Annotated in this window: 429 protein-coding genes, 1 tRNA gene and 15 pseudogenes (1 of these 445 running past the window's edge); 222 read left to right on the top strand and 223 right to left on the bottom strand. The window is 71.5% G+C overall.

Annotation, left to right across the window (positions count from 1 at the left end; genetic code table 11):
- Positions 1-230, bottom strand: a pseudogene (locus C4T42_RS00005) (IS630 family transposase); the annotation flags it as partial.
- 491 nt (positions 231-721) lie between these two features.
- On the opposite strand from C4T42_RS00005, the pseudogene C4T42_RS00010 reads away from it, so the two are divergent.
- Positions 722-853: pseudogene (locus C4T42_RS00010) on the top strand (IS110 family transposase); the annotation flags it as partial.
- A gap of 141 nt (positions 854-994) precedes the next feature.
- Here C4T42_RS00010 and C4T42_RS00015 read toward each other — a convergent pair.
- Positions 995-1,483, bottom strand: a pseudogene (locus C4T42_RS00015) (transposase); the annotation flags it as partial.
- 939 nt (positions 1,484-2,422) lie between these two features.
- On the opposite strand from C4T42_RS00015, the gene C4T42_RS00020 reads away from it, so the two are divergent.
- Positions 2,423-3,514, top strand: coding sequence for a glycosyltransferase family 4 protein (locus C4T42_RS00020; RefSeq protein ID WP_244603144.1), 1,092 nt, complete (start codon positions 2,423-2,425; stop codon positions 3,512-3,514).
- 247 nt (positions 3,515-3,761) lie between these two features.
- Positions 3,762-4,817 (top strand): glycosyltransferase family 2 protein, encoded by a 1,056-nt coding sequence (locus C4T42_RS00025; protein WP_181049130.1) that lies wholly within the window; start codon positions 3,762-3,764, stop codon positions 4,815-4,817.
- 197 nt (positions 4,818-5,014) lie between these two features.
- Here C4T42_RS00025 and C4T42_RS31800 read toward each other — a convergent pair whose 3' ends face one another.
- The 4 genes and pseudogenes from C4T42_RS31800 to C4T42_RS00040 form a co-directional block, all read right to left on the bottom strand.
- The gene (locus C4T42_RS31800) at positions 5,015-5,182 is read right to left on the bottom strand and encodes a hypothetical protein (protein WP_181049131.1); all 168 of its coding nucleotides are present in this window, start codon (positions 5,180-5,182) and stop codon (positions 5,015-5,017) included.
- Positions 5,183-5,520: 338 nt separating this feature from the next.
- A pseudogene (locus C4T42_RS00030) lies at positions 5,521-6,533 on the bottom strand (IS110 family transposase).
- A gap of 157 nt (positions 6,534-6,690) precedes the next feature.
- Positions 6,691-6,939 (bottom strand): annotated as a pseudogene (locus tag C4T42_RS32680) (helix-turn-helix domain-containing protein); the annotation flags it as partial.
- Positions 6,940-7,023: 84 nt separating this feature from the next.
- Positions 7,024-7,977, bottom strand: a pseudogene (locus C4T42_RS00040) (IS630 family transposase).
- 236 nt (positions 7,978-8,213) lie between these two features.
- On the opposite strand from C4T42_RS00040, the gene C4T42_RS00045 reads away from it, so the two are divergent.
- The 4 genes and pseudogenes from C4T42_RS00045 to C4T42_RS31335 all read left to right on the top strand — a co-directional run bounded on the left by C4T42_RS00045 (position 8,214) and on the right by C4T42_RS31335 (position 12,790).
- Positions 8,214-9,575 (top strand): UDP-glucose/GDP-mannose dehydrogenase family protein, encoded by a 1,362-nt coding sequence (locus C4T42_RS00045; protein WP_103984530.1) that lies wholly within the window; start codon positions 8,214-8,216, stop codon positions 9,573-9,575.
- Between the two features lie 149 nt (positions 9,576-9,724).
- Positions 9,725-10,738, top strand: coding sequence for an SDR family NAD(P)-dependent oxidoreductase (locus C4T42_RS00050; protein ID WP_103984531.1), 1,014 nt, complete (start codon positions 9,725-9,727; stop codon positions 10,736-10,738).
- 131 nt (positions 10,739-10,869) lie between these two features.
- A pseudogene (locus tag C4T42_RS00055) lies at positions 10,870-11,062 on the top strand (transposase); the annotation flags it as partial.
- A gap of 120 nt (positions 11,063-11,182) precedes the next feature.
- Positions 11,183-12,790 carry an ISL3 family transposase gene (locus C4T42_RS31335; protein WP_107491586.1) on the top strand — a complete coding sequence of 536 codons (1,608 nt, stop codon included), beginning with the start codon at positions 11,183-11,185 and terminating at the stop codon, positions 12,788-12,790.
- A gap of 273 nt (positions 12,791-13,063) precedes the next feature.
- Here the strand turns inward: C4T42_RS31335 and C4T42_RS00070 are convergent, their stop codons facing one another.
- The 10 genes and pseudogenes from C4T42_RS00070 to C4T42_RS00125 form a co-directional block, all read right to left on the bottom strand.
- Positions 13,064-14,347, bottom strand: coding sequence for a polysaccharide biosynthesis/export family protein (locus C4T42_RS00070; protein ID WP_103984532.1), 1,284 nt, complete (start codon positions 14,345-14,347; stop codon positions 13,064-13,066).
- A 328-nt stretch (positions 14,348-14,675) separates the two neighbouring features.
- Positions 14,676-14,897, bottom strand: a pseudogene (locus tag C4T42_RS00075) (transposase family protein); the annotation flags it as partial.
- A gap of 643 nt (positions 14,898-15,540) precedes the next feature.
- On the bottom strand, positions 15,541-16,743 hold the full coding sequence (locus tag C4T42_RS00085) for an HNH endonuclease (protein WP_181049132.1): 1,203 nt from the start codon (positions 16,741-16,743) through the stop codon (positions 15,541-15,543).
- Positions 16,744-17,037: 294 nt separating this feature from the next.
- Positions 17,038-17,637, bottom strand: coding sequence for a hypothetical protein (locus tag C4T42_RS31395; RefSeq protein ID WP_146073976.1), 600 nt, complete (start codon positions 17,635-17,637; stop codon positions 17,038-17,040).
- Positions 17,638-18,687: 1,050 nt separating this feature from the next.
- Complete coding sequence (locus C4T42_RS00100) at positions 18,688-19,695, bottom strand: dienelactone hydrolase family protein (RefSeq protein WP_103984537.1); 1,008 nt, start codon at positions 19,693-19,695, stop codon at positions 18,688-18,690.
- Positions 19,696-19,810: 115 nt separating this feature from the next.
- Positions 19,811-21,622 (bottom strand): allophanate hydrolase, encoded by a 1,812-nt coding sequence (gene atzF / locus C4T42_RS00105; protein WP_103984538.1) that lies wholly within the window; start codon positions 21,620-21,622, stop codon positions 19,811-19,813.
- A gap of 15 nt (positions 21,623-21,637) precedes the next feature.
- Complete coding sequence (locus C4T42_RS00110; protein ID WP_103984539.1) at positions 21,638-22,552, bottom strand: polysaccharide deacetylase family protein; 915 nt, start codon at positions 22,550-22,552, stop codon at positions 21,638-21,640.
- A complete protein-coding gene (locus tag C4T42_RS00115; RefSeq protein ID WP_020091230.1) occupies positions 22,552-23,334 on the bottom strand; it encodes an ABC transporter ATP-binding protein in 783 nt (260 codons plus the stop codon). Before C4T42_RS00115 ends, C4T42_RS00110 begins: the two co-directional genes overlap by 1 nt.
- Positions 23,327-24,187 (bottom strand): ABC transporter permease, encoded by an 861-nt coding sequence (locus C4T42_RS00120; protein ID WP_020091229.1) that lies wholly within the window; start codon positions 24,185-24,187, stop codon positions 23,327-23,329. Before C4T42_RS00120 ends, C4T42_RS00115 begins: the two co-directional genes overlap by 8 nt.
- Positions 24,184-25,134, bottom strand: coding sequence for an ABC transporter substrate-binding protein (locus C4T42_RS00125; protein ID WP_020091228.1), 951 nt, complete (start codon positions 25,132-25,134; stop codon positions 24,184-24,186). The genes C4T42_RS00120 and C4T42_RS00125 overlap by 4 nt, the downstream gene beginning before the upstream one ends.
- 117 nt (positions 25,135-25,251) lie before the next feature.
- Here C4T42_RS00125 and C4T42_RS00130 point away from each other — a divergent pair, with 117 nt between their 5' ends.
- Positions 25,252-26,148, top strand: coding sequence for a LysR family transcriptional regulator (locus C4T42_RS00130; protein ID WP_020091227.1), 897 nt, complete (start codon positions 25,252-25,254; stop codon positions 26,146-26,148).
- Between the two features lie 12 nt (positions 26,149-26,160).
- Here the strand turns inward: C4T42_RS00130 and C4T42_RS00135 are convergent, their stop codons facing one another.
- Positions 26,161-27,738: a winged helix-turn-helix domain-containing tetratricopeptide repeat protein gene (locus C4T42_RS00135; RefSeq protein ID WP_103984540.1), complete on the bottom strand. Its 1,578-nt coding sequence runs from the start codon at positions 27,736-27,738 to the stop codon at positions 26,161-26,163.
- 203 nt (positions 27,739-27,941) lie between these two features.
- Between C4T42_RS00135 and C4T42_RS00140 the strand changes: the two genes are divergently transcribed.
- The 6 genes from C4T42_RS00140 to phnE (C4T42_RS00165) all read left to right on the top strand — a co-directional run bounded on the left by C4T42_RS00140 (position 27,942) and on the right by phnE (C4T42_RS00165) (position 33,242).
- Positions 27,942-28,991, top strand: coding sequence for an alpha/beta hydrolase (locus tag C4T42_RS00140; protein ID WP_020091225.1), 1,050 nt, complete (start codon positions 27,942-27,944; stop codon positions 28,989-28,991).
- Positions 28,992-29,056: 65 nt separating this feature from the next.
- Positions 29,057-29,569 (top strand): cytochrome P460 family protein, encoded by a 513-nt coding sequence (locus tag C4T42_RS00145; RefSeq protein ID WP_103984688.1) that lies wholly within the window; start codon positions 29,057-29,059, stop codon positions 29,567-29,569.
- A 190-nt stretch (positions 29,570-29,759) separates the two neighbouring features.
- Positions 29,760-30,782, top strand: a complete 1,023-nt coding sequence (gene phnD, locus C4T42_RS00150; protein WP_020091223.1) for a phosphate/phosphite/phosphonate ABC transporter substrate-binding protein — start codon at positions 29,760-29,762, stop codon at positions 30,780-30,782.
- A gap of 8 nt (positions 30,783-30,790) precedes the next feature.
- Positions 30,791-31,624, top strand: a complete 834-nt coding sequence (gene phnC / locus C4T42_RS00155; protein WP_199778761.1) for a phosphonate ABC transporter ATP-binding protein — start codon at positions 30,791-30,793, stop codon at positions 31,622-31,624.
- On the top strand, positions 31,621-32,430 hold the full coding sequence (gene phnE, locus C4T42_RS00160) for a phosphonate ABC transporter, permease protein PhnE (protein ID WP_042671109.1): 810 nt from the start codon (positions 31,621-31,623) through the stop codon (positions 32,428-32,430). Before phnC ends, phnE (C4T42_RS00160) begins: the two co-directional genes overlap by 4 nt.
- Entirely contained in the window at positions 32,427-33,242 is an 816-nt protein-coding gene (phnE, locus tag C4T42_RS00165) for a phosphonate ABC transporter, permease protein PhnE (RefSeq protein ID WP_103984541.1), read from the top strand. The genes phnE (C4T42_RS00160) and phnE (C4T42_RS00165) overlap by 4 nt, the downstream gene beginning before the upstream one ends.
- Positions 33,243-33,254: 12 nt before the next feature.
- Here the strand turns inward: phnE (C4T42_RS00165) and C4T42_RS00170 are convergent, their stop codons facing one another.
- Entirely contained in the window at positions 33,255-34,676 is a 1,422-nt protein-coding gene (locus C4T42_RS00170; RefSeq protein WP_103984542.1) for a M20 family metallopeptidase, read from the bottom strand.
- A 321-nt stretch (positions 34,677-34,997) separates the two neighbouring features.
- On the opposite strand from C4T42_RS00170, the gene C4T42_RS00175 reads away from it, so the two are divergent.
- The 13 genes from C4T42_RS00175 (at position 34,998) to C4T42_RS00230 (ending at position 49,136) form a co-directional block, all read left to right on the top strand.
- Positions 34,998-36,788, top strand: a complete 1,791-nt coding sequence (locus C4T42_RS00175) for a peptide ABC transporter substrate-binding protein (RefSeq protein ID WP_103984543.1) — start codon at positions 34,998-35,000, stop codon at positions 36,786-36,788.
- Positions 36,789-36,805: 17 nt separating this feature from the next.
- Positions 36,806-37,765 carry an ABC transporter permease gene (locus C4T42_RS00180; RefSeq protein ID WP_091927930.1) on the top strand — a complete coding sequence of 320 codons (960 nt, stop codon included), beginning with the start codon at positions 36,806-36,808 and terminating at the stop codon, positions 37,763-37,765.
- Complete coding sequence (locus tag C4T42_RS00185) at positions 37,731-38,663, top strand: ABC transporter permease (RefSeq protein WP_012321500.1); 933 nt, start codon at positions 37,731-37,733, stop codon at positions 38,661-38,663. The genes C4T42_RS00180 and C4T42_RS00185 overlap by 35 nt, the downstream gene beginning before the upstream one ends.
- 2 nt (positions 38,664-38,665) lie before the next feature.
- The gene (locus C4T42_RS00190; RefSeq protein ID WP_103984544.1) at positions 38,666-40,525 is read left to right on the top strand and encodes an ABC transporter ATP-binding protein; all 1,860 of its coding nucleotides are present in this window, start codon (positions 38,666-38,668) and stop codon (positions 40,523-40,525) included.
- A gap of 200 nt (positions 40,526-40,725) precedes the next feature.
- Positions 40,726-41,280, top strand: a complete 555-nt coding sequence (locus tag C4T42_RS00195) for a SiaB family protein kinase (RefSeq protein ID WP_020091215.1) — start codon at positions 40,726-40,728, stop codon at positions 41,278-41,280.
- A gap of 13 nt (positions 41,281-41,293) precedes the next feature.
- The gene (locus C4T42_RS00200) at positions 41,294-41,683 is read left to right on the top strand and encodes a DUF1987 domain-containing protein (protein WP_012321503.1); all 390 of its coding nucleotides are present in this window, start codon (positions 41,294-41,296) and stop codon (positions 41,681-41,683) included.
- Positions 41,680-42,525 (top strand): GGDEF domain-containing protein, encoded by an 846-nt coding sequence (locus C4T42_RS00205; protein ID WP_020091214.1) that lies wholly within the window; start codon positions 41,680-41,682, stop codon positions 42,523-42,525. Before C4T42_RS00200 ends, C4T42_RS00205 begins: the two co-directional genes overlap by 4 nt.
- Before the next feature lie 54 nt (positions 42,526-42,579).
- The gene (locus C4T42_RS00210) at positions 42,580-44,388 is read left to right on the top strand and encodes a SpoIIE family protein phosphatase (RefSeq protein WP_020091213.1); all 1,809 of its coding nucleotides are present in this window, start codon (positions 42,580-42,582) and stop codon (positions 44,386-44,388) included.
- A gap of 201 nt (positions 44,389-44,589) precedes the next feature.
- Entirely contained in the window at positions 44,590-45,720 is a 1,131-nt protein-coding gene (locus tag C4T42_RS00215) for a mandelate racemase/muconate lactonizing enzyme family protein (RefSeq protein ID WP_020091212.1), read from the top strand.
- A gap of 366 nt (positions 45,721-46,086) precedes the next feature.
- Positions 46,087-46,359 carry a hypothetical protein gene (locus tag C4T42_RS31400; RefSeq protein WP_139307663.1) on the top strand — a complete coding sequence of 91 codons (273 nt, stop codon included), beginning with the start codon at positions 46,087-46,089 and terminating at the stop codon, positions 46,357-46,359.
- Positions 46,356-47,234 (top strand): ABC transporter substrate-binding protein, encoded by an 879-nt coding sequence (locus C4T42_RS00220; RefSeq protein WP_103984545.1) that lies wholly within the window; start codon positions 46,356-46,358, stop codon positions 47,232-47,234. The genes C4T42_RS31400 and C4T42_RS00220 overlap by 4 nt, the downstream gene beginning before the upstream one ends.
- A gap of 24 nt (positions 47,235-47,258) precedes the next feature.
- Entirely contained in the window at positions 47,259-48,302 is a 1,044-nt protein-coding gene (locus C4T42_RS00225; protein ID WP_103984546.1) for an iron ABC transporter permease, read from the top strand.
- Between the two features lie 12 nt (positions 48,303-48,314).
- On the top strand, positions 48,315-49,136 hold the full coding sequence (locus C4T42_RS00230; protein ID WP_103984547.1) for a heme ABC transporter ATP-binding protein: 822 nt from the start codon (positions 48,315-48,317) through the stop codon (positions 49,134-49,136).
- Here C4T42_RS00230 and C4T42_RS00235 read toward each other — a convergent pair.
- Both C4T42_RS00235 and C4T42_RS00240 read right to left on the bottom strand, forming a co-directional pair.
- Positions 49,133-50,065 (bottom strand): glycosyltransferase, encoded by a 933-nt coding sequence (locus C4T42_RS00235; protein WP_091675696.1) that lies wholly within the window; start codon positions 50,063-50,065, stop codon positions 49,133-49,135. The genes C4T42_RS00230 and C4T42_RS00235 overlap by 4 nt on opposite strands.
- 4 nt (positions 50,066-50,069) lie before the next feature.
- Positions 50,070-51,089: a glycosyltransferase gene (locus C4T42_RS00240; protein WP_234081757.1), complete on the bottom strand. Its 1,020-nt coding sequence runs from the start codon at positions 51,087-51,089 to the stop codon at positions 50,070-50,072.
- Positions 51,090-51,644: 555 nt separating this feature from the next.
- Between C4T42_RS00240 and C4T42_RS00245 the strand changes: the two genes are divergently transcribed.
- Entirely contained in the window at positions 51,645-51,866 is a 222-nt protein-coding gene (locus C4T42_RS00245) for a hypothetical protein (RefSeq protein WP_020091205.1), read from the top strand.
- Positions 51,867-51,886: 20 nt separating this feature from the next.
- On the opposite strand, the gene C4T42_RS00250 is transcribed toward C4T42_RS00245, so the two are convergent.
- A complete protein-coding gene (locus C4T42_RS00250) occupies positions 51,887-52,963 on the bottom strand; it encodes an acyltransferase (RefSeq protein ID WP_020091204.1) in 1,077 nt (358 codons plus the stop codon).
- A 174-nt stretch (positions 52,964-53,137) separates the two neighbouring features.
- Positions 53,138-53,290: a hypothetical protein gene (locus C4T42_RS31805; protein ID WP_020091203.1), complete on the bottom strand. Its 153-nt coding sequence runs from the start codon at positions 53,288-53,290 to the stop codon at positions 53,138-53,140.
- A 211-nt stretch (positions 53,291-53,501) separates the two neighbouring features.
- On the opposite strand from C4T42_RS31805, the gene C4T42_RS00255 reads away from it, so the two are divergent.
- Positions 53,502-54,239 (top strand): sugar transferase, encoded by a 738-nt coding sequence (locus C4T42_RS00255; RefSeq protein WP_020091202.1) that lies wholly within the window; start codon positions 53,502-53,504, stop codon positions 54,237-54,239.
- Positions 54,240-54,293: 54 nt separating this feature from the next.
- Positions 54,294-54,524 (top strand): hypothetical protein, encoded by a 231-nt coding sequence (locus C4T42_RS00260; RefSeq protein ID WP_020091201.1) that lies wholly within the window; start codon positions 54,294-54,296, stop codon positions 54,522-54,524.
- A 323-nt stretch (positions 54,525-54,847) separates the two neighbouring features.
- Here C4T42_RS00260 and C4T42_RS00265 read toward each other — a convergent pair whose 3' ends face one another.
- The gene (locus C4T42_RS00265) at positions 54,848-55,714 is read right to left on the bottom strand and encodes a glycoside hydrolase family 16 protein (protein WP_020091200.1); all 867 of its coding nucleotides are present in this window, start codon (positions 55,712-55,714) and stop codon (positions 54,848-54,850) included.
- Between the two features lie 206 nt (positions 55,715-55,920).
- Between C4T42_RS00265 and C4T42_RS00270 the strand changes: the two genes are divergently transcribed.
- On the top strand, positions 55,921-56,946 hold the full coding sequence (locus C4T42_RS00270; protein ID WP_020091199.1) for a glycosyltransferase: 1,026 nt from the start codon (positions 55,921-55,923) through the stop codon (positions 56,944-56,946).
- 31 nt (positions 56,947-56,977) lie between these two features.
- Here C4T42_RS00270 and C4T42_RS00275 read toward each other — a convergent pair whose 3' ends face one another.
- From C4T42_RS00275 to C4T42_RS00290, 4 genes are all read right to left on the bottom strand, one after another.
- Entirely contained in the window at positions 56,978-57,280 is a 303-nt protein-coding gene (locus tag C4T42_RS00275) for a hypothetical protein (RefSeq protein ID WP_234081760.1), read from the bottom strand.
- A gap of 172 nt (positions 57,281-57,452) precedes the next feature.
- Positions 57,453-57,758: a hypothetical protein gene (locus tag C4T42_RS00280; RefSeq protein ID WP_020091197.1), complete on the bottom strand. Its 306-nt coding sequence runs from the start codon at positions 57,756-57,758 to the stop codon at positions 57,453-57,455.
- A gap of 318 nt (positions 57,759-58,076) precedes the next feature.
- Positions 58,077-58,304, bottom strand: a complete 228-nt coding sequence (locus C4T42_RS00285; protein WP_020091196.1) for a hypothetical protein — start codon at positions 58,302-58,304, stop codon at positions 58,077-58,079.
- Positions 58,305-58,404: 100 nt separating this feature from the next.
- Positions 58,405-58,626, bottom strand: a complete 222-nt coding sequence (locus C4T42_RS00290) for a hypothetical protein (protein ID WP_020091195.1) — start codon at positions 58,624-58,626, stop codon at positions 58,405-58,407.
- A 406-nt stretch (positions 58,627-59,032) separates the two neighbouring features.
- On the opposite strand from C4T42_RS00290, the gene C4T42_RS00295 reads away from it, so the two are divergent.
- The gene (locus tag C4T42_RS00295; protein ID WP_020091194.1) at positions 59,033-60,418 is read left to right on the top strand and encodes a UDP-glucose/GDP-mannose dehydrogenase family protein; all 1,386 of its coding nucleotides are present in this window, start codon (positions 59,033-59,035) and stop codon (positions 60,416-60,418) included.
- Between the two features lie 369 nt (positions 60,419-60,787).
- Here the strand turns inward: C4T42_RS00295 and C4T42_RS00300 are convergent, their stop codons facing one another.
- From C4T42_RS00300 to C4T42_RS00315, 4 genes are all read right to left on the bottom strand, one after another.
- Positions 60,788-61,615, bottom strand: coding sequence for a response regulator transcription factor (locus C4T42_RS00300; RefSeq protein ID WP_020091193.1), 828 nt, complete (start codon positions 61,613-61,615; stop codon positions 60,788-60,790).
- Positions 61,616-62,400: 785 nt separating this feature from the next.
- Complete coding sequence (locus C4T42_RS00305) at positions 62,401-63,639, bottom strand: glycosyltransferase (RefSeq protein WP_020091192.1); 1,239 nt, start codon at positions 63,637-63,639, stop codon at positions 62,401-62,403.
- Positions 63,636-66,008 carry a polysaccharide biosynthesis tyrosine autokinase gene (locus C4T42_RS00310; RefSeq protein ID WP_020091191.1) on the bottom strand — a complete coding sequence of 791 codons (2,373 nt, stop codon included), beginning with the start codon at positions 66,006-66,008 and terminating at the stop codon, positions 63,636-63,638. Before C4T42_RS00310 ends, C4T42_RS00305 begins: the two co-directional genes overlap by 4 nt.
- A gap of 98 nt (positions 66,009-66,106) precedes the next feature.
- Positions 66,107-67,396: a polysaccharide biosynthesis/export family protein gene (locus C4T42_RS00315; protein WP_020091190.1), complete on the bottom strand. Its 1,290-nt coding sequence runs from the start codon at positions 67,394-67,396 to the stop codon at positions 66,107-66,109.
- A gap of 354 nt (positions 67,397-67,750) precedes the next feature.
- On the opposite strand from C4T42_RS00315, the gene C4T42_RS00320 reads away from it, so the two are divergent.
- The 7 genes from C4T42_RS00320 to C4T42_RS00350 are packed head-to-tail and all read left to right on the top strand — an operon-like array spanning position 67,751 to position 74,363.
- Complete coding sequence (locus tag C4T42_RS00320; protein ID WP_026604627.1) at positions 67,751-68,299, top strand: acyltransferase; 549 nt, start codon at positions 67,751-67,753, stop codon at positions 68,297-68,299.
- A 13-nt stretch (positions 68,300-68,312) separates the two neighbouring features.
- Complete coding sequence (locus C4T42_RS00325) at positions 68,313-69,341, top strand: Gfo/Idh/MocA family oxidoreductase (protein ID WP_020091188.1); 1,029 nt, start codon at positions 68,313-68,315, stop codon at positions 69,339-69,341.
- Positions 69,338-70,453, top strand: coding sequence for a DegT/DnrJ/EryC1/StrS family aminotransferase (locus tag C4T42_RS00330; RefSeq protein ID WP_020091187.1), 1,116 nt, complete (start codon positions 69,338-69,340; stop codon positions 70,451-70,453). The genes C4T42_RS00325 and C4T42_RS00330 overlap by 4 nt, the downstream gene beginning before the upstream one ends.
- On the top strand, positions 70,437-71,468 hold the full coding sequence (locus tag C4T42_RS00335; protein WP_020091186.1) for an NAD-dependent epimerase/dehydratase family protein: 1,032 nt from the start codon (positions 70,437-70,439) through the stop codon (positions 71,466-71,468). The genes C4T42_RS00330 and C4T42_RS00335 overlap by 17 nt, the downstream gene beginning before the upstream one ends.
- A complete protein-coding gene (locus tag C4T42_RS00340; protein WP_020091185.1) occupies positions 71,465-72,601 on the top strand; it encodes a DegT/DnrJ/EryC1/StrS family aminotransferase in 1,137 nt (378 codons plus the stop codon). The genes C4T42_RS00335 and C4T42_RS00340 overlap by 4 nt, the downstream gene beginning before the upstream one ends.
- The gene (locus C4T42_RS00345; protein ID WP_103984549.1) at positions 72,598-73,398 is read left to right on the top strand and encodes a polysaccharide deacetylase family protein; all 801 of its coding nucleotides are present in this window, start codon (positions 72,598-72,600) and stop codon (positions 73,396-73,398) included. The genes C4T42_RS00340 and C4T42_RS00345 overlap by 4 nt, the downstream gene beginning before the upstream one ends.
- Complete coding sequence (locus C4T42_RS00350) at positions 73,395-74,363, top strand: glycosyltransferase family A protein (RefSeq protein ID WP_103984550.1); 969 nt, start codon at positions 73,395-73,397, stop codon at positions 74,361-74,363. The genes C4T42_RS00345 and C4T42_RS00350 overlap by 4 nt, the downstream gene beginning before the upstream one ends.
- A 261-nt stretch (positions 74,364-74,624) precedes the next feature.
- Here C4T42_RS00350 and C4T42_RS00355 read toward each other — a convergent pair whose 3' ends face one another.
- Genes C4T42_RS00355 through C4T42_RS00365 form a run of 3 tightly spaced genes read right to left on the bottom strand, consistent with a single transcriptional unit; the run spans position 74,625 to position 78,457 of the window.
- Positions 74,625-76,313, bottom strand: a complete 1,689-nt coding sequence (locus C4T42_RS00355) for a glycosyltransferase (RefSeq protein WP_103984551.1) — start codon at positions 76,311-76,313, stop codon at positions 74,625-74,627.
- 15 nt (positions 76,314-76,328) lie between these two features.
- Entirely contained in the window at positions 76,329-77,564 is a 1,236-nt protein-coding gene (locus C4T42_RS00360) for an ABC transporter ATP-binding protein (RefSeq protein ID WP_020091181.1), read from the bottom strand.
- Entirely contained in the window at positions 77,564-78,457 is an 894-nt protein-coding gene (locus C4T42_RS00365; RefSeq protein WP_244603157.1) for an ABC transporter permease, read from the bottom strand. The genes C4T42_RS00360 and C4T42_RS00365 overlap by 1 nt, the downstream gene beginning before the upstream one ends.
- 305 nt (positions 78,458-78,762) lie before the next feature.
- On the opposite strand from C4T42_RS00365, the gene C4T42_RS00370 reads away from it, so the two are divergent.
- The 4 genes from C4T42_RS00370 to C4T42_RS00385 all read left to right on the top strand — a co-directional run bounded on the left by C4T42_RS00370 (position 78,763) and on the right by C4T42_RS00385 (position 84,436).
- Positions 78,763-79,830, top strand: a complete 1,068-nt coding sequence (locus tag C4T42_RS00370; RefSeq protein WP_103984553.1) for a glycosyltransferase family 2 protein — start codon at positions 78,763-78,765, stop codon at positions 79,828-79,830.
- 270 nt (positions 79,831-80,100) lie between these two features.
- Positions 80,101-81,612 (top strand): 2,3-bisphosphoglycerate-independent phosphoglycerate mutase, encoded by a 1,512-nt coding sequence (gene gpmI, locus C4T42_RS00375; RefSeq protein ID WP_103984689.1) that lies wholly within the window; start codon positions 80,101-80,103, stop codon positions 81,610-81,612.
- A 132-nt stretch (positions 81,613-81,744) separates the two neighbouring features.
- Positions 81,745-83,160 (top strand): oligosaccharide flippase family protein, encoded by a 1,416-nt coding sequence (locus C4T42_RS00380; protein WP_091675739.1) that lies wholly within the window; start codon positions 81,745-81,747, stop codon positions 83,158-83,160.
- A 10-nt stretch (positions 83,161-83,170) separates the two neighbouring features.
- Positions 83,171-84,436: a GNAT family N-acetyltransferase gene (locus C4T42_RS00385; RefSeq protein WP_103984554.1), complete on the top strand. Its 1,266-nt coding sequence runs from the start codon at positions 83,171-83,173 to the stop codon at positions 84,434-84,436.
- On the opposite strand, the gene C4T42_RS00390 is transcribed toward C4T42_RS00385, so the two are convergent.
- From C4T42_RS00390 to C4T42_RS00405, 4 genes are all read right to left on the bottom strand, one after another.
- Positions 84,372-84,728: a hypothetical protein gene (locus C4T42_RS00390; RefSeq protein WP_056526493.1), complete on the bottom strand. Its 357-nt coding sequence runs from the start codon at positions 84,726-84,728 to the stop codon at positions 84,372-84,374. The genes C4T42_RS00385 and C4T42_RS00390 overlap by 65 nt on opposite strands.
- Positions 84,729-84,746: 18 nt before the next feature.
- Positions 84,747-84,974: a hypothetical protein gene (locus tag C4T42_RS00395; protein WP_020091174.1), complete on the bottom strand. Its 228-nt coding sequence runs from the start codon at positions 84,972-84,974 to the stop codon at positions 84,747-84,749.
- 364 nt (positions 84,975-85,338) lie between these two features.
- Entirely contained in the window at positions 85,339-86,766 is a 1,428-nt protein-coding gene (locus tag C4T42_RS00400) for a protein adenylyltransferase SelO (RefSeq protein ID WP_103984555.1), read from the bottom strand.
- Positions 86,767-86,959: 193 nt separating this feature from the next.
- Complete coding sequence (locus C4T42_RS00405; RefSeq protein ID WP_020091172.1) at positions 86,960-87,430, bottom strand: tRNA (cytidine(34)-2'-O)-methyltransferase; 471 nt, start codon at positions 87,428-87,430, stop codon at positions 86,960-86,962.
- Between the two features lie 180 nt (positions 87,431-87,610).
- On the opposite strand from C4T42_RS00405, the gene C4T42_RS00410 reads away from it, so the two are divergent.
- Together C4T42_RS00410 and C4T42_RS00415 are read left to right on the top strand one after the other, a co-directional pair.
- Positions 87,611-88,129 carry a PRC-barrel domain-containing protein gene (locus C4T42_RS00410; RefSeq protein WP_020091171.1) on the top strand — a complete coding sequence of 173 codons (519 nt, stop codon included), beginning with the start codon at positions 87,611-87,613 and terminating at the stop codon, positions 88,127-88,129.
- Between the two features lie 108 nt (positions 88,130-88,237).
- Positions 88,238-88,819, top strand: coding sequence for an SCO family protein (locus C4T42_RS00415; protein WP_020091170.1), 582 nt, complete (start codon positions 88,238-88,240; stop codon positions 88,817-88,819).
- Positions 88,820-88,846: 27 nt separating this feature from the next.
- On the opposite strand, the gene C4T42_RS00420 is transcribed toward C4T42_RS00415, so the two are convergent.
- The gene (locus C4T42_RS00420) at positions 88,847-89,488 is read right to left on the bottom strand and encodes a PilZ domain-containing protein (protein WP_020091169.1); all 642 of its coding nucleotides are present in this window, start codon (positions 89,486-89,488) and stop codon (positions 88,847-88,849) included.
- Between the two features lie 229 nt (positions 89,489-89,717).
- Positions 89,718-90,317 (bottom strand): PAS domain-containing protein, encoded by a 600-nt coding sequence (locus C4T42_RS00425; protein ID WP_020091168.1) that lies wholly within the window; start codon positions 90,315-90,317, stop codon positions 89,718-89,720.
- Positions 90,318-90,665: 348 nt separating this feature from the next.
- Here C4T42_RS00425 and C4T42_RS00430 point away from each other — a divergent pair, with 348 nt between their 5' ends.
- Together C4T42_RS00430 and C4T42_RS00435 are read left to right on the top strand one after the other, a co-directional pair.
- Positions 90,666-91,487, top strand: coding sequence for a rhomboid family intramembrane serine protease (locus C4T42_RS00430; RefSeq protein WP_020091167.1), 822 nt, complete (start codon positions 90,666-90,668; stop codon positions 91,485-91,487).
- Between the two features lie 151 nt (positions 91,488-91,638).
- Positions 91,639-92,070, top strand: a complete 432-nt coding sequence (locus C4T42_RS00435; RefSeq protein WP_020091165.1) for a CBS domain-containing protein — start codon at positions 91,639-91,641, stop codon at positions 92,068-92,070.
- Between the two features lie 171 nt (positions 92,071-92,241).
- Here C4T42_RS00435 and C4T42_RS00440 read toward each other — a convergent pair whose 3' ends face one another.
- The 4 genes from C4T42_RS00440 to folE form a co-directional block, all read right to left on the bottom strand.
- Positions 92,242-93,813: an alkaline phosphatase D family protein gene (locus C4T42_RS00440; protein WP_042672535.1), complete on the bottom strand. Its 1,572-nt coding sequence runs from the start codon at positions 93,811-93,813 to the stop codon at positions 92,242-92,244.
- Positions 93,814-93,903: 90 nt separating this feature from the next.
- Positions 93,904-94,890: a patatin-like phospholipase family protein gene (locus C4T42_RS00445; RefSeq protein ID WP_103984556.1), complete on the bottom strand. Its 987-nt coding sequence runs from the start codon at positions 94,888-94,890 to the stop codon at positions 93,904-93,906.
- Complete coding sequence (gene hisI / locus C4T42_RS00450; RefSeq protein ID WP_020091162.1) at positions 94,887-95,309, bottom strand: phosphoribosyl-AMP cyclohydrolase; 423 nt, start codon at positions 95,307-95,309, stop codon at positions 94,887-94,889. The genes C4T42_RS00445 and hisI overlap by 4 nt, the downstream gene beginning before the upstream one ends.
- A 20-nt stretch (positions 95,310-95,329) precedes the next feature.
- Positions 95,330-96,148, bottom strand: coding sequence for a GTP cyclohydrolase I FolE (gene folE, locus C4T42_RS00455; protein WP_020091161.1), 819 nt, complete (start codon positions 96,146-96,148; stop codon positions 95,330-95,332).
- 240 nt (positions 96,149-96,388) lie between these two features.
- Between folE and C4T42_RS00460 the strand changes: the two genes are divergently transcribed.
- Both C4T42_RS00460 and yidD read left to right on the top strand, forming a co-directional pair.
- The gene (locus C4T42_RS00460; protein ID WP_020091160.1) at positions 96,389-96,832 is read left to right on the top strand and encodes an iron-sulfur cluster assembly scaffold protein; all 444 of its coding nucleotides are present in this window, start codon (positions 96,389-96,391) and stop codon (positions 96,830-96,832) included.
- A 4-nt stretch (positions 96,833-96,836) separates the two neighbouring features.
- Positions 96,837-97,169 carry a membrane protein insertion efficiency factor YidD gene (gene yidD / locus C4T42_RS00465; RefSeq protein WP_020091159.1) on the top strand — a complete coding sequence of 111 codons (333 nt, stop codon included), beginning with the start codon at positions 96,837-96,839 and terminating at the stop codon, positions 97,167-97,169.
- A 100-nt stretch (positions 97,170-97,269) separates the two neighbouring features.
- On the opposite strand, the gene pdxA is transcribed toward yidD, so the two are convergent.
- Both pdxA and C4T42_RS00475 read right to left on the bottom strand, forming a co-directional pair.
- On the bottom strand, positions 97,270-98,298 hold the full coding sequence (pdxA, locus tag C4T42_RS00470) for a 4-hydroxythreonine-4-phosphate dehydrogenase PdxA (protein WP_020091158.1): 1,029 nt from the start codon (positions 98,296-98,298) through the stop codon (positions 97,270-97,272).
- The gene (locus C4T42_RS00475; RefSeq protein ID WP_020091157.1) at positions 98,295-99,398 is read right to left on the bottom strand and encodes a four-carbon acid sugar kinase family protein; all 1,104 of its coding nucleotides are present in this window, start codon (positions 99,396-99,398) and stop codon (positions 98,295-98,297) included. The genes pdxA and C4T42_RS00475 overlap by 4 nt, the downstream gene beginning before the upstream one ends.
- A gap of 380 nt (positions 99,399-99,778) precedes the next feature.
- On the opposite strand from C4T42_RS00475, the gene C4T42_RS00480 reads away from it, so the two are divergent.
- From C4T42_RS00480 to C4T42_RS32840, 3 genes are all read left to right on the top strand, one after another.
- Positions 99,779-100,783 (top strand): 2-keto-3-deoxygluconate permease, encoded by a 1,005-nt coding sequence (locus tag C4T42_RS00480; RefSeq protein ID WP_020091156.1) that lies wholly within the window; start codon positions 99,779-99,781, stop codon positions 100,781-100,783.
- A gap of 122 nt (positions 100,784-100,905) precedes the next feature.
- Positions 100,906-101,076, top strand: a complete 171-nt coding sequence (locus C4T42_RS00485) for a DUF3606 domain-containing protein (protein ID WP_020091155.1) — start codon at positions 100,906-100,908, stop codon at positions 101,074-101,076.
- Positions 101,077-101,128: 52 nt separating this feature from the next.
- Positions 101,129-101,428 carry a DUF2934 domain-containing protein gene (locus C4T42_RS32840; RefSeq protein WP_020091154.1) on the top strand — a complete coding sequence of 100 codons (300 nt, stop codon included), beginning with the start codon at positions 101,129-101,131 and terminating at the stop codon, positions 101,426-101,428.
- A gap of 61 nt (positions 101,429-101,489) precedes the next feature.
- Here C4T42_RS32840 and C4T42_RS00495 read toward each other — a convergent pair whose 3' ends face one another.
- The 7 genes from C4T42_RS00495 to C4T42_RS00525 all read right to left on the bottom strand — a co-directional run bounded on the left by C4T42_RS00495 (position 101,490) and on the right by C4T42_RS00525 (position 113,960).
- Entirely contained in the window at positions 101,490-102,734 is a 1,245-nt protein-coding gene (locus C4T42_RS00495) for a methyl-accepting chemotaxis protein (protein WP_026604623.1), read from the bottom strand.
- A gap of 170 nt (positions 102,735-102,904) precedes the next feature.
- On the bottom strand, positions 102,905-106,051 hold the full coding sequence (locus C4T42_RS00500) for a ribonuclease E/G (RefSeq protein ID WP_020091152.1): 3,147 nt from the start codon (positions 106,049-106,051) through the stop codon (positions 102,905-102,907).
- Between the two features lie 590 nt (positions 106,052-106,641).
- Positions 106,642-107,982, bottom strand: a complete 1,341-nt coding sequence (gene glcF / locus C4T42_RS00505) for a glycolate oxidase subunit GlcF (RefSeq protein ID WP_020091151.1) — start codon at positions 107,980-107,982, stop codon at positions 106,642-106,644.
- Positions 107,983-108,040: 58 nt separating this feature from the next.
- Positions 108,041-109,228 (bottom strand): FAD-binding protein, encoded by a 1,188-nt coding sequence (locus C4T42_RS00510; RefSeq protein ID WP_042672358.1) that lies wholly within the window; start codon positions 109,226-109,228, stop codon positions 108,041-108,043.
- A 129-nt stretch (positions 109,229-109,357) separates the two neighbouring features.
- Positions 109,358-110,800, bottom strand: coding sequence for a polysaccharide biosynthesis C-terminal domain-containing protein (locus C4T42_RS00515; protein WP_103984557.1), 1,443 nt, complete (start codon positions 110,798-110,800; stop codon positions 109,358-109,360).
- A 126-nt stretch (positions 110,801-110,926) separates the two neighbouring features.
- Positions 110,927-113,026 (bottom strand): methyl-accepting chemotaxis protein, encoded by a 2,100-nt coding sequence (locus tag C4T42_RS00520; RefSeq protein WP_103984558.1) that lies wholly within the window; start codon positions 113,024-113,026, stop codon positions 110,927-110,929.
- Positions 113,027-113,453: 427 nt separating this feature from the next.
- Positions 113,454-113,960, bottom strand: coding sequence for a GNAT family N-acetyltransferase (locus tag C4T42_RS00525; RefSeq protein WP_042672356.1), 507 nt, complete (start codon positions 113,958-113,960; stop codon positions 113,454-113,456).
- A gap of 758 nt (positions 113,961-114,718) precedes the next feature.
- Here C4T42_RS00525 and C4T42_RS00530 point away from each other — a divergent pair.
- The 5 genes from C4T42_RS00530 (at position 114,719) to C4T42_RS00550 (ending at position 120,438) form a co-directional block, all read left to right on the top strand.
- Positions 114,719-115,885: a type III PLP-dependent enzyme gene (locus C4T42_RS00530; protein WP_020091146.1), complete on the top strand. Its 1,167-nt coding sequence runs from the start codon at positions 114,719-114,721 to the stop codon at positions 115,883-115,885.
- A 253-nt stretch (positions 115,886-116,138) separates the two neighbouring features.
- Positions 116,139-116,690: an N-acetyltransferase gene (locus tag C4T42_RS00535; protein WP_020091145.1), complete on the top strand. Its 552-nt coding sequence runs from the start codon at positions 116,139-116,141 to the stop codon at positions 116,688-116,690.
- Between the two features lie 258 nt (positions 116,691-116,948).
- Positions 116,949-117,962: an N-acetyltransferase DgcN gene (gene dgcN, locus C4T42_RS00540; protein ID WP_020091144.1), complete on the top strand. Its 1,014-nt coding sequence runs from the start codon at positions 116,949-116,951 to the stop codon at positions 117,960-117,962.
- 163 nt (positions 117,963-118,125) lie between these two features.
- Positions 118,126-119,109, top strand: a complete 984-nt coding sequence (gene dgcA / locus C4T42_RS00545; RefSeq protein WP_103984559.1) for an N-acetyl-D-Glu racemase DgcA — start codon at positions 118,126-118,128, stop codon at positions 119,107-119,109.
- Positions 119,110-119,388: 279 nt separating this feature from the next.
- The gene (locus tag C4T42_RS00550; protein WP_091980370.1) at positions 119,389-120,438 is read left to right on the top strand and encodes a 2-dehydropantoate 2-reductase N-terminal domain-containing protein; all 1,050 of its coding nucleotides are present in this window, start codon (positions 119,389-119,391) and stop codon (positions 120,436-120,438) included.
- Positions 120,439-120,579: 141 nt separating this feature from the next.
- Here the strand turns inward: C4T42_RS00550 and C4T42_RS00555 are convergent, their stop codons facing one another.
- Entirely contained in the window at positions 120,580-120,918 is a 339-nt protein-coding gene (locus tag C4T42_RS00555; protein WP_103984560.1) for a DUF1491 family protein, read from the bottom strand.
- Between the two features lie 326 nt (positions 120,919-121,244).
- Here C4T42_RS00555 and C4T42_RS00560 point away from each other — a divergent pair, with 326 nt between their 5' ends.
- Positions 121,245-121,535 carry a hypothetical protein gene (locus C4T42_RS00560; RefSeq protein ID WP_026604620.1) on the top strand — a complete coding sequence of 97 codons (291 nt, stop codon included), beginning with the start codon at positions 121,245-121,247 and terminating at the stop codon, positions 121,533-121,535.
- A gap of 66 nt (positions 121,536-121,601) precedes the next feature.
- On the opposite strand, the gene C4T42_RS00565 is transcribed toward C4T42_RS00560, so the two are convergent.
- Complete coding sequence (locus C4T42_RS00565; protein ID WP_244603145.1) at positions 121,602-122,315, bottom strand: peptidoglycan-binding domain-containing protein; 714 nt, start codon at positions 122,313-122,315, stop codon at positions 121,602-121,604.
- Positions 122,316-122,338: 23 nt separating this feature from the next.
- Positions 122,339-124,231 carry a PAS domain-containing sensor histidine kinase gene (locus tag C4T42_RS00570; RefSeq protein ID WP_103984561.1) on the bottom strand — a complete coding sequence of 631 codons (1,893 nt, stop codon included), beginning with the start codon at positions 124,229-124,231 and terminating at the stop codon, positions 122,339-122,341.
- A 252-nt stretch (positions 124,232-124,483) separates the two neighbouring features.
- Between C4T42_RS00570 and C4T42_RS00575 the strand changes: the two genes are divergently transcribed.
- Complete coding sequence (locus tag C4T42_RS00575; RefSeq protein WP_103984562.1) at positions 124,484-124,822, top strand: hypothetical protein; 339 nt, start codon at positions 124,484-124,486, stop codon at positions 124,820-124,822.
- Between the two features lie 11 nt (positions 124,823-124,833).
- Here C4T42_RS00575 and C4T42_RS00580 read toward each other — a convergent pair whose 3' ends face one another.
- The 4 genes from C4T42_RS00580 to C4T42_RS00600 all read right to left on the bottom strand — a co-directional run bounded on the left by C4T42_RS00580 (position 124,834) and on the right by C4T42_RS00600 (position 128,033).
- A complete protein-coding gene (locus C4T42_RS00580; RefSeq protein WP_020091136.1) occupies positions 124,834-125,964 on the bottom strand; it encodes a DUF2336 domain-containing protein in 1,131 nt (376 codons plus the stop codon).
- Positions 125,965-126,112: 148 nt separating this feature from the next.
- A complete protein-coding gene (locus C4T42_RS00585) occupies positions 126,113-126,469 on the bottom strand; it encodes a hypothetical protein (RefSeq protein ID WP_020091135.1) in 357 nt (118 codons plus the stop codon).
- A gap of 69 nt (positions 126,470-126,538) precedes the next feature.
- Positions 126,539-127,000: a GNAT family N-acetyltransferase gene (locus tag C4T42_RS00590; protein ID WP_020091134.1), complete on the bottom strand. Its 462-nt coding sequence runs from the start codon at positions 126,998-127,000 to the stop codon at positions 126,539-126,541.
- A gap of 523 nt (positions 127,001-127,523) precedes the next feature.
- Positions 127,524-128,033, bottom strand: a complete 510-nt coding sequence (locus C4T42_RS00600; protein ID WP_020091131.1) for a MucR family transcriptional regulator — start codon at positions 128,031-128,033, stop codon at positions 127,524-127,526.
- A 472-nt stretch (positions 128,034-128,505) separates the two neighbouring features.
- Between C4T42_RS00600 and C4T42_RS00605 the strand changes: the two genes are divergently transcribed.
- The 5 genes from C4T42_RS00605 to C4T42_RS31810 all read left to right on the top strand — a co-directional run bounded on the left by C4T42_RS00605 (position 128,506) and on the right by C4T42_RS31810 (position 131,754).
- On the top strand, positions 128,506-128,919 hold the full coding sequence (locus C4T42_RS00605) for a PaaI family thioesterase (RefSeq protein WP_020091130.1): 414 nt from the start codon (positions 128,506-128,508) through the stop codon (positions 128,917-128,919).
- A 137-nt stretch (positions 128,920-129,056) separates the two neighbouring features.
- Positions 129,057-129,989, top strand: a complete 933-nt coding sequence (gene hemF / locus C4T42_RS00610) for an oxygen-dependent coproporphyrinogen oxidase (RefSeq protein ID WP_020091129.1) — start codon at positions 129,057-129,059, stop codon at positions 129,987-129,989.
- Positions 129,986-131,104, top strand: coding sequence for an ATP-dependent RecD-like DNA helicase (locus C4T42_RS00615; protein ID WP_012321591.1), 1,119 nt, complete (start codon positions 129,986-129,988; stop codon positions 131,102-131,104). Before hemF ends, C4T42_RS00615 begins: the two co-directional genes overlap by 4 nt.
- 78 nt (positions 131,105-131,182) lie before the next feature.
- Positions 131,183-131,272 (top strand) — tRNA-Ser (locus tag C4T42_RS00620).
- A 317-nt stretch (positions 131,273-131,589) separates the two neighbouring features.
- On the top strand, positions 131,590-131,754 hold the full coding sequence (locus C4T42_RS31810) for a hypothetical protein (protein ID WP_173009321.1): 165 nt from the start codon (positions 131,590-131,592) through the stop codon (positions 131,752-131,754).
- Positions 131,755-132,133: 379 nt separating this feature from the next.
- On the opposite strand, the gene C4T42_RS00625 is transcribed toward C4T42_RS31810, so the two are convergent.
- The 4 genes from C4T42_RS00625 to C4T42_RS00640 are packed head-to-tail and all read right to left on the bottom strand — an operon-like array spanning position 132,134 to position 133,357.
- Positions 132,134-132,316, bottom strand: a complete 183-nt coding sequence (locus C4T42_RS00625; protein ID WP_056532220.1) for a hypothetical protein — start codon at positions 132,314-132,316, stop codon at positions 132,134-132,136.
- The gene (locus C4T42_RS00630; protein WP_103984563.1) at positions 132,307-132,753 is read right to left on the bottom strand and encodes a hypothetical protein; all 447 of its coding nucleotides are present in this window, start codon (positions 132,751-132,753) and stop codon (positions 132,307-132,309) included. Before C4T42_RS00630 ends, C4T42_RS00625 begins: the two co-directional genes overlap by 10 nt.
- Positions 132,753-132,974 carry a hypothetical protein gene (locus tag C4T42_RS00635; protein WP_103984564.1) on the bottom strand — a complete coding sequence of 74 codons (222 nt, stop codon included), beginning with the start codon at positions 132,972-132,974 and terminating at the stop codon, positions 132,753-132,755. The genes C4T42_RS00630 and C4T42_RS00635 overlap by 1 nt, the downstream gene beginning before the upstream one ends.
- Positions 132,971-133,357, bottom strand: coding sequence for a hypothetical protein (locus C4T42_RS00640; RefSeq protein WP_146073978.1), 387 nt, complete (start codon positions 133,355-133,357; stop codon positions 132,971-132,973). The genes C4T42_RS00635 and C4T42_RS00640 overlap by 4 nt, the downstream gene beginning before the upstream one ends.
- Before the next feature lie 300 nt (positions 133,358-133,657).
- Between C4T42_RS00640 and C4T42_RS00645 the strand changes: the two genes are divergently transcribed.
- Positions 133,658-133,858 (top strand): hypothetical protein, encoded by a 201-nt coding sequence (locus C4T42_RS00645; protein WP_103984566.1) that lies wholly within the window; start codon positions 133,658-133,660, stop codon positions 133,856-133,858.
- 993 nt (positions 133,859-134,851) lie between these two features.
- Here C4T42_RS00645 and C4T42_RS00650 read toward each other — a convergent pair.
- The 8 genes from C4T42_RS00650 to C4T42_RS00690 all read right to left on the bottom strand — a co-directional run bounded on the left by C4T42_RS00650 (position 134,852) and on the right by C4T42_RS00690 (position 142,841).
- Complete coding sequence (locus C4T42_RS00650) at positions 134,852-135,445, bottom strand: type II toxin-antitoxin system antitoxin SocA domain-containing protein (RefSeq protein WP_103984567.1); 594 nt, start codon at positions 135,443-135,445, stop codon at positions 134,852-134,854.
- Between the two features lie 21 nt (positions 135,446-135,466).
- On the bottom strand, positions 135,467-136,429 hold the full coding sequence (locus C4T42_RS00655; protein ID WP_103984568.1) for a hypothetical protein: 963 nt from the start codon (positions 136,427-136,429) through the stop codon (positions 135,467-135,469).
- A complete protein-coding gene (locus C4T42_RS00660) occupies positions 136,426-138,906 on the bottom strand; it encodes a M23 family metallopeptidase (RefSeq protein ID WP_103984569.1) in 2,481 nt (826 codons plus the stop codon). Before C4T42_RS00660 ends, C4T42_RS00655 begins: the two co-directional genes overlap by 4 nt.
- A 256-nt stretch (positions 138,907-139,162) precedes the next feature.
- Positions 139,163-139,846 (bottom strand): hypothetical protein, encoded by a 684-nt coding sequence (locus tag C4T42_RS00665; protein ID WP_103984570.1) that lies wholly within the window; start codon positions 139,844-139,846, stop codon positions 139,163-139,165.
- Entirely contained in the window at positions 139,846-140,475 is a 630-nt protein-coding gene (locus C4T42_RS00670) for a hypothetical protein (protein WP_103984571.1), read from the bottom strand. Before C4T42_RS00670 ends, C4T42_RS00665 begins: the two co-directional genes overlap by 1 nt.
- A gap of 253 nt (positions 140,476-140,728) precedes the next feature.
- A complete protein-coding gene (locus C4T42_RS00680; RefSeq protein ID WP_103984573.1) occupies positions 140,729-141,040 on the bottom strand; it encodes a hypothetical protein in 312 nt (103 codons plus the stop codon).
- Positions 141,040-142,461, bottom strand: coding sequence for a hypothetical protein (locus C4T42_RS00685; RefSeq protein WP_244603146.1), 1,422 nt, complete (start codon positions 142,459-142,461; stop codon positions 141,040-141,042). Before C4T42_RS00685 ends, C4T42_RS00680 begins: the two co-directional genes overlap by 1 nt.
- Positions 142,458-142,841, bottom strand: a complete 384-nt coding sequence (locus tag C4T42_RS00690; RefSeq protein WP_103984574.1) for a hypothetical protein — start codon at positions 142,839-142,841, stop codon at positions 142,458-142,460. Before C4T42_RS00690 ends, C4T42_RS00685 begins: the two co-directional genes overlap by 4 nt.
- A 162-nt stretch (positions 142,842-143,003) precedes the next feature.
- Here C4T42_RS00690 and C4T42_RS00695 point away from each other — a divergent pair, with 162 nt between their 5' ends.
- Positions 143,004-143,234 carry a hypothetical protein gene (locus C4T42_RS00695; protein WP_103984575.1) on the top strand — a complete coding sequence of 77 codons (231 nt, stop codon included), beginning with the start codon at positions 143,004-143,006 and terminating at the stop codon, positions 143,232-143,234.
- A gap of 18 nt (positions 143,235-143,252) precedes the next feature.
- Here C4T42_RS00695 and C4T42_RS00700 read toward each other — a convergent pair whose 3' ends face one another.
- Positions 143,253-143,942, bottom strand: a complete 690-nt coding sequence (locus C4T42_RS00700; RefSeq protein ID WP_103984576.1) for a recombinase family protein — start codon at positions 143,940-143,942, stop codon at positions 143,253-143,255.
- Positions 143,943-144,170: 228 nt separating this feature from the next.
- Here C4T42_RS00700 and C4T42_RS00705 point away from each other — a divergent pair, with 228 nt between their 5' ends.
- From C4T42_RS00705 to C4T42_RS00710, 3 genes are all read left to right on the top strand, one after another.
- Positions 144,171-144,413, top strand: a complete 243-nt coding sequence (locus C4T42_RS00705; protein WP_103984577.1) for a DUF6522 family protein — start codon at positions 144,171-144,173, stop codon at positions 144,411-144,413.
- Between the two features lie 70 nt (positions 144,414-144,483).
- Positions 144,484-144,729, top strand: a complete 246-nt coding sequence (locus C4T42_RS31410; protein WP_146073980.1) for a hypothetical protein — start codon at positions 144,484-144,486, stop codon at positions 144,727-144,729.
- A gap of 95 nt (positions 144,730-144,824) precedes the next feature.
- Positions 144,825-145,070 (top strand): hypothetical protein, encoded by a 246-nt coding sequence (locus C4T42_RS00710; RefSeq protein WP_103984578.1) that lies wholly within the window; start codon positions 144,825-144,827, stop codon positions 145,068-145,070.
- Positions 145,071-145,186: 116 nt separating this feature from the next.
- Here C4T42_RS00710 and C4T42_RS00715 read toward each other — a convergent pair whose 3' ends face one another.
- The 5 genes from C4T42_RS00715 to C4T42_RS00735 form a co-directional block, all read right to left on the bottom strand.
- A complete protein-coding gene (locus C4T42_RS00715) occupies positions 145,187-146,362 on the bottom strand; it encodes an AAA family ATPase (RefSeq protein WP_244603147.1) in 1,176 nt (391 codons plus the stop codon).
- Positions 146,363-146,412: 50 nt separating this feature from the next.
- A complete protein-coding gene (locus tag C4T42_RS00720) occupies positions 146,413-146,706 on the bottom strand; it encodes a hypothetical protein (protein WP_103984580.1) in 294 nt (97 codons plus the stop codon).
- Positions 146,707-146,910: 204 nt separating this feature from the next.
- The gene (locus tag C4T42_RS00725) at positions 146,911-147,138 is read right to left on the bottom strand and encodes a helix-turn-helix domain-containing protein (RefSeq protein ID WP_210202145.1); all 228 of its coding nucleotides are present in this window, start codon (positions 147,136-147,138) and stop codon (positions 146,911-146,913) included.
- Positions 147,139-147,252: 114 nt separating this feature from the next.
- Entirely contained in the window at positions 147,253-148,011 is a 759-nt protein-coding gene (locus C4T42_RS00730) for a hypothetical protein (protein ID WP_103984581.1), read from the bottom strand.
- Entirely contained in the window at positions 147,995-149,203 is a 1,209-nt protein-coding gene (locus C4T42_RS00735) for a site-specific integrase (protein ID WP_244603148.1), read from the bottom strand. Before C4T42_RS00735 ends, C4T42_RS00730 begins: the two co-directional genes overlap by 17 nt.
- 732 nt (positions 149,204-149,935) lie before the next feature.
- Here C4T42_RS00735 and C4T42_RS00745 point away from each other — a divergent pair.
- Positions 149,936-151,112: pseudogene (locus tag C4T42_RS00745) on the top strand (IS3 family transposase).
- Between the two features lie 318 nt (positions 151,113-151,430).
- Here the strand turns inward: C4T42_RS00745 and C4T42_RS00750 are convergent.
- The 3 genes from C4T42_RS00750 to C4T42_RS00760 all read right to left on the bottom strand — a co-directional run bounded on the left by C4T42_RS00750 (position 151,431) and on the right by C4T42_RS00760 (position 156,177).
- Positions 151,431-154,580, bottom strand: coding sequence for a CusA/CzcA family heavy metal efflux RND transporter (locus C4T42_RS00750; protein WP_103984582.1), 3,150 nt, complete (start codon positions 154,578-154,580; stop codon positions 151,431-151,433).
- Between the two features lie 9 nt (positions 154,581-154,589).
- Positions 154,590-155,804 (bottom strand): efflux RND transporter periplasmic adaptor subunit, encoded by a 1,215-nt coding sequence (locus tag C4T42_RS00755; RefSeq protein ID WP_234081785.1) that lies wholly within the window; start codon positions 155,802-155,804, stop codon positions 154,590-154,592.
- Between the two features lie 175 nt (positions 155,805-155,979).
- Entirely contained in the window at positions 155,980-156,177 is a 198-nt protein-coding gene (locus C4T42_RS00760; RefSeq protein WP_056526371.1) for a polyhydroxyalkanoate synthesis regulator DNA-binding domain-containing protein, read from the bottom strand.
- Positions 156,178-156,423: 246 nt separating this feature from the next.
- On the opposite strand from C4T42_RS00760, the gene C4T42_RS00765 reads away from it, so the two are divergent.
- On the top strand, positions 156,424-157,101 hold the full coding sequence (locus C4T42_RS00765) for a response regulator transcription factor (protein WP_020091096.1): 678 nt from the start codon (positions 156,424-156,426) through the stop codon (positions 157,099-157,101).
- The gene (locus C4T42_RS00770) at positions 157,094-158,512 is read left to right on the top strand and encodes an ATP-binding protein (protein WP_042672347.1); all 1,419 of its coding nucleotides are present in this window, start codon (positions 157,094-157,096) and stop codon (positions 158,510-158,512) included. The genes C4T42_RS00765 and C4T42_RS00770 overlap by 8 nt, the downstream gene beginning before the upstream one ends.
- Positions 158,513-159,028: 516 nt before the next feature.
- On the opposite strand, the gene C4T42_RS00780 is transcribed toward C4T42_RS00770, so the two are convergent.
- Entirely contained in the window at positions 159,029-160,645 is a 1,617-nt protein-coding gene (locus C4T42_RS00780) for an FAD-dependent oxidoreductase (protein ID WP_103984584.1), read from the bottom strand.
- A gap of 76 nt (positions 160,646-160,721) precedes the next feature.
- Between C4T42_RS00780 and C4T42_RS32260 the strand changes: the two are divergent.
- A pseudogene (locus tag C4T42_RS32260) lies at positions 160,722-161,159 on the top strand (hypothetical protein); the annotation flags it as partial.
- A gap of 509 nt (positions 161,160-161,668) precedes the next feature.
- On the opposite strand, the gene C4T42_RS31815 reads toward C4T42_RS32260, so the two are convergent.
- Together C4T42_RS31815 and C4T42_RS00790 are read right to left on the bottom strand one after the other, a co-directional pair.
- A complete protein-coding gene (locus tag C4T42_RS31815; RefSeq protein WP_181049141.1) occupies positions 161,669-161,842 on the bottom strand; it encodes a hypothetical protein in 174 nt (57 codons plus the stop codon).
- A gap of 79 nt (positions 161,843-161,921) precedes the next feature.
- Positions 161,922-162,188, bottom strand: a complete 267-nt coding sequence (locus C4T42_RS00790) for a hypothetical protein (protein WP_103984585.1) — start codon at positions 162,186-162,188, stop codon at positions 161,922-161,924.
- 986 nt (positions 162,189-163,174) lie between these two features.
- Here C4T42_RS00790 and C4T42_RS00795 point away from each other — a divergent pair.
- On the top strand, positions 163,175-163,399 hold the full coding sequence (locus C4T42_RS00795; RefSeq protein WP_020091090.1) for a hypothetical protein: 225 nt from the start codon (positions 163,175-163,177) through the stop codon (positions 163,397-163,399).
- 499 nt (positions 163,400-163,898) lie between these two features.
- On the opposite strand, the gene C4T42_RS00800 is transcribed toward C4T42_RS00795, so the two are convergent.
- From C4T42_RS00800 to C4T42_RS00810, 3 genes are all read right to left on the bottom strand, one after another.
- Positions 163,899-165,227: an HlyD family type I secretion periplasmic adaptor subunit gene (locus C4T42_RS00800; protein ID WP_103984586.1), complete on the bottom strand. Its 1,329-nt coding sequence runs from the start codon at positions 165,225-165,227 to the stop codon at positions 163,899-163,901.
- Positions 165,224-166,948 (bottom strand): type I secretion system permease/ATPase, encoded by a 1,725-nt coding sequence (locus C4T42_RS00805; RefSeq protein ID WP_103984587.1) that lies wholly within the window; start codon positions 166,946-166,948, stop codon positions 165,224-165,226. Before C4T42_RS00805 ends, C4T42_RS00800 begins: the two co-directional genes overlap by 4 nt.
- Positions 166,949-167,053: 105 nt before the next feature.
- The gene (locus tag C4T42_RS00810) at positions 167,054-169,663 is read right to left on the bottom strand and encodes a hypothetical protein (protein WP_244603149.1); all 2,610 of its coding nucleotides are present in this window, start codon (positions 169,661-169,663) and stop codon (positions 167,054-167,056) included.
- 485 nt (positions 169,664-170,148) lie between these two features.
- Between C4T42_RS00810 and C4T42_RS00815 the strand changes: the two genes are divergently transcribed.
- Positions 170,149-171,429: a family 16 glycosylhydrolase gene (locus C4T42_RS00815; RefSeq protein WP_103984589.1), complete on the top strand. Its 1,281-nt coding sequence runs from the start codon at positions 170,149-170,151 to the stop codon at positions 171,427-171,429.
- A gap of 202 nt (positions 171,430-171,631) precedes the next feature.
- On the opposite strand, the gene C4T42_RS00820 is transcribed toward C4T42_RS00815, so the two are convergent.
- From C4T42_RS00820 to C4T42_RS00850, 7 genes are all read right to left on the bottom strand, one after another.
- On the bottom strand, positions 171,632-172,579 hold the full coding sequence (locus C4T42_RS00820) for a hypothetical protein (protein WP_103984590.1): 948 nt from the start codon (positions 172,577-172,579) through the stop codon (positions 171,632-171,634).
- A 190-nt stretch (positions 172,580-172,769) separates the two neighbouring features.
- Positions 172,770-175,958, bottom strand: a complete 3,189-nt coding sequence (locus C4T42_RS00825; RefSeq protein ID WP_020091083.1) for a multidrug efflux RND transporter permease subunit — start codon at positions 175,956-175,958, stop codon at positions 172,770-172,772.
- A 131-nt stretch (positions 175,959-176,089) separates the two neighbouring features.
- On the bottom strand, positions 176,090-177,262 hold the full coding sequence (locus C4T42_RS00830) for an efflux RND transporter periplasmic adaptor subunit (protein WP_042672342.1): 1,173 nt from the start codon (positions 177,260-177,262) through the stop codon (positions 176,090-176,092).
- Between the two features lie 65 nt (positions 177,263-177,327).
- Positions 177,328-177,606, bottom strand: a complete 279-nt coding sequence (locus tag C4T42_RS00835) for a hypothetical protein (protein ID WP_234081793.1) — start codon at positions 177,604-177,606, stop codon at positions 177,328-177,330.
- Between the two features lie 567 nt (positions 177,607-178,173).
- Positions 178,174-178,449: a CsbD family protein gene (locus tag C4T42_RS00840; RefSeq protein ID WP_020091080.1), complete on the bottom strand. Its 276-nt coding sequence runs from the start codon at positions 178,447-178,449 to the stop codon at positions 178,174-178,176.
- 175 nt (positions 178,450-178,624) lie between these two features.
- On the bottom strand, positions 178,625-179,140 hold the full coding sequence (locus C4T42_RS00845) for a hypothetical protein (protein WP_020091079.1): 516 nt from the start codon (positions 179,138-179,140) through the stop codon (positions 178,625-178,627).
- A gap of 7 nt (positions 179,141-179,147) precedes the next feature.
- Positions 179,148-181,268 (bottom strand): M48 family metallopeptidase, encoded by a 2,121-nt coding sequence (locus C4T42_RS00850; RefSeq protein WP_020091078.1) that lies wholly within the window; start codon positions 181,266-181,268, stop codon positions 179,148-179,150.
- Positions 181,269-181,727: 459 nt separating this feature from the next.
- Here C4T42_RS00850 and C4T42_RS00855 point away from each other — a divergent pair, with 459 nt between their 5' ends.
- Positions 181,728-182,822 (top strand): DUF4272 domain-containing protein, encoded by a 1,095-nt coding sequence (locus C4T42_RS00855; RefSeq protein WP_020091077.1) that lies wholly within the window; start codon positions 181,728-181,730, stop codon positions 182,820-182,822.
- A gap of 12 nt (positions 182,823-182,834) precedes the next feature.
- Here C4T42_RS00855 and C4T42_RS00860 read toward each other — a convergent pair whose 3' ends face one another.
- Positions 182,835-184,223 carry an FAD-dependent oxidoreductase gene (locus tag C4T42_RS00860; RefSeq protein ID WP_103984591.1) on the bottom strand — a complete coding sequence of 463 codons (1,389 nt, stop codon included), beginning with the start codon at positions 184,221-184,223 and terminating at the stop codon, positions 182,835-182,837.
- An 87-nt stretch (positions 184,224-184,310) separates the two neighbouring features.
- Positions 184,311-184,793 carry a nucleoside deaminase gene (locus C4T42_RS00865; RefSeq protein ID WP_026604608.1) on the bottom strand — a complete coding sequence of 161 codons (483 nt, stop codon included), beginning with the start codon at positions 184,791-184,793 and terminating at the stop codon, positions 184,311-184,313.
- 1,175 nt (positions 184,794-185,968) lie between these two features.
- Between C4T42_RS00865 and C4T42_RS00870 the strand changes: the two genes are divergently transcribed.
- The gene (locus tag C4T42_RS00870; RefSeq protein WP_020091074.1) at positions 185,969-186,925 is read left to right on the top strand and encodes an antibiotic biosynthesis monooxygenase; all 957 of its coding nucleotides are present in this window, start codon (positions 185,969-185,971) and stop codon (positions 186,923-186,925) included.
- Positions 186,926-187,002: 77 nt separating this feature from the next.
- Complete coding sequence (locus tag C4T42_RS00875; RefSeq protein ID WP_020091073.1) at positions 187,003-188,127, top strand: hypothetical protein; 1,125 nt, start codon at positions 187,003-187,005, stop codon at positions 188,125-188,127.
- A 111-nt stretch (positions 188,128-188,238) separates the two neighbouring features.
- Here the strand turns inward: C4T42_RS00875 and C4T42_RS00885 are convergent, their stop codons facing one another.
- Positions 188,239-188,604 (bottom strand): response regulator, encoded by a 366-nt coding sequence (locus tag C4T42_RS00885; protein WP_020091072.1) that lies wholly within the window; start codon positions 188,602-188,604, stop codon positions 188,239-188,241.
- Between the two features lie 33 nt (positions 188,605-188,637).
- Positions 188,638-188,919 carry an STAS domain-containing protein gene (locus tag C4T42_RS00890; protein WP_103984592.1) on the bottom strand — a complete coding sequence of 94 codons (282 nt, stop codon included), beginning with the start codon at positions 188,917-188,919 and terminating at the stop codon, positions 188,638-188,640.
- Between the two features lie 319 nt (positions 188,920-189,238).
- On the opposite strand from C4T42_RS00890, the gene C4T42_RS32685 reads away from it, so the two are divergent.
- The 8 genes from C4T42_RS32685 to C4T42_RS31820 all read left to right on the top strand — a co-directional run bounded on the left by C4T42_RS32685 (position 189,239) and on the right by C4T42_RS31820 (position 198,910).
- Positions 189,239-190,459 (top strand): methyl-accepting chemotaxis protein, encoded by a 1,221-nt coding sequence (locus C4T42_RS32685; RefSeq protein ID WP_103984593.1) that lies wholly within the window; start codon positions 189,239-189,241, stop codon positions 190,457-190,459.
- Between the two features lie 609 nt (positions 190,460-191,068).
- On the top strand, positions 191,069-193,144 hold the full coding sequence (locus C4T42_RS00900; protein WP_103984594.1) for a chemotaxis protein CheA: 2,076 nt from the start codon (positions 191,069-191,071) through the stop codon (positions 193,142-193,144).
- Positions 193,144-193,653, top strand: a complete 510-nt coding sequence (locus C4T42_RS00905; RefSeq protein ID WP_091675922.1) for a chemotaxis protein CheW — start codon at positions 193,144-193,146, stop codon at positions 193,651-193,653. Before C4T42_RS00900 ends, C4T42_RS00905 begins: the two co-directional genes overlap by 1 nt.
- Positions 193,654-193,705: 52 nt before the next feature.
- Positions 193,706-195,898, top strand: a complete 2,193-nt coding sequence (locus C4T42_RS00910) for a methyl-accepting chemotaxis protein (RefSeq protein ID WP_103984595.1) — start codon at positions 193,706-193,708, stop codon at positions 195,896-195,898.
- 115 nt (positions 195,899-196,013) lie between these two features.
- Positions 196,014-196,487 carry a chemotaxis protein CheW gene (locus tag C4T42_RS00915; RefSeq protein ID WP_103984596.1) on the top strand — a complete coding sequence of 158 codons (474 nt, stop codon included), beginning with the start codon at positions 196,014-196,016 and terminating at the stop codon, positions 196,485-196,487.
- A gap of 13 nt (positions 196,488-196,500) precedes the next feature.
- Positions 196,501-197,349, top strand: a complete 849-nt coding sequence (locus tag C4T42_RS00920; RefSeq protein ID WP_103984597.1) for a CheR family methyltransferase — start codon at positions 196,501-196,503, stop codon at positions 197,347-197,349.
- Positions 197,346-198,431, top strand: coding sequence for a chemotaxis response regulator protein-glutamate methylesterase (locus tag C4T42_RS00925; protein WP_020091064.1), 1,086 nt, complete (start codon positions 197,346-197,348; stop codon positions 198,429-198,431). The genes C4T42_RS00920 and C4T42_RS00925 overlap by 4 nt, the downstream gene beginning before the upstream one ends.
- 41 nt (positions 198,432-198,472) lie before the next feature.
- Positions 198,473-198,910, top strand: coding sequence for a hypothetical protein (locus tag C4T42_RS31820; RefSeq protein ID WP_158684185.1), 438 nt, complete (start codon positions 198,473-198,475; stop codon positions 198,908-198,910).
- A 226-nt stretch (positions 198,911-199,136) separates the two neighbouring features.
- Here the strand turns inward: C4T42_RS31820 and C4T42_RS00935 are convergent, their stop codons facing one another.
- Positions 199,137-200,396: a D-amino acid dehydrogenase gene (locus C4T42_RS00935; protein ID WP_020091062.1), complete on the bottom strand. Its 1,260-nt coding sequence runs from the start codon at positions 200,394-200,396 to the stop codon at positions 199,137-199,139.
- 8 nt (positions 200,397-200,404) lie between these two features.
- Complete coding sequence (gene alr, locus C4T42_RS00940) at positions 200,405-201,538, bottom strand: alanine racemase (RefSeq protein WP_103984598.1); 1,134 nt, start codon at positions 201,536-201,538, stop codon at positions 200,405-200,407.
- Positions 201,539-201,685: 147 nt separating this feature from the next.
- Between alr and C4T42_RS00945 the strand changes: the two genes are divergently transcribed.
- From C4T42_RS00945 to C4T42_RS00975, 7 genes are all read left to right on the top strand, one after another.
- Positions 201,686-202,135, top strand: a complete 450-nt coding sequence (locus tag C4T42_RS00945; protein WP_020091060.1) for an Lrp/AsnC family transcriptional regulator — start codon at positions 201,686-201,688, stop codon at positions 202,133-202,135.
- Between the two features lie 13 nt (positions 202,136-202,148).
- Positions 202,149-203,390 carry an amidohydrolase gene (locus C4T42_RS00950; RefSeq protein WP_103984599.1) on the top strand — a complete coding sequence of 414 codons (1,242 nt, stop codon included), beginning with the start codon at positions 202,149-202,151 and terminating at the stop codon, positions 203,388-203,390.
- The gene (locus tag C4T42_RS00955; RefSeq protein ID WP_020091058.1) at positions 203,387-204,298 is read left to right on the top strand and encodes a LysR family transcriptional regulator; all 912 of its coding nucleotides are present in this window, start codon (positions 203,387-203,389) and stop codon (positions 204,296-204,298) included. The genes C4T42_RS00950 and C4T42_RS00955 overlap by 4 nt, the downstream gene beginning before the upstream one ends.
- Positions 204,299-204,399: 101 nt before the next feature.
- Positions 204,400-205,284, top strand: a complete 885-nt coding sequence (locus C4T42_RS00960) for an NAD(P)-dependent oxidoreductase (protein ID WP_020091057.1) — start codon at positions 204,400-204,402, stop codon at positions 205,282-205,284.
- Positions 205,284-206,822: an aldehyde dehydrogenase family protein gene (locus tag C4T42_RS00965; protein ID WP_020091056.1), complete on the top strand. Its 1,539-nt coding sequence runs from the start codon at positions 205,284-205,286 to the stop codon at positions 206,820-206,822. Before C4T42_RS00960 ends, C4T42_RS00965 begins: the two co-directional genes overlap by 1 nt.
- A gap of 107 nt (positions 206,823-206,929) precedes the next feature.
- Positions 206,930-208,300 (top strand): DUF3100 domain-containing protein, encoded by a 1,371-nt coding sequence (locus C4T42_RS00970; protein WP_244603150.1) that lies wholly within the window; start codon positions 206,930-206,932, stop codon positions 208,298-208,300.
- Positions 208,301-208,378: 78 nt separating this feature from the next.
- Positions 208,379-209,533: a M20 aminoacylase family protein gene (locus tag C4T42_RS00975; RefSeq protein WP_020091054.1), complete on the top strand. Its 1,155-nt coding sequence runs from the start codon at positions 208,379-208,381 to the stop codon at positions 209,531-209,533.
- A gap of 61 nt (positions 209,534-209,594) precedes the next feature.
- On the opposite strand, the gene katG is transcribed toward C4T42_RS00975, so the two are convergent.
- Positions 209,595-211,913 carry a catalase/peroxidase HPI gene (katG, locus tag C4T42_RS00980; RefSeq protein ID WP_020091053.1) on the bottom strand — a complete coding sequence of 773 codons (2,319 nt, stop codon included), beginning with the start codon at positions 211,911-211,913 and terminating at the stop codon, positions 209,595-209,597.
- 398 nt (positions 211,914-212,311) lie between these two features.
- Positions 212,312-212,491, bottom strand: coding sequence for a hypothetical protein (locus tag C4T42_RS00985; RefSeq protein ID WP_234081819.1), 180 nt, complete (start codon positions 212,489-212,491; stop codon positions 212,312-212,314).
- 223 nt (positions 212,492-212,714) lie between these two features.
- Between C4T42_RS00985 and C4T42_RS00990 the strand changes: the two genes are divergently transcribed.
- The 4 genes from C4T42_RS00990 to C4T42_RS01005 all read left to right on the top strand — a co-directional run bounded on the left by C4T42_RS00990 (position 212,715) and on the right by C4T42_RS01005 (position 217,086).
- The gene (locus C4T42_RS00990; RefSeq protein ID WP_103984601.1) at positions 212,715-213,455 is read left to right on the top strand and encodes a GntR family transcriptional regulator; all 741 of its coding nucleotides are present in this window, start codon (positions 212,715-212,717) and stop codon (positions 213,453-213,455) included.
- Between the two features lie 86 nt (positions 213,456-213,541).
- Positions 213,542-214,777, top strand: a complete 1,236-nt coding sequence (locus tag C4T42_RS00995; protein ID WP_103984602.1) for an MFS transporter — start codon at positions 213,542-213,544, stop codon at positions 214,775-214,777.
- 4 nt (positions 214,778-214,781) lie between these two features.
- Positions 214,782-215,687, top strand: a complete 906-nt coding sequence (locus tag C4T42_RS01000) for an amidohydrolase family protein (RefSeq protein ID WP_103984603.1) — start codon at positions 214,782-214,784, stop codon at positions 215,685-215,687.
- Between the two features lie 40 nt (positions 215,688-215,727).
- Positions 215,728-217,086 carry an MFS transporter gene (locus C4T42_RS01005; protein ID WP_103984604.1) on the top strand — a complete coding sequence of 453 codons (1,359 nt, stop codon included), beginning with the start codon at positions 215,728-215,730 and terminating at the stop codon, positions 217,084-217,086.
- A gap of 12 nt (positions 217,087-217,098) precedes the next feature.
- Here C4T42_RS01005 and C4T42_RS01010 read toward each other — a convergent pair whose 3' ends face one another.
- Genes C4T42_RS01010 through C4T42_RS01020 form a run of 3 tightly spaced genes read right to left on the bottom strand, consistent with a single transcriptional unit; the run spans position 217,099 to position 219,997 of the window.
- Positions 217,099-217,890 (bottom strand): ABC transporter ATP-binding protein, encoded by a 792-nt coding sequence (locus C4T42_RS01010; protein WP_020091047.1) that lies wholly within the window; start codon positions 217,888-217,890, stop codon positions 217,099-217,101.
- Positions 217,884-218,888, bottom strand: coding sequence for an ABC transporter permease subunit (locus C4T42_RS01015; RefSeq protein ID WP_020091046.1), 1,005 nt, complete (start codon positions 218,886-218,888; stop codon positions 217,884-217,886). Before C4T42_RS01015 ends, C4T42_RS01010 begins: the two co-directional genes overlap by 7 nt.
- 8 nt (positions 218,889-218,896) lie before the next feature.
- Positions 218,897-219,997, bottom strand: a complete 1,101-nt coding sequence (locus C4T42_RS01020) for an ABC transporter substrate-binding protein (RefSeq protein WP_020091045.1) — start codon at positions 219,995-219,997, stop codon at positions 218,897-218,899.
- A 489-nt stretch (positions 219,998-220,486) separates the two neighbouring features.
- On the opposite strand from C4T42_RS01020, the gene C4T42_RS01025 reads away from it, so the two are divergent.
- From C4T42_RS01025 to C4T42_RS01050, 6 genes are all read left to right on the top strand, one after another.
- The gene (locus C4T42_RS01025; protein WP_103984605.1) at positions 220,487-221,632 is read left to right on the top strand and encodes an acyl-CoA dehydrogenase; all 1,146 of its coding nucleotides are present in this window, start codon (positions 220,487-220,489) and stop codon (positions 221,630-221,632) included.
- 27 nt (positions 221,633-221,659) lie between these two features.
- Positions 221,660-222,754, top strand: coding sequence for an LLM class flavin-dependent oxidoreductase (locus tag C4T42_RS01030; protein WP_103984606.1), 1,095 nt, complete (start codon positions 221,660-221,662; stop codon positions 222,752-222,754).
- On the top strand, positions 222,754-223,692 hold the full coding sequence (locus C4T42_RS01035; RefSeq protein ID WP_020091042.1) for an ABC transporter substrate-binding protein: 939 nt from the start codon (positions 222,754-222,756) through the stop codon (positions 223,690-223,692). Before C4T42_RS01030 ends, C4T42_RS01035 begins: the two co-directional genes overlap by 1 nt.
- Before the next feature lie 19 nt (positions 223,693-223,711).
- Positions 223,712-224,272: a cupin domain-containing protein gene (locus C4T42_RS01040; protein WP_103984607.1), complete on the top strand. Its 561-nt coding sequence runs from the start codon at positions 223,712-223,714 to the stop codon at positions 224,270-224,272.
- 19 nt (positions 224,273-224,291) lie between these two features.
- Positions 224,292-225,656 (top strand): LLM class flavin-dependent oxidoreductase, encoded by a 1,365-nt coding sequence (locus C4T42_RS01045; RefSeq protein ID WP_103984608.1) that lies wholly within the window; start codon positions 224,292-224,294, stop codon positions 225,654-225,656.
- A gap of 128 nt (positions 225,657-225,784) precedes the next feature.
- Positions 225,785-226,165 carry a response regulator gene (locus C4T42_RS01050; RefSeq protein ID WP_020091039.1) on the top strand — a complete coding sequence of 127 codons (381 nt, stop codon included), beginning with the start codon at positions 225,785-225,787 and terminating at the stop codon, positions 226,163-226,165.
- 15 nt (positions 226,166-226,180) lie between these two features.
- On the opposite strand, the gene C4T42_RS01055 is transcribed toward C4T42_RS01050, so the two are convergent.
- Positions 226,181-227,041: a hypothetical protein gene (locus C4T42_RS01055; RefSeq protein ID WP_020091038.1), complete on the bottom strand. Its 861-nt coding sequence runs from the start codon at positions 227,039-227,041 to the stop codon at positions 226,181-226,183.
- Between the two features lie 57 nt (positions 227,042-227,098).
- Positions 227,099-227,374, bottom strand: coding sequence for a hypothetical protein (locus C4T42_RS01060; RefSeq protein WP_020091037.1), 276 nt, complete (start codon positions 227,372-227,374; stop codon positions 227,099-227,101).
- A gap of 154 nt (positions 227,375-227,528) precedes the next feature.
- On the opposite strand from C4T42_RS01060, the gene ppk2 reads away from it, so the two are divergent.
- The 3 genes from ppk2 to C4T42_RS01075 all read left to right on the top strand — a co-directional run bounded on the left by ppk2 (position 227,529) and on the right by C4T42_RS01075 (position 229,592).
- Complete coding sequence (ppk2, locus tag C4T42_RS01065) at positions 227,529-228,476, top strand: polyphosphate kinase 2 (protein WP_020091036.1); 948 nt, start codon at positions 227,529-227,531, stop codon at positions 228,474-228,476.
- A 78-nt stretch (positions 228,477-228,554) separates the two neighbouring features.
- On the top strand, positions 228,555-228,803 hold the full coding sequence (locus tag C4T42_RS01070) for a hypothetical protein (RefSeq protein WP_128083267.1): 249 nt from the start codon (positions 228,555-228,557) through the stop codon (positions 228,801-228,803).
- A gap of 561 nt (positions 228,804-229,364) precedes the next feature.
- Complete coding sequence (locus tag C4T42_RS01075) at positions 229,365-229,592, top strand: hypothetical protein (protein WP_020091033.1); 228 nt, start codon at positions 229,365-229,367, stop codon at positions 229,590-229,592.
- 7 nt (positions 229,593-229,599) lie between these two features.
- On the opposite strand, the gene C4T42_RS01080 is transcribed toward C4T42_RS01075, so the two are convergent.
- On the bottom strand, positions 229,600-230,568 hold the full coding sequence (locus tag C4T42_RS01080) for a helix-turn-helix domain-containing protein (RefSeq protein ID WP_026604602.1): 969 nt from the start codon (positions 230,566-230,568) through the stop codon (positions 229,600-229,602).
- Positions 230,569-230,689: 121 nt separating this feature from the next.
- On the opposite strand from C4T42_RS01080, the gene C4T42_RS01085 reads away from it, so the two are divergent.
- Entirely contained in the window at positions 230,690-231,133 is a 444-nt protein-coding gene (locus tag C4T42_RS01085; RefSeq protein WP_020091031.1) for a MucR family transcriptional regulator, read from the top strand.
- Between the two features lie 51 nt (positions 231,134-231,184).
- Here C4T42_RS01085 and C4T42_RS01090 read toward each other — a convergent pair whose 3' ends face one another.
- The 14 genes from C4T42_RS01090 to C4T42_RS01155 form a co-directional block, all read right to left on the bottom strand.
- Complete coding sequence (locus C4T42_RS01090) at positions 231,185-231,703, bottom strand: hypothetical protein (RefSeq protein ID WP_020091030.1); 519 nt, start codon at positions 231,701-231,703, stop codon at positions 231,185-231,187.
- A gap of 31 nt (positions 231,704-231,734) precedes the next feature.
- The gene (locus tag C4T42_RS01095; RefSeq protein WP_020091029.1) at positions 231,735-232,271 is read right to left on the bottom strand and encodes a hypothetical protein; all 537 of its coding nucleotides are present in this window, start codon (positions 232,269-232,271) and stop codon (positions 231,735-231,737) included.
- Between the two features lie 165 nt (positions 232,272-232,436).
- Positions 232,437-233,375, bottom strand: a complete 939-nt coding sequence (locus tag C4T42_RS01100) for a pirin family protein (RefSeq protein ID WP_020091028.1) — start codon at positions 233,373-233,375, stop codon at positions 232,437-232,439.
- A gap of 135 nt (positions 233,376-233,510) precedes the next feature.
- Positions 233,511-234,542: an aldo/keto reductase gene (locus tag C4T42_RS01105; protein WP_020091027.1), complete on the bottom strand. Its 1,032-nt coding sequence runs from the start codon at positions 234,540-234,542 to the stop codon at positions 233,511-233,513.
- A gap of 92 nt (positions 234,543-234,634) precedes the next feature.
- Positions 234,635-235,630: an HlyD family secretion protein gene (locus tag C4T42_RS01110; RefSeq protein ID WP_020091026.1), complete on the bottom strand. Its 996-nt coding sequence runs from the start codon at positions 235,628-235,630 to the stop codon at positions 234,635-234,637.
- Between the two features lies 1 nt (position 235,631).
- Complete coding sequence (locus C4T42_RS01115) at positions 235,632-235,856, bottom strand: DUF1656 domain-containing protein (RefSeq protein WP_020091025.1); 225 nt, start codon at positions 235,854-235,856, stop codon at positions 235,632-235,634.
- A complete protein-coding gene (locus C4T42_RS01120; RefSeq protein ID WP_020091024.1) occupies positions 235,853-237,709 on the bottom strand; it encodes an FUSC family protein in 1,857 nt (618 codons plus the stop codon). Before C4T42_RS01120 ends, C4T42_RS01115 begins: the two co-directional genes overlap by 4 nt.
- A 47-nt stretch (positions 237,710-237,756) precedes the next feature.
- Positions 237,757-238,743: a cytochrome d ubiquinol oxidase subunit II gene (gene cydB, locus C4T42_RS01125; protein ID WP_103984609.1), complete on the bottom strand. Its 987-nt coding sequence runs from the start codon at positions 238,741-238,743 to the stop codon at positions 237,757-237,759.
- Positions 238,744-238,749: 6 nt separating this feature from the next.
- Positions 238,750-240,162 (bottom strand): cytochrome ubiquinol oxidase subunit I, encoded by a 1,413-nt coding sequence (locus C4T42_RS01130; protein ID WP_020091022.1) that lies wholly within the window; start codon positions 240,160-240,162, stop codon positions 238,750-238,752.
- Positions 240,163-240,269: 107 nt separating this feature from the next.
- Positions 240,270-241,781 (bottom strand): malate dehydrogenase (quinone), encoded by a 1,512-nt coding sequence (gene mqo / locus C4T42_RS01135; RefSeq protein ID WP_103984610.1) that lies wholly within the window; start codon positions 241,779-241,781, stop codon positions 240,270-240,272.
- Positions 241,782-241,792: 11 nt separating this feature from the next.
- Positions 241,793-242,191: a hypothetical protein gene (locus tag C4T42_RS01140; protein ID WP_020091020.1), complete on the bottom strand. Its 399-nt coding sequence runs from the start codon at positions 242,189-242,191 to the stop codon at positions 241,793-241,795.
- Between the two features lie 30 nt (positions 242,192-242,221).
- Positions 242,222-243,949 carry a ubiquinone-dependent pyruvate dehydrogenase gene (gene poxB, locus C4T42_RS01145; RefSeq protein ID WP_020091019.1) on the bottom strand — a complete coding sequence of 576 codons (1,728 nt, stop codon included), beginning with the start codon at positions 243,947-243,949 and terminating at the stop codon, positions 242,222-242,224.
- A 46-nt stretch (positions 243,950-243,995) separates the two neighbouring features.
- On the bottom strand, positions 243,996-245,453 hold the full coding sequence (gene fumC / locus C4T42_RS01150) for a class II fumarate hydratase (protein WP_026604601.1): 1,458 nt from the start codon (positions 245,451-245,453) through the stop codon (positions 243,996-243,998).
- 269 nt (positions 245,454-245,722) lie between these two features.
- Positions 245,723-247,177 (bottom strand): CoA transferase, encoded by a 1,455-nt coding sequence (locus tag C4T42_RS01155; RefSeq protein ID WP_042670792.1) that lies wholly within the window; start codon positions 247,175-247,177, stop codon positions 245,723-245,725.
- A gap of 75 nt (positions 247,178-247,252) precedes the next feature.
- Between C4T42_RS01155 and C4T42_RS01160 the strand changes: the two genes are divergently transcribed.
- Positions 247,253-248,386 (top strand): citrate synthase, encoded by a 1,134-nt coding sequence (locus tag C4T42_RS01160; protein WP_103984611.1) that lies wholly within the window; start codon positions 247,253-247,255, stop codon positions 248,384-248,386.
- Between the two features lie 67 nt (positions 248,387-248,453).
- Here the strand turns inward: C4T42_RS01160 and C4T42_RS01165 are convergent, their stop codons facing one another.
- Positions 248,454-249,317 (bottom strand): class II aldolase/adducin family protein, encoded by an 864-nt coding sequence (locus C4T42_RS01165; RefSeq protein WP_020091015.1) that lies wholly within the window; start codon positions 249,315-249,317, stop codon positions 248,454-248,456.
- A gap of 129 nt (positions 249,318-249,446) precedes the next feature.
- Here C4T42_RS01165 and C4T42_RS01170 point away from each other — a divergent pair, with 129 nt between their 5' ends.
- Complete coding sequence (locus C4T42_RS01170; protein WP_020091014.1) at positions 249,447-250,355, top strand: LysR substrate-binding domain-containing protein; 909 nt, start codon at positions 249,447-249,449, stop codon at positions 250,353-250,355.
- Positions 250,356-250,573: 218 nt separating this feature from the next.
- Positions 250,574-251,935 (top strand): SAF domain-containing protein, encoded by a 1,362-nt coding sequence (locus C4T42_RS01175; protein WP_020091013.1) that lies wholly within the window; start codon positions 250,574-250,576, stop codon positions 251,933-251,935.
- A gap of 4 nt (positions 251,936-251,939) precedes the next feature.
- Here the strand turns inward: C4T42_RS01175 and C4T42_RS01180 are convergent, their stop codons facing one another.
- Together C4T42_RS01180 and C4T42_RS01185 are read right to left on the bottom strand one after the other, a co-directional pair.
- Positions 251,940-252,854 (bottom strand): AraC family transcriptional regulator, encoded by a 915-nt coding sequence (locus C4T42_RS01180; RefSeq protein WP_020091012.1) that lies wholly within the window; start codon positions 252,852-252,854, stop codon positions 251,940-251,942.
- Positions 252,855-252,939: 85 nt separating this feature from the next.
- Positions 252,940-253,170, bottom strand: a complete 231-nt coding sequence (locus C4T42_RS01185; RefSeq protein WP_012321783.1) for a hypothetical protein — start codon at positions 253,168-253,170, stop codon at positions 252,940-252,942.
- A 552-nt stretch (positions 253,171-253,722) separates the two neighbouring features.
- Between C4T42_RS01185 and C4T42_RS01190 the strand changes: the two genes are divergently transcribed.
- Positions 253,723-255,039, top strand: a complete 1,317-nt coding sequence (locus C4T42_RS01190) for an HlyD family efflux transporter periplasmic adaptor subunit (RefSeq protein ID WP_026604600.1) — start codon at positions 253,723-253,725, stop codon at positions 255,037-255,039.
- On the top strand, positions 255,036-257,180 hold the full coding sequence (locus C4T42_RS01195) for a peptidase domain-containing ABC transporter (RefSeq protein WP_020091010.1): 2,145 nt from the start codon (positions 255,036-255,038) through the stop codon (positions 257,178-257,180). Before C4T42_RS01190 ends, C4T42_RS01195 begins: the two co-directional genes overlap by 4 nt.
- A 19-nt stretch (positions 257,181-257,199) precedes the next feature.
- On the opposite strand, the gene C4T42_RS01200 is transcribed toward C4T42_RS01195, so the two are convergent.
- Both C4T42_RS01200 and C4T42_RS01205 read right to left on the bottom strand, forming a co-directional pair.
- A complete protein-coding gene (locus tag C4T42_RS01200; protein ID WP_042675645.1) occupies positions 257,200-258,159 on the bottom strand; it encodes a helix-turn-helix domain-containing protein in 960 nt (319 codons plus the stop codon).
- Positions 258,160-258,293: 134 nt separating this feature from the next.
- A complete protein-coding gene (locus tag C4T42_RS01205; protein ID WP_244603151.1) occupies positions 258,294-259,592 on the bottom strand; it encodes an MFS transporter in 1,299 nt (432 codons plus the stop codon).
- A gap of 380 nt (positions 259,593-259,972) precedes the next feature.
- Here C4T42_RS01205 and C4T42_RS01210 point away from each other — a divergent pair, with 380 nt between their 5' ends.
- Complete coding sequence (locus C4T42_RS01210; RefSeq protein WP_103984613.1) at positions 259,973-260,434, top strand: GNAT family N-acetyltransferase; 462 nt, start codon at positions 259,973-259,975, stop codon at positions 260,432-260,434.
- A gap of 159 nt (positions 260,435-260,593) precedes the next feature.
- Here the strand turns inward: C4T42_RS01210 and C4T42_RS01215 are convergent, their stop codons facing one another.
- The 4 genes from C4T42_RS01215 to C4T42_RS31415 all read right to left on the bottom strand — a co-directional run bounded on the left by C4T42_RS01215 (position 260,594) and on the right by C4T42_RS31415 (position 262,762).
- Entirely contained in the window at positions 260,594-261,433 is an 840-nt protein-coding gene (locus C4T42_RS01215; RefSeq protein WP_103984614.1) for an alpha/beta hydrolase, read from the bottom strand.
- 222 nt (positions 261,434-261,655) lie between these two features.
- A complete protein-coding gene (locus C4T42_RS01220) occupies positions 261,656-261,898 on the bottom strand; it encodes a hypothetical protein (protein ID WP_091676038.1) in 243 nt (80 codons plus the stop codon).
- A 137-nt stretch (positions 261,899-262,035) separates the two neighbouring features.
- Positions 262,036-262,449: a MucR family transcriptional regulator gene (locus tag C4T42_RS01225; protein WP_020091004.1), complete on the bottom strand. Its 414-nt coding sequence runs from the start codon at positions 262,447-262,449 to the stop codon at positions 262,036-262,038.
- Between the two features lie 70 nt (positions 262,450-262,519).
- A complete protein-coding gene (locus tag C4T42_RS31415; RefSeq protein WP_146073981.1) occupies positions 262,520-262,762 on the bottom strand; it encodes a hypothetical protein in 243 nt (80 codons plus the stop codon).
- Between the two features lie 73 nt (positions 262,763-262,835).
- On the opposite strand from C4T42_RS31415, the gene C4T42_RS01230 reads away from it, so the two are divergent.
- The 4 genes from C4T42_RS01230 (at position 262,836) to C4T42_RS01245 (ending at position 264,379) form a co-directional block, all read left to right on the top strand.
- Positions 262,836-263,186 (top strand): hypothetical protein, encoded by a 351-nt coding sequence (locus C4T42_RS01230; protein ID WP_020091003.1) that lies wholly within the window; start codon positions 262,836-262,838, stop codon positions 263,184-263,186.
- Positions 263,187-263,315: 129 nt separating this feature from the next.
- Positions 263,316-263,576, top strand: a complete 261-nt coding sequence (locus tag C4T42_RS01235) for a hypothetical protein (protein WP_091977897.1) — start codon at positions 263,316-263,318, stop codon at positions 263,574-263,576.
- Positions 263,576-263,983 carry a hypothetical protein gene (locus tag C4T42_RS01240; protein WP_103984615.1) on the top strand — a complete coding sequence of 136 codons (408 nt, stop codon included), beginning with the start codon at positions 263,576-263,578 and terminating at the stop codon, positions 263,981-263,983. The genes C4T42_RS01235 and C4T42_RS01240 overlap by 1 nt, the downstream gene beginning before the upstream one ends.
- An 84-nt stretch (positions 263,984-264,067) precedes the next feature.
- A complete protein-coding gene (locus C4T42_RS01245) occupies positions 264,068-264,379 on the top strand; it encodes a hypothetical protein (RefSeq protein ID WP_244603152.1) in 312 nt (103 codons plus the stop codon).
- A 16-nt stretch (positions 264,380-264,395) separates the two neighbouring features.
- Here C4T42_RS01245 and C4T42_RS01250 read toward each other — a convergent pair whose 3' ends face one another.
- From C4T42_RS01250 to C4T42_RS01275, 6 genes are all read right to left on the bottom strand, one after another.
- Entirely contained in the window at positions 264,396-264,860 is a 465-nt protein-coding gene (locus C4T42_RS01250; RefSeq protein WP_244603153.1) for a hypothetical protein, read from the bottom strand.
- A 138-nt stretch (positions 264,861-264,998) separates the two neighbouring features.
- On the bottom strand, positions 264,999-265,217 hold the full coding sequence (locus tag C4T42_RS01255) for a hypothetical protein (protein WP_020090998.1): 219 nt from the start codon (positions 265,215-265,217) through the stop codon (positions 264,999-265,001).
- Positions 265,218-265,474: 257 nt separating this feature from the next.
- Complete coding sequence (locus tag C4T42_RS01260) at positions 265,475-266,215, bottom strand: ABC transporter permease (protein ID WP_103984695.1); 741 nt, start codon at positions 266,213-266,215, stop codon at positions 265,475-265,477.
- Complete coding sequence (locus C4T42_RS01265; protein WP_020090996.1) at positions 266,215-267,147, bottom strand: ABC transporter ATP-binding protein; 933 nt, start codon at positions 267,145-267,147, stop codon at positions 266,215-266,217. Before C4T42_RS01265 ends, C4T42_RS01260 begins: the two co-directional genes overlap by 1 nt.
- Positions 267,144-268,334, bottom strand: coding sequence for an ABC transporter permease (locus C4T42_RS01270; RefSeq protein WP_103984617.1), 1,191 nt, complete (start codon positions 268,332-268,334; stop codon positions 267,144-267,146). Before C4T42_RS01270 ends, C4T42_RS01265 begins: the two co-directional genes overlap by 4 nt.
- Positions 268,335-268,541: 207 nt before the next feature.
- On the bottom strand, positions 268,542-269,474 hold the full coding sequence (locus tag C4T42_RS01275) for an ABC transporter substrate-binding protein (protein WP_020090994.1): 933 nt from the start codon (positions 269,472-269,474) through the stop codon (positions 268,542-268,544).
- 442 nt (positions 269,475-269,916) lie between these two features.
- Between C4T42_RS01275 and C4T42_RS01280 the strand changes: the two genes are divergently transcribed.
- Positions 269,917-270,132 (top strand): hypothetical protein, encoded by a 216-nt coding sequence (locus C4T42_RS01280; RefSeq protein ID WP_026604595.1) that lies wholly within the window; start codon positions 269,917-269,919, stop codon positions 270,130-270,132.
- A 16-nt stretch (positions 270,133-270,148) separates the two neighbouring features.
- Here the strand turns inward: C4T42_RS01280 and C4T42_RS01285 are convergent, their stop codons facing one another.
- From C4T42_RS01285 to C4T42_RS01310, 6 genes are all read right to left on the bottom strand, one after another.
- Complete coding sequence (locus C4T42_RS01285) at positions 270,149-271,624, bottom strand: protein adenylyltransferase SelO family protein (RefSeq protein ID WP_020090992.1); 1,476 nt, start codon at positions 271,622-271,624, stop codon at positions 270,149-270,151.
- A 219-nt stretch (positions 271,625-271,843) separates the two neighbouring features.
- Positions 271,844-272,902, bottom strand: a complete 1,059-nt coding sequence (locus C4T42_RS01290; protein ID WP_103984618.1) for a phosphatase PAP2 family protein — start codon at positions 272,900-272,902, stop codon at positions 271,844-271,846.
- Positions 272,903-273,026: 124 nt separating this feature from the next.
- Entirely contained in the window at positions 273,027-273,287 is a 261-nt protein-coding gene (locus C4T42_RS01295; protein WP_020090990.1) for a hypothetical protein, read from the bottom strand.
- A gap of 192 nt (positions 273,288-273,479) precedes the next feature.
- Positions 273,480-274,010, bottom strand: coding sequence for a MucR family transcriptional regulator (locus C4T42_RS01300; protein WP_091977889.1), 531 nt, complete (start codon positions 274,008-274,010; stop codon positions 273,480-273,482).
- Positions 274,011-274,371: 361 nt separating this feature from the next.
- Positions 274,372-274,674 carry a hypothetical protein gene (locus tag C4T42_RS01305; protein WP_020090988.1) on the bottom strand — a complete coding sequence of 101 codons (303 nt, stop codon included), beginning with the start codon at positions 274,672-274,674 and terminating at the stop codon, positions 274,372-274,374.
- 134 nt (positions 274,675-274,808) lie between these two features.
- The gene (locus C4T42_RS01310) at positions 274,809-275,234 is read right to left on the bottom strand and encodes a hypothetical protein (RefSeq protein WP_103984619.1); all 426 of its coding nucleotides are present in this window, start codon (positions 275,232-275,234) and stop codon (positions 274,809-274,811) included.
- 96 nt (positions 275,235-275,330) lie between these two features.
- Between C4T42_RS01310 and C4T42_RS01315 the strand changes: the two genes are divergently transcribed.
- Both C4T42_RS01315 and C4T42_RS01320 read left to right on the top strand, forming a co-directional pair.
- Positions 275,331-276,089 (top strand): CDP-diacylglycerol diphosphatase, encoded by a 759-nt coding sequence (locus C4T42_RS01315; RefSeq protein WP_020090986.1) that lies wholly within the window; start codon positions 275,331-275,333, stop codon positions 276,087-276,089.
- A 95-nt stretch (positions 276,090-276,184) separates the two neighbouring features.
- On the top strand, positions 276,185-276,514 hold the full coding sequence (locus C4T42_RS01320) for a hypothetical protein (RefSeq protein WP_244491794.1): 330 nt from the start codon (positions 276,185-276,187) through the stop codon (positions 276,512-276,514).
- A gap of 43 nt (positions 276,515-276,557) precedes the next feature.
- Here the strand turns inward: C4T42_RS01320 and C4T42_RS31825 are convergent, their stop codons facing one another.
- A complete protein-coding gene (locus C4T42_RS31825; protein ID WP_020090984.1) occupies positions 276,558-276,725 on the bottom strand; it encodes a hypothetical protein in 168 nt (55 codons plus the stop codon).
- Between the two features lie 154 nt (positions 276,726-276,879).
- On the opposite strand from C4T42_RS31825, the gene C4T42_RS01325 reads away from it, so the two are divergent.
- Positions 276,880-277,125 (top strand): hypothetical protein, encoded by a 246-nt coding sequence (locus C4T42_RS01325; protein ID WP_181049133.1) that lies wholly within the window; start codon positions 276,880-276,882, stop codon positions 277,123-277,125.
- 15 nt (positions 277,126-277,140) lie between these two features.
- Here C4T42_RS01325 and C4T42_RS01330 read toward each other — a convergent pair whose 3' ends face one another.
- Positions 277,141-277,329 (bottom strand): hypothetical protein, encoded by a 189-nt coding sequence (locus C4T42_RS01330; RefSeq protein WP_020090982.1) that lies wholly within the window; start codon positions 277,327-277,329, stop codon positions 277,141-277,143.
- Between the two features lie 168 nt (positions 277,330-277,497).
- The gene (locus C4T42_RS01335; RefSeq protein ID WP_026604594.1) at positions 277,498-277,761 is read right to left on the bottom strand and encodes a hypothetical protein; all 264 of its coding nucleotides are present in this window, start codon (positions 277,759-277,761) and stop codon (positions 277,498-277,500) included.
- Positions 277,762-277,978: 217 nt separating this feature from the next.
- Between C4T42_RS01335 and C4T42_RS01340 the strand changes: the two genes are divergently transcribed.
- The 3 genes from C4T42_RS01340 to C4T42_RS01350 all read left to right on the top strand — a co-directional run bounded on the left by C4T42_RS01340 (position 277,979) and on the right by C4T42_RS01350 (position 278,961).
- The gene (locus C4T42_RS01340) at positions 277,979-278,368 is read left to right on the top strand and encodes a hypothetical protein (RefSeq protein WP_020090980.1); all 390 of its coding nucleotides are present in this window, start codon (positions 277,979-277,981) and stop codon (positions 278,366-278,368) included.
- Between the two features lie 21 nt (positions 278,369-278,389).
- Positions 278,390-278,590, top strand: a complete 201-nt coding sequence (locus C4T42_RS01345; protein ID WP_020090979.1) for a hypothetical protein — start codon at positions 278,390-278,392, stop codon at positions 278,588-278,590.
- Between the two features lie 65 nt (positions 278,591-278,655).
- Entirely contained in the window at positions 278,656-278,961 is a 306-nt protein-coding gene (locus tag C4T42_RS01350; RefSeq protein ID WP_020090978.1) for a hypothetical protein, read from the top strand.
- A 58-nt stretch (positions 278,962-279,019) separates the two neighbouring features.
- Here the strand turns inward: C4T42_RS01350 and C4T42_RS01355 are convergent, their stop codons facing one another.
- Entirely contained in the window at positions 279,020-279,424 is a 405-nt protein-coding gene (locus C4T42_RS01355; protein WP_020090977.1) for a hypothetical protein, read from the bottom strand.
- A gap of 208 nt (positions 279,425-279,632) precedes the next feature.
- On the opposite strand from C4T42_RS01355, the gene C4T42_RS01360 reads away from it, so the two are divergent.
- Positions 279,633-279,878, top strand: coding sequence for a hypothetical protein (locus tag C4T42_RS01360; protein WP_020090976.1), 246 nt, complete (start codon positions 279,633-279,635; stop codon positions 279,876-279,878).
- Between the two features lie 42 nt (positions 279,879-279,920).
- Here the strand turns inward: C4T42_RS01360 and C4T42_RS01365 are convergent, their stop codons facing one another.
- Complete coding sequence (locus C4T42_RS01365; RefSeq protein WP_020090975.1) at positions 279,921-280,661, bottom strand: DUF4336 domain-containing protein; 741 nt, start codon at positions 280,659-280,661, stop codon at positions 279,921-279,923.
- A gap of 103 nt (positions 280,662-280,764) precedes the next feature.
- Complete coding sequence (locus C4T42_RS01370; RefSeq protein WP_020090974.1) at positions 280,765-281,349, bottom strand: YgjV family protein; 585 nt, start codon at positions 281,347-281,349, stop codon at positions 280,765-280,767.
- Between the two features lie 396 nt (positions 281,350-281,745).
- Here C4T42_RS01370 and C4T42_RS01375 point away from each other — a divergent pair.
- The 3 genes and pseudogenes from C4T42_RS01375 to egtD form a co-directional block, all read left to right on the top strand.
- Positions 281,746-281,905: pseudogene (locus C4T42_RS01375) on the top strand (YqcI/YcgG family protein); the annotation flags it as partial.
- An 80-nt stretch (positions 281,906-281,985) separates the two neighbouring features.
- Positions 281,986-282,960, top strand: a complete 975-nt coding sequence (locus C4T42_RS01380; protein ID WP_026604593.1) for a methyltransferase — start codon at positions 281,986-281,988, stop codon at positions 282,958-282,960.
- Positions 282,957-283,916 carry an L-histidine N(alpha)-methyltransferase gene (gene egtD, locus C4T42_RS01385; RefSeq protein ID WP_020090972.1) on the top strand — a complete coding sequence of 320 codons (960 nt, stop codon included), beginning with the start codon at positions 282,957-282,959 and terminating at the stop codon, positions 283,914-283,916. Before C4T42_RS01380 ends, egtD begins: the two co-directional genes overlap by 4 nt.
- A 70-nt stretch (positions 283,917-283,986) precedes the next feature.
- Here the strand turns inward: egtD and C4T42_RS01390 are convergent, their stop codons facing one another.
- Positions 283,987-284,211 (bottom strand): hypothetical protein, encoded by a 225-nt coding sequence (locus C4T42_RS01390; protein WP_020090971.1) that lies wholly within the window; start codon positions 284,209-284,211, stop codon positions 283,987-283,989.
- A 205-nt stretch (positions 284,212-284,416) separates the two neighbouring features.
- Between C4T42_RS01390 and C4T42_RS01395 the strand changes: the two genes are divergently transcribed.
- A complete protein-coding gene (locus tag C4T42_RS01395) occupies positions 284,417-285,145 on the top strand; it encodes an SDR family oxidoreductase (RefSeq protein ID WP_020090970.1) in 729 nt (242 codons plus the stop codon).
- Positions 285,146-285,161: 16 nt separating this feature from the next.
- Here the strand turns inward: C4T42_RS01395 and C4T42_RS01400 are convergent, their stop codons facing one another.
- Both C4T42_RS01400 and C4T42_RS01405 read right to left on the bottom strand, forming a co-directional pair.
- Positions 285,162-285,605 (bottom strand): DMT family transporter, encoded by a 444-nt coding sequence (locus C4T42_RS01400; protein WP_020090969.1) that lies wholly within the window; start codon positions 285,603-285,605, stop codon positions 285,162-285,164.
- A 43-nt stretch (positions 285,606-285,648) separates the two neighbouring features.
- On the bottom strand, positions 285,649-286,098 hold the full coding sequence (locus tag C4T42_RS01405) for a DMT family transporter (RefSeq protein WP_020090968.1): 450 nt from the start codon (positions 286,096-286,098) through the stop codon (positions 285,649-285,651).
- Positions 286,099-286,314: 216 nt separating this feature from the next.
- Here C4T42_RS01405 and C4T42_RS01410 point away from each other — a divergent pair, with 216 nt between their 5' ends.
- From C4T42_RS01410 to C4T42_RS31830, 3 genes are all read left to right on the top strand, one after another.
- The gene (locus tag C4T42_RS01410; protein ID WP_020090967.1) at positions 286,315-288,324 is read left to right on the top strand and encodes an oligopeptide transporter, OPT family; all 2,010 of its coding nucleotides are present in this window, start codon (positions 286,315-286,317) and stop codon (positions 288,322-288,324) included.
- A gap of 203 nt (positions 288,325-288,527) precedes the next feature.
- On the top strand, positions 288,528-289,001 hold the full coding sequence (locus C4T42_RS01415) for a DUF2243 domain-containing protein (RefSeq protein WP_020090966.1): 474 nt from the start codon (positions 288,528-288,530) through the stop codon (positions 288,999-289,001).
- Entirely contained in the window at positions 288,998-289,153 is a 156-nt protein-coding gene (locus C4T42_RS31830) for a hypothetical protein (RefSeq protein ID WP_020090965.1), read from the top strand. The genes C4T42_RS01415 and C4T42_RS31830 overlap by 4 nt, the downstream gene beginning before the upstream one ends.
- A gap of 34 nt (positions 289,154-289,187) precedes the next feature.
- Here C4T42_RS31830 and C4T42_RS01420 read toward each other — a convergent pair whose 3' ends face one another.
- The 3 genes from C4T42_RS01420 to C4T42_RS01430 form a co-directional block, all read right to left on the bottom strand.
- Complete coding sequence (locus tag C4T42_RS01420; protein WP_020090964.1) at positions 289,188-289,949, bottom strand: amino acid ABC transporter ATP-binding protein; 762 nt, start codon at positions 289,947-289,949, stop codon at positions 289,188-289,190.
- A complete protein-coding gene (locus tag C4T42_RS01425) occupies positions 289,946-290,626 on the bottom strand; it encodes an amino acid ABC transporter permease (protein ID WP_020090963.1) in 681 nt (226 codons plus the stop codon). Before C4T42_RS01425 ends, C4T42_RS01420 begins: the two co-directional genes overlap by 4 nt.
- Before the next feature lie 92 nt (positions 290,627-290,718).
- Positions 290,719-291,504, bottom strand: coding sequence for an amino acid ABC transporter substrate-binding protein (locus tag C4T42_RS01430; RefSeq protein ID WP_103984621.1), 786 nt, complete (start codon positions 291,502-291,504; stop codon positions 290,719-290,721).
- A gap of 238 nt (positions 291,505-291,742) precedes the next feature.
- Here C4T42_RS01430 and C4T42_RS01435 point away from each other — a divergent pair, with 238 nt between their 5' ends.
- Entirely contained in the window at positions 291,743-292,669 is a 927-nt protein-coding gene (locus C4T42_RS01435) for a dihydrodipicolinate synthase family protein (RefSeq protein ID WP_103984622.1), read from the top strand.
- Between the two features lie 16 nt (positions 292,670-292,685).
- Here the strand turns inward: C4T42_RS01435 and C4T42_RS01440 are convergent, their stop codons facing one another.
- Positions 292,686-293,906, bottom strand: coding sequence for a pyridoxal phosphate-dependent aminotransferase (locus C4T42_RS01440; RefSeq protein ID WP_103984623.1), 1,221 nt, complete (start codon positions 293,904-293,906; stop codon positions 292,686-292,688).
- 258 nt (positions 293,907-294,164) lie between these two features.
- On the opposite strand from C4T42_RS01440, the gene C4T42_RS01445 reads away from it, so the two are divergent.
- Genes C4T42_RS01445 through C4T42_RS01460 form a run of 4 tightly spaced genes read left to right on the top strand, consistent with a single transcriptional unit; the run spans position 294,165 to position 297,347 of the window.
- Positions 294,165-295,583 (top strand): cytochrome ubiquinol oxidase subunit I, encoded by a 1,419-nt coding sequence (locus C4T42_RS01445; RefSeq protein ID WP_091676122.1) that lies wholly within the window; start codon positions 294,165-294,167, stop codon positions 295,581-295,583.
- Positions 295,584-295,590: 7 nt separating this feature from the next.
- Positions 295,591-296,598 carry a cytochrome d ubiquinol oxidase subunit II gene (gene cydB / locus C4T42_RS01450; protein ID WP_103984624.1) on the top strand — a complete coding sequence of 336 codons (1,008 nt, stop codon included), beginning with the start codon at positions 295,591-295,593 and terminating at the stop codon, positions 296,596-296,598.
- On the top strand, positions 296,598-296,720 hold the full coding sequence (locus tag C4T42_RS01455) for a DUF2474 family protein (RefSeq protein ID WP_012321840.1): 123 nt from the start codon (positions 296,598-296,600) through the stop codon (positions 296,718-296,720). Before cydB (C4T42_RS01450) ends, C4T42_RS01455 begins: the two co-directional genes overlap by 1 nt.
- Positions 296,721-296,768: 48 nt before the next feature.
- The gene (locus C4T42_RS01460) at positions 296,769-297,347 is read left to right on the top strand and encodes a GbsR/MarR family transcriptional regulator (protein WP_103984625.1); all 579 of its coding nucleotides are present in this window, start codon (positions 296,769-296,771) and stop codon (positions 297,345-297,347) included.
- Positions 297,348-297,363: 16 nt separating this feature from the next.
- On the opposite strand, the gene C4T42_RS01465 is transcribed toward C4T42_RS01460, so the two are convergent.
- The gene (locus C4T42_RS01465; RefSeq protein ID WP_103984626.1) at positions 297,364-298,059 is read right to left on the bottom strand and encodes a GntR family transcriptional regulator; all 696 of its coding nucleotides are present in this window, start codon (positions 298,057-298,059) and stop codon (positions 297,364-297,366) included.
- A gap of 261 nt (positions 298,060-298,320) precedes the next feature.
- Positions 298,321-299,259, bottom strand: coding sequence for a LysR family transcriptional regulator (locus C4T42_RS01470; protein WP_103984627.1), 939 nt, complete (start codon positions 299,257-299,259; stop codon positions 298,321-298,323).
- 119 nt (positions 299,260-299,378) lie between these two features.
- On the opposite strand from C4T42_RS01470, the gene C4T42_RS01475 reads away from it, so the two are divergent.
- The 5 genes from C4T42_RS01475 to C4T42_RS01495 all read left to right on the top strand — a co-directional run bounded on the left by C4T42_RS01475 (position 299,379) and on the right by C4T42_RS01495 (position 303,428).
- On the top strand, positions 299,379-300,302 hold the full coding sequence (locus C4T42_RS01475) for a ring-cleaving dioxygenase (protein WP_042670591.1): 924 nt from the start codon (positions 299,379-299,381) through the stop codon (positions 300,300-300,302).
- A 71-nt stretch (positions 300,303-300,373) separates the two neighbouring features.
- Entirely contained in the window at positions 300,374-301,006 is a 633-nt protein-coding gene (locus tag C4T42_RS01480) for an alpha/beta hydrolase (protein ID WP_020090952.1), read from the top strand.
- 34 nt (positions 301,007-301,040) lie between these two features.
- On the top strand, positions 301,041-301,451 hold the full coding sequence (locus tag C4T42_RS01485; protein WP_020090951.1) for a DoxX family protein: 411 nt from the start codon (positions 301,041-301,043) through the stop codon (positions 301,449-301,451).
- A 66-nt stretch (positions 301,452-301,517) separates the two neighbouring features.
- Positions 301,518-302,339: an alpha/beta hydrolase gene (locus C4T42_RS01490; protein ID WP_020090950.1), complete on the top strand. Its 822-nt coding sequence runs from the start codon at positions 301,518-301,520 to the stop codon at positions 302,337-302,339.
- Between the two features lie 111 nt (positions 302,340-302,450).
- Positions 302,451-303,428: a Gfo/Idh/MocA family oxidoreductase gene (locus C4T42_RS01495; RefSeq protein WP_103984628.1), complete on the top strand. Its 978-nt coding sequence runs from the start codon at positions 302,451-302,453 to the stop codon at positions 303,426-303,428.
- Between the two features lie 18 nt (positions 303,429-303,446).
- Here the strand turns inward: C4T42_RS01495 and C4T42_RS01500 are convergent, their stop codons facing one another.
- The 3 genes from C4T42_RS01500 to argJ are packed head-to-tail and all read right to left on the bottom strand — an operon-like array spanning position 303,447 to position 305,862.
- A complete protein-coding gene (locus tag C4T42_RS01500) occupies positions 303,447-303,899 on the bottom strand; it encodes a (deoxy)nucleoside triphosphate pyrophosphohydrolase (protein ID WP_020090948.1) in 453 nt (150 codons plus the stop codon).
- Positions 303,896-304,615 carry an SIMPL domain-containing protein gene (locus C4T42_RS01505; RefSeq protein WP_020090947.1) on the bottom strand — a complete coding sequence of 240 codons (720 nt, stop codon included), beginning with the start codon at positions 304,613-304,615 and terminating at the stop codon, positions 303,896-303,898. Before C4T42_RS01505 ends, C4T42_RS01500 begins: the two co-directional genes overlap by 4 nt.
- Positions 304,612-305,862: a bifunctional glutamate N-acetyltransferase/amino-acid acetyltransferase ArgJ gene (gene argJ, locus C4T42_RS01510; protein WP_026604589.1), complete on the bottom strand. Its 1,251-nt coding sequence runs from the start codon at positions 305,860-305,862 to the stop codon at positions 304,612-304,614. The genes C4T42_RS01505 and argJ overlap by 4 nt, the downstream gene beginning before the upstream one ends.
- A 230-nt stretch (positions 305,863-306,092) precedes the next feature.
- Between argJ and C4T42_RS01515 the strand changes: the two genes are divergently transcribed.
- A complete protein-coding gene (locus C4T42_RS01515) occupies positions 306,093-306,527 on the top strand; it encodes a histidine kinase (protein WP_020090945.1) in 435 nt (144 codons plus the stop codon).
- A 561-nt stretch (positions 306,528-307,088) separates the two neighbouring features.
- A complete protein-coding gene (locus tag C4T42_RS01520; protein WP_103984696.1) occupies positions 307,089-309,035 on the top strand; it encodes a methyl-accepting chemotaxis protein in 1,947 nt (648 codons plus the stop codon).
- A gap of 9 nt (positions 309,036-309,044) precedes the next feature.
- On the opposite strand, the gene C4T42_RS01525 is transcribed toward C4T42_RS01520, so the two are convergent.
- From C4T42_RS01525 to C4T42_RS01555, 7 genes are all read right to left on the bottom strand, one after another.
- The gene (locus tag C4T42_RS01525; protein WP_181049134.1) at positions 309,045-309,908 is read right to left on the bottom strand and encodes a TetR/AcrR family transcriptional regulator; all 864 of its coding nucleotides are present in this window, start codon (positions 309,906-309,908) and stop codon (positions 309,045-309,047) included.
- 129 nt (positions 309,909-310,037) lie between these two features.
- Positions 310,038-310,841, bottom strand: a complete 804-nt coding sequence (gene proC, locus C4T42_RS01530) for a pyrroline-5-carboxylate reductase (RefSeq protein ID WP_103984698.1) — start codon at positions 310,839-310,841, stop codon at positions 310,038-310,040.
- Between the two features lie 26 nt (positions 310,842-310,867).
- A complete protein-coding gene (locus C4T42_RS01535) occupies positions 310,868-311,377 on the bottom strand; it encodes a YbjN domain-containing protein (protein WP_020090942.1) in 510 nt (169 codons plus the stop codon).
- 290 nt (positions 311,378-311,667) lie between these two features.
- Positions 311,668-311,952, bottom strand: coding sequence for an accessory factor UbiK family protein (locus C4T42_RS01540; protein WP_020090941.1), 285 nt, complete (start codon positions 311,950-311,952; stop codon positions 311,668-311,670).
- Positions 311,953-312,100: 148 nt separating this feature from the next.
- Positions 312,101-312,346 (bottom strand): hypothetical protein, encoded by a 246-nt coding sequence (locus tag C4T42_RS01545; protein WP_103984629.1) that lies wholly within the window; start codon positions 312,344-312,346, stop codon positions 312,101-312,103.
- A gap of 133 nt (positions 312,347-312,479) precedes the next feature.
- The gene (locus tag C4T42_RS01550; RefSeq protein ID WP_012321860.1) at positions 312,480-313,196 is read right to left on the bottom strand and encodes a PhoH family protein; all 717 of its coding nucleotides are present in this window, start codon (positions 313,194-313,196) and stop codon (positions 312,480-312,482) included.
- 413 nt (positions 313,197-313,609) lie between these two features.
- Positions 313,610-316,009: a UvrD-helicase domain-containing protein gene (locus C4T42_RS01555; protein WP_103984699.1), complete on the bottom strand. Its 2,400-nt coding sequence runs from the start codon at positions 316,007-316,009 to the stop codon at positions 313,610-313,612.
- Between the two features lie 335 nt (positions 316,010-316,344).
- Here C4T42_RS01555 and C4T42_RS01560 point away from each other — a divergent pair, with 335 nt between their 5' ends.
- Positions 316,345-319,785 (top strand): AsmA-like C-terminal region-containing protein, encoded by a 3,441-nt coding sequence (locus C4T42_RS01560; RefSeq protein ID WP_020090938.1) that lies wholly within the window; start codon positions 316,345-316,347, stop codon positions 319,783-319,785.
- Positions 319,786-319,881: 96 nt separating this feature from the next.
- On the opposite strand, the gene C4T42_RS01565 is transcribed toward C4T42_RS01560, so the two are convergent.
- A complete protein-coding gene (locus tag C4T42_RS01565; RefSeq protein WP_103984630.1) occupies positions 319,882-322,017 on the bottom strand; it encodes a S9 family peptidase in 2,136 nt (711 codons plus the stop codon).
- Positions 322,018-322,571: 554 nt separating this feature from the next.
- Between C4T42_RS01565 and C4T42_RS01570 the strand changes: the two genes are divergently transcribed.
- The 3 genes from C4T42_RS01570 to C4T42_RS01580 all read left to right on the top strand — a co-directional run bounded on the left by C4T42_RS01570 (position 322,572) and on the right by C4T42_RS01580 (position 325,486).
- A complete protein-coding gene (locus tag C4T42_RS01570; RefSeq protein WP_020090936.1) occupies positions 322,572-324,179 on the top strand; it encodes a porin in 1,608 nt (535 codons plus the stop codon).
- A 137-nt stretch (positions 324,180-324,316) separates the two neighbouring features.
- Positions 324,317-324,544, top strand: a complete 228-nt coding sequence (locus C4T42_RS01575) for a hypothetical protein (protein ID WP_103984631.1) — start codon at positions 324,317-324,319, stop codon at positions 324,542-324,544.
- A gap of 93 nt (positions 324,545-324,637) precedes the next feature.
- Positions 324,638-325,486, top strand: a complete 849-nt coding sequence (locus C4T42_RS01580) for a DUF6456 domain-containing protein (protein ID WP_181049135.1) — start codon at positions 324,638-324,640, stop codon at positions 325,484-325,486.
- A gap of 6 nt (positions 325,487-325,492) precedes the next feature.
- On the opposite strand, the gene C4T42_RS01585 is transcribed toward C4T42_RS01580, so the two are convergent.
- The gene (locus C4T42_RS01585) at positions 325,493-325,921 is read right to left on the bottom strand and encodes a SufE family protein (RefSeq protein WP_020090933.1); all 429 of its coding nucleotides are present in this window, start codon (positions 325,919-325,921) and stop codon (positions 325,493-325,495) included.
- 80 nt (positions 325,922-326,001) lie between these two features.
- Positions 326,002-327,093 (bottom strand): PAS domain S-box protein, encoded by a 1,092-nt coding sequence (locus C4T42_RS01590; protein ID WP_181049136.1) that lies wholly within the window; start codon positions 327,091-327,093, stop codon positions 326,002-326,004.
- Positions 327,094-327,452: 359 nt separating this feature from the next.
- Between C4T42_RS01590 and C4T42_RS01595 the strand changes: the two genes are divergently transcribed.
- From C4T42_RS01595 to C4T42_RS01605, 3 genes are all read left to right on the top strand, one after another.
- On the top strand, positions 327,453-327,755 hold the full coding sequence (locus C4T42_RS01595; RefSeq protein WP_091676159.1) for a DUF3761 domain-containing protein: 303 nt from the start codon (positions 327,453-327,455) through the stop codon (positions 327,753-327,755).
- A 115-nt stretch (positions 327,756-327,870) separates the two neighbouring features.
- A complete protein-coding gene (locus tag C4T42_RS01600) occupies positions 327,871-328,533 on the top strand; it encodes a helix-turn-helix domain-containing protein (protein WP_103984632.1) in 663 nt (220 codons plus the stop codon).
- Positions 328,508-329,806: a terminase family protein gene (locus C4T42_RS01605; protein ID WP_103984633.1), complete on the top strand. Its 1,299-nt coding sequence runs from the start codon at positions 328,508-328,510 to the stop codon at positions 329,804-329,806. The genes C4T42_RS01600 and C4T42_RS01605 overlap by 26 nt, the downstream gene beginning before the upstream one ends.
- Positions 329,807-330,167: 361 nt before the next feature.
- Here the strand turns inward: C4T42_RS01605 and C4T42_RS01610 are convergent, their stop codons facing one another.
- Together C4T42_RS01610 and C4T42_RS01615 are read right to left on the bottom strand one after the other, a co-directional pair.
- Positions 330,168-330,410, bottom strand: coding sequence for a hypothetical protein (locus C4T42_RS01610; RefSeq protein WP_234081909.1), 243 nt, complete (start codon positions 330,408-330,410; stop codon positions 330,168-330,170).
- A gap of 58 nt (positions 330,411-330,468) precedes the next feature.
- Positions 330,469-331,509 (bottom strand): hypothetical protein, encoded by a 1,041-nt coding sequence (locus tag C4T42_RS01615; RefSeq protein ID WP_103984634.1) that lies wholly within the window; start codon positions 331,507-331,509, stop codon positions 330,469-330,471.
- 30 nt (positions 331,510-331,539) lie between these two features.
- Here C4T42_RS01615 and C4T42_RS01620 point away from each other — a divergent pair, with 30 nt between their 5' ends.
- The 3 genes and pseudogenes from C4T42_RS01620 (at position 331,540) to C4T42_RS01630 (ending at position 334,665) form a co-directional block, all read left to right on the top strand.
- On the top strand, positions 331,540-332,733 hold the full coding sequence (locus C4T42_RS01620) for a phage portal protein (protein ID WP_103984635.1): 1,194 nt from the start codon (positions 331,540-331,542) through the stop codon (positions 332,731-332,733).
- A 15-nt stretch (positions 332,734-332,748) separates the two neighbouring features.
- A pseudogene (locus tag C4T42_RS01625) lies at positions 332,749-333,354 on the top strand (HK97 family phage prohead protease); the annotation flags it as partial.
- 24 nt (positions 333,355-333,378) lie between these two features.
- Positions 333,379-334,665, top strand: a pseudogene (locus tag C4T42_RS01630) (phage major capsid protein).
- A 15-nt stretch (positions 334,666-334,680) separates the two neighbouring features.
- Here the strand turns inward: C4T42_RS01630 and C4T42_RS01635 are convergent.
- Positions 334,681-335,253, bottom strand: coding sequence for a hypothetical protein (locus tag C4T42_RS01635; RefSeq protein ID WP_103984637.1), 573 nt, complete (start codon positions 335,251-335,253; stop codon positions 334,681-334,683).
- A 702-nt stretch (positions 335,254-335,955) separates the two neighbouring features.
- On the opposite strand from C4T42_RS01635, the gene C4T42_RS01640 reads away from it, so the two are divergent.
- Positions 335,956-337,611, top strand: coding sequence for a porin (locus tag C4T42_RS01640; RefSeq protein WP_103984638.1), 1,656 nt, complete (start codon positions 335,956-335,958; stop codon positions 337,609-337,611).
- Positions 337,612-337,760: 149 nt separating this feature from the next.
- On the opposite strand, the gene dps is transcribed toward C4T42_RS01640, so the two are convergent.
- From dps to C4T42_RS01655, 3 genes are all read right to left on the bottom strand, one after another.
- A complete protein-coding gene (gene dps, locus C4T42_RS01645; RefSeq protein WP_012321876.1) occupies positions 337,761-338,306 on the bottom strand; it encodes a DNA starvation/stationary phase protection protein Dps in 546 nt (181 codons plus the stop codon).
- Positions 338,307-338,432: 126 nt separating this feature from the next.
- Positions 338,433-339,344 (bottom strand): trypsin-like serine protease, encoded by a 912-nt coding sequence (locus C4T42_RS01650; RefSeq protein WP_103984639.1) that lies wholly within the window; start codon positions 339,342-339,344, stop codon positions 338,433-338,435.
- Between the two features lie 149 nt (positions 339,345-339,493).
- Entirely contained in the window at positions 339,494-340,255 is a 762-nt protein-coding gene (locus tag C4T42_RS01655; RefSeq protein WP_091676184.1) for a S1 family peptidase, read from the bottom strand.
- Positions 340,256-340,280: 25 nt separating this feature from the next.
- Between C4T42_RS01655 and C4T42_RS01660 the strand changes: the two genes are divergently transcribed.
- From C4T42_RS01660 to C4T42_RS01690, 7 genes and pseudogenes are all read left to right on the top strand, one after another.
- Entirely contained in the window at positions 340,281-340,844 is a 564-nt protein-coding gene (locus C4T42_RS01660; protein WP_020090920.1) for a phiE125 gp8 family protein, read from the top strand.
- Between the two features lie 23 nt (positions 340,845-340,867).
- The gene (locus tag C4T42_RS01665) at positions 340,868-341,221 is read left to right on the top strand and encodes a head-tail adaptor protein (protein WP_103984640.1); all 354 of its coding nucleotides are present in this window, start codon (positions 340,868-340,870) and stop codon (positions 341,219-341,221) included.
- Positions 341,218-341,646, top strand: coding sequence for a DUF3168 domain-containing protein (locus tag C4T42_RS01670; protein ID WP_020090918.1), 429 nt, complete (start codon positions 341,218-341,220; stop codon positions 341,644-341,646). Before C4T42_RS01665 ends, C4T42_RS01670 begins: the two co-directional genes overlap by 4 nt.
- An 11-nt stretch (positions 341,647-341,657) precedes the next feature.
- Entirely contained in the window at positions 341,658-342,068 is a 411-nt protein-coding gene (locus C4T42_RS01675; protein WP_020090917.1) for a phage major tail protein, TP901-1 family, read from the top strand.
- Between the two features lie 5 nt (positions 342,069-342,073).
- Complete coding sequence (locus C4T42_RS01680) at positions 342,074-342,421, top strand: gene transfer agent family protein (protein ID WP_056527568.1); 348 nt, start codon at positions 342,074-342,076, stop codon at positions 342,419-342,421.
- A 53-nt stretch (positions 342,422-342,474) separates the two neighbouring features.
- A pseudogene (locus C4T42_RS01685) lies at positions 342,475-342,639 on the top strand (phage tail assembly chaperone); the annotation flags it as partial.
- Between the two features lie 9 nt (positions 342,640-342,648).
- On the top strand, positions 342,649-343,227 hold the full coding sequence (locus C4T42_RS01690; protein ID WP_100250518.1) for a phage tail tape measure protein: 579 nt from the start codon (positions 342,649-342,651) through the stop codon (positions 343,225-343,227).
- Between the two features lie 18 nt (positions 343,228-343,245).
- Here C4T42_RS01690 and C4T42_RS01695 read toward each other — a convergent pair whose 3' ends face one another.
- Positions 343,246-344,163, bottom strand: a complete 918-nt coding sequence (locus tag C4T42_RS01695; protein WP_103984641.1) for a TauD/TfdA family dioxygenase — start codon at positions 344,161-344,163, stop codon at positions 343,246-343,248.
- Positions 344,164-344,547: 384 nt separating this feature from the next.
- On the opposite strand from C4T42_RS01695, the gene C4T42_RS01700 reads away from it, so the two are divergent.
- Genes C4T42_RS01700 through C4T42_RS01710 form a run of 3 tightly spaced genes read left to right on the top strand, consistent with a single transcriptional unit; the run spans position 344,548 to position 346,624 of the window.
- Positions 344,548-345,189, top strand: coding sequence for a DUF2460 domain-containing protein (locus tag C4T42_RS01700; protein ID WP_020090913.1), 642 nt, complete (start codon positions 344,548-344,550; stop codon positions 345,187-345,189).
- 14 nt (positions 345,190-345,203) lie between these two features.
- The gene (locus C4T42_RS01705) at positions 345,204-346,079 is read left to right on the top strand and encodes a DUF2163 domain-containing protein (RefSeq protein ID WP_020090912.1); all 876 of its coding nucleotides are present in this window, start codon (positions 345,204-345,206) and stop codon (positions 346,077-346,079) included.
- Entirely contained in the window at positions 346,076-346,624 is a 549-nt protein-coding gene (locus tag C4T42_RS01710) for an NlpC/P60 family protein (protein ID WP_020090911.1), read from the top strand. The genes C4T42_RS01705 and C4T42_RS01710 overlap by 4 nt, the downstream gene beginning before the upstream one ends.
- Here the strand turns inward: C4T42_RS01710 and C4T42_RS01715 are convergent.
- Both C4T42_RS01715 and C4T42_RS01720 read right to left on the bottom strand, forming a co-directional pair.
- Positions 346,555-346,839, bottom strand: a complete 285-nt coding sequence (locus tag C4T42_RS01715) for an addiction module antidote protein (RefSeq protein WP_020090910.1) — start codon at positions 346,837-346,839, stop codon at positions 346,555-346,557. The genes C4T42_RS01710 and C4T42_RS01715 overlap by 70 nt on opposite strands.
- A complete protein-coding gene (locus C4T42_RS01720) occupies positions 346,839-347,141 on the bottom strand; it encodes a type II toxin-antitoxin system RelE/ParE family toxin (protein WP_020090909.1) in 303 nt (100 codons plus the stop codon). The genes C4T42_RS01715 and C4T42_RS01720 overlap by 1 nt, the downstream gene beginning before the upstream one ends.
- Positions 347,142-347,216: 75 nt before the next feature.
- Here C4T42_RS01720 and C4T42_RS01725 point away from each other — a divergent pair.
- Both C4T42_RS01725 and C4T42_RS01730 read left to right on the top strand, forming a co-directional pair.
- Positions 347,217-351,027 (top strand): annotated as a pseudogene (locus tag C4T42_RS01725) (glycoside hydrolase/phage tail family protein).
- A gap of 31 nt (positions 351,028-351,058) precedes the next feature.
- The gene (locus C4T42_RS01730) at positions 351,059-352,315 is read left to right on the top strand and encodes a DUF2793 domain-containing protein (RefSeq protein ID WP_103984642.1); all 1,257 of its coding nucleotides are present in this window, start codon (positions 351,059-351,061) and stop codon (positions 352,313-352,315) included.
- A 37-nt stretch (positions 352,316-352,352) separates the two neighbouring features.
- On the opposite strand, the gene C4T42_RS01735 is transcribed toward C4T42_RS01730, so the two are convergent.
- Complete coding sequence (locus C4T42_RS01735) at positions 352,353-352,913, bottom strand: GDSL-type esterase/lipase family protein (RefSeq protein ID WP_026604582.1); 561 nt, start codon at positions 352,911-352,913, stop codon at positions 352,353-352,355.
- A gap of 79 nt (positions 352,914-352,992) precedes the next feature.
- Here C4T42_RS01735 and C4T42_RS01740 point away from each other — a divergent pair, with 79 nt between their 5' ends.
- The 17 genes from C4T42_RS01740 to C4T42_RS01820 all read left to right on the top strand — a co-directional run bounded on the left by C4T42_RS01740 (position 352,993) and on the right by C4T42_RS01820 (position 369,838).
- Complete coding sequence (locus C4T42_RS01740; protein ID WP_020090905.1) at positions 352,993-353,499, top strand: phage tail tip lysozyme; 507 nt, start codon at positions 352,993-352,995, stop codon at positions 353,497-353,499.
- 60 nt (positions 353,500-353,559) lie between these two features.
- A complete protein-coding gene (locus C4T42_RS01745) occupies positions 353,560-354,096 on the top strand; it encodes a hypothetical protein (RefSeq protein WP_020090904.1) in 537 nt (178 codons plus the stop codon).
- Positions 354,097-354,150: 54 nt separating this feature from the next.
- Positions 354,151-354,495, top strand: coding sequence for a hypothetical protein (locus tag C4T42_RS01750; RefSeq protein ID WP_020090903.1), 345 nt, complete (start codon positions 354,151-354,153; stop codon positions 354,493-354,495).
- A gap of 1 nt (position 354,496) precedes the next feature.
- Positions 354,497-354,715, top strand: coding sequence for a hypothetical protein (locus tag C4T42_RS01755; protein WP_020090902.1), 219 nt, complete (start codon positions 354,497-354,499; stop codon positions 354,713-354,715).
- A gap of 197 nt (positions 354,716-354,912) precedes the next feature.
- Positions 354,913-355,284, top strand: a complete 372-nt coding sequence (locus C4T42_RS01760; protein ID WP_020090901.1) for a PepSY domain-containing protein — start codon at positions 354,913-354,915, stop codon at positions 355,282-355,284.
- Positions 355,285-355,319: 35 nt separating this feature from the next.
- On the top strand, positions 355,320-355,997 hold the full coding sequence (locus C4T42_RS01765; protein ID WP_012321897.1) for a response regulator transcription factor: 678 nt from the start codon (positions 355,320-355,322) through the stop codon (positions 355,995-355,997).
- Positions 355,994-357,154 carry a PrpF domain-containing protein gene (locus tag C4T42_RS01770; RefSeq protein ID WP_020090900.1) on the top strand — a complete coding sequence of 387 codons (1,161 nt, stop codon included), beginning with the start codon at positions 355,994-355,996 and terminating at the stop codon, positions 357,152-357,154. Before C4T42_RS01765 ends, C4T42_RS01770 begins: the two co-directional genes overlap by 4 nt.
- A gap of 15 nt (positions 357,155-357,169) precedes the next feature.
- Positions 357,170-358,588: a sensor histidine kinase gene (locus C4T42_RS01775; RefSeq protein WP_020090899.1), complete on the top strand. Its 1,419-nt coding sequence runs from the start codon at positions 357,170-357,172 to the stop codon at positions 358,586-358,588.
- 219 nt (positions 358,589-358,807) lie between these two features.
- Positions 358,808-360,295, top strand: a complete 1,488-nt coding sequence (gene ccmI / locus C4T42_RS01780) for a c-type cytochrome biogenesis protein CcmI (RefSeq protein ID WP_103984643.1) — start codon at positions 358,808-358,810, stop codon at positions 360,293-360,295.
- Between the two features lie 198 nt (positions 360,296-360,493).
- Positions 360,494-361,006, top strand: coding sequence for a cytochrome c maturation protein CcmE (gene ccmE, locus C4T42_RS01785; protein WP_020090897.1), 513 nt, complete (start codon positions 360,494-360,496; stop codon positions 361,004-361,006).
- A gap of 10 nt (positions 361,007-361,016) precedes the next feature.
- Positions 361,017-363,017 carry a heme lyase CcmF/NrfE family subunit gene (locus C4T42_RS01790; RefSeq protein WP_020090896.1) on the top strand — a complete coding sequence of 667 codons (2,001 nt, stop codon included), beginning with the start codon at positions 361,017-361,019 and terminating at the stop codon, positions 363,015-363,017.
- Entirely contained in the window at positions 363,017-363,481 is a 465-nt protein-coding gene (locus C4T42_RS01795) for a cytochrome c-type biogenesis protein (protein WP_020090895.1), read from the top strand. Before C4T42_RS01790 ends, C4T42_RS01795 begins: the two co-directional genes overlap by 1 nt.
- Before the next feature lie 96 nt (positions 363,482-363,577).
- Positions 363,578-364,234, top strand: a complete 657-nt coding sequence (locus C4T42_RS01800; RefSeq protein ID WP_020090894.1) for a glutathione S-transferase family protein — start codon at positions 363,578-363,580, stop codon at positions 364,232-364,234.
- 399 nt (positions 364,235-364,633) lie between these two features.
- The gene (locus C4T42_RS01805; protein ID WP_010684574.1) at positions 364,634-365,107 is read left to right on the top strand and encodes a formate dehydrogenase subunit gamma; all 474 of its coding nucleotides are present in this window, start codon (positions 364,634-364,636) and stop codon (positions 365,105-365,107) included.
- Positions 365,104-366,663, top strand: coding sequence for a formate dehydrogenase beta subunit (locus C4T42_RS01810; RefSeq protein ID WP_103984644.1), 1,560 nt, complete (start codon positions 365,104-365,106; stop codon positions 366,661-366,663). Before C4T42_RS01805 ends, C4T42_RS01810 begins: the two co-directional genes overlap by 4 nt.
- 10 nt (positions 366,664-366,673) lie before the next feature.
- Complete coding sequence (fdhF, locus tag C4T42_RS01815) at positions 366,674-369,535, top strand: formate dehydrogenase subunit alpha (RefSeq protein ID WP_020090891.1); 2,862 nt, start codon at positions 366,674-366,676, stop codon at positions 369,533-369,535.
- 9 nt (positions 369,536-369,544) lie between these two features.
- Positions 369,545-369,838, top strand: coding sequence for a formate dehydrogenase subunit delta (locus C4T42_RS01820; RefSeq protein ID WP_020090890.1), 294 nt, complete (start codon positions 369,545-369,547; stop codon positions 369,836-369,838).
- A gap of 361 nt (positions 369,839-370,199) precedes the next feature.
- Here the strand turns inward: C4T42_RS01820 and C4T42_RS01825 are convergent, their stop codons facing one another.
- Together C4T42_RS01825 and C4T42_RS01830 are read right to left on the bottom strand one after the other, a co-directional pair.
- The gene (locus C4T42_RS01825; RefSeq protein WP_103984645.1) at positions 370,200-370,862 is read right to left on the bottom strand and encodes a 3-oxoacid CoA-transferase subunit B; all 663 of its coding nucleotides are present in this window, start codon (positions 370,860-370,862) and stop codon (positions 370,200-370,202) included.
- 24 nt (positions 370,863-370,886) lie between these two features.
- On the bottom strand, positions 370,887-371,627 hold the full coding sequence (locus tag C4T42_RS01830) for a CoA transferase subunit A (RefSeq protein WP_020090888.1): 741 nt from the start codon (positions 371,625-371,627) through the stop codon (positions 370,887-370,889).
- Between the two features lie 307 nt (positions 371,628-371,934).
- Here C4T42_RS01830 and C4T42_RS01835 point away from each other — a divergent pair, with 307 nt between their 5' ends.
- Positions 371,935-373,767 (top strand): AsmA-like C-terminal region-containing protein, encoded by a 1,833-nt coding sequence (locus C4T42_RS01835; protein ID WP_103984703.1) that lies wholly within the window; start codon positions 371,935-371,937, stop codon positions 373,765-373,767.
- 67 nt (positions 373,768-373,834) lie between these two features.
- Positions 373,835-374,614: a DUF1499 domain-containing protein gene (locus tag C4T42_RS01840; RefSeq protein WP_026604580.1), complete on the top strand. Its 780-nt coding sequence runs from the start codon at positions 373,835-373,837 to the stop codon at positions 374,612-374,614.
- A gap of 13 nt (positions 374,615-374,627) precedes the next feature.
- On the opposite strand, the gene C4T42_RS01845 is transcribed toward C4T42_RS01840, so the two are convergent.
- Entirely contained in the window at positions 374,628-375,548 is a 921-nt protein-coding gene (locus C4T42_RS01845; RefSeq protein ID WP_103984646.1) for an MBL fold metallo-hydrolase, read from the bottom strand.
- A gap of 610 nt (positions 375,549-376,158) precedes the next feature.
- On the opposite strand from C4T42_RS01845, the gene C4T42_RS01850 reads away from it, so the two are divergent.
- Positions 376,159-376,335, top strand: coding sequence for a DUF1328 domain-containing protein (locus tag C4T42_RS01850; protein ID WP_007568853.1), 177 nt, complete (start codon positions 376,159-376,161; stop codon positions 376,333-376,335).
- Between the two features lie 150 nt (positions 376,336-376,485).
- Here the strand turns inward: C4T42_RS01850 and C4T42_RS01855 are convergent, their stop codons facing one another.
- A complete protein-coding gene (locus tag C4T42_RS01855; protein ID WP_244435369.1) occupies positions 376,486-376,824 on the bottom strand; it encodes a NepR family anti-sigma factor in 339 nt (112 codons plus the stop codon).
- Between the two features lie 174 nt (positions 376,825-376,998).
- On the opposite strand from C4T42_RS01855, the gene C4T42_RS01860 reads away from it, so the two are divergent.
- Positions 376,999-377,802 (top strand): response regulator, encoded by an 804-nt coding sequence (locus tag C4T42_RS01860; protein WP_012321915.1) that lies wholly within the window; start codon positions 376,999-377,001, stop codon positions 377,800-377,802.
- Between the two features lie 563 nt (positions 377,803-378,365).
- Complete coding sequence (locus C4T42_RS01865; protein ID WP_020090882.1) at positions 378,366-378,629, top strand: hypothetical protein; 264 nt, start codon at positions 378,366-378,368, stop codon at positions 378,627-378,629.
- Between the two features lie 164 nt (positions 378,630-378,793).
- On the opposite strand, the gene C4T42_RS01870 is transcribed toward C4T42_RS01865, so the two are convergent.
- Positions 378,794-378,982, bottom strand: a complete 189-nt coding sequence (locus tag C4T42_RS01870; RefSeq protein ID WP_010683678.1) for a KGG domain-containing protein — start codon at positions 378,980-378,982, stop codon at positions 378,794-378,796.
- Positions 378,983-379,222: 240 nt separating this feature from the next.
- Here C4T42_RS01870 and C4T42_RS01875 point away from each other — a divergent pair, with 240 nt between their 5' ends.
- On the top strand, positions 379,223-379,429 hold the full coding sequence (locus C4T42_RS01875; protein ID WP_020090880.1) for a hypothetical protein: 207 nt from the start codon (positions 379,223-379,225) through the stop codon (positions 379,427-379,429).
- Positions 379,430-379,446: 17 nt separating this feature from the next.
- Here the strand turns inward: C4T42_RS01875 and C4T42_RS01880 are convergent, their stop codons facing one another.
- The gene (locus C4T42_RS01880) at positions 379,447-380,280 is read right to left on the bottom strand and encodes an electron transporter (RefSeq protein ID WP_181049137.1); all 834 of its coding nucleotides are present in this window, start codon (positions 380,278-380,280) and stop codon (positions 379,447-379,449) included.
- Between the two features lie 61 nt (positions 380,281-380,341).
- Between C4T42_RS01880 and C4T42_RS01885 the strand changes: the two genes are divergently transcribed.
- Positions 380,342-380,785, top strand: coding sequence for a Crp/Fnr family transcriptional regulator (locus tag C4T42_RS01885; RefSeq protein WP_020090878.1), 444 nt, complete (start codon positions 380,342-380,344; stop codon positions 380,783-380,785).
- On the opposite strand, the gene C4T42_RS01890 is transcribed toward C4T42_RS01885, so the two are convergent.
- Complete coding sequence (locus C4T42_RS01890; protein WP_042674042.1) at positions 380,786-381,226, bottom strand: VOC family protein; 441 nt, start codon at positions 381,224-381,226, stop codon at positions 380,786-380,788.
- A 171-nt stretch (positions 381,227-381,397) separates the two neighbouring features.
- Between C4T42_RS01890 and C4T42_RS01895 the strand changes: the two genes are divergently transcribed.
- Complete coding sequence (locus C4T42_RS01895) at positions 381,398-382,078, top strand: L,D-transpeptidase (protein WP_020090876.1); 681 nt, start codon at positions 381,398-381,400, stop codon at positions 382,076-382,078.
- Between the two features lie 27 nt (positions 382,079-382,105).
- Here C4T42_RS01895 and C4T42_RS01900 read toward each other — a convergent pair whose 3' ends face one another.
- Positions 382,106-382,399: a hypothetical protein gene (locus tag C4T42_RS01900; protein WP_103984647.1), complete on the bottom strand. Its 294-nt coding sequence runs from the start codon at positions 382,397-382,399 to the stop codon at positions 382,106-382,108.
- Between C4T42_RS01900 and C4T42_RS01905 the strand changes: the two genes are divergently transcribed.
- Positions 382,398-383,114, top strand: coding sequence for a thermonuclease family protein (locus C4T42_RS01905; RefSeq protein WP_244603154.1), 717 nt, complete (start codon positions 382,398-382,400; stop codon positions 383,112-383,114). The two genes, C4T42_RS01900 and C4T42_RS01905, sit on opposite strands and share 2 nt — an antisense overlap.
- Positions 383,115-383,127: 13 nt before the next feature.
- Here C4T42_RS01905 and C4T42_RS01910 read toward each other — a convergent pair whose 3' ends face one another.
- Positions 383,128-384,246: an AI-2E family transporter gene (locus tag C4T42_RS01910; protein ID WP_103984649.1), complete on the bottom strand. Its 1,119-nt coding sequence runs from the start codon at positions 384,244-384,246 to the stop codon at positions 383,128-383,130.
- 278 nt (positions 384,247-384,524) lie between these two features.
- On the opposite strand from C4T42_RS01910, the gene C4T42_RS01915 reads away from it, so the two are divergent.
- The 6 genes from C4T42_RS01915 to C4T42_RS01940 all read left to right on the top strand — a co-directional run bounded on the left by C4T42_RS01915 (position 384,525) and on the right by C4T42_RS01940 (position 387,805).
- On the top strand, positions 384,525-384,833 hold the full coding sequence (locus C4T42_RS01915) for an acyl carrier protein (protein WP_103984650.1): 309 nt from the start codon (positions 384,525-384,527) through the stop codon (positions 384,831-384,833).
- Between the two features lie 22 nt (positions 384,834-384,855).
- A complete protein-coding gene (locus C4T42_RS01920; protein ID WP_091979267.1) occupies positions 384,856-385,335 on the top strand; it encodes a 3-hydroxyacyl-ACP dehydratase FabZ family protein in 480 nt (159 codons plus the stop codon).
- A gap of 18 nt (positions 385,336-385,353) precedes the next feature.
- A complete protein-coding gene (locus C4T42_RS01925) occupies positions 385,354-386,493 on the top strand; it encodes a beta-ketoacyl-ACP synthase (protein WP_103984651.1) in 1,140 nt (379 codons plus the stop codon).
- A 371-nt stretch (positions 386,494-386,864) separates the two neighbouring features.
- The gene (locus C4T42_RS01930) at positions 386,865-387,074 is read left to right on the top strand and encodes a cold-shock protein (RefSeq protein ID WP_020090869.1); all 210 of its coding nucleotides are present in this window, start codon (positions 386,865-386,867) and stop codon (positions 387,072-387,074) included.
- 124 nt (positions 387,075-387,198) lie between these two features.
- Entirely contained in the window at positions 387,199-387,567 is a 369-nt protein-coding gene (locus tag C4T42_RS01935; RefSeq protein WP_103984652.1) for a DUF6481 family protein, read from the top strand.
- Positions 387,568-387,604: 37 nt separating this feature from the next.
- Positions 387,605-387,805: a hypothetical protein gene (locus tag C4T42_RS01940; protein ID WP_103984704.1), complete on the top strand. Its 201-nt coding sequence runs from the start codon at positions 387,605-387,607 to the stop codon at positions 387,803-387,805.
- Between the two features lie 10 nt (positions 387,806-387,815).
- Here the strand turns inward: C4T42_RS01940 and C4T42_RS01945 are convergent, their stop codons facing one another.
- Together C4T42_RS01945 and C4T42_RS01950 are read right to left on the bottom strand one after the other, a co-directional pair.
- Complete coding sequence (locus C4T42_RS01945) at positions 387,816-388,304, bottom strand: GNAT family N-acetyltransferase (protein WP_103984653.1); 489 nt, start codon at positions 388,302-388,304, stop codon at positions 387,816-387,818.
- Positions 388,301-389,068, bottom strand: a complete 768-nt coding sequence (locus C4T42_RS01950) for an NAD kinase (RefSeq protein ID WP_020090865.1) — start codon at positions 389,066-389,068, stop codon at positions 388,301-388,303. Before C4T42_RS01950 ends, C4T42_RS01945 begins: the two co-directional genes overlap by 4 nt.
- Positions 389,069-389,211: 143 nt before the next feature.
- Between C4T42_RS01950 and cutA the strand changes: the two genes are divergently transcribed.
- Positions 389,212-389,565: a divalent-cation tolerance protein CutA gene (gene cutA / locus C4T42_RS01955; RefSeq protein WP_103984654.1), complete on the top strand. Its 354-nt coding sequence runs from the start codon at positions 389,212-389,214 to the stop codon at positions 389,563-389,565.
- A gap of 331 nt (positions 389,566-389,896) precedes the next feature.
- Positions 389,897-390,508, top strand: a complete 612-nt coding sequence (locus C4T42_RS01960) for a hypothetical protein (protein ID WP_026604572.1) — start codon at positions 389,897-389,899, stop codon at positions 390,506-390,508.
- A 45-nt stretch (positions 390,509-390,553) separates the two neighbouring features.
- Here the strand turns inward: C4T42_RS01960 and C4T42_RS01965 are convergent, their stop codons facing one another.
- The 4 genes from C4T42_RS01965 to C4T42_RS01980 all read right to left on the bottom strand — a co-directional run bounded on the left by C4T42_RS01965 (position 390,554) and on the right by C4T42_RS01980 (position 395,087).
- Complete coding sequence (locus C4T42_RS01965) at positions 390,554-391,690, bottom strand: glycosyltransferase (protein ID WP_103984655.1); 1,137 nt, start codon at positions 391,688-391,690, stop codon at positions 390,554-390,556.
- A gap of 67 nt (positions 391,691-391,757) precedes the next feature.
- Complete coding sequence (locus C4T42_RS01970; protein ID WP_020090861.1) at positions 391,758-392,516, bottom strand: lysophospholipid acyltransferase family protein; 759 nt, start codon at positions 392,514-392,516, stop codon at positions 391,758-391,760.
- A 95-nt stretch (positions 392,517-392,611) separates the two neighbouring features.
- On the bottom strand, positions 392,612-394,141 hold the full coding sequence (crtI, locus tag C4T42_RS01975) for a phytoene desaturase family protein (protein WP_020090860.1): 1,530 nt from the start codon (positions 394,139-394,141) through the stop codon (positions 392,612-392,614).
- Positions 394,142-394,238: 97 nt separating this feature from the next.
- A complete protein-coding gene (locus C4T42_RS01980; RefSeq protein WP_020090859.1) occupies positions 394,239-395,087 on the bottom strand; it encodes a type 1 glutamine amidotransferase in 849 nt (282 codons plus the stop codon).
- A 197-nt stretch (positions 395,088-395,284) separates the two neighbouring features.
- Between C4T42_RS01980 and C4T42_RS01985 the strand changes: the two genes are divergently transcribed.
- A complete protein-coding gene (locus tag C4T42_RS01985; RefSeq protein ID WP_020090858.1) occupies positions 395,285-395,599 on the top strand; it encodes a hypothetical protein in 315 nt (104 codons plus the stop codon).
- Positions 395,600-395,654: 55 nt separating this feature from the next.
- Positions 395,655-396,155, top strand: coding sequence for a cache domain-containing protein (locus C4T42_RS01990; protein WP_020090857.1), 501 nt, complete (start codon positions 395,655-395,657; stop codon positions 396,153-396,155).
- 26 nt (positions 396,156-396,181) lie between these two features.
- On the opposite strand, the gene C4T42_RS01995 is transcribed toward C4T42_RS01990, so the two are convergent.
- From C4T42_RS01995 to croR, 7 genes are all read right to left on the bottom strand, one after another.
- The gene (locus C4T42_RS01995) at positions 396,182-397,390 is read right to left on the bottom strand and encodes an ABC transporter permease (RefSeq protein WP_042674036.1); all 1,209 of its coding nucleotides are present in this window, start codon (positions 397,388-397,390) and stop codon (positions 396,182-396,184) included.
- Complete coding sequence (locus C4T42_RS02000) at positions 397,387-398,364, bottom strand: ABC transporter ATP-binding protein (protein WP_020090855.1); 978 nt, start codon at positions 398,362-398,364, stop codon at positions 397,387-397,389. The genes C4T42_RS01995 and C4T42_RS02000 overlap by 4 nt, the downstream gene beginning before the upstream one ends.
- A 4-nt stretch (positions 398,365-398,368) precedes the next feature.
- The gene (locus tag C4T42_RS02005; protein WP_020090854.1) at positions 398,369-398,788 is read right to left on the bottom strand and encodes a DUF2141 domain-containing protein; all 420 of its coding nucleotides are present in this window, start codon (positions 398,786-398,788) and stop codon (positions 398,369-398,371) included.
- Between the two features lie 44 nt (positions 398,789-398,832).
- Positions 398,833-400,422: a phytoene desaturase family protein gene (crtI, locus tag C4T42_RS02010; RefSeq protein ID WP_026604568.1), complete on the bottom strand. Its 1,590-nt coding sequence runs from the start codon at positions 400,420-400,422 to the stop codon at positions 398,833-398,835.
- Positions 400,423-400,654: 232 nt separating this feature from the next.
- Positions 400,655-401,656 (bottom strand): helix-turn-helix domain-containing protein, encoded by a 1,002-nt coding sequence (locus C4T42_RS02015; protein ID WP_103984656.1) that lies wholly within the window; start codon positions 401,654-401,656, stop codon positions 400,655-400,657.
- A gap of 186 nt (positions 401,657-401,842) precedes the next feature.
- Positions 401,843-402,670, bottom strand: a complete 828-nt coding sequence (locus C4T42_RS02020; RefSeq protein ID WP_181049138.1) for an RNA methyltransferase — start codon at positions 402,668-402,670, stop codon at positions 401,843-401,845.
- Position 402,671: 1 nt separating this feature from the next.
- On the bottom strand, positions 402,672-403,145 hold the full coding sequence (gene croR, locus C4T42_RS02025; protein ID WP_020090850.1) for a 3-hydroxybutyryl-CoA dehydratase: 474 nt from the start codon (positions 403,143-403,145) through the stop codon (positions 402,672-402,674).
- 189 nt (positions 403,146-403,334) lie between these two features.
- Between croR and C4T42_RS02030 the strand changes: the two genes are divergently transcribed.
- From C4T42_RS02030 to C4T42_RS02040, 3 genes are all read left to right on the top strand, one after another.
- Positions 403,335-403,940: a cation transporter gene (locus tag C4T42_RS02030; protein ID WP_091676268.1), complete on the top strand. Its 606-nt coding sequence runs from the start codon at positions 403,335-403,337 to the stop codon at positions 403,938-403,940.
- A gap of 44 nt (positions 403,941-403,984) precedes the next feature.
- Positions 403,985-404,836 (top strand): metallophosphoesterase, encoded by an 852-nt coding sequence (locus C4T42_RS02035; protein ID WP_181049139.1) that lies wholly within the window; start codon positions 403,985-403,987, stop codon positions 404,834-404,836.
- A gap of 141 nt (positions 404,837-404,977) precedes the next feature.
- On the top strand, positions 404,978-405,871 hold the full coding sequence (locus tag C4T42_RS02040; RefSeq protein ID WP_020090847.1) for a transporter: 894 nt from the start codon (positions 404,978-404,980) through the stop codon (positions 405,869-405,871).
- A 181-nt stretch (positions 405,872-406,052) separates the two neighbouring features.
- On the opposite strand, the gene C4T42_RS02045 is transcribed toward C4T42_RS02040, so the two are convergent.
- Positions 406,053-407,498 carry a saccharopine dehydrogenase NADP-binding domain-containing protein gene (locus C4T42_RS02045; protein ID WP_103984658.1) on the bottom strand — a complete coding sequence of 482 codons (1,446 nt, stop codon included), beginning with the start codon at positions 407,496-407,498 and terminating at the stop codon, positions 406,053-406,055.
- A 375-nt stretch (positions 407,499-407,873) separates the two neighbouring features.
- Between C4T42_RS02045 and C4T42_RS31835 the strand changes: the two genes are divergently transcribed.
- From C4T42_RS31835 to C4T42_RS02060, 4 genes are all read left to right on the top strand, one after another.
- Positions 407,874-408,050, top strand: a complete 177-nt coding sequence (locus tag C4T42_RS31835; RefSeq protein ID WP_020090845.1) for a hypothetical protein — start codon at positions 407,874-407,876, stop codon at positions 408,048-408,050.
- A gap of 102 nt (positions 408,051-408,152) precedes the next feature.
- Positions 408,153-408,842 carry an invasion associated locus B family protein gene (locus tag C4T42_RS02050; RefSeq protein ID WP_091926500.1) on the top strand — a complete coding sequence of 230 codons (690 nt, stop codon included), beginning with the start codon at positions 408,153-408,155 and terminating at the stop codon, positions 408,840-408,842.
- Between the two features lie 188 nt (positions 408,843-409,030).
- Complete coding sequence (locus C4T42_RS02055; protein WP_020090843.1) at positions 409,031-412,411, top strand: hypothetical protein; 3,381 nt, start codon at positions 409,031-409,033, stop codon at positions 412,409-412,411.
- Entirely contained in the window at positions 412,408-412,887 is a 480-nt protein-coding gene (locus tag C4T42_RS02060; RefSeq protein WP_020090842.1) for an AAA family ATPase, read from the top strand. The genes C4T42_RS02055 and C4T42_RS02060 overlap by 4 nt, the downstream gene beginning before the upstream one ends.
- A 19-nt stretch (positions 412,888-412,906) precedes the next feature.
- On the opposite strand, the gene fliP is transcribed toward C4T42_RS02060, so the two are convergent.
- Genes fliP through C4T42_RS02075 form a run of 3 tightly spaced genes read right to left on the bottom strand, consistent with a single transcriptional unit; the run spans position 412,907 to position 415,261 of the window.
- Positions 412,907-413,665 carry a flagellar type III secretion system pore protein FliP gene (gene fliP / locus C4T42_RS02065; RefSeq protein WP_020090841.1) on the bottom strand — a complete coding sequence of 253 codons (759 nt, stop codon included), beginning with the start codon at positions 413,663-413,665 and terminating at the stop codon, positions 412,907-412,909.
- 29 nt (positions 413,666-413,694) lie between these two features.
- Positions 413,695-414,762 carry a lysylphosphatidylglycerol synthase domain-containing protein gene (locus C4T42_RS02070; RefSeq protein WP_026604566.1) on the bottom strand — a complete coding sequence of 356 codons (1,068 nt, stop codon included), beginning with the start codon at positions 414,760-414,762 and terminating at the stop codon, positions 413,695-413,697.
- A 55-nt stretch (positions 414,763-414,817) separates the two neighbouring features.
- Positions 414,818-415,261, bottom strand: coding sequence for a hypothetical protein (locus tag C4T42_RS02075; protein WP_026604565.1), 444 nt, complete (start codon positions 415,259-415,261; stop codon positions 414,818-414,820).
- Positions 415,262-415,452: 191 nt separating this feature from the next.
- Between C4T42_RS02075 and C4T42_RS02080 the strand changes: the two genes are divergently transcribed.
- Positions 415,453-416,763 (top strand): capsule polysaccharide transporter, encoded by a 1,311-nt coding sequence (locus C4T42_RS02080; protein WP_020090838.1) that lies wholly within the window; start codon positions 415,453-415,455, stop codon positions 416,761-416,763.
- A 103-nt stretch (positions 416,764-416,866) separates the two neighbouring features.
- Positions 416,867-417,151: a hypothetical protein gene (locus C4T42_RS02085; protein ID WP_020090837.1), complete on the top strand. Its 285-nt coding sequence runs from the start codon at positions 416,867-416,869 to the stop codon at positions 417,149-417,151.
- Between the two features lie 112 nt (positions 417,152-417,263).
- Here the strand turns inward: C4T42_RS02085 and C4T42_RS02090 are convergent, their stop codons facing one another.
- The 8 genes from C4T42_RS02090 to C4T42_RS02125 all read right to left on the bottom strand — a co-directional run bounded on the left by C4T42_RS02090 (position 417,264) and on the right by C4T42_RS02125 (position 425,418).
- Positions 417,264-418,625, bottom strand: coding sequence for a sigma-54 dependent transcriptional regulator (locus tag C4T42_RS02090; RefSeq protein WP_020090836.1), 1,362 nt, complete (start codon positions 418,623-418,625; stop codon positions 417,264-417,266).
- Between the two features lie 57 nt (positions 418,626-418,682).
- On the bottom strand, positions 418,683-419,015 hold the full coding sequence (gene fliN, locus C4T42_RS02095; RefSeq protein ID WP_012321962.1) for a flagellar motor switch protein FliN: 333 nt from the start codon (positions 419,013-419,015) through the stop codon (positions 418,683-418,685).
- Positions 419,016-419,025: 10 nt separating this feature from the next.
- The gene (locus tag C4T42_RS02100) at positions 419,026-419,637 is read right to left on the bottom strand and encodes a FliH/SctL family protein (RefSeq protein ID WP_020090835.1); all 612 of its coding nucleotides are present in this window, start codon (positions 419,635-419,637) and stop codon (positions 419,026-419,028) included.
- Positions 419,634-420,692, bottom strand: coding sequence for a flagellar motor switch protein FliG (gene fliG / locus C4T42_RS02105; RefSeq protein ID WP_020090834.1), 1,059 nt, complete (start codon positions 420,690-420,692; stop codon positions 419,634-419,636). The genes C4T42_RS02100 and fliG overlap by 4 nt, the downstream gene beginning before the upstream one ends.
- A gap of 25 nt (positions 420,693-420,717) precedes the next feature.
- Positions 420,718-422,349: a flagellar basal-body MS-ring/collar protein FliF gene (fliF, locus tag C4T42_RS02110; protein ID WP_020090833.1), complete on the bottom strand. Its 1,632-nt coding sequence runs from the start codon at positions 422,347-422,349 to the stop codon at positions 420,718-420,720.
- 369 nt (positions 422,350-422,718) lie between these two features.
- Entirely contained in the window at positions 422,719-422,994 is a 276-nt protein-coding gene (locus C4T42_RS02115; RefSeq protein WP_007569077.1) for a DUF1153 domain-containing protein, read from the bottom strand.
- A 91-nt stretch (positions 422,995-423,085) separates the two neighbouring features.
- Complete coding sequence (locus C4T42_RS02120) at positions 423,086-423,772, bottom strand: flagellar hook capping FlgD N-terminal domain-containing protein (protein ID WP_020090831.1); 687 nt, start codon at positions 423,770-423,772, stop codon at positions 423,086-423,088.
- Positions 423,773-423,861: 89 nt separating this feature from the next.
- On the bottom strand, positions 423,862-425,418 hold the full coding sequence (locus C4T42_RS02125) for a flagellar hook-length control protein FliK (RefSeq protein WP_103984659.1): 1,557 nt from the start codon (positions 425,416-425,418) through the stop codon (positions 423,862-423,864).
- 239 nt (positions 425,419-425,657) lie between these two features.
- On the opposite strand from C4T42_RS02125, the gene mnmA reads away from it, so the two are divergent.
- From mnmA to C4T42_RS02145, 4 genes are all read left to right on the top strand, one after another.
- Positions 425,658-426,812 (top strand): tRNA 2-thiouridine(34) synthase MnmA, encoded by a 1,155-nt coding sequence (gene mnmA, locus C4T42_RS02130; RefSeq protein WP_020090829.1) that lies wholly within the window; start codon positions 425,658-425,660, stop codon positions 426,810-426,812.
- Positions 426,813-426,837: 25 nt separating this feature from the next.
- Positions 426,838-427,491, top strand: coding sequence for a class I SAM-dependent methyltransferase (locus tag C4T42_RS02135; protein WP_020090828.1), 654 nt, complete (start codon positions 426,838-426,840; stop codon positions 427,489-427,491).
- Complete coding sequence (locus C4T42_RS02140) at positions 427,488-428,291, top strand: TVP38/TMEM64 family protein (RefSeq protein ID WP_020090827.1); 804 nt, start codon at positions 427,488-427,490, stop codon at positions 428,289-428,291. Before C4T42_RS02135 ends, C4T42_RS02140 begins: the two co-directional genes overlap by 4 nt.
- A gap of 210 nt (positions 428,292-428,501) precedes the next feature.
- Entirely contained in the window at positions 428,502-429,989 is a 1,488-nt protein-coding gene (locus C4T42_RS02145) for a HAMP domain-containing sensor histidine kinase (protein ID WP_020090826.1), read from the top strand.
- A gap of 35 nt (positions 429,990-430,024) precedes the next feature.
- Here the strand turns inward: C4T42_RS02145 and bioB are convergent, their stop codons facing one another.
- From bioB to C4T42_RS02160, 3 genes are all read right to left on the bottom strand, one after another.
- Entirely contained in the window at positions 430,025-431,038 is a 1,014-nt protein-coding gene (bioB, locus tag C4T42_RS02150; RefSeq protein WP_020090825.1) for a biotin synthase BioB, read from the bottom strand.
- Between the two features lie 31 nt (positions 431,039-431,069).
- A complete protein-coding gene (locus C4T42_RS02155; protein ID WP_280177376.1) occupies positions 431,070-432,185 on the bottom strand; it encodes a methyl-accepting chemotaxis protein in 1,116 nt (371 codons plus the stop codon).
- A gap of 228 nt (positions 432,186-432,413) precedes the next feature.
- The gene (locus C4T42_RS02160; RefSeq protein ID WP_091979324.1) at positions 432,414-433,298 is read right to left on the bottom strand and encodes a fumarylacetoacetate hydrolase family protein; all 885 of its coding nucleotides are present in this window, start codon (positions 433,296-433,298) and stop codon (positions 432,414-432,416) included.
- Positions 433,299-433,709: 411 nt separating this feature from the next.
- On the opposite strand from C4T42_RS02160, the gene C4T42_RS02165 reads away from it, so the two are divergent.
- Entirely contained in the window at positions 433,710-435,023 is a 1,314-nt protein-coding gene (locus tag C4T42_RS02165) for an OmpP1/FadL family transporter (protein ID WP_100250564.1), read from the top strand.
- Positions 435,024-435,204: 181 nt separating this feature from the next.
- Here the strand turns inward: C4T42_RS02165 and phaC are convergent, their stop codons facing one another.
- Positions 435,205-436,986 carry a class I poly(R)-hydroxyalkanoic acid synthase gene (phaC, locus tag C4T42_RS02170; protein ID WP_026604563.1) on the bottom strand — a complete coding sequence of 594 codons (1,782 nt, stop codon included), beginning with the start codon at positions 436,984-436,986 and terminating at the stop codon, positions 435,205-435,207.
- Between the two features lie 216 nt (positions 436,987-437,202).
- On the opposite strand from phaC, the gene C4T42_RS02175 reads away from it, so the two are divergent.
- From C4T42_RS02175 to C4T42_RS02190, 4 genes are all read left to right on the top strand, one after another.
- The gene (locus tag C4T42_RS02175; RefSeq protein ID WP_244492163.1) at positions 437,203-437,589 is read left to right on the top strand and encodes a hypothetical protein; all 387 of its coding nucleotides are present in this window, start codon (positions 437,203-437,205) and stop codon (positions 437,587-437,589) included.
- A 110-nt stretch (positions 437,590-437,699) separates the two neighbouring features.
- The gene (locus C4T42_RS02180; protein ID WP_026604561.1) at positions 437,700-438,917 is read left to right on the top strand and encodes an LL-diaminopimelate aminotransferase; all 1,218 of its coding nucleotides are present in this window, start codon (positions 437,700-437,702) and stop codon (positions 438,915-438,917) included.
- Between the two features lie 134 nt (positions 438,918-439,051).
- Positions 439,052-439,264, top strand: a complete 213-nt coding sequence (locus C4T42_RS02185) for a hypothetical protein (protein WP_020090818.1) — start codon at positions 439,052-439,054, stop codon at positions 439,262-439,264.
- A 113-nt stretch (positions 439,265-439,377) separates the two neighbouring features.
- Positions 439,378-439,737: a hypothetical protein gene (locus C4T42_RS02190; RefSeq protein ID WP_020090817.1), complete on the top strand. Its 360-nt coding sequence runs from the start codon at positions 439,378-439,380 to the stop codon at positions 439,735-439,737.
- A gap of 21 nt (positions 439,738-439,758) precedes the next feature.
- Here C4T42_RS02190 and C4T42_RS02195 read toward each other — a convergent pair whose 3' ends face one another.
- Entirely contained in the window at positions 439,759-440,094 is a 336-nt protein-coding gene (locus tag C4T42_RS02195; protein ID WP_020090816.1) for a DUF3140 domain-containing protein, read from the bottom strand.
- Between the two features lie 223 nt (positions 440,095-440,317).
- Between C4T42_RS02195 and prfB the strand changes: the two genes are divergently transcribed.
- Positions 440,318-441,446 (top strand): peptide chain release factor 2 gene (gene prfB / locus C4T42_RS02200; RefSeq protein WP_103984661.1). Its coding sequence is split into 2 segments (ribosomal slippage): positions 440,318-440,386 and positions 440,388-441,446, totalling 1,128 coding nucleotides; the frame shifts between segments, so codons are not numbered across the junction.
- A 184-nt stretch (positions 441,447-441,630) separates the two neighbouring features.
- Here the strand turns inward: prfB and ggt are convergent.
- The 3 genes from ggt to C4T42_RS02215 form a co-directional block, all read right to left on the bottom strand.
- Positions 441,631-443,232 carry a gamma-glutamyltransferase gene (gene ggt, locus C4T42_RS02205; RefSeq protein ID WP_103984662.1) on the bottom strand — a complete coding sequence of 534 codons (1,602 nt, stop codon included), beginning with the start codon at positions 443,230-443,232 and terminating at the stop codon, positions 441,631-441,633.
- A gap of 261 nt (positions 443,233-443,493) precedes the next feature.
- Positions 443,494-444,417 carry an ATP-binding cassette domain-containing protein gene (locus C4T42_RS02210; RefSeq protein ID WP_103984663.1) on the bottom strand — a complete coding sequence of 308 codons (924 nt, stop codon included), beginning with the start codon at positions 444,415-444,417 and terminating at the stop codon, positions 443,494-443,496.
- Positions 444,414-444,893, bottom strand: partial view of an ABC transporter ATP-binding protein gene (locus C4T42_RS02215; RefSeq protein WP_103984664.1) — the 3' portion only. Its footprint extends 537 nt past the window's final position; 480 of the gene's 1,017 nt are visible here — the last part of the coding sequence; its start codon lies beyond the right edge, outside the window; the stop codon is at positions 444,414-444,416. Before C4T42_RS02215 ends, C4T42_RS02210 begins: the two co-directional genes overlap by 4 nt.

Here is a 444,893-nt window from a genome sequence, read left to right on the forward strand (position 1 = left end):
ACTTTCTCGTCGATCAGCGTACGCAGGAACGTCTCGTACGGGTCGAGCTTGGAGCGGCGGGCACGCCCCTGCGGCCGGGCGGCCACCGTCCCAGTCGCGGCGAGCGCCGCCATCCAGCGGATTGCGGTTGCTTGGCCGACCCCGAAGCGGGCGGCCGCCTGACGGCGCGAGGTCGCCGCAGCCGCGGTCACCACCCGCTCGCGCAGGTCCAAGCTGTAGGGGCGGCCCATGCTTCACTCCGGCTGTCGACCGGCCGAGTGAATCAGTCTCCCAGCGCCGCGTGAACCCCACCAAGCCGACTCAGCCCAAACCGAAAACGCTCTAGGCTAGATTTAATATTCGATGCTATCTGCTTAAGAGGATATTCTTTTAGTTCGATATAATAGCTTGTCGGCAGTGACTAGTAGCTTGCGCCTAAATTTTCGACAAACCGGTACCTTCTGTTTGCATATCAAGGTTTCGCAAGCAGAAGCGTTTGACGCTGGCCAGGATGTCATCGGCGACTTCAGCCACCGGAATGGCTTGGGATCTACGTTGGTGGCCGCGATGAAGGCGCGGATATCGCGCTCAAGCGTAAGTCCGTATGTCCGCGGCTTTGGGGGTGGCTCGCCCTACACTGTGCCTTCGAGGGTTGCTCAGATGGGCCGGGCCGATCCTCACCGCAGGAGGGCGAGCCGTAGTGCAGTGTAGCGAGGTTTCCGTCGGGATCGATGTCGCAAAGATGCGCGACGCGATCGCGGTCGCCGACGGCGAGCGCGGAGGTGAGGTGCGCTATCTCGGCGAGATCGACGCCGCGCCCGAGAGAATGCGCCGTCTGGTCAAGCGCTTGGCGGCCGAACATGCGCGCCTGCACATCATCCCATTCTCCTGGCGATCGAGCCTGATGGCTTCACCTCCCGCCGAGGCTGAGGCGCGCTACTTTGCTCGGGCCGAGGTACAAGCCTTGGCCGCTTGACCGAAACCGAATGGCCTCCGGGAAACCCGGGGCGGTTCAGGTCGCGTCGATCCAGAGGTAGGGCCACTCGCCCTCGATGGGCCGGGCGAGGAACGCGCCCACGCGCTTGTCAATCTCCTGGCAGAGCCGGCTGACCTGGCTCTTCGACACGCCTGTGCCGCCCATCGCTTGGACGAGGTCATCAACCGAGCGGATCGAGATGCCCTGGATGTAGGCCTCCTGGATCACAGCCGTGAGCGCCTTTTCAGCCATCCGGCGCGGTTCCAAGAAAGCCGGGAAGTACGAGCCCTTACGCAGCTTCGGAATGCGCAGCTGGATCGTGCCGGCCCGCGTCTGCCAATCCTGGGCACGGTAGCCGTTGCGCTGGATCAGCCGCTCGGCGCTCCTCTCGCTGTGGGCCGCGCCGGTCAGGCCACCGACCTCCAGCTCCATTAGCCGCTCGGCCGCAAAGCCGATCATATCGCGCAGCAGATCGGCATCGGCGCTCTTCTCCATCAGCCCGCGCAGGGCCATCATCTCGTCGGCCATCGGGGTCTCTCGGGTTCGAGGTTGGTGCCAGCAACCCGACCCTACCCGGCAACCGCCGATGACCACCCCGCGAGAGATCCCGCCTGCTACAGCGCTGGGAAGGGCGCGCAGGCGGGCTCTCCCGCTACCGGCGAGCTACACCACCTCCAGGGACACGACCAAGGCTTTTATCGACAGTCAGAATATATATATTTTGTGAACCCGATCTGAAGTAAACTAGAGATAAGCGCGTCGACAAACTGCGCCATGCGTCGCGCCACACCGATCCAAAGCAACTGCCGGTCAGGGTCAACGCGGCTCGACGCTCATGTCCGAGATCCGCAACGTGTACGCAGCCTCCTGCGCCTACGGGTCCCAGAAGATCTCACCGTAGCTCGCCCGCGAGGGGATCGTAGTGGTCCGTTCTGCGCACCTACGAAAGCTTTGCGGCAAGTCAAGTAGAATAGCTATAACATGGGTGTGCGACACACATTAGACCATTGCCGACTATGGCTTGTTGGATGATACCGCACCATCCTTCAGAAGATTGATATTGGTAGCGCTTCAGATCGCGGCGCCCCCTTAGGAGGCTTCCGCTGCTAGCGTTGCTCTGAAGTCTTCTAGCGCATATAAGGGCGTAGCACATAAGGGCTTTGTTGGCACATAATCTCGGTATGTTCGAATTGCAAAGGTGGGTTAAATTACAAGCTATGATGAGAAACAAGGTTATTGCCCTGGACAACCGATCTGTGGAGTGAAATGAAGCATGTCATCAATATCGAAGAATCAATGTTAACGTGTTTGCATCTTATAAAGACACGCCCATCACCTCAAGATGTATTCGGGATGAATTTTTCCCGGCGTTAAATCTAATATTCCATTGTCTCACCTTACTGCATGAAATTTATGCACCAAAATGATTAGATTTGCTGGGCGCATGATCAAATTAGGGAGATCTCTTTGAAAGTTTTTATCCACCTGGCTCGCAATAAAGATGCGGATGCCTGGCATCAGTCTTGGCTAGCTGGCACATTAGTCGGGATCAATGATCCGACGCCATATGGATATGGCCGCGCGGAAAAGATGGGCTGTGAACTCCTCTATTCAAAGTCGCACCCCGAATCCGTAATGTTAAAAACATTGCGCCTTGCCGTACGCGTTGTCCTGGGATTCGATTTAGTTCACGCATATCGCCAAAGGCGTGAAATACTTGCATCAGATGTGGTTTGGACACATACCGAATCACAATACTTAGGCGTCGCCGCGTTATTGCTAAGTCGACGCAAGCCAAAAATCATTGGCCAAAGCGTCTGGCTATTTGACAAATGGCCCCAACTTTCGTTCGCGCACAAATTTTTATATAAATTTTTGATCGACAGGGTGGATGTACTCACAGTACACTCTAAACTGAATTACGAAATAGCAGCAAAAATCTTTCCTAAAAAAAACATAGTCATCGTTCCTTTTGGGATTCCTACTGAAACCATGCTAGCTCCTAAGCAATCGTTGGCGGACAGATTCATTATTGTTTCTCCAGGAAGCGACAGACATAGAGACTGGCCCACTCTAATTGCTGCGTGCTGTCAACTTCCGAACGTTGAGCTTGTAATCCTCTCGCGCACAGCGCCAAAGTGGCTCGCTTTCCGAAAGAAAAATGTCAAAATTACTGTTGCTAAAACCAACGATGAACTTAAATCATATATGGGTCGAGCCCATTTAGTATCTGTCCCACTGAGAAAAAATCACCATGCGAGCGGAATTACTGTGATACAGGAGGCGATTTTATTTGGTCTTCCGGTTGTAGCTACAGATACTGGTGGGCTTAGGGAATATTTTGACTCCAATCATGTTTGCTATGTTGGCGTTGGAAGCAAAAAGGACCTTTTGTTGGCGATCCAGAAAGTCTTAGCGAATCCGAAAGGTGCGGCAGAAATGGTATTGCGAGCTCAAGCTCATATTGTTAAATCCGGCATGGGGGCGGAAGCTTTCATTCGAGCTCATGTGCAGATAAGCGGCGAATTGATAGAAAGTGAACGGTCTGTGGGAACTTGAGATTTACAAATCAGCGTTCGATCTCGCTATTGTGTATACTATGAACGTTTGACCATAGCTGCGTGAAATCCTGATCGATTCTGCCTCAAGCTTTGATGTCGCGATTTCTTACATGAGAAGCGCGTAAAATTCCGAGCAGCCACCTCGCATCTGCAACGTGGTGACTGCTATGGTGAGTCGAGATGCAGGCTTGTATGGTTTGATTCCTAGCATCGGTACCAGCGTTTAGCGTTAGATGGGTTGCATCATGAAAACAATAAGCATAATTATTATAAATCACAATTATGGAGAGTTTCTTGCAGAATCGATTCGAAGTTGCTTGAGTCAAAATCGCCCTCCGCACGAGATTATAGTGGTTGATGACGGCTCGACGGATTGCTCACGGGATATAATAGCAGGTTTCTCAAGCTTGCTACGACCAGTTTTTCATGACCAGCGTGGTCACGTTGAATCGGTAAATTCTGGATTTCAGATTTCTTCTGGACAAATCTGCATTTTCTTGGATGCGGATGATTTTCTACATTCGAATTGTCTGGAAATCGTCGATGAAAACTGGGAGGAGGGTCTATCTAAGCTGCAATACCGGTTAGACACCGTCGATCGACAGGGCGTCGATCAAAAGATGCCCTTCCCAAGCTTTTCACATAAGCTAACGCCTGATGAGGTTTTCAGGCAGTCTCTACTTTATGGGGTTTATCCGTGGACTGTTTCTTCAGGGAATGCCTATTCCCGAGAATTTCTTTTGGAACTTTTGCCAATAGATTCGGTGAAAGTCTATCGATCTCCGGATGGGTATCTGAATAAGCTCGCGCCGCTCTATGGCCGAGTGAAAAGCCTAGATGCGATTTTGGGGTCTTATAGGGTTCACGGACAGAATGCTTGGGCGCAGGACGCCAAAAGTGTCAAAGTCGAGCCCATCATCCGTTGGTTGAATTTTGACCTAGTGCTTCAGAGTCACTTTATGAAGGCTGCAGAAAACAGGCAGCTGCCTTTAGGTAAGCGGAGGGACATTAGGTCTCTACAACAATTAGAGTATAGGATGCTGGCAAGCAGGTTGGCTCCGGATCAGTCGCCTCATATTGGCGATAAGTCGTCAGTTCTCTTCTTTAAAGGAATCGTGTTTCTATTGGATGCGCCCAATGTAAATTACACTGGGCGCTTTGTTTGGCTAGCTTGGATTTTTACGATGGCCTTCATGCCATCTTCGGTCGTGAGACTGGTATTTCAAGCTGCCCGTGGTCAAATCGGTCGGTGGAGTATTTTTGATCGTATCATAAGAAAATCGCAGAAAATGAGAGATTAGTTTGCCCAACTTTGGGCTTTGATCGGACTTTAGTTTTTTAATCAGCGTGAGTTTGATAAAATGTAACGCCAATACAATTGAATACTTCTTCATTCAATCGTACTTGAAGATTTTGGAACTGTGGTCGAGCCACTCTTGCTGCCCGAGTCTGAGTGTCAGACCGCTGGTACGGAGGCCGGCTGCGATCGTAATCGTCTTCAAGTGGCCGATCCGTAGTTACCCAGGCTTGTGATGGCGGGTTTCAGGCGTCCACGGTTTTGAGGATGAACTGATGCGGCGGATGGCCCCCCACCAACAGGCATCTCGTATGCCTGACGGTTGAATCCGAACCGATCATAGGTGTCATCGATGACGACGATCAGCATGTTGGCGGTCGATCTGTCGAAGGGCAGCTTTCAGGTCTGCGCCGTAGGTCCGGACGGGACGTGTGTGGATGCCCCCTGTTTGGCAAGCACAATCTTTGAGGTTTCGGCGGGGTCTTCGATCGGACGTGTGTCGGCCTCATATTGTGGCCTTCGATGACGCCACGGGCCGGTATGCTGTTCGGAAGGCTGGGTTCACATCGGTTCAGAGAGCTGCATGCGCTCGAGCGCCGAGTCTGAATGTCCCTGCCTTGAACTTCGAAGTCCGTGTCGCCTACTCCTCGTCAATCGCTCGCCCGGCCTCGCGGCCACGACGTGCCTTCACCCGCTCGGGGCTCCGGTCACGCCATTCGGTAATCTTCCTGCTTCGTCGTCACGGCCCAGATCATCCGCGCCATCTTGTTGGCGAGCGCGACCGCCGCGACCATCTTCAGTCTGCGCGTGACGAGGGTCGCGAGCCAACGGTTCGCGCTCCCGCCCTTGCGAACTACCCAGCGGATCACACTCATGGCCCCGACGATGAGCAGCCGTCGGATATCGGTCTGCCCCATCTTGCTGACGGAGCCGAGCTTGGCCTTGCCGCCCGTGGATCGCTGCCGTGGCACGAGACCGAGCCAGGCGGCGAAGTTGCGTCCGCTGTCGAACGTGTCGAGATCCGGAGCGAAGGCGGCGACGGCTCCTGCGGTCACCAGCCCGATCCCCGGTATGGTGCATAAGCGTCGCAGATCGGCGTCCATCCGCGAGGCCGTCTCCAGTTCGTCGGCCAGCCGCTCGATCACCTGCGTCAGCCCCGCGATCTGGTCGAGATAGATAATCTCCATCGCTCGCACCGCGCCGGGCAGGCCGGCGACTTCGTCGGCCAGAGCCTCTTCCAGCACCTTCAGGTTTGCCGGCCCCTTCGGAGCGACGACACCGAATTCGGCCAGATGGCCGCGTAGCGCGTTGATCAGCTGCGTGCGCTGACGAACCAGACACTGATGCGTCCGAAACGCCACCGCACGGCCCTGTGTCTCGGCGCTCTTCACCGCCACGAAGCGCATCCTCGGGCGCGCGGCCGCCTCGGCGATCGCCTCCACGTCTGCACGATCGTTCTTCTGACGCTTGACGAACGGCTTCACGTAGACCGCCGGAACCAGCCGGACCTCGTGACCGCTAGCCTGGGCCACGCGACCCAGTGATGCGACGTCGCACAAGCCTCCATTGCCACGATGCAGGCCGGTTGATCGGCAAGCAGTGCGGCAAATCGTGAGCGCGACAGCGCGCGGTTGTAGAGAACGGTCCCGTCCGGATCTACGGCGCAGACCTGAAAGCTGCCCTTCGACAGATCGACTGTCAACATGCTGATCGTCGTCATCGATGACACCTATGATCGGTTCGGATTCAACCGTCAGGCATACGAAATGCCTGTTGGTGGGGGGCATCCACCGCATCAGTTCAATCTCGCCGGGCGGATCAGCCTGGGTCAGCGCCACCACGCGCGCCGCAACCTCCGGGCCGAGCGGCGGGATGCGGGCTGGCCGTGTCTTTTCGCGAAGGAGCCCAGCGAGGCCCTCTCGCGCGAAGCGCTCCTGCCAGCGCCAGACCGCGGTCTTGGACACGCCCCCCTCACGCATGATCGCGTGCGTCCCGAGCCCATCGGCGCTCAGCAGCACGATGCGAGCGCGCCAGACATGCTTCTGCGGCGTATTCCGGTCAGCCACGAGGGCGTCCAGTCGAAGGCGATCCGAAGCAGAAAGCGAGAAGGAGATGCCGCTGCGCATCCCGCCAGACTCGCAGGACACAGCCCAAACCGAAACCCGGGACGGACTCAACCGTCAGGTTTTGACCACTAGCGCGGGTCCCGATCAGCTTGAAGCACAAGCATCATCCTCGTAGCCGGCCGCAGTGAAGTAGTTGCGGCACTCCTCGGGCGAGAAGCGCGTGAAGGCTTTGTGGATGGCCACCCAGAGATCGCTGACCGTGCGGGCCGCCGCGCTGCGCAGGAGCGCTTTCAGTTTTGCGAAGGCCAGTTCAATCGGGTTGAACTCAGGCGAGTACGGTGGGAGGTACAGGAGCCGGGCTCCGGCTGCCTCGATCGCCTCGCGTACGCCCGCCACCTTGTGAGCGCCGAGGTTTGTCCAGGACGAGCGTGTCGCCCGGCCTTAAGGTCGGGACCAGTGTCTCTGCCACGTAAGCGCGGAAACGCTCGCCCGTCACAGGCCCGTCCAGCAGCGCAACCGCCTCGGGCCCGCTCGTCCTCAGCCCGGCAATGACCGTGGTGGTTTTCCAGTGGCCCGCTGGCGCCGTGATCCGGCAGCGTGCGCCGCGTGGTGCCCAGCCGTATCGGCGGACCATGCTGGTGGTTGCTGCCGTCTCGTCCACGAACACGAGGCGCTCCGGATCGAGCTCGGGCTGGGCCTCGAACCACGCCCCACGCGCCGCTCTTACGTCTTCTCGCTACTGCTCAGCTGCGTGCAGCGCCCTCTTTTGCGCATGATCCGGTGCCGGGCGAAGAAGCGCGACAGAGAGCTGGTGGTGACCGCGACCCCGTGCGCCTGCAGAGCCTCGCGCAGGAGGATCTGCGGGCGAGCCTCATAGGTCTGCCAGATGAGCTCGGCATGAGCCTCGATGTGGCGGGAGCGCTGGTCGCCGCCCAGCGGCTTGGGCGCGACGTGGCCCTCGCGCCGCTTCTGCTGCGACCAGCGGCTGGCGCTGGCCCGGCTCACCCCGAAGCGCTCGGCGGCCTGCCGGCAAGTCGCCCCGGCTGAGACAGCGGATGCCACGCGCTGGCGAAGATCGACGGACAGGGTTGTCGGCATGGGCTCCTCCTTGCCCCTTCAACTCCCTGCCACCCAGCACACCTTCCGATCGGACGAGCTCCGCTCTAGCGCAAATTATCGATTGTGCCATCGCTGGCTGAAGATTTAGCTCGCCAAGCCGGGCAAATGTAGGAATTGCTTTCTAAACCTACATCATCTAACGCATCCGGTTCCGTGCAGGAAAGGACTTTTTCCAGTTTAGAAACTGTGCGATTGTGCCGAAGAGCGGAGGATATATGAAAATTGCGATGATTGGGGCCGGATATGTCGGCCTGGTCTCCGGCGCCTGCCTGGCCGATTTCGGCCACACGGTCGTGTGCATCGACCGGGACCCCGACAAGATCGCCAGCCTCAACGCCGGCCGCATGCCGATCTACGAGCCGGGCCTCGACGTCCTGGTTGCCGAGAACGTCCGCCAGGGCCGGCTCGCCTTCCGCGCGACCATGCGGGAGGCCGTGGCCGAGGCCGACGCGGTGTTCATCGCGGTGGGCACGCCCTCCCGCCGCGGCGACGGCTTCGCCGACCTGAGCTTCGTGTTCGACGCCGCCCGGGAGATCGCCGGGGCGCTGTCCGGCTTCACCGTGGTGGTGACCAAGTCGACCGTGCCGGTGGGCACTGGCGACGAGGTCGAGCGCATCATCCGCGAGACCAATCCCGGGGCGCAGTTCGCGGTCGCGTCGAACCCCGAGTTCCTGCGCGAGGGCGCCGCCATCGCCGACTTCAAGCGCCCCGACCGCATCGTCGTCGGCGCCGAGGAGGCCAGCGCCGAGGCGGTGATGCGCGAGGTCTACCGGCCGCTCTACCTCAACCAGGCGCCGATCATGGTCACGTCGCGGCGCACGGCCGAGCTGACCAAGTACGCGGCGAACGCGTTCCTGGCGGCGAAGATCACGTTCATCAACGAGGTCGCGGACCTGTGCGAGGCGGTGGGCGCCGACGTGCAGGCGGTGGCGCGGGGCATCGGCCTGGACAACCGGATCGGGTCGAAGTTCCTGCATGCCGGGCCGGGCTACGGCGGCTCGTGCTTCCCCAAGGACACGCTGGCGCTGGTCAAGACCGCGCAGGACGCCGGCACGCCGCTGCGGCTGGTCGAGACGGTGGTGGCGGTCAACGACCAGCGCAAGCGCGCGATGGCGCGCAAAGTGATCAAGGCCTGCGGCGGGTCGGTGCGGGGCAGGACGGTGGCGCTGCTCGGCCTGACCTTCAAGCCGAACACCGACGACATGCGCGACGCGCCCTCGCTGGCGATCGTGGCGGGCCTGCAGGACGCCGGCGCCGTGGTCCGCGCCTACGATCCCGAGGGCATGGAGCAGGCGCGGGCGCTGATGCCGGCTGTGGATTACGCCGAGAACGCCTACGCCTGCGCCGAGGGCGCCGACGCGGTGGTGATCGTGACCGAGTGGAACGCGTTCCGGGCCCTCGACCTCGACCGGTTGCGCCAGGCCATGTCGTCCGGCGAGGCGGCCCCCGTGCTGATCGACCTACGCAACATCTACGACCCGGTGAGCGCAGCCCGCCACGGTTTCAACTATTGCGGGGTCGGACGAAGAAAGCTGAATTCTATCCCTGTTAATTTGCCAAGGGAAAGATATAAATAACTCACTTCAGTATCAGGAATTACGGGCGGATATAGGATTTTAATTCTAGCATTCAAAAATATTATTTCTAAAATTTGATAGCGTGTATGTGAATTTAAACAAGATATCACTTCGGCAAAATTTAATATCACGACAATGGAGATATATAGATGTCGTCAATCCTCGTGACCGGTGCTGCTGGTTTTATCGGGTACCATCTCTGTCTAAATCTGACAAAAATTGGACACGAAGTCATCGCGATCGACTCATTCACTGATTACTATGAGGCTGGTCTGAAAGAAGCGCGATCACAGCAACTCAAACAGTTGGCAGGCCTGACAGTTCGACACCTCGACGTTGCGGACCAGGAAGCACTGAAAATGCTCGTGAATGAAAGTGGCGTTGAGCGAGTTGTTCATCTCGCAGCCCAAGCAGGAGTTCGTTACTCGATTCAGCAACCTTTTGCCTACCAGCACGCCAATCTCCTCGGTCATCTTTCGATTCTTGAAGCATGCCGTCACGCTCCGAATATAAAACATCTAGTTTACGCATCTTCTTCCTCAGTTTATGGCAATCGTACCGTTTCTGACACTGCCTTCACAGAAACGGATCTAGTCGATAATCCCGTTTCTCTATATGCGGCGACGAAGCGATCTGGCGAACTCATGAGCAGCACCTACGCTCACCTCTACGGCTTGGCGCAGACTGGCCTACGATTCTTTACAGTCTACGGACCTTGGGGGCGGCCTGACATGGCCTATTTTTCGTTTACGCGCCGAATCTTGCGCGGCGAGGAAATTGAGATTTATGGAAATGGGCAGATGAGTCGCGATTTCACTTACATAGACGATATCGTGACTGGTATTGTCGCAATTTTAGATAATCCTCCTCCTAATGGCGGTCATCGAATCCTTAATATTGGCGCAAATAAGCCACAAAGTCTTGCCGATTTTGTTGACGCGATCGAGAGTGCTTGCGGACGTACTGCTAGGCGAGTAATTCGGCCAATGCAATCGGGTGATGTTACAACGACTTGGGCCGATGTCTCGAGATTAGAGGCGTTGACTGGATACAGACCACAGACAAACTTAAAAGCCGGCATCGATACCTTCGTGGCTTGGTATCGCTCGCGCTACGATGAAGATGGAACAGTTCGTCGCGAGTTAGGTGAACCCCTCGCTTAAGTGTCTGTTCGGCGACATATTGAGTGATGTGAGGGGTTTATGAGTCAAGGCGGCCTGTATGGAGGCTGCCGATGTCGCCGACCGAGAACCGGGCCCGCTACGATTGAAGCGAGTTTCGGTATCCGAGCGATCTGACGGATGACGAGTGGGCGCTGATCAAGCCCCTGATCCCTCCAGCCAAGCGTGGCGGCGGCAAGCGCAGTGTCGACATGCGGGCGGTAGTGAACGGCCTGATGTATGTGGCTCCGCACTGGCTGCCCATGGCGGGCGATCCCAAAGGATGTGGCGGCGCGCTCGACGGTGCACGATTACTTTGACCTTTGGGACTTGTCAGCGGGCGTTGAGTACTGGTTCTCCGTCACTTCGTGTGGTGGGGTGGTCGGACCGGGACCCGGCGTGCCACCGGCGGATTCGGACCAGGATGATGGTCGCCCGAGTCCGCCCATGCCCAAGCGCCTGCTCCCGTTCATTCCGCCCTCGTTGCGGGTCGTCGCCGTCACGGCCAAGCCCGAGCACGTGATGGTGCTGGCGGTGCCGCGGTCGACAGAACCGTGCTGTCCCGCCTGCAGTAACCGGTCGCACAGCGTCCACGGCACCTACGAGCGGCACCTCGCCGACTTGCCCTGCCAGGGTCGCTCCGTCGGCCTGTGCGTGCGGCTGCGCCGTCTGCGCTGCCGCAACCCCGCCTGCCCCCGCCGGACCTTCAGCGAGACCCCGCCGGACGTCGCGGCACCACACGCACGACGCTCGCGGCGCCTTCATGACCTGCAGCGCCACCTCGGTCTCGCCCTCGGCGGAGCCCCGGCCGCGCGGCTCGCCCATCGTCTAGCCATCCCGGCCAGCCCATCCACCGTCCTGCGCATCGTCCGGGCCGGGCCAGCCCCAGTCGCGCGACCGCCGCGCGTGATCGCTATCGACGAGTGGGCCTGGCGACGCGGGCAGCGCTACGGCACGGTGATCGTCGATGTGGAACGCCGGGTGATCGCCGATCTCCTGCCCGATCGCGAGACCGAAGCGGTCGCCGGATGGCTGCGGCGCCATCCTAGAGTTGAGATCGTCGCCCGCGACCGGGCCGAGGTCTACGGCGAGGCCGTCCGGCTGGGGGCGCCCGAGGCGATGCACGTCCTGGATCGCTGGCATCTGCTGCGCAACCTCGGCGAGGCGTTGCAGGAGGCGGTCGGCAGCGAGCACGCCGTGATCCGCTCTGTGGCGCGCACGCTCGGGGATGAGCGGGCCGCGGCGCACCGGACCGACCAGAACCATGCGCGTCCGGCCACAGCCGCGGAGAGGCGCCGGCTCGCCAGACACGCGCCGCGCCGGGCGCGTCACACCGAGGTCCTGCAGTTGCATGGGGCCGGCGCCTCCGTGTCCGGCATCGCGCGCCATCTCGACCTCGATCGCAAGACGGTGCGGTGCTGGCTGCGTCGGGACGAGCCGCCGAACTGGGCGAAGCCGGCGCGCCCGTGCATTATCGACCCTTACCGGGCCTATCTCGACCAGCGCTGGAGCGAGGGCTGCCGCAACGCGGCGGCCCTGGCCCGCGAACTCGATCGCCTTGGGGCTCGTATCAATCCACGAGTGGTGCGCGCTTGGGCGACGGCGCGGCGCCGGGCCGGCGGCGACACGCTCGATGTCGGCGGTCGGGGCCCGGCTCGCCCGTGGAAGCCGCCCGGAACGAGGCGGATCGCCCGGCTTCTGCAGAGCGACGCCGAGGGGATAGCCGGCGCGGACGGCGTGTTCATCGCACGCCTGAGGCGCACTGCACCGAAACTGGCCAACGCGGCCGACTTGGCAGTTCGCTTCGCGCGCATGCTGCGCGGTCAGTCCTCGGAGCCAGTCACAGATTGGCTGGCCGCGGCTCGCTCGAGCGTGCTGAAGCGGTTTGCCGCCGGCCTGCAACGTGAAGTGGCTGGGATCGAGAATGCCATCGCCCTGCCGTGGTCGACAGGGGCAGCGGAGGGCGAGATCAGCCGACTGAAGACGATCAAGCGACAGATGTATGGCCGCGCCGGCTTCGAACTCCTGCGTCAGCGCGTCCTCAACTCCGTCTGACCCACCACACGGAGTGATGGAGAACCAGACTTCGGCGCCCGTTGACACCGTCTGAGCCATGGCCCAGACTCGCACGCCTCACCACCTGCGTGAATCCTCTGTCCGCGTCACTGCACTAGGTGGACCAAAGTCTCCGTTCCTGAGCGTCGCTGATCGACTCAAATCACCTGACGACGGACATGGGCGAATAGCCCAACTCAGCGAGGGTCAACTCTGGAACCCAAGCAACTGCAACGGCGTAACTCCAAACGCCTCATGTTCAAAACAACATCTTTAGCGAGCAGCACGGCTACCCGCCGCAATCGATTTATTACTTTGATCAACCAATTCTACGTTGAGGACGTCGCCAGGCTGCATTGCATCCGCGCCTTCAACATCTTGCGTCTTAGACAGTGGTCCATCGCGCGAGGTAAGAGAATATCTGAGCGAGAACTTCCCACCCGCCTCAATCACAGCGGTACGAAGTAAATCGCTCGAATGTGCAATCAAAGTTGCGCTAGTCCGCAATCTCTCATTGATTTGCGCTAGTTTGTTCCGGATTTCATTACTATCTCGCAAGACTTCGTCGCGATGCTTTGCATCTAAATCAATCAAATCTCGAGAGTTTTTAGATAAGCTCTCCTTCGCTCGGATTATTCCAAGTTGGACATCGAGCAAATTGTTTTGATATGCCGCGACATTCTGCTCGGCCGCCAACTGGCGAGTTGATATGCTTAGGCCTCTACTAATCATGGCAGAAACCTGAGCTAAATCATTTTTAGACAGCTCAAGTTGACGTTCAACGGTCGCGCCTTTACTACTCAGCGTCGAAATTTCCTTTTTTAAAGTTTCCTGCTCATCGAGTATTGCCTGACGTTGTGCCTTGAATGTTGACCTTTGGCTGGCCAAAGTAGCCGTCTCTGTTCGGATAATTTCAGAGACACCAGGATCCGCGGACCTTGTCTTGATATAATCGGGCAAGATCAAAGTTTCGGATCCGGACGTATCAGCCTCCAGCCGCGCCAGTTTTATGCCTAAGTTTGTCTTCTCGGCTTCCAGCGCGCGGGTTTCGCCTTCCTGATTCAAAATATCCCTCTGGTAGCCTGATACTAGCGCGCTGGATTGCCTCGATATTCCGCCAGCAATACTGACGGCCTGCAGAACATTGAGACCAACGCGGAAGTCGTACTCTCCCGGTTTTTCCACCAAACCTAAAATGTAGAACGGACGGTACTTGGCAATCTGGATTGCAACTTTCGGAAGTTGAGTTAATCCGACCTCAGTTTTCATATTATTCGCCACAATTGTGGCGATTTCAGATGTGGTTTTTCCTCCTGCTTCGATGTCTCCGACCAACGGTAGAGAGAGTTTTCCCTCAGAGTTTACTGAGAACTCGCCTTCGAAAGAAGGCCAACTGTGAGCATCTCCAGATCCTGTTCTTATATCGTTAACACGAATCTCAACTTTATCCTGTGGTCCTAACCTATAAATTGAACCTCTGTCCGTCTGACTGAGCGCGGGCGAGCAAATAGATGCAATGACTAGAAATGCAATTGCCAATCTCGACTTATGATCCATGATGAACTCCGAGCGCCACAGCCTATTCACGTAAAAAGCATAGGTTTATGGCCCGATCTATTGGATTTGATTGGTTTGCGACACGAAATCATTTACCTCTAATCAGTTCCGAGGCTAAGATAGGCATCCTACCCTGAGAATCGACGCGTATATACTTGGATTGAGTTCCTCTGCCCATTACATGGAGGAATGACTTTTCGTTCCGGCCGCAGTGTCTATCACTGAGAGGCCCTTTGGGTCCACCTTGAAGGTTGCGTCGTTAGCGGGGATCGTCCGATCGGAAGCTGTGGTGGATGACAAAGGGGTGATGGGACAGCCGGTATAAAAGGCAGTAGAAGCGTCGGACGCATAGCCAAAGTGTCATGCGTTGACCAACGCTGGGCAGATCGACCGGACGGCGTTCATAGCGGCTGTGGACGGCAAAGCTGATCGTGCCGCAGGTCGCGCACCGACCGCGAGAACGCCGCGCCTGGGCGATGACGACGAGACTGGAGTCGGTCTGGATGGCGCGCTTTATGATGTAGCCCGACGGGGATGAGAAGAGGATCAACCGCTTCGTGAGTTAGTTCATGCCCTTTTAGTCACCGCGACCGTTCCCTGCATGGTGTGGGAGAGCCGCGAAGCCGAGGCAGAATCGGAGGATCAGGGTGTGTTAACCAATGGTTGTAGCGACGCTGAGCCGCTCATTCCGCCTCAGGTTCAGTGAGAGTCCGGGACGCTCGTTTGACCAGCTCGTTGAAGGCGCGGCCTGCGATCTTCCGGCGTGCGTAGGCTCGACGCTCGTACCGCTCGAGAGCTTCAAGCTGTTGGAAGAGTTCCAATGGAATTACGATAATAGGCAGATCATCCCGCTCTCTCTCCGGCATTTGGAGTATGGCTTCGGTTCGTAGCAGTGAGGACTTGAAAGCCTTCACGCGTTGGAGCTGGGACTGCGCCTCAGCTACAGCTCGAGCCGCCTGTAGAATCTTTGAATCACGGGCATGTTCGCCCGCGATTAGCGAAGCTAGTTGGTCGGTATCCGCTTCTGCCTCAGGAGCAAGATTTGCTGCTGAGAGGCCGTGCTTGCGCGCATTCTCCCTCGAACGTGCCTTGCCTCCCGCGGATCGTGGGCCCGTGCTAGCTTGAGCGTTGCGGCGATTGGCGCTAGTGGCGCGTTCAGTAGTCATCGAAGCTTTGAAGGTTTAAAAGACAGCTCATCGGATCTGCGTGTGCCCGACATCGAGGATGTCTGAGGCTGCCGTGCGCAGTTGCTGAGCTAAGCTCGCCCGCTTGCGCTCGATCTCGCGCAACAGCGAATCACGGCGGTGATCGGCTAATAAGGCCAATCGGTCAACGCGTTCGATGGAGGGTAGATTTAGCAGGAAAGCGTGTGCCGTCACATCCTCAGCCGTCAGATCGCGCTCCTGGAGATATTTATCAACTTGATCTTGTGAACCCTTTTTGCCGCTGCTCCAGCCGGCCGCAAGTGTATCGACCGAAGGTCCTGTTATTCCGTCGAACTGCATAGGGTTTGCCAGCTGAAAGGCGGGCCGGATCAAATTCGCAGCAGCTTCCAGTCGGGCTTGCACCAGGATCTGCCCACGCCAGCGGCGCAGACGTTTAGCCTCCCAGATGAGGTCTATAATATCCTTCACCCAGATCGCTTCAATCACGTCTGTAGGCTTGACCTGCTGAACGATACTGTCTCGAAGGGCGTCGTATTGCTCTGCGCTCTCGCCTGGTAAAAGTGGTCGATCGTCGAACAAGAAATCGAGATGCGCTGGGATTGCGGGCCGAATATCGCCCGGAGGCGACGCATCTTGGCGAGTGAGGACCCTCTCCCGCCTTCTTGGAGGTGGTGGTGGGTTCGCCATCGGAGCTCCTGTTCTCGCGTCGCCTTTCTTAGCGGAACGCGTCCGGTTGGCGCAAAGTGGCTCTTTCGGCTCGGTCCACATTTCCGTTGATGGCGTTCTCGACCCGACCGTCGGGTCGACACGTCCCTCTGGAGCGAGCCTGCGATTAATTCGTCCACCCATCGAGCCCTCGCGAGGGACAACCATCCCATTAATCTTGCGCTTGAACGCGCCGGCTCGCGAGCCTGGCAGCGGTCGACTGCTGACGGCAGCTCCAAGGTGCCTAATTTTCTGCCGTTTCGCCTGCGCCGTACGGGCATGATCGTCTCGCGTCTTTTCGCGACCGCACGCTTCGTGCGCCGGCCCCATGTTCTCGAGCGCGTCAGCTCCGCCCAGTTCCAAGGCTCGGATGTGCTCGACGATCCAGCGTTCCCGCACACCATCGATGCGCCCACCACAGACGACGCAGGTTCCGCCGGTCCGCTCCCAGGCCTGAAGCCGGCGGCGTTCCGACAAGGATCGACGTGGTGTTGTGCCGACGTCCTCAAGAGCGACGTAAGGCATCGCCGCGCTCATCTTGGACAGAAGGGCGTCCGGCAAGTGCCTTAAGAGCCCGGTAAGACAGATCCTCCCAATCGCACAGGAGTTGCTCGTAGCGCTCGACCAGCGCCTTGAGTTCCGTGTCGTCCTCCAGCGCAACGAGCTTCACAGGGAGGCTTAGGGACGCCACGGTCAGACGTGCGGGATCCGCCACGCGCTTGCGCGGTCTTCTCTGGGGCATTGGGTGCCTCCTCGCTTTGCTCATGTGGTAAGAGGTTTATGGCGGGGGACTCGTGGTGAGATCTTTCCGCTGCCGGTTCAGTCTAGTGCTGGCATCAGGCTACTGGCCGCGCCTTGATGGGCTTCGTCAGTGAGGATGCGGGTTGAACGTGTCAGGTAAGACACTAACAGATCATTCTCGGCCGCGCCGGCGTTTTCCTCTCCACCCATTTCCTCGGGGTGATGACTGCCGCAGCGGGACTTTACTTGATCATGCTCAGTCGGCGCTTCGGCTCGTGTCAGAGCAGTCCGGCGCGCGGCCTTGGCGACCTGCCAGGCGGCGATGAGGCCGACCGACATGCTGACAGACCAATTGGCGCCGATGCGGATCTGATGAGCTTTCGCGGCCTCGACTGCTAGCCTCATGATCGCCGCCCGATCGTAGCGACCTGTTAGATTCACCAACTCGGTGCGACGGACTCGGAGGAGCCCCTGGATCAGCGAGCGAGCCGAGATGACGCCTCGAACTACGTAGTTGCGATCGCTGCGGATATCGCGAAGTGCAGCGTTCCAGGAGATGCAGCGCCTTCGGGACATGGTCGCAATCCATCTTTTTCCGATGGATATGATGCTAAACGACGCTTTTCGATGGATCAAGCCCTCCTCGTCGAGATTGGTGTTTTCCGACAGCTGAGGCATAGCGATCGCATGATCTCACCCGCTCAATGCCGGGCTGCTCGCGGCCTGCTTTCATGGACACAAGCCGATCTCGCTAAGGCGGCTTCCGTCGGGGTGGTAACGGTACGCCAGTTTGAGGGCGAGAATGGCGTTCCGCGATCGGCCACGCTCACGGTCCTACGCCAAGCGTTCGAAGCCGCCGGTGTCGAGTTCATCCCAGCAAACGGTGGCGGCCCAGGAGTTAGGCTGCGAGAGAGACGCGGCGCCTGATGGGACCATGCAGGGGCATCATCCTTCATGCGGGCTAACATCCACCGATGTGAGGGCTCCTCCTAGAAATCGCGTGAGAGCCTGGTTTTGAAGCTGATTGGTCCCTGCGCCGCGTTGTCTTTACATGTGTGTAAATTTATCCGCTTATAAAAAGTTATGTATATAATATTTACACAAAATATGCGCATTATATGCTTGATGTCGAAGTCAGCGTACGTAATCCGCTCAGTATTAAATTTTTCGATACATCTGATAAATCTGATTGGGCTAGAGCGAGTTTTGTATTTTAGATTATGATCAGTACATGTAAGTAAAATTCTTGCGGAGTGATTAGAAATATTCGGGATAATTAAGTGTTACCGAAGGTTCGTAAGCAAAATTCTGATCAATCGGGAGAGTCTCCGTCTTCGCCTCATCAGCGTAGCTCGACACCTTAGAACGGCGTACACGATTGCCCGGTTGAGAACTTCAGCGAACGCGTGGACAATTTCTTTCCGTGCACTGAAGGCAGGGTGCTACCGAAAAGGTTGGGCATTTTGGCAAAACGAACCCGTTTGCAGCGTAGGGCCAGCAGTGCCAGAGCCTCCGACAGTGGCTGATAAGCCACGCAGCAGCATCCGGCACTGGAGACCAGTCGGCGCGGGCTGAACATAGGCGAGGTGCTGAGGGCTATTGGCCGTATGCCATAGTCTCGGTCGAAAAATTCTCCGACGGGGACCTGAAGCAGCCTCCTACCCCACGCGGTCCGACCAAACTCTGAAGTATCGTCACTCAGTGAAGAGCGAGGCAAGTGCTGACCCATCAGGGCGACCGGAAGGCCGCATCGAGCGCGTCGGAGACACTTGAGAGCGTCGCTGCCCGCGCGGCGGCGTCGGAGCCGATATGCGGGTCGCGCTGCACGCACGGATTCGCGTAGGTGAACGGCGTGGCGTCCGGGCCCTCCACGAGGGCGCCGTCCGCCGCCTCGCTTATCGCGCAGGCGCGGACGGTCTGCGCGCCCCGGGCGACCACGGGCTGGGTCGGCCCGGCCGGGTTGTCGAAGACGTGCTGCGCTCCGGGAAAGACGGTCAGGTCGACATCGGCGCCGGCCGCCCTCAGGCGCTCCGCGTAGGCCGCGCAGGTGGCGGCGGGATTGTAGTCGTCGCCGCTGCCCCCGAACATCCGGATCGGCCGGTCCACGACGGCGGTGTCGTCCCGGAAGCGGATCGCGCAGTCCGGATAGACCGGCAGGTAGAGGGCGGGGGTGACGCCGGAGCGGTTCCAGGCCGCGTCGAAGCGCTTGAGGCTCGCGTAGAGCGCGGCCTGCCCGCCGCGCGAGAAGCCCATCACGGCGATCCGCGCCGGGTCGACCCGCGGATGCCGGGCCAGCACGCCCAGCGCCCGGTAGATGTCGAGGATGAGGTTCGTGCGCGCCAGGAGGCTCTGGTCGGTGTTGACGCTGGTCAGGCCGCGCCCGGTGAAGCCGTCGATCGCGAAGGTCGAGATCCCGCGCGCCGCCAGCGCCCGCTGCCAGAACTCGATGTTGCCGCCCAGGCCCCCGGAGCCGTGCATCAAGATCACGGTCGGCAGGCGCTCGGTCCCCGCCTTGGCGATGCGCAGGATCCCCGCGACCGTGACCGGCTTCGCTCCCTCGGACGTGCCGGTGAGGAACTGCCGGTCGGTCAGCGTCAGGCTCTCGAACGGGTGAACCTCCACGCGGGCGGCGTAGCTGCCGAGATCGGCGACGCCGTCCGCTGCGGGCCCGGCGGAGGCCGCCGGCGTGATGCCGGCCAGCAGACAGGCCGCCAGGAACAGGATCGATCGCCGCATCGGAACGCTCCGCCACCGGGCGGCAGCCTAGCAGCGGCGCGGGCGGCCTGTCGCCGCGGGAGGGACCGGAACCGGTTTCCTCTCGCTGCCCGATGTCAGGCCCCGGGGGCGAGGGCTACGCGGCCGCGCGGTCGGCCAGGTAGGCGCGCCAGCCGCCGAAGCGCGTGATGTCGGCCGCCCCGTCGAGGCCGGCTTGCTCGACCAGGAAGCCCTTGGGCGCCGTGCCGTCGGCGAGCCGCAGCGTGCCGATGCCGAGCGGTGCCGGGATGGCGGCGACGAAGCGTCCGAACGCGGCGGGCGGCAGGGCCCACACCTCGGTCTCGATGGGGGCGCCGTCCCCGGCCGCCACCCGGAGCAGCCCCGGGCGCTGCGGCGGGCCGCCCGGCAGGGCGTAGAGCCGATAGTCCCGGGCTGTCGGCACGGCGCGCAGGAAGCGCCCGCCGCAGCCGGCCAAGTCGCGGTTCAGCGGCAGTCCCGAGAGATGCGCCCCGACGACCGCCAGCTCGATCGCGTCCGGTCCGGCCGCAGCCAGCCCCGGCTCCACGGCCGGCACCGGCATCGTGCCCGCGCCGATCCGCGGCGCCGAGGCCGCGTGCAGGCGTGCCCCGAGGGCGGCGAGGAGCCCGTCCGAGCCGCGCGGCGCCAGCAGGGTGATCCCGGCGGGGAGGCCGTCGGCGCGGGGCCGGCCCGGCACCGCCAGGGCGCACCAGTCCAGCAGGTTGACGAAGTTGGTGTAGGTGCCGAGTTCGCTGTTCGGCCCGATCGGGTCGGCCGCGACCGCCGCGCAGGTCTGCGGGCGCGGGTAGGTCGGCACGGCGAGGACGTCGATCCGGTCCCAGACCGCGTCCGCGGCCCGGCGCAGCGCCGCGAGGCGGTAGAGGCCCGCGAAGGCGTCGGCCGCGCTGTGGCGCTCGGCGGAGGCGATGACCGCCCGCGTCGTCGGGTGGAGGATGTCGGGGCGCGTCTCCATCACCGGGCGGATCGCCGCGTAGCGCTCGGCGACCCACGGGCCGTCGTAGAGCAGGGCCGCGACGGCGAACATCGGCGCGAGATCGACCGGCGCCGCCGCCCCGGCGAGGGCTTCGAGATCGGCGACCGTCGCCGCGAAGGCCGCCTCCGAGAGCCCGTCGCCGCCGAAGCGGAGGCTCGCCGCGTCCGGGAGCCCGAGGCGCAGGCCCGGCGGGAGGCCGGCGGGGGTGGGCGGTACCGGCAGGGCCCGCGACCAGGGATCGGCGGCGTCCGGCCCCAGCATGACCCGGAAGGCCGCGTCGGCGTCGGCCACGGTGCCGGCGAAGACCGAGAGCGTGTCGAGGGTCCGGCAGGCCGGCAGCATCCCGCGGCTGGAGACCGCCCCCAGGGAGGGCTTCAGCCCGACGACGTTGTTGAGCGCCGCCGGCACCCGGCCCGAGCCCGCGGTGTCGGTGCCGAGGGCGAAGGCGACGATCCCGTGGGCCACCGCCACGGCCGAGCCGCTGCTGGACCCGCCGGGCACGTAGGCCGGGTCGATCGCGTTGCGCGGGGCCGGGTAGGGGGTGCGCAGGCCCACGAGCCCGGTGGCGAACTGGTCGAGATTGGTCTTGCCGATCAGGATCGCGCCGGCCGCGAGGAGACGCGCCACCGCGGGCGCGGTCTCGGCGGGGGTGTGGGTGAAGTCCGGGCAGGCGGCGGTGGTCGGCAGCCCGGCGACGTCGATGTTGTCCTTGACGGCGAAGGGCACGCCCCAGAGCGGCATCGCCGCGGGGTCGAAGGGCGGGAGCGCCGCCGCGGCTTCGCGAGCGTCCGCCTCCGGGACGAGCGCGAGGAAGATGCCGGGATCGTCCACCGCGGCGAGCCGCCGGTAGGCCTCGGCCACGACGGCGCGCGGGTCGAGGCCGTCGGCGTAGGCCGCGTGCAGGAGCGGGATGGTCGGGAAGGGGGGCACGGTCATTCCTCGCAGCGAGGCTCAGGATTCGTCGCCGGTGGCGCGGTACCAGTCGAGGATCTCGCCCCCCTGCATGAACACCGCGTCGTCGCGGGCGAGGACGGCGTCGAGCAGCCGCTCCAACAGACCGATCCGGTGCGGCACCCCGGTGATGTAGGGGTGGATCGCGAAGCTCATCACCTTGGCCCCGCCGAGGGAGCCGGGGCCGGCGGCCTCGGCGGCGAGCCGGTCGAGATGGGCGAGCGCCCGCTCCACGAACTCGTCGGCCCGGTGGTGCTGGATGGCCAGCAGCGGGATGTCGTTGAGCTCGACGGAGTAGGGGAGGGCGACGAGGTCGCCCGTGCGCGTCGCCACCCGGCAGGGGCGGTCGTCGACCACGAAGTCGCCGACGTACGCGAGGCCGGCCGCGCGCAGGTGGTCGGGCGTGTCGAGGGTCTCGGTGAGGCCCGGTCCGAGCCAGCCGCGCGGCGGGCGCCCCGTGGTCTCGGTGATCGCCGCGACGGTGCGGGCGATCATCGCCGGCTGGTCCGGGATCCGGTGCGTCGGGACCTGGTGGAAGCCGTGGGCCATGAACTCCCAGCCGGCCGCGTGGGCGGCCTCGGCGACGCGGGGATAGGCCGTGCAGACCGAGCCGTTGATCGACAGCGTCGGGCGGATTCCGCGGCTGGCGAAGGCCTCGAGGAAGCGCCAGAACCCGACCCGCATCCCGTACTCGTGCCACGCCCAGTTGGGGATATCCGGGAGCAGGCTCGCGGCGGTCGGCGGCACCAGGATCTGGCGCGGCATCGGGTTGTCGATCAGCCAGTGCTCGACGTTGACCACCGGCCAGACCGCGACGTGCTTGCCGCCCGGCAGCGTCAGGCGCGGCCGGTCGACGGCGGCGCGGTAGGCGAGGCGGTTCTCGGGCCGGCGGGGATCGTCGGGCGCGGTGTCCATCAGGCGGCGGCCCGCGGGGCGTGGTGGCTGTGGAGCTGGGCCGCCAGCATCCGGCGCAGGTCGTTGAAGGCCGGGCTCGACACGTCGCGCCGCCGCGGCAACTCGACCGGGTGGATCGCCTCGATCCGGCCGGGGCCGGGCGACATCATCACGATGCGGTCCGCGAGGAAGATCGCCTCCTCGATGGCGTGGGTGACGAACAGGATCGTCAGCCCCGTCCGCGACCACAGGTCGAGCAGCTCGTCCTGCAGTCGCTCGCGGGTCATGGCGTCGAGCGCCCCGAAGGGCTCGTCCATCAGCACCACCTCGGCCTCGTTGGCGAGCACCCGGGCGATGGCGACCCGCTGCTTCATCCCGCCCGAGAGCTGGTGCGGGTAAGCGTCGGCGAAGGCCTGGAGGCCGACGAGGGCGATGTAGCGCTCGGCGGTGTCGCGCACCTCGGCGGCGGGCCGCCCGCGGGCCTTCGGGCCGAAGCCGATATTGTCCCGCACCGTGAGCCACGGGAACAGGCCGTAATCCTGGAAGACCATGCCGCGGCTCGGCCCCGGCCCGGCGATCGGCTTGCCCCACATCAGGGCCTGCCCGGCGGTCGGGGCCTCGAAGCCGGCGGCGACCCGCAGCAGCGTCGACTTCCCGCAGCCCGAGGCGCCGAGCAGGCAGACGAACTCGCCGCGGGACACCGTGAGGTTCGCCTCGCGCAGGGCCTCGGTCCGGCGGCCGCCCGCCGTGTAGGTCTTGGAGACCGCCCGCATGTCGAGGATCGGGATCGTCGGATCAGCCATGATTCGGGCTCCAGGCGAGCAGCCGGCGGCCGAGCTGCATGACCAGCCAGTCGGAGACGAAGCCCGCGACCCCGATCACCGCCATGCCGCAGATCACGATCTCGGTGCGCGAGAGCTGGCGCGCCTCCATGATGATCGCCCCGAGGCCGGTCTGGACGCCAGTCATCTCGCCGACCACGATCACCACCCAGGCGAAGCCCAGCCCCAGCCGCAGGCCGGTGAAGATCGACGGCAGCGCCGCCGGCAGCACCACGCGGACGAACTGGGCCGGCCCGGTGCAGCCCAGCATCGCGGCCGCCTCGAACAGGCGCGGCTCAACGGAGCGGACCCCGAACACGGTGTTGACTAGGATCGGGTAGAACGCCCCGAGGAACACGAGGAAGAAGGCCGAGCGCGGCCCGAGACCGAACAGGATCATCGCCAGCGGCAGCCACGCGGTGACCGGCACGGGCCGCAGGACTTGCAGGACGGGATCGAGCAGCGCCCGGATCAGCGGCACGCGGCCGATCAGCAGGCCGAGCGGCAGGGCGGCGGCGGCCGCCAGCGCGAAGCCGCCGTAGACCCGGCTCAGCGACGCCGCGAGATGGGTCCAGAGCGTGCCGCTGAACGCGTCGTCGTTGACGCCGCCGACCGCGAGATCTCGCATCTCGGCCCAGACCTCCGCGGGGGGCGGGATCAGGCTGTAGGGCCGGCCCGCGGTGGTGACCTGCCAGACCGCGACGAGCGCGGCCGGCACCACGCAGGCGAGCGCCAGCCGGCGCAGGTGGGCGAGCCCGGGCCCGGATCCGGCCCGGCGGGAGGGCGCCGGCGTCACCGCCGCCGGCAGGGCGCCGGCCTCGATCCCGGTGCTCACGCCCGCCCCAGCGCGTCGACGAAGCGGGTATCGATGAAGCCGGGCTCCGGCAGCCGCTTGATCTGCTTGAGCGCGAGCATGTGCTGCGCGTAGGCGTCGGCCTGCCGGATCTCGTTCGGCCCGAGGCGCCAGGTCAGCTCGACGTTCGGGGCCGAGAGCTCGAGCGCCTCGCGCTTCTGGCCGAGCTTCGCCACCGCCATGGCGATCATCGCGTCGCGGTCGCCGGCCGCGAAGTCCGTCGCCTTGCGGTGGATCTCCAGCATGGTCCGGACGAGGTCCGGCCGCTCGGCCAGCGTGTCGCGGTGGGCGCCGAACACCATGTTCAGCGCGCCCATCTCGGTGCCGTAGGGGTACTCGACGAGCTGGCCGACGCCCGAGGCGAGGCTGACGCCGGGGCCCGGCTCGGCGCCGACATAGGCGTCGACGTCGCCGCGGGCGAGGGCGATGTGCATCTCCGAGAAGGAGACGCGCACGGGGGTGATGTCCTTCACCGAGAGCCCCTCCATGCGCATCCGCTCCAGGACGAAGACCTCCTGGGTGCTGCCGGGCCAGATCGCGACGCGCTTGCCGCGCAGGTCCTTGATGGCGTGGATGTCGGAGCCCTTCTTGGCGATCACCGCCATCCCGCGGTTGCAGGTGGAGGCGATGACCACGAGCGGCTCGCCGGCGGCGGCGCCCAGCGTCGCGGCGGCGATCCCGAAGGTGCCGAAATCCACCGACTTGGTGACCACGGCGTTCTTGCACTCGGTCGGGCTCTCGAAGGGCACAACCTCCACATTCACCCCGGGCGGGGTGAAGCGCGCGTAGAAGCTCGGCGCGATCGAGTGGATCAGCTTGAGGGAGCCCATCCGGATCGTGACGGGCGCGCCCTGGGCGCGGGCCCGGGCCAGGGGTCCGAGGGCGAGGCCGGCCCCGAGACCGGCCAGGAGGGTGCGGCGGCGGATCATCGAACGGCTCCTGAAGGGTCCCGATGTGCCGAGGCTACGGGCACCACCTGTTGCGAGGAAGTGCTATTTTCTGAGTATGCCGTTGCCATAAACGCAACGGCCGGGCAGGATAGGGGCGTGAAGCACCTGCGCACCGTCACCTACGTCGCCGAGGTCGCCCGCGCCGGCTCGATCCGGCGCGCCGCGGAGCGCTTGAACCTCACGCCCTCGGCCCTGACCCGGCAGATCCAGGATCTCGAGTACGAGCTCGGCACGCCGATCTTCGAGCGCCTGCCGCAGGGGATGCGGCTCAACGCGGCCGGCGAGCTCTTCGCCCGGCACATCCGCGACCAGGCCGCCGATCTCGACCGGGTCCGCTCGCAGATCGCCGACCTGTCGGGCGTGCGGCGGGGGCACGTGGCGCTCGCCTGCAGCCAAGCCTTCGTCACCCAGGTGGTGCCCGAGGAGGTCGAGGCCTACCGCGCCCGCTTTCCGCAGGTCGGCTTCACCGTGCAGGTCCGCGACCACGCCCAGGCGGTCACCGCGCTCGCGGCTTTCGAGGCCGACCTCGCCCTGATCCTGCAGCCGCCGCCCTCGGCGGAGCTGCACCCGCTCTATTCCGGCCATCAGACCCTGTGCGCGCTGATGCGCAGAGGCCACGCGCTGGCGGCGGAGAGCGGGCCGGTGCGGCTGCGCGACTGTCTCGCGCACGCCCTGGCGCTGCCCGACCGATCGCTCGCCATCCGCCACCACATCGAGCACGCGCTGGCCCGGCGGGGCGTCGAGCTGCGGCCCGTGGTGGAGTCGGGCTCGCTGGAGTTCCTGCGCAACCTCACCCTGCGGGAGGACGTGGTGAGCCTGCAGGTGCCCAGCGGCATCCCGGAGGATCCGCGCCTGCACAGCCGGCCGATCGACACCCGCGACCTCACCCCGATGACGCTGATCCTGGCGCAGCTGCGCGGGCGCTCGCTGTCGGTGGCCGCCGCCAAGTTCGCCGATCAGCTAGTCGTCCGGCTGAACCGGGAAGGGGCCTGACCGGCGCCCCGCTCAGGCGGGCAGGCCGGCTTCGGCCAGCGCCTCGGCGTATCGCTGCCCCAGGGCGGCGACCGGGAAGGGGATCCGCGCCAGGAAGCCCGAGACCGTCAATCCGGGCTCGATCGCCAGGAGCTCGGCGACCGCCGGCCGGGCGCGCTCCGGCTGGCCGAGCCCGACATGGGCCACGGCGAGCGCCCGCAGGGCGACGGCGAAGCGCCGGTTCTGCGCCAGCGCCCGCTCAGCCCACCGGATCGCCTCGGGATAGTCGGCCTCGCTGACCGCCGCGACCGCCATCACGCCCGACATCAGCCAGCCGCGCGGATCCCGCGGGTTGAGCTGCAGCGCCCGCTCGACCATGGCGCGTCCCGCCTCCGCGCGGCCGCACATGGTCTCGATCCAGCCCGCGAGGGTGAGCGCCAGGGCGGAGTTCGGGTTGACGAGCAGCGCGCGGCCGAACAGGTCGCGCGCCCGGTCCCGCCCGGTCTCCGACATGTTCCAGACCGCGAAGGCCGCCATCCACAGCACCTGCGCGTCCCCGGGCGCGCGCTCGACCGCGCCCCAGGCCAGCCGCACGGCCGCCGCGCGCTCCGCCTCGCCCTGCGCGATCCAGCCCTGGAAATGGCACTGCGCCCGGCAATAGGCCGCCGCGGCCATCGCCGGGGCGTAGCCCGGGTCGAGCGCCAGGGCCTCGTCCAAGTGATCGAGCGCCGCCGCCATGCCGGCGGCGGTGAAGTCGGCGAGCCGGGCATTGGCCCGGAGCAGCCGGTCGTAGGCGTCCGGATGGGCCGGCGCGTCGCGGCCGAGCCGGCCGATCTCCGCCAGCTGGAGGGTGGGCTCGATCGCGGCGGCGGCGCGCGCGGCGACCTTCTCCTGCAGGGCGAAGACGTCGTCGAGCCCGCCGTCGAAGCTGTCGGCCCAGAGATGGGCGCCGGTCCCGGCATCGACCAGCTGGCCGGTGATTCGCAGGCGCGACCCGCCGCGGCGCACGCTGCCGGCGACCACGTAGCCGACGCCGAGCTCCTGCCCGACCCGGCGCACGTCGATCGCCGCGCCCCGGTAGGTGAAGGTCGAGTTGCGCGCGATCACGAACAGGCCGCTAACGCGGGACAGCGCCGTGATGATCTCCTCGGTGATCCCGTCGGCGAAGTAGGCCTGCTCCGGATCCGCGCTCATGTTGGTGAAGGGCAGGACCGCCACCGCGGGTAGGCGCGGCCCGGTGCGCCACGTGACGCTCGCCTCCGCCGCGTCTTCCGGAGCGATCCCGGGCGAGACCTCCGATGCGGCCTCCCGCACGGCGCCGACGAAGCGCACGCCCTTGCGCGGGAGCGTCCGGATCCAGCGCTGCTCGGTTCCGGTGTCGCCGATCGCCGTCCGGGCCGCGTTGATCCGGCTGCCGAGGGTCGCCTCGGAGACGATGCGCCCGTTCCAGACCGCCTCCAGCAGGTCGTCGCGGCTCACCACCCGGTCGCGCCGCTCGATCAGCACCCGCAGGAGGTCGAAGACCTGCGGCTCGACGGCGATCTCGGCGCCGTCCCGGCTGAGCTCGCGCCGCGCAGAATCGAGGGTGAAGGGTCCGAACTGGTAGATCACGGGGCGTTCCTGGGCGGGGCCATGTCCGCGTTCCGCGCCCTGCTCACCGAACCGGTCTCCGCGGCGGAGGGCGCTCTAGCACGGGCCCGGGCGGGCATAAATCATGGGCCTCTGAAGGTGTCCTCAAGGTCCTCTCAAAGCGCGGTGTCGAGCATCGGGATAGATTTCGCTCCATCGAAGACTTTCCGACGAGGGAGCCGTCCATGGCCCGCGAGACCGATCCCGACACATCCGCCTGGAGCCGCCGCCGCCTCCTGAAGAGCGCGGTAGCCACCGCCGCCCTCGCCGAGCTCGGCCTCGGCGGGACCGCGCGGGCGCAGGGTGCCGCGGTCCCCGGCGCCCCGGTCCCCGGCGCCATGCCGGGCGTCCTGAAGCAGGTCGAGGCCGGCGTGCTCGACGTCGGCTACGTCGAGGCCGGTCCCGCCGACGGGCCGGCGGTCATCCTGCTGCACGGCTGGCCCTACGACATCCACGCCTTCGCGGAGGTCGTTCCGATCCTCACGGCGGCCGGGCACCGGGTGATCGTGCCGTACCTGCGCGGCTACGGCACCACCCGTTTCCTGGCGTCGGACACGGTCCGGAACGGCGAGCAGGCGGCACTCGCGGTGGACGTCATCGCCCTGATGGACGCCCTGAAGATCCCCCAGGCCGTCCTGGGCGGCTTCGACTGGGGCGCGCGGACGGCCGACATCGTCGCGGCGCTGTGGCCGGAGCGGTGCCGGGCGCTGGTGGCGGTCAGCGGCTACCTGATCGGCAACCAGGAGGCCGGCAAGAAGCCGCTGCCGCCGCGGGCCGAGCTGTCCTGGTGGTACCAGTTCTACTTCGCCACCAGCCGGGGGCGGGCCGGCTACGAGGCCTACCGCGCCGACTTCGCCAAGCTGATCTGGCAGACCGCCTCGCCGCGCTGGCGCTTCGACGACGCCACCTTCGCGCGGAGCGCCCCGGCCCTCGACAACCCGGATCACGTCAGCATCGTCATCCACAATTACCGCTGGCGGATGGGCCTCGCCGAGGGCGAGCGCCGGTACGACGCGCTGGAGAGCCGCCTCGCGCAGGCGCCCACGATCGGCGTGCCGACCATCACCCTGGAGGGCGACGCGAACGGCGCCCCGCATCCGGATCCCGCCAGCTACGCGGCCAAGTTCACCGGACGCTACGCGCACCGGCTGATCACCGGCGGGATCGGCCACAACCTCCCGCAGGAAGCCCCGCGCGCCTTCGCGCAGGCCGTGATCGACGCGGCCGCGGCCTGACCGCGCCGGCGCGGCCGGATCATCCCCGGACACACGATCATCCCGAGACGATGACGGAGGTTGCCATGCGGTTCCTGGCTGTCGCGCTGCCGGCCCTGCTCGCTGCGGGCTTGATTTTGGGAGGCTCCGCGGTGCGCGCCGTGGATGCCGGGACCGCCCCGGCGGCCTCGCCGATCTACGGCGTCACCGTCCCGGACGGGTACCGCGCCTGGCAGCTCGTCGGCGTCGCGCAGGAGACCGGGGCCCTCGACGAACTGCGCGCCGTGGTCGGCAACGCGCGGGCGCTGGACGCCTACCGGTCGGGCACCCTGCCGTTCCCGGACGGGACGGTGCTGGTGAAGCGCGCCTGGACGCGGGTGCCGTCCGCGGAGTTCGCCCCGGCCTTCGTGCCCGGCGGCGCCACGACGGTTCAGGTCATGGTGAAGGATTCGCGGCGCTACGCGGCGACGGGGGGCTGGGGGTTCGGGCGCTTCGTCGACGGCAAGCCCGCGGACGCGGCCCAGCACGAGACCTGCTTCGCCTGCCACAGCGCGAATGTCCGGGACCACGACTACGTGTTCACGCGGCTCGCGCCCTGAGGCTGGCTGCCACCCGGACGGCCGCCACGACGCCCCTGTCAGCGCGCGGCTTCCCTCAACGTCCGCTCGCTGTCGCGCCTTGCGTCTCCCGTCAGCCGGCGCCTACACCTTTGCCGGCTCAAGCTCGGCCCGGACCGGGCGGGACATGACGGCGCCGGCCCGAGGCACGGCCCCGCAGGGAGGATAGCGCGTGACGATCGCCCGATACGGCGCAGCCCTGGCGCTGCTCTGCGGCTTCGGTTTCCTGTCGCCCTTGAGGGCCGACGAGTGCCCCAACCGCGGCCAGCTCGACGACGCCTACTGCGACGCCAACAAGGACCTCGTCGCCGACGTTCCGGCCAAGACCCGCGACCCGAGCGTGATCGTCTTCGCCTACACGCCGGTGGAGGATCCCGCGGTCTACGAGAATTCGTTCAAGCCGTTCACGACCTACCTGAGCCAGTGCACCGGCAAGCGCGTCGTCTACTACCCGGTCCAGTCGAACTCCGCCGAGATCGAGGCGATGCGCTCCGGCCGGCTCACGGTGGCGGGCTTCTCGACCGGACCTCTCGGCTTCGCGGTGAACATGGCCGGCGCGATCCCGTTCGCCGCCAAGGGCACCGAGAAGGGCGCCGAGGGCTACAACCTGATCGTCGTGGTGAAGGCGAGCAGCCCGTACAAGACACTGGCCGACCTCAAGGGCAAGCGCGTGGCCCACACGGCGCCGTCGTCGAATTCCGGCAACCTCGCGCCCAAGGCGCTGTTCCCCGAGCAGGGGCTGAAGCCCGGCGAGGACTACAAGCTCATCTACTCGGGCGGCCACGACAAGTCGGCGCTGGGCGTCGGCACCGGCGACTACGACGCCGCCCCTGTGGCCTCCGACGTATTCTACCGGATGGTCGCCCGCGGGACGATCAAGGGCGACGATTACCGGGTGATCTACACGAGCGAGAAGTTCCCGACCTCGGGGTTCGCCTACGCCCACGATCTCAAGCCGGAACTCGCCGAGAAGCTGAAGCAGTGCTTCTACGACTTCCGCTTCCCGCCCGACATGGTGAAGGATTTCGAGGGCGACGACCGGTTCGCGCCGATCACCTACCTCAAAGACTGGGCGATCGTCCGCAAGGTCGCGGAGGAATCGGGCACGCCGTACAACAAGGTCGCCTACGAGCGCGAGGCCGCCCGCGAGGCCGAGGCGGCACGCAAGAAGGCCGCGGGCGCGCCCAAGCCGTGACTCAGGCGTTGACGTCGGCCGTGACGGCGAGGAGCGCGGCGCGCGCGGTGGCGGCCGGACTCGAGGGCGATCCCCGGGCGGAGGATCCGCGCGCGCTGGTGATCCGGGGGCTGACCAAGGCGTACCGGGCCGGCCAGCCGGTCCTGAAGGGCATCGACCTCGTGGTGCCGGGCACTGGGCTCACGGCGATCATCGGGCCGTCCGGTACCGGCAAGAGCACCCTGATCCGCTGCATCAACCGGCTGGTCCAGCCGACCTCGGGGGAGATCCTGTTCCGGGGCGAGGACCTCGCCCGGCTCTCCGGCCCCGCCCTGCGCCGGGCGCGGCGCCGGATCGGGATGGTGTTCCAGGAGTACAATCTGGTCGAGCGCCTCTCGGTGATGGAGAACCTGCTCTGCGGCCGCCTCGGCTACGTGCCGGCCTGGCGCGCGTGGCTGCGGCGCTTCCCCGAGGCGGACATCGCCCGCGCCTTCGACCTCCTCGACGCGGTCGGCCTGTCGGGCTTCGCCACCCGCCGGGCCGACGCCCTGTCGGGCGGGCAGCGCCAGCGCGTCGGCATCGCCCGGGCGATCATGCAGGAGCCCGAGATCGTGCTCGCCGACGAGCCGACCTCGTCCCTCGACCCGAAGAGTTCCGTCGAGATCATGGAGATCCTGTCCCGGCTCGCGGCCGAGCGCGGCGTGCCGGTGGTGGTCAACATCCACAACGTGGCGCTCGCCCAGCGCTTTGCCGCCCGGATCGTCGGCATGTCGGGCGGGCACGTGGTCTATGACGGGCCGCCGGACCGGCTGAGCGAGGCCGACCTGCGCGGCATCTACGGCGGCGAGAACTGGCTCGAATGAGCGCGCCCGCCCGCCCGGCCTCCCCCGACGCCTCCCCCGACCGCGTCGCGTTCCGGCCCAACTGGACCGCCCGCGCGGGCTGGGCGCTCCTCGCCGTCTACGCGGTCTACGCGGCGACCCAGCTCGGCTTCTCGCCCGAACGCTTCGCCGGCGGCCTCGCCCACGGGCAGCAGTTCCTGGCCCGGATGTTCCCACCGAACTTCTCCCGCTGGCAACTGATCCAGTCGGGCATCCTCGAGAGCCTGCAGATCGCCGTGATCGCCACGGTGGTCGGCATCGCGGTCGCGCTGCCGATCGGCTTCCTGGCGGCCCGCAACCTGATGCCGCCCTGGGTGACGTGGCCGACCCGCATCCTGATCGCGCTCTGCCGGTCGTTCCACCCGATCATCGTGGCGATCCTGTTCGTGAAGGCGATCGGCTTCGGGGCGCTCGCCGGCGTCATGGCGCTGATCGTCGCCTCGGTGGGCTTCATCGCCAAGCTGTTCGCCGAGGCGATCGAGGAGATCTCCCTGAAGCAGGTCGAGGCCGTGCGGGCGACCGGCGCCGGCTTCCTGTCGACCCTGATCATGGGCGTGCAGCCGCAGGTGCTGCCGCGCTTCATCGGCTTCGCCACCTACCAGCTCGATTCCAACCTGCGGAACTCGACCATGGTGGGCATCGTCGGCGGCGGCGGCATCGGCGCGACGCTGTTCACCGCCTATCAGCGCTTCGACTTCGACGTGGTGCTGGCGATCCTGATCGTCATCGTCGCCCTGATCATGGTGGCCGAGATCGTCTCCGGCTGGGCCCGCAAGGTGTTCCAGTGAGCGCCACCCTCGCCCCCGGTTCTGCCGGCCCGCGCCACTGGCAGCGCTTTCCCCTGTGGAAGCGGCTGGCGCGGCTCGCCTTCACGCTGTGCGCGGTGGCGGCCTTCGTGGCGAGCCTGCGCACCATCGAGGTGATCCCGGAATTCCTCTACGACGCCCCAGACCAGCTGGCCGACCTGTTCGGCCGGATGTGGCCGATGGATGCCGGCTATGTCGGGCCGACCCTGCGGGCGCTGGTGGAGACGCTCCACATCGCGACGCTCGGCACCCTGATCGCCATCGCGATCGCGGTGCCGATCGGGCTGATGGCGGCCCGCAACGTCACGCCCAACCGCGCGCTGAACCTCTTCGCCAAGTTCGTGTTCGTGACCTCGCGCTCGGTGAACTCTCTGGTCTGGGCGCTGCTGTTCGTGGCGGTGTTCGGCCCGGGGCCGCTGGCCGGGACCCTGGCGATCGCGCTCCGCTCCGTCGGCTTCACCGGAAAGCTGTTCGCCGAGGCGCTGGAGGAGGCCAATCGCGGCTCGATCGAGGCCCTGCAGGCCGCGGGCGCCGGCCGGATGTCGACGCTGCTCCTCGGCTACTGGCCGCAGGTGAAGCCGGCCTTCTGGTCGATCGCGCTGTTCCGCTGGGACATCAACATCCGCGAATCCGCCGTGCTGGGGCTGGTCGGCGCGGGCGGCATCGGCGTCGCGCTCGATACCGCCCTGAACCTGCTCTACTGGGACCAGGTCGCCGTGGTGCTCGCCGCGATCTTCGGCGTCGTCATCCTGGCCGAGATCGTCGTGACGGCGCTCCGCGCCCGTACGCTCTGAGACGGGCCCCGGTCAGCGCCCCAGCGACATGCCGAGCGGCGGCTCGACCTCCGGCGGCAGCGGCGAGACGTAGCCCGCCGCGCCGACCCGGCGGGCGAGGTCCGCCTTGGCGGCGTCGCGCAGGGCCGCGTCGGTCACCGCCCGGGCCCCGGTTGCGGCCATCGCCTTGGCGACCTGCACCATCGCCTTGTGGGCCGCGGGGGTCTTGCCCTGCGCCACCACCTGCCAGGTGTGGAACGGCGTGCCGATGGCCACCGTGGGCGCGTGGGCCTGGACGGTCGGCACCACCCAGCTGACGTCGCCGACGTCGGTGGACCCCACCGCCGGGTTGCGCAACGCGTCGAGGGGCACGAGGAAGTCGGCGAGCGGCGCCTCGGTGCGCGGCATCCCCACGGCGCGGAACACGGCGTCGATGTCGCCGTCGGTGAGCGTCGCCCGGATCTTGCCGGCGAAATCCCGGTCGGCCTCGTCGAAATGCGGCGGCCCGAGCTCCTCCATGACGCCGTGCAGCGCCCGCTCCAGGGGATCGTTGCCCAGCAGGTTCGACACCGCGCTGACGATCCGCACCTCGACGGCGGTCTCGGTCATCAGGGCGGCGCCCTGCGCGATCTTCTTCACCCGCTCGACCAGCGCCAGCATGCCGGGCAGGTCGCGGGCCCGGATCGAGTAGCGCACCGTCGCGCCGGCCTGGACGACGTTCGGGGCGATGCCGCCGGCGTCGAGATAGGCGTAGTGGACCCGCGCGTCGGACGGCATGTGCTCGCGCATGTAGTTCACGCCGACGCTCATCAGCTCGACGGCGTCGAGCGCCGAGCGCCCGAGATGGGGCGCGGCCGCCGCGTGGGCGGTGCGGCCGGTGAAGACGAAGTCGGCCCGGGTGTTGGCGAGGGCGACCGGCGGTGCCACCTCCCAGAAGCTGCCCGGATGCCAGGTGATCGCGATGTCGGCGTCCGCGAAGGCGCCGGCGCGGACCATAAAGGCCTTGGCGGCGCCGCCTTCCTCCGCCGGGCAGCCGTAGTAGCGCACGCGGCCGGGCGTCCCGGTCTCGGCGAGCCAGTCCTTCAGCGCGGTGGCGGCGAGCAGAGCCGCCGAGCCGAGGAGGTTGTGGCCGCAGCCGTGGCCGTGCCCGCCCGCCTCCACCGGCCGGTGCTCGGCGACGCCGGCCTCCTGCGACAGGCCCGGCAGGGCGTCGTACTCGCCGAGGAACGCGATGACCGGCCCGCCGTCCCCGGCCTCGCCCATCACGGCGGTCGGGATGCCGGCGACTGCCTCGGTGACCCGGAAGCCCTGGTGGCGCAGTTCGGCGACGTGCTCGGCGCAGGAGCGGCTCTCCGTGTAGCAGACCTCCGGCATGCCCCAGACCCGCTCGGACAGGGCGATCAGCCGTTCCGACTGCGCGTCGACGTGGCGCCACACGGCGTTGCGGTTGTCCATCGGGTCCACTCCGGGAAAGCTGCGCATCGAGGTCGCGCCACCATAGCGGGCTCCGCGCCGTCTTCGCGAGCGCAGCGAAGCGACCCAGGGTTGCGCGCCCTCGGGAAGTGTGGCGCCGCTGGATTGCTTCGCTCCGCTCGCAAGGACGGACACGGCGCGAGCCCCGCTGCTGCCTGACCGCATGCACCGCCAAGGCCATGCTCCTGCCCGAACCAAGCGTCCGTCAACACGTTCCGATTGAACCGTCACTGGCCCGCCCCTTGCCAAGGCCGCTGCCGGAATGTTGCTGTGCCTGTCACGGCGGTAAACGGGAAAGCGTACATGGACGAGCGGGATCTGCGCGGCCTCATCGGGCAGGTGAAGGACGGCCGCCTGTCGCGGCGCGCTTTCGTGCAGCGGATGGTGGCTGTGGGCCTCACCGCGCCCATGGCCGGTCTGATGCTGGCCGGCAACGGGGTCGCGATGGCGGCCGATATCCGGGCCGGCTACAAGCCGACCAAGGCCGGCGGCGGCGGCGCGCTCAAGCTGCTCTGGTGGCAGGCGCCGACGCTGATCAACCCGCATTTCGCCGTCGGCACCAAGGACCAGGACGCCTCGCGGATCTTCTACGAGCCGCTCGCCGCCTGGGACGCGGACGGCAACCTCGTGCCGGTGCTCGCCGCCTCGATCCCGTCCAAGGAGAACGGGGCGCTCGCCGCCGACGGCCGCTCGGTGGTCTGGACGCTCAAGCCCGGCGTGAAGTGGCACGACGGCAATCCGCTCACCGCCGACGACCTCGTCTTCACCTGGGAATACGCCCGCGACCCCGCCACCGCGGCGGTGACGGCCGGGTCCTACAAGGATTGCAAGGTCGAGAAGGTCGACGACCTCAGCGTCCGGGTCCTGTTCGACAAGCCCACGCCCTACTGGTGCGACGCCTTCGTGGGCATCGTCGGGATGGTGCTGCCGAAGCACCTGTTCGGACCCTACAGCGGCGCCAAGTCCCGGGACGCGCCCCAGAACCTCGCCCCGGTGGGCACCGGCCCGTACCGGTTCGTGGAGTTCCGGCCCGGCGACATCGTCCGCGGCGAGCGCAATCCCGACTACCACCTGCCGAACCGCCCGTACTTCGACACGGTCGAGATGAAGGGCGGCGGCGACGCGGTCTCGGCCGCCCGCGCCGTGCTCCAGACCGGCGAGTACGACTACGCCTGGAACATGCTGATCGAGGACGAGGTGCTGAAGCGCCTGGAGACCGGCGGCAAGGGCCGGGTCGACGTGGTCTACGGCGGCAAGCTCGAGTTCCTGCTCCTCAACGCCGCCGACCCGAACGTCGAGGTCGACGGCGAGCGCGCCTCGATCACCACCAAGCACCCCGCCTTCTCCGACCCGAAGGTGTGCCAGGCGATGAACCTGCTGGTCGACCGCAAGTCGATCCAGACCTACATCTACGGCCGCACCGGCAAGCCCACCGCCAACACGGTCAACGGCCCGGACCGCTTCGTCTCGAAGAACACGAGCTTCGCCTTCGACCCGGCCAAGGCCAACGCGCTCCTCGACGAGGCCGGCTGGAAGAAGGGCTCGGACGGCATCCGCGCCAAGGACGGCAAGAAGCTCAAGCTGGTCTTCCAGACCTCGATCAACGCCCCGCGCCAGAAGACGCAGGCGATCATCAAGCAGGCGGCCGCCAAGGCCGGCATCGAGATCGAGCTGAAATCGGTGACCGGCTCGGTGTTCTTCTCCTCCGACCCGGCGAACCCCGACACCTGCACGCATTTCTACGCCGACATGGAGATGTACGCCTACAGCATGACGCAGGCCGATCCGGCGATCTGGCTGCTCATGTACGCCTCCTGGGAGGTGGCCCAGAAGGCCAACAAGTGGCAGGGCCGCAACGTCGTGCGCTGGCGCAACGCGGCTTACGACGAGGCCTACAACGCCGCCCAGAGTGAGCTCGACCCGGTCAAGCGGGCGGCGCTCCTCATCAAGTGCAACGACCTCGCGGTCTCCGAGAACGTGCTGCCGCTGATCCACCGCGCCGAGGTCTCGGCGGTGGGCGCCACGCTCACGGCGCCCCGCAGCGGCTGGGACAACGACCTGTCGTTCCTGCCCGACTGGTACAGGGAGGCCTGAGCGGGAGTTGTCGCGCCATGGGCGCCTACATCCTGCGACGCCTCCTGATCGCGATCCCGAGCCTGCTCGGCATCAGCCTGATCCTGTTCACCGTCCTGGCGCTCGCGCCGGGCGACCCGTTCGGCGAGCTCGCCAGCAACCCGAACGTGCCCCCGGAGGTGCGGGCGGCGCTCCGCGTCAAGTTCGGCCTCGATGACCCGATCCTCACCCGCTACCTGCACTGGCTCACCGCCATGCTGCAGGGCGACTGGGGCTTCTCCTTCGCCAGCCGGGTGAACGTCGACACGCTGATCCTGCAGCGGCTGCCCACGACCCTGTTCGTGGTCGGCTCCTCCCAGGTGCTGGCGCTGCTGATCGCGGTGCCGGTGGGCCTCTACGCCGCGCGCCGGCCCTACTCGCTCGCCGACCAGGTCGCCAACACGCTGGCCTTCGTGGGCTTCTCGCTGCCGACCTTCTTCACCGGCCTGCTGTTCATCCTGCTGTTCTCGATCAAGCTCGGCTGGCTGCCCTTCGTCTACCAAGCCGACCTGCCGGGCTCCGGCCTGCCCTGGGTCTGGGCGAATGTCCGGCAGGCGATCATGCCGGTGGCGGTGCTGGGCTTCTTCCAGGCCGCCTCCTACACACGCTACGTGCGCGCCTCGGCGCTCGACGTCGCCCGGCTCGACTACGTCACCACGGCCCGGGCCAAGGGCCTGACCGAGGGCACGGTGACCCGCCGGCACATCGCCCGCAACGCCCTGATCCCGGTGGTGACGCTCGTCGCCCTCCAGATCCCCGCGGTGTTCGGCGGCGCCATCGTCACCGAGCAGATCTTCCGGATCCCCGGCATCGGCTCGCTGCTGATCGACGCGATGCTGTCCAACGACACGCCGGTGGTGATGGCGGTGACCTTCGTGTTCGCCGGCCTCGTCATCCTGTTCAACCTCGTCGCGGACCTGCTCTATGGCTGGCTCGACCCTCGCATCGCCCTCCGATGAGGCGGTGCCCGTCGCCCGCGCGCCGGCCTCGCCGGGGCGGGAGACGTGGCGGCGCTTCCGACGGCACCGGCTGGCGCTCGCCAGCGTCGGCGTGCTGGCGCTCCTCGTCGCCGGCGTGGTGTTCGGCGGCCTGCTCTGGCCGGTCGCCATCGACGACATCGACTTCGCGGCCCAGCTCCAGGGCCCGTCCTGGGACCACCCGTTCGGCACCGACGATCTCGGCCAGGACCTGCTCGCCCGGATGATCTACGGCGGCCGGATCTCGCTCGCGGTCGGCTTCGCCGCCATGGCGGTGGCGAGCCTGATCGGGGTGCTGGTCGGCGCGCTCGCCGGCATGTCGCGCCGGTTCCTCGACCCGGTGCTGATGTGGCTGACCGACCTGTTCCTGTCGCTGCCGCAGCTGCCGCTGCTGCTCCTCGTGATCTACCTGTTCCGCGACAGCCTGAAGGCCGTGTTCGGCAGCCAGGGCGGCGTGTTCCTGATGATCGTCGCGGTGATCGGCGGCCTGCGCTGGATGCCGGTCGCCCGGCTGGTGCGGGCGCAGTTCCTGTCCTTGCGCGAGAAGGAGTTCGTGGAGGCGGCCCGCTCGCAGGGGGCGACGACCGGGCACCTCGTGCGCCGCCACATCCTGCCGAACGCGCTCGGTCCGGTGATCGTGGCGGCCTCGATCGAGGTCTCGTCCGCGATCATCGCGGAATCGACGCTGTCCTTCCTGGGGCTCGGCTTCCCGCCCGACATCCCGACCTGGGGGCGGCTCCTGTTCGACGCCAAGGACCATCTCGACGTCGCCCCGCACTGGGCGCTGTTCCCAGGGGGCGCGATCTTCCTGACGGTGCTGTCGATCAACTTCATCGGCGACGGCCTGCGCGACGCCCTCGACCCGCGACGGGTTCTCTAGCGATGACGGATCCAGTGGACCCGATCCTCTCGGTCTCAGACCTCACCGTCTCCTTCCGCTCGGACGGGCGCTGGCGCGAAGTCGTGCACGGCGTCTCGTTCGACGTGGGCCCGCGCGAGACCGTGGCCCTCGTCGGCGAATCCGGCTCGGGCAAGAGCGTCAGCGCCCTCTCGATCCTGCGCCTCCTGCCGCGGGACGCGAGCCGTATCGGCGGGCGCGTGCGCTTCGAGGGCCGCGAGCTGCTCGCCGCCCCCGAGGCCGAGATGCGGCGGGTGCGCGGCGATTCCATCGCCATGATCTTCCAGGAGCCGATGACCTCCCTGAACCCGGTCCTGACCATCGGCTTCCAGATCGCCGAGGCGCTGATCCGCCACCGGGGCCTGTCGCGGTCCGCGGCCGAGGCGGAGGCGCTCCGGCTCCTCGACAAGGTCCGGATCCCGGCCGCCCGCTCGCGCCTGCACGAGTACCCGCACCGCTTCTCCGGCGGCATGCGCCAGCGGGTGATGATCGCCATGGCGCTCGCCTGCCGGCCGAAGCTCCTCATCGCCGACGAGCCGACCACGGCGCTCGACGTCACGATCCAGGCCCAGATCCTCGACCTCATCAAGAGCCTGCAGGACGAGGAGGGCATGTCGGTCCTGTTCATCACCCACGACATGGGCGTGGTCGCCGAGATCGCCGACCGCACCGTGGTGATGTACCGGGGCCGCGCCGTGGAGGCCGGCCCGACCGCGCGGATTTTTTCCGAACCCACCGAGCCTTATACGCGCGCGCTGCTGGCCGCGGTCCCGCGCCTCGGGACCATGGCGGGCCGGGCCCGCCCGATGCGCTTCCCGGTGGTCGACCGGGCCACCGGCCTCGCGGCACCGACGCCCGAGACCCCCGACACCGTCAGGGCCGCCGAGCGCCCGGTGCTGGAGGTGCGCGACCTGACCACCCGGTTCGACATCCGCTCCGGGCTGCTCGGCCGCGTGACCGGCCGCGTCCACGCGGTGGAGCGGGTCTCGTTCAGCCTCGCGGCCGGCGAGACCCTGGCGCTCGTCGGCGAATCCGGCTGCGGCAAGTCCACCACCGGGCGCTCGATCCTGCGCCTCGTCGAGCCGCTCTCGGGCTCGGTCCTGCTCGACGGCGAGGACATCACGGGCCTCGATGCCGGCACCCTCCGCGCCCGCCGCCAGCGCATGCAGATGATCTTCCAGGACCCATTCGCCAGCCTCGACCCGCGCCTGAGCGTCGGTGCGGCGGTGGCGGAGCCGCTGCTGATCAACCGCATCGCCGCGCCTCGCGAGGCCCGGCGGCGGGCGGAGGATCTGCTCGCCCGGGTCGGGCTTCCGCCCGAGACCGCCGCGCGCTTCCCGCACGAGTTCTCCGGCGGCCAGCGCCAGCGCATCTGCATCGCCCGCGCGCTCGCCCTGAACCCCCGCCTGATCGTCGCCGACGAGGCGGTCTCGGCGCTCGACGTCTCGGTGAAGGCGCAGGTCGTGAACCTGATGCTCGACCTGCAGGCGGAGCTCGGCCTCGCCTACCTGTTCATCTCGCACGACATGGCGGTGGTCGAGCGGGTCAGCCACCGGGTGGCGGTGATGTATCTCGGCGAGATCGTGGAGATCGGCCCCCGGGCCGCGATCTTCGGCGATCCGCGGCACCCCTACACGAAGAAGCTGCTCGCCGCGGTGCCCGTGCCGGATCCGGCCCGGCGGGGCGAGCGGCACGCGCTGCCGGACGACGAGATCCGCAGCCCGATCCGGCCCCCCGACTACGTGCCGCCGGAGCGCCTCTACCGGGAGGTCGCGCCCGGCCACGTCGTGCAGGACTGGGGCACCGAGTGGGACGCGGGCGCCCGCCAGGGCGCGGCCGCCTGAAGCCGGCGGCCCGGACCCTCGCGCGCGATGCCGCGCGGTCCGCGACAGGATCCAGCGTAAAGCTTGCGGTACTGCTCGCAATACGGGCAATGTTGCTCAGAAAGCGATCAGTACCGGTAAGAAATCTTTGATTATTTCCGCATTAATGTCGGCCCTACACACGCGGTGTGTTGCCGCGATGAAGCGGTCGAGAGGCTTCCTTGCGCGCGAGCGATTTCCGATCCTTCCACGAGGCGTCGAAGCGCAGCGGCGTGATCCTGTCGTTCGGCGGAGATCTCTCGGAGAACATCCTGTTCTCGCTCGGGGAAGTGCTGAAGCTGCGCATGCGGCACGAGGAGACCGACGCCGCGGTCGCCAAGCGCGTCTTCTCGATCTTCGTCGAGCAGGCCCAGAACGTGATCCGCTACTCGGCCGACAAGGTCGCGCCCGCCGAGCCGCCGGGCCCCGCCCGGGTCAGCGCCGGCATGATCGCCGTCGGCACCGAGGAGGGGCGGTTCTTCGTGGTCTGCGGCAACGAGGTCGGCAGGACCGAGGTGCCGCGGCTGCGCGAGCGGCTCGACGAGATCGCCACCCTGTCGAGCGACGAGCTCAGGAAGGTCTACCGCGAGAAGCTGCGCCAGCCGCCGGACGAGGGCAGCCTCGGCGGCAGCATCGGACTGATCGAGATCGCCCGCCGGTCGAGCGCCCCGGTCGAGTACGACTTCCAGGATCTGGGCGCGGAGCGCAGCCTGTTCTGCCTCAAAGCCTTCATCTGAGGATCGCACGGACATGGACCGCATCACGCTGCCCCGGACCGAGCGCTCGCCCGAGGTCGATTTCGACTTCGCGTCGGGGCGGCTCGTCCTGCGCGGCGAATCCTACCCGGAGGACGCCGCCGCATTCTTCGGCCCGCTGCTGCAGGCCCTGCGCGGCCACCTCGCGGCGACCGAGGCGAGCCCGATCACCTTCGACGTCGCGCTCGCCTACTTCAACTCGTCGAGCGCCAAGGCGCTGATGAACCTGTTCATGCCCCTGGAGGACGCCGCCGCCGAGGGGCGCCCGGTGACGATCCGCTGGATGTTCGGCGCCGACGACGACGTGATCCAGGAGGCCGGCGAGGATTTCGCGGCCGACTTCGCGCATGCCCGGTTCGAGATGATCGCGAGCGTCCCCGCGTGAGCCCGCACCGGGCACCGGCCCACGATCTCCTGTCCGAGCCGGCGGACGCCTTCAGCCTGTTCGACACCGAGGAGGCCGTTCTCGGCCGATCCGAGGTGATGCTGGCCCGCCTCGCCGAGGTCGGCGACGGGGTGCGGGAGCTCGCCGGCGCCTACCGGCGCAGCTACCACGAGCAGCGCCGGCTGGTGCGGCTGAGCGACCGGATGCAGCTCGACCTGCACCGCGCCAACCAGCGGATGGCCGAGCAGCAGCGCGCCCTGCGACACCTCAACGACGCCCTCTCGGCGGAGATCGAGCACCGGGCGCGCCTCGAGGCCGAACTCCGCCGCCTCGCCGACACCGACCATCTCACCGACGCCCTGTCGCGCCGCCGCTTCCTGCAGATCTGCGAGGAGGTCTGGGCCCGGACCCAGTCGGGCGACACGCCCTCCAGCGTGCTGATGCTCGACCTCGACCGCTTCAAGCTGATCAACGACCGCTACGGCCACAGCGCGGGCGACACGGTCCTCAAGGCCTTCGTCGAGACCTGCCGCGACAGCCTGCGCGCGGTCGACGTGATCGGCCGCATGGGTGGTGAGGAATTCGCCATCCTCGTCACCGGCACCGTGATGGCCGAGGCGCAAGTCATCGCCGAGGCGCTCCGCCGCGCGGTGGCGCAGCGGCCGGTGCGCCTGGAGCACGGCCCGCTGCCGATCTCGGTGAGCATCGGCCTCGCGGCGTTCGGCCCGAGCGAGTCGATGTCGGCGACGCTCCGGCGGGCCGACGCGGCGCTCTACGCTGCCAAGCATGCCGGCCGCGACTGCGTGCGCTGCGCGGCCGAACCGGGCGCGTCCCTGATCTGAGGCGCCGCGCGCCCGGCCTCGGAGCGGAACCGCTGTGACACGGAGTGACGTCGCGTGAGCGGACCTGACACGGCCCTAGACAGCCCGCGTCCCGCCGGGGGGATCCGCGGCGCGCGACCGCTGCGGACCGGGGATGCCCTGGCGCGGCTCGGCTTCGCCGACATCGATCCGGTCCCGGCCGCCGGCGGCGCCGGGCGCGCGGGCGGCCTGCGCGGGGCCGGCCCGATCCGCCGGGGCGATCCCCTGTCGAAGCGCGGCTTCGCCGACGTGCTGGCCGCGGGCGCGCCCGCGGACGAGCTGATGAAGCCCGGCGCCCTGCGCGGGGCGGCCCGAGGCCGCGACCTCGACAGCCTGTCCCACACCCTGTTCCTGCGCATCTACCCGGTGATCGGCGCCCTCCTGCTGCTGACCCAGCTCGGGATCGCCTGGGTAACCTACACCGACCAGCTCCGGCTGTACGGCGACCGGGCGCATCTCCTCGCCCGGCTCACCGCCGCGGCGATCGCGCGGCCCGACTGGGCGCGCGACCCGGACGCCTACGACGGCCCGCTCAAGGCCCTGGCCGCCGAGCCCGATTTCACCCACGCCGTCCTGCGCGACGCCACGGGCCACGTCGTCGGAACGGCGGGCGCGGCGCCCCCCGCGCGGGGCTGGTCCACCCTCTCGGCCCAGGCCGACCTGTCGGTGCCCGGCCGCGCCGGCCCGGCGGGCAGCCTGACCGTCACGGTCTCCACGAAGGCGCTGCGGGACAACGCGGCGTGGCAGGTGATGCTCGCCCTCGGCGCCAGCGTCGGGCTGATGATCGCCTTCGTGGTCACCCTGCACGCCACCGTGCGCCGCCACGTCATGGCGCCGCTGATGCGGCTGCTGCTCGCCATGCGGGAGATCGAGCACAAGCGCTGGACGACCGTGGAGCTCGGGGGCGCCTACCGGCCGAGCAACGAGATCGACGTCATCAGCCAGGCCTTCAACCGCATGGTCGAGGGCCTGCGGAGCGGCGACGCCGCCAAGCAACTCCTCGTCGAGCTGGAGCAGGCCCACGACAGGCTGGAGCGCGCCAACCGCCAAGTGGTCGAGAGCATCGGCTACGCTCGGCGCATCCAGGATTCGGTGCTGCCGGACCGCAACGCCCTGGCGGGCGCGGGGGTCGAGGTCGCGGTGCTGTGGGAGCCGCTCCACGTCGTCGGCGGCGACTATTTCTGGCTGGAGGAGATCGACGGCCTCTGCGTGATCGCGGTGGCCGACTGCACCGGCCACGGCGTGCCCGGCGCGTTCCTGACCCTGATCGTCGCGACCGCCCTCGACCGGCTGCTGCACGAGCGCGGCCTGCGCGCGCCGGCGGCGATCCTGGCCGGGCTCGACGCGATGGTCCGCACGCAGCTCCGCCAGGACGGCCGCGGCGCCGAATCGGATGACGGGCTCGATTGCGGCCTGTGCGTCTGGGACCGCGCGGCCGGGACGCTGCACTTCGCCGGCGCCGGCCTGTCGCTCACGGTGGTCCGGGACGGCGTGGCCGAGCGCGTCCGCGGCGGCCGCCGGGGGCTCGGCTACCCGCGCCCCGCCCGAGACGGGCAGCCGGAGGACGTCGTCGCGGACATCGCCGTTCCGGTGGCGGGCGCCACCTTCTACCTGATGACGGACGGCATCACCGACCAGATGGGCCGCGCGGCGCCCGACCGGGCGCCGCGGCTCCTCGGCCGGCGCGGCGTGGCCGACAGCCTCCTGCGCCACGCCGACCTGCCCCTCGCCGCCCAGACCGTGGCCCTCGAGGCCGATCTCGACGCCTATCGCGGGACCGAGGCCCGGCGGGACGACATGACCCTGGTGGCGTTCCGGCTTCCTCCGGCGACGGCCGCCGGCTGAGACCGGCCGTCTTCCCTCGGGGCCATCGATGCCAGGTGCGCATCGATCGATCCAACAATGACGTTGGACAGGCCGTCCGGCCTGCGCCACTCCTGGGCCCGGCCCCGGGAGAGCCGTCGCGGTCGCCGCCGAGAGGCACCGCCAAGAACCGCCTCCGGGGCTTCCAGCGCGCGCCCGCGCGGACAAGACCTGGAGGAAACCATGGCTGAGGACGCCGTCACCGGGATCCGCCTGCGGTCCGTCGCCCTGCCGCTGAGGACCCCGATCAGCGACGCCAAGGTGCTCACCGGCCGCCAGAAGCCGATGACCGAGATCGCGATCCTGTTCTGCGAGGTCGAGAGCCGGGAGGGCCATCGCGGCCTCGGAATCAGCTATTCCAAGCGCGCCGGCGGGCCGGGCCAGTTCGCCCATGCCCGCGAGATCGCTCCGGCGCTGCTCGGGGCGGATCCGAGCGACATCGCCAAGGCCTGGGACACGCTCGCCTGGGCCGGCGCCTCGGCCGGCCGCAGCGGCCTCGCCGTCCAGGCGATCGGCGCCTTCGACGTGGCCCTGTGGGACCTCAAGGCGCGGCGGGCCGGCCTGTCGCTCGCCAAACTCCTCGGGGCGCAGCGCGACTCGGTGCGCTGCTACAACACCTCGGGCGGCTTCCTGCACACGCCGCTGGAGGAGCTGCTCGTCAACACCGACCGCGCCCGGGCGAAGGGCATCGGCGGCATCAAGCTTAAGGTCGGCCAGCCGGACTGGGCCGAGGATATCCGCCGGGTCTCGCGGGTGCGCGAGCATCTGGGCGACGCCTTCCCGCTCATGGTCGACGCCAACCAGCAATGGGACCGGCCGACCGCGATGCGGATGGGCCGGACCTTCGAGCGCTTCAACCTGATCTGGATCGAGGAGCCCCTCGACTGCCTGGATGCCGCCGGGCACGCGGCCCTGGCCGCCGCCCTCGACACGCCGGTCGCCACCGGCGAGATGCTGACGAGCGTCGCCGAGCACTGGGACTTCATCCGCCAGGGCGGCGCCGACTTCCTGATGCCCGACGCGCCGCGGGTCGGCGGCATCACGCCCTTCCTCAAGGTGGCGGCGCTCGCCGAGTTCGCCGGGCTGACGATCGCGCCGCACTTCTCGATGGAGCTGCACATCCACCTCGCCGCCGCGCTGCAGCGGGAGCCCTGGGTCGAGCATTTCGAGTGGCTGGAGCCGCTGTTCAACGAGCGGCTGGAGCTGGAGGACGGCCGCATGCGCGTGCCGACCCGGCCGGGCCTCGGCCTCTCCCTGAGCGAGCAGGCGCTGGCCTGGACGCGCGAGACCGCCGGGTTCGGCAGCCTCGGCTGAGCGCACGGGGAGGGGACGCTCCGAGGCCGGCCGACCCGGATCGTCCGATCCTCCCCCCATCCCGCGGTGCGGCCGCGCGGCGGCCGCCTCGAAGGAGCTCTCCGCCGGGGCCGCGACGCGTCACCTCAGGACGAGGGTCGGACCTCGTCGTGCCGCGCTCCGCCCGAGCGGGCACAGCGAAGGCCCGTTCCGTCCCGACCACGCCGTCGGGCGGCCCACCGGGGCCGTGGACCGGAGCCGCCTGTACCAGTGTCCGCCGCCCGGAATCGGCCGCCGGTGCGCGCGCGACGATATCCTGACCTGGAAAATGACATAGGCCGCTTTTTCAAGGCGGTCAGCGAAGTAAAACCGTGACCTTGTCGCGGGGTGGCGTCCGCGATCGATTGCCGATACGCTGCGTTTCTGTCGTCGCGATCCTCTCATTTGAAAATTTACAAAGAACAGATCTGGAGTGACCGGTCCATGTCGTGTGTCGAAGGAGAAGGTCATCGCCGCGTCCCGGGCGGCACGCGCGCGGGGCCCGGCGCGACGCGGCCGGTCGCGCGTTCCGAGGCGGCGGGCAAGATCGTCAACCGCCACGGCGATCACGCCTGTCGCCTGCGGCTGACCGCCGGCGCCGCGCCGATGCTGACCCGATGAGTCCTCCCGGCCATCTGTCGCGCCGCGCGCTCCTGGCCGCCGCGGCGGCCGGGGCGCTCGTCCCGCGCGCCGCCGCCGCGCAGGCGGCCGCCCGCATCGCCGCCCTGGGCGGGGCCGTCACCGAGATCCTCTACCGCCTCGGCGCCGGCGGCCGGATCGTCGCGGTCGACACGACCAGCCTCTACCCGCCCGAGGCGCTGCGCGAGAAGCCGAGTGTCGGCTACCTGCGGGCGCTCTCGGCCGAGGGCCTTCTGGCGCAGCAGCCCGACCTGATCATCGCCGCCGAGGGGGCCGGGCCGCCGGCCGTCCTGGCGCAGCTGCGCGAGGCCGGGCTGCGCGTCGAGACGGTGACGGAGCCGCCGAATCCCGAGGGCGTGCTGGACAAGATCGAGACGGTCGGGCGCCTCGCCGGCCTGGAGCGCGAGGCCGAGGCGCTCGAGACCGAGGTCCGCGCGCGCTTCGCCGACCTCGCGACCCGGCGCGCCCGGATCGCCCGGGCGGCCCGGGCCCTCGTCGTCCTGTCGGTCCAGGGCGGCCGGACCGTCGTCGGCGGCACCGGCTCCTCGGCGGACGGCATCCTGGCCCTGGCGGGCATCGGCAACGCGGCCGCGGGCCTGGAAGGCTTCAAGCCGATGACCGACGAGGCCATCGTGGCCGCCGCCCCCGACGCGGTGGTGATGATGCAGAACGGGCCCGAGCCGCCGAAGCCCGAGAGCATCTTCTCCCCCGGCACGGCCCTCGGCCAGACGCCGGCGGCGGCGCGGGGGCGGCTGGTGGCCATGGACGGCCTCTACCTCCTCGGGTTCGGGCCGCGCACGCCCGAGGCCGCCACCGACCTGATGCGGGCGCTCTACCCGGACCTGCCGCGTGACTGAGCCGCGCGGCGGCGGGCGGGGCGCGTGAGCCGCCGCGCGGCGCCCTGGGTGCTGGGTGTCCTGGCGGCCCTGGTGCTCGCCGCCGCCCTGCTCTCGGTGAGCCTCGGGGCGATCCCCATCCCGCCGGACCGGGTCTTCGCGGTCCTGATCGGGGAGGGGAGCGATCCGGCCCGCGCCCGCGACGGGCTTGTGATCCTCTCGATCCGCCTGCCCCGCACCCTGCTCGGGCTGCTGGTCGGGGCCGGGCTGGCGGTCTCGGGGGCGCTGATGCAGGGGCTGTTCCGCAACCCCCTGGCCGATCCGGCGCTGGTCGGGGTCTCGTCGGGGGCGGGGCTCGCGGCCGCGGTGATCATCGTCCTGGGCGACCGGATCCTCGCCGGGCTGGGGCTTCCCGGGCCGCTGCCCTACGCCGCGCTGCCGGCCGGAGCCTTCCTCGGCGGCCTGTGCGCGACCCTCATCCTCTACGCCCTCGCCACCCGGTCCGGGCGCACCGCGGTGGCGACGATGCTGCTCGCGGGGATCGCGCTGGGGGCGCTGAGCGGCGCGCTGACCGGCCTGCTGACCTTCGTCAGCGACGACCGGCAACTGCGCGATCTCGCCTTCTGGTCCCTGGGCAGCCTCGGCGGGGCCACCTGGTCCAAGGTCGCGGCCTCGGCGCCGCTGATCCTGCCGGTGCTGGCCGCGGTCCCGCTCCTCGGCCGCGGCCTGAACGCCCTCGTCCTCGGCGAGGCCGAGGCGTTCCATCTCGGCGTCCCGGTGGAGCGGCTGAAGCGCGCCTGCATCGTGCTGGTGGCGGTCGCGGTGGGCGCCAGCGTGGCGGCGGCGGGGGTGATCGGCTTCGTCGGCCTCGTGGTGCCGCACGCCCTGCGGCTGCTGATCGGCCCGGGGCACCGGCTGCTGCTGCCGGCCTCGGCACTCCTCGGCGGCGCCTTCCTGGTCCTCGCCGACGTGGTGGCGCGCCGCGTCGCCGCGCCCGCCGAGCTGCCGATCGGGATCGTCACAGCGCTGGTCGGCGCGCCGGTCTTCCTGTGGCTGCTTCTCGGCCGGGTGCGACCGGACGATGTCTGACGATGTCTGACAATGTCTGATCCGGCCCTGCTCACGGCCCGCGACCTGACCGTCACGGTGGCGGGGCGCGACCTCGTGCGCGACGTCTCCCTGGCGGTGGCGGGCGGCACCCTGCAGGTGATCGTCGGCCCCAACGGGGCCGGCAAGTCGACCCTCGTCCGCCTGCTCAGCGGCGCCATGGGCCCGACCCGGGGCAGCGTCGCCTATGACGGTGCGCCCGTGGCGACGATCCCGCCCTGGCGCCTCGCCGCGACGCGGGCGGTGCTGCCGCAGGCGGCGCGCCTCGCCTTCCCGTTCGCGGCGGCCGAGGTCGCCCGGATCGGCCTCGACGGCATCGGCCGGGGCCTCGGGGCCCGCGACCGGGCGGCGATCCTGGCCCGGGCCCTCGCGCGGGCCGACGTGGCGCATCTCGCCGACCGGGCCTACCCGACCCTCTCGGGCGGGGAGCAGGCGCGGGTGCAGTTCGCCCGCGTGCTCTGCCAGCTGGAGGCCGGCCGCACGGTGGCGGACCGGCAGGTGCTGTTCCTCGACGAGCCGACCGCGAGCCTCGACCTCCGGCACCAGGGCGCGCTGCTCGACGCCGCCGCCGGGCTGGCGGCGACCGGCGTCGCCGTGGTGGCGATCCTCCACGACCTCAACCTCGCGGCCGCCTACGCCGACCGGCTGCTGGTGCTGGACGGGGGCCGGCTGGTCGCCAGCGGGCGGCCGGCCGAGGTCCTGACCGACGACCTCATCGCCGGGGTCTTCGGCGTCCGCTGGCCGGTCGGGCGGGTGCCGCCGGGCGGTCAGCCCTTCCTGCTACCGCACCGGGGCGCGCCCGGTCGGCGCGGCTAGCGATAGCGCGACGGGTGGTATTCCCGGTAGCTCAGGCCGATCACGGCCGCGAGCAGGCCGGCTCCCCGGCACAGCGTGTAGCCGCCGCCGATCAGGGTCGCCGGCCTGAGGGACAGGCCGGCGATCCCGAGCCGCAGAAGGCCGCCGCCGAGGCGCACGAAGCCGCGGCCCGCGTTGGCGAGCCGGCCGCCCACCGTTTCCGGGCGGAGCCGGCCGAGATAGGCCTCGACGCTGCCGCTGCGGTACCAGCGCGCCAGCAGCCAGCGCACCCGCATCCGGTGCGTCGGGATGCTGTCGTAGACCACGGCCGTCTCGGCCCAGGCGATCCGGTGCCCGGCGAGCATCAGGGCCCGGAAGAAGAACGTGTCCTCGCCGCCCATCGTGTTGAAGCGCATGTCGAAGGACAGGCCCAGCGCCCGGATCACCCGCAGGTCCAGGAGCGCGTTGGCGGTGTAGCCGTCCTCCACGTAGCCGTCGCGGACCGGCAGGCGCTTGGCGAAGAAGCCCCCGGCGGCCGCCCAGGCGGGCGGAACCCGGTCGAAGAACGGCACGACCGGCCCGACGCAGGCCGCGACGCCCGCGGCGAGGGCGGTCTCGAGCAGGTTGTGGAGCCAGTCGCGGTCGGGAAACTCGTCGTCGTCGATCAGAGCGACCCAGTCCGCGCCGGCCGCGGAGGCCTCAGCGAGGCTGCGGTTGCGGACCGCGGCGAGGCCGCGGGTCTCCTCCCGGGCGTAGGTGACGGGGAAGCGGCCGGTCGCCCGGTAGGCCTCCACCACCGGGACGGCGGCGCGGCTGCGCCCGTTGTCGATGATCAGGATGCGCAGGGCGGTCTCTGCGAGGCTGCCGAGCCGCTGCTGGTCCAGGGCCTTGAGCAGGCGCGCCAGCCCCACGGGCCGCTCGCAGGTGCAGATGCAGATGCACAGGCGCATCGTCTTACCTCTGTCCGATCGGGTGGGCGTGCGGCCGCGGCCGCAGGCGCTTGCCCGCCGCCGCCAGCAGCGTCGCGGCCAGGAACCGCCAGATCCGGGGATGCCGGAGCGCCAGGGTCGCGCCCGCGCGCCAGCGGCCGGCCTGGGCCGCCTCGATGACCTGGGCGATCAGCCGCGTCACCGCGAGGCCGTCGCGGTAGGCGCGGCTGCCGTGGCGGATCTCGGCGGAGCGCGACCGCGCCTCGGCGAGGCGGCCGTGCTCGGCCCGGGCCGCGAAGGCCGCGTCGAGGCGCGCGATGTCGGCCTGGCGCAGCCGGTGCGACAGGGAGGTGGGCCCGCGCCGGTAGCCGTAGCCCGCGTAGGTGGTGACCACGAACCGCGCCCCCGCCGCGAGGGCTTCCAGGCACAGCAGGAAATCTTCCCCGATCCGGACGCCCTCGTCGTACCGGATGCCGTGCCGGCGCAGAATCTCGGCGCGCATCATGGGCTTGAGGTAGCCGAGCTTGGTCACCCGGCTGAGCAGCTGGTTGCTGGCGATGTACTTGGCGAGGTCGATCTCGAACAGGTACGGCTCCCGGCCCCCCTCCAGCATGCCCGGCCCCTGCGGGTCGAACATGTCGGTGAACGGGATCGGGTTGTCGGCGACGATGTCGGCATCCGCCGCGAGCGCGAGATCGAGCAGGGTTCGGGTGCGGTCGGGCAGGATCAGGTCGTCGGCGTCGAGGATCGCGATCCACCGGCCCCGGGCGGCGTTCAGCGCCGCGTTCCGGGCGCTCGACGGGCCCCGGGGCGTGCCCGGTCCGGCATCGGCGAGAGGAATGACGCGAACCCGCGGATCGGCTTCCGCCAGGCGCGCCAGCACGGAGGCGGTCCCGTCCCGCGAGCCGTCATCGACCGCCACCACCTCCACGGCGACGCCGGTCTGGGCGAGGGCGGAACGGATGGCCGTCTCGATCCAGGGCGCCGCGTCGTGCGCGGCCATGATGAAGGAGACGTCCACGAAGGTGCCCCGAGCATCGGACAAGAGTTGATCCGCCATCGCGCTTCCTGGGCCGCCGGGCGCGGCCTCCGAGACCGCCCCCGACTTTGGCCGGAAGCGATCGGCGCGCACGACGCTCAAAGGGCGTAGGGCGGCCGCCATCCCCTCCCATTGCGGGGGATGGCCCCGACGGCCGGAACAGGTCAGTGCGTGTCGGGGGCTGTGTCGCCCGCGGGGCGGGAATTCCGGACGCTGAGGCCCTTCGCCAAAATCGTCCGGACGTGGGCGCGCAATTTTTGTTTTCTCTCCGCCGAGGCAGGAGAATCTTTTTTGAGGCTCGAATCGCCGGAGGCTGCCATGTCGAACGCCCCTGAGGCCCGTCACCGCGCGCCGCCATCGCCGAAGCGGCCGCAAGGGTGATCGGCGATACCTATAATGGATTATTTGGCTGGAATCTCGACATTATTGCAACGCAACCAACGAAAACAGTTTTGATGTTTGTTAAGGTTTATGTCTCCTACTGAGCATTGTCGGACGTGGGCGAACTACGTAGGTAGTATCCGAGGGCCCTCCCGAGGGCGGAAATCAGGGAGGAGATGAGTGCCCAGTCGCTTCTATTTCGACATCGAGAACGGCGAGGAGACGATCCGCGACGCGCAGGGCGTGGAAGCCGCGGACTTGGCCGAGGCGCTCGCGGAGGCCCGCAGCGTGATCGACGAAATGGCGGGTGAACTGGAGGTCGCGGGACCGGCCGGCGCGTGGACGCTCGTCGTGCGCGACGCCACCGGCGCGGAGGTCGGCCGGGTGCCGATCAAGGGCTGAGCCGGGGACGCGCGAGCGGATTACGGGCCGACCAGCGCGGAGGCGCCGACCCGCCGGCGCGGGGCCCGCAGCAGCCGGCGTGCGGGCCGCTCCAGGAGCCGCCACGACAGTTCGGCCAGCAGCAGCGTCAGCATCAGGTCGAGCGCCATGGAGACCGAGCGCGGTCCGGCGACGTCGAGGCCGACGAGGGCCAGCACCCGCTCCGCGTGGAGCGGCACGTGGAACAGGTAGGCGGCGTAGCTGATCACGCCGATCCGGCGCAGCCACGGGATCTCCAGGAGGGCGACCGCGCGGCCCTCTCGCGCCTCGACCACCTGCAGCAGCAGCAGCGCCGCCAGGACGCCGCTGAGGCGGCCGAGAACGAGCCACCAGCCGGTCGGCGCGATCAGGAGCGGCAGGGCCACGAACAGGGCCAGCACGCCGGCCAGGGCGGCGTCGCGGGCGAGCCAGGCCGGGAGCGGCCGGGTGCGCAGGCCGGCGAGGCCGCCCAGCGCGATCAGTCCGACATTGGCCAGGGTGTCGACGTCGAAGCACCGCGGCGCAGCGCCCGCCCGCCACAGGGCACCGTGCGCCAGGACGCTGATCCCGACCAGGAGCCAGCACAGCGTGCCGAGGTGGCGCCGCGGCAGGAACAGGGCCGCCGGCGCGAACAGCAGGTAGAATTGCTGCTCGACCGCGAGGCTCCAGAGATGGCCGAGCTCGGTGCCCCAGCCGTTCAGCTCGATGTAGATGTTGGTGACGTAGAACCACGTCGCGAGCTTGAACGCGTCGTTGCCGAGACTGGCCGGGTCGCCGGTCCGGACCGTGTAGAGCACGAACAGGAAGACGTAGTAGACCGGCACGATCCGGGCGACGCGATTCCGGTAGAACAGCCCGAGGCTGCCGAGCGGGGTCGACGCGCCCGCCTCCACGGCCGTGCGGGCCGCGGCGAGGATCCGGACGATCAGGAAGCCGCTCAGGACGAAGAACAGCCACACGCCGGCCGTGCCGAGGGCCTCGGTCCTCGGGCTCGGCGCCTTGTGGCTGACGAAGACCATCAGGAACGCCAGGGCCCGCAGGCCGTCGAACCCGTTGATGCGGCGCTCTGAAGGGGCCACGGCGCGTCCTGTCCGGTGATCGACCGCGCCGCGCCGGGGCAGAACGCGCCCGCGCGGCCGGGTCCGGCCGGGAGGGCCGGGCAGCCCGGTTTAGACCGGCCCCCGCGCGGGGGCCCTTACCTCGATCGGCGGACGGGACCTCCCCGAAAGCGGTCCCGCCGCCCGGTAGGGCCGTCAGCGGCGGCGGATGAGCAGGACGACGAGGCCGACGGCGACGGCCGCCCCGGCCTGGGCGGCCAGCAGCGCGAGCAGGAACCCCTTCGGTAGAACAACCGCGAAACCGATCGCTCCTCCAATCAGTGCAGCGAACACCAGCACGACCAGCAACGCCTTACCTCCATTGATGGATCGGCGGCCGTCTTGTTGCCGAACCGGTCGTGGGCCCAGTGTTGTCGCAAGGGTTCCGCCTGCGATCGACGCCCCTTCGGACCGGCCGAGCGCCGCCGAAGCCGGCTGCGGCGAGGCTGGCCGAACCGGCCGGCTGCGCACGTCGCTCCGCAAGTTCCGATCCCGTCTCACCCCGAGTCAAGGAGCCGACATGTTGCGCCCGGCTGGGACCCCGACGCCGATCGAGTCGTCGACGCCGCAGGATATGGTCGAGACGCTGAACGAGGCGTTGGTCAAGACATTGCCGGCCCCGCGGCAGGCCGGCCCCGGCCTCCGGGCGAGCTGGGCGATGAAGCGCGTCCTCGACGCGACGATCGCGCTGACGGCGCTCTTCCTGCTTCTGCCCCTGCTGCTGTTCATCGCCCTGCTGATCTGGGGCAGCGACGGCCGGTCGCCGATCTTCCGACACAAGCGCCTCGGCCGGCACGGGCGCCCCTTCGGATGCCTGAAGTTCCGGTCCATGGTCGCGGACGGCGACGCGGTGCTGGCGCGGCATTTCGCCGAGAATCCCGATGCTCGGGCGGAGTGGGAGGCGTCCTTCAAGCTCACCCACGATCCCCGCGTCACGGCGCTGGGCCATGTCCTGCGCAAGACGTCCCTCGACGAGCTGCCGCAGCTCTGGAACGTGCTGCGCGGCGAGATGAGCCTCGTGGGGCCGCGGCCGATCGTCCAGGCCGAGGTCGTGCGCTACGGCGCCGACTTCACCGCCTGCTTCTCCGTTCCGCCGGGCCTGACCGGCCTCTGGCAGGTCTCCGGGCGCAGCGACACGGGCTACGCCGAGCGCGTCGCCCTCGATTGCGCCTATGCCAGCCAGTGGAGCCTCCGCCGCGACCTCGCCATCCTGCTCAAGACGGTTCCGGCCGTGCTGAGCCAGCGCGGCAGCCGCTAGGGCCATGACCGGGCGGCCGCGCCGCGCCCGCCGCGCCCGCCGCGGAGCGCGCCGATGAAGGGCATGATGCTCAACGCCCTGCTGGGCGTGATGCTGGGCCGCTTCGGCTCCGTCTGGCGGCTGCTGGTCTTCGTCCCGATCGTCGCGGCCGAGGTCGGCTACGGCCTCCTCGTCTACAACCTGAGCGCCGGCGCGTGCCTGCGGCGCGGGACGGCGCTGCTGGTCTGCGGGCAACTGGCCTTCCTGCTCGGCGCCCTGCTGCGGCCCATCGCCAACGAGCGGTGAGCCGTCCGGGCCCGGTGCGGCCCGGCGCGGCGAACCGGACACGTCAGGCCGGATCCTCCTCGGCGGCCGGCGCCTGAAGGCAGAGCCGCCAGAACTCCACGAAGCCGGCGGCGTACGCGGCGATGACGAGGCTCGACCAATGCATCGCGTGGCTCCGGGCGCGTTCGAGGGCCCAGCCTGCCGCGGAGACGTTAAGATTTAGTCCGGCCCGGTGTCGGTTCCGGTGTCCGGAGCCCGGTTCCGGTGTCCGGAGTCCGGTGCGGTGTCATGTGTGGTCCGATGCCCGGGGCGGTCGCCGGTGCGGCGTCCGCCCGACGGTGCGGCTAGCGGCAGACGATCGATTCCTTGAAGCCGCACGGATCGCCCATCCGGGTGAACGCGACCCGCTCGAACAGCGCGGTGACCGGCTGTCCCGAATACTCCGTCGGTCCGAGCCACGACGCGAAGTCCGGGCCCTGTCCCGACCAGACGCTGAGCATGATCTTGCTCGGATGGGAGGGAAGCGGCCGGTCGGGCGTGCCGACGACCTCGCGCAGCAGGCGTCCGTTGACGTACCAGCGCAGGCGGTCGGGCAGCCACTCGAAGGCGTAGTCCGCGGTGGTGGTCGCGGCGTCGAAGCCGAGGGCGTCGAGGCTGACGTGCTCGCCGACGCCGCCGACGAAGTAGTTGAGCTGGACCTTGCTCGTGTCCTTGCCGAGCCACTCGAAATCGATCTCGTCGTTCGTCCGCCGGTCGCCGTTGTCGGGGCCGTTATAGGTGAAGAACGCCGAGACCATGCCGGACCCGGTGCCCGCCCGCATCCGGACCTCGTAGGTGCCGTAGCCGTAGCGCTCGCGGGTCTGGATCTCGGCGCAGCTGAAGGGGCGCTCCTTGTAGGTGATGTCCGTCAGGGACAGCGAGAGTTCGCCGGGCGTCGCGATCCGGGCGCGGTGCTTCGACCACGTGCAGCCCTGCCAGTCGCCGTTGACCCAGCCGTCCGAGACGTACCAGCGGCGTTCGTTCAGGGTGCTGAACAGCTCCACGAAGGATGCGCCGCCCTGGGCAGCCTGGGCCGCGGCGGGAGAGGCGGGAGAGGCGGCCTGGGCCGCGGCCGGCGGCGCGGCGGTCTCGCCCGCGCTCGCGGGATAGGCCTGCAGGAGAAGCGTCGCCGCCACGCAGAGGCGGCGGCCCGGGCCGGACCAGATCGTCATGCGCACGTCCTCAAACCAGTCGCCGCAGGATCGCGGCGGCGCGCATCGTAGCGGCGGGGGCGGCTCCGGCCGGGGATCATTCGGACGATCCGGCCCGGGGCCGGCCCACTCCTTTCGGACGATCTCGCGCGCCGCGCCGGGATCGCCCTACCGTGCCGGCGGACCGGCCGCGGTGCGGACCGGCCGGAGAGTCGCGGAGTCGTCCGGTGCGCAGCTTAGAGGCCTCGTCCCCCGTCCCGGAGGTCTGCGTCATCATCGCGGCCCGGGACGCCGCGGACACGATCGCGACCGCCGTCGCCTCGGCGCTCCGGCAGCCGGAGGTCGCCGAGGTCATCGTCGTGGACGACGCCTCCGCGGACCCGACCGGCGCGGCCGCCGCGGCGGCCGACGACGGTACCGGCCGCCTGCGGATTATCCGGCTCACCGAGAATGTCGGACCCGCCGAGGCCCGGAACCGCGCCATCGCGGCCGCCCGCGCCCCGCTGCTCTGCATCCTCGACGCCGACGACTACTTCCTCGAGGGCCGGCTCGGCCGGCTCCTCTCCGCGCCCCGGACCTGGGATCTGATCGCCGACGACATCGTCATGGTCCGCGGCCGCGAGGCGGCCTCCGCCGCCGGCCTCGTCACCGGACCGGGGCGGCCGCAGCGGCTCACCCTCGCGGCCTTCGTGACCGGCAACATCCCCCGTCCCGGCGCGAGCCGGCGCGAGCTCGGCTTCCTGAAGCCGATCATGCGGCGGGGTTTCCTGGACCGGCAGGGGCTGCGCTACGACGCGCGCCTGCGGCTCGGGGAGGATTACGCCCTCTACGTCGAGGCGCTGGCGGCCGGGGCGGTGTTCGCCGTGACCGCGCCCTGCGGCTACGTCGCGGTCGAGCGGTCGAACTCGCTGAGCGCGCAGCACCGGACGGACGACCTCGGGGCGATGCTGGCCTTCGACGACGCCATGCTGGGCCGGCCGGGTCTCGCCCCGGAGGCGCGGGTGGCCCTCCGGGCCCACCGCGCCGCCACGGCGCGGCGCTGGCAGCACCGGCGCGTCCTCGACCGGCGGCGCGCCCAGGGCTACGCGGCGGCCCTGCGGGAGCTGCTCGGCACGCCCCTGGCGTGGCGCCACATCCTGTCGGTGACCCTGGCGGACAAGCTCGCGCGCCTCGTGCCCGCGTCCGTGCCGGAGCGGGAGACCGGTCCGCGCCTGCTCCTCGGACCGGAGCGCCGCCTCGAGCCGGCGCGCTGAGCCGGCGCCGGGCCGGGCCGACAGCGGCGCGTCAGCGCTCCTCCCTGCGCGCCCGCACGGCCGCCACGTCGGACCGGACCTCGTCCAGCGCGCTGCGGACCCGCTCCAGGGCCGTCGAGACCGTCGCGTCCAGGTCCGGATCGACGGCGTCCGGCGCCGTGCCGTGACGGAAGCCGTCCAGCAGGTAGGGCATCATCTTGCCGTGGAGCGCCGTGTAGGCACCGGGACTGGACAACTCGTAGACGACCGCGAGAGCGTGATAGGCTCGGACGAGAACCTCGAGCGCGACATCCGCGCTGCGCGCCCCCCGATCGCAATCATCGTTGCCCATCATCGTGCTTGATAATTTATTGCTGCCCCGTCCGCCGGGTAACATGCCCACTTAAGACTGTCGACGTCGGGAGCCATTGCAATCTTCGATCCCCTATGGCGCGGGGCCGTTTATCCGCGCGCCATGGCTCGACTGCAACAGTCGCTGAATAGCGGGGGGCAATTCAAGGTCTCGTCTAGCCACGGAGCTGCCGCGTCGGCCGGATCATTGTGGCGATCTTGGTCTCGACCTCGACCAAAACGCTGTTCACAAGGTGAAGGGCGCCGTCAACTGTACCGGTTGTCAGGCTCTCGTCGCGGCTCGTCTCCTGGATGATGCGGAAATTGTCCTCGACGAACGCGCGGATCTTCTGCTGGACGTCGACGAACTCTCCCGGATGGGCCGTCTCGTAGAGGAGCGCCAGGGCCAGGTAGGCGCGCCCCACCATGTCCAGCGCCAGGGTCGTGCTGACCTCAGAATGTCCGGCGTCCGGGGGCGACACGACGACTGAATTTCCTGTCGGATGTTAGTTATTTACACTATCACGGACTTTATTCGGCGCCAACCGCGCCGATGATCGGTGATGTGGATTCTGCATTGATTCCCGTCGACCGTGGGCCGGTCCTCGGCGGGGCGGTCGGTGCCCGGTCGGAGCGCCGACACGACGCGCGCGGGCGCCGCGCCTGCCAGCAATCCTCGCCACAGTGATCAACGGACCGCCGGCAGGCCGGTCCGGGTAAGCCGGGCTCGGGTTGGTGAGACGCATCCCGTCGCGTGCGGCGCGGGCTCCGTGACCGTCCCGGGCCGATCGCGCGCGGCGTTAACGGCCGGCGGTGGCCCGGCGCTCGGCGCGGTCTTGGCCCGGCGCCAGATCCTGCGCGATCCGCAGCTTGAGCGCGAGGATCCGGTTGTGTCGCGCCATCGCGAGGAGCGACTCGGCGGTCCCGACATCGCCGCGCATCCGCAGCGCGTGGGCGGCCAGCGCCATCTGGGCAGCCATCGCGTCCGCCTGGCGGGCGGCGTGCGGGACGTTCTGGGAGAGGGGCATTCCGGATGGCCACGGTTCGAGGGCTCAGCCGATCCTCCGGACGATCCGTTAACGATATCTTAATGGCCGCACCCCCGCGCCGTCCGAGCGGCGCGGGCCGTCACTTCCGGATGGGCAGGCGGCCGACCAGCCAGCCCTCCTCGTTGCGCACGAGGAGGGTCCAGGGCGGCTCCCGGCCGTTTCCCGTAATCTCGTCGGCCATCTCGGCGATCACGCTACGCGCCTCGATCAGGGCTTCCTCGAGGCCAGCGGCCTCGACCCCCACGTGGTCGTGGATCGTCTCCTCGGCATTTGCGATCTCGAAGTAGAAACGCGCCGCCAACAGGGTTCTCCTCCGCCGGAACTCTTCGGGGAGTTCAGTTCTATAGACCGGTGTTAGCATCTTAGCCGTTCGCGCTCCCGGACAAAGCGGTCGGGAAAAAGCAGCCTGTCTTTGACAATTCGGGTGATGCGCCGGGAAAATGTTCGCGCGATCGTCGACCGGCGCCGCCGGATCAGCCGAATGGCGTAGCCGCCCGGCCGCCGCCATGGCCAGATGGCGATGTAAGGCGCGGTTCGGGGCGGCCCGGCTGCCGGTTCGGGACGGGCCGCGGCGGGGTCGGGCCGGTCGGGCCGAATCGTCGCCGCTACGCCCGATCGGCAGAGCCGCGTACGCCTAAGATATGATGTTGGTGGCCCTGTCGGGCCGCCGTAGACCCGAGCGTCGGTGCGATCGCGGCGAGGATTCCATGAACATCACGATGGTCGGGTCGGGCTATGTCGGTCTGGTCTCTGGCGCGTGCTTTGCGGATTTCGGCCACACGGTCGTGTGCGTCGACAGCAATCGCGGCCGGATCGACGCGCTGAATGCCGGCCGGATGCCGATCTACGAGCCGGGCCTCGAGGCCCTGGTCGCCGAGAACGTCCGCCAGGACCGCCTGTCCTTCATCACCGACCTGGAGACGGCGGTCGGTCAGGCTGACGCGGTCTTCATCGCGGTGGGCACGCCCTCCCGCCGCGGCGACGGCTTCGCCGACCTGAGCTACGTCTACGCGGCCGCCCGCAGCATCGCGCGCGCGCTGCGCGGCTTCACGGTGGTGGTGACCAAGTCGACCGTGCCGGTGGGCACCGGCGACGAGGTCGAGCGCATCATCCGCGAGACCAACCCCGAGGCGCAGTTCGCGGTCGTCTCGAACCCCGAGTTCCTGCGCGAGGGCGCGGCCATCGCCGACTTCAAGCGCCCCGACCGCATCGTCGTCGGCACCGACGAGCCGCGGGCCGTGGCGGTCATGGAGCAGATCTACCGCCCGCTCTACCTCAACGCCGCGCCGATCGTCGCGATGAGCCGCCGGACGGCCGAGCTGACCAAGTACGCGGCGAACGCGTTCCTCGCGGCGAAGATCACGTTCATCAACGAGGTGGCGGATCTGTGCGAGGCGGTGGGCGCGGACGTGCAGGCGGTGGCGCGCGGCATCGGCCTGGACAACCGGATTGGGTCGAAGTTCCTGCATGCCGGGCCGGGCTACGGCGGCTCGTGCTTCCCCAAGGACACGCTGGCCCTAGTCAAGACCGCGCAGGATGCGGGCACCCCGCTGCGGCTGGTCGAGACGGTGGTGGCGGTCAACGACCAGCGCAAGCGCGCGATGGCGCGCAAGGTGATCAAGGCCTGCGGCGGGTCGGTGCGCGGCCGGACGGTGGCGCTGCTGGGCCTGACCTTCAAGCCGAACACCGACGACATGCGCGACGCGCCCGCGCTGGCGATCGTGGCGGGTCTGCAGGACGCCGGCGCCGTAATCCGCGCCTACGATCCCGAGGGCATGGAGCAGGCGCGCCCGCTCCTGCCCGGCGTCGCCTTCGCGGAGGATGCCTACCACTGTGCCGAGGGCGCCGACGCGCTGGTCCTCGTCACCGAGTGGGACGCGTTCCGGGCCCTCGACCTCGACCGGCTGCGGGCGGCGATGCAGCGACCGGTCCTCGTGGATCTCCGCAACGTCTACCGGGCCGCCGACGTCCGGGCGCACGGCTTCGCCTACAGCAGCGTGGGCCGCCCTGACGAACCCGGTGACCAGCCCGGCGACGAGTCCGAGATCCCGCCGGCTCTGCCCCCCGCCGACGCCGTCGCCGGGACCGCGTGAGGCGGGGCCGGGCCCGCGGAACGCGGGCCCGTCGTCGCCCGGCGCCGGTGAGGGCGGCGGACGGGAGCCCCGCCGATCCGCTGGACGATCACCCGTACGAGCGACCCGGCGCGCGGCCGCTCCGGCCGCGGTGACCGCGCCGGCGCGCGGGGCGAGAGGACGGGGAGGCCGATCCGCGGCGTCGGGACCGGGCCGGTGGCGCCGCGCCGATCCGCCGACCGCTTGGCGGGACGGTCGGACGCGAAACGGGTCCCCTCGCGGGCCGCCCGGGCAGGCGATCCACGAGGAGACCCCGAAGCTCCGTCCGGCCGCGCCGGACCGAATTCCTGCCAGGGCGGCCCCGCCGCGGCGGGGCCGGCGCCCGAGCGATCAGGCCGCCGGAGCCTTCACGCTCGCCAGGCTGGAATCTTCCCGGAGGAAGTACTTGTTGGTCAGGTAGGCGACCTCGGTCCGGTTCTTGGCCTTGAGCTTCTTCATGATGTTGCGGACGTGAACCTTCACGGTGCTCTCGCACATGTTGAGTTCGTACGCGATGATCTTGTTCGGCGTCCCCTTCCGGAGCGCCCGCGCCACGCAGAGCTGCCGCGGCGAGAAGATGTCGTCGTCCCCGGCCTCGACCGGCTCGTCCACCTTGATGTTGGCCAGCAGGGGGAGGAGGCATTCGGCCGGGATGTAGACGCCGCCGGCCTGCACGAGCTGGAGCGCCTGCAGGGCGATGTCCACGGAGGTCGTCGTCGGGATGTAGCCTTTGACGCCGAGCTTGATGATCCGCACGATCTGGTCGAGGTTCTCGCCGTCCGAGATGACGGCCACCGGCGGAGCGCCGGCCTCGCCCTGCAGGAACGCCAGTTCCCGCGTGATCTCGGTCCATTCGGTCTCGGTCAGGTTGCCGTCGGGCCGGCAGAGCACGACCACGCTCGCGGCGACGAACGGCGTCTGCCGCTTCCACGATTCGATGTCCGCGAAGACTTCGAACGACGTCTGCCGGTCGGCCTCGCTGAGCGAGGCGGCGAGGCATCGGCCGACGAGCTGGCGTCGATCGATGATGACGATGCGGCTGGCGCGGCCCCGGGACTGGTCCCGTTGCTCGACGACGACCGGGTTGTCACCGGCATGTGCACCCGAAAAGCCGCGGCGGCTTTCGGCCGTGTCCCGCTCAACGAGGGTGAGCGCGTCTCGAGTACCAAGACTGGCCATAGAAAATTACCTCCTTTCGAAGGAAGCCGAATGTCAGCGATGACGGGATACCCAATGCGCTCGCCGACGGCGTGACACTGAGATACGCGGTGGCGCCGGTCGCCTTGGGGCGATTGCCGATGACCACGGATACAATGCTAGCTTTCGTAAAATCGTCTGTAAATACCCTATTTGAATCTTAACCCTTAAATTGCAGGGCTAAATACAATCATCGCGCACTACGTACGTACATAGTGATTTGTTTGATTGCGCACGACGGTGCTGGTGGAGAGATGCATTCGCAAGATCATTCGCCGTCTGTGGTGGTCCGATTCAAGATCTTTTCGAATGTAGTCGCTCAGATGTCGGTTTTAAGAATATCGAAACTTTGTCTTATTCGGAACTACTTGTTGCGTGGTCGTATCGGTGGGACTTCGAGGGCAATTCAATGATCTCGGTGCGATGTAGGTATTCGTGACGGGAGTATTCGAGGGATGAGGGCCCGCTGTACCTGACTGAGGCTAAAAGGCAACATGCGTACTCGGTTGTTTACCCTGTTGGGGTCCGAGTACTGATTTCATCGGTGCGGCGCTGTACCAAACGGCACGCTCCGCGGGAGGAGAGGCCGCCCCGCGCGCCGTCCGACGCGACGGGCGAATCACTGGCGGATCCCTGCCGGGATCCGGAATCGCCGCGGCGGCGATCGAGAGCGCTCTCCGCCGAAGTGGATACCGGTTCGGCGTGAGAGAGCGCGTCGAGACAAAGGATTAGAGCCGTGCCCGATCGCAACGCGATCGGGCACGGCTCTAGTCCAGCCGGACCAGGAGATCGCGCATGCCGCCGACATCGACGAACGTGCCGAGGTCGCGGCCGAGCAGGCCGGCATGTCGCTCCGCGTAGGCCTCCGGCGTGAGCGTCCGCAGGAACGCCGTCACCGAATCGGCGAGCGGCTCGGGAAACGCCCAGCCCAGGCGCTCCGACACCGCGTAGCGTCCGGTCGCCGTCGCGGCGCGCGCCAGCGTCAGGGCGCCGCACAGGCCGCCCTCGTAGAGCCGGTTCGGCAGTAGCCAGTCCGAATTCAGTCCATCATCGAGGTAATCGACGGCCCAACTAAAGTGGATCCCGCTGTAGATCTCCGGAAGGTCGCGGGGATTGGCGTAGGGGCCGCGGAACGACATGTTCGGCCGGCCGTCCAGCGTGTCCGCCAGGGCGCGCGGGGCGATGTCCTCCTCGGAGAGGCGCCCGGCCAGGACGATCCGCACCGAGTCGCCGAGGGCGTCCGCGATGGCGGCGAGGATCGTCAGGCTCCGGCGGCAGCGCAGCGTCCCGAACCAGCCGATCACCCAGGGCGGTTCCGCCGTCCGGGTGCGGTCGAGCCGGGTCGTCACCTCGCCGAGGCGGTGGCCCATGACCTTGTTCTCGAGGAGGTGCCACGCGCCGGCGAAGCCCTGGACCGGCCGGAAGTACCGGTCGATGAAGTCCGGGGCACTGACGACGAGGAGGTCGCTGCGGCCGAGGATCCAGCGCTCGACCGCGCGGGCGATCCGTCCCGGCGCGTCCGGCCGCACCATCAGACGCTGGATGTCCAGCACCTCGTAGACGAGGCGCGCGCGGCTCCCGGCGAGGCGCGCCGCGGTCCAGGCCACGAGGGCCATGTCGAGGTTGCGCACGTAGATCACGTCCGCCCCGCGCAGGTCGCGCCGGCGGCGCAGCGCCCGGGCGATGCCGACGGCGAGGCGCGGCAGGCGGCGGGCGTAGTTGCGGTCGACGGTCAGGCCGAGGGGGACGATGTCGTCGGCCACCGGGGCCTCGGCCGGCACCGCGCCGGGGCGGTCCCGCTCGAAGGCGTACACGATGACCGACCACCCGGCGTCCCGGATGGCGTCGACCCGCTTCCGGACCGTGGGCTCGGCCCGGTCGTGCCCGAAGAAGGCGACGCGGCGGCCGCGCGGGGTCGCGGAAACCGCGAAGGCCGGGGTCGGGGCGGCCCGGGCCGGCACGAAGGCCGCCACCCGGTCGAGACCTTCGGCGCGCGGGCCGGTCACGAGGCTGCCTGGGTCGCGCCGCGGGCGCTGCGCCGGGCCGCGGTCCAGCGGCTCAGCGCGCCGCGGAATCCGCCGCGCCGGACCGTCTGGCCGTCGTTGGTCTTGTTGAGCACGACGCCCAGGACGGTGCTGCCGCTCGACTCGAGATCGTGCACGGCGGCGGCGACGTCGTCGATGCTGGTCCGGCCCGCCTCCACCACGATGATCAGGCCGTCGAGCGTGTCGAGGAGCGGCCGGAGCGTGGGGAGCTCGTCCACCGGGGGCAGGTCGACGACGACGCGGTCGAGGGCGGGGCGGTCGAGGGCGGGGCGTCCGTCCCCCAGCACCGCGGCGACGCCCTCCGCGGTCATCAGATCGCTGAAATGGGGATCGTTCGGGTGGCGGTTGCCGCAGGCGAGCAGGCGGACCTCGCCGGGCTGGGGGCGGACCGCCTCGGTGGCGCCGCAGCGGCCGGCGAGCACGTCGAGGAGGCCGCGCTGCTCGGTGGCCTGGCTGAGCCGCGAGAGCGTCCCCTGCCGGACGTCGGCGTCGATCATCAGCACCCGCCCGGAGCTCGCGCGGGCGCGGGCGAGGAGCTGGCCGAGATTGCTCGCGAACAGGGTCTTGCCCGCGCCGGCCCCCACGGACGTGACGCCGATCGCGAAGACCGGGCCGCGGCGGTCGCTGCCCAGGACGTGGGCCTTGAGGCTGTGCAGGCGCTCGACGAACACCGATTGCGGCATGAACCGCACGGCGCTCGCCCGGAACGCCTCGATGCTGGCCGGACGCTGCGCCTCGTTGGCGTGGGCCTGCGCCAGGGCGAGCGCCGCCCGGAAGCCGGGCTCGCGCCGCAGCTCGGGGAGGGCGGCGAGGCAGGTCAGGCCGTGGCCGGTCAGCTGCCGGGGCGTGCGGATCGTCCGGTCGAACCAGTGCCGCGCGAAGGCGCCGCTCACGCCGAACCCGGTGCCGACCAGGAGGCCGAGCAGCATGATCAGGCTGCCGCGGGGCGCGCTCGGGGATTCCGGCACGGTCGCGGGCGTGATCACGTGGGCGGAGGGCTGCGGATAGGATTGCTGGTTGACGGCGTCGATGTAGCGCTGGAGCAGGTTGGTGTAGATCTGGTCGTAGGTCTCGGCGGTGCGGTCGAGCTCCCGCGCCTTGACGCGGGCGTTGCTCATGATCAGCGTCTTCGAGATCAGGGCGTCGAAGGCCGCCGTCATGCTGTCCTCGCGGGCCTTGGCGACCTCGAAATCGTGGTCGAGGGACACGGCGAGGCGCTCGAGCTCGGTGCGCAGCGACTGCTTGGCCGCCAGGATGTCCCGCTGGATCGCCTGGACCGCCTCGTGGTCGGGGCCGAGGCGGCGCTTCAGGTCGTCGGCGCGCTGCACGAGGTCGACGTACTGCCGGCGCAGCTGGATGATGACGCTGTCCTTGAACGCCTCGGTGATCCCCGGATCGGCGATGTCGGAATCGAGGAGCCCGCGGATCTGATCGCGCACCGCGCGGGCGTCGACGGTCTTGGACCGGGCTGCGGCCACCGCGGTGTTGAGCTCCTCGACCTGCTGCTCGCCCACGAGGCCGCGCTTGCCCAGGTCGATGATGGTGTGCTCGGCCTTGTAGGTCTGGGCCTCGCGCGAGGCCTGGCTGGCGCGCTGCTGGAGTTCCTTCAGGCGCGGCAGCATCCACTCGCCGGCGACCTTCCAGACCTGGGCCCGGTTCTCCAGCTCGGTGCTGACATAGGCCCCGGCCACCGCGTTCGCGACAGCGGCCGCCGTGGCGGGATTGTCCGCGCTGTAGCCGACCTCGATCACGTAGGCGGCGCCGATGCGGCTGGCCTCGACGTTCTCGCGCAGCGTTCGCGCCTGGCGCAGGTCCGGGCTGACGGGGGCGGGTTCCTGGACCGGCCGCTCGGCCCCGATCAGCCGGAGGGGCAGCGCCTTGGCGGCCTTCACGAACTCCCGGACCTTCGCGACGAGCGGGTGCGTCGGCGCCGCCAGATCCTTCAGAGCCGACTCGTCGAGCCGGTGCACGGCGGCGAGCGCGATCTTCTCCGAGCGGATGTACTCGACCTGGCTCTCGACCTCGGCGATCTCGAGCGGCGTCCCGGCATTGGGCGTGTCGCGGGCCGTCACCGGGCTGGAGCGGCTCTCGATGTAGACGCGGGCCCGGGCCGTGAAGATGGCCGGCGCCGTCGCGACGTAGATCCCGGCGCAGACCAGCCCGACGGCGGCGAAGGCCAGGATCGACCGCCAGTTCTGCCGCGCGATGGTCAGGATCGAGACCTGGGACTCCGTCTCGGGCGAGAAGGGCTGGCCGCGCCAGGCTCCGGTCCCACCGGGGCGGGTCGCACCGATCGGCAGGAAGGACGCGCTGGTCGAGTGTCGGTTCATGGATCTCTCCTCACCGCGGCGGTCACCGCCTCGGGGCGCTATCCGTCAAAGGGGACGCCGGCTCGGCCCGATGGGCGCGTCGAGCCGGGGCGGGTGGGTCAGTTCTGGCCGGCCCCGTCGCCGACGCCCCGCATGGCGGGATCCGGCTTGAGCGCGATCTCCACGACGTCGCCCGGCAGCAGCTCCGTGTCCTCGGCGGCGTCGATCTGCGTCTTGGCCGGTCCGCTCTGCCGGAAGACCGCGATCGCCGCCTGCGCGCGGCTTCCGGACAGGAGCTGCGCCCGGAGGGCGCCGGTATAGACCAGCTTGTCGTTGATGCTGTTCAGGCGCGACCGGTACGTCGCCAGGTTGTTCTCCGCGACCTGGAGCTTCTCCAGGGCGTCCATGGCCTGCACGTCGTCGACCCGCTCGAGCTTGCGGGCGACGTCGCTCTTGTCGCGCTCGAGCTGGGTGAGCTGGACCGTCGTCTGCAGCGCGCGGGTCGAGGAGAGCAGGACGGCGCGCCGCGCGTCGGTCAGCCGGGTCGTGACCACGGCGCCGCGCTGGAAGAGCGCCCGCACGGTGTCGTAATCCTCGGCGTCGGCGGTGACGCCCTCCTTCTCCTTGACCTGCTGATCGCTGAGGCTGGTGAACTGCGTCTGCGTCCGGTTGAGGGAGCGCTGCAGATGGTCCTTCTCCTTGGCGATGTCGGTCATCTGTACCCGGAGCTGCTGCTCGGCGAGCTTCTGCGCCGGGGTCGCGCGGCTGCCCGGGGCGACGTCCGCCGGCGGCGGGGACTTGTCGCCCCGCGACGCGGCGACGACCGCCTTCAGGCGCCAGATCGTGGCGGATTCCCGCTGGATGCTCGCCCAGGTGCTGTCGTACTCGGCGCGCAGGTTCGCCGTCTCGACGACGGGGTTCTCCATCCTGAACCGCAGGAGGTTGTAGCCGCCCGCCAGGGCGATGGCCTGCCGCACGGTCATGCCCGGATGGAACGGGTGCTCGCCCTGCTTGGTCACGTCGCCGCTCAGGTAGACCGGCTGGTACTTCGAGATCCGCACCCCGATCTCGTCGGGCTCGAGCACGGCGATCGATTCCTTGCCCTCGGAGTTGCGCTGCCGCACCGCCTTGGCGGGCAGCGACTTCTGCAGGCTCTGGCGCAGCTCCGCGACGGTGAGCCCGGCGGCCGGGACGTCCCCGAGCAGCGGGACCATGACGGTGCCGTCGGTGGAGACCGTCGCCTCCTGCTTGAAGGTCGGGATGCTGAGGGCCGTGACCTCGATCGTGTCGCCGGGCCCGATGCGGTACTCCGCGGCCGCCGGCAGCGCCGACAGGGCGAGCAGGCACGCCGCGAGACCGGCGCGGCCGGCGCGGGCGGTGGCGCGGGTTGCCGCGGTCTTCGTCGACATCTTCGACACGCATCGTCCCCTTAAGGCTCGCCCTCGGAACCCGGGCGCGGCGGTCGAGCGGCAGGACCGCGCCGGCCTCACGGGCTCATGAGGGCTGAGACGGCATGATGCGTAACGGCCGAGCCAGCCGGGACTCCTCCAAATGGCGGGCGCGGGCATCCTTGCCGGGGCGGGGGCTTCGCCTTTCGACGTAGGCCCCCTGGCCCGAACGGTGCGCCGGGCCGGGGAGGGGTCACACCGGATGGGCGCCGTTCGCCTTTCGACGGACGAACCGCATCGAAAGCCTGGGTTCCCGGCCGTCCGCAGCTCTGCGCAGTTTTGACGCACAGAAGTTCGGCGGAAGGAGCGGCGGGCATGCCGATTACCGATGCAGATATTGGGGCGGATGTGGGGATCTTCTACCCGGATCTAGTCAATATTTATGGATGTCGAATCGAAAGCGGTTCGCGCATCGGCCCCTTCGTGGAGATCCAGCGCGGTAGCCGGATCGGCCCGCGCTGCAAGATCTCCTCGCACAGCTTCATCTGCGCGGGCGTCTCGATCGGGGCCGAGGTGTTCGTCGGCCACGGCGTGGTCTTCACCAACGAGCTCTACCCGGAAGCCACCAACGCGGACGGGAGCCTGAAGCGGGACGGCGAGTGGGAGCTCGTCGAGACCGTGGTCGAGGCCCGCGCCTCCATCGGCTCCAACGCAACCATCGTGGCGGGGATCACCATCGGCGAGGGCGCCCTGGTCGGCGCCGGTGCCGTCGTCACCCGGGACGTCCCGGCCTTCGCCATCGTCGCCGGATGCCCCGCGCGGGTCGTCGGCGACACCCGCACCAAGCGCGCCGAGAGCGCCGCGCGCGCCCGTTCCGTCCAGTCGCCGCGGCCCGAGCCGGCCGAGCCTCTGCAGGTTGCTTGAGGGGAATGCAGTCATGATCTCGATCGGTATCGTCGGATACGGCTACTGGGGGCCGAACCTCGCCCGGTGCACCTCGGAGAGCGAGCGCTGCCAGCTGGTGGCCATCGCCGACCAGTCGCCCGCCGCGCTCGGCCGGGCCGGCAAGCGCTACCCCGCCGTCCAGCTCCATCAGGACTGGCGCGACCTCGTGGCCGATCCCGCGATCGACGCCGTCATGGTGGCGACGCCAGTGAGCTCGCACTTCGAGATCGCCATCAACGCGCTGCGGGCCGGCAAGCACGTCTTCATCGAGAAGCCGATCACGCCCTCGGCCTTCGAGGCCCGGCTGCTGATCGAGGAGGCGGCCAAGCGCAACCTGCGGCTGATGGTGGACCACACCTTCGTCTACACGGGCGCGGTCGAGAAGATCCACGAACTCATCACGACCGACGCCATCGGCGACGTGTTCTACTACGACTCGACCCGGGTGAACCTCGGCCTGTTCCAGCGCGACGTGAACGTGATCTGGGACCTGGCGGTCCACGACCTCGCCATCCTCGACCACATCCTGGACCTCGCCCCGGTGGCGATCTCGGCGAGCGGCACCGGCCATTTCAGCGGCCGCCCCGAGAACATGGCCCACCTGACCGTCTTCTACCCGCGCGGCGTCGTCGCGCAGATCAACGTCAACTGGCTCGCGCCCGTGAAGGTGCGGCAGACGCTGATCGGCGGCAGCAAGAAGATGATCGTCTACAACGACCTCGACCCGATCGAGAAGGTCAAGGTCTACGACCGCGGCGTCACCGTCGGCGGCGGCTCGGACGACATCACCGAGCTGATGGTCTCCTACCGGACCGGCGACATGTGGTCGCCGCACCTGTCCTTCCGCGAGGCGCTGATCGTCGAGATCGAGCACTTCGCCGACTCCATCGAGAACGGCACCGCGCCCATGACCGACGGCCACAGCGGCCTGCGCGTCGTCGAGATGCTCGAAGCCGCCATGCGCTCCCTGCGCCAGAACGGCACCCCCATCGACCTCATGCCACTTGCGAGGGCCTCGTGATCCCCTTCCTCGACCTCAAGGCGCAGTACGCGGCGATCGGCGGCGACGTCGAGACCGCGGTCCTCAACGTCCTGCGCAGCGGCGACTTCGTCCTCGGCCCGGCGGTCAGCGCCTTCGAGGCGGCCTTCGCCGAAGCCTGCGGCGCCCGCCACGCGGTCGCCGTCAGCAGCGGCACCGCGGCCCTGCACCTCGCCCTCCTCGCCCTCGACATCGGTCCGGGCGACGAGGTGATCACGGTCTCGTCGACCTTCGTGGCGACGGTGGCGGCGGTGCTGTACGCCGGCGCCACTCCGGTCCTCGTCGACATCGACCCGGTCGACTGGACCATGGACCCGGCCCTGGTCGAGGCGGCGATCACGCCCCGCACCAAGGCGATCCTGCCGGTGCACCTGCACGGCCGGATGGCCGATCTCGACGCGCTCGGCGCCATCGCCCGGCGCCACGGGATCGCCCTCGTCGAGGACGCCGCCCAGGCGCATCTCGCCGAGCGCGGCGGCCGCAAGGCCGGCACGATCGGGGATCTCGGCTGCTTCAGCTTCTATCCCGGCAAGAATCTCGGGGCCTACGGCGAGGGCGGCGCCATCGTCACGGACCGGGACGACCTCGCCGAGGCGGCCCGCTGCCTGCGCGACTGGGGCCAGCAGGGCAAGTACAACCACGTCCGCCACGGCTTCAACCTGCGCATGGACGGCGTCCAGGGCGCGGTGCTGGGGGTCAAACTCCCGCACCTGGAGGGCTGGACCCGCGCCCGCCAGGCGGTGGCGGCGGAGTACGGGGCGCGGCTCGCGGGCCTCGGCCTGGAGCTTCCGGCCCCCGCCGGCCTCGACCACGTGTTCCACGTCTACGCCGTGTCGACGGCGGACCGCGAGGGGCTGCGCCAGTACCTCAACGCGGCCGGCATCGCCACCGGCATCCACTACCCCGTCCCGGTCCACCGGCAGCCCGCTTACAGCCACCTCGACGACGGTGCCGGCCGCCTGCCGGTCACCGAGCGGCTGGCCGCCCGGACCCTGTCCCTCCCGATGTTCCCCGAGATGACGTCCGCGCAGATCGACACCGTCTGCCGGGCCGTCGCCAGCTACTGCGAGGTCGCCGATGCCCAAGCTGCGTGAGGTCACCAAGGGAAGCCGGTTCAGCGGCGACCTGCGCGGGACCCGGATCCTGGTCACGGGCGGATCGGGCTTCATCGGCTCCCACATCATCGACCTTCTGGTCGAGGCCGGCTGCGACGAGATCGTGGCCATCGACAACATGATCCGCGGCCGCCCCGAGAATCTCGGGGACGCCCTCGGCTCCGGCCGCGTCCGCCTCGTCCAGGGCGACATCCGCGACCGCGCCCTGATGGACACGCTGGTCAAGGGCACCGACGTGGTGTTCCACCAGGCGGCCCTCCGGATCACGCAGTGCGCCGCGGAGCCCCGCCACGCCTTCGAGGTGATGGCCGCCGCGACCTTCAACCTGCTGGAGAGCTGCGTCGAGGCCGGCGTCGCCAAGGTCGTGATGGCCTCCTCGGCCTCGGTCTACGGGATGGCGGAGGTCTTCCCGACGACCGAGAAGCACCACCCCTACGACAACCGGACCCTGTACGGCGCCGCCAAGTCCTTCGGCGAGGGCCTCCTGCGCTCGTTCAACGACATGCACGGGCTCGACTACGTCGCGCTCCGGTACTTCAACGCCTACGGCCCGCGGATGGACCTGACCGGCCGCTACACCGAGGTCATGGTCCGCTGGATGCAGCGCCTGGCCGAGGGCCAGTCGCCGATCGTGTTCGGCGACGGCCTGCAGACCATGGACCTCGTCCATGTCCGCGACATCGCCCGGGCCAACATCCTGTCGGCGATCTCGCCGGCCACCGACGTGGTGCTCAACGTCGGCACCGGCGTCGAGACCTCGCTGGTCGACCTCGCCGGCCACCTCACCCGGATCATGGGCCGGGACGGCACGCCGCTGGTCCACGAGGCCGAGCGGGCCGTGAACCCGGTGCCCCGGCGCCTCTGCGACACGAGCCTCGCCAAGGAGCTGATCGGCTTCGAGGCGAAGATCGGGGCGGCCGAGGGCCTCGCCGACCTCGTCGCCTGGTGGCAGGACGAATCCCGCTCGGAACACCTGCGGCGGGCGCTCGCATGATCCCGATCGCCAAGCCCGAAGTCGGCGCCCCCGAGGCCGAGGCCGCCGCCGCCGTCGTCCGCTCCGGATGGCTGACCCAGGGGCCGCAGGTCGCGGCCTTCGAGACGGAGTTCGCCGCGATCGTCGGCGCGCCCCACGCCTGCGCGGTCTCGAACTGCACGACCGCGCTGCATCTCGCCCTGCTCGCCGTCGGGGTCGGCCCCGGCGACGAGGTGGTGACGGTGAGCCACAGCTTCATCGCCACCGCCAACGCCATCGCCCAGTGCGGGGCGACGCCGATCTTCGTCGACATCGACCCGGCGACCTACAACATGGCCCCGGACGCCGCCGCGGCGGCGATCACCGAGAAAACGAAGGCGATCGTCTGCGTCCACCAGATGGGCATGCCCTGCGACCTGGAGGCGATCGCCGCGATCGGGCGCCGCTCCGGCATCCCGGTGATCGAGGACGCCGCCTGCGCCATCGGCTCCGAGCGGCTCCAGGGCGACGTCTGGCGGCCGATCGGCAGCCCGGCGGGCGACATCGCCTGCTTCTCGTTCCACCCGCGCAAGGTGCTGACCACCGGCGACGGCGGCATGATCACCACCGCCAACGCCGCGTGGGACCGGACCTTCCGGCTGCTGCGCCAGCACGGGATGAGCGTCTCCGACATCGCCCGCCACGGCAGCGCCAAGGTGGTGGTCGAGGCGTACTCCATCGCGGGCTTCAACTACCGGATGACGGACGTGCAGGCGGCCATCGGCCGGGAGCAGCTGAAGCGGCTGCCCGACCTGATCGCCCGGCGCCGCGCCCTCGCCGACGGCTACCGCGCGCGGCTCGCCGATCTCCCCGGGGTGACGCCGCCGCCCGAGCCGATGGGGCTGCGCAGCAACTGGCAGAGCTACTGCGTCCGCCTCCCGGACGACGCGGACCAGCAGGCGGTCATGCAGGCGATGCTCGACCGGGGCATCGCCACCCGCCGGGGCATCATGTGCGCGCATCTGGAGCCGCCCTACGCGGAGGCGCCGCGGCGGTTCGCGCTGCCCGAATCCGAGCGGGCGCGCGACCACGCGATCCTGCTGCCGCTCTACGCGGCGATGACGGAGGCGGAGCAGGACCAGGTCGTCGACGGCCTGCGCGACGCCCTGCGATGATCCCCGCACCGGTCAAGAGCCTCGCCCGGACGGTCGGCCTGACGCGCCCGCGCGTCGCCGCCGCACGGATGGCCTGCGAGCGCACGACGCTCGCCCTCGCCCGGATCCGGCGCCCGGCGCCGGGCGGCCGCATCCTCTGCTACCACTCGGTCGGCCAGTCGGAATGCGGCGTCAACGACGTCTCTCCCGCGCGCTTCCGCCACCAGCTCGAGCGCGCGCTCGGTCTCGGCTACCGCTTCGTGCCGGCGGCCACGATCGCCGACGGGCGCGGCGGCGCGCGGGACCTCGCCATCACCTTCGACGACGGCTGGCGCAGCGTCCTCAGCGGGGCGGCGCCGGTCCTCAGCGATCTCGGGATCCCCTGGACCCTGTTCATCGTGTCGGGCTGGCTCGACCGGCCCGAGAGCGCGCCGCCGGGTGTCCTCGGCTGGGGCGCCATCGAGGCGCTGGCCGCCAACGGGGTCGAGATCGGCAGCCATTCCGTGACCCACCCGGATTTCGGGCGCCTCAGCGCGGAAGAGGCGGCCGAGGAGCTGGAGGAATCCCGGCGCGCCATCGGGGCCCGCCTCGGCGTCCTGCCCGACTCCTTCGCGATACCCCTGGGGCAGTCTGCGAACTGGACGCGGGCGGCCGCCCACGCGGCCCGGGAGGCGGGCTACCGGATCGTCTACGCGCAGGCGGTGGAGACCCGTCCCGCCGGAACCGTGGCGCGCAGCTTCGTCACGCAGTTCGACAACGATCTCGTCTTCGGTGCCCTGCTCCGGGGCGCCTACGACGCCTGGGAGGAGTGGGTATGAACCGACCCGCGCAGCGCCGCGTCTCCGTCGTGGTGCCCACCTGCAACCGGCCCGCCTTCCTGCGCGAGGCCCTGGCGAGCATCCGCGCCCTGGAAGGCCCCGACCTCGCCTTCGAGATCATCGTCGGCGACAACGGCGCGGCGGGGCCGGCCGCCGAGGTCGCCGCCGCGTTCGGCGCGATCCACGTCCCCGTCGACCGGCCCGGCGCCGGCGCGGCCCGCAATGCCGGCCTGACCCGGGCGAGCGCGCCCTACGTGGCGTTCCTCGACGACGACGACGTCTGGCAGCCGGCGCATATCCGGGAGCATCTGCGCCTGTTCGAGGCCGATCCGGAGCTCGGGGTCGTGTTCGGGCAGATCGTCACCGCCGACCACGACCTCGTGCCGACCTACGGCCCCTGGCCGCCGGAACTTCCGTCCGACAAGGGCGCGCTGCTGCGCCGCATGCTGAGCGGCTACTTCCCGCAGATCGGGGCGACGGTGGTGCGCCGGGCCGTCGTGGACGCGATCGGCCTGTTCGACGAGGCCCTGCTCGGCGATCAGGACTGGGACTGGCAGCTGCGCGCTGTCCGCGGCCACGGCGTCGGCTTCGTCGCCGCGCCCTGCGTGCATTTCCGGCAGCGGCCGGCGGGGACCTTCGACCGCCTGATCGCCCGCCGGATCCACTTCACCCGCCTGGTCTTCCGACGCCACGCGCCGGCGCTCGGCGTCTCGCGTCTCGCGGCCCTGCGGCTCTATTTCGGGACCGTGCAGGGCTACTACGACGCCCTGCTGGACGCCACCGAGGCCCACATGGCCCGCGGCGATCGCCGCGCCGCCGCGGCGGCGTTCCTCACGGCATTCCGCCTGATGCCGCACCGGGCGATCCGGCAGGCCTTCCGGCCGACGCGCGTGCGCGCGGCTCTGCTGGCGCTGGCCGCCGGGCCGGCCGCGCGGCCGCTGACCGCCGACCCGAAGACGCGCTGAGCCCGACAAGATTGTCGCTGCGCGGCGCGGACCCTCCCGGGGCCCGCGCCGCGCAGCGCGCTCGCGCTGTCCCTGTTGTGTTCGGCGGGCCGCCCAGGATTCCGCGCGGTCCTGGCGGCTCCGCCGCCCCTGCGGCGGCGCGCGGGCCTTCGTCCCGCAGACCGGTGAGGGCTGTGGAGGCGCGGGCGGGCGACCCGGCCTCCCGCGACGCGCGCGCCGTCCGGCGTGACCGATCCGCGGCCACCCGGGCCCGGGGCGGCCTCAGGCGCCGGGGATCTGCGCCCGGAGCCGCATCGGGCCGAACCGGTCCTTCACGTTGCGGACCAGCCATTCCGGGAGGAGAAGCCGCACCGGCTCCCAGAGGCCGGAGAAGTCGCCGGCGCGACGCAGGGCCAGCCAGGAGGCGACGCGCTGGCGCAGCGGCAGCATGCCGATGTAGTTCTTGGTCATCTCCGACACGGGGAAGTCCGAGCCGAACATGTCCTGGTGGCGCAGGTCGGGCTCGCCGAGATGGGGCGCCTCGGCCGGGCCGGGCGCGCCGGCCTCCGGGGGCAGGCGGGGCAGGGCCAGCGCCTGCGCGTAGATCGCGTCGAGTCCCGCCAGCCAGGCGGCCGGCGCGTAGAGGCCCGCGACCGCGGCGGCGCTCTCGGCGCCCGCGGCGTCCCGCGCCGCGGCGTCGGTGATGAGCGCCGTGAGGTGGGCCTCGTAGGCGGCTTGGTCGTGGGCGACCCGGGCCGTGACGTCGAGCCCCGGATGGTTGATCGCCACGATCTCCGCCGCCGCGGGCGCCTCGAACCGTGTCACCAGCGGCAGCCCGTAGGCGGCGGCCTCCAGCATCGAGGTCGACGACACGAACGGGTAGGAATCGACGTAGATGTCGGCCGCCTCGAAGAAGACCCGCGGGTCCGACAGCTCGGGATGGGCCGTGATGCGCCCGCCGGTGGCGGCCCGGGCCCGTTCCCAGTCGGCCCGCTCGCCGGGGCCGACCACGATGAGCCGGGCCTGCGGATGCGCCGCGAGCAGGTCGACGTGGCGATCCGCGTAGGTGACCGGCCCGACGTTGCGGTACTTGGCCCCCCGGGCCACCGAGACCAGGAGGACGCTGTCCTCCGGGACGCCCAGGGCCTGCTTGGCCGCGCTGCGGGCGCGCTGGCGCTCGGGCAGGGTGATCAGGGTCGGCAGCAGGAGGCTGCGGGCCGGATCGACGCCGCGCCGCGTGACGGCGAGCCGGCGCGCGGCCTCGCGCAGGTTGATCACCGCGTGGCTGATCCGCGTCCCGATCCAGAACAGGTGGTCGGCGTGGTTGAGGAGCAGGACCGGTGGGCTCTTCGCCGGATCCGCGAAGGCGATCAGCGGGACCACGTCCTCGCAGTGGATGTGCAGGACGACGACGTCGTAGCCGCGCGCGATCTGGCGCAGCTCCCGCGCCCAGGCGAGCTTGTCGCCCTTGTGGTGGTTCAGGTGGTGGATCCCGCCGCCGCTCTCGCGCACCGCGGCGGTGATCCGCCCGTCGACCGGGCCGCGATGCTGGGTCAGGGCGACGCCGTTGACCCGGTTGCGGTCGGCGCCGATCCAGAGCGCGAGCATCTTGGTGAGGCCGCCCACCGGGGCGAGCTGCGTGCAGACGTGGAGGACCCGCCGGTACGGAGCCCCGTCGGCCCGCGCGCCGTCCGGGCCGCCACCGTCGAGGGTCCGGCCGATCCCGGTCATCAACCGTTCGAGGCGCGGGCTCGCGAACACGCCGCAGTGCCGGTGCGCCGCCAGGGTCGCCGCGATGGCGGTCTCGACGGCCGCGCCGGCGTGGTTCCCGGCCGCCGCGAGACGCTCCGCGTGCCGCACCCGGGCATCGAAGGCCGCGAAGTTCGACCGGATCCGCCCGGCGCGGGACGCCGTCCCGCCCGCGGGTTCCCCGTCGCCGTCACGGACGGGTTCAAACGCGCCTTTGACCATCACGCCCTCCGGGCCTCAGCGCTGCGACGCGGCGCCGTTCGTTGTCCAGGTCCCCGCCTCGTGGAACACGCCGAAGACGTCCGGCGCGAAGACGGGGTGCTCGATATGGAAGCGGCCGCCGATCTTGGCCGCGAGGAGCCGCTCGAAGCCGCGCTGCCGGACCACCATCGAGACCGTGTAGGTGTCGGCGGTCAGGGTCAGCGGCGGCGTCAGCAGCTCCACCTCGCCCTCGCCCGCGAGGGCGGTCAGGCCGGCGCCGTCCGCCTGGGTGCTGAAATTGCAGCAGAGCAGCTCGTCGGACCGGGTGATCGAGAACAGGACGTGCGGGTCGGCGATCGGCTCGGCGGCGCTGTAGCGGGCCCGGATCCGCATCCGCTCGCCGTGGCGGAACAGCGTCCGCGGCGCGCCGGATTCGTCGGCGATCGTCACGTCGCTGATCCGGACCGGCAGGTCGCCGGTGTCGGGGCGGAACCACGCGGTGTCGGCGAGGTAGCTGTCCCGCTCGTAGTGGGTCAGGCCCTCGTCGGTGGGGCCGTCATAGGCGACGCGGCCGCCCTTGATGTAGATCACGCGCTCGCACATGGTCTTGATGCTGAACATGTTGTGCGAGACCAGCAGGATCGTCGAACCCTTGCCCTGGAGGCGCCGGGCGAAGTCCATGCACTTGCGCTGGAAGGTGTAGTCGCCCACCGCCAGCACCTCGTCGAGGAGCAGGATGTCGGGTTCGAGATGCGCGGCGACCGAGAAGGCCAGCCGGACATACATGCCGCTGGAGTAGCGCTTCACCGGCATGTCGATGAAGTCGCCGATCTCCGAGAAGGCGACGATCGCGTCGAACTTCGCGGCGATCTCCCGACGGTCCATCCCGAGGATCGAGCCGTAGAGGAAGATGTTCTCGCGGCCGGTCAGCTCCCGGTGGAAACCGGTGCCGACCTCGAGCAGGGCCCCGACCCGGCCCTCGAGGCGGATCCGGCCGGTGGTCGGCGCGGCGATCCGCGACAGGAGCTTGAGGAGCGTGCTCTTGCCGGCGCCGTTGAGGCCGATGATGCCGACATTCTCGCCGTGCCGGATGCCGAAGCTGACCTCCTTCAGCGCCCAGAAGCTCTCCTGCGACGGGCGCGCCGCCGCGCGGCGGGTCACCAGGCCGCGGACGCCCTCGCTGAGCGCGTCGCGCAGCGAGTTCTGGTGCGCGGCGCGGGGGGCGCGCCAGTACTGCTTGCCGATATCCTGAACGCTGATTGCCATCGACATCAGATTACATCCGCGAAGGAGCGCTCCATGCGCTGGAAGAAGATCAGTCCGCTGATGAGCAGGGCGAAGGCGGCCGTGACCGAGACGGCGACCGCGAAGGCGTCGGGCGGCGTGCCGCCCAGGATGGCGAACCGGAACGCCTCGATCAGGCCGACCATCGGGTTGAGTGCGTAGATCCAGCGCACCGAGGCGGGCACGATGCTCGACGCGTAGACGATCGGCGAGGCGTACATCCAGATCTGGATCACGAACGGCAGCGTGTGCTTGATGTCCCGGAAGCGGACGTTGATCGGCCCGAGCCAGAGACTCACGCCGAGGGCGAGCATCGCCGTCACGATCAGGGTCGGGACGGCCAGCACGAGGTGCCAGTCCGGCATCGCCCCGTACCAGGCCATCAGGGCCAGCAGCACGCCGAGCGCGATGGCGAAGTCGACCATCGGCGACACCACCGTCGCCAGCGGGATGACCAGCCGCGGGAAGTAGATCTTCCGGATCAGCTCGGCCTCCGCCACGAGGCCGTTGGCGCTGCGCCGCACCGCCTCGGAGAAGTACGTCCACAGGACGACCGCGCTGCCGGCGAAGAGTGCGTAGGGGGCGCCGTCGGTGGGGATCTTGGCGAAGTGGCCGAAGATCACCGTGAAGATCAGGACGGTGAAGAGCGGCTGCGCGATCGCCCAGGAGGCGCCCATGGCGGTCTGCCGGTAGAGCACCTTCAGGTCCCGCAGGATCAGGACGCGCAGCAGGTCGCGATACTGCCAGAGGCCGACCGCGTCGAAGGCGACGATCCGGTCGTCGGGCGCGATCTCGGTCACCCGCAGCGTCGACGGGTCGGTCCGCTGTTCGGTCGGCCCGCGTTCCGGCGTGCCGAGGGCAAGCGCATCCAAAGATTTCATCATTCGAGGCGGTCCCGCATGACGCTCTGAGCCCGTGGTCGAGCTCGGGGACCCGGTGCGAATCGGAAGTCGTGCCGCCCGGTCGTCCCGCCGGAACGGGCTATCATCGCGGTGCGGCGGTCCGAATTACACCTTTCGTCGTATCGGTCCGGCCGACTGAAGTGGTGGTTGTGATCAACGACCGTAATCGTAGCCAATCACGACAAATGAGACCTCGGGGGCGCGCCGCACGCGGCGTCGGTCCCCGTCCGGGACGACCGGCCCTCATCGGCCGGCGACCGGGACCAGGTTTCGGGAGAACCGCCATGCAGGACCCCGTGAGCGCCGCCGGCGCTCCGCTCGTGACGATCGCCATGCCGGCCCTGAACGAGGCCGCGCACATCGCCGACGCCATCGCGTCGGTGCTGCCCGACCGGGACGCCATCGCCTGCGAGCTGCTGGTGCTGGACGGCGGCAGTCGCGACGACACCTGCGCGATCGTCGCCGCCCTGAGCGCCCGCGACCCCCGCATCCGGCTCGTCCACAACGAGCGCCGCATCCAGGCGGCGGCGATCAACCTCGCCGCGCGACTGGCGCATCCCGCCTCCGCCTACCTCGTCCGCGCCGATTGCCACGCCGTCTATCCGAAGGGATTCGTGCAGAACCTCGTCGGCACGATGCGCCTGCGCCAGGCCGTCTCTGTGGTCGTGCCGCTCCGGACCGTCGGGGTCACGCCGCTGCAGAGGGCGATCGCGGCGGCGCAGAACAGCCGCCTCGGCAACGGCGGCTCGGCCCACCGGCAGGGCGGCATCTCGGGCTACGTCGCCCACGGCCACCACGCGGCCTTCGACCGGCGCGAGTTCCTGCGGGTCGGCGGCTACGACGAGACCTTCACCCACAACGAGGATGCCGAACTCGACCGGCGGCTCTGCGCGGCGGGCGGGCGGATCTACCTCGCCGCCGAGCTCGCCATCACGTACTTCCCGCGCGCCTGCCTCCGCAGCCTCGCCCGGCAGTACCTCCACTACGGGCGCGGCTGCGCGCGGACCCTCGAGAAGCACGCCAGCCTACCGCGCGCCCGCCAGATCCTGCCGGCCCTGGTCCTGCTCTACGCCGTCGCGGCCCTGCCGCTGGCGGCCCTGATGCCCGCCCTACTGATCCCGCTGCTGCTCTATGCCGGGGGCTGCGTCCTGAGCGGCCTCGCCCTGGCGCTGAAGGCGCGGGAACCCGTCCTGGTCATGAGCGGCCCGGCGGCCGTGACCATGCACCTGTCCTGGGCGGCGGGGTTCCTGTCCTATCCAGGCTACCGACGGACGCTGCTCCGGGCCGCCCTGCGAAGGAAGCGCCGCCTGCTCGGCCTCCCGCCGGCATCCGACGCGGCGCGCGTCAACTGACCGCCTGAGTCCCCGTCGGCCGCGCCCCGCCGGCCGCGTTTCGCCAGCCGCGCCCCGCCATGTGCGGAGCGCGGCCGGGGCATGTCAGAAGCCCGACGCTCTCTCGCATCCGTCGCCCATTGGCCCTTCGGGGCGGTGGTCTCGCGCGACCAAGGCGATTATCGACACGCGCAACGATCCGGCCGCGTCAGGGCCCGGAGACCGGCCGCGCGCCGCGCGCGGCAGCCCAGGAGAGTTGTGACCGTGCCCGACAGTACCCCGCGTCCCGTGATGCTCGTGATCCTCGACGGCTGGGGTCTGCGGGACGCGGTGGCCGACAACGCCGTCCACCAGGCCAGGACGCCGGTCTTCGACGGTCTGATGCGGGAGCGCCCCCGGTCGCGGCTGACGACCTTCGGCGCCGATGTCGGCCTGCCCAAGGGGCAGATGGGCAATTCCGAGGTCGGCCACCTCAACATCGGCGCGGGCCGCGTCGTCCTGCAGGACCTGCCGCGGATCGACGCGGCGGTCGCCGACGGCTCCCTCGCCCGGAACCCGGCCCTGGTCCGGTTCATCGAGGCGCTGCGCGCGTCGGGGGGGACCTGCCACCTCGTCGGCCTGCTCTCGCCCGGCGGCGTCCACGCGCACCAGGACCACGCCGTCGCGCTGGCGCGCGCGCTGACGACGGCCGGCATCCCGGTCCGGCTCCACGGCTTCACCGACGGGCGCGACATGCCGCCCCGCTCGGCCGCCACCTGCATCGCCGACGTCGCGGCCGCCCTCCCGAAGGGCGCCCGCATCGCGACGCTGTGCGGCCGCTACTTCGGCATGGACCGCGACCGGCGCTGGGAGCGGGTCCAGACGGCCTACGACGCCCTCACGGAGGCGCGCGGGACCCGGTTCGAGCGGGCCGGGCAGGCGGTCGCCGCGTCCTACGCGCAGGACGTGTCCGACGAGTTCATGCGGCCCGCGATCATCGGCGACTACGCCGGCATGCGGGACGGCGACGGCATCCTGAGCTTCAACTTCCGCACCGACCGGACCCGGCAGATCCTGGAGGCGTTGCTCGACCCGGCCTTCGCGGGCTTCGAGCGTGCGCGCACGGTCCGGTTCGCCGCCGCCCTGGGGATCGTCCAGTACAGCGTCGAGATCGACGCCTTCGCCGAGACCCTGTTCGGGGCCCTCGACCTGCCCAACGGCCTCGGCGAGACCGTGGCCCGGGCCGGACGCGCGCAGCTGCGCATGGCCGAGACCGAGAAGTACCCGCACGTCACCTACTTCATGAACGGCGGCCGCGAGGAGCCCTTCGCGGGGCAGGACGCGATCCTCGTGCCCTCGCCGAAGGTCGCGACCTACGATCTGCAGCCGGAGATGTCGGCGCCCGAACTCACCGACCGCGCCGTGGAGGCGATCGGCTCCGGGCGCTACGACCTCATCATCCTGAACTTCGCCAACCCTGACATGGTCGGCCACACCGGCAGCCTCGCGGCCGCCGTGAAGGCGGTGGAGACCGTCGACACCTGCCTCGGCCGCGTCGTCGAGGCGGTGACGGCCCAGGGCGGGGCGCTGCTGGTGACCGCCGACCACGGCAATTGCGAGATGATGCGCGATCCCGAGACCGGCGAGCCGCACACCGCCCACACCCTCAACCCGGTGCCCGCCGCGCTCGTCGGCGTCGACGGCGTGACCCTGGCCGACGGACGGCTGGCCGACGTGGCGCCGACGCTCCTCGACCTGATGGGACTGGACCAGCCGGCCGAGATGACAGGCACGTCGCTGATCCGCCCGCGGGGCGAGGGCTGAGGGCCGGGGCCGGCGGCACGCCGCCTGCGAAGCCCGGGCTGTCATGCGCGCCGTCCCTGCGTTACCTCCCGCCACGGGCCGGTCTGTCCCAGCGTGGTGCGAGGTCGTGGTGCGTCTGACCGGTTCTAGGACATGATCGCCCGGCACAGCCTGATCTATGTCGGCTCGCGGGGCTTCGCGGCCGCCCTGAACATGGCCTCGGTGGCGGTGTTCACGCGGCTCGCGCCGGTGGAGAGCTACGGCACCTACCTGTACGTCCTGTCCTGGGCGCTGGTGCTCTACGGGGCGACCTGCCAGTGGCCGAAATTCGCGTTCTTCGCCCTCTACGACGAGGCGCGCGAGCCCGCGCAGGTCGGCACCGTGGTGCGGATCCTGGGCGGCACCTTGCTCCTCGCCGGGCTCGGCAGCGCGCTCGCCGCCGCCCTCGGCCTGATGCCGGCGCGGATGGCGGCCGCGATCCTGGCGCTGGCCTTCGGGACCACCCTATTCGAGGGCTCCACCGAGATCGCCCGCACCCGCCTGCGGGCCGGGGCGGTGGCGGCCTCGGTGATGAGCCGCGCCGTCCTGATCCTGGCCCTCGGCAGCCTGGCGCTGCACCTCTCGCAGGATCCCCTGCACCTCGCCTTCGCGGTGGCGGCCGCCAACGCCCTGGCCTCCCTGCCGGCCGCGGCCACGATCGCCCCGATGATGCCCGGCCGCGGCAGCCGCGCGGAGGCGCTGCGGCTGTTCGCCTACGGCTGGCCGCTCGTCCTCTCCTTCGGGACTGCGGCGCTCGCCCAGAGCCTCGACCGGCTGATCATCGCCAAGACGGTGGGGCCGGCGGGGCTCGGCGCCTACGGCGCCCTGGCCGACTTCCTGAAGCAGAGCTTCATCGTGTTCGGCGAGGCGATCGCCCTGTCGCTGATCTCGATCGCCAAGCGCGAGGCGCGGGTGGGCGGGATGGCGGCGGCCTCCGGGGTGCTGCGCGACGCCGCACGGGCCATGACGCTGATCGCGGCCTTCGGGGCCGTGTTCTTCCTGTGCTTCGACGATCTGGTCGTGGCGGTGCTGCTCGGGCCCGACTACCGGGCCGAGGCGCGGGAGCTCGCCCCGGTGCTGATCCTGGCGAGCATCCTGATGATGTTCCGCGCCTACTATTTCGGGCAGGTGATCTACTTCGCCCGCTCCAGCGGCCTGGAGGCGGCCGCCGCGTTCGCGACCCTCGCCACCGTCGCCGCGCTGTCGCTCCTGCTGATCCCGCGCTTCGGCGCCGCCGGGGCGGCCCTCGCCTTCGCGGGCGGCCAGAGCGCGGCCTGCCTCGTGCTGGTGCTCGGCGCCCGCCGGACCGGCACGACGATGCCGCTGCCGCTCGCCGACATGGCCGGCATTGCCGGGATCGCGCTGGCCTGCGGCGCGGTGAATGCCGGCATCGCCCTGGTCCCCGGCGGCCTGTTGCCGCCGGGACAGGCCCTGCGCCTCGTCCTGCTCACCGCCGCCGCCGGGGTGACGGCGTGGCGCTACGACGTGCTCGGCTTCGCCGGCGCGATCCGTCACCGTCTCGCGGCCTGACGGTCCCGCGATGGCAGGCCCCGCGTCGGACACCCCATCGGACACGGCCGCGCTTCCCGGCGGGCTCGTGGCGGCGGTCCGGCCCCTCGACGGGGCGGCGCCCTGGGTCCCGGCCTGGCGGGCCCTGGGTCGGGCGAGCCTGGTGCGCAACCCGTTCTACGAGGCGGGCTACGCCCTGGCGGCCCGCGACGCCTTCGGGGCGGGCGTCCGGCTCCTCCTCGTCGCCGACCGGCCCCCCGAGGCGCCCGGGGCCCGGCTCCTCGCCGCCTGGCCGTTCCGGCCGTCGCGCCGCCGCTGGGGCGTGCCGCTGCCGCTGCTCGTGGGCTGGACCCACGGCTACGCCCCGTTCGGGGCGCCGCTCCTCGACGGCGCCGCCCCGGAGGCCGCCCTGGCGGGGCTGCTCGCCGCGCCGGGCGCCCTCGGCCTGCCGCCGCGTCTCCTCCTGCCGAACGCTCCGACCGACGGCCCCCTGCCTGAACTCCTGACGGCGTGTGGCGGGCGCCGCGCCGCGTACTGGCCGCACGACCGCGGCCTGCTCGACCTGACCGGCCTCGGGCCGGAGGCGCGGGCCTCCTATCTCGGGCACCTCTCCGGGCAGCGCCGCCGCAAACTCCGCCGCGCCCGCGCGCGCCTCGAGGCGGCGGGGCCCGTGACCTTCGAGATCCTCGCCGGGCCCGAATCCCTCGGCCCCGCCCTCGACGCCCACGTCGCCCTGGAGGCCGCCGGCTGGAAGGGTCAGGCCGGCACGAGCCTGGCGCAGCGGCCGGCGGAGATCGCCTTCCTGCGCGCCGCCCTGGCCGATCTCAGTGCCGATCTCAGTGCCGATCTCAGTGCCGATCTCGGGGCCGATCGCGGGGCCGCGGACGGCGTGCGGATCGCGCGCCTGCGCCGGGGCGACCGGCTCCTGGCCTCCCTGATCCTGCCGGTCACCGGCCGGGAGGCCTGGGTGCTGAAGATCGCCAACGACGAGACGCGGCCGGAGACCGCGCCGGGGGTCCAGCTCGTCCACCGGCTGACCGAGGCGGTCGCCGCGGGCGACTGGCCGATCGATCGGATCGATTCGTGCGCGCCGCCGGACTTCGCCCTCGGCACCACCTTCTGGACCGCGCGCCGGCCGATCGCTCATCTGCTGGTGGAGGCGGGCCGCGATCCGCTGTTCCCGGTGGCCCGGACCCTGGAGCGGGCCCGGGAGCGCGTTGCCCGGGCGCGTCTCACCATCCGAAGCGGGCGATCTGCTCCAGCCGCGCCCGCGTCGCCGCCGCGTCGCGGCCCGTGACGGCGATCCGCCCGGACAGGTCGTAGCAGGTCGCGCAGAAAGGCAGCTGCAGCAGCGTGTACCCGTCGTCCCGCGCCCGGGCGACGGAGGCGATGAGGCAGGGCAGGACCGGCTCGTCGGGCGGCCCGGCGAGGCAGTCGGCCCGGGGGCTGCCGAAGGCCGGGCGGTTCGGCCAGGTCAGCAGGAGCGTGGTCCCGCCCCGGCGGTCCGGGGCCGGCGGCAGGGTGTAGCTGCGCAGGAACAGCGCGCCGGCCGCGAGGACGAGGACCGGCAGGATCAGGGCTGTGCGCATCGGCGGTGTCCTCGCGCCTCAATCCCCCGCGTCGAAGCGCGTCCGATAGAACACCTCGCGGCCGGCGCCGTCGATCACCCGGACCGCCTCGGCCGGCTCACCCGAGCGCTGCGGCACCCGGGCGCGGGCGAACAGCCGCAGGGCCCGCTCCTGCGCGCTCTCCAGGCTGCCGACCCGCACGGAGATCCGCGTCTGGATCTCGTCCGGCTCCGGTCCGAGGACTTCGATGTGGAAGGTCTCGCGCACGGGTATCCGCCTGATCGAGGGATCTTCAGCGCCGGATATCGGGATCCGGCCGCCGGCCGCCATAGCATGTTCCGGCCGGGTATCTGGTCCGGCGCCGCGCGGCGAGCCCGGGACGACGCGCCGCGGGCTCGATCTCGGCACGAAGTCCAATTGCCCCGCGGCCCGCCTCGGCACTAAGAGGGCCGCTCCGCCCGAGGAGACATCACCGGAGGAACCCCGTGGACCCGCTCAAGGCCGCCGCCGCGACGCTTCTCTGCCTCGCCCTGTTCTGGCTGGCCTTCCGGCTGACCCGGCGCCTGGTCGATCTCGCCATCGCGGGGGGCTACGCCGAGGAGCGCCGACGGCTCGCCGAGGAGGAGGCCGCTCAGGCCGAGGCGGGCGCCGTCCCGCAGGCCTCAGCCATCCGGGCCACCCCCGCGAGCTTGGCCTCGAACAGGGACCAGTCATCCGCCGCGGCGATCGGCGCCCACAACGCCTCCACCTCGTCGATCAGGAGCGTGCAGGGCGCCTCCGCGAAGTAGGGATGGTCGAGCCGCGCGCCCGGGGCGGGCGCGAGCGGCTCCAGCGCGGCCCGCACCGGCGCGAAGGCCTCGTGCGCGTAGTGGCCGGCGGACGGCCCGGCCTGCGCGCGGGTCGCGCTCGCGAGGCCGCCGTACCAGTCGAAGAAGAACCGCTCGAAGGGCGCCCGCGTCTCCGCGAGGAACCGCCAGACCGCCGAGACCAGCCGGTCGGTCTCCGGCCGCGGCGCCGGGGCGAGGCCGAGCCGGCGGAACAGGGCCTCGGCGAACGCCTCCTGCAGGGCCGGCCCGAACCCGGAGAGCGCCGCTTCCAAGCGCGCCTGGGGGGGCAGCACCAGCAGGCAGTCGGCGAGCCGGGCGAGGTTCCAGAACAGGGCCTCCGGCTGGCGGCCGAAGCTGTAGAGCCCGGTCTCATCGAAGTAGGCGGCCGTGAAGTCCGGATCGTAATGCGGCAGGAAGCGCCAGGGCCCGTAATCGAAGCTCTCGCCGGTGACGTTGATGTTGTCGCTGTTGAGGACCCCGTGGACGAAGCCGGCCGCCGCCCACTGCGCGCCCATCCGGGCGACCCGGGCGACCACGTCCTCCAGCAAGGCGACGGCGCGATCCTCAACGCCGTCGCGCCAGAGCTCCGGCCGGTGGGTCGCGATCGTGTGGTCGAGGAGCCGGGCGATGTTGTCCGGCTCGCCGAGCGCCAGGAAGCGCTGGAAGCTGCCGATGCGGATGTGGCCGTGGGACAGGCGCACCAGCACCGAGGCGCGTGCCGGCGAGGGCTCGTCGCCGCGCACGAGGTCCTCGCCGGTCTCGATCAGGCTGAAGCTCTTCGAGGTGTAGACGCCCTGCGCCTCCAGGAGGGCGGTGGCCAGCACCTCGCGCACGCCGCCCTTGAGGGTGAGCCGCCCGTCGGCGCCGCGCGACCAGGGCGTCGTGCCGCTCCCTTTGGTGCCGAGGTCGAGGAGGCGCCCGTCCAGGCGGTCGTGCAGCTGCGCGAAGAGGAAGCCGCGCCCGTCGCCGAGGTCCGGATTGTAGGCGCGGAACTGATGGCCGTGGTAGCGCAGGGCCAGCGGCGTCTCGAAGCTGCCCGGCAGGGGCTCGAACCGGCCGAAATGGGCGATCCACGCCGCCTCGGACAGGCCGCCCAGTCCGACCCGCTTCGCCCAAGTCTGGTTGCGGTAGCGCAGGATCGTCCGCGGGAACCGGGCCGGCGTCACCGGATCGAAGAAGGCGGGGCCCAGATCGGCGTGGCGCCGGGAGGGCGTGAAGGCGGTGTCGTCCATGCGGCGGCGCGTCTCCCGGGGTGAGGATGAGTCCCGTTGTACCAAGCGAGCCGGACGCGATCCGTTGCCGATCCCGTCCTCGCGGGCGCGGCGAAGCAACCCAGTGCAGCGGGACATCGGCCGAGCGTGGCGCCGCCTGGATCGCTTCGCTCCGCTCCCGAAGACGGCGGCCGACCCGAGAGGCGTCACGATCCTAGAGATCTGGTCGGGCCGTCCCGGACACCTGCCGCAGGGCCTCGCCGGCGATCATCGCGGCCGCGACCGCGACGTTGAGCGAGCGCAGGCCCGCTCGGATCGGCACCACGATCCGGGCGTCGGCGGCCGCGTGCACCGCCTCGGGCACGCCGGCGGATTCGCGCCCGACCATCAGGCAATCGTCCGGGCGGAAGGCGAAGTCCGTGTAGGGCACGGCGCCCGCCGTGGTGGCGAGGACGAGCCGGATCCCGGCCTCGGCCCGCCACGCGGCGAAGGCCGCGAAGGAGCGGTGCCGGGTGATCGCCACGTGGTCGAGGTAGTCCAGGCCCGAGCGGCGCAGGTGGCGGTCCGAGACGTCGAAGCCCGCGGGCTCCACGATCTCCACCGCCAGCCCGAGGCAGGCGGCCATGCGCAGCATCGTGCCGGTGTTCTGCGGGATATCGGGCTGGTAGAGGGCGAGGCGGAGCATGGCGCCGGCCTTGTGCGGGGCGGAAGGCCCCGCCGTCAAAGGCCCCCGGCGCCGACGCGCAGCCGGCAAACCGCCGGGCCGGCCCCCGCCGGGGCCGAGACCGCGCGGAACTTAAGCCCCGCCAGAACCTTGAGGCGGCGCGACCCCCCTGTGCGGCCCCCGTCTGAAAGACCTGCTCCGATGCGCACCCCGCTCCTCGCCTCGGCCCTCCTGCTGGCCGGCCTCGCCACCGCTTCGGCGCAGACCGACGGCGCCAGATCGGACGGCGCCAAGCCGGACGGCGGCGCCGCCGCGACCCCGGTCCCCGGCCAGCCCGCCACCATGGCCGACAGCCTGCGCCCGACCTTCGTGGCCCAGGCCCCCGACGACATGGTCGCCAGCAAGCTGATCGGCTCCAGCGTCGTCAACGGCGCCAACGAGACGATCGGGCAGATCGCCGACTTCGTCCTCGACCAGAAGGGGGCCGTGAAGGCCTGGATCATCGGGGTCGGCGGCTTCCTGGGGATCGGCTCGAAATACGTCGCGGTCGACCCGTCCGTGCTCAAGCTCGACCGCACCGACGGCAAGACCCTCCAGGCGCGGATCGACACGACCAAGGACCAGCTCCGGGCGGCGCCGGAATACGTCTATCTCGGCAAGGAGCCGCCGAAGGGCGCCGCCCCGGCGAGCCCCGCGGGGGAGCCGGCCTCGAAGCCGTAGCGGTCGCGCCGGCGCGGCGCCGATCGGTCGGCCGGCGGCACCGCGCCGGCTTGCCTCCGCGCGCCGTTGTGTGCTGTGCCGGCCTCCCCGGAGGTCGGAACCCGTCCCATGCGCCGCGCCCTCGTCCCGCTCCTCGCCTTCTGCCTCGGCCTCATCGGCCTGACCGGGGCGGCGGTGTTCGCGTTCCTGCCCGACAAGGCACCGGTGGGCGTGCCGAGCGTCGGCGGCCCGTTCACGCTGGTGAACCAGGACGGGCGCACCGTCACCGAGCGCGACTTCGCCGGCGCGACGCACCTCGTGTTCTTCGGCTTCACCCACTGCCCGGACGTCTGCCCGACCACCCTGCAGCAGATCTCCGACGTGCTCGCCGCCCTGGGGTCGAAGGGCAAGACGATGCGGGTCGCCTTTGTCACGGTGGATCCCGAGCGGGACGATCCGGCGAGCCTCAAGACCTACCTGTCGAGCTTCGACCCGCGCATCACCGGCCTCACCGGCACGCCCGAGCAGGTCACCGCCACCGAGAAGGCGTACCGGGCCTATGCCCGCAAGGTGCCCGCCAAGGACGGCGACTACACGATGGAGCACACCGCCCTGGTGTACATCATGGACGCGCAGAACCGCTTCCTCGGCGCCCTCGACCTGACCCGGCCGGCCGACGAGGTCGCCGCGCAGCTCGCCAAGAAGATCTGACCGCCGGCCGGTCCGGCCGCACGCGCGTCAGAGCGTCATCCCGGCGTGGAAGCGGTCGGGGGAGAGCGGCAGCAGGAACTGCACGCCGAAGCCGCCCTCGAAGTAGCGCACCAGCCGGCCCGGCGTGCTGCCCACCGTGACGGCGGCGCCGAGGGGCAGCGGCACCGGGCAGGAGATCGCCACGCCCGACATCGAGATGTCGATGAGGCGCGCCCGGATCTCGCGACCGCCCTCGACGCGCAGGACCACCGCCGTGTTGGTCGGCACGAGGCGCTCGTGCGAGCGTCCCTCCGGCAGCCCCAGCATCTCCCGGTTCGCCAGCCAGGTGAGCTGGGAGGCGAGCTTGTCCCGCTTGCGCGACGTGGCGTTGAGCTGGACCGCGAACCCGTCCGGGCAGGTGCGCGCGACGACGCCCTCGATGCGGCCGATATGCTCCAGGTAGAGCACCACGCGCTCGCCGACCGCGCCCTTGACCGCGCAGGTCAGCCGCACGCCGCCCGGCGACATGTCCACGGTCTGGCAGGGATATTCCCGGCGATCGGCCAGCATGTAGCGGCCGAGCACGGCGACCCGCACGCGCTGGTGGCGGCGCTGGTCGGCGGCACCGCGCGCCGGCTCGGCGGCGAGGCCGCGCAGATCAGTTCCAGCGGTGGCCTCGACCGCGATCATTCCGAGATTGGTCCTGCGCCGGAGAATGGCCGGTGCAGACTAGGCACGGACAGTTACGAAACCCTTTTTTCCTGCTCCGGGATCGATCGGCCTTGTAGAAACATCCATTGTCGAGCCCTGCCGCGTCGTGCGCGATCGACTTGTGCGCCGAAGCTTTCCTCGGGTGCACGCGCCGATTCGATCGAACTGGCCGTCCCGGACCGGGCGTAACCTTGGACGAATACGGTTCTCAGGCGCGCCCGCCGGCGTGGACGAGGAGGTGGCCGTGGCGCACCGGCCCGGGGTAGCCCGCGCTCGTGCGCACGGCGGTGCGGGCGGGCGGGACCGGCTCGGTCCGGCGGCTGGGCAGGATGCGCAGGGAGGTGGTCTCCGCCTCCACCAGCGGGCGCAGGCCGAGCCAGTGCGGCGCGCCGTCGAGGCTGAGGGTGCCGAGGGCGCGGACCTGCGTCCGGCCGCGGTGGCGCAGGGGCAGGAGCAGGAGTTCGAGATCCGCCGCCTCGCCGGCCGCGTTGGTGCCGCGCAGGCCCGCGACGACGCCCAGCGTGTCGCTGGCCACGATCTCGACGATCCGCCAGGGATCCGTCGCCCGGGAGCCCCACAGCTTGGCGAAGGGCTCGCCCTTCAGCTCGCGGCCGTACAGGGCGCAGACCCGGGTCCCCGCGAGCCGGATGCTCGCGGAGCGGCTCGGCATGTCGAGTTCCAGGATCAGGCTGTCGGCGAGGAGGTGCCGGATCTCGCCCGGCTCGATCTCGGCGCGTTCCGGCGCGGCCCGTTCTCCGCGCAGGCGCTCCCAGTAGGCGTGGAGCATGCGGCTGGTGGGATGCTTCATCGGTGTCCCGATTCTCAACGCCTGTGGTTCATCCCCGGATCATTCTGGCACATCCGCGGGGGTGTGACCGGCCGATCCGGGCGTTCACCGCGTCCGGGCGCACGGGCCGTGCCGGCTCCCGCACCCGCGCGCCGCCGGTCCCGCCGGCGCCGCGCGGGGCGGGGGGTAGCGCGTCGTGGCCGGCGACACAATCGTCGCACCCCGCCGGGCGCGCCGCGGCCGTCCGGGACGGATCCGGACTGAAGACGGGGCGGTGCGCGATACGGACCGCGATCCGACCGGTATTTGCGAGCTTCAATACGTCGCCGGGGCTTGCCCGATCGCGCCGCGCCCCGACATGGTGCGCCGATGGACGCCTCCCCCGATTTCCCGCGGCAGAGCCGCGTGCCCGTGTTCAACATGCCGGGCATCGTCACCGCGTCGATCGGGCTGCTCCTGGCGATCCAGGCGGTGCGCGAGTTCCTGCTGCCGGACACCTGGGACATCCGCCTCGTCCTCGACCTCGCGCTGGTCCCGGCGCGCTGGACCCTCTGGTTCGATCCCGGCCGGGCCTCCGAGGTGATCCGCGCCGCCGCCGATCCGGGCGATCCCGGCCTGGAGGCGGCCCGCGAGGCCTTCGCCCGCTACATCGTGGGCGAGCACGCCCTCCAGCCCTGGACGCTCGTCACCTACGGGCTGCTGCACGGCTCGTGGATGCACGTGATCTTCAACAGCGTCTGGCTCGCGGCCTTCGGCGCCCCGGTGGCGCGCCGCTGCGGCGCCGTGCGCTGGTGCGTGCTCGCGCTGGCCGGCACGGCGGCCGGCGGACTTCTCCACATCCTGATCGATCCGCTGAGCGCGGGGCCGCTGGTCGGCGCCTCGGCGGGGATCTCGGCCCTGATGGCCGCCGCCGCGCGCTTCGTGTTCCAGCCGCCGGTCTCGGGCTACGGCGCGCCGGCCTGGCAGGTGCCGCCGCCCCGTCCCGCCGAGACGATCCCGGAGCTGCTGCGCAACCGGACCGCGGTGTCGTTCCTGGTGATCTGGCTGCTGACCAACCTGCTCTTCGGCCTCGTCAGCGTGCCGCTCGTCGGCGAGAACGCCGCCATCGCCTGGGACGCCCATCTCGGCGGCTTCATCGCGGGCTTCTTCCTGTTCCCCCTGGTGGATCCCCGAGAGCCGCGCCGGCACTGAGTCCCTGCCATCGACGCCCGGCACCTTGCCATCCGGCCGGATCGATCACACACTCGCCACAATGTGAACGAGCCGGGCCAACCCGGCCGAGAACGCCATCAGGGCGCCGCGGGCTGACGGCGCACCGGCCGCGTCACACAGGGAGAGAGCCATGACCGTCGCACGCATCCTCGCCGAGAAGGGCAGCTCCGTCGTCACCGTGGGCCCCGACAAGACCCTCGATGAGGTGATCCAGATCCTCGCCGACAAGCGGATCGGCGCCCTCGTGGTCGCCCAGGCCGACGGGACGGTGGCGGGCATCATCTCCGAGCGGGACATCATGCGGGCGCTCGCCCGGCACGGGGGCTCGGCCTTCGACGCGCCGGTCTCGGCCCACATGACCACCGCGGTCACCACCTGCGGCCGGACCACCACGATCGAGGAGGTCATGACCCTCATGACCGACGGGCGCTTCCGCCACGTACCGGTCTGCGAGGACGGGCGGCTGATCGGCCTGGTCTCGATCGGCGACGTGGTGGCGCGCAAGATCGCCACCGTCGAGGCCGAGCACCAGGCCCTGCGCGACTACATCACGATGGCGTAGGGGCGCCGGCACCGCGCGTTTCTCTCGCCCTCCGCCCCCGGGCCTCGCCGGTTCAGGACAGGCCGCCGGGGCGCGACGCGCTCCCTCTCCCGTGCGGGAGAGGGGACCCGCGCCCCTTCGTCGACGGGCGAGCAGGCCGACATCGCGAGCCCGTACCGCCCGCGGTCCGCCTCACGCCTTCACGGGATCAAGCGTGACGTGCCAGAGGTCGGTGTCGGCCGCGTCCTTGAGGGTCACCGTCATCTGCTCGGTGGCGCCGTCCACCGCCACGTGGCCGAAGAACTGGTAGCCGGCGGCCGGCGACAGGTTCACCTGGCCCTTGTCGGGCGCCTTCACGTAGCGCAGCTGCGGCCCGAAGGTGTTGTCCAGCGCGTTCGGCCCGAAGGTGCCGGCGTGCAGCGGCCCGGAGACGAACTCCCAGAACGGCTCGAAATCCTGGAACTGCGCCTTGTCGGGGTCGTAGTAGTGGGCGGCCGTGTAGTGCACGTCGGCCGTGAGCCAGACCGTGTTGCGGATCCCTGCGCTCTTGATGAAGCGCAGCAGGTCGGCGATCTCCAGCTCGCGCCCCAGCGGCGGTCCGTCGCCCTGCGCCACCGCCTCCGAGCCGAAATTGCGGTCGGTGTCGTAGGTCACCACGAGGCCGAGCGGCATGTCGGCGGCGATCACCTTCCAGGTCGCGCGGGACTCGAGCAGCGCCCGCTTCAGCCACGCGATCTGCTGCGGCCCGAGGAAGTAGGACTCGGGCCCGTATTCCGTCTGCCGGTTCTCGCCGTTCGGGCCCCGGTAGGAGCGCATGTCGAGCATGAACACGTCGACCAGCGGGCCGTAGCCGATCTTGCGGTAGACCCGGCCGGGCTCCGACGGCTCGAAGCGCATCGGCATGTACTCGTGGAAGGCCTTGGCCGCCCGCAGCTGCAGCGCCAGCACGTTCGGGTCGGCGTACTTCTTCTTCAGGTGCTCGGCCCGGGTCAGCGGCTCCCCCGGCCACCAGTTGTTGGTGACCTCGTGGTCGTCCCACTGGGCCAGGATCGGCACGGCGGCGTTCATCGCCAGGACGTTCCGGTCGGTGAGGTTGTACTTGTGCCGGCCCCGGAACTCCGCGAGCGTCTCGGCCGGCTTGGCCACCTCCTCGGTCACCCGATTGCGCCACAGGCTGCCGTCGGGGAGCTTCACCTCGGACTGGATCGGCCCGTCGGCGTAGATCGTGTCGCCGGAATGGATGAAGAAGTCCGGTCGGTTCTTCAGGATGGCGGAGTAGATCGTCATGCCGCCGCGGGCCTCGTCGATGCCCCAGCCCTGGCCCGCCGTGTCGCCCGACCAGCAGAACGAGACCGAGCGCCGGTCCGCCGGCGCGGTCCGGAACCGCCCGACCTGGGCCGGCCCGACGATGGTCGGCGCGGCGACGTCCTCCAGGCGGACACGGTAGAACACGTCCTGGCCGGCCGGCAGCCCGGTCAGTGTCACCTTCACGGTGCCGTCGGTCTCCGGCAGGGCGTCGGCGAAGACGCCGCCGCGGATGTCGGCGAAGCTCTCGGTGGTCGCCCACTCGACGATCGCCCGGGCCGGCCGGTCGGACCGGGCCCAGACCACCGCCGAGTCGGTGCCGACGTCGCCCGACTGGAGGCCGTGGGTCAGGAGCGGCCGGTCGGCGGCGCGGCTCAGGCCGGGCCGTCCGAGGCCCGTGGCCAGCCCGACGAGGCCGGCGCCTCCGGACAGCAGGATCTGACGGCGACTCGTATACATTGGAGGTCCTCCAGCATGCACGGGCGCCCATCGCAGGCGGCCACGACAGCCGGATGACGGCCCCCTCCGGATGGAGCGCGCCCGGATCCCTCAGGCGCGCGCGGCCGCGCCCTCCAGCACGGCCCGGATCCGGGGCAGGGCGGCGCGGGCGGCGCGGTGCCCGAGGGCGATGCCCTCCGCGGCCCGGTGGAAGTCGAACAGCCCGAAGGCCGCCAGATCCGGGCCGATGGCCACGTCCGGCGGGTCGCGCTCCAGCCGCGCCCGCGAGATCCGGTCCTGGGTGGTGTTGAACGCGTCGAGCACCACTCGCGCGATGCCCGGCACGGCGATCTCGGGCTCGGGTCGGTCGAAGCCCGGCAGGCGCCCGCGCACGACCTGCAGGAAGCCCCGGCGCGGCGGGGCCGGGTGCGGCGCCTCGCGCACCACCGGTCCGCCGGTGTCGCCGTTGAGGTTCACGCAGATGACGAGGTCGGCCCCGAGCGCCCGGGCGAGGCCCACCGGCACCGGGTTGACCAGGGTCCCGTCCATCAGCACGCGGCCGTCATGGGCCACCGGCGGGAACAGACCGGGGATCGCGTAGGAGGCGCGCACCGCGTCCACCGCCGGACCCTCGGTCAGGCTGACCTCGTGGCCGGTCCCGTACTCGGTGGCGACGCAGCCGAAGCGGATCGGCAGCGTCTCGATGCGGCGCTCGCCGAGATCCGCGGCGAGGCGCTGGCGCAGGCGGTTGCCGGCGATCAGGCCTGAGCCCGGCAGGCGGGGGTCGATGAGCCCCACCACCCGACGCCGGGTCAGCGCCCGGGCGAAGGCCTCGAGCCGGTCGAGGCGCCCGGCCGCGTAGCAGGCGCCGACCACGGCGCCGATGGAGCAGCCGGCCACCACGGTCGACGTGATGCCGCCTTCCTCCAGGGCGCGGATCACCCCGATATGCGCCCAGCCCCGTGCCGAGCCGCCCCCGAGGGCGAGCCCGACCTGCGGGCCGGGGCTCGGCGGCGCGCGGACCGGCTCGACGGTTCCGGGCGGGAAATGCGGGTCGGCGGACTCGTCTTGCCACCGCGTGGCAAGAGGGCGGCTCATCGCCCGGCGGCTTTCAGGACGACCCGGCCGTCCGCCTCCCGGACGACGCTGCGGTAGAAGCAGTCGCGCCGGCCGGTGTGGCAGCAGCCGCCGTCGCCGCCGACCTCGACGCGGATCAGCAGGGCGTCCTGGTCGCAGTCGACCCGCATCTCGACGACGCGCTGGATCTGGCCGCTGGTCGCGCCCTTGTGCCAGAGCTCCCGGCGCGAGCGCGACCAGTACCACGCCTCGCCGGTCTCGAGGGTGCGCGCCAGCGACTCGGCGTTCATGTGGGCGAGCATCAGCACCTGCCCGTCCCGCGCGTCCACCGCGATGCAGGCGACGAGGCCGTCGCGGTCGAACCGGGGCGTGAGGGCCGTGCCCTCCTCGATCTCGGCCCGGGTGCCGGGGGGAGCGAAGGCGGTGTCGCGCGCGGTCATGGTCGAGGCGTCGCCCGGGGCTACTTGGCGCCGCCGCGCACCAGGGTCAGGAAGCGGACCTGCTCGTTAGCGTTGTCCTTGAAGACACCGCGGAACTGGCTGGTGATGGTCGAGACGCCGGCCTTCTGGACGCCGCGCATCGCCATGCAGAGATGCTCGGCCTCGACCATCACGGCGACGCCGCGGGGCTTGAGGATGCTCTCGATCACGTCGGCGATCTGGGCGGTCATGGTCTCCTGCGTCTGCAGGCGGCGGGCGAAGGTGTCGACCACGCGGGCGAGCTTCGACAGGCCGACCACGCCCCGGGTCGGGTAATAGGCGATGTGGGCAAGGCCCATGAACGGCACCATGTGGTGCTCGCAGTGGGAGTGGAACGGGATGTCGCGCACCAGCACGATGTCCGAGTAGCCCTCCACCTCCTCGAACACGCGCTCCAGCAGCTTCTCGGCGTCGACCGCGTAGCCGCCGAACAACTGCTCGTAGGCCTTGGTGACCCGGGCCGGGGTGTCGAGCAGGCCCTCGCGGGTCGGGTCGTCGCCGGCCCAGCGCAGGAGGGTGCGCACGGCGGCCTCGGCCTCGGCGCGGCTCGGGCGGCCGGTCTCGATCCCGTCCGGGACGCGGGTCGCGGAGGCCGGCTCGGGCGCCACCTCGACGGGACGGCCCTCATCCACCGGCCGATTGTCATTGCGCATGCCGTTCAGCCCTTGCCCGTCGCCCCCGTTCCGGTCGAAACCCTGGCCGTCACCCTGGTAGGACAAGGATTTGAGCGCGGCATCCATGGCATCTCCGGCCCGCGCGATGCGGGATTTCATCGGGGTGCTGTCGGGCTTGGCGTACATCGTCGGATCGCGTCGGGCGTTCGAGGGAAGATCCCGGGCTCGAAAAGGTTTCAAGCCGGCGCCCCGGGATGGACGAAAGGCCGTGGGAACCACCGTGGCCGTTGGCGCGACCCTGGTCGACGGCCCGCCTCCTCGCGAAGCGGCCGTATGGCGCCTATATCATCGTTCGCGGGGTAACGCGCAATGCGCGATGCACGCGGCAGAGTCCCGATGGGAAGTGTGCCTCCGGCCGAGGACCCGATGCTCGACGACATCTACAACCGCCGTATCCTGGAACTCGCCGCCGACATCCCCCGGCTCGGCCGGCTCGAGAACCCGGACGCGAGTGCCACGGCCCATTCGCGCCTGTGCGGCTCGACCGTGACGGTCGACCTCGTCCTGGGCGAGGACGGCCGGGTCGCGGATTTCGCCCAGGAGGTTCGGGCCTGCGCCCTGGGACAGGCCTCCTCGTCGCTGATGGGCCGGCACGTGGTCGGCGCCAGCGCGGACGAGCTGCGCGGCGTCCGCGCGGCCATGCGGTCGATGCTCAAGGAGAACGGCCCGGCGCCCGGCGGCGCGTGGTCGGACCTCGCGGTGCTCGAGCCGGTGCGGGACTTCAAGGCGCGCCACGCCTCGACGCTCCTGACCTTCGACGCGGTGGTGGACGCCCTCGACCAGATCGCCGCCAAGCGGCAGGCCGCCTGACGGGATGGTCCGGCGCGCCGCCCACTGGGCGATCCGCGGCTACCAGCTGACGCTGTCGGGCCTGATCGGGCGCCAGTGCCGCCACTGGCCGAGCTGCTCCGAGTACACCGACACGGCCATCGCCCGGCACGGGCTCTGGCCCGGCGGCTGGATGGGCTTCGCCCGGATCTGCCGCTGCGGGCCGTTCGGCACCTACGGCATCGACCTCGTCCCGGAGCGCGTGCCCGCGCGGGCGGTGTGGTACCGCCCCTGGGCCTACGGCCGCTGGCGCGGCGTCGAGGCGCCGCCGTCTCCGTTCGCCTGCGAGGCCGTGGGGCAGGAGGCCGACGCGCGGTAGATTTCGTTCCTGCTTTGTTTCACGTGAAACACGGGTGCCGGGCGGTCGGGCTGGCGGATCGGAGATCGCTTTTCGGAGATCCCGTGCGCCTGCCCCGCGCTCAACCGGCCTGACGGTTCGCCGCCAGCTTCTCGGCGAACTCGATCGCCTCGATGAGGCTGCGCTCGTTGGCGACGCCGGTGCCGGCGATGTCGAAGGCGGTGCCGTGATCGACCGAGGTGCGGATGATCGGTAGCCCCAGGGTGATGTTCACCCCCGACAGGTCCATCCACTTGCCCGTGGCCGGGTCGATCTCGAAGCCCAGGAGCTTGACCGGGATGTGTCCCTGGTCGTGGTACATCGCCACCACCGCGTCGTACTGGCCCGCCCGCAGCTTCACGAACACCGTGTCGCCCGGCACCGGGCCGTGCACGTCGAGCCCGTCGGCGTTGGCCGTCTCGATCACCGGCGCGCTGACGTCGATGTCCTGGCGCCCGAACAGGCCGCCCTCGCCGGCATGGGGGTTGAGCGCGGCGACCGCGATCTTCGGCCGGGCGAGACCCAGTCCCTTCAGCGCCCTGTCGGTGAGGTCGATGACGAGGCGCAGGCGCTCCGGGGTCAGGCGCTTGGGCACGTCCTCCAGGGCGACGTGGGTCGTGACGTGGGAGACCCGCATGTTGCCGTGGGCCAGCATCATCACTGAGCCGCGCACGCCGGTCAGCTCCGCCAGCATCTCGGTGTGGCCGGCATAGTGGTAGCCGGCCTTGTTGAGCGCCTCCTTGTTGAGGGGCGCGGTGACGATGCCGCCGATCCGGCCGGCCAGGGCGAGGCGAACGCCGGCCTCGATCGCCTTGTAGGCGAAGCGGCCGCCGTCGGCCGAGAGCCGGCCCGGCTCGATCGGCGCGCCCTCCGCGTCGGCCTGGAGGCAGCACAGCGCCGGCCAGTCGCCGTCCTCGGCGACCTCGGGAACGGGATCGGGCAGGAGGCCGAGCGCCCGCTCCGCGCGGCGCAGGGAGGGGGCGCTGCCGATGACGACGAGCTTGAGGTCGCCCGCGTCGATCCGGTGCTTCAGCCGGGCGGCGGCCTTGACGATGATCTCCGGGCCGATGCCGGCCGGATCGCCCATGGTGATGGCGAGATGTGAGGTCACGCGTCGCTCCTGCTGCGCGGAAAGCCGTTGCCGTGAAGTAGATCGCGCCAGACGTCCTCTGTTCCGAAGGCGCCGGATTTGGACACGACCGCGAGCCCGTCCCAGCGTCCGCCTCGCAGGGTCGAGCGGGGCAGGCCCGGGGTGATCTGCCCGGTGACGTCGAGGCGCGCGACGGAGAGCGCGAGGCACAGCGCCTTCAGGGTCTCGCCGCCGGCCACCAGCAGCGTGCCGGGCCGCGGGATGCGGTCGATCACCCCCGCGAAGGTCTGGGCGATCCGCGCCGCGGCGTGCTCCCGGGCGGTGCCCTCGGGCAGCGCGAGGCTCGCCAGGACGACGCCGTCCCGGTCGAGGCGCGCGGCCACCGCGCCGGCATGGTCCGGATGGCGCGCCGACAGGACGAGGTGGTGGGCGCCGCAGGCCGCGAGCTGCGCCGCGGTCTCGGGCCGGTCCGAGCCGAACAGCCCGAGGACGGGGCCGGCGAGCCGGTCGTCGCCCGGCGCCGCCACGCCGCGCGCCAGGGCCGCCGCGAGGCCGCCGCTGCCGCACCAGAGCACCGGCCTGCCGCCGCCGAGATCCGCGACCCGGGCGAGGTCGGCGTCGCTCGCCGCGTCGTAGACGGCGACGCCCGCCACCGGCCCGTCGGACACGTCGGCCCGGCGCGCCGGCAGCCCGACCGCCCGCAGGGCCTCGGCGATGTCGCCCGAGACCGGCTCGAAGCCCGCGCCGCGCCGGGCGAGCTGCCGCCCGCCCTCCGTGCGGCGTCCCTGATACGGGAAGGCCGGCGCCACCACGCAGCGCCCCCAGGTCCCTGTGCGAAGCACGGCCGCGAGTTCGGCCGCCCAGGGGCCGCGCAGCAGGCTGTCGACCTTCTTGAAGGCGATGTCGGCGCCGTCCAGCCGGGGCGCGAGGGCGCCGACGATCCGGTCGGCCTCCGCGGCCGAGCCTTCCCGGGTGCCGGAATCGATCGCCAGGCAGCCGGGTCCATCCCCCGCCAGGAGCTCCGGCCACGCCACCGGGATCGCCCCGCACAGGCCGGTGAAGCCCGCGGCCGTGTCGAGGGTGCCGGTGAGATCGTCGGCGATGAGGCGCAGGCGGGTCATGTCGGGCGGATCATGGCGGGAGCCGCGCCGGCCGCGCCCCCGGCCGAGCGCGGCTCGCGTGCTCGTTGTCAGGTTGTCGCGCGGCATACCGACCGGCCGGCGCGGCGGTCAAGCGGGCAGCCTCGCGCCGCGGATCGGCCGCCGCCCGGGCAAGGCCGCCGGGTCCAGGGAGCCGGACAGGGACGGGGACGTCGCTGACGACATCCGGGCCGCCGCAGATCGTGCCGGGCCGCGCCCAGGCAGGGATGGGCCCGCGCAATTGTCACCATGTGCACCGGTCCGGCCGCGCGTTGCGCAGCCTCGTCGAAAGGTTGTAGCAGGCCGCCGGGGGGAAGGCGGGTGCCAGGATCCGGAACGGGCCGGCACCGGAAGGGCGACCCATGCAGATTCCCATCAAGCGCTCCCTGGAGCGCGTGCCCGGCGGCCTGATGGTGGTGCCGCTGTTCCTCGGCGCGATCCTCCACACGCTCTTCCCGGACACCGCGACCTTCTTCGGCTCGTTCACCGGCGCGCTGTTCAACGGCGCGCTGCCGATCCTGGCGGTGTTCTTCGTCTGCATGGGCGCGGGCATCGACTTCCGCGCCGCCCCGGCGATCGCCCGCAAGGGCGGCGTCCTGTTGGCCGCCAAGGTCGGCGTCGCGGCGATCATGGGCGTGGTGTTCGGGCAGATCCTCGGCGAGGCGCCGGTGGCCGGGGGCGCCTTCGCGGGGCTGTCGACGCTGGCGATCGTCGCCGCCATGAACGACACCAACGGCGGGCTCTACCTCGCCCTGATGGGCCAATTCGGCCGCCCGAAGGATGCGGGCGCCTACGCGATCATGAGCCTCGAATCCGGGCCGTTCCTCACCATGGTGACGCTCGGGCTGGCGGGCCTTTCGGCCTTCCCGTGGCCGACCCTGGTGGGCAGCATCCTGCCGCTGCTGATCGGGATGATCCTCGGCAACCTCGACCGCGACATGCGCGCCTTCCTGTCGGGGGCGGCGCCGGTGATGATCCCGTTCTTCGCCTTCGCCCTCGGCTTCGGGCTCGACCTCGCCAAGATCTGGCAGGCGGGCCTCCTCGGCATCGGCCTCGGCGCGGCGGTGGTGGCGATCACCGGGGCCGCCCTGTTCGTCGCCGACCGCCTCACCGGCGGCAACGGCGTGGCGGGCGTCGCCGCCGCCTCGACGGCCGGCAACGCGGCCGCCGTGCCGGCGATCATCGCCGCCGCCAACCCGGCCTACAAGGAGGCCGCCGGCCCCGCCACCGTGCTGGTGGCGGCGAGCGTGGTGGTCACGGCGCTGCTCGTGCCGCTGCTGACCGCCTTCGTGGCGGGGCGGGTCCGCCCGGACGCGGCCGAGGAGGATCCGGCGCCGGTCCCCAGCCCCGCTCCGACCGCACCCTGACGTCTCGCGCGGTCTAGCTGCGCGTCCCGCGCGACCGGCGGCAACCGAAGTCTCCGAGTCCGGTTGTCCCTCCAGGAAGCGCGGCACGGCCGCGTCTCACGGCGAACCGGAGCGGGCACTGCATGTCGACCGAATCCAGAGGCAAGACGCATATCGACATCTACGACCGCGCCACCCGCGAGGAGTGGGCGCAGCGTTTCGGCGTCAGCGAGGAGAGGCTGCGCAAGGCGGTGACCATGGTCGGGAGCCGGATCACCAGCGTCGCCGCCTATCTCGACAAGCCGGCCGCCTGAGACCGGCGCCATGGAAGTGCCCCCCGATTTCCGTCCGCCTCCGGATCATCCGATGGCGGGGACACCGGCGCACGGATCCGCACTCGGGTCCGAGTCTGGGTCCGAGCCCGCGCCGGGACCCGCGTCCGGGACCGACGCGGCGGCACCGCAGCCTTCGGCGCGGTCGTCCGACACGATCACGTTCGAGCAGATCCGCGAGCGGGCCTACGAGCTCTGGGAGCGCAACCACAGGCCCGAGGGCTTCGAGATCGAGTTCTGGCTGCTGGCCGAGCGGGAACTGCGCAAGGAGCGCGATCGCCGAAAGGCCGACGCGGCGCCGGCAGCGCCGCGCTCCGATCCGCCGCCGGCCTGACGGTCTCCGACCTTCATCCGAGACGGTCCCGGGTCACGGCGGACCCGGGATCGGATGACCTTCAGGCCTCGATCGCCGCCCGGGTTTCCTTCACCGCCGCCTCGAAGGCGACGAACGCCGTGGTCGCCGAGTCCCAGGTCTGGCTGCGCACGTGGCGGACCAGGGCGGCTGCCTGCTCGCGGGCCTGCGCCAGGGGCTTCTCGATGGCGGCCGGCCGCGTCGCGTCGGCGGGGATGCCCTCCGGCGGCGTGTCTGTCGAGCGCATGCCGACCAGGGTCGCCGCGATGGCGCGCCGCCACGCGGCGCAGTCCGCCGACAGGCGGATCACCCGCTGATCCGCGGCGGTGCCGGTCTGCCGGTCGAGCAGGGTGCGGCCGAGATCCTCGATCCGTCCGAGCTGCGCGAGGGCGTCGCCGATCTCGCGGCGGGCCTTGTCAGTCCCTTCCGCGATGCGGCCGACGTTCTGGGCGATGTCACCGGTGGCCTGCATCTGCTGGCCGAGGATCTCGGAGGCCTCACGCATCTGCGCCGCGACGTTCGCGACGGCGCCGCTCTCGGCCTCGACGCGGGCATTGGCCCGAACCATCGCGGACGCGCCGGCCTCTACGGCGTTGCGGCTGCGCGTCACGGCGGCCTGCATCGCCGCCATCTCCTCGCGCAGGCCGCTGACCCGCGCCCGGATCTCGTCCGTCGCCTTCGCGGTCTGCGCCGAGAGCGTCTTCACTTCGGCGGCGACCACCGCGAAGCCGCGGCCGGCCTCGCCGGCCCGCGCCGCCTCGATCGTGGCGTTGAGCGCCAGCAGGTTGGTCTGGGCCGAGATCGCCGCGATCGTGCCGGCCATCTCCTCGATCCGCAGCGCCGCGGTGGAGAAGCTGTCGAGTCGGCTGCCGATCTCCTCGGTGCCTTCCTCGATCCCGCGCATGCCGTCGGTGGCGCGATGCAGGTCGCCCACGCAGGTGGCGATGCCGGCCCGGGCCGTCTCGGCCATCTCGGCCGCCGACGAGGAGCGGGCGGCGATCTCACCCGTGGTCGCGGCGAGCTCCTCGCTGGCGGCCGCGATGAGCCGGGCCTGCTCAGCGGTGCCGGAGGCGTCGTGGGTCATCCAGCCGATCGAGGTGCCGGCGTCGGACGCGGAGGCGGACAGGCGCGCCAGGAGAGTCAGCCATTCCCGATCGACGGCCGGCTCCGCGACGGGCGTCGGGGCCGTCTCGACTGGCAAGACCGCCGCCGTCTCGACCGGGGCGGTCGCCGTCACCGGGGTTGCTAGCGCGTCAGGGATCTGACGCTGCCGGCGCAAACTGAACATGCGGGCCTCTCCGACACTCTAATCGGGGCGCATGGTCACACAGAACCTTCAACCAATGGTGAAGGATAGACCAGTCTCTCGACAAGCGTTGCGGGGCATCGGTGCAGCGCAACACGTCTACTTCGAGAAGTTGCGCCCCCTGATAGCGCTCTATCAGGGGGCGCAATGCTTCATTCGCCGGTCAGGGCCGCCTTGGTGCGCGACCACCAGCCGGCGCGCTTCGGCCGGTCCGGATCGGACGGCGGCGTCAGCACGATCGCCACGGGCTCGGGCGCCGGCTCGGCGGGAGCGGCCTCGGGCGAGCCGGCCTCTGCCTGCGCGCCGACGGTCGCCCGATCGGCCGCCGGCGCCGCGGACTCGACCGGGGCCACCGGCAGGTCCACCGCGGTCTCGGTCCGGTCCTCGGCGGCCGCGGCCGGCGCCGCCTCGATCGCCTCGGCCACAGCCTGGGCGCTCACCGGCTCCTCCGCCGACAGGGCGACGACATCGCCCGCGGCTTCCGGCGCGTCGTCCGTCTCGGACGCCTCGCGGGTGCGGCCCTCGCTGCGACCGCGGCCGCCCCGGCGCCCGCGGCGGCGGCGACGGCCGCCCTCGTCCTCGGACCGCGCCACCTCGTCCGAACCCGCGACGGCCTCGTCGGCCTCGCCGGCCTCCGCGGCGACGGCCGCGGCGGGAGCCTCGGTCCCGGCCGGCTGCGCGCCGTCCCAGTCCCCATCGCTCCGTTCCGCGTCCGAACGGGCGTCGTCGCGGCCGTCGTCCTGCTGGTCGTCCTGATCGTCGTCGCCGCGATCGTCCTCGGCGCGCCCGTCCTCGCCGCGGCCCTCCTGGCGACCGCCGCGCCGGCGGCGGCGACGACGGCGGCGGCGGCCCTCGCCCTCCTCGCGCGACCCGTCCTCGCGGGCCTCGGCGCGGCCCTCGTCGGCCTCGCCCTCGGCGTCGGTCTCGGTCTCAATCTCGGTCTCGGCCTCGTCGGCCTCCTCGTCCTCGTCGTCGAACTCCATCGCGGGCGAGATCGCCTGGGCGCGCACGCCCGTGACCGGGCCCTCCGCCCGCTGGGCCGGCTCACCGCGGTCGAGCTGGAACGGTGTGGTCGCCGCCAGCCGCTCGTCGGCCGCGATCGTGATCGTCACGCCGAAGCGCACCTCGAGCTCGCGCAGGTGTCCGCGCTTCTGGTTGAGGATGTAGAGCGCGATCTCGGTGCGGGTGCGCAGGACGAGGTTGTGGGAGGCCGACTTGAGCAGCACCTCCTCGATCGAGCGCAGGATGTGCAGCGCCACCGACGCGGTGGCGCGCACGAAGCCCGAGCCGCCGCAATGGGCGCAGGGGATCGAGGAGGATTCGAGCACGCCGGTGCGGATCCGCTGGCGGCTCATCTCCAGGAGGCCGAAGGGCGAGATCCGGCCGACCTGGATGCGGGCGCGGTCGTTCTTCAGGCACTCGTTGAGCTTCTTCTCGACGGCGCGGTTGTTCCGCTTCTCCTCCATGTCGATGAAGTCGATGACGATCAGGCCCGCGAGGTCGCGCAGCCGGAGCTGGCGGGCGACCTCCTCGGCGGCCTCCAGGTTCGTCTTGAGGGCGGTGTCCTCGATGTCGTGCTCGCGGGTGGCGCGGCCGGAGTTCACGTCGATCGAGACCAGGGCCTCGGTCGGGTTGATCACGAGGTAGCCGCCGGACTTCAGCGAGACGTGCGTGGAGAACATCGCGTCGAGCTGCTGCTCGACGCCGAAGCGGGCAAAGATCGGCGTCGAGTCGCGGTAGGGCTTCACGACCTTGGACTGGCCGGGCATCAGCATCCGCATGAAGTCCTTGGCCTCGCGGTAGGCGTCCTCGCCGGCGACCAGAACCTCGTCCAGATCCTTGTTGTAGAGGTCGCGGATGGCGCGCTTGATCAGCGAGCCCTCCTCGTAGACGAGGGCCGGCGCCATCGACGTCAGGGTCAGCTCGCGGACCGACTCCCACAGGCGCATCAGGTACTCGAAGTCGCGGGCGATCTCGGGCTTGGACCGCGAGGCGCCGGCGGTGCGCAGGATGACGCCCATCCCCTCGGGCACCTCCAAGTCCTGCACGACCTCCTTCAGGCGCTTGCGGTCGGCCGCCGAGGTGATCTTGCGGGAGATGCCGCCGCCCCGGCCGGTGTTGGGCATCAGCACCGAGTAGCGGCCGGCGAGCGACAGATAGGTCGTGAGCGCCGCGCCCTTCGTGCCGCGCTCCTCCTTGACCACCTGCACCAGGATGATCTGGCGGCGCTTGATCACCTCCTGGATCTTGTACTGGCGGCGGTAGTGGCGCGGACGCTCGGGGATCTCGGCCAGCGCGTCGCCGTTGCCGCCGACCTGGGCGATCTTGGGCTCGGCGTCGGGATCGTCGGACTCCTCATCGGACTCCTCGTCCGAGTCGTCATCCTCGTCGGACTCGTCCTCGTCGTCCTCCGACTCGTCCTCATCCTCGTCGTCGTCGGATTCCTCGTCGTCCTCCTCGGAGGCCTCGTCCAACGCTTCGGCCGACGGGTCGGCGGCGGTCGGCGCGGTCTCCTCGGCCTCGCTCGCCCCAGCCTCGCTCTCCTCCGTCACGATCGCGTGCGCGGCGGTCTCGTCCGGCGCGTCGGACACGGTCAGCGCCTCCGCCACGGCGATGCGGGCCTCCGGCTCGGAGGGGGCGTCCTCGGACGGGGCGGAGGCGGCGGCGACCGGCTCCGACGCGGCGGGGGCCGCCTGCGCCTCGACCGGCGCGGTCTGGGGCTCGGCGGCCTGCGCCGGCTCACCCTCCGGGAGGTCGCCGGCGGCGGCCTCGGAGGCGAGGGCCTCCTGCACGGCCTCGGGGTTCTCGGACAGCGTGTCGGGCTGGACGGCCGGGTCGATCCCCGACTCGTTCCGGATCTCGGCCTGATCCTCGCTCTCGGACGCCGCGTGCGTGTCCTCGGCGCTCACGGTCTCGTCGGCGCCGCGGGCGCGGGCCTCGGCACGGCGGCCGCGGGACCGGCGCGACGACGACCGGCGGCGCCGCTCCTCGCGCTCGCGGTGCTCCTCGGCGTCGCGGGCCTCCTCTTCGAGGAGTGCCTGCCGGTCGGCCAGCGGGATCTGGTAGTAGTCGGGATGGATCTCGTTGAAGGCCAGGAAGCCGTGGCGGTTGCCGCCGTACTCGACGAACGCCGCCTGGAGCGACGGCTCCACCCGGGTGACCTTGGCGAGGTAGATGTTGCCGCGCAGCTGGCGCCGGTTGGCGGCTTCGAAGTCGAACTCCTCGACCCTAGACCCGTGGACCGTGACGACCCGGGTCTCCTCCGGGTGCATCGCGTCGATCAGCATTTTGTTGGCCATGTCGGACTCTCGGCATGGCGGCCGACGTCGTTCTCCGTGCCCGTGGTCCCGGCGGCGCCTCGCCCGACGTCAATGCTGTCGGGCGGGATGCCGGCCTCGTCGCCGAGGCGGATGGGTTCGAGGGGAAATTGCCGTCAACCGCCGTTCGGCGCCCTGGGCGCCTGGGGTTGAAACAGGCCGGGCGGACGGACGGACCGGCGTGACGCACCGTTTGCGCCTCCGGGGCACGCGCAGCCTTATGCTGGGCCGTGCGTCCGTCCATCGTGGTCCCGACCTCGCGAAACAATCTCGGCCGGCGGGGGACCGGCCGTGAATTCCTGGGTGCGGCGGAGGATCTCCGCCGCGTCGTGCGACACCTGCCCGATCGCGGGCGGCACATGCCGCCGCCAAGCGGACCGACAGGGCCCGCCGCGACACCGCGACCGCTTTCGCGAGGAATTCGGTCACGTCCGCGGGCCGTTGCGGCGACCGGCGGGACCGGAGAGGGGTCGACATCATTACAGACCGCTGCGCGGATTTGGCAAGGGTCAACGTGAATAGATGTCACGGGCCTGTCACGGTGCGCGCGGCGCCACGCGACAGGTGTGTGTCTACTCCGCCGCTTCGAGCCGCGGCGTCACCCCGGCGAGCGCCGCGGGCTTCGGGCCGCCGGTCGCCCAGTCGAGCAGCTCGACCGTGTGGACGATTGGGATGCCGGTGCCCTTCCCGATCTGCGTGGCGCAGCCGATGTTGCCGGTGGCGATCACGTCGGGGCGCACGCGCTCGATGTTGGCGACCTTCCGGGCGCGCAGCTTCGCGGCGAGCTCCGGCTGCAGGATGTTGTAGGTCCCCGCCGAGCCGCAGCAGATATGGCCCTCGGGCACGTCCTTCACGGTGAAGCCCGCGCGCTTCAGCAGCGTCTTGGGCTCGAGGCGGATGCCCTGGCCGTGCTGCATCGAGCAGGCCGAGTGATAGGCCACGACGAGGTCGGTCTCGGCCACGGGGGCCAGGTCGAGCAGGGCGAGGTACTCGGTCACGTCCTTGGCCAGGCTCGAGACCCGCAGCGCCTTCTCGGCGTAGGCCGGGTCGTCGCGGAACATGAAGCCGTAATCCTTGATGGTCGTGCCGCAGCCCGAGGCCGTGACCAGGATCGCGTCGAGGCCCTGGGCGATCTCGGCGTCCCAGGCGTCGATCGCCTGCCTGGCATGGGCGTGGGCCGATTCCTCCTTGCCCATGTGGTGGGTCAGCGCCCCGCAGCAGCCCTCGTTCGCGTGCACCACCTCGATCCCGTGCCGGTTGAGCAGCCGGATCGCGGCGGCGTTGAAGTCCGGCCGCAGGACGCTCTGGGCGCAGCCGCGGAGGAGGGCGACGCGCCGGGCGGGCGTCCCGGCCGCCTGACCGCCCGCCGGCGGGAACCGGCCGGGCCGGTTCGTCGGCTCGCGGGGCGGCGCCCCGGCCGGCGCGAGGTCGAGCATGGCCGCGAGGCGGTTGCCGACCCGCGGCAGCCGGGCCACCAGCCCCCGGAACGGCGCGCCGAGCTTGGCGGCGGTGAGCGCGAGGCGGAAGCGGCCCGGATAGGGCAGGACCTGGGCGAGGAGCGCCCGCAGGAACCGGTCGCCGGCGGGGCGCGCGTAGGTCTCCTCGATATGGGCCCGGGCGTGGTCGACGAGGTGCATATAGTGCACCCCCGACGGGCAGGTGGTCATGCAGGACAGGCACGAGAGGCAGCGGTCGACGTGCTTGACCACCTCCTGCGAGGCCGGCTTGCCGCCCTCCAGCATGTCCTTGATCAGGTAGATCCGCCCGCGCGGGGAATCGAGCTCGTCCCCGAGCAGCAGGTAGGTCGGGCAGGTCGCCGTGCAGAATCCGCAATGCACGCAGGTCCGCAGGATCTTCTCCGACGCCGCCATGGCGGGATCGGCGAGCTGGGCGGGGGCGAAGTTGGTCTGCACGGGTCGCGTCCTCGGCGCCACGGCTCCCCACGCTCGGGGAGGGGCGGGATCTGAAGCTTCAGAGTCCGGCGTACATCCGGCCGGGGTTGAGCACCCCGGCGGGGTCGTGCGCCGCCTTGATGCCGGCGGTGAGCCGCATCAGCGGCTCGGCCAGCGGCTCGAACACCGGCACGGCGGCGCGCACGGCGTCGGGGGCCCGCACCAGCGTGGCGTGGCCGCCCTGAGCCCGCACCGCCCGGCGCACCGTCGCGGCGCCGGCATCGCCCGCCGCGCCGGTGGCGAGCCAGATCAGGCCGCCGCCCCAGTCGAAGAACCAGCGCGCGTCGCGCTCGGCCGCGACCGCCGCCGCCAGGGCCGGCCCGCGGGTCGGCGCGGTGGAGATCCGCCACAGGGCGGCCTCCCGCGGCTCGGCGAGCGGCGCCGCGTCGCGCACCGTCCGCCACAGGGCGGCGCCGGCCTCGCCGTCGATGATCTCGGGCTGGCCGTAGCGCTTCAGCAGGCGCCGCAGCTCGCCCGTGCGGTAGTTGATGGAGTCGGAGAAACCCTCGAGGCGCATCAGGGTCCGCGCCTCCGGGGCGCCGATCCCCGCCGGCAGGTGCGCGGCGCCCGTGAGCTCGAAGGGCGAGCCAAGCGCCTCCGACAGGGCGGTCACCGCCCGCGTGTCGTCCAGGCCGGAGAAGACCAGGGTCGCCACCCGCTCGCAGGCGGGCAGCACCTTGAAGGTGACCTCGGTGAGGAGGCCCAGCGTGCCGTGGGCGCCGGCCATCAGCTTCACGAGATCGAGGCCGGTGACGTTCTTCATCACCCGGCCGCCCGACTTGATCGCCTCGCCGCGCCCGTTGACGAAGCGCACGCCGATCAGGCTGTCCCGGGCGGCGCCGGCATTGATCCGCCGGGGGCCGGCATTGTTGATCGCCGCCACGGCCCCGAGGGTCGGCTCGCCGGCGGTGCCGTACAGGCCGCGCAGGTCCATCGGCTCGAAGGGCAGCATCTGGCCGCGGGAGGCGAGCAGCGCCTCGACCTCGGCGAGCGGCGTCCCGGCCCGGGCCGCCACCACCATCTCGGCGGGCTCGTAGAGCGTGACGCCGGTGAGCGCCTGCGCGGAGAGCGTCGCGCTGTCCTGCGCGGGCCGGCCGAGCCCCGCGGCGGTGCCGCCGCCGGCGAGGCGCAGGCCCTCGCCGCGCCCGGCGGCGGCCCGCACGATCTCCCCGGCCTCCGCCTCGGTGCCGGGCTCGTAGACGCCCATCGTTCCCGTCCCGGTCCTGTTTGTATCCATTCCAGGACGGGTGTCGCCGGATCCGGCGGCGGATTCAAGCGCAGGCGGAGTCGCGGGGTTTCAGCGGCGGGATTTCCACTGCGCCGCCTTCGCGTGAGTCTACTCCGCCGGCACGGTCCGCGCCGGGCGCAGGCGCGCCAGGACCTGACGGCGCAGGCCGGCGATGTCGAAGATCCAGACCAGGGCGCCGTAGAGAACCATCCCGGACGGGACCAGCACGGCCAGGGCGGTGGCGGGCGGCAGCTGCCGGAAGGGGGCGAGGGCGAGCCCCATCGCCGCGCAGGCGAGCGCGGCGACGCCGATCTCGCCCCAGGGCAGCGCGATGCGCCCCGGGCCGGTGAGGGCGCGCCAGCCGAGCCACGTTCCGGCGGCGGCGAGGCCCGCGGTCTGCGCCACCGCGACGCCGAGCCCGCCCATCCGGTCCGGGAGGACCAGCAGGCCGGCGCCGTTCACCGCGAGGCCGACCAGGGCGGCGGCGACCACCGGCAGGGTCTTGCGGCGGATCTGGAAGACCGGGTTGAGGGCGTAGAACATCATCGCGAGGCAGAACAGGCCCGGCATCAGCACGGTGCTGTAGGTCTCGAACGGTCCGCGATAGGCGTCCGGCACCACCAGGCCCTGGAGGGCCGGCAGCACCGCCCAGAAGCCGACCGCGCAGGGTGCCAGCAGGGCGAACACGGTGCCGGCATTGGCGGCGACCTGCGCCTCTGCGGCGGCGCGGCCGCTCTGCTCCTCGGCCTGAACGGCGAACTGGAACAGCAGCAGGTCGAGGGCGGTGCCCAGCGTCATCAGCGAGCGCGAGGTGACGTCGGCCGCCAGGGCGAAGTAGCCGGCCTCGGCGAAGCCGGCATGGCCCGCGATGGCGCCGCGATTGACGAAGGCGAGGCACTGGTAGGCGGTGTTGGCGGCGATCAGCGGCAGGCCGTAGCGCGCGAAGACCCGCCAGGTCGTCGACAGGCGCGGCCGCTCGAGGGGCGTGCGCGGGTCGCGCAGGGGGTGGCGCATCACCGCCACCGCGAGGAGCTGGCTGAGCCCCGCCGCCGCCAGCACCCAGGCCGGCTGGGGCAGCCACCACGCCGCCGCGGCCATCATGGCGAAGGACAGGACGTTCTTCACCGCCACGAGGCCGAGATAGAGCTTGCCGTCGAACCGCGCCCGGGCGAGGGCCGCGTGGTAGTCGAACACGCCGATGCCCAGGGCCGCGAGGCCGGTGCCGCACAGGACCGCCTCGCGCCCGTCGGCGCCGCCGGCGAAGCCGAAGGCCCCGCACAGGGCCGCGGCGGCCAGGAGCAGCGCGCCGATGCGCAGGTAGGCCCGGTCGAGCCCGTGGCGGATCCACGGCTCGTCGACGCGCACGCGCCCCGAGTAGAACCGCGTCGCCGACAGGCGCAGCCACTCGAACAGCACCGTGTTCAGCACGATGGCGCCGGTGGTCGCGAGGGCGAACCGGCCGAAATCCGCCGGCCCCAGCAGCTTGGCGATCAGCAGGCCGAGGACGAAGTTGAGCCCCGCATTGATGACGAAGGCGACGATCACGGCCATGGACGGCGACTCATGCGCGGCGGGATTGCCCCCGCCCGTTGCGTACGCTGTAGCGCGCGAGCCGTAAGACTCCCCTAAACGGGCGAGATCGGGGCGGAGACCCGCGCGGCTCCCGGCACCGTCCGGTCACGCGGCCCGGACGGTGTCGAGGAAGCGCGCGACCTCGGCCGCGAGCGTCTCGGACTGGCGCGACAGCGCGGACGCCGCCGCGAGCACCGCGTTGGCCGCCCGGCCGGTCTCCTCGGCGGCCCCGGCGACGCCGAGGATCGTGCGGATCACCGCGCCGGTGCCGACGGCCGCCTCCCCGATGTTGCGGACGATCTCCCGGGTGGCCGATCCCTGCTCCTCCACCGCCGCCGCGATCGCGCTCGCCACGCCGCTGATCTCCTGGATCCGCCCCGTGATCGCGCCGATCGCCGCGACGGCCCCGCCGGTCACGCCCTGGATGCCGGCGATCTGGCCCGCGATCTCCTCGGTCGCCCGGGCGGTCTGCGCGGCCAGGGCCTTCACCTCGCCGGCGACGACCGCGAAGCCATGACCCGCCTCGCCGGCCCGGGCGGCCTCGATCGTGGCGTTCAGCGCCAGCAGGTTGGTCTGCCCGGCGATCGCCGCGATCAGCCCGATCACGTCGCCGATCCGCGCGACCGCGTCGCTCAGGTCCCGGACCATCGCGCCGGTCTGCCCCGCTTCCGCGACGGCCCCCTGGGCGAGCCGGGTCGATCCCTCGACCTGCCGGCCGATCTCCTCCACGGAGGCGCCGAGCTCCTCGGCCGCAGCCGCCACGGTGCCGACGTTGGTGGCGGCCTCCTCGGCGGCGGCCGCCACGGTGCTGGACTGGCTGGCGGTCTCGGTCGCGGTGGCCGTCATGGTCTGGGCCGTGCCCTGCAGCGCGGTGGCCGCGTCCGAGACCTGGGCGATGATGCCGCCGACCGTCCGCTCGAAGCGCTCGGCCATCGCCCGCAGGTCGGACCGGCGCCGTGCCTCCGCCGCCTGACGCGCCTCGGCGGCCTCGGATTCGAGCTGGCGGCCGCGGATGAGGTTGTCCTTGAACACCTGGACGGCCCGCGCCATGGCGCCGATCTCGTTGCGGTAGGTGCGCGCCGGGACCGTGACGGAGGCGTCCCCGTCGGCCAGCGCCCCCATCGTGGCGGTCAGCACCCGGAGCGGGCGCAGCACGCCGCCGAACAGGGTCCACAGGCCGAGGGCCACCAGCAGGATCACCGCCAGCAGCGCCGCCCCGCTGCGCGCGACGTCGCCCCGCGCGTCCTCGGCGAGGGCCTCGGCGCGCGCCACCATCGCGTCGAGGGCCGCGTCGCAGAGGGCCACGAGGGAGCGCTGGTTCACCGTGTTGCGGTCGCGCAGCTCCGCGAAGGTGTGGCGCGGGGGCGCGTGCGTGCTGAGCGCGTCGAAGACCGCCCGCGCGATGGCCTCGGTGTCGCCCTCGAAATTGGCGGCCTTCGCCCGCTCGTACGCGGCCCGCACCGTCTCCGAGACGTCGACCGCTGCCTCGGTGGTGCGGCGCCACGCGGACAGAAGCTCGGTCCGCTCCGCCGCCGCCGCGACCGTCTCGGGCAGGGACCACGCCGTGCCGGCGACCAGCGAGGCCTGTACCCGGACCGCAACGTTGCCGCTGGCGACGCGCGTCTCCCAGGCCGCCTGCTTGAGGCCGAGATAGCGCTGCAGCACCGGATCGGACCGGGGAATGGCCGCGTCGACCGCCTTCAGCGTGGCCGTCAGCGCCTCGAGCAGGTCCTGGAAGGCGGCCATCGCGGCGTCCCGCAGCGCCGGGTCACGCCGGGCCAGCGGCAGCCCGAGGGCCGCGTCGATGCGGGGACGCAGGTCCGCCATCGCCGCCTGCGCGGTGCTCAGGCGCTCGAGCGTCGCGCTGACCGCCGGCTCTGCCAGATCGCCCAGGCTGCGCCGGGCCCGGCCGTAATGCTCGGTCAGCGCCTGCCGGCTCCCCGCGATGGTCGACAGGGTCTTCGCGTCCGCCGGCGCCTCACCCCCGAGGGCGAGGGTCGATCCGCGCTCGAGCCGCAGCGGCAGGATCGTCCGGAGGAGGCCCTGGCTCGCCTGCGTCAGGGTCAGGGCTCTCGCGGCGCCCGCCGCCCGCGCCCGCGCGTCGACGAGTGTCCGCACCGCGTTGCCCAGCGCCATGCAGGCCATGATGACGATCACCAGGCACAGCAAAGTCCGGATCGAGAAGCGTCCCAGCCAGCGAGTCATCGGTGAGATCTCATGTCCCGCGATGCTCTGTCTTAGAACGTAAGGTTTTGTCAGGCAATCGACCGAAATTATTCGACAGAAATACGGATTTATAAGTCGACGATGGACCGAATTGTGAAGTAATATGAGACAAATACCGGAATTGGCGAGGATTGTCGGGAATTGGGCCGCATTCTCGCGTGACGATATCGGCGCGGTCGCCGGCCGCGCGGCGGGCTTGTGCCGGTCCGTGGCGCGGCGCGAGGGACCAGGTATCCTGCGGGCGCACTCCCGAAGAGCCGCAGGTTCAGCGCTGTCGGCCTGCCGGTGCCCCCGCGATGACGGAGTGTGGCGCGAGGACGCGCCTGGCCGGATCTCGCTATCGCCGGGACGGTGTGCGGGCCAGCCGGCGGCTGGGCGGCGGTCCGCGCGGCAGTCCGCGCGACGACTACAGCGCGCGCTCGTAGCGCCACGCCTCCATCCCGTCCTCGTAATAGTCCGGCCGCACGGCGAAGCGGGTGTAACCCCGGCGCTCGTAGAGGCGGATGCCGGCGCCGTTGTCGGCGCGCACCTCCAGCCGGAGCCGGTCGCAGCCCTCGGCGCGGGCGCGGGCCTCCGCGGCGTCGAGGAGACGGCCGCCGAGGCCGAGGCCGCCGCGATTCGGCGCCACCGCGATCGAGGCCAGCCGGGCGATCCGGCTGCCGCGCCGCCGCTCCAGCACCGCGGCGCCGACGAGCACCGGAACGGGATCCCGGTCCGGCGGGTCGATCAGGGCCGCCAGCACGTCCATGGAGAGCGAGCGGATCGCGTGGCGGATCGCCCGGCGCTCGGCCCGGTCGGTGGCGAAGGCGGCGTGCTCCAGGGCGACGAGGGCGTCGAGATCGGCGAGCGTGGCGGTGCGAATCGTCGGCTCGGGGAGACCGTCGCCGACCGGGCTGCGCAAGGGGGCGCTCATGACCGGGCGCTCACAGGGAGGCGCTCACGCCCGCGCCGTCGCGGTGAATCTGGTCGGCCCGGCCATCGCTCGCTCGCCTGAGTACTCTGCCCCGTCCGGTCAGATGCCCGCTTCCGCCCCGCTTGGGAAGCCCGCACGGCCCCGTCGACGCGGTCGGGGCGCGTCGTCGATGCGTCGTTTTTGCAACGGAGCGCGCGGGGTGTGGATTGCGGGCGGAAAAGCGGGCGTTCCGGGGCGGTTTCCCCTTGTCGCGCGGGTCCCGTCTCCGTATATGCGCCGTGCCCAATTTCGCACGTGCCTGTGGCCGCGTGTCGGTTGGTGGGCATCCGGTCAACTGCCGGACAGCCGCCAGGGGTCTTAAAGGATCGATGGTCGCAAGGGTGGATCCCTACGGCCGGCATCCAGGTGGCAACACCGGACCCCGACAACAACCGGCAGCCGGAGGCGAAACCGGCGAACCCCGCTCTCCACGGGGGACGCAGCTTAAAGCAACGACGAACGGGCTTTTTTGGTCTCGTCGGCCCTCCACAGGCCGGCACCGAAGAGGCTTGTTTCTCTTTGCCCGGCGTGCGGTGGGGGTCCTCCCTTCCAATCCACGGCAGCTTCCGGGTGCTCTGCGCCCGCTCCGACGCACGCGTCTCCAAAGCGCGTGGGTCCGCGCGACGCATCGCCCCCTGACGCCGGCGGCCCGTTCGGGCCGTCATCTTCGACAGCGCGCCCCGCGTAGGGCGCTCGCGAACCCGTGCCGGGAGACGACCATGACCGACCGCATCCGTGACTTCCTGCGCGTGCGCCGCGACCTCGGTCAGGACGAGGGCCCCGTGATGGTCCTCGACCTCGACGTCGTGCGCGACAACTACACCGCCTTCGCGCGCTCCCTGCCGGACACCCGCGTGTTCTACGCCGTGAAGGCGAACCCGGCCCCCGAGGTGCTGCGCCTGCTCGCCGAGATGGGCTCCTGCTTCGACACCGCCTCGGTGGCCGAGATGGAGATGGTGCTGGCCGCCGGCGCCACCGCCGACCGGATCTCCTTCGGCAACACCATCAAGAAGGAGCGCTGCATCGGCCGCGCCCTGAAGCTCGGCATCCGCCTGTTCGCGGTCGATTGCCAGGCCGAGGTCGAGAAGATCGCACGGGCCACCGACGCGCTGGGCGTGCCGGCGGGCGAGGTGCGGGTGTTCTGCCGCATCCTGTGCGACGGCGCGGGCGCCGACTGGCCGCTCTCCCGCAAGTTCGGCTGCGTGCCCGAGATGGCCGCGGACGTGCTGGAGCACGCCCACCGCCAGGGGCTCGAGGCCTACGGCATCTCGTTCCACGTCGGCTCTCAGCAGGGCAACACCGAGGCCTGGGACGGGGCGCTCGGCTCCGCGGCGGCGATCTTCCGCGAGTGCGCGGAGCGCGGCATCGGCCTCTCGATGGTCAATCTCGGCGGCGGCTTCCCGACCAAGTACCTCAAGGCGGTGCCGGGCGTGGAGAGCTACGGCGAGGCGATCTTCCGGGGCCTGACCAAGCATTTCGGCAACCAGATCCCCGAGACGATCATCGAGCCGGGCCGCGGCATGGTCGGCAATGCCGGCCTGATCGAGGCCGAGGTCGTGCTCGTGTCGAAGAAGTCCGCCGAGGCCGACGAGGTCCGATGGGTCTACCTCGACATCGGCAAGTTCGGGGGGCTCGCCGAGACCATGGACGAGGCGATCCGCTACCCGATCCGCACTGCGCGGGACGGGGAGGCGACCGAGCCCTGCGTCATCGCCGGCCCGACCTGCGACTCGGTGGACGTGCTCTACGAGCGGCAGCTCTACCCGCTGCCGGTCTCGCTCTCGATCGGCGACAAGGTGCTGATCGAGGGGGCGGGCGCCTACACCACGACCTACGCGGCGGTGGCCTTCAACGGCTTCCCGCCCCTTCAGCAGATCGTCATCTGATCCTTCCTAGGATCAGGACGGGTTCCGGCTGAGGGACGCAGGCTCCTCCGTCCTCGCGAGCGGAGCGGAGCGATCCAGGGACGCGGGACGCCTTCCGACGTTTCGCTGCCCTGGGTCACGTCGCTTCGCTCGTGATGACGGGGAGGGCGACCCTGCCGGACGCTGACGTCCACCACCGCGTCGACCGAGGGCGTCCGGCTCTCGGTCACAGACAATCGCTTCTCCCGCTCGCCGGCCCGGGGAGGGCACAGCCATGATCGAGATCCGCGCGGAGCATCTCCACGACGTCCCGGCGCGCGAGCGCCTGCTCGACGCGTGCTTTCCCGGCAATCGACGCGCCAAGACCTCGGAGCGCCTGCGCGAGGGCCGCCTGCCGGCCCGCGGCCTCGCCTTCGCGGCGACCCGGGCGGGGCGGCTCGTCGGCACCCTGCGGCTGTGGCACGTCGAGGCCGGGCTCGGCCGCCCGGCGCTGCTGCTCGGCCCGCTCGCCGTCGATCCGGCGATCCAGGGCCAGGGGCTCGGCTCGGTGATGATGCAGGCGGCCCTCGGCCGGGCGGAATCCCTCGGCCACGGCGCCGTGCTGCTGGTCGGCGACGCGCCCTACTACGCGCGCTTCGGCTTCGACCGGGCGCTCGCGGAGGGCCTGACCCTGCCGGGGCCGTTCGAGCGCGCGCGCTTCCTCGGTCTCGAGCTGCGCGCGGGCGCGCTGGCGGGCGCCGAGGGGATGGTCCGGGCGACCGGCGTGCCGGCGCCGGTGGGCGCGGTGGCCAACGAGGCGGGGGTGGCGCGACGACGCGCCGCCTGAACGGGGCTTCGGCGCTCCGCCGATCTGAGGCGACGAACCGTCTTCGCGAGCGGAGTGAAGCAAGCCTGGGTCGCGCCCCGTTCAATGACGTCGCGCTGCCCTGGGTCGCTTCGCTGCGCTCGCGATGACGGCGTGCAGAGCCGGTATGCTCCGTGGGGCGGCCGCATCGACCGCCTTGGCCAGCCCCATGCATTGCGCACGCCGCCCGCGATCCCGCATAGACGGTCCGCCGGCCTCCCGGAGAAGGTTGCTCGACCGATGCAGATCGCCACGCCCTACCTGATGTTCCTGGGCGACGTGCCCGACACGCTGGCGGCCAAGACCGCCTACGGGATCAAGGACTGGCGCCCCGAATGGTGCGTCGGCCAGATGCGCCTGCCGGGCTGCGCCGCCGATCTCGGCATCCCCGACATGACCCTGCCCGAGGCCCTGGCGAAGGGCTGCCGGACCCTGGTGATCGGCGTCGTCAACGCCGGCGGCGTCCTGCCGGACCACTGGGTCAAGGAGATCGTCGCGGCGATCGAGGCCGGGCTCGACGTGGCGAGCGGCCTGCACGTGAAGCTCGGCGCGGTCCCGGCCATCGCGGAGGCCGCCGCCCGCCGCGGCCGCCAGCTCCACGACGTCCGCCACACCGACGAGCGCTTCCCCACCGGCAAGGGCACCAAGCGGGCCGGGCGGCGCTTGCTCACCGTCGGCACCGACTGCTCGGTCGGCAAGAAGTACACCGTGCTGGCCCTGGAGCGCGGCATGCGCGAGCGCGGCCTCGACGCCGATTTCCGCGCCACGGGCCAGACCGGCGTGTTCATCTCCGGCCGGGGCGTCGCCATCGACGCCGTCGTGGCCGACTTCATCTCCGGCGCCGTCGAGACGATCTCGCCCGAGGCCGAGCCGAACCACTGGGACCTGATCGAGGGTCAGGGCTCGCTCTACCACCCGTCCTTCGCGGGCGTGAGCCTCGGCCTGCTCCACGGCGCGCAGGCCGACGCCTTCGTGGTCTGCCACGAGCCGACCCGCACCAACATGCGCGGCGTGAAGCACCCGCTTCCGACCATCCGGCAGGTGATCGACCTCACCGTGCAGCTCGGCAGCCTGACCAATCCGGGAATCAAGCCGGTCGGCATCGCGGTGAACACCCAGGCGCTCGCCGAGGGCGAGGCCCGGGCGCTCCTCGACGCGCTCGGCTCCGAGCACGGCCTGCCCGCCACCGACCCGGTGCGCTTCGGCGTCGACGGGCTGGTCGACCGGATCGTCGCCGACTTCCCGGCGATCTGATACCGCTTCCCTGTGCCGGCTCTCACTCCGTCCCCGTGAGCCGAGCGAAGCGATCCAGCAGCGCCATGCCAACCGGCCGCTCGCTGCCCTGGGTCACTTCGCTCCGCCCGTGATGACGGAGCGGGCTGCATCGACCGCAGGCCTGAACCGGAGACCCTACGACATGGCCCGCCGCCTGACCCTCGCCGTCGAGCGCTTCCCGATCGCCGGCGCCTTCACGATCTCCCGCGGCAGCCGCACCGAGATCGCCGTCGTAGTGGCGACGATCGCGGACGGCGACGCGGTCGGGCGCGGCGAGTGCGTGCCCTATCCGCGCTACGGGGAGAGCGTCGAGAGCGTCAGCGCCCTGATCGAGGGCCAGGCGGAGGCGATCGCGGCCGGGATCGGGCGGGACGCGCTCATGACCCGCATGAAGGCGGGCGCCGCGCGCAACGCCCTCGATTGCGCGCTGTTCGACCTCGAGGCGAAGCGGCAGGGCCGTCCCGCCTGGGAGATCGCGGGTCTCGCCGAGCCCCGGCCGGCCATCACCGCCTACACGCTGAGCCTCGGCACGCCGGAGAGCATGGCGGAGGCCGCCCGCAAGGCCGCCCACCGGCCGCTGCTCAAGGTCAAGCTCGGCGGGGACGGCGATCCGGAGCGCATCGCCGCGGTGCGGGCCGGCGCGCCGGAATCGCGGCTGATCGTCGACGCCAACGAGGCGTGGCGGCCCGAGAACGTGGAGGCCAACCTCGCGGCCTGCCTGCGAGCGGGCGTCGCGCTGCTCGAGCAGCCGCTGCCGGCCGACGCCGACGCCCTGCTCGCCGAGATCCCCCACCCGGTGCCGGTCTGCGCCGACGAGAGCCTTCACGACCGCGCCGGCCTCGACGCGCTGGCCGGGCGCTACGACGCGATCAACATCAAGCTCGACAAGACCGGCGGCCTGACCGAGGCGGTGCTCCTCGCCCGCGAGGCGCGGGCCCGGGGGCTCTCGATCATGGTCGGCTGCATGCTCGGCACCTCGCTGGGCATGGCGCCGGCGGCCCTGCTCGCCAACGACGCGGAGTTCGTCGACCTCGACGGGCCGTTGCTGCTGGCCCGGGACCGTGACCCGCCGCTGCGCTACGAGGGCAGCCTGATGCACCCGCCGATGCCGGACCTCTGGGGCTAGGGCCCGCGGCGGGGCGGTTGTCGTCCGCGGTCCCGAGAGGGTCCCGCGCGATGTCCCGGAGGCGCCACCCTGTGGAGATCCCGGGTGCGGAGGATAGGGATCGCCCCGCCTGTCACCGGCAGGGCCTCACAAAGGGTTTGGGATTAGGTATACCAGAAGGCTTGCCTTCCGCTCGCCCGGCTGCCATCCATCGCACGTGCGCTTGGGGCCGTGGCGTGGACGCGCTGTTCCCAGCAGCCAGACAACACACAGCAAGTCTCAATGCTGGGGAGGACCGACGTGGCCAAGAACATCCTGATCCTGGGGGCCTCCTACGGCTCGCTCCTGGGCACCAAACTCCTGATGGCCGGTCACAACGTGACCCTGGTCTGCCGGCGGAAGACCGCGGACCTGATCAACCGCGAGGGGACCGAGGTCCGCATCAAGCTGCGCGACGAGAAGGAGCACCGCGCGATTCACTCGCGCGATCTGCCCGGCAAGGTCGACGCGATGCCGCCGGAGGACGTCGACGTGTCGCGCTACGACCTCGTCGGCCTCGCCATGCAGGAGCCGCAGTACAACAACCACACGATCCGCGTCCTCATGATCAAGATCGCGGCGGCGAGGCTGCCGTGCCTGTCGATCATGAACATGCCGCCGCTGCCCTACCTCAAGCGGATCCCGGCGCTCGCCGCCATGGACCTCGAAGACGCCTACACCAATGCCGGCGTGTGGGACCGGTTCGAGCCGGGTCTGGTGTCGCTCTGCTCCCCCGATCCGCAGGCCTTCCGGCCGCCGGAGGAGGAGGCGAACGTCCTCCACGTCGGCCTGCCGACGAACTTCAAGGCCGCGACCTTCGCGGACGAGGCCCATAACCGGCTGCTCCGGGAGCTTGAGGCCGACATCGACGCCGTGCGCCTCGACGGGCACGACGTGCCGGTGAAGCTCAAGGTGTTCGACTCGCTGTTCGTGCCGCTGGCCAAGTGGTCGATGCTGCTCACCGGCAATTACCGCTGCATCACCCCGGGCGAGCCGCAATCCATCCACGACGCCGTCCACGGCGACCTGGCGCGCTCGCGGGCGATCTACGACCACGTCGACGGCATCGCCCGGAAGCTCGGCGCCGACGCGGCCGACCAGGTGCCGTTCGAGAAGTACGCCAAGGCTGCCGAGAGCCTGCTGAAGCCGTCCTCGGCGGCGCGGGCCGTGGCGAACGGCGCGCCCTACATCGAGCGGGTCGACCTGCTGGTGAAGCTCATCTCGCACCAGCTCGGCGAGCCGAACGCCGAGATCGACCGCACCGTCGAGACCGTCGACCGCAAGCTCGACGAGCGCATCATCGAGGGCTGACGGGCGCTGCCCTCGCTTCGCTCCGTCATCACGAGCGGAGCGAAGTGACCCGGGGCGGCGCGCCATCGGTCGGCGTGGCGCCGCTGGATTGCGTCGCTGCGCTCGCAAAGACGGTGGCGAGGTCTCCAACCGGAAACGGTATCACTCCGCCAGATCCAGAAAATGGCGCCCCTGGCGGTCGTCGATCTCGACGATCCAGAGATCGGAATCGAACCGGATCTCCTTGGTCAGGCGCTCCTCCACGTCGAGCGGGCTGCCGCCGGTGACGATCGCGGCGAAGCGGCGGTCGCCGCTCTCCTCGGCCTCGAACAGCGCTTGCGGCGCCGGTCCGTAGAGGTCGGCGCTGCCGTCGAGCCGATCGACCTTCACGAAGATCGCGCCCGCCTCCGCGGATCCGCGCCGGCGCAGCGCCGCCGGGATGCCCGCGACGTCGAGACGCCGCAGATGGGCCGAGACCCAGAAATCGGAGCGCAGGCGCATGCGTCTGTAGCCCTGTGAATCGCGCGGCCCGCGCCGCGGGCGGGCGATCCGGCGCGGCGGTCGGCCCCTGAAACCCGGCCGGTTGTGAGCGGCGCAAGCCCCGCCATGCGCGAAAGCGCCGGCACGGGCAAGCGCGGATGCGCGAAGCCGCACGTTTAGAGCAAACGGCTCAGCGCGGCGAATAATCCGTCAAAAAATCCAGTATTTCTCGGGATTAAAAAAGAATTGAACGATGTGCGTCAGCGCACATCTATAGTATTTTCTGCTGCCTAACTGAGCAAAGGGCGCCCGAATTCGCATGCCACGATGATTTGAGGAGCAATCCGATGCGGAGAATGACCTCGCTCGCGACGCTGATCGTCGCCTGCCTGTGCTTTGCTGTGCCGTCGGCCCACGCCCGTCCGGAGACGCTCATGGATTTACTGGGCCACCGCGACTCCGCGTCCTGCCCGCGCTACCAGCGGACGCCGAGCGATGCCTGCAACATCGTCGTGCACCGGCCCGGCGGTAATCCCACGCAGGACATGACCGGATCGATCGGCCACGCGAAGTCCTGGCAGGCCAATGGCGGCCCGCGCTGCAAGACGATCTGCCGGTTCACCGGCACGCAGTACTGAGGGTCGCGCTCTCACGACGACCGGCGCCCGCACCGCTTCCGCGGTGCGGGCGCCGCTTCCGTGCCGCTAGCCGTGGCCCGCCCGCGCCATCAGCTCGCGCAGGGTCCGGCCCGTCGCCTCTCCGGTCACCGGCAGCTTGGCGCCGCGCTCGAACTTCTCGATCGCCGCGCGGGTGCCGGGGCCCATCGCGCCGTCGGGCTTCACCGCGTAGCCGAGCTTCGACAGCGCCTTCTGGGCGCGCAGCACCGGATCGCCGTCCTTCTCGGACTTTGCCGCCTTGGCGTCCGTCTCCTTCGCGGCCGGCTTGGAGGCCGGCCGAACCGGCGACGCCTTCGGGGTGACCGAGGCGGTGGTCTCCTCGGACCGGATCAGCTCGCCGATCGCGTCCCGGGCCGCCGGCTTGGCGGGGACCGGCGCGGCGGCGCGGTCGGCCTCGATGACCCGCACCGGATCCCGCGCGGGTTCCCGGAGGGCCTCCCTGGCGGCCGGCGCCGCCTCGCGGGGGGCGGGCGCCTTCTGGGCGAGCTTCGGCAGGATCGGCGCCGGATGGCGCCCGGTCTGGTAGCCGAGGGCGTTGACGCAGACGAAGCCCGCCGCGCCGAGGGCGACGAGGCTGCCGAGAACGGCGCCCGGGCTGGTCCGGCAGGTGGCGCCCGTCGCCTTCACCGCGCCGACGAGCACGGCGCGCCAGTCGCCCTGGACCGCGGGGCGGCGCGGCGCGGCGCGGCGCGCGCGGCCGGGTTCGCCCGGTACGGTGATCTCGCGGTAGCCTGACATCATGTCTCCTTCCGGGGATCTTCGGGTCAGCCGGTGCGGCGCAGGACCGGGTCGGCCGGGGCCGCGGCGAGGCCCGGCTCCGCGTCGAACAGGCCGAGCGGCAGGCGCACCACGCGGCGGGGCGCCGGGGCGCCGCGCACGGCCGTGCGGATCGGGGCCGGGCCGTGGGCGGCCGCGGGGGCCTGGCAGACGAGGGGCAGGGTGACGGTCACCACCGTCCCGGCCTGGGGCGCGCTCTCGATCAGCAGGGAGCCGCCGTGGAGGCTGACAAGGCCCTGGACCACCGACAGGCCGAGGCCGGTGCCCTCGTGCTGGCGCTTGTAGCCGCCGCTCCCGGCCTGGAAGAACGGTGTGCCGAGCTTGGGCAGGTCGTCCGCGCCGATGCCGACGCCCGTATCGGCCACGACGATGTCCAGGGTGCCGGCGCCACGCCGCAGGGACAGGTCGATGCGGCCGCCCGCCGGGGTAAACTTCACGGCGTTCGAGATGAGGTTGATCAGCACCTGCCGGCAGGCGGCGGGATCGGCCGTGATCTCCACCGGTCCCGACGGGGCGGCGGTGACGACGACGCCGGCGGCGTCGGCCTTCAGGCGCATCATGTCGCAGCAGGCCCGGAGCAGGTCCGCGATGTCGAACGCCTCGGGGGCGCAGTCGAAGTTGCCGCTCTGGATCCGGCTCATGTCGAGCAGCGTGTTGACGACGCCGAGCAGGTGGTGGCCGGAGGCGCCGATGATGCCGGCATATTCCCGCGCCTGGACCGGTCCGAGGCTGACGGCGCCTTCGCCGGCGAGGACCTCGGAGAAGCCGATGATCGCGTTGAGCGGCGTGCGCAGCTCGTGGGTGACGTTGGCCAGGAACCGGCCCTTGATCGCGTCGGCCCGCTCGGCCTCGGCGCGGGCGCGCTCCAGCTCGACGGCGTGCCGGTGGTGCTCGGTCATGTCGCGGGTGACCGCCACGACCGCCGTGGCGGCGTCGTGCGCGCCGTGCTCGATCCGGTGGGCGCGCATCTCGGCGTAGATCAGGCTCGCGCCGTCGGCGCGGCCGGTCTCGGGCTCGACGTGCAGGCGCAGGGGCAGGGTCGCGGGCCGGCCGGTCGCGGCGACGTCGCTCACCGCCTTGAGGAAGGCCGGGCGGTCGGCGACGTGGACGCGCTCCAGCAGGCCGTGGCCGCGCAGGCGGGCCGGGGCGCTGCCCAGGAGTCGGACGGCCGAGACCGAGGCCTCCAGCACGCGGCCGTTGCGGTCGTGCCAGGTCACGAGGTCGTCGATCGCCGAGAGCAGCAGCCGGTCGCGGGCCTCGTTGTCGCGCAGCCGCTCGCGCCAGACGCCCTCGTTGCGCATGTGCTCCAGGGCCTGGGCGGCGACGTGGCCGATCGCCGTGATGGCGAAGGCCGGCAGGGCGATCGCGGCCGAGATATCCATGACCGGCAGGGAGCCGGCCCAGGCGCCGAGGGCCACCACGGTCAGGACGCCGAGGACCGCCATCGCGGCGGCCGCGATCGTCGCGCGGAGCGAGCCGGAGACCAGCGCCTCCAGGGGGATCGCCACGAGCCAGACCGCGGCGGGCGAGGTGACGCCGCCGGTGACGCCCGCCAGGGCGACGACGAGGCCGGTCAGGCCCGCCGACGAGACCGCGTGGGCGACCCAGAGGGAGCCGGTGCGGGTGAGGAGGACGGCGGCGAAGACCGGCAGCAGCAGGCTCGCGATCGCCAGGACCTCGAAGCCCGACGGCACCCCGCGCCACAGCAGGTAGGGCGGCAGCCCGGCCATCATCACGGCGCCGGTCGCCAGCCGCGACACCAGGAAGCGCTGGTGGCGCGCGCGGGCGGCCGGATTGTCGGCCGCGGATTCGTGGACGAGGCGCGCGAGCCGGTCATCGATCAGCGACGTCAGGACGGTCTTGATGGTCAAGGTTGGCACGCGTCGCGCTGGCTGCGTTCCCGCATCCGTCGCGCCTCCGGTTCGACTTCGAACGACTACCGGACGGTCGCAGAGCCGGCTTAAACGAGTGTTGCGGGACTTGTCCGAATGGTCGGGATGCTTTCCGCGAGGTAACCAGCCGATCGCGAACAAGCTTCATTCACCATCGTGCGGGAAAGCTCGGGTTGGTAGAGGCCCGGTTCACGAAATCCGTCGAATGCTTCGCGCGATCTCGAGCGGAGAAACCGTTCCATGACCGTCCTGCTGCGCGCCGCGCTGGTGATCGGCGTGCTCTCCTACTTCGCCATGCTTCGCACCGGAGCGGACCCGGCCGCGGAGGCCCGCAGGCTCGCCGGGGCGGTCCCGAGCGCCCAGGCGGTCGTGCCGGCCGCCCTGGAGGCGGTACCGCCCGAGACCCGGGAGCGGGCGGTCCGCGCCGTGCTGGCCCGCGGCCTGATGGCGGAGCTGAGCCGCCGCGCCGCGGAGGCGCCCTCGAACGACACCCTGCAGGAGACGGACCGGCAGCCCGCTTGGCGGGGCGCCGATCCGGAGAGCGATCCGCAGAACGATCCCCGGACCGGGCCGCGCTGACGGCCGGCCGGTCAGCCCGGCTCCCCGCCGCTCGCCGTCCGGGCCCGCGCCGGCAGGGGCGGCCGCTGCGCGGCGACGCGCTCGGCGCCCTGGCGCAGCTTGGCCTCCGGGCCGTGTGCCGGCTGATGGGCCTCGCTCCGACCGCGCTCGGCGAGCGGCCGGTCGAGGATCGCGGCGATCAGGTCCCGCGAGGCCGGACGGCTCACGGTGCGGAACAGCCGGACCAGATCGGCGACGCGTTCGGCCGAGCGCGCCACCCCCTGGTTGAGGGTCAGGAAGATGTAGACCGCCTCCTCCTCGTGCAGGCCGGCGGCCCGCAGGCCGAGGGTCAGGAGGTCGTAGCGGGTGCCCGCGTCGGCGACCACGGTCAGGAAATCGCGGGGCAGGCCGAGCCCGTCGGCCAGCGCCGCCATGAAGGCGGGAACGTCGCGAGCGGCGGACAGGCCGGTCAGGGTCTCGCCGAGGCCGCGGGGCGGCGGCGGGCAGGGGCGCAGGGCGGCGGTCGCCTCGACGGCCCGGCCGATCACCGTGCGGCGCATCGGGTCGGCGTGCAGGTACAGGGGCACGAGGTCGGCGGCCGAAACGTCGGGCCGGACCAGCAGCAGCCGGGCGAGGTCGGGGGCGGTGCGGCCGCGGTCCACGAGCCGCGACAGGGCCGCGCCCCGCAGGGTGTGGCCGAGATTGGCCGCCAGCGCGCGGTCGATCTCGGGGCGGCCCTCGCGGGAGAGTTCGTCCACCGCCTCCCGGCTCAGCCCAGCCCGGGCGGCGATGCGGGCGGCGATGTCCGACCCCTCGGCCAGGGCCGCCTCGATCAGGCGGTGGCTCAGGGTCGGGGCCAGCTCCACCACCGCATCGCGGGCACCGCCGCCGCGCAGGGCGAGCGCCTCCAGCACCGCGGGCGGCGTCTCGGGGCAGGGGGCCAGCTTGCGGGCCACGACCCGGGCCGTCTCCTCGTCCACCGTCGGGATGAGTCCGCAGGCCAGGGACTCGAAGATCTCGATCTCGGTCCGGTCCCGGGCCGCGGCCCGGACGAACAGGTCCGTCTGAACCCGGAGGATCACCGGCTTGAGATCGAGATTCTCGATGCGTGACAGTTCGAGGAGCCCGGACAGGTCCGGCGGAGCATCGACGGAAGGGGGCATGGAGGATCGGTTACGCAAGACTGCAGTAAGGTCACGCTAACCGCATCGACGTGAATCGACCTTTAAACCGCCTCCGCGGCGACCGTGCCGTCCTGCGCCAGGATGGCACCGGCGCGGTCCCGCCCCGGCCGGACCGTCAGCGCATCCGTCAGCGCGTCAGCCAGAGCACGAGGCCGAGCCCCACGGCGGCCGCGACGATGATGCCGGCGTAGAGCGGCAGGACCCAGGGCTGCCGCTGGTGCGGGTAACCCTTGGCCGCCCGCTCCGAGGGCGCCCGCTCGTTCTGCCGGGCGATCCGGACCTCCCGGGGCGTCGGCGGCGTCCCGCCGGCCTCCTCGCAGGTCCCGAGCGGGGCCGCGCCGATATCCATGTGCGGGGTCTTGTCGGCGGTGCGGCCGCTGTCGATGTCGCCCTTGAGCTGCGCGGCGGTCGGCGCCTCGGAATCCGGCGGCGGATCGCAGGGCAGGTTCGCGGGCGGTGGCGGGGTCTCGGATCGCAGCGTCATCGGGGGGCTCCACTCTCCGGGGGTAACGCCCGGTGAGCCCCGCCGGCTTCGGCCAGGATGTCGCGGATCTCAGCCGTCTCCGGTGCCCCGCTTCAGCAGCGGCCGCGCGAGCACGGTCCCTTCGTCGGCGAAGCCGGCGGCGGCGCAGAAGGCGCGCAGGGCGGCCTGGTCCGGCCCCGCGGCCAGGAGCAGCCGGTCGCAGCCCGCCTGCCGCGCCGCCCGGCCGGCCGCCTTCAGCAGGACCCGACCGATGCCCCGGCGGCGCGACTCGGCGGCGACCGCGAGGCCGGTGATCAGGCCGAAGGGCCGCGGCGCGTCCAGCGTCCGCACGGGGGCGACGGCGATGAGGCCACTCGGCGGCCCCCATTCCACGGCGACGAGGGCGATGCCGCCTTCCCGCTGCAGGGCCTCGAGCCGGGCCGCGAGGTCCGCGGCGCCGACCGCGACCCCGACCTCGCTGAGCAGCGCCGCGAGACCCGCGGCGTCCGGCCCCGCGGCGGCGCGGATCTCCAGCCCGTAGCGATTGCCCAAATCCCGCTCCCGATCGGCATGTCCGGCGCATGCATGTCCGGCGGTTCAACGCGTGGCGACGCCTCTCGACACGGCGCGTCGCGCTCCTGAGGCTCAAACGCGGCGCCATCCCGCAGATCGCGATCACCGCGGGATCGGCTCCGTCGCGCGCGGCGCCGTCGTGATGCGGCGCGCGCGGAACGCGCCGGGCCGTCCGCGCTTTGCTCTCCCGTCGGCGGATCGGGGAGCGCGCAGCATGGCGGGGCGGGTGACGGATCGAGCCTCCGAAGGGGAGGCCGGCCAGGCGCGGCCGGAGACAGCGCCGGCGCCCGAGGGGCCGGGCCCGCGGCCCGGCATGACCGAGGCAGAGGTCGGGCCGGAGATCGGGGCGGAGGCCGAGGCGGTCGAGCGGCACAAGGCCGAGACGGAGATCGCCGCGGGCGACGTGGCCGACGACCTCGCCGATTTCGCGTAACGGACCGGCGCGCGGGTCGCGCGCCGGCCGGTAACCACGAGCCCGGGCGTTGCCGGGCTCAGGCCGGGCTCAGGCCGTCTCCTTGGCCTTGCGGGTGCGGCTGGCGCGCTTCGGCTTCTCGGCCACTTCCGCGACGGGCTCGGGCTCGGGCGCCGGGGCGGCGGACTTGCGGCGCTGCTGGCCGAGGCCGAGGCTGCGGGCGAGTTCCGAGCGCTGGGCCGAGTAGCTCGCGGCCGTCGACGGATAGTCGCGCGGCAGCCCGAAGCGCTCGCGATACTGCTCGATCGTCAGGCCGTTGCGCGACAGGTGCCGCTTGAGCGTCTTGTACGGCTTGCCGTCGATGAACGAGATCAGGGCGTCCGGCGTCACCGACTTGCGGATCTGGGCCGGCGTCGGCTTGTCGGCCGCCTCGGTGACCGTCGCCGTGGGGGCGGACAGCTTCGTCAGCGCGGCGTGAACGCCGGCGAGCAGACCGGGCAATTCGCTGATCGGCACGGAATTGTTCGAGACATACGCCGAGACGATGTCGGACGCCTGCTCGATAAAGGTCTGCTGCTGCTCAGTGGCGTTGTCGTCCATCGATGATTCCCTCTATCCGACCGTCGTGAGACGGTTCTAACGTCTGTGCAGCAAAATCAAGTCGTCGTCGAGCATTTCCCTACACAATGCCCCCGCCATGAACACGCATATTATTCAAACCGTGGGTCGAGCTGAAATCGACCGTCGAGCAAACCGACACCCCGGAGCCGAAGTTGGACGAGACCGGGCGACGCGGACGGGCGCCGGTTATGCCTTCCGCCGCGATCTCGCCGCGGGCTTCCTCTGCGAAGATCCGTCTCCGGTCTGATGAGAGGCGCAGAACTTCACGCGGCGGCCCGCCGCGATGTCCCGTGAGCCTTCGGGACGGGACGAACGTTTCGGCCGGACTGTCACGTGATCTGCCGCGGACCGGTCATGGCCTCGGAGGCGGCCGGGCGATAAGGATCCGGGCGGGGCAGGATCCGGGGCGATCGGCGTGGACCAGCAAGGGGATCACCAAGTGGATCAGCAAGTGGATCAGCGCTCGGAGACGGGCACCGTCTTCGGCGCCATCATCCCGTTCGTGGATCACTGCGGGATCGAGGCGCTCGACGTGCGCGCGGGCCGGACGCGGCTGCGCCTCGCCCTGCGGCCGGAGCACGCCAACAACCTCGGCATCGCCCATGGCGGCGCGCTCTGCACCCTGCTCGACGTCGCCCTGGGGACGGCGGCGCGGCTGCGGGCGGGGCGCCCCGTGGTGACCCTCGACATGCAGACCCGTTTCCTCGCCCCCGGCCGCGGCGTCCTGACCGCCGAGGGACGGGTCACCCGGGCGGGGCGGTCGGTGATCTTCTGCGAGGCCGAGATCCGCGACGAGGCCGGGGAGCTGGTGGCGACCGCCACGGGGCTGCTCAAGCCCGTCGGCGAGCGGCCGGCGCTCGCGTAGGGGCCGCGTAGGGGCCGCGTAGGGGCGTTGTCGCCGGTCGGGACACCGGCGCGGGAGCCCTGCGCGCGAGCCCTGCGCGCCCGTGCGGGGCCGCGACCGCATTGACGTGCGCCCGGCAGGGTGGAAAAGCCTGTGTCATGACGATGCCGGACGACGCGCGCGCAGCCCTGGCTGCGCCTCCCTCCGAGGCCGACGTGACGGCCATGAAGTCCGAGGCCGCGGCGTGGTTCGAGACGCTGCGCGACCGGATCGTCGCCGCTCTGGAGACCCTCGAGGCGGAGGCGGCGGGCCCGTTCCACCCCGACGCGCCCGAGGGCCCCGGGACGTTCGAGAAGACCCCGTGGAACCGGACCGACCATACCGGGCGGCCGGGCGGCGGCGGCGTCATGGCGATGCTGCGGGGCCGCGTCTTCGAGAAGGCCGGCGTGCACATCTCGACGGTGCACGGCGAGTTCGCGCCGGAATTCCGCGCCCAGATGCCCGGCGCCGCCGAGGATCCGCGCTTCTTCGCCACCGGCATCTCGCTGATCGCCCATCCGTGGAACCCGCACGTGCCGACGGTGCACATGAACACCCGGTTCGTCGCGACGACGCGGGCGTGGTTCGGGGGCGGGGCCGACCTGACGCCGGTGCTCGACCGGCGCCGCACGCAGGACGATCCGGACAGCCGCCACTTCCACGCCTGCCTGGCGCGGGCCTGCGCGGCGCACGGCATCGACCACGCCCGCTACAAGGCGTGGTGCGACGAGTATTTCCACCTCAAGCACCGGAACGAGCCGCGCGGCATCGGCGGGATCTTCTACGATTACCTCTGGAGCGGGACGCCGCAGGCCGACCTCGCCTACACCCGCGACGTGGGCCGGGCCTTCCTGGAGGCCTACCCGAAGATCGTGCGCGACAATCTCGGCACGCCCTGGACCGAGGCGGACCGCCACGAGCAGCAGGTGCGGCGGGGCCGCTACGTGGAGTTCAACCTGCTCTACGACCGGGGCACGATCTTCGGCCTGAAGACGGGCGGCAACGTCGCCTCCATCCTCTCCTCGATGCCGCCGACCGTGCGCTGGCCGTGAGTGCGGGTCTGCCGGCCGCCTACGCGCCGCAGCAGGACGCGGCGCTGAAGGCGATCGCCGCGTGGCGGCGGGACGGGGGATCGCAGGTGTTCCGGCTGTTCGGCTATGCCGGCACCGGCAAGACGACGCTCGCCCGCCGGATCGCCGAGGATGTCGACGGCACGGTGGTCTACGGGGCCTTCACCGGCAAGGCGGCCTCGGTGATGCGCCAGAAGGGCTGCTACGACGCCGCCACGATCCACTCGCTGATCTACCGCACCAAGGAGGCGGAGGAGGGCGGGCCGACCTTCACGCTGAACCGCTCGGGCCCGGCCGCCAAGGCGGACCTGATCATCATCGACGAGTGCTCGATGGTCGATTCCGACCTCGGCAACGATCTCTTGTCCTTCGAGCGGCCGGTCCTCGTCCTGGGCGACCCGGCGCAGCTGCCGCCGGTGCGCGGCGGCGGCTTCTTCACCGAGGCCGAGCCCGACGTGATGCTCACCGAGGTGCACCGGCAGGCCAAGGACGACCCGATCGTCCGCATGGCCATGACCGTGCGCGAGGGCGGCCGGCTGGAGCTCGGCAGCTACGGGCAGAGCCGGATCGTGTCGCGCCGCGCCCTGGATCCGGCCGAGGTGCTCGAGTGCGATCAGGTGCTGGTCGGCTTGAACAAGACCCGCCGCCTCTACAATGCACGGCTGCGGGAGCTCGCCGGCCACACGGACCCGATGCCGGCGATCGGCGAGAAGCTGGTCTGCCTGCGCAACGACCGGGTGAAGGGCCTGCTCAACGGCTCGACCTGGACCGTGCAGGCCCTGCGCGCGCCGCCGCGTCCGGACCTGATCCGCCTCGACGTGGTGCCGGAGGACGACCCGGCGCTCCGCCGGAAGCCCACCGACATCAAGGTGCTGCGCGCGATGATCTCCGGCACGGACGAGGAGATCCCGCTGTTCCTGCGGCGCGAGACGGACGAGTTCACCTACGGCTACGCGCTGACGGTGCACAAGGCTCAAGGGTCGCAGTGGGATCGGGTCACGCTGTTCGACGAATCCTACGCGTTCCGCGAGCACCGGGCGCGCTGGCTCTACACCGGCCTGACCCGCGCGGCGCAGGCGATCACCGTGGTGGTCTGATCCGGCGCCGCGCGACGTCTCGCTTGTGAAGCGGGACCACGCGTGCTACGCACCGCCCGTCTCATCGAGGCACCTTGCGGAGAGGTGGCAGAGCGGTTGAATGCACCGCACTCGAAATGCGGCATGCCTGCAAGGGCATCGGGGGTTCGAATCCCCCCCTCTCCGCCAGTTTCTTCCTGAAACCGCTTATTTGACAGTATGTTAGCGGTTTCCATGTGATCTGTGCCTACAGTGATACCTACAATTCGCCCGCACTGGCTGCGCGAGCGGCGTTCGCAGGTCCGGACATCATCCGGCAAAGCTCGGCCCGTACCGTCGAGCTTGTCGGCGGCCTAAGCCCCCGCCGGCCTTCCACGCTCGTCCGTAGACGCGCCCCTCAAGCTGTCGGGGCGGGCGTGAATTTCCCTGGGCTTCCTGCTGACCGCACCGGATGCGCGGGCAGCCATCTTCAGCGTAGGTGACATCCTCGAACCGAGGAGGATGCGATGGTCTACGTGCTCATCATCATGCTGGCTGGATCCGGCGCGTCGGTCGGATCCGTCGAGTTCAACACCAAGGAGGCGTGCCAAGCGGCGTCGAAGGCGATCGCCGACTCCGGCCGTCCGTTTGCTGGCGCCTCCGCGATTACAGTGTGCGTCGCGAAGGGGTAGGCCCGCGCCGGATGCTTGAGCAGCATTCGTGAGGGGGCGAAGTTCCGGCGCATTCGCCACAGCTACAAGCATTACCCGTCAGCATACTTGTATGGTGTCGGCGCGCCGGGAGGGGGCGGTCTGCCGGCTGTCCACGTCCGCCCTTTGGACCCCCCAGGCAAGCTGGGCGGGCGTGGATGCCAAGGGGATCGCGAAGCGCTACCCCCCTTAGCCGTCGCCAAGTTGGCGAACCCTAGGCGAGCAAGTCGCAAAGTTGGCGACTTGCCCGGCAGCAACTGACAGATTGTCGGCTGCTGCCGAGTCGCCAGCTTGGCGAGACGGTTCATGTGGCCAAGTTGGCCGCATGATCCGACGTTGGCGAAAAATTTGCGGCAACGTCTCACCGCCCGGCCGCCAGCGAGGGCAGGTCCGCCCGAGCTGCCAGAGCTTCAGCCAGCCGCACTCGATCCCGTGACCGAGCGAGGGCCGCGTCTGCGTCAGCCATCAGCAGCTCGTGCCGGAACAGGTCGAAGCGGGCGAGCCGGAGCATCCGGACCGCGAGGAAGGCGTAGATTAGGCGCATTGCCGCGCCTCCCAATAAGCCTTCACATTGTCGCCCGCGTCTTGCTCCGCCCAATCGAACGTTAGGGCGATGCGATGCCGAAGCATGATCGCGTCGGCGCTCTGAAATTGCACGCCCTCGAACGACTCGTGCAGGTCGTACAATTCCGCGTCGATTTCGTCCGCAACCCTTCTGCTCTCGCAGTAGGTGTCCCATTCGGGGATAGTGTCCCGTTCTAGGTGGCGGTCGCCGATAAGATGCTCGGCAGCCTTGAGCCAAGCCTCATAGAACGGATGCGACTCAGCCCATAAGCGGTCGTATTCGTTCAGCATCGCAACGATGCGGGAGGCAGAGGCGAGGAACCGGGTCTCGTCTGAGCCGAGGGCGGCGATGGCAGGCAGGGAAGCCAGCGGGGCCGCTAGGATGGCGCCGAGGGCGGCGCGGCGGGAGGAGGTCATCACTGAATGCCCTCCTGCGCCGCCTTGCACGCCTGCCGGTAGTAGACATCCAGCCGCTTGCCGGCTTCCATCAGCGGCACAGCGATGGTGTTGAGCATCGCGTTGTCGATCTGGTGGTCACAGCCGGCCACGATGGATAGAAGCTGCCCGTATCGGAACACGTCCGCGATATCGCCCTCCAGCTTCAAGAGGGGGTGCAAGGCGGGATTGCGCTCCTTCATGACCGCACCCTCCCGTAGTTGGTGCCGTCGAAGCCGGCGACCGCCGTGGCGATCTCATGAACGTCGCCGTCTTCCTCGGGATCGTGGGGCTCGTCCTGAACGTCACCGCCGTGCTCGTTCTCGGCTTCGAGGTCGGCGCCGTCCTCCAGGTCCGCGTCGCCGTCCATGGCGTCGAGGAGGTCGATCAGGCCGCCGATCAGATCCTCGACCTCGGTGCGGGACAGGGCGCGGATGCCGTGAGGGAGGGGCTGCGCAAAATTGCGCGGACCATGCTCGGCGGTCCGCATCGCGCGGATGGCCTGTGTGACCGGTCCTACCTGTGCTGAAGGCAAGCGCGGGCGTTCACCGCCGCCGAGGGGCGGTGTAGGGTGGTGGATAGCCATGAACAGCACTCCTGGTGCAGTTGGTGGTTAGGGCCGGTGCGGGAGCTACTACCTTCCCGCCGGCTCGCTACTGTGCTATCACGGTTGGTATGTGGATGCAAGAAACCTTGCTAGCAAAGAAACGTCGTGGTCCAGCCCCGACCGGCAAGGGGACGCAGATCGTCGTCCGCATGCATGCCGATCAGCTCGGGCCATTGGATGCCTGGATTGAGGCCCAGCCTGAGCCGCAGCCCTCGCGACCGGAAGCCATTCGTCGGCTCGTCGAAGAAGCCTTGAAGGCGAAGCGATCATAGGTGACGCATGAGCGAGCCCGAGCCTGACGCAGACTTTCGCGAGCGCCTGCTGCGCGAAGTTCCTGACGGCGATCGGGACCTCGTCATTGAAGCGTCGGGCAAGCAACTGGACGCGCTGGGTCGCAAGTACGACGTGTACCGGACAGGCGTGCCCTTGGAAGGGTTCGATGGGTTTGAGGACGGCGGCGCCAAGGATGAGGATGACTGACTTCAGGGCAGTACGATCTCCGGTGATCCGCCAAGCCCAAACCGAGCACCTGAAGCAAAGGGCTATCTGAAGTGAATGTAGAACGCCTGGAAGCAGGCTTGCTGGTTTTGTCGTAGCGTTCGTGTCGGCCACTGTGCTCAGCCCGATCAGCGATGGAAACAGCCAATAGGGGGTTGATGTGAATTTTGGATTACATTTAAAAATTGCGGTAGCTGGTGGGTCTATAGCTATAGCAATCAGCACACAAGTCCTTTCTGCGGACGATCCAGAGTCGAAAAAGAGCGCCATGGTTCCTGTTTTCGCAGTGGCGCGCTTTGCCTCCGAAAGTTGTCCTTCGCTTACTCAAGACGAGATGGGCATACGGGCCGCAATTGCTGTTTTTGGGGTGTCGCGTGATGATGTCATGCGTGACCCCGTTCATCGAGCAAAATATGAAGCACTGCTCGCTCGCTATAGATCGGATCCCGCAAAATATTGCCCAATTATACGTGCGAGTTTTGGACCTAATGGGGCCGTACTTCCCGACATAGTTCGCATCAAATGACCTGGAGATACTTGGGCGGCCATTGAGAGCAGTTTGATTGCAGGCTCGCGTCATCGCGGACCCGCCATTCCTGTGCCTTGCCGCCCATTGGCGGACGAGCTGCAGGCGCTTGAAAATTACTACTCAGGATCTTGTCTCGAGCCTTTCCAGTCAACACCAAGCAGTACCCCAAGCACAAGCATCAGGACTTGACTCAAGCTGCCAATGAAACTCGAAACACCGGGATGTTCGCCCGGCAATGCCTCGACTACAGATAGTATCGCAATAATTACAACGAGTGCAGCGAGTGCAACTAAAGCTAGCGAAGCTTTTTGTGATCTATTTTCAAATTTTATACGACCAAATCGCCATAGAGGAATTTCAATCGTTAGCGGAGAAGCCTCTTCGCCTGGTTGAAGAGGGGGCGAGGGTTCTGAGGCTGGCCCCGGGGTATCTATCTTGCGCGGCATTCAGGCGGCAAGCTGCGCAAAGTGATCACGGATCTCTTTGATTTCGAGGCGTTCATTGCGCATGCCAGAATTCGCCGCCCGGTGTCTCGCCAAAGACCATGGCGCACCGATTTTGTGGGTCATGTCAGACAACTCTCGACCGGAGAATTGCTTATAGTTGCTCCATACCCACGCAATCGTTTCTTCCGCCGCGGGATCGTCGACAGGCTGCGGGGCAATGATCATTCTTTTTAGTTTTTCGTTCCAAGTGTATGCAAATCGCCGTATTGGCTGATCTTTGTACTCCCTAAATTCGTAATAGACCGTCGGAACTACAGGTCCATAATCCCAGGCCTCGAAGTACTCATTGATAAGAGGCTGCCCATCCCTTTCGGCCACGAAATAGCCGTTGGCATAGTACAAAAGCTTTTGAAGCTTCATAGGATCAATGGGAGATCCATCTCGATTGGCCAGCGTTATGAACGCATTTGCCACCTGCTTCGCTTTGTACGGCATGGCAATTCTTACGCTCCGAACCGCAGATATTCCATCGCACGGACTTCCGCCGCGAGCTATCGATTTCAACAGCATTTTCACAGCGATCAGGCTGCTCATATCTCGCTCATGGTGGTAGCGCTACTGCTGGGCCCCATCCCCCGGGATGCCGTTCGGCAGCATCAGTCCCTTGGCCGCTAGCGGCAGATCCTGCTTCGTACAGACCATCTCATTCCACCACGGGTCGCCCCGGGTGTCGCCGACGTGGCCCACCTGCCAGACCTTATAGATGCCGTCCGCAGCTAGGCTGAGCAGGCCCTTCTCAAGCTCGACGTTCTGCGCCGAGTCCCGCGTCGTCGGGCTGAACGCCGCCCGCTGGATGCTGCTCTCGTTGATGTGGATCCGGCTGCCCGGGTAGATCCTTGGGTTCAGGAGGCACCGGACGATCACACCGCCGAGCGTCTGCTCAGGTAGACCCACCATCCCGGTTTCCGAGTTCATCTCGATCACGCCGCCCGGCAGAGTGCTCCCGCTGTTCAGCACGGTCAGCATGTCGTCCTGGATGTGCCACGTGGCGCCCGCGGCCTCGCAAACCTCCCTGAGGAGGTCGTGGGTCATGCCGGAGAACACGTAGTTCCGGGGGAACTGCCGAGAGCCAAGGTTGTCCATGGTCCCGGGCTTCACGCCGTGCTCTCGCATAGCCTTCACGGCGAGCTGCAGGCGATCGTTCAGGGTGTGGCCCTTCGCCAGCGCCTCGTTGGTGATTGCGTAGTTGCGTGCGTCCTCGGAGGACGTAGCCAACACGTGTACGTAGCTGTCGACCACGTTTTCACGACCGGCGCGGACCTGGATGGCCTGCCCTCCGAAGATCTTGCCCGAGGCGCCACGATAGCCGGCGTACAGCTCGACGCGGCCCTTCTCCTTCTGCATCCGCGCCAGCGTCTGCGCCGAGAGGTTATAGATGTAGATGTTCGCGTGGTGTGGCGTGCTGGATAGGGCTTGGTGTGTGTCGAACCGGACCTTGAACCCACGGCCCGTGTCGTCGCCCGACAGCTCAACGCCATTCACGACGACGCGCCATTCGCGAAGGTATTGCAGGGTCATCGGATTGCCGTCTGGATGTTGCGGAGGGCGCTCTGGTTGACCCGGCCAGCCGCGCGCTCGAACTGAGATGCGTTGCTTGCGGGGTCGCCGCCGTGGATGTGCACCGTGGTCTGCGGCTGCATGGTCACGGTCGCACCGGCATTGTTCGTGGTGGTCGTGATGCTGCCGGCACCCATGGGCTGCCCGGCGATCTTGTTCACGTCGAACCCGCCGGGCGACATGTTGAGCTTCGGCATGCTCGGCACGGTGATCTGAGGCTTCGCGGCCATGGCATCCGCCGCCGTGACGGGCTTGCCGGTCAATAGGCCCTTCGGGTCGATGAGGTTGCCGCTCCGGTCCCGCGCCTCGAAATGCAGATGCGGACCGGTCGACCGTGCATCCTTGGCCCGAAGCGCCGCGATCACGGCGCCGGCCGCCACCTCGGATCCGTCCTTCACGGAGGCATCGACGTGCCGATAGGTGGTGCTGCTCCCGTCGCCCGCCGTGATCGTCACATCGCCCGAGCGGCCGATCGACACCTTGCCCCCCTGCATCGCCGAGACGGGCGAACCAGCGGGTGCGGCCAGATCCACGCCGTTGTGCATCCTGCGGCCTCCGCTGATCGGGTGGTTTCGCATCCCGTAGTCGGACGTGAACCGGCCAAGGCCGCCGAGCGGATGGAAGCCGCCGGAGACCTGCGGGGCATTGGAGATGGTCGGGGCATTCGGATTGAAGCCGCGATAGTGCGCGCTGCGCTCGGCAATGGCCCGATCATGATTGGCCGGGTTCTCGTAGTTCTTCACAAGGGCCCCGATCATCGCGCCCTCGTCATCGCCGGCAAGAGCCTGCCGCGTTCTGCTGAAGCGCGGGTTGTTGTTGATCTCCCAGACGGCTGCCTTCACTTGCTCGCCGATGGGTAGCTGCCAAGGATACTTCCCGAACTTCGCCTTGATCGCCTCCGACCGCTCGGGATCCCACTGCCCGATCCCGCCGGACATGTGTTTGTTGTCCCAGTGATAGTCCGCCGGATTGCGAAGGCTCTCGCCGGAGAAGTTGGCGATCAACGCACGGGCGGCCTTGTCGGAGAGGCCTTCAGCGCGCGCGGCGTCGTAGGCGGTCTTCTGGTTATCCGCGAGCCTGCCGCTCGCGACGGTGGCGCCACCGCTCGGCGCATCCTTACCGCCGAGCCACTTAGGCGCATGCCGCTGCCAGGCATTGCGCGTGTCCACCGGGCCGCTGTCGAGGGGTACACTGCCGCCACCCGTTGATGCCTGCGCTGAGCCTACTGCGCTGCCGCCGGCATACTTGAGGAACTTCCAGAGAGGACTTTCGAAATAGGTCAACGCCTTCCAGAAAGCGCTGTCCTGGATCCACGCAATGACGCGCCACACGCCCCGCATCCCGTCTGCGAGGTTGTTCATGGCCGTCGCCCAAGCCTCAATCCGCTTGGCGCCTTCCTCGCCCGAGAAGCCTTGAATGAAGCTCTGGACGCCTTCGGTGGCCGTCTGCGCCAGCTCGCCGACCTTACTGAAGAAGCCGTTCAAAGCGGGGGCGTTGTCGGTCATGAAGCGGCCGACCGACGCCACCAGCCTGTCGAGCACCGGCAGCAGGTTCAACAGCAGGGCCTGACCAGCGACGCCGATCTGCATCCCCATGCGGCGTAGGGTCTGCTCGAGGTGCTCGGACTGCTTCGCGGCTTCCTGGCTGTTCAGCCCGACCGTCTTCAGCGTGCTCTCGTATTCTGCACGGAATTGCTTGATCTCGGCGCGGTGCTTGTTGAAGGTCTCGAACTGCTCTTCGCTCAGGCCAAGGACCTCGGCCATCTGTGCACCGGTATGGTATGGGTGCTTGGTCGAGATGGCATCGATGGTGTCCGACAGGATGTCGAAGGTGTCGCGAGCCTTGCCGCCCTGCTCTGTGGCCACCCCAAGACTTCGAATGAAACCACCGGTCAGGTTCGTCCGCATCTGACGGGCGAAGGACTCGATAGCCGAAGTGGCAGAGGCGCCAGTGCTGCCGACCTGAGAGAAGGCGTACTGCAGGCTTTGGATGTTCTTCACCGAAGCGCCCGTGCGCTGCGACGCAAAGTACAGGTTGTCGAAGGCGCCGACGACCTTGGCGAGCGCCGCTCCTACCGCGAGCCCCATGGTCCCCGCGGCGAGCGTGATCGCTGTGAGGCCCCGAACCATGGTCTCGCTATGATGTTTCGTCGCCTTCTCGCTGGCCTCGATCGCCTTGACCTTCTGAGCCTCGGCGTCCGTGATCTTCTTCGCGGCTTTGGCCGCCTCTAAAGCCTCGCGAGCCTGCGCGGCCTCTACTTCGAGCGCATACCGGACGGCGGCCTTGGCGCCCTCTGCCTTGGCTTTGGTGATCCGGTCCTCGGCGTCGCGGACCGCCTTCTCAAACTTCGCGTAGCTGCCCTCGGCACGAGACCGCGAAGCATCGTCGGCCTTGAAGCTGACACTCGCGAAGAAATCAGCGATCGTGAAACCAGCCATCAGGCCGTCCTTTCAATAGTCGCCGGCCGCGGGCCAAGCTGACGTGCCACCCCGCCGGCTGTCGGTGTTACTGACGCGGCACTGTCCGACTTGCCGCGGCGCTCTCCGCCCAGGAGAAGGCGCTATCCGAATGGCTGCCGGTCGCGGACGGAGGAGGCCATCCCACCGGCTGTGTGCTGTTATTCCCCAACCCATAGGCGCGGCACCCTCACACTGGCCGCGGCGCCGAGATGAAGAACCGGCGCAATCTCAACGGCTAGGACACGGCGCGCAGGCTGGCGGCAGGGCTCAGCCGGCTCCATTCCTCGCCCCGCTTGCGCTGCTCACGGTTCCACAGCTCGGTGCGGAACGCCTCGTTCGCATCACCGGTCATCTCGTGCGCAATGGTGCCGTCGAGGGCGGGGAGGTGCAGCCGCGATAGGATCTCGGCGCCGATCATCGTCTCAACCGAGGGCACGTGCTCCACGTCCCGCGGCAGGTTGCGGTTCGCGTCGGTCGCGATGGCGTTGGCCTTGCCCATCTCGGCCACGAGGTCGAGGATCGCGGCGACGGCCTTCGGGTAGTCCTTCCGCACCCGCGCGGCGATCTCCTCCACGCGCTGCTGCGCCTGGCCGTGCTGCTCTCGCCGCTGGCGCTGCTCCTCGCCGTCCCGCTCAACCGCCAGTCGCTTGTCGAGGGTCGGCATCAGATTACGGAGGCGGAGGGCCACGAAAGTCAGCGCGTCAGCCTCCTGCTTGGCGACGAGGGCATCGCGCGTTGGCAGGGTCGCATCCGAGGCCGCCGCTGCTTTCTCGGCGGCGAACGCGTCGCATTCGGCCACCTGCTTGGAGGCTCGATCGATCAGAGCGCCGACGTCCGTGGCAGTGAGCGAGCCGCCCAGCGCCACGTGGATCTCACGGTGGGCGGCGTCGGCCGCGTCGAAGGTGGAGGTGTCGGACATCAGCGGTTCCTCATCCAGGCGTTGCTGAGTTGAGCCTTGTGGATCTCGTAGGCGGCGGCACGGTCGCCGCCCTGCGTGCGGGCATCGGCGATGCGCTGCGTCTGCCGAGGGTCGAAGCGATCGGGGTTGCCGGGCCGCTGGCCGGCACGGAGCGCATCCGCCCGCCCGTGCGCTCGATCCGCCATGCGAGTGAGGAACGCTGCGGCCAGCAGGCTGTCCTCGGCGCTGTCGCGCATCAGCCCAGACGAGCCGCCGTTGCTGGCCGCCATGGTGCAGCGGAACGCCATGCTGCGCAGGCCCTGCATCGCCTGCTCGACCCGGAACACCTCGCCGGACTCCGCGTCGCCGATGAGGTGCAGGGCCTTGGCCCGCTCGGAGAATGTCAGAAGGCATCCCCCGCCGGGGCCGTAGGCATCCTCAAACTTCTGCCGCGCGTCCGCCAAGTAGGCGTCGTTGACCTTGGTGTCGGTCATCATCAGTCCCCCACCGCGTGCCGCATCGGACATCATCATGCCGACGTGCATGCGATGACCGTCCGAAAGCGGGCCGCCGTCGTTCGTGTATTGGATGGTGCCATCTGGCTTGATGATCCTGTGCCGCCACTTGCGGCCCTGCGCGTCCGTGAACATCAGCCAGCCTTCATAGTCTCTAGCCGCACGGCTATGGCGCGGCGCACGTACTCAGAGACGGAACAGCCTTCAGCCTCGGCCGCGGCGTAGATCTGCGCCGGCAGCTCGCGCGGCACGCCGACCTTGATGCTAGCCGGGTAGAGCCCGCGGCCGTCATCTGGCGCCTTGAACTGAGAAGCAGTCCTCGTCATGGGGATGACTGTGGGCGCGTTCGCGAGAATATCCTACGGCAACTCTGACGATGCTCGCGGATCTAAGCTTTCTGACGATTTTGCGCGCGCTTTTCGTCTGAGGCTCGCGCGAAGTAGCCTCGGATATCCTCGCTCTGCCGCTCGCCAGCAAGGTAGGAGCGAAGCGCGTCGTCGTCGCCGTCGAGGTGCATCAGCAGAGCCGGATGCGAGATCATCCAGTCTCCACCGCCGACGCGGCGCCCGATGTCGAAGCGGGACGCCCACTGCCGCATCGTGCCGGCCGACTTCCGGGCGATATGCGCCGCCTCACCGACGGTCAGGGCCTCGTCGCGGTTGAACGGGATCAGGACGCGGGGAAGAGCGGGATCCAGCATCAGAAGGCGGCCAGGTTGTAGGTGGACTTCGACTGCTTGGTCATCAGCATGGCGCCGGCAGCCGCGTTGATCAGGTCGTCGTGCGCGCCCTTCATGGTCGGGTGATCGATGATGTCCCGACCGGTGCCGCGAGTCGTGCGACGCTCCAGAGACAGCAACTGCTTCCGGAGCTGAGGCATATCGAGCAGCACGGCGTTGCGGCTGTTCAGGATCGGCAAGAAGTCCCGGTAGATCTCTGACTTCGAGCGCTCGGAAACCACGTAGGTGATCTCTGCCGCGCGGAACCGCTCGCGAGGCCACTCGCCAGCGTACCGATCGCCCGTCACGCTCTTGATGCCGTAGGCCTTCAGCAGGCCGCAGAACTGGCGCACGACGGCATCCGGCGAGGTGCCGGGGTGCTCCTCCCGCACGGCGTCGAGAACGACCCTTTCGCCTTCCTGGTGCGCAATGGCGAGCGTCATCGCGTCCGCACCACCGCCTGACGGATCCACGAAGGCCGAGTAGCGGATGCCGGATGACGGCGGGCGCTCGATCACGTCGGTGGCGGTGCACTCCTCCACCACGTCGAGGCTGATGAACGACTCGATGCCGTCGCGGAACTCACCGCCCCATTCGGCGCGGGCCACAGCAGCGTCGCGGGCGTACTCCTTGGCGATGAAGCGATCCGACAGGCTCGGGTTCATCACCTTCGAGGCCGCCTTCGCTACCAGGATGGTCGGGTCACCTTCCGGTCCGTAGTGCCGTCGGTAGGCCTCGAACACCTCGCCCTTCCGCGCGTAGGGCGACGACATGCACAGCAACGGGCCGCCCGTGGTCGCCAGCGCCGGTCTCACCGCGTTCAAGATCTCCGTGTCCGGGTTCGTCGTGAAATCCGATCGCCAGAACGCGACCTCATCGCCGACAGCCGCGACCGCCGTGCCGCCACGGATTGTGCGCCAGTTCGCAGGCCGGACTTCGATGTCGATGCGGGTGGATAGGCTCACCGTGTCGGCCGTCTCACCCGTGCGAAGCTTGCGCAGGATCGGGGAGCCGGTGCGCGGGTCAAAGATGCCGGAGAGGTAGGAGAGCGCCTTGCGAGCCTGCGCCACGCTCGCCGACATAATCGGCACGGTGCCCCGCTCGCCCGGTGCCAACACGTCGCTCCAGTCGCACAGGGCGGCGAAGTAGGACGCGAAGACCGCGCCCGCCCGGGTCTTACCGCCGCGGCGGCCGACGATCATCCAGAGTTCGTCTACCGGCTCGCTCGGCTCGTGCTCCCGCCCGGTCAGGCTCAGCAGCACCTCGCGCTCGGCGGGCCGCAGCTCCTCACCCTGGCTGGCGATCAGCAGGGCCTTCCAGCCCGCCCAGGTGTCGCCCTCCAGCATGGCGCCGAAGAGCTGAGGATCGGTCAGCGCCCGGCGCATCGAGAACAGGCGCTTCACAGGTCGACCGCTCCCTCTCGCGCGAGCTGGGCCGCGTAGGTCTTCAGATCCGGCGTGACGTCCTTCGGCCGGCGCTTCAGACCGATCCCTTCGTAGAGCCGCCGCAGGTTGCCCGCCTGTCGGCCGTAGAGGTCCAAGGACTCGGGATCGGCGGCGCCGGCTGCCGCGAACTGCGCCTCCAGCCGCTCCAACTCGGTGGCGATGGTGGCCGCCCGGCGGATCAGAGACCGCTCGGCCTCGGAAACTTCAGAGTCCCCGCCGAGATCTGCCGTGTGCAGATCAATGAGGTCCCGCATCCGCCGGCCCCAGACCGTTCGCCCGTCGAGACCGACGCCAAGGCGGTTGCCGTTCGTAACGGTGCTGCGTCTGCGCCCCTTCATGAGGTTTCCCGACCCGATCTGGCGATATCGGGCCGATAATATAGCATTAGCTATACAGTGTCACTGCAGGAATGATGCCTAGCTACCTCTACGATCGTTCCGAGAACAATGACGCGATCAGCTGGGTTTGCCGGAACGGGGCACACATTCGCGGAGGCATGAGTGTCGCGCTACTTCATCAACACCGCCAACGGCAGTGAGGTAATGGATGAGGAAGGCATCGATCTGCCGAGCCTCGATGCATTGCGTACCCTACTCCGTCGGGCCCTCACCGAGATGATGTGTGATGAGGCTACGGCGATCGGCGTGAACAAGTACACTGCGCGAGCCTATGATGAGGCCGGGCGGCTGGTGATGAGCGCGCAGGCCAACTTCTCCATCACAGACCGGTAGGACGGCTACTTCCTCGCCCTAGGCCTCCAACCGCGCCAGCACCCGCTGAACCTGCACGGCCTGCCACTGGCCCTTACCGGTCGAGGTCTCGATCCCGCGCTCATTCAGGGCGATGGCTATGCCGCGGGCGGAGGTGATGCCCTCGGCCTGGATCTCAGCGATGACGGGGGCGAGGTCCGCCGTGCGGGCGCTGGCCTTGGCCGACAGAGCGGCCCTGCCAGCCTCACTGACGGCCGCCGACATGACGACGCCCCGATTGCCGCCGAGCTTGGTCCCACGGGCCTTGGCGGCTGCCAGAGCGGCCTTGGTGCGAGCGCTGATCAGACCGGCCTCCAGCTCGGCCACGGCCACCATCTGGTTCAACATGAATTTGCCGGCAGGCCCTTCGATCTGGGGAAGGTCGCAGAACCGCACCTCGACGCCACTGGCGAGCAGGCGGGACAGGAAGGCCACCGAGCGGGTCAGCCGATCCACCTTTGCTACGAGCAGCGGTACGCGCTTCAGGCGAGCTTCGGCGAGAGCGGCATCCAATGCAGGTCGGGCATCGTTCCGACCGCTTTCCACCTCAACGTGCTCGGCCAGGATCTTCCAGTTGCCGCCGTTGAGGTAGACGCGGACCGCCTCACGCTGAGCGTCGAGCCCGAGGCCCGACTTGCCCTGCCGATCGGTGGAAACGCGGAGATAGGTAATAAATCCGCCCGAAGCCATGGTATTACGCCCTAGTCACCGCTCGTTGACTAGATTGTAAATAGGCTGCCGAGTCAGTCAAGCGGTACTTCGCAGCCATCGGCGGCGAGGAGGAAATTTCGGACGGCGGGGTTTGTGTCTCGGCCTGGCCATCGGACCTGTTTCGAAGAACGATATCCCGACCGGCGTGATGGTGTTACCGTCAGTCTCAGCCCCGCATCTGCTGCCGAGCTGTAGGAGGATTACTCCATGCGGCTCGACATCGGCCTTGAAGGCGACTGGATGGTGGATCCTCGCGATCTGGCCTCCCGCTTCGGTATCAGCGCCACTTTGCTCAAACGCCTGAACCAGCGGGGGCGCGTTGATGCTCAACTCGCAGCAGGAACCGGCAAGGACACGGGTCTTTCGCGCGTGACTGTCCGCCTGGAGGACAAAGGCTGGTCGGGCATCTTCGATCACACCGGCTCGCTGATCAGCGAAGAGATGTGGTGACCTGCGCCGGGAAGATATCCTCAATAACGAGTATGATTGGTGCGCCGGTTTAACCGAGCGGGAGGTAGTCGTGAACTACGCCTACACGATCCGCGCGGTACGCGGCGACGACACGGTGCGGCTGCCATGTGCAACGGCGTGGATCGCTCTCGAAAGGTGTCGGCTCTTTGCTGTGTTGGGCTGGAGCGTGGCCGCGTTTGACCTCAAAGGTGCTGCTGTACCTATCACTACGCTGGAAGGTACGGCAGAGGCTGAGGTCGACACGGCGCTGCAACGGATACGGAAGCCGACCGACCGGCCGGAGAGGTCAGCTTAGGAAGCGGGCTGAGAGATCGGATCGGCACCGCGACGATAGCCCGCTGCCCAATCGCATCCTGCTGCGTTGTCCCTGCCGAACCGCAGGAGATGCCCATGGCCTACGTGACGATCGAGAAGGACGGCGAGCCCTGGATGTTCTGCCACTCGACCCATGAGGGCGAAGTCGAGAAGCAAATCAGAGCCGCAAGCCTAGAGGCGCCTACCGCCACCTTCACGTCTCGACCTTCGACGCCGATCGAGAGCCAGCACTGCGCTGACGCGATGGATGCCGAGGGCGGGGTGGTCGAGGATCCATTCAAGTTCTTTGCTGTGCCGGTAGTCGACGACCAAACCGATTAAGGACCGTGGCCGGACAACCCGGACATTCCGGACAGATGTCCCGTATGTCCGGCGTCCGGCACCGGACGGACAGGACAAAACCCTAGGGATCTGTCCTGTCCGTCCGGTCGCGGCACTCATTCCGACGCCTCAATAAGCCAAAGGTGATCGACGCCGTTGAGAGCCACCGAGCCGATCAGGCTGCGGCCGAGGCATGCTTCGACGGCCCGCTTGAACGCCTTGCGCTTGGCCTCTGTCCGCTTGGCCTCGTCGTCGCCATCCGCCGGGTAGATGGCGAAGAACCCCGTCCTGACGGCCTGCAGCGGAACGGCACGGACCTCGGAGCCCTCATTGCCGAACGGCCACGCGCGGATGCCGTGGTCGGCGAGGCTCGTCAGGAGCGCTTGCCGGAACACCTTCGACGATGTCGGCCAACGCTCCTTGCCGGCCGTGACGGCTGCCGCAGACGTGCGGTCCGTCTGCCAGTTCACGACACAGGTAGTGATCGGCTCGCGGTCGTAGTTCTCGCCGACTGTGACCACCTCCAGATCGAACGGGATCTCATACCCGCAGCGAGCGCCACGCACCTTCCGGATCGCCATGCGCGTGTTGCTGATGGCGCCGCCCTCATCACGATTGGCGAGCACGGCGAGAACCGCGTCCGCAGCCGCTTCCTTCGCCGAGGATCCCCGAGTGCCAGTCTCGGTGGTTTTGCCGAAGTGATCGACTCCGAGGACGAACGCACCGGTCTGACGGCTCAGCGCCTCCATGGCGTTCATCACCCGCTGGGCTTCCGCGGCCGAGTTCTCATCTCCGAAGCCGGCCGCTGCCGCGACGGTATCAACGATGATCAGCGCAAGTGGCAGGTCGAACACCTGGCGCAGATGCTCGGCCGCGGCCTTGGCCACCGCCACGAGCTGAGTGACAGCCTCAGTGCTGAGGAGACGGGGGCAATCGTCGATCCAAGCGAAAGGCAGGTGCTCGGCGGGCTCAGAGCCAAGCTTACCCTGAACAAGACCGCGAAGCCGGATCGGGATCTCGAAAGCTCCTTCGGAGGCGACGAACAGCACACCGCCCTGCCGGAGAACGCGCCGCCCGGCGAACGGCTGACCGGTCATCACGGACGCTGACAAGTCGATGGCGGTAAAAGTTTTTCCGCAACCCCATTGACCGGGCATCAGCCCCTTGCCGGTCTCGCTGATCAGATCTTGGACTAGCCAAGCGCGATCGGCTTCCGGATCCGCTTCGCCGTGCCATCGGAGCGTGATGGGGGATGAACTGACGACGTGAGGCGGATCGCGCTTGAAGGGCACGGGAGCAGGCTCGCTGAGCCGGTCCAGTTCGGCCGCAAAATGTGGCGCTCTCATTGGCGCGCCTCCGAGTTGGGTTGGGGATGGGAAGCGGGCGAGGGCTGTCGCCGCTGGCGCACGCGTTCGGTCTGCTCGGTCAGGTCGCCGAGCAGGTTCAGGGCAGCTCGAAACTCGGCAGCGGCGCAGCGCATCGAGTACCGGAGCCCGGCGTCGTCGCCCAAAGCGGCGTAGGTGTTGACGAGATCGGCCCGCATGGCGACGGCCGCCATTCGCTCGGCGATGTAGGCGCGGAGCTTGTTCGGGTCGCCGAACTCAAAGTCGTCGGGATTGAGGGTGGGGGCGCTCATGCGCGCCTCCAGTTCTCAGGCAGGTCGAAGGCGTGGGCCGCGTAGACTGCGGCAACGGCCGGGCTGCATTTTAGGCGCGCGGTGATCCGGCGCGCTTGAAGGTCAACGTGGTGTAGGTTATCTCTGAGATCGTCAGCCGCCAAGCAGACATTTCCCAGAGCCCTCGGCGTACCAGCGCCGGGGGTTCTGACGTTGTGGGCCAATCTACGCCGCCTCCATCTCAAGAGAGGCCACGAGGCGCTGCAGGCTGTCGGCCGGGATCAGCGTTTTGACGCCGACCTTGAACGACCGAAGCCGCTTATCAGCAATCATCTCGTAGACCGTGGTTCTGCTGAGGCTCAGAGCCTGACAGGCTTCGTTCACCGAGTAGGCAAGCTTCATCGGTGGCGCGCGCAGGTCTCCCTGCGACGCCTGAGACTCTTTCGAGTTCATGGGTCTATTCCTTCTCTGTCAGCACGTGTCCGCGCCGATAGGCAGAAACTAGGGCTGCAGCGCTGCCTTCGTGAAGAGGGCAACAAAGGCAACTAAGGCAATAAGCTTGTTGCCCTAGACCGACTTCGGCCGCTTTTTGATTGGCTTCCTGCCCGCCGCCCGCAAAATTGTGTCTTCGGAAGGCGGCGTTCGGTTGGACTGCTTGATGTACTTCTGGACTTTGTCGGCCAGCCTCTGGTCCGAGATTTGGCCTCGGGTCGGAATGCCCGTTGGGAAGAGGGCCTCAAAAGCTTCCTGGCACATCAGCTTTTGCGGTGTTGTTCGTTCGGATACCGATGCAGCTTCTTCCTGAGCAGCATCTCCGCGAGCCGCATCTGCTAGCCGCGCGGGCAATAGTTCGTTGAACTCAGGATGCTCCAGAAGCCAACGGACGGCGGGACCGCGGCAAATTTGCCAGTGGGCCAGATACTGCGGGTGATTAGTTCGGCCAAGATCCTGGCTCTCGCCGCTGTCATGACGAAGCCAGCTTGGCCTAGCTCTAGAGGCGACAGAGAATGCTTCCAGAATAGGGCTACGCGTGATGTCGAGCAGGTCCCGCGCCTTGCCGTTGTGGATCTCCACGAACCGGATGAACTGATGGAGGTCGGAGAAATCGGCCGTCAGCCAGCCTGACCAGTACGCCCGCCCATTCTGATCTCCATAGGCACGCCGGAAGATTTCCTCCGTCGCTTCCAGCCTCGCATGGACGCAGCGCTCGATGAGAAGGGTCACCACCACACGGCGATCCGGGGCGCTCAAGATGCTGGCGGCGCTGGCATCCTCGAGGATCTCCGCCATCAGGCCGGCATCCGCAGGCTCAGGAGGCTCGGCCATGCGCACCTCCTACAATTAGCGCCCACGCATCCATCAGCTCGCGCCGCTTCTGGAAGAGATCACCGCGCCGATAGGCTGCCTCGACCCGGTTCTCGATGATGTGGGCGAGCGCCATCTCCACCATCTCGTTCGGGAAGTGTGTCGTCTCAGCCGCCCAATCGCGGAACGTCGACCGGAAGCCGTGAACGGTTAGATCCGGCCGATTCATGCGCTTCAGCAACTCCAGCATCGCCATGTTGGAGAGTGACCTGCCGCGCTTACCGCCGGGGAAGACGTGCCGGTCTCCGAGCACCTTGAAGCCTTCGAGGATCTCTACGGCCCGATCACACAAAGGCACCCGGTGCTCGCGACCGCCCTTCATCCGCCCGGCCGGCACGGTCCACGTTCGCTCGGCGAGGTCGATCTCGTCCCAGGTCGCGCCGATCACCTCGCCTGTGCGCGCAGCCGTCAGGATCGTGAATTCCAGAGCGAGCGGCGACGTGCCGGACTGCGCCCGCAAGCGGCCGACGAACTCGCTGATCTCGCGGAAGGGCAGGGCGGCGTGATGCTCGACGCGCTTAACCTTCGAGCGCTTCGGCAACAGGTTCTGCAGGTGCCCACGCCAGCGCGCCGGGTTCTCACCTTGCCGGTAGCCACGGGTAGCGGCCCAATCCAGCACCGACTCGATGCGTCCACGCACCCGCGTGGCCGTCTCCGTCTTACCGCCCCAGATCGGCTCGATCACCCGCATTACCAGCCCAGTATCGACTGCCTGAACGGGAAGGGCGCCGAACACGGGCGAGGCGTAGGTGGCGAGGGTGTTGCGCCATTGATCACTGTGTTTCGCATTGCGCCAGCCGGCCTTGTGCGCCTCAATATAAGCTTCCGCGCAGGCGTCGAAGGTGATGGTGTTGGCTGCGTCGAGTCGCGCGGTTGCGCGAGCCTTCTCACGGGCCTCTATCGGGTCGATCCCGTCTAGGCAGAGCTTCCGGCACTCGGTAGCCTTCTCACGCGCCTCGGCCAGCGTCAGGGTATGCAGCGAACCGAGGCCCATCGACCTCGCCCGGCCGTTCAGCATGAACCGGAAGATCCACGAGCGCGCCTCGGCGTTCGTGACCTGCAGGTAGAGTCCGCCGCCGTCGGCATAGAGGCCCGGGTCTCGGGTGCGGGAGACCTTCAGTGCGCTGAGCTGCCCTGGCGCTCGTCTCGACACGATACCTACAACGCTACCTACAAATAGGAGCCGGATTGTAGCGTGTCCGTGCGTGTACGGATAGACGGGCCAGGGGAGGGCGAGTGAAGAAAAACAACGCGTCACGGACAGTGGCGGACAGTCGAGGACAGTTTTTGGAAAGACCCCCTCTCCGCCACGTACTTGAATTTAATCGTTGATTTAACTGAGTCTTCTGACGGGGTTGCAGTAGCCGGCCCACGTTGCGCCCTACATTTCGAAACGGCTTGTACCGGATGTAGATGGACGATGTGCCCGCGCGCGAGGGCGAACCCGTTGCTCGCTATCATCACCAAGGCCGATTTCTTCGAGAGTCATTCTGATAGCGCAGCCGGGGCGAGGACCCATGCGGCAGCGGTCATGCTCGCTGCCGGACACATGACTATAGTGATTGGGAGTTCAGATCCGCCCACCGACAGTCAGCGTGAGAGGGCGAGTCGCATCCCGATGACCGGCTCGATCTTGCCCCAGAAGAACGCCGAGTACTGCTCCGCGCGATCGGCCGGGCCGGCGTAGCCAAGTTGGTCAGAGGCCGACCTCGGCGAGTTTTGGCTCGCGACTGCCGATGGTACGCTGATAGGCGAGCGCGAGATGCTCGCCGAGCGCGTCGGCCAGTATCTTCTCACATCGAGTATGGGTGGTGTCTCGTGACCTGACCGGCTGGCTTTGGACCGGGCTGATTGAGAGGATCAGCCAGGACCGAAGGCGTCGGACCTGCGGCGAGGTCAGAAGACGAGCGGGCAGCAGGTCGTGCTGAAGCTGCGCCAGATCGAGGTGCAGACGGCACAAGGCAAAAGCTTGGCGCTGGCGTGCGAGGAGGCGGAGATCTCTGAGCAGAGCGACTCACGCTGGCGCAAGGAGTACGGCGGCCTCCAAGTCGACCAAGCCAGGAAAATGAAGCAGTTGGAGCGCGAGAACGCTCGGTTACGGCGGCTCGTGGCGGACCTGTCTTTGGAAAAGCAGGTACTGGCGGACGTCGCCTCGGGAAACTTGTAGCCCCCGAGCGGCTCCGGCAGGCGGTCGATGGCATCCGGGAGAAGTACGGCCTCTTCCGAACGTCACGCCTGCCGGATCGTCGGCCTGCACCGGGGCACGCAGCCCTACGTGCCCACGCTACGTGCCCACACTGCCGGCCGACGCGGATGCGCTGACCCGCGCCATCATGGCCCTGGCGTCCGAGTACGGCGCGACAGATACCGCCGTTTCACCGCGCTGCTGCAGGCAAACGGCTGGCCGGTGGGCAAGGATCGGGTTCATCCTTCGAGAACCTCAGGACGAGGGCATCTGGCCTCGCGAGGGGCTGAAGGTCCCCCGGGAGCACCGGCCGCGCAGCCGTATCTGGCTGACCGACGGCTCATGCGTGCGACTGCGGCCGCTCCGCCGCAGCCATGTGGGGAGCTTCGACTTCGTGCAGGCGCAGACACATGACGGGCGCAGCTTGCGCGTCCTGACGCTGATCGATGAGCACAGTCGGACATGCCTGGCGCTGAAGGTGGCCCGACGCATCAACAGCGTAGGTGTGATCGAGACGCTGGCCGATGCGATGTGCCTGCACGGCCTCCCGGAGCACATCCGCTGCGATAACGGCCCCGAGCTGATCTCGAAGGCGCTGCGCAAATGGGTCGCCAAGACGGGGCCACAGATTCAGTACATCGCACCCGGCTCGCCGTGGGAGAGCGTGTACTGTGAGAGCTTCAACGGTAGGCTGCGCGACGAGTGCCTACGCCAAGAGATCTTCTGCTCGCTGAAGGAGGCGCAGATCGTGATTGGTCGATGACAATCTACCTACAACCGCGTCCGACCGCATTCGTCGATTGGCTATCGGCCACCTGCGCCTGTCAGCTTCCCAGATCTGGCCTTCCGGCTCTCCATGGCCGCCACCATGCAGTAGTCTCTCAATCGGCTCGGTCCAAAATACCGGTCAGGTCAAGGAGACACCCGAACCGAGGCTATGAAGATGGGGGCATATGCGGACGTTCCGCTGGCGACCCATGCCGGCCGCCCGGATCGCGGCCAAGCTTTCGCCCAAAGCGGTCATCTGCGACCGGCCGCGCACGGTCGGTAGGCATCGAAGTCGGCGGCGACTGTACCTGAGATTCCCTGTTCGAAGCAGTTCAACGCGGCGAACTCGTAAACTCGAGCAGTTTATGTCGCGAGCAACGTCGGTACTCTCGCCCCACGGCGAACGCAGCCGTCGCCGTGAGTGCGCTCATCGACCGGTCCCCTGCTGCATCCGCTGGCGGGGCTTCGAATGCCGTCGCTTGCTCACCCTGCCGAAGGGCAGGCGCAACGTTGCGATCACCGGATAGACGGCGGGAAGAACGACGAGCGTCAGCAGCGTCGCGGTGATCAGGCCGCCGATCACCACCGTGGCGAGCGGGCGCTGCACTTCCGCACCCGCGCTGGTCGAGAGCGCCATCGGCAGGAAGCCGAGCGCTGCGACAAGGGCCGTCATCATCACCGGGCGCAGGCGCCTCTCGGCCGCCCGGGTGGCCGCCTCCCGCGGGTCCAGGCCGGAAGCTTCGAGGTCGCGGATGGTGCTCGTCAGCACCACGCCGTTCAGGATCGCGATGCCGAAGGTCGCGATGAAGCCGATCGCCGCCGAGATCGAGAACGGCATGTCGCGCACAGAGAGGGCAAGGATGCCCCCCGTCGCGGCCATCGGCACGTTGAGGAAGATCAGCCCGGCGCGGCGGATGTCGCCGAACATCACGACGAGGAGGACGAGGATCCCCGCCAGCGCCGCCGGCACCACCACCGAGAGGCGGGCGGTAGCCTCCTGCAGGTTCTGGTACTGGCCGCTCCATTGCAGCGCGTAGCGGGGCGGCAGCTTGACCTGATCGGACACGGCCTTCTGCGCGGCGTCCACGAAGCTCTGCACGTCGCGGCCGCGGACGTTGGCCTGGATCGAGATCCGCCGCTGCAGCCGCTCGCGGCTGATCTGGGCCGGGCCGGAGGTGACCTCCACCGAGGCCACCATCGCGAGCGGCACCGTCATGGCGGGACCGGTCTCCTTGCGCGGCCGCCCCACCGGCAGGGCGCGGATGCGCTCGATGTCGCTGCGGTCGGCCGGGTCGAGCCGGACCACGATGTCGGTGATGGAATTGTCGTCGCCGTAGACCATGCCGGCGGGGCGCCCGCCGATGCTCTCGACCACGTCGAGCACGTCCGAGACGTTGATCCCGTAGCGGGCGGCCTTGACCCGGTCGACCCGGATCGAGAGCGCCGGCATCCCGGCCTGCGCCTCGGCCTTCACGTCCGCCGCGCCCTGAATGCCTGAGACCACCCGCACGATGGAATCGGCCGTGTCCTTCAGGACCTTCAGGTCGTCGCCGTAGAGGTTGATCGCGACGTCGCCGCGCACGCCCTCCAAGAGGTCGTCCATCCGCATCTGGATCGGCTGCGAGAAGCTGTAGGCGACGCCCGGCACCTCCTCCCGGAGGCGCTTATCGAAGGCCGCGACGAGCCCTTCCTGGCTGTCGGCGGTCCTCCAGGTCGAGGGGTCGGTCAGGGTGATGAAGCTGTCGGTCGATTCGACGCCCATCGGGTCGGTCGGGATCTCGGCGCTGCCGGTGAGGGAGACGATCCGCTTCACCTCGGGGAAGGATTTCAGCACCCGCTCGATGCGGGTCACGGTGGCGAGCGAGGCGTTCAGCGCGATGCCGGGCAGCTTCTCGGAGGTGATGACGATCGAGCCCTCCGACAGCTTCGGCAGGAACTCGCCCCCGAGCCGCGTGGCCATCGCGCAGGAGCCGGCGAACAGGGCGACCGTCGTGAGCACGGTGGCGAGCGCGTGCCGCTCGGCCCAGCGCAGCACCGGCGTGTAGACACCCCGCACCGCGTGGACGAGACGCGTCTCGCGCTCATTGACACCGCGCCCGGCGAGAAAGAGCGCCGCGAGCGCCGGCATCAGGATCAGGGTGACGACGAGCGACGAGGCGAGCGCCAGGATCACCGTGAGCGCCATCGGGGCGAACATCTTGCCGGCCACGCCTTCCAGCGCGAGGATCGGGACGTACACGATGATGATGATCGCCACCGCGAAGATCACCGGGCGGGCCACCTCGGCGGCGGCGTCGCGGATCACGTCGTGGGCCGGGCGGTCCGGGTGCTCGCCCCGGGCGCGGAGCACGTTCTCGATCATCACCACCGCGCCGTCGACGATCAGCCCGAAATCGATCGCCCCGAGGCTCATCAGATTGCCCGACAGGCCGAGCAGCCGCATCCCGGCAAACGCCATCAGCATCGAGAGCGGGATCGCGGCGGCGACGATCAGCCCTGCGCGCAGGTTGCCGAGCAGTAGGAGCAGCACCACGATCACCAGCACCGCCCCCTCGAGGAGGTTGTGCTCCACCGTGCGGATGGTGCGGTCCACCAGCGCGCTGCGGTCGTAGAACGGGACGATCTCGACCCCCGGCGGCAGTTGCTGGCGCAGGGCGGCGATCGTCTTCTTCACCTCCGCGACCACGGCGCTGGCATTCTCGCCGTAGCGCATCATCGCGATGCCGACGACGGTCTCGCCTTCCGCGTCGTGGGTGACGGCGCCGAGCCGGACCTTGGGGGCCTCCTGCACCGTGCCCAGCGTGCCGAGCGTCACCGGCACGCCGCCGGGGCCCGTCGCGACGACGATGTTCGCGATGTCCTCCGGGCCCTTGGCGAGGCCGAGGCCGCGGATCGTCTCCTGCTGGTCGTTGTGCTCGATGTAGGCGCCGCCCCGGGCGGCGTTGTTCTCAGCGAGCGCCGTGTAGACCTGGGCCAGCGTCACGCCGTAGCGGCGCAGCGCGTCCGCCGAGACGCGGACCTCCTCGGTCGGCATCTGGCCGCCGTAGATGTTCACGTCGGCGATTCCGGGGGTGAGCTTCAGCTTCGGCGCGATGGTCCATTGCAGGATGCGCTTGAGCTGCATCGGCGTGTAGGCGGGCCCGCGCAGCTCGAACTGGTAGATCTCGCCGAGCCCGGTCGCCATCGGACCCATCTGCGGATCGCCGACTCCGGCGGGCATCAGGCTCTTGGCCTGGGGCAGGCGCTGGAACACCTCCGCCCGCGCCGCTGTGACCGACACGGATTCGTCGAAGGTGACGTAGACCGCCGAGACGCCGGCCCGGGACGTCGAGCGGACGTTGGAGAGCCCCGGCGCACCGGCCATCGCGTTCTCGACAGGAAAGGTGACGAGCCGCTCGACCTCCAGGGGGCCGAGCCCCGGCGACAGGGTGAGGATCATCACCTGCTTCGGCGAGATGTCCGGCACCGCGTCGATCGAGAGACCTTCGAGGTTAGCGGCTCCGCCCGCCGCCGCGGCCAGCGCGATCATCAGCACGAGGAAGCGGCGGCGGACCAGGATGGCGAACCAGCTCTTCATCGCCGGCGCTCAATCCGTCGAGCCGAGAAGGCTGCGCAGCAGGATGGCCTTCAGGCCGAAGCTGCCCGCGGTCGCAACACTCTCACCCGCCGCCACGCCTCGGCGCACCTCCACCCAGTCGGTGCGCTGGATGCCCAGCGTCAGGGCCCGCCGCTCGAACCTGTCCGGGGCCGTGCGCACGAAGGCGATGGGGCCGGTGTCCGTCTGCTGCACGGCCGCCGCCGGGATGGTCACGCCGTCGCGACCGAGATCAGCCCCGACCGTCACCGAGACGAAAAGGTTGGCGCGCAGGAGATCCTGCGGGTTGTCGAGTTCGATCCGCGCCGGCGCCGTGTTCGTCACCGGATCGAGGGCGGCGTTGACCGAGCGGACATGGCCCTCGAAGGGCGGATGGCCGGGCACCGGGCTCTCCACCGAGACCGCATCCCCGGCCTTCACCCGGGAGATGTCGGCCCCGTAGAGGTTCGCCAGCACGACGACACGGGTGGGATCGGCCACCGTGAAGGCGTCGCGCCCGGTATCGACGACCTCGCCCAGGGTGATGCCGACGCTCGTCACCACGCCGGCAATCGGCGTGACCACGGCGCTGGTGCCCGGCGCGGCGCCCTCGGCCGGGGCGAGGCGCTGGTACTGCGCCCGGTACATCTCCGCGTTCGCCTGCGCAGATTTCACCGCCGCCTGTGCCTTGGCGAGATCGACCTGCCGCCGCTCGACCTCGGCTTGCGCCACGCCCCCGAATTTCAGCTGCTCCAGCCCACGCTTCACCTGGAGCGCCGCCACCGCCTCGGAGGCCCGCGCCTCGCCGAGGGCGGCTTCAGCCGCCTGAAGCCCGTTGCGGGCGTCGAGGAGGCCGGCGGCATCGAGGGTCGCGAGCGTCTGCCCCGCCGTCACCCGGTCCCCGGGCTGGACGGCGAGGCTCAGTACACGTCCCTGCGTGCGCGGCTTGAGATGCGTCACCCGCCGCTCGTCGAAGGCGACGGTGCCCGGCGCCCGCACCGGGAGCACGATCCGGCGGGTCTCCGCCGTGCCGAAGGCCAAGCCGATCCGCGTCTGCCCCGCCCCGTCGAGGGTGACGAGATCGGGGTTCGCCGGGGTGTCGTCGGAACGGTCCGCCTTCGCCTCGGGGACCGCGGGCGGGGCGAGGCCAAGGCCGGCGAGGAGTGGGCCGCGATAGGTCCAGCCCGCGAAGGCCACGGCGGCCAGCACCGCCAGGATGAGCAGCACTCGCGGCGCGCGGCTCCGGCTCACAATCGGAGTCGGCGCGGAGGCATCCCCGCGCCCGAAGCCATCGGTCTCGGATGCCTCCGAGACCTCCGCGGGGCGCGCGGACGCTTCGGTGTTCAGCGACATGGACAGGCAGCTTGCCGACCGGTCGGGCCGGACGCTCCGCGGATGAGGTTCATGCGTCGAAGCCGGTGGGGAGCACCTCGTCGCTGACGAAGCGCCCGGTCTCGACCTCGCGGATCACAACCTCGAAGCCCTCGCCGCGCCATTCCCGCAGTTGCTCGACGGAGACATAGGTGCGGGTCTCGACGTCGTAGAGCCGGCTCTGGGCGTAACGGTTGATGAGGCGGCGGGGCCGCCGCTTCCGGGGCATGTGTGGACTCCCTCAGCGGTGGGGGATCGCGGCGGATGCGGGGAAGCGGCGTAGCAGGAACAACATCGGAGGAGCCCGCTGAGGATCGCGCCCAGCCGAACAGGGCCCGAGGTGCGCGCTAGAGTCATTCTAATAAATTGGACGAAGCCGATGGGGCGCCACTAAATTCTGGTTCACAGTCGCTTCCTCGCGCAGACCGCAGGGCCGACATGCGACACACTGGCAACGCGGGAGGACCGGGTTCACGTGGCGAGGCTGCTGCTGATCGAGGACGACGGGGACACGGCCGGGGACGTGCGCGACGACCTGCGCGGGCGCGGCCACGAGGTCGCCTGGGCCGCGACCGGGCCGGACGGCGCTCGCTCGGCGCGGCAGGGCGGCTGGGACGCGATCATCCTCGACCGGATGCTGCCCGGCCAGGACGGGCTCGGCGTGCTGCAGGACCTGCGCCGGGACGGGGACCGGACACCGGCCCTCGTCCTCAGCGCGCTCGGCGACGTCGACGAGCGCATCCGCGGCCTCCGGGCTGGTGGCGACGACTACCTCGCCAAGCCCTTCGCGCTCGGCGAACTCGCCGCACGGATCGAGGCGTTGCTCCGCCGCCCGGTCGACACCCGCGAGACGCTGCTGCGGGTCGGAAGCCTGGAGATCGACCTGATCGCCGGGACGGGCCGGCGCGGCGCGCGCGACCTCGACCTCCTGCCTCGGGAACTCAAGCTCCTCGCCTATCTGATGCGCGCGCCCGGTCGGATCGTCACACGGGCGATGCTGTTCGAGGAGGTCTGGAACTACCGCTTTACTCCGAAATCGAACCTCATCGACGTCCATCTCGGCCGCCTGCGCCGCAAGCTTGAGGCGGCCGGGGAGGCGCCCCTGATCCAGAACGTCCGCGGCGTCGGTTTCACCCTCACGCCCGATGACTGACCTCCTGCGCTCGACCACCCTGCGGTGGGCGGTGGGGATCGCCCTGTGGTCGGTGCTTCTCGCCCTGACGATGTTCGCCTTCATCTACTGGCAGACGGCCTCCTACCTGCGGGAGGAACTCGCCGAGACCCTGCGGCTGGAAGTCCGCGCGGCCGCCGCCGACCCCGCCGCCACGGCGTTGCGGGTCGACACCTGGACCGCCATGGACCCGCATGCCCGGCACTATGGCGGCGACTTCGCTCCGGACGGCGTCCGGCGCGCGGGTAACCTCGATGCGATGCCGAAGGGGCTGCCGCGGGACGGGGATGCCTACCGGGTGAACGCCACGGTGGAGGTCGGGGGCCGCAGCCTCGCCGACGAGATCTGGGCCGCGGCCCTGGCGCTGCCCGGCGGCGGCACGGTGGTGATCGCCCACGACACCGACGACATCGACCGGGTGCGGGTCACGACGCTGCGGGCGCTCGGCCTCGGGCTACTGCCGATGCTGGCGCTCTCCGGGATCGGCGGCCTCGTCCTCGCCCGCCGGGGCCGCAGGCGGTTCGCCGCCACCGAGGTGGCGCTCGCCGAGGTGATGCGCGGCAACCTCGGCAAGCGCCTGCCGGTCGGAGGCCGGGGCGATGAGTTCGACCGCCTTGCCGCCAACGTGAACCGCATGCTCGACGAGATCGAGCAACTGATGGGCGAAGTCCGCAGCGTCGGCGATGCCGTCGCCCACGACCTGCGGACGCCGTTGACCCGCCTGCGGGCCCGGCTGGAACGCAGCCGGGCGCAGGCGCGAACGGTGGCGGAATTGCACGAGGCGATCGATCAGGGCCTCGCCTGGATCGACCAGACACTCGCGATGGTGACGGCCGTGCTTCGGATCGGCGCGATGGAGGAGGGCCGCCGGACCGCCTTCGCGCCGGTCGATCTCGGGGAGGTCGCCGCTGCGGCGGTCGACTTCTTCGAGCCCGAGGCTGAAGAGAGGGGCGTCCGGCTCGTCCTGTCGGCGGTGGGGCCTTTCACCGTCCACGGCGACCGGGACCTCTGCTTCGAGGCCCTGTCGAACCTCATCGACAACGCCGTGAAGTTCACGCCCCCCAGAGGGACCGTCCGGGTCGGGGTCGCCTGGACCGGCCAAGCGATCGAGGTGGCCGTGGAAGATACCGGCCCAGGCCTGCCGGCGAGCGAGCACGAGAAGGTCTTCCGCCGCTTCTACCGCGCCGAGATGTCCCGCCAGACCCCCGGCAACGGCCTTGGCCTCAGCCTGGTCGCCGCCATCGCCAAGATTCACGCCGCAAGCGTGAGTGTTCGCACGTCGGAAAAGGGTGGTTGCCGTTTCGCGATGACGTTCCCGAATTTGACCATCGAAGACCGCACGTCTTCTACTTATTGGACGGCTTCGAGAAAAGATCCGCTTGTCAATTTTTGAATGAATTTCTGGCCATGCCCGCTAAATGATCTGCCAATGGGCTCGCGTATCAAGAAATGTCGCGGCACGTCTGCTTCCATGTCTATGCCAGTCGAAAGCGGGCCGTTTCAGATCCACCCATCTTGGACGTTCAGAAGAGCGCGTCGTGGTGGTGACCTGGCCGGTCACTAGGTCGAGCGGGGCGCGTTCGTGCCGGTCCTGCAGAGCTTCGCCACTGAGCGCTCTGTGTTCACGGCGCTGTGGCCGGAGAGCCGACGCGGCGATCCAAACGTGAAGGCTTTCCCGGCATTCCTCGGTGGTATGCTCCCATCCCCGACACCTTGGGACAAGCTGTTCGAAGGTGCGGCGAGGGCGTGAGCGGTCCCCGTGGAGATGTCCGCTTCGGGACATCCGCCGGTCGGAAGCAGATGGGCAGGAAGCCACCCGAAACAGTCTGGCAGATAGTCAGCAGAGCTTCCCAGAAACGGCCGTTCGCCGATCCGGCGCTCCGATCGTGTGCGTCCCGGGCGGCGAACTCTACGACCGAACGTGCTCCCACACCTTGGAGATGACGACCGATCCCTCGCCGACCGAGGCTGCGACCCGCTTGACGGAGCTGGCGCGGACGTCGCCGACCGCGAAGATTCCCGGATGCGACGTCGCGTAAGGCGAATGCGCGCCGATCGCGTCTCCGGTCAGGACGAAGCCGTGTCCATCGAGCTCGACGAGCCCCGAGAGCCAGCCGGTATTGGGGGCGGCGCCCACCATGACGAACACGGCGCAGGTCGAGATCCTGCGCGTCGCTCCGTCGGCGCCGGTGCGGATCGTCACCGCGTCGAGATGGTCGTCGCTGTGCAGGTCGGTGACTTCGGCCCCGTACTCGATCGTGATCGCCGGGTCTGCCTCGAGCCGGCTCGACAGGTACCTCGACATGGAGGTGGCGAGCGATTGCCCGCGCACCAGGAGGCGAACGTGTCGCGCTGAGCGGCTGAGATACATCGCAGCTTGGCCCGCCGAGTTGCCGCCGCCAATAATGATTGCCTCGGCATTCCGGCAGTAGCGCGCCTCGATCTCCGTCGCAGCGTAGTAGATGCCGGCGCCCTCGAACGCTTCGAGGCGGTCGATCGGCAACCTTCGGTACTGGACGCCGGTCGCGACGACGACGGCCTGTCCCCGAACGCGCCGGCCGTTGTCAAACGTCGCACAGAACGATCCGTCCTCGAGCCGCTCCAACTTCGCCACCCGTCGCGGCATCGCGAAGCGAGTGCCAAACTTCATCGCCTGGATCTCGCCGCGCCAGACGAGGTCGGCGCCCGAGATCCCGGTCGGGAAGCCCATGTAGTTCTCGATCCGGCTCGATGTGCCGGCCTGACCGCCGATCGCCACATCCTCGATGACCAACGCGCGCAGCCCCTCCGCACCCGCATAGACGCCCGCTGCCACCCCGGCCGGCCCGCCGCCCACGATGAGGACGTCGAAGGCCTCGTCGTCGACGAGGTTGTAGTCGAGGCCGAGCAGCCGCGCGACCTTGGCGGGCGTCGGCTCGGTCACGACCACGTCCCGGCCGAAGATGACCGCCGGTCGGTTTGCCGAGATCGAGCAGGCCGTTGCGACGCTTGCCGCCTCCGGGCTGCCCAACGGATAGGTCCTGTAAGGAAGCCGGTTGCGGCTCGCGAACTCGGCGATCCGCCGTACGCTCCGGTCGTCGTCCTCGCCGATGAGCACGAGCGTGCCGTCGTGCGAGTCGAGCTGCCGCCGCCGCCGTGCGGCGAGGACTGTGATGATGATGTCCGACATCTCCGGGATCTCGGACATCAGTCGCAGCATCTCGGGGCGCGGCACCTCGGTGACGACCGTATCTGCGCTCGCCCGCATGGGCATCGACCAAACGCCGCCGTTCAGGAACGAGATTTCGCCCATGAACTGGGTCGGACCGAGGGTGGATGGGAGATGGCGCTCGTCCGTAAAGGGATTCACGACTTCGATCTCGCCGGCCTCGACATACACGAAGCGATCGGCTGGCTCACCGGCACGAACGAGAAAGGCGCCTGCGGAGTAGTGCTTCTCGGCCCCGATCGCCCGCAATGCGGCGACATGCGATGCAGCGAGGGGTATGCGCTGCATCTCCCGCAGGTCACGGCCGATCGTTTCCAAGGGTCGCTCCCGTCGTAGGCCATCCGCTGCGGCGCAGCATCGATGGCTCGGCCGCTACAGGCAAGACCCTCGATGTTTGATCCCGCGGTGTGGTGGTACGGTCGATCGTCATGCTGCGAGAGATGCCCCGCCGACAGTCCAGAAGTGGCGAACGCGGCAGACGACAGGTGATGCCGCTATGGGGTCGAAGCAGCCCCGTTCGACGGTTCTGACCCCAGCGGAGGAGGTCATCATCGTCGCCTTCCGCCGGCACACCCTGCTGCCGCTGGACGACTGCCTCTACGGCCTACAGCCCACGATCCCGCACCTGACCCGCTCGTCGCTGCACCGCTGCCTGGAGCGGCACGGCATCAGTCGCCTACCAGAAGGAAGGCGACAAGCCCAAGAAGAAGCGCTTCGCCGATCATCCCACGGCTACATGCACATCGATATCGCCGAGGTCAGGACAGAAGAAGGCAAACTTGACCTGTTTGTGGCCATCGACCGAACCTCGAAGCTGGCTTTCGCCAAGCTGGAAGCAGAAGCGAACCGCTACACGGCATCGGGCGTCCTGCGCGCGCTGACGAGACGGAGGGACATGGGTTGCCGCTGCGAAAGCGCAGCGATCCTGCTACCCTGCGCACAGCCGTCGCCGCTCGGTGGCGCACCTCAGCGCGAGGCAAGTCGATCATGCATAGCGCGGCGATCAGGTGGCTCGTTGTCGCGCTCGCGGGCTTCGTGAGCACCGAAGCTGTCGCCCGGCGTTCTCGAGCGAGCAACCCCGCCCCGCGCGGCGCGACTGCGTTCTCCCCCTTCGCCTTCCCGCGGCCGCCCAATACCGCGCCGCGTCCCGCCGGCGACGGGATCATCCACTGGAACACGCCGAACAAGGACGGCAACCTCGGCGGACCCGGAACAGGGGGAGGGGGCGGCGGTGGAGGCTGACCCCGCTCAGCTTCGCCATCGGGCGCCCGTGGTCCCGCACCCCGTCGCGGAACGGGCGTCTCGGGAGCAGTGGCGGCAACCCTGAGGCAGGGACGCCTGTCAGACCGCACTCAGGCCCATCAGCACGACGGCCATTTGCCAGCCGACCACCATCATCGCGGCGATCCACACCACCGTCGCCACGCCGCCTGCGACCATGATCATCGTGAGGAAGCGATCCATCCAGGGACGCATGGATTGATCCTGAACCGACACTGTCTCGATGTGAGCCATGATTCACCGTCGCATCAGCCTACCGAGGCGATGTCCGCAAGCTTGGTTCCTGCGGCGGAGCACATAGCCCGCCCGCCAGTCAGGCATACAGGAGGTAGAGCACGGTCGCCGGAGCGATCACGACATTGGCTGCGCCGAGGCACACGAGAATCGTCACGGCTGTCGCATGGAGGTTCGGCCTGTCCTTGAACATCCATTCCGCAGGGAATGCGAGTACTGTGATCGGCAGCATGCAGAGGACGATCGAGATCCACAGCAGTGCGCCCGGCACGAAAATCAGGAGACCGATCCGGCTTCTGGGCAACCACTCCGTCCGTTGATCGCGTGCAAGGATGGCTTCCGACATCTGACGCGCCGCCCCCTCTTCCAGATGGCTAATGCAACTAAAAGTGGTATGTGTCGGATTAGCGTCACCTCAACGGGAAATCCCCCCGGCGCCTCGGGTTCGGATTACGCAGAACCTGAGCAGCACCCGCCGTTGGGTTGCCCACCTGCCGATGGGCCTGTGAACACAGCAGGATGGCGGCGCCCGACAGGGTGACCGGTAACGCGTTCTAGCCTCAGCGGCGGCGTGCGACCCTCGCCGCGACCCAAGGTGAGGCGGGCGCGGGTCTCGGAAGCGCATCTCCGACCTCGAACCTCGCCACCTCATGGTCCGTGCCGCCCCCGGACCTGCTCTGAAGCGGGCTGTGGACCTCCTCAACACGGAGAACGCCCGATACCCGAAGACCGAAGACACGGAAGACCCGCGGAGGCCGCCTACGCTGCTGGGCGCGAGGCCCGCGTCGGTGCTGAGCGGCAGACCGCTCCTTCAGCCTGTTCCGAGATGCGGCAGGGCTTGGCTGACGTCCCGGCGGTCGGCCTCTCGCGAAGGACCGCGATGAGAGCGATGTCGCGAAGTGGGAGACCGGAATCCGAGCGCTCCGGCCGGCGCAGGTCGATCCTGCCAGCCTCATGCAACAATCGGAGCAATCCTGGCGACATCCAGCTTGACCATAAGGCCGCCTCGGAACAGCCGAGCTGACGAGGCCACGATGACCAAGCCGATCACCCTGACGAACCGTCTCGTCGACGCCGTCGTGACGGCCGCCATGGCGTTCAGTCTCGTCGTGCACGCCCAGGTCATGATCCTGCCGCCGCACTTCGTGTGACGGACGATCGAACGTGGAGGATGCCGAATTGTCTCACCCGCTGTCGCGCGCGTGAGAAGGGGCCGTCGGCCCCGGCTCGGCAGTGCCGAGCAGCTGATCCCTCGCGAACCCAGCAGTTTGCCACATTGAACCATCACCGTTTCATGCACGTATGCGTTGTATATGGAACTTGGAGGTTGTGATGCAGGCATCCGAATGCTGCATCATCCGGGTATCTATCGCCGCGAGCCTCGGCTGGCTCATCGCGATTACCCTGATGTGGAAGCATGGCGTGCTGGCCGCGCTGATCGTCAGCCCCTTGTTCGGGACCGCGGCGGCGATCGCCGCCATGACCCTGTTCTGGTTCGTGAGCCTGTTCGTCTCCTGCGAACCCATCGGGCCGCGGGCGTCTGACACCAACCGGTAGCAGGATCGGAGAAGGTCGCAGCGCCGAGCCATGTGCACCGGGATCGGCACGGCGCCGGCCGGCGCCCGATCGGAGCCGGGCGCGTCGGGGCGAGTCAGGTCCGCATCCTGCGGGGAGCAGGCGCAGCTGCTAAGACGTGGCCATGAAGCGGAGACCGCCTGACCGACTCACGACGATCGCGATTCTCGCGGTCACCGCCGCGCTCGCAGCCGTGCTCGTTGTGAGGCTTCGTGACCCCTCGCCTCCGCACCGTGGCCCCCTGCCCAGTGCGTCCGCCGCCAGGCGATGATGCTCCACAGCCCGCGTTGAACAACTGCAGCGGGTAGAAGCGGAATGGCTTCTCGCATGCGCGCCGCCCGCGAAGGCGGACGTGCGTTGGCCGGTGCTTCCCCGTGCTCGGACCGGCGTTTCGCCGAGCGCGACACAGTCGGTCCTGTTGGGATCAGCTCCGCGATCTCGGCAGGTTCCGTGACCGTCCATGCGGGCGACCGGGTGGATCTCACTTTTCCCGGAACGCCCGCCGGGCTTGATCGACGAGCGGCTTGGTGAGGTAGGACAGAACCGTTCGGTCAGCCGTTCGGATGAAGGCCTCCACGGGCATGCCGGGCATCAACTTGGCCCCGTCCAGTCTCTTCATCTCCTCCTTCGTCACGCCCAGACGGACGAGGTAGTAGAAGCTGCCGGTCCGCTTGTCCTCGCTCACATCGGCCGCGATCCGGGTCACGCGCGCGTTGAGCTCGGGTGTCGTCCGCTGGTCGAAGCTCGGGAAGCGCAACCCCGCGGCCTGACCGGTCTGCAACCGGTCGATGTCCTGCGGCGCCACACGTACCTCGGCGACGAGGGAATCCGCGGTCGGCACGATCAGCATGATCGGCTCACCCGGGGAGATCACACCGCCGCGGGTGTGGACCGCGAGTTCGTGCACGTAGCCGGTCTGCGGCGCGCGGATCTCGATGCGCTGCAGCTGGTCGAAGGCCGTGATCCGCTGCTCGGTCAGCGTCGCCGCCTTGGCGCGGTTCTCGGCGAGCTCCTTCGCGACGTCGCTGCGGAGATTCTGCTCGAGCTGGATGATCTGCAGCTCGGTCTCCGAGACCTTGCCCTTGATCTGCGCGATGTTGGCGACGAGGACGCCGCGCTCGCCTTTCAGGCGGGACATGTCGCGCTGAAGGCTCGTGAGCCGGGTCAGCTGGATGAGGTTCTTCCGCCAGAGATCCTCGACACCCTCGTACTCCCGCCCGATGATCGCGGTCTCCTGCTCCTTCGCGGCGGCTTGCTCGGACAGGCCTTTGATCTCCTCGTTCAGCTGCCCGACCCGCTCGCGGAGCTGCGCCTTCTGGCCCTGGAGCGCGTCCTGTCGGAAGCGGAACAGCTTGCGCTCGCCGTCGACGATCCGGGCCACATCCGGTCCGGCTCCCTCGAGCTCGGGGGCGATGGCGAGGCTCGCGCGGCCGTCGCGTTCGGCCTCCAGCCGGGCGTTGCGCGCCGCGATCTCCCACAGGCTCTTGGTGACGCTGTCGTAGGTGGCCTTGGCGGTGGTCGCGTCCAGGCGGACCAGCAGGTCGCCCGCCTGGACGCGCGCGCCCTCCTGAACCGGCAGCTCGGCGACGACGCCGCCGGTCGGATGCTGGACCTTCTTGATGTTGCTCTCGACCACCAGCGAGCCCGTGGCGATGATGGCGCCGGACAATTCCGTCGCCGCCGTCCAGGCCCCCGCGCCCGTGGCGACCACGATCACGGCGGCGACGCCGGCGACGTGCCGCCGCAGGGAGCGGCGCGTCTCGTATGTCGGATCCGTAACCGGCCCGTCAGGCGTGCGATCCGTCGTCATGCGACCCTCGTGGGCGTCTGCCGCGTCAGGGCGTTCAGCTTCGACAGAACTTCGTCGCGCGGGCCGTGCAGCTGCACGCGCCCGTCCCCGAGGACCAGGATGCGATCGACCGCCGCCAGGGCGCTCGGCCGGTGCGCGATCACCACGACGATGCCGCCGCGGGCGCGCACGCCCTGCACGGCGGCGGACAGGGCGCGATCGCCGTCGACGTCGAGATTCGAGTTCGGCTCGTCGAGGACCACGAGGAACGGATCGCCGTACAGCGCCCGCGCGAGCGCGATCCGCTGCCGCTGACCGCCGGAGAGGCCCAGGCCGCCGGAACCGACGCGGGCGTCGTAGCCGCCCGGCAGCCGGAGCACGACCTCGTGCACGCCGGCGGCCCGGGCGGCCGCCAGCAGGGCCTCGGGGTTGGGCTCGGGATCGAACCGCGTGATGTTCTCGGTGATCGTGCCGTCGAACATCTCGATGTCCTGCGGGAGGTAGCCGACCGCGCGCCCGAGGGCATCGGGATCCCACTGGTCGATCGCGGCGCCGTCGAGGCGGATCACGCCGCGGTTCGGGCGCGCCAGTCCGACGAGGGCACGGGCGAAGGTGGATTTGCCGGAGCCGCTGGCCCCGATCACCCCGAGGGCGCTTCCGGGCGCGAGGGCGACGTTGACGTCGTGGAGCACCAGGGTGTCGGTGCCGGGCGCCGCGATCGACAGGGCCGTCACGCGCACGCTCTCCCGCGGCGCCGGGAGCGGCGTGAGGGCGGCGGGCTCCCGCCGGGGCAGGAACGCGACGAGGCGGCCCCAGGCCTGCCGGGCGCCCGAGAACGACTTCCAGTTGGCGATCGCCAGGTCGACCGGGGCGAGGGCGCGCGCGGACAGGATCGTGGCGGCCAGCATCACGCCGGCCGTCGCCTCCTCGCGCACCACGAGGAAGGCGCCCAGACCGAGGATGCCGGATTGCAGCACCGTGCGCAGCAGGCGCGCCGTCGTGCCGAAGCCGATGGCCAGGTCGTTCCCGTACGCCGCGACGTCGAGGTTCCGCCGGGCCCGGACCCGCCAGAGTTCCGCGATCCGGGACCGCATCCCGAGCGCCGAGAGTAGCGGTGCCGTCCGGTGCGCCATGTCGGTGAAGGACCGGCGCTCACCGGCCGTGCGGACGGCCTCCTGGGTGGACGCGGACGAGGCCCAGTCCGTGAGGATCGTCAGCACGCACAGGAACAGGGCGCCCCCGGCCACCGCCGCGCCGAGCCAGGGATGGAACAGGAAGCAGACCGCGACGTAGAGCGGCACCCAGGGCAGGTCGAAGAAGGCGCTGACCGCCATGCTCGACACGAAGCCGCGGACGGTGTCGAGATCGCGCAGGGCCTGGGGCCCGTCATCGCTGCGCGGCATCTCGGCGCCGCGGACCAGCAGCGTCCGGAAGATCCGCGGACCGAGGCGCTCGTCGACGAGGCGCGCGAAGCGCGCCAGGATCCGGGCACGGAAGATCTCGAAGACGCTCTGGATCACGAGCAGCATCAGCGTGATGCCGGCGAGGCCGACGAGCGTCGCGATGCTCCGGCTCGGCAGCACCCGGTCGTAGACCTGCAGCATGAAGATCGGGGCCGTGAGCATCAGCAGATTGATCAGACCGCTGACGATCATCACGGTGATCAGGCACGTGCGCCCGGCCCTGACGGCGGACCAGAACTCGCGGCGCTTCGCGACACGCAACACGCGTTCATCGGTCACAGGTCTATCCCTCGGCTTGGCACGTCAGCGGAGCGGTTCGGGCCGACGCGAGTCGGGCCCCGGCGTCGCGGAAGCCCCCGCCGCGTCGGCGGCGGGGGCCGCGTTTCACAGGCCGAGCAGGTGCAGGCCGGTCGTGGCCGTGTGGGGGGTCGGGTCCGTGTGCTGGACCTCGGTGTGGCCGCCGAGATCGATCGTGGCGACGCCGAGATCGACGCTCACGCCCTGGGAGGCGCCCGCCTCGGCCGGCGCGGCGGAGGTCCCCGACACCGCGTCCACGAGGTGGCCGACGAGGGAGTCGGCACCGCCGCCCGTCTGCGGCAGGTGGATGCTGTCGCCGCTGAGCAGGTTCGCCGTGGCCAGACTCGGCTGATCGGCGCTCACCGCGACCGCGCTCACGTCGACGGTGTGGGCCGGATCGGCGGCGGGCGTGAGCACGGCGACGTCCGCCACCGGCGTCGGGGTCGTCGGGCCCGCCGACACGTCGATCAACGGGTGCGTCTCGGCTCCCGGCTCGCCCGACGTGCCGCCGGTGAGCGTGCCGAGCAGGTTGCCGACGGCGCTCCCCGCCCCACCGGTCTCGCCCCCGCCCAGGACCGTGGTCACGGTCGCGACGACGCCGTCGACCGGGGAGCCCGCCTGGTGGCCGTCCCCGCCGGCCGCGGGAAGGATCCCCGCCACCGAGCCCACGACGCCGCCGGCCGCCTCCGTCACGGACCCGAGATCGCTCGCGACCTGCGCCACCGCGGGGCCTCCGTCGCCGTTCAGGACCGCCCCCGGCAGGTTGACGACATCGGTCACGAGGTTGCTCGACTCGCCGAGTTCCCCCAGGCCGACCGTGGTTCCGAGGTTGATCACGGCGTGGAGCGGGTCGTTCAGGGCCGGCACGTCGTGGCCGACCTGTTCCAGGGCCGCGTGGACGCCGTCGATCAGCGTATTGGCGACGTCTCCGACCGGCTGCAGCGGCGCGTTCGTCCCGAGCAGCTCGCCGGCCGCGCCGGAACCCGGGCCTCCGTTCAAGCCGCCCAGCAGACCGTCGAGGGCGCCGGCACCCTGGTCCCCCGTCAGGCCGCCGAGGGCGGAGGTGACCGGTGCCAGGAGACCGCCGCCCGGCAGGCCGGATCCGAGACCGCCGCCAGCCGAGTCGAGGAGGCCGGTCGCCGAGCCGACGACGCCGCCCAGCGCGCCCGCCACGTGCCCGAGGTCGTCGACGACCTGCGCCACGCCTCCGGACGCGTTCCCGGTCAGGATCGCGCCGGGCAGGTTGATGGTGTCGGTGAGCAGGTTGTGGCTGTCGCCGAGTTCCCCCAGTCCGACCGTGTTGCCCAGCGCGATCACCGCGTGGAGCGGGTCGTTGAGGAGCGGCACGTCGTGTCCGACCTGCTCCAGCGCCCCGTGGACGGTGTCGATCAGCGTGTTGGCGACAGCGCCCACCGGCTGCAGCGGCGCGTTCGGCCCGAGCAGGGCGCCGGTTCCGTCCGGTGCGCCGCCGGTCACGGTGCCGAGCAGGCCATCCACCGCGGCGGTGACGGGGGTGAGGAGACTGCCCGCGCCCGGCGCGCCCGCTCCCCCCAGGTCGCCGACGATGCCGGTGACGCTGCCGAGCAATCCGCCGGCCGCGCCGGCCACCGCGCCGACATCGCCGAGAATCGGCGACAATGCGCCGAGCCCCTGGCCGCCCAGCAGGGCACCGGGCAGGGCCGCGGCGTCGGTCAGCAGGTTTCCGCCCTCGCCCAGATGGCCGAGTCCGAGGGTCTCGCCCAGATTGGTCAGGCCGTGGACAGCGCCGTTCAGCAGCGGGATCTCGTGCCCGAGGTTCTCGAGGGTCATGTGGACGTCGAGGACGGCGGTGTTCGCGAGATTCGCGGCCGGGGCGAGAAGGCCGCCCGACGCGAGCAGCCCGCCGGCCGTCGCGGCCCCGGTGACGGAGGTGATCAGCGTGTCGGTCGCTTCGAGGACGGAACCGAGATCCGCGAGGACCGGCGTGGCCGAGGCGAGGCCGCCGCCGGTGAGGAGCGAACCCGGCACGGCGAGCGTGTCCGTCAGGAGGTTGCCCACCGCGCCGACGTGACCGAGGCCGACCGTCTCGCCGAGGCCGGTGAGGCCGTGGATCGGCGCGTTGAGCACCGGGACCTGATGGCCGACATCCTCCAGCGTCGTGTGCAGGTCGAGGACGGCTTGGTTGAGAATCCCCACCGCCGGCGCGAGCGTACCGCCGGAGCCGAAAAGTCCGTTGCCGGCCACGGGCAGGGCCGTGACGGTATTCAGCAAGGTTCCGGCAGCCTCGGCGACCTGCCCGGCATCGTTCAACACCGGGACGACGCTGCCGGCCTCGGTCGGGTTGGCGACGGCGCCGGTCAGGTCCGTGATCAGGTTGCCGGCCTCGCCGATATGACCGAGCCCGACCGTCTCACCGAGATTGGTCAGACCGTGGAGCGGGCCGTTCAGCGCCGCGACCTGATGACCCGCGTTCTCGAGCTGCGCATGGGTGTCGAGGACGATCTGGTTCGCGGTATCGGCCAGCGCGCCGGGAAGCAGTGATCCGCCCTCGTCCGTCGCACCGACGTCGACGGCACTCTCGATGAGCGAGGTAATCGGACCGAGACTCGTCAATTGGCCGGTCGATAGTGCGGTGGAGGACAGCAGCGCGCTGGACCCGACCAGCCATTCGAGCGAGCGTGACGACGGGTTGAGTGCGGCGAGAGGGGACGACAACATGGGCACCTCCGGTTTTGATGCGTAACCGGCAGTACAATTATGGGTTGCAGTCCCGAGCGTCGGTAAAGAATACCGAGCCGGCGGCCTGCCGTTGCTGCGTGCGGCCTGTCACGACACCGCCGAGGGAGGAGGTCCAACCGCGTCGGGCTTCGGTCCCGGACCACGATATTCGTCGCAGCGATGACATGCTCAACTATCATTCGTAGTAATATTGCGTATATAAAATCAGCTGAGGAAATCGATGTCCGTTATAAATCGATAATCGCGCTGAATGACGGGGAATATATAGATAAATATTCGCTTTCGATCGGCTCCTCCGTATCGATCCGCACGCTTCGACGGCGGCATCCCGCGCGTCGTGCCATCGACCAGACGGTGACCGGCAATCATCGTCGTAACCAATTCGCCCTGTTTTCCGATGCAGCTTATGATTGTATCGTGCGGCGCGGCCACTTCAGTGCGTGGCGCGAAGGGGCAGGTGATCCGTGGCCATTGATCCGAGGAATCTCGCCCAGACGGCGACACTCACCTACAGCCAGGACTTCGACACGCTGCCGCTCTGGGACGGCACTTCGGGTCTCGACACGTCCGGCGGCCCGCAGTGGAGCATCCACGTCACGTCGACCGGGACGCGGCCCTTCAATCAGGAGCAGCAATGGTATGTCCGCGCCGATCAACCCGACGGCAGCGCGCTCCCGAACCCGTTCCGCGTCCACGACGGCATCCTCACCATCACCGCCGCGCCGTCTGATCCGTCTCTGCTCCAGGACCTTGGGGATCAGCCCTACACGTCGGGAATGGTCAATACCTTCCACAGTTTCAGCCAGACCTATGGCTACTTCGAGATGCGGGCCGAGTTGCCCGCCGGTCAGGGCTTCTGGCCGGCGTTCTGGCTGCTCCCGGCGGACGGTTCCTGGCCGCCCGAGATCGACGTGATGGAGATGCTCGGGCACGATCCCGACACGCTCTACACCACGGTGCACAGCTTGGCGCCCGGCCAGACACCCGGCAACCACACCATGAGCCAGGGGATCTCCGCAGTCGCCGACATGAGCGGCGGCTACCACACCTACGGTGTTGACTGGCAACCGGACACGCTGACCTTCTACTTCGACGGACAGGAGATCTATCGTACGCCGACGCCTGCCGGTCTGGACAAACCCATGTACATGATCGCGAATCTCGCCGTCGGCGGCTCGTGGCCGGGCGACGCCGACGCGTCGACGCCATTTCCCGCGCAGATGAATATTGACTACATGCGGGCTTATCAGGCCAGTCCGGACGCCGCGGCGCTTGAGCCGGTATTTCACTTCTATGACGCCGTCTCAGGACGGCATTTCTACACGGCAAGCGCTGCAGAACGCGCGCAGCTTGAGAGCACCCCGTCGGGCTACGCCTATCAGGGCGTTGGCTGGGCCGCGCCAGTGTCGTCGTCTGCCACGGCTGACGTCTTTCGATTCACCAATCCGACGACCGGCGATCACTTCTACACGACCAGCACCGCGGAGCGCGACGGGCTCCTCTCGGACGGTTCCGGCTACAACTATGACGGTGTTGCGTTCGACGCTTACGCGAGTTCGACCGCCGCGGGATCGCATGCGTTGACCGTCGAGCGGTTCGTCAACACCGTGAGCGGACGGCACTACTACGCTTCCAGCGCCGATGAGATCAGCTACATCGAGCAAGGTCACGCCGGGAGCGGCTGGATTGATGAGGGTCATGCCTTCACGTTGCATGCTCCGACTGCGAACATGTTTGGCATGTAATGGCCCTTCCGGAAGACCTGCTCCGAAGCAGCCAGTCCCTCTTCTCGTCGCGACCGGGCCGCTTCAGCCGACATCCACGGCAGGCTCACCGCCCGTCGGCACGGGCGGTTCGGTCCCTCGACGGCTCCACCAGGGTCGCGTTCTCGGCGCCCGTTCGCCCACCCTGAGGCTCGCAGGCCGCGGTGCGGTGACAGGGCCGCGGTCAGAAGCTGTACCCGACGCGCAACCGCATCTGATGGCGGTCGAAGCTCGACAGGTCGAGCGGTCCGGGCTCGCCCATCGCCTGCCCGGCGACCTGGAAGCTCCAGGTGAACGAGGCCCAGGCCTGGGGTGACAGGGTCGTGTAGGCGGTCGGTCCGAGATACACGGCCTCGCCCGCGAACCGGTCGAGCGCCAAGCCGTCGTAGGTCCGGGCATAGCGTGCCTCGCCGCCGAGGAAGAGGCCGGGCCGGACGCAGTAGGCCAGCGCCCCCGCCACCTCGATCCCCGATCCGCGCACGGGCGCGTCCATCACGGTCAGCCGCGTCGTCGAGAGCGCGAAGCCGACATTGACGGCGGCGATCAGCTTGCCGGGGATGATCTCGCGATCCGCCAGCAGGCCGATCTCGGTGGCGAAGCTGCGCGCCGGCACGCCCGTCCCGCTGTCGACGGTTCCGTAGCCCGGCACGATGTTGAGGGTCAGGCCGAGGGGGGCCGTCCGGCGATCCATCAGGCGCACCCGGGTCTCGAGGAAGCCGCCGTTGAAGCCGCCCGTGGTCCGGGCCGGGGTGCCCGGCGCGCCGATGTCGTAGGCGTTGAAGGTGACGCCCGGGGCCAGGCGGAAATCGTTGGTCAGCGGCACCTTCAGGGCCAGGGAACTGTCCACGGTCAGGAAGCGGGCGACGCGCCGGCCGAGTCGCCCGCTCGTCTCCCATTCCAGCTCCGCCTCCCCGGGAACGCCGAGGTCGCTCCCCTCGGTGAAGCCGAACAGATGCTCGCTGTCGAGGTCGCCCGGCGTCAGGTTCTCGGCGGCTGTGGGCAGGGACTGGGCCAGTGCCGGCCCGAGCGCTGCGGCCATCCAGAGCCCCGCGGCCAACCCGAGCGCCGCGGCGAGGCCGCACAGGACCGATCCTAGAGCCGAGAGGCGACGCGGAGCGCCGGTGTGCGTCATAGCCCTGACCCATCATTATAGCTAATGCTATATCTAATAGGGTGGGCGATGTAAGGCCGTCAACGGTCGAGCATGCCGGACGCGTGGTCTCCGGAGGTCCGGTCGCGGATCCGGCGCCGCGCGTCGGAGGGAACGGCGTCGCGCGGTGACGGCGGCGCGGGGCGGAACCGCGCCGCGTCCGCGCTCCGGCTCACGCCGGTCCGGTCTCGGGGGTTGTCCCGGCCGGGGGCGGGGACGCGACAGGCCCGGGCTGCCCCCGGCGCGCGCGGCGCTCCTCGATCCGCTGCAGGATCACGTAGAAGGACGGCACGAACAGCACCGCCAGGCAGGTCGAGGCGAGCATGCCGCTGAACACCGTGATGCCGATCGACTTGCGCGCCGCGGCCCCGGCCCCGGAGGCGGTGACGAGCGGCAGCACGCCGAGGATGAAGGCGAACGAGGTCATCAGGATCGGGCGGAAGCGCAGCCGCGCCGCCTCCACGGCGGCGGCCGCGATGTCGAGTCCGGCCTGCCGCTTCTCGCGGGCGACCTCGACGATCAGGATGGCGTTCTTGCTCGCCAGCGCGATCAGCAGGATCAGGCCGATCTGCGTGTAGAGGTTGTTGGCGACGCCGAGCAGCAGCAGCGCCCCGACCGTGCCCAGCAGCGCCAGCGGCACGCCGAGCAGGACCGCCAGCGGCAGGATCCAGCTCTCGTACTGGCCGGCCAGGACCAGGTAGACGAGGAGGATGGCCAGCGCGAACACGAGGTAGATCTGCGCGCCGACCGCCTTCTCCTGGTACGACATCGCCGTCCAGTCGTAGCCCGTGCCCGGCGGCAGCACCTTGGCGGCGATCTGCTGCATCAGGTCCAGCGCCTGCCCGGAGCTGAAGCCCGGCGCCGCCCCGCCCACGATCGTCGCCGTCGGGTAGAGGTTGTACAGGCTGATCAGGGACGGGCCCTGCACGGACTTGATCTCCACGACGGTGCCGAGCGGCACCATCACGCCGTTGCCGGCGCGCACCTTCAGGTTCTCGACGTCCTCGGGGCGGAGCCGGTAATCGGGCGCGGCCTGCACGTAGACCTGGAAGGTCCGGCCGAACTTGTTGAACTGCGTGACGTAGGACGACCCGACGTAGCTCGAGAGGGTCGAGAAGACCTGCCCGACCGTCACGCCGAGGGCCTCGGCCTTGACCCGGTCCACCGCGATCGCGATCTGCGGCACGCCGGCCCGGAACGAGGTGTTGAGCTTCCGCAGCCCGGATTGCGAGTTCCCGTCGGCGACGACCGTCCGGGCGAGGCTCTCCAGCAGGGGGTAGTCGAAGTCGCCGTTGCGCAGCTCGATCTGCATGGTGAAGCCGCTGGCGTTGCCGATGCCCTGGATCGGCGGCGGGATCAGCACGAAGGTCTCGGCGTCCTCGACGCCCGCCAGCATCGTGTTGAAGCGCTCGTAGAGGCTGCGCAGATCCTGGCCCCTCTCCTTGGCCCGGACATCCCAGTTCTTGAGAACCACGTAGGCGACGCCGGCATTGGGCAGGCTGGCGCTCGAATCGAGGACCGAGATCCCGCTGATCGAGAGCACGTTGTCGACGCCCGGCGTCGCCTTCGCCTGGACGCTGATCCGCTGCATCACCGCGTCGGTGCGCTCCTTCGAGGCCCCGTCCGGCAGCTGTGCGCCGATCAGGACGTAGCCCTGGTCCTCGGTGGGCAGGAAGGCGGTCGGCAGGCGGGTCAGCCCCCATCCGGCGAGCCCGATCAGCAGGAGCGCCACGGCGACCATGAGGCGGCTGCGCCGGACCATGGTGGCGATCAGCCGGGCGTACCAGCCCTCGAGGACCCCGTAGACGCGGTTGAAGCCGCGGTAGAACACGTTCCGCTTCTCCGGCGGCACCGGCTTGCGCAGCCACAGGGCGCACTGGGTCGGCTTCAGGGTGGCGGCATTGATCGCGCTGATCAGCGCAGTGGCGGCGATCACCAGGGCGAACTGCTTGTAGAGCTGCCCGGTCAGGCCGGGCAGGAACGCGGCCGGCACGAACACCGACATGAGCACCAGGGTGATGCCGATGATCGGGCCGAACAGCTCCTCCATCGCCTTCTCGGCCGCCGCCCGGGGCGAGAGGCCCTCGTCGATGTGGTGGGAGACCCCCTCGACGATCACGATGGCGTCGTCCACCACGATGCCGATGGCCAGCACGATCGCGAACAGCGTCGAGAGGTTCACGCTGAAGCCCATCGCCGCCATGGCGGCGAAGGCGCCGATGATCGTCACCGGCACCGTCGTCGCCGGCACCAGCATGGCGCGCCAGTCCTGGACGAAGACCAGGATGACGATCAGGACCAGGACGGCCGCCTCGAACAGCGTCATGTAGACCTCGTGGATCGAGGCCTGCACGAACTCCGTCGTGTCGAACGGGATGGCGTAGACGAGGCCCGACGGGAAGGTCTTCGCGAGCTCGGCCATCCGAGTGCGGACCGCGTTCGCCACCGTCAACGCGTTCGCCTCGGGCAGCTGGTAGATGCCGATGCCGGCGGCGGGCTGCCCGTTCAGCGTGAACGACTGGCTGTAGGTCTGCGCGCCGAGCTCGACGCGGCCGACGTCGCGCAAGCGGGTGATGCGGCCGCCGTCCTGCGCGTCCGCCTTGACGACGATGTTCTCGAAGTCCGGGGCGCTGTTGAGCCGCCCGTTGACGTTGAGCGTGTACTGGAAGTCCTGGCCGGCCGGGACCGGCGGCATCCCCACGGCGCCCGCGGTGACCTCCTGGCTCTGCTGCTGCACGATGTTGATGATGGCGTCGGGGGTGAGGCCCCGGGCCTGCACAAGGTCGGGATCCAGCCAGATCCGCATCGCGTACTGGCCGGCGCCGAAGACCGTGACGTTGCCGACGCCGGGCAGCCGGGCCAGCTCGTTCTGCACGTTGATGACGCCGTAATTCGACAGGAACAGGCTGTCGAACTTCCCGTCGCTGGCCGACAGTGTGACGAATTGCAGGACCGCGGTGGATTTCTTCTGGGTCGTGACGCCCTGGACCTGGACCGCCTGCGGCAGCGACGACATCGCGATCGCGACCCGGTTCTGCACCAGCACCTGGGCCTGATCGCCGTCCGTCCCGATCGCGAAGGTGACCGTGAGGGTGTAGGTGCCGTCGCTCGCGCTGGTCGACTGCATGTAGAGCATGCCCTCGACGCCGTTGACCTGCTGCTCGATCGGGAGCGCCACCGTGTCGACCACCGTGCGGGCGCTCGCACCCGGGTAGCGGGTGGTGACCTGGACCGTCGGCGGCACGACGTTGGGATACTGCGACACCGGCAGGTTGAAGAGCGACACCGCGCCGATCAGCACCATGACCAGGGCCAGCACGTTGGCCAGGACCGGCCGCTCGATGAAGAAGCGCGAGATCATGCCGTTGGCCCTCGGTGCCGGCGTCTCAGGGGCGGCCCGCCGCCAGGGCGGGACGCGGGGTGGCGGAGATCACTGTCCGATCGTCGGGCGTGTCGGCCTCGTCGGCAGCGCCGGGACTTCCGGACGACGGCTCACCGCGGGAGTGGCGCCGGGTCGGGCAAGGCTTCGGCCACCGCCACCTTCTGGGGCGCGACCTTCGCCCCTGGGATTGCCCGCTGGATGCCGTCCGTGACGACCCAGTCGCCGGGTGCGAGCCCGGTCTCGATCACCCGGTAGCGCCCGTCCCGGGGCCCGAGCGTCACCACCCGCTGCGAGACCGTGTCGTCGGCGCCGACCGTGAGCACGTAGCTGCCCTGCTGGTTCGTCCCGATGGCGTCGTCGCGCACCAGCAGGGCCTTGTCCTGGCGCCCGACCGGGACCCGGACCCGAACGAACAGGCCCGGGAGGAGCGCGTGGTCGCCGTTCTCGATGAGCGCCCGCGCCATCAGCGTGCCGGTGGACGGGTCGACCTGCGGCGCGAGGTAGTCGAGCTTGCCCGCATGCGGATAGCCGGTCTCGGTCTGCAGGCCGATCTCCACCGGGATCCTGGATAGGTCGCCCAGCGTCCGGTGCGTGGCGAGCAGGTGCTCCTTGACCAGCAGCACCTGCTGCTCGCTGATGTTGAAGTAGACGTAGAGCGGATCGATGCGCACGAGCTGCGCCAGCTTGGTCGGTCCGCTGATGCCGACGAGCGCCCCGACATCCGCGAGGTGGTTGGTGACCACGCCGTCGAACGGTGCGGAGACCTGCGTGTAGCCGAGATTGATGGCGGCGATGTCGAGGTTGGCCTGCGCCTCCATGACGGCGGCGCTGGCTTGGTCCTGCTTGGTCTTCGCGTCCTCGACGCGCGCCTGCGAGGCGAATTCCTGCCGGCCCAGCGTGGACTGGCGCTGATACTCGGACTGGGCATTCGCTAGGGCGGCCTGCTGCGCCGCCAGGGCGCCCTGCGCCTGCTTGAGCTGCGCCTCGTAGGTGTTGCGTTGGATCGAGAAGAGCGGCGTGCCCTTCTTCACGACGGCGCCGTCCTTGTAGGTGATCGCCTCTAGGAAGCCCTGGACCCGTGCCTCGAGCTCGACGGCCGCGAACGCCTTGGTGTTGCCGGTGAGTTCGAAGTAGCGCGTGACCGTGCGCACGAGCGGTTGCGCGACCGAGACCGTCGGCGGCGGTGGGGGAACGTACTGGTTCGCATCGCGGCAACCGGCGGCGAGGCCCGCGATGGCCGCCAAGGCGAGGAGACGGAGGGATCCGGGAAGCTGCAGCACGATCGGCACGGTCGACCCTCAACCTGAGAGCGTTACGGGACGGTCTTCGGTCTCGGTCCTGACGCGCACTACTGATCGTCCTCGGCCTTGGCTTCCCGGGCGAGGGTCAGGCACTCCAGCAGATCGACGTAGCTGGGCAGGCCGTCGAGCTGGGCCTCCGCCGCGCAGCGCGTCCGATCGACCGCCGGGAAGCTGGACCACTTCTTCGCCACCTCGGCACGGGCCGACCCCTCGTCCTGGAGGCAGAGCTTCTGCCGAACGGGATCGAGGGTCATCGCCGTCGTCGCCGCTCGGCAGCTGCCGTGAACGTCGAAGACCGGCATCTTGTCCGAGACCGGCGTCGTCAACGCCAGCTCCAACAGCAAGGCGGGGACAGCAAACATCATGATCGGCACACCCGCGCGTCGCGTCGACCGGACGGTCCGGTCGATCCTTGTTCTGGCGGCCCCACACGGTTGCCGTGCCCTGCAGCAATACAGGTTCGATACTCAAGACCGGCCCGATTCGGTCGCCTATCCTGTATCGATAGCATATGTCGCGGTTAAGTTGTTGCAGCAAAAATCGTTATCAACCACGGCGCACTACCTAAAGCGGTGGCGTCCGGCAGAGCGGCCGTATGATTTCTGTGATGTCTGCCAAGTGAGTAAGATAGAATGAAAAATTGGAACGTTTGCTAAAATAATGAGAGCTTTCCCGCGTAATAGGTCGATCGGGCGAGTACGCAGGGCAACTGTACGATCGCTCGGGCCGCGGGCACCGGCGCCAGCCTGGCGCTGTCCGTCGCGCCCGGCGCGGCCAGTGGCTCCGGCTCCGGGACAGGCCGAGGCGTCGACGGTGTCCGTCATGCCGGCCGGCGAGGCCGTTTCGATCGGTGCGCCGGGTCCCGGCCATGGCGCGGCCGGGACCCGGTCCGCCTACTTGTCGAGGGCGTTCTCGACGGCGTCCTTGGCCTTGCCGCGCTCCTGCTGGGCCTGGCCCCGGAGCTTCTGGTCGCGTCCCTCGGCCTTCAGCGCCTCGTCGTCCGTCAGGTTGCCGACGCCGCGCTTGGCGCCGCCGACCGCCTCGTTGGCGAGGCCCTTGAGCCGGTCGACCGCGCCCGCCGTCGTCGGCGTGTCGTCGGCCAGCGCCGGGCCTGCGAGGGCGAGGCCGAGGAGGGCGCCACGAAGCGCCGTCTTGCGGGTGCTGCTCATCCGGTTCTCCCGAGAGGTTCGAGGGAGCGCGGTCTGACCGACCGTCCGCGCCGGCGCAATGACACACACGTACCGGATCGCCGGACCGGCAACCGGTACGGCACCGGTCCGCCGGTTCGGGCGTGTCCCGTGGCGCGGACGGCCCTGCGCGGCCGAGATCCCGGCGCGGGGCCGGTCAGGCGGCGGACCGGAACGCCGCGCGCCCGTTGCGGAGGATCGAGATCAGCGCACCGACGAGGCCGGCCAGGATCACCCCGTCGATCGCCAGGAGGGTGATCGCCCGGTTCCACAGCCGGTCGAGGCCGAGATCGGTGGTGACGGACTCGGGATGCGCCGGGTCGGCCATCACGCCGATCGTGTAGTCGCCCGTGTGCAGGCCGGTGAACACGTAGTTCACCCGGCGGGTCACGCTGCCCTGGGGCGTCCGCAGCGAGAGCGTCGCGTCGCAGATGTGGAACACGAGCTTGGTGCTGCACTTGCCGTCGCTCACGCGGGCGTTCGGGACGGGCCGGGCGGCCTCGCGGACCTGCCAGTCCGAGATCAGCACGGGCGCCGTGTAGACGGCGCTGGCTGCCAGGAGGCCGCCGAACAGCACGAAGCCGAACAGCACGCCCAGGATGACGGTCCAGCTCGCGCGGTCGGGCGGCAGGCGCAGGGTCTCGGCGGTCTCGGGCTTGGCGGGCGATCCCATGCGATCCTCAAGCAGGCAGGGCTTCGGGAGAGGGGGTGTGGGCGGCGACGGTCGCGCTCGCGGCGCGCTCGGCCAGGGCGCGGCGGGCGTGGTGCGCGGCCTGGTAGCGGGCGATCAGGTCGGCGAAATCCTGCGGCTTCATCCGGCGCGGCAGTCCGACCGTGAGCGTCACGATGCGGCGCTTCGGGTCGAGCTTCACGGGGTGTCGCCCCGGGGCCCGCTCCGGCCAGTCCGCGCCCGGCGGCAGCAGCAGGCGGGTGACGATGCCGCCGCGGCTCAGCGACATGTCGAGATCGGCGACGGCCTCCCAGGGGATCACCCTGTCGAGACCGGGCGCCGTCAGCCCCGCGGGGCTCAGGATCAGGGCGATCGGCTCGCCCCGCGACAGGACGAAGGCGCCCGCCGCGCCGAAGGCGGCCGCGAGGGTCAGCGCCACGGCCGACACGATCCGGGCCTCGTAGGGCGACAGCCCCGGGACGCGGAGCAGCACGAGCGCGAGCGCGGCGGCGGCGAAGAGGCCGGCGCTGGCGGACAGCGCGAGGCCGCGAGCGCGGTGGCTGGCGCGCAGCACCCGTTCCTCGGTTCCGACGTCCGCGGCGGTCGCCTCCAGATGCGCGCGGGCGGCGGCCTCCCGCGCGCGGACCGCGCCGAGGAAGTCCCGCGTCGCGGCCCGGCACAGGCCGTCGGGGTCGGCGAAGTAGGCGGCGAGCTGGTCGCGGGCCCGGGCCGGCGGCGCGGTTCCGGCCGCGGCGAGCAAGTCGGCGTCCACCGCCAGTCCGAGGGCCGCGACGCGGTCGCGGGTCGGCGGGTGGGTGTCGGTCGGGTGGGCCTGCTCGTCCTCGAGGCGCGCCGCGGGATCCTCGAGGCCGCGCGCGATCGCGCCGTCGAACGCCGCCGCCACGAGGTCGGCGGCGGCCGTCTCCGGCGCGTCGGCCGCCGCGTCCAGGGTCTCGACGACGCGCGGGCGCGCGGCGCCGTAGCGCAGGAGCGCCCGGGCCGAGGCGTCGGGGGAGGTCACGGCGGCGCCGGCCGCGTCGGCCGCGAACTCGCGCACCCGGCTCCAGTGGCGCACGGCGAGGTGGAACTGCTCCATCACGAACAGGCCGAGGCGGATCGACGGCCCGAGCACGCCGAGCGCGCCGCGTTCGCGCTCGGCCATCGCGTCGAGGGAGCGCCCGACGCCCGCGTAGATCGGCAGGAAGCGCTGGCTGTAGGCGGTGTCCCCGCCGGCGTAGTGGGCGAGTTCGTGCCCGAGGATCGCCGCCGTCTCGTCGACGCGCAGCAGGGCGAGATAGGGCAGGGGCACGTAGAGGATCCGGCCGTCGAGCCGCGCGCCGCCGGGCTCGAGCACGGCCGGGCCGGCGCTGACGAAGAAGCCCTCGGTGAGGCCGACGACCAGGGCCTCGGGCTTGAGCGCGCCCATCCGGTCGGCGAGCGCCTCGACGAGGCGCCAGAGACCCGGCGCCTCGGCCGGCGCGATCCGCCGCCCGAGGATCGGCAGCGGCTCGGGCGCGAAGGCGACGAGGGCCCGGCGCAGGCCGATCAGGGCGCCGCACGCGGCGAGGATCGTGGCGCCGACCGCGCCGGCCGCGATCGCCAGGAGCTTCACGCCGCCGCCGCTGAGGCCGCCGTCGACGAGCAGCCCGGCCTCGAACAGGACCACCGCGACGAGGCCGGCGGTCGCCGCCACGATCTGGGCGGCGAGGGCGGGCGGAAGCAGCCGCCGCACCAGCGAGAAGCCGCGGACCAGGGCGTCGCGCGACCCGCGTCCCAGCTGCCCGAGCAGGCCGCCGACGAGCAGAACGAGCACGGAGAGCGCCGCCGCGATTCCGCCGCCCGCGACCGCGACCGCCGGCAGCCTGCGCCGCCAGTCCATCACGGCGGCGAGGGTTCCCGCGTGGTCGCGGATCTCGCGGGCCTTCACCGCGGCGTAGGGGCCGCCGTAGAGGCGGCCGTCGTGCCGGAACTGCAGGCTGAAATCGGGGCGCCCGTCACGCGGAGCCCGCGCCTCCAGATCCGCCACGACCGCGCCGAGGCGGTCGCGCTCGGCCGCGAAGGCCCGCCAGTCGTCGAGGCCGCGCTGGCCCTGCCAGAGCCCGATCAGCAGGATCGCGAGCGGCAGCAGCACGGTCGCTGCCAGGAGCCCGGCGAGGGCGCGCGGTCGCGTGCGGTCGCGCGGGGGCGCTGCTTCGGCGATGGTCGGCTCCTGATGGCGAGACGCGGGCGCGGCAAGGCGGGCGCGGCAGGATTGCGGTCGGGTCGGCGTCCCGGTATCGAGCCGGCGCAGCGAACAGTCTCGGTCCAGGAGGCTATAGATGCGGTCGAGCTACAGCTTCCGAGCGACAAAGATTGGGCGCAACCGGATCGATAACCGATTCGACGGCCGGTTTTCTAACCGGCCGAACGGCCACGTCAACCGAATGCTGCGGTCCGGCCTCCGAGGGCTCCGGGCGCGGCGCGCCTTGCCCGGCCGGTGCGCCCGCCCCACTCTGGGCGCTTCCGCGTTCGCGCGCCCGGCGCGACCGGGCCCGGTTTGGATGCCAGCCTCGGAGGCGCCGCTCCGCGGGAAGACCGGAAGGGAGAGACCATGAATCTGCTGAAGCGGTTGTTCGGACGCGCCGATGCTGCACCGGCGGAGGCGGCGCCGGAGGAACCGCTTCTCGTCAACGCCTACGCGACCGTGCGCGACCTGCCCGCGCTCTCCTTCGACCACGCGCTGAACGGCCGGCGGGACCTGTCCGACCCCGAATTGCAGCCGCATCTCGACGGGTTCATCGGCTACGTCATGGGACGGGGCGACGGGCAGATGACCGCCCACCGCTACCATCTCTGGCGCCACCTGCAGCGCGTCCGCAACCACGTCAGCTTCGCGGTCGCCGCGTCCGACCTGCCCCGCGTGGAAGCCTGGGCGCTCGCGGCGAACGCCGTCCTCTTCCTGCCCGACGGCTCCGTGCGGGCGCCCGACATGGCGCTCCTCCTGTCGGCCGCGGGCGAGACGGATCCGGCCGCGCGTCTGCCTTATCCGCCCGACGCCGTCGCGCGCCGCGCCCGGACCCTGGAGCGCCTGGAGGATCTGGACCCGAAGCCGCCCGCCGGCATGCCCCCCGCGCTCGGCGAGGCGGAACTCGCGCTGCGACCGCCGGCGGAGGTGCTCCGGCGGGCTCTGGCCCTGCTCTACATCGCGGCCTGGGGGCAGGCCTTCGGCGCCGGCACGACGCTGCGCGAGCCGGGGCAGAGGACGCTGAATCCGATCGGCTTCGCGGCCCTGTCGCCGGCCGAGCGCGCCCAGATCGAGGCGGCGGACCCGAAGGACGCCGCGGCGGCGTCCTGGCGCTACGAGGCCGCGAACACCCTGCTGTGGGCGCTCGGCGTGCGCGCGGCCCGGATCGCCGACAGCGACGCGACGGTCGACGTCGACGCGCTCTGGCGGGCGGTCGCGCCGCTCGCCCGGGACGCGGGCGCGGCCGACGCCGCGCGGCTGCGGCCGCCCGGCGAGATCCTGGAGGCGCTGGACCGCGCGTGGCGGGCGCACTGGGTCGTCCGGCAGGCGCGGCAGAAGGGGACAGCCCCCGCGGGGCTCAACGGCGACGTCGTGGCGGAGCGCCACGTCGCGCTGAACTGGCTGACCGGATTCCAGAACGACCGCGACACGCCCTGGGACGCGACCGACACGCCGACGTGACCGCGCCGCGGCTCAGCGCAGACCGTCGAAATAGTCGAAGAACACGCGGTCCGGATCGTGCTCGTCGCGCAGCGCGCACAGCCTCTGCCACTTCTCGGGCGTGAACGCCTGGGCGACGATCTCGGGCTGCTCGACCGTGTTGGTCTCGCCAATGTAGTAGCCGATGTTGAGCGGCTTCAGCGCGGCGGTCACCGCCCGATGCCAGGCGGCGTTGGCCTGATCGTCGTCCGCCGCGTGCCACATGGTCCAGGGGCCGCCATAGACCTTCGAGGTCATGGAGCGGGCCATGTTCCGCTGCGGCCCCGGGACGTCGGGTCCGCAGAAGATCGTCGACAGGAACACCGAGGTCGCCGAAGGCGCCCGCTGCCACAGGGGCAGGATGGCCGCCATCACCGCGCCGGGGCTGTGATTGGAGAAGGTGGCCTCGACCCGGGATCGCACGCCCTCCGGGAAGAGCGCGCCGGACGCGTCGAACAGCTGCTCGAAGTCGAGGGGCGTCACCCGCGCGCTCGACAGGGGCGCGACCGGTGCGTCATCGAGCGGCGCCAGCGCGCGCCGGGCCGCCTCCGGGGTGTCCTCGAAGGCGGTGGCGGTGACCATGCAGACCCAGCCGTTCCGGTCCGCCGCCGCCTCGGCCAGCGCGGGCGGCGCCTTCACGAGGAACTGGGTCAGCTCGACGCTCGGCGCGATCGTGGGCGCCGCCTCGCCGAGCCACGTGCCGACGGCCGGCGCATCCTCGAGGCGATAGAAATACTCGCTCCCGTGAATGGCCTTCGGCAGCGCGTGGAGCTTGAGGAAATACTTCGTGACGATCCCGAAGAAGCCCGGGCCGGCGCCGCGCGCGGCCCAGAAGAAGTCCGGGTTCTCGGTCTCGCTGGCCCGGATCCGCTCGCCCTGGGCGGTGACGAGCTCGATCGCCTCGAGGCTCTCGGTGCCGTAGCCCCAGACCGTGGGGTTCCAGGCCATGCCGCCGCCGAGGAAGTAGCCGCTCGCCTTGACCTGGGGGCAGTGGCCGGTCGGGAAGGCGAGTCCGTGGGCGTTGAGCGCCTTCTGGATGTCGCGGTTGCTGACGATCGGCTGGATGACGGCCCGGCGCTGCGCGACATCGATCGCCAGGATCCTGTCGAGGCTCCCGAGGTCGATCAGGATCCCGCCGTTGCGCAGGGTCGGCTGGCACCAGTTGTGGCCTCCGCCGCGGACGACGACCTTGAGGCCGTGCGCGCGGGCGAACTTCACGGTGGCGACGATGTCGTCCTCGTCGGCGGCCCTGACGATCATCTGCGGCGCCCGGTCGGGGATCAGCCTGTTCCACAGGTTCCCGTGAAGCGCCTCCCGGAACTGCGGGTCGCCCGCGTCGATGACCGGGCCCTTGCAGGCCGTCCTCAAGGTCTCAGCATTCATGACTGGGCACTGCGCGGGCGTGGAGGCCCGCTCGGGCGACGCGGCCTGAGCGGGCGGAGCAGGGCGGCCGGTCTCGCGATCCGGCCCTCAGTAGGGGACGCGGTCCGCCTTCTGGGCGTACTTCTTCCAGACCTCGACGGCCTCCGCGCGCATGATCTGCTCGGTCGGGATGGAGCGCTCGCCGACATCCTTCTTGAGCTCGGCGTAGATCATGCTGTCGTCGAAGCCGCCGTATTCCAGCGCGTCCTCGACCTGCGCCGCGTAGTAGACGTTCTTGACGCCGGCCCAGTAGGCGGCCGCCATGCACATCGGGCAGGGTTCGGCGCTGGTGTAGAGCGTCGCGTTCCGGAGCTTGAAGCTGCCCTGCGCCTTGCAGGCCTTCCGGATCGCCTCGATCTCGCCGTGCCAGGTCGGGTCGTTCTCGGCGACGACGCGGTTGGCGCCCTCGGCGATGATCTCGCCGTCCTGGACGATCACGCAGCCGAACACGCCGCCGGCACTGTCGACCAGCGACGTCTTCTCCGACAGGGCGATCGCCCGGGCCATGAACTTTTCGTGGTTGTCAGACATTGGAACCTCTGTCGTCGCGAAACGGGTCGGTTGGTCGGGACTATGAACCGCGGAGATTTCTTAATCGAGGGGCGGTCCGGATTGTTGTGTCGGACCGCACTAGACTTCGCGCGGCGTGCTTAACAACTCCGGGTCGGCCGACCGGCATTGGCTTCGGGTTGAGCGATGTCGCCGCGCGGTCCGGCCGAGCGGTGCGGGGTGTCACGGAGCGCGACCGCCGTCGAGCCGCGCGGGCAGGATCGGCGACGGGGCCGCGCGCGGATCGGGACGTTCCGCTGAAACCGTGCCTCCTGCGAACGCATGGTCGTCAGCCAGTAACGAGCGGCTACCCGCGGCTTGGCGACAGAATAGACAGGGGCGGAAGTGCCGCGTCAACGCCGGCCCGCGATCGTCGGCAGTCGAATTGTAAATATAGGGAAATGCAATAAAACGACCGTGAAGAGATGATCGATCAGGCTCTCCGGCCCGATCCGAGCAGCACATATGGCGCGTCGCGGTCACGGCGGCGGCTCCTGATCGGGACGGCGGCGCCCCGCCTGAGACGGACGGACAAGAAATAATCCGTCCCGTCATGGCAGGGCGCCCCGACCCTGCGCCCCGACCCTGCGCCCCGACCCTGCGCCACACCCGGCGCCACACCCGGCGCCACACCCTGCGCCGCGCCCGGCGACGATCGTCTCCGCCCCGTCTTTTCATTGTCGCTCCGTCCCAGCTCGGCGGGGCTCGGGCGGAGCGGGCGCCGAAAAAGTCCGGCATTCCGGGCCGCGCGCGGGGAAGATAAATATCGTGCAAGCGTTTCCGCTTAAAAGACGATCGCCGTAGAGAACGTGCTGTATTTACAATTAAAATATTCGAACTCCGCGCTGAGGTCTTGACTCCGGTCGTAGATTGCCCGCTGATACAGGCATGCAGAGCAGTGCTGCCAATGGAGTGGCGGGCGCTCGATGCAAGATCAATTTTCGGTTGTTTATCCTCGTGTTCCGCGGCGCGGCAGATCCCTGCGGGTCCGCCGCCGCCTCGGTGCCGCGGTCCACGGACCGGCCGTCCGGGTCGCCGGAGGTGGCGCCTCTCGGCACCGCCCCGGACCCGCCGGGCGGTGACCGGGCGCGGCGCCGGGGGCCGCGCGAAGCCAACGCGCGAGTGCAGGCAGCCGTGCAACGGAAGCGCGTCGGTTCATGAGCGGTGCCACATCGTCCGTCAGCATCGTGACGCAGACGACCATCCGGCCGGAGAGCGCGGACGCCTTCGCCCGCTGGCAGGTCGACACCAGCGCCGTCGTCGCGGCCTTCCCGGGCTTCATCGAGCAGCAGCTGATCCCGCCGCGCCCGCCGCTGCAGGTGGACTGGGTGATCGTGCAGCGGTTCCACAGCCTGGAGCAGGCCAAGACCTGGATGGCCTCCCCCGAGCGGCAAGCCCGCATCCAGGGCGCCACGCCGATGCTCGTCGGCCGCGACGACGTCCACATCGTCAAGGACGACGCCGGCGCGGCCCGGACCTCGCCGGTCAGCGCGGTGATCAGCACCCGCGTGAAGCCCGGCATGGAGGCCGCCTACCTCCGGTGGGAGCAGAAGATCGCGGCCGCGCAGTCGCGGGCGCCCGGCATGCAGGGCTACCGGTTCGAGCCGGCCGTGCCGGGGGTGCAGGAGGACTACGTCGCGATCCTGCGCTTCGACAGCGAGGCGAACCTGCGCACCTGGATGGACTCGCCCGAGCGGCGGGCCCTGGTCGCCGAGGCGGCGCCGATGACCGCGGAATTCCACACGCGGACGGTGCAGAGCGGCTTCGAGCAGTGGTTCCGCAACGTCGCGCCGCCCGGAGAGGGCGCGCCCGCGGCGTGGAAGATGAACATGATCGTCGTGCTGACCCTCTACCCGACCGTGTTCCTGTGGGGTGTCCTGGTCGGCGCGCCGATCCTGGCCGGCATGCTGAAGGTGGATTTCCCGGTCGCCCTGTTCATCGGCAACGTGTTCAGCGTCCTGCTCACCTCGGTGATGGTGCCCTGGACGGCCAAGCGGCTGGGCTGGTGGCTGACGCCGGATCCGGCGCGGCGGACCCGGGTCAACCTGCAGGGCGCCGCGCTGCTGATCGCCGCCTACGGGCTCATGATCCTCGTGTTCTGGAAGCTGTTTTGACCGGCGGCGCGTCCGGGCGGTCGCGGCCCGCGCGGCGCCGTCGCGGGCAGGGGCCGGGCGCGGGGACAGGGCGCGCGATGCTCCGGTCGGTGTCCCGGGCGAGCCCGCGCGCGGCGGCCGGCCTGCTGATCCTGGCCTGCGGGGTCGGTCTGGCCGGGCCCGCCCGCGCCGAGCCGGCGCCCGCTCCGGCCACGGCCGCGGCCAGTTCGTCGGCCACGTCGGGGACGGGTGCGGCCGACGGGACGCCCGTCGCGGCCGCGGCCCGCGCGCGGCGCCAGGAGGCCGCCGTTGCCGTCGCGGCCGCCACCGTGATGGCGGCGCCGCCGCCGTCCTTCTTCAACTTCTCCGACACTGTGGTGAGCTACCGCTTCCAGGGACCCTCGGCGGAGCCCGGCCTCCGGGTCCAGCGTCCCGACGGCCAGTTCGTGGGGCGCGAGGTCCCCAAGACCGTCATCAACCTGTTCCACGCCAACGCGTGGGCCTACGGCACCAACCTGCTCTCCCTCGACATCCTCCGGTCCGGATCCCAGGATCCGGCCGGCAATCAGGTTGGCCGGTTCGAGGGCGTCGGCGCCACCGAGTTCTACCTGATCTACCGGGGCGTCCTGAGCCTCAACAAGGTCTTCGACACGCAGGCCCTGGCCATCCCCGGCTTCGTGAAGGATGTCGGCCTGTCGTTCGGGGCCGACGTCAACACCAAGGACACGACCTTCGATTCCGAGAAGCGCGCCGGGACCTTCGGGCTGAGCTTCGCCTTCGACGTGCCGGCCGGGTTCGTGAACCTGAAGGTCCAGGGCTACAAGGAGTTCTCCCGCAACGGCTTCGCCGGATACGGGCCGGTGCCGGGCTTCGACTACGCGCACTTCCGCAGCGTCGAGTTCAAGATGACGCCGGAATTCGAGATCACCTACACGATCCCGCTGCCGTTCACCGGGCTGCCGCTGTCGCTCGCCGGCTTCAACACGATCGTGCTGCCCAAGGGGCGCTACGGTCGATTCAACGAGAACGACACCCAGCTGGAATTCGTCTCCCAGACCAACCTCGTGCTCGATGTCGGGCAGCTCGTCGCCGGCACGCCCAACCGGGTCGAGGTCTTCGCCGGGTTCCAGTACTGGCACAACAAGTTCGGGGGCGACCCGCGGCGCACGCTCAACACCGAGGAGAAGGCGCTGATCGCCGGGGTGGCCTACCACCTGAAATGAGCCCGCCGGATCGGCGCGGTCGGGGACATGACGGGTCCGGTGTCGGGCCCGACGAAGGCGGCCTCAGGCGCGGCCTCAGGCGCGGCCTCAGGCGCGGCCTCAGGCGCGGCCTCAGGCGCGGACGAGCTTGCCCACGACGGCGAGCAGCTGCTCGGGCTTGAACGGCTTGGTGATCCAGCCGGTCGCCCCGGCCGCCTTCGCCTGCTGCTTGATCGCCTCGTCGGATTCCGTGCTCAGGAAGAGGATCGGCACGCCGGTGCAGCTCGGCAGCGTCCGCAGCTGCTTGATCATCTCCAGCCCGTTCATCACCGGCATGTTGAGATCGGTGATGACGAGGTTGACGCTCTCGCTCCTGGCCTTCGCGAGGCCTTCGGCGCCGTCGCCGGCCTCGATCACCGTGTGGCCGGCCGGGCCGAGCACCACCTTGATCATCTGCCGGATGCTGGGCGAATCGTCGACGGCGAGGACAGTGGCCATGACACGGATTCCGTTCTTGTGCCTGACGCGCGCCTAGAGGAGCGGCGCGCTGGGGTGTTCGATCGCGGCGCGCCGGAACGCGCCCTCGACCGCCGGGGGGACGTTGACCAGCGCGATCCCGGCGGCCCGACCCCGCGCCGTCCGGTCGGCCGCGAGCACGATCTGGACGAAGGTGACGTCCGCGCGCTCGACCGCCGCGCAGTCGAGGGTGAGGCGCGCCCCGCCGGCGAGCGCCGCCGCCAGCGTGTCCTGCAGCGCCCGGACGGTCCGGATGGTGCAGTCGGGACCGAGCGTGAGGACGGGAGCCTCGGACATACGGGTTCGTGACCTCGACGACGGACTTGCGGGGCGACGCGCCGCCGCGCCCGAGTCAACACCGCGGCGGGTAAATTCTTCCTGAAGGTTCGGCCAATCGAGGACGGCCGACGCGGCCGCGGGCCCAGCACAGGACGGACGTCTGCCCGGCCTGGAACAGTGTTGATTGGCTAATACTGTGATCTGTGCCGGCCGTTGCGGCCCTCGGCCGGGCGATAACACTTTCTTCAACGGTGATCCTTAGCCTCGGTCGGGTACCGACCGTGGGATTGTTGCATGACCCGCGCGCATCGGACGACGCCGAGAGACCCGCCCGCCGATGGCCTTCCAAGTCGCCCACGACATCCTCAGGCAGGTCCCGGCCCGGTTCCGCCGGCCCGAGATGCGGCCCGAGGTGGGGTCCGAGGCGGGGTCCGATGACCGGCGCGGATCGGGCGCGGCGATCCCGGCCGCCCCGCTCCCGGAGGCGGCCGCGTCGTCCAGCGAGCCGGCGCCGGCGCCCGCCGCGCAGGCGGCCGACCTGCTCCAGGCCTGGCTCGGCCTCTCGGCGCAGCAGCGGACGCTGCTCGACGCCCTCGTCGCCGAGCTCGGGATCGTCTCCACCGACGTGGAGGCCAACGTCCACGGCCTGTCCAATCGCTTCCAGAGCATCGCCGCCACGACCTGCGAGCAGTCGGAGATCGTCCGGGGGCTCGTCGCCTCGGTCCAGACCGTCCGGATCGACGACCGGACCCTGCAGCTCGGCGACGTCGCCGCCGGCCTCGGCGAGACGCTCACCGCCCTGATCGAGCGGATCACCCTGATGTCGTCCCGCGGGTCGACCCTCGCGCAGGGTCTGGCTGGGGTGCTCGAGGGCCTGTCGTCGGTCGAGGGGAGCGTTGCGCAGATCGAGCGGATCAACCGCCAGACCAACCTGCTCGCCCTGAACGCCAAGATCGAGGCGGCCCGGGCCGGCGCCAGCGGCGCGGCCTTCGCGGTGGTCGCCGACGAGGTGCGCGGCCTCGCCACGACCATCAACGCCCTGTCGGATGTCATCAAGCAGCAGATCGGCACCATGGCGGCCGGCCTGCGCGGCAGCCATGCCCTGCTGGGCGACATTGCGGCGATCGACATGTCCGAGGAGAGCCGGACCGCCGAGACGCGCGTCCGCATGGTGATGCGGGCGCTGGTCGAGCAGAACGCGCAGGTCGCGGGCATCCTGCAGCAGACCGCCGAGACCACGCAGGCCATCACGCAGGACGTGTCGGCGGCGATCGTGGCGATGCAGTTCCAGGACCGGGCCAAGCAGCGCATCCAGAACGTCGAGGGCCTGCTGCGCTCGGCCGGCGCGGAACTCGGGCGGCTCGCCGACCACAGCGCGGACCGCGTCGCGGCGCCGGATGCCGCCGCCGATCCGGCCTGGATCGCGGCGGCGATCGCCGGCTGCACCCTGGGGGAGGTTCGCGCGCGCCTGACGGAGCGCCTGCTCGGGGGTGCTCCGGCCTCCGAGACGCCGGCCGCCGACGCCGCCGACGATCTGGACGGCATCGACCTGTTCTGAGCGCGCCCGCCGCGCCGGCGCGCGCCGAGGGCAGCCCGCTCGGGCCCGGTCGGCGGCCGCGCCGCGGCCGGGCCTACCCGCGCCGGACCGGCCGCGACCGGCCCCGTTCCCGGTTCCAGTCCCACCGCGATCCGCGCGCCGCCCGCACGGACCTGCCGCGGCCCGCATCCGCGCGGCTGCGCGCCGGTGGACGTCGATGTCCCCACACGTCCGTCCACGTCCGACCGAGTCCATCGACGTTCGTCGACGCGCCGTGATGGCCGGAACCGTGCCGCACCGCGCGCCCGAGATCCTGTGATCCGCGTCTCACACGATCGCTGTATCCGATAATCAAATTCTTCGGACTGTATGTGGATATACTTCCCGTTCAGGATTCAAATCTGTTCGTTAACCGAAAATTTCTGGTCCGATTATATACAACCCACGAAGTCGGGCGGCGGCTTCGCGTCGTGTCCCGTCACCGCGCGGTCGCCGCGCGCCGGGACAGTCTGTTCGACTGCTTGATCGCGAAGGACGCGGCCGGTCTTCGGTATCGGCGCGTCCGTTCGCGCTCGGGATCGGGCGGTTGGTTCTGTATCTGCGTTCTGTGTCCGGGGGTCCGTTCGTCCCATGACTGCTCTCGATCCCGCGGAGATCTTCCGCGCCGAGGCCGCCGAGCTGCTCGCCCGCCTGGAGACGACGCTGCTCGACCTCGGCGACCGGCCCGAGGACCGGGCCCTGATCGACACGGCCTTCCGGGCCCTGCACACCATCAAGGGCTCGGGCGCCATGTTCGGCTTCGAGCAGGTCGCCGCCTTCACCCACGATTTCGAGACCGCCTTCGACCGCGTCCGGCGCGGCGAGGTCCCGGTCGGCCGCGACCTCGTCAACGTCTCTCTCTCGGCCAAGGACTACATCCGCGGCCTCATCGAGGAGCCCGAGGCGAGCGCCCCGATCATCGGCGAGGCCATCCTGGCCGAACTCGAGCAGCTGCTCGGCGCCGCGTCCCGCCCGGCCGCCCCGTCCGCGCTCCTCCCGGAGCCGGCCGCCGAGCCCGCTGCGGCGGGGGAGGGCGGCTGGCAGATCGGCATCGCGTTCGCGCCCGAGATCCTCCGCAACGGGACCAATCCCCTGGCGCTCCTCGACGAGCTGCGCGACCTCGGCGCCTGCACGATCGTGCCGCGCCTCGACGCGCTGCCCGAGCTGCCGGCCCTCGACCCCGAGAGCCTCGCCATCGGCTGGGACGTCACGCTGCGCGCGGCCGTGCCCCGCGAGGCGATCGAGGACGTCTTCCTGTTCGTGCGGGACGAGATGACCCTGACGCTCGTCCCGGTCTCGGCCGCGCCACCGGACGCCGCGCCCGAGCCGGCCGAGGCCGCACCGCCGCCGTCGGGGCCGCCGTCCGGCGCGGTTCCGGCTGCCGATCTCGCCGCCCGCGCGTCCGGCGAGACCGGGCCGGCCGGGCCGGGTGCGGTCGAGCCCGCGGCCCGGGCCGCCGAGCGCGTCCCGGCCCGGCGAGCCGAGGAGCGGCCAGCCAGCAGCGTCCGGGTCGAGGCCGAGCGGCTCGACGAGCTGATGGACCGGGTCGGCGAGCTGGTCATCGCCCAGGCGCGGCTCAGCCAGCTCGCCGGCCTGCATGCGGATCCCGGCCTCAAGGCCATCGCCGAGGAGATCGAGCGCCTGTCCGCGCGGCTGCGCGACACCACGATGAGCATCCGCATGGTGGCCATCGGCGCCCTGTTCGGCCGCTTCCGCCGCCTCGTCCACGACCTCTCGCGCGATCTCGGCAAGCCGGTCGAGTTCGTCACCGCCGGCGAGGAGACCGAGCTCGACAAGACCGTGATCGAGCGCCTGGCCGACCCGCTCGTCCACCTGATCCGCAACGCGATCGACCACGGCATCGAGGCGCCCGAGCGCCGCGCGGCCGGCGGCAAGGCCGCCACCGGGCGGATCACGCTCACCGCCGAGCATGTCGGCGCGCAGGTGCTGGTGAGCGTGCGCGACGACGGCGCCGGGCTCGACGCGGCCCGCATCCGCGCCAAGGCTGAGGAGAAGGGCCTGTGCGCGCCGGGCGCGGTGCTCACCGACCAGCAGATCTACCAGTTCCTGTTCGCGCCGGGCTTCTCGACCGCGCAGGAGATCTCGGCCCTGTCGGGGCGCGGGGTCGGCATGGACGTCGTCAAGAAGACGATCGAGAGCCTGCGCGGCACGATCGACATCGCGACCGAGCCGGGCGGCGGCACCTGCGTGGCGCTGCGCCTGCCGCTGACGCTGGCGATCATCGAGGGGCTGCTGATCCGGGTGGGGGAGGGACGCTACGTCATCCCGCTGGCCGCGGTGGAGGAATGCGTCGAGCTGCCCGCCAGCGAGCGCGGCGGCCGCGGGCGGGACTTCCTCAACATCCGCGGCGCGCTGGTGCCGTTCCTGCGGCTGCGCAGCCTGTTCGGGGCCGCGGGCGAGCCGGACCTGCACCAGAAGGTGATCGTGGTGGCCGCCGGTGAGGCGCGGGTCGGCCTGGTGGCGGACCAGATCATCGGCAACCACCAGACCGTCATCAAGTCGCTGTCGAAGCTGCACGCGGACGTGGCGACCTTCTCCGGGGCGACGATCCTGGGTGACGGCACGGCCGCGCTGATCATCGATGTCGGCCGCCTCGTGAGCGGCGGGCGCGCCGAGGGCGTGCGCGAGTACCAGGAGGTGGCGTGATGAGCGGCGGCGTGGCGCGCGGAGTCGTCGAGCCCGGCCCGCAGGCGGCCGCCGACGGCGGCCAGCGGGACGGTCGGCAGGGCGGCCAGCAGGTGGTGATGTTCCGGATCGGCTCGGAGAGCTTCGCGCTGGAGGCCGGGATGGTGCGCGAGATCATCGATCCGATCCCGGCGACGCGGGTGGCGGGGGCGCGCCCGCATATCGATCGGATCGTGAACGTGCGCGGCAACGTCGTGCCTCTGGCCGACATCCGCGAGCGGTTCGGGATGCCGGCGGCGTCGGCGAGCCCGGACACGCGCTTCCTCGTCCTGGAGGTGGCGGTGGCGGGCGACCCCGTGGTCGTCGCGCTGGTGGCCGACAAGGTGTTCGCGGTCACGGAGGTCGATCCGGCGCAGTGCGAGGCGGTGCCGCCCGTCGGCACGACTTGGCGCCCGGAGTACATCCGCTCGATCGTCAAGGCGGGGGACGAATTCATCATCGTCCCCGAGCTCGAGCAGATCCTCGACTGAAGTCTTTCCGAAGTCCCGTCAGAATTTCGTGTTTGCGTAGGGGTAAAGGGCGATGCGTTTCTCGATCAAGGCCAAGCTCGGGGTCGGCTTCGGCGCGATCCTCGTTCTCCTAGGTACGGCCAGCGGGGTCGGCTACCAGAGGCTCACGGCCGCCGACGCGACGATGAAGTACGTCCTGAGCCGCGCCGAGATCCAGAAGCAGGTTCTCGAGGGCAAGGCGCACGCCATCCGCAGCGCGTTCAACGTCCGCGGAGCCCTGATCAGCCCGGACGAGACGCAGATGACGGAGTTCGCCAAGCGCTCGGCGACCAACCACGGTGACGCCATGGCGTCGCTGGCCAAGGTGAAGCCCCTGCTCATGACCGACGAGGGCAAGCGGCTCTACGAGGACCTGTCGGCCAAGTACGAGAAGCAGAACGCGCTGGGGAACCGGGCTCTGGAGCTGACCCGCGACAATTCCAACGGGAAGACCTGGGCCGAGATCAATGCGGCGGGTCGCCCGGCGCTGGCCGCCCTGCGCACGGACCTCGACGCCCTGATCAACACGGCGACCGACGCCCAGAGCCCCGCCGGAGAGCGGCTCGCCCGGGTCGCCGCGGTGTTCAAGAGCCGGGTCGAGCGGGCCTGGGGGCAGCTGACCTCGGCCACCGGGACCACGAGCGTCGACGCGCTCCAGCAGCGCGTGGCCCTCGCCAAGCAGTCGCGCGAGGAGATCAACCGGTCGGTGGACGAGCTCGCGGCGGCGGCCCAGGCGGCGGGAATCGCCGTGACGGCCGTCCGCGAGCGGTTCGGGACCTGGGCGTCCTCCTTCCAGCGGGCGCTCGCCCTCGTCGAGATCGGCAGCTCGGTGAAGGCGGCCGAGGTCGCCTCGGGCGAGTACGCGACGGTGAGCACGACGGCGATCAACGCGTTCGAGGCGCTGGCGGATCGGCAGAAGCGGTTCATGGACGACGCCGCGGCCCAGGCCAACGCGGAATCCGCCCAGGGTCAGACGATCCTGCTGAGCGTGGCGGCGGCCGCGCTCCTCATGGGCCTCGGCATCGCGACCTGGCTCGCGCTGTCGATCTCCCGCGGCCTCGGCCGTGCCGTCTCGCTGGCCGACGCGGTGTCGATGGGCGACCTGAGCCAGACCGCGACGGTCACGACCAACGACGAGCTCGGCGACCTCGTCGGCGCCATGGGCCGCATGACCGAGAACCTGAACGCGACCGCGGCGCTCGCCAACGCGATCGCCCAGGGCGACCTCACCGTGGAGGCCCGGCCGCTCTCCGACAAGGACACGATGGGCCTCGCCCTGCAGACCATGCTGACGAAGCTGCGCACCGTCGTGGCCGAGGCGACCGCAGCGGCCGGCAACGTCTCGGCGGGGTCCCAGGAGCTCTCGGCCTCGGCCGAGCAGCTGTCGCAGGGTTCGACCGAGCAGGCCTCGTCGACCGAGGAAGCCTCGGCCTCCATGGAGGAGATGGCCGCCAACGTGAAGCAGAACGCCGAGAACGCCAGCCAGACCGAGACGATCGCCCGGCAATCGGCCCAGGATGCCGAGGCGAGCGGCATCGCCGTCGGCCGCGCCGTCGAGGCCATGCAGACCATCGCCCAGAAGATCACCATCGTGCAGGAGATCGCCCGCCAGACCGACTTGCTGGCGCTCAACGCCGCCGTGGAGGCGGCCCGGGCCGGTGAGCACGGTCGCGGATTCGCGGTGGTCGCCAGCGAGGTGCGCAAGCTCGCCGAGCGCAGCCAGGCGGCCGCGGCCGAGATCGGCACGCTCTCGTCCGACACCGTCAAGGCCGCCCAGCAGGCCGGCGACATGCTCGGCAAGCTCGTGCCCGACATCAAGAAGACCGCCAGCCTGGTCGAGGAGATCACCGCCGCCTGCCGCGAGCAGGATGTCGGCTCGGGCCAGATCAACCAGGCGATCCAGCAGCTCGACAAGGTGACCCAGCAGAACGCCAGCGCCTCCGAGCAGGTCTCGGCCACCTCCGAGGAGCTGGCCACCCAGGCCGAGAAGCTGCAGGCGACGATCGCCTACTTCCGGATCACCGAGGCGGCCGCGCCGGTGGCCGGTGTCGACCAGGCGGTGACGCGGCTGCGCGCGACCGCGGCGCGGATGGGCACGCCCTCGGCGGCGATCCGCTCCCCGAGCCCGAAGCGGGCGGGCGCGCGCGGCCCGGCCGGGGGCGGCGGCTTCGCCCTCGACATGGGCGAGGGCGACGCGCAGGACGCCGCCTTCACCCGGGTCGCCTGACACCTCGCCCGAGGCCCGGATCCGCGCGGTGCCCGTGCCCGCGCGGATCCCGCCGCCGTCGTCAGCCGCCGTCGCGAGCCGCCGTCGCGCGCCGCGCTCCAGCCGGAGATCCTGCATGTCCAGTGTGTGGCAGTACCTGACCCTCGGCCTCGGGGCCGAGACCTTCGGGATCGACGTCGAGCACGTCCACGAGATTCTCGACTACCGGGTCCCGGCCGCGCTTCCGCAGGCGCCGGCCTTCCTGCTCGGCATGATCGACGTGCGCGGGCAGAGCTACCCGGTGGTGGACCTGCGGACCAAGCTCGGACTGCCGCCGGTGGCGCGCACGCCGGCCACCCGGATCATCCTGCTCAACGTGCCGATGCCCGGCCGGGCGCTGCGGGTCGGGTTCGTGGCCGACCGGGTGATCGAGGTGACCGAGCTCGACCGGGCCGAGATGGAGGCGGCGCCCGAGGTCGGCGGGCGCTGGAACGCCCGCTACATCGCGGGGATCGGCCGCCGGGGCGAGGCCTTCGTGGTGGTGTTCGACCTCGTCGCGCTCATGGACGGCGACGGCCCGGCCCTGGTCGAGACCCCGCAGGCCGCCTGAGGGATCCGACACCATGGAGGCCGATCCGGGTCACCTGAGCGACCGGCACTTCCGCTCGGTCGCCGACCTCGTCCAGCAGCATGCCGGCATCCAGCTCCCGCCGGCCAAGCGCACCATGGTCGAGGGGCGGCTGCGCAAGCGCATGCGCGCCCTCGATCTCCCGACCCTGGAGGCCTACGGCCGCCACCTGTTCGAGGCCGGCCACCTCGCGGACGAGTTCCCGCACCTCGTCGACTGCGTGACGACGAACAAGACCGATTTCTTCCGCGAGCCCGCGCATTTCGACCTGCTGCGCGAGACGATCGTGCCGCGGCTGGCGGCGCGGGGCGACCGGCCGCTGCTCAAGGTCTGGAGCGCGGCGGCCTCGACCGGGGCCGAGGCCTACACGCTGGCGATGGTCCTGCACGACATGGCCGCCGACCGGTTCCGCTACGCCATCCTCGGGACCGACATCTCCTCGGAGGTCCTCGACCGTGCCCGGACGGCGATCTACCCGGCCGAGATGCTGGACGCCGTGCCGGCGGACCTGCGCCGCCGCTACGTGATGGTCGCGCGCGTTCCGGCCCGGCGCGAGGGGCGGATCGTGCCGGAGCTGCGCGCCCGGGTGCGGTTCCAGCGGCTCAACCTGATGGACGAGACCTACCCGATCGACCGGGACGTCGACCTCATCTTCTGCCGCAACGTGCTGATCTACTTCGACAAGCCGACCCAGAGGGCGGTGGTCGCGCGCCTGGCCGGGCACCTGCGCCCCGGCGGCTACCTGATCGTCGGCCATTCCGAATCCATGGCGGGCGTCGGCGTGGCCGGCCTCGACCAGATCTCCTCGACCGTCTTCGGCAAGCTGCGGGAATCCGGCCGGTGAGCGCGTCCAGACCGATCCGCGTCCTGATCGTCGACGACTCGGCCTCCGTCCGCCAGACGCTGTGCAGCATCCTGGGGACGGCGCCCGACATCGAGATCCTGGGCACCGCCGCCGATCCGTTCATCGCGGCGCGCCGCATCCAGGAGGAGATCCCGGACGTCATCATCCTCGATCTCGAGATGCCGCGCATGGACGGCCTGACCTTCCTGCGCAAGATCATGGCGCAGAAGCCGCTCCCGGTGATCGTCTGCTCGACCCTGACCGAGGCCGGGTCCCGGATCCTGTTCGAGGTGCTGGAGGCGGGCGCCGTCGACGTGCTGCCGAAACCGCGCGTCGACACCCGCCAGTTCCTGCTCGAGTCCACGGTCCGGGTCTGCGACGCGGTCCGGGCCGCCGCCCGGGCCAAGCTGCGCGGGAGCCGGCCGTCCCGGCCGCTGGTGGAGGCGAAGCTCTCGGCCGACGTCGTCCTGCCGCCGCCCGTGCCCGGGCGCGTCGTGGCCGGGACCGACCGGATCGTCTGCATCGGCGCGTCGACGGGCGGCACGGAGGCGCTGCGCGACGTGCTCGAGGTGCTGCCCGCCGAGTCCCCCGGTCTCGTCATCGTGCAGCACATGCCGGAGCATTTCACGGCGGCGTTCGCCAAGCGCCTGAACGGCCTCTGCGCGATCGCCGTCAAGGAGGCGGAGGACGGCGATCCCGTGGTGCGGGGCCGTGCCCTGATCGCCCCGGGCGGGCGGCACCTCATGGTCGAGCGCCGGGGCGGCAGCTACGCGGTGTCGGTGAAGGACGGTCCCCTCGTCGCGCGCCACCGCCCGTCGGTCGACGTCCTGTTCCGGTCGGCCGCCCGGGCCGCGGCCGCGAACGCGCTCGGCATCCTGCTGACCGGCATGGGCGACGACGGCGCCAACGGCCTGCTGGAGATGCGCCGCGCCGGGGCGCAGACGGTCGCCCAGGACGAGGCGAGCTGCGTCGTGTTCGGGATGCCCAAGGAGGCGATCGACCGCGGTGCGGCCGCCAAGATCCTGCCGCTGGAGCAGATGCACCTGGAGATCCGGCGCTTCGGCCTGCCCGCGGCGCGCTGAGGCCGGGGCGAGCGCCGGGGCCGGGTTCAGGACTGGTCGCGTTGCCCGGGCTGCGCCTCGGCCTTCGCCCGGCGTCCGCGCGCGCGGCTGGATGGTTGCGCCGCGCCGCGCCGCGTCCCGCGGGGGCCAGCCTTTACCGGCCTGGCTCCGGGAAGCCCCACGCTCCCGCCCCGCCGCGCGCCGCGCTGGGCGACCTGACCGGGACGGTCACCCTCGTCCCGGGGTCCAGAATCCAGCAGGTCCTGAACACCGGGCGGATGCTCGGGCACGCGGAACAGGCGGGCCAGCCCGTCGGCGACGCCCCGGAGAACGGCATCGGCCTGCTCGTGATCGTCCTGGCCCTGTACGACGATGAAACTCATCTGCGCACCCGGATGGTTCGTTCAGGTCCTCAACTCGACACGTTGCGAAGGGTTGCCTGGGCCTGTCGGAAGTCATCCGACGATTATGCGAATCCGCACGTCATGAACGTCATGTAATCAACCGGTGGTCGTATATAGGTGAATAATGAATGATTGTGCCCGGTGGTGACGGCGACTCGCCACGATTCCCGGAGTCTTGCTCAACGCACGGTCGGATCGCGTTCGGGGCGATACCGGGCAGAGTTGTGCTGGTGCGCCACGGCACGCGCTGCGCAGCGCGACGGCGGTTCAGTGACCGGGCGACGGGGAGTCGGACCGGTCAGGGCCGATCCGGCCGGCCGGCTCACGCGGCGTAGCGGTCGAGGGCCAGATCGTCGCTCGCGATCTCCGGCGCGCGTCCGGACACGAGGTCGGCGAGCAGGCGGCCCGATCCGCAGGCCATCGTCCAGCCCAGCGTGCCGTGACCGGTGTTGGTGAACAGGTTCCCGACCCGCGTGCCCCCGACGATCGGCGTGCCGTCCGGCGTCATCGGCCGCAGGCCGGTCCAGAACGCGGCTCGGTCGAGGTCGCCGCCGGCCGGGAACAGGTCCTGCACCGAGCGCGCGAGGGTCTCGCGGCGCGGCAGGCGCAGGGCGCTGCTGAACCCGGCGAGCTCGGCGGTGCCGCCGACGCGGATGCGGTCGCCGAGCCGGGTGATCGCGACCTTGTAGGTCTCGTCCATCACCGTCGAGACCGGCGCGGCCGCCGGATCGGTGATGGGGAGCGTGAGCGAGTAGCCCTTCACCGGGTAGACCGGCAGGGCGATCCCGAGGGGGCGCAGCAGGGCCGGCGTGTAGCTGCCCAGCGCCGCCACGTAGGCATCCGCCCGCAGGAGGTCGCCGTCGGCGGTCTCGACCGCCGTCACCCGGTCCCCGGCGTGATGCAGGCGCGCGATCGCCGTGCGGTAGCGGAAGGTGACGCCGAGGCCCTCGCAGATCGCGGCGAGGCGCTGCGTGAACAGGTGCGCGTCGCCGGTCTCGTCGCCCGGCAGCCGCAGGCCGCCGACGAAGACGCCGCGCATGGCGGCGAGCGCCGGCTCGGCACTGACGCAGCCGGCCGGGTCCAGCACCGTGTAGGGCACGCCGTAGGCGTCGAGGACGCGGGTGTCGTCGCCGACATGGTCGAGCTGCTTCTGCGTCCGGAAGAGCTGGAGCGTGCCCTTCTCCCGGTGGTCGTAGGCGATGCCGGTCTCGGTGCGCAGGTCGCGCAGCGCGTCGCGGCTGTACTCGGCGAGCCGGACCATGCGGCCCTTGTTCCGCTGGTAGGCCTCCTCGGTGCAGTTCGCGAGCATGCGCGTGAGCCACGCGTAGAGGCGGGGCTCGAGCCGCGGCCACAGCACCAGGGGGCGGTGCCGCATCATCAGCCACTTGAGCGCCTTCACGGGGATCCCGGGCGCCGCCCAGGGGGCCGAGTAGCCGGGCGAGACCTGCCCGGCATTGGCGAAACTGGTCTCCAGGCCGGAGCCCGGCTGGCGCTCCAGCACGGTGACCTGATGGCCGGCCCGGGCGAGGTAGTAGGCCGAGGTGACGCCGACGACGCCGCCGCCGAGGATGAGGACGTGCATGGCGGGCCTCAGGCTCCGAGATAGACGCGGTGGAAGCGGTGGCCGAGGCTGGTCAGGACCTCGTAGCCGATCGTGCCGGCCGCCGCGGCGACGGCGTCGACGTCGCGCTCCGGCCCGACGATGTCGACGAGCGCCCCCGGCCCGAGGGTGCCGGGCGCCACGTCGGTGACGTCGAGGACGAGGCTGTCCATCGAGACGCGCCCGACCACGGGCAGCCGGGCGCCGCCGAACCACGCCGCGCCGCCCGCCGTGCTGCGGAAGAACCCGTCCGCGTAGCCGATCGCGACCGTGGCGAGGCGGCTGTCCCTGTCGACTCGGGCCGCGTGGCCGTACCCGACCGGCGTCCCCGCCGGGACGCCGCGCGTCTGCATCACCCGGGCCCGCAGCTCGATCACCGGCCGCATCGGGTTCTCCGCACCCTCCTGCGGGGCGATCCCGTAGAGGGCGGCGCCGGGGCGCACGAGGTCGAAGTGGAAGTCCGGACCGAGGAAGATCCCCGACGAGGCCGCGAGGCTCGCCGGCACCGTCGGCAGGCGCCGCCGGACCGCCCGGAAGACGGAGAGCTGCGCCGCGTTGACCGGGCTGTCCGGCTCGCCCGCGCAGGCGAGGTGGCTCATCACCAGCCGCAGGTCGAGGCCCGCGAGGGCGTCCGGCCGGTCGAGGAGCGCGCCGACCTCGTCCGGAGCGAGGCCGAAGCGGGCCATGCCGGTATCGACCTGGAGGATCGCCGGCAGGCGCCGCGCGCGCCGCCGGGCCAGGCCCTGCCAGCCGCTGAGCTGGGACAGGTCGTTGAGGACGGGCACGAGGTCGTGGTCCGCGCAGGTCGCCTCGCTGCCCGGGGCGGCGCCGTTGAGCACGGCGATCGCCGCCCCGGGCCCGAGGATGGACCGGAGGGCGACGCCCTCGCCGACCTGGGCGACGAGGAAGTGCCGGCAGCCCGCGGCGGCCAGGACCGGCGCGACCCGGTCGGCGGCGAGGCCGTAGGCGTCCGCCTTGACGACGGCCGCGCAGGCGGCCGTCCCGGCTCGCGCGGCGAGCAGGCGGTAATTCTCCGCGATGGCCGCGAGATCGATCGTGAGGAGGGCGGAGGCCGTCCCGGCCGGGCCCGCATCGGGCCGGAGCTCGCGGTCGATCATGCTCATGGCGGCCCTCGGAGCGGCGCTCGGATGCAGTGCCAAAAGGCTACACGAAGGATCGTCGAACGAGCGTGCATCCTGTCGAAGAGATTTGAATTTCGAGCTTGGCCGTGGAAATATCTGCGGCCAGTTCGAAGATCCTGCGAGGCGCGCGTGGACGCGATCGACCGCCGCATCATCCAGGCCCTGCGCGGCGACGGCCGGATCAGCAACGCGGATCTCGCCGCGGCGGTCGGCCTGTCGGCGTCCGCCTGCCATCGCCGCGTGCGGCTGCTGGAGGAATCCGGAATCATCCGGGGCTACACCGCGCTGATCGGCGGCGCGGTCGACGGGCCGGGCCTCGTGGTCCTCACGCAGTTCACCCTGGACCGCCAGACCGAGGACTATCTCAACCGGTTCGAGGCGGCCGTCCGGCGCTGTCCCGAGGTGCAGGACTGCTATCTGATGACCGGGACGGCCGATTACCTCGTGAAGCTCAAGGTGATCGACGCGGCCGACTACGAGCGGCTGCACAAGGATGTCCTGTCGCGGCTGCCGGGGGTCGCCCGGCTGCAGTCGAGCTTCGCGATCCGGACCGTCGTGGCCGCCGGCCGGCCGCTCTGAAGGAAGCCCCGCCATGACGCCGAGCACCGAACCGCGCTGGGACGCCTCCTGCGACCTGCGCCTCCACGACGCCGCGCTCGCCGAGGGAAGCCGGGCGACGATCGACATCCGGGGCGACCGCGTGGCGGCGCTGCGGGATCCCGGCGCGCCGCTCCCGCCCGCCGGCCGCACGATCGATCTCGGCGGCGCCCTGGTGCTGCCGGGCCTGTCGGACGGGCACGTCCACCTCGACAAGTGCCTGCTCGGCCTGCCGTGGCGCCCGCACGCGGCGGCGGGGTCCGTCCGCGCGATCATCGACGACGAGAAGGCGTTCCGCCGCGCCACGCGGATCCCGCTCGCCGAGCAGGGCGCCGAGGCGCTGCTCGAACGCCTGCTCCGCGGCGGCACGACGAGCCTGCGGACCCATGTCGACGTCGACGACGTCACGCGGCTCGACCACCTCGCCCAGATCCTCGACCTGCGGGCGCGCTGGGCCGACCGCCTGCAGATCCAGATCGTCGCCTTCCCGCAGAGCGGGATCCTGGGCTGCCCGCCGGTCGCCGACGACCTGGACGCGGCCCTGCGGATGGGCGCGGACCTCGTCGGCGGCCTCGATCCCGTCGGCATCGACGGAGACCGCGACGGTCACCTCGACATCGTCTTCGCCCTGGCCGAGCGGCACGGGCGGGGCATCGACATCCATCTCCACGAGGGCGGCGCGGCCGGACTCGCCACGATCGCGGCGATCGCGGCCCGGACAGCGGCGGCCGGGCTCGGCGGGCAGGTCACGATCAGCCACGCCTTCGCCCTCGCGGAGGCCGACGACCTGGAACTCGGCCGGATCGCCGAGGCCCTGAACCGGGCCGGCGTCGCGATCCTCAGCAGCGTGCCGGGCGGGGCCCGATGCCCGCCGATCCCGCGGCTGCGCGAACTCGGCGTCCCGGTCTGCCTCGGCACCGACAACGTCCGCGACTGCTGGAACCCCGCCACGGTCACCGGCATGGTCGCCCGCGCCCAGCTCGCCGCCTACCGGTTCGACCTGCGCACCGACGCGGACCTCGCGGCGTTGCTGGCGCCGATCACCGCCGTCCCGGCGCGGGTGCTGGGCCTCGGTCCGGGCGCGGTGGCGCCCGGCGCGCGGGCCGACCTGATCGCCTTCGCGGCCGGCGGCGTGCCGCAGGTGATCGTGGAGTGCCAGGAGCCCGTGCTGGTCGTGGCGCGGGGCGCCGTCGCGGTCGACCGGCGCGGCGCGGCCGCCGGGGACCCGCCGCCGTGAACGACCGCGCGCTGCGCTACCTGCTGGCCGTCGTGCGCGCGGGCTCGGTCCGGGCGGCCGCCGATGTCCTGAACGTCGCCGCCTCGGCGGTGAGCCGGCAGATCATCGAGCTGGAGGCGCAGGTCGGCGAGACCCTGCTCGAGCGCCTGCCCCGGGGCGTGGTCCCCACCGAGGCCGGCCGCCTCGTCGCCGAGCACGCGCAGCGGCAGGCCGACGAGGCGGCCCTGCTGGAGGACCAGCTGAAGCGCCTGCGCGGGGTGCAGCGGGGCACGGTCAGCCTGCGCTGCGGCGCCGGCTTCCTGATCGACCTCCTCGACAACGCCCTGGCCGGCTTCGCCCAGGACCATCCGGGCATCGCCTATCAGGTCGAGATCGGCACGACCGACGGGATCCTGGCGGCGATCGCCCGGGGGGACGCGGATATCGGCCTCGTCTACAACCCGCCCGCGCACCCGGACGTCCGCGGGATCGTCTCCGCCCGGCAGCCGCTCCTCGCCGTCCTGCCGATGGGGCATCCCCTCGCCGACGGGGCGGCGCCGGTCCCGCTGCGCAGCTTCGCCACCGAGCCCGCCGCCCTCCTGCCCCCCGACCACGGGGTCCGGCAGCTGATCGGCCGCGTCGAGGCCGACGGCGGATTCCGGCTGGTGCCGCGGCTGGAGACGGCGTCCTTCGAGTTGCACCGCCGCTTCGTGATGGCCGCCATGGGCGTCGCGTTCCTGCCCCGCTTCGTGGTCGCGGCCGAGCTGCGCGACGGCCTCCTCGCGGCTTTGCCGCTGCGCGACGCCATCCTGTCGGAGGCGAGCGCCCACCTCGTCGTCCGCGCGGGGCGGCGCCTGCCGGAGGGCGCGGCGCGGCTGCTCGGCTGGCTGGCCGACCACATGGTGGCGTTCCGGCCGCCGCCGGCGTGACGCGAGCGTGCGGATTTTCCGCACGCTTCGTGCAGAAATCGGTTGTTGTCGCAACGCTCGTTTGCCGGAACTATCGTGCCGCTTCGTGAGGACGGATCGGCATGACCATCGCAACGGTAGGCGTCGTCGGGCTCGGCAACATGGGTTTGGGCATGGCCGCGACCCTGGCCCGCAAGGGCTTCGCGGTCCTGGGCTACGACCTCAGTCCGGCCCGGCGCCCCGCCGCCGAGGCGGCCGGCGTCACCGTCCTCGACGCCCTCAACGACGTGCTCGGCCGGGCCGACGCCCTGGTGTTCTCGCTGCCGCTGGCGCGGGACGTGGAGGCGGTGGTCACCGCGGAGGGCGGGTTCCTGTCCCGGACCGACCGGAAGGTGGTGGTGATCGACACCTCGACCTCGGATCCCGGCACGACCCGCCGCCTCGCCGAGCGCCTCGCCGCGGCCGGTCACGCCCTCCTCGACGCCCCGGTGAGCGGCGGCCCGTCCGGCGCCGCCGAGGGCACCCTGACCATGATGATCGGCGGCGCCGCGGCGGATTACGAGCTGGCCCGCCCGGTCTTGGAGGCCATGTCGGCCCGCGCGCCGCATGTCGGGCCATCGGGCGCCGGCAACATCGTCAAGCTCGTCAACAACCTGCTGGTGGCGGCCCATCTGGTGACCACCGGCGAGGCCCTGCGCCTCTCCGAGGCGGCGGGCCTCTCGGCCGAGGAGGCCGTCAAGGTCGTCAACACCGCGACCGGCCGCAGCGCGATCAGCGAGGTCATGATCCCGCGCTGGGTCCAGTCCGGCACCTTCGACAGCGGCTTCTCGGCCGGCCTGATGCGCAAGGACGTGCGCCTCGCCCTCGAACTCGCCGCCGAATGCGGGATCGACCTGCCGCTCTCCGCCGAGGTGAAGCGGATCTGGCAGGCGACGCAACCCGCCATCCCCGACACGGCCGACTTCACCCGCATGGCCGATTACCGCGATCCCAAGGGAGCCCACTGATGTCCGGCACGCCGCACTCGCCCGCCGCCGACCGGGTCGCCGCCCTCCTGGCCGACCTGCTGCCGGGCGGCCGCATCGGCAGCGTCGTGGCCGGCGAGATCCTCGCCGGGACCGGCGCCGCCCTCGATCTCACCAACCCCGCCGACGGCGGCGTGCTCGCGACCTTCGCCGATGCCGGCCCGTCGGTCGTCGAGGCCGCCATGGCGGCGGCTCGCGACGCCCAGCGCGCGTGGTGGGGGATGACCGCTGCCGCCCGCGGTCGCGCGCTGTGGGCGGTCGCCGCCCTGGTCCGGCAGCACGCCGGCGCGCTCGCCGAGCTGGAGACCCTCTCGGCCGGCAAGCCGATCCGCGACACCCGCGGCGAGGTCGCCAAGGTCGCCGAGATGTTCGAGTACTACGCCGGCTGGTGCGACAAGCTGCACGGCGACGTCATTCCGGTCCCGACCTCGCACCTGAACTACACCCGCCACGAGCCCTTCGGCACCGTGGTGCAGATCACCCCCTGGAACGCCCCGATCTTCACCGCGGGCTGGCAGATCGCGCCGGCGATCTGCGCCGGCAACGCCGTGGTGCTGAAGCCCTCCGAGCTGACGCCCCTGACCTCGCTCGTTCTCGGCCTGCTCTGCGACCGGGCCGAGGGGATGCCCCGCGGCCTTGTCTCGGTGCTGGCGGGCGCCGGCCCGACCACCGGCGCCGCCGCGGTCGCCCATCCCGAGACCCGGCTCGTCGTGTTCGTCGGCTCGGCCGAGGCGGGCGCGCAGATCGCCGCCGCGGCGGCCCGCGCCATCGTGCCGAGCGTGCTGGAGCTCGGCGGCAAGTCGGCCAACATCGTGTTCGCCGACGCCGACCTCGACCGGGCGCTGATCGGCGCGCAGGCCGCGATCTTCGGCGGCGCCGGCCAGAGCTGCGTGGCGGGCTCCCGGCTCCTCGTGCACCGCTCGATCCACGCGTCCTTCGTCGAGCGCCTGTCCCGCGCCGCCGCGCGCATCCCCGTGGGCGCACCGACCGACCCGGAGACGCAGATCGGCCCGATCAACAACCGGCGCCAGCGGGACAAGATCGCCGACATGGTCGAGGCCGCCGCGGGGGCGGGGGCCACGATCGCGACCGGCGGGGCCTGCCCCGCCGCCTTACGCGACACGGGCGGCTTCTACTACGGCCCGACCATCGTGGACGGCGTCGCGCCGGACGCGGCGATCGCCCGGGAGGAGGTGTTCGGCCCGGTCCTGGCGGTCCTGCCGTTCGACGGCGAGGACGAGGCGATCGCGCTGGCCAACGGCACGCCCTACGGCCTCGCCGGCGCGGTCTGGACCGGCGACGGCGGGCGCGGCCACCGGGTCGCGGCGGCCCTGCGGGCCGGCACCGTCTGGGTCAACGGCTACAAGACCATCAACGTGGCCTCGCCGTTCGGCGGCTTCGGCCGCTCGGGCTTCGGCCGCTCCTCGGGCCGCGAGGCGCTGATGGCCTACACCCAGACCAAGAGCGTCTGGGTCGAGACCGCCGCCGCGCCGGCCGTGACCTTCGGCTACGTGGGCTGAGCCCGACGCCACGGGCGCAATGACCGAGACGATCTAACGCCAAGCCGGCGATCAAGACCGGCAGGCGGAGCAACGGGCAGCCCCGAGGGGGGCCAAGGAGGATGACGATGGCGGGGGAACTGTTTGCGACGAACACGCGGCCGGTCGCGCCGCCCGTCTCGGGCGGGGGTAAGCTGACGCTGTTCCTGCTCGCCCTCGTCATCGTCGTCATCGCGGAGGCGATCGGCAACGTCAGCATCCCGGTGGGCGCCGGCAAGATCGTGCTGCTCCCGCTGCTCTGGGCCCTGCTGCTGGGCGGCGCGCTGGGGCTGATGAGCCCGCGCCTGCCCGCGCCGCTGCGGCTGTCGACCGCCCTGCAGAATGCGGCCGGCGCCTACCTGCAGCCGGCGCTCCTGATCTTCATCGCCAAGCTCGGGCTGCTCGTCGGCGGCTCGCTGCCGAAGATCCTCGCCTCGGGCTGGGCCCTGGCCTTCCAGGAATTCGGCCACTTCTTCGGCACGATGGTGTTCGGCCTGCCGGTGGCGCTCCTGCTCGGCATCAAGCGCGAGGCGATCGGCGCGACCTTCTCGGTCGGCCGCGAGCCCAGCCTCGCCATCATCGGCGAGCGCTACGGCATGGACTCGCCGGAGGGGCGCGGCGTGCTGGCCGAGTACCTGACCGGCACGGTGTTCGGCGCGGTGTTCATCGCCCTGCTGGCCGGGCTGATCACCAGCCTCGGCATCTTCAACCCGCTGGCGCTGGCGATGGGGGCCGGGGTCGGCTCCGGCAGCATGATGGCCGCGGCCTCGGGGGCGATCGCGGCCCAGCAGACGCCCGAGGTCGCCAAGGACGTCGCCACCTTCGCGGCCGCCAGCAACCTCGTGACCACCACGATCGGCACGTACTTCACCCTGTTCCTGTCGCTGCCCTTCACGATCTGGGCCTACGGCAAGCTGGAGCCGATCCTCGGCCGCAACCGGCCGGACGCCGCCCGCCCGGCGGCCGCCGACCCGCAGGCGCCGGCCCATCAGCCGGCCCACGGGGAGGTGCGGATCGGCCTCGGCGAGACCGTGCTCGCCTGGATCCTGATCGGCGCCTACGGGCTGATCGGCAACTGGCTGACCTACGGAATCATCCCCGACGCGAGCGTCGTGGCCGGGATGGCGATCATCATCGGCACCGTGCTCGCCGGCTGGGGCCTCTACCTGCTCCTCGGCCGGCGCCTGCCCGCCGTCCTCTGGGTGTCGATCATCGGCATGGCGCTGACCTATCCCGGGACGCCCTACGCCGCCGAGATCGCCGCCCTGACCGGCAAGCTCAACTTCCTGGCGCTCGCCACGCCGATCCTGACCTTCGCGGGGCTCTCGGTCGCCAAGGACGTGCCCGCCTTCCGCCGCCTCGGCTGGCGGATCGTCGTGGTCTCGTTCATGGCCAATGCCGGGACCTTCCTCGGCGCGGCCCTCATCGCGCAGTTCTTCATGCACCCACCGCTGGGGTGAACCGCCGCGCCGATCGGCGTAGGGTCCGGGCGGGGGATCGAGGCGCTTCGGCAGCCTCCCGTATCTGAGAGAGATCGCATGCGCATCGAGGCGGAGACCGTGGAGCGGATGGTCGCGTGGCGGCGCGACCTGCACGCCCATCCCGAGCTGGCCTTCCAGGAGGTCCGCACGGCGGATCTCGTCGCCCGGGAACTGGCCGCCTGCGGCCTGTCGGTGAAGACCGGGCTCGGTCGCACCGGCGTGGTCGGGACCCTGAGCCGGGGCGACGGCCCGACCATCGGCCTGCGCGCCGACATGGACGCCCTGCCGATCCAGGAGGCGACGGGCGCTGCTCACGCCTCCCGGACGCCCGGCGTGATGCATGCCTGCGGCCATGACGGCCACGTGGCGATGCTGCTCGGCGCGGCCCGGCACCTCGCGTCGCGCACCGACCTGTCCGGGACGGTCCACTTCATCTTCCAGCCGGCGGAAGAGTGCGAGGGCGGCGGGCGCGCCATGGTCGAGGACGGCCTGTTCCGGCTGTTCCCGTGCGATTCCGTCTACGGCCTGCACAACTGGCCGGGTTTGCCGCTGGGGACCTTCGCGACCCGGGTCGGCGCCATCATGGCCTCCCTCGACACGTTCGAGATCGCGGTCGCCGGGTTCGGCACCCACGCGGCCATGCCGGAGCGCGGCACCGACACGCTGGTGGTCGCCTCCGAGATCGTCCTCGCTCTGCAGACCATCGTGAGCCGCCGGATCGCCCCCACGGACCCGGTCGTCCTCAGCGTCACGCAGATCCACGGCGGCGACGCCTACAACGTCATCCCCGAGCGCGCGGTCATCCGCGGCACGGTCCGCTGCCTGGACGAGGCCGTGCGCAAGCGCGTGGCCGAACTCGTCGAGGCGATCGCGGGCGGGACGGCCGCCACGCACGGCGCCCGCGCGGAGGTGGACTACCGGTTCGGATACCCCGCCACCGTCAACACCGCCGACGCCGTCGGCACCGCCCTGGAGGCGGCCGGGGCCGTCCCGGACATCACCGCGCGCCGGGGCGAGGTCGGCCCCTCCATGGCGTCGGAGGATTTCGCCTACATGCTGGAGGCCTGCCCCGGCGCCTACGCGTGGATCGGGACCGACGGGACGCGCAAGAGCCTGCCGCTCCACAATCCGGGCTACGATTTCAACGACGAGGCCCTGCCGGTCGGCGCCGCCTACTGGGCCGCGCTGGGGGCGCACAGCCTCAGGCCGTGACGCGGCGCGCACCCTGAGAGATCGCCCGCGCCGGAGGCGCGGGCGATCTCGTTGGCGGCCATCAGGCCGCCATCGGCCCGTAACGCCGGTGACCCTTCACGTCGAAGCGGTCGAGCATCATGACCTTGTCCCAGGCCTTGACGAAGTCCGCCACGAAGCGCCGCTGGCCGTCGCTGCCCGCGTAGGCGTCGGCGATGGACCGGAGCTGCGCGTTCGACCCGAAGACGAGGTCGCTGCGGGTCGCCTCGAACTTCGTCTGCCCGCTCGCGCGGTCCTTGAGCGTGAAGGTCATCCCCTCCGCATCCGCCTTCTCCCAGACCAGATCGACGTCGGTCAGGTTGCGGAAGAAGTCGGTCGTCAGCGCCCCGACCCGGTCGGTCAGGACGCCCCGGCTCGACCCGTCGTGGTTGGCGTTGAGCGCGCGCAGGCCGCCGGTCAGGACGGTCCATTCCGGGGCCGTCAGCGTCAGCAGGTTCGCCTTGTCGAGGAACATCTCCTCCGGCGAGACGCTGCGCGTCATCTGCCCGAAGCCGTCGTCGACGTAGTTGCGGAACCCGTCCACCACCGGCTTCAGCCACTCGAACATCTCGAGGTCCGTGAGCGCCTGGGTCGTGTCCACCCGGCCCGGCGTGAACGGGACCGGCGTCTCGACCCCGGCATCGCGGGCCGCCTTCTCCACGGCGACGCAGCCGCCCAGCACGATCAGGTCCGCCAGCGAGATCTTCTTGCCGTCGCTGCGGCCGCCGTTGAAGGTCGCCATCACGCCGCGCAGGGCCTCGACCACGGGCGCGGCCCGCCGGTTGACGGCCCAGTCCTTCTGCGGCGCGAGGGCGAGGCGGCCACCGTTGGCCCCGCCGCGCTTATCGCTGTCGCGGTAGGTCGAGGCCGCCGAGAAGGCCGTGAAGGCGAGATCCGAGACCGACAGGCCCGTGCCGGAGATCGCCTGTTTCAGCGCGGCGATCTCCGCCTCGCCGACGAGGTCGTAGTCCCGCTCGGGCAGCGGGTCCTGCCACAGGAGCCCGTCCTCGATCACGACCTCCGGGCCGAGGTAGCGGTGCTTCGGACCCATGTCGCGGTGGGTAAGCTTGTACCACGCCTTGGAGAAGGCCTGGGTGAAGGCGTCGAAGTCGTTGAGGAACTTCTCGCAGACCTTGCGGTAGTCGGGATCGACCTTCAGGGCGATGTCGGACGTCATCATCATCAGCGGGTGCATCTGGCCGGCGACGTGGGCGTCCGGCGTCCTCGGCGCGGCGGGATCCTTCGGCGTCCACTGCAGGGCGCCCGCCGGGCTCTTGGTCTGCTCCCACTCGAACTTGAAGAGGTTCTCCAGGTAGGCGTTGTCCCACTGCGTCGGATCGGGCGTCCAGCTGCCCTCGATGCCGTTGGTCATCGTGTCCTTGCCGGAGCCCGCACCCTTCGGGTTGTGCCAGCCCAGCCCCATCGCCTCCATCGGCGCCATCTCGGGCGGCGGCCCGATCTCCTTGGCCGGCACCATGCCGTGGCTCTTGCCGAAGGCGTGGCCGCCCGCGATCAGCGCCACGGTCTCCTCGTCGTTCATCGCCATGCGGGTGAAGGTGATCCGGATGTCGCGCGCGGAGGCCAGCGGATCGCCGCTGGCGTAGGGGCCCTCCGGGTTCACGTAGATCAGCGCCTGGTGCGAGGCGGCCAGCGGGTTCTCGAGGTCGTAGTCTGCGTCGCCGTTCTTGCCCCGCCAGCGCTTGTCGCGGTTGACCATGTCGTCGAAGCTCGAGACCGAGCCCATCTCGACGACCTCCGGTCCCCAGTAGGTCGCGTCGTCCGCCTCCCAGGCGTCGAGGCGGCCGGCGGCGAAGCCGTAGGTCGGCAGGCCCATGATCTCGAGGGCGCAGTTGCCGGTGAGCACCATGAGGTCGGCCCACGACAGGGCGTTGCCGTACTTGTGCTTGATCGGCTGCAGGAGGCGCCGCGATTTGTCGGTGTTGCCGTTGTCCCACCAGCTCGAGATCGGGGCGAAGCGCTGCATGCCGGTGCCGGCGCCGCCGCGCCCGTCGGCGATCCGGTAGGTGCCGGCCGAGTGCCAGGCCATGCGGATCATCTGCGGGCCGTAATTGCCGTAGTCGGACGGCCACCACTCCACCGACGAGGTCAGGAACTGCTTGATGTCGTGCTTGAGCGCGTCGAAGTCGATCTTGGCAAACTCGGCCGCGTAGTCGAAATCCGGGCCCAGGGGATCGGCCGCCAGCCCGTTCTGGTGGAGCACTTCCACCCGCAGGCGGTGGGGATACCAGTTCTCCAGTGTCGGCCGGTTGCCGTGGGCGCCGCCGATCCGGTCGCCGCCGAACGGACACTGGCCTGCCATGTGAAACGACGTCGTGTCCGTCTTGTCGATCGTCTCGCTCATCGGGTGGTCCCCCTTGGTGTTGCGCGACGGCCGGGCGTGCGGGGCCCGGACGTCGAAGGCGGTGGGCGGTGCAGGCGGTCCGAACCCTCAGGCGATTCCCGTCGCGCTCGAGACTCGTGACGAAATGAGGCGGTCTCCGGCTGGATCAAGCGCGGGGCGTCGAAGTCTTGCCGGGCTTGCGGTGGAGGCTCCCGCAGAGACCGCGATGACGTTGTCGCGATCTGCCCTGTCGCCGCCGTCGCGGAGAGCCGGCATCGACTCGACGTCGACAACGGCCCGCGCCCGGGCATTGCCCTTCGTCTTGGAGCTGTGGGCCGACCGTCATGATGGTCGTCTCGCGGGGGGAGGTCCTGTCCCCGCGCGGACCGATCGAAACGGCCGGCGCCGGTCGACGTCGGTCAGGGCGTGGATCGCGTCCCGGCCGGCGGGGCGCTGATTGATCCGCTCTCGGAGCCGGTGACGACCTTGCGGGCGGCGGCCTGACTCTGGCTGGCGTAGTCGGGCGGCGCGGTCTCACCCTGCCAGATCATCAGGCCGGCCAGGGCGGCGACCATCAACCCCACACTCACGAGGAGCACGATCAGAACCGGCCTGCCGCGCCGACCCTGACGGGTCTCTCGAGACGTACGATATTCGACCATCCGCGCCTCGCTGGACCATGATCCCGGGAAATCCCGGCGGAAACCCGCGGCCCGGCGAATGGATCCTGTACTGCGACGCTGTGGACCACGGGATCAGCGCGCGCCGGCACCGCTCCGTCGCCCATTGGCGCCTGCCGGCGATAGTCATACAGTCATACACATGACCGTCGTGACCGCACCTCAGCCCGATCTCCGCTTGCCGCTCTACCAGCGCCTGCGGGACGAGATCGCCTTCCAGATCGCCCGCAACGTCTGGCGGTCGGGCGAACCGATCCCCACGGAGGCGGAACTGGCGGCGACCCACCGCGTCGCCATCGGCACCGTGCGCAAGGCGATCGACGTCCTCGTCGCCGACGGCCTCGTCGAGCGGCAGCAGGGCCGCGGCACCTTCGTTCGGCGGCCGCGCTTCGACCGGTCCCTGTTCCGGTTCTTCCGGCATCTCGGCCCGGACGGCACGCAGGCCGTGCCGGAGGGCCGGATCCTGTCGCGCGAGGCCTGTCCGGCTCCAGCGACCGTCCGCGAGGCCCTCGGCCTGGACGCGCGCGGCGACGCGATCCGGCTGATCCGGACACGCCACCTCCAGGGCCGCCCGATCCTGTCCGAGACGATCTGGCTGCCGGCCGCGCGGTTCGCGCCGCTCCTCGAAGCCCCGCTGACGGAGATCGGCGACCTCCTCTACCCCGCCTACGAGCGTCTCTGCGGCGAGATCGTCGCCCGCGCCGAGGAGACCCTGACCGTCGGCATCGCCGACGCGACCGACGCGGGGCGCCTCGCGATCGCCGACGGGGATCCGGTCGTCGTCATCGAGCGCCTCGCGTTCGGCTTCGATGCCCGCCCGATCGAGTGGCGGGTGACGCGCGGCGCCGCCCGGGACTTCCGGTATCACGTCGACATACGCTGAAAGGCAGGCGCCTTGACGTGCCGACTCTCGCGTGCTCATCTATTCATATAAATGACTAGTCCTCTTCGGAGGACGGAGGAAAGCCTGTGTTCCGCTGGTACCGAGAGGTCGGTCCGGCCGAGCGTCGCACCTTCTGGGCCTGTCTGGGCGGGTGGTCGCTCGACGCCCTGGACGTGCAGATGTTCAGCCTCGCCATTCCCGCGCTGGTCGCGAGCTTCGGCCTGAGCCGCTCGGAGGCCGGCCTGATCGGCGCGGTCACGCTCGTGGCGGCGGCGATCGGCGGCTGGCTCGGCGGCCTCGCGGCGGATCGGATCGGCCGCGTCCGGACCCTCCAGATCACGGTGCTGTGGTTCGCGGTCGCGACCTTCCTGGCGGCCTTCGCGCAGAGCTTCGCCCAGCTGCTGACCCTGAAGGCGCTGCAGGGGATCGGCTTCGGCGCCGAGTGGGCGGCCGGCGCCGTGCTCATGGCGGACGCGATCCGGCCCGAGCACCGCGGCCGGGCGCTGGGCGCCGTCCAGGGCGGCTGGGCGCTCGGCTGGGGCGCGGCCGTGCTCCTGTCCACGGCGGCGTTCTCGGTGCTGGATCAGGAGACGGCCTGGCGAGCCCTGTTCGCCTGCGGCCTCGCGCCGGCACTCCTCCTGCTCTACCTCCGCCGCTCCGTCCCCGAGCCGGTCCGGTCCGTGGCAGGGCCGGCGCCGTCACGGGCCGGAGGGCTCGCGATCTTCGCGCCCGGCCTGCGCCGGATCACGGTGCTCGCGACGCTGCTCGGCCTCGGCGCCCACGGGGGCTTCCACGCCCTGTTCACGTGGCTGCCCACCTACCTGAGCGTCGAGCGCGGCGCCTCGGTCCTCGGGACCGGGCTCTACCTCGCCATCATCATCGCGGCCTTCGGTCTGGGATGCCTCGTCGCCGGCGGCCTCGTGGACCGGCTCGGCCGCCGCCGGACCGTGGCGCTCTACGCCGCCGGCTGCATGGCCCTGGTCGTCCTCTACCTGCTGCTGCCGGTCGGCGGCACGGGCCTGCTCCTCCTCGGGGCGCCCCTCGGCTTCTGCACGGCCGGCATCCCCGCGAGTCTCGCGGCGCTGTTCAGCGAGCTCTTCCCGGACGGGCTGCGCGGGACCGGGATGGGCTTCTGCTACAACGCCGGCCGCCTCGCCTCCGGCCTGCTGCCCCTCGGCGTCGGCCTGCTCAGCGAGATCTGCGGCCTCGGCCCGGCGATCGGCCTGTCGGCCCTCGGCGCCTACGGGCTCGTCCTCCTCGCCGTCGCGCTCCTGCCGGATCGGCAGCCCGGCGGCGCGCTGATCCCCCAGACCGTGAGATGATCCGATGAACCGGCGCCTCTTCTGCCGCACCCTGCTCGCGGGCGGCGTCACGCTCGCACTCCCCGCCCGCGGCCGCGCGGCCGGGACCGCCGACGACGGCGTCGCTGCGGTGGACACCCACGCCCACGTCTTCACCCGGGCCCTCACCCTCACGGGCGACCGGCGCTACGCCCCCGACTACGACGCGAGCATCGCCGATTACCGCGCCATGCTGGACCGGAACGGCATGGCCCGCGGCGTGCTGATCCAGCCGAGCTTCCTGGGCACCGACAACGGCTACATGGTCTCGGCCCTGCGCTCCGCGCCGGAGCGGCTGCGCGGCATCGCCGTGCTGGCCCCGGAGGCCGAGACCGCGACCCTGCGCGACCTCGCCGGGCAGGGCGTCGTCGGCCTGCGCCTCAACCTGATCGGCCGGCCGGACCCGGATTTCGCCGGCCCGGTCTGGCGCGCCCACCTCGCGCGCGTCGCGGATCTCGGCTGGCAGATCGAGGTCCAGGCCGAGGCGCGGCGCCTCGCGCGGCTGCTGCCGCCGCTGGTCGCGGCGGGCGTCCCCGTGGTGGTCGATCATTTCGGCCGGATCGACCCCGCCCTCGGCATCGCCGATCCGGGCTTCGCCGACCTGCTCGGCTTCGGCCGCGGCGGCCGCGTCTGGGTCAAGCTCTCGGGCGCCTACCGCATCGGCAGCGGCGAGGCCGGCCGGCAGACGGCGGTGCAGGCCGCCGAGCGCCTGCGCGGCGCCTTCGGGGCGTGGCGCCTGCTCTGGGGCAGCGACTGGCCGCACACGCAGTTCGAGACCCAGGCCAGCCCCGCCGAGGCCCGGCGCGATCTCGACGCCTGGGTGCCGGACCCGGCCGAGCGCCGGATCGTCCTGGCCGAGACGCCCGCCGAACTCTTCCGCTTCGACCGCTAGGCCGAGGCGGCCCCGCCCGAATTCCAGCGAGGACAGGACCATGGCAACACCGACCACGCCACACGCGGCGGACGCGGCCGCCTTCGAGAGCCGAACGATGCGGAAGGTCGGCCTGCGCCTGATCCCCTTCCTCGTGCTCTGCTACTTCATCGCCTACGTCGACCGGGTGAATGTCGGCTTCGCGGCGCTGACCATGAACCACGATCTCGGCCTCTCCGCCGCGGCCTTCGGCCTGGGCGGCGGCCTGTTCTTCGTCGCCTACGTCCTGTTCGAGGTGCCGAGCAACCTCGCCATGGAGCGCGTCGGCGCGCGGATCTGGATCGCGCGGATCATGATCACCTGGGGGCTCGTCGGCATCGGCTCGGCCTTCGTCACCGGTCCGCTGAGCTTCGCCACCGCCCGCTTCCTGCTCGGCGCGGCCGAGGCCGGGTTCTTCCCCGGCGTGATCCTGTACCTGACCTACTGGTTCCCCTCCGCCTACCGGGCGCGGATCGTGGCGATGTTCATGGTCGCGATCCCGCTCTCCAGCTTCTTCGGCTCGCCGCTCTCGGCGGCGCTGCTCACCCTCGACGGCGCCGCGTCCCTGCGCGGCTGGCAGTGGCTGCTGATCATGGAGGCGGTCCCGGCCGTCCTGCTCGGCGTCGCCGCCCTCGCGCTGCTGCCGAGCCGGCCGGCCGAGGCGACCTTCCTGAGCCCGGCGGAGCGCGGCTGGCTGACGGACCGGCTGGAGACCGAGCGGCGCGCCGCCGAGGCGAGCGCCGGGCACCACGCCCACGGCCTCGCGGCGGTCTGGGCGGTGCTCGCGAGCCGGCAGGTCTGGCTGCTCGCCGTGATCTACGCGGGCAGCTCGGCCACCAGCAACACGCTGTCGCTGTGGATGCCGCAGATCCTCAAGGGGTTCGGCCTCAGCAACCTGCAGACCGGCCTGCTGAACATGATCCCGTTCGGCATCGCCTCGGTCTTCATGATCGTCTGGGGCCTGCGGGCGGACCGCAGCGGCGAGCGGATCTGGAGCACGGCCCTGCCGCTGGCGCTGACCTCGGTGAGCTTCGCCCTGACGCTCCTGACGGGCTCGCTCTGGATGACGCTGGTCCTGCTCTCGCTGGTCCTGCTCGGCAACTACGCGATCAAGGGCCCGTTCTTCGCCCTCGCCACGGAGACGCTGCCGCCGGCCCAGACGGCCGCCGGCATCGCGGCGATCAACACCCTGGCGCATCTCGGCACCGGGGCGATCACCTCGCTGATCGGCGTGCTGCGCGAGCAGACCGGCAGCTTCCCCGTCGCCCTGCTGCCGCTCTGCGCGCTCACCGGCGTCGGCTGCGCCCTGGTCTTCTGGATCGGACGGCACCAGCCGCGGGCGGCGACCGTCGGGGCGGCCCCGTCGATCGCCCGGGGCTGAGGCGGCGACCCGTCAGGTCGGCTGGCCGAGGATCCCCAGGATCTCCCGGCGCAGCCGCACGATCTCGGCATCGTCGCGGTGGCGCGGATAGGGCGCCGCGACGGGCAGCTCGGCCCGGATCGCGGCCGGGCGGTCGGAGAGCACGATCACGCGCTCGGCCAGCACCAGCGCCTCCTCGACGTCGTGGGTGACGAGGAGCGCGGTGAAGCGCTTCTCCTGCCAGAGCCGCAGGATCTCGGCCTGCATGGCGAGCCGCGTCAGGGCGTCGAGCTTGCCCAGCGGCTCGTCGAGGAGCAGCAGCCGCGGCGCGTTGACGAGCGCCCGGGCGAGGGCCGCCCGCTGCGCCATGCCGCCGGAGAGCTGGTGCGGGTAGACGTCGGCGAAGCCCGTGAGGCCGACGAGCCCCAGCGCCTGGTCGACGAGGGCCGCCCGCGACCGCCCGACGCCGCGGGCCTCCAGCCCCAGGGCGACGTTGCCGCGCACGGTCCGCCACGGATAGAGCGTCGGGTCCTGGAAGACGAGGAGCCGGGACGGGTCCGGCCCCTCGACGAGGTCGTCGTCGACCCGGATCGCGCCCTGGTCGGGCGGCTCCAGGCCGGCGACGAGCCGCAGCAGGGTGGACTTGCCGCAGCCCGAGGGGCCGAGCAGCGCCACGAAGGCGCCGGGCTCCACGTCGAGGCTCACCCGGTCGAGGACCGGCAGGGGCGCCCCGCGGATCGCGAAGGCGTGGCTGACGGCCTCGACCGCCAGGCGGGCCCCGGCGCTCTGGGCGGCGGGGCGTTCGAGGGTCGCGGCGGCTACCATTGCACCAGCCCCTTCTGCCACGCGAGCAGGCGGTCGCGCAGGCGGAACAGCAGCGTGATCAGGGAGGAGCACATCAGCGCCATCACGATCAGCGCCGCGTACATGTTGGCGTAGGCGGCCCAGCCCTGCGCCCACTGGAGGTACCAGCCGAGGCCGGACTTCACGCCGAGCATCTCGGCGACGACCAGCACCGCGAAGGAGCCGCCGAGCCCCATGAACAGCCCGACGAAGACGTGCGGCAGCGCCGCCGGGATCGCCACGCGCAGGATCAGGAAGCCGCGCGAGGCGCCGAGCGTCCGCGCCACGTCGAAATAGGCCTTGTTGACGCCCGCCACCCCCGACCAAGTCAGCACCGTGACCGGGAAGCCGGTCGCCAGCGCCACCAGGAAGGTGCTGGCCGACCACGAGGACGGGAAGACGAAGAAGGCGAGGGGCAGCCACGCCGTGGCCGGCAGCGGCCCGACGAAGCGCAGAACGGGATGGGCCCAGTAGCCCACCGCCCGGAAGGTGCCGATGGCGACGCCCAGGACGAAGCCGGTCGCCGCCCCGATGGCATAGCCGCCGGAGAGGAGGATCAGGGAGTTGAGGATGCTGCCGCCGAGCTTCGGCCAGTCGTCGAGGAAGACCTCCAGGATCGCCTGGGGCGAGGGGAAGAACGGCATCGGCAGCAGGGCGAGCTTCGCCGTGACCGCCTCCCAGACCAGCAGCGCCACCGCCAGCGCCGTGAGCCAGGGGCTCCCGTGCCGCAGCCGCGACCCGAGAGGGCCGAGGCGGGTCGCCACGGGCGCGAGGGCCAGGAGGGCGAGGCCGAGCGCCGCCGCGCCGGACCCGAGGGCCGCGGTCTCGGGCAGGTCGTCCGCCTCGGGCAGGCCGAGGGTCACGCCGGCCAGGGCGAGCCAGGCGCCGCCCGCGAGGACGATCCGCCAGGGCGGCCGCGGCAGCCTTCGGGACGGGGCGGCGGCCCGCGGGGCGACGCCGGCGGTGATGCTTCCGGACATGGCGCGCCTCAGCTCAGCACGTCGGCGTAGATCCGCTCGGCGAACTTCGCCGTGTCGGTGGACCGCCGCAGGACGTTCACCTGCTTCAACTCGTCCCCGTAGAGCGCGAGCTGCTGCTTGAGATCGCCGCCGACCGGGCTGTCGCCGTGCTGCTGGCTGCGCAGCATCGCGGCGAGATCCGCGATCGAGCCCTTGCCGCCGTAGCCGGAGAAGGCCCGGGCCGCGGCCTCGGGATCCCGGTGGACGGCGTGGCCGCCCTCCAGGATCGCCCGGGTCAGCGCGCGCGCCACCGCGCGGTCGTTCCGGATCAGGCTGCCGCGGGCGGCCACGACGCAGCAGGTGCGGGTGGCGAACTCGCCCGACAGGTTGGTGGCGACCTCGGTGAAGCGCGGGTCCTTCAGCCAGATCCAGGTCCGCGGGTCGGAATCGGCCAGCGCCTGCGCCTCGCCCTTCTCTACCGCGAGGTTGAGCAGGTCGGCCGGGTACTGCCGCCACTCGACCCCGCTCTCCGGGTCGATCCCCGCCTTGGCGAGCAGCAGGCCGAAGAAGTTCTTGGCCGGGCTCGCCTGGTCGCTGATCGCGATCGTCTTGCCCTTCAGCCCGGCGATGTCGGCGATGCCGGAGGATTTGGCACTGAGCAGCCGCAGGCAGCCGCCGTGCAGCCCCGCGGTGATCTTCACGTCGAAGCCCTGTTCCAGGGGCTTGAGCCAGCGCAGGGCCATGCCGATCCCGGCATCGGCCTTGCCCGTGGCGATCGCCTCCAGCAGGGCCTCGGTCGAGCCGCCGAAATTGACGAACTCCACGTCGAGGCCGTGCCGGGCGAAGATCCCCTGCTCCTTGGCGAGCGGCGCGGCCGCCGTGCAGATGGCCGTGGCGTTCCAGGCCAGCTTGACCGTCCGGAGCGGGCCCGCGGGCGCCTCCGCGGCGGCGGGTCGGCAGAGCGGGCCGGGGTCGAACGGCGCCCCCGGTCCGGGTGCCCAGGCGCGGCCGGTGCCCATGCCGAGGCCGAGCGGCAGAGCGGCCGCCGCGGCGCCGACCTGCAGCAGGCGCCGCCGGGAGGGCGAGGGATCGGAGGAGGGGCTGCCCGGTCGGGAGGGCGCGTCGGTCATCTCGGGTCTCCGGGCCGCGCGACCGCGCGGCGGGAACGGCGCGCGTCACCGCACCGGTGGCGCGACCGGGCGGATCTGGCGTCCTCGTCTTCGGGAATGATCCGTCGAGGGATCAAGGTGCCGAGTATTCGATCGCTTCAGGACCGAGTCAACGAAAGCGTTTCCTCTATTTTCGCGCGATCGGGTAAGATCATTCACGGATCGGCGCCGTCGCACAGCGCTAAGGCGCCCCGGCTCATCGGCGAGAAGCGTCGCTCGTCTGTCTCTCGATGACGGGATCCCGAACGACGACCGGGAGAACGATCGATTCCTGCCCCCGGGGGCGGAAACACGTTCTTCTTCACCGTCCGACGACGCGGCAACATCCTCCTTCCGATCCATGAATATTCGGAACGGCATTCCGTTGACGCGACCCGGGTCCCGGCGGACCATCGCAGCTCCCGGGATGGCGCCGCGCGGCCGCCCGCCGATCACGTCGCCGAACACCCCATGACCGTCGCCGTCCCGCCCCCCGACATCGTCAGCAGCCTCGCCGGACGGCTCGCCGCCCGCGCGGCCGACCACGACCGCGCGGGGACCTTCCCGCACGACTCCCTCGCGGCGCTCCGGGAGGCCGGGCTCCTGGCCGTCACCGTGCCGCGGCGTCTCGGCGGCGGCGGCGCGGGTCTCGCGCGGGCCGCCGCACTGGTGCGCGCGCTCGGCGCCGCCGACCCGGCGACCGCCCTGGTCGTGGCGATGCAGTACCTCCAGCACGGGCTGATCCACCGGCCCGACACCCCGTGGCCGCGCGCGCTCGCCGACGCGGTCGGCGCCGCGGCGGTCGCGCGCGGGGCGCTGATCAACGCCCTGCGGGTCGAGCCCGAGCTCGGGACGCCCTCGCGGGGCGGCCTGCCGGCCACGGTCGCCCGCCGCGACGGCGCGGGCTGGCGGATCTCCGGGCACAAGATCTACGCGACCGGGGCGCCGGGGCTCGCCTACGGCCTCGTCTTCGTCCGCACCGACGAGGCGGAGCCGCGCACCGGCACCGTCCTGGTGCCGTTCGACGCGCCGGGCATCCGCATCGCGGAGACCTGGGACCATCTCGGCCTGCGCGCCTCCGGCAGCCACGACGTCCACTTCACGGACGTGCCGATCCCCGGGGACCACGCCGTCGACCTGCGGCCGCCGGGCGGCTGGTCGGGGCCCGATCCCTGGCAGCAGGCCTGGAGCTGCACCCTGCTCGCCGCCCTCTACGACGGCGTGGCCCGGGCGGCGCAGGACTGGTTCACCGGCTTCCTGCGGGCGCGCCGGCCCGGCAGCCTCGGGGCGCCGCTGGCGAGCCTGCCGCGCTTCCACGAGGCGGTCGGCGAGAACGAGCGGCTGCTCGCCGTCAACGCGCGCCTCGTCGCCGGGCTCGCCGCCGAGGTCGATGCGGGACATCCCCCGCCGCCGCGCGAGTCCGGCTTCGTGAAGCTCACCGCCACGGAGAACGCCGTCGCGGCGGTCCAGCGCGCCGCGGAGCTGTCCGGCAACGCCGGCCTGTCCCGGGCGAACCCGCTGGAGCGGCACCTGCGCGACGTCCTGTGCGCGCGCATCCACTGGCCGCAAGGGGACGCCGTCCGCGCCGCCGCCGGCAGGGCCGCCCTCGGCGCCTGAACCCGCCCTCGACCCGGAGATCGCACCATGAGCCTGCTTCCCCCCGATGCCGTCGAGTTCATCGGCTTCGTCGCCCCCCGCCACACCTCCGAGATCCACCCGGCGGCGGGGCCGTCCATCGACCGCGACTACCTGAAGCTCCTGGCGCAGGCGCACGAATGGGGCGGGTTCGACCGGGTGCTGGTGGCCTTCCACGCGACCACGCCGGACGCGCTCCTGCTCGCCGGGCAGGTCGCCGCCGTGACCGAGCGGCTGGGGCTGATGATCGCTCACCGCACCGGATTCACGGCGCCCACCGTGGCGGCGCGGCAGTTCGCGACCCTCGACCAGCTCACCGGCGGCCGGGTCGCGATCCACGTGATCAGCGGCGGCGACGAACGGGAACTCGCCCAGGACGGCGACCACCTCACCAAGGACGCGCGCTACGCCCGCACCCGGGAGTTCCTCGACATCGTCCGGCAGAGCTGGACCGCCGCGGAGCCGTTCGACTACGCGGGCGATCACTACCGGGTGGAGCGCGGCTTCTCCGAGGTGAAGCCGGTCAACGCGATCCCGGTCTATTTCGGCGGCGCCTCGCCGGCGGCGCTGGCGGTGGCCGGCCGCCACGCCGACACCTACGCCCTCTGGGGCGAGACCCACGCGCAGGTCGCCGAGCTGATCGGCCGGGTGCGGGCGGCGGCCGCGGCCCACGGGCGGGCGCCGCGCTTCAGCCTGTCGGTCCGGCCGATCCTCGCCGAGACCGAGGCGCGGGCCTGGGAGCGCGCCGAGGACATCCTGGCCCGGACCCGGGCCGTCCGGGCCGCCAAGGGCCTCGGCCCGGCGGCGACGCCGCAGAACGAGGGCTCCCGGCGGCTCCTCGCGGCCGCGGCCGCGGGGCCGCGCCACGACAAGCGCCTGTTCACCGCCATCGCGGCCGAGACCGGGGCGGCGGGCAACTCGACCGCCCTGGTCGGCACCCCCGAGCAGGTCGCCGACGCCCTGCTCGACTATCACGACCTGGGCGTGCGGACCTTCCTGATCCGCGGCTTCGACCCGCTGGAGGACGCGCTCCAGTACGGCCGGGCGCTGCTGCCCGCCGTCCGGGCCGCCCTCGGGCGCCGCGGCGCCGCCGAGGCCGCCTGATGCGCGCCGTCATCCTCGCCCTGCTGGCGCTCCTGGCGGTCCGGCCGGCGCACGCGCAGGAGGTGCTGCGGGTCGGCGACCAGCGCGGCAACGCCCGCGCGCTGATGGAGGCGGCCGGCGTGCTCGACGGGCTGCCCTACCGGCTCGACTGGAGCGAGTTCCCGGCGGCCGCGCCCCTGCTCGAGGCGCTGAACGCCGGCGCGATCGACGCGGGCGGCGTCGGCGACGCGCCCTTCACCTTCGCGGCGGCCGCCGGGGTGCCGGTGAAGGCGTTCCTGGCCTTCCGCAACCGGCAGGACGGGCTGGCGATCCTGGCGCTCAAGGAATCGCCCCTCCGCACCGTGGCCGACCTGAAGGGCAAGCGCGTCGCCACGAACCGCGGCTCGATCGGCCATCAGGTGGTCCTGGCGGCGCTGGAGGAGGCGGGCCTGCCCGCCGACAGCGTGACCTTCAGCTTCCTGCCGCCGGCCGACGCCAAGATCGCGCTGGCTTCCGGGGCGGTCGACGCCTGGGCGACCTGGGAGCCCTACACCTCCACGGCGGAGCTCGCCGGCCTCGTCCGGGTGATCCGCGACGGCAACGGCATCACCCCGGGCCTGACCTTCGCGGTGGCGAGCGACGACGCGATCCGGACCAAGCGGGCGCTGCTCGCCGATTTCGGCGCGCGCCTCGCCCGCGCCCGGGAATGGGCCCTGAAGGATCCGGCGCCCTATGCGTCCGTCTGGTCGAAGCTCATCGGCCTGCCGGAGGCGGTGCCGCTGCGCTGGTTCGGCCGCGCCGCCTACCGGGCCGTCCCGATCGACGCGTCCGTGATCGCCGACGAGCAGCGCAACATCGATCTCTACGTCCGCGCCGGGCTGATCCCGAAGGCCCGCGCGCCGCGGGCCGAGGCGATCCTCGACACGAGCGTCTCGCAAACCGCCGCCGCCGTGCAATGATGGCGCGGGAGGACCCGACATGCACGACCACGGCGACGACCACGGCCACAGCCACGATCATGGCCACGCCCACGATCACGCCCACGATCACGCCCACGATCACGCCCACGACCACGGCGCGTCCGAGCGCTGGAAGCACGACGGCGTTCGGGTGATCCCCGGCGACCGGCTCGACGCCAACACCGCGCAGACGCCCGGCATGTACCGGCAGGCCGCGATCAACGCCGCCCGGGTCGGCGCCCAGAAGATCTGGGCCGGCACGGTGGCGATCCAGCCCGACGCCAAGACCGGCGTGCACCACCACGGCGAACTGGAGAGCGTGATCTACGTGGTCTCGGGCCGCGCCCGGATGCGCTGGGGCGACAGGCTCGAATACGTCGCCGAGGCCGGGCCGGGCGACTTCATCTTCGTGCCGCCCTTCGTGCCGCACCAGGAGATCAACGCCTCGACCGACGAGCCGCTGCACTGCGTGCTGGTGCGCTCCGACAACGAGGCGGTGGTGGTCAACCTGCCCGACGTCGAGGCCGCCGAGGCGCCCGAGACGGTGTACTGGGTCGACCCGATCCACAAGCATCCGTGAGAGACCGGAGACGGCAGCGATGAGCCGGGACCGCCAGCTGCATCTCGGCGCCTTCATGCGCCCGGTCGGCATCCACACCGCGTGGTGGCGCTATCCAGGCAGCTATCCGGACGCGAACTTCAACTTCGAGCACCTGGCGCACTTCGCCCGGCGGCTGGAGGCCGCGAAGTTCGACGCGTTCTTCATGGCCGACCACCTCGCGGTGATGAACATGCCGGTGGCGGCGCTCCGCCGCTCGGCCACCGTGACGTCGTTCGACCCGCTGACCCTGCTGCCGGCGCTCGCCGTGCTCACCGATCGGATCGGCCTGATCGCCACCGCGTCGACCACCTACAACGAGCCCTACCACGTCGCCCGCAAGTTCGCCTCGCTCGACCACATCTCGAAGGGGCGGGCCGGCTGGAACCTCGTCACCTCCGGCAACCCGGACGAGGCCCTGAACTTCGGCCGCGACGCGCATCTGGAGCACGCCACCCGCTACGCCCGGGCGCGCGAGTTCTTCGACGTGGTGACCGGCCTGTGGGATTCCTTCGCGGACGACGCCTTCACGATGGATCCGGCGAGCGGCCTGTTCTTCGACCCGGCGAAGATGCGCGTCCTCGACCACCGCGGCGACTTCCTGAAGGTGAAGGGCCCGCTCAACGTCGCCCGGCCGGTGCAGGGCTGGCCGGTGATCGTCCAGGCCGGCGCCTCCGAGGCCGGCAAGCAGATCGCCGCCGAGACCGCCGAGATGGTGTTCGGCGCGGCCTCGACCGTGGAGGCGGCCCGGGCCTTCTACGCCGACGTGAAGGGCCGGATGCCGGCGGCGGGGCGCGACCCGGACCAGCTCAAGATCCTGCCCGGCTGCTTCATCGTCCTGGGCGAGACGGAGGACGAGGCGCAGGCCAAGAAGGCGCGCCTCGACGACCTCGTCCATCCCGACAGCGGCCTCGCCAACCTCTCGGTCCGCCTCGGCGTCGACGCGACCGGCTTCGCCCTCGACGCGCCGCTCCCGGAGCTCCCCGAGAGCAACGCCAGCAAGAGCGGGCAGGCCCAGATCGTCGACTACGCCCGCCGCACCGGCGCGACCGTGCGGGAACTCGCCCGCAAGGTCGGCGGCTACGGCGGCCTGCAGATGGTCGGCACGCCCGCGCAGGTGGCCGACCGGATGGAGGAGTGGCTGGAGACCCGCGCCTGCGACGGCTTCAACGTGATGTTCCCGTTCGTGCCCGAGGGTCTCGACGACGTGGTCGACCGGCTGGTGCCGGAGCTGCAGCGGCGCGGGCTGTTCCGCCGGGACTACGCCGGGACGACGCTGCGCGACCATCTCGGCCTCGCGCGGCCGGCCAACCGCTTCTTCCCGCCCGACGCCCCGCCCGACGCCCCGGCTCGGCCAGGGGGCTGATCGACCCGCCGCGCGGGCCGGCGCGGTCCCGCGCCGTCGGGGTGCGTGGCGGATCATGCGAACGGCGCGAACCTCCGGTCGTGTCGCGCGGTTATTCTCGGATCGTCGCGCGCCGATGGGAGGGGATCGTGCCCGAGGCTGTTCCGCCCCTGTCCGGGTGCCGCGTCCTCGTCGTCGAGGACGAGTATCTCATCGCCAGCGAGGTCAAGCGCTGGTTGCACAGCGCCGGGGCCGAGGTGATCGGCCCGGTCCCACGCGCGGATCTCGCCCTGGACCTGATCGCCGAGCAGACGCCCGACGCCGCGGTGCTCGACGTGAATCTGGGCGACGGGAACAGCGTCTATCCGGTCGCCGAGCGTCTCGGCGTCCTCGGCGTGCCGTACCTGTTCGCCACCGGCGACGTGCGGGTCACCGGCGCCCCGGCCGAGGCGAGCCGGCCCATCCTGGAGAAGCCCTTCGTGGCGGCGGAGCTGGTCCGGGCCGTGACCCGACTCGTCGCGGCCGCCTGAGGCCGCCGCGCCGCCTCAGAGAGGGCCCGGCCCGGGATGCGGGCCCATGCGCCGGCGGTCGTGCTCGATGGCGAAGACGTGGGCGTAGAGGTTCGCGACCCAGCCCCGCCCCTCGACCGTGAGGTCGAGGAACCGGATCGCGTCCCCGATCACGGGCTCGATCTTGCCCCAGAAGAACGACGGGTAGCGCTCCGCGAGGTCGGCCGGGCTGTCGTAGCCGAGTTCCGCGTTGACGCCGATCTCGGCGAATTCGTGGAACAGGGCGTTCAATTTGCGCGGGTAGAGCGGGTCGCCGAGCTGACCGATCAGGTCGGCCGCCCGCAGCAGGCCGGCCTCGGTCCCGGTCTCGCGATGGGAATCGTCCTCGGGGACCGGGAAGCGGGTCAGCTCAATCGCCCGGATGACCCGGGACGCGTCGACGAGATCGTGCGTGCCGAAGCGCTCCTGCACGGCCAGCTTCGAGCGCTCCACGTGGTAGGGTGCCAGCGCCGCGTCAGAGGCGCCCCGGGGCAGGCTGACGGTCGTGCCCTGCGCGTCGATGACGAAGGCCTGCAGCCGGTCTCCGGCGCAGACGCCGCGCACGTAGCCGATGTCGTGGTAGAGGGCGGCCAGGATCATGTGCAGCCAGTCCTCGGGCGTGATGCCCTGCTGCAGGAAGCGGCCGCGGAGGATGTCCTGGGCGACCAGGGTGACGAGGGCCGTGTGGTCGCCGTCATGGTAGAGGGCGTCGCTCCCGACGATCCGCTCGATCGTCAGGCGCGCCGCGGCCTCGATGATCTCGGCGTAGCGCGGCTCCCGGCTGCCGAAGGTCCGCTGGTAGGTCAGGGCCAGGTGCTCGCCGAGGGCGTCGGCGAGCATCTTGGTCGCGTCGAACATGGGATCCTCGCCGTCAGCTGCGTCGGGCGGCGCCGCGCCCGGCCGGGTCGATGGAGATCACGCGGATCGCCCCCCGCGATCGACGAGCCGCTCCTCGAGATAGGCCGCCGCGTCCGCGTAGAGTTCGTAGCGGCGCAGCAGCACCGCCCGCTTCTCGGCCTTCGTCGCCGCGTCGAGCTTGGCGCGGGCCCTGTCGGCGCGGGCGCGCAGCTTCCCGGCGAGCTTCTCGAAGGCGGCATCGATGCGCGCGCCGACCTTCTCGCCCTCGGCGCGCGCCGGATCGGGGTCGTCCCGCCGGCGCTTCGGCCCGGCCCTCTTCGCTTCTCCAGCCATGACGCATCTCCGGTCGCCCCGATCGGTGGCGGAACCGTATGACGGAACGATCACGGGCGCGACATGGGATCGGCCGCCGCGGGCGCGGCGCTTTCTCAGGCGTGTCACGGAACGCTGCTCTAGGTCGGCCCCGCGACGCGCAGGAGAACCGGCGATGCGGCCCGACGACAGCTCTGCCCCGGATGCCACCTTGAATGCCAACGCGGATGCCACCCTGGAGGCGATCCGGCGTGACCTCGCCGACAGCTACGACGAGGAGCTGGAACTCGGGCTCGAGGAGGATCGCCTCGACCGGCTCGCGGCCGAGCTCGGCGGCGCGCCGCCCGATCATCTCGACCGCAAGGTCTATTTCCGCGCGCTGCTCCGGCTCCAGCACGAACTGGTCCGGCTCCAGGACTGGGTGCAGGACCGGAAACTGCGCGTGGTCGTGCTGTTCGAGGGCCGCGACTCAGCCGGCAAGGGCGGCGTGATCAAGCGGATCACCCAGCGCCTCAATCCCCGCGTCTGCCGCGTCGCCGCCTTGCCCGCCCCGAGCGAGCGCGAGCGGACGCAATGGTATTTCCAGCGCTACGTCTCCCATCTGCCCGCCGGCGGCGAGATCGTGCTGTTCGACCGCTCCTGGTACAACCGCGCCGGCGTCGAGCGGGTCATGGGCTTCTGCACCGAGGCGGAGGTCGAGGAGTTCTTCCGGTCGGTCCCCGAATTCGAGCGCATGCTGGTGCGCTCCGGCATCGTCCTGGTAAAATACTGGTTCTCGATCACCGATGCCGAGCAGGAATTCCGCTTCCGGATGCGGATCCGCGATCCGCTCAAGCAGTGGAAGCTGTCGCCCATGGACGTCGAGTCGCGGCGCCGCTGGGAGGACTACACCCGGGCCAAGGAGGACATGCTGGCGCGGACCCATATCCCCGAGGCGCCCTGGTGGGTGGTCGAGGCGGTCGACAAGCGACGGGCCCGCCTGAACTGTATCAGCCACCTGCTCGACCAGATCCCCTACGGCAGCGTGGAGCACCCGGCGGTCCACTTGCCCGAGCGCCTGCGGCACGCGGACTACGTGCGCGGCCCGGTCCCCGCCGCGATGCTCGTTCCGGCCGCGTTCTGATCGCGGCGCGGAGACGGCGCGGGAGTCGTGATCCTGTCGCGGTGGCGCGGCTATAGCGCCGCCATGGCGAAGCGCCCCATGACTCTCGACCTGTTCACGACCCTGGATATCGTCGATGACGACGTCTCGGCCGTCGTCGACGCCTATCTGGCCGATCCCACGCCCGGTTCGGTGGCGTTCGGGGACGGCTTCCGCATCGATCCCGCGGCCGCGGTGGCCTCGCATCCCTTCGCCCGGACGCTGATCGATCAGCCCTGGGCCGATGCCGGGCTGCGCCGGGCCGCCATCCGCGCCGCCATCCTGCTGGCGGAGCCGGAGCGGGTCTGACCGGATCGGCCGCCTGTCGCGCGATATTCGTGGGGCTGGCATGCCGCTTCCATCGCGCTGGCATACCGCTGTCATGCGGCCGTCATGGGCGGGATGGCAGGTCGCCGCCACGGCGAACCTCCCGACCCTATGCCGCCACTCCGCCCGCCCGGTCCTGCCGTGGCGGGCTTTTGTATGCCCGCGGCTCGGCCATCGCGACGACGCGCGTCGGATCCTACGCCTAAAACGGTAGGTGTGCCGGCCTCCGACCACACGACGCCCGGTTGTAATCTGAGGCGGAGACGGCGCGGATGAACGGCGCGCCTTCACGGTGAGCGATCGGTTTACCCAAACCGCACAATTGCGCCGACCGCCCCGATCCGGGCGCGATCGGCGGGCGTTCTACGGGCAGGTCCACCGGAGACGTGCTGACATGCTGATCCTCAACCCGATGACCGGCCAGATGGTCGAGGTGCGCGTGCCCCGGCCGAAGCCGAAGGCCGCCTGAGCGCGCCAGCTCTCCGTCCGCTTCCCCGCACGCCCGCGGCCCAGGCGGCGTGCCCCTCCAGCCCCGCACGACCAATGCTGCCGACCGATCTCGACCGACCCGCCGAACTGACCCTCTGGCCGGGCTACGCGCCGGCCCGGGTGGCCGTGTCGCACAGTTTCCCGACGCTGCGGGCCGCCCTCGCCGCCGCGGTCGCGGCGATCGACGCCGAGGATGCCAATCCCTGGATCATCACCGAGGGCGGCGACATCCTCGCTCCGGGATGGATCCGCGCGAACACCGCGGGCGCCGTCCTGCAGTAGCCGGACGTCAGCCGGCGAGCTGGTCCGCGCCGCGGTTGCGCCACCGGTACTCGCTCGGCGAGATCCCGTAGCTGTCCTTGAAGCGGCGGCTGAAATGGCTCTGGGTGCAGAAGCCGCAGCTGTAGGCCAGCTCTCCGACGGCCAGATGGGCGAAGCCGGGATCGGCGAGACGCTGCGCGGCGGTCTCCAGCCGCCGCCGCCAGATCCAGTCGGCGATGTTGCGGTCCTGCTCGCGGAACAGGGCCTGGAGGTGGCGCAGCGACACGCCGACGGCCGCCGCGAGCCGGGCGGGGTCGAGGTTCAGGTCGCCGAGATGGGCCTCGATGTGGGCCAGCGCGCGCTGGAAGATCAGGACGCCCTGGATGTTCTTGGGGGTCTCGTGCGCGAGGCGTTCCGCGATGCTCGCGACGATGAGATCGACGCCGACCGACGCCATGCGGTTCGACATGTCCGGCGTCAGGCGCTCCGCGTTGCGGACCAGTTCCTGGAAAAAGGTCGTGACCATCGACGTGCCGACTTGATCCGCGCCGATCGTGAGGCACGTGAACCGGCGCGTCGAGCCGAGGGCGCGCTCCAGGGCCGCGCGCGGCAGCTCGACGAACAGCGTCTGCGTGTCGACGTCGGAGGCCATCGTCGCCGGCCGACGGTCCATCACGACGATGTCGCCGGGATTCTGGATCGCGGTGCGGTCGTCCTGCGCGCTGAACACGCGGCCCTTGAGCGTGATGGCGACGTTCAGGGTCTCGTACTTGCCGTGCCGGCGGATCGTGTCCGGGGTCGCGACGGTGGTGACGGCGCTCTGCGTCACGCGCGTGATCAGCAGCGGCCCGACCTCCGCGGCCTCCAGCGTGCCGGTGAAAGCGTGCGCCACGGCAGGCGTAAGTTCGACCGGCACGATCCGCTCGAAGATCGTCTCACGCCAGAGGCGGAAACTGTCTTTCGGCTTGAAATCCGCCGTAGAGAACAAAGTCCTCATAGAAAATTCTTGTATTCATGCTTCGCCGCGCGCGCTCGGGAAAACGGTAGCACGCTTTCAGGCAAGCGCAACGGCGCCGACCAACCTAAGAGGGTTCTCGACCTTGTCAGGAGCCCATAACGTGTCCGATTCGTCCCTCGTCAGCCCCCAATCCAATATCGTGCTGACGGCAGGGCTCGTCGCTGCCTATGTATCGAACAATCGGGTTCCGACCGCCGACCTTCCGACCCTCATCGCGCAGTGTCACGACGCGATCACCGCGCTGGCCGCCAACGGGGCGGCGTCGATCGAGGCGGCGGGGGACACGGACGCGCTGCGCGACCGGCCTACCGCCGCGCAGATCCGCAGCTCGATCCGGCCCGACGGCATCGTGAGCTTCATCGACGGGCGCCGGTACAAGACGCTCAAGCGCCATCTCACGGCCCACGGCCTGCACCCGCAGAGCTACCGCGAGCGCTACGGTCTGCCGGCCGATTATCCGATGGTCGCGCAGGAATATGCCGAGCGCCGGTCCGCGCTGGCGCGCTCCATCGGCCTCGGCGTGCCGGGCGAGCGCGCCGCCTGAGCCGACCCGCCTCGGCAGGCCGCGGCTGATTCGTGGCTGGCGCTCCGGGCCTCAGGCGGCCGCGTGCCGTCCGTCGGGCAGCAGATCCCGGCTCGCCTGCTCGATCCGTTTGAGCCAGTCCTCGGCCGCCGCCGCCCGCAGGGTCGCGGCCTCGGCCCGCGCCTGGGCCTCCCGGACGCGCCGGTCGGCTTCCGCCTCGCGTTCGAGGACCTGCCGCGCCGCCTGCGCCCGCGCTTCCTCCAGGAGCGCCCGCAGGGTCCGGATCTCCTGCTGGGCGGCCTCCAGATCCGCGGCCAGCGTCTCGCAGGCGGTCGATTGCTGGTGCAGGCGCTGATCCTGCGCCTGCTTCGCGACGGTCGCGGCCGACAGGGTGTCGAGGATCTGGCTCCAGTCCGCCACCGGCCGCGACGGCGTCTCCGGATCGGGTTCGGGGGACGCTTCGGAACGCGCCGCCGGGCTCGGTGCGTCGGCCACGAGGGGGCCGTCGGCGATCCCCGGAGCCGGCTCCGTCGGTTCTCCGCGCTCGCGCGCGATGCGGGCGTCGAGCTGGGCCCAGAACGTCGCGTTCATCGCCGTGGCGGTTCCGCAGGGCCCGCGCCGGTCACGAAGCCGCCCGCGTCGCGGAAGCCCGAGCGCTGCCCGCCTGGCCGGTCACCTGTCCGCCCGGCTGCATCACGAATTCCGCGTCGATCGTCTCGGCGATGCGCTGGAGCATCTGCTCCGCTGCCGCGGCCCGCTCCTCGGCGGCCGCGGCCCGGTCCTCGGCGGCCTGGATCAGCTTGATCGCCTGCGCGTGGACCTCGTGGGTCTCCCGCTCGGCCGCCAGCACCTGGGCGCGGGCCGCGTCCATGTCGGCGCGCACCTGCCGCAGCAGGTCCTGGACGTGCGTCTCCTGCTCCTGTGCCCGGTCCTCGACGTTCCGGATGTAGCGCGCCGCGCCCTGCACCCGCTCCAGCAGGTCGGGCCACCGCTCGACCGGCGACGGGTTCTGGTTGCGCCCCTGCGCCGAGACGCGCTCGTCCGCGGCGAGCAGGACGAGGTTGCCGGTGCGGATCCGGGTCGTCGGCTCGCGGGCGTCGCGCGCGACGGCATCGATCTGGTCCAGCGCCTCGGCCTTGGGGTGCTTCGTCTGTTCCATCACGCGTCCTGCCGACAGGGTGCAGCGCAAGCCTTCGGTGAGGCATCGGCGTCCGCCTCACACCGACGGAAAATGGTTAACAACTCCTTAATGTTCGCGCTAGGGTTGCGCTGCCGCGGCGATACCCGCGCGACGTCGCGCGGGACCGCCGGATCGCGGGCCGTCTCACGGGTAGCGGACGGGCTGCGGGTCCTCCGGCAGCGGGATGAACTCGGCGTCGTTCGGCACGGTGTCGAACCGGCCCTGGCGCCAATCCTCCTTGGCCTGCGCGATCCGCTCGGGCCGGGACGAGACGAAATTCCACCACAGGTGGCGCGGGCCGTCCATTGGCTCGCCGCCCAGCACCATGAACCGGGCCGATTCCGTGGCGCGCACGCTGATGCGGTCGCCGGGGCGGAACACCAGCAGCTGGCCGGGGCCGAAGCCGTCGCCGGCGATCTCGATGGCGCCCGCGACCGTGTAGATCGCCCGCTCGTCGTAGGTCGGATCGAGGGGCAGGACGGCGCCGGCCTCGAGGGCCACGTCGGCGTAGACCATCGGGCTCGAGGTCCGGACCGGCGAGCGCGCGCCGAAGGCCTCGCCGGCGATCAGCCGGACGGTCTTGCCCTCGCCGGTGAGGACAGGTAGCGCGGCGGCGTCGTAGTGCTCGAAGGCGGGGGCGTTCTCCTCGTCCCGGTCCGTCAGCGCGACCCAGCTCTGGATGCCGAACAGGCGGGAGCCGGTCTGACGCAGCGTCGGGGCGGTGCGTTCCGAGTGCGTGATGCCGCGGCCGGCGGTCATCCAGTTCAGCTCGCCCGGCCGGATCGGCAGCTCCGTGCCGAGGCTGTCGCGGTGCATGATCTCGCCGTCGAACAGGTAGGTGACGGTGGAGAGGCCGATATGCGGGTGCGGCCGCACGTCCATGCCCTGCCCGAGGAGGAATTCCGAGGGGCCCATCTGGTCGAAGAAGATGAAGGGGCCGACCATCCGGCACTCGGTGGAGGGCAGCGCCCGGCGCACCGCGAAGGAGCCGAGATCGCGCGAGCGGGGCACGATCAGGGTCTGGATCGCGTCGCAGCTGAAATGGTCGCCCGGGATCGGGTCATCGGCACTGTGCCAGCTCATCGCCTTGCTCCTCCGCGCGGGGATCGGCCCCCCATCCGCAGGCATCCTGGACCGGGAGCGTCCGGGTTGGAACAGAAACGATCGAAACGCATCGTTTCTGAAAAATCGCTCGATCGTCCCGGCCGGGGCGACGGCCTACCAGCGCGTCGGCTTGGGGTTGCGCTCGTCGAAGCCGCGCTGGTGCCAGTACGGGTAGATCGGGGTCTCCTGGCTCGCCGCGTCGAGCCGGGCGACCTGCTCGGCCGTCAGGGTCCAGCCGAGGGCGCCGAGGTTCTGCTTCAACTGCTCCTCGTTGCGGGCGCCGACCACGATGTTGCAGACGGTCGGCCGGGTCAGCAGCCAGTTGAGCGCCACCTGCGCCACCGTCTTGCCGGTCTCGGCCGCCACGGCGTCGAGGGCGTCGACCACGCCGAACAGGTAGTCGTCGGAGACCGGCGGCCCGCCCTCGGCGCCGCCGGCGGCGATGCGGCCGCTCTGGTTGGCCTGTCCGCGGCGGATCTTGCCGGTGAGACGGCCCCAGCCCAGCGGGCTCCAGACCATCAGGCCGACGCCCTGGTCGAGGCCGAGCGGCATCAGCTCCCACTCGTAGTGGCGGCCGATCAGCGCGTAGTAGCCCTGGTAGGCGACGTAGCGGGCGAGCCCGTGGCGCTCGGAGGTCGCGAGCGCCTTCATCAGCTGCCAGCCCGAGAAGTTGGAGGCGCCGATATAGCCGATCTTGCCCGCGCGGGTGAGGTCGTCGAGCGCCCGCAGCGTCTCGTCCACGGGGGTGAGGGCGTCGAAGCCGTGCATGAAGTAGACGTCGATATGGTCGGTGCCGAGCCGCTTCAGACTGGCCTCGCAGGCGCGGACCAGGTGGTAGCGCGAGGAGCCGACCTGGTTCAGCTCGTCGTTGAACCGGAAGGTCGCCTTGGTGGAGATCAGCGCCCGGTCGCGCTTGCCCTTCAGGGCCTGGCCCAGGATCTCCTCCGAGGCGCCGCCCGAGTAGATGTCGGCCGTGTCGAAGAAGTTGACGCCGGAGTCGAGGCAGAGATCGACCATGCGGGTCGCCTCGGCGACGTCCGTCTGCCCCCAGCGCTGGAAGAATTCGTTCGTGCCGCCGAAGGTGCCGGTGCCGAAGCTGAGCACCGGCACGGTGAGGCCGGAGCGTCCGAACTGCCTGTAGTCCATCGGGTCCTCGTCGCGATCGCGGCCGCCGCGCGGCGGCGCGCCTGCCGGATCAACGCGCCGCGCCGCCCGGTTTTCCCGGCCGGCGCGCGTCGTCAGCGCCGCGACTCGACGACCGGCGCCCCGTCGCAGCGCTGGCCGGCGGCCGCGCCCGTGCGCCGGCCGGGCGGCAGGGCGTCCGGCGACCCGGCTGTCTCGGCCAGGATCGCGACGTTCGCCGTCATCCCGGCCGCCAGCACGATCGGGCAGGGCACGTCGTCGAGGTCGATCCGGATCGGCACCCGCTGCGCCAGCCGGACCCAGGTGAAGATCGGGTTGACCGTCGGCAGCCCCTGGACGCCCGGGGCGGCGTCGGCGACGCTGATCCCGCGGCCGAGGCCGGTGACGCGCCCCCGGATCGGACGGTCCGGCCACGCCATCAGCGACACGCGCGCGGCGTCGCCCGCGCCGATGCGCGGGAGCTGCGTCTCCTCGAAATAGCCCTCGATCCAGAAGCTGTCGCCGTTGACCAGCGTCAGCGCCGGCTGTCCCGTGGCGGCGAACCCGCCCTCCTGCAGCAGCAGGTTGGTGACCCAGCCGTTCACGGTCGCCCGCAGGGTCGTGCGCTCCAGGTTGAGCCGCGCCTGCGCGAGCGCACCCTCCGCCTGGACCACGTCGGCCTGGGCGGCCTGCGCCTGGCCGCTGGTCGTCTGCTTCTGCTGCGGCGTGGTGGCGAGGTCGTCGAGGTCGGCGGTGCGCTGCGCGATCCCCGCGAGGTACCCGGCCCGCGCCCGGGCACTGGCGAGGGCGCCCTCGGCCTGGGTCACGGCGTTCCTGAACGTGCCGGGATCGATCGTGAACAGCACGTCGCCCTTGCGGACGAACTGGTTGTCGCGGACCCGGACCGCCACCACCGTGCCGGAGACCTCGGGCGCCACCTGCACGGTGTAGACGCGCACGCGCCCGTCCCGGGTCCAGGGCGTGTAGGCGTAGTAGAGGAAGGCGAGGTAGGCGAGGCCCACGGCCGCCGCCAGCGCCAGCAGGGTGGCGGCGACGTTGTAGGCGGGCGGCGGCTGCCAGTCGCGCAGCGACGGTCGCGGTTTCAGGGCCATCTCACGGGCCCTGGACGCGCAGGGACAGGATCAGCAGCGCCGTCACGGCGGTCAGGAGGCTGAAGTCGAACAGGGCGCGGTTCCAGACAAGGTGGTTGATGCCGATCCAGTCCAAGATCCAGCGCAGGGCCCAGGTGATCACCAGGGCGGCGAGCAGGCAGATCACCGCGGGCTCGACGAAGAGCCCCAGCACGTCGACCGCCCGCAATCCGACCACGCCGATCACGCCCGCCCTCCCGGATCGAGGTTCGGCCAGCCCGCGCGGTCGAGATCCGACACGAGGGCGGCCAGCGCCCCGATGCGCTCCGCCTGGAGGGGCAGGGTCGCCCGGTCGGCGAGCGCGCGCAAGGGATCCGGCACCGTCTCCGGCCCCGCCGGACGGGACGCGGCGAGCCGCGCCCAGACCGCCCGGCCGACGCGGCGGCCCTCCCGGTCGTCCGTCTCCCGCAGGGCGAGCAGCAGGAGCCCGATGACGAGCAGGCGCTCGCCGCTCCGGGCCGCCGCGTCGTCCGCGCCGATGAGGGCGAGTCGGCCGAAGCCCCGGGCGAGGTAGCGGTCGAGCGGCGGCAGCAGGAGCGCCGGGTCGAGGGCCGCGCCGCGCACCGACCGGACCAGCCGGCGTCGGGCCCGCAGGCGCAGGGTCGCGGCGCTCACCGGCGGCGGCAGGGCGGCGAACGCGATCGCCGCCACCGCCATGCCGAGCAGCTCGGCCAGCACGGTGTTGAGCGAGTCGGCGAGGTCGTAGGTCATCGGGTTCTTGGGATCGAGCACGCCGAAGACGAAGAACCCGAAGCCGATCCCGTAGATCGCGCGCTTGTCGGCGCGGCCGACCACCGCCAGCATCGCCACCGGCAGCAGCACCGCGGCCAGCAGCGCGAAGCTCCCGGTGGTCGTCAGCAGGGTGTAGCGGACTGTGAGCCCGACCACGCCGGCGAGCAGCGCGCCAACCAGGAAGGCGCGGGATTCCGCACGCGGGTCGGCATGGGCGGCGAGCAGGACGCAGACGAGGCTCGCCCAGGTCGCGGCGCCGGCCCCGTGCGACCAGCCGGTGACGTACCAGAAGCCGTTGACGAGCAGGACGGCGGCGGCGGTGCGCAGGGCGTTGTCGAAGGCGTGCCAGCCGTCCCAGTCCAGGTCGTTCCACAGGAGCAGGTGCGGGCGGAACGGGACGCGCCGCCGGCCCACGCGCCCGCCGGCCCGCAGGAGCCGCGCCGAGACCCGGACGCGCCCGACCTGCCGGACGGCGATCGCCCCGCCGGCCCCGATCAGGTCGGTCGAGCGCGATCCCGGCCGGTCCGGCAGCAGCGCCCGCAGCAGGCCCGCGGCGAGCACCCGCCGCAGCCGGGGGGCGGCGTTGCGGATGCCGCGGCCGCCGGAGCGCAGGGAGGGCTGCTCGGTGAACGTGTCGGTGACCTCCTCGCCCAGGGTCATGACCGCGGCGATCGGCATCGGGCCGGGCCGCTCGCCCCGCCGCAGGGCGGCCATCCAGGCGTCGCAGGCCTCCGCGGCCGCCTCGAGCCGCCCCGCCAGGGCGCGGCTGACGGCGGGGACGCCCGGCGCCACGAACACGTTCGACGCGTAGGCGCAGCCGATCCCGAGCAGGATCGTCGAGCAGCGGTCGACGCCGATCTGGAACACGGCCTCCGGGTTCTGCACGTCGGCCAGCGCGATGATCGGCACGGTGAAGCCCATCGAGGCGAAGCCGTAGGCGCGCTGGCCGCTCTCGACGCTGGAGGCCGCGGTGAGCAGGCCCATCCACAGGGCCAGCGCGAGGTCGAAGGCCAGGGTCGCCTGGGCGAAATTGGCCACCAGCACCATCGCGACGGTGACGCCCACCAGCGTGCTGCCGGCGCGCCACAGGCTCTTGCGCAGGGAGGCCGCGCGGGTGGCGAGCGTCACCGAGATGACCGTCCAGCCGGCCCAGTGCGGCAGCGCCAGCTCGAGCCACATGGCGAGCCAGATCGCCGCGATGGCGGTGAGCGCGATGCGCACGGCCTCGGCCGCCTCGCGCGGCCACCACGCCGCGAGGCGCTGCAGGAGGCCCGGCGCGTCGTCGGAAAGGGCCACCTCACCGGCCATCGCGCGGCCTCGCCGGCCGGGGCGGGTCCGGGAATCCGGCTGCAGGCTCAGTCATAGTGCTCGGCGATGTCGACCTTCCCCTTGAACACCCGGTAGACCACCAGGGTGTAGATCAGGGTGATCGGCAGGACCACGATGCCTGCGCCCCAGAACATGAAGGACAGGCTCGCCTCCGGCGCCGCCGCCTCGGTCACCGTCACGCTGAACGGCACCATGTAGGGCAGGAACGAGGCGGCGAGCGTCGCGAAGGCGGCGGCGAAGATCAGCGCCACCAGCGGGAAGGGCAGGGCATCGATCCGGCGCCGCGCCGCGTAGAGGAGCCCGGCGCAGGCCACGGCCCCCACGAGCGGCAGGACCAGCATCTCGGGCCGCTCGACCCAGCGGTGCAGCACCCGCAGGTTCATCGCCAGCGCGTACGCGAAGGCCGCGCCGAGGAAGACCAGGACGCCCATCAGGAGCCGCGGCAGCAGCCGGAAGCCGAGGTCGCGCACGTCGGACTCGGTCTTGCCGCACAGCCACGCGGCGCCGAGCAGCGCGTAGCCGAGGCACAGGCCGAGCCCGCAGAGCAGCGAGAACGGCGTGAGCCACGTGAACGCCCCGCCGGCGTAGAGCCCGCCCTGCACCGGCAGCTCCTGCACGAGCGCCCCGACCGTCACGCCCTGCACGAAGGCCGCGCAGTAGGAGCCGCCGACGAAGCCCGCGTCCCAGACCCGCCGCAGCCGCCGGGACTTGTAGCGGAACTCGAAGGCGACGCCGCGCAGGATCAGGGCCGCGAGCATCAGGAGGAGCGGCAGGTAGAAGGCCGAGAGCAGCAGCGCGTAGACCGTCGGGAAGGCGCCGAACAGGATCGTGGCGGCGAGCACCAGCCAGGTCTCGTTGCCGTCCCAGACCGGGGCGATCGCCTGCATCATGTGCCGGCGCGCCGTCTCGTCCGGGGCGATCCCGAACAGCATGCCGACGCCGAGGTCGAACCCGTCGAGCAGCACGTAGAGCATCAGGGTGAGGGCGAGGGCGGCGGCCCAGAATTCGATCACGGCCGCTCACTCCGCCGGATTGCTGCTGGGGGTGCCGGGACTGTCGCCCGGCACGGCGAGCGGCCGCTTGGGGTTGGCGGCGCTCCCCGCACGGGCCGGGGTCGGCAGGATGCCGGCCTTGAGCATGCGGTAGATGTAGACGGTGCCGGCCGCGAAGATCAGCGCGTAGACCGCGCCGAACACGGCGAGCGAGGTCGCAACCTGCGGCGCGGCCAGGAACGGCGTCGCCGCGTCGGCGGTGCGCAGCTGGCCGTAGACCGTCCAGGGCTGGCGCCCGACCTCGGCGGTGAACCAGCCGGTCAGGGTTGCGACGAAGCCGAGCGGGAACGACAGGAAGATCGCCCATTGCAGCCAGCGCGCCCGCTCTAGCCGCCCGGTGGCGTAGAAGGCCATCCCGCCCCAGGCCAGCGCCAGCATCAGCAGCCCGCAGCCGACCATGATGCGGAAGGCGAAGAACGGGATCAGCACCGGCGGCCGGTCGGCCTTGGGGATGTCCTTGATGCCGATCACCTTGCCGGTGAGGGTGCCGTCGTCGATCAGGCTGCCGATCGGGGCGGGCAGCGCGATGACGAAGTGGTTCTTCTCCTGCGCCTCGTCGGGCCACGCGAACAGGATCTCGCCGGCCGGCGCCTGGCTCTCCCAGTGACCCTCGATCGCGGCGATCTTCGAGGGCTGGTGCTTGACGACGTAGTCGCCGGTGAGGTGGCCGAAGAACAGCTGCAGCGGCACCAGGATCGCGGCGAGGCCGAGCCCCATCCGGATCATGGCGCGGGCCTCGATCCGGTCGCTGCCGCGCAGCATGTACCACGCCCCCGTCGCGGCCACGCAGAAGCTGGTGGTGACGTAGGCGGCCAGGACCATGTGGGGGAAGCGGACCCAGACGACCCCGTTGAAGATGATCGCCCACCAGTCCGTCGGTACGAACACGCCGTCCGGGCGCTGGGCGAAGCCGGTCGGGTACTGCATCCACGAGTTGTTCACGAGGATCCAGAAGGACGACAGGCTGGTGCCGAGGCAGACCATCAGGCAGGCGAACAGGTAGAACCAGCGCGGCACCCGCCTGCGGCCGAACATCAGCACCCCGAAGAACGAGGCCTCGAGCGCGAAGGCCGTGAAGCTCTCGTAGCCGAGGAGCGGCCCCTGGATCGGGCCGGTGCGGCGGGCGAGCTCGCTCCAGTTGGTGCCGAACTGGAACGCCATGACGATGCCGGAGACCACGCCGAGCCCGAAGGCGACGGCGAAGATCTTGAGCCAGAAGGCGAACAGGCGGTCGTAGACCGGCTCGCGCGCGATCATCGCCCGCGCCTGCAGGAAGGCGAGCCAGGCCGCCAGCCCGACCGTGAAGGCCGGGAAGATGATGTGGAACGACACCGTGAAGGCGAACTGGATGCGCGAGAGCATCAGGGCGGAGATGTCCATCGTTCCTCTCTCCGGCCGAAGCTCGCCGGTCCGCCGCCGCGGGCCGGGCGCGCCGCACCCTCAGATGTCCGCCGGCGAGGCGCGGGGAACCGCGCCTCGCGAACCTGTCAGACGTTCTCGATCCTCAGGACCGACGCCGTCTCGGCCCGGGTGCGGCGGCAGGCCTCGGCGTCCCGCTTGAGGTCGATGCCGTAGGTCGGGATCACCGCCTTGAGGCGGGGCAGCCAGGCATCCGGCGTGAGCCGGTCGGCGAAGCACTTCTCCAGGACCTCGACCGCGATGAAGGCCGCCGTCGAGGCGCCGGGCGAGGCGCCGAGCAGCGCGCAGATCGAGTTGTCGGCCGCGGCCACCAGCTCCGTGCCGAATTCGAGGTAGCCTTCCTCCAGCGGGTTCGCCTTCCCGGTCGGCTTGATCGTCTGCACCCGCTGGCCGGCCACCGCCGAGGTCCAGTCCTGCTTCAGCGCCTTGGGGAAGAAGTCCTTGAGGGTCGCGAACTGGTGGTCGGAGCTCTGGAGCACCTGGCCCACGAGGTACTCGGTGAGCGCGACGTTGTCCTTGGCGACGTCCAGCAGCGGCACGATGTTGTGCGGCGTCAGCGCGGTGAACAGGTCGGTGAGCGACCCGTGCTTCAGGAAGCGCGACGAGAAGCCCGCGTAGGGGCCGAACAGCAGCGAGCGCTTGCCGCCGATGATGCGGGTGTCGAGGTGGGGGACCGACATCGGCGGCGAGCCGGAGGCCGCCTTGCCGTAGACCTTGGCGTGGTGGCGCGCGCTGACCGCGTCGACGTCGCAGCGCAGCCAGATGCCTGAGACCGGGAAGCCGCCGTAGCCGCGCCCCTCCGGGATCTTGGAGGCCTGCAGCAGCGGCAGCGAGCCGCCGCCCGCGCCGATGAACACGAACTTGGCCGTCACGGTGCGGCGCGTGGCGTCGTAGGTGTCCTCGACGGTCACGGCCCAGCGGCCGTCGTCGACCCGGTCGAGGGCGACGACCTTGCGGTTGTAGTGGACGGCGAAGCCGGGCTGCGCCGCGAGCTGCTTCACCAGCAGGTGCGTCAGGGCGCCGTAATCGACGTCCGTCCCGGTGACGATCCGGGTGGCGGCGATCGGCTCGCCGGGGGCGCGGCCCTCGATGATCAGCGGCGCCCAGCCGGCGATGACCTGCGGGTCCTCGCTGTACTCCATGCCGTGGTAGCAGTGGTGCGCCGACATCGCGGCGTAGCGCGCCTTGAGGAAGGCGACGTTCTTGGCCCCCCAGACGAAGCTCATGTGCGGGCAGGGATGGATGAAGGCGCGGGGGTCCGGGATCGCGCCCTTCCGCACGAGGTGCGCCCAGAGCTGGCGCGAGATGTCGAACTCGGTGTTGACCTCGAGCGCCTTGGCGATGTCGACGCTGCCGTCGGGGCGCTGGGGGGTGTAGTTCAGCTCGCAATTGGCCGCGTGGCCGGTGCCGGCGTTGTTCCAGCCCTCCGAGCTCTCCTGCGCGCAGTCGTGCAGCGTCTCGAACATCGCGATCCTGAGCGACGGCTCCAGTTCCTTCAGGACCGTGCCGAAGGTCGCGCTCATGATCCCGGCGCCGATCAGCACCACATCGGGAGCGTCGTCGAAGCTGATCTCGGCCATCGGGCCCCTCCTCAGGCGGTCTTGTTCGGAACGAAGGGGAGCCGGGCCTCGGCGCCGGGGGCGAGGATCACGTAGGCCCGGCACCAGGGCTCGTCGTCGACGAGGCGCCAGGAATGGCCGGAGCCGGCCGTGTCCTCGGCGATGAGGATGTCGCCGGGGCGGATCGTGAAGTGCGCGCCGGCCCTCGTCTGGAAGTCGAGGGTGCCGCGCAGGGTGATGACGAACTGCCGGGTCGGCGCCGCGTGCCACGCGTAGGTCCCGCCGGCCTGGGTCTCGCGGAAGGAAATCGAGACCACGTCGGTCGTGCCGCTGAGGATGTCGCCGCGCTCGCCGTGGGGCAGGTCGATGACGCCTTCCTCGAAGTAGGAATTGTCGTCGTCACCGGTCCAGATGCGTACGCAGCGGATCATCGGGCAGAGCTCCGGCTTCGGAAGGGCGCCTCAGCGCCAGAGGTTGGTCTTGGCGAGGTCGATGATCTCGGTGCCGCGCCCGTCGATGACGGCTCGGGCGAGCCACATCCCGAAGCCCGTCACCTGCTCGAGGCCGACCTTCGGCGGCATCGACAGCTCCTGGCGGGCCGACACGACGTCGAGCAGCGCCGGGCCGTCATGCGCGAGCATCGCGGCCATCGCGTCCGGCAGCGCGGCCGGATCCTCGACGCGCCGGGCGAAGATGCCGGCCCCGCTCGCCATGGCGGCGAAGTCCGGGTTCACCAGCTCGACGCCGGTCTCGAGGAAGCCCGCCGCCTTCATCTCCATCTCGACGAAGCCCAGCGTGCCGTTGTTCAGCACCACGATCTTCACCGGCAGCTTGTGCTGGTTGAGGGTCAGCAGGTCGCCCATCAGCATGGCGAAGCCGCCGTCGCCGGAGAACGAGATGATCTGCCGCCCGGGATAGGCCGCCTGCGCGCCGATCGCCTGCGGCAGGGCGTTGGCCATCGAGCCGTGGTTCAGCGAGCCGATCAGCCGGCGCTTGCCGTTCATGGCGAGGTAGCGCGCCGCCCAGATCGTCGGCGTGCCGACGTCGAAGGTGAAGACCGCGTCCTCGGAGGCCGCCTCGCTGAGTGTCCGGGCGACGTATTGCGGGTGGATCTTGCCGCCGGGCTTGCCGACCGCCAGCGCGTCGAGCCCGGCGCGGGCCTTGCGGTAATGGGCGAGGCTGTCGTCGAGATGCGCCCGGTCGGTCTTCGCCTGCAGCTTCGGGAGCAGCGCCGCGATCGTCTCCCCGACGTCGCCGATCAGGCCGAGATCGATCCGGCAGTGGCGCCCGAGGCTCCCGGCCCGCAGGTCGACCTGCGCGACCTTGGCGTCGTCCGGGTAGAACTGGCGGTAGGGGAAGCCGGTGCCGAGCAGCAGCAGGGTGTCGCAGTCGAGCATCGCCCTGTAGCCCGACGAGAAACCGATCAGGCCGGTCATGCCGACGTCGTAGGGATTGTCCCACTCGACGTGCTCCTTGCCGCCGAGCGCGTGGACGACCGGCGCCTTCAGCGCCTCGGCGAGTTGCAGCAGCTCCGCGTGGGCGCCGGCGCAGCCGCGGCCGCAGAACAGGGTCACGCGCCCGGCCGCGTTGAGCATCCCGGCGAGCGCGTCGAGGTCGGCCTCGCGCGGGCGCACCACGGGCGGGGGCGGCACCAGGGCGGCCGAGAGCTCGGGCGCGTTCCCCGGCATGACCATGAGGCCGACATCGCCGGGGATCACCACGACGGCGACCCCGCGCTCGGCGACGGCGACGCGGATGGCGGTCTCCATCACGCCGGGCAGCTGGGCCGGCGAGGAGACCAGCTCGCAGTAGTGGCTGCATTCCTGGAACAGGTTCTGCGGGTGCGTCTCCTGGAAGTAGCCCCGGCCGATCTCCGCCGAGGGAATCTGGGCCGCGATGGCCAGCACGGGCACGCGGGAGCGGTGCGCGTCGAACAGGCCGTTGATCAGGTGCAGGTTGCCCGGCCCGCAGGAGCCGGCGCAGACCGCGAGCTCGCCGGTCAGGTGCGCCTCGGCGCCGGCCGCGAAGGCGGCGCTCTCCTCGTGGCGCGTGTGGATCCAGGCGATCGAGCCGTCCTGGCGCAGGGCCTCGGTCAGGCCGTTGAGGCTGTCACCGACCACGCCGTAGATGCGCTTCACGCCGGCCTGCGCCAGCGCCCGGACGAACAGATCGGCGACCTTCGTGCTCATGGTATCTCGCTCAGCTGAGGGGGCGGACGAACGGTCCCGGCGCGCTTCAGGCGCCGGCCAGCCCGTGGCCGATCATGGTCCTGGGATCGCACACCGCGTCGAAGCGCTCGGCCGGGACGCCCTCGGCCAGGGCGGCCGCGCGCAGGGTCGTGCCCTCGTCGTTGGCGCGGTGGGCGATCTTCGAGGCGAGGTCGTAGCCGATCACCGGCGACAGGGCCGTGACCAGCATCAGCGACTGGTTCACGGTCTCGTCGATCCGCGTCCGGTTGAGTTCGGTGCCCTCGACCGAGTAGGTCCGGAACTTCTCGCAGGCGTCGCCCAGCACGCGGATCGAATGCAGCGTGTTGTTGATGATGATCGGGCGCATCGCGTTGAGCTCGAAGTTGCCCTGCGAGCCCGCGAAGGCGACCGCGTTGTCCTCGCCGATCACCTGGATGCAGACCATCACCAGGGCCTCGCACTGGGTCGGGTTGACCTTGCCGGGCATGATCGAGGAGCCCGGCTCGTTGGCGGGCAGCAGCAGCTCGCCGAGGCCGCAGCGGGGCCCCGAGGCGAGCCAGCGCATGTCGTTGGCGATCTTCATCAGCGCGACCGCGAGCCCGCGCACCGCCGCCATGGCGGCGACCATGGCGTCCAGCGACCCCTGCGCGGCGAACTTGTTGGGCGCCGTGACGAACGGCTTGCCGGTGAGATCGGCGATCCTGGCGGCGATCTCCGCGCTGAACCCCTCCGGAGCGTTGAGGCCGGTGCCGACCGCGGTGCCGCCGGCCGCCAGCTTGTACAGCCCGGCGCGCGACGCCTCGACGAGGGCCAGCGCGTCGCGCATCTGCGCCACGTAGCCCGACCATTCCTGGCCGACGGTGAGCGGCGTCGCGTCCTGCAGGTGCGTCCGGCCGGTCTTGACCACGTCCATCCAGGCCCGCGCCTTGGCGTCGATCGCGTCGGCCAACGCCCGCGCCTTGGGGAGCAGGACCTCGTCGAGTTCGAGCACCGTGGCGACGTGCATCGCGGTCGGGAAGGTGTCGTTCGACGACTGGCCCATGTTGACGTGGTCGTTCGGGTGGACCGGGCTCTTGGAGCCGAGCACACCGCCGAGGAGCTGGATCGCGCGGTTCGACAGCACCTCGTTGACGTTCATGTTGGACTGGGTGCCGGAGCCGGTCTGCCAGACGTAGAGCGGATAGTGCGCGTCGAGCTTGCCGGCGATCGTCTCGTCGGCGGCCTGGACGATGGCCTGCGCGCGCCAGTCCTCCAGGCGGCCGGCGGCGGCGTTGACCAGGGCGGCGGCCTTCTTGACGTAGCCGTAGGCGTGGTAGACCCGCTTGGGCATGCGATCGTCGCCGATCGAGAAGTGCTGGAGCGAGCGCTGCGTCTGCGCGCCCCAGTAGCGGTCCGCCGGCACGTCGATCCCGCCCATCGAGTCCGTCTCGTGCCGCATCCCGGTGGCGGCGATGCCGATCGGAACGTCGCGCAGGATGGGGTGGCCCGGGGCAGACTCGTTCATCGTCATCCTTCTCGGTGTCGGACCGTCTGGCACAGTGCGAGACGGGTTCGGCGAACCGGGTGCGCTTTGACGTAAACGGTGGTATTATTTTCGGTCTTCGGTCGATATGTGCAGATTTTAAGAAGACTGACTATTAAATCTTCACTTAAACCTAGTATTAAAAACGCCGACAAAACGCATTACAGATCATGAAGGCGAATTGCCAGATAACATAGATCGGTGTCAAGCGTTCCGCCGCGCGGAGGCTGCAAAAACATTCCCGCGATTGGTCAATTTATAGCGCTTCTGCTCCCCGGAGCGGCTTTCGAGCCGGACAAGCGCGCGCCGCCGAAATGTCTGACTTGTGCGGCCTCCGCCGTGCCGAGATCGCAGGCCGGGCGATCCCACCGCAGCGGCGCGCCCTCGATCCGCACGGGCGCGTGCAGCCGGAGGGCAGGTCCCCACGCCGTGTCCTCGATCTCCGGGGCGTAATCCGCGTCCCGATATCCGCCGAAGGCGGGCCCCGGCGCGCTGCCGGGATGGTCCGTGAGCAGGCGCGCGGTCCGGGCCAGGGAGAGCCGCGCGATGACGGCGTGCCCGTCGCGCTGCCGGGCGATCAGGCCTCGCACGGCCGCCGCCGCCATCAGGTAGCCGGTGGCGTGATCGAGCGCCTGGACGGGCAGCGGCACCGGCCGGTCGGCCTGTTTCCACCGCTGCCCGGCCGCCGCGATGCCCGTCGCCATCTGGACGAGGCTGTCGAAGCCGCGCCGTCCGGCCCAGGGTCCGGTCCAGCCGTAGGCGCAGAGCGCGACGTCGATCAGGTCCGGGTTGAGTGCCCGGCGTCGCGCCGCGCCGTAGCCGAGCCGCTCCAGGGCGTCCGGGCGGTACCCGTGCACGAGGATGTCGGCCTCGGCGAGCAGGGTCTCGAAGTGCCGGCGGTCGTCGACCTGCCGGAGGTCGAGGCGCGTGCAGACCTTGCCCAGGGTGACGTCGGGCGCCAGGGACGGTTCGTCCCAGCCGGGCGGGTCGATCCGCAGGACGTCGGCCCCGAGGCCGGCCAGGACGCGCGTGGCCACCGGCCCGGCCAGGATGCGGGTCAGGTCGAGGACCCGGATCCCCGCGAGGGGACGGGCCGGGTCCGGGCGCCACGGCGACCGGTGCTGGACGGGCCGTTCCGCGACCGCCACGAGGGGCTCGGCCCGGACCGCCCGGCCCTGGTCCAGGCCTTCCCAATCGTCCGGACCGCGCATCGCCGCGGCGCAGCCGCCGGCGCGCAGGATCGCCCCTTCCAGGTCCTCGGCCGCCGTGCGGGCCACGGCGGCCGTGACCGCCTCCCGCTCGCCCGGGCAGTCGAGGATTGCGAGGGCGGCGGCGCGGTGATGGGGCGCGTTGGTGTGCAGCCGGATCCAGCCATCCGCCGCCTGGTAGTCGCCGGCGATCGGGTCCCAGGCGGCCGGCAGCGTCCAGCCCTGCGGCCGCACGGAGGTGCCGAACCACGCTGAGGCCAGGTGCCGGTCGACCGTGACGGCGGGCGCGGGGCCGGACAGGCCGAGGAGTTCGGAGACGGCGAGGCCGGCGGCGCCGATCGACGCCGTCGCCAGCGCGGTGACCGGGAAGCAGGAGGGCAGGCTCCCGGTGCCGGTCACCGCCAGCCGGTCCCCGGCCTCGGGCGGCAGCGCCAGGGCGGCCAGCGCCTCCGCGAGGATCGGCGCCAGGGCGTAGTGGTCGGCGTGTCGTTCGCGCATGGTCCCGGCCCTCGATCGGTTCGCGCAGGCTGCCGGCCATCGACGGATCGATCAATCTTGATACATCTGATCAACATGACGGAATGGCTGGACCGCGCCGAAGCCCTCGACGCCCTCGGGATCCGGGCCCAGACGCTCTACGCCTACGTCAGCCGCGGGCTGATCGAGGCGCGGCGGGCGCCGGGCCGGCGCCACAGCCAGTACCGGGCTGCCGACGTCGCGACGCTCGCCGACCGGCGCGGCCGGAGCCGCGCCAGCGCAGCGATCGCCGCGGGGGCCATGGCCTGGGGCGAGCCGTCGGTCGTCACCGCGATCAGCACCGTCCACCGGGGCAGCCTGATCTATCGCGGCCGCGACGCCGTGGCGTTCGCCCGCGACGCGAGCCTGGAGGCGACCGCCGACCTCCTGTGGGACAGCCCGGAGGCGACGCTGTTCGACGTTCCGGCCGACGCGGCCGCGACGCCGTTCCTGGCGCTGGCCGGGCTTCTGCAGGAGGCCGAGGCCGCGCTGGGCCGCGGCCACCACCGCCTGTGCCGCGACGCGCGCCGCGCCGTCGCGCATCTCGCCGCGTCCTGCGGCATCCCCGAAGGCCGGGCGCCCCTGCATCAGGGCCTCGCGCGGCTCTGGTCCCTCGATGCCGCGACCGCCGACCGGGTCCGCCAGGCGCTGGTGCTGCTGGCCGACCACGAACTGAACGCCTCGACCTTCGCGACCCGGGTCGCCGCCTCCACCGGCGCGCCGATCGCGGCCTGCCTCATGGCCGGGTTGAGCGCCCTGTCGGGACCGCGCCACGGCGGCGCCGCGGCGGCGGTGCTGCGGCTCGTCGACGAGGCCGCCGCGACGGGCCCGAGGGCGGCCGTGCGCGCCTGCCTGGATCGGAGCGGCGCGCTGCCGGGCTTCGGCCACCCGCTCTACCCGGACGGCGACGTCCGCGCCGCGGCCCTGGGCGCGGTCCTGCCCGCCGACCCCCTGCTGGACGCCGTCCGGGACTGCGCCGAGGCGGCGACGGGGGCGCGGCCGAACATCGACTTCGCGCTGACGGCGCTCGTCCGGACGGCGGGCCTGCCGCGGAGCGCGCCGTTCACGATCTTCCTGCTCGGCCGGAGCCTGGGCTGGGCGGCGCACGCCATGGAGCAGGGCCGCCAGGGGACGCTGATCCGGCCGCGGGCCCGGTACGAGGGGCGGCGCAGCCCGGCGGACCGCCCATAGCGAGAGGGCCGGCCTCGCGGCCGGCCCTCGATCTGTCGCGGCCCCCCGCGCGGGGCGGGCGCCGGCCTCAGGCGAACATGTCGGGCTGGGTCTCGGCGATGTGGCTGTACAGCGTCTGGAAGTGCAGCCAGCCGATGTAGTCGCTGCCGACGTGCTCGCGGCTGTAGCGGGCGGTCTTCTCCGACAGGAGCTGCGGCTTGATGCCGGAGGCCTCGACCAGGAGCTGCTGCTGGCAGGCCCGCTCCAGGGCGATGAACCAGAAGGCCGCGTCGTCGATGCTGTGCTGCGAGCAGGTCAGCAGGCCGTGGTTCTGGTGCAGCACGCCGCGGTTGCGGCCGATCTGCTGGGCGACCGACAGGCCGCTCTCCTTCTCCACCGCCACGGCGCCCGCCGAGGCGCCGATCACCGCGTGGCTGTTGTAGAAGGCCGCCGCGTCCTGGCTGATCATCTCCAGCGGTCGGCCGGTGGCGCACCACGCGGTGCCGTAGGTGGTGTGCGCGTGGCACATCGCCATGACCTCCGGGTACTCCTCGTGCACGGCGGCGTGGAGGACGAAGCCCGCCCGGTTGATGGCGTGGCGCCCCTCGACCACCCGGCCCTTGTGGTCGGCCAGGATCAGGTTCGACATCCGCACCTGCGAGAAGTGCACGCACATCGGGTTGGTCCAGTACAGCTCCGGACGCTCCGGGTCGCGGATCGTCAGGTGGCCGGCGAAGCCGTAGTCGAAGCCGTGCATCGCGAAGGCGCGGCAGGCGGCCACGAGGTGCTTCTTGCGGTAGTCCCGCTCCTCGGCGTGGTCGGCGAAGTCCGGGATCTCCGGGAAGATCAGGCCGGCCTGCTCGGGCTGGTAGATCGAGGTCCGCCTGCGGCCGGCATCGTCGTTCGGCAGGTCGAGGGCGACGGCCGCCTCGTGGGCGTGATCGTCGAGCATGGCGTCTCCTTTCGTCGGGGTACGGACCGGCCCGCCGATCGCGTCGTGGCCGGCACTATCCTGCCGGATCCGCGCGTTGACAAACGACGATTTTTCACGCTTTCCATGAATTCAATTCACGGATTGCGCATGCGCCGGATCCCGAGCTTCTCCGCCCTGCGGGCCTTCGAGGCGGCCGCGCGCCTAGGCAGCTTCGCCCGCGCCAGCGCGGAGCTGCACCTCACGCCCTCGGCGGTGAGTCACCAGATCCGGGCGCTGGAGCGCTGGTTCGGGCGCGCCCTGTTCCGGAGGGCGAACCGCCAGGCGCTCCTCACCGCCGACGGCCAGCGCCTGCTGGCCGGGCTCTCGAGCGCCTTCGACGCGATCGAGGCGGTCTGCGCCGACCTCAGCCCGCCGTCGCCCGCGTCGCTGGCCGTGCACTGCACGCCGAGCTTCGCGGCGAAGTGGCTCGGGCCGCGGCTCCCCGCCTTCGTGGAGGCGCATCCCGGCATCGCCATCCGCCTCTCCACCAGCGCCGACCCGGTGGATCTCGGGCGGCACGAGGAGATCGACATCCTGATTGCCTACGGCCGGCCGCCGCACGGGCCCGGCCTGACCGTCGAATCCCTCGGCCCGGAGGAGATCGCCGCCCTCTGCGCGCCGGAGGTCGCCCGGGCCGCGCAGCCGGACGCGGCCGGATCGATCGGGCCCTTCACCCGGCTCGACTCGTCCTTCAGCCCCGTCCGCTGGCCGGACTGGTTCGCCCATAACGGCCTACCCTTGCCGACCGGGGCAGCCGGAGCGGCTTTCGACCGGGGCTCGCTGGTGATCTCGGCGGCCGTTCAGGGGCTCGGCGTGGCGCTGGAGACCCTCCGGTTCGCCCGGGACGAGCTCGCCGCCGGGCAGCTGGTGCGCCTCGGCGGCGATCGGGTCGCGAGCCTGACCCGCGACCTCCACTTCATCTGCTACCGCGAGCGCGACGAGGCCCTGGAGAAGATCCGGGCCTTCCGGCACTGGCTCCTCGACGTGGAGGCGCAGAGCCGGACCGAGGCGGCCTGAGGCGGCCCGAGGCGGCCCGAGGCGGAGAGACCCGATCCCTCACCCCGCCCCGCTCCCGCACGGGAGAAGGGAGCGGCGCGTCGCCCGAACAGACCCCCCGTCTTTTTATTCGGTGGGCCTCAACGGCATCGGGAACCGCGCTAGGTCCCCGTCCAACGACGCGGCGAGCGCGGCGGGGTCCGGTCCCGACCGCGCGCCACCCAGGGAGAGAACGCCCCATGTCCCTTTCCGCCAAGCTGCAGCGGCGCGCCGACGAGGGCCGGCCCGTCCGGGTCGGGCTGATCGGGGCCGGCAAGTTCGGCTCGATGTACCTGTCGCAGGCGCCGCGCACGCCCGGCATCCACCTCGTCGCGGTGGCCGACCTGTCGCCCGACCGGGCGCGCGAATCGCTGCGCCGGGTCGGCTGGGACGATTCGCGGTTCGCCGCGCGGGGGCTGGAGGAGGCCGCGCGCGGCGGCACGACCCTCGTGACCGAGGATGCCGACGCGATGATCGCGAGCCCGTTCGTGGACATCGTCATCGACGCCACCGGCAGCCCGGCCGCCGGCATCCGCCACGCGCTCAAGGCCTTCGCGCACGGCAAGCACATCGTCATGGTCAACGTCGAGGCCGACGTGCTGGCCGGGCCGCTGCTGGCGCGCCGGGCGGCCGAGGCCGGGGTGATCTACTCCATGGCCTCTGGCGACCAGCCGGCGCTCATCGCCGAACTGGTCGACTGGGCCCGCACCATCGGGCTGGAGGTGATCTGCGCCGGCAAGGGCACCAAGTACCTCCCGGCCTACCACGCCTCCACGCCCGACACGGTCTGGGGCCATTACGGCTTCAGCGAGAGCCAAGTCGCGGGCGGCGACTTCAACCCGCAGATGTTCAACTCCTTCCTCGACGGCACCAAGTCGGCGCTGGAGATGGCCGCGGTGGCCAATGCCTGCGGGCTCACCCCGCCGCGCGACGGCCTCGCCTTCCCGCCCTGCGGCGTCGACGACCTGCCGAGCGTCCTGAAGCCCGCGGCGGATGGCGGCCTCCTCACCGAGCGCGGCACCGTCGAGGTGGTCTCGTCGGTGGAGCGGGACGGGCGGCCGGTCTTCCGGGACCTGCGCTGGGGCGTCTACGCGGTGTTCGAGGCGCCGAGCGCCTACGTGCGCGACTGCTTCGCGCAATATGGCCTCAAGACCGATTCGAGCGGCCGGTTCGCCGCGACCTACAAGCCCTATCACCTGATCGGGCTCGAGCTCGGCATCTCGGTCGCCTCCATCGCGGTCCGCGGCGAGGCCACGGGGGCGACGGGCGACTGGCGCGGCGACGTCGCCGCGACGGCCAAGCGCGCGCTGCGGGCCGGGGAGCGGCTCGACGGCGAGGGCGGGTTCACCGTCTACGGCAAGCTGATGCCGGCGGCGGATTCCCTGGCGCAGGACGCCCTGCCGATCGGCCTCGCCCACAACATGGTCCTGAAGAACGACGTGCCCGCGGGCCGGGCCGTGCGCTGGAGCGACGTCGCCTTCGACGCCGATCAGGAGGCGATCCGCGTCCGGCGCGAGATGGAGGACCTGTTCCGCGGGGCGGCGGGGCGGGCTGCCGGGTAGCGCCTCAGGCGCGCCGGCCGGCCGTGCGCCCGGTCGGCGAGCGCCCGACGAGCTTCCGGAACGTGCGGCTCATGGCGCTGGCGCTCGTGAAGCCCGATCGCGCGGCGACCTCCGCCATCGATCCCGCGCCGGAGCGGATTAGGGCCTCGGCCCGGCCGACGCGCTCGCGCATGATGTACTGGTAGGGCGTGACCCCGGTGGTCTGGCGGAAGGCTCGGATGAAGTAGCCCTCGCTGAGCCCGACGATGCCGGCCAGGGCGGAGACGGTGATCTCCCGGTCCAGGTGCTCCCGGATATACGCGCAGGCCCGCCCGGCCTGCGACGCCGAGAGGTCGGGCGCCGCCGACCGGCCCGGAGCGCGCGCGGCGACGACCGAGCGCAGGATCGCCAGGTGGAGGCTCTCGATCAGCAGCGCGTCGGGCGACGGGTCGTCCCGGTGCGCGCAAGCCAGCGCGTCGAGGATGTGCCAGGTGCTGCGGCAGGCGCGGAGATCGCGCCCGTCCGCCGCGAAGGCGATCTTGCCGATCGGCGCCTCGGCCAGCCGCTCGACGGCGGCGGCCGAGAAGGAGAGGACGCGGCCGGCATACGGGCCCTCCCAACGGGTCGTGCCGTTCAGGCCGGGACGCCGGACCAGCAGGCCTTCGCGCTCGGTCAGCCGCGCCGCGACCTCGTAATCGACCGCGTGGTGCGCCCCCGCGGGCTGCGTGCTGGCGGCGACCTCGAGGCCGGTGACCGCGTGCGTGCTCCACCCGCCGGTGGGGAAGCGGAAATCGATGAAGGCGACCTCCGGGAGGCCGCGGTCGCTCGGTGCGTAGCAGGTCAGCTCGGGGCGGCCGGAGAGATGCCCGGTGCTGCCGCTCGTTGCGTACGCGATCGTCTCGGCTGTGGTCGCGGCTGAACTCTCGGCTGTGCTGTCCATGCGGGCCCGTGATTCCGGTGTCGTCGCGGTCACGCCCCGCGACGGAGGAGGGCGGCCCCGCGGCCGCCCTCCCGGTGTCAGACCGTCAGCGCAGGGAGCCGGTCACGCCGCCGACGACACCGCCGACCGCGCCGAGCACGCTGCCCACCAGGCCGCTCACCAGACCGCCGACCTGGCCCACGACCCCCGAGACCGCACCGAGCTCCTGGCTCGCGTCGACCCCGAGGCCGACAGTGAGGCCGACCCCGAGGCCACCGCCGACCTGGTCCAGCTCGGCGGCGCTCAGCTCGCGGACGGTATCGATGCTGTCCTGCATGATCGTTCTCCAGATTGAGATTCAGGTAGAAGGTTATTTGCTTCGATCTATTGCCTGATCGTAGCGTCTAGGCGCCTTGGACGTCGGCACCTGCCTTTAGGATTACAGAGATGTGCTTCGTGTCAATCGGTCATGGCCAGCCGATAATGCTCGCGGACGATCGAGCCCGGCCAATGCGCAAAAACTGACAGGCCTTGTCTTTCCCAGGCCGCGCTCCAGACGCTGTCGGCACCGCGGCCGCCCGCGCTGCGAAGCGGCGCGTCTCACCGCGTCTCACGCCGTCGAGTTTTCGCAACGCAGCACGCGATGATGCAAAAACTGACGTCCTGCTGCGCTGCAAGGCAAGCTCGACGGCGAATTGGAATAAGCCGTTGGAAATCAGACGGTTTTCAACGCAGGCGCGACGTTCTGACGCGGGCAGGATTATTCAAAATTCGCCGTGTCGGCAAGTGTTGACATGAAACTCCCGCGATGCGACCGAGTAAGGTGGCAAATGCGCTGAGCATTGTCCTCGAATACGGCTGTCTCCTTCAGGAAGGTTGCTTTCTCCGGGTGCCAAGTCCGCTCTTTCGACTTGAGGTTATAGAGGCGCGACGCAACGCGTGGCTGGGCGAGGCGCAGATCATCCAGCCTCTGCCGGTCCGCATCGTGGCCGCGGCCTGCGTGATCATGGTGGCGGCGGTCGGCCTGTATGCCTGGCAGGGCACCTACACGCGCCGCATCCACGCCGTCGGCCTTCTCGCGCCCGATATCGGGCTGATCAGCCTCGCCAGCCCGGTGGCGGGGCGCGTCGGCTCGACCGGCGTCCGCGAGGGCGACAAGGTCGCGCGCGGGCAGCTCCTGTACACGATCGACCTCGACGCCGTGTCGGCGAGCGGCCCCACGCAGGAGCGCGTGATCGCCGAGCTGGAGCGCCAGCGCCAGAGCGTCGAGCGGCAGCGGACCGCCCGGGCCGATCTGGCCGGCACGGAGCGGCAGGCGCTGCGCGAGCAGGTGGCGAATCTGAGCGAGCAGTCGGCCCAGCTCGCCAAGCAGATCGACCTGCAGGACAAGCTGGTTCCGCCGCTCCGGGCGCGGGTCGAGGAACTCGCCGACGCCGTGGCGCGCGGCTACGCCCGCGCCGCCGACTTCCAGAGCCAGAACTACCTCTACATGCAGGCGAGCGCGCAGCTCGCCCAGTTCCAGCAGAGCCGCCTCCAGATCGACGGCAAGCTCGCCGAGACGAAGTCCCAGCTCGCCGCCTACGACGACCGGTTGGCCCGCGACCTCGCCGACCTCGACCGGACCGCCGCCCAGCTGGCGCAGCAGAAGGCCGAGAGCGAGGCGCGCCGCGCCATCGAGGTCCGGGCGCCCGAGGCCGGGACCCTGACGTCGATCCGCGCGCAGGTCGGCCAGACCGTGGCGGCCGGGGCGACGCTCCTGACCCTGCTGCCGAGCGCCGGGCGCCTCCAGGCCAACCTGTTCGTCGATTCGTCGGCCATCGGCTTCGCCGAGGCCGGCGCGCCCGTGATGCTGCGCTACGCCGCCTTCCCGTTCCAGCGCTTCGGCCTGCACCGCGGCGTCGTCACCGAGGTCACGCGGGCGCCGCTGGGCAGCGACGACGCGCCCGACTTCGCGCGGCGCGCCGCCGCCCGGGGGGAGGGGACCGACCTCTACCGCATCGTGGTCCGGCCCGATTCCGACACCGTGCTGGCCTACGGCGAGCGGCGCAGCCTCGAGGCGGGCATGCGCGTCGAGGCCGACATCGCCCTGGAGAAGCGGTCGCTCTACCGCTGGCTGCTCGATCCCGTGACGCATGTCCGGGAGAGCCTCGCCCTCGTCACGCGCGGCGGCCTCGACGCCCTGCCGGTCCGGAAGGCCGCCCCGTGACGGCGCCGTCCCTCGCCGCCCGGCTGGATTTCGGGCTCCGCCGCCGGGTGCCGGTCGTCCTCCAGGCCGAGGCCGCCGAGTGCGGCATGGCCTGCCTCGCCATGGTCCTGGCCTATCACGGGCGCCAGATCGACCTCGCGACGCTGCGGCGGCGCCATCCCCTGTCCCTCAAGGGCATGACCCTGCGCAACCTGATCGACCTCTGCGGCGCCCAGGGCCTGACCGCCCGCGCGCTCCGGGTCGAGCTCACGGACCTGCCCCGCCTCCGGTTGCCCTGCATCCTGCACTGGGGCCTCAACCACTTCGTGGTGCTGACCCGGGTCGAGCGCGGCGGCCTCGTCATCAACGATCCGGGCCGCGGCCGGCGGCGGGTCAGCCTCGCGGAGGCCTCGCGGGAATTCACCGGCGTCGCCCTGGAGGCGGTGCCCAATCCGGGCTTCCGGCGCGAGCGGGCCGCCCCGGGCCTGCGGCTGCGCGACTTGTTCCGCAACATGGCCGGCATCCGCGCCGCCCTGGCCCAGGTCCTGGCCCTCTCCCTCGGGATCGAGCTCGTCGCCCTCCTGATGCCCATCGCCTCGCAGGTCGTCATCGACGAGGTGATCGTGAACGCCGACCACGATCTGCTCCTCGTGGTGGCGATCGGCCTCGCGCTGCTGCTGCTGCTCCAGCTCGGCCTCAGCATCGCCCGCACCTGGGCGATCATGCTGGCCGGAACCCGGCTGAACTACCAGTGGTCGGCCGGCCTGTTCGACCACCTGTCGCGGCTGCCCCTCGACTACTTCGAGAAGCGCCATGTCGGCGACGTGATCTCGCGGTTCGGCTCCCTCGCCACCATCCAGAAGGGCCTGACGACCGATCTCGTCCAGGCCATGCTCGACGGGCTCATGGCGGTCGGCATGCTGGTGATGCTGACGGTCTACGGCGGCTGGCTGGTCGCCGTGGTCCTGGCCTCGACGGCGCTCAACGCGGTCCTGCGGGTCTTCGCCTACGGCGCCTACCGGGAGGGGAGCGAGGAGGCCCTCGTGGCCGAGGCCCGCCAGCAGACGCACTTCATCGAGACGGTCCGCGGCATGGCGAGCGTCAAGCTCCTCGACCTGCGCGAGCGGCGCGGCGGCGCCTGGATGAACCACTTCGTCACGGCCCTGAACGCCCGGCTGCGGCTGCAGCGCCTCGACCTCGTGTTCGGCCGCGCGAACGAGTTCCTGTTCGGCCTCGACCGGCTGATCCTGCTGGTGCTCGGCGCCCGCGCGGTCATCGGCGGCTCCCTGTCGCTCGGCATGCTGGTGGCGTTCCTGGCCTATCGCGACCAGTTCGCCACCCGGATCGGCAGCCTGATCGACGCGTGGTTCAAGCTGCGCATGCTCGACGTGCAGACCGACCGGCTCGCCGACATCGTGCTGTGCGAGCCCGAGGAGCAGGATCTCGCCGCCGGGGCGCAGCCGGGGGCGCCCCCGGTCGTCGCCCTGAAGGCCGGAACGCTCGCCGGCGCGGGCCTGGCGCTGCGCTACGGGGCCGACGAGCCCTGGATCTTCCGCGGCGTCTCGCTGTCCGTCCGGGCCGGCGCGTGCTTCGCGATCACCGGTCCCTCGGGATGCGGCAAGACCTCGCTCATGAAGGTGATGATGGGGCTGACGCCGCCCAGCGAGGGGATCGTCACCGCCGACGGCCAGGACATCCGCACCGCCGCCGGGTCCTACAGGCGCCGGATCGCCGGCGTGATGCAGAGCGACGGCCTGTTCGCCGGCTCGATCGCCGAGAACATCGCGGCCTTCGACGAGCATCCGGACGCGGGCTGGATCGCCGAGTGCGCCGCCCGGGCGGCGATCCTGGACGACATCCGCCGCATGCCCATGGGCTTCGAGAGCCTCGTCGGCGACATGGGCTCGACCCTGTCGGGCGGCCAGAAGCAGCGCATCGTGCTGGCACGCGCCCTCTACCGGCGGCCCGAGATCCTGTTCCTCGACGAGGCCACGAGCCACCTCGACGAGGCCACCGAGGCGGTGATCGCCCAGGCCCTGCGCGACCTGCGGATGACGCGGGTCATCGTCGCCCATCGCCCGGCGACGATCGCCCACGCGGACGCGGTGTTCGATTTCCCCGCCCAGGTCCGCGACCGGGCGGATCTCGCCGCCGCGGGCTGACGCGCCCGACGCGCTTCGCCTAGGGGAGCGCGGGCCGCAGGTCGCCCGGGGCCAGGCCGAAGCGCTTGCGGAAGCCGCGGTTGAAGGTCGGCACGTCGGTGAAGCCGCACGCGTAGGCGATCGAGGCGATCCGCATCTTGTCGTCGCGGCGGGCCTCGAGGCGCCGGCGCGCGAGGTCGAGGCGCGCGTCGCGGATCGCCGCCGCGATGCCGCCGGTCTCCGCGAAGGCGCGGTACAGGCTGGTCCGGGAGAGACCGAGCGCGCGCTGGATGTCCTGCGGGTTCAGGTCGGGGTCGTGCATCCGCCGCGCGATGTGGGCGCGGGCGAGCGACACGACGGCCGCCTGCGAGACCGCCTCCGGATCGCCGCGCCGGGCCGCGCCGTCGACGAGGTGGCCGAGGAGGTGGAGCACGCCCTCGACGGCCGCCTGCGCCTCGTCGGCGGACATCCAAGCGACCGAGCCGGCCACCCCGCGCAGCCGCGCCCGGACCTCCGCCCCGGCCGGGAGCGGGCCGAGGCTGCGGCCCGCGAAGGCGTCGGCGTCGCCGACGAAAGCCTCGAACATCTTGCGCGGGACGGCGAGGCGGATCTCGCCGTAGGCGCTCTGGGTGCCGGCCACCAAGGGCCGGTTCCGCGTCAGGAAGCTGATGTCGCCGGGGGTCAGCTGGGCCCCGCGGCCGTTCTGCTCCTGGTAGCCGACGCCGTCGAGCGCGAGGCCGATCACCACCATCCCGCGGGCGTTCCGGTCGACGTGGCGGGAGCGGAACTCCACCGCGACCGGGCTGCTCACCGTGTGGGTCAGCGACCAGCCGGCCGAGGCCACGCTCAGGCGCTTGGCCGCGAAACGCTCCCGAGGGTGCCGCCGGCCGATGTCGCCGAACCCGGCCAGGGCCGTGCAGCGCCAGAACTCGAAGGCCTGCTTGGGGTCGACGTGGCTGGTCGTCTCGACGAGGCTCGGGACGAGCACCGGGCTAGACACGTGTGACACCCCCGGCGTGCCCGGCGGTTCCGTCCGGCTGCCTGCGCAACTTTATCGTGTGAATCTTGCCAGATTGGCAACCGACGCCATCCGGCGCGGCGCCGCGGGTCGGAGACCCGCGCTTCCGGGTTTCCCTAAGCAAGGGCCTGCCCGGACAGGCCGCGCGGTCCGGCGAGGAGCAGGGCCGCGCTCGCCGCGAGGACGAGCGTGATCACCGCGAACATCGCGTGCGGCCCGTAGGCCGAGAGGATCGGCAGGAGGATGATCGGCGCCAGCGCGGCCGCGACCCGGCCGCCGGCCCAGGCGCAGGTCATGGCCGAGGCCCGCAGCGGCGTCGGGAGCAGCTCCGTCGCGTAGACGGCGAGGATGCTGCCGTAGGTCGCCGCCGCGGTGTTGAAGGCGATGCCGACCAAGACCAGGGTCAGGAACGTGCCGCTCGCGGCGAAGGCCGTGCCGAGGGCCGCCATCGCCGCCGCCAGGGCCGTCAGGACGGCGCGCCGCTCGAGCCGGTCGATCGCCAGCGCGGTCAGCATGGTACCCAGGGGCGGGCCGAGCATCGACAGCGCGGCGAAGACGAGGGATTGATCGACCTTGAAGCCCTTCTCCACCATCACGACGGCGCTGAGCAGCGGGAAGGCGATCGTCGCCAGGGGGGCGAGGGTGTAGAGGCCGACGAACAGGGCCGTCCGGCGCAGCTGGCGCGTCTCGGCGAACAGGCCCCGGAACCCCGCGGGCCCGGTCGCGGGCGGGTCCGTGTCCGGGTCGGCGGGGGCGGCGACCCGGCTCCGGCCGGCCGCGCGCTCGAACCGGCGGCAGGCGGCGTCGGCCTCGGCAGAGCGCCCGACCGAGGCGAGCCACCGCGGTGATTCCGGCAGCCGCGCGAATAGGACGCCGCCGAGCGCCGCCAGGGCGCCCCCGAGGATCAGCGCCCAGCGCCACGGCTCGATCCCGAGCGGCGCGGCCGGTGCCATCATCTGGACCAAGCCGATCGCGGCCAGGCCTCCGAGGAGCCCGAGTCCGGCGCAGACCAGCAGCGTCGCGCCGCGTCGGCGCGCGGGCGTCACCTCGGCGAGGTAGGTGGCGACCAGGGGCGGGAACCCGCCGATCGCGAACCCCGAGACCGTCCGGGCGATCGTCAGCGCCGTGAGCCCCTGGCTCGCGGCGGCCGCCAGCGATCCGGCGGCCATCAGCGCGAGGGAGGCCTGGAGCGCGCGCCTGCGGCCGAGGCGATCCCCCAGCATCCCGAAGACGGGCGCGCCCACGGCGCCGCCGGCGAACACGGAGGCGAGGAGCAGCGAGAGGCTGCCCCGCGACATGTTGTGGGGCGGCGCGAGGAAGATGGCCGCCAGGGCGTTGCTCAGGGCGACCTCGGCGATGTCGGTGAACAGGCCCAGCGTGCAGACGGCGAGCGCCGCCGCGTGAAGCCGCGTCATCGGAAGGGAATCGAGCCGCCGCGAGACGGCCGCGATCGACCCGGCGACCGATGCGGCGGCATCGGAGGCACTCGCGGTCTGGCTTCCGGCGTCGATCAAGCGTGTGAGTCCTCTCCGGCCGGAGCGTGCCCGCAACCGGTGACGCACCGCCACGGCAGCGTGTTCCCCACCGGGGAACGTGACGGCGTTCACAAATGCACCATGCGCGCCATGGTTGCGGGTCGCAGGGAGGTCGGCGGTCCGCGGGTCTTGCGGAGCTGTCGATCCGCCCTCCGCCGGGAGCCTCGGCGCGGGGGCCGCACCGCCGTTCCGCGCCTTGCTGATCGTCGATCGGGAGGACATCCTGCGCGGGGGATGTCGGGGCGGATGGCCGGGGCACGATGTTCGAGATCGCGCGGGACGACCTGTCCGATACGCAGACACGGGCGCTGCTGGCGCTCCATCTTGCCGGCATGCACGCATCCTCGCCGCCGGGCAGCGTGTTCGCTCTCGACCTGTCAGGCCTGCAAGCACCGGACGTGACCGTCTGGACGGCGCGCCGCGGCGGGCGGGTGGCGAGCGTCGGGGCGCTCAGGATGGCGACGGACGGCACCGCGGAGGTGAAGTCCATGCGGACGCACCCCGACTTCCTCCGCCTGGGAGCCGGCGCGGCGATCCTCGACACCATTATCGCGGCCGCCGCCGCCCGCGGCGCGCGATGCCTCAGCCTCGAGACCGGATGCGGACCCGCATTCGCGCCCGCGCTCGAACTCTATCGGCGTCGGGGCTTCGTGAACGGCCCCGCGTTCGGGACCTACGTGCCGAGCGACTTCAACCAGTTCCTCCATCTCGCGATCGCCTGACGGGTCGGGTCGGCGTCCTCGTCGCGCCGCCGTTCCCGAAGCGGCCCGCGCCGCGCGTCCGCGATCCGTACGTCCAGGCGCAGAGGCCGACTGGGTTAGGGCCAGCAAGGCTGGCTGTCGGCCCGGTGAGTCGCGCGCGTCAGGGGCCGCCCAGGACCCTCAAGGCCCGTCCAGGAAGCCGAGGAGCGCCGCGTTGAAGAGCGCCGGATCCTGGAGGAACGCGAAGTGGCTGGCATTGGGCAGGATCAGCAGCCCAGCCCCGGGAATCGTGGCAGCGAGGTACTCGGTGTGCGCGCGCTTGATACCCTCGTCGTGGTCGCCGTCCGCGATGAGGACCGGCGCGCGGATCCGCTTCAGATCGGCTTCGGTCCAGCGCGGCTGCCCGCCCCACATCCGGCCAACCGCGTCGACGAAGGCGGCGTAGTCCTTCGGGGTCGGCGAGAGGGCCTCGTACTCCTTGCCGGCTCGGTCGATGAAGGCGGCGAAGGTCGGGTTCGTCTCCACGCCCTCGATCAGGCCCGACGGGTCGGCGTTGGCCCCGAACGCGAACACCTTGCCGACGCGGTCGGGGTGGCGCATCGCCATGTCGAGACCGAGGATCGCGCCGTCGCTCCACCCGACGATGTCGGCGCGCGGGATCTTCAGCACGTCGAGCAGCCCGACCACGTCGTCGGTCATCAGGTCGTAGCCGAATGGCCGATCGTCCCGGGTGCTGCGGCCGTGCCCGCGGCTGTCCACGAGGATGACCGTGCGGCGGGCGGCGAGCGCCGCGACCTGGTGGCCCCAGTAATCGGAGTTCGACAGGCCGCCGTGCAGCAGGACGACCGGCGGACCGTTGCCGATCGTGGCGTAATACAGCCGGATGCCGTTGACAGCGGCGCGACCGGAGACCGTGCCGGCGACCGGCGCGGGGGTCGGCGGCAGGTCCTGCCAGCGCGGTCCGGCCCAGGCCGGGGCTCCGGCCAGCAGAAGCGTCACGGCGATCGCAGTCCGAAGCATCGAGCACCTGTCGTCGTTGCCGGGGCCGGGCTGCCGGGGCGATCCGGTCCAGCGCGACCCGCCGCGACCGCGATCTGCGGTCGACCTGCGCGCGGACCGTGACCGGCTCGGATTACAGAACGATTTCAGGCCGTGGCCCGCGGGCGGCGAGCGCCGTCTCCGCCGACGCCCGGGCGCCGAAGGCCGGCGCGCAGCACGGCGCTCGCGCGAGGAGCGGGGCCTCTAGAAGCGCGGGCTCGTGCGGCGGGGCCGGTCCGGCCGGGGCGCGGGGGCGGCTGGCGCATGTCGATGGCCGACCACGTCGCCGTTGCGGTAGGCCTCCTGGATGTTGCGTCGCGCGGCCCGCCCCGCCGTCCCACCGGGCTGCGTCACGGCCGAGTCTCCGGACGGGGCCAGGACGGTCTGCGCTGAGGCCGGTCCGATGCCGAGGAGAAGGAGGGCGACGCAGCCAGACAGCCCCTTCATGGCCAGATCCCTCTCACCCGATCGCGTTGCCAGACGGGCCAACCCGCAGTGCCGGCACGCGCGCGCCGCCCCGCCCAGCGCATCTACGTCCGTGCGGGCCATCGGTTCACGGGGGCTCGGCGGACGGGCTGCGTCGATCAGGCGGCCTTGCTGCCGAGCCGGATCGCCTTGGCGATCTCTGACCGGCGCTCGGCGTAGCCCGGCGCGGTCATCGGGTAATCGTCCGGCAGCCCGTAGCGCGCGCGGTAGAGTTCCGGCGTCAGCCCGTGCGCCGTGAGGTGCCGTTTCATGGTCTTGTACGACCGGCCGTCGATGAAGCTGACGATGCCGTCCTGGCGGACCGAGCCGCGGATCTGAGCGGCGTCGGGCTGCTCGGGCGGCGCCTCGACGACCGCGGGCCGGTCGGTGAGCGCGGAGAGCGCGCCGTGCACGGTGAGCAGGAGCGGCGGTATGCTGGTGTGCGGCAGCGCGTTGTTCGACAGATAGGCGGTCACGACGCGCAGGGCCACGTCGCTGATGGTCGGCTCGAGCTGGTCCTGGTTCTTGCGCAAAGCGATCGACCCCTTCTTCGACCCTGCCAACACCTATTATAGACCAGGAATACTCGGACATTATCGTCTGTCAATGCAGAATGACATGCTTGGCAAGTAACGAATTTTGAATGCAGAATTTCGATGCGACGCGCGCCGTCCGGTTGGTCAATGACATGGCCATGGTCCTGTCCGAGATTGGGAGAGCGCCGACGGATTTTTCGGGTCGCGCCTGCCGGACAATTCGCCGGCGCGGTTCCGACGCTTCCACTTCGCAGATCTTCGTGATCCAATACGCTTCGAGCGCATCGCGAAGTCCCTTCATGGCCGCCACACGCCGCCCGTCCGTGCCGAGGTCGAGGGTCCGGAAGTCCCGCACCGTGCCTGGGGCGGGATGGGGACGCGCGATGCTGGCGGCGCTCCTCGGAGGCATGCTCGCGGCGCCGTTCGCCCACGGGCAGGGCGCCGACGATCTGGAGGCCGAGATGCGGGCGCGGGTCGCCGCGGCCTTCCCGGACGCGGGCCTCGTGAGATTCCGCAAGATCCGACCTATCCCCGCCGAGGCGGAGTCCGCCGTGGCGTTCTGCGGCCAGGTCAGCAGCGGCCCCGTCGGGCAGGGGCGGTCCGATTTTCAGGTGTTCCTGTACGATCGCACCGCGTCGGCCGAGACCGTCCGCATCCTCGGGTCGGAATCCCTCAACGGCTACCGCGTCGGCCGGAAGCTGATCGGTGCCCTGCGGCGGGTCGGCTGCCTGTGAGGCGTGCGGCGGGGGTGGTCTGTCCCACACGTGACGAAAATGTGGCAGAAGCTTGACTATTCTTCCAGGGTCGGTTTATAGCTTGACCGTGGCGTTGCGGTTACACCCCCGAGTCCCATGGAGGTTCGGATGTGCGCGCGGAAGACCTTCTACATTTTCGTCTCGGCCTCGGACGGGGAGCAGTTCTGCGCCGTCCGACAGGACCAGCCCATCCCGTCGCTCATCGACGGCGTCCGATGGATGTATGTCGGCTGCATCGATACGACCCGGGACAGGCCGTACGGATTCGACGTGGACGCGGCGCACGCGGCGATGCGGCACCGCGGCGTCTACTTCTACCGGCGCGAATTGATGTTCCGCCGGGCCAACTTCCTCCTCGAAGCCGCCTGATGGTGGCTGCCCCCGGACCGATCCTGGCCGGCGCCCTGGTGGTCGCCGGTCTCGGGTTCGCGTCCGCCGCCGAGGCGCAGGTGCCGACGCGGGTCGGCACCTGTGCGGCGACCACCATCGCGCGGATCGGGACCCGGTTCAGCGACACGCTCGTGAAGGCGAAGGGCGACGGGATCGGCGACGGGACGAGCGTCGATCTCAAGAACGGCGTCTACGGCGTCTCCTACGCGTATGTCGAAGCGGTCGCGCGGTCGCGGGTCGGCGACCGGGTCATGACCTGCCTCGTACTTCTGCCGACGGGCTGCCCCAAGGGCGACGATCGCGGCAAGATGTACACGACGACCAACCTGCGCACGCTGGATTCCTGGACTTTGCCCGACTCCCAGCACATGTGCGGCGGGGCCTGATCGGGCGTCCGTGAACCCGCCCCCCGGAGGGGCGTGCTGCCTCAGGGGGCGGGATCCGGGTCTCGGTGGAGAGGAGAGGGATCCGTGTCGCTCAGGAACGGTCTTGCCGCCCTCGCGCTGGCGGTGGCGGGCTCCGCGCCGGTCCCCGCCTGGGCGTGGGGCGTCCCCGGATGCATCAACCTTCCCGAGTACAACCGCGCCCTGGGCGCCCTGCAGGGCATGACGAGCGCCTGCGACATGAGCGTCGAGGAAGCCCGCCGGATCGTCGCCGCCCGTGACGGCGTCGCGCCCGGGCCCCCGGTCGCCGCCGCGGAGCCGCCGGCGCCGCCGCGGGTCGCGCCGCGGCACCGCAGGGCGCGGGCGCACCGGAGCGCGCCACCGCGGCGTCACCGCTGAGCCGGCCGACCGGCGCTCAGGTCCCGTCCTCCGGCGCCCCCGGGGGATCCGCGCGGGTGCGCGCCCAGTCCCGGTCGCGCTCCGCCTGCCGGGCGCGCTGCTCCGCCACGTAGGCCTCCTGGTCGGCGCGCTCCCGCTTCCGGCGGCGGTCGGCGGCGGCCGCGCTGCGCTTGCGCCACGCCTCCGTCTCGGCCTTCTGGCGCAGCAATTCCTCGACCGTGACGGGTATCACCGGTTCCTTGGGTTGCGCCCAGGGATAGGACCGCCGGGGCGGGGGCGGGCGGGCCGCCCGATCGGCGGAGGCCTGCCCGCTCCGCCGGAGCGCCTCGGCCGCCGCCGCGAGGGTCAGCCCGGCACCCCGGGCGATGCGCTCGGCGGCCGCCCGGGCGGCCGCGCGCTCGCCCGCCGTGGCCCCCTGATCGGCGAGCGCGAGGCACTTCTCGAACCGGTCCCGGTCGGCGGGCGTCATGGGCGACGTCATGGGCAGCGTCTTATCGCCGGTCGATCCGCCTGTCCCGTCGCACCGGATCCGTCGATCCGGTTTCGCGCCAGCCTCCGTGCCGGTCAGGCCGCCGCGGCCGCGCGTCTCGCCGGCCGTCCGGCGCCGCGACCCGCGCGGCTACGTCTGGGCGCGTCCGTTCCCGCCCGGACCGATCGCCGGCAGCCCGGCCCCGTCCGGCAGGCCGCCGAGCACCACGAGGATCCGTCCCAGGAGCACCCGCGAGTGCCGCGCACCGCTGCCGATGGCCGTGAGGTCCGGCCGGCCCGCGCGGGCCTCGTAGGCCGCGCGCAGCCGGTCGAGCTGCCGCCTGCGCGTCTCGGGATCGCTGGAACCCATGGCCCATCCTCCCGGCGGGCCCTGGCTCGCGGTGCGCCCCCGCGAGCGAGCCTTCGACCATCCCGAGTCGGGGAGTTGGAAAACCGTGTCTGAACGGTCCCTACGACCTTTAGCGCCGGAACGCCTGGACATACGCCGCAGGCTCCCCGACCGTGTGGCCAAGGATACGGGTGCCGTTGTGGTCGGCACCGACCATCAGACAGGGGGTTCCACGCCCCAGGGCCGCGCGTACGGCCCCGCTGGCCTTCTAGTCGCCTCTAGGAAGGAAATCCAGCCCGGCGTGCCGCGCCGCGCTCGAGTCGGCGGAAACCGCCGTCGATCAGGAGCGCCAGCGCGGACACGACGAGGCCGCCCTGCAGGACGTAGGCGGTGTTGCCGGTCAGCAGGCCGGAGATGATCACCTCGCCGAGGGTGCTGGCGGCGACCGTGGAGCCGATGGTCGCCGTCGCCAGCCCGATGATCGCGGCGAGGCGGATCCCCGACAGGATCATGGGCAGCGCCAGGGGCAGCTCGACGCGGACGAGTCGCTGCCGGTCGGTCAGACCCATGCCGCGGGCGGCCTCCATCAGCGCCGGGTCGAGATCCTCGAGCCCGGTGAGCGCGGTCTCGAAGATCGGCAGGAGCCCGTAGAGGACGAGGGCGATCAGGGTCGGGACCGCGCCGAACCCGAGGATCGGCACGGCCAGGGCCAGGACCGCGACGGGCGGGAAGGTCTGCCCGATTCGGGCCACTGACCGGGCGAAGGGCAGCACGTCGCGGCTGGCCGGCCGCGTGGCCGCGACCGCGAGGCCGAGGGCGATCGCGGCCGCGGTCACGGTCGCGGTGGCGACGAGCAGGAGGTGGTTGACAGCGAGCGTCAGCAGCGGCGTCTGGGCGTAGATCGGCGGCGTGTCGCCGGGGGCGAAGGGCCGGAACAGGGGCGCGAACCACCCCGGAGCGACCAGGAACGCCCCGAGCAGGGCGAGGAGCGCGGCCCGGGCGATCTGCGGGGCGCGGATCACGGCCGGGCGCCCCGCGCCTCGAGGGCCTCCCGCGTCACCCGGCCCAGGACGACGCCGTCGCGGCTGACCGGCAGCGCCGGGCGCCGGGACCACAGGCTCTCGGCGAGGGCGGCCCGCACCGTGGTCCCGGCCGGGATGGGCGGGCCCGGCGCCGGGCCGGGCTCGATCAGATCGTCCACGGCGCGCAGGGCCATGAGCTGGAAGGCCCGGTCGCCGCTGCCGAGGAGGGCGCCGACGAAGGCGGTGGCGGGCGCGCCGACGAGGTCTGCCGGCGCGGCCTCCTGCACGAGGCGCCCGCCATCCATCACGGCGACCCGGTCGCCGAGATGCAGGGCCTCGGTCATGTCGTGGGTCACCAGCACGATCGTGGTGCCGTAGCGCGCCTGGATCGCCAGAAGGTCCGCCTGCGCCCGCCCGCGGATGATCGGATCGAGGGCGCCGAAGGGCTCGTCCATGAGCAGGATCGGCGGCTCGGCCGCGAGCGCGCGGGCGACGCCGATCCGCTGCTGCTCGCCGCCGGAGAGCGCCGCCGGCAGGCGGTCCCGGTAGATCGCCGGATCGAGGTTGAACAGGCCGAGGAGCTCGTCGACCCGCGCGGCGATCCGCCGGCGGTCCCAGCCGACGAGCCTCGGCACCACCGCGATGTTCTCCGCGACCGTGCGGTGGGGGAACAGCCCGTGGCCTTGGATGGCGTAGCCGATCCCGCGCCGCAGCAGGTGCGGCGGCACCTCCCGGACGTCCCGGCCCGCGATCCGGATCGTCCCGGCGCTCGGCTCGATCAGGCGGTTGATCATGCGCAGCAGGGTGGTCTTGCCCGATCCCGAGGTGCCGACCACCGTCAGGATCGTCCCGGTCTCGACCCGCAGGGTGACGTCCGCCACCACCGTGCGCCCCTCGAAGACGCGGCTCACCCCGGCGAGGTCGATCATGGGATCCGCTCCGCCGCGCGGCCGCGGCTCAGGTCGATGACGGCGTCGAGCAGCACCGCGGCGCCGGTCGCCATGGCGACGGTCGGCAGCGCGCCGAGCAGGACGAGGTCGCCCGCGTTCTGGCTGATGCCCTGGAAGACGAACACGCCGAGGCCGCCGCCGCCCACGAGACCCGCGATCACCGCGAGGCCGATATTCTGGACGAGGACGATCCGGATCCCGGTCAGGATCGCCGGCAGGGCGAGGGGCAGGTCGACCTGGAACAGCCGCTGGCGCGCGGTCATGCCGACGCCCCGGGCGGCGTCGCGCACCGGCCGGGGCACCGCGTCGAGGCCCGCGACGGTCGCGGCGGCCACGGGCAGGAGCGCGTAGGCGAACAGCGCCACGAAGGCCGGCGCGGCGCCGATCCCCGCGATGCCGAGGGCGGCCGCGCCCGGCACCTCCCGGCCGATCCAGGCCAGGGGCGCGATCAGCATGCCGAACAGCGCCATGGACGGGACGGTCTGCACGACGTTGAGGCTCGTGAGCAGGCCCGCCCGCAGGGGCTGGACCGGGCGCGCCAGCACGGCCGCCGGGATCCCGACCAGGGCGGCGGCCGCCACCGATGCGAGGGCGAGGGCGGCGTGGGTCCGCAGCTCCCGGCCGAACGTGTCGGAGCGGCCGGCATATTCCCGCAGGACCGAGAGGTTGTCCCAGAAGCCGGTGCGCAGGGCGAGCCCCGTCGCGGCGACCAGCAGGGCGAGCGCGGCGATCCGCAGGACCGGCCCCGGCCGCAGCCGCGCCAGCCCGTCGCCGGCCGCGAGGGCCGCCGTCCCGGAGGCGAGCCACCAGCCCGCGTCCGGCGAGACCCGGCCGTACCGGTCGCCCGGCGCGGTCAGGTGATCGGCCGCCCAGCCGGCCGCGAGGCCGAGCAGCAGCAGGACCGCGGCGGCGGCAGCCAGCCGCAGGATCGGCGCCGACCGCAGGACCAGCGGCGGCAGCGCGAGGGCGACGACGCCCCCGAGGAGGAGCGCCGCGCCGGGAGGGAGCGCCGACCACGCCGTCAGCGCGGTGCCGGCCGCGATCCGGTTCGGCCGGGTCGTCATCAGCGGCAGGGCGAGCAGGCTCAGTGCCAGGACGGCCGCGAAGGCCGCGCCCAGCGGATCGACGCCCGGGCGAAACCGCCCGGTCGCGAGGGATTCCCCCATCCTCACGCTGCGGCGGCGCCCGGGGGCGCGACGATGGACGGAAATGCGGCGGGTCTCATGAGGCGGGTCACCGGCGTCGCGACGCTCTCGGGCGCCCCGCCGCGCATCCTTGCCGGCGGAGCCCCGGCTTGTCGACGCGGGATCCCGCGGGCCGCGGACGGCTCCGCCGGTGAGGGCGCGTCGCGCCGCGCTGTCCGCGCGGCCGGCTCACCGCACGAACCCGTTTTGCCGGAGGAAGTCCGCCGCGACCGCAGAGGCCGGCTCGCCGCCGATCTGGACCCGGCCGTTGAGATCCCGGAGCGTGGCCAGATCGAGCTTGCGGAAGATCGGGTCCAGCACCGCGGCGATCTCCGGATGGGCCTTGAGGACCGCGCCGCGGACCACCGGCGCCGGCTGGTAGACTGGCTGGACGCCCTTGTCGTCGTCCAGCATGACGAGGCGCGCGACCGCCATGCTGCCGTCGGTGCCGAACACCATGGCGGCGTTCGTGCCGGAGGTGCCCCGCGCCGCCGCCGCGATCGTCGCGGCCGTGTCGCCGCCGGCCAGGATGACGAGCTGGTCCGGCCGGAGGGTGAAGCCGTAGGCCCGGCCGAAGGCCGGCAGCGCCCCCGGGCTGGTCACGAATTCCGACGAGGCGGCGAGCTTGATCGCGCCGCCGCCCGCCACGTAGCGGCCGAAGTCGCTCATGGTCCTCAGGCCCGCGGCCCGCGCGACCTCCTCGCGCACCGCGATCGCCCAGGTGTTGTTGGCCGAGGCGGGCGTCAGCCAGACGAGGTCGTTGGCCGCGCGATCCAGGTCCCGGGCCGTGCGGTAGGCCGCCTCCGGGTCCTTCCAGACCGGGAGATCGGCCTTCCCGAAGAAGAACGCCGCGTTGCCGGTGTATTCGGGATAGATGTCGATCTGCCCCTCGATCAGGGCCTGGCGGACGATCGCGGTGGCGCCGAGCTGGATCTTGTCGACGGTCGGCAGGCCTCGGGCCTGGAGCGCCTGCAGGATGATGTTCCCGAGCACCCCGCCCTCCGTGTCGAGCTTGGAGGCGACGACGATCCCGGCCGCCGGCGCGCCGGGCGTGGGCGCGCACTGGGCTGTCAGCAGCGCGAGCCCTGCCGCGACGAGCCCCGCCCGGATCCGCTTCACCATGGCCTCCGGCTCTGCCCTGCGCCCCGTCGGTCCGGTCGGGCGCCCGCTTTCCGACATCTAGGGCCGGTCCCGGTCAAGTTGAGGCGGAGGCGCACCGAGCCTGTGCCGCACGGGAGAGGGGAATGGCGCGACTGACTCCGCCCGAATCGTCGTCCGTCGAGACCGCTGCGACACGATTGGGCACGGCTCTCGGGCCGGCGCCGCGGCGTGATTCGGTGCCCGAACCCGGTCGACAGCCGCGTCTCCCGCACCGGACCGATCCGGCGTCGCGGGCCGCGCGACCCCCGCGAAGACCTGCGCGCCCGGCGAGTCCAACCGGGGCCGTATCAAATCAACACATTCCCGTTAACGTTGTTTAACCTTTACACGATCCTTCCGCGAACGATCCTGGCTTTGACGATATAATCTTGAGTACATGCTTTGTGTCGAAAGGAGGGGGGATATGTCGTATTCGATTCTGGTTCGCGATCTCACCCGCGAGACCGACGGTACTCCCAAACTTCTGGCCTACGACATTCGCGACCGCTCGGCGGCCGAGACTCTCGTGTCGGTGATCGCCACTTCGTACCAGGATCACGGTTTCAATCCAGCGACCCGCGTCCACTGGTTTCGCCACGCGGGCGGGCTGCGCGAGATCTTCACGTGGCCGCGGTCCTGACCGGCGGCGCGCGGGCTCAGGTGCCGCAGAAGGTCCGGTAGCCGACGCCGCCGCCCGCGGGCGCCTCCGCGAAGGCGGCGTGGTCCGGCTGGTCGTCGTAGGGGCGGGCCAGGACGGCGAGGAGCGTCGCGAACGGCGCGAAGTCGTCCCGCTCCACGGCGGCCTCGATCATCGCCTCGACCCGGTGGTTGCGCGGGATGAAGGCCGGGTTCTCCCGGCGCATCGCGGCGGCGGTCTCGACCGGGTCGCGTGCCTCCTGCGCCAGCCGCGCGCGCCACGCGGCCGCCCAGGCATCGTAGCGCGTCGGGTCGACGAACAGGTCGCGCACGGCGGCGTCGGCCTCAGGCCGCGCCGCCGCGTCGCAGAGCCGGCGGAACGTCAGGGTGAAGTCGGCCTGGTTCTCGGCCATGCCCTTGAGGAGGTCGCCCGCCAGCTCGGCGTCGCCGTCGCGGGTCTCGGCGAGGCCGAGCTTGCGGGCGAGGCCGCCGTGATAGGCCGCCTCGAAGCGCGGCGCGAAGGTGGCCAGCGCCGCTTCGGCCTCGGCGACGGCGGCGTCCTCGCCCTCGGCGAGGAGCGGCAGCAGGGTCTCGGCGAGGCGGGTCAGGTTCCAAAGCGCGATCCGCGGCTGCTGGCCGTAGGCGTAGCGGCCGTTGCGGTCGATGGAGCTGTAGACCGTCCGGGGATCGTAGGCGTCGAGGAACGCGCAGGGCCCGTAATCGATCGTCTCGCCCGCGACCGACATGTTGTCGGTGTTCATCACCCCGTGGACGAAGCCGACGTGCAACCAGCGGGCGACGAGGGCCGCCTGGGCCGCGACGACGCCCTCCAGCAGCGCCCGGTAGGGATTGCCGGCCCCGGCCGCGTCCGGATGGTGCCGGGCGACGACGTGGTCGGAGAGCGCCCGCAGGCCCTCGACGTCGCCCCGCGCCGCGAAGAACTGGAAGGTGCCGACCCGGATGTGGCTCGCCGCCACGCGCGTGAGGACCGCGCCCGGCAGGAGCGTCTCGCGCACCACCGGCTCGCCGGTCGTCACGGCGGCGAGGGCCCGGGTGGTCGGGATGCCGAGCGCCGCCATGGCCTCGCTGACGAGGTACTCGCGCAGGACCGGGCCGAGCGCTGCCCGCCCGTCGCCCCGCCGGGAGAACGGCGTCGGGCCCGCGCCCTTCAGCTGGATGTCGCGGCGGCGCCCGTTCCGGTCGACGACCTCGCCGAGCAGGACCGCGCGGCCGTCGCCGAGCTGGGGCACGAACTGGCCGAACTGGTGCCCGGCATAGGCCGCGGCGATCGGGTCGGCGCCGTCCGGGACGGCGTTCCCCGCGAGCGCCGCGACGCCGTCCGGGCCGGCGAGCCAGTCCGGATCGAGGCCGAGCTCCTCGGCGAGCGCGCGGTTCAGCCGGACGAGGCGCGGCGCCGCCACGGGCGTCGGCGGCCGGCGGGCGTAGAAGCGCTCCGGCAGGCGGGCGTAGCTGTTGTCGAAGGGGAGTGCCGTCATCGTCGGGATCTATGGAGCGCGGGGTCGGGGGGCAAGCGGGGCCGTCGGGCTGCTGGATCGGGCGGTGCCGTCGGCGCCCGTGGGCGTCTCGGACATCGACCGGAGCCGCGCGGCGGTGACGGAACCGCGGATCGTCCACCGCGTCCGGGTCATCGTCGCGCCTTCCCCGCTCCCTGGCCCATCCACCGAGCGGGAAAATGTTCGCGGCCCGACCCGTTCTCAGGCGTCGGCGGGCCGGATCGCTTCGAGCGCCTCGATCCTCCGGGTGGCGGGATCGCGCGCGGCGGGATCGGCCGTCGACCCGCGCCGCCGGGCGCGGCAGGCCAGGGCCGCGAGGGCCAGGAGACCGCCCGCCAGCACGTCCGGCAGGTAATGACCGCCCGACCCGACGGTCGCGACGATCACGGCGGCGTTCAGCAGGACGGCCAGGGAGCCGAGGAGCGGCACCGGCGCCAGCGCCCAGGCCGTGAGGACCGCGAGGCACACGTGGAAGGATGGGAAGGTCGCGAGGCCGCGCAGGTCGCCGAGCGCCAGCGTGTGCAGGCTGCCGGCCCGCAGCCGCGCCACCGGCTCCAAGTGCCAGAGCGCGCCGACCGTCTCCAGGGGCTCGGACGGGACGACCCGCGGGGCGTAGTGGGCGTAGGGGCCGAGGGCTGGCAGCAGGGCGGCGAGGACGATCACGCACAGCAGCGTCGCGGAAAACAGCCGGATGTAGGTCCAGAGCCGGCCGAGGCGGCGGGTCGCGCTCAGCGCGATCACCACGAGCCCGACCTGCGGGCCGCTCGAATGGTAGGCGAGCGCCAGCCACCACGACAGCGTCGGGTGCCGCGCCAGGAACGCCACGTGACCGGTCCAGTCGAAGCCGAGGGCGGCCTCGATGCGGGCCAGCGCGGGATCGATGAAGGGCAGCCCGATCCCGGCGGCGAGGAAGTGCAGGACCGCCACCGGCACCGTGAAGGCGATGAGGAACGCGCTCGCCAGGGCCATGCCGCGCAGGGGCGGGTCGGACTTCACCGTGCTCAGGCAGGCGGCGGCGCTCAGCAGGACGAGGACGGCGAGGCCCGCGAGCGCGAAGCCCAGGGGCGCGGCGGCGATGCCGGACGCGGCCATCCAGACGGCGTCGACCGCGACGATCGCCAGGGTCAGGGCCCAGAGACGCGGGTCCGGCGCGGCGATGCCGGTGCTGTGCCGGCGCAGCAGGCGCCACCAGGGACGTGCCGGGTTTCGAGCGCGGACGATGGGCGCGCGGCCGGCGTGAACGGCCCGGTCTGGACGCATGATCCGGCTCACCTCGCCCGACAGGGCCGATGCGCGGCCGGGACGAGGCTCGGCCGCGACGGGGATGCGGCCGCCGGCCGGGGGTGGCGGCGGGCGGACAGGGTTGGGGGTGCGGGGGCGGACTCTACCGGCCGGTCGTCGGGGCGTCGCCCGTGGCCGGGGGCTTGCCGGTGCCGACCGCGCCCTCCGTCGGCGGCACGGCGGACGGGTGGGTGACGGCCTCCGTCGCGGTCTTGCCCGGATCCTTCGTGTCGGCCGCCGGCTTCGGCGCGGTCTCGGCCGGTGGCGCCGCCCCGGGGCCGGGCCGATCCTGCGCCCGGGCCGCGGCCGGAAGGGCGGCCAGCGTGGCGGCGGCGAGGACGAGGGCGGGGATCGATCGGGTCAAGCGTGGCTCCGTCGCGCGGTCGGGCGTTCAACCGGCCCAACGGCTGGCCGCAGGGGTCGTTCCGACGCGCGCCGGTCCGGGACCGGCCGGGAGGTGACGGGTGGGTCCGGCGAGGCCGTACCCGGTCCCGTCATCTCAGGTCCTGGCGCGCGGGGCGCCGGCAGTGCGCGCCGGTGCACGCGGCCGGGGGCCTCACGCCTCCGCGGCGGCCTTCCGGGTCTTGCGGCCCTTGGGAGCCTTCGTGCCGGCGCCGGCCTCCGCCGCGACGGTCTCCGCGGGCTCGCTCCGCTTGGCGGCCGGGCCGCGGCGCTTGTGGCCGAGGCCGGCGTTGCGGGCGAACTCGGCGCGCATCGCCGAGTAGTTGGACGCGGTCGTCGGGTAGTCCGGCGGCAGCCCGTAGCGCTGCCGGTACTGCTCGATCGTCATGCCGTTGCCGGTGAGATGCCGCTTGAGCGTCTTGTACGGCTTGCCGTCGATGAAGCTGATCAGGGCGTCGGGCGTGATCGACTTCTTGATCTGCGCGGGCGTCGCCTTCTTGAATTCGGGCTCCGACGTGACCGTCGTGTGCCCGAGACCGGCCAGCGCGGCGTGGACGCCGGACAGCAGCGACGGTAGGTCGGGAACCGGAACGGAGTTGTTGGCGACATAAGCCGAAACAATATCGGCGGTCAGCTCGACGAAATCGATCGGGTCCTGATGCGGTGCAGGATTGCTATCTTCCATGGGCGCCTCTCACGTGTGAGTGATCCATGAACGTGCATTCGCTTCTCGACAGTCAAGTCCTTATCTGCACGAAGATAACCCATTATGCCTGTTATCTACCGAATGGAGTGGCGAATACCAACATAGATCAGTGGCGCATTTCGCGCCGGATCTTTCACCCGCCGGCACCCCGACTGCCGGATCCTCGGGCGCCTCCGGCCGCAGCCGACCGGCCGGACCGGGCGGGGCTCTTCACAAAGCGTTAACCCTGACCGTGGTCACTGACAGGGTCGCTCCGGCTTTGGGGGTAAGAAGCCGAACGACAGGCGGGCCGAGCCCTGCCCCTCTATGCTCGGCCCGCGCCCTCGCGCCGCGGCGACGCTCAGGCGTTGGCCGCGGTCCCGATCGGCGTGGCGATCGCGCCGCGCGTCCCGGGCGGGATGACGGCCTGCAGGACCCGCGCGGGCCCGGCCGCGTAGTCGGCGCGGTAGCTGCGCTCGAGGGTCATCAGGGTGCGCATCGGCGCCTCGGCCAGATCGAGCAGGCGGGCGTCGCGCCAGCGGAGCTTGGTGAGGCCGGTGCGGCTGAACCACCGCGGCCTCTCTTCCTCGACGAGCAGGACCAGCTTGCCCGTCCACGTCTTGCGGAACCAGAACCGTCCCGTGAGCTTGGCCGCGCCGAACATGCAGCACCTCGCGTGAGAGCCCCTTCAAAGCAACGCGGGTCAAGCTCGGCGGTTTCCGCGCGCGGCCCGTCGTCCGGCACCGGACCGGCGCCGCGGCCATGCGCCGGCGGCATGGGCGCGACGGCGGACACGGCTCAGCCGCAGGTGCGGTCGCCCAGATCGCGGCCGGCCAGGGTGGTGCCGGCCGCGGTGCCGCCGGCAAGCGCGCGGTCGGCCAGGATCGCGAGCGGGCGGCCGGCCAGGGCGCCGACGAGCCCGGCGGCGGCCTTGATCAGGAAATCGTCGAACCGGCCGTGGCGGGTCCCGGTGAGGGTCTGGCCGGCTTCCAGGCCGCCGGCCAGGACGACGCTGCCCGCCAGGATCCAGAGCCAGTGCCGCGGGTAGGCCACCGTCATGAGCAGCCCGGCCAGAGCGTAGGCCGCGACGCGCTCGTAGCTGGGATTGGCCGTGACCACCGGGCGGAGGCCGATCGGCACCAGCGTGATCGCGGCGATCAGCACCACCAGGATCCAGGCCGCGACCCGTATCAGGCCGTGCCACTGCGCGTTCGATCTCAGCATCGCGGAAACGTAACCTCGCGGCGACGGCGGCCGCGTACAACGATGGCGCGCCGCCCGACGTATCATAACGTCGGGCGGGGACCGGAACATCTGATCATGCGTGGTACTCTGGTCGTCGCGACCCTTCTCGCCTTCTCGGTGATGCCGGCCGCCATCGCGGCCAATCCGGTGCGGGACGTGCTCTGGGTGGCGCTGCAGGGCTGCGTGCTCGCCAAGAAGGCCGCGGGCCGGAGCTTTCCCTGCCTCGCGGTCGATCTCGGCGACGCGGCGCGCCCGGGAACGGCGGTGCTGCGGGCGCCGGGCCAGCCCACCCACACGGTGGTGATGCCCACCGACAGCGTCTCGGGCATCGAGGCGCCCGTGCTCCAGGGACCGCTGGGAGCGGCCTACTGGCGGGCGGCGCTCGCGGCCCGGCACTACGTGTCGGACGCGCTGCAGGGCCGCCTGCCGCCCTCCGCGGTAGGCCTGGAGGTGAATTCCGTGGGCGGCCGCAGCCAGGATCAGCTGCACATCCACCTCGACTGTATGCGCCGGAGCGTCACGGCGGCCCTGAAGGCCCACGGCGACGCCGTCGGCGACAGCTGGGCCCCGTTCCCGGTGCCGCTGGCGGAGGTGTCCTACCTCGCCATGCGGGTCCCGGCGGACGCGGTCGCGGCGTTCAACCCGTTCGCCGCTCTGGCCCGCGTGCCGGGCTGGCAGGGCCACCTGCACGACGCGAGCTTCGCGGCGGTGGAGGCCGATCCCGGGGATCCGCGGGGCGGGATGATCCTGCTCGCCTATCGGGAGCCTGAGGCCAGTGCCGAATACCTGATGGATCACGGCTGCCGGGTGGCCAGGCACGGCCGGGCCGGCTGACCGGCGGCCGAGCCCAGCCGTGCCGAGCCGTGGCCACTGTTGCTGCTACGTTCTATCTCTCGGGGGCACGAATCGGGCATAGAGCGAGCATGCGCATGCCGGTGCTCAGCTTGTCCGCGATGCTCCTCCTGACCACCGGACCTGCGGTTGCGGGGCCGGCCGCCGGAGCCACCGATCCGGCCGAGCTGGAGCGCGCGTGGCACCGCTGCCTGCGGGACGCCACGGGGCATCAGCCGACGGGGCAGAGCCGCGCCGGCGACGAGCGCAACGCCCTCGACGAGTGCAAGGCCCGCGAGGATGCCCTGGTGGCGGCCCTGATGTCCGGCGCGCGCCCGGCGGACGCCCGCACCGGCACGGTGTGGTCACGGACCTGGGCGGCGTTCGTGGAGCCGCTCACCGCGTGGCTCGGCGCGCTGCGGCGCTGAGCGCGTCGCGGTCTCCGCGCCGATCGTGCCGGGTAATACGGCGTCAGGCGCCGCCGATGCCGGTCGTCACCGTGCCGCTGCCCCGGCAATCGGAGCACTGCGCGTCGGCGACCTTGCCGGTGCCGCCACAGGTCCGGCACAGGTTCTCGCCGGTGCCCGGCGTGCCGGGCGGGGCCTCGTCCCCGGGTTTGCGCGGATCCGCCTCGGCCATCGTCAGCCCTCTCCGGACGCTCGTTCCTGACCGGCAAACCGTGTCGGTCCGGCGCTGTTCCCGGTCGCGTGCGTCGTCGAGGCTCGGTGCCGTCCGCGGCGTCGCACCGCGCACGGCCCGGCGAACCGCGGCCCGCGCGGACCGTTGGCCGGCCATGAGCGATCAGACATCCAAGCCGCACCCGGATCTCGTCACCGAGGCGCGCCGGCGCGAGATGGCGACCGAGCACCTTCTGTTCGGGACGATGCGGTTCCTGGCGCGGCAGAACCCGGAGCTGCTGGACGAACTCGAGGGCAGTCTCGTCCACCTGTGGGATACGGTCGAGGGCGAGGCGCGGGACGATGAGGCCGTGCGGACCATCGCCCGGCGCATGCTCAAGGGGCTGCGGGCCGAGCGATGATCGGCCCGGCCCGGCTCACCGCTGGGCGGCGTCGGTCACCTTGATGGTCGGGATCATCGCCACGGCCTGCGCGGTCACGCGGTCGAACGTCTCCCCGGTCAGGCCCCGCTCCGTCGCGAGCTTCCGGATCCGGTCCGCGTGCTGCGAGAGGGTCAGGCCGAAATAGGTCTTCTCTGCCGCCTGTTCGACAGACTCGTTTGCCACGTGTTCACTCCTGTTCATGGTCGGTGAGGCGCGCCGATTTGGGCCAGGGCGGCCGGGGCTTCAACCCCCGGCCGCGGCCACCGCACCCCGGCCATGAATCGCGGTCATGGCCGGGACGCCGTAGGCGCGCGGTGTTGCCGACGCCCTGCAGCCGCCGGCCCGCCGCTATCAGCGGTTGCAGCCGATGCAGATGCCGCGGGTGATCGCGTCGTTGCGCTCCTCGACGGCGTCGCGGCGCTCGATGCTGCCGGTCTCGTTCGGGCCGAGGGCGCCGGGATTGGGCACCGTCTGGCCGGTCGCGGCGGTATGGGGCGCCTTGGCGGTGGTGGCGGGCCCGCCGCCGGTGCCCGTCTGGCTCACCGGGTCAGCCCAGGCGGTGACGGAGGCCAGGGTCAGGGCGGCGGCCATGGCGAGAGTCGCGGATCTGCGCATGTGAAGCTCCCAGCACTGCGTGCGTCGGTCTGTGCGAAACTGACGCACGCGCGCGCGAGAAGTTCCCGCCTTCGCGCGCGATCGGCACCCCGGCGCGAGTCGTTCGGCGGCTGAATGCGGCCGTTCACCTTCGGGCGTAACGGCTAAGCCATTTTGAGAACTGTCTTCGCTTCCGAATTGGGGAATCGTGGTGCTGTAACATTCGGAGGCGTACGTCATGAACCCGACCGTCAAGGCCGTGCTGCTGAACGAGCGGGCCTCTGTGCTCTCGGCGATCGCGGCGCGTCAGGGCACCGTCTCCGACCTCCTCGTGCAGATCAACGGCGTCGAGAACGATATCTGGCGGCTGCGCCACCGCCTCATCGATATCGAGGCGTACCTGGTCGGGCATCGCGTCGAGCTGCCGGATCTCGGCGAAGGGCAGACGGAGAGTGCGGACGGGACGGAGGTTCTCGTTCCGCGCCATGCGGCGCCGCAGGCCGCGACCCGGTCGGTCGAGGTGATCGGCCTGCCGACCTGCAAGCCCCTCGGCGATTTCGTCCGCCCGAAGACGTCCGCGCGGAAGGCCCAGGCGGCCGCCGGGCCCCGCCAGGTCGAGACCGCCTGAGGTCGTCCGGGGATCACGCCCATGCACCGCATCCGCCTGGCCCTTCGGCGGAGGGCCCCCGTGCCGCCGGCGCCGGCGCTGCCCGAGAGCCTGACCCGCTACGTGTCGCCGCCGGCTCCCGAGGCCGGCTTGATCACCGCGCCGCTCCGGGACATCGGCATGGCGCTGCTCGTCGGTGTCGTCGTCGCGCTCGTCGGCGGCCGGATTCTCGAAGCCTGGTAGCCGGTCCTGACTGTGTCCCGGCCATGGCCTATGAGGATCGGTGAGGATCCCGAGGGGGTGGACGGATGGGCAACGGCGACGGCAGCGGCGCGCCGAGCGCGAAGATCGCGGAGGTTCAGCGCCTGGCCACGGCGCTCGCGGCGCGCGTGCGCTACGCGCAGCTGGTAGGCCGGCCGGTCTACGAGCCGCAGATCTCCGCGCTGGTCGGCGCGGCCCGCCTGATGGATGAGGAGAGGGCCCCCTGGCCGCCGATGGTGGAGGAGGTGCTGACCGAGCTCGCCCGCGCGATCGAGGGGACCGAACCCGCCGCGGAAGGCGAGGCGGACGATTCTGGGGGAGACCCGGCGAAGGACGCGCCCGGACAGCCCTGAGCGCACCGCTCCCGTCGCCACACCCCCGTCGCCACCCCCGTCGCCACCCTTGTAACGGTCATCGCGCGATCGCGCCGGACCTCCGGCCGGGATCGCCCGGAGATGGGCCGCGCCTGTCGCGCGCTCTCAGCCAGATGGCGGCATCCAGCATGACGACGGGCGCCACCGCCAGGGCCGCGGCCAGGGTGCGGTTGCGCCGCGGGTTCGAGGGCGTGGCGCGGGCCGCCAGCAGGCCGGCATCGAGGAGATCCCCGCCCACCCGCAGGCCGAGATGCCGCTCCGGCTCGGCGGCAGCCAGGATCGCCGCGCCCGAGGCGATCTCGCGCAGGCCGTAGAGCTGGATCAGGCCCTCGTGGCCGTCGAGGCCAGTCGCGGCGGCGACGCGCCGGGGCGCGAAGGTCTCGGCGAGGCCGAGCCCGATCCCGAACCAAGCCAGCCCGCGGGCCATCTGCCTGTCATCCATCTGCGATCCTGCTCCGCGCGGCCACCGGTCCATGGTTGGCCAACCGGGCGGTTCCGGCCGTGTTCCGGACCGCCGCGAGGCCGGAACTTCGGGGCGAAGGGCTGATTGATCAGTGTGCCGGCACGGAGATCCGCGCCGTCGCCGCAGTGCGACGATCGCCTCCGGTCGCACGCCCTCAACCCGCTCGCGTCGTGAAGGCGATGGCCGCATGATCCTGAGCCTGCAGGCCGTGCAGGTCGCGACCGGCAGCGACGATGCCGAGAGTCAGCTCGTCTTCGCCGACGGGTTCCTGGTCGCGGTCCTGGTCCGTCTCTCGGCGCAGCACGGGGCCGATGCCGGGAAGTGGTTCCTCGAAGCCGGGTTCGGCCCGATCGATCCCCTCGCGCCGCCGCTGTTCGCGGACCTTCCGGCGGCCCGGGCCTGGATCATGCGGCAGCTGATCGCCGCGGCCTGACGGCGGCGACGGCGAAACTCGGGGCGATCCTCGGGGCGATCCTCAGGATGGCGTCCCGAGCCAGCGGAGCGAGCGTCTCAGCCGGGCCGCACCGTCCGCGGCGAACCAGAGTCCGTGCGCGAACACGACCCGTTCCGGCGCCAAGCCGACGAGATCCGCGGCCGCCCGCGCGGCGTCGCGCCGCCGGAGCCTGATCACGAGGCGCAGGTAGGGCGGCGGCTCGCCGTGCGGCGGCGTCATGCGGGCGAGGCGCAGGAGCGGACGCAGCAGCGCCGGCATCTTCGCGGGCTCCAGGTTGAGGACGAGGTCGGTCAGGATCAGCGTGCGGCTCGCGCCGTGGAAGAACGCGACTTCCCGGAAGCCGAACCCGCCCGGCACGACGACCTGGCGCAGGTCCGCCGCCCAGTCGGGCGGCGGCGCATCCTCCAGAACCCGGTCGACGCGCAGGCCGGCGCGGCGGACCTGGCGACGCTCGCGGAGGTTGGGGGCTGCCCAGGTCAGGGCCTCCGGACACTGCGCCTGCCAGTCCTTCAGGAAGGTCCAGTGGGCGATGTTGGGCGCGACCAGGTGGCGGATCGGTCCGAGCGCGGCGATCGCGCGGTGCAGGCCCGCGTCGTAGCGCGTGGGGGAGTGCAGCCAGACCGATCCGTCCCCGAGACGGACGACGGTCATCCGGACGGGCAGGGGGATGCCGAGGGCGCGGAGCGGCCCGCTGTCGACGATCCAGACGCCCTCGGCCACCGGCTTGAGCACGTCGAGGGGTGGATAGGTCGCGTCCGGCAAATCCCGCTCTCTTCCTCGGCCGCGGGACGTCACGCGCCCGCTCCCGTGCAACGGCGGGGCCGCGGCGGGTTTCCCGGATCCATCGCCGCAGGCCCGGGGCGTCTCACGCCCGCGCGCAGTCGGGCGCGACCGGCTCCATCGGCGGAACCGGGGCGGCGCGCAGCAGCGCGATCGCGAGACCGAGGATCGTCAGCACGTCGCAGGTCAGTCCGAAGACCGAGCCGACCAGGAGATTGTGCCCGGCCCAGCACAGGGAGGCGCCGAGGAAGAGCTGGCGCATCGCCTGCGGCGCCGCCTGGAGCCGCGCGCCGGTGGCGAGCAGCGAGCCCGCGGCCGCGCAGGCCGACGGCCAGCCGTTCCACGTGGCCGCCGTCAGGCACGCCGCCGCGAGGGTGCTCGCGGCGAAGACCGGCGGCACCCAGCCGCCCCGGCCGGGCGCGCCGACGCAGCGGAGGGAGACGAGGCTCTGCAGCACCGAGATGGCGCACATCGCCGTCCCGGTGAGCGCCCCGAGCGTCAGGTAATGCGCGCCGAAGCAGGCGGCACAGGCCGCCGAGGCCGCGAGGATCCAGGCGCGCCGCGGCATCACCCCCGCAGTAAAGCCCAGGATCAGGCCCAGCGACCCGAACAGATCGAGGTGCGTCGCGGCGGCGGCGGACCAGGAATACAGGAATGATGCGGCGTTCATCGTGCGCGACCGGCCGGCGCGGGGGCGCCGTTTCAGTCGATCGCGCTAGGATCGCCCGGTAATCGGATGGTTAACGCCGCCTCCGGCGACGATCGCGACCCGGCGAGCGTGTCCGCGCCGCCGCACCGCGGTCCCGCGCGGCGACCAGCCGTGCCCACATGTCGGTGGGCCCGATCATCGGTCATTCCGTGTGTCGATCTACATCATGTGAGTATTAAACCAAAACAAGATGTTTGAAATCCGGGATTAACATAGATCAGGGGCCGATCTGCGCGTATTGCGCAGGGAACAACGCCTGCGGCTTCCGGTTCTCCGGGCATTCGAGTCGGGACGACACCGCGGCCGGTCGGGCGGGGGTGCGCGCGCCGGCTACCGGTGGTGTGAACCGACGCTCCGATGCAGCTTCCCACGTATGACGATCACCATCCCGTCGCCGCGCGGTTCCGGGACTTCATCGGGCCTGGACGACGCCCGCATCTACCTGGCCCTGCTCGCCTTCCTCTGTCGGTACCGCGCGCAGCCGGGCCTGTTCCGGAGCTTCGCGGTGCTGTTCGACCGGGGACGTCCGCCAGGTCGCCGCCGGTCGCGCGTCGTGCGCCTTCGTGATGCACCGGATGGACAGCTGAGGGCCGACCGATGACGCGTTCCGTTTCGACTGCCGCTCCGTTTCCCGCGGACGAGGAGGCGGTGCTGGCGCTGGCGCGCGCCCTGCGCGAGACCGGCTACACCTTCACCACCGTGACTCCGGCCACCCACGCCCACGTCAACGCCCGGCCGCGGCACGCCGAGGCGCGCAGCCTGCGCGACGTGTTCGGTTGGAGCCGGCCGTTCCGCGCCGACCTGGTCCCGGAGCCGATCCTGCGCCTGATGCGGGCGGCCGGCGCCGTGATCGAGGACGGCCCGCTGCTGCGGCCGACGCTGCGCGTCTCCAGCCTCGACGGCGAGCTGTTCGCCCATTCCGCGTATCCCCCGAGCGCGGCCGACGCGGTGTTCTTCGGTCCCGACACGATGCGCTTCGCCGCGGGGGTGATCGCGCATCTCGAGGCGCGGTCGCGGCCGGTGCGGCGCGCGGTCGATATCGGCTGCGGCTCGGGTGCGGCCGGGATCTGCGTCGCCAAGCGGGCACCGGGCGCCGAGGTGGTGCTCGTGGACATCAACCCGGCGGCCATGCGGGCGGCGCGCGTCAACGCCCGGCTCGCCGGGACCGACGGGGTCGATGTCCGCCGCAGCGACCTGCTGCGCGACGTCGAGGGCCCGTTCGACCTCATCGTGTCCAACCCGCCCTTCATGATCGACACGGCGGAACGGGCCTACCGGCACGGCGGCGGCCCCCTCGGGGCCGGGCTTCCGCTCGCGGTGGCCGAGCAGGCGGCCGGGCGGCTCGCGCCCGGCGGCAGCCTCGTCCTGTTCACCGGCGCGGCCATCGTCGACGGGGCGGACCCGTTCCGCGACGCCGTGGCCGACCTCTGCGGCTGGGCCGGGCTGGACTGGACCTACCGCGAGTTCGATCCGGACGCGTACGGCGAGGAACTCGCGACGCCCGCCTACGACGCGGTCGAGCGGCTCGCCCTCGTCGTCCTGACCGCCACGCGCCCGGTGACCCGGCCATGACCGACAGCATGACCGACAGCTCGACCGACAGCTCGACCGACACCTTCCTCCGGGACGCCCTCGCGGGCCTCTCCGCCGAGCCGAAGACGCTGCCGGGAAAGTATCTCTGGGACGAGACCGGCTCGGACCTGTTCGACAGGATCTGCCACAGCGCCGACTACTACCCGACCGCGCAGGAGATGACCGTCCTGCCGCAGGTCGCCGCAGACGTGGCGCGCCGGGTGACGCCGGGGGTGACCGTCGTCGAGTTCGGCAGCGGCGCGAGCCGCAAGATCCGCACGCTCCTCGACGCGCTGCCCGAACCGGCGGCCTACGTGGCGATCGACATCTCCGGGGCGTACCTGGAGGCCGCGATCCGGCGGCTCGCCGCCGATTACCCCGGCATCCCGATGATCCCGGTCTGCGCCGACTACTCGCAGCCGGTCCAGCTGCCGCGAGGTGCCGGGCCGGGGGGCATCCTGGGCTTCTATCCGGGAACGAGCATCGGCAACTTCGACCCGCGCGGGGCCCGGCAGTTCCTCGAGCGCGCGCGCGCCACGCTCGGGCCGAGCCTCTTCCTCGTCGGCGCGGACGGCACCGCCGACCCGGATCGCCTGCAGCGCGCCTACGGGCGCGCCGACGGCCTCATGGCCGCGTTCCACCGCAACATCCTGATGCGGCTGAACCGGGAACTCGGCGCCGATTTCGACAGCGACAATTTTCGGCACGCCGTGCGGATCTGCCCGGACCCGCTGCGGGTCGAGGCCCACCTCGTCGCGACCCGGCCGGCGAGCTACCGGCTGGGCGACCGGACCATCGCGTTCGCGGCGGGGGAGAGCGTCCGGACCGACACGTCGCACAAGTACCCGGCGGACGCCTTCCGGGCGCTCGCGGCCGAGAGCGGCTGGCAGCCCCGCGCCCTGTGGACGGGGGACGGCGGAGATTTCAACCTCCACCTGCTGCAGGCGGAGGCCTGACTCGGCGCGGAACTCTTCTCCCGACACGCTCGCGCGCGCCGGGCCAGTAGTTGATCCGGCGGCGGGCGCTCTAGACGGCCTCGATCGGCGCGTGCTTGCCGTCGTGGGCGGAGCCCGACTCCATGCTCCGCGTCTCGCCGGCCTGCCGCTGGTCCCGGGCCGGCGGCGGGTAATCCGTCAGCGGGCGCCAGGGGGCGGACGGAGTGCCGAGGCGCGCGCCGGACGGCCGCATCGACATCCAGATCGCGACGGCCATCCACGGGACGACGAAGAAGACGAAGGCGGCGAGCCCCACGGCGATCCTCCTTAGGTACGGTGACGCCGGGAGAACGCCGGAACAGCGGCCGCGGATCCGACGCGATCGGGCCTGGAGCCCGGCGCGGTCAGAACCTACAAGGATGGGCCGCTCGGCCGGGCCCACCGGGCCTGATCGGCGGCCCCGCCGGGCGCGGCCCGGTCCGGACGCCCGCGCGGCGCCGCGCAGCCTGCTGGAGCGAGCAATGGCAGATCTTTCCGGAAAGACGGTCCTGGTCACGGCGGCGGGTCAGGGGATCGGGCGCGCCAGCGCGCTCGCCTTCGCCCGCGCCGGGGCGCGGGTCCACGCCACCGACATCAACGCGGACGCCCTCGCCGACCTGCGCGCCGACAACCTCAGCACCGCGACCCTCGACGTGCTGGACGCGGAGGCGGTCGGGGCCCTGGTCGCGCGCATCGGCGCGGTCGACATCCTGTTCAACTGCGCCGGCACCGTCCACGCCGGCACCATCCTGGAGATGCGCGACGACGAGCTCGACTTCGCCCTCGACCTCAACGTCAAGGCGATGATCCGCACGATCCGGGCGGTCCTGCCCGGCATGCTGGAGCGCCGCGACGGCGCCATCGTCAACATGGCCTCGGTGGCCTCCTCGGTGAAGGGCGTGCCCAACCGCTTCGCCTACGGGGTGACGAAGGCGGCGGTGATCGGCCTGACCAAGGCGGTGGCCGCCGACTATGTCGGCCACAACGTCCGCTGCAACGCCATCTGCCCCGGCACGGTGGAGAGCCCGTCGCTGCAGGAGCGCATCCGCCAGCAGGGCGACTACGAGCAGACCCGCGCGGCCTTCATCGCGCGCCAGCCGATCGGCCGGCTCGGCACGCCTGAGGAGATCGCCGACCTCGCCGTCTACCTCGCGGGCGCGACCTACACGACCGGCCAGGCCGTCGTGATCGACGGCGGCTGGACGATCTGATCCGCCGGGGCGGGCCTCAGAACCGGGCGACCAGCGCCACGCCGCCGATCATCAGGGCGCCGCCGAGGATGCGCCACAGGCCGGCCTCGTGGACCTTGAAGCCCACGAGGCCGAAATGGTCGAGCAGGATCGACGTGACGACGCCCGCCGTCACGATCAGTCCGAGAAAGGTGGCGGCCCCGATCCGCGCGGAGACGGAGAGCTGCGCCATCGTCAGGCCCGCGCTCATCACGCCGCCGAGCCACGCCCACCAGGGCACCTGCGCGAGGCGGTCCAGCGTCGGCCACCCGTACTGCCCCGTCACCAGCATGGCGACGCAGATCGCCGCGACGCTGACGACGAGGCTCACCACGCCGGCGAGCAGCGGCCGCGCGAGGGACTTGGCGAGGCCCGCGTTCTGGCCCGGTTCGATCGCGGTGGCGATGCCCGCGAGCAGCGCGAAGCCGTACAGGAAGAGCATGCTGGGATCCTGAGGGTGCGAGGCGTTCGGATCGACGGGTCCGTCAGAACGCCGCCACGAGGGCGACGCCCGCGACCATCAGCGCGCCGCCGAGGATGCGCCAGCGCCCGGCGCGGTGGCGCGCGAAGCCCACGAGGCCGTGATGGTCGAGGATGATCGAGCCGACCACGCCCGCGGTGATCACGCAGCCCAGGAATGGCGCCGCGCCGACTTTCTCGGAGATGTAGAGCTGCGCCAGGACGACCGCCGCCCCGAGCACGCCGCCCGGCCAAGCCCACCAGGGCACGGGCGTGGCCGCTTCGGCCTGGGAGCGGCCGCGCAGCCGGGCGACGGCCATCGCGGCGAGGAAGCAGGCGATCGCGAGGCCGAAGCAGAACAGGCCGGCCAGCATCGGCTGCCCCGTGACCTTCGCCAGCGTGGCGTTCTGGCCCGGCTCGATGGCGTTCGCGACGCCGGCCACGAGGGCGATGCCGTAGAGATACCACTTGGACAAGGCGGCGCCTTCCCGACGAGGAGCGGATCGCACCCGGACGGGGCGGTCTGCTGCCAAACCCGCCGCCGCGCCGGGTGACTGCATCACAGGCCTGGTCGGCGCCGGGACACATCGCCCCAGGGCGGGGCGGGGCAGGGTGAGGCCGGGCGGGCCGGGCGCGGCGCGGGAACGTTTCCGGCCCCTCGCGTGCTGTGCCTGTGGCAGCCCGAGTGGACGATGGACGCCCGCAGCCCGACGATCACGCCGACGACGCAGGACCGTCAGGCCGAGCTGACCCTGCGGGGGATCGCGCTCGGCGCGGCCATCACGGTCGTGTTCATGGCCGCCAACCTCTACATGGGCCTGAAGACCGGGATGACGTTCTCGTCCTCGATCCCGGCCGCGATGATCTCGATGGGCGCGTTCCGGCTGATGGGCGGCGCCGGCATCCTCGAGAACAACATCGTGCAGACGCAGGCCTCGGCGGCCGGCACCCTGTGCAACGTCATCCTGGCGCTTCCCGGGCTCGTCCTCGTCGGCCACTGGCACGGCTTCCCGTTCTGGCAGACCACGGCGGTCTGCCTGCTGGGTGGCCTGCTCGGCGTCGCCTTCTCGATCCCGCTCCGCCGCGCGCTCGTGTCGGGCAGCGATCTCCCCTATCCCGAGGGCATCGCCGCCGCGGAGGTGCTCAGGACCGGCCACGAGGAGCAGGGCGGCCACGGCCTGCGGGACCTGCTCGGGGCCGCTGCGGCCGCCGGGACGATCGGGCTCGCCACCACGGGGCTGAAGGTCCTGGGCGAGGGGCTCAACGGCGCGGTCAGCCTCGGCGGCGCGGTGTTCCGCACCGGGACCGGCTTCTCGCTGGCGCTGGTCGGCGTCGGCTACCTCGTGGGCATCGGCGCCTGCCTCGCGCTGCTGACCGGCGTCCTGATCGCCTGGGGGATCGCGGTCCCGATCCTCACCGCCCTGTCGCCCGATCCCGCCAAGTCGGCGGGCGCGGCCGCCGAGGCGGTCTGGTCGGGCCAAGTGCGCCTCATGGGCGCCGGGATCATCGCGGTGGGCGGGCTCTGGACCGTGGGCTCGCTGGCGCGCCCGATCCTCGGGAGCATCCGCGCCGCCCTGTCGGGCAGCGGCGGTCTCGGCAAGGATCACCCGCGCGAGGACCGCGACCTGCCGATCACCTGGGTGGCCGCCGCGACCCTGGGCCTGTGCGTGCCGCTCGCGCTGCTGTTCTGGGCCTTCGCCGGGGCCGCCGACCTCGGCGGCCTGACGATCGTGCTGGCGGTGGCCGCCACCCTGTTCACCGTCCTGTTCGGCTTCCTGATGGCGGCGGCCTGCGGCTACCTCGCGGGCCTGCTGGGCTCCTCGTCGAGCCCGATCTCGGGGATCGGCATCCTGACCACGATGGCGACCGCGCTGCTCCTGCCCCTGGTCCTGGGGCATTCCGCCGGGCCCGAGGGAGACCGGTTCGTCACCGGCATGGCGCTGCTGCTGACGTCGGTCATCATCACCACCTCGTCGATCGCCAACGACAACCTGCAGGACCTGAAGACCGGGCAGGTGCTCGGCGCCACGCCCTGGCACCAGCAGGTCGCGCTCATCCTCGGCGTCGGGGTCGGCGCCGTGGTGATCGCCCCGCTCCTGTCGCTGCTCTACGAGGCCTACGGCTTCGTCGGTGCCCCCGCGCGGGACGGGCAGGACGCGGGGAGCGCCATGCCGGCGCCCCAGGCGGCCCTGATGACCCAGATCGCCAACGGCATCACGCACGGCGAGTTGCCCTGGACCATGGTGCTGATCGGCGCCGGGCTCGGGGTGGTCCTGGTGGCGGCCGAGACGTGGCTGAAGCGGCGCGACCTCACCTTCCCGGCGCTGACGGTCGGCATCGGCATGTACCTGCCGCTCTCGGTGGAGATGACGATCGCCATCGGCGGCATCCTCGGCTGGGTCGCCGAGCGCCGGCTGCGCGCCCGGGTCGGCGCGAAGGGCGACGCGAAGGCTGACAGGACGGTCGGCACTGCCCGCCGCCGGGGTGTCCTCCTCGCGTCCGGGTTCCTCGTCGGCGAGAGCTTCGTGGGCGTGCTGCTCGCCGGCACCGACCTCCTGGCGGGCCACAGCTCGGCGATCGCCGTGGCCGGCAAGGATTTCGCGCCCTACGCCACCGGGCTCGGCCTCGCGGTCTTCCTGGCGGGGCTCGCCGTCTACCTGCGGATGGTCTCGCGACCGGAAGCGGTCCCGCGGGAGGCGTGACGGATCCGCCGGCGCCCCGGGCGGGTTCCCCGCAGGACGCCGTCGCCCGCGCGGCCGCGGCCTCCGCCACGCCGGAGTTGCGCATGAGAGCGGCTGACAGAGCGGCTGACAGAGCGGCTGACAGAGCGGCTGACAGAGCGGCTGACAGAGCGGCTGACAGGGCGGTTGAGAGAGCGGCCGACACCCGGGAGCGCGTCTTCCCCGTGAGCGCCGGCATCCTGTTCGGGCTCGGCCTCGGCGGCTTCTTCGACGGGATCGTGCTGCACCAGATCCTGCAATGGCACCACATGCTGAGCAGCTGGTACCCGATCGACACGATCCCGAACCTCGAGCTGAACACCCGCTGGGACGGCTTCTTCCACAGCGCGACCTACGTCTTCGTGGTCCTCGGGCTGTTCCTCCTCTGGCGCGCCGCGCACCGCACGCACCTCTACTGGTCCAGCAAGCTGCTCGCCGGGTCGCTCCTGATCGGCTGGGGCCTGTTCAACCTCGTCGAGGGCCTGATCGACCACGAGATCCTCGGCGTGCACCACGTCAACGAGCGGGCACCGCCGGAGCAGTGGCTCTACTGGGACATCGGCTTCCTGCTCTGGGGCGGCGCCATGCTGGCCGCGGGTCTGGGCCTCGTGGTGGTCGGCAAGGGCGAGGAGGCGTCGCTGGCGCGGAATCCCGCGTGAGGGCCGCCGGTCCCGGCCTGCGCCCGGTCCTGCCCTGGCTCGCCCTGGCGGCCGGCCTGATCCTCGCCACCCTGCCGGCCTGGCGGCCCCTGGTCTTCGGGACCGCGCTCACCGTCGAGGATCTTCTCACGCTCCGCTGCCTGACGCGCTGAATCCCGCGTCCCGGCCCGTTCCGTAGGCCCCTTCTCACGCCCCTTCGGCCGCCTCGCCGAGCAGCGTCCGGACGAACCGGCGGGTGCGCGGGTCGGCCGGCCGGGCGAAGACGTCGGCGGCCGCGCCCTGCTCGACGATATGCCCCCCTTCCAGGAACACCACCGTGTCGGCGACGCGCCGCGCGAGGCGCAGGTCGTGGGTCGCCATCAGCATGGTCGTGCCCTCGCCCGCGAGGCCGGCCAGCACGTCCACCACCTCGGCGGCGAGTTCCGGATCGAGGGCCGAGGTCGGCTCGTCGCAGAGCAGCAGGCGCGGGGACGGGGCCAGCGCCCGGGCGATCGCCACCCGCTGCTGCTGGCCGCCCGACAGGCTGGCGGGCCAGTCCGCGGCCTTGTGGGCGAGGCCGACGCGCTCCAGCAGCTCCAGGGCGCGCGCCCGGGCCCGGGCCTGCGGCCACTTGCCGACGGTGACGAGCCCCTCGGTGACGTTCTCCATCACGGTCCGGTGGGGGAAGAGCTGGAAATTCTGGAACACCATCCCGGTCTGCCGGCGCACGGCGAGCACGTCCCGCCGCGCCGGCGGGCTGCCGGGCCGGAAGGTGAGGCGGATCTCGCCGAGGGTCAGCGTCCCGGCCTGCGGGACCTCCAGCAGGTTCGCGCAGCGCAGGAGCGTCGACTTGCCCGAGCCCGACGGGCCGATCAGCGCCGTGACCCGCCCCTCCGGCACCGCGAGGTCGACGCCGCGCAGGACCGGGTTGTCGCCGAACCGCTTCTCGATGGCCGACAGGGCGATCACGCGCGGGCCTCCAGGTAGCCGCCGTAGCGCCCGAGGCGTCGCTCCAGCAGCGTCTGGAGCCAGGACAGCAGCGTCGACAGGACGAGGTAGATCAGCGCCACCTCGATGTAGAGGATCAGCGGCTCGTAGGTGACGGCGACGATGCGCTGGGCCGCCTGGAACAGTTCCGGCACCGTGATGGCGGCCGCGAGCGAGGTGTCCTTCACCAGGGCGATGAAGGAGTTGGCGAGCGACGGCACCGCCACCCGCGCCGCCTGGGGCAGGATCGTGCGGCGCAGGGCCTGGACCGGATTCATGCCGGTGGCGTAGGCCGCCTCCCACTGCCCCTTCGGGATGGAGGCGATGGCCGCGCGGACGATCTCCGACGTGTAGGCGCCGACGTTGAGGGTGAACCCGATCACGGCGGCCGGGAAGGCGTCGATCAGGATGCCGGCGCTCGGCAGGCCGTAGAAGATCACGAACAGCTGCACGAGGAGCGGCGTGCCCCGGAAGATCCACACGTAGAGCCACGCCAGCGCGGCCAGCGGCCGGGGCGCGAACAGGCGCACGAGGGCGGTCCCGAGCCCGAGCGCGAGGCCCAGCGCGAAGGCGATGAGCGTCAGCGGCACGGTGAAGCGCAGGCCGGCCGCGAGCAGCGGCCCCAGCGACTGGAGCATGAGGTCGAGCCAGTGCGGCACGGGGCGGCGTCTCCTACCGGGCGATCGAAGCGTGGGGCTGTACGGGGCGGCGCCCGGGCGAGATCCGTCCGGGCGGGCCCTCTGCGGACGGTCTACTTGGAGACGTCGGCCCCGAAGTACTTCTGGGCGATCGCCGCGTAGCTGCCGTCGGCCTTGATCGCCTCCAGCGCCTTGTCGATCGCCGCCTTCAGCGCCGGGTTGTTCTTGCGCATGATGATCCCGGAGGCGTCCGCGTCGGCCTGCTCGGCGGCGATCTTCACGGGGGCGTTCGGCTTCTGCTTGTGGAAGTCCAGGAACGACAGGCTGTCGTTGACGGTGGCGTCGGCGCGGCCGGTGAGTACGAGCTGGATCGACTGGTCGAAGCCGTCCGTCCCGACGAGCTCGGCGCCGGACTGCTCGGCGAGGCGCGCGAAGTTGCTGGAGAGGCTCTGGGCGGCCTTCTTGCCCTTGAGATCCGCGAAGGACTTGATGTCGGACCGGTCCGCCCGGGTGATCAGCACGGCCCGCGCGCGGATGTAGGGCTCGGAGAAGTCGAACTTCGCCTGCCGCTCCTTGGTGATGCCGACCTGGTTGATCACCACGTCGTAGCGCTTGCCGTCGAGCCCGGCGATCAGCCCGTCCCACTTGCCCTCGAGGAATTGCGGCGCGACGCCCAGCTGCTCGGCGACCTTACGGCCGATCTCGACGTCGAAGCCGACGAGCTGCCCGGACGCGTCGTGGAACGTGAAGGGCGCGTAGGTGCCCTCGGTGCCGATGCGCAGGGTCTTGGCGGCGCGAATCGCGTCGAGATCGTCGGCCCGCGCGGGCGCGCCGGCGATTGCGCCGAGGAGCGTCGCCGCGACGAGCGCCGCGACGCGGCTCGCAGAGAAGAATCGCATTACAGTAGCTCCGAAAAGAAAACGCCGTTCTCGTGCGGCCGCCGCGCCCGATCTCGGCTGTCGATGGACAAAGCAAAGAAGATCTCGGCCGTACAGGAAAGCCGGTGGGCTTGTCGACAGCGCGGTGCGCGCGGTCCGGAACGCGCCAGGACCGAGGCCGCGTGCTAAGAGGCGGCCGGATCCCGCCCGCGGACACGGTCGTCCGCCGGGATGCGCGATCCCGGCAGAAGGACCGCGCATGACCTCGTCCGTCCCCGCCTATCGCGGCGTCTTCCCGGTCGCCCCCACGGTCTTCGACGCCGCGGGCGCCCTCGACCTCGACGGGCAGCGCCGGGCCGTCGACTTCATGATCGACGCCGGCAGCCAGGGGCTGTGCATCCTGGCGAACTTCTCCGAGCAGTTCGTCCTCACCGACGACGAGCGCGAGCGGGTGATGGACGCCGTGCTAGACCACGTGGCCGGCCGCGTGCCGGTGATCGTGACGACGACGCACTTCGCCACGCAGGTCTGCGCCGAGCGCTCGCGCCGCGCCCAGGAGGCCGGCGCCGCGATGGTGATGGTCATGCCGCCCTATCACGGCGCCACGATCCGGGTACCGGAGCTCGGCATCGTCGACTTCTTCCGCGCGGTCTCGGACGCGATCTCCATCCCGATCATGATCCAGGACGCGCCGGTGGCCGGCACGCCGCTGTCGGCACCGCTCCTGGCGCGCATGGCCCGGGAGATCGCGAACGTCGCCTACTTCAAGATCGAGACCGCGGGCGCCGCGGCCAAGCTCCGCGAGCTGATCGCGCTCGGCGGCGACGCGGTCGTGGGCCCCTGGGACGGCGAGGAGGCGATCACCCTGTTGGCCGACCTCGACGCCGGCGCGACGGGTGCGATGACCGGCGGCGGCTACCCGGACGGCATCCGCCAGATCACCGACGCCTACGCGGCCGGGCGTCGCGACGAGGCGATGGACGCCTACGCGCGCTGGCTGCCGCTGATCAACTACGAGAACCGGCAGTGCGGCCTACTCGCCTGCAAGGCGCTCATGGCCGAGGGCGGCGTGATCGCGAGCGAGACCGCGCGGCTGCCGATCCAGCCCCTGCACCCGGCGACGCGGGCCGGCCTGATCGAGCTCGCCCGGCGGAACGACGCGCTGGTCCTGCGCTGGGGCCGCTGAGCCGCTTCCGCCCGACTCAGTGCGCCGCCGCGGCCGGCGCCCGGGTCCCGAGCGCGCCCGCGAGCCGGCGCACCGCCTCCCGCGCCAGGTCCGGGCTGATGGCGAAGCACATCCGCACCAAGCCCTCGCCCTCGGGTCCGAAGGCGGTGCCGGGCGCCACGCCGACCTTGGCCTCCCGCAGCAGGCGCAGCGCCAGGTCGAGACTCGGCTCGTCGCCGCCCATCCGGGCCATGAGGTAGAAGGCCCCGTCCGGCGGCGCGACCGTGACGCCCGGGAGGCGCGACAGCCCCTCCACCAGGATCGCCCGGGCCTCGGCGCAGCGGTCCACCATCGTGCGGATGAAGCCGTCGCCCTCCTCGAGGGCCGCGATGCAGGCGTGCTGGACGAAGGTCGGGATCGAGGTGGTGCTGTACTGCCCGAGCTTGGCGAAGGTCGGGGCGAGGCCGCGGGGATAGATCACCCAGCCGGCCCGCCAGCCGGTCATCGCCCAGTTCTTCGAGAAGGTGTTGGTCACGATCAGCCGGTCGTCCTCCGTGCAGATCTGCAGGAAGGACGGCGCGATCCGGTTGCCGTAGGTGAAGTGGGCGTAGACCTCGTCCGAGAGGATCCAGAGGCCGCGCTCCCGGGCGAGGTCGCGCAGGGCCGTCATCTCGGCGAGCGGCATGGTCCAGCCCGTCGGGTTCGAGGGCGAGTTCACCATGATCACCCGGGTGCGCGGCGTGATCGCCGCCGCGATGTCGGTGAGCGGCAGCGCGAAGCGCCCGTCCGACAGGCGGCGGTACGGCACCGTCACGGGCACGCCGCCGGCGATGCGGACCGCCTCGCCGAGGTTGGGCCAGGCCGGGGAGGGGATGATCATCTCGTCGCCCGGCTCCAGCAGCACCTGGGCCGCCTGCATGATCGCGTTCATGCCGCCCGCCGTGACGCCGAACCGGTCCGGCGGAATCTCCACGCCCCAGTGGCGGGCATGGTAGGCGCCGAGCGCCGCCCTCAGCGCCGGCAGCCCCAGCGACGTGGTGTAGCGGGTGTGCCCGTCGAGCATCGCCCGGTGCGCGGCCTCGACGATGAAGGGCGGCGTCGGCAGGTCGCCCTCGCCGATCCACAGCTTCACCACCTCCGGGTCGTCCCGCCCGCGATCCGCCACGAGGCCGATCTGGCTCGTGCCGATGCCGCGGATGCGCGCCGACAGCGCGGCGGCGAGATCGACGGGCGCGGCGGAGACGAGGGTGTCGGCCATGGCGGCGCGTGCTCTCCGTGCGTCGGGACGCGGCGTCCCGTCGCGCGGCGCGCGTCCAGGGGCCCGCGTGGTCCCGACCTGTGAGGAATCCGGCGACCCTGACGCGTTCGGGCGCGGACGTCCAGACCCCGAGGCCGGATCGACCCCGGACGCCGGCGCATGGCCAGGGCGCCACACCGGCGACACAGGATGTTTTGACTTTTCAGAAATTTCTGAAATTGCTATACGCCGAGTCGCGCACAGAGCCGGAGGCACGACGTGCTCGCCAACCTCGATCCCTTGATCCTCGCCCGCATCCAGTTCGGGTTCACGGTCGCCTTCCACATCGTGTTCCCGGCTTTCTCGATCGGCCTCGCGAGCTTCCTCGCCGTTCTGGAAGGGCTCTGGCTCGCCACCGGGCGCCAGGTCTTCATGGATCTGTTCAAGTACTGGCTCAAAATCTTCGCCATCGCCTTCGCGATGGGCGTCGTGTCCGGCCTGGTGATGTCCTACCAGTTCGGCACGAACTGGTCGGTCTTCTCCGACAAGACCGGCCCGGTGCTGGGGCCGATGATGGCCTACGAGGTGCTCTCGGCCTTCTTCCTGGAGGCGGGCTTCCTCGGCGTGATGCTGTTCGGGATGCGCAAGGTCGGGCCGCGGCTGCACTTCGCGGCGACGCTGATGGTGGCGGTCGGGACCTGCTTCTCGGCGTTCTGGATCCTGGCGGTGAACTCGTGGATGCAGACGCCGGCGGGCTACGGCACGAATGCCGAGGGCCAGTTCGTGCCGCTGGACTGGTGGGCGATCGTGTTCAACCCGTCCTTCCCGTACCGCCTCGTGCACATGGTCCTGGCCGCCTACCTGACGACGGCCCTGGTGGTGGGCGCGGTCGGCGCGTGGCACCTGCTGCGCGACCGGGCCAACCCGGCCGCCCGGACGATGTTCTCGATGGCGATGTGGATGGCCGCCCTGGTCGCGCCGGTCCAGATCCTCGCGGGCGACGCGCACGGCCTCAACACGCTGGAGCACCAGCCCGCCAAGGTCATGGCCATGGAGGGGCACTTCCAGAGTCACCCGGACGGCGCGCCGCTGGTGCTGTTCGGCCTGCCCGACCAGGAGGCCGGCACCGTGCGCTACGCGGTCGAGATCCCGAAGCTGTCGTCGCTGGTGCTGAAGCACGCCCTCGACGCGCCCCTGAAGGGGCTCGACAGCCTGCCGCGGTCGGAATGGCCGCCCGTGCCGATCGTGTTCTGGTCGTTCCGCATCATGGTCGGCCTCGGCATGCTGATGCTGCTCCTGGGCGCCCTCAGCCTCCTCGCCCGCTGGCGCGGCACCCTCTACGCGTGGCGCCCCCTGCACCGCTTCGCGGTGGCCATGGGCCCGGCGGGCTTCGTGGCGGTGCTGGCCGGCTGGATCACCACTGAGGTCGGGCGCCAGCCCTACACGGTCTACGGACTGCTGCGCACGGCGCAGTCGGCCTCGCCGCTGCACGCGCCGGCGGTGGCGGCCTCGCTCACCGCCTTCGTGGTGATCTACTTCGCGGTCTTCGCCATGGGCACCGGCTACATGCTGCGCCTGATGGGCCAGCCCCCGCATGCCGGCGAGAGCGGGATCGAGCCCGGCGCGCCGATCCGGACGGCGGGCATCACGCCCGCCCCGGCGATCGACCCCGACCGCCACCTCCAGCCGGCCGAGTGAGGGACCCATGGCCTACAGCGTCGATCTCACGGTGGTCTGGGCGCTCGTGATCGCCTTCGCGGTCTTCGCCTACATCGTCATGGACGGCTTCGACCTCGGCATCGGCCTCCTGTTCCCGGTCCTGCGGCCGGGCGCGGAGCGCGACACCGCCATGAACTCGGTCGCGCCGGTCTGGGACGGCAACGAGACCTGGCTGGTGCTGGGCGGCGGCGGCCTGTTCGCCGTCTTCCCGCTGGCCTACGCGGTGATCCTGCCGGCGCTCTACGCGCCGATCATCGCGATGCTGCTCGGGCTGATCTTCCGCGGCGTCGCCTTCGAGTTCCGCTGGCGCGACCCCCGCCACCGCGCCGCCTGGGACGTGGCCTTCGCGGGCGGCTCGCTGGTGGCGGCCCTCGCCCAGGGCATCACGCTGGGCGCGCTCCTGCAAGGCATCGCGGTCGAGGGGCGGGCCTATGCCGGCGGCTGGTGGGACTGGCTCACGCCCTTCAGCCTCCTCGTCGGAGCGAGCCTGGTCGTCGCCTACGCGCTGCTCGGGGCGACGTGGCTGGTGATGCGCACCGAGGGCCTGCTCCAGCTGCGGGCCCGGCGCCTGGCCCTGCGCCTCACCGCGGCGACGGTGGCGGCCATCGCCCTCGTCAGCGCGGTGACGCCGTTCCTCCAGGGCCGCTACTACGAGCGCTGGCTGGCGATGCCGAACGTGCTCGTCACCGCGCAGGTGCCGCTGCTCGTGGCGCTCGCGGCCTACGCCCTGTGGCGCACCCTGCGGGGCGGCGCCGAGCGGGCGCCCTTCCTGATCGCGCTGGGGCTGTTCGCCCTGACCTTCCTGGGGCTCGGCATCAGCATCTTCCCCGACATCGTGCCGGGCCGGATCACGATCTGGCAGGCGGCCGCCCCCGAGGCGAGCCAGATCTTCCTGCTGGCCGGCGCGTCGGTTTTGATCCCGATCATACTGGCCTACACCGCGTACGCGTACTGGGTCTTCCGCGGCAAGGTCGACGCGCACGGATATCACTGATGGCACCCGCAGCAGCACAGCCCCTCTGGAAGCGCCTCGCGTGGTTCGCGGGGCTCTGGGCCTCCAGCATCGTCGGCCTCGGCTTCGTCGCGACGGTCCTGCGGTATTGGCTCAAGAGCTGATAGACCGGGGGGCGCCCGCCTGACCTCTCGCCGCGTCGGATCCCTGCCGTGCAGCTGCCCCCGCTCGTCCAGACCTTCGTGCTGCATTTCGGCGAGATGGGCTCGCGCTGGGGCATCAACCGGACCGTGGGGCAGATCTACGCCCTGCTGTTCGTGGCCGAGCGGCCGCTCAACGCCGACGAGATCGTCGAGCGGCTCGGCGTGTCGCGCTCCAACGTCAGCATGGGCCTGAAGGAGCTCCAGGCTTGGAACCTCGTCCGGCTCCAGCATCGGCCCGGCGACCGGCGCGACTACTTCACGACGCCCGAGGACATCTGGCAGATCGTCCGCACGCTGGTCGAGGAGCGCAAGAAGCGCGAGGTCGACCCGACCTTGACCCTCCTGCGCGAACTCCTGATGCAGGAGCCGGCGACCGAGGAGGAGCGGCACGCCCAGGCGCGCCTGCGGGAGATGCACGACCTCTTCGAGCTGTTCGCCGGCTGGTACGCGGACGTGCGCCGCCTCGATACCGAGCGCCTCGTCCAGCTCCTGACCCTCGGCTCGAAGGTCCAGAAGGTCCTGGAGATGAAGGATCGCCTGAGCCGCCTGCCGGGCCGGATCGGCGGCCGGTCGGCCAAGCCGGACTGAGCCGCCTCGCGGACGATCAGGCCTCGGCGAGCGCCCCCCGGTAGAGGGCGATGAGCGAGGCGCCGACATGCTCGATGTGGCGCCGCAGGCAGGCGGCCGCCGCGTCGAACGTGCGGGCCTCGCACAGGGCCAGGATCTGCGCGTGCTCGCTGACCGCGCGGGTCGCGTCCTCGGAGGTCGCGATCTGCAGCCGCGTCGGCCGCTCGCAATCCTGCAGCAGCGCGGAGACGATCGCCAGCGACCGCGGCCGGCCGGCGTGCCGGATCAGGTCGAGGTGGAAGCGGCTGTTCAGGTCGCCCCACCGGAGGACCTGACCGGTCTCCAGCGCCGCGCCGTACTCCTTCGAGAGGGCGTCGAGATCGCGGATGTCGTCGGGGGTCAGGTGCGGGGCCGAGAGCAGGAGCAGTTCCGGCTCGAGCTGGACGCGCAGCTGGAAGATGTCCTCGACCTCCTGCAGCGAGAGGCCCGTCACGACCGCCCCGCGGTGCGGCACGATCCGCACGAGCTTGCTGGCTTCCAGCTGCAGCAGGGCCTCGCGCACCGGGATCCGGCTGATCCCGAACTCCTCCGCCAGGGCGTCCTGGCGGAGCTGCACTCCCGGCGGCAGTTCACCGTTCAGGATCTGCTCGCGGAGCGAGTCCGCCACGGCCGCCGCCACAGTCTTGTGCCGCAACCGGTCGGGTGCGGGGCGTCCGGGAATCAGAGGAGACATCGACGCCTCAACAGAATCGTATACATGTATACAACGCGCCTTACTGACCCGAAAATGCGCCGCTGTCCAATGCCAGATTGTCCTGGATAAACCTGAAGTTTGCTTGGCCGAGATTCCCGGCCGAGCGGCAAGTCTCGGCCGTTCTCCGACAGATGCACCCGCAAGGAGCAGGCCGTCTTCGGAGGCACGCTGCTCGCCGGTAACGCACGTTCGCGTAGACGGCATTGATCCAGGTGAATGACGCGCGCGCCGGCGCGGGACTCACCGGTCCGCCGCGTGGCCTCGCGGCGGCGGCGCGGCCCAGGGCGCCTGGCCGAGGGTCTGGGCGAGATGGGCGATCAGCGCCGTCACCCGCGCCGGCCGCGGATCGCCCGGCGGCGTGACGAGGTGCAGGGCGATCGGCGGCGGCGACCAGGCCGGCAGCACCCGCTCGAGGCGCCCGGCTTCGAGGTCGTCCCAGATCATGAAGTCGGGCTGCAGGGCGAGTCCGAGGCCGGCCCGCAGCGCCGGCGCCAGCGCCTCGGCGTTGTTCGCCCGGAGCTGGCCCGCCGGCACCACGACGGCCTCCGCGCCGCTCCCGTCCACGAAGCGCCAGCGGTCCGGCGTCGGCAGGTAGGCGTAGCCGAGGCAGGTGTGGTGAACGAGGTCGTCCGGGTGCTCGGGCCGGCCGTGCCGGTCGAGATAGACGGGCGTGGCGACCAGCGAGCGGCGGATCTCGCAGAGCCGGCGCGCGCGCAGGGAGGAATCCGGCAGGGCCGCGATGCGCAGCCCGATGTCGAACCCGCCGCCGACGAGGTCGACGACCGCGTCCGACAGGTGGAGATCCACCGAGACGGCCGGGTACTCCCGGAGGAAGGCCGGCAGGATCGGGGCCACGTGCATCACCCCGAAGGTCATCGGCGCCGCGAGCCGCACCAGCCCGCGCGGCTCCGCGGCGCCCGCCGTCGCCAGCGCCTCCGCGGCCTCGCCCTCGGCGAGGATGCGCGCGGCACCGTCCTTGGCGGCCTGCCCGGCCTCGGTGAGGGCGAGCTTCCGCGACGTGCGGTTGAACAGGCGGGCGCCGATCCGCAATTCGAGCCGGCTCACTGCCTTCGAGACCGTGGCCTTCGACAGGCCCAGTTCCGCGGCGGCGCGGCCGAAGGAGCCGGTCTCCACCACCTTGGCGAACACGGCCCAGGCCTCGAAATCGGGCAGTCTCATCGATCAGATCCGGAAACGATAGGTTTCCACCGTTTCTATTTTCGCCGCCCATGGCAAGGGGCACATTCCCGTCATCGCAACAGGCCGCCCGCCGCGGCCTTCCGTCGGGAGACATCGCCATGGTTCAGACCGGCCTCCACCACGTCACGGCCTTTTCCGGGCCGGCCCTGCGCAACCTCGACTTCCACACCCGAATCCTCGGGCTGCGTCTGGTGAAGAAGACCGTCAATTTCGACGATCCGGGCACCTACCACCTGTACTACGGCGACGCGGCCGGGCGGCCCGGCACGATCCTGACCTTCTTCCCCGTCGAGCACGCCGCGCCGGGCCGGGTCGGGATCGGCGAGACCCAGGAGACGGCCTTCCGGGTTCCCCGCGCCTCCATCGGCTGGTGGACCCACCGGCTCATCGAGAAGGGCGTGGCCCACGAGCCGCTGGTCCAGGTCTTCGGCGCGCCGACGCTGCGCTTCCGCGACCCGGACGGCATGATGCTCGCGCTGGTGGGCGTCGATGTCGGCGACGCGGAGGGCTGGGCGTCGAGCGAGGTGCCGGCCGAGCACGCGATCCGCGGCCTGCACGGCGTCACGCTCCTCCTCGACAGGGCCGAGGCGACCGCCGCGATCCTCACGGAGGTGCTCGGGCTGGAAGAGGTCGGCCGCGAGGGCAACCTGATCCGCTTCGCGGGCAGCGCCGAGCTCGGCGGTCTCGTCACCCTGCGGGCCGTCGGCGGGTTCCTGCCCGGCCGCCCGGGGGCGGGCTCGGTCCACCACATCGCGTTCCGGGCGGCGGACGACGCCGCGCAGGCCGCGATGGGCCGGGCGCTCGCGGCGCGGGGGCTCCACGTCACCGAGCAGCGCGACCGCCAGTACTTCCGCTCGATCTACTTCCGCGAGCCCGGCGGCGTGCTGTTCGAGATCGCCACCGACGCGCCCGGCTTCGCGGTGGACGAGCCGATCGAGGCCCTCGGCCAGGCCCTCAAGCTCCCCGCCGGCCTCGAGCCGCACCGGGCCGAGATCGAGGCCGTCCTGCCGAAGGTCGCCTGAGCCGCGACACCACCATGCCCGCCCCGCGCCCGCGCGGGGCGGGACCTCTCCCCGTCACCCGTGAGGCCATCATGACCCAGGACACCGCCGGCTTCATCCACCGCTTCGAGCCCGGTCCCGACACCGCCCGTCCCCTGCTGCTCCTGCACGGGACCGGTGGCGACGAGACCGACCTCCTGCCCCTCGGCCGCACGGTCGCGCCGGAGGCCGCCCTGCTGGCGCCCCGCGGCGCCGTCAGCGAGAACGGCATGCCGCGATTCTTCCGGCGCCTGGCGGAGGGCGTCTTCGACGAGGCGGACCTGCGCCGCCGCACCGGCGACCTCGCGGCCTTCGTGGCGGCCGCCCGGACGCGGTACGGGCTCGGGACGCCGGTGGCGCTGGGCTTCTCGAACGGCGCCAATATCGCCGCGTCGCTGCTGCTGCTGCGGCCGGAGACCCTGGCGGGCGCGGTCCTGATCCGCCCGATGGTGCCGTTCGCCGAGCCCCCGGCCGCGGATCTCGCCGGCCGGCCGGTCCTGATCCTCTCCGGGGCGATGGACCCGATCGTGCCCGTCGAGAACGCGCGGCGCCTCGCGCAGCAGCTCACCGCGGCCGGAGTTCGCGTCGAGCACCGCATCCTGCCGACGGGCCACGGCCTGTCGCAGGCCGATATCGGCCTGGCGCTGAACTGGCTTCGCGGCCTCACACTTCCCGAAGCGGCCTGAGCCGGCCGCGCACGACAGGACGGAGCGTTCGACGATGCCCCCGATCTATTCTTCCAGCGCGACCGCCCTGTTGCCGGTGACCGGCCGGGTCCTGATGAGCGCGATCTTCCTCGTGAGCGGCGCCGGCAAGCTCGCGGCCCCGGCCGCGACGCTCGCCACCATCGAGGCCGCCCACCTGCCGCTGCCGCCGCTCGCCTACGCGGCGGCGACCTCCGTGGAGGTCGTCGGCGGGCTGCTGCTCGTCGCCGGCTACCGCACGCGGCTGGTCGCCCTGGCCCTCGCGCTCTTCGCGGTGGCCACCGCGGTGACCTTCCACGCGGCCCTCGGCGACCAGAACCAGATGTTCCACTTCCTGAAGAACCTCGCCATGGCCGGCGGCTTGCTTCAGGTCGCGGCCTTCGGGGCCGGCCCGCTCAGCCTCGACGCGCGGCAGGGCCGAGCCTGACCGGTCCGTCGGTCCGCGCGACCCCTCCTTCTCGCCCTCTGCCTTCTCGACCCTCGGGAGACCACGATGCCCTACTTCACCGCGCAGGACGGCACCCAGATCTACTACAAGGACTGGGGCGCCGGGCAGCCGGTGGTCTTCAGCCACGGCTGGCCGCTCAACGGCGACGCCTGGGAGGACCAGATGCTGTTCCTCGCGGAGCGCCGGTTCCGGGTCATCGCCCATGACCGGCGCGGGCACGGTCGCTCCGGGCAGCCCTGGTCGGGCAACGACATGGACACCTTCGCGGACGACCTCGCCGGGCTGATCGCCCATCTCGACCTGCGCGACGCGGTGCTGGTCGGCCACTCCACCGGCGGCGGCGAGGTCGCCCGCACCATCGGGCGGCACGGGACGGCGCGCATCGCCAAGGCGGTGCTGGTCGGGGCCGTGACGCCCCAGATGGTCCGGACCGACGCGAATCCGGGCGGCCTGCCCCGGGACGTGTTCGACCGCATCCGAGACTCGGTCCTGCGCGACCGGTCCCAGTTCTTCAAGGACCTGAGCGGCCCGTTCTACGGCGCGAACCGCGCCGGCGCCGCGGTCAGCGAAGGCCTGCGGGACACGTTCTGGATGCAGGGCATGATGGCGGGCCTGCGGAACGTGCACGCCTGCGTGGCGGCCTTCTCGGAGACCGACTTCACCGAGGACCTGAAGCGCATCGACGTGCCGACCCTGCTCGTGCACGGCGACGACGACCAGATCGTGCCGATCGACGCCACCGCGCGCGCCGCCGTCAAGCTCGTGCCGGGCGCCGTGCTGAAGGAGTATCCGGGCGCCCCGCACGGGCTGGCCGCCACCCACAAGGACCGGCTCAACGCCGACCTGCTCGCCTTCATCCAGGGCTGAGATCCCGGGTCGCGTTGACCGGCGGCCTTCCCCGCGCCGGTTCGGGCTCCTAAAGCCTGCGACGGGCCGCGCCGCGGCTCGTCAGACGCCAGAAGCCGCACGGATCCCCGCATGCCGACCTCCGACGCACCGCTCACCATCGGGATCATCGGCGCGGGAATCATGGCCGAGCGCCTGCTCGGCGCGATCCACGGGGCGACGGACTCGCCCGTGCGGGTCGCGGCGATCTGGGATCCGGCCCCGGCGGCCCTGGACCGGATCGGCGCGGCCTTCCCGGCGGTGCCGCGGGTGGCCGATTCCGCCGCCGTCGTGGCGGCGAGCGACTGCGTCTACGTCGCCTCGCCGCCCGCCTCGCATCTCGGCTACGCCCGCGCCGCCCTGGCCGCCGGCCGGAGCGTCTTCTGCGAGAAGCCGCTGGCCATCGATCGCGCCGATGCCCGCGCCTTCGTGGCGGAGGCGAGGGGCGCGGGCACGGTCAATTTCCCGTTCGCCTCGTCGCCGGGCGTGGCGACGATCGAGCGCTGGATCGCGGCCGGCGCGGTCGGCACGCCACGGGCGCTCACCGTCGCGGTGGCGTTCGCCCGCTGGCCCCGGCCCTGGCAGGCCGACGCCGCCCGCTGGCTCGACGCGCGGGGCGAGGGCGGCTTCACCCGCGAGGTGGTCTCGCACTTCCTGTTCCTGGCCCGCCGCCAGCTCGGCCCGCTCGCCGGGCTCGCCGGACGGATCGCCTTCCCGGAACCGGGCCGGTCCGAGCGCGCGATCGACGTGACGCTCACGGCGGGCGGGATCCCCGTCACCCTGACCGGCCGCGTTGGCGGCGTCGCGGCCGACGACCACAACACGTGGACGCTGGAGGGCGACGCGGGCGCCGTCCGGCTGCGCGACTGGGCCATCGCCGAGCGGCGGGGCGCCGACGGGCGCTTCGAGCCGGAGCCCGACGCGATCCCGAACGAGAAGCTGCGGCCGATCACGCTCCGGCGCCAGCTCGAGGGCGTCGTCCGCATGGCGCGCGGCGAGCCCCACCACCTCGCCACCTTCGCGGAGGCGCTCGACGTGCAGGAGGTCGTCGAGTCGATCCTGACCCTGTGAGGGCGGCCCGCGACGGGGTCAGGAATCCAGCAGGTCGATCAGGAACGGGATCAGCGGCGCGTCGGCGGGCGGCATCGCGAGGTCGCGCAGGGCCTTGGGGCGCACCCACTTGAGCGCCTGCCCCTCCATCGACCGCGGCGTCCCCGTCCAGCGCCGGCAGATGTAGAGCGGCATCAGCAGGTGGAAGTCCGGGTAGGCGTGGCTCGCGAAGGTCAGCGGCGCGAGGCAGGGCTCCTCGACCCGGATGCCGAGCTCCTCCGCCAGCTCGCGGATCAGCGTCTGCTCGGGGCGCTCGCCGGGCTCGACCTTGCCGCCTGGGAACTCCCACAGGCCGGCGAGCTGCTTGCCCGCCGGGCGCTCGCTCACGAGGACGCGGCCGTCGACGTCGACGAGGGCGACGGCGACCACGAGGAGCAGGCGCAGGGGCGCGGCAGCGGGGGCGCCGTCGGGGGCGTTCTCGGGCGCGCTCACTGCGCCACCGCGAAGGTGGCCGAGACCTCGGAGGACATCGGGATCGTGCCCGCCTCCAGCGGCACCCGCCGTCCTTTGGCCGCCATCGGCGCCGCCCGGGCCATCTCCAGCGCCGGGCGGTACGGCGTGCCGGCCGCGGCTGTGCTCAGCGTGCAGAGCGGGCCGAGCTTGGCGCCGACCGCCTCCGCGAGGGCCTCGGCGCGGCTCCGCGCGTCCCGGGTCGCCGCCACCTGGAGGGCCGCCTCGCTCTTGTCCGGGTCGCGCAGCCCGAAGCTCACGCCGTCGATTCGGTTCGCGCCGGATTCGAGGGCCTGCCGGAGCAGGTCGCCGAGGCGGTCCATGTCGGCGAGCCGGACGGTGACGAGGTTGCTGGCGCGGTAGCCGTCGGGCTCCTCGGTGACGGCGCCCCCCGGCCGGGCGACGGTGCGGGTCGCGGTCTGCAGGGTGACGGCGGCCGTGCCGAGATCGGCGGGCGGGACCCCGAGGGCGCGGGCCTGCGCCGAGACCCCGGCCACCGCCTTCGAGGCCGCGTCGAGGGCGGCCGCCGCACTCGCCCCACGCGCCTCGATCCCGACGGTCACCTCGGCGAAGTCCGGCGCCCGCGTCTCCGACGCGCGCCCGACGACGCTGATGTGGCGCTTGCACGCCGCGTCGTCGGCCCGCGCCGCGGTCGCCAGGCTCAGGACGAGGAGGGCGCCGGACAGGACCGCCCTCACGAGCGGTAATCCCCGTTGATCTCGACGTAGGCCTTGGTCAGGTCGCAGGTCCAGACGCGGGCCGTGCCGTCGCCCAGGCCGAGATCGACCCGGACCGTGATCTCCGGCGCGCGCATCACGGCGCTCGCCGCCGCCTCGCTGTAATCGGGGTCGCGGGCGCCCTGGACCGCCACCCGCACGTCGCCGAACCAGATCGCGAGCCGGTCGCGGTCGGCGGGCTCGCCGGCCTTGCCCACGGCCATCACCACACGGCCCCAGTTGGCGTCCTCGCCGGCCACCGCGGTCTTCACCAGTGGCGAGTTGGCGATCGACATCGCGATGCGGTGCGCGGAGGCGTCGCTCTCGGCGCCGGTGACCCGCACGGTGACGAACTTGCGCGCGCCCTCGCCGTCCTTGGCGACGAGCTGGGCCAACTCGACCAGCAGGTCGTCGAGCGCCTCCCGGAAGCCGGCGAGGCGCGGGTCGGCGGGATCGCTGATCGCCGGGTTGCCGGCCCTGGCGGTGGCGAACAGCATCAGCGTGTCGGAGGTGGAGGTGTCGCCGTCCACGGTCACGCAGTTGAAGCTCGTCTTCGTCCCGGCCGAGAGGAGCGCCTGCAGCACGTCCTGCGGCAGGGCCGCGTCGGTGAAGACGAAGGACAGCATCGTCGCCATGTCGGGGGCGATCATGCCGGCGCCCTTGGCGATGCCGTTGATCGTCACGCGCACGCCGTCGATCTCGGCCGTGCGCGTCGCGAGCTTCGGGAAGGTGTCGGTGGTCATGATCGCCCGGGCCGCCTCGGTCCAGGCGGCCGGCCCGTCCTCGGCGCGGGCCGCGCAGTCCGCCAGCACGCCCGCGAACCGCTCCGCCGGGAGCGGCTCGCCGATCACGCCGGTCGAGGCGACGTAGACCTCGCGCGCGCCGCAGCCCGCCGCCTCCGCGGCGATCTCGACGGTGCGCGCCACCGCGTCGCGCCCGAGCCGGCCCGTGAAGGCGTTGGCGTTGCCGGAATTGACCACGAGCGCCCGCGCCGACCCGTCGGCCAGGGCGTCGCGGCACCAATCCACCGGCGCCGAGGGACACTTCGACCGGGTGAACACCCCCGCTGCCCGGGTCCCGGCCTCCAGCGCCACGTAGAGCACGTCGGTGCGGCCGCTGTAGCGGATCCCCGCCTGGGCGGTCGCGATTCGCACGCCCGGCAGGGGCGGCAGATCGGGCATCGCGGTGGGCGCCAGCGGGGAGACGGGAGGGGCTTTCGCGGACGACATCGGCTCGGGCTCCGGCAGCGCGCGGCTCAGGTCCCGCGGCGGCCCGGTGTTGCCCGCGCGACCCCGCCGGCGTCAACTCCGTGCCCAGCCTATGATCAGGCCGCCGGAGTGCTTCGCCATTGTGCAACGGCGGCGCCGAATGCGGCGTGATGACGGCGCCGGGCTTGCGTGTGGATTGCATCCCAGCTTAGCATGCTGCATCGCAAAGCCAGCGCGAAGTCGAGTGCGGAATGCCCCCAGCCGACGACGAGACTGCCTCGAGCAGCCTTCCCCAGGGCAGCTGCTACCGGATCCAGGTTCTGGTCGTCGGCCGCCACAAGCGCTGGCGCGACGAGGTCTCGGCCCAGGTCCGGATGCTGGGCTACCAGGTCACCGCCTGCGACCGCGGCGTCGACGCCATGACGGTGCTGGCCCTGGGCCTGCCGGTGGACGTGCTGGTGGTCGATACCGCGCTCCAGGGCGGCCTGTGCTGCGCGCAGCTGGCCGTCGAGGCCCGGGCCCTGCGCCCGGCCCTGCGCATCATCCTCGCCAGCGACCCGGTCGACGCCATGGGGCCGGAGGCGTCGGTCCGCGTGCCCGACGCGCTGCTGGTCCCGCGCGACCAGTTCCAGAACGGGATGATCGCCACGACCATGCGCGAGGCGCTGGCGAGCCGCGCCGCCTGAACTCCGGCGCGAGGCCTGATCGACCCGGACGGCCCGCGAGCCGGGGGTCTGCGCGACCCGTCGATCGAATCGCGGCCGACGCGCTTCAGGCCGTCGCCATGTCTCCCCGAAGGTCGGGACTGTAGCGCGGGTCTTCCTGCCCGATGTCAGCAACGCGGGCCGGACCGTGCCGCAATGCAAGTGCATCGCCCGCGTGATCCAGCGCGAGCGTGTACCGCGCGAAGTCTCGACGCCGCTCGGCAGCGGACACGCGCAGGGCGAAGCTTCCGGGCGGACCGGGAGGCGCCGTCAGAACTGATCCATCGCGACGAGAACGCACCGATTGCCGTTTGCGCGCGCAGCCCGGCAGGTTTGGTCACCTCGAGCGCCCGAGATATCGGGTCTGTCTCTAAGTATTGTCGTCTATCATCTATAATACAAGTTGAACTTGATCGCGCGACACGATGTTGTCATGATCGTATCGTCTATCGTAAGGCCGAAAGTCTGGCCTCTTCTGTGGAAGATACGTCCGTGAGAACTGGGATACGCGCTCGTCTCTACGCGGGATTTGCGATGCTCGTCATGATCACGGGCATCATCGGCGCATTCGCGATCTACCAGCAGGCTGTCATCGGCGCGGACCACGCGCTTCAGGAGCGCGTGGAGCGGGGGGCGCAATCGGTCCTGATGATCGACGGTCACGCCGCACGCCTCGTCGGGACGGCCGAACGGTACCGGCTCCAGCCGGATCCCGACCTGATCGCCGCGATGGAGCAGGCCCGGCAGGCGATCGAGCAGACCTGCGACCGGTACTTCTCGCTGGCCATGACGGACGGGGGGCGGAAGCTCTACGACGACGTGCGGGAGGCCGCCCGCGCCATGAAGCCGGAGCTGGAACGCCTCGCGGCGTCGGGGGCGAGCCTGCGCGAGGCCAGGACGAAGCTCTACGAGACCGGCAACGCGCTCACCAACCTTCTCGCGAGCCTGCTCGCGGACGTGCGCGCCCGGGCCGGCGAGGCGATGCTCGCGCGGGTCGAGCACGTCGAGAACGCCGTCCTGCGGTCCCGCATCGCGTCGGCCCGCTTCGTGATCGGCCTGGACGCCCATGACCGCGACGCCTTCGAGCAGCGGGTCGAGCAGGCTCTTGCGGCCCTGGATGCGTTCAAGGACGCGCAGGGCGGCGCGGTCTTCGGGCAGCAGGTCAGGGCCGTCCGCGACGCGCTGATCGCCGCCGCGGCCGGCTTCCGCACGTACGATCGGGCGGTGGCGTCGGCGAAGGCGACGTTCGAGACCGGGATCAAGCCCCACGCCGACGCGATCGACCGGCTCGGCATCGCGCTGCGCGACCGGATCGTGGCCGCCGGCGAGACGATTTCCCGGGAGACCGCCCTGGCGGCGAGGCGGGCCCGGTACATCCTGATCGGCCTCGTCGCCGCGGCCCTGCTCCTCGGGGGCGTCCTGGCCTTCGTGCTGGCCCGCAGCGTCATCCGACCGGTCGCCGGCATGACGGAGGCGATGACGCGGCTGGCCGAGGGCGATCTTCACGTCGCGGTGCCGTACCGCGCGGCGACCGACGAGATGGGCGCGATGGCCAAGGCCGTCGACGTCTTCCGCCAGAACGCGGTCGCGCGGGCGGAGCTCGAGGCGGCGCAGGCCGCCGAGCGGGAGGCCCGCCTGCGCCGGGCCGAGCGGGTCGAGCAGCGCGTCCACGCCTTCCAGGCGAAGATCGCCGCCTCGCTCGACATCGTCACGGCGGCGACCAGCGAACTCGACGCGACCGCGCAGGCGATGACCCGGGTGGCCGACAACACCAACAGCCAGGCCGTGACGTCGAGTTCGGCCGCTGCCCAGACCTCGGCCAACGTCCAGACCGTCGCGGCCGCGGCCGAGGAGATGGTCTCCTCGCTCCAGGAGATCGAGCGGCAGGTCGTGCGCTCGAACGCGGTGGCCGGTCACGCCGCCCATGAGGCCGAGGCGACCAACGCCGCCATGGCGAGCCTGCACGCCGCCGCCGAGCAGATTGGGGCCGCCGTGATGATGATCTCCGGCATCGCGAACCAGACCAACCTGCTCGCCCTCAACGCCACCATCGAAGCGGCGCGGGCCGGCGAGGCGGGACGCGGCTTCGCCGTCGTGGCCTCCGAAGTGAAGGAGCTCGCCGCCCAGACGGCGCGGGCGACCGAGGAGATCGGCGGCCAGATCGCCGCGATCCAGGCGGCCTCCGGGCAGGCCGCGGAGGCGATGGCGCAGATCGCCCGCACGATCGCCTCCGTGAACGAGATCAGCGGCGCCATCGCGGCGACGGTGGTGCAGCAGACGGCGGCCACCGGCGAGATCTCGCGCAATGCCGGCGAAGCGGCGCGGGGGACGGAGGGCGTCTCGGCCAACGTGGCGCGCGTGCTGGCCGCCGCCCGGGAGGCCGGGAGCGCCGCCGCGCAGGTTCAGAGCGCGGCGGCCGAACTGGCGACGCAGTCCCTGACGGTCAAGCGCGAGGTCGACAGCTTCCTCAGCGACATCCAGGCCGCGTGAGCGACCGGGCTAGATGGCGGCAGCGGAGTCGCTCTCGTCACCGTCGCCGTCGCGGCTCCGCCGGTCGCGCGGCCGCCGGTCCAGGAACGAGCGGCCGATGGCGCGCAGGGGCGCCGTCAGGCGGCGAACGTCCTCGGCCCGCTCCATGATGCGCTCGCCGTTGCGGATCTCCTTGTCGAGCCGCGCCATCGTCCGGGCGAGCGCCGGATCGTCGTCGTCCAGCCAGACCTGGGTCACGCGGGCGAAGGCGATGACCACGCCCTGCAGCTTGAGCTGCCCGAGCGACCCCTCGGTGTCGATCCCGGCCGCCGCCAGCATGTAGCGGTGCGAGTTCAGCATCACGCCGTTCAGCGCCAGCATCGAGAGCGGCTCGCCCCGGAGCGCGTAGGCGATCCGGCGCAGCGCCGGCTTGTAGGGCTCCATGGCGTCGAGGCGGCGCATCAGCACGTCGAACAGCCGCTCGCGGGTCGGCTCCTCCTCGAGACCCGTGAGATCGCCCTCCAGAACCTTGCGGTCGATGATGCGTGTCAGCCCGCCGAGGACCGCCCCCTTCGACGGGAACAGGTCGCGCAACTCGGCGAGCGTCAGGCCCGCCTCCCGGGCGATGTCGCTGACCTCGATGTCGTTCCAGGGCTGCTCGGCGGCGAGGCGCATCAGGGCCTCGACGGCGGCCTCCCGGGGCGACAGCTTCGGCGCCCCGCCCTGCACCCCCGAATCGGCTGTCCCGGTCTGGCCGCTCCCCCCCGCCCCGCTCTCCTGCGCGACGCTCGCGTGGGCAGCGCTCTCTCGGGCAGCGCCTTCCTGCGCGTCGCCCGCCTTGGCGGGGCTCGCGGCCTTGCGGGGCCGCTTCGAGGGGGCTTTGCTGTCGGTCATGGATCGGTCGCCCGGTCTGATCGGTCGTGTGGCCTCATGTAGGCGGGCGGGCCGCGAAGGGCAGGTCCGTCGCGCGGCCATGCCGCACGGACGCCGCCCGATGTCAGCCCTTGATGCCAACGCCCGATGTCAGCCGGACAGTTCCCCCGCCCGCCGACGGGCCGCGGCCACGGCCTCGCGCATCAGCGCGCTGAGGCCGTCCTCCCGCATCAGCACGTCGAGGGCCGCCGCGGTGGTGCCGCCGGGCGACGTGACGTTGCGGCGCAACTCCGCCGCCTCGGCCGGGCTGGCATCGAGGAGCGCGCCGGCTCCCGCCACGGTCGCCCGGGCGAGGCGGCGGGCGACGTCGGGCTCCAGGCCGGCCGCGATGCCGGCCTCCGCCAGGGTCTCGGCCAGGAGGAAGACGTAGGCCGGTCCGGAGCCCGAGACCGCCGTCACGGCGTCGATCTGCGCCTCGTCGGCGAGCCACGCCACGGCGCCGTTGGCCGCGAACAGGGCCTCGGCGGCCGCCCGCTGCGCGGGGGTGACCTCCGAGCTCGCACAGGCACCGGTGGCGCCCCGGCCGATGCTCGCCGGCAGGTTGGGCATCGCCCGGACGATCGCCCGCGCCCGCGGCAGCCGGCCGCGGAGATCCGCGACGGTCTTGCCCGCCAGGATCGAGACGAGGAGCGTGTCGCGGCCGATGAGCCGATCGAGCCCGGGGGCCGCCGTGTCCAGGCCCTGAGGCTTGATCCCGAGGACCAGAACGTCGCCGGGCTCGGGATCGGACGGGTTCAGGGCGATGCCCCGCTCGGCGCAGAGATCCACGATCGGGCGCACGGGCACCGGGTCGATGATGGTGGTGCGGCGGGGATCGAGGCCCGCCTTTAGCCAGCCCGCCAGCATCGCGCCGCCCATCTTGCCGGCCCCGGCCAGGACCAGGGAGGCGGGCATCCGCGCCGTGGAGGCGCCGGGGGCGGTCACGCCTCGCCTTCGGTCTCGAACAGGACGGCGTCGAGGGCCTCGCGGGCGCTCTTGCCGGCCCAGAGGACGAACTGGAACGCCTGGAAGTAGCGCTCGCAGGCGTCGACCGCCGTCTTCATCATCGTGGCGCATTGCGGGTGGGTCGGGACGGCGCCGCCGGTCAGCAGGAGCGCGTGCCGGAACATCACCACGCTGTCGGTCGTCCAGAGGTCGAAATGGCCGACCCAGAGCTGCTCGTTGATCAGCGCGATCAGGCGCATCACCTCGGTGCGCTGCCGCTCCGGCACCTTGAGGTCGAAGGCGCAGGCGACGTGGAGCGCCTCGACGTCCTCGATCCACGTGAAGGCGACGTTGTAGTCGGTCCAGCGACCGGGGCTCGTGACCGACATCTCGTCGGTCTCGGCCCGGTCGAAGATCCAGTCGCGCAGGGAGGCCAGCCGCTCGACGACGTCGAGCGGATGCTCGTTCCGGTCCGGGTCGTGGAAGTCGACGTTGAGAAGCGGCATGACGATCCAAAAGGACGACCCGGACGAGATCCGGCCCGACGTGGCGGTGACGCGAAACCGGAGCGCGAGAACACTCCGAGAACTGGAACGACCGGCAGATCTAGGCCGGCGGTGACGCGATCGACTGTCGAAGCTCTGCGGACATCGCCCCGCAGCCCCCGAATCACCCTATGCCCGACTATAGACCGGCCGTGACTCGCGACACAAAGTGCAGGTCACATTCAGTGAACAGGAAACCGGATCGTCGACGCCGCTTCCTGTGTAAAAGCCCGCGGCGTTGCCGCGGCGACTCAGACCACCTCGCTCAGGCCCGCGGCGCCCGCTCCGGCGCTCCCGGATCGCGCCTCCAGGGCCGCCACGCGGGCCGTCAGGGCCTCGTTCTGCGCCTGGAGCTGGGTCACGAGGTCGCGGAGCACGTCGAGCTCTTCGCGGGAGGCGATGTCGAGGTCGCGGACGACGCGCTCGAGCTGCGCCCGGACCACGGTCTCGGCCTCGCGGCGGACGCCCTGGGCGGCGCCGGCGGCGTCCGTCATGAGGCGGGCGAGGTCGTCGAACAGTCGATTTGAGGGGGGCATCGGGGTCTCCCGGATCGGCCGGCTGCCGCAGCGGCCGCCTGACGGCGCGATTCGAGACGACGAGATAGGAATCTTCGGAACGGGGAGCAACGCCCGGTTCCGGCCGGGCGAGCGGAGCGGGGCCGGAAGACCCCACTCCGCCGTTCAATCACATGCGATGCATGCGGCGGTGCATGCGGTGATGCATCATCCGGCGCTCCATGCGGCGGTGCATCATGCGCCGCTCCATGCGGCGATGCATCATGCGCCGCTCCATGGGAGTCATCCGGGCATGCGTCACCGCGTCGGGCGCCGACACGGCGCCGGGCATCGCGGGCGCGGCCGAGGCCGGCTGGACGAGGGCGGCGCCGCCGAGCGAGGCCAGCACGGCGAAGGCGAAGGTCAGTTTCCTCACGAGGAGACTCCAGTTCTCTGAAGGCCGGGCTCGGCGCCCGGTTCATCCTCCCGAATGGGAGGTGCGGAGAGTCGTCTCGTGCCGGGGGACGGCACGGCGGGTCTGCGAGGACCCGCCGCCATCAACTTCCGATTTAGAGATTCGTTTCCTCGAACGCCTTCACCCACTCGGCGCAGATGCCGGAGCGGACGATGTCGTTGCGGGTGAACTCCACCACTGGGATCGGCATCATCCGGCTCTTGACCATGTGCATGACGGTCCGCAGGCCCGAGGTCTCGCGGAGATCCGTCTGCGAGACGTCGCCGTTGATGATGACCTGGCAATCGTCGCCGATGCGGGTCAGGAACATCTTGATCTCGTTGATCGTGGTGTTCTGCGCCTCGTCGAGGATCACGAGGCAGTTCTTGAAGGTCCGGCCGCGCATCACCTCGAAGGGGACGATCTCGATGTCGCCGGTCTTCAGAGCGATCTCGAAGGCGGCGGCGCCCATGCGCTCCTTCATGGCCTCGGTGAGCGGGGCGACCCAGGGGGCGATCTTCTCTTCCAGGGTGCCGGGGAAGTAGCCCAGCGACCGGCCCGAGGGCACGTTCGGGCGGGTGATGACCACCTTGGCGATGCGGCGCTGGCGGAGCTGGTCCGCCGCGCGGGTGCCGGCGATGAAGGTCTTGCCGGTGCCGGCGGGCCCCAGGACGATGACCTGCGGCGAGCGGGCGAGGGCGTCGAGGTACTCGGCTTGGCGTTCGGTGAGCGGCTGGATGGGAGCGAGATTGCGTTCTTCGTCGAAGCGTGTGCGATGAATGCGGGACGTGCGGTCTTCAACCAGTTCAAGTCGTGCGCGGCGTCTCTTCATGGATGTACACTCCAACGGGACTTGCCAACCTGGATCTGTCTCTGAACTGCCGTTTACCTGCTTGCTCCCGGTTCTACTCGCTTGCGGAACTTAATACCGGCCCACGGCCGAAGGTTCCGCCCCGCGCTCGTCCGCCTGTGGAGAGCGTCACGACGTTCCGTGCGCGGCCGAATACGCGATGCAACTGGCGCACCAGTGCGATTCGCGCCCGACGATTGCGCGCCGGGTGTGACTAAGGGGTGACGGTCGGTGGCGAGGCTTCGAAAAAGCCGCGCGGCTGGCGCGGATGCATCAGGTTCGGGACGGTGGTGTCGCGGTAACGCGGCATCCGGCACGGTCGCGATCCTCCCCGCCCGCGCGGGCGAAGCCGGCCGACCCTGCCGCCCTGACACGTCCGGGCTTGGTCGGCGGGACTAGCTCGATCCGGCCTGGACGAAGCTGTCGAGGACCATCTTCCGGCCGGCCTTGTCGAAGTCAACGGTCAGCTTGTTGCCGTCGACCGCCGCGACCGTTCCGGGGCCGAACTTGGTGTGGAAGACCCGCTGGCCGCCCTGGAAGGCCGAGGGCGCACCCGTCGACTTGGCGATCAGCTCGCCCTCGATCTGGCGGGGACCGCCGGACTGGCCCCCGGACCGGCCCCCAGGGCCCGCCGAGCGGAAGCCGCCTCCGGACCCCGATCCGAACCCGGACCGGCCGCCCGGCGCGGTGTTGGCCTGCGCGCGCTGCCAGCCCGGCGTGCCGTAGCTCGATCCGAACGGCGTCGGGTTGCGGTCGAACCGCGAGGCGCCGGCGGAGAAGTGCGCCGGGGCTTCGACCACGTCGACCGCCGTCTCGGGCAACTCGTCGATGAACCGGGACGGGATGGTCGAGGACCAGAGGCCGTGGATGCGCCGGTTGACCGCGAAGGACAGCTTCGCGCGCTTGCGCGCCCGGGTCAGCCCGACATGGGCGAGGCGCCGCTCCTCCTCCAGGCCCGCCCGGCCGCTCTCGTCGAGCGCGCGCTGGTTCGGGAACAGGCCGTCCTCCCAGCCGGGGAGGAACACGGTGTCGAACTCGAGCCCCTTGGCGGCGTGGAGCGTCATCAGCGAGACCCGCTCGGCGCCCTCCGCCTCCGAGGCCTCCATCACCAGGGAGACGTGCTCCAGGAAGGCCGCGAGGTCGGGGAACTCCTCCATGGAGCGGACGAATTCCTTCAGGTTCTCCAGCCGGCCGGCGGCGTCGGCGGAGCGGTCCTTCTGCCACATCTCAGTGTAGCCGGACTCCTCAAGGATGGTCTGCGCGACCTCGCTGTGCGGCTGCGTCTCCGCGAGCCGCGCCCATCGCGAGAAACTCTCGGTCAGCGCCCGCAGGGTCGAGCGGACCCGGGGCTTCAGCTCGTCGGTCTCGCACAGGCGCGCGGCGGCGATGCGCAGAGGCAGCCGGTTGGCGCGGCCGTAGGTGTGGAGCTGCTGCAGGGTGGCGTCGCCCAGGCCGCGCTTGGGCGTGTTCACGATCCGCTCGAAGGCGAGGTCGTCGCTGACGTTCACGGTGGCGCGCAGGTAGGCCAGCGCGTCGCGGATCTCGGCGCGCTCGTAGAAACGCGGGCCGCCGATGACCCGGTAGGGCAGCCCGAGCTGGACGAACCGGTCCTCGATCTCGCGCATCTGCGCCGAGATCCGCACCAGCACGGCGATCTCCGACAGGGGATGCTGCTTCGACTGGAGGGACTCGATCGACTCGGCGAGCATCCGCGCCTCCTCCTCGGAATCCCACGCGCCCGTCACGGTGACGCGCTCGCCCGGCTCGTCGTCGGTGCGCAGAGTCTTGCCGAGGCGGCTCTCGTTCCTGGCGATCAGCCCGGAGGCGGCGGCCAGGATGTGGCCCGTGGAGCGGTAGTTGCGCTCCAGGCGCACCACCACCGCGCCCGGGAAGTCGTGCTCGAAGCGCAGGATGTTGTCGACCTCGGCCCCGCGCCAGCCGTAGATCGACTGGTCGTCGTCGCCGACGCAGGCGATGTTCTTCCGGGACTGCGCCAGGAGGCGCAGCCACAGGTACTGGGCGACGTTGGTGTCCTGGTACTCGTCGACCAGGATGTAGCGGAACCGGTCCTGGTAATTGGCCAGGACGTCGGGGTTCTCCCGCCAGAGCTTGAGGCAGAGCAGCAGGAGATCGCCGAAATCGACGGCGTTCAGCGTCGCCAGCCGGGCCTGGTAGGCGGTGTAGAGGGCGCCGCCCTTGCCGAACGCGAAGGCCGAGGCCTCGCCCGGGGGCACCTGCTCGGGGCCGAGGCCGCGGTTCTTCCAGCCGTCGATGGCGTGGGACAGGGCCCGGGCCGGCCAGCGCTTCTCGTCGACGTTCTGGTCGGCGATGACCTGCTTCATCAGCCGGAGCTGGTCGTCGGTGCCGAGGATGGTGAAGTCGGATTTCAGCCCGACCAGCTCGGCGTGGCGGCGCAGGATCTTGGTGCCGATGGCGTGGAAGGTGCCGAGCCACGGCATGCCCTCTCCGGCCGGCCCGATCAGCGCGCCGATCCGGTGCTTCATCTCCCGGGCGGCCTTGTTGGTGAAGGTCACCGCCAGGATGTCGAAGGGGCGCGCCCGGTTGGTGGCGATCAGGTGGGCGATGCGGGTGGTCAGCACCCGGGTCTTGCCGGTGCCGGCGCCGGCCAGCACCAGGACCGGGCCCTCCGTGGTCTCGACGGCGCGGCGCTGCTCGGGGTTGAGCCCCTCGAGGTAGCCGGCCGCGTCGCGCCGGAGGGCGCCCATGGCGCGGGCGGCGATGGACGTGGCGGGCGCGCCGTCCCCGGTGGGTTGCGGATGCGGGCGGTTCTGCATCCCGCTTCCCTGGACCAAATCGCGAACGGCGTCGAGGCCGTTCGCGCCGCGGCGGGGGCGCGGAGCCATGAAGCGCGGCTGTCCGCGCCGGGGTGATCCGCGTCCTTCGGGCTGGTCGCGTTCCGCGGCCGATCGCGCGATCCATAGGCCGCGGGCCCGGGATGCCCGAGGAACCTCGCGCGTGCCCCGACCGCCGCTCGGGACCGTGGCATCGCCGCTGGCGCCCCCGGCGGCTTATCGTGCTATGGCCGTGGCGACTGACTCGCGGGGGCACGCGGGGCACGGCGGCCCGGTGAGGTCGCGGCCTCGCGCAGAGATGGTGCGGAACGGGACCATTGCGTGATCTTCTGACCGCGCTGGCGTGCGCCGTCATCCTGGTTCTCGTGGCGGCGCTCGCGGTCCCGCCCTTCGTCGACTGGCAGGCCCATCGCGGGCTCGTCGAGCGGGCGCTCGCCCGGTCCCTGGGCGTTCCGGTCCGGACCGACGGCCGGATCGAGGTCCGCCTGCTGCCGTCGCCGCGGCTGCGCGTCGACCGCCTCCACCTCGGCGCCGATCCGGACCGCCCCAGCCTCGATGCCCGGTTCGTCAAGGCCGAGATCGCCCTGGCGCCGCTCCTCAAGGGCGAGTTCCGCTTCACCGAGACCCGGATCGGCCGGGCCGAGATCAAGCTCCCGGTCGCCGGCCCGGACACGCTGAAGCTGCCGCCCGATTTCGGCGGGGCCCTGCGCGACCGCGACCTCGCCATCGAGAACCTGCACATCCAGCAGTTCCTCGTCACCACGCAGGTCCCCGCCACCGGGCGGACCGACCAGCTCTACGTCCAGGACCTGCGCCTGCAGGCGCCGGCCCTGGTCGGGCCCTGGCGGATCGAGGGGACGAGCGGCGGCGTCCCGTTCCGGGCGGTCAGCGGCACGCCGGGACCGGACGGGCGCCTCGCCGCCAAGATCTCCGGCGGCGGCGACGCGACGCCGCGCTTCGAGGCGGACGCGCGGTTCGGCCTCGTCCCCGCCGAATCCGGCGGCGCCCAGGTCGAGGCCGAGGGCTCCGCCCGCCTCGTCGTCGGGCCGCCGACCCAGGCGGCCGGCGCCTACCTGCCGTTCTCGCTGGCCGGCACCTTCAAGGCCCGGGGCACGCAGGTGCGCTTCGAGGCCGTCGACCTCGCCATCGACCCCGGCGGCCGGGCCCTGCGGCTCGGCGGCACCGGACGGCTCGACCTGCGCCAGTGGCGCGCCGGCCTGACCCTGGACGCCCGCCGCCTCGACCTCGACGCCTTCCTGGCCTCGGCGGAGGGGCAGAACCTGATCGCCCGCGGCCTGCCGCGCTCGACGGGCAGCCTGCCGGCGATGCTCGACCTCGACCTCACGGTGGGCAGCGCCGTGCTGGGCGGCGAGGAATGGTCGAACCTCGCCCTCACCGGCACCCTGGAGCGGGCCGGCGGCCTGCTGCTGCGCCGCTTCGCGGTGACCGGCCCGGCCGAGTCCACCGTCACGGCGAGCGGGCAGGTCGAGACGGCGCCGCTGCGCTTCTCCGGCCCGGTGGCGCTCGCCGCCCCCGACTCGGAGGCGCTCGGCCGCTACCTGCGCCGCCTCGGCGCCGAGGGGCCGCTCGTCGCGCTCCTCGACGGGCGGAAGATCGAGGCCGCCGCCGACCTGTCGGCCGCCGGGACCGGCCTATCCCTGCGCAACATGCGCCTCGGCCTCGGGCCGGCGCGGATCACCGGGAACGCCCGCTACACCGCCGCCGAGGGCGCCGAGCGCGGGCGGTTCGAGGCCCAGATCCGCGCCACCGGCCTCGACATCGCCGGCCTGCCGCCCCTCGGGACGACCCTCGGCACCCTGCGCGACACCGACCTCGCCCTGACGCTCGAGGCGAAGGACGTCCGGTTCGGCACCGCGGGCTCCGGTACCGGCACGATCGCGGCGCGGATCCAGTCGGACGGCGCCGGCCTGGCGGTCGACAGCCTCGACGTCACCGACCTCGCCGGCGCCAGCGCCCGGCTGTCCGGGCAGATCGGCGCGGACGGGACCGGCCGCGTCTCCGGGCGCCTCAAGGCGCCGGCGGCGGCGCCGCTGCTTGGCCTGCTCGAGCGGGTCTGGGTGGGCGAGATCCGCCTGCTGCCCGCCTTCCTGCGGGACGCGCCCCTCGACCTCGCCGTCACCCTCGACCGGGAGGGCGGCGCGGCCGCGGCCCTGCGGACCCAGGCCCGGGGCAGCGCCGGCGGCGGCACCCTCGACCTGACGCTCGCGAGCCGTGGCACGCGGATCGAGGGCGGCACCGCCACCCTCACGGCGCCGCGGGCCGGACCGTGGTTCGGCCGCGCCGACCTCGCCGGCCTGCAGCAACCTGCCGAGCTTCGGCTGACCGCCGAGCGGCCGGACGGCCAGTCCCTTGCCCTGACGGCGAGCGGCACGGTCGCGGGCCTGCGCCTCGCCACGGGCCGCCCGATCCTGGTCGGTCCCGACTTCGTCCCCACCGGCGGCACGCTCCGCGGCGAGACGGCCGATCTGGCGCCGTTCCTGACGCTGGCCGGCGCCGCGACCCTGGCACCGGGCGCGTGGCCGGCCGACCTCACCGTCACGCTGTCGCGGCAGCAGGGCGAGGCCGCCGCCGCGCTCGCCGGCACGGTCGCGGGCGCGGGGGTGAACGGGACGCTGCTGCGGTCGGCAGGCGGTGCCCTGCACGGCCGCCTCGCCCTCGACCGGCTGTCGATCCCGCAGCTCGCGGCCGCCCTGGTGATCCCGCCGGGGGCGAACGGCGCGTTCGGCCCGCCGACCGCCCACCCGGCCCTGTCGCTCGACGCCCGCGTGGCCAGCCTGGATCTCGGCCGCGGCCTCGTCGCCACCGACGCGACCGCTGCCCTCGGCCTCGCCGACGCGGGCCTGACCCTGCGCGACCTGACCGGCAAGCTCGCCGGCGGCCGCCTCGCGGGCTCGGTGACGATCGCCCGGCTCGGGGCCGGCGCCTCGGTCTCGGGCTCGGGCAGCCTCGACGGCGCGGCGCTCCCCACCCTGGCCGGCGGCCCGTTCGGCGGCCGCCTGAGTGCCGACCTGCGCTTCGCCGCCACGGCCGAGACCCTGCCGGGCCTCGCCGACAGCCTCTCGGGCAGCGGCGCGCTCACCCTGACGGACCTGAGCCTGCCCGCGGCCGATCCCGCGGCGCTCGGCCGCGCTCTCGCCCGCGCGGCCGAGATGGACGACCCGCTCCGCGAGGGCCGGCTCCAGGCGCTCGTCACCGAGGAACTCGCCCGGGGCGGCGCGCAGGCGCGCGGATCCGCCCGGGCCGCCGCCACGATCGTGGGGGGCGTGCTGCGGGCCGGGCCGTTCGACCTCGATCTCGGGCCGGCCCGCTGGGTCGGCACCGTCGGCTACGACCTGCGCGCCGGGCGCCTCGACGCCCGCGGCACGCTCGCGGGCGGCCCGGTGCCCCGCGGCTGGAATGCCGGGCCGCCCGCGGTCCAGTTCGGCCTGACCGGGCCGCTCGGCGCGCCCGAGCGGGTGCTCGACGTCGGCACCCTGTCGAACGGCCTCGCGGCCTTCGTGCTGCAGCGCGAGCTGGAGACGATCGAGCTGACCGAGGCCGACCAGGTGGAGCGGCAGCGCCGCCGCGCCCGGATCGAGATGGATCGGGCCCGCGCGGCGGCCCTCAAGGCCGCGGCCGAGAAGGCCGCTGCGGACAGGACTGCCGCCGACAAGGCCGCCGAGGAGGCGGCGAGGCGGCCGCGCAACCCGGAGGAGGGTGCTGCCCAGCCACCGGCGCCGGCCGAGGCCCGGCCGTGAGGCCGGCCGCGTCCTGAGGGCGGGGGTGGGGCTGGCCAGCGTGACGGCCTCAGGCGCAGCACCCCTTGGAGCGCCGCGCCCGCACGGGCGGCGGCTCTACGCCTTCCCCACCGCCATGAGCGCGAAGGCGTAGATCAGCGCCACCTCCTCCAGCCGGTCGAACCGGCCGGCGGCGCCGCCGTGGCCGGCCTCCATGTTGATCCGCAGGAGCACCGGCCCGCCGCCCGTCATGGTGGCGCGCAGCCGCGCGACCCACTTGGCCGGCTCCCAGTAGGTCACCCGCGGGTCGGTCAGCCCGCCGAGCGCCAGGATCGCCGGGTAGTCCTTGGCGGCGACGTTGTCGTAGGGCGAGTAGGACAGGATCGTCCGGAAGGCGGCCTCGCTCTCGCCCGGGTTGCCCCATTCGGGCCATTCCGGCGGCGTCAGCGGCAGCTCCGCGTCGAGCATGGTGTTGAGCACGTCGACGAAGGGCACGTCGGCGACGATGCCGGCGAACAGCTCGGGCGCGAGGTTGGCCACAGCCCCCATCAGCATCCCGCCCGCCGACCCGCCATGGGCGACGATGCGTTTCTCGGCGGTGTAGCGCGCCGCGATCAGGGCGCGGGCGCAGGCGATGAAGTCCGTGAAGGTGTTGGGCTTCTTCTCGCGCTTGCCGTCGAGGTACCAGCGCCAGCCCTTCTCGGTGCCGCCGCGGATATGCGCGATGGCGTAGACGAAGCCGCGGTCGACGAGGCTCAGCAGGTTCCTGCGGAACGCCGCCGGCATCAGCGTGCCGTAGGAGCCGTAGCCGTAGAGCAGCAGCGGCGCGCTGCCGTCGAGGGCGAGGTCCCGCCGGTGCAGCAGCGAGATCGGCACCTGCTCGCCGTCGGGCGCGGTGGCGAAGAGCCGCCGGGTCACGTAGGCGGCCGGGTCGTGCCCGCTCGGCACCGCCTGCCGCTTGCGCAGGAGCCGGGTGCGGGCCGCGCAGTCGTAGTCCCAGGTCTCCGACGGGGTCGTCATCGACGAGTAGACGAAGCGGATCGTGGCCGTGTCGAAGGCGAGCCCGGCCCGCAGGCCGAGGGAGTAGGCCTCCTCGGCGAAGGCGACGCTGTGCTCGGTGCCGTCAGCGAGGTCTCTCACGACGATCCGCGGCTTGGCGTTCTCGATCTCCAGCCGGACCAGGTGGCCGGCCAGCAGGTGCAGGTGGCGGATCATCACCCCGGGCCGGTGCGGCACGAGGTCGGTCCAGTTGGCGCGGCCCGGATCGTCGAGCGGCGCGGTGACGATCTTGAAGTCCTCGGCGCCGTCCGCGTTGGTGCGGATGAACAGGCGGTCGCCGCGGTGCTCGACGCCGTAGATCAGCAGCGGCGTGCGCGGCTCGACGAGGCGCAGGGGGGCGTCTTCCGCGTGCCGGTCGAGCAGCCGGACCTCGGAGGTCTCGTGGTCGCTCACCGTCACGTCGAGGAAGGCGCCGGACTGCGTCTTGCCGATGTGGACGAAGTAGCCGGCATCGGCCTCCGTGTAGACGGTCTCGTCCTCGCTCTGCCCCGTGCCGATGCGGTGGCGCATCACCTTGGCGGGGCGGTGGTTGGCGTCCACCGCCACGTACCAGAAGCTCGCGCCGTCCGCGGCCCAGACCGCCTCGCCGGAGGTCGCCTCGACCCGGTCGTCGAGATCGAGGCCGGTGGCGACGTCGCGCACCCGGATCGTGTAGAGTTCCGAGCCCTTGGTGTCGGCGCTCCAGGCGAGCCGGGCGTGGTCGTCGGAATGCACCGCGGCGGCGATCTCGAAGAACGGCAGGCCCTCACCCTCGCGGTCGCCGTCGATGAGGATCGTCTCGTCCGGGTCCAAGCCCGACTCGGGCACGTCGGGTGATGTGGCCGGCCGCCGGCAGATCAGCGGGTGCTGCCCGCCCTCGCGGTGGCGGGTGTAGTAGGCGAAGGGCCCGTCCGGCTCGGGGACGCCGCTCTCGTCCTCCTGGATCCGCCCGCGCATCTCGGCGACGAGCTGCCGCCGGAGCTCCGCGCTCCCGGCGAGCGCCGCCTCGGCGAAGGCGTTCTCGGCGTTCAGGTAGGCGGCGATGTCCTCCGGCAGCGCGGCCGGGTCCTTCAGGACCGTCTGCCAGTTCTCGGCCTTCAGCCACGCGTAGTCGTCGGTGATCTCCTGCCCGTGGACGCTGAAGCGTCGCGGCCGGGCCTCGGCCACCGGCGCGCCGGTCCTGTGAGCGAGCAAGCCGTGGCCGATCTCCGTCATCGTCTCTCCCGTCGGGTCCCGTCGCGCGCGGGTGTCGCGTCCGGGTGAGGGGATGTGTCCCGCCGGGCGCGCGGATGCAAGGCGTCCGGGGGCGCGGCCGGGGCGGGCGGCGCGTATCGCCGGCCGGGACGGCGCGGCCACGGGACCGGGGCCGATCCGTTGCTTTCCGGCATCGGTGGCGCGGGAAACGGTCCGGCCGACGACGCGATCCGCCGGCGCGGTTCCGCGCCGGAGCGGCGTCTGGAGCCGCGCCGGGGCGGCCCGATCGTGCGGTCTCGGCGAAGGTCCCGAACCCGCCAGGGACTTGGCGCAGCGGCCGATTTCGGCCTCAACGCGGCACCGGAACGCCGCGGGTGCGCCACAGATCCTGACAAGTCGAGCCGAGCACAGGCCCGAGAAAATCGCTCTGGGATTATCCGGCTCCGCGATCCGTCCGACATGAAGGGGGACTTGCGGATGGTGGAATGGCCGATTCGATGCATGTTGTGTGTGCGGAGTACCGGAAACATCGTGCGAAGCGGGGGACAACGGGCGTACTGGCGGGTGTTGCGGGGTTGCTGAGTCTGCCGGCGGAGGCGGCGGAACTTCCCGATCGGCGAAAATCGCAGCTCATCGAGCACGTGCGGATCTGCTCGGCCTACGGCCAGGCCTTCTTCTTCATCCCCGGCACCGATACCTGCCTGCGCCTCTCCGGCCGCGCGCGCTACGAGTACGCCTACCAACCTTCCTACAGCCGTTCGGGGAGTGCGACCGCCACCCCGGGGGATTACAGCGGCTACCAGGGCCGCCTCCGGATCAACCTCGACGCCCGGTCCCAGACGTCCTACGGCACCCTGCGCGCCTTCCTCCGCCTCGACGCCGGGAGCCGGACCGGTTTCGCCACCATGCATGCCGGCGCGCTGAACCGGATCGGCGGCGCCTTCCCGGCCCTGGGCGTCGACCAGTTCGGGCGGGCCCAGCAGCAGTTCAACGTCGACAAGGCCTTCATCCAGTTCGCCGGCATCACCGCCGGCCGCGCCTCCTCGTTCTTCGATTTCTACGCTCACGACTTCGAGTTCATCGTCGCCTCCATCGGCTCGGACAATCCCTCGACCAACCTCGCCGCCTACACGGCGACGCTGGGCAAGGGCCTGTCCGCCTCGCTGTCGATGGAGGACCCGGTATTCCGCCGCACGCCGGTCTACGCGTCCCAGAACGCCGCGGCCTCGGCGTTCCCGAATCCCGGCGCGATCCTCTCGCCCGGGAACCCCGTCGCCCCGGTCTTCGTCGGCTACGACGCCGCCGGCCGCCCGACCGGGGTGGGCTTCGTGGACACGGTCCAGCGCAGCCGCATGCCCGACATCGTCGGCGTCCTGCGCTCCGACCAGTCCTGGGGCTCCGCGCAGCTCTCGGGGGCCGTGCACGAGGTCAACCACGGCCTGCTCAGCAGCGTCTCGTTCGCCGGCACCAACCTGGGGGCGCCCGTCTCGGTGGGCAACAACCGCACCCCGGGCGGCGCGGCCTCCGCCCTCGGCTGGGCCGTGCAGGGGGGCGTGAAGATCAACCTGCCAGCGATAGCGACCGGCGACACGCTCTACCTGCAGGGCGCCTACGGGGAGGGCACCGCCCTGTATACCGGCCTGCCGGCCTATAACGGCCCCTGGGCGCAATCGGCCACCGCGGTGCAGGGGGCGGCCTTCTCCCAGTTCTTCAGCGACGGCGTGATCAACCCCTTCACGCAGCGCCTGGAGCTGTCGACGAGCTACTCGTTCACGGCGGCGATGCTGCACTACTGGACGCCCGCGGTCCGCTCCGCCTTCTTCGGCTCCTACGGCGCCCTGAGCTTCGCCCGCGGCGCCCGCGCGGCGCAGGGCGCCTATTTCGGCGTGACCGGGACCGGGCCGGGCACCCCCGGCACGCGGTTCTTCGACCTGAGCCAGGTCCTGCGGGACAGCTACCGCTTCGTGGTCGGCGGCAACCTGATCTGGTCGCCGGTGAAGGAGTTCGATATCGGCGTCGAGGCGATCTACACGCGCTACGGGCCGCAGAGCGGCCGCATCCTCGACCTGGGCCGGTATCCCAACCAGAACGCGGCCTACGTCAACAACCTCGCCAACCCGGTCTCGACCGCCCGCCACGTCGACGTCATCCAGGTGCGCGCGCGCGTGCAGCGGGACTTCTGAGGGCGGCTGCGGATCCGGGGTGATCCAAGAGGGCTGGCGGCGATGCCGGCTCGGCCGGGAGCCGGTTCCGGCCTGGGGCGTTGAACCGCGGGCCGTGGCTTCGACCACGGTCGCCGGTTCAATCCCGAGGTGCCGACATGGACGCGACCCCCGATCCGCAGCCGGATCCGCAGGACGATCACCCCGCCGCGGACCTGGAGCGGGTGAACGACATCCTCGCCGCCTGGGCGGCGCGCTCCGCCACCGAGAGCGCCGCGCTGATCGACCGGTTCGAGGCGATGGGCTACGAAGTCCGCGGCAAGTCGGAGGGTGAGATCGCCGACATCCTGCACCGGCCGCCGACGCGCGCGGCCGTCGCTAGATAGCTGTGGGTTGTAGGTAAAAAAGCCTTGACCTTCTGATTTTTCCTGAGAAACTGGAGGCTTCGCACGTCCGTCGTCGCACACACGGAACAAAACATGAACATGCGAGTGAAGGGCGGCCGTTCCGCCTCCGCGGGGACGCGTCGCCGCGGCGCCGCTCCGGGGGATCTCCCGTCGGAGGCGGGGCGCCTGCTGGCGCGGCTCGGGGAGCCCGGCGCCTACGCGCGGCCCGACCCCCTGGTCGAGGACGCGCTGGTCGCCCGGCGCGGCGGCGACGGGATCTCGGTGGGGAGCGGCCGCTTCGCGGCCGCCTCCGGGCGCGCCCTGGCGGCGGCCGATCTGGCGACGTGGAACGCGGCCGGCACGCGCCTGACGATCAGCGAGGCCGGGCGGGCGCGCCTGCGCCGGGAGGCCCGGCCGGGCGACTTGGCCTTCGCGGACCAGCACCGCGACCTCGCCGTCGTGGAGGGCGGCGCCGGGCCGACCCTGCGCAACGCTGCCGAGAACCCCCTGGCCTGGATGGTGCGGCGGCGCGACCGGGACGGCGCGCCGCTCATCGACGCGGCCGCCTTCGAGGCCGGGGAGCGGCTGCGGCGGGACATGACCACCGCCGCCCTGCTGCCGCGGATGGGCGCGGATCTCGGGGCGCCCCGGATCGACGGCGGCGGCCCGCGCGACCCGGCCTCCGCGGCCGACCACGTGATCGCGGCCCGGCAGCGGGTGCGCGGCGCCCTCGACGCGGTCGGGAGCGACCTCTCGGGCCTGCTGATCGACCTCTGCGGATTCCTGAAGGGCCTGGAGCGGATCGAGGCCGAGCGCCGCTGGCCGGCCCGCTCCGCCAAGGTCGTGGCCCGCATCGCCCTGGGGCGGCTGGCCGAGCATTACGGGCTGGAGCGGGAGGCGACCGGTCCGGACCGAGCCCGCCTGCGCCTCTGGCGCGGGTGAGGCCGCTCAGGCCTCGGCGGCGAGCCGGACCGCGTCGCGGTGGATGCGCTCCGCCATCGCCCGGACGCCGTTGGAGCGCTTCGACGTGACGTGGGCGCCGAAGCGGAGCTGCCGGAACAGGTCGAGGCCGTCGGTCTCGGCGGCCTCCTGGGGCGTCTTGCCGGTGTAGAGCGCGATCATCAGCGCCACGAAGCCGCGGACGATGAACGAGTCGCTGAAGCCGTGCAGGACGAGGCGCGGCGTGCCGTCCGCCGGCTCCGCCCGCGTGTCGATCCAGACCTGGCTCTCGCAGCCGTGGACGCGGTTCGCCTCGGTCCGCTCCGATTCGGGCATCGGCGGCAGGGCGCGGCCGAGCTCGATCAGGTATTCGAGCCGCATGTCGTCGTCTTCGACGATCTCGAAATTCTCGATGATGGTGTCGATGGGAGGGAGCATGCTCGGCCGGGTCCGGAAAGGTCTGGGCCGCTATAGGCCGGCCGCGCCGTTGTGGCGACGGGGTCCGGCGCCGCGGGCGCTCATTGCGGGCCTGGGCGCGCCGCCGGCAGGGTCAGCCACAGGGGGGCGCCCGGGCTGGCATCGCCCGCGACGCTGATCTCCGCCTGGGCCGCGTAGGCGGCGATGAGGCGGGGGCCGAGCTTCGGGACGTTCGGTCGGCCCGACTCGGCCGTGTCGCTCACCTTCGAGACGATCGAGAGGCGCAGCGGCGCGGCGGCCTCGATGTCGATGGCGATGGCGCAGGCGACGTGCTCGGCGGTGGCGTCCAGGCACTCGGCCACGATCTCCGCGACGATCATGCCCAGGGCGTTGGCGGTGCGCGGCTCCACGAGACCGTTCCCCGAGCCGCCGACCTGGACGCCGATCCGCCCGGCCCGCCGGAGCTGCCCGAGCCCGGAGGCGAGGCGGTGCAGGTAGTCCTTGAGGTCGATCGACGCGATGTGCGGCGCCTCGTGCAGGTGCTGCTGCACCAGCGCGATCGCCCGGACCCGCTGGCCCAGCGCCTCGAAGCTGCCGCGGCAGGGGTCGGGGGCCGCCCGCCCGTAGAGGCCGATCAGGCTAACCATCACCTGGAGGTTGTTGCGGACCCGGTGGTAGACCTCGGCCAGCAGCGCCTCCTTCTCGGCCAGCGCGTGCTCGATGTGCTCCTCCGCGTGCTTGCGGTCGGTGATGTCGAAGCAGGAGCCGAGATAGCCCTGGAACCGGCCGTCCTCCACGAGGGGGCGGGCGGTGTCGAGCAGCCAGCGGTACTCGCCGTCGTGTCGCCGGAGGCGGAACTCGACGGTGAAGGGCGCCCGCGCCTCGAACGCCTCGGCGACGATCCGGGCGTGCCGCTCGAAATCCTCGGGATGCAGCCCGCTGCGCCAGCCCAGGCCGAGCTCCGCCTCCAGGGGGCGCCCGGTGAATTCCAGCCAGCACTCGTTGTGGTGGATCGCCTGACCGGCCTCGTCCGAGCGCCACATCATCAGCGGCACCACGTCGGCGAATCGCCTGAAGCTGTCGCTGAGGGCGGCGGCTTCCGCGGTGCCCTGCGCCGGGCCCCGACCAGGATCCCCCGCGGGGCCGTTGCCCAGCGGGTCTTCCGCGCCGGACCCTGGTGGCTCACCGACCATTCTGTACCCGATTCACTCTGACGAACTGCGTGAAAGGCGACGCCTGCGTGCGGATGGCGCCGGTCAACGTGTCGACCGGACGGCCGTTCCGGTCCTGAACCGCGTTCAGATCTGCCATTCACCGGGACATTAGCGGCAATACCTTTCGAGCCCGTTCAGCATCCCGCCGACATGCGGGGCCGCACCGGGCGCGCGGACGCGGCGGAGAGCCGGTCGGACGACCCCGGCCGAGGTCCGGCCCGCGCGCACCCCGTGACCCACGCGCACAACCTGTAGCTGGCTTCTGGATAACCACAGATAGTTCGTGACGCCCCGATCCGGTTGTGTCTCTTGGCAGATGATACAACCTTGAGGGTGCCGTGCTGCCTGTCCCGACCGCGACGAACGCCGCCCGCTGGCCGGTGCTCGCCGGCCTCGTCCTCCTCGGCCTGTCGGGCGGCGCCGTCGCCCGGCCGTTCTCGGAGCCCGACGACCGGAACCTCGACCGCCACGGCCACTACCGCAGCCGGGACGGGTCCGACGTCCACCGGCCGGCCAAGAGCCTCGACGGCAGGAAGCCCGCGGGCGCCACGGCCAAGTGCCGGGACGGCACGTGGAGCTTCAGCCACACCCGTCGAGGCACCTGCTCGGGTCACGGCGGCGTGGCGCACTGGGCGGGCTGAGACCGAACGATGCCTTAAGTCCTAGATCAGTCGAGAAATAGGAATTAACGCTTGACACCGGCGCGCTGCCGGGGTATCAACCAGGCACGGTCGAGACGTGTGCGGAGAGCCCCCGATGTGGCCACCCCCTCCCAGCAGGGCGGACAGCCGCGCCGAGGCCCTGACGCTCCTGCGCGAGACCGACCTGACGTGCGACGCGATCGCGGCCCTTCTCGGCGTCCACCCGAAGACCGTGCACACCTGGAACGCCCGGGCCGGCTGGCCGAGGCCGCGGCAGCACCGGCCGCGGCTCCTGACGGGGCGCTGGCCGGCGGCGCGCCGGGCCGCCCTGATCCGCCTGCTGTGCACGCCTGGCGCCGATCCCGGCGACGTCACCGAGATCCTCGGTCTCGGCCGGCTCGACCCGGCGATGATGGCCACGGCCTTCGGGGCTGACCTGCCGCCGGCGGTCACCGGGCGCGGCGACCCCGCGGCCGACCCGGCGACCCTGCGGGCGCGTCTGCGCGCCCACATCGCCCGGCAGATCGCCGCCTTCGACGCGGCTCTGAGCGGGGCCGGGGCGGGCGCGGGCGACTCCGCCCGAATCCTGCGCGACCTCGGCGGCCTCAAGCGGCTCCTCGACACGGTGGATGCGGAGGGCGCGCGCGGCGCCGCGGGGGAGGGGGGCGATGGCACCGGACGCGACACCGAACCCGACACCGAGCCCGACCTGCCCGCCCTGCGCGCGGAGATCGCGCGACGCGTTGCTGGCTTTGTCGGCGGCCGGGCGGCTGCCTGACTTCCTCGAGACGCTGCCGCCGGACCTCCTCCGGGCGCTCGCGGGCGACTGGATGCACCAGGCCCGGCCGGACCAGCTGCCGCCGCCCGACGCGGCGCCCTGGACCACCTGGGCGGTGATCGGCGGCCGCGGCAGCGGCAAGACCCGCACCGGGGCCGAGTGGGTCGACGCCCTCGCGCGCGGCGACCCGGCCTTCGCGGGCGCGCCGGTCGGGCGGATCGCCCTGGTAGGCGAGACCCATCTCGACGTGCGCGACGTGATGGTCGAGGGACCCTCCGGCCTCCTCGGCCTGCCGGCGCGGGGACGGGCCCGGCCCGCCTGGTCGCCGAGCCGCCGCCGGGTGGAGTGGAGCAACGGCGCCGTCGCGCTCGCCTTCTCGGCGGAGGAGCCCGACGCGCTGCGCGGCCCGCAATTCGGCGCCGCGTGGTGCGACGAGGCCGCCAAGTGGCGCCGGCCCGAGGTGGCCTTCGACATGCTGCAGTTCGGCCTGCGCCTCGGCGCCCGGCCGCGCAACCTCGTGACGACGACGCCCCGGCCGGTGCCGCTGATCCGCCGCCTGCTCGCCGACCCGCGCACGGTGGTGAGCCGTGCCCGGACCCACGACAACGCCGCGCATCTCGCGCCCGACTTCCTCCAGCAGGTGGTCGGGCGCTACGCCGGCACGCGGCTCGGCCGGCAGGAACTCGACGGCGAGCTCATCGCCGACCGGGACGACGGCCTGTGGACGCGCGCGGCCCTGGAGGCCGGCCGCCTCGCCGCGGCGCCCGATCTCGGGCGGATCGTCGTGGCGGTGGATCCCCCCGCCGCCTCGGGCGCGCGCTCGGACGCCTGCGGGATCGTGGCGGCCGGGCGCGCGGGCGGGCACGCCTACGTGCTGGCCGACGCGAGCCTCGCCCGCGCCACCCCGCAGGCCTGGGCGGCCGCGGCGCTGGCGCTCTACCACCGGCTCCGGGCCGACGCCCTCGTGGTCGAGGTCAACCAGGGCGGCGAGATGGCCGCCGCCGTGCTGGGCCAGTGCGACCCCGCCGTGCCGGTGACCCGGGTCCACGCCACGCGGGGCAAGTACCTGCGCGCCGAGCCGGTCTCGCTGCTCTACGCCCGCGGGCTGGTCCACCACGTCGGCGCCTTCCCGGCGCTGGAGGACGAGCTGTGCGATTTCGGTCCGGACGGCCTGTCCGGCGGGACCTCGCCCGACCGTCTCGATGCCCTGGTCTGGGCGCTCACGCACCTGATGCTGGAGCCCCGGGCCGAGCCCCGGATCCGGCGGTTGTGACAGCGGTCGCCGGAAACAATTCGGCGCGCTTCGGGTGAAGCGCGCCGGAGTCGGTTCGTGGTCTCTGGAACGAACTGCATGCTGTATACACAATGTCGTGCGCCAAATCTGTAGCGATCAGGCCACGGCACGCGGTCCTGAGCTGGGAATCCCCACCGTAATTCTCCGTATTGCGCGCCGACGGCGGGCGGATTGAGGGGCGCATCTGTCGGGTTGATCCCCGCCGTCCTTCCCGGGCGCCGCGGCCCGGCTCCGATTCCCGAACCGTCGTCGCTGCCCGACCCCGGCACATCGGCATGCCGGGTTCTTGGGCGTGCCGGGTTCCTGGGCGTGCCGGGCTCCTGGACGCCCGAGCGGTCGCTCAATCGCCGCCGCCACCGCCATCACCGCCGCCGCCGCCGTCGCCGCAGCTGCCGCCGTCGCTGCCGTGGCAGCCGCCATCGCCGAAGATCGCGCCGCCGTCGCCGCCGGAGCCCGAATCGTAGCTGAGGGAGCCGGAGCGGCGGGGCCCCCGGGAGCGCGTCGCGGAGGGCATGAGGCAGCGGAGGAAGGGGACGAGCGCGATGACGAAGATCGCGAGTTCGAGGGCCTGCTTCCTGTCCATCGGAACCTCCATCGGTTCGTCGGTCCGGACAGTCTAGCACAGGTCGGCGCCGGGCCGGTCAGGGCGGCGTGGTCAGGCTCCGCAGGGCGGCCCGGACGTCGGCGAGGGTGCCGACCAGGGCGTAGCAGGCGAAATCGTGCGCGCCGGCGGCGGCGTTCGCCAGCCGGAAGCGGCAGCTCAGGCGGTTCGCCCCGGCCTCGGGCGCGACCGCGAAGCCGGGCCGCGGCGCGTCGGGCTCCTGCTCCGGCGGACCCGGGGCCCAGACCGCGAGGGCGTGCGAGCCCTCCGGCGTCGCCAGGATCACCGGGTCCGGCCGCTCCCCCGCTCCGGGGCCGAGGGGCGCGAGCCCGCCGGTCGACGGGTCGAAGCGCCAGGCCGCGGAGAACTCCGCCGGCACCGCGGCGGCGAGGGGTTCGAGACGCAGCGCCGCCGCGGGCTCGGTCAGGTTGAAGCTCGCCTGCACCTCCACGGCGTTGCCGAGGCCCGGCAGGCCGAGGGCGACCCGCTTGCGCAGGAGCGGGGCCGGGGCCGGGATCGCGGGGCTCGCGGAGGCGGTCGGGCAGTCCGCGGGCGGCTCGTCGGCCGGGTCGGCGGGGCCGTCCCAGGCCATGCGGGTCTCGGTTTCGGCCCAGCTCCGTCCGGCGCGCAGGGCGCGGAGCCGGCGGGCCGCGGGCGCGCCGGACCCGTCCTGCGGGGTGCCGGCCTCGCTCGCCCGGCGGCAGGCGGCGCCGGAGCCGATCTCCGCCCGCGCCTGCAGGGCGTCGCCCGGCTCGGTGTCGGCGAGGAAGGTGACGCCGTCCCAGGTCAGCGTGTCCACCGCCCCGGCGACCCGCCGGGACAGGCGCAGGCTGATCTCGGACCGGCCGAAGGGGCGCGCCAGGATCAGGGTCCCGTCGGGCTCCGGCCACAGGGGCGCGGGCGCATCCACGGCCCGGGCCGGCGCGGCCGGGGGCGCGGCCAGGGGCCCGGCCAGGAGCCCGGCGACGAGCGCTGGGACCAGAGCCGCGACCCGCGCCGCGACGCGGGTCCCCGCCCGGACCCGTCCCCCGAACCGCGCCTGGGGCCGCGCCTGGGGCCGTGTGGGGATCCGGGGCTGCATCGTGTGACCATAGCTCAGGAACGGACCGGCATGTCGACCCTCCTCGAACGCCTGGCGCGGGTTGCGCGCCGCGCCGCCGGCGGCCCGGCCCTCGCCACCAAGGCCGCCGCGGCCCCGGCCTTCGCCCTCTACGCCGAGGGACGGGCCAGCTGGACGCCCCGCGATCCGGCGGCGCTCGCCCGGGCCGGCTATCAGGCCAACCCAGTGGTCCACCGGGCGGTGCGGCTCGTCGCCGAGAGCGCCGCCGGCCTGCCGCTGATCGCCACCGGCCCCGGTGCCGAGCGCGCGGGCGACCTGCTCGCCCTGCTGGCGCGGCCGAACCCCCGGGAGAGCGGGCCGCACCTCCTGGAGACGCTCTACGCCGACCTCCTCCTCACCGGCACGGCCTACCTGGAGGCGGTGAGCCTCGACGGGCGGGTCGCCGCGCTCCAGGCCCTGCGTCCCGGACGGATGCGGGTGCTGCCGGGCCCGGACGGCTGGCCGGCGGCCTATCTCTACACGGCGGGCGGGCGCAGCCGCCGGTTCGACCTGCCCGAGCCGGGGATCGCCGTGGCGCCGATCCTGGCGCTGACGCTGTTCCACCCGGAGGACGAGACCGGCGGGCTCGCCCCGATCGCGGCCGCCGCCGCCGCCCTCGACATCCACAACGCCGCCAGCGCCTGGAACAAGGCGCTGCTCGACAACGCCGCCCGGCCGTCCGGCGCCCTGGTCTTCGCCGGGGCGACGCTGTCCGAGCCGCAATTCGACCGGCTGAAGGCGGAGCTGGAGGCGAACTACCAGGGTTCCGCCAATGCCGGCCGGCCGCTGCTGCTGGAGGGCGGCCTCGACTGGAAGCCGCTCGCGCTCTCGCCGCGCGACATGGACTTCGTGGCGGCCAAGGACGCGGCCGCCCGGGAGATCGCCCTGGCCTTCGGCGTGCCGCCGCTGCTGCTCGGCCTCCCCGGCGACAACACCCACGCCAACTACGCCGAGGCCAATCGCGCCCTCTACCGCCAGACCCTGATCCCCCTCGCGGCCCGCACCGCCCGGGCGCTGGCCGGCTGGCTGGAACCCGCCTTCGGGGCGATCGACCTGGAGCCCGACCTCGACCGGATCGAGGCGCTGGCCGGCGAGCGGGAATCCCTGTGGCGCCGGGTCCAGGCCGCGGACTTCCTGTCGGTGGCGGAGAAGCGGGAGGCCGTGGGCTACCCGCCCGCGATGCCGGGGGCGCCGGGCACACCCTGAGGCGCGGGGCGCGCCCTCACTGTCCCATCCGAGGATCCCCCCATGGACGGCCACTTCTCCGGCTATGCCAGCCTGTTCGGCGTGCCCGATCTCGGCCGCGACGTGGTGGTGCCGGGCGCCTTCGCGGCGAGCCTCGCCCGCCGCGGGGCCGCGGGCGTGCGGCTCCTGTTCCAGCACGACCCCGCCGAGCCGATCGGCCGCTGGCTCGCCCTGCGCGAGGATGGCCGCGGCCTGTTCGCGGAGGGCGCGCTCAACCTCGCGGTGCAGCGCGCCCGCGAGGTCGACGCCCTGATGCGCGGCGGCGGCCTCGACGGGCTCTCGATCGGCTTCCGCACGCTGCGCGCCCGGAAGGGCGCCGGCGGCGAGCGCCGGCTCCAGCAGGTCGACCTCTGGGAGATCTCGCTCGTGACCTTCCCGCTGCAGCCGGGGGCCAGGGCGAGCCCCGCGTCGATCCCGGCTCCGGACCCGGAGGCCGACGCGATCCGCGGCCTCGCCGGCCTGATCGCGCCGCCGGGCGCCCTCGGACCCGCCGCGAGACCCGCCTCCAGACCCGCCTCCAGACCCGCCGCGAGACCTGCCGCGAGACCTGCCGCTTGGCCGCTGCCGGCCGCGCGGTCCTGACTTTCACCCCCGACGAGGCCCATCATGGACGCCCAGACCCCGATCGCCGATCCCGCCCCGCTGGGCGGCCTGCCGCCGCTGGAGAACAAGGCCGCCCATTCCGACGGCGGCCCGGTCCGCTCCGCCCTGGACGAGCTCGCCGCCGCCTTCGCGGCCTTCAAGGAGACGAACGACGCGCGGATCGACCGGATCGAGGGCCGCCTCGGCGTCGACGTGCTCACCGAGGAGAAGCTCGCCCGGATCGACGCGGCCCTCGACGCCGCCCGCACCCGGCTCGACCGCATCGCCCTGGAGCGGGCCCGGCCGCCCCTCGGGCAGCCGGACGTCCGGGAGACGGGGGCCGCGCACGAGCACAAGGCCGCCTTCGACCTCTACGTCCGGGCGGGCGAGAGCGCCGGGCTCAAGCGCCTGGAGGCCAAGGCGCTCTCGGCCGGCTCCGGGCCGGACGGCGGCTACCTCGTCCCCGACACGATTGAGCGGACCGTGCTCGCGCGCCTCGGCCAGGTCTCGCCGATCCGGTCGATCGCCAGCGTCCAGCCGATCTCGGGCGCCCAGTACAAGCGCGCCGTCTCGGTGGGCGCGCCGGTCACCGGCTGGGCCGCCGAGACCGCGCCGCGCCCCGAGACCGCCGCGCCGGCCCTGTCGGAGATCGCGTTCCCGGCCATGGAGCTCTACGCGATGCCGGCCGCCACCCAGACGCTCCTCGACGATTCCGTGGTCGATCTCGACGCGTGGCTCTCGGCCGAGGTGGAGACCGCCTTCGCCGAGCAGGAGGGCGTCGCCTTCGTGTCCGGCAACGGCGCGAGCCGCCCGCGGGGCTTCCTGAGCTACGACACGGTCGCCAACGCCGCCTGGGTGCCGGGCAAGATCGGCACGGTCGCCACCGGGACGGCGGGTGCGTTCCCGTCGGCGAGCCCGGGGGACGCGCTGTTCGACCTGATCTACGGGCTCCGGGCGGCCTACCGGCAGAATGCCGGCTTCGTCATGAACCGGCGCACCCAGAGCGCGATCCGCAAGTTCAAGGATTCGGAGGGCAACTATCTCTAGCAGCCGCCCCTCGCCGCCGGCCGGTCCGCGACGCTGGTCGGCTTCCCGGTCACCGAGGCCGAGGCGATGCCGGACCTCGCCAAGGACAGCCTGTCGGTGGCCTTCGGCGACTTCCGCCGGGGCTACCTCGTGGTCGACCGGACCGGGATGCGGGTGCTGCGCGACCCGTACTCGGCCAAGCCCTACGTGCTGTTCTACACCACCAAGCGCGTCGGCGGCGGGGTGCAGGATTTCGACGCGCTCAAGCTCCTGAAGTTTTCCTGACGCGCGGCGGCGACCCTAGCCGGGGCAGCCCGCGCGGTCGCCGCAGCCCGCGAGCCGCCCGGCCTGCTGCTTGGCCCGCTCGAGATTGGTGCGGGCGGTGACCAGCCGCTCGCTGGCCTCCCGGCGGATCCGCACCGAGGTGCCGGGCTTCGCCTCGCGGACGTCCACGGCCTCCCAGTAGGCCATCGCGGCCTGCAGCTCGGCCTGCGCCTCCTTGAGGGTCGGAACCGGCGGCTGCGGCATCTCCGGCATCTCGGTGAGGCGGCCCTCCAGCACGGCCCGCGCCACGGCGATCTCGAACCGCCGGTCGACGCCGAACTGCGCCATCCGCTCCAGGTTCGGCTCGATCATCTCGAGGAGCGCCAGGGTCGGGACGACCAGCGCGTGCGCGTCCCCGCCCCAGCCCGGATCGCATTTCTCGCCGTTGACCGCCCAGAAGATCCCGCGCGCGGTGGCGATGCGGCCGTTCCGCACCTCGCGGACGCGCAGGAAGAAGAAGCGCTCGCCGTAGATCGGGTCGAGCGAGCGAATACAGGCCAGACTGCCGGGTCTGGCCGCCTGATAATATGTCTCAACATCGATTTCCACTGACGTCTCACAATTTCAAGGGCTGCATGACGCGGATCCGCTCGGGCGGACGCGCGGAAATCATGGAAACGCTGAAACGGTACGCGGACGACTCGGGCGTGGGACGGCATGAAACGAAGCGCTGCGCATGGGCGGCTCGCCTAGGGCCGATCGGCCGTGCCGGTCGACCCGATGGGGTGAGAGGGGACCGGGACCCCGGCGCCGCCTCTCGATACCGAGCAGTCCGGGTCCGGTCCCGTCGGCAGACGTCCGTCGCTGCGGGGCCCGCGCACCGCCCGGCGCGGCGCCATCCTGCAGGGCGATCGGATCCGCGTCCGAGCCGGCCCGTGAGGGCTCGACGGCCGAATACCCCTTCGTTTCCGGTAGATCAATACGATCTGTCAGGGAAGTACAGTGTTTCTGATAGAAACATGGTCTGTTAGTACGCTTTCCAGCCGAAACGCTTGTGCTGTGTCTGTTTCCGTCGGACAAACAAGATCATTTTTATGTGGCCGCGTGGCCACCGAATACATCGGCACGGGTGGCCGTTCCGATTTGGGATTGATGGCTGCGGCCATTTGCGGGAACTTATTCGAACAAGAGCTCGAAAGAACCAGAGCTCATCGGCAAGACGAATCAATTCGGCCGAAACAAATAATAGCAGCGCGGCCTGCGTGGCTGAATGCTGTCTCCAATATGGGTCTCGACGTTTTGGGGAAATCGATGAGGATCTTGAAGCACACGCTCCTCTGTTCCGCCGCGGCTCTGTCCGCGGCGAGCGCAGCGCAGGCGGCTGATCTGCCGGTCAAGAAGGCTGTCCCGATCGAGTACGTCCGCGTCTGCGGCGCGTACGGCGCCGGCTTCTTCTACATCCCCGGCACCGACACTTGCCTGCGTCTCTCCGGCCGCGCCCGGTTCGAGGGCGGCTACATGACCAGCTACTCGCGGCAGAACGGCTCGAACGTCGGTGATACGTCGGGCTACCAGGGCCGGATGCGCATCAACCTCGATGCCCGCACCCAGACCGCCTACGGCACCCTGCGCGCCTTCGTGCGCCTCGATGCCGGATCCCGCACCGGCTATTCCGGCGTCGGCCAGTCGGGCACCCAGCAGCGCATCGGCCAGGCCTTCCCGGCTCTCGGCATCGACCAGTTCGGTCGCGCCTCGCAGTTCGTGAACGTCGACAAGGCCTTCATCCAGTTCGCCGGCATGACCGCCGGTCGCGCCTCGTCGTTCTTCGACTTCTACGCCCACGACTTCGAGTTCGCCGGCGCCACGCTCGGCTCCGACATCGCCTCGACCAACCTGCTCGCCTACACGGCCACGCTCGGCAACGGCCTGTCCGCCACGATCTCGGCCGAAGACCCGGTCTTCCGCCGCAGCCCGATCTTCTCGCAGACCAACAACCCGACCGGCGCCACCAACAACGCCAACATCCACAACTTCGCTCAGACGAACGCGCCCGCCGAGGTGTTCATCGGCTACACCGGCGGCGTGCCGACCCGGTACAGCTTCGTCGACGTGATCCAGCGCTCGCGCATGCCCGACGTCGTCGGCGCCCTGCGCCTCGACCAGGCCTGGGGCTCGGCGCAGCTCTCGGCCGCCGTCCACGAGCTGAACGTCGGCAACGTGCACAACGGCGCCGGCACCGGCACCGGCTCGAACATCAGCATCCCCCACACCAGCAACTCGTACGGCTGGGCGGTCCAAGGCGGCCTGAAGATCAACACGCCGTTCATCGCGCCGGGCGACGCCCTCTACCTGCAGGGCGCCTACGGCTCCGGCTCGCAGATGTACACCGGCTACTGCGCGTTCAGCGGCTGCTACTCGCAGAACCCGACGACCATCCAGGGCCAGAAGTTCGCGCAGTACATCAACGACGCCACGATCAACCCGTTCACGGGCCAAATCGAGCAGTCGACGAGCTTCACCGCGACGGCCTCGTACCTCCACTACTGGACGCCGGAGTGGCGCTCGGCCTTCTTCGGGTCGTACGGTGAGATGAACTACAGCAGCGGCGCCCGTCTGGCCCAGGGCGCGGCCTTCGCGCTCGCCAACCCGGCCGGTGCCAACTCCTTCGGCGTGAACGCCGTCGGCGTGCCGGGCACCCGGTTCTACCAGCTCAGCGAGGCGCTGCGCGACACCTACCAGTTCGTGGCGGGCGGCAGCATCATCTGGTCGCCGGTCAAGGACCTCGATATCGGTGTCGAGGGCTTCTACACCCAGATCGGCGTCAAGAACGGCCGCGTGATCGACCGCGACAAGAGCCCGACGGCCTACGCGAACGTCGCCGGCATCAACAACGGCACCTTCGTGCCGCGGACCACGACGGCGGACAGCGTCTCCACCTTCCGCTTCCGCGTCCAGCGCGACTTCTGATCCCCGATCGGGACCGGTTCGCCCTCCAAAGCTTCCCGGTCCTGATGTCCCCGTGCAAAGGGACCCCACTGAGCCCGGCCTCGCGGCCGGGCATTTTCGTTTCCCCGATCGCGTCGGGTCGCGCCCCGCCCGAAGGCGGGGCGCCGCGCTCAGCGGCCCGCGTTGCCGTCGCGCAGGGTGCCGGTCGGCTCCTGCACGTGCGCCTCGAGGAACCAGAGGTGCTTGTCGACCGCCCGCGAGATCTCGGTGAACAGGTCGGCCGTGTCGGGGTCGCCCGCCTCGTCGGTCTCGTCGATGTTCTGCCGGACCGCGTTGGCGTAGGCGGCGTAGCTGTCGATCAGCGCGGCGATGTGGTCGGCGATGGCGTAGATGCCGGTCGGGTAGGCCGGCAGCTTGGTGCGCTCGGCGACCGCCTGGGTCGAGCCGAAGGCCGTGGCGCCGAGCTGGACCGCGCGCTCGGCGACGCTGTCGTTCAGCTCGTCGAGCTGGGTGCGGAACCCGTCGAGCATCTCGTGGACGCCGATGAACTGCGGGCCCTTGAGGTTCCAGTGGGCCTGCTTGATCGCCAGGGCGAGGTCGATGCCGTCCGCGAGCCGGGCGTTGAGCGCCTCGATCGAGACCTTCTTGGCGTTCGAGTCGGTGTTGTTGCGGGTCTTGTGCGTCCGCGGGGTGTTGCTGGTGCCGGTGTCGGCCATGCTCTCGCTCCGTGAGCCGGGAAGGTTCGGATGCGAAAAGTGCCGATCGGCCCCCGGGTTCCCGCAGGCGCGAAGGATCCGGGGGCGGGCAGCGGCTTTGCCGCGGTCGGGCCGCGGTCAAGCCCCTCAGCGGCGGCGGCCTGGGCGGGCCATCCAGTCGGACCGGTTGCCGCGGGGCAGGGCGTCGCCGACCTGGATGCGCGACAGCTCCGCCGTGCGCGCGGCGATCCAGCCGGCATGCTCGGCCACCGGGGTCACGGCGGTGAAGCCGCCGCAGGCGGTCCGGCGCGCGCCCTGCTGCAGGGCGCCGCTCGACCAGCTCACCACGCCGACGATCCGGTAGCCGCCAGGGCCGCCGGTCAGGATCGGGCCACCGGAATCGCCCAGGCAGGCACCGGCGCCCGAGGTCTCGGCCATGCGCCGCCGGTCGGTGACGACGGTCACCCGGTTGGCGACCTGGAGCGAGCCGATCGACACGAGGTGGGCGAGCCGCAGGATCCGCGCCGAGTTCCGCCGGTTCTCGGCCACCACGCCGAAGCCCGCGATGTCCACGGGCTGCCCGTCGGTGATCGAGCCCGCGCTCCGGGGATCGAGGGGCACGTAGTCGTCGCCGAGCGGGCGCTCGAGCTTGAGCAGCGCCAGGTCGACGCCGGGCTGGTCCTCGGGGGTCGTCCCGGGCACGAAGTCCGGGTGCATGGAGGCGGTGATCACCGCGGTCCGGTGCTGGCGGAAGTTCCGGTCGACGCTGATCACCGTGTAGCCGGCGGGCCGCATCACGCAGTGGGCCGCGCTCAGCACGAGGTCCGGGGCGATCAGGGTGCCCGAGCAGATCTCGCCCTCGGTGCTCTCGATCCGCACCACGAAGCTGCGCGCCCCGTTCGGGTCCCGCGTCGTCGTGCCGTTGATCACCGCCGCCGCGGGCGTGGGCAGCAGGCCGCCGAGGGCGCCGAGCAGCGACAGGCCCAGGAACCCGCCCCACAGGCCGCCGCGCAGGCTGCGCTCGCGGGGGCCGGCCTTTCGGATCGGGCGAGGGGACATCGGGAACTCCGGGCGCGCGCGGGCGCGGGTGGGGGACGCCGGAGGCGGCGCCGAGGGAGCCTGGGGCGAGGGGCCCCAGATCGAGTGAGCCTAGAGCAAGGCAATAGCCCGGCCAAGCTGAGGTTCCCTGCGCACGCGGCGCCGCGCCGCTACTGCGCCCAGCGCGCCGTCCGGTCCCAGCTATCGAGCACGCGGTCGATCCAGCCCCGCTGCGGCCCCACCAGGACGCCCTGGGTGAGGCCGCCGCAGGCGCCCCCGATCCAGGCCGACAGGGCGAGCACCGCCCCGTCCGGTCCCGCGATCGGGCCGCCGGAATCGCCCTGGCAGGCGCCGCCGCCCGCGCCCTTCAGCCAGACCAGGATGCGGCTCGGCCCGTAGGGCTCGATCACCGGCAGGCCGAGGCTGCGGTAGGTGCCGGTGGAGCGCGGGTCGCCGGGCTTGGCCGCGCCGTAGCCCGACAGGGTCAGGGTCTCGCCCGCCCGCGCCGGGGCGGCGCTCAGGGTCACGGGCGCGAAGCGCGGCGGCAGCGGCGTCTCGGTGCGCAGCAGCGCGAGATCGACGGAGCGCCGCCGGGAAGCGGCCGCGCCGGCGTCGTAGCCCGGATGGACCGCCTGGGCGGTGACGTCGACGAGCACCGGCGCCCCGGCGGCGTCGCGGAAATGGACGCGGTGCTCCTTGGCGCCGGCGAGGCAGTGGCCGGCGGTCAGCACCGTGTCGGGGGCGAGCACCACGCCGGTGCAGACACCGCCCTTCGACGACAGGACCATCACGGCCCCGCCGGCCGGCGCCTCGGTGCCGCCGACCACCGCCCGCGCCGGGACGGCCGCGAGCGCCGGGATCGCCATCAGGATCGCGGTGACGGTCGCTACCCGCGCGGTGCGGGCCGCCGGGCGGCGCTTCGAGATCGGCATCGGACCACCTGCAGAGAGACGCGCGATGATCCCGTTACGCATCGCCGCCGCCGCCGTCGAGCCGGTGGGCGTGCCCGACCTGCGCGCCTATCTGCGCGTCGACTCCGACGCGGGCGCCGACGAGGACGGCCTGCTCCAGGCCCTGATCGCGGCGGCCCGCGCGAGCCTGGAGATCGAGACCCGGCGGATCCTGGTCCCGGGCCGGTACCGGATCGCCCTGACGGCCTGGCCGCCGGACGGGCAGGTGCCGCTGCCCCTGAGCCCGCTGGTCGCGATCCTCCGCGCCGGCCTCGCGGACCCGTCCGGAGGCGTCACCGACCTCGACGCCGGGCTGGTGCGCCTCGGCCCCGACCCGGACGGGGCACCGTCCCTGCAGGTGGATCCGGCCGCGCCGGATCCCGCCGGCCGCACGATCCTGATCGAGGTCGCGGCCGGGTACGGCGGCGACGGGCCGCCGCTCCCCGAGCCCCTGCGCCTCGCGATCCTGCGCCTCGCCGCCGCCCGCTACGAGCGTCGCGGCGACGAGCCCGACGCCGCCCGCACCGACGCCGCCGCGCTCGGCGCGCCGTTCCGGCGCCTGCGGCTGTGATCCTCGCACCCGGAGCTTCCCCGATGGCGACCTCGTTCCAACGCCCGCCCCTCGGCGCGCGGCGGCGCCGCTTCGTGCTCGAGCGGCCCCTGGAGGAGCCCGACGGGTTCGGGGGCGTGCTGCGCCGCTACGTGGCCGGCCCGGTCCTGTGGGGCGCGATCGCCCCGGCGGGACTCGCCGACCGAACGGCCGGCGGCCGCACCGACACGCGGCCCGCCTACCGCGTCACTCTGCGGAGCCGGGCCGCGCTCGACCCGACCATGCGGCTCGCCGCCGGGCCGCGCCGCTTCGCGATCCGCGCCGTCGCCGAGCCCGACGCGCGGGGCCGCGACCTGATCTGCCACGTCGAGGAGCTGCCCGGGGAGGGGCGGTCGTGAGCGATCCGGGCCCGCTCCTGGCGCTCCGCGCCGGCCTGATCGCCCGCTTCGCCGCCGACGCCGCCCTGGCCGCGCTGCTGGGCGGCCGCGTCCGGCTCTACGACGAGCCGCCGCGGGGCACGCTCCCGGTCTACGCGCTGTTCGGCGACGCCGAGATCGCGGACGAATCCGTCGACGGTGCCGAGCGCCACCGGCACAGCCACGCGATCGCGGTGATCGCCCAGGCGGGCTCGGTGCGCACCGCCCTCGACGCCGCTTCGCGCATGGCGGCGCTCCTCCGGGACGCCCCGACGCCCCTCGTCCTGCCGCTGGCCGGCTGCCGGCTCGTGACCCTCCGGGTGCGGGCCGTCCGCGCCCGGCGCGACGCCCGGACCGGCGAGGCCAGGGCGACCCTGACGGTCGAGGCCGTCACCGAGAACCTGTGAGGAGGGTGCCGATGGGCGCGCAGAAGGGCAAGGACCTGCTGATCCGGGCCGGCGACGGTGCGGGCGGCTTCGTGGCGGTGGCGGGCCTGCGCAGCCGCCAGATCACCCTCAACGCCGAGACCGTCGACGTCACCAACGCCGATTCCGCCGGGCGCTGGCGCGAGCTGCTCGCCGGGGCCGGGGTGCGGCGGGCCGCGATCGCCGGCTCGGGCGTGTTCCGCGACCAGGCCTCGGACGCGCGCCTGCGCCTGCTGTTCTTCGAGGGCGCGGTCGAGGTGTTCCAGATCGTGATCCCGGCCTTCGGGATCCTGGAGGGGCCGTTCCAGATCGCGAGCCTGGAGTACCGGGGCGACCATGCCGGTGAGGTCACCTTCGACATGAGCCTCGAATCCGGCGGCGCGCTCGCCTTCGCGGCGGTCTGAGCGCCGTGGCCAACCGGATCCGCGGCGAGGTGCCGCTCACCCTCGGCGGGCGGCGCTACACGCTCTGCCTCACCCTCGGCGCGCTCGCCGAGCTGGAGACCGCGCTCCAGGCCGGCGACCTCGCGGGCCTCGCCGCGCGCTTCGCCGGCGGGCGCGTCTCGGCCCGCGACCTGATCGCCCTCCTGGGCGTCGCCCTGCGGGGCGGCGGCCACGACCTCGACGACGCGGCGGTGGCGCGGCTGCCGCTGGCGGGCGGGCTCGACGCCGTCTCGGCCGCCCTGGGCGACGTCCTGGCGGCGGCCTTCGGGGAAGCGCCGGGCGGGGAGGCACCGGGCCCGGCAAACCCTCCCTAGGGCCGGACGCGGCCCCGCCGCCGCGTCCGGCCCCGGGCCGCTTCCCCTGGGACGACGCCCTCTCCCTCGGCCTCGGCGCGCTGGGCTGGCGGCCCCGCGATTTCTGGTCGGCGACGCCGCGGGAGTTCGCCGCGGCGCTCGGCCGGCGCGCCGGCTCGGAGCCGCTGTCCCGCGCCGCCTTCGCGCGGCTCCTCGCCGCGCATCCCGACCCACCCTGAGGCACCGCCATGGCCGAGACCGACCCGCAGGGGGACCCGCTGTCCGACGACCGGATCCGGCAGCTCGAGACCCTGGACCGGCTGGCGCAGAGCTTCGGCCGCAGCCTCGACACCGCCCTGACCCGCGGGGCCGCGTCCGGCCGCAGCCTCGACGGCGTGCTCGGCACCATCGGGGCGCGCCTCGCCGGCGTGGCGGCGCGGGCGGCGGCCGGGCCGATTCAGGCGGGCCTCACGGGCCTGATCGGCGCGATGCTGGGCTCCGGCGCGGAGACGGGCTTCGCCCGCGGGGGCGTGTTCCGGGGCGGCCGCGTCCAGCCCTTCGCCGCCGGCGGCGTCGTGGCCGCGCCGACCTACTTCCCCATGGCGGGCGGCGCCGGCCTGATGGGCGAGGCCGGCCCGGAGGCGATCCTCCCCCTCGGCCGCGGGCCGGACGGCCGCCTCGGCGTGGCCGCGGGCGGCGCCGCGGCGCGGCCCGTCTCCGTGACGGTCAACATCGCGACCCCCGATCCAGGCGCCTTCCGCCGCTCCGAGGCGCAGGTGACCGCGAGCCTCGCCCGGGCGGTGGCGCGCGGCCAGCGGGCGACCTGAGGCGCGCGCGGCCACAGCTCACGCCGCCCTGCGCGCCTCCGTCTCCCGCGCCCGGCTGGTGCGGCCGTCGACGCTCACCGGCGCGACGCCCTGGATCGTCACGCGGCGGACCACGCGGGGCGCCTCGCCGTAATCGTCCACCGCCCGGTGGACCGTGGCGCGGTTGTCCCAGATCGCTACGTCGCCCGTCCGCCACGACCAGCGCACGGTGTTCTCGGGCCGGGTCGCGTGGTCGTGGAAGATCGCCAGCAGGTGCTGCGAATCCGCGGTGGTCAGGCCCAGGATCCGCTGGATGAAGTGGCCGACGATCAGCGAGCGCTCCCCGGTCTCCGGGTGGACGTGGACCAGCGGGTGCTCGGTCTCGAACACGGTCCTGGTGAACACCTCGTCGTAGCGCCGCCGCTCGGCCTCCGACACGTTCACCCGGCCGCCGACATAGTCGTAGACGTTCGAGTGCAGCACCCAGAGCTTGTCGGCGAGGTCGCGCAGGGGCTCGGGCAGGTCCGCGTAGGCCGCCGCCGTGTTGGCCCAGAGCGTGTCGCCGCCGTGGGGCGGCAGCGTCACGGCCCGCAGGATCGAGAGCGCCGGGTAGGCCGGCACGAAGGTCACGTCGGTGTGCCAGGAACTCGCCCGCTCGCCCCGGCTGCCGTCGATGTCGAGGATTCCCGCCGTGCCGGCGAGGGAGGGTACGATCGGATGCGGGACGAGGTCGCCGAGGCGCCGGCCGAACGCCTCCTGCCCGGTCTCGTCGAGGTCCTGGTCGCGGAAGAACACCACCTTGTGGGTGTTCAGCGCCTGCCGGATCGCCGCGACCGTCCCGTCGTCCAAGTCTCCCGAGAGGGCGACGCCGCGGATCTCCGCGCCGATGCGGCCGGCGACGCGGCGGATGTCGAGGACGGGGGCGGACGCGTGGAGGGGCTGGGGGGTGGCGCTCATCGGAAGGTTTCCCTGGCAGAACGGCGCCGCGTCGTGCGGATCGCGCGGTGAACCGAGATGTGCGGACCGAGAGGACTTCGGAGAACATCCGCTTCGGTGCGGCGATCTTCGATCACCTGCCGTCCCGTGTCGATGAACGGCGCTTTTGATTTTCCGGCGTCTCTCGGAAGACTTTTTTGAGCTGCTCCGATCTGGCAGCGATACCGTTCCCCGGGCGTCGCGCGGGATCTGCGGCCCGGCCTCCGTCCTCGCGAGCGGAGCGAAGCGATCCCGGAGCGCCACGGTCACGGATGTCGCGCTGCCCTGAGTCGCGTCGCTGCGCTCGCGAGGACGCCCCGGAAGACCGGCGCGGCCCTGTCGCCACCCGAACCGGAGAGGCCCGTCATGGCCGACGATTTCCACGAGGTGCTGTTCCCACTCGACGTCTCGCTGCGCGCCGGCGGCGGCCCGCAGCGGCTCACCGAGATCGTGACCCTGGCCTCGGGCCGGGAGCACCGGAACGGCCGCTGGGCCGATTCCCGCCGCCGCTACGAGGCCGGGTTCGGGATGCGCGGCCTCGACGCCCTGCACGCCGTGCTGGCCTTCTTCGAGGAGCGGCGCGGGCGGCTCTACGGATTCCGGTTCCGCGACCGGGTCGACGACCGCTCCGGGCCGCCCGGCCGGCCGACGGGTCCCTTCGACCAGCCGCTCGGCACCGGCGACGGCGCCACCGCGTCCTTCCCGCTGGTCAAGACCTACGGGGCCGGCTTCGCGCCCTACAGGCGCCGGATCGCCAAGCCGGTGGCGGGCAGCGTCCGGGTCGCGGTGGCGGGCCGGGAGGTCGAGCCCGGCGCCTTCGCGTGCGACCCGACGACCGGCCTCGTCACCTTCGCGCCGGGCCGCGTCCCGCCGCCCGGCGCCGCCGTGACGGCGGGCTTCGCCTTCGACGTGCCGGTCCGGTTCGACACCGACGCGCTGACCATCGACCTCGCCGCCTTCACGGCCGGGGAGATCCCGAAGGTGCCGCTCGTCGAGATCGTGCCCTGAGGAGGCGTGACGCCATGCGCGACATCCCGGAGGCCTTCGCGGCGCATCTCGCCGGCGGGGTGACCACCCTGTGCCGCTGCTGGTCCCTGCGGCGGCGGGACGGGCTCGCCCTCGGCTTCACCGACCACGACCGCGACCTGACCGTCGCGGGCCTCGTCCACGCCGCCCGCACCGGGCTGGAGGCGGCCGAGGCCAGCGCCGAGCTCGGCTTCGCGGTCTCGGGCGGCGACGTGGCGGGAGCGCTCAGCGGCCTCGGGCTCACCGAGGCGGACATCGCCGGCGGCCTCTACGACGGCGCCGCCGTGGAGACCTGGCTGGTCGACTGGAGCAGCCCCGAGACCCGGCTCCTCCTCGACGTCGCCACGATCGGCGAGGTGCGCCGGGACGGTGACGCCTTCGTGGCGGAGCTGCGCGGCCTCGCGCACCGGCTCGGCGCCGAGCGGGGCCGCACCTACCGGGCGACCTGCGGCGCCGATCTCGGCGATGCCCGATGCCGGGTGGACCGCGCCGCGTGGACGACGGCCGGCCGCGTGACGGGCGTCCCGGAGCCGGCCACGCTCGCGGCGGCGCTCGCCGGGTCCTTCGCGGACGGCCTGTTCACCGGCGGGCGCCTGACCTGGACGACGGGCGCCAATGCCGGGCTCGCGGCGGACGTGCGCCTCCAGCTCGGGCCGCTGATCGAGCTCTGGACGGTGCCGCCCCGGCCGGTCGCCGCCGGCGACGGGTTCAGCCTGACGGCCGGGTGCGACAAGCGCCTCGCCACCTGCCGCGACCGCTTCGCCAACGCGGTCAATTTCCAGGGCTTCCCGCACATGCCCGGCAACGACGCGGTCATGCGGGCGGTCCCCGGCTCGGACACCATCCTCGACGGCGGGAGCCTCTTCCGATGAGCGCGATGCGGCGCGAGATCGGCCGGGATATCGGTGTCGCGGCGCTCGGCGAGGCGCGGCTCTGGCTGGGCACGCCCTACCGCCACCAGGCGTCGCTGCGCGGCGTGGGCTGCGACTGCCTGGGCCTGCTGCGCGGGGTCTGGCGCGGGCTCTACGGCGCCGAGCCGGAGGTGCCGCCGCCCTATTCCGGCACCTGGGCGGAATCGGCCGCGCCCGGGACCGACCCGCTCACCGAGGCGGCCGCCCGCCACCTCGTGCCGGTGCCCGGACCCCTGGCGGACCTGGCGCCGCGGCCGGGCGACGTCCTGCTCTTCGCCTTCCGCCGCCACCTGCCGGCCCGCCACTGCGCCATCGCCACCGGCGCCGGCGCGATGATCCACGCCCACGACGGGGCCGCCGTCACCGAGGTCGCGCTCACCGGATGGTGGCGGCGGCACGCGACGGGGGTGTTCCGGTTTCCGGCGCGCTGCGGCGCCTACGAGGAACGCGTCGATACGGTGAGCTTGACGCCGAGCACGTCCATGATCTTGCGGACCGTCTCGTAGCGGAGCTTCGAGCCCGGCGTCAGCGCCTTGTAGAGGCTCTCCCGACCGACACCCGCTTCCCGGGCGATCTGCGCCATGCCGCGTGCCTTCGCGACATCGCCCAGGGCCGCGATGAACAGCTCGGGGTCGGGGGCGTCGAGCGCCGCCGCCAGGTATTCGGCAATCGCCTCCTCACTGTCGAGGAATTCCGAGGCGTCGAACGGTGTGAAACGCATCAGGTGATTCCGTCGAGAGAGGCGGCCATGGATTTGGCCCTCTGAATGTCCCGGGTCTGGCTGGACTTATCGCTTCCGCACAGGAGCAGGTACGTTACCTCGCCGCGTCGGACATAGTAGACGCGAAAGCCCGGGCCATACGGGATCCGCATCTCGAACACACCTGCCCCGACCGGTTTGGCATCCCCGAAATTGCCGAGCCCCGCGCTGCGGATACGTGCCGCGATGCGCGCCCTGGCGCGGTGATCCTTCAGGCCCGTGAGCCAAGTCCGGAAGGTGTCGGACAGCAGGATCGTCGTCACAGGTCGAACGTATCCGATCGGATACGGACCGGCAACCCGTCCACGCGATACCGCCATCAGATCCGGAGCCCCGCCATGGCGACGCTGATCCTGTCCTCGGCAGGCGCGGCGGTCGGCACCGCCCTCGGAGGCCCGATCGGCGGCCTGGTCGGGCGCGCGCTCGGCTCCGTCGCGGGCGCGGCCCTCGGCGGCGCCCTGTCGGGGGCCGGGCGGCACGCGCGCTTCGTCGAGGGGCCGCGGCTCGCCGACGTCGCCGGGCTCACCTCCACCGAGGGCGATCCGATCCCGCGGGTCTACGGGCGGGCTCGCGGGCGGCCCGAGGACCGTCACCACCCGCTACAGCTACTTCGCCAACCTCGCGGTCGGCCTGTGCGAGGGCGAGATCGCCTGCGTCCGCCGGATCTGGGCGGACGGGCGGGAGATCGACCAGGCCGGCCTGACCCTGCGGGTCCATACCGGCGGCCCCGGCCAGGAGCCGGACCCGCTGATCGTCGCCAAGGAGGGCGCGGAGAACGCACCCGCCTATCGCGGCCTCGCCTACGCGGTGTTCGAGAACCTCGCCCTCGCGGCCTTCGGCAACCGCGTCCCGCAATTCGCCTTCGAGGTGATCCGCCCGGTCAACGGCCTGTTCGACCGCGTGCGCGCCGTCGACCTGATCCCCGGCGCCAGCGAGTTCGGCCTCGATCCGGACCGCGTCACCGTCGATCTCGGGCTCGGCCGCACCGAGGCCGCCAACCGGCACCAGCTCCAGCGCGGCACCGACGTGATCGCCTCCCTCGACGCGCTCCAGGCGCTGTGTCCGAATCTGCGCCGGGTCGCCGTGGTGGCGACGTGGTTCGGCACCGACCTGCGGGCGGGATCCTGCCGGGTCGTGCCCAAGGTCGAGGCCGCCGACAAGCGCGCCCGGCCGGAGGATTGGCGCGTCGCCGGGATCGCCCGCGACCGGGCCGAGACGGTCTCGACCCTGCCGGACGGCAGCCCGGCCTACGGCGGCACGCCGGCGGATGCGGGCCTGACCCGGCTGATCGCCGAGCTGGCGCGCCGGGGGCTGGCGGTGTCGCTCTACCCGTTCGTCATGATGGACGTGCCGGCCGGCAACGTGCTCCCCGATCCGCACGCCCCCGGCGCCGCGCAGCCCGCCTATCCCTGGCGCGGCCGCATCACCTGCGATCCGGCCCCGGGCCTTCCGGGGAGCCCGGACGGGACCGCCGCGGCCGACGCGCAGGTCGCGGCCTTCTTCGCGGGTGGCTACCGCGACGCGGTCCTGCACTACGCAGACCTCGCGGCCGGCTGGGCGGCCTCGGGCACGCCCCTCGCGGCCTTCGTGATCGGCAGCGAGCTCGTCGGCCTGACCCGGGTGCGCGGCGCGGCCGGCTACCCGGCGGTGCGGGCCCTGCGCGACCTCGCCGCCGCGCTCCGCGACCGCCTCGGCCCGGCCGTCACCCTGGTCTACGCGGCGGACTGGACCGAGTACGGCGCCCATGTGGGCGACGGCGGCGCCACCGTCCGCTTCCCCCTCGACGACCTGTTCGCCGACCCGCATATCGGCGCCGTCGGGATCGACTGGTACCCGCCCGTCTCCGACTGGCGCGACGACCCGGACCACGCCGACCTCGCGGTGACGGGCGACATCGCCGACCGGGCCTATCTGAAGGCCCGGGGCGCGTCCGGCGAGGCCTTCGACTGGTACTACGCCGACGCGGCCGACCGCGCCGCCCAGGCCCGCCGGCCGATCACCGACGGCACCGCCGGCAAGCCCTGGATCTACCGGGCCAAGGACCTCGTCGCGTGGTGGTCGAGCCCGCACGTGGAGCGCGACGGCGGCGTCGAGACCTGCACCACCACCTGGGTGCCGGCCGGCAAGCCGATCTGGCTCACCGAGATCGGCGTTCCGGCGGTGGACAAGGGCACCAACGGCCCCAACGTCTTCCCGGACCCGAAATCGTCCGAGAGCGCCTTCCCGCCGGAATCCCGCGCCCTGCGCGACGAGCTGATCCAGCTCCGCGGGCTGGAGGCCGTGATCGCGCGGTTCGACCCGGCCGTGCCGGGCTTCCGGGAGGCCGACAACCCGGTCTCGCCGGTCTACGGCGGCCGCATGGTCGATCCCGACGGGATCTTCGTCTGGGCCTGGGACGCGCGGCCCTTCCCGGCCTTCCCGACGGTGCGGGGCGTCTGGGCCGACGCCGCCAACTGGCGGGTCGGCCACTGGATCACCGGCCGGATCGAGGGCTGCGACCTCGACCTGCTGGTCCAGCGGATCCTCGCGGATTTCGGGTTCGACGCGCCGGTCTCCGTGGAGGCCGCCGCCTATCTCGACGGCTACGTGATCGACCGGCCGCTCACGGCGCGGGGCGCCCTGGAGACCCTGGCGGAGGTCTACGGTCTCGACGTCTCGGCGGTGGCCGGCACCCTGCGGCTGCGCGGTCCCCGGCGCGACCGGCCCGTAATCCTGGCCGAGGCCGACCTCGTCCGGCTGTCGGAGGAGCGGCCGGTCCTGCACCAGGTCCGGGCCGAGGAGAGCGCCCTGCCGCGCTCCGTGGAGCTCGGGATCACCGATTCCGAGAGCCCGGATTACCGGCGCGCCGCGGCCTCGGCCGTGCGGCCCGCCGGCCTGCGGCGGCGCGAGACCCGGATCGAGGCGGCGATCGTCACCCGCCGGGAGACCGCCGACGGCCTGGCCGAGGCGCTGCTCGACCGGCTGATCGCGGCCCGCGACACCGCGGTGTTCACGCTGAGCCCGCGCCGGGTCGAGCTGGAGCCCGGCGACCTCCTGGCGGTCCCGGCCGACGTGCCCGGCGGCGCGGTCCTGCGCCGGATCGACCGGATCGACGACGCGCCCACGGGCCGCCGGATCGAGGCGAGCGGCGTGCCGCCCCGGGCGGGGCCCGGGCGCGGGCTGCCCCGCGCGATGGCCCAGGCGGCGGTGGCGCCGCCCGCCTTTCCCGGACCGCCGCTCGCCGTCGCCCTCGACCTGCCGATCGATCGCGGCGAGCCCACGGTCCTTCAGTCCTGCGCGGTGGCGGCCGAGCCCTGGCCCGGCGCGGTCGCGATCTGGCGCGCCGCGGGCGACGGGCCGCTCGCCCTGCACCGCCTCGTCGACTACCCGGCCTGCCTCGGGCGCACCCTGTCGGCGCTGCCGCCCGGCCCGCTCTGGCGGATTCAGCGGGGCGCGCATCTCGACGTCGCCCTGCGGCGCGGCGCGACGCTGGCCTCGATCGGGGCGGGCGCGATGCTGGCCGGGGGCAACCTGTTCGCCCTGCTCGGCGCGGACGGGACCGTGGAACTGCTCTGCGCCGCGTCCGCGGTCCTGACCGGGCCCGACACCTACCGGCTGTCCGGCTTCCTGCGCGGGCTCGCGGGCAGCGAGGCGGCGGCGGGGCGGGTCTGCCCGGCGGGGAGCCTGATCGTGCGCCTCGACGACGGCGCCGTGACGCCCCTGGTCGACCGGCTGGACGAGGTCGGCCGCGCGTTCCGCTACCGGATCGGGCCGGCGGATCGCGATCCGGCCGACCCGGCCTTCGCCGAGATCACCGCCACGGCCGGCCTCGCGGCGCTGACGCCGCTGCGGCCGGTCCACCTGCGGGCGCGGCGCGCGGCGGACGGGGTGCGGCTCTCTTGGATCCGGCGGGCCCGCCGCGACGGCGACGCCTGGGAGCCGGCCGAGATCCCGCTCGACGAGCCGGAAACCTACGCCGTGACGGTGTTCTCGGACGCCGGTACGGCCCTGCGCACGCTCCGGGCCGAGGCCCAGCACTGTCTCTACGCGGACGAGGCGGCCGATTTCGGCGGCGCCCAGACGCATGTCGACGTCGCGGTGGCGCAGATCGGTCTCGTCGCCGGGTCCGGACCCGCCTGCCGCGCCCGTATCCCCGTCCGCTCGGCCTGACCGCTCGACCTGACCGCCCGGGAGCCGCCCCATGTCCGACGCCACGCCCCATCTCGGCCTGCCGCTGATCGCCGCCAGCCAGGCGCAGAAGCACGTCACCCACAACGAGGCGCTCGGCCTTCTCGACGCGCTGGTCCAACTGGCGTGCCTGGACAAGGACCTCGCCGCGCCGCCGCCGGGCCCCGCGGAGGGCGACCGTTACCTCGTGGCCGCCGCCGAGCCCGGGGGGGCCTGGGCGGGGCTCGCGGGCCAAGTGGTGCGCTACGCCGACGGGGTCTGGACCGGCGCCGCGCCGCGGGCCGGCTGGCTCGCCTGGCTGATCGACGAGGCCGACCTCTACGTCTTCGACGGCGCGGCCTGGACGAGCCTCCGTCGCGCGCTGACCGCGCTCCAGAGCGTCGGCCGCCTCGGGATCAACACGGCGGCCGACGCCACCAACCGTCTCGCGGTGAAGTCCGACTCCGCGCTCCTGACCTGGGACGACGCCACGCCGGGCACCGGCGACATGCGGATCTTAGTCAACCGGAAATCCGCCGCCCGCGACGCCGCCCTGGTCTTCGAGACCGGCTACGCGGCGCGGGCGCTGCTGGGCACGCTCGGGAGCGACGACTTCACCCTGAAGGTCTCGCCCGACGGCGCCGCCTTCGCCACGGCGCTCACCGCCTCGGCGCGGACCGGCGGGATCGACTTCGCCTCGGCCGAGACCGCCCTCGCGGCCGCCCCCACCACCGACCTCGGCGCGGCCGGTACCCGGCGGGTGCTCGTCACCGGCGCGGCCCGGATCGCGAGCTTCGGCGTCGCCGCCGACCGGGAGCGGTTCGTGCGCTTCTCGGGCGCCGCGACCCTGGTCCACGATCCCGAGGCGCTGGTGCTGCCGACCCGCGCCGATCTCGTGACGGCCGCCGACGACACCTGCATCGCCACCTCGGACGCGGCGGGCCGCTGGCGCGTGCGCCACTACCAGCGCGCCGACGGGACGCCGCTCGCGACCGGCGCGCAGGTGCTCGGCGCGAACGGGTCGATCCGGCTCCCGGGCGGCCTGATCGCGCAATGGGGGCTCGTCACCGCCGCCGAGGCGGATGTCGCGGTGGCGTTCGGCATCGCCTTCCCGGGGAGCTGCCTCGGCGTCTGGGCGCAGCCGGTCGCCGGCGCCGGCGACGCGCTCCACGCCGCGCAGGTCAGCGACGTGGCGGCCACCGGGTTCACGCTCCGCACCCGCCGCGCGACGGCGGGCGCGGTGGCGGGGGTCGGGTCGGTGCCGACCTACTGGCTGGCGCTGGGCGCGTGAGCGCCGTGGATCCGCAGGCGGCGCCTCGCGGCCGCTCTCAGTCCGGAACGGCGTCGAGGGCCCGCAGCATCGCCGGCTCCACGGCCGCGTAGCCCGCGCCGTTCAGGTGGATGCCGTCGTCGGTGAAGTCCCGCCGGAGCGCGCCCGCCTCCGTGGCGAGCGGCGGCCCGTAATCGACGAGGCGGGCCGGGCCCGCCGCGCAGTAGGCGCGCAGCCACCCGTTCAGGGCGCGGATCCGCGCCACCGGCCGCAGCTCGGGGCGCCAGCCCCAGAAGTCGCTCGGCATCACGGTGCCGATCGTGAGCGGCAGCCCGGCCGCGAAGGCCATCCGCCCCATGGCCATGATGTTCCCGGCGATCGCCCGGTCCGGCACCGGGCCGCCGATCTCCGCGATGTCGTTGATCCCGCACATCAGGTGCACGGCCCGGGCGCCGGCCGTATCCCGCAGGAAGCGCGCGCGGATCTGCCCGCTCGTCTCGCCCGGGACGCCCCGGGCGACGAAGCCGTGGAGCGCGAAGGTCTCGGCCCGCACCGCGCCCCAGGCGGCGGTGATCGAGTCGCCGATGAACACGAGCGGCCGGTCCTGTCCGCGTCCCACGCTTCCCCCTCGGCGCCGCCCACGGCGCGGGCCGCCTTAGCCCGGCGCGCCCGGGGAGGCCAGTTTCCGGAGCACGCCCATGCCGCCTCCCGTTCCGGCCGCGCAGGAGCCCTTCGCCGCCGCCTGCCGCCGGCTCGGCCCGCGGCTGATGCGCGATCTCGGCCTGAGCGACGTCCAGGCCGCCGGCCTGCTCGGCAATCTCGGCCACGAGACCGGCGGGTTCCGCCACCTCCAGGAGGTCGCCCCCGCGGTGCCGGGCTCCCGCGGCGGCTGGGGGCTCGCCCAGTGGACCGGGCCCCGGCGCGTCGCCATGGAGGCGTGGTGCCGGGCGCGCGGCCGCGATCTCGCCGACCCCGAGGCGGGCTACGGCTACCTCTGCGCCGAGCTGCGCGGTCCCGAGGCGCCGGCCCTCGCGGCCCTGCGGGCCACCACCACCCTCGCTGCCGCCACCGAGGCGGTCTGGCGCCGCTACGAGCGGCCCGGCGTCGTCGCGCCCGCGCGCCGCCTCGCCTGGGCGCGCCGGGCCCTCGCCGCCCTGCGCGCCGGTCCCGCTGCGATGCCGGCTCAGCCGCCGGGCCGGCCCTGACCCGTCATCACCCGATCCCGAGCCGGCCGGGTCCGCCGCGCGCTGAGAAGGAGTTCCACGATGATGCACCCGATCCGGGCGGCCGTCGCCCTGGCCATCACGGGCCTGCCGCTCGCCGCCCTCGCCGCGCCGGCCGGCGGTGCCGCGCCCGCCGTTACTCCCGTCGCCGGCTTGGCGCTGCCGTGGGGCGACTGGCTCTCCGGCCTGCTCCAGCCGGTGACGGCCGCCCTCGTGCCGCTCGCCGCCGCCGCCGTCACCGCCGGCATCGCCCGGGTCGCGCCCTGGGCCGCCTCGGTGCTCACCCGCGACCGGATCGAGGCCGCGATCCGCGCCGGGGCCGAGTTCGGCCAGAACGCCGTGGCCGGGGCCGCCCGGGGCCGGACCGTCAGCGCCGATCTCGGCGCCGCGGTGGTGGCTGCCGGCGCCCGGCACGTGCTCGCCACCGCCCCCGCGCACGTCGTGCGGAAGGCGGGCGGCCCCGAGGGCGTGGCCGCGCGGATCTTCCGGGCGCTGCCCCTCGACCCGCAGGCGAGCGCCGCCAACGTCCTCGCCCCAGCGCTCGCGCAGCTGCGCGGGGCGGACAAGCACCCGGCCTGAGGCCGGGCCTCGCCGCTTCGGCGGCGCGGGGGCCGTGTAACAGGGATCGTCACCATGAAGCCCCTCCGCATCGAGGCACGGCAATCCGCGCCCCCCCAGGACGCCGAGGGCGCGGGTGTCGCCCTCGGCGGGCGGCCCCGGACGATCCGCTTCCCGCCCGTCTGGCACGCGTGGTTCGCCCGGCAGTCCGAGCCGCGCCTCGCCGCCCTCGACGAGCTGGTCGACGCGCATCTCGAGCGCCGCGCGCTGCGCCGCTACCTGCGCCGGCTCAAGCACGCGACGGTGCTCGCCTTCGTCGCCGCGGCGGCGGCCGCGCACTGGTTCTCCGACCAGGTCGCGTGGCTCGCCGCGCATATCCCGGCCCTGCGGACCCTCTGGAAGCTGCTGACGGGAGGGTGAGATGCGCCTGCTCTGGGACAGGGTTCTCGACCGGGCGTGGCTCGGCCTGGCGGCCGCCGCGGCGGTGACGGTCGCCGTCCACGAGGGTGCGGCGGTCGGCCGGCTTGCCTGGACGCTGGGGTCCGGCGGCGTCGCGCAGGCCGCGCCGGCGGGGACCGGCCGGGCCGGGCCGCCGGCCCGCGCCGCGGCCTGCGGTCCCGCCCCGGCGCCGTCACCGTGAGACCGGCCGCGGCGCCTGTGGGAAGCGGCGCGCGGCGTGGAACCGGGCGCCGCCTCGGCCGTCATGTCCGCACGATGCCGCCCGCCACCGATTCGACCGCGAAGGGACTGTCCGGACCGCCGCCGACGAATGCCGGGGGCGACGCACGGCCACGTATTCAGGACGCATTCAGTGCCCTGGGCTCACATCGTCTGCCAATGCGCTACGCCATCGCCCTCGTCGCCATCAGCCTGACCGCCGCGGCCCTCGCCGCGGGCGGCCTCGGCTCCATGGCCGACGACGGGCCGGCCCCTCAGACGGGCGCGGTGTCGAGCCAGCCGCCGCTGCGGATCGAGAGCTGCCTGTCCCCCGCGGACCTGCGCGAGGAGGTCGGCGAGCGCCGGGTGATCCCGCCGGTCGCGGCGATCCGCGCGGCCCGGACGGTGATCCCCCGCGCCGAGATCCAGCGGGCGAGCCTCTGCCGTCACGCGGACGGCCTCGTCTACATGCTCACCGCCTTGCGCCGCGACGGGCATTTCGTGCACGTGATCGTCGACGCGCGCACCGGCACCGTGGCGGGACAGTATTGAGCGGGCGCGGGGACCGTTTCGGAGGGGAGTGAGCCGTGCGTCTGCTGGTCGTGGAGGATGACAAGGACATCAACCGGCAGGTCGTGGCCGCGCTGGAGGAGGCCGGCTACGTCGCCGACAAGGCCTATGACGGCGAGGAGGGCGGCTATCTCGGCGAGAGCGAGCCCTACGACGCCATCATCCTCGACATGGGCCTGCCCAAGGCCGACGGCGTCACCGTGCTGCAGAAGTGGCGCCGGGCCGGCGTGAAGACCCCGGTGATCATCCTCACGGCCCGGGACCGCTGGTCCGACAAGGTCGACGGCTTCGACGCCGGCGCCGACGACTATGTCACCAAGCCCTTCCACATGGAGGAGCTGATGGCCCGGGTGCGCGCCCTGCTGCGCCGCGCCGCCGGCCACGCCACCAGCCAGATCGCCTGCGGGCCGGTGACCCTCGACACCCGCTCCGGCAAGGTCTTCGTCGACGGCGCCCAGGTGAAGCTGACGAGCCACGAGTACCGGCTGCTCTCCTACCTGATGCACCATACCGGCCGGGTCGTGTCCCGCGCCGAACTCACCGAGCACCTCTACGACCAGGATTTCGACCGCGACTCGAACACGATCGAGGTGTTCGTGGGCCGCCTGCGCAAGAAGCTCGCGGTGGACTTGATCCAGACAGTCCGCGGCCTCGGCTACCTCGTGGACCCCAACCAGCCGCCGGCGCGGATGTGAGCGCGGCCGCGCGTTCCGGCACGCTGCCGGCCGTCTTCATGCGCGGCGGCACCAGCAAGGCGCTGATGCTGCACCGCCGGGACGTGCCGGGGGATCTCGCCGCCTGGGAGCCGGCCTTCCTCTCCGCCATGGACAGCCCCGACCCGTTCGGGCGGCAGCTCAACGGCATGGGCGGGGGCGTCTCGTCGGTCTCGAAGATCTGCGTGGTGGAGCGCTCCGCGCGGCCGGACGCCGACATCGACTACACCTTCGTGCAGGTCGTGGTCCGGGACGGCCGCATCGACCTCTCGGGCAATTGCGGCAACATGCTCGCCGCCGTGGGGCCGTTCGCGGTCGACGAGGGGCTCGTCGACGTCCCGGACGGCCCGGTGCGGCTGCGGATCTTCAACACCAACACGCGCAAGCTGATCGTGGCGGGCTTCGCGGCCGCGGGCGGCCGCAGCGTCTACCGCGGCGACCTCGCGATCCCCGGCGTCACCGGCACGGGCGCGCCGATCCAGCTCGACTTCCTGGATCCGGGCGGCGCCACGACCGGCCGGCTGCTCCCGACCGGCGCCGTCCGTCAGTGGCTCGACGTGCCGGGCCTCGGCGCGATCGAGGCCTCGCTGATCGACGCCGCCAATGCCTGCGTGTTCGTCCGCGCCGCCGATCTCGGCCTCGCCGGCACCGAGCTGCCCGCCGCCCTGGAGGCCGTGCCGGGCCTCCTCGACCGGCTGGCGCGGATCCGCCGGGCCGGCTCCGTGGCGATGGGCATCGCGCCCGATCTCGAGGCGGCGGCGCGCGTCGTCCACGTGCCCTTCGTCGGCCTCGTGGCGCCGCCGCAGGATTCCGGCAGCCTCTCCGGCGCCACGATCCGCGCCGCCGAGACCGACCTGACCGCCCGGGTCATCTCGAACGGCGTGCCGCACCAGGCGCTGCCGCTCACCGCCACCCTGTGCCTCGCGGTCGCCGCCCGGCTCGAAGGCAGCCTCGTCCACGAGGCCGCCCGCCCCACCGAAGCGGTCCTGCGGGTCGGCATGCCGTCGGGCATCCTCACCGCCGACGCCGCCGTGACCCGCGGGGCCGACGGCTGGCGGGCCGAGCGCGGCGCCTTCTTCCGCACGGCGCGCCCGCTGATGCGCGGCGCGGTGTTCTACGATGCGCCGCCGCCCGTCTGAGCGACCGACGCATCCATGATCGACCTCATCGGCCTCTTCTCCCTGCGCCGCCGCTCCATCGCGGTGCGGCTCGCCGTGTCGGCGTTCCTCTCGAGCTCCGCGATCCTGCTGATCGCGGCCTGGATCCTCACGACCCTCTACCGCGAGAACACCGAGCGCTCCTTCGACAGCCGGCTCCTCGTCTTCGCCAACAATCTCGCCACCGACCTCGTCTCGCCCAACGACCCCGAGAGCCGGACCTTCTCGCTCGGCGACCCGCGCTTCGACCTGCCCCTGTCCGGCTGGTACTGGCAGGTCGGCAAGCCCGACGCGAAGCCGCGCGACGTGCGCACCTCGCGCTCCCTCGTAGGCGTGCCGCTGCCGGCCGCGACCGATTCCGACGGGAAAGTCGGGGTCGGGCAGATCCGCCAGGGCTACGGCAAGGGGCAGGACGGACGCCTCCTGCGCATCATGGAGCGCGACGTCGATCTCGGCGAGGAGGGCCGCTACACGGTCCGGGTCGCGGGCCCCGCCGACGAGATCGTCAACGACGTCGACCGGTTCCGGAACTCGCTGACCATCACCTTCGGCCTGCTCGGCCTGTCGCTTGCGATCACCACGCTGCTGCAGATCCGCTTCGGCCTCGCGCCCCTCAAGAAGATGCGCGCCGCGCTCGGTGCCGTCCGCCGGGGCGAGGCCGACCGGATCACCGGCACCTATCCCCGCGACATCGCGCCGCTCACCGGCGAGGTGAACCTCCTGATCGAGACCAACCGCGAGATCCTGGAGCGCGCCCGCACCCAGGTGGGCAACCTCGCCCACGCCCTGAAGACGCCGCTCTCGATCATCGTCAACGAGGTCGGGGCCTCGGACGCCCCCGAGGAGCTCGCGCAGAAGATCCGCGAGCAGGCCGCGGTGATGCGCGATCAGGTCAACTACCACCTCGACCGGGCCCGCGCCGCGGCGCTCGCCGGCACGCTCGGCACCTCCACGGAGGTCGAGCCGGCGCTCGCCGGCCTCGTGCGCACCTTCGGGAAGATCTACCGAGACAAGGACATCGCCTACGACGTCCACGTCCCGCCGGGCCTGCGCTTCCGCGGCGAGCGCCAGGATTTCGAGGAGATGGTCGGCAACCTCGTCGACAACGCGTCCAAGTGGGCCCACGGGCGGGTGGCGATCCGGGCCGAGGCGGTGAGCAAGGACGATTATCCCCACCTCGTCGTCGCCATCGAGGATGACGGTCCGGGCCTGCCGCCGGAGGCCCGGCAGGCCGTGCTCGGCCGGGGGCGCCGCCTCGACGAATCGAAGCCCGGCTCGGGACTCGGCCTGTCGATCGTGGCCGACCTCGCCGCCCTGTACCGGGGGCGCTTCACCCTGGAGCAGGCGGCGCTCGGCGGCCTGCGCGCGGTGCTGGAGGTGCCGGGGGACCTGCCGGTCGGCACGGCCGCCCACTGAGGCCGTCGGACGCGCCCGGGCACGTCCGGGCGCGTCCGGCCGCGTCCGGGTACGGGCCGGGAGGCGGCACGCGGCCTCATGGCTCCCGCCCGGGGCCTTGTCATCGCAACAGAGTTGCGTGACACCGAGCCGCCGCCGGGAGGCGTCGTGGCATCACGCCGCCGGCTCCACAGGGCGTGGGGAGGGGCGGGCCGGTGCGGCCCGTTGGCGATAAGGTCCATGACGGCGATCTGGTTCATCCTGGCGGCCATGACCGCGGCGGCCGTGCTCGGCCTGCTCTGGCCCATGTCGCGGCGCGCCGCCGTGCCGACCGGCGAGGCCGGCGGCAGCGGGCTCGCCACCGAGACGGCGTTCTACGAGGATCAGATCGCCGAGATCGACCGCGACCTCGAGCGCGGCCTGATCGCCCCCGACGAGGCCGAGACCGCCAAGGCCGAGGCGGCGCGCCGCCTGCTCCGGTCGAGCCGCGAGGCGCAGCGCGAGGCCGAGGATGCCGGCATCGCCGAGGCCGCGCGCCCGGCCGAGCCGCGCCTGCGCCGACGGCGCGCCGCCTCGGCCTTCGCGCTCTCCACCATCCCGCTCGTGGCGCTGATCGCCTACGGGCTCTACGGCTCGCCCGAGGTGCCGGCGCAGACCGAGGCCGACCGGCAGGCCGCCCGCGGCGGCGCCGACGAGCTGATGAAGGCGGTCGGGCAGATCGAGGCGCGCCTCGCACGGGACCCGAACGATGCCCGCGGCTGGGCCGTGCTCGCCCCGGTCTACATGCGCACCGGCCGCTTCGACGATGCCGCCCGCGCCTACGCCAACATCGCGCGGATCAAGGGCGAGACCGCCGACCTCCTGGCCGACCAGGGCGAGGCCCTCACGGCGGCCGGCGACGGCACCGTGTCGCCCGAGGCCAGGGCGCTGTTCGAGAAGGCGCAGGCCAAGGAGCCGAACGCGCCGAAGCCGCGCTTCTACCTCGCCCGCGCGGCCGAGCAGGCCGGCGACACCGGCGAGGCGATCCGCCAGCTCACCGAGCTCGAGGCCAGCAGCCCGCCGAACGCCCCGTGGCTCGGGATCGTCAAGCAGAGCCTCGCCCGCCTCAAGGGCGAGCCGCCCCCGCCCGCGACGCCCCAGGCCGCCCCCGAGATCCCGGCCGAGCAGCAGGCAGCGATTCGCGGCATGGTCGACGGGCTCGACGCCCGCCTCAAGAGCGGCGGCGGCACCCCCGACGAGTGGCTGCGGCTCGTCCGGTCCCGGATGGTCCTCGGCGAGCGCGAGCAGGCGACCGACGCCCTGGCCCGGGCGCGCACGGCCCTCGCGGGCGACCCGCAGGGTCTCGCCCAGGTCGAGCAGGGCGCCCGCGCGGTAGGGCTCGGCGCCGAGGGCGCGGCGCCCGCGCCGGCCGAATCGGGCCGGACGGGACCGGGCGCCCAGGCCGAGAAGGAGGCCGCGATGGCGGCCGTGCGCGCCATGCCGCAGGCGGAGCAGCAGGCGGCGATTCGCGGGATGGTCGAGGGACTCGACCGGCGCCTCGCCGCGCGGGGCGGCACGCCGGACGAGTGGATGCGGCTCGTGCGCTCCTACAGCGCGCTGGGCGAGCGCGATCAGGCGGTGAAGGCGCTCGACCGCGCCCGGATGGCGCTGGCCGCCAACAGCGAGGCGGTGGCGCGGCTCGACGGTCTCGCCCGGGAGCTGGAGCTTCCTAGCAAGCCGAACCCCTGACAAGCCGGACCCCTGGCGCGCCCGTTCCGCGGCACCACAAGATCGCGAGCCCGCCTCCGCGGAGCGGCCCGTACGACAATCGGTCCCGACGCCCGCCCTTGACCCGCGGGCGCCTGGAGCCGACACCCTCAAGACTAGAATGAGAACGGTTCCGGTCGACGCGGGTCTCCGCGCGCCGGACCGCGGGGTGGAAGTATCGTGACGCGTAAGAAACGCCGCCTGATCCTGATCGCCGCCTGCGGCAGCGTCCTGGCGCTCGCCGTGGGGCTGATGCTGTACGCCATGAGCGGCTCGATCGTGTTCTTCCGCTCGCCCACCGACATCGCCAAGCAGGCCATCGCCCCGGGCACGCGCCTGCGGCTCGGCGGGCTGGTCAAGGACGGCTCGCTCAGGCGCGGCCCCGACCAGACGGTCGACTTCGCCGTCACCGACACGAACGAGACCGTCGAGGTCCACTACAAGGGGCTGCTGCCGGACCTGTTCCGGGAAGGGCAGGGCGTGGTCGCCGAGGGCGTGCTGGAGCCGGGCGGGCAGTTCCGCGCCGACACGGTGCTGGCCAAGCACGACGAATCCTACATGCCCCGCGAGGTGGCCGACGCGCTGAAGGCGCAGGGACGCTGGCAGGAGGGCGGCCCGAACAAGGGCGGCCCGGCGCCGAAGCCCGCCACCGCGGCGGCGGACAGCACCCTCGGTCCCCGCAGCGAGCGGTGAGGGAACCCGCATGATCGTCGAGACCGGCCACTTCGCCCTCGCGCTCGCGCTGGCGATCTCCCTCGTCCAGGTGGTGATGCCGATCTGGGCCGCCCGCTCGGGCGATCCGGCCCTGCGCCAGACCGCCTCGCAGGCGGCGCTCGGCGCCTTCGCCTGCGTGCTCTTCGCCTTCGCGGCGCTCACCTACGCGCACGTCACCTCGGACTTCTCGGTCCAGAACGTCGTCGAGAACTCGCACACGCAGAAGCCGCTGATCTACAAGATCTCCGGCGTCTGGGGGAACCACGAGGGCTCGATGCTCCTCTGGGTCCTGATCCTCACCCTGTTCGGCGCCTGCGTGGCGGCGGCCAAGAACTCTGTGCCGCCGCGGCTGCGGGCCAACACGCTGGCCGTGCAGGGGCTGATCACCTTCGTGTTCGTGCTGTTCATCATCACGACCTCGAACCCGTTCACCCGGGTGATCCCAGCCCCGCTCGAGGGCAACGACCTCAACCCGCTGCTGCAGGATCCGGGTCTCGCGGTCCACCCGCCGCTCCTCTACGTCGGCTATGTCGGCTTCTCGATCAGCTTCGCCTTCGCGGTGGCCGCGCTGATCGACGGGCGGATCGACGCCGTCTGGGCCCGGGCGGTGCGGCCCTGGACGCTGGCCGCGTGGTGCTTCCTGACGCTCGGAATCGCGATGGGCTCCTACTGGGCCTATTACGAGCTGGGCTGGGGCGGCTGGTGGTTCTGGGACCCGGTGGAGAACGCCTCCCTGATGCCGTGGATCGCCGGCACGGCGCTGCTGCACTCCACCGTGGTGATGGAGAAGCGCGACGCCCTTAAGGTCTGGACGGTCCTGCTCGCCATCCTGACCTTCTCGCTGTCGCTGATCGGCACCTTCCTGGTCCGCTCGGGCGTGATCACCTCGGTGCATTCCTTCGCCACCGACCCGACCCGCGGCGTGTTCATCCTGGCGATCCTGATCCTGTTCATCGGCGGCTCGCTGACGCTGTTCGCGTGGCGGGCGCCGCTGTTGCGGCAGGGGGGACTGTTCGCGCCGATCTCCCGCGAGGGCTCGCTCGTCCTCAACAACCTGTTCCTGGTGGCGGCCTGCGCCACCGTGCTGGTCGGCACGCTCTACCCGCTGGTGCTCGAGATGCTGACCGGCGAGAAGATCACGGTCGGTCCGCCCTTCTTCAATTCCACCTTCGTGCCGCTGGCGATCCCGCTGCTGCTGATCGTGCCCATGGGGCAGGCGCTGGCCTGGAAGCGCGGCGACGTGCTCGCCGCCGCCCAGCGCCTGTTCGCCGCGCTGGCCGTCGCCCTGGTGGTCGGCTTCGCGGTGCTGGCGCTGACCTGGGGCGGGCCGGTACTGGCGCCGGTCGGGATCGGCCTCGGCGCCTACCTGCTGATCGGCTCCGCCCTGGAGATCGTCACCCGCGCCCGCGGCTACGGGGCGAGCCGCGCCCGGTCCCTCGGACAGATCGGCCGCCGCGCCGTCGGCCTGCCGCGCTCGGCCTGGGGCACCGCCATCGCCCATGCCGGCGTCGGCGTGGTGGTGCTGGGCATCGCCGCGCAGGGCTGGGCCACCGAGGGGCTGGCGACCCTCAAGCCCGGGGAGAGCCTCGCGACGGGGCCCTACGTGGCGACCCTGGACCGGGTCGCGCCGCGCAAGGGACCGAACTACGAGGAGGCCGCCGCCTACCTGACGATCCGCACCCGCGGGGGCGACGAGGTCGGGAAGGTCGAGACCGGCAAGCGCTTCTACCCGAGCCGCAAGATGGCGGTGACGGAATCGGGGCTGCTGACCAACGGTGTCAGCCAGGTCTACGCGAGCCTCGGGGAGATCGGGCAGGACGGCGGCGTCGGCCTGCGCCTCTACTACAAGCCGCTGGTCCTGCTGATCTGGCTCGGGGCGGTGGTGATGGCGCTGGGCGGCGGCCTGTCGCTCACGGACCGGCGGATGCGCGTGGGCGTCCCCGCCAAGGCGAAGGCGCGGCCGCTCCCGGTCGCGGTGCCGGCCGAGTGATGGCGCGCCGTTCACTCCGCCCGGCGCTGGCCGCGCTCGCCCTGCTGGCGTCTCTGCCGGCCCTGGCGGTGCAGCCCGACGAGGTGCTGAAGGATCCCGCGCTGGAGCACCGCGCCCGGGAGATCTCGGCCGAACTGCGCTGCCTCGTCTGCCAGAACCAGTCCATCGACGATTCCGACGCGCCGCTCGCCAAGGACCTGCGCCTGATCGTCCGCGAGCGGCTGGAGAAGGGCGACAGCGACACGGCGGTGCTCGACTACGTCGTGGCCCGCTACGGCGAGTTCGTGCTGCTGCGCCCGGTCTTCGCGCTGCACACCCTGCTGCTGTGGCTGACCCCGGTGCTCGCGGTGCTGCTCGGCGGGCTCGGCATCTGGCGCCTCGCCCGCCGCCGCCCGCCCGCGCCGGCCCGAAACCTGTCAGCCGCCGAGCAGGCGGAGGTCGCGGCGCTGCTGCGACGGGAGTAGAATCGCCGCCGGAAGCGATTCGCCCGCCCCGTTCGGCACGAGTCTTGGATCGGGCCTCGCAGACCGCACGATCGGCGACGCGCCCGGGGCAGGACGATGACGGCCGCTACGCTCACCATCTCGAGCCGCAACTACTCCTCGTGGTCCCTGCGGGGCTGGCTGATCTGCAGGATGGCCGGGCTCGACTTCCGGACCGAGGTCCTGTCCGGCACCGACGCCACCACCCGGGCGGAGCTGCTGCACCTGTCGCCCTCGTTCCTGGTGCCGCGCCTGCGCCACGGCGACGTGGTCGTCTGGGACACGCTGGCGATCGCCGAGTATCTCGCCGAGACCTTCCCGGAGGCCGGCTTCCTGCCCGGCAACGTGGCGGAGCGCGCCCATTGCCGGTCGATCTCGGGGGAGATGCATTCCGGCTTCGTCAATCTGCGCTCGGCGCTGCCCATGAACCTGCGCGCCTTCCACCCCGATTTCCGCGTGTTCAACGGTGCGAAGGCCGATATCGAGCGCATCGTCACGATCTTCGACGATTGCCTGGACCGCTACGAGGGGCCGTACCTGTTCGGCGCGCGGCCGTGCCTCGCCGACGCCATGTTCGCCCCGGTCTGCACCCGCTTCCGCACCTACGACGTCGCGCTGCCGCCCCGCGCCGCCGCCTACCGCGACACGATCCTGCACTGGCCGCTGATGGTCGAGTGGGCGGAGGCCGCCGCGGACGAGCCGGACGAGATCGAGGAACTCGAGATGGAGTTCTGAGGCGGCCGAGGCTCAGGTCTCGGGGCCCGCCTCCGTCCTTGCGAGCGGAGCGAAGCAATCCAGTCGCGCCACGATCGCCGAGGTCGCGCTACCCTGGATTGCTTCGCTCCGCTCGCAAGGACCGCTGACTTTACCCGGACGTTCCGGAGCTGACGTGGCGGAATGCAGTTTCCTGCAGGGCACAAATTTATGTTGCGACGCACGCGACAAATTCTGACTGCCGATAGGATCTGAAAAACCGCGCCGCGGCAACAGGTTAACGAACTGTCTGCGCTCGTCCGGCCTGCGGGTTACAGCTCGACAAACGTCCTTTGTCGCCCGACCGGACAGCGCGATTGATGCCATTCGGCATTTCTGTTCCTCTTCGCATTAGAACAGGAACAGACTGGGCTGGAAACCATGGCGCGTCACGAGCCCTGGAGCGCGGAGCGCGCATCCGGGATCATCGCCGAGCACACCCATCTCGAAGGGGCCACGCTGCCGATCCTGCACGCGCTGCAGGAAACCTTCGGCTACGTGGATTCTGGCGCCGTGCCATTGATCGCGGACGCGCTGAACCTGTCGCGCGCCGAGGTCCACGGCTGCATCACCTTCTACCACGATTTCCGCGCTCACCCCGCCGGCCGCCACGAGGTGAAGCTGTGCCGAGCCGAGGCCTGCCAGGCCATGGGCTCGGACAAGTTGCACCGCGAGATCCTGGGCCGCCTCGGCTGCGGCTGGCACGAGACCACCGCCGACGGCAGCGCCACGGTCGAGCCGGTCTACTGCCTCGGCCTCTGCGCCAACGGCCCCGCCGCGCTGGTGGACGGTGAGCCCGTCGCGCACCTGACCGCCGACGCCCTCGAAGCTGCCCTGACGGAGGTGCGCCAGTGAGCGTCGCGCTCTACGTTCCGCGCGACGCCGTCGCCCTCGGGCTCGGCGCCAACAAGGTCGCCCGCGCCCTCTTCGCCGGCGCCGAGCGCCGCGGCCTGGACGTCACCATCGTCCGCACCGGCTCCCGCGGCCTGTTCTGGCTGGAGCCGATGGTCGAGGTCGACACCCCCGAGGGGCGCGTCGCCTACGGGCCGGTGACGGTCAAGGACGTCGATGCCCTGCTGGATGCCGGCCTGACCGCGGGCGGCGACCACGCCCTGCGCCTCGGCGATCCGGAGAAGATCCCCTACCTCGCCCGGCAGCAGCGCCTGACCTTCCACCGCTGCGGCGTGGTCGACCCGGTCTCCGTGGACGATTACCGGGCGCATGGCGGCTACCGCGGCCTCGAGGCCGCCCTGAAGCTCGATGCCGAGGGCATCGTGGCGGCGGTGCGCGAGTCCGGCCTGCGCGGCCGGGGCGGTGCCGGCTTCCCGGCCGGCATCAAGTGGAACACCGTGATGCTTGCCAAGGCGGACCAGAAATACGTGGTCTGCAACGCCGACGAGGGCGATTCCGGCACCTTCGCCGACCGGATGATGATGGAGGGCGACCCCTTCAACCTCATCGAGGGCATGACCATCGCGGGCGTCGCGACCGGCGCCACCCGCGGCTACATCTACCTGCGCTCCGAGTACCCGCAGGCCTTCGCCACCCTCAAGGAGGCGATCGCCAACGGCGTGACGGCGGGCGTGCTCGGCGAGAACATCCTCGGCTCGGGCAAGACCTTCCACCTGGAAGTGCGCCTCGGCGCCGGCGCCTATATCTGCGGCGAGGAGACCTCGCTGCTGGAGAGCCTGGAGGGCAAGCGCGGCATCGTGCGTGCGAAGCCGCCGATTCCGGCGCTCAAGGGCTTTCTCGGCAAGCCGACGCTGGTCAACAACGTCATGACCTTCACGGCCGTGCCGTGGATCCTGGAGAACGGGGCCAAGGCCTACGCCGATTACGGCATGGGGCGGTCGCTCGGCACCCTGCCGATCCAGCTCGCCGGCAACGTCAAGCACGGCGGCCTGATCGAGATGGCCTTCGGCATCACCCTCCGGCAGGTGATCGAGGATTTCGGCGGCGGCACCCGCTCAGGGAGGCCGGTCCGGGCCGTGCAGGTCGGCGGGCCGCTCGGGGCCTACTTCCCCGACCATCTCCTCGACACGCCCCTCGACTACGAGGCCATGGCGGCCAACAAGGGCCTCGTCGGCCACGGCGGCATCGTGGTGTTCGACGACACCGTCGACATGGCGAGCCAGGCTCGCTTCGCCTTCGAGTTCTGCGCCACCGAGTCGTGCGGCAAGTGCACCCCCTGCCGCATCGGCGCGACCCGCGGCGTCGAGACCATGGACAAGGTGATCGCCGGCATCCGGCCGGAGGCGAACCTGAAGCTGGTCGAGGACCTCTGCGAGGTCATGACCGACGGGTCGCTCTGCGCCATGGGCGGGCTGACGCCCATGCCGGTGATGAGCGCGATCACCCATTTCCCCGAGGATTTCAGGCGCGCCGGCGATCTGCCGGCCGCGGCCGAGTGAGGAGACGTCGATGGGCCTGATCAAGGAGATCGACTACGGCACGCCGATCCGCGTCAGCGAGCAGACGGTGACGCTGACGATCGACGGCATGTCGGTGACGGTGCCGGCCGGCACCTCGGTGATGGCGGCGGCGATGCAGGCCGGCACCCAGATCCCGAAGCTCTGCGCCACAGACTCGCTGGAGCCGTTCGGCTCCTGCCGCCTCTGTCTCGTGGAGATCGAGGGCCGGCGCGGCACCCCGGCCTCCTGCACGACCCCGGCCGAGAACGGCATGGTGGTGCACACGCAGAACGAGAAGCTCGCCAAGCTCCGCAAGGGCGTGATGGAGCTCTACATCTCCGACCACCCCCTCGACTGCCTGACCTGCGCGGCGAACGGCGACTGCGAGCTGCAGACCCAGGCGGGCGTCGTCGGCCTGCGCGACGTGCGCTACGGCTACGAGGGCGACAACCACGTCCGGCCGAGCTCCGAGAAGTACCTGCCGAAGGACGAGTCGAACCCGTACTTCACCTACGACCCGTCGAAGTGCATCGTCTGCAACCGCTGCGTCCGGGCGTGCGAAGAGGTGCAGGGCACCTTCGCGCTGACCATCGCGGGCCGCGGCTTCGACAGCCGCGTGGCCGCCGGCCCGACCAATTTCTTCGAGTCCGAGTGCGTTTCCTGCGGCGCCTGCGTCCAGGCCTGCCCGACCGCGACGCTCCAGGAAAAGTCGATCCACGAGTTCGGCCAGCCCGAGCACGCGGAGGTCACGACCTGCGCGTATTGCGGCGTCGGCTGCTCGTTCAAGGCCGAGATGCAGGGCGAGCGCGTCGTCCGCATGGTCCCCTACAAGGGCGGCAAGGCCAACGAGGGCCATAGCTGCGTGAAGGGCCGCTTCGCCTACGGCTACGCCACCCACAAGGACCGCATCACCAAGCCGATGATCCGCGAGAAGATCACGGATCCGTGGCGCGAAGTGTCCTGGGAGGAAGCGATCGACCGGGCGGCGAGCGAGTTCAAGCGCATCCAGGCGAAATACGGAAAAGATTCGGTCGGCGGCATCACCTCGTCGCGCTGCACCAACGAGGAAGCTTACCTCGTCCAGAAGCTGGTGCGCGCCGCCTTCGGCAACAACAACGTCGATACCTGCGCCCGCGTCTGCCACTCGCCGACCGGCTACGGCCTGATGTCGACGCTCGGCACCTCGGCCGGCACCCAGGACTTCAAGTCGGTCGAGAAGTCCGACGTGATCTTGGTGATCGGCGCCAACCCGACCGACGGCCACCCGGTCTTCGGCTCGCGCATGAAGAAGCGGCTGCGCGAGGGCGCCAAGCTGATCGTCGCCGATCCGCGCAAGATCGACCTCGTGAAGTCGCCCCACATCAAGGCGGACTTCCACCTGCCGCTGAAGCCCGGCTCCAACGTCGCCTTCATCAACTCGCTGGCGCACGTGATCGTCACCGAGGGGCTGATCGACGAGGCCTATGTCCGCGAGCGCTGCGACCTCGCCGAGTTCGAGTCCTGGGCCCGGTTCATCGCCGACGAGCGCCACTCCCCGGAGAACCAGCAGTCCTTCACCGGCCTCGACCCCGAGCAGGTCCGCGGGGCGGCCCGGCTCTACGCCAAGGGCGGCGCGGCCGGCATCTACTACGGGCTGGGCGTCACCGAGCACAGCCAGGGCTCGACGATGGTCATGGGCATGGCCAACATCGCCATGGCCACCGGCAACATCGGCAAGCTCGGCGCCGGCGTGAACCCGCTGCGCGGCCAGAACAACGTGCAGGGCTCCTGCGACATGGGCTCGTTCCCGCACGAGCTGACGGGCTACCGCCACGTCTCGGACGACGCCACCCGCGAGAGCTTCGAGGCCCTCTGGGGCGCCAAGCTCGACAACGCGCCGGGCCTGCGCATCACCAACATGCTGGACGAGGCCGTCGAGGGCACGTTCAAGGGCATGTACATCCAGGGTGAGGACATCGCCCAGTCGGATCCCGACACGCACCACGTGACCTCGGGCCTGATGGCGATGGAGTGCATCGTCGTCCAGGACCTGTTCCTGAACGAGACCGCCAAGTACGCCCACGTCTTCCTGCCGGGCGCCTCGTTCCTGGAGAAGGACGGGACCTTCACCAACGCCGAGCGCCGCATCTCGCGGGTCCGCAAGGTCATGGCTCCGATGGGCGGCTACGGCGACTGGGAGGGCACGGTGCTGCTCTCCAATGCCCTCGGCTACCCCATGAACTACAATCACCCGTCCGAGATCATGGACGAGATCGCCTCGCTCACCCCGAGCTTCACCGGCGTGTCCTATGCCAAGCTCGACGAGCTCGGCTCGGTGCAGTGGCCCTGCAACGAGAAGGCGCCGCTCGGCACGCCGATGATGCACGTGGACCGGTTCGTCCGCGGCAAGGGCCGGTTCATGATCACCGAGTTCGTGGCCACCGAGGAGCGGACGGGGGCGAAGTTCCCGCTGATCCTGACCACGGGCCGGATCCTGTCCCAGTACAATGTCGGCGCGCAGACCCGGCGCACCGAGAACTCGCGCTGGCACGAGGAGGACGTGCTGGAGATCCACCCGTTCGACGCGGAGCTGCGCGGCATCGTCGACGGCGACCTCGTCGCCCTGGAGAGCCGCTCCGGCGACATCGCCCTGAAGGCCAAGGTCTCCGAGCGGATGCAGCCCGGTGTGGTCTACACGACCTTCCACCACGCCAAGACCGGCGCCAACGTCATCACCACCGACTACTCGGACTGGGCGACCAACTGCCCCGAGTACAAGGTGACGGCGGTGCAGGTCCGGCGGACCAACCGGCCCTCCGACTGGCAGGCGAAGTTCTACGAGGAGGACTTCTCCCTGACCCGGATCGCCCAGACCCTCGACGCGGCAGAGTAAGAGTACCCGATGAGCGCCGTGACGCAGGCGGACAAGCTCGTCCGCATGGCCAACCAGATCGCGACCTTCTTCCGGTCCTACCCGGAGGAGGAGGCGGTGGCCGGGATCCAGAAGCACATCAAGGCGTTCTGGACGCCCAAGATGATCGCGCATCTCGAGGCCGCCCTGCCGGAGCAGGGCGACCGGGTCGACGGCTACGTGCGGCGGGCGCTGCAGGGCGAGGAACCGGCGGCCGACAGCCCGGTGCGACCCGCGACCCGGGATCCGCAACTCGCGGGCGCGGGCGCCAGCGACGCGGGCTGAGCCGCCCGAGGCCGGGCGGGACCCACAGCCCACGCCACGCCTGGCCGGCGCGCAGTCACGCGAAGCACCCCTGTCCCGACTGGGAGCGGGGGTGCCTGGCGTTCGATGCGGTTTCCGGGTCACCGACCGGTTCCGCCATCCTCGCGAGCGGAGCGAAGCAATCCAGCAGCGCCACACTCTGCACGATGGCGCGACCCTGGGTCACTTCGCTGCGCTCGTGACGACGGAGCGCGCCGTCTGAACCGGAAACCGCCTGAGTCGATGTGGAAAGGCGTTGGGCGGCGGCACCGCGGGACGGTCGGGTGCCCGGCCGTCTCCCGCCCGGCGGACCCGGCGACGCCGGCCGCCGGGCCCCGAGACGTCAGTTCTTCAGGGCGACGGTGAAATCGGCCTCGGTCTTCCCGCGGATCTCGTCCTCGGTGACGCCGTCGGCGAGCTCGATGAGCCTCATGCCGCCGTCGCCCTTCTTGTCGATCTCGAACACGCCGAGATCGGTGATCACCAGGTCGACCACCTGCGTGCCGGTGAGCGGCAGGTCGCAGGCCTTGAGCAGCTTCGGGCTCTCGGTGCCGTCCTTGTTCTTGGCGAGGTGCTCCATCACCACGACCACGCGCTTCACGCCGGCCACGAGGTCCATGGCGCCGCCCATCCCCTTCACCATCTTGCCGGGGATCATCCAGTTGGCGAGGTCGCCGTTGCCGGCCACCTGCATGGCGCCGAGGATCGACAGGTTGATGTGACCGCCGCGGATCATCCCGAAGGAATCCGCCGAGGAGAAGTAGCTCGTCGTCGGCAGAGCGGTGATCGTCTGCTTGCCGGCGTTGATCAGGTCCGGGTCCTCCTCACCCTCGTAGGGGAAGGGGCCCATGCCCAGCATGCCGTTCTCCGACTGGAGCTGCACCGACATGCCCTCGGGGATGTAGTTCGACACCAGCGTCGGGATGCCGATGCCGAGATTCACGTAGAAGCCGTCCTCCAGCTCCTTGGCGGCGCGCGCCGCCATCTGCTCGCGGGTCCAGGCCATCGTTCTCGCTCCCTTCCCGTCCGATCAGTGCGTGCCGCCGCCGGCCGCCGCGGCCGGGGTGCTGTCGCCGCGCTTGCGCGTGGTGCGCTGCTCGATGCGCTTGTCGCGCTGCCCGACGTCGATGATGCGCTTCACGAAGATGCCGGGCGTGTGGATCGTGTCCGGATCGATCTCGCCCGGCTTCACGAGGTGCTCGACCTGCGCCACGGTCATCTTGGCGGCGGTGGCCATCATCGGGTTGAAGTTGCGCGCGGTCATCCGGTAGCGCAGGTTCCCCTCGGTGTCGCCCGTGTGGGCGTGGACCAGGGCGAGGTCGGCGAACAGGCCGCGCTCCATGACGTATTGCTCGCCGTCGAACTCGCGGACTTCCTTGCCCTCGGCGACCTTGGTGCCGACGCCGGTCTTGGTGAAGAAGGCCGGGATGCCGGCGCCGCCGGCGCGGATCCGCTCGGCCAGCGTGCCCTGCGGGTTGAACTCGATCTCCAGCTCACCGCCGAGGTACTGCCGGGCGAACTCCTTGTTCTCGCCCACGTAGGACGAGATCATCTTGGCGACCTGGCGGGTGTCCAGGAGCTTGCCGAGACCGACCCCGTCGATGCCGGCATTGTTCGACACGACGGTGAGGCCCTTGACGCCGGAGAGGCGCACCGCCTCGATCAGCTCGTCGGGGATGCCGCAGAGGCCGAAGCCGCCGCACATCACCATCATGTCGTCGCGCAGGAGGCCGGCCAGGGCCGCGGCGGCATCCGTGTAGACCTTCTTCATCGAACCGTCCTTTTCCCGCCGGACCCGACCGGCCGAAACCTCGGGACGCGCGTGTCCTCGCGCCTGCTCTTCCCGATTCCGCGCGCGAAATCCAGTGGTGCACCGCACCGGCCGGCGCGGTCCCGGGCGATCCGTAACCGGCACTGCGCTGGGGAGGGCAGGGCGGCCCTGCGCGGGCGCGGCAGACAAAACCGGCCGGGGACGCTAAGTTGCCCACTCGACGTGCAGACCCTGCCGGGCCGTGGCAGCCCGAGGGGCCGGCGCGGCGCCCGGCTTCCGGCCACAGCCGCCGCCCTCTCGGAGCATGATGTCGCTGCGCCGCCCGATCTTCATCCTCGCTCTCGGGAGCCTGATCGCGGCCGGCCTCGGCCTGCGCGACTGGCCCCTGGAGGATGGCCGGGCCACGGCCTTCGCCCGCCGCGCCTTCGACGCCTACGGACTCGAGCTGACGCTGCAGGGGCCCGCGCGCCTCGCGGTGCTGCCCTGGCCGCGCCTGACCCTCGACCGCGTCCGGCTCGCTGCCGGTTCCGACGGCCCGGTCCTGGCGGATGAGGGCCGTCTGACCATCGATCTCGACCCGCTGAGCCTCCTCGGCGGCCGCGCCGCAGTGAGCGGCCTCCGCCTGGAGGGCGCTCGGCTGTCGGACGACCCCGCCGGCTGGGACGCCCCCCTCGCGCGCCTCGCCGAGCAGGCCCGGTCCGGCGAGACGGCCCGGCCGCGCCGGATCGTCGTGCGCGACGCGCGCCTCGCCGCCGGCGACACGGCCCGGGACATCGACCTCGACATCGCGTGGCCGCTCTGGGGCAAGGCCGCCGAGGGCCGCGCCAGCCTCATCTGGCGCGGCGTGCCGACCCGGATCGCCCTCAGCCACCTGCGTCCGGCCGAGATGGCCCAGCGCCGCGGGAGCCCGTTCACTGCGGAGATCACGTGGCCGGACGGCCGCCTCGCGGCGGACGGAACGGTGGCGCCGCCGGCGGAGGGGAGCGCGCTGCCCGTCATGTCCGGGCAGGTCCGGTTCGAGACGCGATCCCTGCCGGAGAGCTTGGCCTGGATCGGCCGCGATATGCCGCTGGCGCCGCTCGCCGGCGCCTTCTCGGTCGACGGCCGTTTCGAGACGGGCGAGCGGTCCGTCTCGTGGCCGAGCCTGCGCATCGGCCTGGGTCAGAACGTGCTCGAGGGGGCCGGCGCCGTCGCGTTCGGGCCCGGCAAGGCGCCGCGCCTCTCGGTGCAGGCGACCCTGGCGGCCGAGACGCTCGATCTCACGCCTCTCGTCGCGGATGTGTCGCGGCTCCTCGACCCCGCGCCCGCGTCGATCGCCCTGGCGCCCTTCACGCGCGGCGACCTCGACCTGCGCCTGTCGGCGGCCGAGGGGCGCGCCGGCGCCGTCCGGGTGCAGGATCTGGCGGCGAGTGTCCTGGTGCGGGAGGCCGCCTTGGAGGTCGCGGTGAACCGGGCCCGGATCCAGGACGGCACGTTCAAGGGGCGCGTCAACCTGACGAGCGGGTCCGATCCGGCCGCGACCGAACTGCGCACGCAGGGAAGCCTCGACCGCGTCGACCTCGGCGCGCTGCTCGGCGAGATCGGCGCGGCCCGCTGGGTGGTGGGGCCCGTGCAGGGGCATTTCGCCCTCGAATCCAGGGCCCGGGACACGGTCGGATTGCTGGCGCACCTGAATGGCCGGGCCACACTCGCCATGGACGGTGGTGCCATCGCGGGCCTCGACCTCGCCGACGTCATCCACCGCAACGGCGCGGTGGCGTCCGGCGCCCTGGCGCGCCGCAACGGCCGGACGGCCTTCGAACGGGCCGTGGTGACGCTGCGCTTCGCCGACGGCGTGGGCGAGATCGCCGAGTCGGGTCTCCTGGGGCCGAGCGTCGGGGCGACCCTACACGGCCAAGTCTCGCTGCCGGAGCGTCGGCTCGATGCCAAGGGCGACCTCGTCCTGCGTCCGCCCGGCGATTCCTCCCGCGGGATCCTGTTCGCGGTGACGGGCCCCTGGAGCGCCCTGACGGCTGAGACGGTCGCGCACAGCGAGATCTCCGACCCGGTCGGCCGGTACGGGGGCGCGATGCTCCCCGACCCGCTCAAACTGCCCGCCACGCTCGGCCTGCCCGGCAACGCCCGCGCGTACGCGCCGTGACCGCGGCGCCATGGCGCCGGCTCCGGCCAAGCTCTAAGATCGGGCCTCGAACGCCTTCATGATCCCCATGCGCCGCCTGCTCATCGAGGAACCCGTGACCCGTGCGGGGCCGCTGGCCCGGCGGCTCGCCGTGTTCTCCGTCATCGCCACCGGGATCGCCCTGGTCCTCGTCCGGGATCCGCGCTCCGACACGGACGCCGCCCTCGTGGCGCTCGTGGCCGGGCTCGGCGTCGCGCTGCTGGCGGCCGCGGCCGCGATCTTCGCCTTCGTGCGGGTCTGGCGCGAGGGCGCCCGCGGTCTCGGGGCCGCCCTCGCCGGATTGATCCTGGCGCTGGCGGTTCTCGGCTACCCCGCCTTCCTGGGCCTGCGCGGCCTGCGTCTTCCCGCCCTCTCGGACATCACCACCGACATCGACAATCCGCCGGCCTTCTCGCGCTCGCGGGCGGCCTTCGCGGCCCGCGGCGGACGCTATCCGGCGGACCCGAGCCCGGCTGCGCGCGAGAGCCAGCGCGGCGCCTACCCGCAGATCGCGCCGCTGACCCTCGATATCGGCGCCGACGAGGCCTTCGAACTCGCCCGGCAGGCTGCCCTGAAGCGGCACTGGCAGATCGTCGAGGCGATCCGGCCGGGCGGCCGGACCGGGAACGGCCGGATCGAGGCCGTGGCGCGGGGGCTGGTCCTCAACCTGCCGGACGATGTCACCGTGCGCATCCGCCCCCGCGCCGACGGGGCGCGGATCGACGTGCGCTCGGCCTCGCGGCTCGGCGGCCGCGATTTCGGCAGCAATGCCGACCGGATCCGGGCCTATCTCGACGACGTCGCCAACCTCGCTCTCGCGGTGAAGTGAGCCGCCGCGCCTCTCAGGCCGGCGCGTAGGTGCCGTCGAGGCGGGGGGCGCCGTCGCAGGACGCGAGCCCGCGTCCGACCAGATCCTCCAGGTGGGCGAAGACCGACAGCGCCGCCGCGCCGCGGAGCCGGGGATCGAGCCCCTGGTAGATCGCAGCGACGATGTCGGCGATCCGCCCGTCGCCGGCGGCCAGCCGCGTGCGGATCGCCGCCTCGCGCTGGCGGCGATGCCCGGCGAGCCCGCGGAGGAACCGGGCGGGCTCGCGCACCGGTCCGCCATGGCCCGGCCAGTAGACCGTCTCGTCGCGCCCGCGCAGCTTGTCGAGGGAGTCCATGTAGGCCCGCATCGCGCCGTCGGGCGGCGCCACGATCGTGGTCGACCACGCCATGACGTGGTCGCCCGAGAACAGCGCCCGCGCCTCCGGCAGCGCGAAGGCGAGATGGTTCATCGTGTGCCCGGGGGTCTCGACGGCCACGAGGGTCCAGCCCGGGCCGGACACGGCGTCGCCCTCCACCATGATCCGTTCCGGCGCGTGCGCCCGGTCGGCGCTCGCGTCGAGCATCGGGGTCTCCGCTTCCGACAGGGCCCGCGCGGCCCTGTGCGGCGCGCATCCGACGATCGGCGCGCCGGTGCGCGCGGCGAGCAGCCTTGCTCCGGGCGAGTGATCCCGATGGGTGTGGGTGACCACAATGGCCTCGACCCGCTCGGTGCCGAGATCCCGAAGCAGCGCCTCGACATGGGCCGGATCGTCCGGGCCCGGATCGATCACCGCGACGCGCTCCTGGCCCACCACGTAGGTGCAGGTGCCGCTCGCCGTGAACGGGCCTCCGTTCGGCGCGACCCGCCGGCGGATCAGCGGCGCGACCCGGTCCAGCCGGCCGGCCGGAGGCATCGACGGATCGAAGGTCAGGGTGGTCTCGTCGGTGTCCGCCATCGCGATCCCGTGCGATCGATACGACGGTTCCTTGGACGGTTCGCGGCCGCGTGGCAATCGCCCCCGGGGCCTAGGGGATGGGAGGCCGCGGTGCGAGGCATTCTGGGAGGGCGGCAGGGCCTGCCCGCTGTCCTGCCGGTGATCCTGACGCAGGGGTGATGCCGTCCGGCGCCTGTGGAGGGACGCGGGAGGGGTCGTGTCCGCTCCGGGGTCGCGCGCGTCCCGCGATCAGTCCTGCCGGCGCGGTTGCCGTGCGCGCACGCGGACCGGTACGGGCGCCGGTGCCGGCATGAGACCGAGTGCGGCCGCGCGCAGGGCGTCGCCGGCCCTGTCGACGATCTCGGTCACGCGCGTCGCCATCGCGGCGGCCTTCGATCGAACGGCACTCTTGGCAGATTGCAGCATCGCAAATCCCGGATCGAGCCTTAAGACCTATCTTCGAACGCTAGCGCCCCTGTCTCGTTCCGTCACCCCATGTCGCGGCCGGCGCTCGCGCCCGCGGGGACTCACAGGACTTCGCGATGGGGGCGGAACCGGAGCGAAACCTTGGCGTTTTCGTGTTCAGAACGACGCGGCCCGCCCGCGTTGGTGCTTTCTAAGGATACGAACCATGCTCGGTTGGGCCGTAACTTTTCTCGTCGTCGCTCTCGTGGCCGCTCTGCTTGGGTTCGGCGGCATCGCCGGCACCGCCATGGAGGCGGCCAAGCTGGTCTTCTTCGTAGCGATCGTCCTGTTCGCCATCTCGGCCGTCGTCGGCCTGATGCGGGGCCGTTCGCCGACACTTTGACCGATGGCCGGAGCGGCCGGCCCCGTTCAGCGGGCCGGCGCACGGACCCACGGAAGAGCCGTCGCCGCAGGGCGGCGGCTTTTCCCATCGCGGCGCTGCCATCGCACGCGGTTGCAGGGGTGGATTGCCCCGGTCACGGAACGAGCGGTTTCAGGCCTTGCGGTCGGCGCTGTCGAGCTTGGCGATCAGTTCGGCGAAGCGATCGGGTACGGGCTGCTGCGTGACCGTGTCGTACATCGCGCGCAGCTGCGCGGCGATGCGGTTCCGGGTCTGATCGCTGAGGCCGCCCTTGCTCCTGGCGCGGTCGGACGGGTCGGAAGCGGCCGTACCGCCGGAGCTGTTCTCGGACTCCGACAAGCGATCCGAAGCGGTCTCGACGTGCGGATCGCGCGCGCGAAGACCGGCCTCCTTTCCCTGGTCCACCATCAACACGCCCCTTGTTGCCGAAGTCGGCCCGGCCGCATTGTGCTGCGGCTCGACATACGCCATGGCTGCGCCGGCAACGCCTGCGCGCCGGCATCGGTTCCGCTGGGGGGTGGAACGGAGTGCGGGCCTCCGCGTTGGGCGGTAGGCTGCGCAGGACAGAAAGCCGGCCCCGGCAGGCCCTCGGTGACGGATCGAGGCGCTCGCGGCCGGGCAACACGGCGAGGCACAGGGGATCGAATGTCGACATCGCAACTCGTGGTACAGCACCTGCCGTACCTGCGCCGCTACGCGCGCGCGCTCACGGGTAGCCAAGTGGCGGGTGACGCGTACGTCGCCGCCACCCTGGAGACCCTCGTCAACGAGCCGGACACGCTCGGTCGCAGCACCAACATCAAGGCCGACCTGTTCCGCGTCTTCACGCGGATCTGGAACTCGCTCTCGGTCAACGGCCGCAGCGAGCAGGTCCAGCACGATCTGCCGGCGGAGGTCCGCCTCGGCCAGATCACCCCGCTGCCGCGCCAGGCCTTCCTGCTCTCCTGCCTCGAGGGCTTCTCCGAGGAGGACGCGGCGATCATTCTGGGCGTCGACGTGTCCGAGGTTCGCGACCTCGTGGACGAGGCTGGTCGCGAGCTCGCCGCCGACATGGCGACCGAGATCCTCATCATCGAGGACGAGCCCCTGATCGCGATGGATCTGGAGGCGCTGGTCGAGGGTCTCGGCCACAACGTCATCGGTGTCGCCCGCACCCGCACCGAAGCGATCAAGATCGCCGGCGAGGGCAAGCGCCCCGGCCTGATCCTGGCCGACATCCAGCTCGCCGACGGCTCCTCCGGCCTCGACGCCGTGAACGACCTCCTGAAATCCTTCGAGGTGCCGGTGATCTTCATCACCGCCTATCCCGAGCGCTTCCTCACCGGTGAGCGGCCCGAGCCGGCGTTCCTGATCGCCAAGCCGTTCCAGCCCGCCAACGTCTCGGCGGTGATCAGCCAGGCGCTGTTCTTCCAGCAGACCGCCCGTCGGCGGGAAGCCAAGACGGCCTGAGATCCGGCCTGAGGTCAGGCTTGGCGGTTCGCCCCCGGGAGTGACCCGGGGCGCCCGCGACCGAGAGTGACGACAACGAAAAAGCCCCGGCTCACGCCGGGGCTTTTTCGTTGTCGGTCCGCACGCCCTCGTCGGTCGCCGCGCACAAAAAAACGGGCCGGAGAGAGCTCCAGCCCGTCGCGAAGGTTCCGGCCGATGCACAAGGGGAATGCGGGGAGGACCAGGTGGCCGGGTGCACAGAGAACGGGTGCCGGCGCGGGAGGTTCCAGGAGGGGCGCTTTTTCGTGGGGCGTGCCTTTTGTGCAACGAGCCGGGGCTGTGGATAGCGGGCGTGCGCCGCCGCACCAACAGCCGGGCTGCGTTCGAATACTCAGGCTTCGTAGACGCGAGACAGTCTAGGAACCTGCGATTGCAGGGCGCGTTGTACGAACATCCTGTCAAGCTCTCGCAATGAGGTCGGGGCGATGCTGCGGTCTGGTTTCATCCTGGGCGTGAGTGCTCCTGCGGCTCTTCTCACCGTTCTGGTCCAGCCGGTGGTTCGCGACACGGCGGATCGGTGGACGATGCCGGTCCCGACCGCGCAGACCATTTCGGCGCCGCTGCCCGGGATGCGACCCGTGTCGCTGTCGATCAGCCCGACGCGGGTGGCGGGGGTGCAGCGCCTCGACAGCCGGAACGCCCCGGTGGCCGGTGAGGCGCAGGATCTGGAGATCAAGCCGATCCTGCGGCAGCCGCCGCGGCGCATGCGCGAGGGGTGCGAGGCGGCGCTGAGCTCCCTGGTCGGTCCCGAGGCGCGTCGCATGACCCCTGGCCGCTGCATTTCCTGATCGGCGCCGACAAGGACTGGAAAGCAGAAGGCCCCGCCGTCTCGGCGGGGCCTTCTGCTGTGTGGATCGGCCCTAGATCGCGATCCGTGGCCTAAACTTGAAACGAAAACGGCGCCCGTCCCGAGGGACGCGGCGCCGCTACGCGGTACGGAACGGCAGCGGCCTCACTCGGCCCGGCCGGTCCCCGTGGACTGACCGCCCTTGCGGCCGGCGGACGAGGCGAGCTCACGATCCTGCGAGAAGGAGCGCTTCTCGGCCGGAACGCTGCGGCCGCCCTTGCTGGCGATCTCGCGCTGCCGCTCCAGGTCCATCGAGGCAAAGCCTCGCTTCGAGGTCGAATTTCCGGACGCCATCAGTTCCTCCTCAGGCTTCGCTTCACCCCGCAACAACCTTCAGCAATAACCAAGGTTCCTGTCCCGAGACCTGCTCAAGCTTCCGACAGCTAAGCTTGGCAGCAACCCCGACTTGTGTGCCGCGTTGGTCGACATTCGACCTTGGTTGAAGTCCGCGTCGGGTCCGACAGGCCCGGAGGCCCGGCGACTCGTCCCGGGCGGACGGCGCGGCCTCACGGCACGAGAGAAGGGTTTTCGCGCATGACGAACCGCAACATGGTCAAGGATGCCGCTCCGGGGGCACAGGCCACGCAGCCCAACACGCCGCCGCTGCCGCCGATGCCCGCGCCGGAAGATTCCGCCACCCCGACCACCCGCGAGGAGCCGACGGATTCGCCGCACCTGAATGCCAGTCTCAAGCGCGACGCGCCCCCTCCCGGGGGACAGGGGCTCTCGACGAAGCGCTGAGCCGGGCGAGGGCGTTCTCAGGTCCGGCGCCGGTGCGCGAGGCGCGTCAGGCCCGCGACGAGAAGGGCGATCGCCAGGATCGTGACGATCCCGGCCACCGTCAGGATCCGCTGGATGAGGGGCGTGTAGACGCCGCGCGCGGCATCGTAGCCGTAGCAGAGCAGGGTGAGCCGGTCGGCGATGCTGCCGACCCGGCCCTCGCCGGCTTCCGTCAGGGCGAGGCGCAGGTCGCGCCCGGTCAGCGCCAGGGGCGACAGCGCACGGGCTACCCGGCCGTCGGCGGTGAGGAGAAGCGCCGCCGCGGGATGCGCGAAGCTGTCGGTCCCGGCATCGTAGACAGCTTCATAGCCCAGCGCGCCGGTGAGGCGCGCGAGCGCGGCGTCCGACACGATGAGCGCCCGGGGCCGGACGGATCCCGCCCGATCCCCGAGCGTCTCCGCCAGCATGCGCCGGGCGGCCGCGGCGTCGTCGCGGGGATCGATCCCGACCAGCACGAGGGCGTAGTCGTCGATCGGCAGGCCGGTGGCCGCCAGCGCCTCCACCGACAGGGACAGCATGGGGTCGCAGACATTCCCGCAGGTGTAATCCACCGGCAGCAGAAGGGCCGCGCGGCCGCCCAGGGCCTGCCCGAGGGTGGTCGGCCGGTCGGTGCGCGCGTCGGTGGCGGCGAGGTCGAGCGGGGCCCGGGCACCCGGGGGCGGCGCGACCGCGACGCGGGCGAGGTCGGCCTTGACGAGGCGGGCCGCTGCCGGCTCTGGCGACAGGACGAGGCACAGTGCCAGGAGGGCGCCAAGACCACACCGACAGGTTGCGTAAGGCGCGGGGCTGGACAAGTGCCTGACGAACCGCATGGATAAGCGGGCCCGTCCGGCCCCGCCGTCCTGGGCGTGAGACCCGTCGCGGAGCCCCCGAATGACCCTCGACACCGAGGTTTCCTCCCTGAAGCAGGTGCCGCTGTTCCGCGAGGTGGAACCGGCGCGCCTGAAGCTCCTGGCCTTCACCAGCGAGCGGGTGCATTTCGAGCCGGGTCAACGCTTCTTCGCCCGCGGCGACGTCGCGGATGCGGCCTACGTGATCCTCTCGGGTACGGCGGACGTCAGCATCGACGGTCCCGCCGGCCCGGTGCGGCTGGCGCTCCTCGGCCAGGACGCCCTCGTCGGTGAGATGGGCATCCTGGCCGAGCAGCCCCGCTCCGCCACCGTGACGGCGCAATCCGCGGTGACCGCCCTGCGTATCGACCGCGGGGTGTTCCTGGAACTGCTGGCCCAGTTTCCACAGATCAGCATCGCCCTGATGCGCGTGCTGGCGCTGCGGCTGGAGCAGACCAACCAGGCGCTGGCCGAGAGCCGGGGCTGATCATCCCGCGTAGGTGATGAATTCCAGGAGCGAGCCGTCGGGATCCCGGAAGTAGACGCTGATCCCAGCGCCCGCGGCGCCGTGCCGCTCCACCGGGCCGAGTTCCACCGGGACCCCGGCGGCCTCGAGATGCGCGATGGCGGTCTCGATCGCGCCCGACCAGCGGAAGCACAGGTCGCTGTTGCCCGGCTGGACGGGTTTCGCCGCGACCGGTACCGACTCGACGCCCGGCCCGTGGCAATTGAGCTGGACGCCGCCGAACCGGTAGGCGAAGCCGGGACCGCGCGCGAGGATCTCGGCACCCACCACGTCGCGGTAGAAGGCGTTCGAGCGTGCCCAGTCGCTCACGTGGATCACGCAGTGATCGAGGTGTATCGCCGGGCTGAGCGGGACATCGGGAGTGACCGTCGCCTCGGTGGGAAGAGTTTCGGTCTCGGCCATCGTTCACCTCCGCTCCGGGCGCAGTAGAGCACCGCTGCGATTCAGAATTAGGGCACAACCGTGGCCGTGGGAGCGGCCCGCGCACGGCCGGCTGCGGCGCAAAAGCTACATCGTCACAGGCGCAGAGGCGGTAGGCATGGCGCGACGACCGTATCCCGCACGACAGGACCTATGATCGCCACGCTTCCCTCGGCCTGGAGCCGCCTGCGCCGGATCGTTCTCTCGCGAATCCTCCTCGCCGTCGTGGCGATCGCGCCCCTCGCGGCCTGCCAGACCCGTCCGGTCCAGGTCGCCCAGGATGACGAGGCGGCGTGGTACGTCGGCAGCAAGCCCGACAAGCCCTTCGACATTCCGCTTGTCGACACCCAGCGCCTCGATCCGAAGTACCGCCGCCAGCAGGTGAGCTACAACGGCCCCGAGCAGCCCGGGACGATCGTGGTCGACATCGACAAGCGTCAGCTCGTCCTGGTCCAGGCCGACGGCACGGCGATGCAGTACGGTGTCGGCGTCGGCAAGGCCGGCTTCTCCTGGAAGGGCGAGGCGCGGGTCGGGCGCAAGGGCGTCTGGCCGGACTGGAGCCCGACCGTCACGATGGTCTCGCTGCATCCCGACCTGCCGCGCACCCGAAAGGGCGGCCTCGACAACCCCCTCGGCGCGCGCGCCCTCTACCTCTACCAGGGCAACCGCGACATCCTGTTCCGCATCCACGGCACCAACGAGCCCTGGAGCATTGGCGAGCAGATGTCGTCGGGCTGCGTCCGGATGCTGAACGAGGATATCGCCGACCTGTACGAGCGCGTGCCGGTGGGCACCCGCGTTCTCATCAAGCGCAACGGCAAGTACCGGACCTGATCGGGCGACGCGCGGATTCCTAGCCGGTCAGCCGGCCGGCGTCCCCGCGGCGGACGCGTCGGGGACCTCGCCGGAGACCCGCTTGGCGAGGCGGTCCAGAGCCGCTCGATCCAGATCGCCCCGATCCGGGCCGCCGGGGGCCGCGGCCGGCTCGCCCGGTCGACCGTCCGGCGCCATGCCGTCGCTGGCCAGCACCGCGGCGGTGGTCAGGCCCGGACTGGTCCGGTCCATCGGCCGTTCCGGGCCGATCGCGAGGCCGGCCCAGACGAGGAGAGCCGCGCACAGGGCCAGGCTGGCCAGCAGGGTCTTGAGAAAGGTCATGTTTCATAACGAGCGGCTCCGGGCCGTCGTTCCGTTGCCAAGCTTCGCTCCGACGGGCGGAACGCTTTGGCAATCACGGCGGTCGAAACTCGGCATCGCGCTCGCGAAGCCGATTCGGTCGCCCGGCAAATTCGCCACATTGGCCGGGCACCGTCGCGGCCTCGACGCCCCCGTCACCAGCTTACTCGCCACGCGCGTGGACATTCTCACTATGATCAGACCGATGCTCGCCCTGCTCCTCCTCTGCGGCCCCGCGGCCGCGGCCGGGACGGTCAGCGGCCCCGCGACCGTGATCGACGGTGACACGATCGAGGTGCAGGGCACGCGTATCAACCTCTACGGTATCGACGCTCCCGAGACCGCGCAGCGCTGCGAAACCGCCAATGGCCAGGAGTATCGCTGCGGCAGCAAGGCCGCGCAGGCCCTGCGCGCGCGGATCGGCAGCGGCGCGGTCACGTGCGAGCGGCGGGAGGGCGGCGTGCCCGGTCGCGTCACCGGGATCTGCCACATCCACGGCGAGGACCTGTCCGCCTGGATGGTCGGACAGGGCCTGGCGCTGGCCAACCGTCAAGTGACGGCTCCCTATATCCGCCAGGAGGGCCACGCCTGGGCGACCCGCCGCGGCATCTGGGCCGGCACCTTCGAGAAGCCGGCCGACTGGCGCCAGGACCGGCGCCGGGTCGAGGCCGCGGCCGGCACGAGCGCGGCTGACTAGCGGAGCGGGCGGCTCAGGCCGTCGCGTCCTGTCCCTCGGTGAATTCCCGCCACAGCAGGACCAGGGCGGCCATCACCGCCGGCCCGAGGAACAGGCCGAGGAGCCCGAAGGTCTCGACGCCGCCGAGGATGCCGAGGAGCACCCACAGGAAGGGCAGCTTGGTCGTGCCGCCGATCAGCGCCGGGCGGATGAAGTGGTCGGCCACGAACGTCACGATGAAGCCGGCCGCTGCCACCACGAGAGCCGCCGTCACCGACCCGGCCGCCACCAGGAGGAGCGCCGCGATCGCGATGGCCACGGCGGCGCCGAACGGGATCATCGCCGCCACCGCCGTGAAGGCGCCGAGCAGGACCGGGTGGGGCACGCCCGCGAAGTGGTAGACGATCCCGAGCACGAAGCCCTCGCCGAGGCCGACCAGCACCAGCCCGTCGACCGTGCCGTGCACGGAGGCCACCATCTGGCGGGCGACGCGCTCGCCGCGCGGCCCGAACAGCCGGTGGCAGGCGGTGAGCGACTGGTCCCGCACCGTCCGCCAGTCGCGGAACAGGAAGAACAGCGCCACGAGGCTGAAGCCGAACAGGACGATGCGGTGCAGCACCTCGCGGCCGACATTGCGGGAGGCCCCGAGCACCGAGTGGTTCTCGAACCGGCGCAGCAGGTCGGAGCCCGCCTGCGCGTGGCCGAGATTGTCGTTCCACCACGCGGTCGCCTGCGCGGCGCCGTAGGGCAGGTGCTGCAGGAATTCCGGCGCCGGCACGCCGTTCGCCTCCGCGTTCCGAACGAACTCGGCCACGTCGTGGGCCTCGCGGGCGGCCTGGATGCCGAGGATCGCGAGCGGCGCCAGGAAGACCAGCGCCACGGCCGCGGTCATCAGCGTGGGCAGGAGGATGTTGTGCTTGCCCGGCGGGAAACGGTGCTCGAGCCGCTGGTAGACCGGCCAGAGAGCGATCGCCAGGACCACCGCCCAGGCGAGCGCCGGCAGGAACTCGTGCAGGATCCAGAGGCCGAGCGCCGTCAGGGTCAGGACCAGCAGGACCCGGGCCGCTCCCTGGGAGCGCGCGCGCTCCTGCGGCGGCAGGGGCGGCGTCTCGACGCGCGCCGGCGGAGCGGCGGGCTTGGTGATCGGTGGCATCCGTCTGGTCTCCTGAGGGCGCGCCTCGTCTCGCCGTCAAGCTAGGGCCGGCGCGTCCGGAGCGTACGCGCGTCCCCGCACCCGGCGGCGCACGCCTGTGGACAGGCGCTGAAACGCCGGGGAAGCGCCGCGGTTGCCGCTTCTGACACCCTCGTGTAGAGGTCGCCGCCATTCGACCGGGCCGCGTTCCAGGCCCCGTCCACGCGTAGGGCGGCCGCCCGGGCGGCGAGGGGGCTCCCGCACGACCGATCCGGAACTCGAACAGCCCGCGAGAAGACATGTCCGACGAGCCCGCCCACGGCAACGCCACCTTCGAGCGCGTGGCCGACATCATTGCCGAGACCGCCGACATCCCGCGGGACAAGATCACGCCCGAGAGTCACGCCATCGACGACCTCGGCATCGACAGCCTCGCCTTCCTCGACATCGCCTTCGCGGTCGACAAGGCCTTCGGGATCAAGCTGCCACTCGAGCGGTGGACCCAAGAGGTCAACGAGGGCAAGGTCCCGGCCGAGGAGTACTTCGTCCTCAAGAACCTGTGCGCGCGCATCGACGGCCTCGTGGCCGAGAAGGCCGCCAAGGTCTGAACCGAGGCCGATCCGACCCGTCATGCGCCTCGAATATTTCGAGATGATCGATTCCGTGCGGCTCCTCGACAGGGCTGCCGGCCGCATCGAGGCGCTCGCCCGGGTGCCGATGGCGAGCCCGGTCTTCGAGGGTCACTTTCCCGGCCACCCCCTCGTGCCGGGGGTCCTCCTGACCGAGACGATGGCCCAGGCCTCCGGGTACCTCGTACTCGCCCATCTCGACTTCGCCCGGATGCCGTTCCTCACCGGGGTCGACAAGGCGCGCTTCCGGTCCTTCGTCGGGCCCGGCGCGGACCTCCTCGTCACGGCGACCCTCGAGCACGACGGCTCGGGCTACGCGGTGACCAGGGCGGCGATCAGCCACGACGGCAAGGCGCTGTGCGACGCGGAACTCCGCTTCCGCACCATGCCGTTCCCGGACGGACTCGACGCGCCGATGCGCGAGCGCGCGCGGACCATCGGCCTGTTCCCCGATCCGGCTCCGGCCGAACGCGAGCCCTGAGCCAGCCATGAGCCAGCCATGAGCCGCCCCGTCGTCGTCACCGGCCTCGGCCTCGTCTCCTGCGCGGGCGAGGGCGTCGACGCCCACCTGGCCGCCCTCGCCGGGGAGGCGGCCCCACGCACCGACAGCGAGACCTTCGCGCCCTATCCGGTCCATCCGGCCCCGGCGATCGTCTGGGACGGCCAGATCCCCAAGCGCAGCGACCAGCGCCAGATGGAGGCGTGGCAGCGGCTCGGCGTCTACGCCGCCGGTCTCGCCCTCGACGAGGCCGGTGTGAAGGACGACGCCGCCTTCAAGCAGGCGCTCCACCTCGTCGTGGCCGCGGGCGGTGGCGAGCGCGACTACGCGGCGGACGGAGCGATCCTAACCGGCCTGCGCGACGCCGCCGATCCGGGCGCCTACCTGAACGAGCGGCTCCAGAACGATCTCCGCCCGACGCTGTTCCTCGCCCAGCTCTCGAACCTGCTCGCCGGCAACATCGCCATCGTGCACGGGGTGACGGGCGCCTCGCGCACGTTCATGGGCGAGGAATCCGCCGGGGTCGACGCCCTGCGGATCGCCCAGGCGCGGGTGGCGTCGGGCCAGATCGACGCGATCCTGGTCGGCGGCTCCTACAGTGCCGAGCGTCCGGACGTTCTGGTGATCCACGAGATGGGCGGCTACCTCGCCCGCGACGCCTACCGCCCGGTCTTCGCGCGGGGCGAGTCCGGTGGCGGGGCGGGCGGGTTCATCCTCGGGAGTTGCGCGGCCTTCCTGATGCTCGAATCCGCCGCCCACGCCGCGGCGCGCGGCGCCCGCGCCCTGGCTCGGCTGGAGCCGGTGGCGAGCGATCGGACCCGGCGCGCGCCGGGCAGTGTCGCCGGCAGCCTCCAGACGCTCTGGCATCAGGCCGGTCTCTCGGCGCCCGACACCGTCCTGTCGGGCGCTACCGGGCTGGCCCCGATCACCGCGGAGGAGCGCGGCGCGCTGGCGCGGCTCGCACCGGGCGCGCGCCTGCGCGCCCTCGGGGACGTGATCGGGCACGGTCTCGAGGTGGCGGCGCCGTTCGGGGCGGCCCTCGCCTCCGCCCTCGTTGCGGACGGCGGTGCGCGCGAGGTCGCCGTGACCGCCGTCGGCCACCGGCGCGGCGAGGGGGTCCTGCGCCTCGTCCCGGCCTGAGCGAGCCCGCGTCACGGGGCGCATGTCGGCCGCGCCCGATCGTCCAGTAGGCAGCACAGCTTTCGCGCTGACGCGCCGTATTGAAATCCTCTATCCCGTTGTTCAGGCGACCGTTCCGGCGCCGCTCAACCGGAATTTCCGGAAAGAGTTTCCCGCATCGCTGCGGCGCTGGCCGAGGGAAATATTTCTCTGCGCTTGCCAAAGAACCGCCGGCGGTCTACTTCTACCGCATCGGCACGTGTCCGGATATCTTGGACCGTTACGCCTTCGCAGGGCGGTTCTGACTTTCCTATCGCTATCGGTCGATGCCGGCGCCCCCTCGTTCGGGCGGGCGCCATCTCTCACTATGCCTGCGAAGATCAAGGACTTCCATGAGCACCGGAACCGTCAAGTGGTTCAACGAGACCAAGGGCTACGGCTTCATCCAGCCGGATGACGGCGGCAAGGACGTGTTCGTCCACATCTCGGCCGTCGAGCGCGCCGGCCTGCGCGGCCTGAACGAGGGCCAGAAGGTCACGTACGAGCTGGAGACCGACCGTCGCAGCGGCAAGCAGTCCGCCGGTCAGCTCCAGACGGCCTGATCGCCGTCCTCAGCGTTTCTCCGGAAGCCGCTCCCCCGGGAGCGGCTTCTTCGTGTCTGCCATCGTGTTTCTACCCCCCCCTCTGCGGGTGACGGCCTTCGCCGCACCCGATCCAGGAGTGTCTGTGAGCTTTTTGAACAAGCAGGGTGTCGCCGATCGCCTCGAGACCGCCGCCAAGGCGCGCTCCGAGATGCTGGCCCGGTTCCGGGCCCGCCCGTCCGCCGATGACCCGGCCGTCCTCGCCCGCCAATCCGCCCGCCGCGCGGTGGTCGATGCCCGCGCAGTCCGCGCGGCCGAACGCGCGGCCCAGCGTCAGGCCGAGATCGAGCGCGCCGCCGCCCTCGCCGAGGCGGAACGCCTCGCCGAGATCGAGCGCAAGCACGCCGAGCAGCTGGCCGCCCAGGAGCGTGCCAAGGCCCTGCAGGCCGAGCAGAAGGCCCAACGCGACGCCCGCTATCTCGCCCGCAAGGCGAAGGCCCAGAAGAAGCGCTGAGGCGCGTTCCGCAGCGATGCCCGTCCAGGAGCTCGGCATGTCCCACAAGTTCAAGGTCGGCGAGCGCGTCTGCCGGCCCCGCCTGGGCATCCCGGGCGACACGGGCGAGGCCGAGGTGTTCGAGATCCTGCGGCTCATGCCGGCGGATCAGACCGGCGAGCCGAGCTATCGGATCCGGACGAAGACCGGCGAGCGGGCGATCCGCGAGGGTGACCTCGTCGCGGCCCCGCAGGCCTGATCCGGGCGCCTCAGAGCGTCCTGAACATCACCAGCGCGTCGACCGGCCCGAGCGTCGGGTGCCGGAAGGCGCCCGGCAGCCGGCCGACCACGTCGAAGCCGAAGCTCTCCCAGAGCCGGACGGCCCGGGTGTTGGTGCTCACCACGAAGTTGAACTGCATCGCCGCGAAGCCCCGCGCCCGCGCCCGATCGAGGGCGTGCGCGCACATGGCCCGCGCGACCCCGCGGCCGAGGGCGGCCGCTCCCGTCATGAAGCCGCAATTGGCGACATGGGCGCCCCCGCCCGCTTGGTTCGGGCGCAGGTAATACGTGCCGAGCACCGTCCCCGCCTCCTCGGCCACGAAGGTCTCGCGGTCGGGGCCGGTCCAGTACGCGAGGGCGTCGGCCTCGCCGAGGTCGCGGTCCAGCGCGTAGGTCTCACCGGCCCGGATGGTCGGCACGATGATGCCGGTGATGGCCGCGTGGTCGGCCGCCTGCGCGGCCCGGATGTGCAGACTCACCCGAATTGCTCCCGCAGGATGCGCTCGTCGAGGCTGTGGCCGGGATCGTGCAGCAACACGAGCTCGGTGGCGCGGTCGAGGGAGGTCTCCACCGTGCAGACCCGGCGGAACTCCGTATGGTCGGCCACCGCCGCGACCGGGCGGTGGGGGGCGTCGAGGACGTCGATTCGGATCCGCGCGTAGTCCGGCAGAAGTGCGCCGCGCCAGCGCCGGGGGCGGAAGGCCGAGATCGGCGTCAGCGCCAGAAGCTTGGCGTCGAGCGGCAGGATCGGTCCCCCGACCGACAGGTTGTAGGCCGTGGAACCCGCCGCGGTGGCGACGAGCACGCCGTCGGCGATCAGCAGGTCGAGCCGGACATTGCCGTCGACGGCGATCTTCAGCTTGGCGGTCTGGTGGGTCTGGCGCAGCAGGTAGACCTCGTTGATCGCCCGCGCCCGGTGGGAGCGGCCCTCCGTGTCGAGCACGTCCATCACCAGCGGGTGGATGACGCTGCGCTGGGCGTTCTCCAGATGCTCCAGGAGATCGTCGTCGCGGAACTCGTTCATCAGGAAGCCGACCGTGCCGCGGTTCATCCCGTAGATCGGCTTCGGGTGGTCCATGAAGCGGTGCAGCACCTGGAGCATCAGGCCGTCACCGCCCAGGGCCACGACGACGTCGGCCTCCTCGGGCGGGACGTGGTCGTAGCGCCGCATCAGGGCGGCCGCGGCCTCGCGTGCGTAGCCGGTCGGGCTCGCCACGAAGGCGATCTTCTGGAAGCGCGGCATGGATCAGGCGCAGCCGCGCAGGCGCGTCGGGATCGCCTCAGGGTTCACGTCACGGCTCCAGTCTGACGAGCGAACCGCCCGGTTGACGTCCTTGCCCGGCATGCGCCTCACTCCGCGAGCACACGCGCAACTGGAGGCATAGCATGGAGCGTCCGCTCCTCGTCTACACCACCTTTCCCGACCTCGCCTCGGCGCTGAACATCGGCGAGGCGCTGGTCCGCGAGCGCCTCATCGCCTGCATCAACGTGCTGCCGGGCATGCAGTCCGTCTACAGCTGGAAGGGCGCGGTGGAGCGCGGTGCCGAGGTCGCCGCAATCCTCAAGAGCCGCGAGGGTCTGACCGACGCGCTGGCGGTCGCGCTGAAGGCGCGCCACCCCTACGACACGCCGATCATCCTGCATCTGCCGGTCGCCGGGGCGGACGCCGACACGGCCGCCTGGATCCTGGCGGAGACGCAGCCCGGTGAGCCGTCCGAGAACGGGACCCAGGCGGACTGATCCGGCAGACTGCGCCGCGCTGCTTCCCACCCTGACCCTTCCGGCCGGTTCCGCGAGTGTGCCGGACAGGGTCCAGACGGCTGTGGACAAGCGCGCTTTGCCGTCGGTGCGGGCGCCACAATGGCTCGTCGGACACTGGTGCCATTGGCGTAGTCGTGGAGTCGAATTAAAAAGACATAAATATACGAATCTATGCGAAAAATATCCGATCTTGAATTATAGAACGAGAATTTATACTGAGCGATTGGAGTAGAAGATTGAATTCATCTGGTGTGCTTGGCTAGAAAACCTCCGTGCGTACACCGCACGCGATGCGACGCGGAGGAAAATCATGGGACGTTTCAGGAATGCAGGACGGTTGGGTTTGGTCCTGCTCGCCGCAGTCGCGGGCGCCGTGCATGCGCAAGCGGCCGGGGCACCGAAGAGCGAGCCGCTAATGACCGTCGCGCCGGCGCCGTCCGGTCCCGCCGGCCTCGCATCGGCCGATCCGCCCGCCTTGCGGTACGGTGTCCTCTATGCCGACGACAAGGGCCACAGCCATGTCCAGTATTGCGACCTGAAGAACTTCATCTTCAAGAGCTACGCGCCTCCGGCAGCGCCGCAATATGTCGGCTTTCCGCCGGGTGAGGTGACGTCGATCAAGTACGCGGTCCTGCCGGTCGGCTATGTCGGTACGTGGCACACGGCGCCGGGTCCCCAATGGGTGATCACCCTGTCGGGCCGCTGGTCCGTGGAGGCTACGGACGGGTCGGTGCTGGAGCAGGGCCCCGGCGAGGTGGAATTCAACGCCGATATGGGATCGACACCACAGGGGCCTGAGGGCCATGTCGGACACCTGACCCGGCAGGTCGGCGACGTGCCGAACGTGCAGCTCATCGTCTCGCTGAAGCCGCAGGTCGGAAAGGCCCGCTCCACCGATCCGTGCCAGCCGTCCCAGCCCTGAAGCGCGGTGCGGGCCGGCGACGCTCGTTCCGCCGGCCCGCGCGGGTCAGCCGCCGCTCACCGGATAGCTGCGGCCCTTCCAGGTCGCCGCGCCGGCCCGTTCGCGGCGCAGGAGCACGTTCCACTGGATCGCCAGGGCCACCGCGACCGCCGCGGGGTGGAGCGGGATCGTCGCCCACGGGGCCCGGACCGCGACGGTGACGGCCGTTCGGGTCGCCAGGGACAGGCCGAGGGCCAGGGCGGCCGGGGTCAGGGCGGAGGCCGGCAGCAGCCCGAGCAGCCCGGCCAGGACGAGGAGCGGCGGCAGGATCTGACCGCAGCCGAGGAGCAAGGTCCAGATCGGAAGGGCGCGGGGCGTGGCCATGCCCTCGTGGGCGTTCTTGGAGAAGCCGGCCCAGGCCTGGGCGAAGCCGTCGTACATCCGGCAGGTGGCCAGCGCGGCGGCGGCCACGAGATCCGTCCGGTAGCCCGCGGCCCGGAACAAGCGGGGCAGGCGGACTCCGTCGTGCAGGGAGGTGCGGATCGCGCCGTGGCCACCGGTGGCCGCGTAGGCCCCCCGATCCATCAGGATCAGTTGACCGCAGGCCGCGCCGAGCGACGGGTCGGACAGGCGGCGCATCAGTGGCACGGGCAGGAAGCCGAGGAGCAGGAAGTCGATCATCGGCACCGTCAGCATCTCACCCACCGTGTCGGTCCGCTGCCGGGGCACGCCGCTGACGAGGGCCGCGCCGGTGCGGCGAGCCTGCGCCGCGAGGGCGGCGGCTGCCCCGGCCTCGAGGCGCACATCGGCGTCGATGAACAGCAGGTGGTCGCCGCGGGCGAGCCCGGCCATGTGGCTGCAGGCGTGGTTCTTGCCCGTCCATCCGTCGGGCAGGGCCGGCACCGGGACGAGACGCAGGCGCGGGTCGCCGACGGCGCGCACGATCTCGGCGGTCGCGTCGGTGGAATGGTCGTCGCCGACGATCACCTCCACCGGGACCGCGGCGCTGGCGAGCGCCGCCCGCACGGTGGCGTCGATGTTGCCGGCCTCGTTGCGCGCCGGGATCAGGATCGAGACGAGACCGGCCCCGGCCTCCACCGCGGGCTGGCGCAGGACCGCGAGATTCACCGCCGCCAGGATGGCCGGCAGGAGGGCGGTGGCGAGGCAGAGGTACGCCAGGGCCGTGAGGATCGAGTCGGTCATCGTCTGCGCCGGCAGGGGAGCGCGCCACGATAGGGGATCGGGCGGGATCTGGCGCGCGCGGGCGGTCTCATCCGGCGCGATCCTGGCCGCCCGCGGCGCGGTGCGCCGGATCGAACCGGCGGCCGGAGAGCCGGGCCGACAGGCGCCGCCACAGGTCGTAGAGGCCGCCGACGCCCTTCCGGCCGGAAACCAGCGTGCGGAAGCGTCCGGGCTCCCGGCTGATCACGTCGGCGCTCAGGCGGTCGAGGGTTCGGGTCAGTTCGGATTCAAGGCGCGCGAGGCGCTGATCGCGCGGGAGCGCGGCGAGTTCGGATCCGGCGATCCCCGGCCCGAAGGCCGCGAAGGCTCCCGCGCCGCGCTCGTCCCAGAAGGTGTACTCGACGGCGAGCGGGACGAAGAGCGCGTCGGGGGCGATCTCGGCGAGCCGCGCGACGCCGGGACGGAGGGCCAGCGGCCGCGCGCGGGCATCGGCGAAGCGGCCCTGCGCGGTGATCCAGAGCATGCCGTCGGGGGCTCCGAGGATCGACCGTGCGGCGGCCAGGAACTGCGCCGCCCCGCGCGGGCTGTCGAGGTCGACGCCGAAGGCCCCGATCCGCTCGAAGATGCGGTAGCGCGCCAGCATCGCGGCGTCGAACGGCGCGCGGCTCGCCCGCTCCGGATAGAGCCGGCCGCCCAGCACGATGATCAGCGCGGCGTCCCACCAAGCCGGATGGTTGCAGTAGACCACGATCGCGCCGGGATGGTTCGCGTCAGGTGGCGTGCTCCAGAGGGGCAGCCGCAGGGCGTCGAGGTGGCGGTGCAGGTATCGCTCGAACCACGCCACCATAAAGGCGCGGATCCGGGGCGAGACCGAGGGCAGGGGGGCGCCGTGCGCGCCTCTCGCGCCCCCCGCACCGGGGGGCGGAGATGGCGGCGTCGCGGTCACGCCGAGGCGCGCAGGGCGCCGCGCGCGTCCTGGTCATGCGCGTCGGCGGCGATCCAGCCCGACATCATCACCATCGGCATGCCGGGCCCCGGATGGGCGGCGCCGCCCGCGAGGTAGAGGCCGCGCACCTGCCGCGACCGGTTGCCGGGCTTGAACGCCCCCATCACGCGCCCGTGGGAGGCTAGGCCGTAGATCGCGCCGTTCAGGACCTTGTAGCGCTCGTGGATGTCCTGCGGCGTGAGGTGGCGCTCGACGACGATACGCTCTTCGAGGTCCGGCATGCCGGCGGTGCGCTTGAGCTTGTCGAGGATCGTGCGGCGGTAGTTCTGGAACAGCGGCCCGTCCGGACGCCAGTCGTGGTGCGGCCGCAGATACGGCGTGTGCACGAGGACGTAGAGCGCCTCGCCGCCCTCGGGCGCCACGCTCGGATCGGTGGAGGAGGGAGCTGCCAGATAGGCGGTGGGGTCCGGGGCAGGCTCGCCCTTGTTGTAGATGTAGTCGAACTCCTCCTCCGGGTCGCGGGAGAAGACGAAGTCGTGGTGGTTGAGGTGCTCGTAGCGCTTGTTCAGGCCGAGATAGAGCACCACGCCCGAGCAGGCCGGTTCGGGGTTCTTCTTGGCGTAGGCCTTGGCGGCCTCGCCGCCCACGAGCTCGCGGTAGGTGCGGACCGAGTCCATGTTGGAGATCACGGCGTCGTAGGGCGTGACCCCCGCGGCCGTCCGCACGCCCCGGACCGCGCCGTTGGCGGTCTCGATCCCGGTCACCTCGGTGTCGGTCTTGCACGTGGCGCCGAGTTCCTGGGCAAGCTTCGCCAGCCCCTCGGCGACGGCGCGGGTGCCGCCCATCGGGTACCAGACGCCGTCGGCCGTCTGCATGTGGGCGATGGCGCAGAGCACCGCCGGCGCGCCGTAGGGCGAGGAGCCGACATACTGCACGAAGTGGTCGAGCATCTGCGCGAGCCGCGCGTCCTTGACCTTGCCGCGGATCGTCGAGGCCACCGAGGCGTGCATGCGGAGTGACAGTACGTCGCGCAGCGTGCCCGGGTTCATGTTGGCGCGGATGTTGATCGTGTCGAACAGGTCCTCGACCGGCTTCCAGAAGAAGAATTTCTCGGACACGCCGTGAAGATGCTCGGAGATGGTGATGAACTTCTTGTAGCCCTCGCCGGTGCCGGGGGCGAAGCGCTCCATGTCGCCGGCCATCCGCTCGACGTCCTGCATCAGGTCGATATGCGTGCCGTCGTCGAAGAAGCAGCGCCACTGCGGGTCCAGGCGGCGCAGGTCCATGTAGTCGTGGACCGAGCGGCCGGACTCCGCGAAGATCCGCTCCAGCACCCGGGGCACGGTCAGGATCGTCGGCCCCATGTCGAAGCGGAAGCCGCCCTCGTGGAGCACCGCCGCCTTTCCGCCGAGCCAGCCGTTCTTGTCGTAGACCGTCACGCGGTGGCCCCGCGCGGCGGCGACGCACGCGGCGGCGAGTCCGCCGAGCCCGCTGCCGATGACGGCGACCGTGGAATCCTGGCTCATCCTGCTGGCTGGCTCCCCGGGCCGAGGAAGGCGTGGCCCGCAGAGCGAAGCTAGACCTGGGGCCGGGCGGGTCAACGCGCCACCCGGTCGCGGTCGCCTAGTGGCGGCGCTCGCCTGTGGACAGGCGCGCCAGGAAGTTCCCGATCTCCCGCCGGCGGAGCCCGGCCTCCAGCACTTCGGGCCCGACGCCGTGACGCCAGGCCAGGCGGCGCGCGGTCTCCGGGTCGTGGCCCTGGAGCGTCGCGACTTCGTCGGCATAGGCGGCCACGGCCCGCGAGTTCTCGGCGAGTCCCGCCTCGACAATGGCGGTGTCGCAGAGGCGCAGCATCGCGGCCAGCTCGTCGAGGTCGAGCTCGGGATGATACTGCGTTCCCCAGAACCAGCCGCGATCCCGGCGGATCTCGAGGGCCTGGATGCCGAGAACGCGGTTGCCGGCGAGTACGCGGGCGCCCAGGGGCGGCTCTAGGACGGCGTCGGAGTGGATCGCCGGGGCATCCCAGGTCGCCGGACGGCCGGCCAGCAGAGCGTGAGTCCGGCCCTCCTCGGTCGGGGTGATCGCCCGGGCGAAGCCGTATTCCGGCCCGCGGGGATTCTCGGCGGCGCGCCCGCCCGCCACCGTGGCGGCGACCTGCACTCCCCAGCACGAGCCGAAGACCGCGCGCCCGGCCTCGAAGGCCGCGCGCATCAGGTCGAGCTGCCGGTTCACGGCCGGCGTGCCCTCCGAGACCTTGAGGGTCGAGCCGGTGAAGATCAGGCCATCGAACTCCGCGAGACCCGCCGGCAGGGCCGCGTCGGCGTCGGCGGCGTTGACGTGCCGGCAGACGGAGCCCGGCGCGAGGTCCCGCACCACCGCCGCGTAGGACTCGGCCGAGGTTCGTCCGGTGGCCGCGACGTGGCGGTCGCGGGCAGCGCGATCGTTGCCGTCGGCGATGAGCAGGCGGAGCATGCGGGATACCGGGGAGCGCGGCCGTAGCGGAGGCGCCTCTATGTCGGTGCACACCGCGTCGCAGGAACGGCGCGGATCGTCGCGGGAGGCGGCCGCTGAAATCTGGCCCGACTCCTCCAAACGGGTGATGCGCCCCGCGAGGCCGGGTTTACCCCTGCCGTCTCGGACTCCGAGGAACGATCAGCGCGGAGGACAGGATGCCAGATCTCGCCGAGGTGGAGCTCTACTGCGCGGAAGCCCGGGATATCCTCGCTCACGCGGAGAACATCGTTGCCGACCTGGACCGGAGAGGTGCCTGCGAGGGGCACTGCCTGATGGCGAACCAGGGCCTCGCGGCGCTGCGGAACCTCGACCGCATCATCGAGCGGCACCGCAGGCGGCTGGCGTTCCTGGCCCTGCCCAACGCGGTCGGCCCGTCCCCACCTCCGTCCCCTCCGCGGAAGCGGAACTGGCTGCTCTTCCTCCGGCGGCGCGGCGGGTACGCGGGCCATGGCATCGAGGCGCATTCCTAAGGCTTCCCCGGAGGATCGGGCGAGCCACGCGAGGCGCGCAGATCCCCGCCTGCCGGTGACGCGGCGGTGCGACGGCCTGTCGAGAACCCTGCTGGTCGGGATCGTGCTGCTCGTCCTGGGGTTGGCCATCCCGGCCACCGCCCGGCGAGCACCCCCGCCGTTGCACCAGGCGGCCGAGATCGAGGCCCTGGTCAACAGGGCGGCCGACATGCTGGAGGCCGAGGGCGCGCGGGCGTTCGACGCGTTCCGGCGCAAGGGGAGCACCTGGCGATACGGGGACGTCTACCTGTTCGTCGTCGACCTGCGGGGGATCGTCCTCTTCAACGCCGCCCATCCGAATCGCGAGGGCCACGACCTGCTCCACGAGCGCGACGCCGACGGGAAGCAGTTCCACCACGATTTCATCGACGCCGTCACGCGGTTCGGGGCCGGATGGGTCGACTACATGTTCCCGAAGCCCGGCCAGTCGGCGCCGAGCGTGAAATGGAGCTACGTCTGCGCGACGCGCGTGGCCGGCGTGGAGGCGCTGGTCGGTGCCGGCGTCTACGTGGAGTAGCGCTGTCCGGGTCGGGACGCCGGGACCTAGGCCGTCCGCCGCGCCGCCAACGCGAGGGCGAACGCGAGACCGGCCAGGGTCAGCGCCGCCAGGACGCCCAGGGCCGGGGCCGCGGCGGAGAAGCCCTCGCCCAGGGCGCTCTGGTAGGCCTCGATCGCCCAGGCGTTCGGGGTGAGCCATCCGGCCTGCTGCAGCCAGGGCGGCATCAGGAACCGCGGGACCATCGAGCCTCCGACCGCCGAGAGCAGCAGCACCCCGAAGGTCGAGGCGAGATGCGCCTGCTGGCGCGAGGCCGCGAGCGCGCAGGCCGCGAGCGCCAGACCGGCCGCCATCGCGGAGACCAGCAGGCAGGCGGCCAGGAAGGCCGGCCAGTGCGGACCGATCTCGACGCCGTAGAGAAGCGCAGCGGCCAGGAAGATCAGTCCGGCCTGGACGAGCCCCTGCAGCGTCAGGAAGGCGAACTTTCCGAGCACCACGACGGGCAATCCACCCGGCCCGGCCATCAGCCGCTCGGTGAGGCCCGTCTCGCGCTCCTCGACCAGGGACATGGCGCCCTGCATGGCGGCGAAGAGCAGGAACACCGCGGTGATCGCGCCGGCGTAGTAGCTCACCCGGGCATTGGCGGTCCCGGACGCGGTGCTGCGGCGCTCCACCAGGGAGGCGAAGCTGAACGGTTCCTTCTTGGCACGCTGCTCGGCGAAGGCCTCGTCGAGGAACCGGCGCTCGTCTGGACCGATCTTGCCCGTGCGCTCGACGTCGGCGACGACCCGCGACAGGACCACGTCGGGCAGCGCCTCGTTCAGGACCCGCTGGAGCTGGCCGAGGGCGATCGGTGTCGCCAGCGCCTTGGCGGGGTTCTCGACCAGCACCACCGGCTGGTCCGCGGAACCGGGCGCGGCCTCAGCAGGGGCGGCGATCAGGTCTCCACGCAGGACCAGCGCCACGTCGACCTCGCCGGCCCGCACCGCCTGCGCCACGGCGTCGATGTCGGGCGCGGGCAGCCGCGTCACCCGGAGCGAGGGATCGGCCGCGAGCGCGTCGGCGAGGCGCTGTGTTGCCGCGGTGTGGACGAGGTCGGCCAAGCCGAGATGGATGCGGATCCGGTCGCCGATCGCACCGGAGAAGATCGCCGCGAAGATCGAGAAGATCACGGTCGGCAGCACGAAAGCCATCACCAGCGCGGCCCGGTCGCGCAGGAGGGTCAGGAGCATCACCCGGAAGGCGGCAGCGATCATCCGGCGGCCCCGACCCGGAGCGGGGTGGCTTCGGGATCCGTCAGTTCCCGCGGGCGGAGGGCGTCGAGATAGAGCGTCTCCAGCCGCGGCGCCCGCACCCGGATCTCGGCCACCGGCACGTTCTGGGCGCGCAGGGCGCCGAGCAGCGCCGCGCCGTCGAGGCCGGCCCGTTCGACCGACCGCCAGACGAGGCCGCCAGCCTCGGCGGGCACGAAGCCGGCCCGGCGCAGCACGCCCTCGGCCTGTCCCGTCACCGGGCCGGTGAGGCTCAGCTCCCGCTCGGGCGCGCCCGTGCGCAACTGCGCGAGCAGGTCGGCGAGACGGCCGGCACGCACGACCCGGCCCTGGGCCAGGAACGCGACCCGGGAGGCGAGGCGTTCCGCCTCGGCGAAATCGTGGGTGGCAATCAGGATCGCGGTGCCGGCGGCCTTCAGGCGATCGAGCACCGCGTGGATCGCGGCCCGCGCGGCGAGGTCGACGCCGCTGGTCGGCTCGTCGAGGAGCACCAGCCGGGGCCGGTTCATCAGGCTCGCGGCGATGTTCACCCGGCGCCGGTACCCGCCCGACAGGACGCCGACCGGGCGCCGAGCCACGTCGCCGATGTCGGCCATGGCCAGGGCGGCCTCCACGGCCGCCTTCCGGTCGCGGCGGGAAACCCCCGCCAGCTGCCCGAACACGCCGAGATTCTCCGATACGGTCAGCCGCGGATAGAGGGCGATCTCCTGCGGCACCCATCCGATGGCGCGGCGGGCCTGTCCCGCGCGGTACGGGTCCGCTCCGGCCACGCGCACCGAGCCCGCACTGGGCGCGAGCCGCCCCGCCACGAGGCGCATCAGCGAGGACTTACCGGCCCCGTTCGGTCCAAGCAGCGCCAAGGTGTCGCCAGTGCCGAGGTCGAGATCGACCTGATCCAGCACCCGTCGGCCGCGGAGGTCGAGGCCGACGCCCGCGAGCCGGACGAGGGGGGCGTCCATCGGTTCACCGACCCGGCAGGGCACGGCCGAGGCGCACCCGTACGGCGGCGCCGGGCTCCCGGAGGGCGAAGGCCGCCTCGGCGAAGTCGGGTCGCGCTCGCCGCCCGACGGCCCCCGAGAAGCCGTAGGGCTCGAGCGGCAGGCCGAGGCCGGTGCGGTCGAGGCGCCCGTTGCCGTTGGCGTCCTGGTAGGCTGCCACCGCGTAGGTTCCCGGCGGGACATCCCGGAAGGTGAACCGCGCCCGGTCAGTGGTGGCCGGCGCGTCGTCCCCCCTGAGACACGACGTCTCCGAGAGACCGCCCTGACAGAGCGCGACGCGCACCTGGCCGCCCCCGGGCTCGATGCCGTCGACCTCGACCTGGACGGCGGCGGCCCATGCCGGCACGGCCGCGGCGCAGAACCAGGCCGCCACGGCAACCGTCACGCGTCCTCTCGGCCTCCGGAGAAGGCTCCGGTCGGTCGCCGCGCTCACGAGGCCTCGCTGGAGGTGGCCAGCGGGGCGGTGTCGGGGATGCCGGCCGCGGCGGCGGCGCGGGCACCGGCAAGCTCCTCGATCAGCAGCCGGGCCGATATGCGGGCTCCTTCGTAGATCACCGGCAGGCCCGAGCCCGGATGGGTGCCGCCACCGACGATGTAGAGCCCCGGTCCGAAACGATTGTGCGGCCGGAAATACAGCATCTGCATCAGGTCGTGGGCGAGGTTGAAGGTGGCGCCCTCGTGGACGGCGAAATCCTCCTCCCACTGGGTCGGGTCGATGATCCGCTCGTAGCGGATGCGGGACTCGAGATCGTCGATTCCGAGGAGCTTCAGCCGTTCCAGGACCAGGGCGCGGTAGGTCTCCCGCATCGCCGCCCAGTCGATCCCCGCCTTCAGGTTGGGCACCGGCACCAGCACGTAGAGGGCTGTGTGTCCGGGCGGCGCCATGCCGCCATCCGTGTAGCCCGCGTGCTGCACGTACAGGGACGGCTGCATCGGCAGCGTGCCCTCCGTGATCTCGCGGATGTTCTTCTCGTAGCCGTCGGCCAAGAGGATCGTGTGATGCCCGAGGCTGTCGGGCATTTTCCCCTCGAGGCCGAGATATAGCATGAAGGTCGAGCAGGAGAGCCGAGCCTTCCGGATCTTGGCGTCGCGCCAGCGCGGCCGGTGCCGCTCCGGGACGAGGGCGCGCACGACCTTCGCGAAGTCACCGTTGATCAGCACCGCGTCGGCGTTGAAAGTCTCGCCGTCCGCCACCAATCCAGTGGCGCGCTTGCCGTCGAACAGCACCTCCTCGACGTTGCTGTTGAGCCGGAGGTCCACGCCCATGCGGCCGGCCAAGCCCGCCATCGCCTCGGAGACGGCGCCGCAGCCGCCCACCGGGTGATAGACCCCGTGCTCGTATTCGAGGAACGACAGGATGGTGAACAGGCTCGGGCACCGGAACGGCGACATGCCGAGGTACTTGGTCTGAAACGAGAAGGCGAGGCGCACCCGCGGGTCGGCGAAGTGGCGCTTGAGGTCTCGGTCCACGCTCCGGCCCGGATGCAGGTAGGGCAGGGCGGCCAGCATGGCCGGGCTCGCCATGCTGCGCAGGGTGTGGAAGGCCTGTTCCAGGACCGGCTTGAAGTAGTTCAGCTTGGTCCGGTTCTCGGAGAAGAAGGCCTTGACGTTCTTGGCGTCGTCCGGCGCGAGGCGGGCGACCTCGCGCTCCAGGCGCTCGACATCGCCGGTCGCGCGGATCGTTCCCGAGATCCCCTCCGCGCCCTCGAACACGAGGTGGTACTGCGGGTCGAGCCGCTCGAGCTTGACGTGGTCTTCCAGCCGTTCGCCGCAGCTCGCGAAAATATCCGCAAGAATCTGTGGATAGAGGAAGAACGTCGGGCCGATATCGAACCGGTAACCGCCGGGAGCCTCGACGGTCTTCGTCCGACCCCCGACCTGCGGGTCCTTCTCGAAGATGGTGACGTGGATCCCGGCCCGCGCGAGCAGTAGGGCGGCGGCCAGTCCGCCCGGTCCGGCCCCGACCACGGCCACCCGGCGTCCGGTCAGCGCCCGCAACCCATCCCCAGACTGAAGCAACGTCCCCGACTCCTCACAGAATCCCGATACCCCGTCCAGCCAAGCTAGCTTCGCATCATCGCGCGGCAATTGCAGCCGTTTGTCGCGCGCACAACGCTGTATACGATCATACGGTGGATACACATCCGCAAGGTTTCTCGACGCGAGCCGCGTCGCGGACCGCCCGTGGCCTCACCGGCGGCCTCGCCAGCGCCGGATCGCGTGTCGGGCCGTCCTCGGTGGAGCGGGCGCGTCAGCGCTGGCCCAGACGCTCGTACCAGGCGTGGGCCTGGGCGGGCGTCCGCTCGAACGTCCGGGTGCCGTGGGGCCTCCGCGTCTGGCGCCATTCCCGCGGCGTCACCCCGAATCGAGCGCGGAAGGCGCGGCTCAGGTGGGCGGGATCCTTGAAGCCGTGCTCGCTCGCCAGGCGCACGAGCGCCCGCGTCTCGAGCGGATCCTCCAGGGCGATCCGGATCGCCTCCAACCGCTTCTCCCAGACGCGGTGCATGACGCCGCCGACGTTCTGGAAGGCGCGGTACAGCACGGTCCGCGAGACGCCCACCCCGTCGGCGAGGCGGTCCGGCGATAGGTCGGGCGAGGCCAGGTGGAGATCCATCAGGCGCTCGACGAGGGCGACGAAGCCGGCATCCAATTCCGGGCCCTGCAGCACGTCCGAGGCCGCGGACGGATCAAACAGGCGGCGGACGAAACCGGTCAACTCACCCGCGATCGCCGGCTCGTCGTCGGCGGTGGCCGTCGGCAGCCGGCGGTACAGGGCGTGCAGCCGGGCGACGAGCAGACGGTTCCGCTCCCTGTCGAGGAAGATCGGGATCCGCTCGACCGCGCAGTCGGCCAGCAGGCGTCGCGGGATGGTCAGCCCGATCGCGCTGGAGCTCACCCCGCGGGCATCGAGTTCCCGGCCCATATTGGCGGCCATGATCCGGTTGCGTTGCTGCACCACCGGGCTGCCCGCGACGTCCCCGGACAGGCCACCCGACACGTAGAGCATGAACGTGAAGTGATCCGGCGTCGCCGCGGCGTGGCGGCGATCGCGGACCATGTGCTGGGCCGAGAAGACCATCCGGCTGGCGAGGATGTCCCCCAGGACCGTGCAGGACAGGTTCCCGCGCGGCACCGGAGCCCCTTTGATCTGCTCGATCCGAACGATGGGTGCCATCAGATCGCGCCAGGCCGCGAAGGCCTGCGCGGGTTCGAGGTGATCGGTGTTGAAGTGAAGCGTCGGGAGACTCGACATGCGATCCGGCGCGGCGTCGTGACGGTCTTGAGACCTCAGCTTGCGCACACCCGCGCGCGGCGTCGAGATGTCCATGTGTTGCAGGCGGACGATTGTGCGCCGGCCCTATTTGGCGGCGTCCGCGCGGAGAATACTGAGTTCAGGAAACGGCCGGCCCAGGCGAAGGGAGCTGTCGTCGCGGCGCGTTCACGGCCTGCCGAGGCGCCCCTGGCCGCGCGCGATGGTGTAGAGGGCGACGCCCGCCGCGGTGGCGACGTTGAGCGAGTCGAAGCCGGCGGCCATCGGGATCCGGATCGGACGCGCCCGGGCCAGCGTCGCCGCATCGAGGCCGGGTCCCTCGGTGCCGAGGATCAGGAGCGCGCGCGCCGGGACGTCGAGCGTGTCCAGAGTCTCGGTCGCCCCCGGGCTGAAGGCCAGCGGCTGGAGATCGAGGGTTTCGGCGAGCCGCAGCCAGTCCTGCCCTTCCGGCAGCCGCGCGAAAGGCTGGATCAGGGCGGCCCCTGCGGAGACGCGGATGCTCTTGCGGTAGAGCGGGTCGCAGCTCGCCCCGTCGAGGAGCACGGTGTCGGCCCCGAAGGCCGCCGCGTTACGGAAGGCGGCGCCGACATTGTCGTGATTGGTCAGGCCCGCGAGGCCGACCACGAGGGCGGGGGCGGGCGGTGGCGGTACGAGGTCGGCCGCGCCGGGCTCCGGCCCGCGCAGGCCGACCGCCAGGACCCCGCGATGGATCGGGAAGCCCGTCACGGCGCTCATCACCGCCTTCGAGGCGCCGAACACGGGCGGCGGCTCCGCGGCGGCGGCGATTTCGGCGGCGAGTCCGGGCCACCGCTCAGGCGCGAGGAGGATCGATTCGGCGCGGAAGCGGCTGCGGCGCCCGAGGAGCAGCCGCAGGGTCACCTCGCCCTCGACGATGAAGCGCCCGGCGCGGCCCACGAGGTCGCGCTCGCGCATCCGGGTGTAGGGCTCGAGGCGGGGATCGTCCGGGTCGGCGAGGAGCTCCGGGACCGGAACCACCTCAGCCCTGGGACCGGTCGGAGCGGTTCGCCAGCGGGTCGGCCTCGGCCTTGGTCGGCACCTTCACCAGGGCCTCGCCGTCGAGGACCGTCTCACCGCCCACCGAGCACTTGCAGGCGAGGCGCGCGCGCCGCCGCTCGGGCATGAGTTCGGCCACCGTCACGGTGACGTCGACGACGTCGCCGATCCGCACCGGGGCGCGGAAGTTCAGGGTCTGGGAGATGTAGACGGCGCCGGGCCCCGGCAGGCGGGTGCCGAGCACCGCCGAGATCAGCCCGGCCGTGTAGAGGCCGTGTGCGATGCGTGTGCCGAACGGCGTGCGCGCGGCGAAGTGCTCGGACAGGTGGATCGGGTTGCGGTCGCCGGTGATCTCGGCGAAGCCCACCACGTCCGAGGAGGCGATGGTCTTCGAGAGGGTCTCCGACAGGCCGACCTCGAGATCCTCGAAATAGAGCACGCGCAGTTCGGGCAGCATGACGCGGCAGACCTCCGGTTCCGGCCGGTCATTCGTCTCGTGCAGCCGGCTCCGGCAACGGCGTCGCACGATCCCGGCGGCGAATCCACCCGGACAAAGGCGTAACGGCGTCGAACTTTCTTGAGCCGCGGACAGGCTTTTCTCAACGGCCGCTCGACAGCGCCGCGCGCGTCGGCGAAGAGGCGTCCCGTGATCGCCGATGATGCGCCCCGGCCCGCGCCGCCCGCCCTCCGCCCGGTCGTCGCCCGCGTGGCGGCGCTCAACCTCGGCTATTTCGGCATCGAGATCGCGGTGGCGCTCGCCATCGGCTCGGTGGCGCTGATCGCCGACAGCCTCGATTTCCTCGAGGACGCGGCGATCAACCTGCTGATCTTCGCGGGTCTCGGCTGGAGCGCGCGCAACCGCGCCCGCCTCGGGACCGCCATGGCGGGGATCCTGCTCCTGCCGGCGCTGGCGGGGGCCTGGGCGGCCTACGGCAAGATCGCCGATTTCACCGCCCCAGCGGCACTGCCCCTGACCCTCGCGGGGCTCGGCGCGCTCGCCGTGAACCTCACCTGCGCGCTCATGCTCGCCCGGCACCGCTCCGGCTCGGGCAGCCTGACCCGGGCGGCCTACCTCTCGGCGCGCAACGACGCCGTCGCCAACCTGGCGATCATCGCCGCCGGCCTGGTGACGGCCCTCCACCCGTCCCCCTGGCCCGACCTCGTGGTGGCGGCCGGGATCGCGATCCTCAACGCCGACTCGGCCGCCGACATCCTCAAGGCAGCCGCGGCCGAGCGCAGAGCCGCGCGGTAGCGGCCCTCGGGCGGCCCCCAAGCGGCGACACGGCAGCGACCATCATGCGCATCTTCCCCATCTCGGACCTGCACCTGGAGCGGCGCCGCCTCGACCGGATCGCGCCGCCCGCGGAGCCGTTCGACCTGCTCGCCTGCCCGGGCGACCTCCACGAGGGACATCCCGAGCGGGGGCTCGCGGCGCTGCAGCACCTCGCGCAGGGACGGCCGATCGTGCTGGTGCCGGGCAACCACGAGCGCTACGCGCCGACCGGGGACCGGCGGACCGCGCCGGAGCTGATCGCCGCCCTCGAGGCCGAGGTCGGTCGCCTTAACGGGCTCGGCGCGCGGATTCATCTGCTCCAGCACGCGCGGAGCTGCGTCATCGACGGTGTCCGCTTCGTCGGCACCACCCTGTGGAGCGACTGGACCCTGGCGGGGCGCTGGCTCGCACCGGACGCGCCGAACCGGCCCGACGATCCGGTGGCCTACGCGGCGTCGCGCATGACCGACCCGGTGACGGGCTCGCGGGAGTATCTCGGATCGATCCGCAAGGCCGACGGCAGCCCTTGGCAGCCGGTGGACGCGATGGCGGAACACCGGATCGAGCGGGCGGCCCTGCACGCGGCGCTCCGGACCCCGCACGACGGACCGACCGTTGTGGTGACCCATCACCCGGCGAGCCCGCTCGCGGCCGACCGCTTCCGGGACGCGCCCGGAGTCCCCTGGTGGGTGCCGGCCTTCTACGCCAGCACGGCCCTCGACGACCTCGCGGAGGCCGAGCGGCCGGAGCTTTGGATCTCCGGGCATTTCCACGCCGGCCACGACCTGCGGATCGGCCGTTGCCGCTGGATCTCGAACCCGGTGGAGGGCACGACCTACCGCGGCGACTTCGTCGTCGAAGTCGAGGAGCGGTGATTTAGTCCCCTCGCCAAGAGAACGGTCTGTCGACGCCGTGCGATCGCGCACGGCTTGGCCGTAACGGCGGGATGCTGTCGGAGTGAACGCTCGTCAAACCCTGATCGGCCCCGAATGACGGGGCTCAGGTTCGGGGTTTTCATGGCCGGATTTAGCCTGACGTCACGTTGGGTCGCGGCGGCGGCTCTTGCCGTCTCGGCCCCGATCGCCGCCGCGTCGACGGCCACGACCGCGCGGGCGGCGTCCGCGGCGCAGCCGGGACAGACAGTCGGCCTGCCGGTGGGCGACCAGCTGCCGGTCGGCCTGTATTTCGTGAACCTGTCGAGCTTCGGCGTGCGCGGCACGCTCCCGCGCGACTCGTCGACCAACGTCAACCTGCCGACCTTCGCGTGGGCGACGCCCTGGGATGTCGCGGGTGCGCGCCTGCAGTTCTTCTTCACCCAGCCGGTCGCGGCGGCGAGCAGCCAGGGCGCGCCCTATCAGAGCGGCGTCGGGCAGCAGCTGCTGGCGGCCCAGCTCGCCTGGGACCTCGGCGGCGATGTCGGCTTCAGCTACCTGTTCGGCGGCTACCTGCCGATCCAGACGCGGTTCCTGACGCAGTCGGCCTCGCTGACCCACCGCTTCGCGCTGAGCTATACCGGCCAGGGCTGGAACCTCACGGCGAACCTGCTCTACGGCGTCTTCCTCGACACGCGCTCGCCCAGCGGCACCCTCTATCCGGACTACATGAACCTCGACCTGACCATGACGAAGAAATTCGGCTCCTGGCAGATCGGCGCGGTGGCCTTCGGGTCGACGGACCTTCCCACCGGCGTGGCGAGCTACCGTCCGCAGGGCCAGATCGCGGTGGGCGGTCTCGTCGGCTACAATTTCGGGCCCGTGAACCTGCAGGCCTACCTCACGCACGACGTGGTCGAGCGCAATTACGGCGGCCGCGAGGTTCGCGGCTGGCTGCGCGCGATCGTGCCGCTGTACCAGGACAAGAACGAGGTCGAGCCGGGCCGCACCCTCGTGACGCGGCGGCAGGCCGAGTAGCCGAGCCGGCTGAAACTGTCCGGGCCGGCGACATTCCAGGCATAGGACGCGGGGCCGGGCGGGGGCCTTACGAAAGGGGCCTCCGAGATCGTCGCATCTCGGAGGCCCCTTCGTGCGTTCAGGACGGCACCGCCGATCCGGCGCGGATCCGCGCCCCGCCTGACGGGGCGCGGCGGAAGCCTCAGCCGTGCACCAGCACGTTGCGGAACTGCCAGGGATCGCTGGTGTCGATGTCCTCCGGGAACAGGCCCGGGCGGTCGGTGAGCGGCGTCCAGTCCGTGTACACGCCCACGACCGGGCCGAGATACGGGGTCTGGACCTCCAGGCAGCGGCGGAAGTCCATCTCGTCGGCCTCGACGATGCCGGCCTCCGGGTTCTCCAGGGCCCAAACCATGCCGGCGAGCACCGCCGAGGTCACCTGCAGGCCGGTGGCGTTCTGGTAGGGGGCGACCCGGCGGGTCTCCTCGATGGAGAGCTGCGAGCCGTACCAGTAGGCGTTCTTCTTGTGGCCGTAGACGAGCACGCCGAGCTCGTCGATGCCGTCGACGATCTCGGTCTCGTCGAGGATGTGGTGCTGCTCCTGCACCTGGGCCGCCTTGCCGAACATCTCGTGGAGCGACAGCACGGCGTCGTCGGCCGGGTGGTAGGCGTAGTGGCAGGTCGGCCGGAAGACCGGCTTATCGCCCTCGCGCACCGTGTAGTAGTCGGAGATGGAGATCGCCTCGTTGTGGGTGACGAGGAAGCCGAATTGCGACCCGGCGGTTGGCACCCAGGTGCGCACCCGCGTGTCGGCGCCCGGCTGCAGCAGGTAGATCGCGCAGCGCGACCCCTTCTCCTGCTCGCGGGCGTTGGCGGGCTTCCAGGTCTCGTGCGTCCCCCAGCCCAGCTCGGCCGGCTGGTTGCCCTCGGAGACGAAGCCCTCGACCGACCACGTGTTCACGAAGACGCCCCGCGGCTTCGGATTCTTGGCGCGCTGCGTGTCCCGCTCGGCGATGTGGACGCCCTTCACGCCCAGATCCTTCATCAGGGCGGCCCACTCGGCCTTGGTCTTCGGCTCGGGCCGCTGCAGGCCGGTATCCTGGGCGATGTTCAGGAGCGCCTGCTTGACGAACCACGAGACCATGCCGGGATTGGCGCCGCAGCACGACACGGCCGTGGTGCCGCCGGGCTTCTGCGCGCGGGCGTCGAGGATGTTCTCGCGGAGCGCGTAGTTGGTGCGGTCGCCCTGGCTCTTGGTCTTGTCGAAGTAGAAGCCCGGCCAGGGCTCGGCCACGGTGTCGATGTAGAGGGCGCCGAGTTCGCGGCAGAGCTCCATGATGGCGCGCGAGGAGGTGTCGACCGACAGGTTGACGCAGAAGCCCTGGCCGCCGCCCTCGGTGAGGAGCGGGGTGAGCACGTCGCGGTAGTTCTCCGGCGTCAGGGCCACCTTCTCGAAGCGCAGTCCGTGCTTCTCGGCGAGGGACCGATGCGTGTCGACCGGGTCGATCACGGTGAAGCGGGCGCGGTCGTACTCGAAGTGGCGCTCGATGAGCGGCAGGGTGCCGCGGCCGATCGAGCCGAAGCCGATCATCACGATGGGGCCGGTGATCCGGCCATGGATCGGGTGATGGGTCGGCTGGTCGGTCATGCGGGATATCCTCGTCTGGCGGACGCCGGGCGCGTCCGCTCATCTGCTCGCGGGCGGGTTATGGCGCGCGTGTGACAGTGCGGCGACAGGCCCGCGCCGCCGGAGCGGTGCCGGTGCGGTCCAGGGCCCGAGTCGCCGGAAACGCGCTCAATGGCGGCTTGCCCGTCGCCGGTCAACCGCGCGCCCAATACCCTTCGTTAACGCGCCCTCACCGAAATGTCGCGCGAAGTATGAATTCAGCGCATGCGTCCCCTATCATCTGCTCAGTGGCAGTCTCTTGACGCAGGCCTCATATTGCAATGCAGCAAGGCCGCGCAGAGGGCCGTAGAGTTGGGGAGCGACGAAACGCCCGGGACCTCGCACCTGGAGTCCGTCATGCTCGCGCTCATCACCGCCCGGATCCCCGGCCCCGCCGTCGAGACCGCCGATCGCGATCCCGGCTTCCTGACCCTCGTCTTCGCGGTCGCCCGCACGCTGCGCGTCGGCGCGGAGAGCGCCTTCGCCCGCCGCTGCGCGCTCGCGCGCTCGATCGGTGGCCCGAATCCTCTCTGAGACGCGCGCAACCCACCGGCGCCGCCTCCGGCGATTGCGTCGCCCCGGCTTGGGCATTAGGCGGCACTGCCGCCCAATGGCTCTCCGGGGGATCGTGACTCCATGTCGACATTTCGTGCGCTTCTGCGTCTCAGCCTGATCGCGACGTCGCTTGCGGCTGTCCCGAACCTGGCGGCGCGCGCGCAGGATGCCGAACCCGATGCCGCTCCGGCCGCCGAGGCGCCCGCGAAGCCGAAGCCCAAGCCGCGGCCGAAGCCGGCTCCCCACAAGGCGGTCAAGCCTACCGAGGCGGCGAAGCCTGAGGAGACCGCGACGCCGGCGGCCGCTGCGGCGCACGCCGTGTGGCCCGCCGGCGCCAGCACCGTCAGCGAGAGCTACGGCGACTGGACGATGACCTGCACGCGCCCGAGCGACAAGGTCACCTGCATCGTGGCCCAGTCCCAGGGCGATTCGCGGACCGGCCGGCGCAAGTTCGGCTTCGAACTGCAGACGCCCGCGAACGGTCGGGCCGAAGGGATCGTGCTGATGCCCTTCGGGCTCGCCATCGAGCCGGGCGTGACCTTCAAGCTCGACGAGCAGACCCTCGGCAAGGGCGCCCCCTACACGACCTGCAGCGCCGAGGGCTGCATCGTGGCGATCAGCTTCCCGACGCTCGCCCTCGACGGCATGCGCACCGCCAAGGCCCTCACCGTGACCGGCGAGAAGGCGGGCGGGACCGAGCCGGCCACCGTCACGGTGCCCCTGACGGGCTTCTCGCAGGCCTTCGATCGCGCCGTCGCCCTCGGCGGCTGAGCCGCGCGGCGGCCCGCGGCCTTTTCCGGTTACGGTTAAGCCAGCGTTAGCCGCGGTCGAGCAGGATCCCGCCGAGAAGTGGCGCCGCGCGCCGCGGTCCCTCGGGTGCCGCGCGCCGGGTTCGGATCGGCGAGGCGATGGGATCGGTGGGCGGGCGACCCCGGAACGGTCGAGGACGCGGCGCGCGGGTGCTGACCGCGGCGCTGGCGCTGCTCGCCCTTCTGGCAGGGATCGCGCCTGCGCTGGCCGCGCGGCTCGTCAGCACCAAGGGCAGCGAGGTCGGCACCGGGGCCGGCGGCTACGGCCGGATCGTGCTCACCTTCGACAAGCCGGTCGCGGTCAAGGCGAAGCTCGCCGGCGGCGTCCTGCTCCTGAGCTACGGCGAGCGGGTGGCGCCCGGGCCCGAGCACCTCACGGACGAGATGCCGGCCTTCATCGCCAGCGTCCGCCGCGATCCCGACGGCACGGGGCTCCGCCTCGCCCTGCAGCGCCCTTACCGGGCCAACGTCCAGTCGGCCGGCGAGCGCGTGTTCGTGGACCTGCTTCCGGAGGGGTGGTCCGGCCTCATGCCGCCGCTGCCGGCCGAGGTGATTGCCGACCTCGCCCGCCGGGCCCGGGCGGCCGAGGAGGCGCTCAGGGCGCGCACGCCGGAGCCGGTGCGCCGGGCGCTGTCGCTCGAGCTCGCGCTGCTTCCGACCCTGACGCGGCTGTCGCTGCGCCTCCCCGCGGAGGCCGTCTCCACGGTGACCGCCGAGGGATCCGTGACGCGCGTGCGGGTGATCGGCGCCTGGACGATCGATCCGAGCGGCACCCGCGGCCGTCCGCGCCCCGGAATCGCCAAGCTGGCGACGGAGACCGACACGAACTCGGCGAGTCTGCTGATCACGCCCGAGGACGGGTTCAGGATCGGCACCGAGCGCGAGGACGGCGCCATGTACGTGGACGTGGTCCGCCCCAAGCCTCCGGAGCCGGCCGCGACCGCCGTCGACGTGCCGGGTCCCGCCGCCGCGAAGCAGGCGCCGCCGCTGCCGGTCGCGCCGCGCCCGGCCCAGGTCAGTGCGCCAGTCACTGCGCCAGTCACGGCGCCCGTCGCTGCGCCAGTCACTGCGCCGGCGGTCGCGCCGCGCCCCCCCGAGCCGCCGCCGACGCGCCGGGCCGGCGGCGGCTTGCTCTTCCCGTTTCAAACCCTCCCGCCGGCGGTCCTGTTCGAGCGCGGCGGGATCGCGACGCTGGTCTTCGAGACCGCCGAGCCGGTGGTCGTCCCGCCGGCGAGCCAGGGCCTCGCGCCGATGGGCGCACCCGCCCGGACGGGGCCGCTCACGGTCGTGCGGTTCCCGGTTCCGCCGGGTCGGCTCGTCGATCTCAACGCCGTCACCACCGGGACCGGCGTGGCCTGGGAACTCTCGGCGGGCAGTGCGCTGAGTCCGAGCGACACGATCGATCCCGTCCGCAAGCCCGATCCGTCCGGCCGCATCGCCGTCACCCTGACGCTGCCGCATCCCGGATCGGCGACGTGGCTCGCCCTCGACGATGAGCGGATCGCGGTGGTCACGTCGGCCGCGCAGCGCCCCGTCGGCAATCCGAAGAACCGTCGCTTCGTCGATTTCGAGATCCTGCCGAGCCGGCACGGCCTCGCGGTGCTCGCCGGCGCCGACGATCTGGCGGTGCGGCCCGAACTCGACGGCGTCTCGATCGGCCGCGAGGGCGGACTCGCCGCGTCCATGGCGGCGCGCAAGCCGGACGTGGCGCTCGTCGACGCGGGGGCCCTCGCGATCGCGAAGGAGCCCTGGGAGCGCGCCAGGATGGGGAATGTCCGCGCGACCCTGCGCGGCCTCTTCGACGCGGCCGTCGCGGCGACGCCGACCGAGCGCGGTCCGGCCCGCTTGGCGCTGGCCCGCGCGGATCTCGCCAACGGCCTCGATTACGAGGGCCTCACCGCACTGGAGATCGCGGCCGCCGACGATCCGCTCCTGGCCATCCAGCGCGACACCGCCGTCCTGCGGGGCATCGCCCTGGTCCGGATCGGCCGGAGCGCGGAGGCGCTGAAGGCCCTCAGCGTCCCGCTCCTGAGCGACGATCGCGAGGCCGCCCTGTGGCGCGCGATGGCCTCGGCCGGGGCGGGCGACTGGAAGACGGCGGAAACGGGCTTCCTCAAGGTGCTGCCGCTGGCCGACGGCTATCCCGCGGACGTCGCGCAGACGATCCGGGCCCGGGCCGCCGAATCGGCGATCGAGAACGGCGATGCCGAGACCGCTGCCGCGCGCGCCGAGGCCGAGCGCGACCTGCCGCCCTGGATCCGCGACCGGCTGGCGATGGTCCGCGCCCGCGTGGCCGAGGCGACCGGCCAGACCGAGGCGGCCCTGGACGCCTACGCGCGCCTCGACAACTCGGCCGTCCGCCCGGTCTCGGTCGAGGCCGCGCTGAGGGGCGCGCTCCTGGCGCAGGCCTCCGGCAAGCTCGCGCCCGACGCCGCCATCGAGCGGCTGGAGCGGCTCGCCCTGACCTGGCACGGGGGCCCGGTCGAGGACGGCATCACCGCCGGTCTCGCCCGCCTCTATCTCGCCGCCGGCCGGTGGCGCGACGCTTTCACGGTGGTGCGCCGGGCCAACGTCTTCGCGCCGAACGCCCCAGCGACCGCGGCGCTGGCGCGGGACGCGCAGACGGCCTTCGAGAACCTCTACCTCACCGACAAGGGCGACAAGCTCTCCGGGATCGAGGCCGTGTCGCTTTTCTTCGATTTCCGTGAGCTGAGCCCGATCGGGCGGCGCGGCGACGAGGTGGTGCGCCGTCTGGCCGACCGCCTCGTGACCCTCGACCTCCTCGATTCGGCCGCCGACCTGCTGCAGTACCAGATCGACAACCGCCTCACCGGCCCGGCGCGATCCGCGGTGGCGGCGCGCCTCGCGACGGTCCGGCTGATGGACGACAAGCCGATGGAGGCCCTGAAGATCCTCGACGCCACCGAGCTGCCCGAGCTTCCGGGCGAACTCAAGCGCGCCCGCGGGCTGGTCCGCGCCAGGGCCCTGTCGGACCTGACCCGCACCGACCTCGCGCTGGAAACGATCGAGGACGAGAGCGGTCCGGATATCGAGCGTCTTCGCGCCGACATTTACTGGGGCGCGCGCCGCTGGCGCGAGGCCGGGGAGGCCCACGAGGCCCTGCTGGGCGATACGTGGCAGTCCGGCCAGCCGCTGGACGATCAGGCGCGCGCCGACATCGTGCGCGCCGCGATCGCCTACGATCTCGCGCACGAGGCCGTGGGCCTGGAGCGGCTGAAGGCGAAATTCTCTGAGGGGATGGCGGCGAGCCCGGACGCCCGCACCTTCGCGCTCCTGACCGGCACCGACCCGACCCGGGCACCGGGCTTCCGGGACATCGCGGCGCGCGCCACGAAGGTCCAGACGCTGTCGGCCTTCCTCGCCGAGTATCGCAAGCGCTATCCGGATGCCGCCGCGCCCGCGCGCGGTCGACCCGAGGCGCCGGGTGCAGGCGGCGAGGCGCCCGCCGCCGGTGCCCAGGGCGGACAGCAGCAGAGCAGCGCCGGGACACCCGGCGCGCCGCCCGGGTGAGCGCGGCGGTCGTCGTCGACCCGGACGCCTTCCTCGAGACCGAGCGCGGCCGCGTCTGGACGCCCGAACGGAACGCCGAGGCGTGGCGGCTGGCCCTCGCGGCGCTGCGCGCGGCGCTCGCCGCGGACTCGGTCGAGCGGCTCGTGGTCGTGTGCGGGCTGCAGGGGGCCGGCAAATCGACCTGGATCGCCCGGCAGCGGCCCCGGCTCGGCCGCGTCTACTTCGACGCCGCCTTGCCCGGCCGGCGGCACCGTGCGCCGATCCTCGCCATCGCGCGAGCCTGCGGCGTTGCCGCGGAGGCGGTTTGGATCCGCGCGCCGCTCGCGGTCGCCCTCGAGGGGAATCGGCGGCGCGCCGCCGACCGACAGGTTCCCGAAGAGAGCATCCGCTCCGTCGACCGTCTGTTCGAGCCGCCGTCGCGCGCGGAGGGCTTCGCGGCGGTCCGGATCGTCGACGCGACGTCCCGCGCCGGCTGACGGCCCGGCACGGCCGCCGTCAGCCGCCGTAGCTCTGGACCAGGGAGCCGGCCACCAGGGTCCAGCCGTCGACCAGCACGAAGAAGATCAGCTTGAACGGCAGCGCGACCGTGGCCGGCGGGACCATCATCATGCCGACCGCCATCAGCACCGAGGCGACCACGAGGTCGATGATCAGGAACGGGATGAACAGAAGGAAGCCGATCTCGAAGGCGCGGCGCAGCTCCGAGATCATGAAGGCCGGCGTGACGATCTCCAGGCCGACATCCTCGGGGCCCTTCGGTGTCGGCACCTTGGCGAGGTCGAGGAACAGCTTCAGGTCCTTCTCGCGGACGTTGCGCAGCATGAAGGTCTTGAACGGCGCCGAGGCGCGCTCGAACGCCTGCGCCTGCGTGATCCGGCCGGCGATCAGCGGCTCGATACCGGCGCTGTAGGCGGCGCGGCCGGTCGGGGCCATCACGAAGGCGGTCAGGAACAGCGCGAGGCTGACGAGCACCGCTGTCGGCGGCGCCGTCTGGGTGCCCAGCGCCGACCGCAGGATCGACAGCACGACGACGATGCGGGTGAAGGCCGTGGCCATCACCAGCACCGAGGGGGCCACCGCCAGGACGGTGATCAGCGCCACGAGCTGGAGGGCGCGCTCGGTGGTGCCGCCGGCACCGAGATCGAGGGTGACGCTCTGCGCGAGGGCCGGACCGGCGGCGAGCACTCCGCCGGCCAGCGCGACCAGTGCGGCGAGCGCGACCGGCGGCAGGCGCAGATTCGGGACCTGGCGCATCGGGCGTGTCGGCACGGGAAGGTCTCGAGTCACGGACGGTCGCAGGTGGGTGTGGCCGGGCGAACGCCGGCGCGGCGGGCCTCGAGATTCTGCCAGACGAGGAGGGCCGGCAGGCCGAGCACCACGTCGGGCACGCGGCGGGCGAGCGACAGGGCGAGGGCGGTCCCCGCGTCGATGCCGAACAGGCCGCAGACCAGCACCAGCCCGCCCTCCTGGACGCCGAGCCCGCTCGGGACCACGAAGGCGGCGGCCTTGATCGCCTGGCTCAGCGCCTCGATCACCAGAATGTCGGCCCAGCCGACATGGTCCACGCCGATGCAGGCGAGGACGACCGCGACCTCGACCGTGCCGAGCAGCCAGGCCAGGGCGTGGAGCGCGAGCGACTGGGCGAGGTGGCCCCGGCGGCCCGGAGCCCAGACCGTGTCCAGGGCGCCCTGGATCCGGCGGTTCGGCTCGGGGCGCGCCTCGGCGTCGCGCACGAAGCGCCGGCCGAGGGCGGCGAGGCGATCCTCGAGCACCCGCACGATGCCGGTCCGCTGGAGGGCGAAGAAGGCCGCCACCGCCAGCCCGGCCACGACGAGCGTCCGCAGCGTCCAGCTGGCCAGGGCGGCCGCTTCGGCGCCCTCGACCCGGCTCAGGAGGCCGGCGCCGAGGCCGGCGAACAGGGCGAGCGTTCCCACCTGAAACAGCATGTCGGCCAGCACGGAGGCGGCCGCCAGGGAGCCGGCGACGCCCCAGAAGGTGAGGAGGCGGGCGCCCAGCACGTCGCCGCCCACCGAGGCCACGGGCAGCAGCACGTTGATGCCTTCGCGGACGAAGCGCAGGATCATGCAGGCCGAAGCCGTCGCGGGCGCCAGCCCGTCGAGAATGCGCGCCCAGGCGAGGCCGCAGAGCAGGATCACCACGATCCGCACCAGCGTGACGCCGGCGAAGCCCGCCACGCCGATCCGTCCGAAGGCCGCGGCCACCGCGGCGAGATCGTTGGTCGCCACGAGCCAGACGGCGAGGCCGAGGCCGATTAGGGTGCCGAACAGCGGCAGGCGACGCAGCACGGCGTGGGCCGCCCGCCGCTTCCGGGAAACAGGGTCGCCGGTCACGGTGTGCGGGCCTCGCGTCGAGAGGCGGGCAAGAGCGCGCTCCAGGTTGTGCCGGTCAGCGGACCGGCGGCGATTCGTCGGGTGGTATCGCCGCTAGAGCGGTATTGGGGCCGAATTCGGGGACCCTGCGACGCGGCAGGACGGGATTGAGCACCGCGGCGAGCGCCTCGGCGGGCCCGGCGGCGGGATCGAGCAGGACGACCCGGCCCTCGGCCAGGCTCGCGCCGGTCGCGACCGCCACGGCGCGCTTCGGACAGGGGCCGAGGCAGCCCGATTCCACGATGCGCAACTTCCGCCGGCGTCCGCCGCCGCCGTCGCGGGCGGCCCGCTTCCCGGCCTTCTTCAGCAGCGCGCAGACGTCCCGCCCGCGCAGGCCCTGCCGCTTCGCGCATTTCGAGCAGACGACGACGATCTCGGAGAGTTTGGTCTTGGCCGTGCGGCCGGTCGGGCAGCCATCAGGGGAGCCATCCGGGGCCGCGGCACGCGGTTCTGTCATCATTCAGAGACTGTAGGACGCGATACCGACCCCGGGCTACGGCGCCCGTCGCCGCGGTGCAGCAGCCGGGCGGCGGGCGGGCTGGGCGCCATAAAAAGGGCCTAAAAGAACGGGATTCCGGTAACCGCGCACGGGCCGCCCCTCGGCCGGCGCCGCGGCAGCGGAACCGGCGCAGACCCAGGAACAAAGAGCGGATGAGCTTCGACGACGTCAAGGACGACACGCGCGAAGGCGAGATCGTGACGTTCGCCGCTCCGACCATGACGGAGCTGCGGCGCAGCGCGGAGACGATCCGGCCGGTGCCGGAGAAGCGGACTGCCCGGGCCCTCGTGGCGACCGTGCGGCAGCGCCTCGACTGGAGCCGTCTGCCGGGCCTGCGTCCCCGCGAGGAGGACACCTCGACCTACGGCGCGCGGATCATCCGCCGCGTCGGCCTGTTCGTGCTCCTGCCGACCCTGGTGGTCGGCCTGTACCTGTTCGCGTTCGCGTCCAATCAGTACGTCGCGGAAGCCCAGTTCGCGGTCCGCGGCAACGTCGAGCCGATGGAGAACATCTCGCTCGGCCAGTACACGAACCTCATCCAGAAGCACAACAGCCAGGACAGCTTCATCGTCCGCGACTACATCAACAGCCAGACGCTCGTCGAGGCGCTGGAGAAGAGTATCGGCATCTCCAAGATGTTCTCGCGGTCCGAGGCGGATTTCTGGGCCCGCTTCGACCCCAGTGATCCGATCGAGGACCTGACCAAATACTGGCGCAAGCACGTCGAGGCGCATATCGACTCGATCTCGGGCGTGATCCGCCTGTCCGTGCGCGCCTTCACGCCGGAGGACGCCCTGACCATCGCCCAGGCGGTGGTGTCGCGCTCCGAGGCGCTGATCAACGACATCTCCAAGCGCGCCCAGGCCGACATGGTCGCCCAGGCCGAGGCCGACGCGAAGGTCGCCCAGGACCGGCTGCGCAAGGCGCACGTGGCGCTGCAGGCATTCCGCAATCAGTGGGGTGTGATCGATCCGATCAAGACCGCCGAGGGCACGCTGACCACGCTGACCCTGCTGCGGAAGGACAAGCTCAAGGCCGAGAACGACCTGCAGGTCCTGCGCGGCTCCAGCCTCGACGAGCGCTCGCGCTCGATCCAGACGCTGGTGGCCAACATCGCGGCCATCGACCAGCAGATGAAGTCGCTTCAGGACGAGCTGACGAGCGCCAACGCCGCCGCCGGCGGCCAGAACATGACCGAGGCGCTGCTCCAGTACGAGGGCCTGCTGGTCGAGCGGACCATCGCCGAGAAGCTGGAGGAATCGGCCCACAGCCTGCTCGACCGGGCGCGCATCTCGGCGAGCAAGCAGCACATCTTCCTGGCCACGTTCGTGCCGCCGGTCCTGCCGACCGACAGCCTCTATCCCGAGCGGGGCCACTCCCTCCTGGTGTCGTTCTTCTGCTTCCTGGTGATCTGGAGCTCGTCCGCGCTGCTGATCGCCGGCATCCGCGACCAGAGGATGTAGCGGCATCCGCGGCTCCCGGGATCTGGATCCCGGGCCGCGCGATCTGTAGAGGGAGGCGGCCCGGCCAACCGGGCGCACCTGGATGAGCGAAGTCTAACGGTCCATGTCGGATTTCTCCGATCTCGTCGCGAAGGCGATCCAGCCGTCGATGACCCGTGAGGAGCGCGAGGCGGTCTACACGGTCGTGCGGCAGGCCGTGCTCCGGCTGCAGGAGCGGGAGGCGTTCCCGCCGGACGACCCGCGGGTCGCCCTCCAGCGCCACCTCGTCGAGGAGACGATCCGCGACGTCGAGGGCGACGTCGCCCGCTACGAATCCCTGCGCAAGCTCGACGCGGCTTTCGCGGCCCAGGCCGAGGCCCACAAGGCGGCCCAGAGCGGGCGGCGCTAGGGCGTCACCGCCGGTCCGCCCCCGTCACGGCACGGGTAAGCCCGGCCCTTCACATCCGTGACGTTCGCCGTCGTCCGGCGCGTCCGCGCCGGGGCCGCTCCGTGGATGCGCGTCAGCCGCAGGCGACGCTCGCCCGGACGCTGCCGGGCTCGGCCACGTCGAGGCCCGCCGACACGTACTCGTTGAGCTTGTTGCGCAGGGTCCGGATCGAGATGCCGAGGATCTTGGCCGCGTGGGTCCGGTTACCGAGGCAGTGGTCCAGCGTGTCGAGGATCAGGTCGCACTCGACCTGCGCCACGGTCCGGCCCACCAGCCCGCGGGTGGCGGCCTCGGCGACCTGGGCGGCGCGCGCGGCCGGCCCCTCGACCGCGAAGGTCTCGCCCTCGGGCGACAGGATCGCCTCCGGGCCGATCGCGTCGCCCGAGGCGAGCAGCACCGCCCGGTGCAGGGTGTTCTCCAACTCGCGCACGTTGCCGCGCCACGGGTTCCGCAGCACGAGCGCCCGGGCCTCCGCGGAGAGCGGGCGGACCGGCATCCCGTTCACCGCGGCGTATTTGCGGGCGAAGTGGGTGGCGAGTTCGAGGATGTCGGCCGGGCGCTCGCGCAGCGGCGGGAGCCGCAGGCCGACGACGTTGAGCCGGTAGAGCAGGTCCTCCCGGAACGTGCCCTTGCGGACCTCCTCGGCGAGGTTGCGGTTCGAGGTGGCGAGCACGCGGATGTCGACCCGCACCGGGGCGGTCCCGCCGACCCGGTCAATGACCCGCTCCTGCAGGGCGCGCAGCAGCTTCGCCTGCAGGCGCACGTCCATCTCGGAGATCTCGTCGAGGAGCAGCGTGCCGCCGTTGGCCTCCTCGAACCGGCCGATGCGCCGGGCGACCGCGCCGGTGAACGCGCCCTTCTCGTGGCCGAACAGCTCGGATTCGAGCAGGGCCTCGGGGATCGCCGCGCAGTTCACCGAGACGAAGGGCTTGCCCGCCCGGTTGGACTTCTGGTGGACGTGCCGGGCCAGCACCTCCTTGCCGGTGCCGCTCTCGCCGGTGATCAGCACCGAGGCCTCGGAGCGGGCGACCTGCTCGGCGAGCTTGACCACCCGCTCCATGGACGGGTCGCGCCAGACGAAGGCGGCGCGGTCGGTGGCGACCGCCTCCAGCACCGCCGCGATCATCTCGGGATCGGGCGGGAGCGGGATGTACTCCTTGGCGCCCGCCCGGATCGCCGCCACGGCGGCCGAGGCGTCCGCCGAGACGCCGCAGGCGACCACCGGCGTGCGGATCCGCTCTCCCTCCAGCGCGGTGACGAGGTCGCGGATCGGTAGACCCACGTCGATCATGATGAGATCGGCGCCCCGCGCGCGCAGGACGGTGAGGCCCTGCGGCACGGCGTCGGCCTGCGTGACGGCGGCGCCGCGCTGCATCGCGATCTTCGAGGCGGTGATCAGCTCGCCGTTGAGCCGCCCGATCATCAGGAGCCGCATGGTTCGTCCCTCTCAAAACCCGCGCGCGGACAGCACACCGGCGTCCGCGGCTGAAAATCACTCACCCTTGACGATCTCGGTCATCGTCACGCCGAGCCGGTCCTCGACGAGGACGACCTCGCCGCGGGCCACCAGCCGGTTGTTGACGAACACGTCGATCGCCTCGCCGACCTTCCGGTCGAGTTCGAGCACCGCGCCGGGCGCGAGCCGGAGCAGGTCGCCGATCGGCATCCGGGCGGAGCCGAGCACCGCCGAGACCATCACGGGCACGTCGAAGAGCTGCTCCAGGTCGGCCGCGGTCTTCGGGGTGGTGGGCGCGTCGCGGATCGAGCCCGCGGCGTAGTCGGTGTCGTGCTCGCCGAGCTGGGGCAGGCTGAAATCGTCGGACATCAGGATCTCCTCACGGGCCCGTCGGCAGGCCGAGGGCGTCGAGCACCGCCGCCTCGATGCGGGCGCGCTCCCGAACGATGCCGCCGTCCGCCCACTCGATGCGGGCGTCGCCCGCCGCCATGTCGGGGTCGCCCAGCACCACGAGCCGGCCCTCGTAGCCGCGCTCGCGCGCGAGGCGCTTCACCAGGGTCTCGGCCTCCTCGACCAAGCCGTCGTGCACCCGCACCACCAAGTGCGGCACGCCGCGCAGGTGCTGGAGCGCCGTCCGGGCCGCCTCGCCGATGCCGGCGAGCGGGGCGGCGTCGAGGGCGTCGCCCGCGACCTTGCGGGCGATCAGCATCGCCACCTCGACCGCCTGCGCCTCGCGCTCGGCGTCGCGCGCGTCGGCCTGGGCGATCAGGCCCGCGGCGGCGAGCGCCAAGCGGGTCATGGCGTCGGCGAGCCGGCCCTGGACCTGCGCCTCGGCCTGGACCCGGCCCTCCTGCATGCCGCGGGCATGGGCCTCGGCCTCGGAGCGGGCCGCGGTCTCGGCGGCGCGCAGGGCCTCGGCGCTGGGGCGGCCGCTGCGGAAGTCGGTCTCGAACAGGAACGGCTTCGCGCTCCGGGCGGATTGGGCGCTCAATAGACCAGCTCCTCCTCGGCGCTATTCTTGGCGATCATGATCTCGCCCTTCTCGGCGAGGTCCTTGGCGATCTCGGTCATCTTGGCCTGCGCCTCATCCACTTCCTTGAGGCGGACCGGCCCGAGCGAGGCCATCTCGTCCGTGAGGTTCTTGGCCGCGCGGGTCGACATCTGCCTCAGGAAGAAGCCGCGGGTCGGCTCGTTGGCGCCCTTGAGCGCGCGGCACAGGGTCTCGTTGTCGATGCTGCGCAGCAGGGTCTGGACGCTGCCCGGATCGAGTTTCAGCAGGTCCTCGAAGGTGAACATCAGCTCGCGGATCCGCTTGGCCGAGCCGCGGTTCGCCTGGTCGAGCGCGGCGAGGAAGCGGCCCTCCGTCTGCCGGTCGAAGGCGTTGAACACGTCGGCCATCATCTCGTGGGCGTCGCGGCGCTGGGTCTGGGCGATGGTCGACACGAACTCGACCCGCAGCGTCTCCTCGATGTGGCGCAGCGCCTCCTTCTGCACCGTCTCCATGCGCAGCATCCGGTTGAGGACGTCGATGGCGAAGTCCTCCGGCAGGATGGTGAGCACCTTCGCCGCGTAGTCGGCGCGCACCCGCGACAGCACCACCGCCACGGTCTGCGGGTACTCGTTGCGCAGGAACGACGCGAGGATCTCCGGGTCGACCTGGGCGATCGAGGCCCAGACGCGCTTGCCCGACGCGCCCTTGATCTCCGCCATGATCAGCGAGACCTGATCGCTGGGGAAGATCTTGAGGAGCAGCGCCTCGGTCCGCTCGAAGTTCGACGAGATGCCGCCGCTGTTGCCGAGCTTGGTCACGAACTCGATGATCAGCTTCTCAACGGTCTGCGCCTCCAGCGTGCCGAGCTGGACCATGGCGGCGCTGACCTTCTTGATCTCCTCCTCCTCGAGCATCTGCCAGATCGGGGCGCCTTCCTCTTCCCCGAGCATCAGCAGGAGCGCGGCGGCGCGCTGCGGCCCGGGCATCGACGCGAACGAATCGCCGCCCGCCGTCGCCAGCGTGTTGGCCAGACCCAGTGCCGCACCTGCCGCCATCGTGTTGCCCTCGACGCCCTACGCTTCACTCTTCCTGGATCCAGGTGCGCAGCACCTCGACGGTCTCGGACGGGCTCGCCCGGACCATGTCGACCACGCGCTGGACCGTCTCGGCCTGGACCTGGCCGTTGATCTTGGCGAACTCCATCAGCCGCGCGGTCGGGTTGTCGCGGTCGATGACCGTCACGGTCTGGCCCGGACCCGCGACCGCGGCGGCGTCGCCGGGGAGCGCGATTCCGGACGCCGTCAGGACCGGGGCCTCTGGGACCGGCGCGAGCACCTGGCGCACCAGGGGGCGGACCACCGTGAGCAGGACGATGAGCGTCAGCAGCGCCAGGACGGCGAGCTCGGCCATGCGCAGCACGTCCTCCTTGGTGGGGGCGAGCAGCGACTGGATCAGCGTGGGCTCGGTGAATTGCGGCACGCTCGGCGCCTCCGCGAAGCGCAGGTTCACCACCTCGATCTGGTCGCCGCGGGCCTTGTCGAAGCCGACGGCGCCGCGCACCAGCGCGGTGATCCTCTCGATCTCGGCGGGCGTGCGCGGGCTGTAAGTCTGCTTGCCGTCGGGGGCGGTGGCGTAGACGCCGTCGAGCACCACGGCGACCGACAGGCGCTTGATCCGGCCGCTCTCGGCGATCTCGGTCTTGGTGACCCGCGAGATCTCGTAGTTGGTGGTTTCCTCGTTCTTGTTGGTCGCGTCCTTGGGCGTCGGCGTCTTGTCGCCGCCATTGGCGCCGGGCAACTCGTTGCCGACGCTGACCTGTCCCTCAGCATTGCCGGTGACCGCCGATTCGGTGCGGGTCTGGGCGGAGCGCACGACCCGGCTCTCGGGATCGAAGGTCTCGGAGCGGCTCTCGACCCGGTTGAGGTCGAGTTCCGCGTTGACCTGGACGCGGGCCCGGCCCGGGCCGACGATGCCGGCGACGACGTCCTCGATCTGGCCGCGCAGGCGCCGTTCGAGGCCGACCTGCCGGTCCTCGAACCCGCCGGCGACGTCGGCCGCGGCGTCCCGGGCGCCGTCGGCCAGAAGCCGGCCGCGCTCATCGACGATCGAGATCCGTTCGGGCTTGAGGCCCTCCACCGCGGAGGCCACGAGATGGCGGATCGCCCGGACCTGCCCGGAATCGAGATCGCCCATCAGCTTCAGCACGATCGCCGCGCTCGGGCTCTCCCGGTCCCGCTCGAACAGGCGGCGCTCCGGCAGCACGAGATGGACGCGGGCCGCCTGGACCCGCCCGATCGCCCGGATCGAGCGCGCCAGTTCGCCCTCCAGGGCGCGCAGGTGGTTCACGTTCTGAACGAAGTTGGTGGACGAGAACGCGTCGCCCTTGTCGAAGATCTCGTAGCCGACGCCGCCCTGGGTCGGCAGGCCCTTGCCGGCGAGGTCCATGCGCAGCTTGGCGAGGTCCGGGCGGGGGGCCAGGATCGTCTGCCCGGCATCGCCCCGCGTCTCGTAGCGGATGCCGCGGCTGTCCAGCTCCCGGACCACGGAGGCCGAGTCCTGCATCGACAGGTCGGAGAACAGCACGCCCATGTCGGGGCGCGAGACCCGCAGGATGATGAAGGCGAAGAAGCCGATGAGCGTCAGCGTCACCGCCGCCATGGCGGCGATTCGGGCCGGTCCGAACTTCGTGACGAGATCGAGAACCGGCTTCACGGGAGGATTCGCTGCCCTCTAACGCTGGCGGACCCCGGCGGCCCGCTCGGCAGAAATTGCCCAGGTCGTGGTTAGCGGGTCGTTAATGCGGGGGCGTCCCGCGGGCTCGGATGCGGGCGCCGGAACGACCGAAGCCGCGCCCGGGGTCCGGACGCGGCTTCGTGAGTCCTCGGATTCGACCGGGCCAGCCCCTCGGCGCCGTCTGAGGTCGTCGCTGCGGGCGGGTGGCCTTCGCGTCGGTCCGGGGCCGCGAAGCGGGTCCCTCGACCAGAGTCGCCGACGCGCCGGGTCCGGCACCCGCGGCCTCGATGAGACCCGGAAGCGCCGGCGGCGTCCCGGGATAGGGGCGCCCGGCACAGGCGCCGCGGATCAGTGACGGTAGTGCTGGATCCGGGTCGTCCGCAGGCCGGCGAGGCCGTGCTGGTCGATGGAGAACTGCCAGCTGAGGAATTCCTCTGTGGTCAGCGTGTAGCGCTTGCACGCCTCCTCCAGGCTGAGGAGACCGCCGCGCACCGCGGCCACGACCTCGGCCTTGCGCCGGATCACCCAGCGACGGGTGCTCGGGGGCGGAAGGTCCGCGATCGTCAGGGGGCTGCCGTCGGGCCCGATCACGTACTTCACTCTCGGGCGGCTCGGTTCGGTCATGATACGCTCTACACTCGACTGACCTGTCGAGCATTGAAGGTACTTGTGCCCGCTTAAGAGATGTTGAAGCGAGTCACTCGGATGTGATTCGTTAAGTGCCACTTGTGGACAACCCGATGGTCTGCACGCTGGACAGCGGCACGCGCTGCGAACCGATCACCAGCACCGGCGACGTTCCGCTGAGATCGACCTCGTCGACCGTGCCCGTGAGGCTCGTATCGACCGAAACGCTCGAGCCGGTGGCATCCGTGGCCGCCACCTTGATCGAGTAGTTCCCGTCGGGCGCGGTCAGGCCGGCCGAGGTCTTGCCGTTCCACGTGTAGGTCTGGCTGCCGGCATTGAGCGCGGTGGTCTGCGTGGCCACGACGTTGCTCTTCGAGTCTAGGACCGTGATCACCGCCTTCGAGGCGGCCCGGGCCGGGTTCAGCGTCCAGGAGGCGGAGCCGCCGGACAGCTGCGAGGCGCTGCCGTCGGCCGACACGGTCTTCCCGATGTAGCTCGTGGCCGAGGCCGAGCTCGCCGATTGCGAGGCGCTCAGGATGCTGTCGAGGCGGTCGTTGGTCTTGAGCTGCTGCTCGACGCCGGCGAACTGCACCAGCTGCTGCGTGAACTGGTTGGTGTCCATCGGGTCGAGAGGGTTCTGGTTCTTGAGCTGCGTGGTCAGCAGCGTCAGGAACTGCGTGAAGTTGCTGGCGATCTCGGTGGCGTTGCCGCTGCTGCTCGTGGAAGAGCCCGTCGTGTTCGTCGTGCTCGTCAGGCTCGATATGCCGCTCGTCATGCTGATCTCTCCCGTGCCGCGTCCTGGCGCAGGGGCCGGATGCGCGTCGTGTCTGTGTGGGTCCGCGATGCGGGCGCCGCGCGCACCGCCTAGATCCTCATGTCGAGGCCGCCGTAGCCACGCAGGACGCGGATCGGGGCGACCTCCTGGTGGACTTCCGCCTGATCGCGCGACCAGCCCGTGCCGCCCCCGCGCGGGGAATCGCCCGGCTGACCGCCGCTGCCGCCGCTCTGGGCGCTTCCGTCGCCCCGCAGCGACAGGTTGATGCCGCCGGCCGAGGGATCGAAGCCGGCCTGGGACAGCGCCTGCTGCAGCTGGCCGGCGTCGCGCTGGAGCAGCGCGAGCGTCTCAGGCCGGTCGACCACCAAGTGGGTCATGACGCGGCCGTGCGCCTTGTCGATCTCCAGCTTGACGTCGATGCGCCCGAGCTCGGCCGGGTCGAGCCGGATCTGGAACTCGTTGGATCCGCGCAGCGACCTCAGGCCGATGGTCATCGGCACTTGGCCGATCGGGATGGGTGGGTCGGTCTGGAGCGACGCGGTCTGCGTCGGCGCGGCGGTCTCCTGGGCGGCGCGCGTCGTGTCCACGGCCTGGCCGGATGTCGCGGGCGGCGCCGGACCACCCTGCGCCGCCGCGGGCAGCGTCTGAAGCGGACCTGCGCCCTGGCCAACGTCGGTCAGGACGGTGAGGAAATCCTGGGCCGCCGCATCGGACGTCGCGGCCGCCGCGCCGCCGGCCGTCAGGCCGTCGACCGGGACGCTGCCCGGTCCGACTTTGCCGGGTTCGTGACCGGCGCCCGCCGATGCCGGAGTGGTCCCGGCGATGCTGGGGACGGTTCCGGCCGCGCGGCCGCCGCCCTGAGCGTTCGTGCCGGAAGGGCCCGCGGTTGCGCCGGTTCCGGAGAGAGCCGCCGAGCCGTCCTGCGCTGGCGCCGTGCCGCTACCCGCATCCGTCTCAGCCTCGGCCTCGGTCTTGACCGTCCCGGTCGCGCCGCCCCCCTCGGACAGCGCGGCGATGAGGGCCAGAAGGGAGGCGGACGGCCCCGAGGCCGCGGGTTGCGCGGGGGCCTCGGCCTTCTGCGGCGGCACCGCCGCGTCGGCCTCGGGGCCTGCGGTGCCGGCCGCCTCGGCGGCCGGATCCTGCCCGGCCGCGACGGCCTCGGAATCCTGCTGCCCGGCGGCTCCCGTCCGGCCGGTCTCGGCGGTGCGCGCCGCGCCCGCCTTCGGAGCCTCTGCGCGCGCGCCCGCGGCGGAGGGCGGTCCCTCGGCCTGCGCGGCCGAGGCCGGCGCATCCGCCGGCTTGGCGAGGCTGACCCTCTTGTCCGCGACCCGGGCCTCGGTCTGAAGCGCCGCATCCCGGGCGCGGTCGCCGGCCAGCCGCGCGGCGTCGGCCTGATCGCGCAGGTCGGCCTGACGGGCGCGGGCCGAGGCGGCGACGTCGCGCTGATCGGCGGCGCGGGCCCGCGCCGTCGCGGCGTCGTCGCGGGCCTGGGCCGCGCTCAGGGCGGCGCCGAAGCGGTCCTGCGCGGAATTGCCGGCGCGGGCCGCCACGCCCGCGGCCTCCCAGCCCGAACGCTGCGCCTGCGCGTTCCGCGCGGACGGAATCCACGTGGTGACATCCAAACGATCCGCCGCGCCGCTCGCCATTCCGGACTCCTCTGAGCCGCACAGCAGCAAGGCGCGCGCCACCGTGCCGGACGGATAAGTCTCTGAAAAATATCGTTCTCTGCTTGCAGCACGCGGGTCGGACCTGATCGAAGCTGCCGCCCGCCCGGCAGGATCTGCCGAGTGTCCGATCCCGCTGCCCTGGAAAGCCGGGCGAAGTCCCGCTATAGACGGCCCGTGCAGCCAGGGAGCTTCCGGGCCGGCGGCTGCGGACCCTCGCGATGAACGCCCTCGATCTTCCCAAAGCCCCCCACGAGACGCGCGTCGTCGTCGCCATGTCGGGCGGCGTCGATTCCTCCGTGGTCGCGGGCCTGCTGAAGCGGCAGGGCTTCGACGTGGTCGGCGTCACGCTCCAGCTCTACGACCACGGCGCGGCGAGCCACCGCAAGGGCGCGTGCTGCGCCGGCCAGGACATCCACGACGCCCGGGCGGCGGCGGAGCATCTCGGCATCCCGCACTACGTCCTCGATTACGAGGATCGCTTCCGCGACGAAGTCATCGAGAAGTTCGCCGAGAGCTACCTCGCGGGCGAGACGCCGATCCCCTGTGTCGAGTGCAACCGCACGGTGAAGTTCCGCGACCTGCTGGGCCTCGCCCGCGACCTCGACGCCGACGCGCTCGCCACCGGCCACTACGTGGCCAGCCGGGCGCTCCCGGGCGGCGGCCGCGCGCTCCACCGCGCCCTCGATCCCGCCCGTGACCAGAGCTACTTCCTCTACGCGACCACGGCGGAGCAGCTGGACTTCCTGCGCTTCCCCCTGGGCGAGATGGAGAAGACCGAGACCCGCGCGCTCGCGAAGGATCTCGGCCTGTCCCTCGCCGAGAAGCCGGACAGCCAGGACATCTGCTTCGTGCCGCAGGGCCGCTACAGCGACGTGATCGCGCGTCTGCGCCCCGACGCGGCGCGGCCCGGCGAGATCGTCGACCTCGCCGGCCACGTCCTCGGCCGGCACGACGGGATCGTGCATTACACGGTGGGCCAGCGGAAGGGCCTCGGCCTGTCCGGGCCCGAGCCGCTCTACGTCGTGCGGCTGGAGCCGGACTCGGCCCGCGTTGTGGTCGGGCCGCGCACGGCGCTGGCCACGACCCGGATCCGCCTCTCGGACCTCAACTGGCTCGGCGAGGGGCCGGTGGCGGCCGTGCGCGACCTGCCGGTGGCGGTCCGCGTGCGCTCGACCCGTCCGCCGCGCCCGGCGACGCTGACGGTCGGGCCGGACGGCGCGGCCGAGGTCGTGCTCGCCGAGCCCGAGGACGGCGTGTCGCCGGGGCAGGCCTGCGCGATCTACGCGGATGACGGCCCTCGGGCCCGGGTCCTGGGCGGCGGCACCATCCGGCGTGTCGACGCGTTGTCGGCCCGGCCCCGCGAGGCCGCCTGATCTCAACCTCTGGAACCTTCGAACGATGCTGAGCGAGCCGCAGATGGCCGGGCCGAGCACGGCCCTGATGCGCAAGGCCTATGCCCGCTGGGCCCCCGTCTACGACGTGGTCTACGACAAGCTCACCGAGCCCGCGGCCCGCGCCGCCGTCGAGGCGGCGGCCGAGCATGGGCCGCGGATCCTGGAGGCCGGCGTCGGCACCGGGCTGGCGCTGGGCTACTATCCGAAGGCCAGCTTCGTCTGCGGCGTCGACCTCTCCGAGGACATGCTCAAGCGCGCCCGCGCCAAGGTCCGGCGCCGGAACCTGTCCCACGTGAAGGGCCTCCAAGTGATGGACGTCTGCCACTTGGGCTACGCCGACGCGAGCTTCGACGCCGTCGTGGCCCAGTTCCTGATCACCCTGGTGCCCGACCCCGAGGCCGCGATGTCGGAGTTCCTGCGGGTGGTGCGCCCGGGCGGCGGCATCGTCCTCGCCAACCATTTCGGCCAGAGCGACGGCCCTCTGGCCCGGGTCGAGGAAGTCGTGGCGCCGCTCTGCACGAAGATCGGTTGGTCGTCGGACTTCAAGGCGACGCGGATCGAGGCCTGGGCGCGGCGCAACGGCGTCGAGGTCCTGGGATTGAAGCCGACCTTCCCGGGCGGGTTCTTCAAGATCCTGCGGATGCGCAAGCCCGGGTGAGCGAGACCGGCAACGCCCCCGTCGCCGAAGGCCGCGTCGAGAACCGCGAGGGGCGCTGGAAGCGCCTGCGGCGCTGGCTCCCGCTGGCGCTGCTCCTGACGGTGTCGGCGGTGGTCCTGGTCTCGGGAGCCGCGCAACTCCTCAGCCTCGACCGCCTGCTCGCGTCCCGCCTCTGGCTGCGCGGCTTCGTCGAGGCCGGGTATCTCCGCGCGCTGGTCGCGGCCTACTGCCTCTATGTCGGGGCCGTCGTCGTGTCGGTACCGGCCACGCTGATCCTCACGATGGTCTGCGGCTTCCTGTTCGGCATCGTGCCGGGGGCGCTCACCGCGGTCTGTGCGGCCACGACCGGGGCGGCCATCGTTTTCGCGATCGGCCGCGGGCCCGGCGCCGACCTGCTGCGGCGCATGGGCGGCACGCGCCTCGCCGGGCTGGCCGAGGGCTTCCGGCGCGACGCCTTCGGCTACATCGCGGTGCTCCGCCTCCTGCCGCTGTTCCCGTTCTGGGTGACCAACCTCGCGCCCGCCGCCTTCGGGGTGAAGATGCGGGTCTTCGTGCTCGCGACGTTCCTGGGGCTGCTGCCGGGCGCGGTCGTGTACGCCACCACGGGCGCGGGCATCGAGGACGTCGTCGCCGCCCACGAGGCCGCCAGGGCCGCCTGCCTCGCGACGGGGGCGGGCGGCTGCGACCAGGCCCTGACCCTGCGCGCCCTGGTCACGCCCAAGATGGTTGCAGGTCTCGCGATGCTGGCGGTCTTCGCCCTGGTCAGCATGCTGCTGAGCCGCCGCGCCCGACGCGGCTGAGATGCGCCGCCGAGACGCGCGATCCGCCGCCGGCTGTGTTTTTCGGTGTCTGAGGGCGCGTGCAACCGCTTGGAGGGGGATATCGTATAGTGCTCGCCGCCGGGAGCCTGTATTCCCGCCTGCGAATCTGTGGCTTGCGAACATGTATCCCGCGAAGGCCGAACCCGGCTCGAGCTTTCTCAATCCTCTCTCCGCCGATCCTCATCCGCGATGCCGGCGCGGAGCGTGACCGGCGTGTCCCTCGAGTCCCATCAGGCCGCGGCACCGGCGACGCCGGCGCCCGCACCGGCCCGCGACGTCCCCGAGCGGCGCACCGCGCGCCTCGGCCTGTCCGGGCGCCTGTTCCTCGTCACCGTCGCGTTCGTGGTGGTAGCCGAGGTGCTGACCTACGTGCCGGCGGTGGCCAATTACCGGATCGAATGGATGTCCGACCGCCTGGCGGCCGCGCAAGTCGCCGCTCTGGTGCTCGACGGGCGGACCGGCGAGCCGGTCTCCGAGCCGCTCGAGAGCCGGCTCCTGGCCGGCGTGAACGCCCGCGCCATCGCCGTCCGCGGCGGCGGCGCCCAGCGTCTGCTCGCCATCGAGCCCATGCCCGAGCAGGTCGCCGACACCGTCGACCTGCGCGACGTCACCGCCCTGTCGGCGATCCGGGGCGCGTGGCGCACCCTCGTGGCGCCGGTCCACGAGCCGATCCGCGTGGTCGGGGAGGGCGGCATCGGCTTCGACCGGGTCGAGATCCTGCTCGACGAGGCGCCGCTGCGCACCGCCATGATCGACTACGCGCTGCGCCTGCTGGTCTCCTCGCTGATCATCGCGGCGGCCGCCGCCGGTCTCGTCTTCGTGGTGCTGCAGGTGCTGATCGTGCGCCCCGTGCGGCGGCTCGCCACCAGCATCACGGCCTTCGCGGATGATCCGGAGGATGCCGGGCGGATCATCGCGCCGTCCCGCCGCAGCGACGAGATCGGCCAGGCCGAGCGGGCGCTCGGGCGGATGCAGCGCAGCCTCGCCGACCAGCTCCGGCAGAAGCGGCGACTCGCCGAACTGGGCTTGGCGGTCAGCAAGATCAGCCACGAACTGCGCAACCTGCTGACCGGCGCGCAGCTCCTGGGCGACCGCCTGGAGGGGACCGAGGATCCGACCGTGCAGCGCGTGGCCCCCCGCCTCGTCGGGACGCTGGCCCGCGCTATCCGCTTCTGCGAGGCGACCCTCGCCTACGGGCGCGTCTCCGAGCGCGCGCCGCTCCTCACCAGCACGCCGCTGGCACCGGTCTTCGCGGAACTTCCGGATCTCGCCGCGCTGGCGGCGCATCCGGTCAGCGTCCAGGTCGCGGCGGGCGATCTCTCCGTGCAGGCCGATCCGGAGCAGCTCGGGCGGGCGCTGGCCAACCTCGTGCGCAATGCCGTGCAGGCGCTGGACGGGGCGGCCGTGCCGGAGGCCGCCGTGAGCGTGGTCGCTGCCCGCGCGGCACCGGGCCGGGTCACGATCCTGGTCGCCGATAACGGTCCCGGTCTCCCGGCGCGCGCGCGGGAGAACCTGTTCGCGCCGTTCCAGGGATCCATGCGGTCCGGTGGCACGGGCCTCGGGCTGCCGATCGCCGCCGAGCTGATCGGGATCAACGGCGGCACCCTCACCCTCGACGATTGCGAGGCCGAGGGGCTGAGCGGCGCGCGCTTCCGGATCGTGCTGCCGGAAGGCTGACGGGACCGGACCCGCGGGACGTCGCCCCGCTGCCGCTACTCTGCCGCGGCCCGGACGGGCTCCCCGACCCGGATGCCGAGATCGGCCAGCAGCGCCGCGTCGTCGTCCTGCCCGTTATTGGCGGTGGTGAGCAGCCGCTCGCCGTAGAAGATCGAGTTGGCGCCGGCGAGGAAGCACAGCACCTGGGCCTCGCGGGTGAGGCTCTTGCGGCCGGCGCTGAGCCGCACGCGGGAGCGCGGCATCACGATCCGCGCCGTGGCGCACATGCGCACGAGATCGAACGGATCGACCGCCGGCTGGTCCTCCAGCGGGGTGCCGGGCACCGCCACGAGGGCGTTGATCGGCACGCTCTCCGGGTGGGGAGCGTGGTTGGACAGAACCTGAAGCATCGCGGCGCGGTCGGTGACACCTTCGCCCATCCCGACGATACCGCCGCAGCACACGCCGATCCCGGCCTCGCGGACGTTCGCGAGGGTCTGCAGGCGCTCGTCGTAGGTGCGGGTGGAGATGATGTCCTCGTAGAAATCCGGCCCGGTATCGAGGTTGTGGTTGTAGGAGGTCAGCCCGGCCTCGGCGAGGCGTCCGGCCTGCGAGGGCGTGAGCATGCCGAGCGTCACGCAGGCCTCCATGCCGAGGCCGCGCACGCCGCGCACCATGGCGAGCACCGCGTCGAATTCCGGGCCGTCCTTCGGCTGGCGCCACGCGGCGCCCATGCAGAAGCGCTGGGCGCCGGCGGCCTTGGCGGCGGCCGCCTCGGCCAGCACCGTCTCCACGGGCATCAGCCGCTCGCGCGCGACGCCCGCGCCCTTGTGATGGGCCGATTGCGGGCAGTAGGCGCAATCCTCCGGGCAGCCGCCGGTCTTGATCGACAGGAGAGACGCCCGCTGGATGTCGGCGGGGTCGTTGTGCCGGCGGTGCACCTGCGCGGCCCGGAACACGAGGTCCATCAGCGGCAGGTCGTGGATCGCGCGGATCTCCGCCACGCTCCAGTCGTGGCGGATGTCGCCGAGGTCGGGCTGCTGGGAACCGGGGAGGGAAGTCGCGCTCATGCGGTGTTTGAGCCGGATCGGCGGACAGAAATCAAGCGGGCCTCGCGCCCGAACCTCCGACCGAGGGGTCGGTCTGGACGATCATGCCGTACCAGCCCAGCCCGCGATAGGTCTCGTATCCCGGTGTCCGATGGTACGCCGTGACCGTGCCCGACCGCGGATCCCGCACGACTCCGCTCGTCTCGCCGTCCATCCGGCAGGAGACCCGCTCGGTCAGGAGACCGACCTGATCCGAGGCGGCCAGCACCCGGCCGCCGGCATCGACCAGCAGGGCGCGGGTGCGCCCTCGATCTTCCGGCGCGACCCGGATCCCCGAAACGATGGCGTGGGCCTGCGGTGCCCAGTCGAAGTGGATCGCCAGGACGCCGAGCGGTGCGCCGGTCGCCTGACCGCCCGCCCGCACGCTCGCCGCGTAGGTGGCGACCTGCGCGCCGCCCAGCGCATCCTCCTGCCGCACGTCGGCGCAGACGAAGGCGTCGCCGCTCTCCAGGGCGAGCGCCCCCCGGAACCACGCTTCCCCCGCGACGCTCCGGCCCTGCAGTCCCGGGTAGCGATCGGCGCGGCCGGTCGCGAGGATGCGGCCGTCCAGGCCGCAGATCCAGAGATCGAGATAGACCGTGTAGGCCGAGAGGATGATGCCGAGGCGGTCGCCCGCGAAGGCCGCCGCGGCCGGGCCGGGATCGGCCGCGCAGGCGACGACGGCGGCGTCGGTCGCCCACCAGCGCACGTCGCAGGTCCGCTCGTAGAGGTTGCGATCGATCAGTTCGACCGCGCTGAGCGCGAGATCGACCAGGCGTTCTCCCTGGACGCGGCCCGCCATCGTCTCGACGGTGCGCTGCAGCTCGACGATGCGGCCGGACAGGTGAAGCTCCAGCTCGCCGGCGATGACGTCCACGGACTCGCCGAGGGCGCGCACTTCCTGGGCGACGACCGCGAAGCCGCGTCCCTCATCTCCGGCGCGCGCGGCCTCGATGAGCGCGTTGAGGGCGAGGATCTTGGTCTGCGCCGTGATCCGCCGGATCCGGCCGGTCTTCTCCTGCGCCGCCTGCTTGACGGCATCGGCCAGGATCTCGATCGACCTGAGGGTCGGCGGCTCGGACTCTAATCCGGAGGTCCGGTCATTTGGGAAATCAGTTTTCGCAGTCATGCCGGGCCCGATCGACGAGGCGGGCATTTTACAGCTATAATATAATACAGTCTTAACCGATCAAGGTCCGCGATATAACTTACAATACTAAAATAAATCCATAATTCAATCGAGAGTATATAAATCCCGTCGGTCGCGGGTGCCGGGCGCTCGCCAATATCGATGACGTTGCCTGGACGCGGGGCCGCCGCCCGGACGCGGGCGGCAGCCCGTCTGTCAGCCCGTCTTTCAGTGCGTCGGCTCGCCGGCCGAGACCTTGGCGGTCCAGTCGTCGAAGGCGATGACCTTCTGCCGCTGCTCGCCGAGCCGGTCGATGCGCAGGACCATCTCGTCCCCGGCCTTGAGGTAGCGCGGCGGCTTCATGCCGAGGCCGACACCCGGCGGCGTGCCGGTGGTGATCACGTCGCCCGGCTCCAGCAGCATGAAGTGCGACGCGTAGGCGACGAGTTGGGGAACGTCGAAGATCATCGTGGCTGTCGAGCCGGTCTGACGGCGCTCGCCGTTCACGTCGAGGCTCATGGCGAGGTTCTTCAGGTCCGGAATCTCGTCGAGGGTCACCAGCCATGGGCCGAGGGGGCCGAAGGTCGGCGCGCTCTTGCCCTTGGTCCAGGTCGGACCGCGGTTCATCTGCCACTCGCGCTCGGAGACGTCGTTGCAGATGCAGGCACCCGCCACGTAGCTCAGCGCCTCGTTGGCGTGGACGTAGCTGGCGCGCCGCCCGATCACCACGGCGAGCTCCACCTCCCAGTCGGTGCTGTGCGATCCCTTGGGGATGATGACCGTGTCGTTCGGCCCGCACAGGCTGGACGGAGCCTTGTTGAAGATGATCGGCTCCGCGGGGATCGGCGAGCCGGTCTCTTCGGCGTGGTCGGCGAAGTTCAGGCCGATGGCGACGACGTTCCGGGTGCCGCCGACGCAGGGGCCGAGCCGCACGTCCGGGGACAGCTTCGGCAGGGTCTCGGGATCCAGGGCGCGCAGCCGCGCCAGGGAGTCGGGCGCGAGGGCCGGCCCGGCGATGTCGCGCACGATGCCCGACAGGTCGCGCAGCCCCCCGCTGGCATCCACGAGGCCGGGCTTCTCGTCGCCGCTCGGGCCGTGCCGGAAGAGCTTCATGGCCGCACTCCTCATCCTTCCCTGAACCGGTCTGCGCCGGACGCCGGGACCATGGCCGGGCCTCGACCCGGGTGCAAGGCCGGCCGCGTCGGCGTGTCGGTCCGCCGGGTGTCGCCGCAGGGCAACAGGACGGCGGAAAAGTGCAGGGTCGGCGACGTTCGGATATATTGTTCCTGTCGCCATCTCGGTGTGACAGCTCGGATCAAGACTGAAAAATCTCGATCATCACGGGGTTTCGCTCGTGAAGGTGCCGTTTACCGCTCCTTATCTACTACTATTCCTCTCGGTGCCGAAAATGGTCGGGGTCATTGCGGTTCCGCACCCGAAACCGGCACCATGCATGGAAGGTCGCCGCATAACGGGTCTCGAACAATCGACGGCGCCCAGCAGAACGAAGGCTTGGGGGAAGAGATGGGCGGGACGGTTCGCGCTGCGATGCTGGCGGCGACGGCGGTGGTCCTCGGCGCCGGGCAGGTGCAGGCGGGGGCGTTCGGGATCCGGGAGCAGAGCACCGAGGCCCAGGGGCTGGCCTTCGCGGGCGCGGCGTCGGGGTCGGGCGGCGTCTCGTCGATGTTCTGGAACCCCGCGACGATCACGATGAACCCGGGCTTCGTCGCGGAGCAGAACTTCACCTATATCGGCCTCTCCTCGACGATCCGTCCGGATGCCGGCACCAATCCGGGCTTCGCGCGGCTGGGCGGCTCCGGCGATATCGGCCAGGGCGCCGTCGTGCCGGCGGGCGCGACCTCGTACCAGCTGAACGACCGCCTGTGGCTCGGCCTCTCGACCGGCGCCCCCTTCGGCCTCGTCACCAAGCCGCGGGACGTGTGGGCCGGCGAGGTCTACGGACGCTCGTCGCGGATCTTCTCGCTGGCGATCAACCCGGTCATCGGCTTCAAGGTCAACGAGTGGCTCTCGATCGCGGCCGGCCCGAACATCGAGTATTTCCGCCTGACCCTGCGGCAGGCGCTGCCGATCCCCGGCATCCTGCCGACCTCGTATCCGAGCTCCTTCCTCAAGGGTGAGTCCTGGGGCGCGGGCTTCACCGCCGGCGCCACGCTCACGCCCCGCGACGGGACCGTGCTGGGTATCGGCTACCGCTCCTCGGTGCACCACGACATCGACGGCTCGATCGGCGTCCCGCTCGTCGCCCTGGCGCCGCTGGCCGGACAGGTCCGCGCCAAGCTGAACACGCCCGAGAAGCTGAGCGTCGGCCTGACCCAGGCGGTCTCGCCGGTGGCGCGGGTGAATCTCGGCTTCGAGTGGGACAACTGGTCGAGGCTCGGGACCATCGGCATCGTGTCGAAGACGATCGGCCTGCCGGTGAACAACCTGCCGCTCAACTACAAGGACGGGTTCACCTACGCGATCGGCGCCGAGTACGACGCGTCGCCGAACCTGACGCTGCGGACCGGCTTCGCCTACGAGACCTCGCCCATCGACTTCCGGAACCGCTCGGTGCGCCTGCCGGACGGCGACCGGTACAACGTCTCGGTCGGCGCCAGCTACCGCTGGAGCCAGCAGCTGACGCTGAACCTCGCCTACTCGCACTTCTTCCTGGACCGCTCGCGGATCCTCGCGGGCATCGGCCGCGACTACAACATCAGCAACATCGCCTTCGCGGGCGTGGTGGATTCCAGCGCCGACATCGTCTCGGTGGGCTTCCGCTACGTCTTCGGCGCGCCGCCGGCCCCGGCCCCGGCGCCGCTCGTGCGGAAGTACTGACGGGCAGCTCCGGTCGCGTCCGTCGCTGCCGCCGTCCTCGCGAGCGGAATGAGGCGATCCAGGGCATCGCCACGCCGACAGGTGTCGCGCTGCCCCGGGTCACGTCGCTCCGCTCGTGATGACCGGGCGGCTCCGTGATCGTCGCGGCCGTTCACCCATCGATCCGCGTGCGTCGCGCGCCTCAGGCGCGCATCCGCACGTATGTGCCGGGCGCGGGCCCTAAGGATTGCAGCGCGTCGCCGCCCGGCTGCCGAGCCGGCACCCGCTCCGGGGCCTGCGCCTCGATCCACTGGAACCAGTAGGGCCACCACGAGCCCTTGGTCTCGACCGCGGCCCTGATCCACTCCTCGAGCGTCCCCTTCACGGGGCCGCCGGTCCAGTAGCCGTATTTCGGCTTGGACGGCGGGTTGATCACGCCGGCGATGTGGCCGGAGCCGGCGAGGACAAAATCGACCTTCCCGCCGAAGACCTTCGAACCCTCGAAGACCGACAGCGCCGGCGCGATGTGGTCCTCGCGGGTCGCGAGGTTGAAGATCGGCACCTGGACCTTCCTGAGGTCGAGGCGGACGTTGCCGAGCACCATCCGCCCCTGCGCCAGCGTGTTGTCGAGGTAGCAGTTGCGCAGGTAGAACGAGTGGTTGGCCGCTGGCATCCGGGTGGCGTCGGAGTTCCAGTACAGCAGGTCGAAGGCCGAGGGTGCCTTGCCCTTGATGTAGTTGTTCACGACGTAGGGCCAGATCAGGTCGTTCGGCCGGAGCATGTTGAAGGCGTTCGCCATGCGGGCGCCCTCCAGGTAGCCCTGCTCGGCCATGCGCGCCTCGACCTGGCGGATCTGCTCCTCGTCGGCGAAGACCTTCAGGTCGCCCGCGTGGGTGAAGTCGACCTGCGTGGTGAGCAGCGTCGCGCTCTTGATCCGCCGGTTGCCGGTGGCCGCCTGCATGGCGAGCGTCACCGCGAGCAGCGTGCCGCCGACGCAGTAGCCCGCCGCCGTGACCTCGCTCTCACCGGTGGCGACGCCGATCGCGTCGATGGCCGCCTCGATCCCCTCGCGCATGTAGGACTCGAAGTCCTTGTCGGCGTGGCGGGAATCGGGATTGACCCAGGAGATGCAGAAGACCGTCAGGCCCTGGTCGACCATCCACTTCAGGAAGCTCTTCTGCGGATTGAGGTCGAGGATGTAGAACTTGTTGATCCAGGGCGGGACCATCAGGAACGGGCGCCGCAGCACGGTCTCGGTGGTGGGCGCGTACTGGATCAGCTCGATCAGGTCGTTGCGGAACACCACCTCGCCGGGGGTGACCGCCATGTTGCGCCCGACCTCGAACCCGCTCGGGTCGGTCTGGCGCACGCGCAGCTGCCCGCCGCCGGCCGCCAGATCCTCCTCGTACATCTTGAGGCCGCGGACGAGGTTGGCGCCGTTCTCCTGCAGGGTGTGGCGGATCAGCTCCGGGTTGGTCGGCAGGAAGTTCGAGGGCGACAGCATGCTGGTCACTTGGCGCAGGTAGAACTGCGCCTTGTGACGCGTGTGCGCGTCGAGCCCCTCGGCCTCGTCGACGAGGCTCTCCGCCCAGCGGGTGGCGAGCAGGTAGGCCTGCTTGAGGAAGTCGAAATACGGGTTGGTCGTCCACTCGGCGTGGGCGAAGCGCGCGTCCCGGGGCTCGGGCAGCGCCACCGGATCGGCGGGCTGGCCCTGCAGGCGCAGGTAGGTCGAGCCCCAGAGCGACAGGAACGCCTGCGACAGGCGCGCCTGAGCCTCGGCGCTGCGGTTCGGATCGGCGAGCCAGGTCTCGGCCACCTGACCGAGCACCTTGGCCGCCTCGTTCATCTCGCTGCCGGGTGCGGCCGCCTGGCCCTCGGGCCCGAGGAGGCGGGCGACGTTGCGCCCCATCGCCTCGACGAACTGACCGGCATTGCGGGAAATCGCCTCGAAATCCGGCATCGGGGCGACCGTGCCGTCCGGCATCGCGCCGTTCGAGACCGACTTCGGAGGGGCGGTCCGATCCGGCGCCTGCGGGCTCGTCAAACGTGCCTCCCTGTGCTTCATCTGTTGACCCGATGGCGCGGGCCTCGTTTCCGACAAAATAAGGAGCGAGCCAGAGTTTTCGCCAGCCCGGCTCAGGACGTCGCCGAAACATCCGGCCGATCTTTTCATACGCATGTGACGATGGATCGTGCCATTTTGAACCCCGCTATCCGCCCGCATCGCGCCGGTCCGCTGCGCCGCCTGACGCGCGCGGCCGGCCTGGGCGTGCTGGTCGGCGCGCTCGGGGCCTGCTCGGGCGACGTCGTCCGCTCGCTGGCCTCCGATGCAGGCTACGGGCCGCGGGTCGTCGCGGCCCCGGATTTCGTCACGGACACCCGCAGCAAGGCGCAGCCCGACTTCATGCCGGTGGGCGTCGACGCGCCGAAGCGGCCGGTCCGGGCCAAGTCGGTCACGGGCCAGAAGGCCCTGGAGGCGGAGCTGGAGGGTGCCCGCGGCCGCAACGAGGCCCGGGGGCGGGCCGCCGAGAGCGCCGGGCGGGGCGCGGCCGCCACCGTCAAGCCGGCTCCGGCGGCGTCGCAGTAGCGGCCCTTTTTCAGGGTCGGCGGCGGCCCGCAACTCTGCTAGAGCACGTGGTTCGCCCGACCGGCCCAGACGAGAGACGCCGGATCCGGGACGCGCCGATGGACACGCCCATGACCGACTTCCACCGCATCAAGCGACTGCCGCCCTACGTCTTCGAGCAGGTCAACCGGATCAAGGCTGCCGCCCGCGCGCAGGGCGCCGACATCATCGATCTCGGCATGGGCAACCCCGATCTGGACGCCCCGAAGCACGTCATCGCCAAGCTGTGCGAGACGGCCGGGCGGCCGCGCACGGATCGCTACTCGGCCTCCAAGGGCATCGCCGGCCTGCGCAAGGCCCAGGCGGGCTATTACCAGCGGCGCTTCGGCGTGACCCTGAACCCCGACACCCAGGTGGTGGCGACTCTCGGGTCCAAGGAAGGGTTCGCCAACATGGCCCAGGCGATCACCGCGCCGGGCGACGTCGTGCTGGTGCCGAACCCGAGCTACCCGATCCACGCCTTCGGCTTCCTGATGGCCGGCGGCGTCATCCGCTCCGTGCCGGCCGAGCCGACGCCGGCGATGTTCCCCGCCCTGGAGCGGGCCATGCGCCACTCTATCCCGAAGCCGGTGGCGCTGGTCGTCTGCTACCCGTCGAACCCGACCGCCTACGTGGCGAGCCTCGACTTCTACCGCGACCTCGTGGCCTTCGCGAAGCAGCACGAGCTGATCCTGCTGTCGGACCTCGCCTACGCGGAAGTCTATTTCGACAACAACCCGCCGCCCTCGGTGCTGCAGGTGCCCGGCGCTATCGACTGCACGGTGGAGTTCACCTCGCTGTCGAAGACCTACTCGATGGCCGGCTGGCGGATGGGCTTCGCGGTGGGCAACGAGCGCCTGCTCGCGGCGCTCACCCGGGTGAAATCCTACCTCGATTACGGCGCCTTCACGCCGATTCAGGTCGCCGCGACGGCGGCCCTCAACGGCCCGGACGACTGCATCCACGAGATGCGCAGCATCTACAGGAAGCGTCGCGACGCGCTGGTGGAGTCCTTCGGCAAGGCCGGCTGGACCATCCCGTCGCCCGCCTCGTCGATGTTCGCCTGGGTGCCGATCCCCGAGCGGTACCGGGAACTGGGCAGCCTCGAATTCTCCAAGCTGCTCCTGGAGAAGTCCGACGTGGCGGTCGCGCCCGGCATCGGCTTCGGCGAGTTCGGCGACGAGTACGTCCGCATCGCGCTCGTGGAGAACGAGCAGCGCATTCGGCAGGCGGCGCGCAATATCCGCCGGTTCTTCGACGGCACCGACAAGACGCTGCACAACGTCCTGCCGATGGCCCGGACCGGCTAAGCCGGCCCGCGCAAATTGTTGCCGCGGGGCGACAGACGTCGTCAAAGGTGTCGGCGCCCCGCGCCGGCGCTTGTCAGCGCGGGGCGCGATGGCCAGGGTCAGGTGCGGGGGTCTTCCCGCGTCCCGAGTCTCGCATGCGCCGCCTGAACCTCATCGCCGCCCTGCTGCTCGCCGCCGCGGCCTCGGCCTGCGCGCCGAACCCGATCATCGCCCGGGACCCGATCCCTGCGCCAGGGCCGGCGGACGTGTACGCGTGCGACTCGAAGCCGTTGCCGGTCAACGCCTTCACGACCGATTGCCGCCCCGTCCCGGCGAGCCCGCAGGTCGTGCTGCGCGCGCGGGGCTGAACCCGCCCGGAATTTCGGTAACCGGTCGATTCGGACGGGCCGGACAAGCCGCCCGCGATCAGCTAGACTGTAGGCCAGATGCCGGCCCGCCCGGCCCCCTGACGGAGCATCGCGTGAGCACCAAGACCCTGATCGCCGCCGGATTGCTCGCCCTCCTGGCGGGGCAGGGCGCCTCGGCCTCTGACGCCGCCTACCCGCCGGCGCCCTACCAGCCCCGCGCCTTCGTGTTCACCGCCCCGAACGGCCCGACGGTCCTGCAGACCGAGGGCTGCTGCCAGGTGGTGGTGCCGCCGGGCCGGCCCGATCTCGCCCAACCCGCCGTGCCGGTGGCCGAGGTGATGAACGGCGGCGGCTTCGGCTACACTGGGTTCGACTACTACAACGACCAGATCACCGAGGGGCGGTTCGGCGCGCGCAAGCGGCCGCGGGAGTACGTGATCGCTCCGTCCTACATCGTGCCGCCGCGCTACTGAGCCGCCGGGCGTTCCGGGGCCTCAATCCTTCTGCGGATCGTGGCCCCAGTTCATCAGCGACATCCGCCACGGGGAGTCGGGGTCCTTCCGGGCCTCGCCGCCCTGCTTGAGATGGCGGTGGACGTAGCCCACGACCTTGCGCATGGCGGCGTAGTCGTCGTCCGTCAGGTCGGCCTTCTTGGTGTCCTTGATCGCCAGGATCCGCCGGCCCATCTCGTGCCCGGTCGACTCGCCGCCGTCTTTCTTCTGGCCGACCCCCCGGCTCGCCGCGCTGTCGAGGTGCTTCCTCAGCGCCGCCGGCGTCATGTTGACGGCCTCGTTGAAGTCCTTCCACGTCTCCGCGTGATCGTCCGCCATCCGCCTGCCTCCCGGGCCGTGTCGCTCGTCCCCGACAACGCGCCCGAGGCTCGCCGGCTCGCCGCCATCCCTGCGGTCGGGCGCCGCACGGGCGACGGGCGACGCGGCGGGCGACGTGGCGGGCGACGTGGCGGGGAAGCGTTTACAGGCCGGGTCCCGGGGGGTATCACCCCGACCCGACGAGCTTCCATTCTCTCCCCACACCCCATTCCCGAAAAGCCAGATGCGCGCCGAGATCGAGCAAGCCTCGGATGCCGCCAAGCAGTCTATAGGGCTGCTGAGGAGGCATCTTTGACTGGGATACAGTCGATAAACGCCTCGCGGAGCTGAACGCGGCTTCCGAGGACCCCGACCTCTGGAACGACGCCGAGGCCGCCCAGAAGGTCATGCGCGAGCGGCAGCAGCTCGACGAGGCCGTCACGGCGATCAAGAAGCTGGAGCGCGACCTCGAGGACGGCGCCACGCTGATCGAGCTCGGCGAGATGGAGGGTGACGAATCCTCGATCCGCGAGGGCGAGGCGGCGATCCTAGCCGTCGAGAAGGAGGCCGCGAGCCGGCAGGTCGAGACGCTTCTGTCGGGCGAGGCCGACGGCTTCGACACCTATCTCGAGGTCCATGCCGGGGCCGGCGGCACCGAGAGCCAGGACTGGGCAAACATGCTCCAGCGCATGTATGCCCGCTGGGCCGAGCGCCGGAAGTACAAGGTCGAGGTCGTCGAGATGACCGACGGCGAGGAGGCCGGGATCAAGGGCGCCACGCTCCTGATCAAGGGCCACAACGCCTACGGCTGGCTCAAGACCGAGTCCGGCGTGCACCGTCTGGTCCGGATCTCGCCCTACGATTCCAGCGCCCGGCGGCACACCAGCTTCGCCAGCGTCTGGGTCTATCCGGTGATCGATGACCGGATCGAGATCGAGATCAAGGAATCCGACTGCCGGATCGACACCTACCGGTCGTCCGGCGCCGGCGGCCAGCACGTCAACACCACCGACTCGGCGGTGCGCATCACCCACAACCCCACCGGGATCGTGGTCGCGTGCCAGCAGGAGCGCTCCCAGCACAAGAACCGGGCGACCGCCTGGAACATGCTGCGCGCCCGGCTCTACGAGGCGGAGCTGAAGAAGCGCGAGGAGAAGGCCAACGCCGAGGCCGCCTCCAAGACCGATATCGGCTGGGGCCACCAGATCCGGTCCTACGTGCTGCAGCCGTACCAGCTGGTGAAGGACCTGCGCACCGGCACCCAGTCCACCGATCCGGACGAGGTGCTCGACGGCGACCTCGACCCGTTCATGGAGGCCTCGCTCGCGCAGCGGGTCTACGGCGGCGGCGAGGCGGTCGAGGATATCGACTGAGGCGGCGTGAGCTGCCTCCCCGTCATCACGAGCGCAGCGAAGTGACCCAGGGCGGCGCGCGATCGATCGGCGTGGCGCGACCCTGGATCGCTTCGCTCCGCTCGCAATGACGGCGGTGCTGACAGAGAGCGCCGTTGAGGCCGCCAAAGGATGAGCGCCGGCGGCGCCCATCCTCCCACGCCTCTCAATACCCCAGCGCCGCCCCGTCCTTGCGCGGGTCGGATCCGGCCGCCAGCGTGCCGGCCTTGCGGTCGATCCAGATGACCTGCCCCCCGCCGAGCGGCAGCGGCGCGCGGATCGCCGGGTGGCCGCGCTCGACCAGCCCCGCCATCACGGCGTCGGAGATCCCGCCCTCGACCTCCAGGCTGCCGCCGTAGGCGAAGCTGCGCGGGGCATCGAGGGCCTCCTGCACGTCGAGGCCCCGGTCGAGGAGACCGGAGAGCAGCTCGACATGGCCCATGGCTTGGTAATGGCCGCCCATGACGCCGAACGGCGCGACGGCCTGCCCGTCCTTCATCAGCATGCCGGGGATGATCGTGTGCATCGGCCGCTTGCCCGGCCCGACGCTGTTCGGGTGGCCGCCCTCCGTGCGGAACGACAGGCCGCGATTGTGCAGCAGCACGCCGCTCTCGGGCGCCAGGATGCCGGAGCCGAAGCCCTGGAAGATCGAGTTGATCAGCGACAGCGCGTTGCCGTCCCGGTCGACCACGCAGAGGTAGACCGTGTCCTTGTGGGCGCGGCCCTCGGCCATCTCGCGGGCGATCTCCGGATAGATCTCCGGCGCGCGGGCGCGGCCCATGTCGATCGCCCCGTGGGCGGCGGCCTTCCAGGCGTCGGAGAGCAGGTGCTCGACCGGCACGTTGGCGAGGGCCGCGTCGCCGAACAGCACGTCGCGGTGATGGTAGCCCTGCTTGCAGACCTCGGCGAAGAGGTGGAGCCGGTCGAGGTCGGAGAGCGCGCCGACGTCGTAGTGCGACAGCACGTTCAGCATCATCAGCGCCGCCAGACCCTGGCCGGCGGGCGGGCACTCGTAGACGTCGTAGCCGCGGTAGCGGGTCGAGACCGGTGCGACCACGTCGGGCTGCGCGGCGGCGAAGTCGTCCAGCGTGTGCAGGCCGCCGAGGGCGTTCAGCCGGCTTACCATGTCCTCGGCGACGGGGCCCTCGTAGAAGGCGCGCGCCCCCGCCTCGGCGATCGCCCGGAGCGTCGCCGCGAGCTTCGGCAGGCGGACGACGCTGCCGATCGTCGGCGCCTGCCCGCCGGGCAGGTAGGTCTCGGCGGCGTACGGATCCGTGGCGACGCGCTCGGCGCCGCGCAGCCAGTCCCAGCCGACCCGCTGCTGCACGACGAACCCGTCCTCCGCGTAGCGGATCGCCGGCTGGAGCAGCTCGCCGAGGGACCGGGTGCCGTGCTCGCGCACGAGTAGATCCCAGGCCGCGACCGCGCCGGGCACCGTCACGGCGTGTGGCGAGGTCGGCGTGATGGTGACGCCGTGCTCGGCGTACCAGTCGGGCATGGCGGCGGCGGGCGCCCGGCCCGAACCGTCGAGGGCGATGGGCTTCGTGGCGCCCGCGGGGGCGTAGAGGGCGAAGCAGTCGCCGCCGATGCCGGTCATGAGCGGATCGACTACGCACTGCACGGCGACCGCCGCGATGCCGGCATCGATGGCGTTGCCGCCGGAGCGCAGAACCTCGATGGCGGCGAGCGTCGAGAGCGGGTGCGAGGTCGCGACCGCGGCGTTGGCGGCGTAGACCGGGGAGCGGCCGGGGGCGGAGAAGTCTCTCACGGGATGTCCTGCTCTGCTGGGCGACTTAAAGAATCACCGCTCGATGCATATCGCCACCTCGGGATGAGGCGGTGACGGAGATGACGGCGCGGCCTCGTCCATGACGGATGGCTTCGCCGCCTCGTCTCTGCGAGCGCAGCGAAGCAATCCAGTCGGCGCAACGCTGAGCAACCTCGCGCTGCCCTGGGTCACTTCGCTGCGCTCGTGATGACGGCGGAGGCCGGGCTGACCGGTTGTTCCGATCGAGGATCGCCTGGACGATCACGCGTGCTGCCCTCTCGGCAGCGCCACCCAGTGCCCAGGCGCCACCTCGGTGAGCGGCCCGTCGGGCGGCTGGTCGTGGCCAGTGAGGTCGCGCGCGGCAAGGCGCGCCCGCTCCTCGGCCGGGTGCGGCACCGGCACGGCGGCGAGCAGGCGCCGGGTGTAGGGGTGGCGCGGATCCTCGTAGAGCGCGGCGGCCTCGGCGAGCTCGACGATCCGCCCGCGCCAGAGCACCGCGACCCGGTGGCAGAGGTAGCGCACCATGCGCAGGTCGTGCGAGATGAACAGGTAGGACAGGCCCATCTCGTCCTGCAGGTCCTGCAGCAGGTTCACCACCTGCGCCTGGATCGAGACGTCGAGCGCCGCGATCGGCTCGTCGGCGACGATGAAGCTGGGCTTCAGGGCGATCGCGCGGGCGATGCAGATGCGCTGCCGCTGGCCGCCCGAGAACTGGTGCGGGTAGCGCCCCATGAAGCGCGGATCGAGCCCGACCCGCTGGAACAGGGCCGCCACCGCCTCCCGCCGCTCCGGGCCGCGCATGCCCCGCCGGTGCAGCTTGAACGCCTCCGCGACGTACTCGCCAGCGCTCATCCGCGGGTTGAGGGCCGCGTAGGGATCCTGGAACACGGTCTGGATCCGGGCCCGCATCCTGCGCATCGCGCCCGCCGAGAGCTTGGCGAGGTCGGTGCCCTCGAACGCGATGGTGCCCGAGGTCGGCGGGTTCAGCATGGTCACGGCCCGACCGATGGTCGACTTGCCGGAACCGGATTCGCCCACGAGCCCCAGGGTCTCGCCGGGGCGGATGTCGAAGCTCACGCCCTCCACGGCGCGGAACACCGCGCCCTTGCCGCCCCACCAGGAGCGGAGGGGATAGTGCTTGGACAGGTCGCGCACCGAGACGACCGGCTGCTGCGACGCATTCATCGCGCGGCCTCCTCACCCAGAAGCTTCGGCAGGTCGTACCAGGCAGCGACGAGGTGGCCCGGAGCGGCGCCGGGCGCCTGCGCCAGGGGCGGCATCTCGGCCCGGCAGCGCGGCGTCGCGTAGGCGTTGCGCGGCGCGAACGGGTCGCCCGGCGGGAGATGGCGCATGTCCGGCGGCGCGCCCTCGATCTGGTGGAGGCGCTGCCGCCCGGCGCGACCGCCGGAGAGATCCGGCAGGGACCGCAGCAGGCCGAGCGTATAGGCGTTGCGGGGATCGGCGAAGATGTCGTCGACCGGGCCGCGCTCCAGGATCCGACCGGCATACATCACCTGCACGGTGTCGCTGATGCCGGCCACCACGCCGAGGTCGTGGGTGATCCAGATGATCGCCATGCCGAGCTCGCGCTTCAGCTCCTGCACCAGGGCGACGATCTCGGCCTGGACGGTGACGTCGAGCGCCGTGGTCGCCTCGTCGGC

Origin of the sequence: Methylobacterium sp. 190mf (assembly GCF_900107945.1) — a bacterium.
Lineage (GTDB): Bacteria > Pseudomonadota > Alphaproteobacteria > Rhizobiales > Beijerinckiaceae > Methylobacterium.

Excerpts from the sequence above, each read along its gene's own strand:
- atzF (WP_103984538.1), bottom strand. The coding sequence starts at position 21,622 with ATGACCGTGCCCCCCTTCCCGACCATCCCGCTCCTGCACGCGGCCTAC.
- C4T42_RS00760 (WP_056526371.1), bottom strand. The coding sequence starts at position 156,177 with ATGCCCCGGAAGCGGCGGCCCCGCCGCCTCATCAACCGTTACGCCCAG.
- C4T42_RS00585 (WP_020091135.1), bottom strand. The coding sequence starts at position 126,469 with ATGACGCTGCGATCCGAGACCCCGCCACCGCCCGCGAACCTGCCCTGC.
- C4T42_RS00355 (WP_103984551.1), bottom strand. The coding sequence starts at position 76,313 with ATGGTCAAAGGCGCGTTTGAACCCGTCCGTGACGGCGACGGGGAACCC.
- C4T42_RS01380 (WP_026604593.1), top strand. The coding sequence starts at position 281,986 with ATGACGCGTTCCGTTTCGACTGCCGCTCCGTTTCCCGCGGACGAGGAG.
- C4T42_RS00415 (WP_020091170.1), top strand. The coding sequence starts at position 88,238 with ATGCGCCGCGCCCTCGTCCCGCTCCTCGCCTTCTGCCTCGGCCTCATC.
- C4T42_RS01030 (WP_103984606.1), top strand. The coding sequence starts at position 221,660 with ATGAGCCTGCTTCCCCCCGATGCCGTCGAGTTCATCGGCTTCGTCGCC.
- C4T42_RS31810 (WP_173009321.1), top strand. The coding sequence starts at position 131,590 with ATGGTCTACGTGCTCATCATCATGCTGGCTGGATCCGGCGCGTCGGTC.
- C4T42_RS01275 (WP_020090994.1), bottom strand. The coding sequence starts at position 269,474 with ATGGTGAAGCGGATCCGGGCGGGGCTCGTCGCGGCAGGGCTCGCGCTG.
- C4T42_RS02075 (WP_026604565.1), bottom strand. The coding sequence starts at position 415,261 with ATGATGACAGAACCGCGTGCCGCGGCCCCGGATGGCTCCCCTGATGGC.
- C4T42_RS01395 (WP_020090970.1), top strand. The coding sequence starts at position 284,417 with ATGGCAGATCTTTCCGGAAAGACGGTCCTGGTCACGGCGGCGGGTCAG.
- C4T42_RS01865 (WP_020090882.1), top strand. The coding sequence starts at position 378,366 with ATGCCGGTCCCGACCGCGCAGACCATTTCGGCGCCGCTGCCCGGGATG.
- C4T42_RS00560 (WP_026604620.1), top strand. The coding sequence starts at position 121,245 with ATGCGGAGAATGACCTCGCTCGCGACGCTGATCGTCGCCTGCCTGTGC.
- C4T42_RS01640 (WP_103984638.1), top strand. The coding sequence starts at position 335,956 with ATGAGGATCTTGAAGCACACGCTCCTCTGTTCCGCCGCGGCTCTGTCC.
- C4T42_RS01340 (WP_020090980.1), top strand. The coding sequence starts at position 277,979 with ATGAACCCGACCGTCAAGGCCGTGCTGCTGAACGAGCGGGCCTCTGTG.
- C4T42_RS00800 (WP_103984586.1), bottom strand. The coding sequence starts at position 165,227 with ATGACGACGGATCGCACGCCTGACGGGCCGGTTACGGATCCGACATAC.
- C4T42_RS01580 (WP_181049135.1), top strand. The coding sequence starts at position 324,638 with ATGAACATGCGAGTGAAGGGCGGCCGTTCCGCCTCCGCGGGGACGCGT.
- C4T42_RS00530 (WP_020091146.1), top strand. The coding sequence starts at position 114,719 with ATGACCGACCGCATCCGTGACTTCCTGCGCGTGCGCCGCGACCTCGGT.
- C4T42_RS01075 (WP_020091033.1), top strand. The coding sequence starts at position 229,365 with ATGCTGCCGACCGATCTCGACCGACCCGCCGAACTGACCCTCTGGCCG.
- gpmI (WP_103984689.1), top strand. The coding sequence starts at position 80,101 with ATGCTCGTGATCCTCGACGGCTGGGGTCTGCGGGACGCGGTGGCCGAC.
- C4T42_RS02160 (WP_091979324.1), bottom strand. The coding sequence starts at position 433,298 with ATGAAGCTCTTCCGGCACGGCCCGAGCGGCGACGAGAAGCCCGGCCTC.
- C4T42_RS01185 (WP_012321783.1), bottom strand. The coding sequence starts at position 253,170 with ATGCAGGACAGCATCGATACCGTCCGCGAGCTGAGCGCCGCCGAGCTG.
- C4T42_RS32840 (WP_020091154.1), top strand. The coding sequence starts at position 101,129 with ATGGCGGGGACACCGGCGCACGGATCCGCACTCGGGTCCGAGTCTGGG.
- C4T42_RS00645 (WP_103984566.1), top strand. The coding sequence starts at position 133,658 with ATGAGCGAGCCCGAGCCTGACGCAGACTTTCGCGAGCGCCTGCTGCGC.
- C4T42_RS00600 (WP_020091131.1), bottom strand. The coding sequence starts at position 128,033 with ATGGACGACAACGCCACTGAGCAGCAGCAGACCTTTATCGAGCAGGCG.
- C4T42_RS00110 (WP_103984539.1), bottom strand. The coding sequence starts at position 22,552 with ATGGACACCGCGCCCGACGATCCCCGCCGGCCCGAGAACCGCCTCGCC.
- C4T42_RS00635 (WP_103984564.1), bottom strand. The coding sequence starts at position 132,974 with ATGAAGGAGCGCAATCCCGCCTTGCACCCCCTCTTGAAGCTGGAGGGC.
- C4T42_RS01290 (WP_103984618.1), bottom strand. The coding sequence starts at position 272,902 with ATGCGTCCAGACCGGGCCGTTCACGCCGGCCGCGCGCCCATCGTCCGC.
- crtI (WP_020090860.1), bottom strand. The coding sequence starts at position 394,141 with ATGAGCCAGGATTCCACGGTCGCCGTCATCGGCAGCGGGCTCGGCGGA.
- C4T42_RS00790 (WP_103984585.1), bottom strand. The coding sequence starts at position 162,188 with ATGTCGGAAGCCATCCTTGCACGCGATCAACGGACGGAGTGGTTGCCC.
- C4T42_RS00170 (WP_103984542.1), bottom strand. The coding sequence starts at position 34,676 with ATGGACAACCGCAACGCCGTGTGGCGCCACGTCGACGCGCAGTCGGAA.
- C4T42_RS01950 (WP_020090865.1), bottom strand. The coding sequence starts at position 389,068 with ATGCCGCGCTTCCAGAAGATCGCCTTCGTGGCGAGCCCGACCGGCTAC.
- C4T42_RS01220 (WP_091676038.1), bottom strand. The coding sequence starts at position 261,898 with ATGAAGGGGCTGTCTGGCTGCGTCGCCCTCCTTCTCCTCGGCATCGGA.
- C4T42_RS00915 (WP_103984596.1), top strand. The coding sequence starts at position 196,014 with ATGTCCAGTGTGTGGCAGTACCTGACCCTCGGCCTCGGGGCCGAGACC.
- dps (WP_012321876.1), bottom strand. The coding sequence starts at position 338,306 with ATGGCCGACACCGGCACCAGCAACACCCCGCGGACGCACAAGACCCGC.
- C4T42_RS01345 (WP_020090979.1), top strand. The coding sequence starts at position 278,390 with ATGCACCGCATCCGCCTGGCCCTTCGGCGGAGGGCCCCCGTGCCGCCG.
- C4T42_RS00360 (WP_020091181.1), bottom strand. The coding sequence starts at position 77,564 with ATGTCGATGGCAATCAGCGTTCAGGATATCGGCAAGCAGTACTGGCGC.
- C4T42_RS01965 (WP_103984655.1), bottom strand. The coding sequence starts at position 391,690 with ATGACCGACTCGATCCTCACGGCCCTGGCGTACCTCTGCCTCGCCACC.
- C4T42_RS01055 (WP_020091038.1), bottom strand. The coding sequence starts at position 227,041 with ATGTTCGACGCGACCAAGATGCTCGCCGACGCCCTCGGCGAGCACCTG.
- C4T42_RS01980 (WP_020090859.1), bottom strand. The coding sequence starts at position 395,087 with ATGCTCCGCCTGCTCATCGCCGACGGCAACGATCGCGCTGCCCGCGAC.
- C4T42_RS00480 (WP_020091156.1), top strand. The coding sequence starts at position 99,779 with ATGCAGATTCCCATCAAGCGCTCCCTGGAGCGCGTGCCCGGCGGCCTG.
- C4T42_RS01745 (WP_020090904.1), top strand. The coding sequence starts at position 353,560 with ATGATGCACCCGATCCGGGCGGCCGTCGCCCTGGCCATCACGGGCCTG.
- C4T42_RS00310 (WP_020091191.1), bottom strand. The coding sequence starts at position 66,008 with ATGAACCGACACTCGACCAGCGCGTCCTTCCTGCCGATCGGTGCGACC.
- C4T42_RS01585 (WP_020090933.1), bottom strand. The coding sequence starts at position 325,921 with ATGCTCCCTCCCATCGACACCATCATCGAGAATTTCGAGATCGTCGAA.
- C4T42_RS00820 (WP_103984590.1), bottom strand. The coding sequence starts at position 172,579 with ATGACGCACACCGGCGCTCCGCGTCGCCTCTCGGCTCTAGGATCGGTC.
- C4T42_RS01565 (WP_103984630.1), bottom strand. The coding sequence starts at position 322,017 with ATGACGGAGATCGGCCACGGCTTGCTCGCTCACAGGACCGGCGCGCCG.
- C4T42_RS00500 (WP_020091152.1), bottom strand. The coding sequence starts at position 106,051 with ATGGCCAACAAAATGCTGATCGACGCGATGCACCCGGAGGAGACCCGG.
- C4T42_RS00655 (WP_103984568.1), bottom strand. The coding sequence starts at position 136,429 with ATGACCCTGCAATACCTTCGCGAATGGCGCGTCGTCGTGAATGGCGTT.
- C4T42_RS00340 (WP_020091185.1), top strand. The coding sequence starts at position 71,465 with ATGATCCCGATCGCCAAGCCCGAAGTCGGCGCCCCCGAGGCCGAGGCC.
- C4T42_RS00335 (WP_020091186.1), top strand. The coding sequence starts at position 70,437 with ATGCCCAAGCTGCGTGAGGTCACCAAGGGAAGCCGGTTCAGCGGCGAC.
- C4T42_RS01110 (WP_020091026.1), bottom strand. The coding sequence starts at position 235,630 with ATGGCCCTGAAACCGCGACCGTCGCTGCGCGACTGGCAGCCGCCGCCC.
- C4T42_RS00475 (WP_020091157.1), bottom strand. The coding sequence starts at position 99,398 with ATGACCCGCCTGCGCCTCATCGCCGACGATCTCACCGGCACCCTCGAC.
- C4T42_RS02080 (WP_020090838.1), top strand. The coding sequence starts at position 415,453 with ATGAGCTTCGACGACGTCAAGGACGACACGCGCGAAGGCGAGATCGTG.
- C4T42_RS00860 (WP_103984591.1), bottom strand. The coding sequence starts at position 184,223 with ATGAATGCTGAGACCTTGAGGACGGCCTGCAAGGGCCCGGTCATCGAC.
- C4T42_RS01940 (WP_103984704.1), top strand. The coding sequence starts at position 387,605 with ATGTCCCACAAGTTCAAGGTCGGCGAGCGCGTCTGCCGGCCCCGCCTG.
- C4T42_RS02135 (WP_020090828.1), top strand. The coding sequence starts at position 426,838 with ATGCTGAGCGAGCCGCAGATGGCCGGGCCGAGCACGGCCCTGATGCGC.
- C4T42_RS01350 (WP_020090978.1), top strand. The coding sequence starts at position 278,656 with ATGGGCAACGGCGACGGCAGCGGCGCGCCGAGCGCGAAGATCGCGGAG.
- C4T42_RS01025 (WP_103984605.1), top strand. The coding sequence starts at position 220,487 with ATGACCGTCGCCGTCCCGCCCCCCGACATCGTCAGCAGCCTCGCCGGA.
- C4T42_RS01250 (WP_244603153.1), bottom strand. The coding sequence starts at position 264,860 with ATGACGTCGCCCATGACGCCCGCCGACCGGGACCGGTTCGAGAAGTGC.
- C4T42_RS00200 (WP_012321503.1), top strand. The coding sequence starts at position 41,294 with ATGGACCGCATCACGCTGCCCCGGACCGAGCGCTCGCCCGAGGTCGAT.
- C4T42_RS00905 (WP_091675922.1), top strand. The coding sequence starts at position 193,144 with ATGAGCGGCGGCGTGGCGCGCGGAGTCGTCGAGCCCGGCCCGCAGGCG.
- C4T42_RS01360 (WP_020090976.1), top strand. The coding sequence starts at position 279,633 with ATGATCCTGAGCCTGCAGGCCGTGCAGGTCGCGACCGGCAGCGACGAT.
- C4T42_RS00525 (WP_042672356.1), bottom strand. The coding sequence starts at position 113,960 with ATGAGCGCCCCCTTGCGCAGCCCGGTCGGCGACGGTCTCCCCGAGCCG.
- C4T42_RS01900 (WP_103984647.1), bottom strand. The coding sequence starts at position 382,399 with ATGACCTTTCTCAAGACCCTGCTGGCCAGCCTGGCCCTGTGCGCGGCT.
- C4T42_RS01490 (WP_020090950.1), top strand. The coding sequence starts at position 301,518 with ATGCCCTACTTCACCGCGCAGGACGGCACCCAGATCTACTACAAGGAC.
- C4T42_RS00325 (WP_020091188.1), top strand. The coding sequence starts at position 68,313 with ATGATCTCGATCGGTATCGTCGGATACGGCTACTGGGGGCCGAACCTC.
- C4T42_RS01060 (WP_020091037.1), bottom strand. The coding sequence starts at position 227,374 with ATGGCTGGAGAAGCGAAGAGGGCCGGGCCGAAGCGCCGGCGGGACGAC.
- C4T42_RS01370 (WP_020090974.1), bottom strand. The coding sequence starts at position 281,349 with ATGAACGCCGCATCATTCCTGTATTCCTGGTCCGCCGCCGCCGCGACG.
- C4T42_RS00690 (WP_103984574.1), bottom strand. The coding sequence starts at position 142,841 with ATGAAGGGGCGCAGACGCAGCACCGTTACGAACGGCAACCGCCTTGGC.
- C4T42_RS31835 (WP_020090845.1), top strand. The coding sequence starts at position 407,874 with ATGCTCGCGCTCATCACCGCCCGGATCCCCGGCCCCGCCGTCGAGACC.
- C4T42_RS01515 (WP_020090945.1), top strand. The coding sequence starts at position 306,093 with ATGCCCCCAGCCGACGACGAGACTGCCTCGAGCAGCCTTCCCCAGGGC.
- C4T42_RS00430 (WP_020091167.1), top strand. The coding sequence starts at position 90,666 with ATGGACGCCTCCCCCGATTTCCCGCGGCAGAGCCGCGTGCCCGTGTTC.
- C4T42_RS00420 (WP_020091169.1), bottom strand. The coding sequence starts at position 89,488 with ATGATCGCGGTCGAGGCCACCGCTGGAACTGATCTGCGCGGCCTCGCC.
- C4T42_RS00285 (WP_020091196.1), bottom strand. The coding sequence starts at position 58,304 with ATGCCCCTCTCCCAGAACGTCCCGCACGCCGCCCGCCAGGCGGACGCG.
- C4T42_RS02120 (WP_020090831.1), bottom strand. The coding sequence starts at position 423,772 with ATGACGAGCGGCATATCGAGCCTGACGAGCACGACGAACACGACGGGC.
- C4T42_RS02040 (WP_020090847.1), top strand. The coding sequence starts at position 404,978 with ATGGCCGGATTTAGCCTGACGTCACGTTGGGTCGCGGCGGCGGCTCTT.
- C4T42_RS00220 (WP_103984545.1), top strand. The coding sequence starts at position 46,356 with ATGAGTCCTCCCGGCCATCTGTCGCGCCGCGCGCTCCTGGCCGCCGCG.
- C4T42_RS01730 (WP_103984642.1), top strand. The coding sequence starts at position 351,059 with ATGTCCGACGCCACGCCCCATCTCGGCCTGCCGCTGATCGCCGCCAGC.
- C4T42_RS00050 (WP_103984531.1), top strand. The coding sequence starts at position 9,725 with ATGTCGTCAATCCTCGTGACCGGTGCTGCTGGTTTTATCGGGTACCAT.
- C4T42_RS02125 (WP_103984659.1), bottom strand. The coding sequence starts at position 425,418 with ATGGCGAGCGGCGCGGCGGATCGTTTGGATGTCACCACGTGGATTCCG.
- C4T42_RS01655 (WP_091676184.1), bottom strand. The coding sequence starts at position 340,255 with ATGCCGATCTCGAAGCGCCGCCCGGCGGCCCGCACCGCGCGGGTAGCG.
- C4T42_RS31815 (WP_181049141.1), bottom strand. The coding sequence starts at position 161,842 with ATGGCTCACATCGAGACAGTGTCGGTTCAGGATCAATCCATGCGTCCC.
- C4T42_RS00575 (WP_103984562.1), top strand. The coding sequence starts at position 124,484 with ATGACCGTCCTGCTGCGCGCCGCGCTGGTGATCGGCGTGCTCTCCTAC.
- mnmA (WP_020090829.1), top strand. The coding sequence starts at position 425,658 with ATGAACGCCCTCGATCTTCCCAAAGCCCCCCACGAGACGCGCGTCGTC.
- C4T42_RS01820 (WP_020090890.1), top strand. The coding sequence starts at position 369,545 with ATGAGCGCCGTGACGCAGGCGGACAAGCTCGTCCGCATGGCCAACCAG.
- C4T42_RS00275 (WP_234081760.1), bottom strand. The coding sequence starts at position 57,280 with ATGATGGGCAACGATGATTGCGATCGGGGGGCGCGCAGCGCGGATGTC.
- C4T42_RS00770 (WP_042672347.1), top strand. The coding sequence starts at position 157,094 with ATGACTGACCTCCTGCGCTCGACCACCCTGCGGTGGGCGGTGGGGATC.
- C4T42_RS32685 (WP_103984593.1), top strand. The coding sequence starts at position 189,239 with ATGGCCTTCCAAGTCGCCCACGACATCCTCAGGCAGGTCCCGGCCCGG.
- C4T42_RS00265 (WP_020091200.1), bottom strand. The coding sequence starts at position 55,714 with ATGACGATCTGGTCCGGCCCGGGCCGCCGCCTCTGCGTGGCGGCGACG.
- yidD (WP_020091159.1), top strand. The coding sequence starts at position 96,837 with ATGGTCCGGCGCGCCGCCCACTGGGCGATCCGCGGCTACCAGCTGACG.
- C4T42_RS01895 (WP_020090876.1), top strand. The coding sequence starts at position 381,398 with ATGATCGCCACGCTTCCCTCGGCCTGGAGCCGCCTGCGCCGGATCGTT.
- C4T42_RS00885 (WP_020091072.1), bottom strand. The coding sequence starts at position 188,604 with ATGGCCACTGTCCTCGCCGTCGACGATTCGCCCAGCATCCGGCAGATG.
- C4T42_RS01520 (WP_103984696.1), top strand. The coding sequence starts at position 307,089 with ATGATCACGGGCATCATCGGCGCATTCGCGATCTACCAGCAGGCTGTC.
- C4T42_RS01465 (WP_103984626.1), bottom strand. The coding sequence starts at position 298,059 with ATGTCTCCTCTGATTCCCGGACGCCCCGCACCCGACCGGTTGCGGCAC.
- C4T42_RS00750 (WP_103984582.1), bottom strand. The coding sequence starts at position 154,580 with ATGAAGAGCTGGTTCGCCATCCTGGTCCGCCGCCGCTTCCTCGTGCTG.
- C4T42_RS00350 (WP_103984550.1), top strand. The coding sequence starts at position 73,395 with ATGAACCGACCCGCGCAGCGCCGCGTCTCCGTCGTGGTGCCCACCTGC.
- C4T42_RS01575 (WP_103984631.1), top strand. The coding sequence starts at position 324,317 with ATGGACGCGACCCCCGATCCGCAGCCGGATCCGCAGGACGATCACCCC.
- C4T42_RS31335 (WP_107491586.1), top strand. The coding sequence starts at position 11,183 with ATGCCCAAGCGCCTGCTCCCGTTCATTCCGCCCTCGTTGCGGGTCGTC.
- C4T42_RS02115 (WP_007569077.1), bottom strand. The coding sequence starts at position 422,994 with ATGACCGAACCGAGCCGCCCGAGAGTGAAGTACGTGATCGGGCCCGAC.
- C4T42_RS01915 (WP_103984650.1), top strand. The coding sequence starts at position 384,525 with ATGTCCGACGAGCCCGCCCACGGCAACGCCACCTTCGAGCGCGTGGCC.
- C4T42_RS01535 (WP_020090942.1), bottom strand. The coding sequence starts at position 311,377 with ATGCCGCTTCTCAACGTCGACTTCCACGACCCGGACCGGAACGAGCAT.
- C4T42_RS01160 (WP_103984611.1), top strand. The coding sequence starts at position 247,253 with ATGACGGAATGGCTGGACCGCGCCGAAGCCCTCGACGCCCTCGGGATC.
- C4T42_RS00125 (WP_020091228.1), bottom strand. The coding sequence starts at position 25,134 with ATGATCCGCCGCCGCACCCTCCTGGCCGGTCTCGGGGCCGGCCTCGCC.
- C4T42_RS01130 (WP_020091022.1), bottom strand. The coding sequence starts at position 240,162 with ATGGACATCTCCGCCCTGATGCTCTCGCGCATCCAGTTCGCCTTCACG.
- C4T42_RS00215 (WP_020091212.1), top strand. The coding sequence starts at position 44,590 with ATGGCTGAGGACGCCGTCACCGGGATCCGCCTGCGGTCCGTCGCCCTG.
- C4T42_RS01795 (WP_020090895.1), top strand. The coding sequence starts at position 363,017 with ATGGCGCGCCGTTCACTCCGCCCGGCGCTGGCCGCGCTCGCCCTGCTG.
- fliN (WP_012321962.1), bottom strand. The coding sequence starts at position 419,015 with ATGTCCGACGATTTCAGCCTGCCCCAGCTCGGCGAGCACGACACCGAC.
- C4T42_RS01140 (WP_020091020.1), bottom strand. The coding sequence starts at position 242,191 with ATGATCCGCTGCGTACGCATCTGGACCGGTGACGACGACAATTCCTAC.
- phnE (WP_042671109.1), top strand. The coding sequence starts at position 31,621 with ATGAGCGCGCCCGCCCGCCCGGCCTCCCCCGACGCCTCCCCCGACCGC.
- C4T42_RS01170 (WP_020091014.1), top strand. The coding sequence starts at position 249,447 with ATGCGCCGGATCCCGAGCTTCTCCGCCCTGCGGGCCTTCGAGGCGGCC.
- C4T42_RS01005 (WP_103984604.1), top strand. The coding sequence starts at position 215,728 with ATGGCAACACCGACCACGCCACACGCGGCGGACGCGGCCGCCTTCGAG.
- bioB (WP_020090825.1), bottom strand. The coding sequence starts at position 431,038 with ATGAGCGCGACTTCCCTCCCCGGTTCCCAGCAGCCCGACCTCGGCGAC.
- C4T42_RS00705 (WP_103984577.1), top strand. The coding sequence starts at position 144,171 with ATGCGGCTCGACATCGGCCTTGAAGGCGACTGGATGGTGGATCCTCGC.
- C4T42_RS00640 (WP_146073978.1), bottom strand. The coding sequence starts at position 133,357 with ATGGCTATCCACCACCCTACACCGCCCCTCGGCGGCGGTGAACGCCCG.
- C4T42_RS01105 (WP_020091027.1), bottom strand. The coding sequence starts at position 234,542 with ATGGACTACAGGCAGTTCGGACGCTCCGGCCTCACCGTGCCGGTGCTC.
- C4T42_RS00700 (WP_103984576.1), bottom strand. The coding sequence starts at position 143,942 with ATGGCTTCGGGCGGATTTATTACCTATCTCCGCGTTTCCACCGATCGG.
- C4T42_RS01705 (WP_020090912.1), top strand. The coding sequence starts at position 345,204 with ATGCGCGACATCCCGGAGGCCTTCGCGGCGCATCTCGCCGGCGGGGTG.
- C4T42_RS01165 (WP_020091015.1), bottom strand. The coding sequence starts at position 249,317 with ATGCTCGACGATCACGCCCACGAGGCGGCCGTCGCCCTCGACCTGCCG.
- C4T42_RS01660 (WP_020090920.1), top strand. The coding sequence starts at position 340,281 with ATGATCCCGTTACGCATCGCCGCCGCCGCCGTCGAGCCGGTGGGCGTG.
- C4T42_RS01910 (WP_103984649.1), bottom strand. The coding sequence starts at position 384,246 with ATGCCACCGATCACCAAGCCCGCCGCTCCGCCGGCGCGCGTCGAGACG.
- C4T42_RS01590 (WP_181049136.1), bottom strand. The coding sequence starts at position 327,093 with ATGGTCGGTGAGCCACCAGGGTCCGGCGCGGAAGACCCGCTGGGCAAC.
- C4T42_RS00085 (WP_181049132.1), bottom strand. The coding sequence starts at position 16,743 with ATGCCTTACGTCGCTCTTGAGGACGTCGGCACAACACCACGTCGATCC.
- egtD (WP_020090972.1), top strand. The coding sequence starts at position 282,957 with ATGACCGACAGCATGACCGACAGCTCGACCGACAGCTCGACCGACACC.
- fdhF (WP_020090891.1), top strand. The coding sequence starts at position 366,674 with ATGGGCCTGATCAAGGAGATCGACTACGGCACGCCGATCCGCGTCAGC.
- C4T42_RS00960 (WP_020091057.1), top strand. The coding sequence starts at position 204,400 with ATGACCATCGCAACGGTAGGCGTCGTCGGGCTCGGCAACATGGGTTTG.
- C4T42_RS01740 (WP_020090905.1), top strand. The coding sequence starts at position 352,993 with ATGCCGCCTCCCGTTCCGGCCGCGCAGGAGCCCTTCGCCGCCGCCTGC.
- C4T42_RS01310 (WP_103984619.1), bottom strand. The coding sequence starts at position 275,234 with ATGCTGAGATCGAACGCGCAGTGGCACGGCCTGATACGGGTCGCGGCC.
- C4T42_RS01270 (WP_103984617.1), bottom strand. The coding sequence starts at position 268,334 with ATGGGGGAATCCCTCGCGACCGGGCGGTTTCGCCCGGGCGTCGATCCG.
- C4T42_RS00370 (WP_103984553.1), top strand. The coding sequence starts at position 78,763 with ATGCAGGACCCCGTGAGCGCCGCCGGCGCTCCGCTCGTGACGATCGCC.
- C4T42_RS00425 (WP_020091168.1), bottom strand. The coding sequence starts at position 90,317 with ATGAAGCATCCCACCAGCCGCATGCTCCACGCCTACTGGGAGCGCCTG.
- cydB (WP_103984624.1), top strand. The coding sequence starts at position 295,591 with ATGGCCTACAGCGTCGATCTCACGGTGGTCTGGGCGCTCGTGATCGCC.
- C4T42_RS00855 (WP_020091077.1), top strand. The coding sequence starts at position 181,728 with ATGAATCTGCTGAAGCGGTTGTTCGGACGCGCCGATGCTGCACCGGCG.
- C4T42_RS01495 (WP_103984628.1), top strand. The coding sequence starts at position 302,451 with ATGCCGACCTCCGACGCACCGCTCACCATCGGGATCATCGGCGCGGGA.
- C4T42_RS01870 (WP_010683678.1), bottom strand. The coding sequence starts at position 378,982 with ATGGCGTCCGGAAATTCGACCTCGAAGCGAGGCTTTGCCTCGATGGAC.
- C4T42_RS00295 (WP_020091194.1), top strand. The coding sequence starts at position 59,033 with ATGAACATCACGATGGTCGGGTCGGGCTATGTCGGTCTGGTCTCTGGC.
- C4T42_RS01485 (WP_020090951.1), top strand. The coding sequence starts at position 301,041 with ATGCCCCCGATCTATTCTTCCAGCGCGACCGCCCTGTTGCCGGTGACC.
- C4T42_RS01925 (WP_103984651.1), top strand. The coding sequence starts at position 385,354 with ATGAGCCGCCCCGTCGTCGTCACCGGCCTCGGCCTCGTCTCCTGCGCG.
- C4T42_RS01890 (WP_042674042.1), bottom strand. The coding sequence starts at position 381,226 with ATGGCCGAGACCGAAACTCTTCCCACCGAGGCGACGGTCACTCCCGAT.
- C4T42_RS00665 (WP_103984570.1), bottom strand. The coding sequence starts at position 139,846 with ATGTCCGACACCTCCACCTTCGACGCGGCCGACGCCGCCCACCGTGAG.
- C4T42_RS01775 (WP_020090899.1), top strand. The coding sequence starts at position 357,170 with ATGATCGACCTCATCGGCCTCTTCTCCCTGCGCCGCCGCTCCATCGCG.
- C4T42_RS01070 (WP_128083267.1), top strand. The coding sequence starts at position 228,555 with ATGACTCTCGACCTGTTCACGACCCTGGATATCGTCGATGACGACGTC.
- fliG (WP_020090834.1), bottom strand. The coding sequence starts at position 420,692 with ATGGCGGCAGGTGCGGCACTGGGTCTGGCCAACACGCTGGCGACGGCG.
- C4T42_RS00405 (WP_020091172.1), bottom strand. The coding sequence starts at position 87,430 with ATGCTCCGCCTCGCCCTCTACCAGCCCGATATCCCGCAGAACACCGGC.
- alr (WP_103984598.1), bottom strand. The coding sequence starts at position 201,538 with ATGAGCATGATCGACCGCGAGCTCCGGCCCGATGCGGGCCCGGCCGGG.
- C4T42_RS31825 (WP_020090984.1), bottom strand. The coding sequence starts at position 276,725 with ATGGCCGAGGCGGATCCGCGCAAACCCGGGGACGAGGCCCCGCCCGGC.
- C4T42_RS01995 (WP_042674036.1), bottom strand. The coding sequence starts at position 397,390 with ATGATCGCTGCCGCCTTCCGGGTGATGCTCCTGACCCTCCTGCGCGAC.
- C4T42_RS00495 (WP_026604623.1), bottom strand. The coding sequence starts at position 102,734 with ATGTTCAGTTTGCGCCGGCAGCGTCAGATCCCTGACGCGCTAGCAACC.
- C4T42_RS00990 (WP_103984601.1), top strand. The coding sequence starts at position 212,715 with ATGACCGTCGTGACCGCACCTCAGCCCGATCTCCGCTTGCCGCTCTAC.
- fumC (WP_026604601.1), bottom strand. The coding sequence starts at position 245,453 with ATGAACGAGTCTGCCCCGGGCCACCCCATCCTGCGCGACGTTCCGATC.
- C4T42_RS01750 (WP_020090903.1), top strand. The coding sequence starts at position 354,151 with ATGAAGCCCCTCCGCATCGAGGCACGGCAATCCGCGCCCCCCCAGGAC.
- C4T42_RS00795 (WP_020091090.1), top strand. The coding sequence starts at position 163,175 with ATGCAGGCATCCGAATGCTGCATCATCCGGGTATCTATCGCCGCGAGC.
- C4T42_RS01880 (WP_181049137.1), bottom strand. The coding sequence starts at position 380,280 with ATGCGGTTCGTCAGGCACTTGTCCAGCCCCGCGCCTTACGCAACCTGT.
- C4T42_RS01175 (WP_020091013.1), top strand. The coding sequence starts at position 250,574 with ATGTCCCTTTCCGCCAAGCTGCAGCGGCGCGCCGACGAGGGCCGGCCC.
- C4T42_RS00320 (WP_026604627.1), top strand. The coding sequence starts at position 67,751 with ATGCCGATTACCGATGCAGATATTGGGGCGGATGTGGGGATCTTCTAC.
- C4T42_RS01700 (WP_020090913.1), top strand. The coding sequence starts at position 344,548 with ATGGCCGACGATTTCCACGAGGTGCTGTTCCCACTCGACGTCTCGCTG.
- C4T42_RS00875 (WP_020091073.1), top strand. The coding sequence starts at position 187,003 with ATGCTCCGGTCGGTGTCCCGGGCGAGCCCGCGCGCGGCGGCCGGCCTG.
- C4T42_RS02050 (WP_091926500.1), top strand. The coding sequence starts at position 408,153 with ATGTCGACATTTCGTGCGCTTCTGCGTCTCAGCCTGATCGCGACGTCG.
- C4T42_RS01280 (WP_026604595.1), top strand. The coding sequence starts at position 269,917 with ATGTCGTATTCGATTCTGGTTCGCGATCTCACCCGCGAGACCGACGGT.
- C4T42_RS00315 (WP_020091190.1), bottom strand. The coding sequence starts at position 67,396 with ATGTCGACGAAGACCGCGGCAACCCGCGCCACCGCCCGCGCCGGCCGC.
- C4T42_RS01920 (WP_091979267.1), top strand. The coding sequence starts at position 384,856 with ATGCGCCTCGAATATTTCGAGATGATCGATTCCGTGCGGCTCCTCGAC.
- C4T42_RS00520 (WP_103984558.1), bottom strand. The coding sequence starts at position 113,026 with ATGACTCGCTGGCTGGGACGCTTCTCGATCCGGACTTTGCTGTGCCTG.
- C4T42_RS01550 (WP_012321860.1), bottom strand. The coding sequence starts at position 313,196 with ATGAAGAGACGCCGCGCACGACTTGAACTGGTTGAAGACCGCACGTCC.
- C4T42_RS01230 (WP_020091003.1), top strand. The coding sequence starts at position 262,836 with ATGCTGGCGGCGCTCCTCGGAGGCATGCTCGCGGCGCCGTTCGCCCAC.
- C4T42_RS01665 (WP_103984640.1), top strand. The coding sequence starts at position 340,868 with ATGGCGACCTCGTTCCAACGCCCGCCCCTCGGCGCGCGGCGGCGCCGC.
- C4T42_RS01675 (WP_020090917.1), top strand. The coding sequence starts at position 341,658 with ATGGGCGCGCAGAAGGGCAAGGACCTGCTGATCCGGGCCGGCGACGGT.
- C4T42_RS02085 (WP_020090837.1), top strand. The coding sequence starts at position 416,867 with ATGTCGGATTTCTCCGATCTCGTCGCGAAGGCGATCCAGCCGTCGATG.
- C4T42_RS01410 (WP_020090967.1), top strand. The coding sequence starts at position 286,315 with ATGGACGCCCGCAGCCCGACGATCACGCCGACGACGCAGGACCGTCAG.
- C4T42_RS00045 (WP_103984530.1), top strand. The coding sequence starts at position 8,214 with ATGAAAATTGCGATGATTGGGGCCGGATATGTCGGCCTGGTCTCCGGC.
- C4T42_RS00920 (WP_103984597.1), top strand. The coding sequence starts at position 196,501 with ATGGAGGCCGATCCGGGTCACCTGAGCGACCGGCACTTCCGCTCGGTC.
- C4T42_RS01040 (WP_103984607.1), top strand. The coding sequence starts at position 223,712 with ATGCACGACCACGGCGACGACCACGGCCACAGCCACGATCATGGCCAC.
- C4T42_RS01315 (WP_020090986.1), top strand. The coding sequence starts at position 275,331 with ATGCGTGGTACTCTGGTCGTCGCGACCCTTCTCGCCTTCTCGGTGATG.
- C4T42_RS01265 (WP_020090996.1), bottom strand. The coding sequence starts at position 267,147 with ATGATCGACCTCGCCGGGGTGAGCCGCGTCTTCGAGGGGCGCACGGTG.
- C4T42_RS00670 (WP_103984571.1), bottom strand. The coding sequence starts at position 140,475 with ATGTTCACGGACGCGCAGGGCCGCAAGTGGCGGCACAGGATCATCAAG.
- C4T42_RS00950 (WP_103984599.1), top strand. The coding sequence starts at position 202,149 with ATGACGCCGAGCACCGAACCGCGCTGGGACGCCTCCTGCGACCTGCGC.
- C4T42_RS01215 (WP_103984614.1), bottom strand. The coding sequence starts at position 261,433 with ATGCTTCGGACTGCGATCGCCGTGACGCTTCTGCTGGCCGGAGCCCCG.
- C4T42_RS02210 (WP_103984663.1), bottom strand. The coding sequence starts at position 444,417 with ATGAATGCGTCGCAGCAGCCGGTCGTCTCGGTGCGCGACCTGTCCAAG.
- C4T42_RS00840 (WP_020091080.1), bottom strand. The coding sequence starts at position 178,449 with ATGAGCAGCACCCGCAAGACGGCGCTTCGTGGCGCCCTCCTCGGCCTC.
- C4T42_RS01540 (WP_020090941.1), bottom strand. The coding sequence starts at position 311,952 with ATGCCCCCCTCAAATCGACTGTTCGACGACCTCGCCCGCCTCATGACG.
- dgcA (WP_103984559.1), top strand. The coding sequence starts at position 118,126 with ATGGCCCGCCGCCTGACCCTCGCCGTCGAGCGCTTCCCGATCGCCGGC.
- C4T42_RS02000 (WP_020090855.1), bottom strand. The coding sequence starts at position 398,364 with ATGGACGCCCCCCTCGTCCGGCTCGCGGGCGTCGGCCTCGACCTCCGC.
- C4T42_RS01020 (WP_020091045.1), bottom strand. The coding sequence starts at position 219,997 with ATGACCGACGCGCCCTCCCGACCGGGCAGCCCCTCCTCCGATCCCTCG.
- C4T42_RS01080 (WP_026604602.1), bottom strand. The coding sequence starts at position 230,568 with ATGAGGACTTTGTTCTCTACGGCGGATTTCAAGCCGAAAGACAGTTTC.
- C4T42_RS01755 (WP_020090902.1), top strand. The coding sequence starts at position 354,497 with ATGCGCCTGCTCTGGGACAGGGTTCTCGACCGGGCGTGGCTCGGCCTG.
- C4T42_RS00435 (WP_020091165.1), top strand. The coding sequence starts at position 91,639 with ATGACCGTCGCACGCATCCTCGCCGAGAAGGGCAGCTCCGTCGTCACC.
- C4T42_RS31800 (WP_181049131.1), bottom strand. The coding sequence starts at position 5,182 with ATGCTGATCGTCGTCATCGATGACACCTATGATCGGTTCGGATTCAAC.
- C4T42_RS00565 (WP_244603145.1), bottom strand. The coding sequence starts at position 122,315 with ATGATGTCAGGCTACCGCGAGATCACCGTACCGGGCGAACCCGGCCGC.
- C4T42_RS00190 (WP_103984544.1), top strand. The coding sequence starts at position 38,666 with ATGACGGATCCAGTGGACCCGATCCTCTCGGTCTCAGACCTCACCGTC.
- C4T42_RS00235 (WP_091675696.1), bottom strand. The coding sequence starts at position 50,065 with ATGCGCCTGTGCATCTGCATCTGCACCTGCGAGCGGCCCGTGGGGCTG.
- C4T42_RS00515 (WP_103984557.1), bottom strand. The coding sequence starts at position 110,800 with ATGGCCGTGATCGTCGCCTTCGTCATCAATGCGGGGCTCAACTTCGTC.
- C4T42_RS02195 (WP_020090816.1), bottom strand. The coding sequence starts at position 440,094 with ATGGCGGACGATCACGCGGAGACGTGGAAGGACTTCAACGAGGCCGTC.
- C4T42_RS01475 (WP_042670591.1), top strand. The coding sequence starts at position 299,379 with ATGGTTCAGACCGGCCTCCACCACGTCACGGCCTTTTCCGGGCCGGCC.
- C4T42_RS00725 (WP_210202145.1), bottom strand. The coding sequence starts at position 147,138 with ATGAACTCGAAAGAGTCTCAGGCGTCGCAGGGAGACCTGCGCGCGCCA.
- C4T42_RS01435 (WP_103984622.1), top strand. The coding sequence starts at position 291,743 with ATGACCTCGTCCGTCCCCGCCTATCGCGGCGTCTTCCCGGTCGCCCCC.
- C4T42_RS00255 (WP_020091202.1), top strand. The coding sequence starts at position 53,502 with ATGTTGCGCCCGGCTGGGACCCCGACGCCGATCGAGTCGTCGACGCCG.
- C4T42_RS01970 (WP_020090861.1), bottom strand. The coding sequence starts at position 392,516 with ATGGTGGCGTGGTTCGAGCGATACCTGCACCGCCACCTCGACGCCCTG.
- C4T42_RS01800 (WP_020090894.1), top strand. The coding sequence starts at position 363,578 with ATGACGGCCGCTACGCTCACCATCTCGAGCCGCAACTACTCCTCGTGG.
- C4T42_RS31395 (WP_146073976.1), bottom strand. The coding sequence starts at position 17,637 with ATGCCTCAGCTGTCGGAAAACACCAATCTCGACGAGGAGGGCTTGATC.
- C4T42_RS00100 (WP_103984537.1), bottom strand. The coding sequence starts at position 19,695 with ATGCGGCGATCGATCCTGTTCCTGGCGGCCTGTCTGCTGGCCGGCATC.
- C4T42_RS02180 (WP_026604561.1), top strand. The coding sequence starts at position 437,700 with ATGACCGACTTCCACCGCATCAAGCGACTGCCGCCCTACGTCTTCGAG.
- katG (WP_020091053.1), bottom strand. The coding sequence starts at position 211,913 with ATGAGCGAGACGATCGACAAGACGGACACGACGTCGTTTCACATGGCA.
- C4T42_RS00890 (WP_103984592.1), bottom strand. The coding sequence starts at position 188,919 with ATGTCCGAGGCTCCCGTCCTCACGCTCGGTCCCGACTGCACCATCCGG.
- C4T42_RS00555 (WP_103984560.1), bottom strand. The coding sequence starts at position 120,918 with ATGCGCCTGCGCTCCGATTTCTGGGTCTCGGCCCATCTGCGGCGTCTC.
- C4T42_RS02185 (WP_020090818.1), top strand. The coding sequence starts at position 439,052 with ATGCGCCGCCTGAACCTCATCGCCGCCCTGCTGCTCGCCGCCGCGGCC.
- C4T42_RS00145 (WP_103984688.1), top strand. The coding sequence starts at position 29,057 with ATGCGGTTCCTGGCTGTCGCGCTGCCGGCCCTGCTCGCTGCGGGCTTG.
- C4T42_RS00400 (WP_103984555.1), bottom strand. The coding sequence starts at position 86,766 with ATGGACGACACCGCCTTCACGCCCTCCCGGCGCCACGCCGATCTGGGC.
- C4T42_RS01210 (WP_103984613.1), top strand. The coding sequence starts at position 259,973 with ATGTTCGAGATCGCGCGGGACGACCTGTCCGATACGCAGACACGGGCG.
- croR (WP_020090850.1), bottom strand. The coding sequence starts at position 403,145 with ATGCTGCCCGAACTGCGCGTGCTCTATTTCGAGGATCTCGAGGTCGGC.
- C4T42_RS01010 (WP_020091047.1), bottom strand. The coding sequence starts at position 217,890 with ATGGTAGCCGCCGCGACCCTCGAACGCCCCGCCGCCCAGAGCGCCGGG.
- C4T42_RS00365 (WP_244603157.1), bottom strand. The coding sequence starts at position 78,457 with ATGAAATCTTTGGATGCGCTTGCCCTCGGCACGCCGGAACGCGGGCCG.
- C4T42_RS01790 (WP_020090896.1), top strand. The coding sequence starts at position 361,017 with ATGATCGTCGAGACCGGCCACTTCGCCCTCGCGCTCGCGCTGGCGATC.
- C4T42_RS02145 (WP_020090826.1), top strand. The coding sequence starts at position 428,502 with ATGCCGGCGCGGAGCGTGACCGGCGTGTCCCTCGAGTCCCATCAGGCC.
- C4T42_RS01255 (WP_020090998.1), bottom strand. The coding sequence starts at position 265,217 with ATGGGTTCCAGCGATCCCGAGACGCGCAGGCGGCAGCTCGACCGGCTG.
- C4T42_RS01430 (WP_103984621.1), bottom strand. The coding sequence starts at position 291,504 with ATGCGATTCTTCTCTGCGAGCCGCGTCGCGGCGCTCGTCGCGGCGACG.
- C4T42_RS00440 (WP_042672535.1), bottom strand. The coding sequence starts at position 93,813 with ATGTATACGAGTCGCCGTCAGATCCTGCTGTCCGGAGGCGCCGGCCTC.
- C4T42_RS02090 (WP_020090836.1), bottom strand. The coding sequence starts at position 418,625 with ATGCGGCTCCTGATGATCGGGCGGCTCAACGGCGAGCTGATCACCGCC.
- C4T42_RS00460 (WP_020091160.1), top strand. The coding sequence starts at position 96,389 with ATGCTCGACGACATCTACAACCGCCGTATCCTGGAACTCGCCGCCGAC.
- C4T42_RS00180 (WP_091927930.1), top strand. The coding sequence starts at position 36,806 with ATGGGCGCCTACATCCTGCGACGCCTCCTGATCGCGATCCCGAGCCTG.
- C4T42_RS01710 (WP_020090911.1), top strand. The coding sequence starts at position 346,076 with ATGAGCGCGATGCGGCGCGAGATCGGCCGGGATATCGGTGTCGCGGCG.
- C4T42_RS01155 (WP_042670792.1), bottom strand. The coding sequence starts at position 247,177 with ATGCGCGAACGACACGCCGACCACTACGCCCTGGCGCCGATCCTCGCG.
- C4T42_RS01690 (WP_100250518.1), top strand. The coding sequence starts at position 342,649 with ATGGCCGAGACCGACCCGCAGGGGGACCCGCTGTCCGACGACCGGATC.
- C4T42_RS01205 (WP_244603151.1), bottom strand. The coding sequence starts at position 259,592 with ATGACGCGGCTTCACGCGGCGGCGCTCGCCGTCTGCACGCTGGGCCTG.
- C4T42_RS02165 (WP_100250564.1), top strand. The coding sequence starts at position 433,710 with ATGGGCGGGACGGTTCGCGCTGCGATGCTGGCGGCGACGGCGGTGGTC.
- C4T42_RS01320 (WP_244491794.1), top strand. The coding sequence starts at position 276,185 with ATGCCGGTGCTCAGCTTGTCCGCGATGCTCCTCCTGACCACCGGACCT.
- C4T42_RS00910 (WP_103984595.1), top strand. The coding sequence starts at position 193,706 with ATGCGTTTCTCGATCAAGGCCAAGCTCGGGGTCGGCTTCGGCGCGATC.
- C4T42_RS00720 (WP_103984580.1), bottom strand. The coding sequence starts at position 146,706 with ATGAGCGCCCCCACCCTCAATCCCGACGACTTTGAGTTCGGCGACCCG.
- C4T42_RS00825 (WP_020091083.1), bottom strand. The coding sequence starts at position 175,958 with ATGATCTCGCGCTTCTTCATCGAGCGGCCGGTCCTGGCCAACGTGCTG.
- C4T42_RS01015 (WP_020091046.1), bottom strand. The coding sequence starts at position 218,888 with ATGTCCGGAAGCATCACCGCCGGCGTCGCCCCGCGGGCCGCCGCCCCG.
- C4T42_RS01620 (WP_103984635.1), top strand. The coding sequence starts at position 331,540 with ATGTCGACCCTCCTCGAACGCCTGGCGCGGGTTGCGCGCCGCGCCGCC.
- C4T42_RS01325 (WP_181049133.1), top strand. The coding sequence starts at position 276,880 with ATGAGCGATCAGACATCCAAGCCGCACCCGGATCTCGTCACCGAGGCG.
- C4T42_RS01455 (WP_012321840.1), top strand. The coding sequence starts at position 296,598 with ATGGCACCCGCAGCAGCACAGCCCCTCTGGAAGCGCCTCGCGTGGTTC.
- C4T42_RS00445 (WP_103984556.1), bottom strand. The coding sequence starts at position 94,890 with ATGAGCCGCCCTCTTGCCACGCGGTGGCAAGACGAGTCCGCCGACCCG.
- C4T42_RS02155 (WP_280177376.1), bottom strand. The coding sequence starts at position 432,185 with ATGACTGCGAAAACTGATTTCCCAAATGACCGGACCTCCGGATTAGAG.
- C4T42_RS01470 (WP_103984627.1), bottom strand. The coding sequence starts at position 299,259 with ATGAGACTGCCCGATTTCGAGGCCTGGGCCGTGTTCGCCAAGGTGGTG.
- ccmI (WP_103984643.1), top strand. The coding sequence starts at position 358,808 with ATGACGGCGATCTGGTTCATCCTGGCGGCCATGACCGCGGCGGCCGTG.
- C4T42_RS00730 (WP_103984581.1), bottom strand. The coding sequence starts at position 148,011 with ATGGCCGAGCCTCCTGAGCCTGCGGATGCCGGCCTGATGGCGGAGATC.
- C4T42_RS00845 (WP_020091079.1), bottom strand. The coding sequence starts at position 179,140 with ATGGGATCGCCCGCCAAGCCCGAGACCGCCGAGACCCTGCGCCTGCCG.
- C4T42_RS00970 (WP_244603150.1), top strand. The coding sequence starts at position 206,930 with ATGGCGGGGGAACTGTTTGCGACGAACACGCGGCCGGTCGCGCCGCCC.
- C4T42_RS01985 (WP_020090858.1), top strand. The coding sequence starts at position 395,285 with ATGCCAGATCTCGCCGAGGTGGAGCTCTACTGCGCGGAAGCCCGGGAT.
- C4T42_RS01860 (WP_012321915.1), top strand. The coding sequence starts at position 376,999 with ATGTCGACATCGCAACTCGTGGTACAGCACCTGCCGTACCTGCGCCGC.
- C4T42_RS00710 (WP_103984578.1), top strand. The coding sequence starts at position 144,825 with ATGGCCTACGTGACGATCGAGAAGGACGGCGAGCCCTGGATGTTCTGC.
- C4T42_RS01335 (WP_026604594.1), bottom strand. The coding sequence starts at position 277,761 with ATGCGCAGATCCGCGACTCTCGCCATGGCCGCCGCCCTGACCCTGGCC.
- C4T42_RS01695 (WP_103984641.1), bottom strand. The coding sequence starts at position 344,163 with ATGAGCGCCACCCCCCAGCCCCTCCACGCGTCCGCCCCCGTCCTCGAC.
- C4T42_RS00975 (WP_020091054.1), top strand. The coding sequence starts at position 208,379 with ATGCGCATCGAGGCGGAGACCGTGGAGCGGATGGTCGCGTGGCGGCGC.
- C4T42_RS01825 (WP_103984645.1), bottom strand. The coding sequence starts at position 370,862 with ATGGCCTGGACCCGCGAGCAGATGGCGGCGCGCGCCGCCAAGGAGCTG.
- fliP (WP_020090841.1), bottom strand. The coding sequence starts at position 413,665 with ATGCGCCAGGTCCCGAATCTGCGCCTGCCGCCGGTCGCGCTCGCCGCA.
- C4T42_RS00580 (WP_020091136.1), bottom strand. The coding sequence starts at position 125,964 with ATGCCCCCTTCCGTCGATGCTCCGCCGGACCTGTCCGGGCTCCTCGAA.
- C4T42_RS00380 (WP_091675739.1), top strand. The coding sequence starts at position 81,745 with ATGATCGCCCGGCACAGCCTGATCTATGTCGGCTCGCGGGGCTTCGCG.
- C4T42_RS01240 (WP_103984615.1), top strand. The coding sequence starts at position 263,576 with ATGGTGGCTGCCCCCGGACCGATCCTGGCCGGCGCCCTGGTGGTCGCC.
- C4T42_RS00510 (WP_042672358.1), bottom strand. The coding sequence starts at position 109,228 with ATGGGCGTCTACGAGCCCGGCACCGAGGCGGAGGCCGGGGAGATCGTG.
- poxB (WP_020091019.1), bottom strand. The coding sequence starts at position 243,949 with ATGAGCACGAAGGTCGCCGATCTGTTCGTCCGGGCGCTGGCGCAGGCC.
- C4T42_RS01095 (WP_020091029.1), bottom strand. The coding sequence starts at position 232,271 with ATGGAACAGACGAAGCACCCCAAGGCCGAGGCGCTGGACCAGATCGAT.
- C4T42_RS01300 (WP_091977889.1), bottom strand. The coding sequence starts at position 274,010 with ATGGAAGATAGCAATCCTGCACCGCATCAGGACCCGATCGATTTCGTC.
- C4T42_RS00260 (WP_020091201.1), top strand. The coding sequence starts at position 54,294 with ATGAAGGGCATGATGCTCAACGCCCTGCTGGGCGTGATGCTGGGCCGC.
- C4T42_RS01715 (WP_020090910.1), bottom strand. The coding sequence starts at position 346,839 with ATGCGTTTCACACCGTTCGACGCCTCGGAATTCCTCGACAGTGAGGAG.
- C4T42_RS01600 (WP_103984632.1), top strand. The coding sequence starts at position 327,871 with ATGTGGCCACCCCCTCCCAGCAGGGCGGACAGCCGCGCCGAGGCCCTG.
- ppk2 (WP_020091036.1), top strand. The coding sequence starts at position 227,529 with ATGCGGCCCGACGACAGCTCTGCCCCGGATGCCACCTTGAATGCCAAC.
- C4T42_RS01610 (WP_234081909.1), bottom strand. The coding sequence starts at position 330,410 with ATGGACAGGAAGCAGGCCCTCGAACTCGCGATCTTCGTCATCGCGCTC.
- C4T42_RS01090 (WP_020091030.1), bottom strand. The coding sequence starts at position 231,703 with ATGAACGCGACGTTCTGGGCCCAGCTCGACGCCCGCATCGCGCGCGAG.
- C4T42_RS00175 (WP_103984543.1), top strand. The coding sequence starts at position 34,998 with ATGGACGAGCGGGATCTGCGCGGCCTCATCGGGCAGGTGAAGGACGGC.
- C4T42_RS01480 (WP_020090952.1), top strand. The coding sequence starts at position 300,374 with ATGACCCAGGACACCGCCGGCTTCATCCACCGCTTCGAGCCCGGTCCC.
- C4T42_RS01615 (WP_103984634.1), bottom strand. The coding sequence starts at position 331,509 with ATGCAGCCCCGGATCCCCACACGGCCCCAGGCGCGGCCCCAGGCGCGG.
- C4T42_RS01120 (WP_020091024.1), bottom strand. The coding sequence starts at position 237,709 with ATGGCCGGTGAGGTGGCCCTTTCCGACGACGCGCCGGGCCTCCTGCAG.
- C4T42_RS01885 (WP_020090878.1), top strand. The coding sequence starts at position 380,342 with ATGACCCTCGACACCGAGGTTTCCTCCCTGAAGCAGGTGCCGCTGTTC.
- C4T42_RS02035 (WP_181049139.1), top strand. The coding sequence starts at position 403,985 with ATGCGCATCTTCCCCATCTCGGACCTGCACCTGGAGCGGCGCCGCCTC.
- C4T42_RS01355 (WP_020090977.1), bottom strand. The coding sequence starts at position 279,424 with ATGGATGACAGGCAGATGGCCCGCGGGCTGGCTTGGTTCGGGATCGGG.
- C4T42_RS00660 (WP_103984569.1), bottom strand. The coding sequence starts at position 138,906 with ATGGCTGGTTTCACGATCGCTGATTTCTTCGCGAGTGTCAGCTTCAAG.
- C4T42_RS00900 (WP_103984594.1), top strand. The coding sequence starts at position 191,069 with ATGACTGCTCTCGATCCCGCGGAGATCTTCCGCGCCGAGGCCGCCGAG.
- C4T42_RS01180 (WP_020091012.1), bottom strand. The coding sequence starts at position 252,854 with ATGGACAGCACAGCCGAGAGTTCAGCCGCGACCACAGCCGAGACGATC.
- mqo (WP_103984610.1), bottom strand. The coding sequence starts at position 241,781 with ATGGCCGAGATCAGCTTCGACGACGCTCCCGATGTGGTGCTGATCGGC.
- C4T42_RS00345 (WP_103984549.1), top strand. The coding sequence starts at position 72,598 with ATGATCCCCGCACCGGTCAAGAGCCTCGCCCGGACGGTCGGCCTGACG.
- C4T42_RS00115 (WP_020091230.1), bottom strand. The coding sequence starts at position 23,334 with ATGGCTGATCCGACGATCCCGATCCTCGACATGCGGGCGGTCTCCAAG.
- C4T42_RS01875 (WP_020090880.1), top strand. The coding sequence starts at position 379,223 with ATGACGAACCGCAACATGGTCAAGGATGCCGCTCCGGGGGCACAGGCC.
- C4T42_RS00535 (WP_020091145.1), top strand. The coding sequence starts at position 116,139 with ATGATCGAGATCCGCGCGGAGCATCTCCACGACGTCCCGGCGCGCGAG.
- dgcN (WP_020091144.1), top strand. The coding sequence starts at position 116,949 with ATGCAGATCGCCACGCCCTACCTGATGTTCCTGGGCGACGTGCCCGAC.
- C4T42_RS01305 (WP_020090988.1), bottom strand. The coding sequence starts at position 274,674 with ATGTTCGGCGCGGCCAAGCTCACGGGACGGTTCTGGTTCCGCAAGACG.
- C4T42_RS00025 (WP_181049130.1), top strand. The coding sequence starts at position 3,762 with ATGAAAACAATAAGCATAATTATTATAAATCACAATTATGGAGAGTTT.
- C4T42_RS01100 (WP_020091028.1), bottom strand. The coding sequence starts at position 233,375 with ATGAGCTGGCACAGTGCCGATGACCCGATCCCGGGCGACCATTTCAGC.
- C4T42_RS01045 (WP_103984608.1), top strand. The coding sequence starts at position 224,292 with ATGAGCCGGGACCGCCAGCTGCATCTCGGCGCCTTCATGCGCCCGGTC.
- C4T42_RS00485 (WP_020091155.1), top strand. The coding sequence starts at position 100,906 with ATGTCGACCGAATCCAGAGGCAAGACGCATATCGACATCTACGACCGC.
- C4T42_RS01525 (WP_181049134.1), bottom strand. The coding sequence starts at position 309,908 with ATGACCGACAGCAAAGCCCCCTCGAAGCGGCCCCGCAAGGCCGCGAGC.
- C4T42_RS00680 (WP_103984573.1), bottom strand. The coding sequence starts at position 141,040 with ATGCTGGATCCCGCTCTTCCCCGCGTCCTGATCCCGTTCAACCGCGAC.
- C4T42_RS00070 (WP_103984532.1), bottom strand. The coding sequence starts at position 14,347 with ATGGATCATAAGTCGAGATTGGCAATTGCATTTCTAGTCATTGCATCT.
- C4T42_RS00410 (WP_020091171.1), top strand. The coding sequence starts at position 87,611 with ATGCGCACCCCGCTCCTCGCCTCGGCCCTCCTGCTGGCCGGCCTCGCC.
- C4T42_RS01035 (WP_020091042.1), top strand. The coding sequence starts at position 222,754 with ATGCGCGCCGTCATCCTCGCCCTGCTGGCGCTCCTGGCGGTCCGGCCG.
- hemF (WP_020091129.1), top strand. The coding sequence starts at position 129,057 with ATGACGATGCCGGACGACGCGCGCGCAGCCCTGGCTGCGCCTCCCTCC.
- C4T42_RS00650 (WP_103984567.1), bottom strand. The coding sequence starts at position 135,445 with ATGAGCAGCCTGATCGCTGTGAAAATGCTGTTGAAATCGATAGCTCGC.
- cutA (WP_103984654.1), top strand. The coding sequence starts at position 389,212 with ATGGAGCGTCCGCTCCTCGTCTACACCACCTTTCCCGACCTCGCCTCG.
- C4T42_RS00630 (WP_103984563.1), bottom strand. The coding sequence starts at position 132,753 with ATGACCTCCTCCCGCCGCGCCGCCCTCGGCGCCATCCTAGCGGCCCCG.
- C4T42_RS01960 (WP_026604572.1), top strand. The coding sequence starts at position 389,897 with ATGGGACGTTTCAGGAATGCAGGACGGTTGGGTTTGGTCCTGCTCGCC.
- C4T42_RS01805 (WP_010684574.1), top strand. The coding sequence starts at position 364,634 with ATGGCGCGTCACGAGCCCTGGAGCGCGGAGCGCGCATCCGGGATCATC.
- C4T42_RS00390 (WP_056526493.1), bottom strand. The coding sequence starts at position 84,728 with ATGCGCACAGCCCTGATCCTGCCGGTCCTCGTCCTCGCGGCCGGCGCG.
- argJ (WP_026604589.1), bottom strand. The coding sequence starts at position 305,862 with ATGTCGTCCGCGAAAGCCCCTCCCGTCTCCCCGCTGGCGCCCACCGCG.
- C4T42_RS00865 (WP_026604608.1), bottom strand. The coding sequence starts at position 184,793 with ATGTCTGACAACCACGAAAAGTTCATGGCCCGGGCGATCGCCCTGTCG.
- C4T42_RS01650 (WP_103984639.1), bottom strand. The coding sequence starts at position 339,344 with ATGTCCCCTCGCCCGATCCGAAAGGCCGGCCCCCGCGAGCGCAGCCTG.
- C4T42_RS00870 (WP_020091074.1), top strand. The coding sequence starts at position 185,969 with ATGAGCGGTGCCACATCGTCCGTCAGCATCGTGACGCAGACGACCATC.
- C4T42_RS00185 (WP_012321500.1), top strand. The coding sequence starts at position 37,731 with ATGGCTGGCTCGACCCTCGCATCGCCCTCCGATGAGGCGGTGCCCGTC.
- C4T42_RS00965 (WP_020091056.1), top strand. The coding sequence starts at position 205,284 with ATGTCCGGCACGCCGCACTCGCCCGCCGCCGACCGGGTCGCCGCCCTC.
- C4T42_RS01400 (WP_020090969.1), bottom strand. The coding sequence starts at position 285,605 with ATGCTCTTCCTGTACGGCTTCGCGCTGCTCGCGGGCATCGCCACCGCG.
- C4T42_RS00300 (WP_020091193.1), bottom strand. The coding sequence starts at position 61,615 with ATGGCCAGTCTTGGTACTCGAGACGCGCTCACCCTCGTTGAGCGGGAC.
- C4T42_RS00230 (WP_103984547.1), top strand. The coding sequence starts at position 48,315 with ATGTCTGATCCGGCCCTGCTCACGGCCCGCGACCTGACCGTCACGGTG.
- proC (WP_103984698.1), bottom strand. The coding sequence starts at position 310,841 with ATGCCCGCCTCCCTGGTCCTGGCCGGGGCCGGCAAGATGGGCGGCGCG.
- C4T42_RS01000 (WP_103984603.1), top strand. The coding sequence starts at position 214,782 with ATGAACCGGCGCCTCTTCTGCCGCACCCTGCTCGCGGGCGGCGTCACG.
- C4T42_RS01845 (WP_103984646.1), bottom strand. The coding sequence starts at position 375,548 with ATGGCGGACACCGACGAGACCACCCTGACCTTCGATCCGTCGATGCCT.
- phaC (WP_026604563.1), bottom strand. The coding sequence starts at position 436,986 with ATGCCGGACGGCACGGTCGCCCCGATGCCGGATTTCGAGGCGATTTCC.
- C4T42_RS01285 (WP_020090992.1), bottom strand. The coding sequence starts at position 271,624 with ATGACGGCACTCCCCTTCGACAACAGCTACGCCCGCCTGCCGGAGCGC.
- C4T42_RS01855 (WP_244435369.1), bottom strand. The coding sequence starts at position 376,824 with ATGGCGTATGTCGAGCCGCAGCACAATGCGGCCGGGCCGACTTCGGCA.
- C4T42_RS00140 (WP_020091225.1), top strand. The coding sequence starts at position 27,942 with ATGGCCCGCGAGACCGATCCCGACACATCCGCCTGGAGCCGCCGCCGC.
- C4T42_RS01850 (WP_007568853.1), top strand. The coding sequence starts at position 376,159 with ATGCTCGGTTGGGCCGTAACTTTTCTCGTCGTCGCTCTCGTGGCCGCT.
- C4T42_RS02015 (WP_103984656.1), bottom strand. The coding sequence starts at position 401,656 with ATGTCGAGTCTCCCGACGCTTCACTTCAACACCGATCACCTCGAACCC.
- C4T42_RS00935 (WP_020091062.1), bottom strand. The coding sequence starts at position 200,396 with ATGCACGTCCTCATCCTCGGCGGCGGCGTCGTCGGCGTCACCTCGGCC.
- C4T42_RS01440 (WP_103984623.1), bottom strand. The coding sequence starts at position 293,906 with ATGGCCGACACCCTCGTCTCCGCCGCGCCCGTCGATCTCGCCGCCGCG.
- C4T42_RS01235 (WP_091977897.1), top strand. The coding sequence starts at position 263,316 with ATGTGCGCGCGGAAGACCTTCTACATTTTCGTCTCGGCCTCGGACGGG.
- C4T42_RS01760 (WP_020090901.1), top strand. The coding sequence starts at position 354,913 with ATGCGCTACGCCATCGCCCTCGTCGCCATCAGCCTGACCGCCGCGGCC.
- C4T42_RS02045 (WP_103984658.1), bottom strand. The coding sequence starts at position 407,498 with ATGACCGACCAGCCGACCCATCACCCGATCCATGGCCGGATCACCGGC.
- folE (WP_020091161.1), bottom strand. The coding sequence starts at position 96,148 with ATGTACGCCAAGCCCGACAGCACCCCGATGAAATCCCGCATCGCGCGG.
- hisI (WP_020091162.1), bottom strand. The coding sequence starts at position 95,309 with ATGACCGCGCGCGACACCGCCTTCGCTCCCCCCGGCACCCGGGCCGAG.
- C4T42_RS01840 (WP_026604580.1), top strand. The coding sequence starts at position 373,835 with ATGCGCCGCCTGCTCATCGAGGAACCCGTGACCCGTGCGGGGCCGCTG.
- C4T42_RS01835 (WP_103984703.1), top strand. The coding sequence starts at position 371,935 with ATGTCGCTGCGCCGCCCGATCTTCATCCTCGCTCTCGGGAGCCTGATC.
- C4T42_RS01555 (WP_103984699.1), bottom strand. The coding sequence starts at position 316,009 with ATGCAGAACCGCCCGCATCCGCAACCCACCGGGGACGGCGCGCCCGCC.
- C4T42_RS01930 (WP_020090869.1), top strand. The coding sequence starts at position 386,865 with ATGAGCACCGGAACCGTCAAGTGGTTCAACGAGACCAAGGGCTACGGC.
- C4T42_RS00625 (WP_056532220.1), bottom strand. The coding sequence starts at position 132,316 with ATGCGCCTAATCTACGCCTTCCTCGCGGTCCGGATGCTCCGGCTCGCC.
- C4T42_RS00810 (WP_244603149.1), bottom strand. The coding sequence starts at position 169,663 with ATGTTGTCGTCCCCTCTCGCCGCACTCAACCCGTCGTCACGCTCGCTC.
- C4T42_RS01830 (WP_020090888.1), bottom strand. The coding sequence starts at position 371,627 with ATGAAGAAGGTCTACACGGATGCCGCCGCGGCCCTGGCCGGCCTCCTG.
- C4T42_RS01905 (WP_244603154.1), top strand. The coding sequence starts at position 382,398 with ATGTTTCATAACGAGCGGCTCCGGGCCGTCGTTCCGTTGCCAAGCTTC.
- C4T42_RS00385 (WP_103984554.1), top strand. The coding sequence starts at position 83,171 with ATGGCAGGCCCCGCGTCGGACACCCCATCGGACACGGCCGCGCTTCCC.